This window comes from Gordonia sihwensis, assembly GCF_029632925.1.
Classification (GTDB): Bacteria; Actinomycetota; Actinomycetes; order Mycobacteriales; family Mycobacteriaceae; genus Gordonia; species Gordonia sihwensis.
This window is the reverse complement of the sequence record NZ_CP121248.1, coordinates 3700103-4161475: the sequence shown is the minus strand read 5'-3', so window position 1 is coordinate 4161475 and position 461373 is coordinate 3700103. Positions and strand designations below refer to the sequence as shown.

The window sequence follows — 461373 nt, the reverse complement described above, 5'->3', positions numbered from 1 at the left end:
GAGCGCGGTGAGGAAGTCCTCGTCGAGTTCCATCGCCTCCGAGTCACCGCCCGCCGCCAGGATCGACTGCTCAGTGAGCCTCGTTCGCTGTTCCACCGGGTCCGTCAGTTCGGTGTAGGCGGTGCCGAGTTCCACACCCCAGGCCACCAGATCCCAGCGCTCCGCGACGCCGTCGACGAGGCGGTGCGCGCGGGTGAGCGGCGACGTCGAGGTCGGGAAGTCCTTGTAGAACGTCGGGAACGTGGTCCGTGCCTCCACCAGGTGTTCGTACAGTTCCAGGACCAGATGCCCGGCGTCCCAGTCGGGGCGGAACGCGATGTCGAGCCCGCGGCACACGTGCCGCAACTCGTCCACCCCCGTCTCCGGAGTGATCTTCACTCCCGCAGCCTCCGACACCGCGGCGTGGACGGACTTCACCGGCCACTGTCCGGAGATGTCGACCGTCTCCACGCCGGCGTCCCCGGTGCGCTCGATCACCGCCCGCCCGTTGGCGGCGGTGGCCGCTGCGACGATCAGCTCCCGCGCGAGCGTCATCATCGACTCGTAATCATGGTGTGCCGCATAGGCTTCCAGACTGGTGAACTCCGGGTTGTGTGAGAAATCGACGCCTTCGTTGCGGAAGTTCCGGCCGATCTCGAAGACCTTCTCGATGCCTCCCACGCACAGTCGTTTCAGGAACAGTTCGGGGGCGATGCGCAGGTACAGGTCCATGTCGTAGGCGTTGATGTGCGTACGGAACGGAGTCGCGTTCGCCCCTCCGTGCACCTGCTGCAGGATCGGCGTCTCCACCTCCAGGAATCCCTCCGAGGCGAGATGATCGCGGAGGGCGCGGACCACGGCGCTGCGGGTCGCCAGCAGTTCGCGGCTGCGAGCGTTGACCGCCAGGTCGAGGTAGCGCTGCCGCACCCGGGCCTCCGGATCGGTGAGACCGCTCCATTTGTCCGGAAGCGGGTGCAGACACTTGCCGTTCAGACGCCACTGCGTCGCGAGCACCGACAGCTCGCCCGATCGGCTGGTCCCGATGGTTCCGGTGATCTCGACGAGGTCTCCCAGATCCACGGTGGAAGCGAAGTCGAGCGAGTGCTCCCCCATCGCCGCGGGCTCCACGAGGATCTGGATCTCGCCGCTCTGGTCGTGCACGTCGGCAAACGTGACTCGACCGAAATCGCGTTTGCGCGTGAGCCTTCCGGCGATGCGCACTACGGTCCCGAGCGGCGCGGCCGCGGCCTGGGCCACGGTGTGCGTGGGCGGTTGCGCCACCGGGTACGGGTCCACTCCGTCGTCGATCAGCCGCTCCAGCTTGTCCAGCCGCACGCGCACCTGTTCGGGCCGACGCACCTCGGCGATCCCTCGGGTCCGCGACTCCGATTCGAGTTCGGCGACCAGTTCGTCGACGTCGATGCCGTCCGGGACCGACGACGCACCGCTCCGATAGTGCCTGGCCCGCCAGTGCTTGCCGGGAAGCTGGACGAATCCCTCGGCGACCATCGCGGCCAGAGCGACGCGTGGAATCACCTTGGCGTCTTGGTAGCAGATGTAGCGCGGCTTCCACCGGGGCTGATACTTCGCATTCGACTTGTACAGCGACTCCATCTGGAAGAACTTCGAGAAGAACTTCAGCACCGCGTACACCAGCCGCAGCACCGGTCGGGCCCCCACCTGCGGCCCGTGCTCGAAGACGTCTCGGAAGGTGGCGAAGTTGAGGGAGATCTTCGTGACGCCGACCGACTCGGCGTTCTGCGCCAGCTCGGACACCATCGTCTCCACCACGCCGTTCGGGCCGTTGCGGTCGCGCCGCATCAGGTCCAGCGAGACACCGCTGCGGCCCCAGGGAACGAACGACAGCATGCCGATGACCTTCTCGTCGGCGGTGCCCTCGGCCTCCACCGCCTCGACGAGCAGTGCGTCGCCGTCCGCCGGGTCACCCACCCGACCCAGCGCCATCGCGAAGCCGCGCTCCTGCTCGGTGTCGCGCCATTCGTCGGCGCGCCGGACCACTCCTTCCACCTCGGCCCACGGCAGTTCGCTCATGCGCCGCATCCGGACGGTCACACCGAGCCGTCTGACCCGCGACACCGACCCCCGCACACCCTTCATGGTGGGCCCGGACAGGCTGAAGTCGGCCGCGTTCAGGATCGCCTCGTCGCCGAGGTTGATTGCGTCGAGGCCGGCAGCGTGCAGGACTTCGGCTCCCCTGGTGCTGGCGCCGAGCACTGCCGGATGCCACCCATAGGTCTCGCAGAGCGCGAAGAACTCGGCGATGGCCTCGGTCCAGGAGTCCGGATCGCCCACGGGATCGCCGCCGGCGAGCGCTGTCGACATCTCCACTCGATAGGTGATCGCCGCACGTCCGTCGGGGGAGAAGACGACCGCCTTGTCGCGCCGCGTCGAGAAGTAGCCGAGCGAGTCCTCGTCGCCGTAGGCGTCCACAAGCGCACGCACCAAGCGTTCGTCCTCAGCGGTCATGAGCGAGCTGAGCCGCTGCGACCGGAACAGCACGACGGCCGCACAGATCAGCGCGAGCGCCCCGAACAGACCGAGCAGCCAGTTCACCATCCAGGGCGCGTGATGATTCGCGAAGGGTTTCACATCGATGGTCGCGAAGGCGACCACGTGGTTGAAGGCGTACGGCAGCCGTTCGTTCGGTGCCACGGTACCGGGTGCGACGCTGAGCAGCGCCCAGCCGGCGAGGGTTCCGGCGGCCAGTCCGCCGACCAGCACCACCGCCGCCCACCGGAGGGCGCCGCGCCGGACACGGGTGTTGAACTGCCGGTAGCCCGCGATCAGCACGACCATCAGCGCGATGTTGACGATCAGACCGCTCACCGACTGCCGCCACTCGTCCGCCCAGCCCGGGTCCGACGCGGCGACCAGGACCACCAGCAGGTTCAGCACGGTGTAGAGCGATAAGTAGGCGACCGTGATCCACCACGCCACACGTTTGCGCAGCGACAGCGACACCGCGAGCAGCCCCAGAACCACCGTCCACGCGAGGCTGGTGCTGGGCATGGGGAACAGGTAGTCGTCGACGAACATCCGCGGAATGCGGATCAGATGCCGGAACGGCGGGATCAGCGTCGACAGCAGTGAGACGGTCGCGAGCAACCCCACGACGGTCCCCGCGATCCGCGGTATCCGCCGGCCGAAGCCGCTGGGATTGGAGATGCGCCGGACGATCGCGGACGATCGACGATTGGCGGTCGCGTGTCGACTCGCCTCCCGCGTCGCCGCACTCGGCATCGCGTCACGGGATCCGTTCTCCAGTTCTGGCATGCCTTCAAATTATCCGGGCGCCCGGCCGACGGAGAAGGACGCGCGGCACAATGCAGGAGTGGATCAGATCGAAATCCGGGATGACAACATCCGACTCGGGCAGTTCCTGAAGCTTGCGAACCTGATCGAGTCCGGGGCCGACGCCAAGGCGGTGATCGCCGACGGGCTGGTCACGGTCAACGGCCGGCCGGAGATCCGCCGCGGCCGTCAGCTGCGCGACGGCGACGTGGTCGAGCTGGGCGGAATCAGCGTGCGAGTTTCAACTCCGTGAGCTCCTGCTGAGTGACGAGACGTTCTCGCTGCTCAGACAGCTCCCGGGGAACACGGCGCCAGTTGCCGACGACACGCGCGAGCATCGTTCGCGGGGTCTTGCGTCGTTGGCGACTCGTCGGCATGTCTGTCCTTTCCACTCCGAGCCCGCAGTAGGCTCACTCCCTATCCAGAGTGTCGTCGACGACGCACCACGCGTTAGCCTCCGGCGCGGAAAGAGTCCGGTTTCACTCACGGGCCGCGGTATGAGCCAGGTCGGCCGGACACCTCCCCCGCGCCCTCGAGGTGCGCGCATACTACAGAGACCACCGGCCCCGAAGGAGCGAGACATGGCAGAGTCGATCGCAACGTACATCGCATTGCCCGGCACCACAGCCGAGGCAATGCAGCACTGGCACGACGTCTTCGGAGGGGAGCTCCAGATCCTCCGCTACGGAGACAACCCGATGCCCGGAATGCCCTTCGACCCCGACCCGCAGGCGGTAGCGCACGCGACTCTGGTGACGGACGCAGGCATCATCGCCGGCGCCGACGCGATGCCGGACGGTCACGACTACGCCGTGCAGGGAACGGCCTACTCGCTGCTCTACACGACGGACACTCCGGACCAGGCGCGCACCTACCTCCAGCGGTTGGTCGAGGGCGGCGGCCGCGAGGCCATGCCCTTCGCCCGCGCGCCCTGGGGCGGATGGTACGGCCAGGTGTTCGACCGATTCGGCGTGATGTGGGCGTTCTTTTGCGCGGGAGAGTAGTGAGACGGCGGTCGGACCCCGGCCGCGGTGAGCCCGAGGCGGCCCGACACCGCAGTGCCGGGCCGCCGCCGCGTAAGTCACGCAGCGTAGGTCACGCCGCGTATACGCCCAACCGGCGCGGCTCCTCCACCACCGAGTAGTGCGATGCGTCGCCGGCGATGATCCGGCTGCTCTCGCCGTCGATGCTCACCGGGACGTCGCCGGCGAGCGTGATCCGGTGCAGTTCCCGCTTCTGCCCGCCGAAGTCGGCGATGCCGTAGTGCTGCGTGGCACGGTTGTCCCAGACCGCCACATCGCCGAGACTCCAATTCCACCGGAAGGTGTTCTCGAGCCGGGTGATTCGGTTCTGCAGCAGCTGGTACAGCGGACCGAACTCGGCGGGCTTGAGCGCCGGGAACTCCTTGACGAAATGCCCGAGCAGCAGACTCCGCTCCCCGGTCTCCGGATGCACCCGCACCACCGGATGGAGCGTCTCGTACGCGGCGCTCGTGAACTCGCGGTAGTGGTCGGCGCGACGGCGCGTCTCCTCGTCACCGCCGTCGTGTTCGGCGGTCACGTAGTCGTAGAAGTTGGTGTGCTTGGCCCACAGCCCGTCGACCAGCGCCCGCAGCGGCGCGGGCAGTTGCTCGTAGGCCGCCACGGTCGAGGCCCAGGTGGTGGCTCCGCCCCACGCCGGCAGCGTCACCGCGCGCAGGATGGACGCCTTCGGGACGCGGTCGACGAAGGAGACGTCCGTATGCCAGCTGTTGGCGGCGCCTTCGATCGTCAACAGCTGCGAACCGCGGGAGGTGACCGTGGGGTGCGGAAGAGTCGGATCGCCGAGCAGTTCGGCGAACGCGTACTGACCGTCGTCGTCGAGATGATGCTGGTCGGTGAAGACGACCACCTTGTTCGCGGCGAGGGCGAGGCGGATCGCCTCGACCTGTTCGGCGGGCAACTCCCCGCCCAGGCGCACTCCGCCGATTCTGGCGCCGATGTTCTCACCGAGTCGGTCGACCGTGATGCCTGCTTCGGAATAGATCTTTCGCGCGGCCTCTTCGCGGTCGGCGCGATTGGAGATGGACGTGACGGTCATAGCGAGATCCCTCTCGAAGAATGTGGTTGGAATGGTGTGAATTCATCACTGAATCGGCGAATGCCGATGCTTCGCCTGTGAGTGAGGAACTGATTGATGAGATACCGATTCGGTAATTCAATGAAATCAGTCGGCTCGATCTGCCGCGAGATATTCACTCACCCTGATCGAAAGGACGCAGAGCCTCAATCCGCGTGGTCGGCGGCGTGATCGTCGATCTCTCGCCGCACGTCTTCGGGGACCCGCACCGGGCCGGGCCGGTAGGTGACGGCCACCAGGGCGGGACCGGCACGGAAGACGCCGCGACGGCGGCGCAGCTGCGGGTCGACGGCGCCGCGTGCGTCGCGACCCACCGAGATCCCGGTCCACGGCGCCATTCCGACCAGTTGCACCGCATCGGGCAGGGACGCGACCACCGTCTCATCGCCTGAGGCCGAGGCGAGCACGGTGAAGTCCCACCTCACCCGCGGTGTCGCGGCCGCCCGGAGGGTGACGGTGTCCGTTCCGGGCGGCAGAGCACCGGTGACCCGCTGGATCCGGCCGTAGGAATTGAAGGTGAACGTCAGCCGCCCGTCCTCCACCGCCAGCAGGTAGCCGCCCTGCTGGTCGCCGTGCGCGACCAGCACCCCTTCGTCCTCGGCCGACCAGCCCCGCAGTTCGACGATCACGTCGAAGTCTCGGTAGGCGATGAGCCGACTCGACCGGTACCGTTCGAGCGTCGGCGTCCCGGCCAGGATCCGGACCGGCGATGCGTACCGGCGGTCCTCGGCCGGGCGTCGCCGCTGCGGTGCGTCCGCGGTGTCGAAGAGCGGGAACACCGTGTTGTGCCAGGCCGCGGCGTCCCATGCCCGCGCCAGTTCCGCCACGAGGTCGGGATGCTCCGCGGCCACGTCGTTCGTCTCCGCGGGGTCGGTGCGCACGTCGTACAGCTGCCAGCGGGGTGCGTCGACGTGGTCGGGGCGGTGGTCGTGCAGCGACAACAGCTTCCAGCCGTCACGATAGAAACCGCGATGGCCCCCGAACTCCGCGTACTGCTCGATGTGCGGCGAGGACGCCGCCGGGTCGCGGAGCACCTCGGCGATGCTGACGCCGTCCCGTTCCACCGCGGGCACGCCCTGACGTGTCGCGGGAGTCGGCACGCCGGCCAGCTCCAGCAGAGTCGGCGCGAGGTCGGTGACGTACGAGAACTGCCGCCGGACGCCGTTGTCTCCCTCGGTCCGCGGCAGCCCGCTCGGCCACGACATCACGAACGGCACCCGCACGCCGCCTGCGAAGGTCTGCCCCTTGTAGAAGCGGAAGGGGGTGTTGGACGCCTGGCCCCAGCCGCGCGGATAATGAACGCCGAGGTCGGCCGAGCCGATCAGCTCCTCGTCGTGCGGCACGTCGCGCTCCCAGTCATCGGGCACCGGACCGTGCACGAACTGGCTGAAGTACGACCGTGTTCCGGTGGCCCCGCCCTCTGCGGTGCCACCGTTGTCGGAGGTGAACACGATGATCGTGTCCTCGAGCTCACCGAGATCCTCGAGTAGGCCGATGAGCCGCCCGACGCTCTGGTCGACGCTGTCGACGAGCGCCGCGTACACCTCCTGGTAACGCTGGTAGCGGCGCTTCTCGTCGTCGTTCAAGTCGTCCCAGCACGGCGCGTCGTAGCCGGGTTCGGTGTTGCGCTCGGCGATCGGCGTGCCGGGGTCGAACAGACCGTCGGCGATCTGTCGCGCGAAGCGTTTGCGGCGCACCTCGTCCCAGCCTTCGGCGTACCTGCCGCGGTGACGAGCCAGGTCGTCGGCTTTCGCCTGGTGCGGTCCATGCATCGCGATGTGCGCGAAGTACAGGAAGAAGGGCTTGTCCGAGTCGTGTGCGCGCAACGCTGTGATCTGGTCGATCGCCCGGTCCGTGAGATCGTCGGTGACGTAGTACCCGTCGGGATACTCGTCGACGTCGACCACCGAGTTGTCGGCGATCAGCTGATTCGGGTTGAAGAACGAGTTCAAGCCCTCCAGCGAACCGTAGTAGCTGTCGAAGCCGCGCTGCAGGGGCCACGACTTCCGCGATCGCCCCGGGCTCATGTCGGCGTCCCGCACCAGATGCCACTTGCCGACAGCGAAGGTGGCGTACCCGGACTCCCGCAGTATCTCCGGCAGCGTGAGCACGTCGTCGGCCAGTTCCAGGCGCAGCCCGGGGAAGCCGGGGTCGGAGTTGGCGACGCTGCCGTAGCCCGCACGGTGCGGATTGACGCCGGTCAGCAGCGCCGCACGCGCCGGTGAGCACACCGGTGTGGTGTGGTAGTTGCTCAGCCGGAACCCGCTCCGCGCGAGCCGGTCGATGTTCGGCGTCGGGATCTCGGCGCCGAAGGGACCGACATCGGAGTATCCGAGATCGTCGACCAAGACCACGACGATGTTCGGCGCGCCGGCCGGCGGTTCGGGCTCGGGCGGCCACCACGGCGTCGACACCGAGGTGGTGCGGCCGACTGCGCCGCCGAAATCCTCGTAACCTCGCGCATGAGCGGGAATTGAATTGCCGTCGTTGCCGGACATCTGCCTGCTTCCTGTTCGCGTTATTCGCCGAATCAGCGTTTCGGCGCTTGCGCGAAGATGCCTCACTCTCCGATCTGTGGTCAAAGTTTAGATTCGGGCTGAACGCAACCGATTACATTCGGCCGCCACCCGCGAATGATTCCTCGAAGTCGCGCATTTCCGCGATCACCGTCCTCTTCGAGAAAGCAGACCTTCGCATGTTCCCGATTCCGCGCTCGCGAAAACCGTGGGTGCTCGCCCTGACCGTCGTCGTCGTGCTCGGCCTCGGTGGTTGCCGCAGCGCGGTCGAGGCGCAGCAGACCACCGCGACGTCCGGCCCCGTCGCGGCCGGCGGTGATCTGCGCGTGGGAGTACTCGGCGACCTCTCGCCCAAGACCTTCCTGCAGATCGGTACCGGCAGCGTCAACGGCCACGTTCTCGCGAACGTGTACGACACTCTGATCACCTACGACCACGCCACCCTCACGCCGCGGCCCTCACTGGCGACCTCGTGGAGCACGGCACCGGACGGCAAGACACTGACGCTGAATCTGCGCGAGCACGTCCGCTTCCACGACGGGCGCCCGTTCACCTCGACAGACGTTCGCGCGTCGCTCCAGGCGTACCTGGGCGGTCCGTGGACACCGCAGTTCAAGCGCACCGCGGCCGCCATCACCTCGTACGACGTCAGCGATCCCCACCGCATCGTGCTGACGTTCGCGCACCCCACGGGCAACGTCTTCGACCTGCTCGACTCCGCGCCCGTCCTCGACGGATCCAAGATCGATGAGCTCAAGGCCGGCAAGTCGTTCAACGGCACCGGCCCGTTCCGGTTCGACTCGTGGACGCCGAACTCCTCGGTGCGTCTGGTCCGCAACACCGGGTACTGGGGCGGGGCGGCGCCGCTCGACGCCGTCACCTTCGTCGAAGCCCGCGATCCCAAGTCGCTCTACACCCGGCTGCGCACCGGACAGCTCGACGTGGCCAGCGGACTGACCGACAGCGACCACCAGATCGCCACGCGCCGTTACGGCTTCAGCGACATTCAGCTCACCGGCGGCGAGTCCCAGGTGTATGTGGGCGTCAATGTGGCCAACCCAGCGCTCGGCGACCCCCGGGTGCGTCGCGCCATCGCCTACGCGGTCGACAGGGATCGGATCATCAAGGACGTCTATCGCGGCTCCGGATATCCGGTGAATCTGCCGTGGCCCCGGACCTCGCCCGCCTACGACGAGTCGGGCAACCGTACCTATCGCCGGGATCTCCAGCGGGCCCGCGACCTCCTGCGTGAGGCCGGGCCGGTCCCGCCGATCGACCTCGACTACACCACCGGCGGCTCGGACCGGATCGTTGCGGAGATCATCCAGTCGAACCTGCGCGAGGTCGGGATCACCGCGAATCTCGTTCCCAATGACCGGACCGTGCAGGCCACCAAACTGATCGGCGGTCAGTTCTCCGGGCTGTGGATACTGCAGCATGCCTTCGCACAGTTCACACCGTCGACGCTGGCGGTCTCGGCGTATCCGTTCAACGCAGCCAAGAACTCCTCGAACTACTCGAGCGCCGAGTACTCGTCGGCGGCCGACGCCGCCTGGAAGATCGCCGATCCGGCGTCTCCGCAGGCTCTGGACGCCTACCGCCGACTCGACCGTGTCTGGCTCGACGACCTCTTCCTGATCGAGATCGGTGTCGTCATCTCGAGCGTGACCGCGGCGCCGACGGTCCACGGCGTCGACTGGGACCGCCGCGACCAGCTCCATTTCGATCACACCAGCCTCGCCACCTCTGATCGGAGGTCCTGACCATGACCAGATATCTCATTCGCCGGATTCCGACGGCCGTCGTCGTTCTGCTGGCCGCCTCTCTGCTCGTGTTCGCCGTGCTCCGGCTCATCCCCGGAGGTCCGGAATCGGCTCTGGCGGGTCCCGACGCCGGGCCGGAGCAACTCGCCGCCATCCGTCATGACCTCGGACTCGACCGTGGTTTCTTCAGTCAGTACTGGGCATGGATCAGCGCCCTGGTCACCCTCGACTTCGGAACCAGCTACCAGGTGGGCGGCGACATCGGCGATCTGATCTCCTTCGGCCTCACCAACACCCTCGTGCTGACCGCGGCTGCGACCGCGGTGGCGGTGAGCCTCGGGCTGGCGTTGTCGCTGAGCGCCGTGATCTGGCGAGGACGGGTACTCAACGCGGTCCTCACCGGGATCAACGCGGTCGCGATAGCGTTGCCCACCTTCGTGGTCGGCACTGTCCTGATCGCCCTCTTCGGCATCCGCTGGCGAGTACTGCCCGCAGGCGGCACCCCGCCCAACGGACTCACCGACGACCTCGGGATCACCGCGCAGTATCTGCTGTTGCCCGCCCTCACCCTCGGGCTTCCCGCCGGGGCGATGCTGGCGCGGTTCCTCACCGAAGCCCTGCGGACCGAACTCGCACAGCCGTACGCCACCACTGCGATCGCCACCGGCGCGACCCGTCGTGATGTCGTCCTCAAGCACGCTCTGCGCAACGCGCTGCCGTCCACCGTCACCGCTTTCGGTCTGATCGTCGGCGCATTGCTCGGCGGGGCGGTGCTCGTCGAATCGATCTTCGGTTGGCCGGGGCTCGGGTTGCTCACCGAAGAGGGCATCTCCGCCCGCGACTACCCCCTCGTCCAGGTGCTCGTGCTCCTGTCGGTCACCGCGTTCGTGCTGATTCAGCTCGCCGCCGACGTCGTACACGCCTGGCTCGACCCTCGAATCCGACTGGCAGGTGCACAGTGACTCGTTCTTCCGACGCCCGACCATCCGACCCCAGGCCCGGGGTGCTGATACCGCAGCCACCATCCAGTTCGTCCGGCGAAGCCCTGCCCGTCGGTCCGGGACTGCTGCCGGAGGCACCCGCAGACCGTGACGAGACACGCGCGCGGCTGCCGCTCTACCGGAGCCTCCTACGCGGCTCCGGCCTCGTCGGGACCGTTCTCGTCCTCGCTGTCGTCGCCGCCGGGGTATTCGGTCCCCTTTTCCTCTCGCACGGCGCCGACCAGCAGATCGAGGGTGCGTATCTGCTTGCGCCCAGCGCCGATCACTGGTTCGGCACCGACGACGTGAACCGCGACGTCCTCGCACGCACGCTCGTCGGCATCCGCGTGGACCTGCTCATCATTCTCATCGCCGTCCCCATCGGTGCCGCCCTCGGCACGCTCGTCGGGCTTGTGTCGGTCACCGTGCCGCTCGCCGACAGCGTCGCGCAGCGCGTCTTCGACGTGATCCTCGCTTTCCCGGCGCTGATCCTCGGCATCGCGCTGGCCGCGATCCTGGGTCCCGGCGCGCTCACGGTCGGCATCGTCATCGCGGTCGCCGAGATCCCCGTCTTCGGCCGACTGGTGCGGACCTCGGTACTGCGAGTACGCGAGCAGCCGTATGTCGAAGCAGCGCGGGTCAGCGGCGCCGGGACCGGACGGATCCTGCTGCGGCATGTGCTGCCGAACTCGGTGGAGGCGCTCGGCGTGCAGTTCGCGCTGTCGCTGTCGCTCGGGGTCTTCATCGAAGGTGCGCTGGGCTATCTGGGGATCGGCGTCGTCCCACCGACTCCGTCGCTCGGCGGCCTCATCGCCGCCGGAAACAACTACCTGGAGACCAATCCGTGGTTCTCGCTCGGACCACTGTTCGTCATCTCCGCTCTCGTACTCGGGCTCTACCTGATCGCCCAGTCGATCTCGAACGACAGAAGGAACCTCCGATGACCGCCGCGTCCTCCCCCGCCGTACCCGTACCGTCCGTTCCTCCGGCCCTGGAAGTGACCGACCTGCACGTGCGGTTCGCCTATCCGCGTCCGGCGGTCTCCGGAATCAGCCTCCGCGTCGATCGCGGCGAAATCGTCGCTCTCGTAGGAGAATCCGGATCGGGCAAGACCATGACCGCACGGGCCGCGATCGGTCTCCTGCCCGACGGTGCGACGGCCACCGGTTCGGTTCGGGTCGACGGACGCGAGATTCTCGGTCTTCCGGAGAAGGACCTCGCTCGCCTTCGGGGCGACCGCGTGGCCATGGTCTTCCAGGAACCGCAGACCGCGCTGAACCCGGTCCAGACCATCGGCTGGCAGCTTCGCCAGGCGCTCACCCGGCACAGCGGTCTGTCCCGGGCGGCGGTGCGCGCCAGGACCGTGGAATTGCTCCGACTCGTCGACCTCCCTGAACCGGAGGTCCGTGTCGGCTATTACCCGCACCAGCTATCCGGCGGCCAGAAACAGCGTGTGGTCATCGCACTCGCGCTCGCCGGCGACCCGGCCCTGCTGCTCGCCGACGAGCCGACCACAGCCCTCGACGTCTCGGTGCAGCGAGAGATCCTCGAACTCCTCGTCCGTCTCCGCGAGCGCACGGGCGCAGGCATTCTGCTCATCACGCACAACCTCGGTGTCGTCGCCGAGATCGCTGACCGCGTAGTGGTGGTGCAACTCGGGGAGACGGTGGAGACCGGCGACGTGGGACGGATCTTCGCCGAGCCCTCCGCACCCTACACACGCCAGTTGCTGGCCGCCGTTCCGCGCTTGGACACCGCGTCGCGGGACAGCAGACGCCACGCCGCGCACGGACCGACGCCGGTCGTCGTGGTCGACGGCGTGACCGTCGAGCATCCGGGATCGTTCGGGTCGAACCCGCACGTCGCGCTGTCGGACGTGTCGCTGGTGGTCGAGTCCGGTGAGGTGGTCGGGGTGGTCGGCGAGTCCGGCTCCGGAAAGACGACCCTCGGGCGAGCCATCGGCGGCCTGCTACCCCTGGCCGGCGGTCGTATCCTGCTGGATGGCGACGATCTCGCCGAACTCTCCGGCAAGGACCTCCGAGCAGCGCGGCGCCGCATCGCCTTCGTTCCGCAAGACCCGACCGCCTCTCTCGACCCGCGCTTCACCGTCGCCGAGTCCATCCGTGAGCCGCTGGAGATCCAAAGGATCGGGGACCGCCGCTCACGCGCGGCTCGGGTCGCCGAACTGCTGTCGGCCGTGCAATTGCCGACCTCGTTCGCCTCTCGCCTGCCACACGAGTTGTCGGGTGGTCAGCGTCAGCGCGTCGCCCTCGCCCGTGCGCTCTCGACGGACCCCAAACTCCTCATCGCCGACGAGCCGACGAGCGCGCTGGACGTCTCCGTCCAGGCCCGCGTATTGGAGCTGTTCGCACAGTTGCAGGCCGACATCGGCTTCGCGGCACTGTTCATCAGCCACGACCTCGCTGTCGTCCGCCAGGTGTCCGACCGAGTCACCGTCCTCAAGTCCGGTCGCGTGGTCGAGTCCGGCAGTGCGACAAGGATCTTCGTTCAGCCCGCCACCGATTACACCCGCACTCTGGTGCACGCGGTCCCCGCCCCCGACCCCGAACGAGACCGCCTCGGCCGCGAGCTGCTGCCCGCAACCTCGTAGCCCAGATCGCGCCGCGGCCCCCGCACACGAACCCCGCCGTATCAACACAGTCCACACCTGCGGGAGGCCGATCGCCGTCCGCCCCCGAGGATCGTCGAGTAGGCGAGCGAGCGTAGCGAGCACGCCGTATCGAGACCACTCTGCCTCTGTGCAAAGTTGCGCCTCGCTCCGCTCGCTCAACCAGCCTAAGAGGGGTGCGCGCTCAACCAGCCTGCGGGAACCGCTCTCCGACCCCCGAGGTTTGTCGAGTAGGCGGGTGAGCGTAGCGAGCACGCCGTATCGAGACCACTCTGCCCGTCGTGTGGTGGTTTCGACTCGCTTCGCTCGCTCAACCAGCCTGAAGGGGGTGCTCGCTCGACCGGCCTGGAATCGCCGGCTCCCTCGAGGTTTGTCGAGTAGGCGGGTGAGCGTAGCGAGCACGGCGTATCGAGACCACTCTGCCCGTCGTGTGGTGGTTTCGACTCGCTTCGCTCGCTCAACCAGCCTGAAGCCAGTCTGAAGCGGGTGCGTTCGCGGTCCGTCAGGCGCGTCGTACCCCAGACACCACTCGCCGGCCGGGGACACGCCCCGGGAAATGGGTTGAGCCCCGATCAGACGGTGTCTGATCGGGGCTCAACAAGTTGTGTTCGGCGGTGTCCTACTCTCCCACACCCATTACAGTGCAGTACCATCGGCGCAGGTGGGCTTAGCTTCCGGGTTCGGAATGGGACCGGGCGTTTCCCCACCGCTATAGCCGCCGTAACAATATGAAACCATCCACACCACAATCTATAACCAGATCGTGGTTTGTGTGTTGTTTCAGAAGTACATAGTGGATGAACGAGCAAAACAAACTGTGCGTGTACGCAATCACCGAAACCGACTCACACAACCCATCCGTCGTGATTCGTTGAATCCGAAAAAAGAAATTGTTGGTGAGTGTTGTTGGTAAGTCCTCGGCCGATTAGTACCGGTCACCTGAACACATTACTGGGCGTACAGTTCCGGCCTATCAACCCCATCATCTGTAGGGGGCCTTACCCCACCCGAAGGTGGGTGAGAAACCTCATCTTGGAACAGGCTTCCCGCTTAGATGCTTTCAGCGGTTATCCCTTCCGAACGTAGCTAACCAGCAGTGCTCCTGGCGGAACAACTGGCACACCAGAGGTTCGTCCGTCCCGGTCCTCTCGTACTAGGGACAGGTTTCCTCAAGTTTCTACACGCGCGCGGCGGATAGAGACCGAACTGTCTCACGACGTTCTAAACCCAGCTCGCGTGCCGCTTTAATGGGCGAACAGCCCAACCCTTGGGACCTACTCCAGCCCCAGGATGCGACGAGCCGACATCGAGGTGCCAAACCATCCCGTCGATATGGACTCTTGGGGAAGATCAGCCTGTTATCCCCGGGGTACCTTTTATCCGTTGAGCGACACCGCTTCCACATGCCGGTGCCGGATCACTAGTCCCGACTTTCGTCCCTGCTCGACATGTACGTCTCACAGTCAAGCTCCCTTGTGCACTTACACTCAACACCTGATTGCCATCCAGGCTGAGGGAACCTTTGGGCGCCTCCGTTACACTTTAGGAGGCAACCGCCCCAGTTAAACTACCCACCAGGCACTGTCCCTGAACCCGATCAGGGTCCGAGGTTAGAAGCCCAATACGATCAGAGTGGTATTTCAACAACGACTCCACCCACACTAGCGTGCCAGCTTCACAGTCTCCCACCTATCCTACACAAACCGCACCGAACACCAATACCAAGCTATAGTGAAGGTCCCGGGGTCTTTTCGTCCTGCCGCGCGTAACGAGCATCTTTACTCGTACTGCAATTTCGCCGAGCCTGTGGTTGAGACAGCAGAGAAGTCGTTACGCCATTCGTGCAGGTCGGAACTTACCCGACAAGGAATTTCGCTACCTTAGGATGGTTATAGTTACCACCGCCGTTTACTGGGGCTTAAATTCTCAGCTTCACCACCCCGAAAGATGATTAACCGGTCCTCTTAACCTTCCAGCACCGGGCAGGCGTCAGTCCGTATACATCGTCTTACGACTTCGCACGGACCTGTGTTTTTAGTAAACAGTCGCTTCTCTCTGGTCTCTGCGACCACCACCAGCTCAGAGTGCAAGACCCATCACCGGTCGTGGTCCCCCTTCTCCCGAAGTTACGGGGGCAATTTGCCGAGTTCCTTAACCACAGTTCACTCGATCGCCTTAGTATTCTCTACCTGACCACCTGTGTCGGTTTGGGGTACGGGCCGTGTACCAACTCACTAGAGGCTTTTCTCGACAGCATAGGATCACCGAATTCACCACAACGGCTACGCATCACCTCTCAGGCTCAAAAAGACACGGATTTGCCTATGTCTCACCCTACAGGCTTACACCAACTATTCCACCAGTTGGCCCGGCTACCTTCCTGCGTCACCCCATCGCTTGACTACTACACCCAAGGTCCCACGCAGCCACCATCAGAGAAATCCGAAGAAATCAACGACAGCTTTTGGATGGTTAGTACAGATGATTCATCACTGGGCGCGGATACACGGGTACGGGAATATCAACCCGTTGTCCATCGACTACGCCTGTCGGCCTCGCCTTAGGTCCCGACTCACCCTGGGCGGATTAACCTGGCCCAGGAACCCTTGGTCATCCGGCGGACAAGTTTCTCACTTGTCTTTCGCTACTCATGCCTGCATTCTCACTCCCACACCCTCCACAACTGGATCACTCCGCTGCTTCCACGGATGCAGGACGCTCCCCTACCCACCCACACCACTACACACCCACCCGCAGGCAGGCATGGATGAAATGTGTGAGTGCCGCGGCTTCGGCGGTGTACTTGAGCCCCGCTAAATTGTCGGCGCAGAATCACTTGACCAGTGAGCTATTACGCACTCTTTCAAGGGTGGCTGCTTCTAAGCCAACCTCCTGGTTGTCTCAGCGACCCCACATCCTTTTCCACTTAGTACACGCTTAGGGGCCTTAGCCGGCGATCTGGGCTGTTTCCCTCTCGACTACGAAGCTTATCCCCCGCAGTCTCACTGCCACGCTCTCACTTACCGGCATTCGGAGTTTGGCTGACGTCAGTAACCTGATAGGGCCCATCGGCCATCCAGTAGCTCTACCTCCAGTAAGAAACACGCAACGCTGCACCTAAATGCATTTCGGGGAGAACCAGCTATCACGGAGTTTGATTGGCCTTTCACCCCTACCCACAACTCATCCCCTCCATTTTCAACTGAAGTGGGTTCGGGCCTCCACAACCTCTTACAGCTGCTTCACCCTGGCCATGGGTAGATCACTCCGCTTCGGGTCTAGACCCAGCGACTCAACACGCCCTATTCAGACTCGCTTTCGCTACGGCTACCCCACACGGGTTAACCTCGCCACTGAGCACTAACTCGCAGGCTCATTCTTCAAAAGGCACGCCATCACCCACCACCCCGAAAGGGTGCGCAGGCTCTGACGGATTGTAAGCGTCCGGTTTCAGGTACTATTTCACTCCCCTCCCGGGGTACTTTTCACCTTTCCCTCACGGTACTAGTCCGCTATCGGTCACCAGAAAGTATTTAGGCTTACCGGGTGGTCCCGGCAGATTCACAGCAGATTCCACGAGCCCGCTGCTACTTGGGAACAATCGAAGCCAGTCAACACGCTTTCAGCTACGGGACTCTCACCCACTACGGCAGACCATTCCAGGCCACTTCACCTAACATGTCGATTTATCACTGACCCACCGCACGGCAGCACGATGAACGATCACCCCACAACCCCACACGCACAACCCCTGCCGAGTATCACATACGCATGGTTTAGCCTCCTCCGCTTTCGCTCGCCACTACTCACGGAATCACACTTGTTTTCTCTTCCTGTGGGTACTGAGATGTTTCACTTCCCCACGTTCCCTCCACACCCGCTATACATTCACGAGTGGGTAACACCACATCACTGGTGCTGGGTTTCCCCATTCGGACACCCTCGGATCACAGCTCGTTTGACAACTCCCCGAGGACTATCGCGGCCTACCACGTCCTTCATCGGCTCCTGGTACCAAGGCATCCACCGAACGCCCTCAAACACTTACAACAACACCCACAAACACACCCCACACACCAAACAGTGCCCGAGGCGCGAATGCGGACAACAAACAAAAACAACGATCACAACACGCGATCGCACAAACCAGAATCGAAATTGCAGAACACACAAACCCAACAACAAATGCTGCCGGGCTAGATGCTCGCATCCACTATGCACTTCTCAAACAACACACACCCACCACCCCCAACACCCCACAAGACTCCGGGGCGGAAAACAGTGAGCACCAAGACAACCCGCGCAGAACGCGTGTTCCCTCAGAACCCCGATAGTGTGCTTCGTCCACAACCGCAATCACTCACGGTCGACCACCACCACCCCGCAACCATAGAAGTCACGAGCCGGCAAAAATGTTTGATGGTTTCTTGTGTTTCACCCATGAACAAACACCGACCCGATACACATTCGGCACCAGCATCGACGTGTTGTTTGCTCCTTAGAAAGGAGGTGATCCAGCCGCACCTTCCGGTACGGCTACCTTGTTACGACTTCGTCCCAATCGCCGATCCCACCTTCGACAGCTCCCTCCACAAGGGTTAGGCCACCGGCTTCGGGTGTTACCGACTTTCATGACGTGACGGGCGGTGTGTACAAGGCCCGGGAACGTATTCACCGCAGCGTTGCTGATCTGCGATTACTAGCGACTCCGACTTCATGGGGTCGAGTTGCAGACCCCAATCCGAACTGAGACGCGCTTTAAGGGATTCGCTCCACCTCACGGTCTCGCAGCCCTCTGTACGCGCCATTGTAGCATGTGTGAAGCCCTGGACATAAGGGGCATGATGACTTGACGTCATCCCCACCTTCCTCCGAGTTGACCCCGGCAGTCTCCTGCAAGTCCCCGGCATAACCCGCTGGCAATACAGGACAAGGGTTGCGCTCGTTGCGGGACTTAACCCAACATCTCACGACACGAGCTGACGACAGCCATGCACCACCTGTACACCAACCACAAGGGGGGCCGTATCTCTACGGCTTTCTGGTGTATGTCAAACCCAGGTAAGGTTCTTCGCGTTGCATCGAATTAATCCACATGCTCCGCCGCTTGTGCGGGCCCCCGTCAATTCCTTTGAGTTTTAGCCTTGCGGCCGTACTCCCCAGGCGGGGTACTTAATGCGTTAGCTACGGCACGGAACTCGTGAAATGAGCCCCACACCTAGTACCCACCGTTTACGGCGTGGACTACCAGGGTATCTAATCCTGTTCGCTCCCCACGCTTTCGCTCCTCAGCGTCAGTTACTACCCAGAGACCCGCCTTCGCCACCGGTGTTCCTCCTGATATCTGCGCATTTCACCGCTACACCAGGAATTCCAGTCTCCCCTGTAGTACTCAAGTCTGCCCGTATCGCCTGCACGCCTGCAATTGAGTTGCAGAATTTCACAGACGACGCGACAAACCGCCTACGAGCTCTTTACGCCCAGTAATTCCGGACAACGCTCGCACCCTACGTATTACCGCGGCTGCTGGCACGTAGTTGGCCGGTGCTTCTTCTCCAGGTACCGTCACTTACGCTTCGTCCCTAGCGAAAGAGGTTTACAACCCGAAGGCCGTCATCCCTCACGCGGCGTCGCTGCATCAGGCTTGCGCCCATTGTGCAATATTCCCCACTGCTGCCTCCCGTAGGAGTCTGGGCCGTGTCTCAGTCCCAGTGTGGCCGATCACCCTCTCAGGTCGGCTACCCGTCGTCGCCTTGGTAGGCCATTACCCCACCAACAAGCTGATAGGCCGCGGGCCCATCCTGAACCGCAAAAGCTTTCCACCACCAACCATGCAATCAGTGGTCCTATCCGGTATTAGACCCAGTTTCCCAGGCTTATCCCAGAGTCCAGGGCAGATCACCCACGTGTTACTCACCCGTTCGCCACTCGAGTACCCAGCAAGCTGGGCCTTTCCGTTCGACTTGCATGTGTTAAGCACGCCGCCAGCGTTCGTCCTGAGCCAGGATCAAACTCTCCAACAAAAAATGCAGAAACCACAAGATTTCAACACAAAGCCAGAAAACAGAACCTGACCAAATCCAAAAAACTGACATGGTAAAAAAATTCATCCAAAACACTCACCAACCCCCAAAAGGGCCGGCAAGCACAATCTGTCCAAAAATCTCCCACGCCACAAAACAAAAAAATTAGTGGCACAAGAAATCCAAAACACACTATCGAGTTCTCAAAGAACACACACCCACCAGAACCAACCCCCACAAACAAGGGCCGAACACCAGCAGACATCTGCAATTATCTGTCAGCCACCCCGTCTCCGGAGCAACCTCACCAGCCTAACACAATCCTCCAGACACCCGCCAATCAGTGATCCCTCACAGGACTCACTGAATAGTCGAAGCTTTCGGACCCGATTCGGCCGACCCCGCACAAGAACACCGCGACCGAAATCGCGGCGATCAGAGTAAGGGGACGTCTTCGCGGCCTCGCCGCTCTGACTCCGAATAAGTTACGCACAGATGGACGTGAGGTCAAATCGGCGCAGGTGTGACCTGCGACAAGTTCTTGGCGCAGTGGTGGTGGGAACGGCGCAGGGCGGCCCGGCTTTCGGCCGGACCGCCCTGTGGGGGTGTTTTGGTCGGGGATCTCGATGCGCTCCCCCGCTTCGCTCCTCCGCTTACTCGATGAGCCTGGGAGAGGTTCGATGAGAGTGGGGAAGCTCGACGATTCCTGACCGGCCCCGCGTCGCTACCGCTGCGCGACCGTCGTCGGGAGGATCGGCGACGGGAGCTGGGTGGAACCCATCAGGTACGCGTCGGCGCCGGCGGCGGCGGACCGTCCCTCGGCGATCGCCCAGACGATCAGCGACTGTCCGCGTCCGGCATCGCCCGCGACGAACACGCCGGGGAGTCCGACCGCACCGAAATCGCCTCCGCGGGCCACATTGCCTCGAGCGTCGTAGGTGGCTCCGAGCTTGTCGAGCAGATCGCCGCGCTCCGGGCCGACGAAGCCCATCGCGAGCAGCACCAGGTCCGCCTTCAATTCGAAGTCCGTGCCCTCCACCTTCTCGAAGCGGCCGCCGGTCATCTTGACCTCGTGGGCCTTGAGCGCGGTGACCTTGCCGTTCTCTCCGACGAACTCCTCGGTGTTCACGCTGTACACGCGCTCGCCGCCCTCTTCGTGAGCGGACGAGACCCGGTACATCAGCGGGTACGTCGGCCACGGAGTCGATTCGGCACGCTCGATCGGCGGCTTGGGCATGATCTCGAACTGGTGCACCTGCGCGGCACCCTGGCGCAGCGAGGTGCCGAGGCAGTCCGCGCCGGTGTCGCCGCCGCCGATGATCACGACGTGCTTGCCCTCCGCCGTGATCTGGCCGTCCACCACGTCACCGTGCTGGACGCGGTTGGCCTGCGGCAGGAACTCCATCGCCTGATGGATGCCGTCGAGCTCGCGTCCCGGAATCGGGAGGTCACGGCCGATGGTGGAACCGTTGGCCAGGACCACCGCATCGAAGTCGCCGCGGAGTTGCTCCACCGTGACGTCGACACCGACGTTGACTCCGGTGCGGAAGACGGTGCCTTCGGCCTCCATCTGCTCGAGCCGGCGGTCGATGAACCGCTTCTCCATCTTGAACTCGGGAATCCCGTATCGGAGGAGACCGCCGATCCGGTCCGCGCGCTCGAAGACGGTCACATCGTGGCCGGCACGCGTGAGTTGCTGTGCGGCCGCCAGTCCGGCGGGTCCCGAACCGACCACGGCCACCTTCTTGCCCGTGCGCTGCGTGGGGATCACCGGAGTCACCGTCCCGTCGCCCCAGGCCTTCTCGATCAACTCCACCTCGACCTGCTTGATGGTCACGGCGGGCTGATTGATGCCCAGCACGCACGACGCCTCGCAGGGCGCCGGACACAGCCGCCCGGTGAACTCCGGGAAGTTGTTGGTGGCGTGGAGTCGGTCCATGCCTGCGTCCCACTGGTCGCGGTACACCAGATCGTTCCACTCGGGGATCAGGTTACCGAGCGGGCATCCGTTGTGGCAGAACGGAATTCCGCAGTCCATACAGCGGCTCGCCTGCGTCTGCAGGGTGCCCTTGTCGAACTCGGTGTACACCTCTTTCCAGTCGAGCAGCCGCAGTTCGACGGGCCGGCGGACCGGCGTCTCCCGCTCGGGGTGCTTGAGAAAACCTCTCGGATCAGCCACGTGCCGCCTCCATGATCGCTTCGTTCACATCTCGTCCGGAGCGCTCGGCGGCGTCGATGGCGACGAGCACCTTCTTGTAATCGCGGGGCATCACCTTCACGAAGTGCCCGCGGGCGACGTCCCAGTCGTCGAGGATCGCCGCGGCGACCGGCGAACCGGTCTCGTCGCGATGCTCGGTGAGCAGGCCCGACAGCACGGTCAGATCGTCGGCGTCGAGCTCTTCGAGCTCCACCAGTTCGGTGTTCAGGTCGGCCTCGAACTCACCGTGCGGGTTGTAAACGTATGCGACGCCGCCGGACATGCCCGCCGCGAAGTTCCGTCCGGTACGTCCCAGAATCACGGCGGTACCGCCGGTCATGTACTCGCATCCGTGGTCGCCGACGCCTTCGACGACCGCCTGGACACCCGAGTTGCGGACACAGAACCGCTCGCCGACCACACCGCGCAGGAAGATCTTGCCCGCCGTGCCGCCGAATGCGATCACGTTGCCGCCGATGATGTTGTCCTCGGCCACGAATTCGGCGGGCGCGGTGCGCGGCGGCCGAACGACGATCTTGCCGCCCGAGAGCCCCTTGCCGACGAAGTCGTTCGCGTCGCCCTCGATGCGCATGGTGATACCGCGCGGGACGAAGGCGCCGAAGCTGTTGCCCGCCGAACCGGTGAAGTCGATGGAGATCGTCCCCTCCGGCAGTCCCTGGGCACCGTAGGCCTTGGTGACCTCGTGGCCCAGCATGGTTCCGACCGTCCGGTTCACGTTGCTGATCGGGGACGCCAGCGTGACGCGGGTGCCGGACTCGATCGCGGCCCGGGCCTTCTCGATCAACTCGTTGTCGAGGGCTTTGTCCAAGCCGTGGTCCTGCGTGCCGGAGCAGTACAGGTCCTGGTTCATGAACGGAGACTCGGGCATCGTCAGAATCGGCGTCAGGTCGAGCTTGCCGGCCTTGTGGTTCTTCCAGTGCTCGAGCGCCTTGCGCGTGTCGAGCGCCTCGAACCGTCCGACGGCCTCCTGCAGGGTGCGGAAGCCCAGGCGCGCGAGCAGTTCGCGCACCTCCTCGGCGACGTAGAGCATGAAGTTCTCGACGAACTCCGGCTTGCCGGAGAACCGCTCACGCAGCAGCGGGTTCTGCGTGGCGACGCCCACCGGGCAGGTGTCGAGGTGGCACACGCGCATCATGATGCAGCCCGAGACCACCAGCGGAGCGGTCGCGAAACCGAACTCCTCGCCACCGAGCAGGGCGGCGATCATCACGTCACGGCCCGTCTTCAGCTGACCGTCGACCTGCACCACGATGCGGTCGCGCAGACCGTTGAGCAGCAGTGTCTGCTGGGTCTCGGCCAAGCCGATCTCCCACGGGGCGCCGGCGTGCTTCAGCGAGGTCAGCGGGCTCGCACCGGTGCCGCCGTCGTGTCCGGAGATCAGGACGACGTCCGCGTGCGCCTTGGAGACGCCCGCGGCGACGGTGCCGACACCCAGTTCCGACACCAGCTTCACGTGGATCCGCGCCTGCGGATTCGCGTTCTTCAAGTCGTGGATCAGCTGAGCGAGATCCTCGATCGAGTAGATGTCGTGGTGCGGCGGCGGCGAGATGAGGCCGACGCCGGGCGTGCTGCCGCGCACCTCGGCGACCCACGGGTACACCTTGTGCGGAGGCAGCTGGCCGCCCTCGCCTGGCTTGGCGCCCTGCGCCATCTTGATCTGGATGTCGGTGCAATTGCTCAGGTAATGGCTGGTGACACCGAAGCGGCCGGAGGCGACCTGCTTGATCGCACTGCGGCGCCAGTCGCCGTTCTCGTCGTGGACGAAGCGGCGCGGGTCCTCGCCGCCCTCACCCGAGTTCGACCGGCCACCCAGACGGTTCATCGCGATCGCGAGCGTCTCGTGCGCCTCCGCCGAGATGGAGCCGTAGCTCATCGCGCCCGTCGAGAAACGCTTGACGATCTCGCTGGCCGGCTCCACCTTGTCGATCGGGATCGGGTCGCGGTCGCCGAAGTTGAAGTCGAACAGACCGCGCAGTGTGCCCAGCTTGGCGGCCTGGTCGTCGACCAGCTTGGTGTACTCCTTGAACACCGAGTACTGACCGGTGCGGGTGGAGTGCTGAAGCTTGAACACCGTGTCCGGGTTGAACAGGTGGTACTCGCCCTCGCGGCGCCACTGGTACTCGCCACCGACCTCGAGTTCGCGATGAGCGCGCTCGGCGGGACGCTTGGTGAACGCGAGAGCGTGACGCTGGGCCACCTCGTCGGCGATCTCGTCGAGCCCGATGCCGTCGAGCTGGCTGTTCAGACCCGTGAAGAACTCGTCCACGACCTCCTGCCCCAAGCCGATGACCTGGAACAGCTGAGCGCCGGTGTACGACGGCACCGTCGAGATGCCCATCTTGCTCATCACCTTCAGGACGCCCTTGCCCGCCGCCTTGATGTAGTTGGCGCGCGCGACGGCGAAGGTGGCCTCGTGGCTCATGTCCTCGGTCCCCGGGACGTCGAGGCTGCCCGACTCGAGCATGTCCTCGATGGTCTCGAAGGCCATGTAGGGGTTGATGCCGCTGGCGCCGAAGCCGACGAGCAGCGCCATGTGGTGCACCTCGCGGGCGTCGCCCGACTCGATGATGAGGCTGGCCCGGGTCCGGGTCCGCTCACGCACCATGTGGTGATGAACCGCCGCGGTCAGCAGCAGCGACGGGATCGGCGCGAGGGTCTCGTCCGACTCGCGGTCGGAGAGCACGATGATGCGGGCGCCGTCGGCGATGGCCGCCGACACCTCGTTGCGGACTCCGTCGAGTGCCCGACGCAGACCTTCACCGCCCTCGGCGACCGGGTACAGACCGTGGATGTGCACGGAGGGGAAGCCGGTGGCCGGGTCGATCTCCACGAGCCGCGCCAGATCGTCGTTGTCGAGGATCGGCTGGCTCAGCACGATCTGCTTGGCCGAACCCGCGGCCGGGTTCAGCAGATCGCGCTCACCGCCGATGCGGCCGCCGAGGCTGGTGACCACCTCCTCGCGGATGGCGTCGAGCGGCGGGTTCGTGACCTGGGCGAACAGCTGCTGGAAGTAGTCGAAGAGCATCCGCGGCCGGTTCGACAGGACGGCGACCGGGGTGTCGGTGCCCATCGAGCCCAGCGCCTCGCCGCCCGTCGCGGCCATCGGCGAGATGAGCAGCTTCAGATCCTCGGTGGTGTAGCCGAACATCTGCTGACGCAGCGTCACGCGATCGTGCGCCATGTGCTTGTGCGGCGGCGCGGGCAGGTCGGACAGTGCGACCTGGTTGGCGTCGAGCCACTCCTGGTACGGCTGCTCGCCGGCCAGCGAGTCCTTGATCTCCTCGTCGGCGACGATGCGGCCCTGCGCGGTGTCGACCAGGAACATCTTTCCGGGCTGGAGTCGCTGCTTGGCGACCACATCGGCGGGGTCGATGTCGAGGACGCCGACCTCCGACCCCAGAACCACGAGCCCGTCCTTGGTGACCCAGATGCGGGACGGACGCAGTCCGTTCCGGTCCAGGACGGCGCCGATGACAGTGCCGTCGGTGAAGCAGACCGACGCCGGTCCGTCCCATGCCTCCATCAGTGCCGAGTGGTACTCGTAGAACGCCCGATGCTCGGGCTTCATGTCCTCGCTGCGCTCCCAGGCCTCCGGGACCATCATCAGCACTGCGTGCGGCAGGGTGCGTCCGCCCAGGTGCAGCAGCTCGAGGACCTCGTCGAACCGTGCGGTGTCCGACGCGCCGGGAGTGCAGACCGGGAACACCTTGTCGAGGCTGTCGCCGAAGACGTCGGTCTTGATGAGCGACTCGCGGGCGCGCATCCAGTTCTCGTTACCGCTGACGGTGTTGATCTCGCCGTTGTGCGCGACTCGGCGGAACGGGTGGGCGAGAGGCCACGACGGGAAGGTGTTCGTCGAGAAGCGGCTGTGGACCATGCCGAGCGCGCTCTCCACACGCTCGTCCTGCAGGTCCAGGTAGAAGTCGCGCAGCTGAGGCGTGGTCAGCATGCCCTTGTAGACGAACGTCTGCCCAGACAGGCTCGGGAAGTAGACGGTGTCGCGGCCGGGGCCGTCCTGGCCGGCGCCCTTCTCGCCGAGCTCGTACTGGACGCGCTTGCGGACCACGTAGGCCTTGCGCTCGAGTTCCATGATCTCCGCGCTGGACGGTGTGCGCCCGCTCGCCTCGCTCCCGGCGAGCGCGAGGAAGACCTGCCGGAAGGTCGGCATCGCATCGCGCGCCAGTGCGCCGAGCGAGCTCTCGTCCACCGGCACGTCGCGCCATCCGAGGAGAGTGAGCCCCTCCGCGGCGATGATCTCCTCGACGCCCTCGACCGCCTCGGCGGCGTCGCCGGCCGACTGGGGCAGGAAGGCGATGCCGGTGGCGTACGAGCCCTCGGCGGGGAGGTCGAAGTCCACCACCTCGCGCAGGAAGCGGTCGGGGACCTGAATCATGATGCCCGCGCCGTCGCCCGTGTTGGGCTCGGCACCGGCCGCACCGCGATGCTCGAGGTTCACCAGGGCGGTGATGGCCTTCTCGACGATGTCGCGGCTGCGGCGACCGTGCATGTCGACGACGAACGCGACGCCGCACGCGTCATGCTCGTTGATCGGATCGTAGAGCCCGACGGGCCCCGGCAAGTGCTTCATGAATCTGCCTACTCCGCACGCGACGCTGCGTACTGATACGTACTGGAGAGAGTCCCGGGTCAGAGGTCAGTGCGAACCAGCGCACCGCCCGGGGATTCAGCTTCATTGCTGGCCCGCTCAGGTCGCAGGGGGTGACCCCTCGACGCAAAGCGCAGTACTTCAAGTATTCCACTCGGGCCCGGCTGAGGCAAAAAGTGGATACAGTCCCACTGTGTACACCACGTCACACGCGGGTGAAAGTCGCGCGTCACTGCGTGCCCGCGCCTTCTCGAGGTCGACGTTCGCCTCGCGACCGCTGATGGCCGCGGCGGGGCGGAGTGTCCTGGCCAGTCCGCGGCTCCTGACGATGACCCGCCCGGGCGTCAACCGCGGCCTGTCGCTGCTGAGCCCGGTTCCGCGCGGCACCCGCATCACCCCGGTCCGCGAACTCACCGACTCCGGGCAGGTCCGCGGCGAGTGGGTTCACGGGCGCGGGCGAGCCGACGTCCCGGCACCGTCGACCGACGACACGATTCTCTATTACCTGCACGGAAGCGGATACGTGATCTGCTCGGCGCGCACCCATCGCGGGCTGGTCGCACGGCTCGCCGGGCGCGCGGGGATCGGCGCGTTCAGCCTCGACTACCGGTTGGGTCCGGAGCATCGTTGGCCCAGCGGCGGCGACGACACCGTCCGCGGATACCGCTGGCTGCTCGATCAGGGGTTCGACGCCGGGCAGATCATCGTGGCCGGCGACTCGGCCGGCGGCCACCTGGCGCTCGACCTCCTGGCCGCCAATCACTCCGACGGCGTGCCGCAACCGCGGGCGATGGCACTGTTCTCGCCGCTGTACGACCCCACTTTCCAGCTCGCACGAGATCTGGCCGACCGCGGCGTCCGAGACCCGATCATCGACGTCGGCGCGGCGGTGACCTTCCTCGGTCTCTACACCGCGGGCGCCGATCCCGACCATCCGCGGATGCGGATCAAGCTCTCCCCCGCGATGGACCTGCCACCGACCCTCATCCAGGTGGGCGCGCGAGAGATCATGGCCGACGACGCCCGCACCGTCCACCGCAGGCTGCTCGACGCCGGTGGACTGTCGGAGCTGCAGGAGTGGCCTGGTCAGGGGCATGTCTTCCAGATGTTCCCGTACTTCTCCCCCGAGTCGGAGCTGGCCGTGGGCGCGGCCGCTGAGTTCATCTCGCGGCAGCGCCGCCGATAGCGGACGCCACGCGGCGACCGATGTCCGTTTGTCGGGCACGTCTGCCGGACGGGCGATAGTGTCGAAGGCGGGGCCTCGGCAGGCGCCGAGCCCCGTACAGCCCGCACTCAACCTTCCTGGGAGGGTGATATGTCCGAGGAGACCACCAACTACACGACTACCGACTCCGGCGCTCCGGCCGGCAGCGATGAGCACTCGCTCACCGTCGGCCCCGGAGGGCCGATCGTTCTGCACGACCACTATCTGCTCGAGCAGATGGCCCAGTTCAATCGTGAACGCATTCCCGAGCGCCAGCCCCACGCCAAGGGAAGCGGCGCGTTCGGCACTTTCGAGACCACCGCCGACGTCTCGCCCTACACCTGCGCCTCGCTGTTCCAGCCGGGAGTGAAGACCGAGATGGTCGCGCGCTTCTCCACCGTCGCGGGCGAGCGGGGCAGCCCCGACACCTGGCGCGACCCCCGCGGATTCGCCCTGAAGTTCTACACCGACGAGGGTGTGTACGACATGGTCGGCAACAACACGCCGGTGTTCTTCATCAAGGACCCGATGAAGTTCCAGCACTTCATCCGGTCGCAGAAGCGGCGTGCCGACAACAATCTCCGCGACCACGACATGCAGTGGGATTTCTGGACGCTGTCGCCCGAGTCGTCACACCAGGTCACCTGGCTGATGGGCGATCGCGGCATCCCGCGCACCTGGCGGCACATGAACGGCTACAGCTCCCACACGTACCTGTGGGTCAACGCCGAGGGCGTCAAGCACTGGGTGAAGTACCACTTCATCACCGATCAGGGCATCGAGTTCCTGACCCAGGAGGAGGCCGACCGGCTCGCCGGGCAGGACAGCGACTACCACATGCGGGATCTGTACGAGTCGATCGATCGCGGCGATCATCCCACGTGGACGTTGAAGGTGCAGCTGATGCCGTTCGACGACGCCGCGGGCTACCGCTTCAATCCGTTCGATCTGACGAAGGTGTGGCCGCACGGCGACTATCCGCTGCACGAGGTCGGGAAGATGACCCTGCACACCAATCCGACGGACAATCACGCGCAGATCGAGCAGGCGGCCTTCGAGCCGAGCAACGTGGTCCCGGGAATCGGTTTCAGCCCCGACCGGATGCTCCTGGGCCGGGTCTTCTCGTACTCGGACGCACACCGCGCACGGCTGGGAGCCAACTACAAGCAGATCCCGGTCAACCGTCCGCGCAACGAGGTGCGCAGTTACTCGAAGGACGGGGCGATGCGGATCGATCCGGTCACCGACCCCGTGTACGCGCCCAACTCGAAGGGCGGTCCGGCCGCGGTGTACCCCGGACAGGCCGAACCGCAGTGGGCGGCCGACGGTGAGATCGTGCGCAGCGCCTACGTCGATCACCCGGAGGATGACGATGTGACGCAGCCCGGAACACTCGTCCGCGACGTGATGGACGACGCCGCGCGAAGCCGGTTGGTCGACAACGTGGTCGGTCACCTGCTCGACGGCGTCTCCGAGCCGGTCCTGTCCAGGGCTTTCGAGTACTGGCGGAACATCGACGCCGACACCGGTGCGGCGATCGAGGAGGGAGTGCGCGCGGCACAGTGATGCCGTCGCGGTAATCCTGGGCGTCGCCGGCCGAGTCATTCATCGAACAGAGAACTCGGCCGGCGGCGCATAGGATCGCCGCATGAAACGATTCCTGCTGTCGCTGGTGGCGCTCATCGCCACCGTGATCGGCGTCTTCTGGCCGCTGGTCGCGAACTCGGCGTCGTCGGGCGACGAGACCGTCGACACGGCCGTGATCACCGATTACCGCGCCGACTACGCCCTCACGCGCGACGGCGAACTGGCCGTGGACGAGACGCTGACGGTCGATCTGCCGGAGGGCAAGCACGGGATCTTCCAATTCTGGGATGTCTCCGACGCGGACCCGGAGAACAAGGGCGTGCGTTACGAACCCCGCGACATCCGGATCACGATGGACGGGCAGGCGGTTCCGTTCGAGCTGGGTTCCGAGGAGGGCGGCAAGTTCGAGACGGCACGGATCGGCGACGCCGACACCCTCGTCTCACCCGGCGAGCACGTGTACCGGGTGTCGTACCGGATCGCAGACACCATCGCGGACGGCGACCCGGGCCGCTTCATCTGGCGCGTGGTGGGCAACGGCTGGCGGATGCGGATGGAGCGCTCCACCAGCACCGTCCACTTCCCCGAGGCGCCGACGTCGTTCGCGTGCAGCACCAACAACGGAACCGCGTGCCAGGTGTCGGAACCGGACCCGGCCACGCGAGTGGTCACCACCGGCCCGCTGGAACCGAACGTCGGCGTCGCGGTGAAGGCCGACCTGCCCTTCCCCGGTCCCGGCCGCGCACAGTTGCCGTGGTCGGTGTCGATGGACCCGATTCTGGGCACCTCGAAGGCCATGCCGATCGTCATCGTTCTGCTCTCGCTTCTGACGTTCGCCGGGGGCTTCTACTGGATGTGGCGCAGCCGGGAGCACGCGCCGCTGCTGCCGGTCATGTACGAGCCGCCGGCCGACCCGCAGAATCAGAGCCGCAAGCTCGGACCGGTCCAGACCTACTACGTCGCATACGAGGACATGCCCAAGAAGGCGCTGGTCTCCACCCTCTTCCACCTCGCCGAGCAGGGACACGTCCGGCTCGACCGGACGTCGAACAAGGACTGGACCGTCATCTCGCAGCTCACGCCGGAGCGGTTCGCCTCACTCGATCCCGCCGCCAACGCGGTGGTCGCGGCACTGGGCCTGTCGCACGAGGGCTCGACCTTCACCGCCGACGGATCCAAGAACGCCGGACTGCGGCTGTCCACGGCGACCAAGGAGATGGACGCCGCGACCGCCAACTGGGGCACCGGGAGCGGAGCGCTGCGGGTCAGCCGCTCGGAGCTCGCTGGGCGCGTGGTCGTGGCGGCGGCGGTGGTCGTCGCAGCCGTGTTGATGATCTTCCAACTCCTCCCAGGCACGATCATGGCGCTGCCGTTCGCAGCGTTCGCGGTCGGCGGCGCCGGACTCTACGTGGCGGGGGTCGGCACCCGGCGTACGCGGCTGGGCCGTGAGGTGTGGTCGCGGGCCGGCGGGTTCGAGCGGCTCCTGTCGACGACGTCGAACCGGGAACGACTCGACTTCTCCGCCCGCAAGGACCTCTTCACCAGCTACATCCCGTACGCGATGGCCTTCGACTGCGCCGACGCGTGGGCCGCCAAGTATCGCTATGCGACCGGGCAGGAACCGCCCGACCCGATCTGGTTCCCCGGCTTCTACATCGGCAGCTCGCATGCCCTGTTCGGCGGCACCGGCTCCGGCATGGACAGCTTCGAATCGAGCCTCTCGTCGTCCCTGTCTGCGTACAGCTCGTCGCAGTCGTCATCAGGCGGCGGCGGAGGATTCGGCGGCGGCTTCGGCGGCGGAGGAGGCGGTGGCGGAGGAGGCGGTTCGTGGTGAGCCCGTCGCGGCCGACCGTCCCTCCATGCCATTCTCTGTGCACGTCCCTTAATAGAAAGAGGCACCAATCGTGATCTGGGCACTGATCGTCATCGTTGTCCTGCTCGTCCTGCTGGCCGTCTTCGTGATGGTCGGCTTCAACAAACTCCGCAAGGCGGACATCACCGCTCAGGAAGCGCTCGGCGGTATCGACGTCCAACTCACTCGGCGCGCCGATCTGATCCCCAACCTGGTGAATACGGTGAAGGGGTACGCGGCCCACGAGTCGGGCGTGCTAGAGGCGGTGACCGAGGCCCGCGCTCACATGCAGCAGGCGGCGCAGGGGGCGTCAGTGGCCGACAAGGCCGCCGCTGAGGCGCAGATGAGCGGAGCCCTCGGGCGGCTGTTCGCTGTCGCTGAGAACTACCCGCAGCTGCAGGCAGCGCCCAATTTCATGGCGCTGCAGACCGAACTCGGAGAAACCGAGAACAAGCTATCGTTCGCGCGCCAGTACTACAACGACGCCGTCTCGCGCCTGAACCAGGCGGTGCAGACCATCCCGTGGATGCTGTTCTCCGGCATGGCCGGCGTTCGCGTCCGCGAGTTCTACCAGGCCCCGGCGGGACAGGAGCAGCCGCCGCAGGTTCAGTTCTGAGCAGCAGCGCACTCGCGAGCCGCCGGGAGGGAAGGCCTCAGGGCTCCCACCGGCGGCTCGTGCTCGGATAGCGGACCCGCAGGTAGCTGTACAGATACCAACTGATCGCCATGGCGATGGCCGCGCCGGCGGCCCACCACAGCCAGCCGTTGAGCAGGCTCGAACGCACCGCGGCGACCAGCCAGGCGATCGTGAAGAAGACGGTCGCGATGGTCGCCAGGACTCGGACGGTGAGGACGATGAGCGCGGCCGCCGACCAGATCGCTCGGCGACCGGCTCCGGGTTCGGGGTCAATACCCATTCCGAAAGCGTAGGCGACGCAGGACAATGGGGCCATGAGGACGATACTGAACGTGTTGTGGCTGGTCCTGTGCGGACTGTGGATGGCGATCGGTTATGTACTGGCCGGCGTCGTCTGCTGCATCCTCATCATCACGATCCCCTTCGGTATCGCGTCGTTCCGCATGGCGAACTACGCGCTGTGGCCCTTCGGACGCACCGTGGTCCGCAAGCCGACCGCGGGCGCCGCGTCGACGGTCGGCAACGTCATCTGGATCATCGTCGCGGGTATCTGGCTGGCGCTGGGCCACCTCACCACCGGCCTCGCCCTGTGCATCACCGTCATCGGCATCCCGCTGGGTGTCGCGAGCTTCAAGATGATCCCCATCTCCCTGGTACCGCTCGGCGCCGAGATCGTCTCGACCAACGATCCGCGCGCGGCGTACTGAACCGACCGGTGACGGGGCGGTGCAGGCGGCCGGCGGTGTCCGGTCCCGCGGGTCGCTGTTCGGCCGGGCATCATTGATCCGTGGCGATGGCGTGGATCGGCGGCGCACTGGTGCTCGCCGGTGCGACGGCCCTGGTGACGGGAGCTCTGCCCGCCGCGGACGCCGCCGCGACATTCGACCGAGCGTGGCCGGTGCTGTTGTTCGTCGTGGCGATCACGGTGGTCGCGCAACTGGCCGCGGAGGCCGGGGTGTTCGAAGTGGTCGCGGCGCGGCTCGGTGTTCTGGCCCGCGGCCGGGTCTTCGGCCTGTGGCTGCTGACGGTCCTCTTGGCCGTGGTCTGCACGGCCTTCCTGTCGCTCGACACCACCGCGGTCCTGCTGACACCGGTCGTACTCGCATTGGCGCGCGTCGCGGGCGTCGCGCCCGCACCGTTCGCGCTGACCACGGTGTGGCTCGCGAACACCGCTTCGTTGTTGCTTCCCGTCTCCAACCTGACGAATCTGCTGGCACTGGACCGTCTGAACGTTCACGGCGCCGCGGGCTTCGTCTCCCTGCTCGGGCTGCCGGCCGTGTGCGCAACGGCCGCGACGGTCGGGGTCCTGTGGCTGCTGCATCGACGCGAGCTCCGCGGCCGATTCCGTGCGTCGCCGGTCCCGTACGTCGGCGACCAGACACTGTTTCGGATCTGTTCGTCGATACTCCTGCTTCTCATCCCGCTGCTGGTGGTGATGCCCGCACCGTGGGCGCCTGCCTGCCTCGCCGCGCTCGCCCTCACGGCGACGTTCGCCCTCCGCCGACCCGAGGCGCTGCAGTTCGGCCTGATTCCGTGGTCGCTTCTGTTGTTCGCCGGCGGCCTGTTCCTGGTGGCGGGCGCGGTCGAGGCCTCTGGCCTGCTCGACCCCCTCGGTCGGCTCTCCGAACACGGCACGGCGAGTGTCTGGGCGTTCGCGGGGGCGGGCGCAGTCGGCGCGAACCTGGTGAACAATCTGCCGGGCTTCCTGCTCCTCGAACCCGCGACCACCTCGCCGATCACCTTGGCGGCACTGCTGATCGGAGTCAACGCGGGACCCCTGGTGACGCCGTGGGCCTCGCTGGCGACGCTGCTCTGGCATCAGCGGCTGGTCGACGAAGGAGTCGAGTTCGGCTGGCGCAGATACGTCTTCGTCGGTGCTGTCGCCGCTCCGGCCATCGTCGCGGCGGCCACGCTGTCGGCGACATCCTGACAGGGCGGCCGGCGGAACGGCGCCTGCGCGGCGTGACGACTCGGCGCGGACCGGCTCAGTGCGGTGACTGCTCGAACGCGCGAACCGCCGAGCCGACGCTCGGATACACGCTGTCGGGTGCCAGATCGGCGAGCAACTGCGCGGTCTCGAGTGCGCCCCGCAATTCCGGGGTCACACCGGCGAGGATGAACCTCGCATGCACCGAATGCACGTAGTCGATGAGATCGCGCAGTGCCTTCGCCGCCGAATAGTCGACGTCCGAGATCGCCGAACAGTCCAGCACCAGCCATCGCACCGGGTCGGGCGCAGCTTTGATCAGCGCGGTCACGTCGTCGGTGAACCGTCCGACGTTGGCATAGAAGAGGTCCGCGTCGTAACGGAAGACGATGAGTCCGGGCAGGGTCTGATGCCCGGGTCGGGCGCTCTCGTACTCGCGCTGCCCGTTCCGGCCGACCCCGACGACGAACCGCTCCGGGCGGTACTGACGGTGAATGATCTGCAGCACCGACATCACCATCGCGGCGACGATGCCGGTCAACACGCCGAAGACCACCACCATCACGGTCGTCAGCACCGCGATGGCGAACTCCACGCGCCGGATCCGCCAGATGTGCGCGAACCCCGCCCAGTCGATCAGATCGAGTCCGACCATGAACACGATCGCTGCCAGCACCGCCTCCGGGAGATCACCGAGCGGACCGGACGCGGCGACCACCACCACGAGCGTCACAACGGCGGTCGTGATGTTCGCGACCTGAGTGCGGCCGCGCTGCCGGTCGAGGATCGCGGTCTTGGTGGGACTGCCGTTCACCACGAACGAGCCGGTGAGGGACGCGGAGACGTTCGCCGCCGACAGCCCGAGGATGTCGCGGTTGACGTCGATCCGATCTCCGTGGCGCTGAGCGAAGCTGCGTGCCGTCGCCGCACTCTGCGCCAAGATCACCAAGACGCACCCGAAAGAGACGGTGAGAACGGTGGGAAGGCGCCCGAGCACCTCGCTCATCGGTGGAAAGTCGATCGACGGCGGACCGGCGTCGACGGGCCCGACCGTCGGCACCCAGCGATCGAGGCCGAATACCGCCACGGCGACGATCGACCCGATCACGATCAGAATCGGCGTCGGCAGGCCGGGCCGCAGCCGTCGAACGCCGAGCAGGCCGGCCAGCGTCACCGCGGCGAACAGCATCGACTGCCAGTGCACTCGGTCGACGTCCCCGATCACGTGCGCCCACTTCTCGACAGTGTGGCCGGCGTCGCGCTTCGGTTCGCCGAGCATCCCGGGGATCTGCTCGGTCACCACGAGCACGCCGACGCCGGCCAGGAAGCCGACGAGCACGGAGGTCGACAGGAAATCGCCCAGGAAGCCCAAGCGCAGCACTCGGGCGACCAGCAGCATCACGCCGGTCACCAGCGCGATGAGGCCGGCCCAGGCGAGCCACTGCTCCGTGTCGGGCCGCAACCCGGCCACTCCGAGACCCGCGATGCCCGAGGCGAGCAGCGCCGCGGTGGCCGAATCCGCTCCGACCACCAGCAGCCGAGACGCACCGATCAGCGCGAAGACCACCGCCGGCACGATCAGCGAGTACAAGCCGGCGCCGATCGGGACATGGGCGATGGAACTGTAGCCCATCGCCTCCGGGATCGCGACGGCTGCGAGCGACGCCCCGGCGAGGACGTCGGCCCGCAGCCAGGAGCGCTGATAGCCGCTCAGCGCGGGCGGGCGAAGACGCGTCAGCCGGTCAATGGCCACGACGAATCCACTCGTCGAGGTCACCTGCCTCGGCACCGACGGTGGTCTCGTCGCCGTGCCCGGTGCACACGCGCGTCTGCGGGTCGAGCACCAGGATTCGGTCGCGGATGGATGCGATGATGTCGTCGAAACTGGAGAACGAACGCCCGGTGGCGCCCGGTCCGCCCTGGAACAGGGTGTCGCCGCTGAAGAGCACGTTCGCCGACGGCGCCCACACCACGCACGAGCCGGGGGAATGGCCCGGCGTGTTGATCACCTCGAGTTCGTGGCCGCCGACCACGATCCGCTGTCCGTCCGAGAGTTCGTCGTGGGCCACTCCCGGGTGAGTCCGGTCCCACAGCATCTCGTCGGCCGGATGCAGCAGGATCGGTGCGCCGGTCGCCTCGGCGAGTTCCGGGGCGACTCCGATGTGGTCGTTGTGCGCGTGGGTCAGGACGATCGCCACCACGTCGCGGTCGCCGACGGCTTTCAGGATCGGCGCCGCGTCGTGCGCGGCATCGATGATGACGGCCTGGTCGTCGTCGCCGACCACCCAGACGTTGTTGTCGACGTCCCAGGTGCCGCCGTCGAGCGAGAACGTTCCGGAAGTGACGACTCGGTCGATCCGCAGACCGGCGGGGACCGATCCTTCGGGTCCGGTGGACTCGGTGCTCACAGCTCCACCACCGAACGCAGGACGCGGCCCTCCTCCATGGCCTTGAAGGCGTCGTCCACACCGTCGATGCCGATGCGCTCGGTGACGAACTTGTCGAGCGGAAGACGGCCCTGCAGGAACAGGTCGATGAGCATCGGGAAGTCGCGTTCGGGCAGGCAGTCGCCGTACCAGGACGATTTGAGCGCCCCGCCGTGACTGAAGAAATCGACCAGCGGCATCTCGAGGCGCATCTGCGGCGTCGGCACACCGACCAGCACCACGACACCGGCGAGATCGCGGGCGTAGAACGCCGTCCGGTAGGTCTCGGGGCGGCCGACGGCGTCGATCACCACGTCGGCGCCGAATCCCCCGGTCAGTTCCTTGACGGCCTCGGCCACGTCGTCGATCGCCGACGCGTCGATGGTGTGGGTGGCGCCCAGCTCTCTGGCCCAGTCGAGCTTGCTCGGGTCGCGGTCGACGGCGATGATCGTCGTGGCACCGGCCAGGCGCGACCCGGCGATCGCCGCGTCGCCGACTCCACCGCAGCCGATCACCGCTACCGAATCGCCGCGACCGACCTCCCCGGTGTTCATCGCGGCGCCGAGCCCGGCCATCACCCCGCAGCCCAGGAGGCAGGCGACGGCTGGATCCGCGGCTTCGTCGACCTTGGTGCACTGTCCCTCGTGGACGAGCGTCTTCTCGGCGAAGGCGCCGATGCCCAGCGCCGGAGTCAGTTCGGTGCCGTCGGCGAGGGTCATCGGCTTACTGGCGTTGAAGGTGTCGAAGCAGTACCAGGGCCGACCGCGCTTGCAGGCGCGGCACTCGCCGCACACGGCACGCCAGTTCAGAATCACGTAGTCGCCGGCCGCGACGTGGGTCACCGCGTCGCCGACCGTCTCGACGATGCCCGCCGCCTCGTGTCCGAGCAGGAACGGGTACTCGTCGTTGATGCCGCCGGTGGCGTAGGCGAGGTCGGTATGGCAGACGCCGCACGTCTTGATCTTGACCACCACGTCATTGGGCCCGGGATCCGGGATCGTGATGTCGACCAGTTCGGTAGGCGCGTTCTTGCTGCGGGAGACGACTCCCTTGACGACGGTGGGCACGTGTTCTCCTAGTCGGACGGCCGCACTTCGACGCGTTCAGCCGAGAGCGGCGATGAGTTCTGCCTTCTTCATCGTCGAGTATCCCTTGATTCCGGCCGCCTTGGCCTCGGCACGCAGATCCGCCACCGTCTTCGACGCGGTTCCCGACTTCGGCGCGGGCTTGGCGGAAGCAGCCGGCTTGGTGGCACCGGACTTGGCGGCGGTCTTCGCGGCGCTCGGCTTGGTCGCACCGGACTTGGCGGTGGCGGCCTTCGCGGCGGCCGGCTTGGCGGTGGCCGGCTTGGCGGTGGCGCCGGTGGTCTTGGCGCCGGGTTCGGCGGTCTTGGGGGTGGCGGGCTTCGCAGTCGCCGGCTTCGCGGCGGACTTGGGCTCAGCAGGCTTCGCGGCGGACTTGGGCTCAGCAGCCTTCGGCTCGGCGGGCTTGGGCTGCGCCGGCTTCACGGCGGTCGGTGCCTTGGATGCGGGCGCGGGCGTCTCAGGCTTCTTCGGCAGCATCGGAGAACGGGCGAGCATCGTGTCGCGGAGCGCGACCACTTCGGCGGAGAGGCGCTTGACCTCTTTCTCCAGTCGCTTGATCAAGCTCTTCTTGCCACTCATCACTGGTGTACCTCCATATGTCTGTGGCTCCAGCCGGAGTGCCCGACCGGGTCAATTGTGACCCTACTGTGAGCAAACCCCGCGATGCGACTCGCGGGTAGCATGCGTCGCCGCAGATCCGAACAGCGGGGTCAGCGTGCGGAATGAACGTGAACCACACGCAGGTCGGCGTCGAGCACCACCAGATCCGCGCGGCGGCCCGATGCCAGGGCGCCGATGTCAGCGCGCCCCAGAACGCGGGCGGGGTTGGCCGAGGTCATGGCCACCGCCCCGAGCAGGATCTCGTCGGCGACGCGGTCTCGCACGCCCGGGGCGTCGGAGCGCAGGCCCGCGACCGTCCGCGCGAACAATCCGGCCATGGTGGCGGTGCTTCCCGCGATCGCGCCGGTCCGCGCGACCCGCGCGACGCCGTCGGCGACGGAGACGTCCAGAGCACCCAGTCGATACGCGCCGTCCGGCATGCCGGCGGCCGCCATCGCATCGGTGACGAGCGCGACGCGGTCGAAGCCGACGGCACGCTGCACGTCGCGCACCAGGGCCGGATGCAGATGCACCCCATCGGCCACCAGCTCGACCACCACGCGGGGATCCTCCATGAGGGCCAGCGGCGGTCCTGGTTCGCGGTGGCCGAGCGGCGCCATCGCATTGAACAGATGCGTTGCGACCCGAGCCCCCCGCGCAATCGCCTCTCGGACCTGGTCGTAGGTGGCGTCGGTGTGCCCCACGGCCACCGTGACACCCGCACTCACGAAGCGGTCGATCGCCTCCATCGCGCCGGGAAGCTCGGGAGCCAGCGTCACCATCACGACGGCGCCGTCGGCCAGTTCGAGGAGTTCGTCGATCTCGCCCGGCGACGGCGGGCGCAGCACGTCCGGGTCGTGCGCCCCGCACCGCGCACCGCTGATCCAGGGTCCCTCGAGATGGATGCCCGCGCTGATCCCCTCGCCTACCAGAACGCTCAGACGCGCGACGATGTCGCGGAGCTCGGCGCGACCGGCGCTCACCGTGCTCGTCACCGTCGTCGTGGTTCCGTGCTCCCGGTGGAATCGGGCGGCGGCCCGCACGTCGTCGCCGATCCCGTCCGTGTACGACGATCCCCCGCCGCCGTGGACGTGCATGTCGACGAAACCCGGCACGATCACTCCGTCGGCGAAGGTCGCACTCGCCGCGGCCGGCGGCGGACCCGCGCCGACACCGGTGATGAAGCCGCGCGCGATCTCCACCCAGCCCGGCCGGTGGACCACGCCGTCGGCGACGAGCGTGCCCGCGGCGATGATCATCGTCTCGTTCAAGGGACTCCCTTCCGCGAATCGACTCGACGCCAGTGGCTCGGAGTGTATCGCCGGCGACGCCGCGGATCGGCGCCAAACTGCAGGAAGAGACGACTGGTGAGTTCAGTCTCAAATTCCTTGACCGGGTCGTCCGACCGGCGGAACAGTGGAGTGCAAGCTCTACTCAGGCAGCTCTCCCCAGGAGGTTCTCATGAGCTCCTCATCATGGTTCGTCGCGCTCCGGCACCCGTCGCCCGCCGATCTCGAACTGTGGCTCGAAGCCCAGGCGGCGGACGGCCGCGTGCTGACCGACTACTCGCTGCTCAGTCCGCTGCGAATGCGGTTCACCGAGTCCGCTCCGGCCCGGGTCCGGTACGCGGTGGAGCGGCGCGCCGTCCCCGCACCCGTCGACTACTTCCGGTTCCGCGAAGCGCAGGGCTGGGAGCACGTGGGTCAGGCCGCCGACTTCCACATCTGGAAGCGCCCGTACACCGGCGAGCGCCCGGCCGGGTTCATCGGCGAGGATCTCGGCCGCCGGGCCTCCGCGCTCGCGATCGGGCTCGGAGTGATCGGAGTCCTGGCCCTCGCCGTGGCCCTGGCTCTCGGCGCCGTCGCGGGTCTGGCGGCCTTCGAGTGGACGAACTCGGTGGAGTTCTGGGCTCCGGCCGTCGCAGCAGCCGTGGTGGGAGTGCTCGCCGTGACCGCCGGCGTCGTGCTCGCGGTCTCGGGCCGCAAGGCGTCCGCGCGCACCGCGCCGGGCGAGACCGCCACGCGCGAACGCGCCGAGATCGGCGGCTGAGCGCGCCCGATCTGTCGGTGTCCGCTGTTACCGTAGGGCCATCCGCTCAGGAGGTCACGATGGACAGTTCATCCGGCGTCTTCTCCGAGGCCGCGTTCGACGCGGCGATCGATCGAGTCTGGGTCAGATTCCGGTGTGAGTTGGCCGACCAACTCGACCGGATGAGTCACGACCACCCCGTCACCGTGTTCGCACTCTGGACCGAGTTGTTCGGCCCGCAGCCCACCGTCGTATTCACCCACACGCTGAACTCCCGCCTGCGGTTGACCGTCGCGCATCGCGATCTGTATCCGTACGGGCCAGAGGACCGGCAGCGGGTGGCCATGCTGACCGACCGGGGCTGGCGCTCGCTGCGCGACCAGACGTGCATCGTCGAGTTCGCCCGGCGCGGAGTCGACGCCGCGGCGATGGCCGCACAGTACGCCCTGCGGGAGGTGTGGGGCGTGCCCGATCCGAGCTATCTGGTGGCGGACCAGGACGACGTGCTGCGGACGTTCATCACGTCGGACGCCGCCGCGCGCGAACCCAAGATGCGCTGAACCCGATGGGTCACGGGCAGCCGTCGTCCGCCGACAGCCTGCCGAGATAGCGGTCGCGTTCCGCACCCGAGAGCGGGTCGGTGGCAGTGCACACCCAGCGGCGCGCGGATTCGCGGTCGGTGGTCTGCAAGTATACGACGCCGGTGCCGTCGCCGGCGACCGGATACCCGGGACCCGAACCGGCATCGGTCGGCAGCACCCAGTTCGACACCGTCCGCGACCCGCCGAGCACAGGAGAGACCGCCGCCCCCTGAGTGAGCGAGCCGTCGGCGCCCAGGGCGAAGTCCACCACCTCCCGCGTCCCCGTGCTGATCATCAGCCGGCCTCCCGATCGGCCGATGGACTCGGCGTGCAGGTCGCTGACCCTGCTGACCACCGTCGGCGGGCCGTCGTCGATGCGCCACACCGCCAGATCACCGGCCGCCAGAACCACGTACCTGCCGTCGCGGGCGAACGTCGCGTCGGCCACCTCCTCGCCCATCGGCAGCACCAGCGGTCGGGAATCGGCCCGGTCGAGCCGGTACACGTAGCCGTTGCCGTCGTCGGCGGTGACGGCTAACCGAGAACCGTCGACCGCATAGCTCACACTGCGGATGAGATCCCCCGGCCCGCCGAGCGGATCGCCCACCGGTCGCGGCGCCGCCGGATCGGTGAGATCCCAACGTTGCACGCGCCGGTCGTCGATCCCGGCGGCGAGTTCCCGCGTGCCGGGAGCGAAGGCGAGCGCATTGGTGTATCGGGTCCCGACTCGGAGTTCGCCCACCCGGCGCGGGCGATCGGGATCGCCGAGATCCCACAGTTCCACCAGGCCGCCGTTGTTGTTGGCCGTCGCGGCGAGCATCCCGTCGGTGGTCACCGCGACGCTGGGCCGGTTGTTGGCCCGGCGGTCGATGTCGACACCGCCCCGCTGGTGCCACTGCCCGTCGTCCCGGGTCCAGACGTTCAGCCGGGCGTCGGAACCGACCGTCACCAGCCGGCGGCCCGACGCGTCCATGCCCACGCCGCTGATCAGTGCGCCGCGGTCCGGGAGCAGGCCCGGCGGCAGGGTCCAGAGGTCCACCTCGCCGTCCGACCGCCCGACGGCGAGTTCCTGACCGTCGGGGCTGAACACGGTGCTGACCATGCGCACCGCTCCGGGTGCGGCCGATCGCTGCAGCTCCCAGAGCGGCAACGGATCGGAGATCGACGTGGTGTTCCAGACATGCACGATCCCGTCGGTCCCGGCGCGGGCCAGCAGCGGGCGCACCGGGTTGGCGGCGATGGACCACGAGCCGCCGGTGACGCCGGCCAGCGACGTGGTGTCCGGCCGGGGCGCCGCCGGGTCGGTGACGTTCCACAACTGCACGTTGGCGCTGTCGCCGGTGACGGCAAGCACCGAGTCACCGCGGGTGAAGGCCAGCGCGTGGGTGATGCTGGGGAATCCGCGCAACGGTTCGCCCGCGGGCCGCGGGGTGTCGGTGTCGGCGGCCGTCCAGAGCCGTACCGTCTGGTCTTCCCCGCCGGTCGCCAGCACCGTGCCCGCGGAGTTGAACGCGAGCGAGCGGACCGCGCGGGTGTGGCCGCGCAGCACCGCGGTCTGCGTCGGCGGACGGTCGCCGTCGACGCGGTACACGGTGACCGTTCCGTCGTCGGACGAGGCCGCCAGGTGAGCGCCGCTGGGACTGAAGCGCGTGAGATACGCCGCGCCGCTGCCGGGCCTCAATGTCGCGATCTCCCGAGGAGACCCGGGATCGGCGACGTTCCACAGCCGGACCGTGCCGTCGCCGCTCGCCGCGGCGAGCAGCCGGCCGGAGCGATCGAAATCCACCGAGGTGACGAACGACCCGAAGCCGCCCAACCGGGCCACCTCGCGGAAGGGCTTCACCGCACCGTCGGTGCGCTGCCACACGCGGACCGTGCGGTCGTTGCTCGCCGACGCGAGCAGCCGTCCGTCGCGGGAGAACATGACGTCGTAGACCGCGCCGGTGTGCCCGTCGAGCGAGCGTGCGAGCGGTGAGGTGTATGCCGCGAGCAAGCCACTGCTGACCTCGGTGTCGTCGGCGTAGTGCTGATCCGCCACCGCCAGCATCCGCGCGGCCAGCGACGGATCCGAACTCACCAGTCCTTCGATGCTGGACATGACGGCCGCGTGTTCCGCGCTGTTGCGCTGCCGTGCGAGATCGCTCGCCTGCCGCGTGGCGATGATCGCGGTGATCGCGGACGCCAGGCCGAGGACCACCACCAACGTGATCGAAGCGAACCGGAGGCGCTTGCGGACGGTCCGTTGCCTGCCTGCGGCGTCGAGGAACTCCGCGGCACCGGCCGGCAGCAGGACCTGACGGTGAGCGCCCAGTTCGGCGCGGTTGGCCTGCGAGGTCGCCAGCCGGGCTCCGCTGTAGAGGTGGTCCGCTGCGCGGCCGCTCTCGTTCCACGCGTCGGTGTCCGCCGCCAACTGCTGCATCCACTGGATCAGATCCGCGTCTTCGGCGATCCAGTCGGCCATCCGCGGCCATGCGGACATGACCGCCTCGTGGATGAAGGTGACCGATTCCGAACTCACCGTCAGCAATCGGGCGTCGGAGAAGGCGTCGATGATCCGCGTGGCCGATTCCGGGAAGCGCTCCCGCAGATCACTCGGGGCGACGGCGTTGCGCATCGGCGTCCGGCGAGGACCGAACTGGACCAGCGCCAGCAGCAGTGCCCTGGCCTCCTCGTGGTCGGCCGGGTCGAGTGCGGCCCAGGTGCGTTCCGCGGTCTCAGCGAGCGCCGAGGTGATCCCGCCCGCGGCGCGGTACGACCCGACCGTCAGCCGGTTCCCGGTCCGTTTCGCCCACATCACCTGGAGAGCGTGGGCGAGCAGCGGGAGCCGTCCCGCGCGATCGCCCTCGGTGGAGGCCTGGTGCAGATCGTCGATCATCAGATCCGCCAGACCTTCGTCGATCCGGCCGCCGGCCATCCGCACCGGCTCGATGATGACCTGACGGAGCTGGTCGTCGGACATCTCGGACAGGATCATCGAACGGTCCTGCCACGCTCGGGCGAGCATCGGGTACTCGACGCAGGCGCGGAAGAAGTCGGCGCGGATACCCAGGACCACCACGCTCCCGGCGTCCGAGAGTTCCTGCACCCGATCGAGCACGGCGCGTCGCCGCGTCTCGTCGTCGAGCGCGAAGACCTCTTCGAACTGGTCGATCACCACCAGCGCCGCACCGGCGGCCACCTCGTCTCCGACGAGTCCGGACGGCCCCACGCGCAGCGCGATCGCGGTGTTCCACGGTTCACCGGCGCGGGCGAGCCCGGCACCGAGCAGTGACGACTTGCCCGCCCCCGACACTCCGGTCACCACGACGACCCGATTGCCCGCCGAGTCCCGTGCCTCGGAAAGCAGCCCCGAGAGGGCGGCGATCGTGTCGTCGCGTCCGAAGTACCTGTCGCGGTCGCGGGCACCCATCGAGGCGAGTCCGGGAAAGGGCGTGTCCAGCCTGGCGCCCGACGCGGGGTCGTGGTGGCGTTCCCAGAGCCGTCTCCATTCGGGCATGGACACGAGGTCGTCGGCACCGGCGTCGAGCGCCCGCCGGTTGAGCCACATGATCAGCGGCAGCACGGTGTCGAAGTCCCGCGGGACGTGTCTGCCGTTGCGCCAATCGCTGATCCGCTGCGGCGTGGCCTCGGCGCGACCGAATCTGGCCATTCCCTCCGATGCCGCACGCAGCGTCGGCTTACCGGCTTGGCGGAAGAGTCTCGCGAGCGCCGGACCGAACTCGCTCTCCGGCGGCGTCGAGGTCACGACTGTGAGGTTATCCGAGCACCGGATTCCGGGGAATTTCTCCGGTCCGGATAACTCATGCACGCCTGCGACCTGCGATGATGCGGACATCGGCGAGAAATTCGTTGAATCGGCACATCGCGGATTCCTACTGTGATATGGACTCGCCGCCAGGCGGGTCTCTCTCTTCTACCGTCGGGGTAATCAACACATGACCAAGCGTCTGATCACAGCGTTCACGCTGCTCGTCGCGTTCTTCGCGACCGCCGCACTGATTCCGGCCACCGCAACGGCGGCCACCCACCACACCCGTGAGGGTGTCACCGTGGAGCTGACCACCGGCCAGCTCTCGGCCAAGCGGATTCCGCCGCTGGACGGTTCTCCCACCTCGGCCGAGGCCCTGCTCTCGTCCGACGTGCACGCCGCGCTGACCGGCATCAAGGACAAGAAGGTCAGCGCCACGCTGGAGGTCGGCTACCAGATCGGGTATCCGGTCTCGATCGCACCCGGTGGCGTCAAGATCACCGCGCACACCCCGGATCTCAAGCTCACCGGCGGCGTCGACGCGAAGGTGAACCCGAACGTCACCGTCTCCGGTACCGGTGGCGGCGGCTCGGTCGGCGACGTGGGTGTCAGCCTGGGCGCGGAGTCGACGATCATCCCGGCCACCGACCTCGAGTTCGAGGTGGCCGCGGGCAAGATCACCACTGTCTCGCTCGCGAAGATCGCGCTCACCAAGCCGACGGCCGACATCGTGCTGTCCGGCGTCGAGCTTCACGCGACCAACGCGCTCGGCCCGATCTCGGTGCGTCCGTTCACGAAGATCTCCGTCACCACCGAAACCGGCGTCTACGTCTACTACGCGTACGGCAAGACCAGCCGGATCTGACCCGCTCTCCCGCGACGGGGCCGGTGCATCGCGCGCCGGCCCCGTCGTCGTGGCGGCTGCGCCGTAATAAGCATGTAATGCAGTGGTCAACCACACGAAACGAGCATCCGGTTTCATGCCGCACCCGCTGCGCCGATAGAGTGACCAACGGAAATTGGCCCGAGAGGACCGGAATTTGCGGTGTGCGCCGAGCCCGCCTCGTCCAGCGCACCAGTTGGGAGTACTACACATGACCGCATGGGACAGCGATCTCCAGGGTTGCTACGACATGGTTATCAACCGCAACCCCGGTGAGCCCGAGTTCCACCAGGCCGTTCAGGAAGTCTTCGAGTCGCTGAGCCCCGTCATGGTCAAGCACCCCGAGTACCAGGACGTCCTGGCCCGGATGTGCGAGCCCGAGCGTCAGATCATCTTCCGCGTGCCGTGGATCGACGACGCCGGCCAGGTCCAGATCAACCGCGGCTTCCGCGTCGAGTTCAACTCGGCCCTCGGCCCGTACAAGGGCGGCCTGCGGTTCCACCCGTCGGTGAACCTGTCGATCGTCAAGTTCCTCGGCTTCGAACAGATCTTCAAGAACGCTCTGACCGGCCTGCCGATCGGAGGCGGCAAGGGCGGCTCGGACTTCGACCCCAAGGGCCGCTCCGACCTCGAGGTCATGCGCTTCTGCCAGTCGTTCATGACCGAGCTGTATCGCCACATCGGCGAGTACACCGACGTTCCCGCCGGCGACATCGGCGTCGGCGGCCGCGAGATCGGCTTCCTGTTCGGCCAGTACAAGCGCATCACCAACCGCTACGAGTCCGGCGTCCTGACGGGCAAGGGACTGTCGTGGGGCGGTTCGCAGGTCCGCCCGGAGGCCACCGGTTACGGCGCTGTCTTCTTCGTCGACGAGATGCTGAAGGCCAAGGGCGACAGCTTCGAGGGCAAGAAGGTCCTCGTCTCCGGTTCCGGAAACGTCGCCACTTACGCGATCGAGAAGATCCACCAGCTCGGCGGCACGGTCATCGCCTGCTCGGACTCCTCCGGCTACGTCGTCGATGAGAACGGCATCGACCTGGAGATCCTCAAGGAGGTCAAGCAGGTCCGCCGGGCCCGCCTGAGCGAGTACGTCGAACTGCGCGGCGGCGGTGCCCGCCTGGTCACCGAGGGCAACCTCTGGCAGGTGCCCGCCGACATCGCGCTGCCGTGTGCGACGCAGAACGAGCTGGATGAGAAGGACGCCGAGGCACTGGTCCGCAACGGATGCAAGGTGGTCGCCGAGGGCGCCAACATGCCCACCACACCGGAGGCCACCAAGGTCCTGCTCGCTGCGGGCGTCGGCTTCGCGCCGGGCAAGGCCGCCAACGCCGGCGGTGTGGCGACCTCCGCGCTGGAGATGCAGCAGAACGCCTCGCGCGACTCCTGGACGTTCGAGTACGCCGAGGAGCGTCTGAGCTCCATCATGCGCACCCTGCACCACACCTGCCTGCAGACCGCCGACGAGTACAACGACCCGGGCAATTACATCCTGGGCGCCAACGTCGCCGGTTTCGTTCAGGTCGCCGACGCGATGAACGCGCTCGGCGTCATCTGACCGACGCAGTCATATGAGAAAGGCCCGCCGTCGGCGGGCCTTTCTCATTGTCCGGGAGTGGTCAGGCGGTCTCGGTGGCCACCCGATCGACGGCCTTGGTGAAGACCTTGTTGAACGCTGCCAGGTCGGGAGTCGACTGCGGGGAGGCGTCGCTGGCCTGCACGCTGACCAGGTAGCCGTTGACCATCGCGTAACCGACGATCATCGACGTCTTGGTGGTGGTTCCCTTGAAGTCGATCGTGGAACTCTGCTGCACGACGATCGCGTCGTCCGCCTTCGTCTTCGGCGCCGGAATCACCTTCGAGACGGCCGTGCCCTTCGCGCCCGCGGCCTGGCCCTCGGTGATCTCGACCTTGATCTTGCCGCAGTCGCCGGTCACGGCCTTGCGGAAGTCCTCCACGGAGTGGTCGACCACGGAGACGGTCTCAGCGAGCACGGAGGTGCCCTTCATCGCGATGACGAAGCCGGTCTTGGCGAGGTCGATCTTGTCTGGAAACGCACTCAGCTGCATGCAGTTCGCCGGCGTCACCTTGGCACTCTTCGTCGAGCTGAGGACGGAATCGGCGACCTTCTGGATCTGGTCTCGCGGAACCGGGGTCACCTGGTACCCGGCCGGAAACTCGGCCTTGCCGATCACCAGCGTCGGCGCCTTGCCCGCATCGGCGGACGGTGCGGCGGCCGACGATGCGGCACCCGGCACCGGTGCGCCGTCCTCGGTCGAGCTGCAGCCGGTCACGAGCAGCAATGCCGCGCTCGCGGCAGCGGCGGCGCCGGCAATCCTCTTCATTGTCATCACGTCGGTCTTCATCCCTATCTGGTGATACTGAGTAGACGGGACAATCCTGACCGATGCGGAATCCGGGCGCGGCACCGGCATCCCGTCGAGGCGGCGGTCAGCGCGCGGCCTTGGCGATCGCCCTGGCGAAGACGTCCTCGAAAACTGCACGATTCAGATCGGCGGTCTGGTCGACGGCGCTCATCTGTACGGTGACCGCGTAACCGTTGACGAGGGCGTTTCCTACCAGCAGACTCGTCTCACCGGATTTGGAACCGTTCACCGTCCTACTCCGGCTCTCCACCGCCAGGACCTGGTCGGCGGCCCCGCGCGGTACGTCGATCACGGTGTGCGTGACGGTGATCTCCGAACCTTTGACCGGGCCGGCCTTCACGTGCACCCGGACGACGCCGCAGTCGCCGGTGACCTGCTTGCGCGCAGCCTCGAGGTCGACGCCGCCGTCGATCTCGGCGACGGGCTGCACCGACTCGCTGATCGCATCGTCGCCATCGGTCGCCGCCATCACGCCGACCCTCTTCGGGTCGATCGTGGTGACCATCGCTCCGGATGCCGCGCACTGCGCGGGTGCGATGTCGACGTATGCGGTGGAATCGGAGAGTTGCTCCGTCATCTGCGCGAGGGCGTCCTTGCTGAGCCGGGCGGTGTGGAAACCGGCGGGCAGTTCGGCCTGTGTCAGCGGCAGCTCGGCGGCCTCGCGCTCGGCAGCGGTGGACGAGCCGTCGGTGCTGCATCCCACCGAGGCGAGCACTGCGCCACCCGCCAGCATCGCCACCGACATCCGGATCGCCCTGCCCGCCATGTGTCCCCTTCGACTGTGGTTTCAGTACTGAATGTACTTGCCGGACATCCGGGCCGTCCCCGGCCGTCTCCGCTCGGGCGTCCGGTTCACCGGCTCGCCGATCGGTCTCCGAACCACTCCCGGATCGGTTCACCTCCCACCAGGTGCCGCTCCACCACATCGGCGACTCGCGCCGCTGTGAGTCCGGCGTACCAGACGTCGTCCGGGTAGACCGCGACCACCGGCGCCTGCGAGCAGGGGAACAGGCACCCGGTGAGCGTGATGAGGACGTCGTCGTCGCCGAGCCGCCGGGCGTCGAGTTCGGCGGAGAGTTCCGACTGCGTCTCGGCGCCCCCTCGCGCCGAGCATCGGGGACCGCGGCAGACCAGCACGTGTCGCGCGAACCCGGGAACCGCGTCCCAGGCCTTCGTCGCGAGCGGGGCGGTGGTATCGCGGGCCGGGGCCCCGCCGTCGGCGGCAGCCCGCTCGATCAGATTCGCGTAATCCGTTGTCTGGCAAAGCGATCCGCCGATTCTGATATCCGGCGCGGAGCCCGCCGGGCGGTTCCGCAGCCAGTGCCCGATCACGCGGCGGAACCAAGCGTCCATCTTTCGGTCGGCGAGCGTCTGACCGCTCAGCACCACCACCGAGTCGGCGCCCTCGCGGGCCGCCTCGTCGAGCACCTCGGTGACGGTGTCGGACTCACCGCCCAGGACGGCGGAGCGGAAGACCGTGCCCGGATGGCGTTCGGCGAGCTCTCCCAGCGCACGGGCGAGTTCGCCGTGCACATCCGCGCCGCGATCCGTCGGCGCCGTCACGATCACCCAGTCGGCGTCGATCATCACTTCTCCCCTCCTGTGGCCGAAACCACGCCGCACATGACGATCAGTGGCCCGCCGGTGACCGGATGGCGAAGCACCTGCGCGTCGAGGCCGTAGACGTCCGCCAGCAGTTCGGGCGTCAGCACCTCGGAGGCGCTGCCCTGCGCACGGACGCGGCCCTCGTCGAGCACGACGAGGTGGTCGCAGTACATCGCGGCGAGTTGCAGATCGTGCAGCGCAGCGAGGACGGTGAGGCCGAGATCCCGGGCCAGCTGCAGCAGGTGAAGCCCGGCCGCCACATCGAGATGGTTGGTCGGCTCGTCGAGGACGAGGACCTTCGGGCGCTGCGCCAGCGCCCGTGCCATCTGGACCTTCTGCCGTTCGCCGCCGGACAGGGTCTGCCAGGTGCGGTGCCGCAGATGCTCGATGCCGAGCGTTCCGATGGCCTGATGCGCCTCGTGCGCGGCGTCTCCGAGCGGCCTGGCCCACCCCCCGGCGTGCGGGATGGTGCCGAGCTCCACAATCTGTTCCACCGACAGTTCCAGGACGGTCGCCGAGTGCTGTTCCACCTCGGCGACGGTGCGCGCGAACTCGCGGCGGCCCAACTCCCGGACGTCGGTGCCGCCCAGCAGCACCTGTCCGGCGTCGGGCCGCTGCCAACGCATCACCATCGACAGCAGGCTCGACTTTCCGGACCCGTTCGGGCCGATCACGCCGGTGAATCGGCCGGCGGGCGCCTGGGCCGTGACGTCGTCGAGGATTCTCCGCTCGCCGCGGGCGAAGCTCACCGCCCGCATCTCGATGCCGGGCATCCCGGTCTCGGTACCGGTCATTCGGTGCCTCGCTGTCGCCGGAGCAGGTAGATGAAGGCGGGCACGCCGATCACCGAGGTGACGAGCCCGAGCGGCAGTTCCCGCGACGGCATCACGCCGCGGGCGATGATGTCGGCCCAGACCACCACCAATGCCCCGAGCACCACCGCCACCGGCAGGACCCGATAGTGCAGCGGGCCCACGAGAAAGCGAACCATGTGCGGCACCACGAGCCCCACGAACCCGATGATCCCCGACAGCGCCACCAGGACGGCGGTGCACAGCGACACCAGCGCGTAGAGCACCCAGCGAGTGCGGGCCACGTGAGTGCCCAGGCTCGCGGCGGCGCGTTCACCGAAGGCGAAGGCGTCCAGCGTTCGGGCGTGGGCCAGCACGGCGACGATCGTGCACACGGTGACGATCGCGGTCAGCGCGAGGGTGTTCCAGCGGATGCCGGCCACCGACCCCATCGACCAGAACATGACGCGGTCGGCGGTGCCGTGCGGGCCGAAGTAGATCAACGCCGAACTCAGCGCCGCGGCGAGTTGCCCGACGGCGACGCCGGCCAGGATCAGTCTGCCCGGAAGCAGCGCGCCCCCGCGCGTGACCGCGATCGCGAACACCAGCAGCAGCGCACCCATCGCCCCCAGAAACGCTGCGACGGAGACCACTGAGCCACCGGCCATGCTGCCCATGCCGACTCCCGTGCTCAACACCACCACGGCGCCGAGAGACGCACCGCCGGACATCCCGAGGATGTACGGGTCGGCCAGCTGGTTGCCCGTCAACGACTGCAGGACGGTGCCGCAGACCGCCAGGCCCGCACCGATGAGTGCCGCTCCGACCACCCGCGGCAGCCGCAGCTGAACGACGATGTTCTCGTCGAGCACATCGGACGTGCCGATGCCCACGCTGCTGCCGAGCGCTCGCACCACTGTGCCCAGCGGCAGATCGGCCGATCCGACCACGATTCCCAGCGCCATGCTGATCAGCAGCAGGATCGTCAGTCCGGCCAGCCAACCCGCCAGGGCCGGTGTACCGCGGAGCCGTTCGCGCACGCGCCGACTACTTCGCGAACGCGTCCGACAGCTTGGCGGCGCCGTCGATCAGCCGCGGACCGGGGGTGCTCTCAGCGAACGGGATCACCACGAACGATCCCTTCGCGACGGCCTTCAGGTCCTTGAGCGCCGGGTCGGACTCCAGATACTTCCGCTTGGCGGCGGCCGGATCCCAGTCGGCGTCCACCAGGACGATCACGTCCGGATCGGCTTTGAGCACCGCCTCCCAGCCGGTCTCGGCCCAGTTGCCGGAGAGATCCCCGAAGACGTTCTTCGCGCCGACGGCGTCGATCACCAATTGCGGCCCGCCGTCGCCGGCACCGACGAAGGGCTTGTCGGTCGAGGAATCCCACCACAGAACCGTCTTGCCCCGTCCGGCCGACTTCGCGGTGAGGTCGGCGAGCTTCGCGCGCATGTCGGCGTTCACCCGGTCGGCATCGGCCGTCCGTCCGAAGAGCACGCCGTAGTCGCTGGTCTCACCGGCCACCGCGTCCCAGGACGAGGCCGGACGCTTCGACTTGTCCTCACAGCCGAAGGGGGACACGTAGGTCGCCACACCGAGGTCGTCGAACGACTGCCGGCTTCCCAGCGCCTTGTCGTCGAAGGCGCTGCTGTACGACGCGGCGATCAGGTCGGGGTGCTTCTCGAGGACCGCTTCGCGGGTGGGGTACTTCTCCGACAGCACCGGGATCTCGCCGTAGGCTGCGGCCCATTGCGGGGCGATGGCGCTGTCGAGGTAGGCGGTGCCGACCAGTTGCCCGCCGGCGCCGACGGCCAGGGCCGACTCGGTGGCCCCCTGGTTGACGGTGATGGCCGCGTCGGCCGGCTTCTTCAGGGTGACGGTGCGGCCGCAGTTCTGCAGGCTGATCGCCGAGCCGTCGGCGCCGGATGCGGGATCGTCGCCGGAACAGGCGGAGACGGTGAGGACGGTGCCGGCGACCGCCAGGATCACCGCGTTCTTCAGGGTGCGCAATGCGACCCCCTTTCCAGATACTCGTGGAACTTCGGGGTACGCCGCGGCCGGTCTCCTGGCTACACAGGACTGCCGGCGGTCGCACCTTCCCAGATGACGAGCACCCAGTGGCTGGAGTCCTGCACTCCCGGCGACTTCCGGACCTGTTCACAGTGGCGAGTACCGCGCCGGCTTCTCACCGGACTTCCCGAGCACCGTGACGTATCGCCCGAGTGTATCCGGGCACGGCCGGGACACTCGGGCGACCTCGAATCAGGCGGGGTCTTTGAAGTACACGAGCTGGTGCGTGGTCGCGAGGAGCACCTCGCCCGACCAGAGCTGTCCGTACTGGTCGAAATGACCGTGCCCGAACCGGGCGGCGCGCGCCGTCGCGAGGACGTGTCCGGTTCCATGCGCCTCGAGTTCCTGCGCGGTGGCGTGGAAATACGTGGTCAGGGTGATGGTGCCCGCCGGCATGTAGGTTCCGTGCCGGAGAAAGACACGAGGGTAGAAGACGTCGGTCATCGCGGTGAGCGCCGGGAAGTCGAGCGGCCGCTCGGGCCGGTCGCGCAGCCACAGCGTCGACGTCGAGTCGGCGTCGTTCCTCCCGTCCATGCCGCCCGCGACGAACCGCTTGTCGTAGTTCTTGGCCCAGGCGATGAAGTCCACGTACTCGCTGACCTCGACCTCCTCGGCGGGCGGTGCGGCCGGAGGCGTCGGCTCGGTGTCGGACCAGGTGTCACGGGCGACGCCGAAGACCGCGGTGCCGGTGGCCGCCACCTGTCCGGATTGGCTGATCGTCACCACCCAGTGCTGATTGGTGCGGTTGGTCCGGACGGGCCGCAGGTCGAGATCCCACTGTCCTTCGGCGATCGGTGCCGCGTAATTGATGGTCAGCGCGAGCGGATCGCCGAGGACGTCGGGCCGCTGCTGGATGCCGTTGACGACGGTCGCGGCCGTGATGCCGCCGAACGGGCCGACCATGTTGTTGTACGCGGGATGCGTCTGCGCGCGGACCACATGGTCCGACGCCGTGGGCGTGAGGGCGATGGCCTCATCGAAAACGTGAGTCATGCGTCGACGGTAACAGAACGATCGTTCTACTCACGCGTACCCTGGGTGCATGGCAACACTCCCCGTCCGCGACCGACTGCTCCTGTCGGCGACTCAGCTGCTCCGGAGCAAGGGAGCCGACGGATTCGGAATGTCGGAGCTCATGGAGCACAGCGGCGTGGCGCGGCGCTCGATGTACCAGCACTTCCCCCGCGGCAAGGCGCAACTGCTGGAGCAGGCCACCGACGAGGCGGGCAGGCACGCCTCGTCGCGCCTCGCGGCCGCACTGTACGGCCGGACCGCTGTGGAGGGTCTGATCGTCATCGTGGACGAGTGGAAGCAGATCCTGGTGCGCCACGACTACCGCCTCGGCTGCCCCCTGGTGGCCGCCTCCACCTCCGCCGCGGAGTACCCGGGTGCGGCCGAGCGCGCCGCCACGGCTTTCCAAACGCTGGCGGGCCAGATCGCCGCATCCTTCGAGGCCGACGGACTGGCCGCGGACGCCGCCCGACGCGCCGGCGACATGCTGGTGGCAGCCCTCGAAGGCGCCATCATCACCTCTCGCGCCACCCGTTCCACCGCACCGCTCGACGCCTTGTCGGCACACATCCGCGACACGTGGGGCTGAGCCCTCCGATATTCGGTCGACAGACCTCCGCCAGCCCTGTACAAAAGTACATGTACATTCGTACAGAATTGTGAGGGAGTCATGGCCAAGCACGACCCGGAGGCACGGCGGGCGGCGATTCTCGCCGCGGCGGCGGATCTGGTGGTCGAACTCGGACCGGCCGCGCTGACGCACCGCCGCGTCGCCGAGCGTGCGGGTGTGCCGTTGGGATCGACGACCCAGTACTTCACCTCCATCGACGACCTGCGCACCCAGGCCCTGGAGCGGCTCGCCGCGGAGGTCGACGAAGACCTGGCCGCCGTGCGGAGCAGCCTGGTCGCGGCCGGCGGGTCAGCGGAAGCGCTGGTGGATCAGATTCACGACTACCTCGCCGACAGCCGCGCCATCGCGGCCGACGTCTCGCTGATGTCGGCGGGCCTGTTCGATCCCGAGTTGCGCGCGCTGTCGCTCCGCTGGCAGACCAATCTCGTCGAGATCTTGAGCGATTACGTCGGACCCGACAACGCGCTCGCCCTCGCGATCGTCTCCGACGGTGTCGTGATGCACGCGGCATTGCACAACACCGTCGTCTCCAAAGACTTCCTGCACACTCTCGTCGCGCCGTTCATGGCGCAGAAAAGACAATCGTGATGACTGCCTCACCCACCACGGGGAGCACCGGCTACTCCACCGTCCGCGCCTGGCTCGCGACCGCTGTGTTGAGTGCGAGCCTGCTCGTGATCGTGATGGATATGACGATCCTGAACATCGCTCTTCCCGCGATGTCGGCCGACTTGGAGCCCACCGCCTCCCAGCTGCTGTGGATCGTCGACGTCTACTCGCTGGTGCTCGCCGGGCTGCTCGTCCCGGCCGCATCGCTGGCCGACCGCTGGGGACGCAAGCGGATGCTGTTGGCCGGGTACGCCGTCTTCGGCGCCGCATCGCTGCTCGTCCTGGTCGCCGAGTCGGCGACCGCGGTGATCGCCATCCGCGCCCTCCTCGGCATCGGCGGCGCGTTCATCATGCCGACCACACTGTCGACGATCCGCGTCCTGTTCACCGACGCGCGCCGGCGGGCGCGCGCACTCGCGGTGTGGTCGTCGGTCGCCGGTCTCGGTGCGGCGATCGGCCCGCTGGTCGGCGGTTTCCTGGTGGAGCACTTCTCCTGGCAGTCGGCTTTCCTGGTCAACGCTCCGCTGATGGCGCTGGCCGTGGTCGCCGGGGTCTTCCTGCTCCCCGAGTCGCGGTCGGCCGACCCGGGAGTCTGGGACTGGCTGGGCATCGCCCTCTCGTTCTCCGGCATGGTGCTCCTGATGTGGTCGGTGAAGCACTTCGGTGCCGAATCGAGTCTGCTGGTCCCCGAGGGCTGGGCCGCGTTCGCCGCAGGAGTGCTGCTGCTGACCGTCTTCGTCCGCCGCAGTCTGCGCCAGGACCGGCCGATGCTCGACGTCGGACTGTTCCGCAGCCGCGTCTTCACCGGCGGTATCGCCGGCGCCCTCGGCTCGATGTTCGCGATGGCCGCGGCCCTGCTGCTGCTCGCCCAGTGGCTGCAGTCGGTAGAGGGCAGTTCACCGATCCGTGCCGGCCTGCAGCTGGTCCCGCTCGCTGTCGCCTCGGCCGCCGCGTCGCTCGCCGCACCGCGTCTGGCCGAACGCATCGGTCCGCGAATCGTCACTGCCGGCGGCATCGCGGTGGCCGGCATCGGCATGATCGCCGTGTACCTGATCCCCGGAGAGCTGCACTACGCGTCGGCCGTCGTGTCGTTGATCCTGGTGGGTGTCGGCATCGGATCGCTGGCGATCGGCTCGGCGCTGATCATGTCGGGCAGCCCCGAGAACCGCGCGGGCAACGCCGCCGCGATGGAGGAGACCTCCTACGAACTCGGCAGCGTCATCGGTGTCGCGCTCCTCGGCAGCGTCGCCGCGGTGCTCTATCGCAGCCGGCTCGACGAGTCCGGCGCGCTGGACGACCTCGATCCCCGATTGCACGACGCGGCCCGCGAGTCGATCGGGTCCGCGGCGGGCGTCGCCGATCAGCTGCACATGCCGAACCTGGCACAGCAAGCCGGTACCGCGTTCACCGATTCGCTGCAGATCACCAGCCTCACCGGCGGTCTCATCATGCTGGCGGTCGCCGCGGCGGTGTACGCCCTGGTCCCTGCGGGTACGCGTATCGACGCCGAGGTGGTCGAGGGATGAGCCGGACCCGGGGTCGTCTCCCCGTGACGATCTGAAAACGCGTGCCGGCCTCCGGTCGCGGAAGGTCGTCGCGACCGGAGCCCGATGGTAGATTCGCCGCGTGTCGACGGCGAGGTCTCTCCCCGAACCGGTCCGCGGACGGCTCAGTGACGGACGCGAGATACTGCTGTTCGACGACGGCGAGGCCTCCGTCCTGCGCCCCGACCGCCGCGACCTGCCGACGGATCGCGGTGCGACCGTCCGCCGAGACCCCGTCACGGACGACTGGGTGATCGTGGCGCCCGCGCGCCAGGACCGTACCCATCTGCCGCCGCGGCGGCAGTGCCCGCTGTGCCCCGACCCGGAGGGGCTCCGAAGCGAGATCCCCGCGTCGGACTACGGGGTGGCGGTGTTCGAGAATCGCTTCCCGTCGCTCGCCGCACCACCGGAGCATGCCGGTGCCGGAGCGTCGCCGCCGGCGAGCGACGCTCCGCTGCGGACCGAGATTCCGGGCACCGGCCGCTGCGAGGTGGTCTGCTTCACCAGCGACCACGACGGTTCGTTCGGCGCACTCCCCGAACGCCGCGCCCGCCTGGTCCTCGACGCTCTGGCGCACCGGACCGCCGAGCTCATGGCGTTGGACGGCGTGCGCGAGGTCCATTGTTTCGAGAATCGCGGCGACGAGATCGGCGTGACCCTCGGTCACCCGCACGGCCAGATCTACGCCTACCCGTTCCGTACCCGCCGCACCGAATCGATGCTGCGGTCGGCCGGTCGGTATCGGCGCGAGCACTCCGCAGACCTCTTCGAAGCGATCCTCGCCCGCGAACTCGAAGACGGCGAGCGAATTCTCCTGTCGACCGCGCACACCACCGCGTTCGTACCGTTCGCGGCGCGCTGGCCGGTGGAGGTGCACGTCTACCCGAACCGGCACGTCCGCGGTCTCGGCGAACTCACCGACCGGGAGGCCGACGACCTCGCGCGGACCCAGCTCGCGGTCCTTCGAGCCTGCGACGCCCTGTACGACGCCCCGCTGCCCTACGTCGCGTCGTGGCATCAGTATCCGGCCGACGCGGCCGAGGGCTACCTGCACGCCGAGATCTTCTCGATCCGCCGCAGCGCCCACAGACTCAAATACCTGGCCGGGTCCGAGTCGGCGCGCGATGCCTTCATCACGGACAAGACCCCCGAGGACATCGCCGAGCAATTGCGTGCGGCGCTCGGCCGACAGGCGGACCATGGCAGACATGCCTGAGGGATCGGCCGGCAGCACCTCGCCTCCCGGACCGCGGTCGCGGGAGCCGGAGGTGCGCGCATATGCGCCGGGCCGAGTCAATCTGATCGGTGAGCACACGGACTACAACGACGGGCTGGCGCTGTCGATCGCGCTGCAGCTCGGGACCACGGTGAGCTTCCGGCCGGACCCGGCCGCCGAATCGGTCGTCGTCTCCTCCGACCTCGCGCCCGGCCGGGCCGGCGTGCCCATCGACACCGCTCCCGACGATGACGCGGCGCACGGCACCCGGGTGACCGGCTGGGCGTCGTATGTGGCGGGCTGTGTCTGGGCGCTGCGCGAACACGGTGTCCGGGCGCCCGGCGGGCGCATGGCGATCCGTTCCGATGTGCCGGTCGGAGCGGGACTGTCGTCGTCTGCCGCTCTGGAGTGCGCGGTGCTCCACGCGCTGGCCGCCGCGGCCGAGGCCACCGTCGACCGGCGCACCCTCGCGCTGATCGCCCAGCGCGCCGAGAACCGATACGTGGGCGCCCCCACCGGTCTGCTCGACCAGTTGAGCAGTCTGTACGGCGCCGACGGCACCGCTCTGCTCCTCGACTTCCGCTCACTGCAGGTGACGCCGGTGCCGGTGACTCTGGGCGGCGCGGTGCTCCTCGTCATCGATTCGCGGTCCCCGCACCGGAACGCCGACGGCGAGTACCGGAGGCGACGAGCGGCGTGCGAGGACGCCGCCCGCCGCCTGTCGGCGCCCAGCTTGCGCTATGTCCGAGACGACGGCTGGCGAGCACTCCGCGACGACGAACTGCGGCGCCGCGCCAGGCACGTTCTCACCGAGAACCGACGGGTCCGGGACGCAGCACAGGCGTTGCGCAACGGAGACTGCACGCGTTTCGGAGAACTGATGAATCAGTCGCACCACTCGATGCGCGCCGACTTCGAGATCACCACACCCGGCATCGACCGCATCGCGGAGACCGCCCGCGACCTCGGCGCCTTCGGGGCCCGGATGACCGGCGGAGGATTCGGCGGCAGCGTCGTCGCCCTGGCACCGGCCGAGGCCGCGATGCGAATCGAGAGCACGTTGCCGGGTCTCGTCGCCGATGCCGGCGATCCGCGTCCGACGGTGATCCGTGTCCGTCCGGGCGCGGGAGCCGGTCCGGTGATGGCACAGTGACACTCATGAGCACCGAACAGGCGGCGATCGCGCGCCGCGCCTACGAGACTCTTGAACCCTTCCACGTCCTCGCCTACTTCAATCCGGGCCTCGGCGACGCCCAGACCGACCTCGGGCTCGACGGCCACGCGTTCTACGTCGGCACTCGCGGCGCCCCGATGGGCGATGCCACGGGAGCGGTCGTAGCCGCCGCTTTCTACAACTTCTCACCCGCGCTCATCGAATCCGCATGGGACCGCGCTCGGGCCGTCGGCCTCGAGAAGGTCGCCGAACGGCGGTACGCGATGCTCGACGAGCAGTACCGCGCCATCCTCGGCGACGCGTGCGAGCGGATCACGCCGCTGCTGCCCGAGTACGAGAAGGCGGTCGGAGGACTGCCCGTCTCCGGTCGGCCCCTGGGCGCGGCGTGGGCGTCCACCCCGATTCCCGACGCGCCGCACCTCGCCCTCTGGCGTCACCTGTCGGTACTCCGGGAATGGCGCGGCGACAACCACATCGCCGAGCTGATCGGCCACGGTCTGGACGGGATCGACGCCGGCGTCTTCCACGAGGCCGCATTGCCCGACCCGACCGTCCGTCGACGGGTGATGGGGCATCGGTTCTTCCTACTCACCCGCGGGTGGTCGGAGGACGACTGGGACGCCTCCGTCGACCGACTGGCGCGGCGCGGTCTCGTCGAGATCGGCGACGACGGACACCGCCTCACTTCGGCGGGCTTCGACCTGTATCAGGACATCGAAGCACGCACCGACCTACTGACCGGCGCGAGTCTGGGCACCGACGTCGCCGACCTCATCGAGCGCACTCGCCCCTTCGTCAAGCCGGTGCTCGACGCCGGCGTGCTCCCCGGTACGTCGAAGAAGTCCTGACGAGCGCCTCCCAGGCCCTCCCCAGGCTTGTTGAGCGAGCGAAGCGAGTCGAAACCCCAGACCCCGCCGAGCGCCTCTCCCCAGGCTCGTTGAGCGAGCATCCCTCCCCAGGCTCGTTGAGCGAGCGCAGCGAGTCGAAACCCCCTCTACCCCTTCAGATTCGCCGCCAGCCAGTCGACGGTCTGCATGCCGAACAGGTCAGTGCCCCAGCCGTACATGTCGGTGATGAACTTGACCATGCTGCAGTCCGTCGGCTGGTAGTCGACGCGAGCGCCTCGGCTGCGCCACGCTCGGACCAGCTTGCGCGAATCCGCAGCCGGTACCAGCGACATCGGCGAGTCGTCGGCCACGCACGACGCGACGAGTGTGCGCACGCCCTTCGCTGCCGTCCGCTGCCCCATCACGTTGTCCCGGTAGGCGCGCTGGAACGCGGGAATCGTCGCAGGCGACTCATTCCCCTTGAACAGCGTGTTCAGCGGTACCAGCGGCAGTGTGAAGTACGCGGGCGTCTGGCACTGGGTCCGGTAGTAATCGGCCACGGCGCGTCCCGCATCCGTGAGGTGGTCGTCGATCCGCATGTCCGGGTAGTGCGGCTCCAGGCCCAGAAGGGTCGCCATCGCGAAACCCGAACCGACGGAGCCGTCGGCGGTCGCGATGAAGTTCCGGTAGTTCGGAACCATTCCCTCGAGCACCGCGGCCTTGATGTTCAGTTCCGGCGCGTACTGATCCTTCATCTCCAACGCGTGACCGGTACCGACACCGCCGCCGGCGATGCCGAACATGCCGATCGGAGACGATGCGGACAGGCCGGCATCGCGGACCGCGAGCGCGGCGCGCACCGCGTCGAGACTGGTGCGGGCGTTGTACTTTCCGGCGAACACGCCGTGCGGGCGCGGGTCGCCGTTGTTACCGACGTCCGACATCACGACGGCGTACCCCTTGCCGAACAACTGTGCCAGCGGCCCGAGGGCCGACCACGAGGCGCCGTCGATCGGATCGCCACCGGTCCACATCACCGACGGATGGCAGTTGGCGCCCACGCTGTCGTTGGCCATCTGGTAGCTGACGATCGGCCGCGTGGCGTTCTTGCGGCCGTCGCGCGGGATCATGATCAGCCCGGTGCTGATGTCGGGCTCACCGTCGAGCGCCGTGGTGACGTACATGATCTTGTACGCATCCACGTCGCCCGGGCGGAAGCCGGCGAACTGGACGGCCACGGGCTCGGCCTTCAGCAGCGTCCCGGCCTTCTCCGATCCCGTGAGTCGCGGCTCCTTGTAGAACGGGTCGGTGGACTGCAGCGGCTTGAGGATCTCGTCGGGCGTACCCATCCGGCCGTGCTGGAAGGTCCCGAGTACGAAGCCGTTGAAGACCTCGCCGAGTTGCGGAGTGCGGTTCGGTGGTCCGGCCGCGGCCGGCGCGGCCGTGAGGGAGGCACCGACGGTCAGGGCGCTCAGCAGTGCGGCCGCCGCGACGATCCAACGCTGTGCTTTCATCGGACCTCCACCTTCAGCGTGTCGAGCGCCGACTGCATCATCGGCAGGAGATTGAAGATGGGGCGGTGCTGCTCCATCTGCGGATCGGCCGGCATCACCAGTTCTCGGCGCAGGTCCGGCCAGCGGTTCTCCACCTGGAATCGGTACTTCGGCAGCAGTTCGTGGGTGATGTAGTCCCATCGCTCGTCGAAGACCGACCAGTTCCACGACGGCAGCGGCACGGTCGCGGTGACAGTCCGCCCGTCGGGCGTGGTCCCCGTCAGCTTCGGCGGCTCGTACGAGCGCAGCGGAAGGACTCCGGCCACAGACGGCGACCCGGCGAGGGTGCTCGCGTAGGTCATCGCCTCACCGACGTCCCCGCGGTAGGCGCGGACGGTGTCCCACTGCTCGTTGATGATCTCGCCCTGCTCACGCCTGAGCAGGCGCGCATTGCCCGCCGCGATCCCGTCGGGCGTCTTGCTCGCGACATCCTCCCACGCCTTCATGACGTCGGCGGGGAAGAGTCCCGCTCGGTACATCTCTCGCAGTGCCGACAGTCCGCCGGTCACGTATGCGCGGTGCATCGGCATCAGGTCGCTGAAGATGTTCTTCTGCATCACGAGGATCGAGCCCTGCACGTACTGGAGGTCGGCCGGCGTGAGGGTGGCGCCGACGCGGGCCAGCGCGCGCAGACCCTTGGGGAGCTTGTCGATCATCGTCGGTCCGAACGCCCTGTTGGTCTCGGTGACGATGGCGTTCGCCACCGGTGCCAACCGCGTGAACTCGTAGACGTCGGTGGCCAGCTCGAAGTCGAGGAGCCCGCCGCCGAAATCGGCACCGACGAGCCCGCCCATCCCGGCCCACTGGAGTTCGCGGTGCTTGAGCTGCAGGTTCTTGTAGAACTGGTACGACTTCGTGAGGTTTCCGCGGTTCGCAGTCACTCCCGCGCGCGGGTTCCACGACTTGAGGTCGATTCCCGCCGCCGCTGTGGTGTCGGCCAGCCAGTACTGAAGCAACAGGGCCTGGTACGACGTAGGCGCGACCCCTCGTTCACGCGCCTCGTCGAGCAGGTTCTTCAGGACCTTCGGGTCGGTGGGGAGTGCCGGGTTGACCCCGCCGGGACCGTGATCCGCATGGCGATTGACCAGCGGCAGATCCAGGTACCGATCCAACTCTCCGGCGGCCGACGCGGGCGGCGCAAGGACGGCCGATCCGGTCAGGGCCACCACCAGAGCCGCTGCCGTCAGAACGACGGTCCTCCAGCCGATCGTGCGAATTGAACGCATCGGTCACCTCCTGCGACTCGAGGCCGCACCGATCACGCGAGCCTGTCCGGCTCGCTGGTCCGGGATAGTGAATCACCGCGTTGTCACAACGACAAATGGCACGATCCGTCTCGACCTGCAGGTCAGAGCGCGATGAATCTGATAACGGTGCAGGTCCAAACTGTGTGCAGCGGTCGCGAACGACGGATTCGGGCGGGTCGCGGGAGCCGGTCGTCACACCACAAATCGCTCGATCGGGTGACACGCCGCCCGCCGGAGCCGCCCATCGCCGCGGTGCGATAGTGGAGTGCATGGCACTGCGTCCCGACCAACTCCTCCCCCTCGCCGGTTACACGGTCGTGACTCTCGAACAGGCCGTCGCCGCGCCGCTCGCGTCCCGTCATCTGGCCGATCTCGGCGCCCGCGTCATCAAAGTGGAACGGACCGACGGCGGCGATTTCGCCCGCGCCTACGACGACGCCGTGCACGGCACCGGCGCGCACTTCGTGTGGCTGAACCGCGGGAAGGAGTCCATCGCCGTCGACCTGAAGTCGGACGAGGGGCGCAAGGTGGTCCGTGCGCTGATCCGCGACGCGGACGTCTTTCTGCAGAACCTGGCGCCGGGCGCAGCGGCGCGGCTCGGCCTGGGGGCCGACGAGTTACGCGAGGGTCACCCCGAGTTGGTCACGGTCGATCTGTCGGGCTACGGCCGAGGCGGTCCGTTCGAGCAGCGCAAGGCTTACGACATGCTCATTCAGGCCGAGAGCGGCCTCATCTCCATCACGGGTACACCGGAGCATGCCGCCAAGACCGGGATTCCGACCGCCGACATCGCCTCCGGAATGTACTGCGCACAGGCGGTTCTCGCGGCGCTCCTGCGTCGCTGCCGCACCGGAGTCGGAGCGGCGGTCGAGGTCTCGATGCTCGAATCGACCGTCGAATGGATGGGACATTCGCTCTACACGCAGATGTACACGGGCGTGCAGCCGCCGCGGATGGGCGTGAGTCATGTGTCGATCGCGCCGTACGACTCGTACCCCACCAGCGACGGACAGATCTTGATCGGCGTTCAGAGTGAAGGAGGCTGGAAGGCGCTCACCACAGTGTTGGGCGTCCCCGAGCTGACGACCGACCCGCGATTCTCCACCAATATGAAGCGAGTCGAAAACCGGCCGGCGTGCGACGCCGCAGTGGCGCAACGGACCAGGCTGTGGACCACTGCGGAGCTCGACGCGAAGCTTTCCGCCGCGGGTGTTCCGGCAGCCCAGATCAAGGAGCTCGAACAGGTCGCCGAGCATCCGCAGCTCTCCGCACGGGATCGCTGGCGCACTGTCTGTACCGAGTTCGCGCAGGTCAAGGCACTACTTCCGCCGGTCACCTTCGATGACGTCGAGGCGGCGATGGGCGACGTTCCGGCACTCGGCCGCCATACAGCCGCGCTGCTCGCGGAACTCGGCTACGACGAGCAGGACGTGCAGCGGATGTCGGCCGCCGGTGTTGTTCGCGTCGGCGACTGAGAATCGAACGTAGGTCGATCGCGTCAATGTTGTTTGTCATAGGTGGGTGATAGCTTTCAGGTAGGTCTAGAAAACATGGTGTGACCAGCTGAAACACTCGGGGGAGGTGGCAGCGATGACCGATCCGATCACCACCGGTGTCACCGCTCTCGCGTTGCCGGACCAGCCTTCAGAGTTGTTGGCACTGATCGATGCCGCGGCGGTCAAACTCGCCGAAACCTCCCTGGCGCCGGAGACCGAACCGGAACTGCTGGCCCACACACAGACCGCCGAACGGATTCGGCGACGCTGGGACGGCGTTTCGTCCAGATTGTTGGTGGAGGTCTCCGACCGCAACGCGCACCGCACCGCGGGCTATCTGAATCCGCACCAATACCTCTCACAAGGGCTTGCGGCTCGGAACCCGCGAAGCCGGCCGACGACTGCGGATGGCCGAGACCATCGGCGAGTTCTCCAACTTCCAAGGCGAGACCCTGCCTCCCCGGAAGCCCGCCACCGCCGCGGCAGTGGCGGCCGGGACTGTCGGCGCCGAACACGCGTTGGTGATCTCGGGCGTTTTGGCGAAAGTGCCCGGCTGTATCTCGCCGGAGGTCAAAGCCCGTGCCGAGGCGGAGTTGGCCGACGCGGCGGCCGGGTTGAATCCGGATGATCTGGGCAAGGTCGGTGACCGACTGCTCGCCCACCTGGACCCCGACGGGCAGGAGAGCGATCACGTCGACCGGCAACGCCAACGCGGAATCACCATCCTCCCGCAAGACCGCCAGTTGATGAGCAAAGTCCGCGGCGCGATGACTCCGGAGTTGCGGGCCAAGTTCGAAGTGATCTTGACCGCCTGGGCCGCACCCGGCATGAACAATCCCGCCGACCCCGACTCGCCCACCGGAACCATCGACGCAGAGAGCATCGACGCCGAGGCTCTCGCGGCGGCGCGGGGCCGGGATCTGCGCAGTACCGCCCAACGCACACACGACGCCTTGCTGGCCCTGTGCGACTACGTTCTCGCCCACGGCAGACTCGGAGCACCGAACCGGATACCAGCCGAACTCGTCATCACCGTCACCGACCAAGAACTCGCCGCCCACGCCGGCATCGCCCTGACCGCGACAGGCACCCGCATCCCGATCGGTGAACTCGTGAACCTCGCTGCCGAGGCTGTGCCGCACCTGGCGGTCTTCCGGCATCACACCAGCGAAGTCCTCTACCAGGGCCGCGGTGCACGCTTCGCGAGTAAGGCGCAGCGGTTGGCGTTGTTCGCCCGCGACCGCGGCTGCACCGCCCCCGGCTGCGACCGCCCCTTCGCCCAAACTCAAGCCCATCATGCACCGGACTGGATCACCCCGGCCGGACGTACCGACATCGACGCCCTCGGCGCAGCCTGCGGACGCCACAACCGCGCCGTCGGAACCAACCGCGGCCAATGGGAAACCACCATCCTCACCGACGGACCCACACCGGACGCATGGCCTGGCGACCAGCCACCACCAATCACCCCTGGCGCCTCAACCCCATCCACCTTTACGTTGGAGTACGTCCGGGGCGGTCGCCTCGGACGTTCGTCCGCGGTTCGGGGCGTGGCTCGACAATCACCTGTTGTCGCTGGTGGCTTGGCGTGGAAGGTCACCCCGGACCGTGACGGGTCGTTTCGGCCGCTGATTGAGATGTGTTCGCGAACTTGTCGCTGTGTAAAGGTGTGCCGGCGAAACCACCCTGACGAGCCAACCGCACACGGAAGGACAGTATGGACGAAAAGATCTGGGTAGGAATTGATGTCGGTCGGCATGCGCATCACGCCGCCGCGGTCGATGAGGCGGGAACGGTGCTGTGGTCTCGGCGGCTTCCCAACGATCAACCGGCGATCGAAGCGCTCATGGACCGGGTCGCCGACATGAAATTCGTGGTGTGGGCGATCGACATGACCGCACCGGAATCGGCGCTGCTGAGGGGTGTGCTGGCTGCGCGGCGCCAGCAGATCCGCTACGTGCCCGGCCGGGTCGTGCACAGCATGACCGGTGCGTTCGCGGGTGAGGGCAAGACCGATGCCCGCGATGCGGTCGTGATCGCCCAGACAGCCCGCCTACGTGGCGATCTCGCCACCGTCTCGGCGCCCGACGACGTCGCGATCGAACTCGACCTGCTGACCGGACATCGCAACGACCTCGTCGCTGAACGTACGCGAGGCATCAACCGCCTGCGCGGCCTGCTGACCCGCATCTTCCCTGCACTAGAACGGTGTTTCGACTACTCGACACTGACCGGTCTAACGTTCCTCACCCGCTTCGCCACGCCATCTGCGATCGCTGCGGTCTCTGACGACGAGATCTACGACCACCTGCGCAGTCACGGCGTCCGCCGACCCACGATCCCGAAGATGATCGACAAAGCCCGTTGAATCGTCCCGGGTTTGATGGAGGCAGGTTTGACCGGAAGGGACACTTGTTTCATGCCTCGCCCATCGAAGTACTCGAAGGAGTTGCGGGACCGTGCCACGCGGATGGCCATCGATGCCCGTAGCGATCCTGCGACCGCGCCGGGTGCGTTGGCGCGGATCGCCAAGCAACTCGATATCCACCCCGAGACTCTGCGGAACTGGGTCCGCCGCGTCGAGAAGGGCCAAGCCGAAACCCCTGGCGTGGAGACGGTCTCCGATATCGAGAGGATCCGTCAGCTCGAGCGTGAGAACGCGGAGTTGCGGCGGGCGAACGAGATCTTGAAGACCGCGTCGGCTTTCTTCGCGGCCGAGCTCGACCGGCCACGCCGCTGATCGTCGATTTCATCGACCAGTACCGCCGTCGATGGCCCGTCGAGGCGATCTGCACCGCCCTCACCGAGGCCGGATGCGCGATCGCGCCATCGACCTACTACGCCGCCCGAGGCCGCGGTCCATCGGCCCGCGCCCTGCGCGACGAGGAACTCAAAGAACAGATCATGGACGTCTACGAAGACTCCGGCGGTATCTATGGGCGCCGCAAGATCCGCGCCGCACTCGCCCGCAAAGGGATAACGGTCGCGAAGTGCACGGTCGAACGATTGTGCGGTGACCTGGGAATCCGTGGGGTGGTGCGCGGGAAGTTCCCGCGCACCACGAAACCAGCGGCCGAGACCGAACACCCCGGTGATCTCGTTGACCGCGCATTCGCCGCGACAGCGCCGAATCAGCTGTGGGTTGCCGACATCACCTACGTCCGCACCGATGCCGGCTGGGTCTACGTGGCATTCGTCTTGGACGTGTTCTCGCGGATGATCGTCGGCTGGCAGACCTCGACCCGCATGTTCGCCGACCTGGCGATCGACGCCCTCGCGATGGGCTTGTGGCTGCGGCGTCGGACCGGCCAGGACATCACTGGCCTGATTCATCATTCCGACCGCGGAGTCCAGTATCGAGCGGTGCGCTACACCCAGGCCCTCGACGAGGCCGGCGCCGTCGCCTCAGTCGGCTCGCGCGGGGACTCCTACGACAACGCGATGGCCGAAGCCCTGAACTCGCTGTACAAGCACGAGCTGATTTACCGGAAGGGCCCGTGGCGATCGACGAACGCCGTCGAGATCGCGACTGCCGAATGGGTCCATTGGTACAACACCGCCCGACTGCACGGCGAACTCGATCACCGGCCACCGACAGAGATCGAGGACCTCTACTGGCAGCAGCACGCTGCTGCCGAGACTGAACCTGCACTACAGAACAAATGATCGGTCTCTAACAAACCCGGGACTTGACACGTGCCGCGGCGGCCGCGCAGACCGTCACCCTGCCTGGCGAGGCGACCACAGCCCTACTGGTGCAACACGCGGCTACCTCGTTGGTCATGCTGACCCGTCAGATCGCCGACCTGGATAAGCAGATCACCGAGGTGTTCCGCCGCCACCGTCACGCACGGATTCTCGAATCCGTGCCAGGCATCGGCACCCGAAGCGGCGCTGAGCTCGTCGCGATCACCGGCGGCGACCTCACTTCGTTCGGCTCGCCCGCCAGACTCGCCGCCTACGCCGGTCTTGCTCCGGTACCGCACGACTCCGGTAACCGCCGGGGAGCCTTGCGTAGACCCCAGCGTTACCACAGAGGACTTCGCAAGGTGTTCTACATGGCCGCACTCAACAGCTCGCAACGCGACGGCCCGTCCCGCGAGTTCTACCAGCGCAAACGACGCGAGAAGCGTTCCCACGTCCACGCTCTCATCGCTCTCGCTAGACGTCTGGTTGACGTGGTCTGGGCACTGATCCGCGACGGTAGGGTGTGGTTGCCGCGGCCGACCGTCGAGCGGGTGTCAGTCGATGAGGTGGGCGCGATGGCTGGATGACTGGCGGGGCCGGTCAGATCTCGGCACGTGCGTGCGTACTAGCGGGACACTGGATGCGTGTCGGTTCGGGTACTCGGCCACCAGCTTGCTCTGCCGACAAGTGTGGCGATGGTCGGCACAACGATGGTGCGGACGATGAAGGTGTCGAGCAGCAGGCCGATGCCGATGATGAGTCCGACCTGGGTCATGATCGAGATGGATCCGGCCATGAGTCCGAACATGCTGGCAGCGAAGATGAGGCCGGCCGAGGTGATGACTGATCCGGTGTTGGTGACGGTTCTCAGGACGCCGATGCGGATGTTGTTTTGGGATTCTTCGCGTAGGCGAGAGATAAGAAGCATGTTGTAGTCGGCGCCGACCGCGACGAGGACTATGAAGGCCAGTAGTGGTACGGGCCAGGCGATATCGGTTTTGAGGATGTGTTGAAAGATCAGGACACCGATACCCAGTGCCGCGGTGTAGTTGAGTATGACGGTGCCCAGAAGGTATAGCGGCGCGATGAGTGCTCGGAGTAGGAGTATCAGGATCAGGCCGACGATGGTGAGGGTGGCCAACGCTAGGAGTCGGAAGTCTTCGGTGAGTAGACGTTGCAGATCGGCGTTGATGGCGGGGAACCCGGCTATCGCGATGTTGGAGTCCTGCAGGGTTGTGTTCGGTCTGGCGGCGAGTGCGACATCGGTGATTGTGTCGGCCAGTTGCATGGCCTCGGTGCTGTAGGGGTCGAAGCTGGTTTGTATTGCGTAGCGCACGGTATGGCCGTCGGGCGAGACGAACTGGCGAGCGACGTCGACGAAACGGCGGTCTGCGTTGGCCTGAGGTGGGAGGTAGAAGCCGGTTGCTGAGTTTGTTCCGGCGGTCTCGCGGGCGGAGGTTTGTAGTTGTGTGGCTAGCGCGGCCATCCCGGCGAGTTGTTGAAGGTTGCTGTCGATCAGCGCGGATACACCGGCGGCGAGTTGGCGTGATCCCGCCGCGAGTTGACTGATACCTGTTTGCAGTTGGGTGAGCTTGCCGGGAAGGTCTTGGCTGCTGATGCTTCCCAGCGTGGAGCCCAGTGAGTTGACGGTGGAAGTGAGTTGGTCGGTGACTGTTGAGATCGGTGTATCCAGCTGCGCGAGTTGTGTTGACAGCGTGGCGATCTGGTCGAGGGTCCCGTTGCTCAGTAGGGCGTCGAGATTGCGGGTCTGCGCGCGCAGAGCTGCGCACTGCGGGACTTGGGTGCACCAGGGCGCATTATCGAGGATGGGCAGGATCGAGGTCACTGTTGCCAGGGCTGCAGATGTTTGGCGGGTGAGCGCGGCCAGCTGTGGGGCATTCTGAGAAGCGCGATCGAGCGCTGGTGCAGATGCGGCGAGTTGGCGGAGTATCGGCTGGTACTGCTGAATTTGCTGCCCTGCTGTGCTTGCCTTATCGAGGATGCCGGCCAGGGGGGCCAAGTTGGTGCGTACCTGGGTGTCGAGCTGAGTAAGCCCGTCGGCGAGTTGGAATGCGCCGGTACGGAGCTGTTCGAGGTCACCTCGGCGGTTCTGGCCATCGTCGACCGCACCCGCCAGCCGGTCCCCGATCTGACCGTTCTGCCAGGACAGCTCGGCTTGCTCGAGCTTGTCCCCGGTGGGACGGGTAACACCGATGACTCGAGTCACTCCGGGGATCTGGGATACACGTGAGGCCATTTGCTCAAGATCGGCCAGCCCGCTGGCAGTACGGAGATCGATCGGTGCATCTACAACGAGGAACTCAGTGATAGTGACGTCTTGAGGGAAATGACGGTCGAGCAACGCGTAGCCTTCGTTGCTGTCGGTTGTCGCGGGCTGCCCCTCACGATCGTCGAAGGTGATCTGGATGCCCATCGCGAAGACGCTAAGCACGATTAGCCCGACCAGGGTTAGTGCCAGCAGAGGCACAGGACGCCGCACGACGAGCACGGCGACGCGATTCCAGTACTTTCGGGTCAGATCTCGTCTGGGTGCGCCCCAGCCGAATCGCGCCGCCCACAGCAACACCGGTGGTAGCAGGGTGACCGTGGCGAGGAATCCGATGAGGATGGCGATCGCGCATGCCGGACCCAAGGTGGAGAACACGCTCAGCTGACCAAACACCATCGCCAAAAAGGCCAGCGCCACCGTGGCAGCTGAAGCCAGGATGACCCGTCCGATAGTTGCTGTCGCGTCCACGAGCGCAACCTCAGTGGTAGCGTCCTGGCGTAGCCGTTCGTGATAGCGACTGATGAAAAAGACTGAGTAGTCGACCCCGGCTCCGAGCAGGATGACGGTCATGAACGCGACGGTGAACTGCGATACCGGCATACCGAGTTCGCCGAGTGCGGACAAGACCCCGCGGCCCACGCCGAGGCTGACACCGATCACCAACAACGGCACCAGCGCGGTGAACAGCGATCGGTAAACGATCAACAGAATGATCGCGATAAGCGCCACCGTCGCCACAGTGATCACGACTAAATCGCTTTCAGCACTGACGATCTGGTCACTGAAAGTGGCCGTCGGCCCGGTGACATGGACAGTGGTGTCCGTACCGTCAAACACGCGCTGCGCGGTTTGGCGCACGGTCTCCACAGCATGCGTGGCCGTTGGCCCTCCCAAAGTTCCGGTGACCCCGACAGGCAAGTACCAGGCTTGCCCGTCCTCACTCAAGGCCTGGCCGGCCGTCGTCGGATCGGAGAGCAAATCCCGCACTGACTGCACATCGTCGAAATTTTCGCGCAACTGCAGAACGAGCATGTCGTAGCGTTCCCGCGCCACGTCGGTGAACCCGTTCGGGTTCTCCATGGTCACGAAAACAGTGGTCTTGGCGCCCTTCTCACCGAACGCACCACCCATCTGATCGAGTGCTTGAAACGATGGAACCCCAGCAGGGATCGGATCAACAGACTGCTGCCGCACCACCGTCTCCAGCTGGGGAAACAGTATCGCCAAGACGATACCCACAGCCACCCACGCCCCGATGACGAGGAATCTGTGCGCCAAGGTGAACCGTGCCAACCGCCCCAATGTCGTGCTGTACTCGCTGCGTTCCGCCAACCGGCGCGCCGCCAAGCGCCCACCACTTGGACGTTGGACCACCATACGCAGCACCTCACCCTCGACCCAGCCCGTCTACGAAACCGACGGTATCGTTACGGTACTAGCAGTACCGTAGATGGGGAAGGAGGTCAGGAGGTTTGGTGTCGCCGGTGGGCCATGAGGAAATCGTCGACAAGCTGTTCGAGATCGCCAACGGTCATCGACCGAATGCCCGTGAGCTTGGCAAAGACAAGGGGGCCCGCCAGTTGAGTGACTGCCATGGTCAAATCGAGGTCGCCGAGCTCCGCCGTGGCCACGTCACTCGTCAAAACTCGATCGAATGGTTCTCGATACTGCTCGACGACTCGACGACGCAGTGGCGCGAGCGCGTTCTGATCCCCGTCGGATTGCCCGGATTGCCGGGGCTGCTCGGGAAGCATTGCCAACCATGCCAGCGTCGTCAACTGCAGCGGTGCCTGCTCAATAAGCTCAGCCTGCCGCTGCATCAGCTTCAGCAGGTCATCACGGATCGACGTCGTCGTCTCGGGGGTCTCGGCCTGAGGCAACAATCGCTCGAAGGCAGCCGCCACCAGATCTGTGGAGCTCTCGAAGTGACGATACAAGGTGGTGCGAGCAACACGAGACAGTCGAGTGACCGCCTCCACGGTAACGGCTTCGACCCCGCCACTGTTCAGCAAGGTCACCGCAGCATCCAACAAACGCTGACGCGACCGAACCCGCCTCGGGTCAACATCGTCGGAATCGATGGTTTCCACCTGGCCACTCCCTATATAGCCAAAATCACGAACCCCTGACTGCACAACAATACCGTCGGTAACAGAGCGAAACTGCCAGTGGCGGTACCGATTGAAGGCTCAGAAAGGTCACTTATGAGGGGCGACAAACCACTACCAGCACACGCACCATGGTGCATGGGATGCGGCGAAGACAACCCCAATGGCCTGCACCTCGAGGTACACCTGCACGGCGACCACGTCTACGCCGACCTGCAATTCGACGAGCGCCACTCAGGAGCCCCGGGACTCGCCCACGGCGGAGCCATCTCAGCGGCATGCGATGACATCATGGGTTTCACCCTGTGGATCGCCGAGACACCCGCAGTCACCCGAACCCTCACCGTGGAGTATCGACGCCCGGTCCCACTGCACACCCCCGTGCACATCACCGCCTCCCTCGTCGACGAAACCGACCGCGCGCTCTTCATCGAAGCCAACGGTACTGTCGGCGACACAACCTATTTCGCCGCAGAAGCGGTCTTCGTAAAGGTCGACTTGAGTCATTTTCTTCGTCACGGAGACTGGGGCGCCACAGCAGACCTCATCACCAGATTCTTTCAGGCCGACTAGCGACCGCCAGGCACGCCACCAAGCAGAAGAGTCGCCCCGCATCCACCAGCTGGCCCATCCTTGCGCACCCGCATTGAGATCCACGCCGGACAAGCACGGCACCTGCACCCCCGAGAACGGCATCGGCAAGAATCCGGCCCACCGCCGGCGCATCCGCCGCCTCGGACTCCACCGCAGGAGTCACAAGCGCCCCCGGCAGATTCCGAATCTGCCCAGTCACCCCACGCCGCGGCCTGACACGTCCTCCCAAGGTGCGCCGCGCTTCTAAGCTGCAATCACACACCCGCCGACCAGGGAGCACATCGCATGGAACTGACGACGCTGACGCACGAGAACGAAGACGGCATCCTCACAGTCCGGCTCAACCGCCCCGACCATCTCAACGCCTTCACCGTCGAGATGGCGCAGGAATTGGAGCACACCTTCCGTTCGGTCAACGATGACGACTCCGTTCGGGCTGTCATCGTCACCGGCAACGGACGTGCGTTCTGCGCCGGCATGGACCTGGCGACCGAGGGCGACAATGTTTTCGGGCTCGACGGCGCCAAGCGTCCCACGCTCGCTGACATGGCCGATCTGGATGATCCCGGAATCGCGCGGATTCGCGACACCGGCGGGCGGGTGACGCTCGCGATCTACGCTTGCCGCAAACCGGTGATCGCGGCCGTCAACGGCGCCGCAGTCGGCATCGGCGCCACGATGACGCTGCCGATGGACGCTCGACTCATATCGACCAAGGGCCGGATCGGCTTCGTGTTCGGACGTCTCGGCATCGTTCCCGAGGCGGCGTCATCGTGGTTCCTTCCTCGAGTGGTCGGCCTCCCGAAAGCGCTCGACCTGGTGTACCGCGCCGATATCCTCGATGCGCAGAGCGCACTCGACGCCGGTCTGGCACAGAGCGTCCACGAGCCGGAGGATCTGCTGCACGCTGCGCGCTCGCTCGCCGACTCCTGGACTCAGGGCCGTTCGCCGGTGGCCGTCGCGCTGGCCCGCCAGATGCTGTACCGCAACGCGGCGCAAGAACATCCGGCAGAGGCCCATCGCATCGATTCGCTCGCAATGTTCTACACGAGCATCGGCGACGGCGACGACGGTGTTCGAGCCTTCCTCGAGAAGCGACCGGCCGAGTTCGATTCGAAGGCGTCTCGGATGCCGGAGTTCTATGACGAGTGGACGCGGGAGTAGCGCCTCACTCGGCCACGGTCACCGTCGTGCCGACCTCGGCCCAGTCGTAGAGATGCTTCATCTCTGGTCCCGGAACGTGGACGCATCCGCGAGATCCCGCGGTCTTGAAGGCTTCGCGGTCGCCGAACGCCGTCTTCTGCCACGGTGCGTCGTGGAATCCGAAGTCACCGAAGAACGGCAGCCAGTAGCGAACATGGTCTCGGTAGCCGGGTCCGACGAGGTCCCGATTCGTCTCTCGGCTCTGAACGGTCCAGGTGCCGGTCGGCGTGCCGTCACCGCGCGCGACGTTCCCCGTCGTGACCGGTGACGACGACACCGGACGTCGCCCGTCGCACATCCACATGGCTTGCTGGGACAGACTGACGCGGATCAGTCGTCGTCCGGGCGCGTTGGTCCGGCACTCGGCACTTCCTGCTGCGCGAATGGCGGCGGGATCGGAGATCGTGCTCGCCGGAACCGCCGCGGCATGCGTGGCCGGCTGCACCGAGGCAGAGTTCGTGTTCCACGTCAGATGGAGAAGCAGCGCCACCGTCACCACCAGTGCCGCGGTCGCCAGGGCGAGCGGCGCCGCGTACCCGCGCACACCGCTGCGCAGTCGGTTGCCGCTCGCCACTTCCGCCACCCTGGTCTCCTCGCACTCGCGATGGCCCAGGGTAGCTATTCCGACTCCTGCTCGGATAGGACCTGCACCTCACGGACGCCGTCGATCTCGGCGAGAGCCGCGACCAACGCCTCCGTCCTCGCTCCCCCGGCCACCTCCAGGATCAGTGCGGCGGTGCCGTCGACTTCCACGTCCTGAGGCCGGGCCTGCCGTATCGTCCACCCGCCGCTGGTGATCGACTCGATGATCTGCCGCAGTAATCCGTGCCCGTCGGCGTAGGTGACTTCGATCTGCGATTCGGAGACCTGCCCGGGCAACAGTCGCGACAGGGCCCGCAGTCCATACGCCGTCACGAAGTGCAGCGCGGTCACCACCACGGCCAGCAGCCACAGGCCGGCGCCGGCCGCCATGCCGATCGCTGCGGTCTCCCACACTGAGGCCGCAGTCGTGAGGCCGCGCACCGCACCCCGGCGCGTCAGAATGATGCCCGCTCCAAGGAAGCCGATGCCCGACACCACCTGAGCGGCCACTCGCGACGGATCGACGACCACTTCGTCCGAAAGCACATTCATGAATCCGTACTTGCTGATCAGCATGAACAGTGCGGCGGAAGTGCCCACGATCGCCTGAGTGCGGAGCCCGGCACTGCGCCCGCGAAGCTGTCTCTCAAGCCCGATCAGCGCGCTGAGGACAAACGCGAGTACCAGCTCACCCACTTGGGGCCAGCCCTGCTGCTCCAACGCGTCAGCGAGTGCCATCGTCGTTCGACGGTACTCCCGGAGCAAGCGCACCGGAGTGGCGCTGAGAGATTCTGCCGACTGGTTCCACGTGAAACCGGCATCGGCACTCCCCGCGACGTCGTTACGCCCTCAGCTCGAGTCGGCGTCAAGCTACGCTGAGCCGCACCGTCAGGGAGTTCGACGAAGGGGGTCGGCCGTGGCTATGCCGGCATTGGGGCGAGCACGCAGCAAGGGCGGCGAGGTCGCGACCATCGAGTTGTTCTTCGACCTCGTCTACGTATTCGCGTTCAGCCAACTCGCATCGTTTTTCGCCGAGCACCTCACCGGCCGCGGGACCGTCGAGGTGATCGTCATGTTCGGCGGAGTCTGGTGGGTGTGGAACTACACCGCGTGGGCCACCAACTTCGTCGACCCAGCCCGCATCCCCGTCCGGATCCTGCTGGTCGTCCTCATGCTGTTGAGCCTGGTGATGGCCGCGTCCATCCCTGAGGCGTTCGGCGACCGAGGACCCCAGTTCGCCATCGCGCTGGCTGCGATGCAGGTGGTCAGGCCGTTGTTCATCGCGATTGCGATGCGCGGACAGCAGATCGGCCGCAATTACGCGCATCTGCTCGCATGGTCCGCCGTGGCCGCCGCGGTGTGGGTGATCGGCGCGTTCTGCGAACCCGACACCCGGCTGATCGTCTGGATCGTCGCCCTCGCCATCGACGTCGCCGCCCCGCTCCTGCGCACCTGGCTGCCGCGGTTCGGCGGAATCGACATGCGGATGTGGGAATTGACGCCCGCACATCTCGTGGAACGTAATCGGCTGATCTTCATCATCGCGCTCGGCGAGACGGTCCTTTCCATCGGGCGCGAGTTCATGCACATGGAATCGAGCCTGTACTCATTCGTTGCACTGGGGGTGGCGTTCGCCGTCCCGGTCGCCTTCTGGTGGCTGTATTTCGCCCACCATTCGGAGCGCACCGAACGACGGCTCGAAGAGGCCGACGATCCGACCGCCCTCGCCCGCGGAGGCTTCGCATATGCGCACGCCATCCTGGTCGGCGGCGTGATCGTGACCGCCGTCGGCACCGAGAAGATGCTCGCGCATCCCCACGATGAGACGACCACCGTCTACGCGCTGCTCCTCGCCGGTGGCCCGGCGCTGTTCTACATCGGCCTCGCGCTCTTCGTGGCGTCGATCGGCGGCCTGGACCGCTTCGAATCGACTGTCACGGCGTCAACCCTCGCCGTCCTGGCGGCAATCGGCGTTGTCGCCGCATCGACAGGTATCGAGCTCCTCGTGCTGGCCGCGCTGGTCGCTGCGATCCTCGCCGCCGGAGTCGCCTCCGCGTCCTGGCATCACCGGAACGACGCCGCGGTCGCGAAGTCCTGAGGCATTCGCACCCTCCCGTTTCCGCCGGCTGGCAGTCGCCGCACCCCACGTTTCGCGCAACCGCGACCCGGGAACCCCGTGCCCCAGGACATTGAACGGACACGGAAGGGAAGGGACCCGATGGTCTCGATACCGGCTCGATTGACGATGGCCTCACTGCGCGCGACGAGGAGCAAGAAGTTCTATGCAGACCCGGCGGTGATGACCGAGCGCCTCCCCCGGCACCAGCGCAAGAGCATGACCACGCCGCCGTGGCTGCCCACGGTGCAGGTCTCTCTCGAACACGTCGGCGACATGCGCTGCTACCGCATCGAACCGCGCGACGGTGCAGGCGACACCCGCATACTGCACCTTCATGGCGGTGGCTTCGTCGAGGAGCCGCAGCGCCATCATTGGCGGTTCCTCGCGTGGCTGGCGCGGGCCGCCGACGCCTCTGTGATCATGCCTATCTATCCGCTCTGCCCATCGGCGGATCACCGCACGATCATCCCGGCGGTGGCCGATGCGGCGCACACCTATCTAGCAGGCGCACCCGGGCCCACTGTGCTCTCGGGTGACTCCGCAGGCGGCCGACTGGCTCTCGAACTGTGCTGCGGTGATCGGAGATTGCGAACCGAACCGGACGCCGTCGTACTGCTCTCGCCATGGATTGATCTCACGGTCTCGATGCCGGAAGCCGACGCGATCGACCCCGATGATCCGGAACTCGGGATCGCCGGTCTGCGTCAAGCGGGACGGTGGTTCGCCGGGAACGCGCCGCCCACCGACTTCGGGCCCGTCGACGGCGAGCGACTCTCGGCGCTGCCCCCGACGATCGTCTTCACGGGCACACGCGACGTCCTCAACCCGGATGCCCGCGATTTCGTCGGCCGGGCGCGATCAGCAGGCGCCACGATCAGCCTCAAGGAGCATCCGGGCATGTTCCACAACTGGATCATGCACAAGATCCCGGAGGCCAGTCGGGCGCGCAGGGAACTCGAGGCCTTCATTTCCGAACGTCTCGAAGACGGAGGGTCGCACCTGCGGGGACGATCCACGACCTCGAAGGGGTCGATGCAGTGACTGTCAACGTGGTGGTCCCGGGCCTCAGCGACCGGCAGCGAGCCGAACTCGAGGCACTGCCCGGCGCCGACCAGATGCGGTTCCACAGTCTCCTGGACGTCGAGACGCTCACCGCCGCGCCTCATTTCGACCTCGAGTCGCTGCTCGACCGAGCCCGCGAAGAACTCGCGACGCTGGGCCGGGTGGACGCCATCGTCGCCCACTGGGACTTTCCGACCAGCATCCTGGTGCCGATCCTGGCCATGGAGAACTCGATACCGTCGCCCAGTCTCAAGAGCTTCCTGACGTGCGAACACAAGTACTGGTCTCGATTGATGCAGGCCGAGGCAGTACCCGAGTGCGTCCCGGATTTCGCGGCGTTCGACCCCTTCGACGACGACCCGCTGAGCGGAATCGAGGTGGCATTCCCGTTCTGGGTGAAGCCGGTGAAGTCGCACTCATCGCAACTAGGCTTCGAAATCCACGACGCTGACGAGTTCTACGAGGCGGTGGCCCAGATCCGCCGCGAGATCACGGTGATCGGCGACGCCTTCAATCAGGCGTTGGGCATGGTCGACCTACCTCCGGAGATCGAGCGCTTCAGCGGCAACAGCTGTCTTGCCGAGCAGATCATCTCGGGACGGCAGGTGGCGCCCGAAGGCTCAATGTACCGAGGAGAATTCATCACCCACGGCGTCTTCGACATGCGCAAGAGCTCCAACGGTCTCACCTTCGACCGACTGGACTACCCGGCGGGCTCGGTGGGCGACGAACTCATCGCCCGGATGCTCGACGTGAGCGAACGTTACCTGCGACACATCGGGTTCGACAACGGTTGCTTCAACGTCGAATTCATGTGGGACGACGAGATCGACAAACTCTGGGTGATCGAGGTCAACACACGAATCTCGCAGTCGCACAGTGAGCTGTTCCTGCGGGTGGACGGCACGTCGAACCACGAGTACGCCATCGATGTGGCTCTCGGGCGACGGCCCGAACCCGGCTCTCGGCGCGGCCCGTACCGGATGGCGTCCAAGTGTCTGCTCGGCCGCGCCGACGACGGGGTCGTGACGTCGACGCCGACCCAGCACGATCTGGCACGGCTGCGCGCAGAGGAACCGGGATGCACAGTCGAGGTGGATGTGCAGCCGGGCGATCGTCTCAGCGAACTGCCCAACCAAGACCCCTACCGCTACGTCCTGGCGACGGTGTACGTCGGCGGTCAGGAGGTGGACGATCTGGAGCAGGCCTACGAGCGAGCGTCGGAACTCTTGCCGTTCACGTTCGAGTGACCTACGGGGAGGATAGAGCATGGAGGTTGTCAACCGGTTCGACCGCCGCGTCGAAGTGATCGAGAACCTGTTCATCACGATGCATGACGGGACACGGCTCGCCGCCCGCGTGTGGATGCCGGAGGACGCGAACTCCGAACCGGTGCCCGCAGTGCTCGAGTACCTCCCGTACCGCAAGCGTGATGACACGCGTGAGCGTGACAGTCTGCATCACCCCTATATCGCCGGGCACGGATATGCGTCCGTGCGCGTCGACATCCGGGGCACCGGCGACTCCGACGGAGTGCTGCGGGACGAGTACCTGCCGAGCGAGCAGGAGGACGCCTGCGAAGTGATCGCCTGGCTCGCCGAGCAGCCCTGGTGCGACGGCAATGTCGGGATGATGGGCATCTCGTGGGGCGGTTTCAACAGCCTGCACGTTGCGGCGCGCCGACCACCGGCGCTGAGAGCGATCATCAGCGCATCCGCGACCGACGACCTCTACGTCGACAATATGCACTACATGGGCGGGTGCCTCCTCTCCGACAATCTCTCGGAGGCCACCGTCATGTTCGTCAATAACAGCCTCCCCCCGGATCCGGACATCGTCGGACCGCGGTGGCGCGAGATGTGGCGCGAACGACTGGAGGGCAGCGGTCTCTGGGCCGCGGAGTGGATCGAGCACCAGCATCGCGATGACTACTGGAAGCGCGCGTCCGTCTCGGAGGACTACTCACAGATCCAGGTGCCGGTGATGTCCGTCGGCGGCTGGGCCGACGGCTACACGAACGCCATCTTCCGCCTGCTGGAGAACCTCGACGTTCCGCGCAAGGGGCTCATCGGCCCGTGGGGTCATAAGTATCCGCACCTCGGTGTGCCCGGTCCGGCGATCGACTTCCTGAACGAGACCGTCCGGTGGTGGGATCACTGGCTCAAGGGCATCGACAACGGAGCGATGGACGGGCCGATGCTGCGGGCCTGGATGCAGGACAGCATCGCGCCGAACCCCGCGTACGACGAACGGCCGGGCCGCTGGGTCGGCGAGGACAGCTGGCCGTCGTCGCGCATCGACGATCGCGAGTACGTACTCACTCGATACACGCTCGACGACTTCGTCGACAGCACCGAGGTCCGGCCGCGACCGTTGGCGATCCTGTCGCCGCTGTCGGTCGGTGGATCGGGCGGGAAGTGGGCGTCGTACGCCGCGACGCCGGACCTCCCCACCGACCAGCGCGACGAGGACGGCGGCGCACTCGTGTTCGAGACAGAGCCGATGGCACACGACATGGAGATCCTGGGGCGACCGACGTTGAACGCGGCGGTTGAGGCGGACAAGCCGGTCGCTCAGATCGCGGCCCGTCTCTCCGACATCGCCCCGAACGGAGAGGCCACCCGCATCACCTACGGCCTCTGCAATCTCACGCACCGGAATTCGAGCGCTGCGCCGGAGCCTCTGGAACCGGGAACCAAATACCGAATCGACGTCGAACTCAACGGGCTGGCACAGCGTCTGCCCGCCGGGCACCGACTGCGGCTGTCGTTGTCCACCTCGTACTTCCCGCTCGCCTGGCCGCCGCCGGAGCCGGCGACCGTCACCGTCTACACCGGCGAATCCCGGCTCAGCGTCCCGGTGCGTCCTCCGCGTGACGCCGACGCCCTACTCAGGGACCTGGGTACGCCGAAGAGCGCGCCGCCGATGGCTCGCCGGAACCTGGAGTCGGGTCGGCACCATTGGCGCACCACCCGCGACCTCGCGTTCGGCACCACCACACTCGAGATCGAAGACGATCAGGGAACCACCCTGATCGAGGAGACCGACACCGCGGTGACGCGGTCGGCCACCGAGTGGTTCGAGTATCGGAACAACGACGTGACATCCGCGCGCGGTACCACGCGCACGGTCCGGCGTATCGAACGCGGCGACTGGCGTATCGAGGTGAAGACGCACACCGTGCTCTCTTCGACGAGCAACGAATTCATTCTGACCGCCGAACTCGATGCCTACGAGCTCGACGGTCGAGGCTCTCGTCGGGTGTACGCGGAGAGCTGGGATCGGCGGATTCCGCGTCGTCTCGTTTGATCTTGCGTCGAGCGGTCGTCTCCGAAGGCCCGGGCCGGCTGCGGAGCGATCAGGTCACCAGTGTGCGGCCGCGGCGCCAGGCGTCGCGGAAGGCGATCGACAATCGTTCCTCCACGGTCTGCTGGGCGCGCCTACCCGCGACCACCTCCTGCTCGCCGGGTTCGAAGGTGTCGAGGCCGGTTCGACGCACGTCTCCTGAAGGGCCTGCCTGTCCCTGCAGTTGCGCGAGATAGCGATGGATCGCGGCGTCGGCCGCTCCGAGCCGTTGCAGTCCGAGGAGGATGCCGGCGGACCTCGTCGAGGCGTTCACTTCCGCCGCGGTGGCACGGCCGACCGCAGCGCCGCGCCACGTCGGCCGTATTCGCACGCAATCGGTCAATACCAGCGAGCCGAGCGCCGCAGCCGGTGCCGTCGGCAGGTAAGCCAGATAGCCCGTGTCGAGCCCGAACGATTCGAGTACTCCGTCGAACACTTCCCGCTGCGACGACGAACCCCGCGGAGACAACAACGAGCCCACCGCGAAATAGTCGGCGAACTCCCGCAGATCGGCCACCTCGGCGAGATACCCGTCCAGCGCGAGAAAGGCGTCGCCGCCGGACGAGTGTGCGGGCTCGGTGCTCGGCACCCCGCGCGTCGAACTCCGAGCGCCGCAATACCTCGATGAGACCTTCGTGAAGAATCGATCTTCGAGGAGCAGGCGAATCTTCGTCAGATGCCGGTCCGAACAACGTTCCGAGTCGACCCCGTGCCACCCGCGGTAGTGGAGTTCGTGAAGAACCACGAGCGCGAGCATCGCGTCGTCGGACCACGCTTCGGAGAGACACACGATCCGGTCGTACGAGATGACCGCCGCTTCGCGGTTCCGCCGAAGGCAGTCGATCACCACGTCGGAGACCGGGCCTCGAGCGGGCGGGAGCAGCGGGCGATCGACCGATGACGCGGCCCTCATCGGACTGACGTGATCGTCGTGGCGACGGTTGAGCCCGTCGATGCCGTGCGCAGACCGTTGTGAACGACCACGTCGCGATCGGCGAGGCGACCGGAGGTCAATCGGCATCGAGCCGGCGATCCAGCATCCGATCCCAGTGCAGTAGAAGCCATATCGTCACTCCTGTCCACCTCGTCCCCGACACGGGGAACCTGGTGTCGGATACCCGACTGTGACGTGGATCAAACTCCGGGCCACAGGATGTTTGATCCCGGCCTCACGTGGGTATCCGTCCGGCATGAACAGCAGGCCGGACGCCGCGCGCAGAGATGCGGAGAAGCGCTGGGGCCACCCGAAGGACTTGAGGTCGCCGGCGCTGTTCCTCGGCGCCGTTGTGGTGATCGCCTTGGGTGTTCTGGTCGCCTTCGTGATCGGCGGCGGCGCCCCGATCGGTTTGGCGGCCGCCGTCCCCGGAGTCCTGGGGGTGGGCGGCCTCGTCGCTCTGGCGATGGCCTTCCATGCGTACCGCCGTGGACGCAGCTGGGTGGAGTGGCAGGGCGTCGGTTGGCTGCTGCTGACCATGATGCTGCCGGCGCTGATCCTGCCTTTCATGGCCGCCACGGCGCCCTGAACAACGGCTCGGGTGGATGATCGTGCCGGTGGAGTCGCTGTGCGGTACCGCTCGGTTGTCGCGCCGTTCGCCGGGATCCCGAGAATCTCCGAGACGTGGCCGAGGACTCCCACACCACTCGGTAGACGTGTGGTGATCCTGGCATCTCTCAGGAGTTCGGCGCACTCGACACCGCGAATTCCGGATGTGCAGTCTTCGCCCTGGGATGGTCACCCGTTGCCGGTGAGTGGTTCCACTGAGTCCGATCGTGCGCACCTACGGTGAAGCCGAACCGGCGGTTTATGAGAGGAAATGATGTCATCCAATTCACGCGAGGCGACGGCCACCATCATCGCGCAGAACGCCGCACTTCGAGAACGGCTTCCGTTCTCTGACACGCAGGATTTCGAGGACGCCAATCGCGGTCTGCTCGGCAAGCGCGTTCCGAATGCGATCAGGAACGCCGAGGGAACCGTGGTGTGGGACAACGACACCTACGACTTCCTGCAGGGCGAAGCCCCCGACACCGCGAATCCGAGCCTGTGGCGACAGTCGCAGCTGAACTCGATCCAGGGCCTCTTCGAAGTCGTTCCTGGGATCTACCAGGTTCGCGGGTTCGATCTTTCCAACGTCACTTTCATCGAGGGCGACACCGGTGTTCTGGTCCTCGACCCGCTGGTGACCGAGGAGACGGCCGCGGCCGCACTGGAGTTGTACCGCGAACACCGCGGCGACCGGCCCGTCACCGGCGTGCTCTACACCCATCCGCACGTCGACCACTTCGGCGGTGTTCGCGGCATCGTGAGTCAGGAGGACGTGGACTCGGGCCGAGTTCCGGTCATCGCCCCCGAGCACTTCACCGAGCACGCCGCGTCGGAGAACGTCTACGCGGGCACTGCCATGGCCCGCCGATCTGCGTACATGTTCGGCGCAGCCCTCGCTCGCGGCCCCCAGGGCGCCATCGGAACCGGTCTGGCGCAGACCGTCGCCACCGGCAACATCACTCTGATCGCGCCGACACTCGACATCACCACCACCGGCCAGGAAGAAGTCGTCGACGGCGTCCGAATGGTCTTCCAGATGGCCCCGGGCACCGAGGCGCCGGCCGAGTTCCTGGTCTACTTTCCCGAGCACAAGGCGCTGTGCGCGGCCGAGGACGCCACCCACACGCTCCACAACCTGCTGACTCTGCGTGGCGCGCTGGTGCGTGACCCGCATGCGTGGGCCGGATACCTGACCGAGACCATCGACCTGTGGGGCGGCGAGGCCGAGGTGGTCTTCGCCTCTCATCACTGGCCGACGTGGGGCAACGAGCGCGTGGTCAAGTTCCTCTCCGAGCAGCGCGACCTCTACGCCTACCTGCACGACCAGTCGCTGCGGCTGATCAACCAGGGCTGGACCGGAATCGAGATCGCCGAACACCTCGAACTCCCGCCCGTGCTGGAGAACGCCTGGCACGCGCGCGGCTACTACGGCTCGGTAAGCCACAATCTCAAGGCGATCTACCAGCGATACATGGGCTGGTACGACGGCAACCCGGCCCACCTCTGGCAGCATCCGCCGGTCGCGCAGGGCAAGCGCTACGTCAAGCTCGCGGGCGGCGCCGATGCGGCCGTAGCGAACGCCCAGGCGGCCTTCGACGAAGGTGACTTCCGATGGGCCGCGGAGGTCCTCAGTCACGTCGTGTTCGCCGAGCCCGACCACGCCGGGGCCCGCACCCTCCTGGCCGATACCTTCGAGCAGCTCGGCTACGGATGCGAGAACGGCGTGTGGCGCAACATCTACCTGTCCGGCGCCACCGAACTCCGCGAAGGCAAGTTCGGCACGCCGACCGTCTCGGCGTCGCCCGACGTGATCTCCGCGCTCACCCCTGAGATGCTCTTCGACGCCGTCGCGATCCAGATCAACGGTCCGCGCGCGTGGGACCTGAAGCTGAGCATCGACGTCGTGCTCACCGACGCCGACGTTCGCTACCGGCTCCGGCTGTCCAACGGCGCCCTGACCTACAGTTCCGCACCCCAGAGCGGTGACGCGGAGCTGACGATCACGACCACGAAGCAGGCGCTTCCGGTGCTCGCCACCGGAGCCCTCTCCGCCGACCGTCTCACCGAGGCGGGCATCGAACTCAGCGGTGACACGACGGTGCTGGAACGACTCGCCTCGGTCATCGATCCGGGCGACCCCGACTTCTCCATCGTCACGCCCTGATCCAACGCGGGGCGTTTGACCACGTCACTCCGGGGCAGTCACGAAAGCGGCGCGAGCGTGCAGGTGCACGCACAGGACTGCCCGCCTCCGCGTGCGGAGGTGGGCAGTCCTGGCAGTCTTGTGCGTGCTGCGACCAAGAGGATTCGCCCTACCGGTCTTGGGTCTCAAGCCATCGGGTGGTTAAAGGTCTCGGGCGTTTCCGGGGGTTAAAGGCCAAAATGTGTGTACAGATACGCTGGTTTCCGGTGTCTGACCTCGACTGACAGTGCGCCGGACATGCTTTGAAAGCATGTTCGGTGTCAGGTTCTCGGAATTCCCCCTCATGTGGTGTATGCGGCCGCAAGCTCGTCAAGAACGGAACCACCAGCGCCGGCCGCACCCGCTGGCGCTGCAAAGACTGCGGCGCCTCCAGCACCCAGAAACGCCCCGACATCACCCGCAAAGCCGAACTCACCGCGTTCCTCACCTGGCTCCTGCACGGCCGACAACCCGACCACATCAGCGCACGCACGTTCCGCCGATCACGCTCCTGGTGCTGGAACATCGAAGTCCCACCACCTGCACCCCCGACTGAGCCGGCCCAGGTATTGATGCTCGATGGCACCTACTTCCAATCCTGGTGCCTGCTGATCGCCTTCGACGGCACCCACGTCGTCGACTGGCAATGGTGCGACCGCGAGAAGAAGATCGCCTGGCAGCAAATCCTGCAACGCCAACCCGCCCCGCACGTCGCGGTCATCGACGGTGGCCGCGGCCTGCTCGCCGCGATCGCTGACGATTGGCCCACCACTCGAGTCCAGCGCTGCTACTTCCACATCTTCCAGACCGTGCGCCGCCACCACACCTTCAAACCCCGACTCGATGCTGCCCGTGAAATTGTCACTCTGACAACCGCTTTGATGAACATCCGCAATTCCGAGCAGGCCGTGCTCTGGCTTCAGGCCTACAACGACTGGGAAATCAAGCACGACCGATTCCTCCGGCACCGGACCTACGCCCGCCCGCACACTGTGCGCCCGAAGGGCGTCGCCGAGACCAGCACCTGGTGGTACACCCACCGCGACCTACGCAAGACCCGAGGACTGTTCCGGCGGCTGATCTCAGAAGAGCACCTGTTCACCTGGATCGACCCCCGCCTGACCGATGAAGAGCACCCCCTGCCGCGGACCACCTCACCGCTCGAAGGCGGCCCCAACAAAGGTCTCAAAGACCTGTTCCGCGCTCACCGAGGACTTCTGACCGAGCACGCCCGCCGAGCCGCCGAATGGAAGCTCAACAGCCTCACCGCCCACCCACACGATCCGTGGAGCCTGGTCCGCGAAGAGCACCACAACCCACCACCGCAGCGACCGAAGGAAACGCCCGTCGAGGACGAGCAGATCGGGCCCGCCGCCTACGACACAGGCTTCAACTGGGAAGACGGCAACGGCATCCAACACGGATGGGGAGGCCGAAACCGGTAAACCACCCGACGCCACGCCCGAACCGTACACACATTCTGGCCTTTAACCCACCCTTTAACCCTGAACCCCCCGGAAAAGCAATGAGTCGCGACATCGTGTGTAAACGATGTCGCGACTCATCACAACTGTGGGCGAAGGGGGACTTGAACCCCCACGTCCCGAAGGACACTGGCACCTGAAGCCAGCGCGTCTGCCATTCCGCCACTCGCCCGTGGCTGGTCGATCGAACGACCGGCGTCCGTGTGGACTTGAAAAAGATAGCACGCACACCCGGCCAAATGAAAAACCACGCCTTCACAGAGGTGATGACCTGCGACGACGCACCTTGGGGCCCGCCTGCCCCACCTGTTACTCCTGTGACGCCCGGTACAGGAGTCATTCACGAGTCTCCGTCATGTCTTTCCGGCCGGTAACATGTTGAGACAAGGTATGCACGTCGACACGCCAACCGAGGGAAAGGGCACGAGATCTCGTGGGTTTCTTTGACCGGATCGAGCGCAAGCTCGAGTCCGCCGTGGACGGCGGGTTCGCCCGGGTCTTCGGCGGCAAGGTCGCACCGCAGGAGATCGAGCACGCCCTGCAGCGGGAGGCCGAGACCTCGGCCGAAGACCTGGGCGACGGCGCGACCTTGGTGGCCAACAGCTACGTGGTGACGCTGAGCGACTCGGATCTTGATCACGTCGCAACCGAGTACGAACTGAACCGGAAGATCTTCTCGCGCCATTTGGAGGACTTCATCCGGGACAATGGGTGGCAGACTTACGGGTCTGTCGTCGTAGAGTTCGAACAAGCGCCGTCGTTGCACACCGGTCAGTTCCACACTCGTGGCGTCGTCGACCCCGACGTCGCGCCACGACCACTGGCACAGCGCCGTGCGCCGGCGGAGCAGCAGCCGACATACCGACCTGAAAGTCTCGACCGAGGAGCCCGAGCCATGACAAATCCCCCCGGAAACGACCAGGGCGGCCAGAACTACGGCTACGCCCCGCAGGGCGATCCGAACTACCCGCAGTACGACTACAACCAGCAGGGCGGGTATCCGCAGCAGGGTCAGGAACCGCAGCAGCCGTACGGCCAGCAGCCGCAGTACGATCAGGGCGGCTACGACCAGCAGGCATACGGACAGCAACAGGCGCAGCAGTACCCGCAGCAGCCGGCCGATCAGGGCTACGGCCAGCAGTACGACTACAACCAGCAGCCCGGCTACGCCCAGCAGCCCCCGTACGACCAGCAGGGTTACGACCAGGGCCAGCAGGGTTACGGCCAGCAGCCGCAGTACGACCAGGGCGGCTACGACCAGCAGTACGCGCAGCCGGGCTACGGCCAGCCGCAGTACGGACAGCCCGCGTACGACCAGCAGTACGCTCCGCAGCAGCCGCCCTACGAGCAGCAGGGGTACGCTCCGGCCGCCTACGGTCAGCCGGCCGGCTACGCGCCGTCGGCCATCACCCTCGTGCTGGAGGACGGCAGCAACCGCACCTTCTCCCTGCGGCAGGGCTCCAATGTGGTCGGCCGCGGTCAGGACGCGCAGTTCCGCCTGCCCGACACCGGCGTCTCGCGCCGCCATGTCGAGATCCGCTGGGACGGTCAGACCGCCATGCTGACCGACCTCAACTCGACCAACGGAACCACCGTCAACGACCTGCAGGTCAGCAGCTGGGAGCTCGCCGACGGCGACCGCATCCGGCTCGGCCACTCGGACATCACCGTCCGGTTCCAGTAGTAGTTTCCGCATAAGATGCTCATCGGGTGACTGCACGGTCACCCGACCGTTGAATGCATCCGGGGGTACGAGGAACCGGATACCCGTCTGTGAGGGAGGTGATGGGAGTAGATGCAGGGCATCCTGCTGCAGGTGATCCGATTCGGATTCCTCATCCTGCTCTGGCTTTTCGTGTACGCCATCATCCGGGCGATGCGCGCCGATCTGGCCGCGGCCGGTGGCGCACGGATGCCGTTGACCTCCGGACGAGCCGAGCGCAAGCAGCGGGCCGCGCGATCCCGCGGTACCGCGCGCTATCTGGTGGTGACGGCGGGCGCTCTCGCCAACACCCGCATCACCCTCGGCACGCAACCGGTCCTGATCGGGCGGGCCGACGATTCCACGCTGGTTCTCACCGACGATTACGCCTCAGAGCGTCATGCGCGCATCTCTCCGCGCGGTGACGACTGGTATGTCGAAGACCTCGGTTCGACGAACGGCACGTACCTCGACCGTGCCAAGGTGACCACCGCCGTCCGCGCTCCGATCAACACACCGATCCGGGTCGGCAAGACCGTGATTGAGTTACGCCCGTGACCCTAGTGCTGCGCTACATCGCGCGGAGCGACCGCGGCCTGGTCCGCTCGAACAACGAAGACTCCGTCTACGCCGGCGCGCGACTCCTCGCGCTGGCCGACGGCATGGGCGGTCACGCGGCGGGCGAGGTCGCCAGCCAACTGGTGATCCAGGCGCTGCGACCGCTCGACAACGACGAGCCCGGCGGCGATCTCCTGTCAGCACTCGAACGCGCCACCGCCGACGGCAACGCGGCCATCGCCGAGCAAGTCGCCAAGCAACCCGAACTCGACGGCATGGGCACCACGCTCACCGCCATCCTCTTCGCCGGCAGCCGGATCGGCCTGTGCCATGTCGGCGACTCCCGCGGCTACCTGTACCGCGACGGCCAGCTGAGCCAGATCACGCGTGACGACACCTTCGTCCAGAGTCTGGTCGACGAAGGCCGGATCACCCCCGAACAGGCTCACAGCCACCCGCAGCGCTCCCTGATCATGCGCGCCCTGACGGGGCAGGCCGTGGAACCGACGCTCATCATGCGCGAAGCCCGGGCCGGCGACCGCTACCTGCTCTGCAGCGACGGGCTGTCGGACGTCGTCAGCGAAGAGACGCTGGCCGATACCCTCGGTTCCATCGAAGACCACAAGGCCTGCGCCGACCGGCTGATCGAGCTGGCACTGCGCAGCGGCGGTCCGGACAACGTGACCGTCGTGGTGGCCGACGTCGTCGACGACGAGTACGGCGACTCGACGCCGATCGTCGGCGGCGCCGCGGGCGAGGACGATTCCGCGGGATACGTCCCCAATCCGGCCACGGCGGCCGGTCGCGCGGCCGCCCTCCGCCCGCCCGCACCCGCACCGGCGCGCCCGACCATCACCGCCACCGAACCCGAGCCCGCCAAGAAGGCGAGCTGGCGCTGGCCGGTCCTCATCATCGCGGTCCTCGCGATCATCGGACTTCTGGTGACCGCGTTCTTCGTGGTGCGGTCGAAGGCGATGGCGAGCACCTTCGTCACCGCGGTCGACGGCAACGTCGAGATCTACTCCGGAACCCCCGACAACCTGCTGTTCTTCACAGTGCGGGCGCCGAAGGAGCGGGTCTGCGTCGACGACCTGACCGCCGACTCGCCGACCGTCCGGTTCCAGCCGTCCGACTCGACCGCGTCGTGCACGCCGATGAAGGTCGACGACCTCACCGGTATCGGCCGCAGCGCCGTGACCTCCAACAGCATCAAGAACAACTCACTCGAGAGCACCCGGGACCGCGTCCGCGGACTCGAGTTCCTGCCCAAGTGCGCACCGCCCGAGCCGCCGGCGACTCCCAAGCCCGAAGCACCCAAGCCGGGCGAGCCGCGGTCGGAGACGCCCAGGCCCGAGACGTCGAAGCCGGAGGCCCCGAAACCCAGCGGTGCGCCGAAGTCCGGTGAGACCTCGTCTGCGCTCATTCCTACGGTCGGTGCGGACGGCCACAACACCTGCAGGAGCGACGGATGACGTCGGCTCCACCTGTCCACGCACCTCCCGCTCCGCGGCCCAAGAGCGCGGGACGGCGCACCGAGCTGGTGCTGCTCTCGTTCGCGGTCTTCGTGGTCTTCGCGGCGCTGTTGACGGTTCAGGCCGCGCAGGACCAGACCCTCAGCTGGGATCTGGTCAAGTACGTCGCGGCCTTCATCGCGCTCTTCGGCGTCGCGCACCTGGCGATCCGCCGGTTCGCTCCCTACGCCGATCCGCTGCTGCTGCCGTGCGTGGCCCTGCTCAACGGCCTCGGCCTGGTGATGATCCACCGTCTGGACCTGGGATCGTCACGGCACGACGAAGTCGTCAAGGCCGACGAGGTGACCCACAACGCCGACCAGCAGTTGCTGTGGGCGGTCCTCGGCATCGTCGCGTTCTGCGTCACCCTGATGGTGGTGCGCGACCATCGGACGCTGTCGCGCTACGCGTACACCCTGGGTGTCAGCGGGCTGATCTTCCTCGCCATCCCGGCGATCCTGCCCGCGTCGATGGCCGAGGTCAACGGCTCGCGGAACTGGATCATCCTCCCCGGATTCAGCATCCAGCCGGGTGAGTTCTCGAAGATCCTCATCATCATCTTCAGCGCGGCGTTCCTGGTGTCCCGGCGCGACCTGTTCACCACTGCGGGCAAGCAGTTCGCCGGCATCGACTTCCCCCGCCTGCGCGACCTCGGTCCGCTGCTGGCGGCGTGGGTGATCGCGATCGGCGTCCTCGCGCTCGAGAACGACCTCGGCACGCCGTTGCTGATCTTCGCGACGGTGCTGACGATGCTGTACATCGCCACCTCGCGGGTGAGCTGGCTGATGCTGGGCGTCACGCTGTTCGCCCTCGGCGCCACGGTGGCCTACCAGCTGTTCGAGCACCTCCGGATCCGCGTATCCATCTGGCAGGACCCGTTCGCGCAGTATGACACGTACGGATATCAGATCGCGCAGAGCCTGTTCGGCTTCGCGACGGGCGGCATGTTCGGCACCGGACTCGGTTCCGGGCGTCCCAACATCGTGCCGTTCGCCAACACCGACTTCATCCTGACCTCGTTCGGCGAGGAACTCGGACTGGTCGGCGTGGCGGCGATCCTGATGCTCTACCTGATCGTCACGATCCGCGGACTCCGCGCGGCAGTCGCCGTCCGCGACAGCTTCGGCAAGTTGCTCGCCGCCGGCCTGAGCTTCACGATCGTCTTCCAGGTCTTCGTCGTCCTGGGCGGCGTCTCCAAGCTGATCCCGCTCACCGGTCTGACGACGCCGTTCCTGGCCTACGGCGGCTCGTCGCTGCTGGCGAACTACATCCTCCTGGCACTGCTGATCCGGGTCTCGAACGCCTCGCGCGAGCCCGACGTTCCGAAGCCGCGCCCGAGCCGTCCGGTCGACGCGATGGCCACCCGGGCGGTGCGTCGCCAGTGAACCGTCCCATTCAGAAGGTCGCCATCGCCTGCATCGTCATGATCGTGGCCCTGCTCGCCAACGTGACCTACGTGCAGGTCTTCAAGGCCGACAAGCTCCGCACCGACACGCGCAACTCACGTGTCCTGCTCGACGAGTACGCGCGTCAGCGCGGCGTGATCGTGGCCGCGGACGGCACAGTGCTCGCGGAATCGGTCCCCACCGACAACCGCTTCAAGTACCTGCGCCAGTACCCGAACGATCCGACGACGTTCGCCCCGGTCACCGGCTACTTCTCGTTCGTGTACCGGGCCGACCGCGGCATCGAGTACGCCGAGGACTCGATCCTCAACGGCAACGACGACCGCCTCTTCACCCAGCGGTTCATGGACATGTTCTCCGGCCGCGATCCGCGCGGCGGCAACGTCGTGACGACCATCGACCCGAAGCTGCAGCGAGTGGCCTACCGCGAACTCACCGACGCCGGCTGCGAGGGGCCGTGCCGCGGCGCGGTGGTCGCGCTCGAACCGAGCACCGGCAAGATCCTCGCGCTCGCGTCCACTCCCAGCTACGACCCGAACGCGCTGGCCACCCAGGACTTCAGCAAGGCCGAGAAGGCGTGGGAGAAGTTCAACGCGGAGGGGAACGACGATCCGCTGACCAATCGTGCGATCAACGCGCTGTATCCGCCGGGTTCGACCTTCAAAGTGGTCACCACTGCGACCGCGCTCAAGGCCGGGGTGTCGCCGGACGCACGGCTGACGTCGTCGTCGGTCATCACGCTTCCCGACAGCACCGCGACCCTCTCGAACGACAGCGGCAGCACGTGTCCCGGCGCCTCGAACGGCACGGTGACCCTGACGCAGGCCTTCGAGTACTCGTGCAACACCGCCTTCGCCCAGCTGATGACCGAGAAGGTGCCGGGTGACGCGTCGGAGGAGTTCACCGCCACGGCCAAGCAGTTCGGCGTCGGCGAGGATCCCCCGGGGATTCCGATGGACGTCGCGAAGTCGACCGTCGGCGACATCGGCGACGATCGGGCCGCGCTGGCGCAGTCGGCGATCGGACAGCGCGATGTGCGGCTGACCGTCCTGGAGAACGCGGAGATCGCCGCGACCGTCGCCAACGGCGGCGTCCGCATGCGCCCGTATCTCGTCGACAAGCTGCAGACCGCCGACCTGCGGACCATCTCCACCACGGCGCCGTCGGCGTTCAACCGGCCGCTGACGGCCGAGGAGGCCGATCAGATCACCGACATGATGGTGAAGTCGGAGCAGCACACGTCCGGCGCCCAGGCGGGCATCGCGTCCAAGACGGGCACCGCAGAGCATTCGGACACGGCCGGCGGAGGTGAGACGCCGTACGCCTGGTACATCGCGTTCTCGCCGAGTTCGAACGCACGGATCGCGGTCGCGGTCATCATTGAAAACGGCAATAGGGGACAGAATTCGTACGGCGGCCTCGCAGCGGCCCCGATCGGACGCGCTGTCATCAACGCATACGCGGGAGGTGCTCGATGAGCCTGCAGAACGGCACCATCATCGCCGACCGGTACCGACTGGTCCGGTTGATCGCCACTGGTGGCATGGGCCAGGTCTGGGAAGCCCTGGACACACGTCTCGGCCGCCGGGTGGCGGTCAAGGTGCTCAAGGCCGAGTACTCCAACGATTCGGAGTTCCTCGGCCGGTTCCGCACCGAAGCGCAGACCACCGCGCGGCTCAACGATCCGGGCATCGCCAACGTCTTCGACTACGGCGAGACCCCCGATCGCAACGGCGGCGACCCGCTGGCCTACCTGGTGATGGAACTCGTCGACGGTGAGCCGCTGAACTCGGTGATCGCCCGGATGGGCCACCTCTCGCTGCCGCACACCCTCGACATGCTGGAGCAGACCGGCCGCGCACTGCAGGCCGCGCACACGGCGGGTCTCGTGCACCGCGACGTGAAGCCGGGCAACATCCTCATCACGCCCACCGGTCAGGTCAAGATCACCGACTTCGGCATCGCCAAGGCGGTCGACGCCGCGCCCGTCACCCAGACGGGCATGGTGATGGGCACCGCCCAGTACATCTCTCCGGAGCAGGCCACCGGGGGCGAGGCGACCGCCGCATCGGACGTGTACTCGCTCGGCGTAGTGGGATACGAGGCGCTCACCGGCCGCAGGCCCTTCCTGGGCGACGGTGCCATCACCGTCGCGATGAAGCACATTCAGGAGCCTCCGCCGCCGCTGCCGCAGAACCTGCCGGCACCGGTGCGTGAACTCATCGAGATCACGCTGTCGAAGGACCCCGCGCAGCGGTATGCGACCGGCGGCGAGTTCGCCGACGCCGTCGCCGCGGTCCGCGCGGGCAACCGTCCGCCGATTCCCCGGAGCGCTCTCGGCGCCGCCGGAGTCGCCGCCGCTGCCGCGGCACCGCGCCCGTCGACCCGTGCGATGACTTCGCCCGGCCAGCAGCAGCCGCCGCAGACCGGCGTCTCGACGGCCGCCACGCCGGTCGACGACGGCGGATGGAGCACCACGCACAAGGTGCTCACGGCGGTGGCCGCACTGCTGCTGCTCGCAGCCATCGCGCTCGTCGCCTACTGGCTCACCACCAGCCCTCGCACGCCCACCGCACCGACGCCCTCGTCTTCGCACGTCACCACCACGGTGACCGAGCGGGAGACCACGACCGACGAGACCACAACCCGGACTCGTGAGACGACGTCGGACACGCCCACGACCACCACCACCGAGGAGCCCACCACCACCGAGGAGCCGACGACGACCTCCGAGGAGCCGACGACGGAGGAGCCGACGACGCGGCCGTTGTTCCCCCCGATCACGATTCCGGGCCTGCCCGGCGGCGGGGGGTGAGCGATCATGATCGATCCGCACTATCTCTCTGACCGCTACGAGCTGGGTGAGACACTCGGTTTCGGCGGTATGTCCGAGGTGCAGTTCGCGCGCGACCTGCTGCTGCACCGTGACGTGGCCATCAAGGTCCTGCGTGCCGATCTCGCCCGGGACCCCACGTTCTATCTGCGGTTCCGCCGCGAAGCGCAGAACGCCGCGAAGCTGAACCACCCGAGCATCGTGCAGGTCTTCGACACCGGCGAAGCGGAGACCGACGAGGGCCCGCTGCCGTTCATCGTCATGGAGTACGTGGAGGGTGAGACTCTGCGGGATCTGCTGCGCTCGTCGGGACACATCGCGCAGAAGCAGGCGATGACCTGGATGGCCGACGTGGCCGCGGCCATGGACTTCTCGCACCGGAACAACATCGTCCACCGCGACATGAAGCCGGCCAACGTGATGATCGACCGCACGGGCGCGGTGAAAGTGATGGACTTCGGCATCGCCCGCGCCATGGACGATACGTCGGCGACCATGACGCAGACGTCCGCGGTGATGGGGACGGCGCAGTACCTCTCGCCCGAGCAGGCGCGCGGCATCAAGGTCGATCCCCGCAGCGACATCTACTCGATGGGCTGCGTGCTGTTCGAACTCGTCACCGGAGAACCGCCGTTCACCGGTGACTCCCCGATCGCCGTCGCCCACCAGCACGTGCACGAGGATCCGCGGCGCCCGTCGTCGATCCGGCCGGAGATCACCCCCGAACTCGATTCGGTGATCATGAAGGCGATGAGCAAGAACCCGGCCAACCGGTACCAGACCGCGGCCGATTTCCGCGCCGACCTCATCAAGGTCCTCGCCGGCGGCAAACCGTCCGCGCCGATGCTGCTGACCGACGAGGAGCAGACCGCCCTCATCGAGTCGCCGCGCCTCGCGGTGCGCAACGAGACCCTGCCCAGCCGTCGCGGAACCGGAGACGACGGCGATGAGGAGGAGACCGGAGGACGCGGCGGTCTGCTGCGGCGCGGGCGCGTGCAGGTGGCGATCGCTATCGCTGCGATCGTCGTGCTCCTGATCAGTCTGTTCGCGTGGTCGCCGTGGAAGACCACGGCGCCGCTCATCGCCGTTCCGAAAGTCGCCGGCCTGGCCGCCGACGCCGCACAGGCGAACCTGGAGCAGGCCGGCTTCACGGTGAAGCGGACCGAGGAGGCCAGCACCGACATCGCGGCGGGCCTGGCCACCCGGACGGCGCCCGGCGACGACGTCCCGACCCCCAAGGGCTCCGAGGTGACGCTGTACATCTCGTCCGGGCCCCAGCGACAGCCCATCCCCGATCTGCGCGGCAAATCCGCCGACGAGGCCACCGAAGCTCTCAAGGTGCTCGGATTCACCGAGGTGAAGACGCAGAACTCCGAATCCACGGTCGCGCTCAAGGACAAGGTGGTCCGGACCAATCCGCGCACGGGCATTCCCGCGGCGGTGAACGCACCGGTGATCCTGTACATCGGTACCGGCCCCAAGGAGGTCACCCTTCCGGACCTGCGCGGCCAGACTTCCGGCCAGGCCCAGAACGTGCTCGACCAGCTCCAACTGGAGATGAAGACCGTGCAGGTCGATTCCGAGCTTCCGGCGGGACAGGTGGTCAGCACCTCGCCCAACCCCGGAGCGACGGTGGAGGTCGGCAGCGTGATCCAGGTTCAGGTCTCGCGCGGCAACATGTTCGTGATGCCGGATCTGCGCGGCAAGAGTCTCGAGGACGCCCAGCGGGCGCTCGAGGACGCGGGCTGGGAGCCGAACACTCTCAGCTCCAGCGAGCGCGGCGTCGGTCTCGCCAGCAAGGACGACGGCAAGGTCATCTCGCAGAGCCCGGCCGCGGGCAGCAAGCTGCGCAAGAACGCGACGGTGTCGGTGGTCATCGGCCGGGCGAGCCTGCTCCCCGGCTGACCGGGACGCCGGCTACTCGGCGCCGGCCAGCGCCTTCGCCATCTGATCTTCGAGTTCGGCGACCCTGCCCTCGGGAACTGTGAGGCCGCAGATCCGGAGCCAGTTCGCCAGCATCCGGTGACCGCCCTGCGTCAGCACGCTCTCCGGGTGGAACTGCACTCCGTGGATCGGCAGCTCCCGGTGCCGCATCGCCATGACGATGCCGGTCTCGGTGCGGCCGGTCACCTCCAGTTCATCCGGGATCGTCTCCGGTGCCACCGTCAGCGAGTGGTACCGGGTCGCGACGAAGGGCTGCGGCAGTCCCTCCAGCACACCCACGCCGTCGTGCAAGACGAGCGAGGTCTTGCCGTGAAGGAGTTCGGGTGCCCGGGTGACGGTGGCGCCGAACGCCTCCCCGATCGCCTGGTGGCCGAGGCAGACGCCCAGGATCGGGGTGCCCGCGGCAGCCGCGACCGGAATGATCGGCTCGGTGGCACCCGCACGGTCGGGGGTTCCGGGCCCGGGGCTCAGCAGGATTCCGTCGAATTCGCCGACCACCTTCTGCAGGTCGGCCAGCTGCTCGTCGTCGTTGCGCCACACGACGGCATCCACACCCAGCTGACCCAGATACTGGACCAGGTTGTAGACGAAGCTGTCGTAGTTGTCGATGACGAGGATGCGCACGTCGTCCAGATTAACGGGTTCCCCACCTGGGCTTCGACTCAGTTACCGTAGACATATGCCTAAGTCAAAAGTCCGGAAGAAGACCGACTACACCATCAACACCGCGAGCCGCACTCCGGTGAAGGTGAAGGCGGGACCGTCCGGCCTCTGGTACCAGATCGTCATGTTCGGCCTGATGCTCATCGGTCTGGTCTGGTTGATGGTGTACTACCTCGGCGCGTCGACGGCGAAGTACTCGGCGCTCGACTGGATGACCTCGCTCGGCCCGTGGAACATGCTGATCGGATTCGGCTTCATGGTCGTCGGCCTGTTGATGACCATGGGTTGGCGCTGACCGCTGCCGAAACGACGAAGTCCCAGGTCGCGACTGCCGCTGCCGAAATGACACACATGTTATTCATCCCCACTGTGGATAGATCCTGTGGATAACAACGACTTGGCTGTGCATGAACAGTGGGCGACGCCGCTTCCCGCCGCCCTCGCACTCGTGGGAGCGGGCCTCGCGCTGGGCGCCGCGGCGGCCGCGTCGTACGCCGAACCGCCCGCGATGGTCTTCATCGGGCTGGCCGCGGTGGCGTTGATCGTCTCCGGCGCGGTCTCCCTGCTCCGCAGACCGCGGCTGGTCCTGCTCGACGGTCCGGAGTTGGAAGTGCGAACGCTCCGGGGAACCGTCCGCCTCGGATCAGGCGATATCGCCGCGGTGTCGGTGCTGACCACGCGGCGGATCGTGGGACGCAGCCGCCAACTGGTGATCGACCTGCCGGACGACCGCCTGCTGGTGTTCGGCCGGTGGGATCTCGGCGAGGAGCCGGCAGCCGTGGCCGAGAAGCTGCGCGCCGCGGGCCTGCCGGTGAAGAACTCGACGAACTGAGAGCCGAAGCGCTCAGCCGATGGCTGCGGCGAACCCGGTTCCGATCGCCAGCGCGATCACGAGAAGCGCCGCGAGACCGATCCACCCGACGCGCGTGACCTGCTGATACGTCCGCTTCTCGGGCGGCAGTACCTTGACCGGGAGCCAGATGATCGCGGCCGCGCTCGCCGCTCCGAAGACGAAACCGCCGAAGTGCGCCCAGATCGAGATACCCGGAATGCTGAGCGAGAGCACCACGTTCAGCACTATCACCGTGATCAGCGTGGTCGCGGGCAGTTTGAGCCGGATGACCACGATCAGCAGCGCACCCAGAAGTCCGTAGATCGCACCCGACGCGCCGGCGGTCGCAGCGAGTTCCGGACCCAGCGCCACCACCGCCGCACTGCCGCCGAAGAGGCCGATCAGGTAGACCGCGAGATAGCGGGCCGGACCGAGGACGCGTTCGAGATCGGCGCCGATCAGGTACAGCGAGATCATGTTCATCGCCACATGCAGGATCGACCAGTGCAGAAAGCCGGAAGTCAGCAGTCGCCAGTACTCGTTCTCGAGACCGAGTCCGGTGACCAGGGCGCCCTGCTGCATGATGCTCGACTTCAGGAGCAGGTTCGACGTCCCGCCCGCCTGCAGCACCACAGCGATGAACGCCGCCAGATTCACCGCGATGAGACCGTACGTGACGATCGGTCTGCGGGCAGCGGCCGAGGCGTCGACGACGGGAGCGTCGGTCCGTACACGGGCGGTGGCGTTGGCCTCGTTCACACAGTCGACGCAGTGCTGCCCGACGGAGGCGGGCCGGAGGCAGTCCGGACAGGCCGACCGCCCGCAGCGTGTGCAGGACAGCGCTGTCGGGCGGTCGGGGTGCCGGTAACAGGTCTGGGTCAAGTTCAGCTGAGCTCGACGCTCTCGATCACGACGGCGTCGACCGGACGGTCCATGCGGTCGGTCGCGGTGGTCGCGATCGCGTCGACGACGGCCTGCGACGCCGGGTCCTTGACCTCGCCGAAGATGGTGTGGCGACGGTTCAGGTGCGGGGTCGGGCCGACGGTGATGAAGAACTGCGAGCCGTTGGTGCCGGGTCCCGCGTTGGCCATCGCGAGCAGGTACGGGCGGTCGAACTGGAGCTCCGGGTGGAACTCGTCCTTGAACTGGTAGCCCGGGCCGCCGCGGCCGGTGCCGGTCGGGTCGCCGCCCTGGATCATGAATCCGTCGATCACACGGTGGAAGACGGCGCCGTCGTAGAACGGCCCGCTGGTGCCGCCCTTCGCGTTCTGGGTGGAGTACTCCTTGGAGCCGTCGGCCAGCCCGACGAAGTTCTCGACGGTCACGGGCGCGTGGTTGGGGAAGAGTTCGATGACGATGTCGCCGCGATTGGTGTGCAGGGTCGCGGTCTTGTTCTGCTCACTCACACGCTCCATGAAACCACGTCGGCGCCGACCGTGACCGGCAGTGGCGTGCACCGGGTGCCTCCTGGCACGCTGGACGGATGCCGAACAAACTCCTGGTCGCCCTCGCCTCCACGCTGCTTCTCCTGCTGACCGCCATCACCGTGGTGCTGCGTCGGTCGCGGACCGCGCATCCGCCCGTCGCCGCCGCGGTACCGCGTATCGAAGACGTGCGCGGGAGCGGTGACTGACCGCCGACAGGTAATTTGTAGATCGTGACTTCCGACGACTCGCGCGATCAGAGCCCGAATCCCGCTCCGGGACCGGGTTCGACGCCCCCGGCACCGCCGACCCCGCAGCCCGGCCGGCAGGCCGCGCCGTGGGAGAAGCCGCCGGTCGCCCCCAACACGGCACCCGGGCAGCGACCCGCTCCCGCCGGCCCGCCGGGGCGGCCGAGTCACGCAAGTGCACCGACCCCCACTCCGCAGGCGCCCACGCCACCGCCGACGGTCCGGCCCACCGGCAGTCCGGCGCCGTCGGCGGCCCGGCCGGGAGGTCCGTCTCCGAGCGCGGCACCGCCCCGGCCGGGCAGCGTTCCCCCGCGTCCGGCGCAGCAACGGCCGGCGGGCTCTCCGCCGCCGAACAGCCCTCTTCCCCCCACCGGCGGTCAACGCCCCGGTGCGGGACCCGCACTCGCTTACTCGGCGGTCGGTGATCAGCAGCGACCCGACCCCACCACCGCCCTTCCGGCGGCCGGCGCGCCCGCACCGGCCAAGCCGTCGCCCGTCACCGACAAGGACTCCCAGCCCGTGACCAACGCATCGACCGCTCGATCGTCAGTCGCCGCCCCGTTGAACTGGAACGCGGTGATCGCCTTCGTCCTGTCCGCGATCGGTCTGCTGTCGCCGGTCGGCATCTGGCTGGGCTACAAGACCCGCAGGCAGATCGATGCGAAGCGGCAGCTCGGCCGCGAGTTCGCGACCGCCGCCATCATCATCGGATGGCTGTGGATCGTCTTCGTGGTCCTGGGCCTGCTCGCGTACCTGTGGATTCTGATCTGACTCAGACTCACTTCAAGTGAGTCGCGAAGAAGCGGTCGAACGCTGCCCACTGGGCGGCGTCCATGTCGGTGTGTGAGCCGTTGCCCACCACCATTCGGTAATCGACTCGATTGAGTGCGAAGTCCGCCGCGAGCTTGGCGTGCAGCGGTGACGGCACGGTGGTGTCCCGAGTGTTGAGCAGGAGCAGTATCGGCGCGTCGTATTCCGACACCGGCACCGCCATGTACTTCATCAGCGCGGGTGCCAGCGGCCCGGTGCCCAGCGGCCGCGACAGCAGCGAACCGAAGGCGATCCCCGGGTCGACGGCCGGACCGTCGCATGTCCGGCCGACCTGATCGACGAGCGCCTCCCCCTTCGGGGTGAGATAGGTGTTCACGTCCGCAGCGGGGTCGGCCGCTCGCAGGCCCGCGAGAATCGCGAGCAGGAAGTTGTACGAGCCGTTCAGCGGTGTCGGCATCGCCGGGATGTACGGGCCGAGGAAGGGCATGACCTTCTCGACGTCCGACTCCGGATCGAGGGAGACGGTGCCGCGGAAGTCCGTGCGCGGGCCGTACCACCGCTGTCGATGCGCGGTCGCCAGTGCGGCCTGGCCACCCTGCGAATCGCCCGTCACGGCCCAGCGGTTCGAGAGCGTGGGTTCCACGCTGCGGGCCGCGCGCAGCATGTCGATGGTCGCGGCGGACTCACTGCGAGTGTTCAGGTAGGGGTGAACGCCTGTATCGAAGCGGCCCAAGCCCACGTAGTCGGTGGCGACCACGGCGTAGCCGGAGTGCACGAGGCGGGTGATGTACCGATTCGGCTCGGCGTCCGGTGCGCTCTGGCCTCCGCAGCCGGGACCGTATCCGGAGGTGCCGTGCGTGTACGCCACCACCGGCCAGCCGCCCTTCGGCGCCGGTCCGGCCGGTACGAACAGTGCGCCGCTGGTCGGTACCGGTCGTCCCTGCGGGTCCTGAGTCCAGTAGTCGATGGCGCGGCCGTTCTGGAGACCGCGCCAGCCGGGCGGTCGGGTCACCACGTCGATCACCGAACCCGCCGAGTTCGACGGCGCCGCCCGAGTGGTCCCCGGCACGAGCGCCAGGGCCGTCCCCACCAGCGCCACCAGCACGAAGATTCGGCCCGCCAGTGTTCCGCGAATACCCGATCTCATGTTCGTCGACGGTACGTGTCGGCCGTTCGACGTACCCGCGATTCCGCGGATCCGACGGCGGCGGCCGAGTACCGTCGGGCTCACTGGCGAATGTTTCAGAAGCGGGCGTACCGGGAAGCCTCGACCATGAACGCAAGCACCGAACGCAGCGGCGCGGGCGCGCCGCGGCAGAACATCGCGTATCCCGGCGACACCGCGGACATGGATCCGCAGCCGAAGGACGAGATGCGCGGCTATGTCGGGAGCGGTCTGCTCGAGGGCCGGCGCGCACTGGTCACCGGCGGCGACTCGGGCATCGGACGCGCGGTGGCCGTCGCCTTCGCGAAGGAGGGCGCCGACGTCGCGATCGCCTACCTGTCTGAGGACGCGGACGCGGAGCACACCGTCGCGTTGGTCGAACAGACCGGACGACGCGCCGTCGCCCTGCGAGCCGATCTGGGCGAGGCCGCCGAATGCCGCCGGATCGTCGACGGCACCGTCGACGCCCTCGGCGGCCTGGACCTGCTGGTGAACAACGCGGGCACTCAGACGGTGGTGGACGATTTCGCGGAGCTGACTGCAGAGCAGTGGAACCGTACCTTCGCCGTCGACGTCGCGGCCGTCTTCCACACCACTCATGCGGCTCTCGAGCATCTGACGCCGGGCGGGACGGTGGTGAACACCGGCTCGATCAACGGTCTGCGGGGAAACCGCAAGCTCATCGATTATTCGGCCGCGAAGGGCGCAGTGCACGCCCTCACCTTCTCGCTCGCGCAGGCCCTGCTCGATCGCGAGATCCGGGTGAACTGCGTCGCGCCCGGTCCCGTCTGGACACCGCTGATCCCGGCCACCATGCCTCCCGACCAGGTCGAGGGGTTCGGCGAGCAGGCCCCGTACGGCCGCGCCGCGGAGCCGGATGAGATCGCGCCCTCGTACGTCTTCTTCGCCGCAGACCGCTTGTCGTCGTACTACACGGGAGAGGTTCTCGCGCCCACCGGCGGCGAGACACTGCCCGGCTGATCCGAGAGGAAGGTGACGGTCATGCCCAAGACCGATGAGAAGAACCGACCGAAGAAGTCCGAACTCCCCGACACGATCAAACGATCGCCCGCCAAGGCTCAGCGCACCTTCGCCGAGGCCCATGATGCGGCGCTCGAGGAGTACGGCTCGGAAGAGCGAGCGCATCGGGTGGCCTACAGCGCGCTGAAGCACTCGTTCGAGAAGGTCGGCGACCACTGGGAGGCCAAGAGCAGGCGCGGACCGTCCGACTCCCGCGACGAGAGCGGCGGGCCCAATCCATCGGGCAAGAGCGCCGGCGGAGTGGACACCAAGGCCACCAAGGAGCATCTGATGAACGTCGCCCGCAAGCTCGACATCCGGGGTCGGTCGCGTATGCGGAAGGCGGAACTCGTCGACGCCATCGAGAAGGCGAACCGCAAGGCGACGCGTTCGGCGCGAAAGAAGGATTGATCCCTTCAAGCGGTTGTCGCGGACCTGCCCGGTCGGTAGGGTCGATATCACTCGGTTGAACGCACAGCCGGGTTCCCGCAGACGATTGAGCGGCGGATTCTCCCGCTCTCGTCGAGCAAGAACTCTCCGATCCGCCGCGCGCGGCCGCTCCTTTTTCGGACCCGCCGCGCGACGGCGAGAGTGCGATCAAAGGAGCTCAGCAGATGACCGACGAGTACCACCGTGTCCGTGAACTTCTGCGCCGACGCGCGGACATCCCCGTCACCGACCCGCGGAACGACCGTCTCCGCGACGAGGCGATCGAAGCCTGTCTGCCGCTGGCCGGACACATCGCCCAGCGGTACCGCGAACGCGGAGAGTCGATGGACGACCTGATCCAGGTGGCGCGCGTGGGGCTGGTGCACGCGGTGGACCGATTCGATCCCTCGATGGGGACCGACTTCCTGTCCTTCGCGGTACCGACCATCACCGGCGAGGTGCGACGGCACTTCCGCGACCGATCGGCGTCGATCCGGATTCCACGCAGCGCCGGTGAACTCCGCAGCCGAATCAGGGAGGCCGAGGAGTCCTTCGCCCAGGCACACGGACGCATGCCCGGCGTCGCCGAGATCGCCGAGGCGCTCGACGAGCCGGAGTCCGCTGTACGACGTGCGCAGGCCGCGTCGGCCGCGCAGTCCACCGTCTCTCTCGACGGCAGCACGTCGGGTACCGACGACGCACGCTCGCTGCTCGAGACGGTCGGCTCCGACGAGCCCGGCTACGAGCAAGTGGAACGCTCGCTCACTCTCCGGCCGGCCTTGCGCCGCCTCCCCGAACGGAACCGGCGGATCGTCGGCATGAGGTTCTTCGAGCGTCGTTCACAAAGCGACATCGCGCGGCGAATGGGTATCTCTCAGATGCACGTCTCTCGTCTTCTGGCGTCCTCGCTGGGTCAGCTGCGCACCCAGATCGCCTGATCGGGTGCCGGTGACCGGTACGCCGTCACGACGGCGGAGGACTGCGCGGCGCACGGTGGCAGCCGTCTGCGCGATCGTGACCGCGGTGGGGATCTGCGCCTGCGCCAGTGCTCCGGGAGGACCGGCGGGTGAGTTCGCCGAATCGCTGCGCAGCTCTAGGTCGGCGGTGCTGACCGCAGCCTGGGGAATCGACGAGTGGAATCAGCGGAACCTGCTGCGCCCCACCGCCCGCGTCGTGCTCGACGACGCCGTCTCGCATGCGCTCGAAGCTCAGGGGATCATCGTCGCGCTGAAGGTCGAGTCGGCGGATGACGAGCGGGTCCGGGCGCGAGTGCACGCGGCTCTGGCCTCGTCGGTCGAAGCCGCGGTGGAGGCTCGCGGCGTGCTGCTCGGCGACCCGGGATCCGCGGCCGCGAAGTCCGCGCAACGTCGGCTCGAGCGGGTCGCATCCGGCCTCGACACGCTGTCCGAAGACGTCAGTGGTGGTCGATGATGTTGCAGCAGAACAAGATTCGCATCACGTCCGCGTCACTCGGGATCCTCACCGCGATCGGTGGGTTTCTCGACATCGGCGACATCGTCACCGACGGAGTGGTCGGCTCGCGGTTCGGTCTGTCTCTCGCGTGGGTGGTTCCGGTGGGCGTGGTCGGCATCATCCTGTTCGCCGAGATGTCGGGGCGAGTGGTGGCGTGCAGCGGCCGGGCGACGTTCGAGATCATTCGCGAGCGTCTCGGACCTCGAGTCGGCGGGCTCAACCTGCTCGCCTCGCTGGCGGTCACCGGTCTCACACTCACGGCCGAACTGGGCGGCATCGCGCTGGTTCTGCAACTGGTCAGCGGTGTGGCGCCCTTTCTCTGCATCCCGGTCGCAGCCTTCGGGGTCTGGATCATCCTCTGGCGAGCGAAGTATTCGGCGATGGAGAACGTCACCGGTCTGCTCGGACTCTTCCTGATGGTCTTCGCCGTCGTCTTCTTCCTGTTGCGGCCGGCGCCGGAGCTCGCCGGCGATCTGGTTCCCGCGGTGCCGCAAGACGAGACGGTTCCGGCGTACTGGTACTACGCCATCGCGCTGTTCGGCGCCGCGATGACACCGTACGAAGTCTTCTTCTTCTCGTCGGGCGGTGTGGAGGAACGCTGGGGAGCCCGCGACTTGCGGCGCATACGGCTGAACGTCTTCGTCGGATTCCCGCTCGGCGGTCTCGGCGCCCTCGCGATCATGGGTGTCACCGCGGTCGCCTTCCAGCCGATGTCGGTCGAGGTCGACTCCCTGTCGGCACTGATGCTTCCGGTGGCGCAGGCCGGGGGCCTGGTCGCAGTCGGCTTCGCGCTGGTCGGAATCCTCGCAGCGACCACCGGCGCCGCACTCGAGACGGCCCTGTCGACCGGTTACGCACTGGCCCAGTACGCCGGGTGGTCGTGGGGGGCGTCCCGCCCGCCGCGCGAGGCCGCCCGATTCCACGTGACCATCGGCGTGTTCATCCTCATCGCCGCGGCGATTCTCGCCACCGGCGTCGATCCGATCGCCGTCACCGAGTACTCGGTGGTCTTCTCCGCGGTGGCACTGCCGCTGACCTATCTGCCGATCCTCGTGGTGGCCAACGATCCCGAGTACATGGGCGACCAAGTGAACGGCCGGGTCACCAACTTCTTCGGCCTGATCTTCCTCGGCGTCGTCCTCGTGGCGTCGGCGGCGGCGATCCCGTTGATGATCGCGACGGGAGCGGGCCGATGACGGACTCCGAACGCACCCTCGATCTACGGGTGCATCTCCTCGATCGCCAGATCATCGACTGTGACGGCGTGCCGGTGGGTGTGGTCGACGACGTGGAGTTCGACATGTCGCCCGGCGGGCAGACGCCACGAGTGGTGGCCCTGCTCACCGGGCGGGCCCTGCTCGACCGGCTGGTGGCGCAAACACCGGACACCACCGCGCTGGAATCGATCCCGGCGGAGGCGATCGCCGACGTGGGAGTGACGGTCGAGCTGACCGGCAGCGGAGAGGACCTGCTCTCGAATTGGCCCGAACGGTGGTTCCGCGATCAGATCGTCTCCCGCATCCCCGGCTCCGGAGGCCGGCGATGAGGGCCTCGACACTCCTCGGCACGCAGGTCCGGTGCGACGGCCGATCGATCGGACGGGTGATGGATGTGCGCCTGCGGGAGGACGACGGCGGCGCATTGCTGATCGCCGGACTCGTCGTCGGCCTGCGGCCTCGAGCCTCGTTCTTCGGCTCGTACCGGTTCGACGGCGTGCGGCCGTCGATCATCGCGCGGCTCTTGAGGTGGCGCGAGCGCGGGTCCCGGCTGATCCCGTGGTGCGACGTCGTCTCCGTCGACGACGACGTCGTGACGGTCCGCCCCGGCGCCGACTGACGCCGACGCCGGGTACGAGCCCCGTCCGCGTGGTAGATGTTGAACTCACATCGTTCGCATCCGAATGATTGGGTCGCCAAACGCTTCGTGCGTGCGCGGACCGCAACCCGAGAAGGGGCTGTGATGACCGGGGACACCACTGAGCACTCCCAGGACTCCCGGGTCGGCAGTTTCCGGTATCTGTTCGCGACCGACGAATGGGAATGGTCCGACGAGGTGGCTCGCATGCACGGTTATCGGCCCGGCAGCGTGAAACCGACCACGGAACTCATCATCAGTCATAAGCACCCCGACGACCGCGGTGCCTTCGAATACCAACTGACCCGGGTGCACCGGGAACACACGCACCTGTCCAGCCGCCACCGAATCATCGACGTGCAGGGGCGAGTCCATGATGTGACCGTGATCGGCCGTACCTTCGACGGCGGGTCGGGAACCCCGATCGGCACGGAGGGCTACTACGTCGACGTCACCGTTCCCGACGAGACCGTCCGCGCCGAGGTGGCCGCGCACATCGAAGACTTCCGGCAGTCGCACGCCACCATCGAGCAGGCCAAGGGGATGCTGATGGTGGTCTACGGGGTCACCGCCGAGCACGCCTTCGACGTGCTGCGCTGGCGATCACAACAGGAGAACATCAAGCTCAAGGATCTGTGCGACGCGATCGTCGAATCCGCGATCCGGAACGCCCAGTTGCCGCGGGAGACCCGAAGCGAGTTCGACTTGATCGTGCTCGGTCGCCGTTAGGCCGGCCGGAGGACTGTCAGGACTGGACTGGTTCCGAAACAGGCCTCAGCACCAACCAGCCGCCATGATCGGCGAATACCTCCGCTCCTGCGTGTGCGACCTGATCTGCCCACGAATGAAGCGTCTCCATCGTGACCCGTTGCCGGTGACCGAAGTGCTCGCTCGGCGTCTCTTCGAGAGGCACCGCAATGACCACCGTGCGGCGAGCGACTCGGAGGGCCTCGGAGACCGCGGCGAGCACCTCTGCCGACTCCAGGTGCTCGAGGAGGTGGATCAGAGTCACCGTGTCGACGCTCGCGCTCGGATAAGGCAGTGCAGTCGCGTCTGCGACTTCACAGTTCACGCTCAGCCCGTACCGACGCGACGCGTCGTCCAACAACGAGATCGCACCGGGACTCACATCGCATGCGGAGACGGCTCTGCCGTCCCGCGCGAACTGGATAGCGAGAAAGCCGAAGCAACTGCCGACCTCGAGAACCGATTCGCCCTCGACGAGCGACCGCGCACGTCGGTGGATCGGTGCGAAGGCCGCTGTGCCGTCACTGAGACTGCGAAGGGTGTTGTCGTAGAAGGCCTTCCATCCTTGCGACGCCGTAGGGCCGGACGTCTGGATGATCTCCACGGCCGCCGCTTCGAACTCGGCCTGTCCCGCCAGAGCCCCGATGTCGACCAACGAGGAGAGCGCGCCCACCAGCGTGTCGTCACGGAGGGTGGTCGGGGTGAAGTTGTGTACCAGGGAGATGCTTCCGTCCTGGCTGACGAACCACGACAGCAGTCCGTCGCCCTCGAGCAACTCGCCACGGCGTGCGGCGCGCACTTTCACCCGACCGGGCTCCAGGCGCGGTACCGATGCGTTCAGCAGTTCCATCACGGCCACCCCCGGCTCATGTCGATCACCGCGCGTCCGGTGAACTCACCTCGACGCAGGCGTTCGACGACGTCCGGCACTTCCCCGATGTGCACACCGACTCCGATCGAGTCCAGGTTGCGCGGCTTCAATTCGGTTTCGATCCGACGCCACAGTGCACGCCGACGATCGATCGGCATCTGCACCGAGTCGATGCCGAGAAGGCCGACTCCGCGCAGAATGAACGGCATGACCGTGGTACTGAGCTGGGCGCCGCCCGTCAGTCCGCTGGCCGCGACCACGCCTCCGTAGTGAGTGGTACTGAGAATGTCGGCCAGCGTGGCGCCCCCGACGCAGTCCACCGCCGCGGCCCACCGCGCACGGCCGAGGGGGCGCGGCTTAGCGTCCGGATCCAAGGGCAGACGACCGATGACCTCACTCGCGCCGTATGCGCGCAAACGGTCTGCCTCTGTCGACTTCCCCGTCGACGCGACCACGTCGAATCCCTTTGCGGCCAGCAGATCGATACTCGCCGAACCCACTCCACCGGTGGCGCCGGTGACAATCACCGGCCCCGAAGCAGGCGCGACGCCCCAGTCGAGAATTGCGGCAACGCTCATCGCAGCAGTGAAACCCGCGGTGCCGATCGTGGCGGCCTCGCGCAATGTCAGGGTCTCCAGCTTCACCGCCCAGTCGGCCGGAACCACAGATTCCTGAGCGTAACCACCATCGCGAGCGGTGCCGATCTCGTAACCATGGGCGATCACGTGGTCGCCGACCGCGAAGTCTGGTGACGCCGACTCGGTGACCACACCTGCGATATCGATTCCCGGGACGATCGGGTAGTTGCGGACCACTCCCCCGCGAGGCGCGAATGCGAGAGCGTCTTTGAAGTTCACACTCGAATAGGCGATCTCGAGACGCAGGTCGCCTGGACTAAGGGGCTGCCGCTCGCGGTCGGCGAACTCTGCGCGGATCGAGTCCTCGTCGAGAACGGCCGTGAGGGCCTGGAAAGTGGACATGTATTCCTCCTGGAATTAGGTGTTGCCGCGGCGTGCTGGGTCATTCGCGCGCCGCGTATCGAGAATTCGTACGAGATCGGCGACGACGGCCGGGTTCTCGATCGTGGGTGGGACATCTGGATCTGCGCCGTCGAGTAGCTGGCGAAGGCAGCGGCGAACGATCTTGCCCGACCGGGTCTTCGGGAGTGCGCCGACTACGTGGACTCCGCCGAGCGATGCGATCGGACCGACTCTGTTGCGCACCAGCGTCGCAACATCACTCTGCAATTCGCCTGTCCGGTCCGTGTAGTCGATGGCCGGCACCAGAATCGCGTGCGGGCGCTGACCCTTCAGCTCGTCGCGGACTCCGACGACCGCGCACTCGGCCACACCAGGGTGCTCTGAGATCGCGGCCTCTATCTGCCCGGACGACATTCGATGGCCGGCGACGTTCATGACATCGTCGGTCCGGCCCAAGATGTAGACGTAACCATCGGCGTCGATACAGCCTCCGTCGCCGGAACTGTAGAAGCCGGGATGTTCCGTCAGATAGGTCTGCGCCAGTCGGCCCTCATCACCCCATATGCCGATCAGTGCGCCTGGAGGCAGCGGGAGACGCAGACACACTGCTCCTTCTCGGCCCTGGGGAACCGGATCGCCGTCGGGTCCCAGGATCTCCACAGTGAAGCCGGGAACGGGCTTGGTCGACGAACCCGGACGGGGTTCGTAGTACGTCAGACCGAGGAAATTCGATATCACAGGCCATCCGGTCTCGGTCTGCCACCAGTTGTTGATGACCGGAGACGACTGCACCTCACCCAACCAGCGCTGAGTGTCCGGATCGAGACGCTCCCCGGCCAGGAACAAGCCGCGCAGGCTGGACAGATCGCGCTCGGCGAGCATGGTTCCATTCGGGTCCTCGCGCCGAACAGCACGCATCGCGGTCGGTGCGGTGAGGAGCACGTTGACCCGATACCGTTCGACGATGTCCCAGAACGCACCGGCGTCGGGCGTCCCCACCGGTTTGCCTTCGAACAGTACAGTCGTCGCACCCACGATGAGGGGGCCGTAGACGATGAATGAGTGGCCCACCACCCATCCGATGTCGCTGGCGGCGAAGACCACGTCCCCCGGCTCCACGCCGTAGACATGACGCATGCACCACGCCATGGCAACCGCATGGCCACCGTTGTCACGGACTACTCCCTTCGGCAGTCCAGTGGTGCCCGACGTATAGAGGATGTACAGCGGGGCCGCGGAGGGCACCGGCACCGGGTCGACTGGTCCGGCCGAGGCCAGCAACTCTCCCCAGTCGTGCTCGGCCCATTCGTCCGCGGGCCAGACGACGACCCTGTCTGGGGGCGGAGGAACTTCCGGCCGATCGACGACGATGACGTGCCGCGGACAGTGGCCGGCCTCCTCCAGCGCCGCATCGAGCAACGGCAAGTACGGGACCGTTCGTCCCGGCTCCAAGCCCCCGGTCGCGGTGACGATCACGGTCGGCCGCGCATCGTCGATCCGTACGGCCAGTTCGGCGGACCCGAAGCCCCCGAAGACCACCGCGTGCACCGCGCCCAGTCGGGCGCAGGCCAGCATCGTGACCACCGCCTCCGGGATCATCGGCAAGTAGACCAGGACGCGATCTCCCACGCCGACCCCGAGTCGGCTCAGCGCGCCCGCGGCACGGCGGACGTCGTCGAGCAGGTGTGCGTAGGTGATGGTCTCTTCGCGGCCAGTCAGCGGTGAGACATATACGAGCGCAGCACGGTCACCGTTCCCTGCGGCGACATGACGATCGAGCGCGTTGTAGGCCGTGTTGATGCTCGCGCCGGGAAACCAGTCGGCGGTGCCGTCGGTCCTCTCATGGAACGGATCACGTGGCCGGTTCTCCCAGTCGATGTCACGCGCCGCCGATAACCAGAACTGGCCGAGGTCGTGTGCCGCGTCGGCGGCTGCGCGCGTGTATCGATCGGGCTCGTTGCCCTGGGATGGACGATTGTCAGTCATCACTGAACCTCGCCGGACGCTTGTCGAGGAACGCTGTCATGCCTTCTGTCTGGTCTGCGAATGCGAACAACGAGTGGAACCACCGGCGTTCGAAGAGGAGACCTTCGGAGAGCGATGTCTGATCAGCGCGCAGCACGCATTCCTTGGCCGCCCGGACCGCCCTCGAGGAGAAGCCGGCGATCTGACGTGCGGCGGTCATCGCCGAGTCGAGAACCTCGTCGTCGGGTACCACACGGCTGACCAGACCCAGACGGAAGGCCTCATCGGCATCTATCCGACGCCCGGTGAGGATCAGATCCATCGCCTGTGGCTTGCCCACCACGCGAGTCAGCCGCTGCGTTCCGCCGATGCCGGGGATTATCCCGAGTGCGATCTCGGGCTGTCCGAACGAAGCGCCCTCACCGGCGAACAGAAGATCGCACATCATGGCGATCTCGCAACCGCCACCGAGCGCGAACCCGTTGACCGCACCGATCGTGGGAATACGCAGTGCTGCGAGCCGCTCCCAAGCGGAGAGATGGTCGGCGTCGGTCATCTCTCCGAACGTGCGATCGCGCATCTCGGCGATGTCGGCGCCTGCGGCGAACGCCCGCCCGGCCCCTGTGAGTACCAGGACGCGAGCGTCAGCGCGTGTCACCTCGTCGAGAGCCTCGGTGAATTCCCGCATCATCTGCGAGCTCAACGCGTTGAGCGCCGTGGGCCGATTCAGAGTCAGAAGGGCCACGCGGTCATCGCCGACGGCGAGAGTAAGAGTGTCATATTCGGACATCGCTGAGGAGAACTCCTTGTGTGAAGGGACTTTGGCCAGGGGACGCGGATGAGGGGTCGAGATGCCCGGACAGCCTCTCGATCAGGGCGTCCACGACGACGCGGACGTGGGGCGCCCGCTGAACCGCCGAAGGCACGACGATCCAGTACTGCTGTCCGACCGCGACACAGTCGGGCAGCACGGGCACGAGGCCCGGATGGAATGAGGTGGCGTAGTTCGGAAGCAATCCGATGCCGTGACCGGCGAGGACCGACTGAATCTGAGCGCCGACGCTGTTCGACTGCACCCGCGGGCATACGCCGGGCAGGAGGCCGTCCAGTACTCGCAGAGCGGCGATATCGAGGCAGCCGTCGAGGTAGTAGACGAGAGGGTGCGCCCGCAGATCCTCGATTCCGGCGATCGGACCGTGCGTCGCCATGTACTCCACGGACGCGAACAGCCCCAAGGAATAGGTGCACAGGCTCCGAGAGACGACCGCGCGCGAGGGAGGCGGTTCCAACGAGACGGCGACGTCGTACTCGCAATTGCGCAGATCGAGTTGGGTGGTCGACGTGAGCAACTCGATCCGCAGCGATCCGTGCTTGCGCAGTGCCGATGCGAGCGCATGCGGGGCCAGGTACGAACCGAAGGCATCGGGAGTGAGGAGGCGTACGGGTCCGCACACTCCGTCCCCGGGGTCTGAGTCGACGACCCGGACCGCATCGTCGATGCTGTGTTCAATCCGTTCTCCGATAGCCCGCAGCCGGCGTCCCGTCTCCGTGAGCTGCCATCGGTTCGGTGATCGGTCGAACAGCCGCCGTCCCACCTTTCTCTCCATCCGCGCGATGTGTCGACTCACTGTCGAGTGATCGACGTCGAGGCGGGCCGCGGCGCCGGTGATGGAACCGTTGCGTGCGACTGCGAGGAGGATCAGCAGATCGTCCGCGCCGACCTTCCCGTGCAATGGCCGAGCCGGACCCATCACGCGACCCCGATCTTGATCAACGCCAACAGCGTCGCCATGACCGCGATCGCGAAGGCGGGCGGATCGAGATGGATCCTGCAGCGTTCCAGTATCAGCCGAGCCCAGCCCTCGGCGACAAGCGACGAGACGATGCCGGTGAGCACAGCCGACACCAGAATCCACGTGGACTCGCCGGTGTGCGCTGCTGCAACACCTGCCGCCAGAGCCGCGGGGAGAGTGATGTGGTGCGTTACCGGCACCGCCGCGCCGAACACCAGTGCCAACAGGGTCACCGCAGACGCGCCGTACAGAAACAGTCCGACCATCGGCCGCGAGTCCTGCGGCCATGCCAGAAACACCGACCCGGCGATCGCCCCACCGGCTGCGCCGACGACGAGCACCGACGACAGTCGGTGCTGCCAGGGCAACCACTCGAGGCGCACCGGCGCGGGCGTACGCGCCCAGAGCACCGCGGCGATCAACGCGGTCAACACGACACTCACCGCGAGCGAATCGACCAATGCGACCTCCGAACCGTCCGATGCATGCCACGTCGGGAGCTGCTCGACTGCACGGGCCAGCAGTTGGCCTACGACTCCGAAGCCGGCCCCGACCCCGATGATCGACATCGCGTCATAGGTGATCAGCGGCTTGGCGATGTCGCGGCCGGATTCGTGACGACGGATGTGCGCCGCATACGCCGCAGCGGCGGCGCCGCCGGCGAACATCACGTGCGGACCGAAGACGGGCCCGAACGCCAGGTTCTGGACGAGTTCGGCGTCTGGACTGATCGCTGTCATCAGCGTTGCGACGACGACTATCACGCCCATCAGCGAAAAGGCGCCGATTGCGCCCAGCGCTGCTCCGAGCGCACCCCCGCCGGCCGCACCGACGAGTTCGCTCACGGTGAGTGTCATGGTGGTTCCTCACATAAGGTTCTGGCGTGCGCCGCTGCGGCGCCGTCCGCCGATCGAAGTGGGATCGACGACGCGGCGCCGCAGCGCGATCGGTCAGTGCTGGTGCTTGATGATTCCGCGGATGTTCTTGCCCGCGAGGAGGTCGTCGTAGCCCTCATTGACCTGCTCGAGGCTGTACTCCCTCGTGACGAGTTCGTCGAGCTTGAGCTTTCCGTCGGCATACATCCGGACGAGCTTCGGGATGTCGTACGTGGGATTGCAGTCACCGAACAGCGAGCCCTTGATCGTCTTTCGGAAGTAGCTCATCTCAGTGCTGGGAACCTTGACCGTGATCTCATCGATCCGGTTCAACGCGGTGAGCACGAGAGTGCCGCAGCGCCCGATCATCGAGAATCCTGCACTGACCTGCTCCGCAGTGATCAGATCCGTCGTGATGATGGCCGACTCGGCGCCCTGGCCGTTGGTCAATTCATCAACGGCTAGCTTCGCGTCGGCGGCATTGTCGAATGCTTGGGTCGCGCCCAGTTCGATGGCCTTGTCCCGCTTGTTCTGGAGCGGGTCGATGACGATGATGTGCTCGGCACCGGCGTGCTTGGCGCCCTGCACCGCGTTGATGCCGATGCCTCCGATACCGAAGATCACCACGATGTCACCGGGCTTGGTGTCCGCGGCGTACACCGCCGAACCCCAACCCGTAGGGACGCCGCAACCGACGAGCACGGCCTTGTCGAGCGGAATATCGTCGTCGACCTTCACCACGGAGTACTCGTTGATCACGTTGTACTGGCTGAAAGTGCCCAGGGTGCACATGGCACCGTACTGTCCGCGCGGACCACTGATGGGCCAACGCGGCCCTTCCAGATGACCTTCCAGCATCGCGGCGTTCATGTCGCACACCGACTGCCGGCCGGTGGCGCAGTATTTGCAGCGGCCGCAGGCCGGGGTGAACGAACAGATGACGTGGTCGCCGGGCTTGACGCGGGTGACGCCCGGGCCGACCTCCTGGATGATTCCCGCACCCTCGTGACCCAGCACCATCGGCAGCCTGGCGATGGTGTCACCGATCGCGATGTGCACGTCCGAGTGGCAGAGACCGCCGTACTGGTACTGGATCAAGACCTCGTGCGGACCCGGCTTGGCCAGCGTGAGTTCCTCGATCTCGATCGGCTTTCCGGGCTCTACGACGACTGCTGCGAGAGTTTTCATGACTTCTCCTTGTGGTGGGGACTGATTAATGGGTGGATGCGGCCCGACCGCACCGCATGCGGCACGTTCGGAGGGACGGGTAGGTGCGTATCGACCCGGCTAGGATCGCTTGAGGTTCACCACGTGGACGTCGACGAATCCCTCGACGCCGATGCGACCGAACTCCGCGCCGAGGCCTGACTGCTTCACTCCGCCGAACGGCACGTCGGGGGTCAGCTGGAAGTGATGATTGATCCAGCTGGTCCCGGCGTCGAGGCGGTCGGCGACTGCGACGGCTCGGTCGGTGTCAGTCCCCCAGACAGAGGCCCCCAGGCCATACGGCGTGTCGTTGGCACGGTCGATCGCGTCCTCGAGATCGTCGTAGCGGAGAACCGAACGGATCGGAGCAAAGGTCTCTTCTCTGACCAATGGGCTGTCTTCGTCGACATCACGGAGAAGCGTCGGTTCGACGTAGTAACCGGGCCGGTCGAGCATGTGGCCGCCGGCGACGACCGTCCCGTGCTCGTGTGCCAACTCCAGGCTGGCGCGGGCCTTCTCGTATTGCGCCGCATTCTGCACCGGGCCCAGCCGAGTGTCCTCGTCGAGGCCGTGCCCGACGGTCAGTTCCGACACTCGCCGAGCGAGGGCCTCCACCAGCGGGTCGTACATCGACGAGGGTGCATAGATCCTCTTGATCGAGACGCAGACCTGTCCGGCATTGGCGTAGGCCCAGGTGCACAGCCCTTCGGCGGTCTTCTCGACATCCGCGTCGTCGAGAACGATCGCTGCGTCGTTGCCACCGAGTTCGAGGGTGAGCCGCTTGAGAGTGGGGCCGCAGGCATCCATCACACGGCGGCCAGTCGCCGTTGAGCCGGTGAACGACACCTTGTTGATGCCTGGATGCCCGGTGAGGTGGGCTCCGAGGTCGCCGGCATCTCCGACGACGTTGAACACGCCGGGCGGAATCACGTCGCGGACGAGTTCTGCGAAGTGCATCGTCGCCAGCGGAGTGGTCGGCGACGGCTTCAGGACCATCGTGTTTCCGACGATCAATGCGGGAGCGAGCTTGTAGAGCGCTTGGAACAGCGGGAAATTCCACGGAGTGATCGCACCGACCACACCGACCGGTCGGTGACGCAGTTCGACGTAGCCGTTCTCGTCGTCACGCAGTACTTCGTTCGGCAGTCGATAGTCGGCGAAGTACCGAGTGAAGTCGATCGACCAACTGACGTCGTCACGCGCCTGCGCGATCGGCTTTCCCTGTTCCAGGGTGGTCAGATGCGCGAGTTTCTCGTGGTGCTCGACGAGGACGTCGGCAATCCGATGCAGAATCGCACCGCGCGCATCGACGCTGAGCGCGGACCACCCTGGCAGCGCCCGCTTCGCCGCTTCCACGGCGTCATCGAGTTGTTCCACCGATGCCGCCGGCGTGGTCGCGACCTGCTGGGCCGTCCCCGGGTCGATCACCGACACCTGGGAAGCTCCGTCGACGAGCCGCCCGTTGATCAACTGCCCGTACCTCTTCGTCGCCAGATCGAAGGTCAGAGCAGTGGCTGGAGGTGTAACTGAGGTCATTGCATTCCTCTCGATTCGAGTGCCACCCGGCACAGTGGAGGTCGCCTCGCACAGCGCTTCGTGAGAGCCACGGCGGGTCCGGTCGGCGTACCGGGAAGAGCGACACGATTCAGTGTTGCGACTTGCGTCACACGTATGTGTTCGGTATCCGTACACCTGAAATCGCCGGTTTCCGTCGGCAGAACATTCGATAGACTGGCTTTGAACTCCAGTGATGGAACTCACAGGAACAGGCGGCATGTCAGGCCATCGCGTATGCATGCGCTGGTCTTCCCAGTCGGGATAGCGAGAGGTCCGACCCCATGAGCAATAACGACGCAGTCACACTCACATCGCGCGGAGCGCTCTGGTCCGACCGCGCGCTGCACGCGTCGTGGATGAGGTCTCAGCAGTACGGACTCGACCCGTCCAAACCGATGGATCCGCCGACCACTGACGGCATCGACACGGGGAGCCGGCTCTTCCGCGCTGCAACTCCCGTGCTTCGCCGTATGTGCGCCGGGATCGAGGGCGAACGTTTGTCCGTCATGCTCATCGGCGCTCAAGCAGAGATCCTGACCACGGTGAACGGGTGCGCCCAGATCGATCACGTGGTCGAAAGGATCGGCGCAACGCCGGGAGCTGTGTGGCGCGAAGACACAACCGGCACCAACGCGCTGGCGACCCCATTCGAGACCCGGCGCCCACTGTTCGTCCGCGGCGTTGAGCATTACGTACAAGATCTCCACGGCTACAGCTGCTACGGCCGGCCGATCTTCAATCCGCTGAACGGCCGACTGATGGGCGTACTCGACATCATGAGTGTCGCCGGAGCCGAATCGGGACTGATGCGACCGTTCATCGACACGGCGATCGCGGAGATCGAACGGAACATTCGGAGCACCTCGAGTGGCAGCACACGGTCAGTGATCCGAGCCTTCGAGGACGCGGCCCGGCACCCCGCCGCAGTCGTCGTGGCGCTCTCTCGGGCAATGGTTCTGCAGAGTTCGATGGCAGCTCGCACTCTGTCCGCAACCGACGTCTCGGCCCTGCAGCAACTGGCCGACGGGGTGCGGACAGCCACACGTACGGAACTCGAATTGACCAGTGGCAACACCGCCCGTGTCGAGATGGAGCCGATCGACGGCGCCGATGGAGTCCTGATCCGTGTACAGGCTCGTCAACGTCCGGCTGTACCTCGCACTGCCGACCGCCTGCGCTATTGGAGCCGGGTGCAGAACTGGGTCGACGACATTCGAGACAGCTGCCGCTCGGGCGTGATCGTGGGTGAGCCGGGTAGTGGTCGCACCACAGCATTGGCCGGCGCGGCTGGCGGGCGGGCTCGCCATGCGATCGACGGGCGGACCGATGATCCCACCGAGGTCGAGAACAGACTGCGGTCGTTGATCAACGATCCCGGTCGCGAAGTGCTGACGATCGACAATCTCGACTTACTGCCCCAGTCCGCCCGCAACCTCACCGAGAATCTGCTCGTCGGTCAGGCGCAGCGAGTTCTAGCCGCCACATCCGCCCCGAGACCGGGGGACGCTGACAATGCCCGCCTGCTCGACTTGTTCGAAGATCGTCTGGATCTGCCGGCTCTCCGCGATCAGCGTTCCGAGCTCATCGATCTGCTCAATGAAGTCGCGGGACCTGGCGTCCGGTACCGCTTCACACCTCACGCCACCCGTGTCCTGGAATCGTACTCATGGCCAGGCAACCACCGGGAACTCGCAGGGGTGTTGCGCTCGCTGGAGCGCTCTCGGGGCACTCTCATCGATGTCACTGATCTGCCGATCGCCTTGCGGATGAAGGCCACGACGAAGCAGATGACACCGTGGCAGCAGGCGAGTTGCGACGCGATCATGCGAGCCATGGAGATATGCCACGGGAACAAGGCCCACGCGGCCGACTACCTGGGCATCAGTCGCAGCACTCTCTACCACCACATCAAGGAGTACGGAATCACCGTGTAGACCGACCCGCGTCGGGCCATACCAGCGAAGTATGAGCATTGCTCTTGCTCGCGTGCTTGGCGAAGGCTGCGGGAGGTCGTGCAACAACGCACAGGGATGTGTGGATCTGGCCGTTGTCGAGCCGTCTGCGGTGAAGCAGAGTCACAGTCGACCCGTTTCCCGACCAGAGGCCGTCTCATGTCCAACCTCATCGCTTTGCCCCGCATACTGCGGGTCGGCGCCGACTCCTTGAACGATCTTCCCGCAGTTCTCGCCGATCTCGGGAGTCGACGGCCGTTGATCGTCACCGATCAGTTTCTGACGTCGACGGGTGCGGTGGCCCGGATCGCCGGAGCCCTGTCGGCTGCCGGCGTCGACTGCAGCGTCTTCGACCGCGTGATCCCCGATCCCACGACCGATTCCCTGCAGCCCGCCGCCGAGATGGTGCGCGCCGATGGGTGCGACGCCGTGATCGGCTTCGGCGGCGGCAGCTCCCTCGACACAGCGAAAGCGGTTGCGCTGCTCGCCACCACCGATCGCCCGATGCGCGACTTCAAAGCTCCGACGTCGACCGATCAACCGTTGCTGCCACTCATCGCGATTCCGACGACCGCGGGCAGTGGGTCGGAGGCCACGCGGTTCACGGTCATCACGGATTCGGAGACCGGCGAGAAGATGCTGTGCCCCGGCCTGGCGTTCCTGCCGACAGCAGCGATCATCGATTTCAAACTGACCATGTCGATGCCGCCACGACTCACCGCCGACACCGGCATCGACGCTCTGACGCACGCGGTGGAGGCGTACGTCAGCGTGAAGTCGAATCCGTTCAGCGACGGGTTCGCCCTCACCGCAATTTCGACTATCGGCTCCTGCCTGCGTCGTGTCTATGCGGACGGCTCCGACGAAGATGCGCGCGAGCAGATGATGCTGGCGGCGACACAAGCCGGCATCGCGTTCTCCAATTCGAGTGTTGCTCTGGTGCACGGCCTGAGCCGGCCTCTCGGGGCTCACTTCCATATCAGTCACGGACTGTCGAACGCGATGTTGTTTCCGACGGTCGCCGAGTACTCGTTGCCGGGTGCCCTATCCCGCTACGCCGACTGTGCCCGCGCATACGGCGTCGCCGGCGACAAAGATTCGGACGAGGTCGCGAGCAGGCTGTTCCTCGACGAATTGAAGCACCTCAACCATGATCTGGGCGTACCCAGCCCGCGCGAGTTGGGGATCGAGCCCGAGCGCTGGTCCGCGCTTCTGCCGACCATGGCCGAACAGGCACTCGCATCGGGCTCCCCGCAGAACAATCCGGTAGTTCCGAGCACCGACGAGATCTGCGAAATCTATCGGCGCGTGTACTGACTCTCTACTTCGACACTGTTCGGAATCACTTCCACCCTGCCTACATGCACACCTGAGGAGTACCCATGCCTTCAACCACCATCGATACCGTCGGGAACTGGATCAACGGCCGCACTGCCACCTCCGACAGTCCCGACGCCACCAACGTCTACCGTCCTGCCACCGGCGAGGTGACCAAACGGGTCCCCGCGGGTTCCCGTACCGACGCCGAGGCCGCGGTTGCGGCGGCGCACCGAGCCTTCGAAAGCTGGTCTGCTACACCGCCCCACATTCGCGCCAGGGTGATGTTCGCGTTCCGGGACCGCCTGCTCGCCGACATCGACGATCTCGCCGCGATCATCTGCGACGAGCACGGCAAGGTTCTAGACGATGCGAGGGGCGAGCTGCAACGCGGTATCGAAGTCGTTGAATTCGCTTGTGGCATACCTGATCTCATGAAAGGCGAGTTCACAGAGAACGTCGGAACGAACGTCGACGGAATGTCGATGAGGAAGCCTCTCGGCGTGGTGGTCGGTGTGGTTCCGTTCAACTTTCCGGCCATGGTTCCGATGTGGATGTTCCCGATCGCACTGGTCTGCGGCAACACTTTCGTTCTCAAGCCATCCGAGAAGGTGCCCACGTTGGCGTTGAAGATGGCATCAATGCTCGCCGACTCGGGCTTGCCGGACGGAGTCTTCAACGTCGTCCAAGGCGGTCAGACGGTTGTGAACGCCCTGATAACGGATCCGCGAGTAGAAGCCGTCAGTTTCGTCGGGTCGACGCCCATCGCGGAGCACATCTACCGGACCGCTACCGAGTCCGGCAAACGCGTGCAGGCGCTCGGCGGCGCCAAGAACCACCTCGTGGTCATGCCGGACGCGGACATAGACAGCGCGGTCAATGCCCTGATGGGATCGGCCTTCGGCTCGGCCGGCGAGCGCTGCATGGCAATCTCCGTCGTCGTGCCCATCGGAGACGGGGTCGCGCAAGCAGTCCGCGACAGACTCGTCGAGCGGATCGCAGCATTGCGCGTAGGTGCGGGCACCGAGCCCGACGTGGAGATGGGTCCGTTGATTACACGCGAGCATCGCGATCGGGTGATCTCCTACCTGTCGGCCGGTGTGGAAGACGGTGCGGAACTCGTTGTGGACGGCCGAGACCGGTGCGATGGACCCGGCTTCTTCCTTGGTGCTTCACTGTTCGATCATGTGACTCCCGAGATGCGGATCTACCGTGAGGAGATCTTCGGGCCCGTTCTCGCGATGGTGCGAGCCGAGTCGTTCGAGGAGGCATTGGAACTCGTCAACGACCACGAATTCGGCAACGGGACTGCGTTGTTCACTGCCGACGGCGGTACCGCGCGCACGTTCATTTCGCGAGTCAGGGCAGGGATGGTCGGGATCAACGTCCCGATTCCGGTCCCGATGGCGTTTCACTCCTTCGGCGGCTGGAAGCGCTCGTTGTTCGGCGACCACCATATCCACGGCAGGGAGGGCGTCCGGTTCTACACGCGGTACAAGACGGCGACGATCCGTTGGCCGCAGGGGCGAAGCTCCGCTGCGGAATTCGTCATGCCGACCGCGAAGTAGGCGGAGCCGGCCGGCCGCGCCTGCTTCCCCGGTAGGCGTTACGCCGCAGCGAGCCCAGCCAGGCGGGTACCTGTTCGACACCCGACGGCATCGTGTCGACCGGATCGAAGGCCACATCGGGATCGACGCCGACCCGCGTCAGATCGACGAACCCGAGCGGTGTGCGGTGATCTGTCCGTCGCGCCTCCAACGACAGGCCACCGCCCGCCTGCAGTGCGTCGGCGAGCGAGGCGAGATCAAGGCCTCCGAGGACGTGCGGGGCCAGCAGTCGCGCCGACACCGTCCAGTGTTCGCCCTGCCACGCGAAGGGACTGATCGTCGAGACCTCGAGGTCGTTCCACGTGGCAGTCGGGGTCGGGACGTCGACGACACCGATTCTGCGCACCGGACCCGACAGCAGGAGATCCCAGTGCCGGGGCTCGCCGACGTCGTCGGTGTCTCCGGTCGGCAGTCGGAGGGCCACTCCGACGAGGTCGGGCAGCCCGGCCGGGGTGCCGAGTCCCTTCGATATCCGCACCACTGTCGGACCCGATGCCAGCGGCAGCTGCTCGGCTTCGATTGTGGCGTCGCCGGCGCACACCAGACCGTGTCGATGGACGGCGCGGCCGTGACGCAGACCGGCCACAGTCGCGAAAGTCTTCTCGACGAGCGAACTCGTGCTCGTTGCCGGCATGGCTTCCTCCTGAGGCTCGGTTCGTCGGACCACCGACGAGTACCCGGATCACCGCACGGCCAACCATCGATCGCCGGTGTTTGGGATCGCTCCGCTCGGGGTAGCCGGAGAGGACTCACCGACAGCGAACCGAAGGAGCACGTCATGACCGCGACAACTGTGGAATACGCCCCCGGGACCAGCGTGCGGTGCCGTCTGGCGTCCGGTCACGTCGCCGACTGCGTCGTGGTGGCCGTGCGGCACTTCCCGGTCGACTTCCTCGAGGTGCAGTTCGAGCAGGACGGCCGCCGGATGGCGTTCACCGGCTCGGCGATCGCGAGTGCGATCACACCGGTCTAGGCTCGACGCGCACACGCGAAGCCGCCCACCCCGACGTAGAGGTGGGCGGTTGTCGTGCGGGCCGAGGCCGCGGGTCGCCGCAGGTCAATGCAGCGTCGCCGTGCCGACCCGGTCGACCAGTTCGGTGTCTCCGCCGCGCTGGGCGCAGTGCACACAGCAGAACACCCTGCCGTCCGATTGCACGCCGTGCCCGATGATCGGCGTGTCGCAGACCGTGCAGCGGGGCGCGTGTCCCGCAATCGCGCACTCGAAGCTGTCGTAGACGCCGCGTCCTTCACGGCCCTCCACCGAGATCAGCAGCGCATGTTTGTACTCGTTTCCGCATATGTCACAGACCGCCATGTCGGCTCTCCTTCCGTCGGTCTGCTGTGCAACGGCCAGAAGGCGGCGGACAGGGAGATCCCCCGTCCGCCGCCGACGGTCAGTCGACTCAGCTCTGACCGCCTCCGCCGCCGTGGCTGTGCTCGCCGCCGCGGACCTTGGCCTCGTGGGGCTCGTTCTCGGCGCCCTTCTTGCCCGCCTCATGCGGGTCTGCGCCTTCGGACGAACCGAACTGACCGGGGCTGGACTCTCCGCCCTTGCGGGCCTGCTCCTCTGTGTCCGACCGGTTACCGAACTGGCCGGGGTTGTTCGGATCTGCCATGAGAACTCTCCTTCCCTCAGGTGGGGCGTTCTCCCCCACAGTCAGTGAGTACCCGTGTGCACGGGCGTCAAACCCCGACGCCGCATCGGATCGAGAATGCGGTGGTCGGCCGATACCGCGGTCCGGCACGGTCTTGTCACTATCCTGAGAGCCATGGTTATGGCAGACCGCGACGGTGTGAAGACAGCCTCCGGACCGATCACCGCGCTGACGGTGGTGGGTCTGGTCGACAACATGCTCAACGGGCTGGCTCGGGTGCCCTTCAGTCGGCCTTTCCAGGGCGCAGGGGGAATCCTCGACAACATAGGTCAGTCCGTCACCCGGGCCACGGTCCGATCGTTCCTGGGATACTCGGTCAGCCTGCCGATCGAGGATTTCCGCTCCATGGAGAAGATCCTCGACACCGTGTGCGGGGCCATCCTCCATCCGGTGGTCGGATACTTCGGCGGCGTCGAGATCGAGAGCGACGTCGTCGGCGGCCAAGAGGGCGTCTGGTGCCGTGAGAAGGTCGCCGTGCGCGAGGCCGATCCGGAGGTGAAGGCGCGCGACAAGACCATCCTGTATCTGCACGGCGGCGGCTACTTCGGCACCACCCCGAACATGTATCTGATGTTCGCTGCAGCACTCGTCCGCCTCACGGGATGCCAGGTGTTCATCCCCGACTATCGGATGGCGCCGGAGTTCCCGTTCCCCGCCGCGTTGCACGACGCGGCCGATGCCTACCAGGGGCTGATGGACCTCGGTATCCCCGCCGAGGACATCATCGTCGCCGGCGACTCCGGCGGCGGCGGGCTCAGCACCTCGCTGGTCGTCTACCTGCAGGAGCAGGGCATGCCGAAGCCGCGGTCGTTGGTGCTGTTCTCGCCCGAGGTCGACCTCGACCTGTCGCAGGACTCCATCGTCGACAACGCGTCGAAGGATGTCCTGCCCTGGAACATCCCCGTCACCTTCTATCTCCGGGGCATCCAGCCCAACGACGAGCGGGTCTCGGCGGTCTACAGCCATCCGGATCCGGAGTGGTTCCCACCCACGTTCGTGTGCTGGGGCGGCGAGGAGATGTTCCGCGACGCGATCCGGGAGTTCGCCGAGCGGTTGCGCGAGGGCGGCGTGAATCTGCATGCGATGGAGGAACCCGGCATGTTCCACGTCTTCCCCATCCTGATGCCGTGGGCCGAGTCCGCCAAGCGCGTGTTCACGACGATTCGCGAGCTCGCCAAGGAGAACCTCGAATCCGACCCGCGGCCCCAGCCGACCGTCGCACCGGTGCCCTGAACTCGGGCGATTCCGGCTTCCCCGCCTCCGGCGCGGTGCGTACTGCGCTACCGTGAGGCATCCGTTTCGACTGCTATGGGGGAGTCAGCATGCCGTATCTCGGTGGAATCGTCTTCTTGATCTGGGTGGCGGCGTTGATCGACGTGATCATCGCCGACGAGTTCCGCGTCCGTCACCTGCCGAAGGTCGCCTGGGTGCTGATCGTGATCCTGATTCCGCTGGCCGGATCGCTGGTCTGGTTCCTGGTCGGCCGCCCCGAAGGCGGTGCTCCCGTGCCACCCCGGACCACCGGCTTCCCCGAATACGAGCGTCCCGAGTACAAGGCGGCGATCGCCGCCCGCGAGGAAGAGGAGTTCCGTCGCCGGGTTCGCGAACGGGCCGAGGCGCAGCGCCGCCGTGCCGAAGACGATGGGGAGTGACTGCGCCGCACGGCCATCGTGAACGGACGGCGCGTGCCGGTCGGGATTCAGCGGACTGAGGAGCGCGTCTCTACTGTCCGCCCGGATTCTCAACACGCCGGTAGCGCAAAGCCATCGCCCCCGACCGGAACTCCTCACGGTGCACCAGCTCGAGTCGGATGCGCTCGCGCAGACCCGACAGCAATGTCGGCCCGTGCCCGGCCAGGACCGGCTGGACGATGAACTCGTACTCGTCGATGAGGCCCGAGTCGGCCAAGGCCAGCGGGAGCGTCACTCCGCCGACCCACAGTCCCCCGCCAGGTTCCTGTTTGAGCCGCCGAACCGCTTCCCCGACATCTCCCGACACCAACTCCGCATTCCAGTCGACGGTGGCCAGGGTGCTCGACACCACGTACTTCTTCGCCCCGTCGATCGCCTCCGCGAACGGAACCTCCCACTGTTCCATCCAGTCCGGCCATACGCCGGTCGGCGGTCTCCGCCACGCCGACTCCATCATCTGATACGTCACCCGGCCGAGGAGCAGAGCATCGGCTCTCGCCATCTCGGCTGTCCAGTAGGCCATCGACTCCTCGTCCGGCGCGATCCCCGCCTCGTGATGACAGCACCCGTCGAGCGTCACGTTGATCGAGTATCGGAGTGGTCGCATCGCTCTCTCCTCAGCTCGTGAAGTTCCAGCTCAGTGCAGCGTACGACGGATCACCGGTCGGGAGACGGTCGACGGTGACAATGCGGCGGGAACTCGACTAGATCTCGGTGAGCACTTCTCCGGCAGGGAATGGGAGTGTGAATTCGTCGCCGACGTCACCGATGGCGTCGGAGACCGCGGTGGTGACAATGACGCGATCCGAGTAGAGCTGCCGGATCCGCACCGTGTATCCGCGGTAGTGAAACCGGTTGCGCAGGAACCCCAGCCCGCGCTCTTCGAGTGCTTCCTCGGCTGCGGACCAATCGGCCACTGGCTCCAGCGGCCGGCCCAGACGGTCGAACGGAATCAGGTCGGGCGCCTGAGACTCGAGGTCGATCCATCCGACGACTTCTCCGTCCTCACGACGGTGTGGGATCCAGTGACTGGGGATGGCGCTCATGGCTTCGCACGCTACCCGGGAGGTTGGGGGTTAAAGGCCAAAATGTGTGTACAGATACGCTGGTTTCCGGTGTCTGACCTCGACTGACAGTGCGCCGGACATGCTTTGAAAGCATGTTCGGTGTCAGGTTCTCGGAATTCCCCCTCATGTGGTGTATGCGGCCGCAAGCTCGTCAAGAACGGAACCACCAGCGCCGGCCGCACCCGCTGGCGCTGCAAAGACTGCGGCGCCTCCAGCACCCAGAAACGCCCCGACATCACCCGCAAAGCCGAACTCACCGCGTTCCTCACCTGGCTCCTGCACGGCCGACAACCCGACCACATCAGCGCCCGCACGTTCCGCCGATCACGCTCCTGGTGCTGGAACATCGAAGTCCCACCACCTGCACCCCCGACTGAGCCGGCCCAGGTATTGATGCTCGATGGCACCTACTTCCAATCCTGGTGCCTGCTGATCGCCTTCGACGGCACCCACGTCGTCGACTGGCAATGGTGCGACCGCGAGAAGAAGATCGCCTGGCAGCAAATCCTGCAACGCCAACCCGCCCCGCACGTCGCGGTCATCGACGGTGGCCGCGGCCTGCTCGCCGCGATCGCTGACGATTGGCCCACCACTCGAGTCCAGCGCTGCTACTTCCACATCTTCCAGACCGTGCGCCGCCACCACACCTTCAAACCCCGACTCGATGCTGCCCGTGAAATTGTCACTCTGACAACCGCTTTGATGAACATCCGCAATTCCGAGCAGGCCGTGCTCTGGCTTCAGGCCTACAACGACTGGGAAATCAAGCACGACCGATTCCTCCGGCACCGGACCTACGCCCGCCCGCACACTGTGCGCCCGAAGGGCGTCGCCGAGACCAGCACCTGGTGGTACACCCACCGCGACCTACGCAAGACCCGAGGACTGTTCCGGCGGCTGATCTCAGAAGAGCACCTGTTCACCTGGATCGACCCCCGCCTGACCGATGAAGAGCACCCCCTGCCGCGGACCACCTCACCGCTCGAAGGCGGCCCCAACAAAGGTCTCAAAGACCTGTTCCGCGCTCACCGAGGACTTCTGACCGAGCACGCCCGCCGAGCCGCCGAATGGAAGCTCAACAGCCTCACCGCCCACCCACACGATCCGTGGAGCCTGGTCCGCGAAGAGCACCACAACCCACCACCGCAGCGACCGAAGGAAACGCCCGTCGAGGACGAGCAGATCGGGCCCGCCGCCTACGACACAGGCTTCAACTGGGAAGACGGCAACGGCATCCAACACGGATGGGGAGGCCGAAACCGGTAAACCACCCGACGCCACGCCCGAACCGTACACACATTCTGGCCTTTAACCCGAGGTTGGCCATTCTTGGTGGTGTGGTGCCTCGGAATGTGCCCGAGGACGGAAAAGAGCTACCCCTCGTGAGAGGGAGTAGCTCTGACTTCTGTCGAAATAGTGGAGCCTAGGAGATTCGAACTCCTGACATCCGCCTTGCAAAGGCGGCGCTCTACCAACTGAGCTAAGGCCCCGTGCCGGGTCACCGGCCGGTGAATTCTGGTGGGCCTAGGAGGACTTGAACCTCCGACCTCTTCGTTATCAGCGAAGCGCTCTAACCGCCTGAGCTATAGGCCCTTGAACCGAGAATGAAGATTACCCGAACCGCGATACATCTCCAAAACGGCTGGTCACAGCGCTAGTCAAGATCCGCGAGCGTCACCTCGACACCACCGACCATGTCCGCGCACACGTTGTAGATGTAGGCCGAGATGGTGGCGAGGGCTGTGAGAAGAATCGCAGCGACGACACCGAAGAGCGCACTGAACATGAATACCTGGCCGCCGCTGATCAAGTCCTGACCGCTGGTGCTGCCGTCCGCACTGACGAGCGTGCCGAAGGAACTGTTGATCTGATCCCAGATGCCCATGCCGCCCAGCACGCCGTAGAGGATGGCGACGGCGATCATCCAGATGAAGAACCCCGCGACCGAGAGGACCCCGGTCACCTTGAACACCGACCACGGGTCGACGCGGCGGATCTGAACCGCGGCGCGCAGCGGCGTGCCGACGGCCCGGGCAGGGATCGTCTGACTCGCGGCGCGGGCGATGGCCTGTTCCTTCGCCTGCTCGGTGTGATGAATGGAGTCCAGATCGGGCAGCTCGTCCTTCGGTGCGAGATCCTCGCGCGGAATGTTCCGCGTCTCCGACTCGACGAAGGGGGCGGGCTTGGCCGCTCCCGCAGCAGCCGGAGCGGCCGGGGCCTGCGGCTTGGCACCCGGCTGGTTCGCACCCGGCTGGGCGCCGGCCGGCGGTCCCGCAGGACCGGGCTTTCCGGGCTGAGGCGTCGGCCCCTGCTGAGCCTTGACCGCCGGCATCGGACCGGAGGGCGGACTCGACGGGACCGGTGGCTTCGACTCCGTCCGCGGGGAAGCACCCGAGACAACGCCGCGCGGGGGCGGACCGCCGGGACGGTCGTCGCCGACCGTCCCGGCGGCCTTGGCCATCTCCCCCGCGGTCAGCCCGGTCGCGGCGGAGGTCTCCGCACGCTTCCACGGCGGGGGCACGACCCCGCGTTCGACGTTCTTGTCGTCCGGCTGATTCGGTGTGCTCACAGGCGATTCCTCACTGAACGGGTACTACCCCAAACCCTAACCGCTGAGATGGGCTAGTTGTCGTCTGCCGCGCCCTCGTCCTCATCGGGCTCGTCCGCATTGCGCGCGATCGCGATGAGGTTGTCGCCCTCGGACAGATTCATCAGGCGCACGCCCTTGGTCTGCCTGCCGGCCTTTCGGACCTGCTTGGCCTTGGTCCGGATCACGCCTCCGCTGGAGGTGATCGCGTAGATCTCGCTGTCGAGATCGACGACGAGAGCACCCACCAGGTCGCCGCGCTTGGGATCGTGCTGGATCGTCAGCACGCCCTTGCCGCCGCGGCCCTGCGCCGAATACTCCTCGATGTCGGTCCGCTTGGCGTAGCCGCCCGACGTCGCGACCAGCAGGAAGGTGTCGGGCCGGACGACGGTGAGGCTGAGCAGCTCATCGTCGGCATTGAACCGCATACCCTGCACGCCCGAGGTCTGACGTCCCATCGGCCGCAGCGTCTCGTCGTCCGCGGTGAAGCGGATCGACTGACCCTTCTTCGACACCAGCAGCAGGTCGTCGTCGGCGCTGCACAGCCGCGCGCCGACCAGCTCGTCGTCGCCCCGTAGATTGATCGCCGCGATGCCGCCGGAGCGGTTGGAATCGAAGGCGTCCAGCCGCGACTTCTTGACCAGTCCGTTGCGGGTGGCGAGCACCAGGTACGGCGCGTCGTCGTAGCCGGAGATCCGGATCACCTGCGCGATCCGCTCCTCCGGCTGGAAGGCCAGCAGGTTCGCGACGTGCTGGCCGCGGGCGGTGCGGTTGGCCTCCGGCAGTTCGTAGGCCTTGGCGCGGTAGACGCGACCCTTGGTGGTGAAGAACAGCAGCCAGTCGTGGGTGCTCGAGACGAAGAAGTGGGCGACGATGTCGTCCTGCTTCAATCCGGCGCCCTGGACTCCCTTGCCTCCGCGCTTCTGGCTGCGGTAGAGATCGGTCTTGGTGCGCTTGGCGTACCCGGTCTCGGTGATCGTGACGACGACGTCCTCGCGGGCGATCAGGTCCTCGTCGGTCACATCGCCCTCGGCCGGAATGATCCGGGTGCGGCGATCGTCGCCGTACTTGTCGACGACCTCCTTGAGTTCGTCCCTGACGATGGCGCGCTGGCGTTCCGGGCGGGCCAGGATGTCCTTCAGGTCGGCGATCTCGCGCTCGATCTCGGCGAGTTCGTCGATGATCTTCTGCCGCTCGAGAGCCGAGAGTCGACGCAGCTGCATGGCCAGAATCGCATCGGCCTGGATCTCGTCGATGTCGAGCAGATCCATCAGGCCGGTCCGTGCCGCCTCGGTGTTGGCCGACGCGCGGATGAGGGCGATGACCTCGTCGAGCGCGTCGAGCGCCTTCACCAGGCCGCGCAGGATGTGTGCGCGCTCCTCGGCCTTGCGCAGCCGGTACCGGGTGCGCCGGATGATGACGTCGATCTGATGCGCCACGTAGAGGCGGATCATCTGGTCGAGCCGCAGGGTGCGCGGCACACCGTCGACGATCGACAGCATGTTGGCGCCGAAGTTGGTCTGCAGCTGGCTGTGCTTGTACAGGTTGTTGAGCACCACGCGAGCCACGCCGTCACGTCGCAGGGTGATGACGATGCGCAGGCCGGCACGATCGGACGACTGATCCTCGATCTTGCTGATGCCCTTGAGCTTGCCGTCGTTGACCTGCTCGGCGATCGAACTGATCAGATTGTCCGGGTTCACCTGGTACGGGAGCTCGGTGACGACCAGCTGAGTGGTGCCCTTGACCTCCTCGATGTCGACCACCGAGCGCATCCGAATGCTGCCGCGGCCGGTCATGTAGGCATCGCGGATGCCCTGGCTGCCGACGATCAGTCCGGCGGTCGGGAAGTCCGGCCCCTTGACGGCCTCCATGCAGGCGGCGAGCGTCGCCTCCTCGTCGGCCTCCGGGTTCTCCAACGCCCAGAACACGGCGTCCGCGACCTCGCGCAGATTGTGCGGCGGGATGTTGGTCGCCATACCGACCGCGATGCCGCCGGAACCGTTGATCAGCAGATTCGGGACGCGCGACGGCAGCACCGTCGGCTCCTGCGTCTTGCCGTCGTAGTTCGGGATGAAGTCGACGGTCTCCTCGGTGATGTCGCGCAGCATCTCCATGGCCAGCGGAGTGAGTCGGGCCTCGGTGTATCGCATGGCGGCGGCGCCGTCGTTGCCTCGCGAACCGAAGTTGCCCTGACCGTCGATGAGCGGGTACCGCATCGACCACGGCTGCGCCAGACGCACCAGCGCGTCGTAGATCGAGCTGTCGCCGTGCGGATGGTAGTTACCCATCGTCTCCGACACCGGGCGGGCCGACTTCACGTAGCCGCGGTCGGGACGGAAACCGGCGTCGAATGATGCGTACAGAAGCCGGCGGTGCACCGGCTTGAGGCCGTCGCGGACCTCCGGCAGGGCGCGTCCGACGATCACGCTCATGGCGTAGTCGATGTAGCTGTTCTGCATCTCCTGCCCGAGATCGACGGGCTCGATGCGGTCCCCGCCGTTGTTCTCTGGCAGATCAGTTTCGTCGCTCATGAATCACTTTCCTGCGGCCAACGCCGCGTGCTGGCATCGGGTGCGGTCCCCGGCACTGCCGGGATCCGCGGAGTCGAAGTCGGTGGACGGATCAGACGTCGAGGAAGCGAACGTCCTTGGCGTTGCGCGCGATGAAGGTGCGGCGTGCCACCACGTCCTCGCCCATGAGGATCGAGAACAGTTCGTCGGCGGCAGCGGCGTCGTCGAGGGTGACCTGCTTGAGGACGCGGACCTCCGGATCCATCGTGGTCTCCCACAGCTCGCTGGCGTTCATCTCGCCCAGACCCTTGTAACGCTGGATGCCGTCGTCCGGGTTGATCTTCTTGCCCGCGGCGCGGCCGGCCTCGAGCAGCGCGTCGCGCTCGCGGTCGTTGTACGCGAACTCCGGCTCGGCGCCCTTCTGCCACTTGAGCTTGTACAGCGGGGGCATCGCGAGGAAGACGTGTCCCTGTTCGATCAACGGCCGCATGAAGCGGAACAGCAGCGTGAGCAGCAGCGTCGCGATGTGCTGACCGTCGACGTCGGCGTCGGCCATCAGCACGATCTTGTGATAGCGCAGCTTGCTGATGTCGAACTCATCGTGGATGCCGGTGCCGAAGGCGGTGATGATCGACTGGACTTCGGCGTTCTTGAGAACGCGGTCGATGCGGGCCTTCTCGACGTTGATGATCTTGCCTCGCAGCGGCAGGATCGCCTGGTACATCGAGTCGCGGCCCGACTTGGCGGAACCGCCCGCGGAGTCGCCCTCCACGATGTAGACCTCGCACTTGCTGGGGTCGTTGCTGCGGCAGTCGGCGAGCTTGCCGGGCAGGCCGCCGATGTCGGTCGCGGTCTTGCGGCGGACGAGCTCACGTGCGCGACGCGCCGCGAGTCGGGCCTGCTGCGAATCCGCGGCCTTGCGGATGATGGTCTTGGCCTCGGCCGGGTTCGCGTCGAACCACATCGCCAGGTGCTCGTTGCACGTCTTCTGGACGAAGCTCTTGACCTCGGTGTTACCGAGCTTGGTCTTGGTCTGGCCCTCGAACTGCGGGTCGGCCACCTTGACGGAGATGACGGCGGCCAGACCCTCTCGGATGTCGTCGCCGGAGAGCTTGCCGTCCTTCTCCTTGATGAGCTTCTTGTCGATCGCATAGCGATTGACCGTGCTGGTCAGCGCCGCGCGGAAGCCCTCTTCGTGAGTACCGCCCTCAGCGGTGTTGATGGTGTTGGCGAAGGTGTGGACCGACTCCGCGTATCCCTCGTTCCACTGCATCGCGATCTCGACCTCGTGGCCCTCGCCCTTGGCGGTGAAGCCGACGACGGTCTTGTGGATCGGGGCCTTGGTGCGGCTGTTGAGGTGCTTGATGTAGTCGATGAGGCCGTCCGGGTAGTGGTACGTCCGCGTCTTGACCTTGGCGATGGCCGTAGCCTTCTGCTCTTCGGTCTTGATGCTGGCGTCGCCGTCCTCCGACTCCTCCACCTCCGCCTCGAGCACGGCCTCGTGGACGCGCTCGTCGGTCAGCGTGATGGTGAGGCCCTTGTTCAGGAAGGCCATCTCCTGGAGCCGCCGGGCGATCGTCTCGATGTTGTACTCGGTGGTCTCGAAGATCTTCCCGTCGGCCCAGAAGGAGACGCTGGTCCCGGTGCCGGACGCGGCCTCGCCCTCGACGAGCGGACCCGGCTCGGCGTTGGTGTACGTCTGCCGCCACACCGAACCGTTGCGCTTGATCTCCAGCTCGACCTTGGTGGAGAGCGCGTTGACCACCGAGATGCCGACGCCGTGCAGACCGCCCGACACCGCGTATGAATCGGAGTCGAACTTACCGCCGGCGTGCAGCTGGGTCATGATGACCTCCACCGCGGGCACACCCGTCGCATGCATGCCGACGGGCATGCCACGACCGTCGTCCACGACGCGGATGCCGCCGTCGGCCAGCAGGGTCACGTCGACGCGGGTGGCGTAGCCGGCCATCGCCTCGTCGACCGAGTTGTCGACGACTTCCCAGATCAGGTGGTGCAGACCGCGCTCACCGGTGGAACCGATGTACATGCCGGGACGCTTGCGGACAGCTTCCAGACCCTCGAGGATGCTGATCGAGTCGGCACCGTATTCGCTCGGCTTGGACTTGCCTGACTTCTTAGGTGCGTTGCCGCTGGTGTCTGCCACTCCGGTCAGCTCCCATTCGTGTTGGGGACAGTTACCGACCAGTGTACTTGGTAATCAACCCAGAGCCGCGTTTACCACGCCCCAGTAGCGACGGAGACCGACGAACTTGGTTCAAGCCGGGACCGATCATGGGTCGATCCGGTTTAAAGCCTCTCGTGTCGAAATCGGGCGATCGTTGCGCGGCTCAGCCGTACGTGTCGCGCGGACCGCGTCCGGAGATGTGCCGCGGCCCCTTCCGCCAGGACGGCGCCTGGGGGCCGGTGATCCGCAGACTCGTCACCATGCCGTGGCCGATCACCTTCGCGATCTTCGCGATGATCTGACCCTGCATGTACCGCAGCTGTGTGGCCCACGCCGTCGACTCGGCCCTGACGTGCAGGACGGTTCCCTCGAGCCTCGTCGGGTCGGCGTGGGAGGCGATGTCGTCGCCGACGATCGACGGCCACATGCCGAACAGCGCGCCCTCGGAGATGCGGGACTCCCAGCCGTGCTGCTTGGCGACCCTGCCGACCATGCTTCCCAGCGGTTGCGGGTCGCGGGGGTCCGGACCTGCTCCTGACCAGCGCCGACGCGATCGATCACTGGTCCGGCGCCTGCTTCTGATGGGTGCTGACCGTCCCATGCCGACGGGTTTGCCCTGAGCGCGGGCCAGCGCCCGGGCCTCTTCCAGAGCAGCCCTCGCGAGGTCGTACCCCGACAGCCCCTCCGGCTGCACAGTGGGTTTCTCGTCAGTCATCATCACTCCCCTCGTCCGGAGCGGTATCCGCGCCGGACGCCCCGGCCGAGGTCGGTCCCCCTTCGGGCGCGTCGTCGGCGGTCACCACCGAGTGCCTGCGACCATCATCGTCGGTGACTCCGACACAGATCCGGCGTCCGCCGATCGATTCGGGGATGTCGTCGGCGACGGCGGCGGTGATCAGCAGCTGATCGGCGCCGGAGGTGAAGTCGGCCAGCAGTCTGCGCCGGGTGACGTCGAGTTCGGCGAAGACGTCGTCGAGCATGATGATCGGTTCGACGCCGTCGGCCCGCAGCAGTTCGACACTGCCGAGCCGCAGCGACAGCGCGAACGACCAGCTCTCGCCGTGGCTGGCGAAACCCTTCGCGGGTTCGTCGCCGAGACCGAGCAGGAGGTCGTCGCGGTGCGGTCCCACCAGGCACATCCCCCGCTCTATCTCCTTGCTGCGCAGTTCGGCGAGACGCTCGGCGAGGATGTCGCGGATCGCGGGCACCGCGTCGTCACCGCCTGGGCTGGCGTCGACGGCGGCGCCGGCGGCGGACCGGTACGAGATGTGCGCGGGCCTCGAGTGCGGGGCGATCGACGAGTAGGCCTCGGTGACGAACGGGGCGAGCTGCCGCACCACCGCGATGCGGGAGGCGGTGACCTGCGCACCCGTCTCGGCGAGTTGGGCGTCCCACACGTCCAGGGTTCCGAGCACCGAATCGGCCTGTGACCCGCCCCGGCGCATCGCCGCACTCGCAGTCTTGAGCAGCGCGGATCGCTGTCGGAGAACCCGGTCGTAGTCGGCCTTCGCGCCCGCCGCGAGCGGTCGCAGCTGCGCCACCAGTTCGTCGATGAAGCGGCGTCGCTCCCCCGGTTCGCCGCGCACGAGTGCGAGGTCCTCGGGTGCGAACAGCACCGCGCGCAGGATTCCGAGCACTTCGCGGGTGCGCCGAACCGGTCGCGTGTTGATCGTCGCCTTGTTGGCGCCCTGGGCCGGGATCGTCAGCTCGACGGTGAGTTCGCGGCCGTCGTTCTCCACCGTTGCTGTCACCCGAGCCGCCTCGGCGTCGGTCCGCACCAGCGGAGCGTCCGACGAGACCCGATGCGAGCGCAGGGTCGCGACATAGAACAGCGATTCGAGGAGATTGGTCTTGCCGAAACCGTTGCGACCGACGAAGACCGTGGTCCCGGGCGACAACGTGAACTGCGCGTGCGGCCAGGACCGGAAGTCGCGCAGAGTCAGCTCGCGAACGAACAACGAACCGCTACCTCGCCGTCACGAGTTCGGCGTTGCGGTCTCGTCGATGCTCTGACCACCGGTCTCGTCGGAGCTCTGACCAGCGGTCTCGCCGACGCTCTGACCAGCGGTGTCGATCATCGCGTGGCCGCCGAACTGGTTCCGCAGAGCCGAGACGGCCTTCAGCGCCGGCGACTCGTCCTGCCGGGAGGCGAATCGGGCGAAGAGTGCCGCGGAGATCACATTCGCGGGCACCGCATGCCTGATCGCCTCCTCCACCGTCCAGCGACCTTCGCCGGAATCAGTGGTGTAATCCGAGATCCCGGCGAGGCCGGGATCGGCGTCCAGCGCCCGGACCAGCAGTTCCAGCAGCCACGACCGCACCACCGTGCCCTGGGTCCAGGCCCGGAGCGTGCCCGTCACATCTTCGATCAGCGGCTCGGCATCGAGCAGTTCGTACCCCTCGGCGTAGGCGTGCATCAGCCCGTACTCGACGCCGTTGTGCACCATTTTCGCGTAGTGACCGGCGCCGACGGGGCCGGCGTGCACGAAGCCGTCTTCACGCTCTCCATCTGGACGGAGAGCGTCGAAGATCGGCATCACCGTCTCGACGTCGGCCTTTGAGCCGCCGACCATGAGACCGTAGCCGTTCTCGAGACCCCACACGCCACCCGAGACTCCGCAGTCGAGGTACCCGATACCACGCTCGGCGAGCAGATCCGCGTGGGGCCGATCGTCGGAGTAGTGCGAGTTGCCGCCGTCGATGACGATGTCGCCCGGAGCGAGAAGATCGGCGAGAGCGGCGACGTTCTGCCTGGTGATGTCCCCGGCGGGAACCATCAGCCACACCGCGCGCGGAGTCGACAACGCGCCGACCATCGCCTCGAGGCTCTCCGCGTCCGACACCTCGGGCCGCGGGTCGTAACCGACCACCTCATGTCCGGCGGCCCTCAGTCGGGTGCGCATGTTGGCGCCCATCTTGCCGAGTCCTACGAGTCCGAGTTGCATGGCGTCCTCTCCGGGAAGGGATTCAGGTCGGCTGCAGAGGCTCAGCCCGGGAGACGGACCGGCATCAGCAGATAGCTGAATTCGCTCGCCGACGCGGCGTAAGCACCCGACTCGTCGGCGGCCGGCTCGTCACCGGAAGACGGCCGCAGCACCGCCGGGCGGATCGCCGCACGACGCTGGCCCGAGCCGTCCGGTTCCGGGTTGGTGAACCCGAACTCCACCGTGTCGGTGCCGATCGCCGCCAGTCCGTCGAGCAGATAGTGGGGGTTGAACGCGATGATGATCGGTTCGCCGTAGAACCGGACAGGCAGCTCTTCCTCGGCCTTTCCGGCTTCGTCGCCGCCCGCGGTGAGCAGCACCGAGTCGCTGGAGAAGTCGAGCCGCACCTGGGCGCCGCGTTCGGCCACCAGTGAGACGCGCTTGATGGATTCGATCAGCGGGGCGCTCTCGACCACCGCGATCGAGGTGTGGTTGGCCGGAAACAGCTGGCGGAACTTCGGGAACTCCGCGTCCAGGAGCCGGGTGGTGGTCTTCTTCGCGTTGTTGGTGATGCCGAGCATCCCCTCGGAGCCGATCGCGTTCACGGCGCCGAACGCGAGTTCGACGTTGCCGGTGGCGTCGGCGCCGGCCGACTTCGCGGCTTCGGAGAGGGTCTTGGCGGGAACGAGCGCCGCACCGGCCGCACTCGCATCCGCCGGGTTCCATTGCAGCTCGCGGACCGCGAGCCGGAAGCGGTCGGTGGCCGCGAGAACCACTTTGTCGCCGTCGATCTCGACGCGAACACCGGTCAGCATCGGCAGGGTGTCGTCCTTGCCCGCGGCCACGGCCACCTGCGAGACCGCTTCGGAGAACAGCTCTGCAGGAACCGATCCGGTGTTCTGCGGTACTTCGGGCAGCTCGGGGTAGTCCTCGACCGGCATCGTCGGCAGCGAGAACTTGGCACTGCCGCAGCTGATCGCGACGCGGCTGCCGTCGATCGTGACGTCGACCGGCTTGTTGGGCAGCGCCTTGGTGATGTCGGCGAGCAGCCGGCCCGAGACCAGGGCTTTTCCGCCTTCGGCGACTTCGGCCGAGATGGTCTGGGTGGCCGAGACCTCGTAGTCGAAACCGGCTACCTGGAGTCCGTGCTCGTCCGCGGTCAGGACGACGCAGCCGAGAACAGGGACGGGCGGCCGGGAAGGCAGGCTCCGGGCCACCCACGCGACAGCATCGGCGAACTCGTCACGCACGACACGAAACTTCATCGGTGGTGTAACCCCTTCTCGACATGCCGGGTCTGGCGCAGGGTGCAGCAGGGCCCGGCGGTGGTTGGTCGCAGAACCCCACTGTAGAGCGCTTCGGCCTCGGATGCGGAACCGGATCGATAACTCGGTCGCGACTTCGGAGCGTCCGGCGAAGCGGACGCGGTCGCGCGGTCGCCGCAGGCTGTGTATGCACACAGCTTCTTTTAAAAGATGTTCTTCAAAGAAGAAATCTTCTTAGTAATAGGCGGTGTGAGTTCTGTGGGTAACAGCTCGTCTGTGCTGGTCACGGCCTCCGACGAGGTGTGGACTCCCGGTGGACGACGGCGGTGGATGAATCGGGGCGGTTGTGGACGGATCGAACTGTTCAACCGACACGCACCTGTTGTCCACAGAAATCGCCCCTGTTGTCACCAGATCATCCACACGTGCGACGCACGCGCGTCCTGGGCTTTTCCATGGGTCCCCCTCGCGGAGGAATCGTGAAAAAAGTCGGCGGCGGACTCGTCAGAGTCTGCCGCCGACGTCGAGAGTGCGCGCCAGTGTGCCGATCAGCGGTTCGCGCGCTGCTTGATGCGCGCGGTCAACTCCTGCACTTGGTCGTAGATGTTGCGGTTCTCATGCATCTCCTTGCGGATCTTCTTGTCCGCGTGCATCACCGTGGTGTGGTCGCGATCGAAGGTCTCACCGATCTTCGGCAACGACAGATCCGTCAGCTCACGGCACAGATACATCGAGATCTGCCGCGGCAGCGTCAGTGCACGGACCTTGCTCGGACCGCAGAGATCGTCGATCGAGAGATCGTAGAAGTCCGCGGTCACCGCCACGATGCTCGCGGCGCTCACGTCCATCGGACCCGAGTCAGGGATCAGCGCCTTGAGCACCACCTCTGCCAGGGTGATGTCGAGTTCTGTGTTGTTGAGCGAGGCGAACGCGGTCACTCGGATGAGGGCGCCTTCCAACTCGCGGATGTTGCGCTCGATCTTCGACGCGATCAGTTCGAGGACGTCGTCCGGTGCCGCGAGCTTGTCCATCTGGGCCTTCTTGCGGAGGATCGCGATGCGCGTCTCCAGGTCAGGTGGCTGGACGTCGGTGATGAGGCCCCACTCGAACCGGGTGCGGAGCCGGTCCTCGAGTGTCGCGAGCTGCTTGGGCGGCCGGTCGGAGGAGACGACGATCTGCTTGTTCGCGTTGTGCAGCGTGTTGAACGTATGGAAGAACTCCTCCTGGATGCCTTCCTTGCCCTCCAGGAACTGGATGTCGTCGATCAACAGCATGTCGATGTCGCGGTACCTGCGCTTGAAGGCGACGCGGCGGTCGTCTCGCAGGGAGTTGATGAAGTCGTTGGTGAACTCCTCGGTCGACACGTACTTCACGCGCATGCCGGGGAAGAGTCGTTGCGAGTAGTGGCCCGCGGCGTGCAGCAGGTGGGTCTTGCCCAGGCCGGACTCGCCCCAGATGAACATCGGGTTGTAGGCGCGCGCCGGATTTTCGGCCACGGCCACGGCCGAGGCGTGTGCGAATCGATTCGACGCGCCGATGACGAAGGTGTCGAAGGTGTACTTCGGATGCAGTGAGGTGGTGCCGTTGTCTGGTGCGCTCGTCTCTCGCTGCTCGAAGTAGTTCGACCACTCGCGCGGTTCCACCGGACGCGACGGCGGCGCCGACTGCGGGTAGTTCAGCGCAGCGAGCTGCTCGTCGGACGGGATCGCGGGACTCGCGGGATAGGTCGGTGTCGGGATCGCTGGGCCGGCGGCGTTCGCGGCGTCGTACGGGGAGCTCGGAACGAATGGTTCCGGTGTGACGTTTGTTGCACCTGTGGCGCCTGAGTGTGGATGAGTATCCCCAGCCGCTTCCGCACCATCCACGGGCTGGGGAGAGATCTCCTCCGGCTCGGCGACGCGGACCGCGATGTCGACGCTCTGGCCGAGGTGTCGACTGAGTGTGAGGCGCACCGCGTCGCGCAGATTCCGTTCGATCTGCTCCTGCACGAGCGTGTTGGGGACGGCCAGCAGTGCGAATCCTTCGATCATCGTCAGCGGCTGGACCAGCGACAACCAGGCTCGTTGCTGTCGGGTGAGCGGCTCCACCTCGGCCGGACCGGTGTTGGCCGACAGATCAGCGACGACTGCGTTCCAGATGTCGGAGAATGACTCCCGGTCGCCGGCCACTGGCTCCCCCTCGTTTGGTCGAATCGGATCGTTTCAGACCTAGAGGGTGCCACGAACGCGGGTCTCGGCGCGAGTTGTCCACAAAGTTGTCCACACCTGTGGATTGTTCTGTGAACAAATCCCACAGGTGTAATTCGGGTCTGGAGATATCTGCAGGTAACCCGTCGTTTGATTTGGTTTCCGGGGGCCAGTACCCTCGAAAGGTCGCCTGTACATGGACTGCGGTAACGCGCGCTCATCACGAGCTCGGCCCCGGCCGATCCATGAGGGGCCGAAGACCGCCTGCAGTTCCAACACGAGGAGTTTCCAGTGGCCAAGGGGAAGCGCACCTTCCAGCCGAACAACCGTCGTCGCGCTCGCGTGCACGGCTTCCGTCTGCGTATGCGGACTCGCGCCGGTCGCGCCATCGTGAACGCACGTCGTTCCAAGGGCCGCGCCAAGCTGACCGCCTGAGTCGCGAATCCGGCCCGGGCAATCGGTGTCGGCCGACTCGGCGCGGATTTCTAGGAAGTCCGATTTCACCCGCACACTCTCCAAGGGTGTGCGGGTTTCGGCACGTGATCTGACAGTTCACGTGGCGCCGGTCGTACCGGCGTGGCCGGACGGGAGTGGATTGCGCCCGGACGTGGCCCTGCACGGTGGGCCGTGGCTCGGCCTGATCATCTCGAAGAAGGTCGGTAACGCCGTGATCCGTCACAGGACCGCACGACGACTTCGTCGTGCCTTCGCAGAGAGTGCGCCCTCGGTGCTCCCACCGGAGACCTTCGTTGTACTGCGAGCGCACCCCGGGATCGTGGATCGTTCGAGTTCCGAACTGGCCGAGACGCTGCGCGGCGCGTTCGCCCACCGCAAGGTGGCCGCTGCCTGTGCGCGTGCGGACCGGGGAACGGTCGTCCCATGAGTCTCGGACAGCGGCTCTATCGTCTCCCGCGGGCGAGCTTGATCTTCGTCATCGAGCTCTACCGGGCGTGGATCTCGCCGACTCGAATGCCCACCTGTCGGTTCGAACCCACCTGCAGCGGCTACGCCGTCGAAGCGCTCGACAAACACGGATTCGTGTGGGGCTCGGTACTCGCGACGTGGCGCCTGCTGAAGTGCGGCCCGTGGCACAAGCCCGGTTACGACCCGGTCCCCGAACGAGGACCCGTGGAGTGGCTGCGCAGCAAGACTTCAAACAGTGGTGCCACCGCACCAACTTCAGATAGGGGTAAGTGAGCCGTGCTCAACTTCATCTACTACCCGGTGTCCTGGATCATGTGGGTCTGGCACTGGCTGTTCGACAGCATCATGCCGAACTCCCCCGGCTGGGACGGAATAGCGTGGGCCCTGTCGGTGGTGTTCCTGGTCTTCACCCTCCGCGCGATTCTGTACAAGCCGTTCGTCAAGCAGATCCGCACGACGAAGCAGATGCAGGAAATCAACCCGCAGATGCAGGCGATTCGCAAGAAGTACGCCAACGACCGGGTCAAGATGACCGAGGAGATGCAGAAGCTCCAAAAGGAGCACGGCTTCAATCCACTCCTCGGGTGTCTGCCGATGTTCATGCAGATCCCGGTCTTCATCGGTCTGTTCCACGTGTTGCGTTCGTTCAACCGGATGGGTGCGGGCACCTCGATGCCGATCGGCGGTTCGGCCAGCGGCGGCATGACTGCCGAGCAGACCCGCAATACCGCCAACTACGTCTTCAGTGCCGACCAGGTGCAGAACTTCCTGGATGCGCGACTGTTCGGTGTTCCGCTCTCGTCGTACATCACCGAACCGGTCGACCAGTTCAAGGCGTTCGTCGATCCTGGCCAGCCCATCGACTTCTCGCGCTGGCAGATCGCCGCCGTGGTGATCCCGCTGATGATCGTGGCCTCGATCGCCACGCATATGAACTCGCGGGCCTCGGTCGCGCGGCAGAGTGCTGAGGCGATGGACAATCCTCAGACACGGATCATGAACAAGCTCGCACTGTACGTCTTCCCGCTGGGCATTCTGGTCACTGGTCCGTTCTTCCCGGTCGCCATCCTCCTGTACTGGGTCAGCAACAACCTCTGGACCTACGGCCAGCAGCACATCGTCTTCGGACGCATCGCACGTGAAGAAGAAGAGGCGAAGGCCGCGAAGGAAGAGCGGCTCAGGGCCGCAGCACCGAAGCCCGGCGCCCGACCCGACAAGACGAAGAGGGCACCGACCACGGTTGCGGTCGTCGACGGTGAAGTGGACGACGCGTCAGATGAGACGAAGTCCGCCGGCGGCAAGAAGTCGAGTCCAGCCAAGCGCCAGGGCACGACCAAGCCGGCGGCCAACAAGCCGTCTCCCGGGCAGAAGCCGAGTCAAGCGAAGCCGGGCGGAGCCAGGAAATCCGGCAGCAAGCGCAATAAGAAGAAGGGTCGGCCCGGCGGCCGTTGACGGCGCCGCGACTCATTCAGACGTTTCCATTAAGTGAGGTAGAAGATGACGGACCAGACTGTGTCGAGTGACGACACTGAACAGGTCGATCCTGTGGAGCCCATCGAGCAGGACGCTGATCTCGACGAGATCGATGAAGAGGATCAGTTGGTCGAGGAGGGCGAGATCGCCGGCGACTATCTCGAGCAGTTGCTCGACATTCTCGACTTCGACGGCGACATCGATCTCGACGTCGACGGTGACCGAGCGATCGTCAGCATCGACGGCGGCAAGGACCTGACCAAGCTCGTCGGTCGCAACGGCGAGGTGCTCGACGCACTCCAAGAGCTGACGCGACTGGCTGTGCAGCAGTCGACCGGTGACCGCAGCCGCTTGATGCTCGACATCAGCCGCTGGCGTGCTGATCGCCGCGACCGTCTCGCTCGCATCGGCAACGAGGTCGCCGAGCGTGTGCGGGATTCGGGCGAGAGTGAGTCGCTCGACCCGATGACTCCCTTCGAGCGGAAGATCGTGCACGACGCCGTCGCCGCGGTTGACGGAGTTTACAGCGAGAGTGAGGGGGCGGAGCCGAACCGCCGTGTGGTCGTCATCAAGGAATGACGACTCCCCTGATCCGGGGTTAGCCCCGGTTGGATATCCGCAGACGATCCCCGCAACGCTCTGACAACAGGGTGTCGCGGGGATCGTCTTTTCGACACAGTGACTTTATGGGTCCAGGGTCTAAGGCCTTGTCTGAAACTCTCCCATTCGGTTGTTTTGACTTACGTCAGTGTGATTCTCCGGGTCGGCGTCATCAGATGCTCTGAGCGCGTTTCACGTGAAACCCGCGCCCGCGTCCGACTGTCCAGCTCGATCAGCGCTGTTCGCGGCTGGCCCTGTGTTTCACGTGGAACAAGACCAGGGGCTGAAGCTCCGGTCGACGGGTGGCGTCAGGTTGTGGGTTAGATCGGCAACCTGTGGAAATCGGTTCCCGACGTCGGGTGGCGGGTCGGTGCGGACTAAGCTGAATGAGGCTGTCCGGCTACGGTGCGAAGTCTGTCCTCAGATGTGTGCTTGCCCTGAGCGTGTCCGCTCCCCTAGCAGGGTGGCCGGTAGTTGTCTCGATCGTGGATCTGCTGCGTGCTTCAGGATCGCGGCTCGCGAGCGGAGCGGGTTTCACGTGAAACCACTCAACCGATCGGGCACCACAACGGCCGTGTTCCACGTGGAACATCGAAGGGATGAATAGATGTCAGAGGATGACCCGACGCCGGCGGCTGCCGAATCGACGCCGGAGATCGCTGCGGCCATATTCGGCGAACGACTGCCGCCGGCCGAGAAGTACGCGCAGATTCTGTCTGAGGAGGGCGTGGTCCGCGGACTCATCGGTCCCCGTGAACTGCCGCAACTCTGGACCAGGCACCTGCTCAACTGTGCCGTTGTCTCCGAGGAGATTCCGGATGGTGCGAGCGTCATCGACATCGGGTCCGGCGCGGGCTTGCCCGGTATCCCCCTCGCGATCGCTCGTCCGGACTTGGCGGTCACTCTCATCGAGCCGTTGCTTCGCCGGACCACCTTTCTTGAGGAAGTGGTCTCCGGGCTTCCACTCGACAACGTGACGGTGGTACGCGGTCGCGCCGAAGAGAAGGCGGTGCTGAAGGCCGTGGAGCCGGCGGATGTAGTCACGTCGCGGGCTGTCGCGCCGCTGGAACGGCTGGCGAAATGGTCCGCTCCCCTGATCCGAGGAGGCGGCAGATTGGTCGCATTGAAGGGGCAGTCTGCGCCTGACGAGATCGCTCGCGATTGGGAGAAGGTGATGAGGTCCGGGATCCGGGATCTGGCAGTGGCTCAATGCGGGACGATGCTGGAGACGCCGACCACGTTGATAGTCGGGCGGCGGAATGAGACAGCACGTGATGCGCGGGCGGCCCGTCGGGCTGCCCGCCGGAACTGATGGAGGCTCAAGAATTGGTGTCATTTCGCCGGAGGGCGCACAATGGAAGCACTGACCGAAGGAGTTCCGGGGTGCCCAACCACGAGCCCAGCGTTTCACGTGAAACGCCACCAGTACCGCCAGTGCAGAGCTACGACGACACCCCGATAGCGACCGCAGCAGCCCGCGCGAGCCAGGTTTTGACCCCCGGCGGCACCGGCAGGCTCCCCCGACCGCCACAGCCGCGGGTGATGACTATCGCGAACCAGAAGGGTGGAGTCGGAAAGACGACATCCGCCGTGAACCTTGCGGCCGGCCTCGCGCTGCACGGCCTCGGGGTCCTGGTCATCGATCTCGATCCGCAGGGTAATGCGAGTACGGCCCTGGGCATCGACCATCGCAAGCCGGGAATCGCGTCTGTATACGAGATGCTTCTCGACGACGTGCCGCTGCGGGAAGCGATCCAGAAGTCGCCGGCGAACGATCGGTTGTACTGCGTGCCGTCAACTCTCGATCTCGCCGGCGCCGAGATCGAGTTGGTTTCCGTCGTAGCGCGCGAGAGTCGCCTGCGAAATGCCCTCGATCCGGCCGTGCTGGCCGAGCTCGAGATCGACTACGTGCTGATCGACTGCCCTCCGTCGCTCGGGCTGTTGACGGTCAACGCGATGGTCGCGGCCCGTGAAGTCCTCATTCCGATCCAGTGTGAGTATTACGCGCTCGAGGGCGTGGGCCAGCTGCTGCGGAATATCGAACTCGTCCAGGCACATCTGAACAAGGAACTGCATGTGTCGACCATTCTGTTGACCATGTATGACGGCCGCACCAAGCTCGCGGATCAGGTGGCTGCGGAGGTTCGGAATCACTTCGGCGACAAGGTGCTGTCGACGATCATTCCCCGCAGTGTGAAGGTCTCCGAAGCTCCGGGCTTCGGTATGACGATCATCGAGTACGACCCGGGTTCACGTGGATCCATGAGTTATCTCGACGCCGCCCGTGAGCTGGCGGAGCGAGGCGCTGCTGTAGGAGGAACGGTATGAGTCAGCGAGACACTCAACGTCGCGGAGGTCTGGGACGAGGTCTGGCAGCACTGATTCCTACGGGGCCGAGCGATGACGATCACGGTGTGAATACCACGAAGATGGGTTCCGCCGCCGCGGACGTCGTCATCGGTGGCGGATCACCGAAGGTCGGTGCTGCGGTGGCGGAGAAGCCATCGTCGGATCTCCTCGCGCCGACCGGTCCCGCGCCCTCAGCGTCACAGGCCTCTTCCGCGAGCGGTGGAGCAGACGAGATCGGCGCCGTCTACCGTGAGATCGCACCGAGCGATATCGAGCCGAACCCGAAGCAGCCGCGCACAGTCTTCGACGAGGAGGCGCTCTCCGAACTCGAGCACTCGATTCGGGAGTTCGGTCTCATGCAACCGATCGTGGTGCGGGAGCTCCCCTCCCCCGGCGCGAATGGCGCGCGCTATCAGCTCATCATGGGCGAACGACGGTGGCGCGCCGGCAGCAATGTGGGCCTGGAGACCATCCCGGCCATCGTTCGGGACACCCCGGATGGCGATCTGCTCCGAGACGCTCTGCTGGAGAACATTCACCGAGCACAGCTGAACCCACTCGAAGAGGCCGCCGCCTATCAGCAGTTGCTCGAAGAGTTCGACGTGACACACGAAGAGCTCGCCACTCGGCTCGGTCGATCACGCCCGGTGATCACCAACATGATCCGGCTGCTGCGGCTCCCGATTCCGGTCCAGCGCAGGGTTGCGGCCGGTGTCCTCTCCGCCGGGCATGCTCGCGCACTCCTCGCTCTGGAAGCGGGTGCCGACGCACAGGAGGCACTGGCGGCGCGGATCGTCGCGGAGGGACTGTCGGTCCGAGCCACGGAGGAAGCAGTCACTCTCGCGAATCGGGACGGCGTCGACGACAAGCCCGCCGCGAAGAAGCGGAAGCCGATGGAGATGCCGGGGCTGCAGGATGTGGCGAACCGGCTGTCCGATCGTCTCGATACCAAGGTGACGGTGAGCCTGGGTAAGCGGAAGGGACGCGTATCGATCGAATTCGGATCGGTCGACGATCTGGAGCGGATCGTCAATGTGATCGCCGAACAGACCGAAAAGTAGTCCCGCAAAGGGGTATACGAGAATACGTGGCTGTTTCGTCACTGTGACGGCGTCCATGTGTGGCGCTAAACCTTGACGATCTTCCGCCGCGAGAAGGAGGAGACCGCAGCGATGGGTCTGTCTGTGGTGCCACTGGAGCTCGAAGACTTCGAGACTCTGCCGCTGCATTCCCGTCGTTGCGTCTTCTGGGAGGTCGATCGGACCGGTGGGTCGCCCGCGATCGACACGGTGATCACCGGAGGTGATAAGCGCACGGACTCCGCCGGACCCGAGAGTGAGTTCGACAAAGAGGCTTGGCTGTCGGGACTGCTGCTGGAATGGGGTGTGTGCTGTCAGGTCGCTGTGGAACCCACGACCGGACGAGTCGTCGGTGCCGCCTTCTACTCCCCGCCGGGACGGGTGCCCCGCGCGCAGCACTTCCCCACCGCCCCGGTCGGTGCGGATGCCGTTCTACTCACTACGATTCGCATGGAACCGGGCTTCGAGAGCGAGTCGACGGCACTGCTCGACGCCGTCGTGGCCGACCTCGTCCGGCGCGGAGTGCGCGCGGTGGAGGCGTTCGGTTTCAGCGGCGACGACGAGTCCCTCGCGATGGATCTGGTGACGTTGCTTCTCGGCAGCGGCCTGGCCGCTGACGTGTGCCGCCGGTGCATTCTGCCGACCCGACTGCTGACGGACTTCGGGTTCGAGGTGGTCGCCGACGACCCGTACCTGCCGCGTCTGAGGCTCGAACTCGACGAGGGCCTGGGTTGGAAGAGCCAGGTGGAGCGTGCGCTCCGGAAACTGGTGGAGACCCCGCCGGCGGAAATGCTGGCGGACCCGATCAGTCAGCCGGTGACCTGTTCTGCCGCAAGCAGTTCGGCGAACGTGTAAGTTCCGGTCGGCCGGTCGTTCTCACCGAGCAGGTACAGCCGCTTGACTGCGACCAGGACGGCTTCGGCGATGGTGTCGCGGATGGCGGGGTCGCTCAGCTGCGCGGCGTCGTGAGGATTGGTGATGTAGCCGGCTTCGATCACGATGACCGGCATCCGCGTGGAGCGCAGGATGTTCCAGGTCCGTGGGTGGCTGCGGCAGTCGAGGAAGCCGGTGCGTGCCACGATCTCCCGCTGGATGTACCCGGCGAGATTGCGCCCGATCGTGGAGTAGGAACCGTGCGTGTTGCCGAAGTAGAACGTCGCGAGCCCGCTGGCCTTCTCGTTCGGGTAATGGCCGGTTCGCAACGAGATCATCAGGTCGACATCGGCGAGATTGGCCACCCGCACACGGTCGTCGTCGGTCGGGGTCGTCTTCGCGTCATGCGACAGGAATGTCTCCATACCCGCGGCGGACATCCGGCCCTCGAGACGGGCCGCCAGATCCCAGAGCAGGGTGTTCTCGTTCCCGATGGGGCTCTCGTCGCCGGGATCGATCAGAATTCGCTTACCGGTGAGCTGCGGACCGGACTTGCGAACGTGCTCCTCCTCGCGGATCGCGTGCGGCGAGCCGCCGGTGACGCGGGTGCCGAGACGTTCCAGTGATCGCAGCGTCGCGGGACCGCAGATGCCGTCGGACGAGAGACCGTACTCGGTCTGGTACAGGCAGACGGCGTGGTGCGTCACCTCGCTGAAGATTCCATCCACCAGTCCGTGGTAGTAGCCGAGATTCTGCAGGCGCGACTGGAGCGTGGCGACGTCGTCGCCCGTCATCGGCGCGGAGAGCCGGTAGAGCAGAATGCGGGCGCCCAGACGGTACGAGGCTTCGCGCAGGGCGGTGTAGGTGGCGTATCCGACGATCCCGTCGACGATCAGTCCGCGTTCCTGCTGGAAGGCGCGCACCGCACGGTCGCAGGCCTTGTCGAAGACCGCCTCGGGCGGCGACCAGGGGCCCTGCGTGGTGGACGGCGGGGTGGGTGCAGCGTCGGGCAGTAATCCACGGGTGGCCAGAATGGCCCTGATCTCGGCTACCGCAGAACCGTGGTCCCCCAGACGCAACACCTGCATACGTACTTCCCACTCTCTCGATACCGCCGACCCGGACCGAGGCATTGCTGATCCGAGACTCGCACCATTCTCTCAGCCAGCGCCGGGCGCGACAAATGATCGCGCCGTTCTGTGACGATCGGCCCACGGCCCGGGTGCGGGCGTGGGCCGATCGGCAGCGATGTCAGGCGAGGACGTCGGACAGTTCGCGAAGCAGAGCCGCCTTGGGCTTGGCGCCCATGATGGTCTTGACCGGCTTACCGCCGGAGAAGAGCATGAGCGTGGGAATGCTCATGATCTGGTACTCGCGGGCGACGTTCGGGTTCTGGTCGACGTCGACCTTCGCGACGGTCAGCTTGTCGCTGTTGTCGCGGGCGATCTCCTCGAGCACCGGAGCCACCATTTTGCAGGGGCCGCACCAGGTGGCCCAGAAGTCGACGAGGACGGGCTTGGACCCGGAGGCCTCGATCACGTCGCCGGCGAAGGTCGCGTCGGTGACTGCAACGGTGTTCTCAGACATTCTTCCTCCTGAATGGTCGTCGGCTCGGATGGCCGGCGTGAGGTTCGGTCAGGCGTGGGCCTGGTCGGCGAGCCATCGTTCGGCGTCGATAGCGGCCGAACAGCCGCTGCCGGCGGCGGTGATCGCCTGTCGGTAGGTGTGGTCGACGAGATCGCCGCAAGCGAAGACGCCGGGAAGGTTGGTGTACGTGGTGCGGCCGACGACCTTGACGTAACCGTCGTCGTCGAGCTGGACCTGTCCCTTGACGAGATCGCTTCGCGGATCGTGACCGATCGCGACGAACATTCCCGTCGCGTCGAGCGTCCGGACCTCTCCGGTCTCGGTGTCGGTGAGCTCCAGTTCGGTGACGGTGTTCTCGCCCTTGACCGCCGAGACGGTCGCATTGGTGATGAATCGGATCTTCTCGTTCTCGCGAGCGCGTTCGAGCATGATCTTCGAGGCGCGGAACTCGTCGCGGCGGTGGATCAGCGTGACCGACTTCGCGAACTTGGTCAGGAAGGTCGCTTCCTCCATCGCTGAGTCGCCGCCACCGACCACCGCGATGTCCTGGTCCCGGAAGAAGAAGCCGTCGCAGGTGGCGCATGCGGAGACACCGCGGCCGAGCAGTTCCTGCTCGCCCGGGACGTTCAGATAACGTGCCGCCGCCCCCATCGCGAGGATGACGCTGCGGGCCCGGTGGACTTCGCCGGCGACCTCGACCTCTTTGATCTCGCCCTCGAGCCGCAGGGCGTCGACCTCCTCCATGCGCAGGTCGGCTCCGAAGCGGAGCGCCTGCTCGCGCATCTCGTCCATCAGTTCGGGACCCTGGATCCCCTTCTGGAAGCCGGGGAAGTTCTCGACCTCGGTCGTCGTCATGAGGGCGCCGCCGAAGGAGATGCCCTCGAAGACCAACGGCGACAGTTCGGCCCGGGCAGCGTAGATCGCCGCCGTGTAGCCGGCAGGCCCCGACCCGACGATGATCACGTCATGGATCTGGTTCTGGTTGTCGCTCATCAATCCTCCGTTGTCGCGTAGTCCGCTCGGTGCGGCCTGCATCGTGCGATGACGCCGGGCAGACGCATCAGTCAACACCAGAGTATGGCGCGATGTTCCCGCGTGTGCGTTCCGGTGCGGCGCACCTCACCGAGGAGCCGTTCGGCGCGACGGTTCAGCCACCGGTGAGTCGGTCGATCACGGAATCGAGACGGGCCGCGATCGCATCGGGCATCGGCGCCGCCGACTGCCCGCGTTCTCGCAGCTCCGTCTGCACGCGATCGAGCGCGGCGAGCACTTGAGCGGCGTGCGGATCGGCGGCGAGCCGACTCCGGACGTGTGCGGCGACTTCGGGCTCGAGTGCGTCCGCGTGCAGATCCGCCAGCAGCTCCGTCGAGTACGGCGGCTCAGGCGCGGGGCGGCCCGCCCGGTGCTTCGCTGAAGGAACCATGATCTTTGAGAATCGCCTATCGTCCGTCGTCGCCATCCACACTACTTAGACGCACGTGCCGACGAATCGGTTCCGGCGATGATCTCCGGTGAGTCGGCCGGAGCCCTAACAGTCATCGTCCAGATACTCGAGAACCATCGCGAGCTTGGCCCGGCCGCGGGAGCAGCGGCTCTTGACCGTCCCGCAGGCCACCGACAGGATCGCCGCGGCGTCGCGGATCGAGTATCCGTGATAGTCGACGAGAATGACGGCGTCCCGCTGGTCGGGCGGCAGTACGTCGAGAGCTCGGCCGATCGACAGTCCGACGTCGATCCCGACCGTGTAGTCGCGTTCGTCGGCGAGCAGTGCCGACTCGAACTCGATGAGGGGCATGGTCTCGTGACAGCGGATGCGGCGCAGGCGGTCGAGGCAGGAGTTCACGACGATCTTGTGCAACCAGCTCGACACTGATGCGTCGGCTCGGTAGGAGGTGGCCGTGCGGTAGATGGAGATCCACGCGTCCTGCATCGCGTCCGCGGCGTCGTCCTCATTGCCTGTGGTGCGTAAGGCGATGGCCCAGAGATGATTCCGGTGCCGTTCGTACAGTTCGCGGAACGCTCCGGCGTCGCCCCCGATGTGTGCGCGAAGCAAGTGCGCATCGGTCTTCTGATCGATGATCCCCCGAGTCATGCGACGACACTAAGCGCGAAACAGTGCCGGATTCGAGCTTTTCCTCACTTTGTGGATGGTTGTTGGCGAACCTGTGGACGAATCGCGCGGTGAAGCCGACTTATGCACATCAGAGTGTGTTCTCGAGGCTCTGTCCGCCTCGGTGCCGTTGTCGCCGCCGCTCTTACTAGGCTGGTCTCATGAGCGACGACAAGCCCTTGGCCGCTTGGCGGGCCGCCCGATCGATGGGCCGGATGGCCGTTCCCGGTGAGCTGGCGCTGACCAAGACGCACGTCGTCTTCGAGCCGAAGTCGAAGCGAGCCGCCGGCGCGCGCTTCTCGGTCGCGCTGAAGTTCGTGGCAGCCGTCGGGTCGGCGCCGGGAACCGGCAGGCTGCTCTCCGGCGGCAAGGCCGATCGTCTGTGTCTCACCCTCGGTGACGGTTCGGAGTGGTTGTTCGTGATCGCGGAACTGGACGACGCGTGCACACGGATCCGTGAGCGTCTCACGGCGAACCGCTGACCGTCGCCCGGTGCGACGGCGGCCGGCTCAGCCGAAGATCTTGTCGTAGGTGGCGACGAACATCTCGGTGACCACCTCGTGGACCGAGTCCACCTGGAACAGATCGGGGCCGGCCTGCTCGTTGATCGGGTCGGTCAGTGCCATCTGCCAGTCGACGAGCAACTGCGTGATGGCGCCGACGAGGCCGATGGCCGCGAGCTTCTGCTTCGGAGTGGTCGGCCGTCCGTTGCTCGCGAATCCGGCGATCAGATCGGCCCAGTCGTGAATGGCGCCGAGCCGCAACTTCTCGATCTCGGGTGCCACGCCGACCACCTCGATGAGGATGACCCGCGCCCGCCGCGGATCTTCCACGAGACTGTTGATGAAGCCGCCCAATGCCTCCTCGGCGAGGATCGGGATGACAGCCGCCGGAACCGGTCCGTCGGCCACGCCGGCGCGATCGATGACCTCGGTGGCCGCCGCGATCGTCGCGCTGCGAGCGATGTCGACGCAACGCTGGTACACCGCTGCAAGAAGATTCACTCGGTCGGGAAACGACTCGTAGAAGTACCGCTGCGTCAGACCGGCTTCGTCGCAGATCTTCTTGACCGAGACGTTGACGTATCCCTCGGTGCCGAACAACTCCACACCCGCTTCCACGAGCGCGGATCGTCGTTGTTTCTGTCGCTCCGCGGCGGACACACCCCCGTATGTTCGCCCACCACTGTTTTTGTTCATCGAATCAGATTCTACCGCCGAGGCGATTCGGGCCAGGGGTTGGCACCGCATATCTGACACGGTACTGTGTCAAATAAATCGGACGAGAACAATCCGTCCGTGCGTTCTGGAGGGGTGGAGATTGCTGGACTTCCTGCCCGAACCGATGCGGGAGCCGACGGTGCTCGCGATCCCGTTCTTCGCGGTTCTGCTGCTGTTGGAGACCTACGCCGCGGCCAAGTTGGAGCGGGAGGACGGCGACGGCCGGCCGCCCAAGGGCTCCTATGAGCGCAGGGACGCGCGGACGTCGATCCTGATGGGGCTCGTCTCGATCGGGACGTCGGCCTTCTGGAAGTTCGTCGCTCTGTTCGGGTACAGCGCGCTGTTCGCGTACGTCGCGCCGTGGCATCTGCCGGTCGACGCCTGGTACACCTGGGTGATCGGCTTCATCGCTCTCGACTTCCTCTTCTACTGGGAGCACCGGATCGCCCACCGGGTACGCCTGGTCTGGGCCACTCACCAAGCCCACCACTCCAGCGAGTACTTCAATTTCGCGACGGCGCTCCGGCAGAAGTGGAACAACAGCATGGGTATCATCATGTGGGCGCCCCTCCCCCTGCTCGGCTTCCCGCCCGCGGTGGTCTTCGCCGTGTACTCGCTGAACCTCGTCTATCAGTTCTGGATCCACACCGAGCGGATCGACAAGATGTGGAAACCCTTCGAGTTCGTGATGAACACGCCCTCGCACCACCGAGTGCATCACGGCAGCGATCCGGAATACCTCGACCGCAATTACGGCGGCACCTTCATCGTCTGGGACCGGCTCTTCGGCTCGTTCCAGCCCGAACTCGACCGGCCGCACTACGGGCTCACCAAGCCCGTCGAGACCTACAACATCTGGACCCTGCAGACGCACGAGTACGTGAACATCGCCCGCGACGTCCGCGAGGCCCCGTCTCTGCGCGCCAAGCTCGGCTACGTCTTCGGTCCGCCCGGGTGGGCGCCGGCTCCGGAGAAGGTCTCGTCGTGAGCCGTCAGGAGACGCTGACCTTCGAGATCACGGCCTGGTAGTCGCCGCTCGGCCCCACGGGCAGAGTGGTGAGCCAGACGATGAAGTACGGCGCCGACGCCGGCTCGTCGACCTTGATCGTCGTGGACTTGGAGTCCACGGTTCCGCCGCCGACCTGCGTGGTCTGATCGAGGCTGGTCGGAGACCTCTGGTCCGACGTCCGCAGCTCCACTTGGAAGCCGGGAGTGGTGGTCGTGATCGTCACCGATCGCACGGTGTTGTCGCCGCCGGTGGCGAAGAGCAGCCCCATCCCCGACTTGAGACCGCCGAACTGCGGACTGCCACGGTAGGCGTCGGTCCGCCAGGCCGGCGGGGTGCCGGTGAGCAGGTTCTGGATGTTCGGTGCGGAGTCGGGCGGTTCGCCGGACACGTCCAGGAGCGTCACCGACTTGAGGCTCACCGCCGGAGCCGCGGGAGTGCGAGCGGGTGCCGACGTCGCCGATGCGCTCTCACTCGGCAGGATCGAGTCGATATCGGACTCGGTGTTGCCCGAGCCGCCGAAGACGTTGGTCATCGCGACCACCACGGCGACGATCAGGAAGAGCACGAACAGACCGGCGCCCGCCAGCAGCGCGGTGTTGCGGCGACCCGCCTCACCCTCGCCCAGCAGGCGTTCCTTGCGCGTCCTCGACAGCGGCGCCACGGAGACCGGAGCCTCCCGGGACTCGACGCGCGGGATCATGTCGGTCTTGAGATCGACCACGGTCGCCTGGTCCAGGACGTGCTGGACGGTGGCCGCGGTGCGGATGCCCCGGTCGCCCTCGAGAGCGCGCGAGGCGACGGCCGAGATCTCGAACGGGATCTCGGGCTTCACCGCGCGCGGTGCGATCGGACGCGACGGATGCTCGGGATCGGGCTCGGCGGGCGGAATCCCGCCGACCGGCGCGGAACCCGCTGTCGCGATCGCACCGGTGGCGGCGTCGAGCGGCCAGCGGTTGAGCAGCAGCGCGTACAGGACCGCTCCGAGACCGCGGACGTCGCCGGTCCGGTCGTCACCGGGGATGACCGCCGGGAAGGCGAGGACCGCATCACCGTCGGTGCTGACGCGGATCCGGTCCGGGTGGTCGATCGACAGAGTCGCACCGGTGCGGTGCGCTGCTTCGGCGCCCGCGGCCAGAGCCCGGACCGCGCGCGCGGCACCCATCGCCGACGGCGACGTGGCCGCGACCTCCTTGAGCGAGGAGCCGTGAATCCATTCGGTGACGATCACGCCGCCGGAAGCACTGCGGACCACGTCGAGCACCCGGGCCACGCCGGCCGAGTGGAGCTGGCCGAGCCGACGGGTGCGATTCAGAATCGCGCGGGGACCGGTGTCGTCGTCGCGGTCGCCCGGCCGGATCGGCGGCGCCTTCTGTTCGGGGTCGACGAACGTGAGGCCGACTTCGCGGTCGAGTCCGGTGTCCTTGGCGCGCCAGAACTCCAGGCCGCGGGTTCCGCCCTCCTTCTCGAGGAGGCGGTAGCGCCCACCGGCGATGGCGGCGCCCGGAACCAGGCGAGGTCCGCGCGGCGGTCCCATGATGCGGGTGGCCTCACTGGACGGACCAGTCGGCGAACCGGCGGCCGGGCCGGTCGGACGGCCGCCCTTGTTGCCGTTCTGGCCCATCGGCGGAACTCCTCGTTGACGTGGTGGCCCGTAGGGCCGAGGTCGAGGACCGGGACCTCCCACAACCGGGAGGACCATGGTCTCGCCCACCGCCCCGCCGGACAACACCGAATACTCCTGCCACGTCGCGGTGCCTCGATCGAACCGGCGACGGACGTCTACTTGACCAGCGTACGGGACCGAATCGTCCGAGGTGATCCGCGGGATCTGGATGGTCATCGTCCGCGAGTCGGAGTCGTCGGCCGACGGTGTGGGTGCAGGGGCGAGTGCCGGAATGAACCGTCCGAGGAGACGCTGCACCGTGTTGCTGATGGTGACCATCTCGGGGATCTTCAGTGCGGTCAGCAGCAGGTAGGTGACGCCCAGGACGATGATCGCGGTGAATCCGAGATAGACCACCGAGCCGATCTTGCCCGCCTGCGTCGACATCTCGTCGAGCCCGGTGAGATCGGCGACGAGCCACACCGCGAGTGCGACGGCGAGCGAGACTCCGATCGCCTGATATGTCGTGCGGGTGACGTCGGAGAGCCGGGTGATGCCGAGGCGCTTGTGCAGCAGCATCTGACCGACGATCGCGCCCACCAGATAGCCCAGACCGTTGGAGAGCGAGAGCCACCGGACGATGAGCTCGGGATCGTCGAAGATCACCGGACCGAGATACGACGACGCGACCTTGACGGCCGTGATCCCGACGACCATGAGGGTCGGGGTCCAGGCGTCCTCGCGCGCATAGAACACACGCAGCTGCACGAGGGTCATCGCGTACGGAATCAACGTGAACGCGCCCCACGACAGCACCGACCCCAGCTGAGACGCGGTATCGGCGTCGAACTTGCCGAAATTGAAGATCGCGATGCCGATGGCCGGGCCGAAGAAGGTCATGAAGGCCACCGTCGGTACCAGCGCGATCATCGTCAGTCGTGTCGCGAGGGACATGTCATCGATGACGGCGTCGGTGTCGTCGGCGGCCGCGTTGCGCGAGAGACGCGGCATGATCGCGGTCAGGATGGTGACGCCGAGGACGCCGTAAGGCAGCTGGAGCAGTTGCCAGTGGGTCGCGTACACCGAGATTCCCGACGCGGTGGCGTGGGCGGCGATCCGGTAAGTGATCACGAGCCCGACCTGCAGTACCAGGACGTACGCGACGATCGCGACGGCCATGCCCCCGAACTGCCGCAGCCGGGCGTCGATACCCCACTCGAGCTTCAGATGGACGCCGACCTTGCGGAGGAAGGGCATCAGGATCGCGGCCTGCATCACCACGCCGAGCGTGGTGCCGATGCCGAGGACGAGCAGTTTCGGCTCCGACATCCGGACCGGGTTCAGCGTCATCTCGCCCGGCATCGCCCAGTACAGCACCAGCGTGGTGATCTGAACGACGTTGTTCAGGACCGGCGCCCACGCACCGGGTTTGAACAGGCCCTTCATGTTCAGAATCGCGATGAACAGCGCCGACAGTCCGTAGAAGAGGATCTCGGGCAGCAGCAGATACGCGAGTGCGGTGGTCAGCGGCCGGTTCACCTGGCCGTCGCCGACGTTCAACAGGGTCAGCAGGGGCGCCGCGACGATCGCGATGAGACTGGCGACGCCGAGCAGCACCAGTGTCAGGGTGAAGATGCGGTTGATGAAGCCGGCGCCGCCGTCGGCGTCCTCGTTCTCGGCGCGCACCAGCACCGGGATGACGATGGCGGTCAGCACCGCGCCGAGGACCACTTCGGCGATCATGCTCGGGAGCACGTAGGCGGCCTGGAAGGCAGACGCGACCGCGCCGCCGAGCATCGCCAGGACCAGGACGGTCCTGATGAATCCGGTGATCCGGCTGATCAGTGTCGCGATGGCGATGGAGCCGCCGGTGCGCATGATGCCGACGTCGGAGTCGTCGGGCTTCACCGCCGGAGCGTCCGCTCCGCCGCCGTTCGCCGCCCCGGGGCTCACCGCCGCCGGCTCAGCCCTGGCGGCGCCCGGCCCGGCGTCGCGCGGATCTCCGGTGCGCTGGTTCGGACGATTGCTCATTCACGCTCCCCGCTGTCCCTCGGCCCACTGTCCCACGGCCCAGAGTCCCCCGCCGCGCGTTCTCCGGGCAACTCGCCGTCGAGTTGCCCATCCGCGGCCCGTTCCGCCTCAAGTCTGTCCTGATAGCTCAGCGTCGCCTGTTCCAGGTCCTCCTCGTCCGGCTCCGGCCGGTCCTCGTCGGCGGGGTCGGGCTCGCCGCGGAACCGATGCCACAGCCGGCGTGCGGTCAGCAGGATCAAGATGACGGCCGCACCGACGGTGATCCAGAACAGCGGCTTGCCGTACGCGTTCGCGTAGATCGAGAGTTCGATGGGCGTGCTCAGCGGCACGTCGCTGGAGGTGACCAGCGAGATGTGCACCGTCGCCGGTTCCGAGCTCGACGCGTGGGTGGGGATCTGGAGTTGCCGGGTTCCGGCGGCCGGGATCTCGACGGTGCCGACGTCGCCCACCTCCAGGGCGCTGGGTGCGTCGATGTCCAGCCGTACCCGGATCGGAAGCGCCAGATCGTTCCGGACCACCAGGAGCAGCGGGCTCCGCTCGGAGGCCAGGGTGTATCGGCCGCTGGGATCGAGCAGGGAGACCGCTTGCTGCATGTTGCCGAGAGTGATGCCCACCGCGGTCAGCCGATCGGTGCGCTGGCCGCGCGCCACCGCGTTATCGGTGGTCGACGCGCTCGACACCGCGCGCAGCAGGTCGTCGCGCAAGGGCGCCAGGTATTCGGCCGGCGTGGTGACGGTCTCGGCGTTTCCGACCAGGGCGGCCTGCATGTGGTCGATACGGTCCAGCCGCTGACGCACCGTCTCGGCGTCGCTCTGCGTGATCGGGTATCCCGCCGCCGCGTCGGGCGAGATGTCGCCGGGCACGTCGAGTTCGGCGGGGGTGGCGGCGGCAGGCAGCTCGTCCACCACGGTCGCGAGCGGCACCGGGCGGGCGGTGCCCGAAGACAGCATGAGCTCGGCGGTGTCGTGCAGTGCCTGTGCGTCCTGCACGGTCGGTGACCAATAGGTCGGCGGCATGATGAACGCCGACCGCCCGGTGGTCGGGAGCCTGGTCGAATCCGCTTCGGCCGACGCGGTGGGCGCCGGAGCGTCAAGCATCGGGAAGGCCAGGGCGGCGGCGGCCGCCTGCCTGCGGCTCACCGCCGACTCGCCCGAGAGGTTCGGCTGCTGCCAGTTGGGAACGATCGCAGGCACCACCGGCGTGAGCCCGGCGCCTCCGATGGCCGCGCTGATCGCGATGTCGTAGCTCTGCAGATGCGTCGCCTGGCTCCGGTAACGGCCGGACGCCGATCCCGAGGTGGGTGCGCGGTCGGCGCCGAGAGGAGTCAGCGACGTGGCTGCGATGGCCGCCGAGGTGACGCCGAGTTCGGACAGCAGATCGCGGCCGGCGTCGGTGAGCGTTCCGGTGGCGGGAATGGTGAGACCGCGCACGGTCTTGACGCCGAGGATCGCATCGACGGTGTCGTACGGATTCAGCACGGCGCGCCGCGCGAGCCCGGCGTCGTTGACGGTGCGGAGGGAGTCGAGGCCGGCCTGTGCGAAAGGCAGTGCGGTGACGCACATTCGGCTCGCGACCTGCGTGAGGCCGCGCAGCCACGACTTGGCCGCCGAGGCGCCCTGCCCGTCGTGGGTGCGGGCCTCGGGGTCTGCCGGATCGTCGGTGACGACGTAGCCGTCGGCCATTCTCGTGACTGTGAGCAGCAGGTCGGGGTCGACGGCGAGACAGGTCGAGTCGCGCACCGGGTCGTCGGGACTCGCCGCCGGTTCGGTGGTTCCGGGGCCGACGGTCGGCGGAGTGTCGGAGGACGCGGTGCCCGCGAGTTGCTCCAGCGCTTGCAACGACATCCCGAGGCGGCCGTCGGGCTGCAGGGAATGGCCCAGGGCGTCGCTCGTGAGCCGCAGCTCCGCGGTGCCGCCGCCGAGGATGCCCGCGGCTTCCTGCGGTGCGGCCGCGAGCGGCCAGATCATCGTGAACGGTGCGGGGCGGGAGGTGTTCGGCGCGATCGATCCGTCCCGGCCGAGCAGTGGAGCGCCGGGCGCACCGGTGGCCGGGTCGACGTAGTTCTGCGCGCGGGTGCGGCTGGCGGGCAGCGACAGCACCGGGAGCAGCGTGCGCGAATCCGCGATCGACACGGTGCCCGCGTCGCGCGGAGTGCCGATCACGTCGACCATCAGCGGATACACCCCGGCCTCGGTGAGATCGAGACCGGTGGGGCCGTTCACGGGGACCGAGATGGTGAAATCGGCCGACTCGCCGGTTCCCAGGGTGCCGGTGACGTGCCGCGAGGTGCTGCTCACCGAGTAGTCGGCCGAGGGTGAGGTCAGTGAGCTGCGCAGTTGGAAGGACTCGGTGAGCGCGTGACCGCGCTGCAGCCGCACGCTGACGTCGCTGATCGGTTTGCCCGCGGTGTTGACCACGCGACCGCGGACAGTCACACGATCGCCGGTGGAACTGGTGACGGTGGTCGGAGTGACCTCGGTCAGTCCGAGTGTGGCGTACGACGAGGTGGAAGCCGAATCAGCGTGCGCCACAGGCACTGCGCCGACGGTCAGGGCCAGCAGGACGGCGACCGCCGACAGCACGAACAGAAGTGACGAACGCCGCGACGGGATTCGGTCAGCTGTCACCGGATGCGGTGCGACGCGGGCGCCGCCGGCGTCGACGAGGTTTCGGCGCCGGCGGCGGCTCGTTGCGTCGCTGGTTGCGTGCGGCTGCGGCTTTCTCATAGTCGTTCGGCTCGGTGCGGAGGCAGCTGGCTTCTGACTGCGCCAACCGGTGTGGGTCGCTCTGCAGATCAGCGATCACCGATTCGGCCATCCGCGCCAGACGTCGCTCGTCAGAGTACGTCAGTCGACGGGGCAGCTCGCTCAACGGGACCCACGCCACGGCGCTGACCTCGTAGTCGGCGTCCGACAGCTCGCCGCCGGTGAATCGCAGGAGGTAGTGATGCACCGTCTTGTGGATGCGGCGACCCTCGCTGACGAACCAGTAGTCGATCTTGCCGAGCGGCGCGACGATGGTGCCTTCGATGCCGGTCTCCTCGGCGACCTCCCGGATCGCGGTCTGCTCAGCCGTCTCGCCGGTCTCGATATGCCCCTTCGGAAGCGACCACATCATGCGCCCGCGCCTGTCGATGCGGCCGATCAGCGCGGCCGACAGCTCTCCGAACGGAGCGTCGATGTCGGAGAGCACCAGGCCGCCGGCCGACGTCTCGCGGACCGTGTGCAGCCGCGGTCCGCCCTCGGCCTCGGGCTTGCGTGCGGTACGGCGCTTGGTGCGGGGCATGGCCGCGGGACTGTTGGACCCGCTGCGGCGCGCCCGGCTGGCGAGATCGGACGGCTTGGTCCGCCCGTCGTCGGCGCTCTGCTGCGACCCTGCCTTCGAAGTGAGGTTCTTCGGCGCCGCGTTCTTGGCGCCGCCGTTGCCCTTCGACCCCGCGTTTCGCGGTCCCGGTTTCGGTTTCGCCGATTCGCCGGACCCCGCTTCGGCCGCAGAGTCCGTGTTCTGCTGCTGCCCGCCTCCGCGTCCGGAACGCCTGCCGCGCCGGCGTCTGCCGCGACGATTGTGCCGGGAACGTCCGGCCTGGGTGCTTCCGCCCGCGGCCTGCGCCGCATTATCCTGAGAGCCGGAGCCGTTCGGCCCGGAGGCACCCTCGGACACCGGAGCGTCGGAATCGACGTCCGGGCGCTGCAGCGAGGGTTCAGCGGACACACCCCGATGCTAGCCGCTCGTAACCGGGTGTTAGCCGAACAGGTTGAGCGGGTCGGCAGTCGGTAGTCTGTCATCCCATGACCGACACAGCGCCACGTGGACAGATGAGCGCCGCCGAGCGCTCCGAACGGCGTACGCGACTGCTGGCGTCGGCGGCGGTGACCTTGAACTCTCTCGGCGACGTCCTGACTCCGCTGGCGGACCGGTTCGCCGAGCGCGGGCACGAGCTGTACCTCGTCGGCGGCTCGGTGCGCGACGCCGTCCTCGGCCGACTGGCGGGCGATCTCGACTTCACCACCGACGCCCGGCCCGAGACGATCGCCGAGATCCTCTCGACCTGGGGGGACGCGGTATGGGACACCGGCATCGAGTTCGGCACGGTCAGCGCCGCGTGCGGGGGCGAGACGGTGGAGATCACCACCTTCCGCTCCGACATCTACGACCAGCAGAGCCGGAACCCCGTCGTGACCTTCGGCGACACGCTCGAAGGCGATCTGGTCCGCCGGGACTTCCGCATCAACGCGATGGCGGTCCGGCTGCTCCCGGGGGGCGGTCAGGAGTTCTGTGATCCGCTCGACGGCATGGCGGATCTGCTCGCCGGCGTCATCGACACCCCGGCCGCGCCGGAGTCGTCGTTCAATGACGATCCCCTCCGAATGCTGCGCGGCGTGCGTTTCGTCTCACAGCTGGGCTTCCGGCTCTCCGACCGCGTGCGCCGCGCCATCGGTGAGATGGCCGGGCAGATCGAGCGGATCACCGCCGAGCGGATCCGGGTGGAACTCGACAAGATGATCTGCGGCGAGCATCCGATCGAGGCCGTCGACCTGCTGGTGGACACGGGTCTGGCCGAGTTGATCATTCCCGAGATCCCGGGGATGAAGCTCACCATCGACGAGCATCACCAGCACAAGGACGTCTACCAGCATTCGCTCACGGTGCTCAAGCAGGCGATCGACCTCGAGACCGGCGACCCCGACCCGGTTCTGCGCTGGGCCGCGCTGCTGCACGACATCGGCAAGCCCGCCACCCGCAGGCACGAGGAGGGCGGCGGCGTCAGCTTCCACCACCACGAGGTGGTCGGCGCCAAGATGGTCCGCAAGCGGATGCGCGCGCTCAAGTACCCGAAGGCGGTCGTCGACGACGTCTCGCAGCTGGTCTTCCTGCACCTGCGCTTCCACGGCTACGGCGACGGCAAGTGGACCGATTCGGCGGTTCGCCGGTACGTCAACGACGCCGGTCCGCTCCTCGACCGGCTCCACAAGCTGGTGCGCGCCGACTGCACCACCCGCAACAAGCGCCGCGCCCGGCGTCTGCAGGAGACGTACGACGATCTCGAGCACCGCATCGCCGTGCTGCGGGAGGCCGAGGACCTCGATCGGGTCCGACCGGACCTCGACGGCAACGCGATCATGCAGCTGCTCGGTCTCCCGCCCGGCCCGGTGGTCGGTGAGGCCTGGCGGTACCTGAAGGAGCTTCGGCTCGACAGCGGGCCGATGAGCCGCGAGGACGCGGAGGCGGCCCTGCGCGCATGGTGGGCGGACCGCAACGGCGACTGATCGGGCCCGGAGCCACAGGGTAGATTCAAGGCATGTACTGCAGCGAACTCGGTGAACAGTGGCATGCAGCGAGAGTGGAACCCTCGATCGGGCATCTCGACGCCGCCTCGGCCGGGCGTTCGTCGAATGCGGTCATCACGACTCTGCACGAACACCTGATCCGCGAGGCCAGGAACGGTTCCTACATCGCCGCCGACGAACGCGCAGAGGCCCTCGAAGCCGGCCGCCGCGCACTGGGCTCGCTGATCGGCCATCGCGCCGAGGAGATCGTCTTCCGAGACAGCGCGCGGTCGGCGCTGCGGGCGCTGCTCAACACCATGGCGCTCCCGCTCTCCCCCACGGTATGGGTCGCGAAGAATGAGTTCGGTCCCAACCTGCTGGAGTTCGAACGCCGCGACTTCGCGGTCCGCACCATGCCCGAGGGCGACGTGTACGGGCACGTCGACGTCGACTCGCTGGAGAACATGCTGCAGTTCGAGCAGCCCGACTTCATCCATGTCTGCCACATCGGTTCGGCGAGCGGACTGGTGCAGCCGGTGGCGAAGATCGTCGAGGTGGCGCACAACGCGGGCGTTCCGGTGATCGTCGACATGGCGCAGTCGGTGGGGCATGTGCCCACCGTGACCGGCGCGGATGTGGTCTACGGCACCTCGCGCAAGTGGCTCACCGGACCCCGGGGCGTCGGATTCATCGCCATCCGGCCCGACTCGCGCATCGACGTGCGACTGCTGCCGTCGGAATCGTTCATCGCCGGTCAGCTGGCACTCTCGACGGCGGTCGCCGAGTTCCTCGACATCGGACAGCAGCGTGTGTACACCGAGTTGGCCGGTATCGGACGGATCGCGCGCGAACGACTGCACGGGATCGGCAGTTGGGAGGTCATGGAGCCGGTCGACGAGCCTTCGGCACTGGTGACCCTGGCGCCGCCGCCCGGATGGCGACCGGCCGACGTGCAGGCCGCGCGCGACCGACTGCGGGAGATCGGGCTTCTGGTCACGGCGGCGGATTCCTGGCGCGCGCCCCTCGCCGGTGAAGATTCGCTGCTGCGGATCAGCCCTCACCTCGATGTGCGCCCGGAACAGCTGGATCAGCTCGCCAACGCCATCCGGACCATGGGGTACTGAGCCGCCGGACCATTCGGCCGCTCGTCACGTCTCGCCCCGAAAAGCGCGGATATGCACACATTGACCGATCGGCTGACCGATCTCGTCGACTCCGCCCCGGCATGGGCGGTCTACCTCATCGCGGGCGGGGTCGTCTATCTCGAGACGGCGGTCGCGGTGGTGGGACTGGTGGCCCCGAGCGAGGCGGTGCTCATCGCCGCGGGCGTGGTGGCGGCCGTCGGCAAGCCCGTCATCGGTGTGCTGATCGCGGTCTGCGCCGTGGCGGCCATCGCCGGCGACTCGACCGGCTACGCGGTGGGCGTGGTCACCGGCCCGCGGCTGGCCCGGACGCGGCTCGGCCGGAAGGTGGTCCGCCGCGCGATCGCCTCCGGCTATCGGGCGCCCGGGTCGGGCGACGCGGTCCTGGCGATCGCCTCGGCGCGCTGGGTGGGATACGTCCGGAGTGTGACGCCACTGCTCGCGGGGTCCCGGCGGATGAGATACACCCGATTCGCTCTCGCTTCCGCGATCGGCGGAATCAGCTGGACGATGACCGTGCTGCTGGTCTCGTACGGCGTGGGCGCCACTCTGGGCGCCGAGGTCGCATTGATCGTGGGTGTCGCCGTCGGTGTCGCGGCGTTCGGATTCCTCATCTTCCGCCGCGTCCGGGCCGGCCGGGCCGAACGTCGTCGGGGCAGCGGCGGCTAAGACATGGCTGACGACCGGAACTCGGCGGTGGGTCACCCCGCTCAGCGGTGATGCGCAACCGCACCGCGGCATCGAAAACATCGGAAACTTTAGAAAGTCTATTGACTATTCTAATTGTGACCGGGTACACATCATATGGGCGGCAGTGCGGCGTCGAGGCCCTCCTCGTCCGCCCGGCACAGCACGCCCGCGACGCACGGACGCCGCTGTGACTCACGCCGTCTCTCTTCGCCACTGATCGAAAGGAATCCGCAATGAATTGCGGTTCACATCACGAGCACGACAGCCGGCCTGTGGCCGAGAAGGCTTCGTCGAATCTCGGCCGCCGGAACTTCCTCCGCGCCGCGCTCGCAGGCGGGGCGGCGCTCACCGGGGCCGGTCTAGTCGCCGCATGCGGATCGACCCAACCGGCGGCCAGTTCGCCGACGCCGACGGCGATGCCACCGGATCTGCAGCAGTCGAAGTTGACGCTCGTTCTGCTCGGCACGAAGGCCGGACCGCCGCCGGCGACCGAGCGAGTGGGCATCTCGACGGCCCTGGTGGTGGACGGGAAGACTTACCTGATCGACTGCGGTCGCAGCTCGGTGACGCAGTACAAGAGGTCCGGACTGCACTACCGGGAAATGGCGGGAGTCTTCCTGACCCATCTGCACGCCGACCATGTCGCCGACTACTACAACTACTTCATGATGGCCGGTACCACCGGTGAGAAGAACGGAGACGTCGTCCCGACCGGTATCCCGGTCTACGGACCCGGATCCGCCGGAGGGCTTCCGGAAGCGCTGGGTGGCCGGCAGGTGACCACTGTCGCCCCGCAGAGTCCGACGCCCGGAACCCGCGAGATGACAGACAGGCTCCACGAGGCCTTCGCATACAACAGCAACGTCCTCATGCGCGATGCGGGTTTCCGTGACCCTCGCGACATCCCGGACATCCACGAGATCGCCATCCCGGCGGCAACCGGTGCGCGGTGGGACAACACTGCCCCCGACATGGCACCGTTCACCGTGATGGAAGACGATCGGGTCAAGGTGACGGCCACGCTCGTTCCACACGGCCCGGTGTTTCCCTCTTTCGCCTTCCGATTCGACACCGATCACGGCGCCGTCACGTTCTCCGGCGACACTCGACACTCGGAGAACCTCATCAGGCTGGCGAACTCGTCGGACGTTCTCGTCCACGAGGCACTCCGCATCCCGCCGGATGCCGGGCTCACCGAGGACGTGATCGATCACCACCGCAAGTCTCACGTTTTCGTGAACGAAGTCGGTCCCATCACCCAAAAGGCGAACGTGCCGTCTCTGGTCCTGTCACACATCGAAGAAACCGGGGGACGCACGATCGACCCCAAGGTATGGACCGAGGAAGCCCAACGCGGATACGACGGCCGGGTCACCGTCGGCGAGGACATGATGGTCGTCCCGGTGGCGAAGCGGTGACCGGCGACCTGTCCTAGTTCTCCTCGGGATGGCGAGGGTAGGTGGACAGCAGTGGCAGGGGCCACGGCTGCCGGGCGAGCACTCGCTGCCATACGTCGACGGAGGGTTCGGCCAGCAGATCGGTGGGCAGGCCCTGGGCGACGATCCAGCTGCCCTCCGCCAGTTCCTCGTCGAGCTGACCGGCGTCCCAGCCGGCGTAGCCGGCGAAGATCCGGACGCCGGTGAGCACCTGTGCAAGTTCGTCCGGGTCGGCGTCGAGGTCGACCATCGCCACCGGACCGAGCACCTGGTGCAGACGCGGCTGCTTGCTGACGTCGACGCCGGTCTTCGCCACTCCGAGGCAGAGCGCCGACGAGGTCGCCACGGGACCGCCGACGAAGACCGCGCGAGGGCTGGCGGCGAGCTCGGTCCACGCGGGCAGCACGTTGTACACCGCGGCGTCCGACATCCTGTTCAGAACCACGCCGAGAGTGCCCTGCTCATCGTGTTCGATCACGTAGATCACCGTGCGGGCGAACGTCGGCCCGGTGAGAGCGGTGGACGCTATCAGCAGGCTTCCCGCACTCACCTCGGGTTGATCGGTCAGATAGTCGGCGCCGGACACACCTCAATAATGACACTCAGCGCCCGGTGACGCCGCCACCCCGGCTCAAGATGAGCCGTAAACTCGACTGGTGAAGAGTTTGCAGTCGGTAACGCATGCCCCGGGGCTGTTCCGGCTGTTCGCGGTCCGTCTGCTGAGTCAGCTGAGCGACGGCGCTTTCCAAGCCGCGCTGGCCTTCTCGATCCTCTTCAACCCCGACAGGCACACCGATCCGATGGCGATCGCCAGCGGCTTCGCCGTGCTGCTGCTCCCCTACTCGCTCCTCGGTCCCTTCGCCGGCGCCCTGCTCGACCACTGGGATCGTCGACGCGTGCTCGTCTTCGTCAACCTGCTGCGGGCCGCGGCTGTGGTCGTGGTGGCGATCACCATGAGCACCGACACCGCCGAACCCGTCGTCCTGCTGTCGGCGCTGCTGGTGACCGGTTGCAGCCGGCTGGTGGCGTCGGGCCTGTCGGCGAGCCTGCCGCACGTGGCGCCGCCGCAACTGATCGTGGAGACGAATGCGGTGTTCACGACGGTGGGCGCCGCGATGCTCGCGGCCGGAGCGGGTGTCTCCGGTGCGCTGCGGATGATCTTCGGGGCCGACAACGGCGGTTCGGGCGCCACCCTGCTCGCGGGAGCGGTCTTCGCCGTGTGCTCGGCGCTGCTGGCCACCCGGTTCGCGGTGCGTCAATTGGGACCGGACCATCCAGACGGAGTCGGTCACACGGCGGCGTATTCGGTGGTCCGGGGGCTCTCGCACGGACTCGGCGCCGTGGTGCGCACGCCGAGTGTCGCCATCGTGCTGAGCGCGATCGGGACGCACCGGCTGGTGTTCGGGCTGAACACGCTGATGTTCCTCATGCTGGTGCGGAACACCGAACTCGGAGACGCTCTGGGCGCCGACGTTCGGGCCATCGCCATGATCGGCGCCTTCGTCGCTGTCGGAGCGCTGATCGCGGCCGGGACGACGCCGGTGTCGGTCCGGCGCGCCGGGCGTCGGGGCACAGTGGTCTGGGCCCTGCTGATCGGGGCGTTCGCGGAACTGATGCTGCTCTCGGTCCGTCCGGTCCCGGTGCTGATCGCGGCGCTGCTGGTCGGTCTCGCCGGACAGACGATCAAGCTCTGCGGCGACGTCGCGATGCAATGCGACATCGACGACTCTTATCGCGGGCAGGTGTTCGCGGTGCAGGACGCGCTGTTCAACACGGCCTTCGTGGCGGCGATCTTCGTGGCCGCACTCGTCATTCCGCCCACCGGCTTCAGTGTGCCGCTGATCTTCGCGGGTGCGGCGCTGTACGCCGTCGCCGCCGCCGGCGTCTGGCGGTCCGGTCAGCGGGCCGAGGGATCGGCTCGGCCCGTACTGCTGTCGGAGCCGGTGGCACGGTAGCCGACGCGCCGGTAGGCATCGGCGAAACCGTCGCCGTCGCCGTCGAGCAGGACGGTGTCGGGTCTGCCGTCGCCGTCGGTGTCGAGCGGTGTCTCGGCGGGAGGCCGGGCGGAGACGGCGCCGGTATCGGGCGGCGGGTCCGCGGCCGTCTCCCACAGTCCCCCGCCGCCGTCGGCGTAGAAGCTCTCGCGGACGCCGTCGTCGTCCAGATCGAGGGCTGCCAAGTCGGCGACGCCGTCTCCGTCGGTATCCCACATCGCATCATCGCTACGACCGTCGCCGTCGAAGTCGAGAGCGACGGCATCGAGCCGGCCGTCACCGTCGAGGTCGAGGTCGGGCGCGGTCCACCAGTGTGTCGGCGGTGCGTGTCCGGTGCCGAAGTAGTACTCGATGGCGGTGTCCATACCGATTGGACGCACCGGCGGCGACGCCGGTTCCGGGACACGCCGCCTCAGGCCTCGGTGACCGCCAGTGCCTGCTTCTCGTAACGGCTGGCCAGCATCGAGCACAGGATCAGCTGGATCTGATGGAAGATCATCAGCGGCAGCACGATGAAGCCGACGGCGCTTCCGGCGAACATCACCGATGCGAGCGGAAGTCCCGTCGCCAGTGACTTCTTGGTCCCGCAGAACTGGATCGCGATCGTGTCCTCACGGGAGAAGCCGAGACGCTTGGGCAACCAGCCGGTCAGAGCCAGCATGGCGATCACGAACACCAGCGACAGCAGGCAGACCGCGATCACGTCCCAGACGCTCACGATCGACCACATCCCCGAGACCACACCCTCGCTGAAGGCGACGTAGACCACCACCACGATGGAACTGCGGTCCACGTACTTCGTCGGTGCCGCGTATTTCGTCAGGAATCCGGCCACCAACGGCCGGCACAGCTGACCGGCGATGAAGGGGACCAGGATCTCGAGCACGATCTTGGTGACCGACGCCGCGGTGATGTGGACGCCGGCCTCCGAACTCATCAGCAGTACCACCAGCAGCGGCGTCACGAAGACGCCGAGGAGGTTGGAGGCCGAGGCGCTCACGATCGCGCCGGCGACGTTGCCCCGGGCGATGGAGGTGAAGGCGATCGACGACTGCACGGTCGAAGGCACCAGGGTCAGGTACAGCACGCCGTGTGCGAGCTGATCGCCGATGACCGGTGTCAGCGCGGGCAGCAGAACGAGCCCGATGATCGGGAACAGGACGAAGGTGAAGCTCAGAATCGTCAGGTGAAGGCGCCAGTGGGTGAGACCGTCGAGGGCCTCCCGCGGATGCAACCGGGCGCCGTAGAGGAAGAACAGCAGTCCGATCAGAATGGTGACGACCCAGTCCATGACGTCGGCGAAGGCGCCCCGCGCCGGGAAGACCGCGGCGACGATCACCGCGAGCAGTATCGACAGGACGAAACCGTCGATCGGGGAACGATCGAGAAGTCTGCGCATCGAGCTACCCGGCGTTGTGCGGGTTGTCCTCCGACAGGCACATGCCGCTCAGTGCGCACGTACCGCAGCTCGATTCGCCGCAGTCCGCGGCCGCCGCGTCGTCGCCCGCGGTCTCCGAGCAGCCTCCCGCCGTCGTATCGGCGGCGCCGGAACAGCAGCCGCACCCGCCCGCGTCGGGCACCGGCACGCTCTGCGCGGCCTGGATGGCCATGCCCCCGACCGCCGAGATCACCCCGACCGCGACCACGATGCCGAACACCGCGAACAGCAGGCCCCAGCCGCCGAAGGCGAGTCCGAGACCGCCGGTGACGGCGAGGATCAGAGCAGCCCCGAGGAAGCCGGGCGCCGCGACCTTGTTGGCGACGGCGAAGGTCTCCTCCGACCGCAGCGTCTCCGGAGAACGCACACCGAGCCAGCGGTTGCGGCGGAGCGCACCGGTCAGGCCGGCGACGCCGACTCCGAGCCATCCGGCCGCAAGCACCAGCGCGAGAACTGAGACGACGGTGGACGCGATAGACACACGGTCACTGTACGACGGGCTCGTCGTCCGGGCGAAATGGATAACGGCGAGCGGGCCGCAGCGGGTTCACCTCGCGGTGGGCACTGGTCGCTTTTGGGCACCGGGACGCGAGGATTTACGCTGGTCGGGTGACTTCTGCTGATTCGACGAATCGTCCGGCCGACAGCGCCGCCCACCGGTACACCGCGCAGACCGCCGGCGAGATCGAGGCGCGCTGGCAGGAGTTCTGGACGCGGAACCAGACCTTCGCCGCCCCGAACCCGGTCGGCCCGCTGGCGGGCGACTTCTCGCACTTCTCCGGCGACTCCCCCGATGCCGAGGACAAGCTGTTCGTTCAGGACATGTTCCCGTACCCGTCGGGCGCCGGTCTGCACGTCGGCCATCCGCTCGGCTTCATCGCCAGCGACGTCTTCGCCCGCTACCAGCGGATGACCGGCAAGAACGTCCTGCACACCATGGGCTTCGACTCGTTCGGCCTGCCGGCCGAGCAGTACGCCGTCCAGACGGGCACTCATCCGCGCACCACCACCGAGGCGAACATCGAGCGGTACCTGCAGCAGATCCGCCGCCTCGGTCTCGGGCACGACGAGCGCCGCCGCGTCGCCACCACCGACATCGACTTCTACCGGTGGACGCAGTGGATCTTCCTGCAGATCTACAACGCCTGGTTCGATCCGGAGGCGAAGAAGGCGCGTCACATCTCGGAGCTGATCGAGGAGTTCGAGAACGGTTCGCGCGAGCTCGAGGACGGACGCGACTGGGTGGCGCTCAGCGCCGCCGAGCGTCGCGAGGTGCTCGACGAGTACCGCCTGGTGTACCTCAGTGACTCACTGGTGAACTGGTGCCCCGGCCTGGGCACGGTGCTCGCGAACGAAGAGGTCACCGCCGACGGTCGCAGCGAACGCGGCAACTTCCCGGTGTTCCGGAAGAACCTGCGTCAGTGGATGATGCGGATCACCGCATACTCCGACCGCCTGCTCGACGACCTCGAGCTGCTGGACTGGCCGGAGAAGGTCAAGACGATGCAGCGGAACTGGATCGGCCGCTCGCGCGGTGCGCAGGTTCAGTTCCCGGTCCCGGGGACGGACGCCTCGATCGAGGTCTTCACCACCCGGCCCGACACCCTCTTCGGTGCCAGCTACATGGTCCTGGCGCCCGAACACGAGCTGGTCGACGAGATCGTCGCCGACCAGTGGCCCGACGAGGTGGACGAGCGATGGACCGGCGGCGCGGCAACGCCCGCCGAGGCCGTCGCGGCCTACCGCGCGTCGATCGCCGCCAAGAGCGATCTGGAGCGTCAGGAGAACAAGGAGAAGACCGGCGTCTTCACCGGTGCGTTCGCGACCAACCCCGTCAACGGTCGTCCGGTGCCGGTCTTCATCGCCGACTACGTGCTCATCGGGTACGGAACCGGCGCCATCATGGCCGTTCCGGCGCACGACACCCGCGACTACGAGTTCGCGCGCACCTTCGGGCTGCCGCTGCTCGAGGTGATCGGTTCGGATCAGGGCATCGAGGAGTCGGCGTTCACCGGCGACGGTCCGCTGATCAACTCCGGCTTCCTCGACGGGCTCGGTGTGGACGAGGCCAAGGCCGCGATGATCGAGCGGCTGGAGGCCGACGGCACCGGCACCGGCACCGTGCAGTACAAACTGCGCGACTGGCTGTTCGCCCGGCAGCGGTACTGGGGCGAGCCCTTCCCGATCGTGTACGACGCCCAGGGCGCCCCGCACGCGCTGCCCGAGTCGATGCTGCCGATCGCGCTGCCGGAGGTGGCCGACTACCAGCCCGTCTCCTTCGATCCCGACGATGCGGACAGCGAGCCGTCTCCCCCGCTGTCCAAGGCCACCGACTGGGTCACCGTGGAACTCGATCTCGGCAACGGTCTGCAGACCTACACCCGAGACACCAACGTGATGCCGCAGTGGGCGGGCAGCTCGTGGTACCAGCTGCGCTACATCGACCCGACCAACGACGAGACCCTGTGCGCCAAGGAGAACGAGGCGTACTGGATGGGTCCGCGACCGGCGATCCACGGGCCGGACGATCCCGGCGGCCTCGACCTGTACATCGGCGGCGTCGAGCACGCGGTCCTGCACCTGCTGTACTCGCGCTTCTGGCACAAGGTCCTGTTCGACCTCGGCTACGTCACCAGCAGCGAGCCCTACCGCCGGCTGTTCAACCAGGGCATGATCCAGGCCTACGCGTACACCGATTCGCGCGGCGTCTACGTTCCGGCGGAGGAGGTCTCCGAGCGGGACGGCAAGTACTTCTACCAGGGCCAGGAGGTCACGCAGGAGTACGGGAAGATGGGCAAGTCGCTCAAGAACTCCGTCGCTCCCGACGACATCTGCCGTGACTACGGCGCCGACACCCTGCGCGTCTACGAGATGTCGATGGGCCCGCTGGACCAGTCGCGCCCGTGGGCCACCAAGGACGTGGTCGGTGCGCAGCGCTTCCTGCAGCGCGTCTGGCGCCTGGTGGTGGACGAGGAGACCGGCGGAGTCCGCGTCGTCGACGAGGCGCCGTCCGACGAGGCCAACAAGGCGCTGCACCGGACGATCGAGGGCGTGCGCGACGACTTCGCGAACCTGCGGACCAACACCGCCGGTGCGAAGCTGATCGAGCTGACCAACTTCCTCACCAAGAACTACCCCGGCGGCGCGCCGCGGGAGACGGTGGAGTCGCTGGTCCTGATGCTCGCTCCCCTCGCTCCCCATCTCGCCGAGGAACTGTGGAGCCGCTTGGGCCACGACGGTTCGCTGGCGCGGGGACCCTTCCCCGAGGTCGACGAGCAGTGGCTGGTGGAGGAGAGCATCGAGATCCCGGTGCAGGTCAAGGGCAAGGTCCGCAGCCGTATCCAGGTGGCCGCGGACGCCGACGAGCCGACGGTCGTCGGCACCGCGCTGGCCGACCCGAAGATCGCCGCGCTGCTCGACGGCGAGCCGCGCAAGGTGATCTATGTGCCCGGCAAGATGGTGAACGTGGTTCCCTGACCGCGCTCGACGGTCACACCGAGATGCGCTTGGACTCCCCCACGCCGAACATGCCGTCGACCCTCAGCGTCGCATGCTGCGCGTGGATGGTGCCCTCGTACCAGCCGTACGGCGCGTAGTACTCGGCGAGGATCTTGCGCGGTCCGACGTGCATCGTCGACTGCACGGTGGGTGTGAACGTCACGTCCACCGCGCCCCCCGAGTCGCGGATGTACCAGGTGCCCCATGGGCCGTCGGGGCGGTCGACGGTGACCGCGGGCAGGCGGTGCACCTGATCGCCGATCCAGATGGCGTTCTCGTTGTAGACACCCGGATTGCGGACCTGATTGTCGGTGAGATTGAAGCCCTCGACCACGCCGGCGGGCGTGCGCCGGACACCGGTGACCCAGTCGTACTTCATCGGCCGGGGGTAGTCGCCGTGGTGGTCGTCGAGGATCAGGAAGCCGCGACCGTCGGCGAGACCCACGTCGGCTCCGCCGATCAGCAGCGAGCCCGACGCGGGCATCATCGCCTTGTGCGAGTACAGGGCCCGGTTCTCGTCGAAGGGATGCACGATCACCAGATGACCGGCCGCACCGGGCTCGCAGTCGCCCGTGATGTGCAGGTCGAGTTCGGGTGTCAGCGCGGTGCCGCGGTGCGTCGCGTCGACGGTGACCCGGCCGCCTGGGAGCTGGTTGCCGATCTCGATCTCAAGTCCCGCGAACTCCCCCTCGGAGACGGTGCCGTCGAGACCCCGCGCGACAGTCAGCAGCGGCGACGGGAGTTTGGTCTCCCAGCGCCGGATGGTCGCCGCGTGCTTGTCCACCACCAGGACCTGGAGCAGACCGAGGGTCTTCGCGTTGTAGACCGCACCCAGGACGAAGAGGTCGTCGTCCCCCAGTTGAAAGGCCTCCCACTCCTTCAACCCGAGGTTGCGCACGGCGCGCCGGGTGCCGGCGCGCGGACCGGAGCCGGCGGCGTCGAGCGGGTTGATGTCGGCGATCGGGCCGTCGTAGGTGCCGAAGTTGTAGCGGCCGCGGGTCACCAGGGACGCGGGCGGCTCGGTGGCGACGGGCGGAAACAGTGTCATGGTCACCGATGATCGCGCAGTCGCCGATTCGTCGCAAAAGCCGCGACCCGATGACGCGGTCGAGGCGTCAGTCGCGCTCCCGCAGTCGTTCGATGTTCGCCATGGTGATGCTCAGATTCGACAGCGCCAGCATGGCCCGATACTGCGGCGTGTGCGGTCGGCACGGAACCCGACGGACGGCGTCGAAGGTCTCGGACGCCTCGCTCTTGGCCGGATTGTCGCGTCTGCGGTGCAGCAACGAGCGGCATGCGGCGTCCGACTGGGCGACCACTGCGTCGATGCCGCGCCGCACCGCGTCGGCGGCGTCGCCGTGGAAGGCCGCGGTACCGCCCTCCTTTCCGAGGATCACCGATTCCTGGGCCAGCCGGTCGGCGTGAACACCGGCGTTCTTGAGCAGCGCGGTGGCCGATCGGCGGAGGGTGCGGCGTTGACCGCCTGCGAAGGAGACCGCCATCGACGAGACGAAGGTCTCCAGTTCGCGGTGATCGGTGTCGAGCCGATGCGCCGCGTCGAGCACCGCCGTGGTCGGCCCGTGGCCGATGAGGACGTCGCCGGATCGGGTGAGGACCTCCTCGAGCGAGGCGAAGTACGCGCGGATGCGGGTGATCAGCTCGGGACGGGAACTGCTGGAGAAGATCAGGAAGGCGCACGCGACGCCGATCACCGCTCCGGTGAGGGTCTCCTCGAGCCGCAGTTCGAGGATGTGCCGGTTGAGGATCCCGAGGAGGCCGTACATGGACGACAGCAGGACGGTGACGAAGAAGGCCATCACCGCGTAGTTGAGGGGCCCGAGGTACACCATGCAGAAGACGCTGACCGCGCACAGCAGCATGAGGGGCAGCTCCGCGCCGTCGATCGCGATGCCGAAGCCGAAGCCGACGAAGACTCCGCAGACGGTGCCGATTACTCGGCGATAGGCCCTGGTCAGGATCGCGGCGCGGGTGTTGACGCCCACGAACACCAGAAACGCCGTCAGCACCGACCAGTACCAGCGTGATGCCGAGATGGCCTCGCCGGCGACGGTGGCGAGGGTGGCCGCGAGCATCACCTGCACGGCCATCCGCGTGGTCGGAGTCCACTCGTGCCAGAAACGATGCGGACCGCCTCCGGCGTCGGGGGCCTCAGCGATCTCGGCATCGCGCGCGACCGCCGGTTCGGCGTCCGTCGGCTCGTCGCTCGAGACGTCCGTGTCGGGTTCGGCAGTCGCCGCCGGATGCGGTGACTCGAGCGCCTCGCGCAGAGCGACCTGCGATTCGACCGCGCGGGCGAGGAGCGCGACCGCGAATCGCCCGGGGACGTCGGGATCGAGGGCCTCCAGCGTCCGGCGCGCGCGGGCGGACGCGGCCGACCGCTCAGATGCCGGCAGGTCCGTGTCCAGCACGCGATGCATGGCGTCCAGCAGTGCGGTCAGTTCCCGGTCGGCGTTCGGCTCTGGGACCTGCGCCAGATGCAGACATGCCTGCACCAGATCGGTGCGGGCGTCGAAGACCAGCCGGGCCAGTTCGTGTGCTGTCAATCCGGTGCGGGCGGCGGTGTCGTATTGGCTCTGCCAGTCGGTGATCGCCATGGCGACGTCGCCGAGGCGGTCGAGCCGGGCCTGCAGTGTCGCGCGGGGCCCGCCGACGGAGCCTTCCGCCGCGCGCACGGCCGCGTCCCCGGCGCCGCGGAACTGGCGCATCAGCAGTCGCAGCGACCGGTCTGGTGCGTGCAGCAGCATGGTCGACTTGACGATCAGACTCGCCGCCACAGCGCCGACGCCGATGAGCAGCAGCGGGCCGAGATCGTCGACCGTCGGCCGCAGGAACAACGCGAAGAAGCTGGAGAAGAACGCGATCATTCCCACCGCCGACCAGCGCGGACCGAAGCGTCGCATCCAGGTGGCGACGCCGCCGATCACGACGAAGGCGGCGATCTCGACGTACCTGTTGTGTGCGAGCAATGTGGTGCCGGCGAGGCCGCCGACCACGGGAATCACCAACAGGGCCGTGGTGACGAGCCGGGCCGGCGCGGTGGCGTCGCGCACGCTCAGACCCGCTTGCATCGCGAGAAACGCTCCGACCGCCAGGTAGCCGCCGTCCGCGTGGGTCGCGTTCACGATCAGCCAGGCGCACCCGGTGCTGATCAGCACAGCCACCGCTACCCCGCTCGCGTTGAGCAGCCGGGTACGGCCGGGATCGGTCCCGGCGAGTGCACGCACGGGATTCGCCGTGAATCGGACCATTTCACGATTGTGCCGAAACGGGGAGACTGCAGACGCTTGGCAACGAACTTACTCAGTAGTAAGGTAGCGCCATGGCTATCAACCTTGAGCTCCCGGAGAAGCTGAACTCCACGGTCGAGCGCGCCCGTCTCGCTGCCGAGCACATCTTCCGGCCGATCTCCCGCAAGTACGACAAGGCTGAGCACGAGTACCCCGTCGAACTCGACGAGCTCGGGAAGATCGCCAAACAGGCCCGCGGGGGCGATAAGGACGCCGACAAGGCGGACGAGTCCGCGGAGGAGACCGTCAACGGCGCCAACCTCCGGTCAGTGCTCAACGCCCGCGAACTCGGTTGGGGCGACGTCGGTCTGATGCTGTCGATTCCGTACCAGGGCCTCGGAAACGCGGCGATCGCCGCGGTGGCGAACGACGAGCAGCTCGAGCGGTTCGCCGATGTCTGGGCCGCCATGGCCATCACCGAGCCGGGCTTCGGATCGGATTCGGCCGCCGTCTCCACCACCGCCGTCCTGGACGGCGACGAGTACGTGATCAACGGCGAGAAGATCTTCGTGACCGCCGGAAGCCGCGCCGACCACGTCGTGGTGTGGGCGACGCTCGACAAGAGCGTCGGCCGCGCCGCCATCAAGAGCTTCGTGGTGCCGATGAACGCCGACGGCGTCACCGTCGCGCGGCTCGAGCACAAGCTCGGCATCAGGTCGTCCGATACCGCGGTGGTCCGGTTCGAGGACGTTCGAGTGCCGGCCGAGAACCTGCTCGGCACGCCGGAGATCCAGGTGAAGACGGGTTTCGGTGGCGTCATGCAGACGTTCGACAACACCAGGCCGGTGGTGGCCGCGATGGCCGTCGGCCTCGGGCGGGCCGCTCTCGAGGAGTTGCGCCGGATGCTCGAAGAGTCCGGTCACGAGGTCGACTACGACCGTCCGGTCGCCGCTCAGCACGCCGCCGTCGCCGAGTTCATCCGGCTCGAGTCCGACTGGGAGTCGTCGTGGATGCTCACGCTGCGCGCGGCGTGGATGGCCGACAATAAGCAGCCCAACTCCACCGAGGCGTCGATGTCGAAGGCGAAGGCCGGCCGCACCGTCACCGAACTCACCAACAAGGCCGTCGAGATCGGTGCCACGGCGGCGTTCTCCGAGACCGAACTGCTCGAGAAGTGGGCTCGCGACTCCAAGATCCTCGACATCTTCGAGGGCACACAGCAGATTCAGCAGCTGATCATCGCCCGTCGGGTGCTCGGAAAGACCAGTGCCGAGCTGAAGTAGACCTGTTACGGCTGTGCCCCGGGCTAACCGTCCACCGCGCGCGGCATGTACATGATCACGGCGACGCCCACGAGGCAGATGAGCGCGCCGATGACGTCCCAGCGGTCGGGCCGGTAGCCGTCGGCGACCATCCCCCACAGCAGGGAGCCCGCGATGAAGACGCCGCCGTAGGCTGCGAGGATGCGGCCGAACTCGGCGTCGGGCTGCAATGTGGCGACGAATCCGTACACGCCGAGTGCGGCGACTCCGGCACCGATCCACAGCCAACCGCGGTGTTCGCGCACGCCCTGCCATACGAGCCAGGCCCCGCCGATCTCGGCGACGGCCGCTAGCGCGAACAGAATGAGCGAACGGGCGACGGTCATGGCAGTCGATCATGCCAGCAGACCGGGATCGGGGCTCGCGGACGCGGTCGCGGCAATCTTTCGCGGACCCTCGCGCCAGTGGGTCGCTCCTGTTAACCTTCCCACTAGAACATGTTTCAATTCAGGGAGTGGAAATGACTGCTGAGCAGCAGGAAACCGGACTTTCCGACAAGATCGCGGCCACCGTCGAGGCCTACATCGACGGCCTCAACTCGGGGTCGGCGGAGGACATCGTGAACCTGTACGCCGACGGCGCGACGGTGGAGGACCCGATCGGCGCACCCGTGCGCAGCACGCGTGACGAGCTCGTCGAGTTCTACAGCATCATCACCGGCCTCGAGAGCCGCGAAGCGACGCTGAAGTGGACCAAGATCGCCGGCGACACCGCGGTCTTCGAGTTCACGCTCGTGACCGGCACCGCGGGGATGAAGTTCGAGATCACCCCGGTCGACATCATGGTCTTCGACGACGACGGCAAGATCGCCGGCATGCGGGCCGTGTGGGAGCAGTCGGACCTCAAGCAGCTGTAGGTCGGACGGTCGGCCGACGCCGGCTATCGGTTGCGTGAGCCGCGCGGCCGGAGCACCACTTCGGTGGGGTGGGCGTCGGCCGGTGCGTTCACCGCTGACGCCACCGCCGCGGCGACGGTCTCCGCGCGCAGGTACTTCGACGGGTCGTACTCGGCGCCCTCGAAGGCGACGATGTCGCGCTGCATATCGGTGTCTATGCGTCCGGGGAAGATGGACGTGACCCGGAGTGCGGGTTCTTCGGCGCGCAGCCCGTCGGCCAGGGCCCGGAGCGCGAATTTGCTTGCGGCATAGGGCGTCCAATTGGCCCGCACGTTCATTCCCGCGCCTGAGTTGAGGAAGACGACGTGGCCGTCGGCGGCCCGCAACGCCGGGAGCAGCAGTCGGGTGACCTCGGCGGCTGCGATCACGTTGACATCCATCACCTGCCGCCATTCCTCGACGGGCGTGTCGGCGACGGCCTCGAGGCTGCTCGCGACTCCCGCGCTGTGAACGAGCACATCGAGACGGGTGACGGTCTCCAGAGCGGTTTCCAGGGCGGCGTAATCGGTGAGGTCCACCGGAAGAGTCACGGCGCCGTCCAATTCCGTTGCTACACGGTCGAGTTCGGCCGACCCGCGGCCGCCCAGAATCAAGTCGTGGGTCGGTGCGAGCGCTTTCGCGATCTGCGCACCGACCCCACGACTGGCACCGGTGATCAAAGCGGTAGGCATACCGTCGATCCTATTGAATGCCGGCTCTGCATGACGTCTCTCGGCTCAGTACTCCTCGGCGCCGACCAGGACGGCCTCCGGGTCCACCGTGTGCTCGTCGGGCTTGCTGCCTCCCGCGAGCACCAGGGCGGCCACGGCCACCGCGCAGTAGCCTGCGGCGAACCAGAACGGGGCGGCCATGCCGAACCACTCGGCGAGGTAGGCGACCATCACCGCAGAGGCGGCGGCGCCCATCCAGCGCAGGAAGCTGTATCCGGCGCTGGCCACCGACCGCGGGGTGGAGTCGTCGGCGGCCGACATCGCGACGCCGGTGAACAGCGTGTTCAGCACACCGGAGGGAATGCCCGAGAGCACCACGGCCAGACCGATCAGCCACACGTGATGATCGACGACGCCGATCGCGGCGAGCACCATCGTCACCAGGTAGGCGCCGATGGCGGAGAGGACGCCGCCGCGAGCACCGATGGCCGAGGCGATGCGCGGCCCGACGAAGACGCCGGAGAGCGCGGTCAGCAGACCCCATCCGAAGAAGACCATTCCGGCGTAGATGGGGCGCAGGCCCATCGCGATCGGTGCCCAGGCGATGACGGTGAACAGTGCGCCGGTGTAGAAGGCCGAGCCGATCGAGTTGATGAGCAGGCTGCGGTTCTTCAGCGCCTTGATCGGATCGAGTAGTTTGACTGGTTGCCGCTGTTCACGAGGTCCGTCGGCGGGGAGCATGACGGCGCACAGGACGGCGCCCGCGAGCATGAGCAGTGCGGTGCCGGCGAACGGTGCGCGCCACGTCCACTCGCCGAGGACGGCGCCGAGCAGCGGACCGACGGCCAGTCCCGCTCCCAGTGCGGCCTCGTACAGCAGGATCGCTCCCTGCTGGCCGCCTGTGGCCTGTCCGACGATGAAGGCGAGCGCGGTGGCGATGAACAGTGCGTTGCCCAGACCCCAGATGACGCGCAGGGCGATGAGCTGGTCGATGTTTCCGGCGAAGGTCGACAGGCCGGCCGCGATGACGATGCACACCAGTCCGGTGGTCAGGGTCCGCTTGGGGCCGAACCGGTACGCCGACCATCCGGTCAGCAGCATGGCCACCACCTGGACGCCCATGTAGACGCCGAACAGCAGCGTGAGCTTGGTCTCGGGCGCGCCGAGCGCCTCGCGGATGGTGTTGAGGATGGGGTCGACGAGGCCGATCCCCATGAACGCGATGACCGCGGCGAACGCGGTCACCCAGACGGTCCGCGGTTGCCCTTTGAAGGCCGCGGTGAGGGAGTGGGAGTCAGTGCTCATGAAAGCTCCATTCGAGTTTGCAGTTCACGCAGGGCGGGCAGGGCGGCTGCCAGGGCTGCGCGGTGATCGTCGGACAGGGTCTGCAGTGCGCGCGTGACGCTGTCGTCTCGACGGGTCCGGATGTCGCTGACGATCTCGGAGCCGGTGTCGGTGGCTGCGATGATCACTGCCCGGCGGTCGTCGGGATCGGGTTCGCGGGATACGTATCCGCCCCGGTGCAGGCCGTCGATCAGTGCGGTCGCGGTCGGCATCCGGATCGATTCGCGTTCGGCGAACTCGCCCATCCTCATCGGCCCGTAGTCCACGAGCGAGGCCAGTCCCGAGGCCTGGGCGGCGCTGAGCTCACTGATGGGCGAGTTGCGTCGCAGGGTCAGGTACAACCGCGTCACCGTGTGCCGCAGTCCTGAGGCGAGGTCGGGGGCGTTCTCATCGGTCACACTTCGTAAGGCTAATACTTCGTAAGCCTAAATAAAAGACCGCGGAGCCATCGATCGCCCTGTGAACAGGGAGTTCACGTCAGGAAAATGGGGAACGTCACACGTCCGGGACACCTCGACCACCGGAGTGAGACGGACCGACGCCGGTCAGAAGCGACCGCCGGTCCCGATGCGGCCCGAACTCGACGACCCGCCGTAGGAACCGGGACTGCGTCCGCCGGAGCTGTAGCCGCCGAACGATCCCGGACGCATCGTGCCGCGCAGAACGCTGTCGACGAGGATGCCGGTGAGGACGGCACCGGCGATCGGAGGACCGGACCGGTCGGCCGCGCCGGCAGCCCGTTGCTGGTCCTGCCAGGCGACGACGTCGTTCTGTGCCGCCATCAGCGCCTCGTCGGCGTTCCGGGACGCCTGCCGCGCCTGCTCCAGAGCCCGGTCGGGGTCGGTGTCGGAGAGCCGAACCGCTTCGGCGCCGAGTTGCTGCGCCCTCGACAGGCGGGTCCGGGCGACGGAGCCGACGGCACCGCGCCGGGTCTCGATGAAGTCGGCCGCGGCCTGCGTTTTGGCTTCGGCCGTCTCGAGCGCATTGGTTATCAGCTGGGTGCGCCGCGACGTCTCGTCGGCGGTCCGATGTGCGGCGGCCAGTGCGGCATCGAGGTCCGCGTCGGCCTCCGAAAGGGCAGCGAAGGCGCCCAGCGGGTCGGTGTCGGCCTCCGAGTCCGCGGTGGCGAGCGCCGCCTTCGCCTTCCCGATCGCAGCCGTGAGATCGGGTGGGGGAGCCGGCAGCCCCTCGGCCTGCGCCACCGCGGCCGTGACATCGGCCGTCAGCGGCGACAGGCCGTGACGAGCGCGGGCCAGGGTCGCGTCGGCCGAGTCGATCGCGTCGAGCAGTTTGGCGGCGGTCTCCAGCGCTCCCTCGGCCGACCGGATGTCGGCCACGACGGGTCCTTGCTGTCCGGCGGGCAGGGCGATCGCCTCGCGGCCCTGATCGGTGCTGTCCTCGGCGAACCGGAGTTGCTCACGCGCCAGGGCGACGTTCTGGCTGATCGAGGAGACCACGGTTCCGCCGTGCCGCTCGGTCAGCTCGGCCAGGGTGGCTTCGGATCGAGGCAGGCGGGCCGTGGTCTCCACGATCCGCCGTGTCAGCTCGTCGAGCCGTTCCTCGGCGTTGATCAGCAGGTTGCGCATGGCGTCGAATTTCTCCACCTGCTCGTCCAGCAGCGCATCCGCGTCCGAGCACGAGGTGATGATCTGCACCAGCATCGACCGCTGCTCGTCGGCGGTCTCCGGGATGTGATCGTCCAATCTCTGACGGAGAGCGAACGACGACGCCAGCGCGCGCTGGGCGGCGCCGAGCGCCGCGGTGAACGGCGCGGCGTCCGCCTCACCGAACTCGTCGATCGCGAGGACGAGTTCGTCGGCGCTGGTCTTGACGGCATTGTCGGTGTCGGTGAGCACCTCCCGCGACCATGCATGGAGTACTTCGAGGGGCTGCTCGGACAACTGGTCGACGGTCAACGAGTCGCCGGCTTCACGCAGATCGTCCACGTGCGCGGCGTGAGCCCGGCGTCGCCGCCTGCGGAGGTAGAGGAAGCCGCCGCCCGCGACCACGGCCGCGCCGCCGACCACCCCCGCGGCGATCGCTCCGGCGTGGGACTCATCGCCGGCCGCCGCCGCGTCGATCTCGTCGACGGTGTCGAGCGCCGACGCCGCCCACCGTCCCCGCTTCAGATCCGGGACCAACGTGTCGGTGGCGATGCTGTTGATCTCGTCCTGGGTGAGACCGTCGATCGCGGCCGGCGCGGTGAGCCGGTAGCCGCGATCCCCGGTGGCCACCGCCAGCAGTACGTCGCGGTCGCCGAAATCACTGAGGTCTTCGGTCTGGCGGGCCCAGTCGGCCGCCTTCATGCCGTCGAAGGAGTCGACGTAGACCACCCACATCTGGATCTTGTGGTCGTTGTAGAGAGCGTCGATCGCGGAGGCGATCTTGTCGTGGTCGGCCTCGCTGAAGACGCCGGCGGTGTCGACCACCTGATCGGCCATGCGCAGCGGCGCCTGAGCCCGAGCGCTGCCGGCCCCGGTGAAGAGCAGTGCCGCGAGGACCGCGAGAGCCGAGACCGTCACCATGAGTAGGCGGGCCCGGATCAGATGCTGGATGCTCGCGAAAACCATGGACTCAATCTAGCTTGTGAGTCTGACGGTTCTGGGTCGGTGAACGGGGCACGGTGGGTAACGAATGGGACGCGATCGTGATCGGTTCCGGTCCGAACGGATTGACCGCGGGAGCGGTGATGGCGCGTGCGGGCCGATCGGTGCTGGTCATCGAATCGGAGGACACGATCGGCGGCGGTTCGCGGACCGACGAGGCGTTCGGAACCGGAATTCGGCGCGACGTCTGCGCGGCCGTCCATCCGACCGGGCACGCATCGCCGGCGTTCGCCGAACTCGGCCTGGCGGACCGGGTCGAGTGGCTGGTGCCGGAAGTCTCTTTCGCCCATGTCTTCTCGCGAGGGGATGCGCTGGGCGTGTACCGCGATCCGGTGCGACTGGCGAGCGAGCTGGGCGACGATGCCCGGGCGTGGCGTCGGACGGTCGCGCTCGGCACCGGGGCGGCGCATGACGCGTTACGGATGCCCGCGTTTCCCCGGCATCTGCCGCGGATGGCGCGTTTCGGTCCGCAGGCCCTGATGCCGGTCGACGCGTTGGTCCGGTGGGCTTTCCGTACCGAACGGGTGCGCACCGCGTTCACGGCGGTGGCCGCGCACGCCATCCGGCCCTCGGACGCGCTCGGTTCGGCCGCCCCCGGACTTCTGCTGGGAACGCTGACCGAGGCGGGTTGGCCCGTTGCCGCCGGCGGATCCCAGTCCGTCGTCGACGCGCTGGCCGCGATCATCCTCGGCAACGGCGGGCGGATCGAGACCGGCCGGCGAGTGCGCTCGGCTCGCGAATTGCCGACCGCCGGGCAGGTCTTCTTCGACGTCTCGCCCCGCGCGCTGGTGCAGATCATGGGGGAGCGGCTGCCGTCCCGGTATGTCCGGCGTCTCGAGCGTTTCGAGTACGGCGGCGGTGTCTGCAAGGTCGACTTCCTGCTGCGCGAGCCGATTCCCTGGTCGGGGGCGGGCGCCGAGGAATTGTTGTCGACGGCTACCTTTCACATCGCGCGCGACCGCGCGCAGATCAGCGGCGCGGAGGCCGACGTCGCGGCCGGCCGGGTGCCCGACCGACCGTGGGTGCTCGGCGGCGAACCCACGCGGGTCGATCCCTCGCGTGCGCCGGCGGGAACTCACCTGGCATGGGCGTACTGCCACGTCCCCGCGGGCTGCGGGAGCGACGTCTCCGACCGGATCGTCGCCGAGATCGAACGGTGCGCACCGGGTTTCACCGACACGATCGAGGGTCGGATCGTCACGACCGCGTCCGGCTACGAGGACTACAACGCCAACTGCGTCGGAGGCGACATCAATTGCGGCGCAGCCAATCTGCGGCAGCTGTTGGCACGACCGGTGCTGTCGGCGCGGCCGCATCGGACTCCGGTACCCGGCGTGTACCTGTGCTCGTCGGCGACGGCCCCGGGTGGCGGTGTCCACGGTATGTCCGGCTACCGCGCGGCGAAGACGGCGCTCCGGGACGGCTGATCCGGCGTCGCGGACCCGTGCGATGCCTCAGCGCACCACCAGGTCGGTGGTGGTGGCGCTCAGCGTGATCGGGGCGATCGACTTGCCTCGCATCCACGTGTCGACGAAGCGGCGCAGCTCCGGGTCCCGGTCGCGATTCGCGAAGGCCTCGCGGGGGATCTCCACGGCGCCGACCAGATGGCGCGGGGTGCGGGTGAGGCCGACGTGCCCGGGCGTCATCCGCATACCGTCGGCGGTGTGCAGGAGCACCGGAATCCGATGGCCGTCGGGAGTGGTGACGGTGGCCGGCCGAGTGGTGACCGCGGGATCGAAACTCGACACCGACAGTCGGTAGCCGGACGGCGCCGCGGTGAGTCCCACCTCGTCGAGCATCCGCGGGTCGATGACGCTGTACGGGATACCGATATCGATGAGTGTCTGCCCGTCGACGAGCGCGGAGCGGGAGGGGAGGGACGCCGACAGATTCCACGGCTTCTCGGGGGCGAGCGTCTCCGCGGACCGATCGCCGGGCGAGTTCTCCAGGAGCCGGCCCTGCAGCGTGCTGCCGGTCGGGGTGAACGTCCACGTCGAGGCGTGAAGGTCCTTGTGCCAGAAGCCCGTTCGGCCGTTGCTCCGGCCTTCCACCCGGAGCTCGCGCTTCTCGGGGCCGGGACCGGTGGAGATCACGGTGATCGCGGAGGTGATCTCGCCGGGAATCTTGGGCTGGCGTGTCCAGTCGGGTGCGGGAAGCTGGACCGCGGCGGTCGACCGATCGAAGGCCTCGACAGTCAGGTTGGTGGCGCTGGGCTTCCCGGTCTGCGGGTCCCAGCTGTAGCGGAAGAACACCGAATCCGATCCGGAAGAGTCGAAATCAAAAGTGCGCGTGAACATGTCGCCGTACCGGTTGACGACGAAGGTGGTGGATCCGGCGGCCGAGAGGGCCACGGACTGGAACCGGCCGCCGAGCGGGCTGCCGATCTCGTAGCTGTCGTCGTTGGGCAGCCACGGATCGGCGTAGGTGATCCGGCTGCCGTCGCCGGTGAGCGCCGGGATCATCGTCATCTTCGCCTGACCGGAGGGGTGGACGCGGCCGGCGATATCCAGGTACGCCCGGTTGTCCGACGGCGAGGTCACGCTGAGCGCCCAGCCGCCGCGGCGGTCGTCCGGCAGCTTGCGGCCGGGGCCCGTCCACAGCATGGCGCCCCACGCGGAGGTCCAGTTCCACAGCAGCGGGGACTGGGTCACGTTGTCCATGGTGTAGATCCAGCCTTCTCGATCCACGCCGACCAGCTCGTCGTCGTCCAGTGAGATCGCGACGAGCCGTCCGCGCAGGCAGGACGGCAGGGGGACCGTCCGCCAGCGGCTGTCCGCTGCGGACCGCGGGGGACGCGGCCGGGTCACCAGCGTGCCGGAGTCGGTCAGTGCGAACTCCCAGAATCGATTGAACTGAGTCTTCTCGGTCCGCAGGTCCACGCGTGACGGCGCCTGCTTGCCCGTGTACTCGGCGAAGGTCGTCAGTCCGGTGCGATCACCGGTGGACGGAACGCCCGGCGGAATCTGTGCGGTGCCGAAGGGAACACACGACGCCGGTCCGGCGTGCGCGGCCGGGGCGCCGGACAGTGGCAGAACGATCGTCGTGACGATGCCGGAGAGCGCCGTCGCCAGGAGGATTCGAGAGAGCCGGTTCCGGGGTCGGGTCATGAATCCGGACTATATCGGGCGCGTCCCGGGCGGTGTCCGCTTCGGCCCATCGGGCCGGCACCGATTATGCGGTGCGCGAATCCCGCCAGCGCACCAGTTCCCGGACCGCCGTCAGGTCGTAGTCGGGTCCGCCGGTGGCGACCGTGAGGAGGGTGACGCCCTCGGCCGTGATGTCGTCGGCGAACCGAAGCATGGCGCCGACGTCGCCGTCGAAGCGGACCTCCGCCGACCGCTCGATCTCGGCCGGATCGCGTCCCACGTCGGCGCAGTGCCGAGCCAGGACACCAGACTTGTGGCGATACGACTCGACGTCGACGAACCCGTGCCAGAGATCGGCGTGTTCGGCGATGAGCCGCAGTGTCTTCTTCTCGCCGCTGCCGCCGATCAGCAGCGGAATATGGCGCGTGGGTGCGGGATTCAGCTTCGCGAGCCGTTCGGTGAGTCGCGGCAGGGAGGCACCGAGGGCGTCGAGTCGGCTGCCCTTGGTGCCGAAGTCGTATCCGTACTCGGTGTAGTCGCGCTGGAACCAGCCGCTGCCGATGCCGAGGATGAGACGACCGCCGCTGATGTGGTCGACGGTGCGCGCCATGTCGGCCAGCAGCTCCGGATTCCGGTAGCTGTTACAGGTGACGAGAGCGCCGAGCTCGACGCGGGAGGTCTGCTCGGCCCAGGCGCCGAGCATGGTCCAGCATTCGAAGTGGGCGCCGTCGGGGTCGCCCGACAGCGGGAAGAAGTGGTCCCAGTTGAAGACGATGTCGACTCCCGCGTCTTCGGCACGCATCACTGCGTCCCGGATGAGGGAGTACTCCGGTGAGTGCTGGGGCTGGAGCTGGACGCCGATTCGGATGGGGTGACTCATGGCTCCAGTGTGCCGTGCGGTCCGCCGCGGCGCCGGTTCTTGCCGCGCGCGCAAGCCGCGTCGCGGCGTGGCCGGTGATTGTGGGAGCGTCGAGGAGTGAGTGAACATCAGCACGACCACGATCAGCAGCAGGCTCCCCGTCATCCCGTCTCCGCGGCCGAGTGGGACGAACTCTACGAGTCGTCGGACCGGCTGTGGACCACCAACGTGAACCCCGCGCTCATCGCGGAAGTCGGTGATCTGCCTGCCGGTTCGGCATTCGACCTCGGGTGCGGCGAAGGCGCCGACGCCCGGTGGCTCGCCGACCACGGCTGGACGGTGGTGGGAGCAGACATCTCCACCGTGGCTCTCAAGCGTGCGGCCGCGACTGATTCACGTGAAACAATCACCTGGCTGCCGTTCGACGTCACCGCAGATCAGTTCGACCGCACGTACGACCTGGTGGCCCTGAGCTATTTCCACATCGCGACCGACGACGTCGCGGTCCTGCAGAAGATCGCCGATGCCGTGGGGCCCGGCGGCACGCTGCTCGTGGTGATGCACGACCCCGAGGGGATGCGCGCGCACGGGCGGAGCCCGGACGGGTTCCTCTGGCCCCGCGACATGGTACGTCTGCTGGGCGAGGGCTGGGAAGTGGTGACCGACGAGGCGCGCGACCGCGGCATCCCGGCGGGCGGCGGCCATCATGTGCGGGATGTGGTCCTCCGTATGCGCCGGGTCTGAGCTTTCCGCCGGTCGGTGGTGCCGCGGCTGGGAGATGTCGGACCCCGGTGAGACCCTCGCGGTATGAGAGTGGACGCGGGCACACGCAAGCAGGCATCGATCCTGCACGCCGACCTCGACTCCTTCTACGCGTCCGTGGAGCAGCGCGACGACCCGTCACTGCGCGGCCGTCCGGTGCTGGTCGGTGGCGGGGTGGTGGTGGCGGCGAGCTACGAGGCCAAGGCGATGGGTGTCCGCTCGCCGATGGCCGGTCGTGAAGCCCGAGCGCTCTGTCCTCGCGCGGTGATGGTGCACCCTCGGTTCGAGGCGTACACCGAGGCCAGCCGCGCGGTCTTCGCTATCTTCTCCGACTTCTCGCCGTTTATCGAGGGCATCTCCGTGGACGAGGCCTTCCTCGACGTCGGCGGCATGCACGCGATCGCCGGATCGCCCGTTCAGCTCGCGGCACGGCTGCGGGAGCGGGTGCGCCGCGAGGTGGGCCTGCCCATCACTGTCGGGGTCGCGAGCACCAAGTTCGTGGCCAAGGTGGCGAGCGCGGTGGGCAAGCCGGACGGTCTGCTCGAGGTCCCCGCGGGAGGCGAACTCGACTTCCTTCACCCGTTGCCCGTGCGACGGCTGTGGGGCGTGGGCGCCAAGACCGAGCAACGCCTGGCCGAGGCCGGGATCGAGACCGTGGGCCAGATCGCGTCGCTGGGCGAGGAACGGCTGTCGATGCTGCTGGGTCGCGGCCCGGGCAGGCACCTGTACGCACTGTCGATGGCTCGCGATCCACGGCGCGTTCAGACAGGCAGACGCAGACGTTCCATCGGGGCTCAACGGGCGCTGGGTCGTCGGTGGCGGTCGGAGGCGGATATAGAAGCAACACTCGTCGCGATCGTCGACGGCCTGGGCCGCCGTCTCCGGTCGGCGCAGCGGCTCGTGCGAACGGTGGTGCTGCGTCTGCGCTTCCACGACTTCGAGCGAGTGACGCGGTCGCGGACGCTATCCGAACCGACCGACCGCACCGATATCGTTCTCGCGGTGGCGCGGGGTCTGCTCGACGAGGCGATGCCGCTGATTCGTGAGCGCGGCTGCACGCTGATCGGGCTGTCGCTGACCAACCTCGCCGATCACGGCGCCGTTCAGCTCGCGTTACCGCTCGACGGCGCCGACCACGCCGGCGACCTCGACCTGGCCATCGACTCGCTGCGGTCGAGATTCGGGAAGGGTGCGGTGACGCGGGGAGTGCTGGTCGGCCGTCCACATCTGCCCGAGAGCCCGATGCTGCCGGATTGACGGCGCCCCGGTCTGGGGGTCACGGTCTGATGGGTTCACGGAATCAAGACCACTTTGCCGCCGGCATGCCCGGCGGCCACCAACCGCAGCGCCTCGACCGCACGATCGAGCGGGAAGGTGCGCGCGATCGGCACCGTCAGCTCGCCGGCCGCGAGCAACTCGAGGAGTTCGCCGCGCACACCGTCCCGGAACGTCGCGCTGGCGGGGTCGGCGCCCGAGAGCGCGTCGAAGCCGTACTCGCGCGCGGCTTCGTGGTCGACGACGGTGAGAATCCGATCGCGATCGGCCACCAGCTCCAGTGACGCGGCCGTCGCCTCTGGGCCTCCGGCCGCGTCGAGCGCTGCGACCACCGGACCGGGTGCGGCGTCGCGGACGCGCCGAGCCAGTCCGGGACCGTAGGGCACCGGAATACCCCCGAACCGTGAGACCGCGTCCGACCGACCGGTACCGGCCGTGCCGACGACGGTGACCCCGGCTCGACGCGCCAATTGCAGGAAGACGGCGCCGACGGCGCCCGAGGCGCCGTGCAGGAGCACCGTCTCGCCGGACACCGCACCGGACCGCGACAGCAGCTCGGCCGCCGTGCACCCCGCGAGAAGCAGCCCCGCGGCCTGGTCGTCGGGCACCGCATCCGCCAGGACGAAGGCCTTCTCGGCGGGGATGGTGATCGCCGACGCGTAACCGCCGTGCACGCGGAAGGCCGCGACGCGATTGCCCACCGACACCGCCCCGGACCCGGCGCGGGTCCGCGGTCCCATGGCGGTCACCACCCCCGCGATCTCGTAGCCGATCGGCAGCGGCAGGAGAGCGGGGTCGGGGGCCCTGAGCGTGTGCTTGAGGTCGGCGGGATTCACTCCGGCGGCCGTGACGCGGACGGTGAGTTGTCCGGGGCCGGGAGCTGCGGGTTCGCAGGCGACGGCCCGGAAGTCGTCGAGCCCGCCGAAGCCGTCCGCCACCCACCTGATGCCCGTCATGACGTGCAGCCTACTGCGCACATTATGGTGACCTGCATGACAAGCAATGTTGACGCGTCCAACCCCGATCTGGTCACCGTGGACGTGCCCACCCACTGGTACAACCTCGCCGCGGAGCTCGACGAGCCGATTCCGCCGCACCTGCACCCCGGAACCAAGGAACCGGTCGGGCCCGACGATCTGGCCGCGCTCTTCCCCGCCGGTCTGATCGCCCAGGAGGTCTCCACCGAGGCCTACATCGAGATCCCTGAGCCGGTTCGTGAGATCTACCAGATGTGGCGGCCGTCGCCGCTGTTCCGCGCCCGCAAATTCGAAGAGGCGCTGAACACGAAGGCGCGGATCTACGTCAAGTACGAGGGCGTCAGCCCGGTCGGCAGCCACAAGACGAACTCGGCTGTCGCGCAGGCGTATTACAACAGCATCGACGGGGTCAAGAAGCTCACCACCGAGACCGGCGCAGGTCAGTGGGGCAGCGCTCTCTCGTTCGCGGGCGCGCAGTTCGGTCTCGACGTGGAGGTATGGCAGGTGCGGGCGTCGTACGACTCCAAGCCGTACCGGGGCTTTCTCATCCGCACCTACGGCGGCACGCTGCACCCGAGTCCCTCCGACCTCACCGAGGCCGGACGCGCGATGCTGGCGAAGGACCCCGACACCACCGGCAGCCTCGGCATGGCGGTGTCGGAGGCGGTGGAGGTGGCGGCCGCGAACGATGACACCCGCTACGCGCTGGGCAGCGTGCTGAACCACGTCGTGCTGCACCAGAGCGTGATCGGCCTCGAGGCCGTCGATCAGTTGAACGCGGTGGAGCCCGGCGGCGCCGACGTCGTCTTCGGTTGCGCGGGCGGCGGATCGAACCTCGCGGGCCTGTCCTTCCCATTCCTGCGCGAGAAGCTGCACGGCCGTTCCGATCCGCGGATCGTCGCGGCCGAGCCGTCGGCCTGTCCGTCTCTGACCCAGGGTGAGTACCGCTACGACCACGGCGACGTCGCGGGCCTCACGCCGCTGCTGAAGATGCACACGCTCGGTATGGACTTCGTCCCGGACCCCATCCACGCCGGCGGTCTGCGCTATCACGGCATGGCGCCCGCGCTCAGCCACACGGTGGAGCTGGGTCTGGTGGAGGGCGTCGCGATCGACCAGCGCGCCGCCTTCAGCGCGGGCATCACGTTTGCGCGCACCCAGGGCATCGTGCCCGCCCCGGAGTCGACCCACGCCATCGCCGCGTGCGCCGAGCACGTCGCGAACAGCGACAAGGAGGAGGTCGTCGTGATCGGGCTCTCCGGGCACGGTCAGCTCGATCTGCCCGCCTACGCGGAGTTCTTGAACGGCTCCTTCTGACGGCTGTCGGGCCGGCCGGTTCCGGATCCGGACGGGCGGGCCCGATGCGGTCCGTGCGCGTCCCGACTCCTGCGGTTCGACGAATGCTGAGACAATCGGGACGGTAGTACTGAGAGTGGTGGAATTGCCGGGTCGCCGCACGGCGCGACCGGGAGACAGAGAAGGAACTTCATGGTCGAAACAGGACAGCGTCTGGCGCAGATCGGCGTCACCGGGCTCGCGGTGATGGGCTCCAACATCGCCCGCAACTTCGCGCGGCACGGGCACACCGTCGCGCTGCACAACCGCAGCATCGCAAAGACCGATGCGCTCATCGAGGCGCACGGCGGCGAGGGCGATTTCATCCGCACCGAGACCATGGAGGAGTTCGTCGGCGCGCTCGAGCGGCCGCGCCGCGTCCTCATCATGGTCAAGGCCGGCGACCCGACCGACGCCGTGATCGAAGAACTCGCGAACCTGATGGAGCCCGGCGACATCATCATCGACGGCGGTAACTCGCTGTACACCGACACGATCCGCCGCGAGTCGGCGATGGCCGCGCGGAACCTGAACTTCGTCGGCGCGGGCATCTCCGGCGGCGAGGAGGGCGCTCTCAACGGTCCGTCGATCATGCCCGGCGGACCCGCCGAGTCGTACGAGTCGCTCGGTCCGCTGCTGGAGTCGATCTCGGCGCACGTCGACGGCGTCCCGTGCTGCACGCACATCGGTCCCGACGGTTCGGGCCACTTCGTCAAGATGGTGCACAACGGCATCGAGTACGCCGACATGCAGCTCATCGGCGAGGCGTACGACCTCATGCGCAACGTGCTCGGCATGGAGGTCGCCGAGATCGCCGACGTATTCCGCGAATGGAACACCGGCACCCTCGACAGCTACCTGATCGAGATCACCGCCGAGGTGCTGTCGCAGGTGGACGCCGAGACCGGCAAGCCGCTCGTCGACGTGATCGTCGACGCCGCGGGCCAGAAGGGCACCGGCCGCTGGACGGTGAAGTCGGCACTCGACCTCGGCATCCCGACCACCGGCATCGCCGAAGCCGTCTTCGCGCGCGCCCTCTCGAGTTCGACGTCCCAGCGCGAGAGCGCGCGAGGGCTCGTCGCGGGCACCGCCGGCGCGCAGGCCCCGGCCGACAAGGCGGCTTTCGTCGAAGACATCCGGAAGGCGCTGTACGCGTCGAAGGTCGTGGCGTACTCGCAGGGCTTCGACCAGATCGCGGCGGGAAGCGCCGAGTACGGCTGGAGCGTGGATCCGGGCAAGCTCGCCACCATCTGGCGTGGTGGATGCATCATCCGGGCCAAGTTCCTGGACCGCATCCGGGAGGCCTACGCCGAGAATCCGGAGCTTCCCGCGCTGCTGCTGGCTCCGTACTTCCGTGACGCGGTCGAGGACTCGGTGGAGAGCTGGCGGCGGGTCATCGTCACCGCGACTGCGATGGGTGTCCCGGTGCCGGCCTTCGCGTCGTCGCTGTCGTACTACGACGCGCTGCGGGCCGAGCGGCTGCCGGCCGCTCTGACCCAGGGGCTGCGGGATTACTTCGGTGCGCACACCTACCTGCGCGTCGACAAGCCCGGCTCGTTCCACACGCTCTGGAGCGGTGATCGCAGCGAGGTCGAGGCGTAGCGCTTCCAAGATCAGTCCCTAGACGGGCCTTCGAGGGCAATGTTCCCTCGAAGGACCGTCTGCGTCCTGAACTTGGCACAGCGGTCTCGGTATGAGTGCTGCCGGTGCGCTATGTCCACATCCGGTTCGGTGTCTCAGACCGCCCACAAGCGATCCTGCGCATCAACGGTGGACAGGTCATCGCGACAGCTTCGCCTGCCGGCGGATCACCCGGGGCGCCGATCCCAGCTCGTTCTTGCGGTTTTCGAATCGCTGCGCTTGCCTCGACCACCGGAGGGGACCGGGTTGTGACTGCGGCCGAAGTACTGTTTAAGCTGGACATATGTCGAAAGTGCTGAGCTCGTTGCCGAAGGGAGAGCGCGTCGGAATCGCGTTCTCGGGTGGTCTGGACACCTCCGTCGCCGTTGCATGGATGCGCGAAAAGGGCGCTATCCCTTGCACTTACACCGCCGACCTCGGCCAGGCCGATGAGCCGGACATCGCTTCGGTGCCCGGCCGCGCGGGTCAGTACGGTGCGGAGATCTCGCGCCTGGTGGACTGCCGCGCCGCGCTCGTGGAGGAGGGCCTCGTCGCACTGCAGTGCGGTGCCTTCCACATCCGTACCTCCGGCAAGACGTACTTCAACACCACGCCGCTCGGCCGCGTGGTGACCGGAATGCTCCTGGTCCGCGCCATGAAGGAGGACGGCGTCGACATCTGGGGCGACGGCTCCACCTACAAGGGCAACGACATCGAGCGGTTCTACCGCTACGGACTGATGGCGAACCCGAACCTGCGGATCTACAAGCCGTGGCTCGACACCCAGTTCGTGGAGGAGCTCGGCGGCCGCCACGAGATGAGCCAGTGGCTGACCGAACGCGATCTGCCGTACCGCGACTCCCAGGAGAAGGCGTACTCCACCGATGCCAACATCTGGGGCGCCACCCACGAGGCCAAGACCCTCGAGCACCTCGACCACGGTCTCGACGTGGTGGAGCCGATCATGGGCGTCGCCGCATGGCGGGACGACGTGGAGGTCGCCACCGAGGACGTCTCCATCCGGTACGAGCAGGGCCGCCCGGTCGCCATCAACGGCGAGGTCTTCGACGACGCCGTCGCTCTCGTCCTGAAGGCCAACGAGATCGGCGGCCGCCACGGGCTGGGCGTCTCGGATCAGATCGAGAACCGCATCATCGAGGCCAAGTCGCGTGGTATCTACGAGGCACCGGGCATGGCGCTGCTGCACATCGGCTACGAGCGTTTGGTGAACGCGATCCACAACGAGGACACGGTCGCGAACTACCACAACGAGGGCCGTCGCCTGGGTCGCCTCATGTACGAGGGCCGGTGGATGGACTCGCAGGCGCTCATGCTGCGCGAGTCGCTGGTGCGCTGGGTGGGCTCGGCAATCACCGGCGAGGTGACCGTCCGACTGCGCCGCGGCGACGACTACCACTTCCTCAACACCACCGGACCCGGCCTCTCGTACCACCCGGACAAGCTGTCGATGGAGCGAGTCGGCGACGCCGCGTTCGGTCCGTCCGACCGCATCGGCCAGCTCACCATGCGCAACCTCGACATCGCCGATTCGCGTGCGCGCCTGGAGCAGTACGCGCAGCTCGGCATCGTCGGTGGCGCGACCGCAGACCTGGTCGGCGAGCTGTCCGCGGGCGGTGCGCAGGCGATCGCCGGCGGCCAGCCAGAGGACGCGGCATCCGAGTCGCTCGACCGCGCGGCGATCGATTCCGGCGTCGACTAGCGCTCATGGCCGCCAAACGGATCGGGATCGTCGAAGATCACGAGTCGATGGTGCTGGGGGTCCGGGCGATGCTCGACGGCCACGTTGGCCTGTCGCTGATGGCGTCGTCGGACACGGTCGAAGGGCTGCTCGCGCAGCAGGTCTGCCTGGATCTGGTGCTGCTGGATCTGCGGCTGGCCGACGGCTCGTCGCCGACGGCCAACATCGAGGCCTTGCACGACGCGGGTCTATCGGTCCTTGTCTACACCGGTGCGGAGAACCCGTACCTGGTCCGTCTGGCGGCGAAGGCGGGGGTGCTCGGCATCGTGCGTAAATCCGCCCGGGTGGAGCGGGTCGTCGAGGCGATCGCCACGGCTGCGGAAGGCAACCCGGTCATCACCACCGAGTGGGCGGCGGCCGTCGACGGCGACCCCGACCTCGATGCCACCGGCCTGAGTCCTCGGCAGCAGGAGGTGCTCTCGCTGTACGCCTCGGGGGAGAAGGCCGACCGGGTGGGGCGCATGCTGGGGTTGTCGACGGAGACGGTCAACGACTACGTCGCGCGGATCCGGGCGAAGTACGCCGCAGCCGGTCGGCCCGCAGGCACCAAGGTGGATCTCTATCAGCGGGCCGTCGAGGACGGACTGCTGCCGATCCCCGAGCGCGACCAGTGAGCGGCGCCGTCAGATACGCCGCTCCCGAGCGGCGGCACGACAACCTGGACCGGATCAGGCGGATGTTCGCGTTGTTCGCGGCGGTCGGTTACGTGGGGTACTTGATCCTCCTGTTGCCGGCGATCCTCCAGCTCGCACCGCTGATGAGCTCCTGGTGGACGCCGGCGATGTGCGCGATCGTCTTCGTCCCCGGCCTGACGCTGGGAGTGACCGCTCTGATCGGCGTGCCGCGCTGGACGCGGGCGACGGCGGCCGTCGCCGCCCTCAGCTTCTTCGTCGCGGTCCTCACCTGGCCGATCGCCTGGGACGGCACCACCGTCCCGGCCGGCGACGGTGTGTGGCTGGCGGCGTTTCCCGGGCTCGCCAGCATCGCCGCGGTGCTGGCGTGGCCGGCCTGGGCGGCCTTTGCGCACATGGTGTTCGGCTGCGTCTGCGTGCAGCTCATCAACTTCGTGATCCGCGGCGAAGTGGATCCGGGACAGCTCGCTCCCGAGATCGCCTTCGCAATCATGTTCTGCAGCTTATTTGTCGGTGCGGCCGTGATGGCGCTGCGCACCGGGAGGATTCTGGACGAGACCACCGATCGTGCCCATGCGGCGGCCGCGACCGCCGCAGCCGAGCGGGCCCGCGACACCGAACGCGAACGCTTCGACGCGCTGATTCACGACAGCGTGATGTCCACCCTGCTGACCGCCTCCCGGGGCGGGGCGCAGGAGCACGTGCCGCGGCTGGCGGCCGCCACCCTCGCCGAACTCGACGAGATCCGTTCGGGACTGCCCACTGACCGTCCATTCGGCCTCGAGGCCGCCGTGGTGCACCTGCGTGCGACAACTACCGAGGCGGACCCGGGGGCGGAGTTCGCCGTCGACGCACCGACGTCCGATTCTGATGCCGCGCAGGTGGAGCTGCCGAGCGAGGCGGTGCGTGCGGTGAGCGCGGCACTGGCCGAAGCCCTTCGCAACAGCCGCCGACACGCAGGGGCCGATGCGCGGTGCACCGTGCGAGGACGGTTGGACGCCGATTCGATCAGCATCGAGGCGACCGACGACGGCGTCGGTTTCGACCCGGATGCGGTATCGGCCCATCGACTCGGCATCGCGGTCAGCATCCGGGCCCGGATGGACCGGGTCCCGGGAGGGTCGACCGCGATCGAGTCGGCGCCCGGCGCCGGGACCACCGTCCGACTGGGATGGACACGGTGATGGGACAACTCCCGGCCGGCGGCGATATCGGTGACCTGATGGGTCTGCGGACCGTCGCCGCGAAGGCGCTCGTGGCGGTCTTCATCGGAACGTTTGCGCTGGTAGGCGTGATGACGCGCCCCGCAGGGAGCGGGGCGGCCGGATGGCTGGCGGAGATCGTCGCCTGGGGGGTGACGAGCGTTGCTGCGGTCGCACTGATCCAGGTGCCGGGAGATCCGTTACGGCGGTCGGTGACGGCAGCCGTCGCCGCCGCCGGCCCGGTGGCCACGGTGTCGGTGCTGCTGGTGGTCGACGATCCGGGGGTGCGCATCCTGACCTTCTGGCCTTTGTCGGCGACAACGGCGCTGTGCACCTACCTCTGTGTACGCGGCCGCACAGGCGTCGCGTGGGTCTCGATGCTGGTGGCGATCGGCGCGACCGCACTGTGGGCCGTCGGCATCGGCGAAGGCGCCGGGTACGGGATCTCGATCTCGCTGATCAACCTGGCGCCGCTTGTGATGTCGTCCTTCTTCGCCATCACGATCCGGCCGGCGGCGCGCGAGATCTTTCTGATGCAGGGGGCCGGCACCGAGGCCGCGGCTGCGGAGGCCGCGCGGCGCGCGGTCCTCGACGAACGCGACCGGCAACTCGGCCGACTCGACGACCAAGCGCGCCCCTTGCTCGAGCGGCTCGTCGACGCGGCGCCGCTCTCGGCGGACGAACGCGATGAGTGCAGTCTGGTCGAGGCGCGGTTGCGTGATTCGCTGCGGGCGCCGACATTCGACGTCCGCAGTGTTGCCGACGCGGCGCGTCAGGCACGACGTCGAGGGGTGGAGGTGATCTTGCTCGACGATCACGGGCTCGTCGGTGCAGACGATGACGTCCGCGAGCGGGTGATCGGCGGTGCCGTCACCGCGCTCGCCGCGGCTCGTGCGGGGACCGTCACGATTCGCATCCTGCCGCCGCGGCGTCGCGTCGTGGCGACTGTTCTGCAGGTCGCCGGCGACGTCGTCGTCCGCGAGGAGTACGACGGCGAAGGTCGTCTGGTCGGCAGCGACTGACCCCGGGAGCAGGCCCCTGACCTCTGTCGCCTCTTGGGAGGACAGAGGAATTGGGGTCTTTCTCGTGCGCCGATGTCGCCATACCGTCCGAAGGGAAGGCATGGCGGCGGGACATCGGCGAGGAGGCGAGGAGAATGACGGGCTCCGGGGCAGTGGCGCGGCAGTCGGGGACAGGCCAGTCGGTCGGGGTGTGGAGTGAGAATCCGTGGCAGCGGGAAGTGCTCATGGTGTGGATGAATCGGTTCGGGTATCCGGTGGTCGCTGTCGACACGGCCGGACTCCTGGCGGGGGCGACGCGCGTCGTGGTGGTCGGAGCCGGCGATCGTCTCGCGCTGCGTCGGTTCGGCCGCTCAATGGCCGGACGCGTCATCGTCGTCGGCGGTACGGTCGAGAAAGCCGATATCCGCTCCGGCGTTCATCATGTCACTGAAGGCCCAGACATCGACCACCGTCTTAACCTCCTGCTGACCAGAACGCTGGGCCCGACGTCCGGCCGGACTCCGATGTCGGCGCGGGAACGGGAGATTCTGACCACGTATGTGATGGGTGCGACCGTCGAGGAGACCGCGACCCGGCATTTCGTCGCCGCCAGCACGGTTCGCACTCACTATCGGCGCGTCTCGGCCAGGTACGACGACGCCGGGCTGCCGGTGGCGAACAAGACCCACCTGTTGTTGCGGATGGTCGCCGACGGTTGGATTCAGCTCGACGGCGTGCTTCCCGAATCGGAGCGGGCCACGTCCGCGGTCGAGGTGGCGTGAGGGGCGGGCCTCGACCGGGGTGAAGAGCCGACGGGCTCGATGACCGACGGGCGGCGTCAGGCACCCCCGCGGCTAGCGGCGTCTCACTCTTCGACCACCGGCGCCGCCGGACTCCGTTCGACCGACCCCGGGCGCAGTGCGCTCGCGGCGAGCGGGAACAGGAGCACCGACAGCACGCCGGCGCCGACGAGGACCGCCGCCTGCGTGCCGGTCAAGACGTCTTGGCGGACACCGATGTCGGTGGCGACCGCGATGATCGGAAGGCCGGTGGCGCCGTAGAGCCCGGTGGCGATTCGCTCGCGGCGGCCGGCGCCCTCGGGTGCGGCGAGCATCGACGGGAGCCCGCGGATCAGGAGCAGCGCCACCAGGACCACGGGGATCCAGGCGAAGGCGAGCGGATGGTCGAGCAGGGACTGCAGATCGAACTTCACACCCGTGTAGACGAAGAAGATCGGGACGAGGAAGCCGAACGCGACGGCGTCGATCTTGGCCTCCACCGACCGCTGCGTCTGTTCGTCGGCATCTCGGATGAGGAGCTTCCAGACGATGCCCGCGGTGAACGCGCCCAGCAGCATGTCGATGCCGAGCTGGACGGTCAGGAAGACCATCACGGCCAGAATGGCCAGCACGGTGCGGACCGCGAACTGCGCCGACGTGTGCAGGGTCGATTCGACGAAGGCGTGCAGGCGACGATGAGAGGTGCGGCCGGCCTGGATCATCGCGACCACCGCGATGAGTCCGAAGAGCAGCAGGACCACGCTCGCCGTCCCGAACGAGCGGCCGCCGAGGAAGAGTGAGATGGCGATGATCGGCCCGAATTCGCCCGCGGCGCCGATCGCTCCGACGGCGACGCCGAACGGAGTGGTGAGGTCACCGGAATCGCGGAGGATCGGCAGCAGGGTTCCCAGAGCCGTCGACGCCAGGCTGATCCCGATGATCACCGCGCCCAATCCGGGTGAGACAGCGAAGCCCGCCGCGATCCCGACCGTGATACTGATCAGCCAACCGAGCCAGGCGCGCCGAGCCGTGCGTCCGCGAACCGCCGACCGGGTGATCTCGGTTCCCGCGATGAAGAACAGCAGGTTGACACCTAAGTCGGAGAGCCGGCCGAACAGCTCCGATTCACCGACCCAGCCCAGCAGGGCAGGCCCGGCCACGACGCCGAGGCCGAGTTCGAAGACGACCACCGGAACCGCTGCCCAACGAGAGACGGATCTCGCCAGGAGCGGCGCTGCGAAGACCAGGAGGGGAACGACGAGCACGGTGGTCGCGGTGGGGCTCACCGGCTGATTCTAGAACGCGGTGACACGCGCGGGAGACGGTGCGGCGTCTGCGGTGGTCTCAGATGTGGACACCTTCGGTGTGGTTCCGTCGGCGGTACACGATGCTGGTCGCCAGGGAGGCGAGGATCAGCACCAGGCCGATGAGACCGGTCACCGTCTCGGGGACCTCGGTGCCGAGTGAGTACAGCAGAAGCAGCGCCAGCGCGCCGATCGCCCAGTGGGCGCCGTGTTCGAGGAAGACGTACTCAGACAGGGTTCCCCGGTGAACGAGGTAGATCGTCAGCGACCGCACGAACATCGCGCCGATGAGGCCCAGACCCAGAGCGATGATGATCGGGTCCGCCGTGATGGCGAAGGCCCCGATCACGCCGTCGAACGAGAACGACGCGTCCAGCACCTCCAGATAGAGGAACAGGAAGAAGCCCGCGCGCCCCGTCGCCTTGGCGAGTGCGGTCGGGCCGTCCCCCGACTCGGTCTCGATGTGGAAGAGACGGCCGAGCCCGTTGACCACGATGTAGGTGATCACGCCGAGGACGCCGGCAACCATCACCGTCGATGTATCGTGGTCCGGCGCGACGAGCGTGGCCGCCAGCACCAAGATCGTCAACGCCACCACCACCGGTGCCTCGCGGAGCCGGCCGATGCGCAGCAGGGGCCGCTCGATCCACGACAGCCAGGTGAGCTCCTTGTCCTCGAACAGGAACCCGAGGAACAGCATCAGGAGGAACATTCCGCCGAACGAGGCGATCTGCGGGTGCGCCGCGGTCACGATGCTCTCGTAGGTCGGCGAGCCGTCCGTCGGCGGGTTGAGCGCGAGGTGAAGCGCGTCGACCGGGTCGAGGCCCGCGGTGAGCCAGACGATCCCCAGCGGGAAGGCCAGGCGCATGCCGAACACGGCGATGATGACACCGATCGTGAGGAACATCCGCTGCCAGAAGTCGCTCATCCGCTGCAGGACCGTGGCATTGATGACGGCGTTGTCGAAGGAGAGCGAGACCTCCAGCACACCCAGGATCAGGGTGAGCAGTACGGCCGTCGAACCGCCGTACAGGAACGCGGCGACCAGCGCCGCGATCGAGACGACGAACGACATTCCGAAGATGCGAAGAGTCACGCGGGGATCCCAACCTTCATGACAGGCGACGGTACCCGGGCGAGGCGTCGCTGGCGCTTCCCGGAGGCGAGCCGGCCAGGCCGTGGGGAAACGGGAACTGACTGACTGTTCGAGTCAGGAGGCACTCATGAAACTTGCGGCACTCAGTCCAGCAATCGGGCTCGGACACGCGGTGGCATGCCTGGTAAGAAATTAATTGCTTTGGCCGACGCAATCTTCCGAGCTTTCAAAATATGCTTGCCTGACACCGAAGAAGGAGAATTGAGAATGGCTCAGTGCAACTGCAGTTGTGCATACTGCAAAGAGGCTAATGTGAACGACCGGAGCGTGCATCAGTGCAAGAACTTGCCGCGCTGTTCGGTTGCGTCCAAGAGCTGACGACCATGGCAGAGACTGGATCATCGTCGCGGTCAGGCGATTTCACGGAACCGCACAGATGCCGGAGTTGCAGCCGAGCTTTCTGGGGTAAGCGGTCGTGGAACCGGGTCACGGTGAACTGTCCGCACTGCGGCGCGGGAAACTGACGAATCGGAAGAATGGGCGGGTGTCGACCGAATGGTCGACACCCGCCCATTTTACCTGGCAGTTGGATTGAACGTCTGACCCCAGAAATGGGGACACGCGGTTCGGTCCACCAGAAACGGTTACTCGCAATGGACGACTGACACGGTCTGGGATGGCCGAATACCATCGACCGCGTATCTGATTTACCGGATTCTCCATGCGAACCGGAAGTCGTATCTCGAATTTGAGGAGAATTTCCTGATGGCAGTCAGTGTTGACTTCTATGCCGTGCTCGAGATCGCGCGCGATGCCGACGATGACACCATCAATGCGGCTTTGAAATCGAAACTGCGGTTGTGGCGCAAAGCGACGAACTCTCCGGACCTCAGTACTCGGCAGGAGGCGGAGACGTGGATGGCGCGGCTTCGTGAGGCCAGCGACACGCTGCTCGATCCGCAGCGCCGCGCGGCCTATGACCGCGAACTGCAGACCGCCGGCGTCGCGCAGCCGCAGACGCAGCAGGCGGCGGGCGAGGGCACGGACTGGGTGGCTCGGGCGCGGGAGGAGCTCGGCCGAGGCGATTACCACTCTGCGGCGTACTCGGCTCGCGAGGCCACTCACTCGATCGGCAACAGCGCGGAGTCGTGGGGTCTCCGCTCTCGCGCCAATGCCGGTCTGGGAAACCTTCAGGACGCTCTGTACGAGGCACGCCAGGCGACCACCATCGAGGCCAACAACCCGGAGTACCACTTCCAGCTGGGCATGATCTTCGAGAAGTTGGCGCAGTTCCAGGATGCGATCAACGCATACCAAGTGTCGATGCAGCTGGATCCTTCCGCGCCGCAGTACATGGTGGCGGTCGCCAACGTCATGTCCGACAACGGGCAGCTCGACGATGCGCTCGACTTCATCCGGCAGCACCTGCAGCGCTTCCAGGGCGCGCAGATCGTCTTCGACTACTACGCAACCCTCCTCGCACTCAAGGCGGAGAGCATCCCGCGATACAACGGGCGCGGTCAGTACATGATCACGTCGAAGTCCGAGATCGAGCAGATGCGACCGTTGATCGCCGAGGCGATGGCGCACAACCGAGATCCGGAGATGGCGAAGGAACTGGACAAGATCAGCCGCTTCCTCGATACCAGCGAGGAGCAGGTCTTCAGCGTCCCCGGCGACGGATGGGGTCAGAAGGCGCTGATCCTCGCCTCCCCGATCCTGTGCATCGTCATCGGCGCGATCATCGGCCTCACGGTGATCGGTGTGCTCCTCGCTGTCGCGGCCGGTGCGGGCATCTACTTCACCTGCTGGGTGCCGCGATACAAGGCCAACGACCGTGACGACCTGCGCAAGGGCTACCTGCAGGGATACATCGGCTGACCTGGCCGGCTGGGTACCGACTGCGACGAAAGGTTCATGGACATGGGTAGAGCCGTTGGAATCGACCTCGGGACGACGTACTCCGCGGTGGCAGCCATCGAGGCTGGGGCGCCGGAGGTGATCCGGAACGACGACGGCGACTACACGACGCCGTCGGTGCTGTACTTCGACGGCGAGGAGGTCTCCCTCGGCGTCTGCGCTGAGAACATGCGGGCGAAGGCGGAAGGCGATGTGGCGTCGCTCATAAAGCGCCAGATGGGCAACACCGACTTCGTCTTCGTTCCGGACAGCAACGACAACGAGTACCGCGCGGAGGACCTGTCCGCTCTGATCCTCACCAAGTTGGTCGCCAGCGCCGAGAACGTCCTGGGCGAGGAGATCACCGACGTGGTCATCACGGTGCCCGCGTACTTCGAGGACGAACACCGCAACGCGACGCGGACGGCCGCGGAGATCGCCGGCCTCACCGTGCTGCAGTTGATCAACGAGCCGACCGCAGCGGCTCTGAGCTTCGGAGTCGGTTCGGGATTCTCCGGAACCCTCCTCGTCTACGACCTCGGCGGCGGCACTTTCGACGTCACGGTGCTGCGCTGCCAGAACAATGACTTCACCGTCCTGGCCTCGCTCGGCGACCGCAACCTCGGTGGTTTCGACTTCAACAACGCCCTGTTCGGTGTGGTGAACGAGAAGTTCAAGGAGCAGACCGGTCAGCCGATTCCCACCGACCAGTATCTGCAGGTCATGGATGCCGTCGAAGACACCAAGCGCCGGTTGTCGCAGGCGGAGAAGGCGACCGTCTTCATCTCGGCCCTGGGTCAGAACGTGAAAGTTCAGGTGACACGGCAGGAGTTCGAGTCGGCGGCGTCGTTCCTGCTCAAGACGACGGAGTTCCTGGTCGACGAATCGGTCGAGACGGCGGGGGTCTCGTACTCGGCGATCGACAAGGTCCTTCTGGTCGGCGGATCCACTCGTATGCCGATGGTCCAGAATCTGGTGGAACGGTTGACCGGTCAGACTCCGGACAAGTCGGTCCACCCGGATCAGGCGGTGGCGCTCGGTGCGGCGATCGTCGCCGACAAGGTGTCGGCGGACAGGGCCGGAGCGGCGCCGGACATGCCGGCCGGTGGCAGCATCGACTTCTCAGATGTCATCTCGCAAGGTGTCGGGGTGCTGGCGCTCAACGCCGCCTCACAGCTTGCCTACACCCAGTTGATCCCGCCGCAGACGTCCATTCCGGCTCAGGCGGAGCATGATTTCGGCCTACCCGTCGAGAATCAGCAGGAGATCAGGCTGCAGATCGTGTCGCATGACGTCGACGGGGTGCTTGAAGCGCAGGTCAAGAGTCTCGGTGAGAGCATGCTGAAGGTTCCGCCGGGCCGTGCAGCGGGCAGTGGCGTGCGGGTGATCTTCTCGGCGGACATCGACGGGATCATTCACGTCCAGGTCATCGATCTGACCGAAGGGATCAACCTCGGCGAGATGGAAGTGAAGCGTCCCGGCGAGATGGATCCCAAGCGGATGGCGCAAGCGCGCGAGTTGGTCGCGTCCGCGCAGTTCACATGATCGGAGAACCGGTGGATCAGACGCTCGCCGATGTCTCGAAGCGGCTCGACGACCTCACGGAGCTCTTCCGGAGACGGCTCCTCAACGACAACCGTGGCCAGGAGTTGCTCGGGGAGCTGCGGGCCAAGTCGGCGCTCGACGAGACCCTGCTGGTAGGGCGAGTGCTCCGGCCCGTCGCCACCCGGCTGATGAATGTCATCGACCGTGTCGACAACTGGGACGGTGAGGCGGACCCGCTCGCAGAGTCCGTTCGAGACGAGGTGATCCAGATCCTGGAGGACTTCGGGGTCGAGCAGATCGGCGTCGACGGAGATGTCGACCCGCGGAGACATCGCATCGAGTCGGTCGTTGTCGCCGACGCCCCCGAAGGCGCTATCACCGGACGCACCGTCCGCGGTTTCGAACTGGACGGTCGCGTGCTGCGCCCGGCGGGCGTGGTCGTGGCCGCGGGACCGAGGGCTCCTGGACAGAACGGCGCGGCGGATGACTAGTGGCGGTACCGGCCGTGACGATCAGCAGGACGCTCGTCGCCGCCTCACCGACGCGATGGCCGCGACGATGGCCGAGGCCGGCGGCCTCACAGCCGAAGCCGGCAGGCTCCTCGGGGAGATCGACATCGCGCTGTCGATCACGCGGACAACGCTCGACGACGAGCTGGCGGCGCAGCGGCGGCGACTCCGGCGCGAGAAGGAAGAGGCGGAGGCGAAGCTGCAGGCTGATGCCGTGCGGCGGACGCGGGCTGTTGGGGCGGCGCTGCGGGCCGCAGCCGAGGAACTCGCGCCCGGTGCGGCCGGTGCCGGATGGGCTGCGCGGGCGCTGAGCGTGCCGCAGCCGGCGCGGGCGGTACCGTCGGCGGTCCGGGTCGGCACCCTCCCGGGTGGTGCGCCGGCGCTTCTTCCGTTGATCGGCGTCTCGGGGTGGGTCGTCGGTGGCAGCGGTGCCGAGCAGTTGATCGCGGACACCGTGCTCAGACTGGCGCTGTCGGCGCCGCCGGAGTCCCTGCGGGTCTCGGTGTTCGATCCCAGGCTCCGTGGGATCCTCGGCTTCACGTCGTTGTTCCGCGACACCGATCCGATCGGGTACCCGCCCGCGATCCAGACCGAGGACGGGTTGCGGAGGCTGTTGTCCGGGCTCATCGACAGAATCGGCCGGGCTGCGGAGACGATGAGCACGGCGGGTGCGGCCGATCATCGGGACCTGCCGCTGTCGCAGGCGGGGCGTCTCGAACTCGCGGTCCTGCTCGACGCACCGAGCGGAGTCACCGAGACCGCCGCTGACGATCTCAATAGGATCGTCGAATCGGCGGCCGGGCGCGGCGTGTTTCTGCTGATCGCGAGCCCGGGGTACGTCGATGGCCCGATCCGCGTGGGTGATCGGGCACAGGTCGACGTCGACCGCGGGCTGGTCCGGGTCGACGCGGCCGGCGAGATCCGGTCGGATTCGTTCGCGGCCGTGCCCGGATTGACGGTTCGGGCTGATCCGTCGCCCACCCCAGCGGCGCGGAACAACTTGATCCACGCGAGGGCCGAAGCGATCGAGGCCGCGGCGCAGGGGACGATGACCTTGGAGGCGGTCCTCGCCGAGATCGATGCCGGATGGTCCGATCGCGGCGACGACGGGCTATCGGGCATCTTCGCGAGAATGCCCGGCGGACTCGGCGGCCTGGAACTCCGGAGTGCGAATCCGCCCGCGCCGAACGCGCTCATCGGCGGCGCCGTCGGCACGGGAAAGTCGAACCTGCTGCTCTGCTTGATCTATGGTCTCGCGAGCCGGTACTCGCCGCGGGACGTTCGTTTTCACCTGTTGGATTTCAAAGAGGGCGTCGAGTTCGCGCGGCTCGCACCGACCGGCGACGAGACCTGGTTGCCGCACGTCGACTCCCTCGGCCTGGAGAGCGATCGAGCGTACGGCGTGGCGGTTTTGGAGCATCTCGCCTCCGAGTTCGACCGCAGGGCGGACGCTTTCAAGTCGGCGGGCGCGTCTTCGCTCGCGGACTATCGGGCGCTGACAGGTCGGGACATGCCGCGGCTGGTGTTGGTGGCCGACGAGTTTCAGGTGCTCTTCGAACCGGACGACGATGTCGCGCAACGAGCGGTGCAGCTGATCGAACACCTCGCTCGGAAGGGCCGCGCCTACGGGGTCCACCTGGTGCTCGCATCGCAGACGCTGTCTGGTATTCAAGCGCTCGCGCTCAAGCGTGACGCCATCTTCGGTCAGTTCCACAACCGGATCTCGCTGCGGAACACCGAACACGAGTCGGAGACGATCCTCGGTGCGGGGAACCTCGCCGCGGGAGATCTGCACGGGCGTGGTCAGGCGGTGTTCAACGATGATCTCGGACATCTGGCGGCCAATCGGATCGGTTCGGTGGTGTGGGCCGATCCCGCCTACCTGGACCGGCTGCAGACGGAACTGTTCAGCCGGGCGATGGCGGATGGCTTCACTCCCCGGCGTCCCAGCACCTTCGTGAGTTCCGCCTACGCCGAGTGGATCCCAGCTGACGATCGAGAGATCGCCACGGTCGGAGTCCCGATCAGCGTCGGTGGAACCGCGCAGGGATTCTCGCTGAAGCGCGGCCGACTCGGCAACGTCGCGCTGATCGGCGACGACCTCGACCGCACCAGGGCGGTGCTGTCGTCGATCCACGCATCCATTCGCGCGTCCGATCTCGCCTCCGCGCAGTGGACCGTCATCGACAGCTCGGGCGTTGGGCTCGATGACGTCGGTCCGTGGGCGAACGAAGCGGGAATCCAGCGGATCTCAGCGGAAGAGGCGGATAGCTTCCTGCGTACCCTGACAGCGCGGACGGCGGTGCCGAGCAGCCGCATCGAGCGGGTGATCATCCTCGACGACCCCGACGACATCGCGTCGCTGGTCGATTCAGACGAATACCCGCGTCCGATCGAGGCGGTGGAGCGCTTCATCAAGCGATCGATTGCCTGCGGCATGCTCTTCGTGATCAGGTTCCGCTCGATGAGCTCATACGACGCGAGGACGGCGGGCGAACTTCGCGACGGCTTCCGGACGATCGTCCTGACCGAACCGGGATCGCAGACCGACCTGCTGGCGCCGGGCACCGGGCGCATGGACTTCAGCGGACCGCGCGTCGTCGTCGTCGACAGGAGCAGCGGTCGGCAGGATCTGTTGGTTCCGTTCGATCCGGCTGCGTTGCCGCAGAACGGTATCGAGAAGACGGAGGTGAGCATCCCGATATGACGGACACGGCATGGGACCGGTATCTGGGGGCGGTGAACGATCTCGCGGCGATCGACGGAGAGCTGATCGACGAGCGGCGGAGGTCGGATCACCTCTTCCAGGAACGGGAACGGAACGTGGCGGTGGAGGCTGCAGACCGCGAACAGTGCCTTGCCGGGCTCGACGGGCGGCGCGACGCACTGTCCGAGCAGCTGGATGCGGCGGCGCGGACGATCGGGCTCGATCGGGTGCCGGCCGCGGCCGTTCCACAGCAGGCCAGACACGCGCACGTGGTGCTGGCCGACCTCGAACTCGTCGTCGGCCGCCTCCAGAAGCACGCGTCGGTCGTGGAGGGGTACGAGCGCGCGAAGAAGCGAATCGCGCGAGACGAGGCCGACCGGGCGGCGCGACGTGAAGAACTCACGGCGAAACAGGCCGAGCGCGAGCGAAAGCTCGCCGAGGCACGGGAACGTGCGGTCGACGAGCGTAGACGGCACGAGCCGACCCGCGTGGCGAAGCCGGTGGCCACCGATCCGCTGCCCGCACCGCCGGCACCGAGCCGTACGGGTGCGATCGTGGCGGGCGCGGTCGGGACGCTCATCGTTCTCATCATCGTGCTGGTCCTGATTCTTTAGAGACAATGGAGGCTTCATGAGTGAAGTACAGGCTGAACGACAGGCGGTCATGCAGGCGGTTTCGACGTTGCAGCAGTTAGAACGGCTGATTCGCAGCCAGCACGGGGAAGTCCGGAACCTGTCGAGCGAGGTCCGCAGGGTCGCCGGTTCGACCTCGACCAAGGCCGACGACCGGATGGTCAATGCTCTGCAGGCCAGTTCGGTGAGCCTGGATGCATTGCAGCAGCGCATCGCCGCTGCGATGCGGCAGGCCGAAGACATCGCCAGGAGGCTCTGATGTCGAAACACGAGGAACTCACCCGCCAGGTGAAACAGCTGGCACGGAAGTCGGAGGACGCGAATCGGCAGGCCGCCGGTCTGAAGCAGTCCCTGAACCGCAACATCAGACAGGTTCATGCGGTCCTCGGCCGCGGCGGTTCTGGGCCGATCGGACAACTCTCGTACGCGCTCGATCAGGCGAACCAGGACATCGACAGGCTGTCAGTGAACCTGCACAACACCAAGAAGGCCGCCGAAGAGTTTGCGCGGCACCTCGAATCGCTGAACTGAGGGGCGAGATTCACGTCGCGAAGCCATCTCCGCACGCCGCGGATCCGGGATCCTGTCCGCTCCTTCACGATCGCCGCAGTCCAGACCGGACAAGTCCGCGCAGGTCGCACATAGACCCCAGAGGAAGGAATCGAACACCGTCACCGTAGTACCCGACGGCCCGGAAGACGACGAAGGCCCGGCACTCCGAGGGGGAGTGCCGGGCCTTCGATTCGTCAGTACCGACGTCCTACTCGGCGCCGATGATGAACGCCTCGAGCTGCGCGCGCGCCTTGTCGTCGGCGATCTGCTCGGGCGGGCTCTTCATCAGGTAGGCCGAGGCCGGGAGGATCGGGCCGCCGAGGCCGCGGTCCTTGGCGATCTTGGCGGCACGGACGGCGTCGATGATGATGCCTGCCGAGTTGGGGGAGTCCCAGACCTCGAGCTTGTACTCCAGGTTCAGCGGCACGTCGCCGAAGGCACGGCCCTCGAGACGGACGTAGGCCCACTTGCGGTCGTCGAGCCACTGGACGTAGTCCGACGGGCCGATGTGCACGTTCTTGTCGTAGACCTTGCCGGCGAGCGGGCCGTCGAGGATCGAGGTGACGGCCTGCGTCTTGCTGACCTTCTTCGACTCCAGACGCTCACGCTCGAGCATGTTCTTGAAGTCCATGTTGCCGCCGACGTTCAGCTGGTAGGTGCGGTCGAGCTCCACACCGCGATCCTCGAACAGCTTCGCCATGACGCGGTGGGTGATGGTCGCGCCGACCTGGCTCTTGATGTCGTCGCCGACGATCGGGACGCCCGCGGCGCGGAACTTCTCGGCCCACTCGGGGTCGGAGGCGATGAACACGGGCAGGGCGTTGACGAAGGCCACGCCGGCGTCGATGGCGCACTGAGCGTAGAACTTGTCGGCCTGCTCGGAACCGACCGGCAGGTAGCTGACCAGGACGTCGACGTCGTTGTCCTTGAGGGCCTTCACGATGTCGACGCCTTCGCCGTCGGCCTCGGTGATGGTCTCGCGGTAGTACTTGCCGAGACCGTCGAGGGTGTGGCCGCGCTGGACGGTCACGTTCAACGGCGGGACGTCGGCGATCTTGATGGTGTTGTTCTCGCTGTTGACGATCGCCTCGGAGAGGTCGAAGCCGACCTTCTTGGCGTCGACGTCGAAAGCGGCGACGAACTCGACGTCACGGACGTGGTAATCGCCGAACTTGACGTGCATCAGACCGGGGACGGTCGCGTTCTCATCGGCGTCGCGGTAGTACTGAACGCCCTGAACCAAGGATGAGGCGCAGTTACCCACGCCAACGATGGCCACGCGCACTTTGTTGGTTTCACCCATGGTCGGGATCTCCTTCTTGTTGCAGCGGTACGGCGGAATGCTGTGCCGCCGAGTTCTTTCCTACTTCGTCCTGCGTCGTCGTCTCCGACGACGAGGAACGAAAATCCGGGGTGCCGACAGACCCGGAGGCCTCGTCGGCGATCAATTTGTTGAGCCACTGGACCTCGCGCTCGGAGGTCTCCAGGCTGAGCTCGTGCATCTGGCGCGTGTAGTGATCGTTCGAGCGCGTCGCACGGCCGAGCAGATCGCGCAGACCCTCGCGGCGTTCCTCGACCTGCCTGCGGCGGCCCTCGAGGATGCGCATGCGAGCCACCGCGGGCGTCCTGCTGAAGAAGGCCAGGTGCACACCGAAGCCGTCGTCGGTGTAGTTCTGCGGGCCGGTGTCCGCGACCAACTCGGTGAAGCGCGACTCGCCCGCCGGAGTGAGCCGGTACACGCGGCGTGCCCGGCGGACCTTGGTTCCCGTGGAGGTCTCGGGCTCGTCTTCGGCGATCAGCCCGTCGGCCTGCATGCGGCGCAGGGTCGGATACAGCGAGCCGTACGAGAACGCGCGGAACGCGCCGAGCAGCCCGGTGAGCCGCTTGCGCAGTTCGTACCCGTGCATGGGCGATTCGAGCAGCAGGCCGAGAATCGCCATTTCGAGCATGACTCGGCCCCCTTTCGATGCGTTATCGCGCCTTGATGCAGCATCTAATGTATCGCATCGATATAACTCGCAGTGAAGTTGCGAGTACGGCAGCGGCTTGATCTGCATCACAGGGCAGTCGTGGCGGGCTCGCGTCTAGGCTTGGGAACGTGCAGCGGCAGATCGTGGACTACGCACTCGCGCGACGCGAGTGCCTAGCGCGTGTGCGGACGGGCCGCACGGCCCTGTCCCAGGTGTGCGACGCCGACCCCTACCTCTTGCGGGCGGCCAAGTTCCACGGAAAGCCGACCGACGAGGTCTGTCCCGTGTGCCGGAAAGAGCAGGTCACGGTGGTGTCCTGGGTGTTCGGAGAGCACCTCGGACACATCCACGGCTCGGCTCGTTCGGCGGGCGAGATCGAGGCCCTCGACGGGAGTGCCGGCGCCTTCACGGTTCACGTCGTCGAAGTCTGCCGAACCTGCCGGTGGAACTATCTCGTGCAGTCGTACGTTGCCGGATTGCCCGAGGGCGCCGGTCGACGGCGTCGCCGGGTCGCCAAGTGATGTGACCGGAGTTGGCGCAGCCGCAGCCATACGTCACAGTTGAGAGTGTTAGTTTCGTCCGCGCAACAGCGCAGAGAAGTGGGTGAGCGATGACCAGCGGTAAAGGTGCTGCGACGTCGGAGAAATCGACGGCGGTGAAGGCCACGGCGTGGACGCTGGGCATTCTTGCCGGAGCAGTGCCGCTGGTCGCCGTCTTCCTGGTGGTGGCCTTCCTGTTCACCTACTTGACGGTGGACGTGCCGTCGCCGGGCGACATCAAGCAGAACCAGGTCGCCACCATCACCGACAGCAAGGGCGGGACGATCGCCAAGATCGTGCCACCCGAGGGCAACCGGACCGACGTCAAGTACGAGGACATCCCGCAGTCCATGGTCGACGCGGTGAAGGCCGCCGAGGACCGAGACTTCGACTCGAACGCGGGTTTCTCGACCTCCGGCTTCACCCGGGCCGTGCTGGGCAAGGCCTTCGGCAAGTCCGGTGCGGGCGGCGGCTCCACCATCACCCAGCAGTACGTGAAGAACGCGATCGTCGGTGACGAGGTCAGCTACAAGCGCAAGTTCAAAGAACTCGCGATCGCCACCAAGATGTCCCGCCAGTGGTCCAAGGAAGAGATCATGGCGGCGTATCTGAACACCATCTACTTCGGCCGCGGCGCCTACGGCGTCGACGCCGCCGCGCGCGCGTACTTCAACAAGCCGCTCAAGAAGCTCACCCCGTCGGAGTCGGCGCTGCTCGCCGGCATCATCCGCGGTCCGTCGATCTACGATCCCGCGGTGAACCCGGATCTGGCGGTCAGCCGCTGGAACTACGTGCTCGACGGCATGGTCTCGATCGGCGCACTCAGCAAGTCTGACCGCGACGCGCAGAAGTTCCCGAAGGTCGCGAAGGTCAAGGATCAGACGGCCGAGGCCAACGAAGGACCCAACGGCCTGATCAAACGGCAGGTGCTGGCCGAACTCGAGAAGCTCGGCATCACCGAGCAGCAGGTGCAGACCTCCGGTCTGAAGATCACCACCTCGATCGATCCGAAGGTGCAGAAGGCGCTGGTCTCCGCGGCGCGCAACAAGCTCGACGGCGAGCCGAAGAACCTGCGCACCGCGTCGGTGTCCATCGATCCCGCGACCGGCGGCATCCAGGGCTACTACGGTGGCGAGGACGGACAGGGCTGGGACTACGCTTCGGCCGGCCTGCAGACCGGTTCGATCTTCAAGGTCTTCGCGCTGGTCGCGGCCCTGGAGCAGGACATCCCGCTCTCGAAGTACTACAGCTCGGCGCCGTACGAGGCGCCCGGCGGCCTGGTGGTCCAGAACTCCGACGGCGAGAGCTGCGGCAGCTGCAACCTGGCCACCGCGCTGAAGATGTCGCTGAACACCGTCTACTACCGGCTCATGATGGACCTGAACGGTCAGGCCGACGCGGTCGCCGACACGGCGCACCGGCTCGGCATCGCCGAGAGCTTCGGCGACATCCAGCACACCCTGCAGGAGAAGAACGGCCACAGCGAAGGCGGCGTGGTCCTGGGCCAGTACCCGTCCCGCGTGCTCGACATGGCCTCGGCCTACGCGACGCTCGCCGCGTCGGGCATCCACCGCGACCCGTTCTTCGTCCAGAAGGTCGAGACCTCGACCGGCGACGTGCTCTTCGAACGCCAGAAGGACAAGGGCAAGCGCGTGGTCTCGGAGGCCGTCGCGGACAACGTGACCTCGGCGATGATGCCGATCGCGGCCTACTCCAACGGCAACTCGCTGTACGACTCGACCTACGGGCCGCGGCCGTCGGCGGCCAAGACCGGTACCGCCCAGCTCGGCGACACCGGATACAACAAGGACGCGTGGATGGCCGGCTACACGCCGCAGCTGTCGACGGCCACCTGGGTCGGCACGGACAAGGGCGCGCCGCTGCGCAACTACTCCGGATCGTCGATCTACGGCAGCGGACTGCCCGCTCAGATCTGGAAGGCCTCGATGGACGCCGCCCTGGAGGGCGAGCCGATCGAGCAGTTCCCGACCCCCGAGGCGGTCGGCGGACAGGCGGGCGTCCCGTATGAGCCGCCGCCCACCACCTACACCCCGACCGAGACTCAGACCACCCGCGAGCGTCCTCGACTTCCGCGTCTGCCCGGGCAGAACGAGAACGGCGACGTGGTGATCGCTCCGGGCGTCACGATCCCGATCGGCGGCGGTGACGATGAGTCGCCCACCCAGGAGCCGGGCACCGGCGGTGACGACGGAACCGGAACAGGTCCGGGCAACGGAACCGGCAACGGCAACGGGACCGCGAACAACAATCGCGGCCGCAATCCGACCGATCAGCAACTCGCTCCAGCAGCACCGGTGCCCGCGACGTAGTGACGCAGCAGCCGACGTGGGACTCGCCGGAACCGCTCGCAGATGATCTGCGGGTGGAGACCGAGCGTGTGGTGCCGTCGTGGTCGAGCCCCCAGTTGGCGGCGGCCAGCGACTCGATCGGCGGGCCTGTCGGACTGCACGCCGCCGTCGGTCGCAGTCGGACCTGGACGCCGGTGCGGGTGGTCCTCCTGCTCGCCCTGGTGGGGCTGTCGATCAGCTGGTTCGGCAAAGCCGGCTGCATCCAGCAGGCGCCCGTCCGGGACGCACCCGGTCAGGTGCGTCTGAACTGGGACAACCAGCGGCAGTTCGTCGGCCTGTGCTACTCCGATCTGGTCGCGTCGTACGAGCAGGACAAGCTGACTCCCGCCGACCTGGCCAAGGGCGCCTTCCCGTACCGCACCCACTGGATGCAGAGCGACGGCGACGGCGCCCAGACCAAGGCTTATCTCGCCGAGCCGGCGCTGACTGGGCTGTTCATGTACGTCAGCGCCCAGGCCGCGCGGGGCTGGGGCCTGTTGGCCGACACCCTGGGGCTGCCGAAGACGCTCGACGTGGTGAACTACTTCAACATCAGCGCTGTGCTGCTGTCGCTGTTCTGGCTGCTCGCGGTGTGGGCCACGATGATGACCGACCGCCGCCGACTGTGGCTCGGCGCGCTGATGGCGCTCTCGCCCCTGCTGTTCTTCCACGCCTTCACCTCGACCGACGTCATCGCCATCGCGATGGTGGCCGTGGCGATGCTGTGCTGGACGCGCGGCCGCCCCGGCTGGACGGGTGTCTTCGCCGGCCTCGGCGCCGCCGCGGCGGTGTATCCGCTTCTGCTTCTGCCCGCGATCGCGGTCCTGTGCGTCCGGCAGCGAGAGCTCCGCAGGCTGGCGGTCGTCGTCGGAGCGGCGGCGGCGAGTTGGCTGGTGATCAATCTGCCGCTGATGATCCTGTACCCGACGGGATGGAGCCAGGCTTTCCGCGTCTGGCGCGACCGCGGCGTGGAACCGGACACCCTGTACCGCCTGATATCGATGGCGACCGGATGGAACCCGTCGACGGCCCTGCTCAACGGCATCGTCCTGCTGCTGATCGCCGTGGTCGCCGCCGTCGCATACATCGGGCTGCGCGCGAGCGGCGAACCGACCCTGGCGCAGCTGATGTTCCTGCTGGTGGCCGGCTTCCTGCTGTTCGGGAAGGAATGGACACCGCAGTCGTCGCTGTGGCTGGTCCCGCTCGCCGTGCTGGCGGTCCCGTACCCGAGCGCGGTGCTGGCGTGGATGACCTTCGACGCGCTCGTCTGGATTCCGCGGATGGGCCTGTTCCTGGACCCGAGCCGCAAATGGCTTCCGCCGGACGTCTTCTACGCCGTCAACACGCTTCGCGGTGCGGTTCTGGTCGGCTTGTGCGCGGTGGTCGTGTGGCAGCTGCTCCGCGTCGACGACGACGAACCCTCATCGTCCCGGCTGATGCGTTCGCCGGTCGCAGGCGAAGCCGCGACCGGGTCACCGAGCGTCTGATCGAGCTCCGAGCCGCGCCGCGAGCAGATCCCGCGAGGCCGGCCAGTCGTCGTCGACGATCGCGAACTGGGCGGTGGTCCGCCATCCGCCGCGGAATCGGCGGTGCTTTCCCAGCTCGCCCTCCGGAACCGCGCCGAGTCTGGTGATCGCGGCGCGCGAACGCGCGTTCTCGGCGTGGGTGTGCCACACGATCCGCACCGCGTCGCACACGGTGAACGCGTACTCGCAGAGCAGGAGTTTGGCCGCCGGATTGACCGCGGTTCCCATCGCCGCGGGGCCGTAATAGGTGGAGCCGATCGCGAGGGACCGGTTCGCGGAGTCGACGTCGTAGAAGCTCGTGGTGCCGACGAGCCGTCCCTGCGCGTCGAGGACGGCGAACGGTATGCGCCGCGGATCCGAGAGCGCCGCGGTGATCCAGGCCGCGGCAGCTGTCGTGTCGCGCGGGAGGTCGCCGGTCCATTTGTACAGTTCGGGATCGCCGGCAACCCTGCCGAGCGCTTCGGCGTCCGCGGGCACGAGCGGTCGAAGGGTCACGTGCCGGTTGGCCAGCGTCGGCGCGCCGAGCCAGCTGCGGGCGCCGGCCGCGTCGGCGGCGGCGAGTCGGGTGAGCGGTCCCTTCGGCGGCACACCGCCGGTCAGATACGAGGCGAGCGGCTCGCGGGGCCGGGCTCTGACGAACACGAAGATGAGCGCCACGAGCAGGACGGCGTGGGTCCAGACGCCGAAGTTGACTCCGGTGAGGACCCAGGCACGTGTGGTCGCCGAGTAGTTCATCAGGAGGTGGAAGATCGTCAGATCGAGGGCAGCGTCGGCCACCAGGTACAGCGCGATCAGCCACCAGCGGACCCGCAGCAGCACGAAGAACGGGAGGATCCAGAGGGTGTACTGCGGCGAGTGGACCTTGTGGAAGACCATGAATCCGGCGAGCATCGCGGCGCTGACGCCCAGCCACGGGAACACGCCGTCGCGCCGATAGACGCGCCACCCGAGCCAGCAGGCGAGGGCGAACGAGCCGATGATCAGCAGGGGTGACGCGACGTCGACGATGCTGTTGTAGGTCGAGGTCTCACCGCCGGTCAGGAAGCGCAGCCCCCAGTACCAGATCGAGTTGGTGGAGAGATTCGCCTCGCGCTTGCTCTGGAAGTCGATCGCGGCCTTCCATCCCTCGTAGCCGGCGATCATGAACGGGACCTGCGTCACCGCGACCGTCACCACGGCCGACAGCGCCACATAGGCCGCACCGGCCCAGTCGAGCCCCCGCGGCCTGCGATCGGTCTTCTCTCCGCGGGTGAGGACGTAGAGCATCAACGGCAGAACGAAGAGTCCGGGATAGATCTTCAGAGAGAACCCCACCCCGAGCGGGATCGCCGCCACGATCGCGGTGGTCCGCACCGACCAGCGTCGCAGGCCGGTCGCGGGATCCGCGGAGCCGCCCCAGGCCATGACGGCCACACCGGCCACGGCGGCGCAGACCACCGGCAGTTCCCAGTTGTGCAGGGCGTAGAGCATCAGGGGCGGGGTCGCGGCCCAGAGCAGCACCCACCAGCGCGTCATCAGCGCCAGGAGGATCGTCGTGATGAAGGCGAAGGGCAACAGAATGACGAGGCTGTGCCAGAGGAACTCGCGGTCGGTGTGGGCGCCGAGCGAACTGAACCACATGATCAGTCCCGACAGCACCGGGTACTCGACGACGCCGCCGAACAGTTCGCCGCTCGGCGTGATCCCGCCGTGGATGTACGGGAAGACGTGGTCGGCCAGGCCGCGGCCGTGCCACATCGTCATCAGATCCGAGTAGCAGGGGACGACGTCGTACGGGCTGCCGTAGAGCCATTCGCGTTTGGCGCCCGACGTCGGGGTGGTGCAGCGCACCTTCGTCGCATAAGAGGCCGCGGCCGACGCGGCGGTGAACAGCATCGCGGTCACGAGGATCACGGCGGTCTCACCGAAGTGAAGCCGCTTGGCGGCGAAGGCATTGCGGGCCGATGGCATGCGATGAGCCTAGTGCAGCCCGGTGACGTCCGCCGGTGCGGCCCGGCGGTGATTTCGCAGGTCAGTCCGCTCTCATGTATCTTTGACAGGTTGCCGACGCAGGCGACCCTCCTGCCACGGACCGTCCGTGGCCGAAAGCCCATAGGAGGTGATGTGGTCTTATGCGTCATTACGAACTGATGGTGATCCTCGATCCGAGCCTGGACGAGCGCACCGTCGCCCCATCCCTGGATACCTTCCTCAACGTTGTTCGCAACGAAGGCGGCAAGGTGGACGACGTCGAGATCTGGGGCAAGCGCCGCCTGGCCTACGAGATCGCGAAGCACAACGAGGGCATCTACGCCGTCGTTCAGCTGAACGCGACTCCGGCGACCGTGAGCGAGCTCGATCGTCAGCTGAAGCTGAACGAGTCGGTGCTCCGCACCAAGGTCCTGCGCAAGTAATCCACAGCCTGCGGAGCACGCTGACATTGTCGGTGCCCGCCTCTAGGGTGGTGTCAACCACTTCACAGGGCGCGCCAGTCAGCGTTCTTCGACACGATTAGGGGAGTCTCATGACGGACACGGTCATCACGGTCGTCGGAAATCTGACCGCCGATCCGGAACTGCGGTTCACCGCTTCCGGTGCGCCGGTCGCCAATTTCACGGTGGCCTCCACTCCGCGGACGTTCGACCGTCAGACGAACGAGTGGAAAGACGGCGAAGCGCTGTTCCTCCGCTGCAGCATCTGGCGCGACGCCGCCGAGAACGTGACCGAGTCCCTCACCAAGGGCACCCGAGTGATCGTGCAGGGCAAGCTCAAGCAGCGGTCGTACGAGACCCGTGAAGGGGAACGTCGCACCGTCGTCGAGCTCGAAGTGGATGAGATCGGTCCCTCGCTCCGTTACGCGACCGCCAAGGTCAACCGCACCCAGCGTGGTGGCGGCAACTACGGCGGTGGCGGCGGATACGGCGGCAATCAGGGTGGCGGAAACGCAGGCGGTGGCTTCGGCGCACCGCAGGGCGGACGCCCCCAGCAGGCCGCGAGCCAGCCGGCCGACGACCCGTGGGGCAGTGCGCCCGCAGCGGGCGGCGGCTTCGGTGGCGGGGACGACGAACCACCTTTCTGATTCCGGGCCGCCACCCGGAGACCATTGACTGGAGCAATACATGGCAAAGCAAAAGGGCCGCAAGCCCCGCGTGGAGAAGGTCACGAAGGCCAAGGCCTGCACCTTCTGCAAGGACAAGAAGACCGTCATCGACTACAAGGACACCGCGCTGCTGCGTCGTTTCCTCTCTGACCGCGGCAAGATCCGTTCGCGTCGCGTCACCGGCAACTGCGTGCAGCACCAGCGCGATGTCGCTGTGGCCGTGAAGAACTCGCGTGAGGTGGCGTTGCTGCCGTTCACGTCGACCGGACGCTGAGCGGGAAAGGACAGAAGACAATGAAGCTGATCCTGACCGCATCGGTTGAGAATCTGGGCGAGGCCGGCGACACCGTCGAGGTGCGTGACGGCTACGGCCGCAACTACCTGCTGCCTCGCGGACTGGCGATCGTCGCCACCCGCGGTGCGCTGAAGCAGGTCGAGGGCATCCGCCGCTCGCAGGAGGCTCGCGCGGTGCGCGACCTCGACCACGCCAACGAGATCAAGCAGGCTCTCGAGGGCCTCGACAACGTCTCGCTGACCGTCAAGACCCACGACTCGGGCAAGCTGTTCGGCTCCGTCTCGGCGTCGGACGTCGCGGGCGCCATCCGCGCTGCGGGCGGCCCCGTCGTCGACAAGCGCAGCCTGGAGCTGCCGAAGGGCCACATCAAGGCTCTGGGCGAGTACCCCGTCGTCGTCAAGCTGCACCCGAAGGTGGAGGCCAAGCTGAGCCTCGCCGTCGTCAGCTGACGTAGAGCATCGAAGGAGGCCGGTCACCCCACGGGGTGGCCGGCCTCTGACGTCGGTCCGGTGCGCCGCTCGCATCCGACACCGTCGTCACCGACGTGCGGGTTGCGGGTGACGTTTCGGGTTCGCGGAGTGCGCGGTATCGCCGGCGGGGTACAGGAACCGATGGCCGGCGCGGCTGAGGAGGAATCCGCGATTCCAGTTCCGGCATGCGACGACCCCGGCACGAGGCGCCGCGCAGGTGACGTTCGCGACCGTGATCCGGCTGCCTACCGGGAGCACGCGGGGCCGGTAGCCGCTCACCGGGCCCAGCTGGAACGACGTTCCCTTGCGCACCCAGTACGGACCCTGGCTCTCGCCGCTGACCGCCACGCCGATCGTCCCGGGCGGCGCGGTGGCGGGGCGTCCCCGGCAGGCCATCGCATTCGCCTGCGGACCGATCTGGCAGCGCCAGCCGCCCGCGGTGAAGTAGTGGCGTCCGTTGTCGACGTAGGCCACCGAGCGGTAGTCGTCGGCGTTCACCGAGCGGTACGGCGAGAAGTCGAAGTCCGACGCCCGCGGTGCCGCGTGTGCGATCGCGGGGACCGACGCGGCCAGCAGCGCGATCACGGCGACGACAGTCGCCCGGATGCTCGCTCGCGCAGGATGGGACACACGCACGTTTCCCATTTGAGCACGACAGCCCGTCCGGCGCGCGGAATCGGGCGGATCGCACCGGGTGCGCGACCGCGGATTCGGGTGCACGGTGGATCACCTGAAGTGCTGCTGGACGGTGTTTCGGCGTGGCGCAAGCCGACACGCCGGTGATTCGGCAGCCGGGTTCTGTGGATTTCGTCAACAAGCTCTGACCTGGGGTTACGACGTGAATTCCACGACATTTCCCCACCTGCTCCACAGGGTTGTGCACATGTCTTCCTGCAACGTCCACAGTTGTCCACACGGGCTCCACAGCCCTGTCCACAGGGGGTGGTTGGCAGCATCGCGCCCCTGGCCCTAACCTTTCTGAAGTGTTCGGTTTCCCTTGCGGAAATCACCGGTTGTCGTTGCTGTACCAGGGGGTGTGTGAGTGGCTATTGAGGCCGACCTCGGGCGCGAGCCCGATCTCCCGCCAGAACCTCCGACGGAGGAGTTCGGACGACAGCCACCGCAGGATCAGCAGGCCGAGCAGTCGGTTCTGGGCGGCATGATGCTGTCGAAGGACGCGATCGCCGACGTGCTCGAACGGATCCGTCCCGGCGACTTCTACAAGCCCGCTCACCAGGCCGTGTACGACGCGATCCTCGAGTTGTACGGCCGCGGCGAACCCGCCGACGCCGTCACCGTCGCCGCCGAGTTGGAGCGCAAGGGCGAACTGCGCAAGGTCGGCGGCGCGCCGTACCTGCACACGCTGATCTCGACAGTCCCCACCGCGGCGAACGCCGGCTACTACGCCGAGATCGTCGGCGAGAAGTCGATTCTGCGCAGGCTCGTGGAGGCGGGTACCCGCATCGTGCAGTACGGCTACGCCGGGGCCGACGGCCAGGACGTGGCCGAGGTGGTCGACCGAGCGCAGGCGGAGATCTACGAGGTCACCGAGCGTCGCACCACCGAGGATTACGTGCCGCTGGAGGAACTGCTCCAGCCCACGCTCGACGAGCTCGATTCGATCGCGTCGCGGGGCGGACTGTCGTTGGGCGTGCCCACCGGTTTCGCCGACCTCGACAAGCTGACGAACGGTCTTCATCCCGGTCAGATGATCATCGTGGCGGCGCGTCCGGGCGTCGGCAAGGCGCTGGCGCTCGACACGCCGCTGCCGACTCCGAGCGGGTGGACCACGATGGGCCGGGTCGCGAAGGGTGACCTGCTCCTGGGGGCCGACGGTCGTCCGACCACCGTCGTCGCCGTGACCGAGGTGATGACCCGCCGGCCCTGCTATGCGGTGGAGTTCGACGACGGCGGTGTGATCGTCGCCGATGAACAGCATCAGTGGGCCGTGGAGGTCGACGGCGAGGACCGGCTGCTGACCACCGAACAGCTCCAGATCTACGGCGGCCGCGCCAGCATCGCCAACGCTGCGCCGCTCGAACTGCCGTACCGCCCGCTGGCCTACGGCCCGTACACCGTCGGCGCGCTGGCCGGAATGGCGTATGACGACCCGGAGATCGGCGCGCGGATCGAGGCCGAGGGTCCGGTCGACGTCATGACGTTGATGACGGATCTGGGCGGCCGCATCCCGCACGAGTACCTGCGCGGTTCGGTGCCGCAGCGGCGCGCGCTGCTGGCGGGCATCCTGGACTCCCGCGCGCGTGTGGACGACGACGGCTGGATCACCGTGCCCGCGGCCACCAACCACATGTCTTCCGTGGTCGGGGATCTCGCCGCCGGCCTCGGCTACACCTTCCGCCGGGCCAGCAGCGGCTGGATCCGGCTCAACGCGCCCGACGACGTGTTCACCGTCTTCGAGAAGGCCCAGCGACACAAGGAACTGCGCAGCAGCGTGCGGGCGCGGCGGGTGGTGTCGGTGCGCTCGGTGCCGAGTGTCCCGGTGCGGTGCGTCGAAGTCGACAACATGAGCCACCTGTACCTGGCGGGTGAGGCGATGGTGCCGACTCACAACTCCACCCTCGCCATGGACTGGCTCCGTTCGGCGTCGATTCATCACGGGCTCACCTCGGCCATGTTCTCGCTGGAGATGAGCAAGACGGAGATTGTCATGCGACTGCTGTCGGCCGAGGCGAAGGTGAAGCTCGGCGACATGCGGTCGGGCAACATGAGCGACGACGACTGGAGCCGGCTGGCGCGCCGCATGGGCGAGATCACCGAGGCGCCGCTGTTCATCGACGACTCGCCGAACCTCACCATGATGGAGATCCGGGCCAAGGCCCGACGGCTGAAGCAGAAGCACGATCTCAAGCTCGTCGTCATCGACTACATGCAGCTGATGACGTCGGGCAAGAAGGTCGAATCACGTCAGCAAGAGGTCTCGGAGTTCTCGCGATCGATCAAGCTGCTCGCCAAGGAGCTCGAGGTGCCGGTGGTGGCGATCAGCCAGCTGAACCGTGGCCCCGAACAGCGGACCGACAAGCGTCCCCAGGTCTCCGACCTGCGCGAATCGGGATCGCTGGAGCAGGATGCCGACATGGTCATCCTGCTGCACCGTCCCGACTCGACCGAACGCGACGACCCGCGCGCGGGTGAAGCGGACATCATCGTCGGTAAGCACCGCAACGGTCCCACTGCGACGATCACGGTGGCGCACCAGTTGCACCTGTCTCGGTTCGTCGACATGGCGCGGGGCTGAGCGGCGCGGCTGTCGAGATGCAGCGAAGATTAGCAAGGTGGTCCCGCTTGTTTAACAAGCCTGATCACGGCGTAAGAATCGCCCTGACTAGGGCAAACATGGTCAGGCGAGCGTTGCCCGTAGCCCGCGTTTCGGTATGATTTCCTGCTAATTTTGCCGGGGAATCTATTCCTGGAAATCGCCGAGTGCGCGGGTGAAACCGGGCGACGAAGGGGCTGAAGTGACCGGCGGCTGGCGGCAGGCTATCGGCGATTGGCTTGTGGGATGAGCTCGTCTAATTCGCAGATGACGTTGGTGCTGGTTTTGGGGATGTGCTCGGCGGATTCGACGCTTGCTCGGTGACTCCGTGACCGGGCTTGGTCAGCGGAAGGGTTGCGAGGTGCTTCTGGAGCCGCTTCGACATCGGCATGAACGTGACGAAGGTCAGGCTTCCCGAGACAACCGCGCCTACCAGCGGCACGACCTTGGCTGCGCTCTTGGCGAAGACCTGCTTGGTCATCTGAATGCCCAGGAGCCCTGCAACCTTCTTGACCACCGGATATATCGCACCCTTGGTGAGAGCCTTCTGCGGCAGCTTCCTGGCCACTTCACTTGCGATCAACTTCGAGACTTGCGCCACGCCGGCCTGGGCCGCGTTCACGCCAAACATCACGCCGATGAACAGCGTGAGCATGCTTTCGGTCGCGGAGTCCATTCCGTCGGCGCTGTCGTCGAAGAGCTCCGGCCAGCTGTAGATGTAGGCGAGCTTCTGGACGACGCGAAGAAGGTGCCCATAGTACTGCGCGATATCAGCCGGGACCGTGCCGATCGCTGCGAGGCCTCCAGGGATGCCGGCTGCCGTGGAAAGTGTCGTCACCTTGCCGGTCTCGAACTTGATCACGCTGTTGGCGATCTTGTCGATCACTTGAGGTGTTACGCCTGCTTCGGCCGGTGTTGTGGCGATAGCGAGTTTGATCTGCTCGTCGGTGCAGTATCGCTTCAGCTCTCTGCGGAGGAAGGCCTCCCGGTTGATCTGCACACCCGGCAGCTGAGCCGATGCCTGCAGCGTCTGCTCGAACTTCGTCGACGGAGCGACCTGATTGCCTTTGGCCATGGGAGCAACCTATCGCAGCCTTCCGACACGGACCGCTGATGGGGCGAAGGAGACGTCGGCCTATCACCCGAAATGCCTCGCTGACCGATTGTCGACTTGCTCCCTTAGTAGCCCTTCGACCTCGATTTCTTGCTAGATTTGGTGCTAATTCCTGCGGAAGCGGAGGTGTCACTTGACCGAGAGTTCCCGCGCGGCGGTGACGTGGCGGTTCCGATTCGCTGGCGACAAGGTGTCCCGCGTGTTGAACTGGCGGTCCGACGGTCCGCCGGATCTCGCACGTGTAGTTCCGATTCGCAAGCCTCGATCCTCGGAACGTCACCGGCACATACCTGTCACTGCGTATTCACTGACCATGCGCGACCACCTAGAACTCGAGTCGGGCCTCGAGCATGACCTCTTGCGACGCCTGGACCGGCTCAACGATATCGTCGCGCTGATACCGCAACCGTGTCAGCTGAAGCGGGGCGGATCGTCCTCGGCGAAAAACACGCCCGACTTACTCAGCCTTGACGACACCGGGGCGGTAACGCTCTGGAATGCACGCCTGCCGCACAAGATGGACGACAAATTCAAGCTTCAGGTCGCAATGGTCGAGGCCGCCTGCGCGAATGTGGGATGGCGTCACGAGGTATTCAACGGACTCGACCGCGTAGAACGCCTAAACCTTCTGTGGCTGCACGGCTACCGCCGAAGGCCTTCCTGGTATGACCAGGTGGCTGGCGAGATCGGGAAGGAAGCAAGTAACGACGCCGCGACTCTGGGCTCCCTATTTCGTCTGGATACCGGAAACGGGGAGGCCATCGCCGTGGTCTGGCACATGGTCTGGTCCGGTGAGCTGGATACCAACCTCTCGAAGCGATTGACGATGGAAACGCCAGTGCGCGCGGGACTGGTGGCGTAGTGGACACAAGTCGCACAGTGGTTGAGGTCGGTGGCCGACTTCTGACTGAGTGGGGAACCGGTCTGGTGACAGCGGTATCAGCGGCCGGCGTAGACCTCCGCACCAGCGTCGGCGATTCCTTGCACGTCGATTGGCCCGAACTCGCAGAGGTGCGAGTCGTGGTCGATGGCGATGTAGCGCCAATCAGACCGGCGCTCCGCCCGTACTGGGATGGCCTGTCTGAGGAAACGCGCCGAGCCGCCCTCGACAAACTTGAAATCGTGCATGAGATACTGACCGGCTACCGGGACGGTCACGCCGAACTCGCGCGCGATGGCGAACCGCGCCCACCCTTCGGCGAAGGCTTCGGCGTCTCCGAGGCGGCGCGCTGTCGCGCGATGGCGGTCGCGTTGCAGCAAGAAGCTGTGGGAGATCGTGCCCTACAACGCCGCATCGCGAACGGTGAGATCAAGCGATCGGCTCCGGTCGACAGCACCATCCGCAACTGGGTGCGTGCATGGAAACGCGACGGACTACTCGGGCTCCTCGATGCCAGATCCCTGCGTCGCGAACAGACGTGGGAGCGAATCGATGAGCGCTATCGGACTGTTGCTGAGTTGGTCTTCGCCACCCTGGACGGAGATCGGGCGGACGCCAACATCAGCGAGCTTGATCGGCGGATCAAGGTTGAGCTCAAGCGTGCAGGGCACGTGGATGTCTCCACGCCGCAGCGTCTGACGGCAGAGTATCTCGCGCACCTCAAACGGGGCGCGGGCGCAACAACCCGCACCCAGAGAAGCCGGTCGCTACAGCGCGTGTCGGGCAAAGAGCACTTCCCCGCAATCAGGCCTGGGCAAATAGTCGCCATCGACGCCACGAGGGCGGACAACCTCGTATACGACCCGCTTCTCGGGCGACCCTTCAGCGTCGAAATCCTCACTGCAATCGACGTCGCCACCAGAGTGGTCCTCGCACTGCGCGTGGTGCCGAAGAGCGCCGATGGAATCGATGCCGGGCTACTTCTCTACGACATCTGCCGCCCGTTCTCGATGATGGTGGAGGGCACCACCATCAGTCACTGGCGCTGGGCCGGTTTGCCCCAAGTCGTCGACGCTTCTGATGTCGCGGTCAACGTTGGGCGCAGAAGTGTTGCACCCGATTTCACTACGCTTCAAGGAGAGCACCACATCCCTGGCGTCATGCCGGACGCGATCCGCGCCGACCACGGTTCGATCTTCGTGTCCGATCACTTCCGCGCGATTCTGCGCGACTTCGGGATTGACTTGTTGCTCAGTCGCGGGAAGAAGCCAACGGACAACCCCCACGTTGAACGCTGGCACGAGACGCTACAACGGGCCGTTCAACAGCTCCCCGGCTACAAAGGTCGCAATACCTCGGAGCGCGGTCGATTGGTCGCCGAGGAGGCATTGGTCACGGCCGCCGAACTGGAAGAACACCTTCGGCGATTCGTCGCCTTGGACTACCACCGGTCGTGGCACACAGGCTTGGTTATCGGTGGTGAGCCCACCGCTCGCACCAGTCCTTTGGAGCTCTGGGACATCATGCTCGACGTCACCGGCCGTATCGACGTACCGCAGCGTGCAGACATGATCTATCAGATGCTTCCGGTCAAGTGGGGCACAGTCGGAGTCGCAGGTGTCGAGTTTGCTGAGATGGTCTACGACGGCAAGCTGCTCGATGATTTTCGGAATGTCGCACGGGGCCAGTTCAGGGACGACGACAACAAGGTTCCCTTTCTTGTCGACCCGCACGACTTGTCGAGCATCTGGTTCCCGCACCCCGAGACCGGCCGTGTACGCCCCGTTGCGTGGCGAGGATCTTTCTTCACTGACGCGCCGATGACCGATACGATCGTTCAGGCTGTTAGGCGGCGCGTCCGCGAACGCGGCGGCAACCACATTCTGAGTCGGGGCTCAGCGCAGCGGCAGATCCTCGACGAGCTCACGGAACTCACCTCTGGGCCCGTTCCAACTGACTGGACTGCCAAACTGTCAGCCGCGCACCGCAGAGTTGAACAATCGCGCAAAGACCACGAAGAAGCTCAGGCAGCCCAAGGTGCAACCCGCGACGAAGCCACTCAGTCGGGCGGCAACGAAGCACGCACCAAGACGCCCCATACCGATTCACCCCAGGACGACGTTCCCTTGGACATCCTCGACGTCCCGTGGCCGACGATGCGGGCCGACTCCTGATGGACTCTCTCGCTTGGCATTTGGCTTGCACCAAAACGGAGTTACCAGAACCACCTCTGTACACGTCGGCTGGTTGGGACAGGATGACATCCGAGGACCGCTCGCGGGCGGTCGATGCGCTGCGTCAATGGATGAATGGACTCTACGTCGAAACGGCCGAGACCCGCGCAGTCGCAGACCGACTCACTGAGATCGTGCAGGAGAATTCTGAAACGGGCCCCGGTGCGAAGGCAATAGCGTCGGTCACAGGCGCAAGCACGCTCGGGAAGAGCACGGCGGTCCGCCGCTGGGCCACAAGGAAATACGTGGAATGGATCGTAGGCGCACCGAAAGGCCCTGCAGAACTGCCCACGTGGAACCCTCAGCCAACGATCGACGCAGACCTATGCCCCGTCGTTTGGGTCAACCTGCAATCTGGCTCGATGGTCAAAGGATTCAACTCCCAAGTCCTTGACTTCTTCCGCTTATCCGCCAGCGGCGCCGCCCACCAGACGTCAACCGCCGCGGTCAGGGCATTGGCACGCCACGGCGTGCGCACCCTTCTCATCGACGACTTCCATCTACTGCGTACCAACTGGAAGGGCGGCCGGGAGGTCCTCGATCACGTGAAGTACATGAACACCGAGCTCGGCGAATTCAACGCCAGCTTAATTCTGGTTGGGACAGACCTCGAATCCAGTGAAGCCATGAGCGATGCCCAGCTTATCGGCCGCCTCCAGCCAATGAGCTTCAGTCCTTACGGAATCGAGACTTCGGAGGAGCAACACGCGTGGCAGCAACTGCTCTACGGGCTGGAAGGTTATCTCCTTCCGCATCTCCCTCGGGCAAGCGAAGGGCTTCTCACTTCACAGCTCGCGGGGCCCATCTGGAAGCGATCTCAGGGCTACGTCGGTGACGCGACACGCCTCCTCCGCATTGCGACACTTGCAGAGATCGCCGACGGCACGCACACGATCAACCCAGAACACCTGAAGGAAGTCCGCCTCAGTAAACGAGCGCACGCAGCAGAGGCGGAAATCGATCTTCGGCGCCGCAGCAAGCAGAGCAGGGTGTGATGTCACCGGCAGACAACGGAAGGGGGCTATCCATGCGAGAGCCTCGTATCGGCTATCTGCCTGCTCGACCGATTCCAGCCGACGATGAATCGCTGGAGTCCTTCGTATTGCGCGCGGCGACGGCGAATTGCACCACCGTCACCAAGATCCTTGGTCGAAGTCAGTTATCGCGATCAGCGTCTGACTACGAGCCGATTCTGCGGCACCTGGCCACGCTGACGCGCCAGCCATTCTCGCGCATTTCGGCGATGACCCTTGATGACTGCCATAGTCGAGTGCTCGCGAAGGAAGGCTGGCTGGCAAGTGAGTGGGGTCAGCATTGCCGTTGCGCCCCAAACGGAGTGGCACGGCGAGAGTGGGCTTTGGCTCTGTCTCCGGTCTGCTTCTACTGCGGGCACCTCATCGGGATGCCCGGTAGTGGCACTGCGCAGTTGACCAGAGTTCCCAATCGGATTCTGTCGGTCTGCAAGGAGGTCTCGTCCGCTGCACACAGATCTACGACTGACTTCGATGCACTCGACCGACTTGAGTGTCTCCGTGCGGAACTACCCTCGGTGGCTCGTCGGCTCAGTCGAGGATCTGCACACTGGATCCCAGCTGATGCTCAGTTGGTGACCACTGCGACGGCAGATCTTGCGACGAGTCACGAGTCCGAGGAAGAGCTACCGCGATCTCCTGCCGTTCGTGCACTGGCCATCGCAATGGCCTGGGAAGAACAGCGAACGTGGCTGACACCACGAGTATCTCCACATCCACGTCCCACTCCTGTCCGACCAGAGAATTCTGAAATACCCGATTCGCAGGTCTTCACTCGACGGGTACTCCGCACAGGCGCGAAGACTGTCAAGACCATGCGGTTACCGAAGAGCTCAGTCCGCCATCCACGCGGCGAAGATCTGATGCGGCTGGCGCTTGGCCATACGCAATTGACGCTTGACCACATCCCAGGGATCTACCGGCAAGAAGGCGAACCGTTCGTGCTCGACCCCGCCCAGTGGTTGTGGCGTTCCAGAGTCGCGCTACTTCTCAGTCAATGTGTTCGGTTGCGCGATCATTGGAGCCTTGCCGACGAGCCGACCTACCGTCTGACGAAAGCTGGTAGCTACTCGATTTGCATAGGGGCGTGGCCGAAATGGACTCCGATCTTCCACCGCGAGAGCGACATTGCCCATGCGATGAATCTGGCGCGAGCTCTATGCCTCGACGAGCTCGTCAACTACCGTGAGCGCCGCGACGCGTTAAGACGGATTGAAGCCGCCCCGCCGGACCTGGTCGGCACCCTGCCCGCAGCCGCCCGGAACTTCGATGGCTGCGCCCGGCTCGCCGCATCTTGGATGTGGTTCGATGCAACCTGTGATAGCCCGCGTACATGGCCAGACGCCGAACACCTGAAAGCATTTGACGCTGCGCTCAACCCCGAAGGCCGTCTCATCCTCCGCAGTGCCGCCGAAGCGATCTGCGTCGCCGACGAAGATCTTGTGCGTCAGGTTGGGAGTGGAGACTTCGGTGTGGTGGATTCGGACCGAGTCTCAGAAGAGGACCGGACTCGTGTGGGCGCGTGACTTCCAGTCGCTCGCCCACTGCGGGCGCTACCAAACCGCGACGGCGATGGAGCCTCTGAGCTAATGCTCCCCGCTCGAGTTGCAATCGATCCACGCGAGTCGCTTGATTCGTACCTCGAGCGGATTGCACTTGTGAACGATCTGACGACCAAGAGTCTTGTCCGCATGCTCAAGGAGAACCGGGACGGATCGTCGGTCTCGACGGCTTTCATGCTGGTCCGGCCTAGCGATGAGCTCGTCGGCCGAATAGTGGATCTCACTGGGCTGGGGGCATCGGCCGTCGAGAATTCGACCTTGTTGCGTTACGACGGAGGCGCGCCACTCAACCTCGACGGCTTCGACCCGCTCGATCGGGCGAGCTACCGCGCCATCGTTTGCCAGGGGTGGTTCCCGCAGCATGGGACGCAACTATGCCCACTCTGCCTATCGCACGACGGAATCTGGCAGCTGTCGTGGAAGCTACCGGTGTCGACAGTGTGTCCCGACCACGGCGTCTACCTGGTCGCTGAGTGTTCAAGATGTAGCCGGCGCTTTCGAACGCGACACCACAGTCCGCTGCGTCCTCGGCTCGATGAACACCAGCCGTGCGGGAATCCGCTCGGATTCTCGGCTCCCTGCCGACACTCCATCCTGAGAGAGAAACCGACGGCTGCATCCGAAGGTGCAATTCGGACCGCAACACGGGTTACGGCCGCTATCCAAGGCGAAGAAACGAGCGTTCTCGATGGCGCTCTCGCGCCCCCCGCGTACCTCGCAGAAGTCCGAAACTTAACCACTCTTCTACTTCACCTCGCATCCCGGTCTCGCGCAAGGGGTTTCGTCGAATGGGCCGGAGATCTCCAAGCCGAAGCCGCTGGTCGCACAACTGAGCTTCGAGGGCCTCGGTGGGGTATTCAGCCGCCGACAAGTGCAGTCACCCGCGGTGAAGCACTGGCGGAGGCGGATGGGATTCTGTCCAGTCCGGAGAGTGCGGACGCCGTCGCACGGTTGGCCGAGTGGTTCGATCTGATCCCGGACGTCCCGGGCGGCCCGAGAGGATGGATCGTCAATCGCGCGGCAAAGAGTCCGGTGTTGAGCTGGCTGGTGGTCCAGGTGCTTTCAGCCCGCCGCCATGTCGGCCTGCAGATCGATCATCACGACGCGTTGATCGATCTGCCGCTGTCTGCGATCCCTCAACTCCTCGATGAGCACACCTACCGTCGTCATTTCGCTGGGATGCTGACAACGCAGGAAAGCACGGGGCGGCTGTACGCCTCCCTGTGTATTGCGCGCGCACAACGGCCAGGGTCGACGTGGTCCACTGCTGCAGCGAGTATCGAACTCGACCCGGACATTGGCAGACGGACATCGCGAGCGGCGAGCACGCGACTGGCCGCGAGTCCTTCAGAGATCGCGGCAGCCGCCAGCGCGGCAGCGAGGGAACTATCGCGTCGACGGGATTTTCGGGCGCTCGAGCGACGAGTCATCGAGCTCGCGAGTACGCCCGACACGTGGTTCACCGATTGGGCGCGGTCGGCGAGTCCGAGGAGGCGCGCGGCCGCACTCCCGTACGCGGTGACATGGATGTGGTGCGAGGTTGCTCAGGGGGGGTTGGACACCAGCCCGGCGTGGCCGCCGCCGGTGACCCGACAATCGAAGGCGGCTTATCGGGTGTTTCGTGACACGCTTCCGGAGGAGTTGGGGCGAGCATTGCGCGAACTCGCCGATGGGAACTCGAGGTGACGGGCGTCGGGCGGCACCTCAGCGAAGTCTTCGACAGCTTCTCAGCAAGCGTTCGAAGGCCTGGCAATGCCACTCGGCTTGGTCTCGTTGAATTCCTGGCGATGGCGAACCTGTCAGTATCGGCGGGTAGCGTTCGAGTGCTGGCAATGAGGAGGTCCACGCGTGCAGCTTGAAGAGTTGAAGCCCGGTCTGCGAGTCGAGGGTCTCATTCCCGCAGAGGTGATCACTGTCATCGCTGCTCAATGGCATGGCACGGACGCACTCGCACTCACTTACCAGAACGGCTCAGGTGGACTTGGCCAACAGGTTGTGTTCCGCAAGGACCAGGACAACCTCAGCGTCGCCACCAGCGGTAGCCGCGCGTTTGACGCCACCGCCAGCGACTTCAAGCTCGTCGCCGAGGCCCAACGTATCTCGCTGGCCGGCCTTTTCGATCCAATGCTGGCCGTCGCCACGAGCGACGTGCAGCCGCTGCCGCACCAGATTCGCGCGGTGTACGGCGAACTCCTACCGCGGACCCCGCTTCGGTTCCTTCTCGCCGACGACCCCGGTGCCGGCAAGACGATCATGGCCGGCCTCTACATCAAGGAGCTGCTGCTCCGCGACGACGTCAAGCAGTGCCTGATCATCGCTCCCGGTGGACTGGTCGAGCAGTGGCAGGACGAACTGTTCTTCAAGTTTGGGCTGCGGTTCGACCTGCTGACCAACCAGCTCATCGATGCCAACATCAACCTCAACGTCTTCGAAACGAACCCACTCGTGATCGCACGCATGGATCAGCTCTCCCGCAACGAGGCACTCCAGGCCCAACTGAAGGAGACGGAGTGGGATCTGATCATCGTCGACGAGGCACACAGAATGGGAGCGCACTACTTCGGCGGGAAGCTGGAGAAGACCAAACGCTTCCTGCTGGGGGAGCTGCTCGGCCAAATTACCCGCCACCTCCTGCTGATGACCGCGACTCCACACTCGGGCAAGGAAGAGGACTTTCAGCTCTTCCTCACTTTGCTCGACCGCGATCGGTTCGAGGGCAAGCAGAAGAAGTCTGTCGACGTCACCGGAATCATGCGGCGCATGGTCAAGGAAGACCTGCTGACGTTCGAAGGTAAGAAGCTCTTCCCTGAACGCATCGCCGAAACTGTGCCCTACGAGTTGACCGAGCGGGAGAAGGGCCTCTACGAGGACGTCACTCGCTACGTCCGCGAGGGCATGAACCGTGCCGACAGGCTTGGCGGCAAGCGTAAGAACACTGTCGGATTCGCCCTGACTGTCCTTCAGCGCAGACTCGCCTCCAGCCCTGAGGCGATCTACAAGAGCCTCGTCCGCCGCACCGAACGGCTGGAGCGCAAGAAGACCGAGATCCTCAACGGCACCTACAAGGAACCCGACGACGTCATCGGCTCGGGCGACTTCGACGAAGATGAATACAACGCCGAAGAACTGGAGCAGCTTGAGGAAGACGTGATGGACGCGGCCACCGCCGCCCAGACCGTCGAGGAGCTCAACGCAGAACTTGTCGAACTCGCCGATCTGATTGCGACCGCCAAGAAGGTCCGCGAGGCTGGCACCGACCGCAAGTGGACCGAACTCTCCACGATCCTCCAGGACAATGCGCTGGTCACCGATTCGAACGGTTGGCCACGGAAGTTCATCATCTTCACCGAGCACCGCGACACCCTTGACTATCTCCAGTCCAAGATCGGCTCTTTGCTCGGCAAGCCCGACTCGGTCAAGGCGATCCACGGTGGCGTCCGCAGAGGTGAGCGGCGCGTGATCACCGAGGAGTTCACCAAGAACCGCGACGTCCAAATCCTCATCGCAACCGACGCCGCTGGAGAGGGGCTTAACCTTCAGGCCGCGCACCTGATGGTCAACTACGACCTGCCGTGGAACCCCAACCGCATCGAGCAACGCTTCGGCCGCATCCACCGCATCGGCCAAGAAGAGGTCTGCCGACTCTGGAACCTCGTAGCCTCCAACACCCGCGAGGGTGAAGTCTTCACCCGCCTGCTGGAGAAGCTCGACCAGATGCGTCAGACATACGGTGGCAAAGTCTTCGACGTCCTCGGCGAGGCGTTCACCGAGACCCCGCTGCGCAACCTCCTGCTCGATGCCATCCAGCACGGCGAGCGCCCCGACGTCAAGGCTAAAATGCATGAGGTCATCGACGCGTCGGTCGGGGATGGACTCAAGGATCTCCTCGACGAACGGGCATTGGCGTCGGAGAACCTGGCCGAGGCCGACCTGCATGCACTGCGCGCGGCAATGGACGAAGCACGCGCCCGCCGCCTTCAACCGCACTACATCGAGATGGCATTCAAGGCCGCCTTCGCCCGCCTCGGCGGCCGCATCGTGAGGCGCGAACAGGGTCGCTACGAGATCGCGAACGTGCCCCAGCAAATACGCGCCGCAGGCACAGGGCCGATCGCAACCAAGTACGACCGAGTCACGTTCGATCTTGGCAAGGTCCACGCCGACGAACTCAGCCGCGCCGACCTTCTCGCCCCGGATCATCCGCTGCACGACGCGGTCATGGACGAGTCCGTGCGACAGTTCGGTGGTTCCCTCAACCGAGGCACGATCTTGGTTTCCTCGACGCTGGAGGAGACACACCTGCTCGTCGGCGTGATCGAAGAGGTCGCCGACGCGACCGGAGAGTCCGTCGCACGCCGCTTCGGCTACGCATACGTCGACAGCTTCGGCACCGTGACGCCTGCCGGCCCCGCGCCCTACCTGGACTGCGTGGCGGCACCCGAGAACGCTGTCACCGATACAGCCCGCACCCTCCCGTGGCTGGCAGGTGCTGAAGACAAAACCACGAGCTGGATTATCGCCAACCAACTCCCCGACTACCTCGACGACGTGTCAAGTCCCGGGTTTGTTAGAGACCGATCATTTGTTCTGTAGTGCAGGTTCAGTCTCGGCAGCAGCGTGCTGCTGCCAGTAGAGGTCCTCGATCTCTGTCGGTGGCCGGTGATCGAGTTCGCCGTGCAGTCGGGCGGTGTTGTACCAATGGACCCATTCGGCAGTCGCGATCTCGACGGCGTTCGTCGATCGCCACGGGCCCTTCCGGTAAATCAGCTCGTGCTTGTACAGCGAGTTCAGGGCTTCGGCCATCGCGTTGTCGTAGGAGTCCCCGCGCGAGCCGACTGAGGCGACGGCGCCGGCCTCGTCGAGGGCCTGGGTGTAGCGCACCGCTCGATACTGGACTCCGCGGTCGGAATGATGAATCAGGCCAGTGATGTCCTGGCCGGTCCGACGCCGCAGCCACAAGCCCATCGCGAGGGCGTCGATCGCCAGGTCGGCGAACATGCGGGTCGAGGTCTGCCAGCCGACGATCATCCGCGAGAACACGTCCAAGACGAATGCCACGTAGACCCAGCCGGCATCGGTGCGGACGTAGGTGATGTCGGCAACCCACAGCTGATTCGGCGCTGTCGCGGCGAATGCGCGGTCAACGAGATCACCGGGGTGTTCGGTCTCGGCCGCTGGTTTCGTGGTGCGCGGGAACTTCCCGCGCACCACCCCACGGATTCCCAGGTCACCGCACAATCGTTCGACCGTGCACTTCGCGACCGTTATCCCTTTGCGGGCGAGTGCGGCGCGGATCTTGCGGCGCCCATAGATACCGCCGGAGTCTTCGTAGACGTCCATGATCTGTTCTTTGAGTTCCTCGTCGCGCAGGGCGCGGGCCGATGGACCGCGGCCTCGGGCGGCGTAGTAGGTCGATGGCGCGATCGCGCATCCGGCCTCGGTGAGGGCGGTGCAGATCGCCTCGACGGGCCATCGACGGCGGTACTGGTCGATGAAATCGACGATCAGCGGCGTGGCCGGTCGAGCTCGGCCGCGAAGAAAGCCGACGCGGTCTTCAAGATCTCGTTCGCCCGCCGCAACTCCGCGTTCTCACGCTCGAGCTGACGGATCCTCTCGATATCGGAGACCGTCTCCACGCCAGGGGTTTCGGCTTGGCCCTTCTCGACGCGGCGGACCCAGTTCCGCAGAGTCTCGGGGTGGATATCGAGTTGCTTGGCGATCCGCGCCAACGCACCCGGCGCGGTCGCAGGATCGCTACGGGCATCGATGGCCATCCGCGTGGCACGGTCCCGCAACTCCTTCGAGTACTTCGATGGGCGAGGCATGAAACAAGTGTCCCTTCCGGTCAAACCTGCCTCCATCAAACCCGGGACGATTCAACGTTCAGCCGAGGCGCCTCGCGGAGTTGAGTAAGGCACGTGACCTGGTCATCAAGCGGCTCGAAGGTGAACGCGACCGCCTCATCCTCGATGCCGCCGTCGCGGCGGAAAAGGAACGCGCCGGTGAGAAACCGAAAGAATCATCGGAGAGCCTGAATCGTAAAGCCGTCGAACTCGACGCCCGTCTACGCAAGAGGCTCGCACTGCTTGACCACCAGCAGCTTATGTCGACCAAGCCACCACGCATCGTCACCGCAGCACTGGTGCTCCCCGTCGGGATACTGGAGACCGACCTACCCGCGACCGCGCCCATCCACGCGAAGGAGACCAAAGAGGTCGAACGCCGCGGTGTCGACTTGGTGATGGCCCGTGAACGTGAACTCGGACGCAAGCCCGTCGAGCAGGCCTTCAACAATCCCGGTTTCGACATCCTCTCCACAGACGCCAAAGGCGACACCTACCGCATCGAGGTCAAAGCGCGTATCGAAGGAGCGACCGACTTCTTCGTCACCCACAACGAGGTGATGGTTGGTAAGAACGCCGCCCCGCGTTACCGCCTCGCTCTCGTCCGCGTCGACCCGCGTGGCGCCCAGCACGACGAGGTCCGCTACCTCGACAACCCATTCGCCACCACCGACCTCGGTGACTTCAACGCCACCGGCATCCGAGGCGATTGGTCCAAGCAGTGGGCAAAAGGGAAGGCGCCGTTTTGATGGCATCCAAGTCCTCCCGAAAACGGCGGAACAAGAAGCGCCGCCAGGACGCTACTAAAGCCGGGCACGCCGACCAACACGTTCAGGTAGTGCTGGAGCGCGCCTTCGATACTGCTGGGTTGCTTTCAGACGTCTCGAAAGCGACCGACCCTGCAGCGGAGGTTGAGCGGCGCATCGATGATGCGGCGACGCAGTTCGTCGAGGGGTTCGCTGGCTACGACCCTCTGGGAACGCTTGAGGCCATTCGCATGATGACGTTGCCGTTCGCCCCGGCGGGCGTCTCGCCGCCCGCCAGCGCGCAGAGCGGCCCCGCTGTCGCAGAGGTCTTGGCCGTTGTGCTCCGGTGTGCGGAGTCAGAGATGGATTCCGGTGTCGAACCCAAGCGGGTCGATCAAGACTGAATCGCCCCGGGTTTGTCAGAGGCTCGCAAGTGCCGCGTCGGCGGGTACCGGTGCGGGGTGGTTGTGATGATAGGTGTCCTCGAGCTCGATGGGCGGGATCATGCCGATCTCGCCGTGCAATCGCCGGTGATTGAACCAGTCGATGTATTCCGCGGTCGCGATCTCGAGGTCGTCGATATTCTTCCAGGGCCCGCGGTTGCGGACCAGCTCGGCCTTGAACAGCGAGTTGAAGGCCTCGGCCAGGGCATTGTCGTATGAGTCGCCGGTGGAACCGACCGAGGCGGCCGCGCCAGCCTCGGCAAGACGCTCGGTGTAGCGGATGGCGACGTATTGAACGCCCTTGTCGCTGTGGTGCGTGAGCCCGGTGACCGACTGGCCTGCGCGATCGCGGGTCCAGATGCCCATCTCCAACGCGTCCAGCGCAAGGTCGGTCCGTAGCGACTTCGAGAGCTGCCAGCCGACCACGCGGCGAGAGAACACGTCGATGACGAACGCGGCATACACCCAGCCGACGAAGGTGCGGCAGTAGGTGATGTCCGCGACCCACAACTGGTTCGGAGCGGTTGCAGTGAAGTCGCGATCGACCAGGTCAGGCCGACTATCCGGGCCGCGACCGGAGATCGTGGTGCGCGGGCCCTTGGCTCGGCTAATCCCTCGTAACCCCGCAACGCGCATGAGCCGCTCGACCGTGCAGCGCGCGACGACGACGCCCTCGCGACGCAGTTGGGCGTGGACCTTCTTCGCCCCGTAGACGCCAAAGTTCGCCGAGTGGACGCGGTGGATCTCGATCAGCAGTTCCTCGTCGCGCAGTGCTCGCTTCGAGGGTGGTCGGGTCTTGAACGCGTAGTACGTGCTCGGCGCGATCTGCGTGCCCGCTGCGGTCAGCGTCCGACAGATCGGCTCGACGCCGAACTCATGCTTGTACTGGTCGATGTATTCCACGATCAACGCTGTGGGCGGTCGAGCTCCGCCGCGAAAAAAGCCGAGGCCGACCTCAGGATCGAGTTCGCCCTGCGCAGCTCACGCACTTCCTTCTCCAGCTCGACCAGGCGCTGGGACTCGCTGGTCGTGGTCCCGGGACGGTGCCCCTCGTCGACCTCGGCCTGCACAACCCAGTTCCTCAAAGTCTCGGGATTGATCCCCAGTTGCTCGCCCACACGGCGGAACGTGCCCGACCTCGTCGATGGATCGCGCCGTGACTGAACAGCCATCCTCGTGACTCTCTCCCGAAGCTCGTCGGGGTACTTCCTCGGTGCTGCCATGCTCCTCATCCTCCCGTGGATTCAGAGCCTCCACCAGACCCGGGGCGATTCACCCTTCAGCAGTACCCACCCCAGCCCTGCCGCCAAGCCCCGAATTGATCTACCAACCCTTCGCCGAAGGTACCCCGGAGGCGGGCACCGTGGCGCCGACCTTCCTGCCGGGTCGGGGTGTCGAACAGGTGAATTGCACGACTAGCCCGGCGGACACTCCTCGACTTTCGCTATTATCAGTAGCACTTCGTGCGAACCAAGATCGCCAGGCGCCCGAGAGCAGTCTCGGGGATGGGAGTGTGGGTGCGGTGATGGCGGCCAGGCGCGACGCGGGTCCTCGGTCCAAGGACGTGATGGATGACAAAGACCCGCGTTTGGTTCGTTCACGCAACCGGTTGGTTGATGCGGCATCTGCCCTGTTGAAGACCGGCGGGGTTGATGCAGTCACGGTCGGGGCGGTCTCCCGGATGTCGCGGGTGGCTCGAACGACGTTTTACCGGCATTTCGACGGCACCACCGATTTGTTGGCTGCGGCGTTCGAACGATTGTTGCCCCACGCCGACGTCCCTGACGCGCACGGACCAATCCGCGACAGTTTGGTGCGGTTGGTCCGTGCTCAGGCTGCGTTGATCGAGCAGGCGCCACTGCAATTGACCGCCTTGGCGTGGCTGGCGATGGTGCCGGAGGAGCCCGGGGAGCAGCAGAACACCCTCGCGCCGCTGCGCGCTCGTGTCATCGCGCAGTACCGGGAACCGTTCGATCAGGTGTTGCAGAGCGCCGCCGCCCAGAAGGAACTCGACGAGTTCGATCCCGGCGTGGCCATCACCCAGCTCGTGGGCCCGCTGGTCTTCGCGCGGCTGTCCGGCCTTCGCTCGATGAGTGGCGCGGACTGCGAACAGCTTGTCGACGACTTTCTCGCCGCCCACCGCCGCTGATCCGATAGTCCCGCGTCGCCGAACAATCCATTCCTTTCGCTACATGCTGTAGCGTAGTGATACCGATTGATTCATTTGTCGAAGGGTGTGCGATGCCAACGCAGCGATGGATGCGTGAGCAGTGGTGAAGCTTCGGCGATCGACCGGTCGCGGTGAGTACAGCCGGTCGCTGGGGCAGGTGGGACGCTTCGTCTTGTCGCACAAAGCGCTGGTAGCGGGCGTCTGGGTGGCTGTTGCCGTGGTGTTGGCTGTGCTGTTTCCCCAGTTGGAAACAGTTGTGCGCCAGCAATCGGTGGACCCAATTCCTAAGGGCGTGCCGTCGTTTCAGGCGCTCGATCGCATGGGCGAGGCGTTCGACGAAAAGGGCGCGAAGACCACGGTGTTCGTGGCAATGGAAGATCCGGCCGGACTCACCGAGCCCGCCCGCCAACGCTATGACGACCTCGTGGTCCGGCTCCGCGCCGACCGCGATGATGTGCAGGCCGTACGCGACCTGCTCGCCGACCCGATCACTGCCCGACAAGCGCTCAGCGAAGACGGCAAAGCCTGGTACTTGCCCGTCGGGGTCAGCGGCAGCCTCGGCGGGCCGACGGCGGCCCACGCTGTGGAATCGATCCGCGAGACCGCAGCAGAGGTCTTTACCGGCACCAGCACGACAGTCCACGTGACCGGACCAACAGCGACCTTCAGCGACCAAATCGTCACCGCTGAAAAGGATCTGGTGGTCATCACCATCGCCACCGTCGTGCTGATCGCCATAATCTTGCTGATCGTCTATCGGTCGGTGTTCACTGCGTTGCTACCGCTTCTGGTCATCGGTATCAGTCTCGCCGTAGCCCGCGGAGTCATGTCTGCGTTAGGCGAACTGGGCATGCCAGTCTCGCAATTCACCGTTGCGTTCATGACCGTCATCTTGCTCGGCGCCGGTGTGGACTATTCGGTCTTTGTGATCAGCAGATACCACGAAAGGCTGCGCCAAGGCGCCGCCGCGTCCGACGCTCTCATCGATGCCACCGCCACCATCGGACGGGTGATCCTTGCGTCGGCAAGCACTGTTGCTCTCGCGTTCTTAGCCATGGTCTTCGGGCAGCTCAGCGTCTTCGCCACCCTCGGCCCCGCCTGCGCAGTGGCGATCCTCATCGGATTCCTCGCCACCGTCACGTTGTTGCCGCCAGTGCTGCTGTGGGCTGCGCGATGGGGGTGGGGTGCCCCGCGCAAAGACCTCACGCGGCGCTACTGGAACCGCATCGCGGTCCTCGTCGTACGCCGCCCGGCGCCGTTGCTGGCCGTCAGCCTCGTCGGATTGACGATCCTGAGCGTCACCGCGCTGGGCATTCAGATCACCTACGACGACCGAGACGGTCAACCCACAACCACCGACAGCAACGAAGGTTACGCACTGCTCAACCGGCACTTCCCGCAAGACATCACCATCGCGGAATTTGTCGTCGTGGATTCGCCCACCGATCTGAGAACAACCAACGGACTTGCCGACCTTGATCAGATGGCAGCTCGGATTGCGCAGATCCCCGGCGTCACCCGTGTGGTCGGTGTCACTCGCCCGACCGGAGCCAAACTCGAACAAGCCCAACTCTCCTGGCAGAACGGGCAGATCGGCGATCGGGTGGCCGGCTCAGTGGGTGAGGGCCAAGCCCGCAAAGGTGACCTCGAACAATTGCGTTCTGGTGCAGACCAACTCGCCGACGGCCTCGAACAACTCGACATACAGATCCGCACCAATCTCACCCCACTGGCTGGCATTCTTAACCAAGTCACCACCATCGGGGCCGAAATAGGTCAATACCAACCACTTCTACAAACACTGACCGCCGCCGCACCCCAACTCGACCAAGCCGCGCAGAACGCCCCTCAGCTAGCAGCCCTGGCCGAACAGTCATCAGCCGCCATAGCCACAATCACCTCAGTGCTCCCGTTACTGGATAACTCAGCGCTGTGCACTCAACTACCCCAATGCAGCACCCTGCGCCAACAAGCCCGCGATCTCGCCGCACTCCGCGACAGCGGGTTCTTCACCCAGATCACGACACTGTCCACCCAGCTCGCGCAGATGGACACCCCCCTCACCGCGGTCACCAACCAACTCAACGCCACCGTCGCCACCCTCGAGACCACGCTGGGAACCATCGGGGCCCAAGACCTGCCAACCAAACTCGCCCAACTGCAGACCGGGGTCTCCCAACTCGCCGCCGGCTCGCGAACACTCGCCGAAGGCGTATCTGCACTCGTCGACAGCAACCTTCAACAACTCGCCGGCATGGCCACGCTCGCCGCCCAACTACAGACCACCGCGCGCGAAACCCGCGGCTCGGACTCGGCCACCGGCTTCTACTTACCCAAAGATGCTTTCGCTGACCAGCAATTCGCCGACGTTGCGCGCCAATTCATCTCCCCGGACGGACACACCGTGCGCTACGCCGTCCAGACAAGCTTCGACCCCTACAGCGCGGACGCCATGCGCCTGGCCAGCACCATCGCCACCGTCGCCAACGACGCAAAACCCAACACCACCCTGACCGACTCCACCGTCTCCGTCGCCGGCTTCCCCGCTATCAACGCCGACCTGCAACGACTGCTCACCAACGACTTCCGCCTCCTGGCCCTGGCCACCCTGGCCATCGTCGGCATCATCCTGATCATCCTGCTGCGCTCACTGGTCGCACCCATCTACCTACTCGGCACCGTCGTACTCAACTACACCGCAGCATTGGGCATAGGCGTCCTGATCTTTCAGCACATACTCCACACCGACATCGCTTGGCCTGTGCCCCTATTAGCGTTCATCGTCCTGGTAGCCGTCGGCGCCGACTACAACATGCTGCTGGTCTCACGATTGCGCGAAGAATCACATCACAACGTCCGAGTCGGAGTGCTCCGCACCGTCACCAACACCGGCTCAGTTATCACCTCAGCAGGCCTCATCTTCGCCGCCAGCATGTTCGGCCTCATCGCCGGTTCCATCGGCATCATGACCCAAGTCGGACTCATCATCGGCGTAGGCCTTCTCATCGACACCTTCATCGTCCGCACCATCGTGGTACCAGCCATCGCCACACTCCTCGGCAACGCAAGCTGGTGGCCCCAAAAGCCAACGACCCCTCCCACCCAACGCCGCCACCGACCCCACCCCGCAAAGCAAACATAAAGCCGGGGGACTGCTGCACGACCAGGTGACAGTTTCGGTGTCATGCCGCTGAGGCGGCTGTGTTGATGATCGTCTCGTATTCGATCGGGGTCAACCGGCCGAGGCGGGCCTGACGACGGCGTCGGTGGTAGGTCCGTTCGATCCAGGTGACGATCGCGATCCGCAACTGCTCGCGGGTGCTCCAGCGGTGCCGGTCCAGGACGTCCTTCTGGAGGAGCGCGAAGAACGATTCCATCGCTGCGTTGTCGCCGGCGGCACCGACTCTGCCCATGGACCCAACCAGGCCGTGTCGGTTGAGCGCGGACACGAACTTCCGCGACCGGAATTGAGAGCCCCTGTCCGAATGGACAATACAACCCGAAACATCGTCCTCTCGGCGGGCAACAGCGTTGTCCAGAGCGGTCACGGCGAGACGGGACTTCATCCTGGAGTCGATGCTGTAGCCGACGATCCGCCCCGAGCAGGCGTCTTTGATCGCGCAGAGGTAGAGCTTGCCCTCGTCGGTCCAATGCTCGGTGATATCAGTGAGCCACACTTGGTCCGGTGTGTCGGCGGTGAAGTCGCGTTCGACCAGGTCGTCGTGCACAGGCGGGCCCGGCTTCTTACCGTTCTTCCCACGTTTCTTGCCGAAGCTCGACCACCACTGGTTGGCCGAGCAGATCCGCCATGCCGTCCGCCCGCTCATCGGCTGACCAGCAGCTTCGGCTTCATCGGCGAGGAAGCGGTACCCGAATTCCGGGTCATCACGATGCGCGTCGAACAGGGCGTTCGCCCGCTCCGCTTCGACCCAGTCTGCCGCGGTGACCGCGTCCCTGAGCCACCGGTAGTAGGGCTGTCTGGAGAGCTTGAGTACCCGGCACGTCACCGTGACGGGGATTCCGTCGGCGGCGAGCTCTTTCACGAGCGGGTAGAGCCTTTTCCCGGAAGGTTCGCCTGCGACAGATATGCCGCAGCCCGTCGCAGGACCTCGTTCTCCTGCTCCAACAACCGATTCCGCTTCCGAAGCTCTCTCAGTTCGGCAGATTCGGTCGACGTTGTTCCAGGCTTGTGTCCGTCGTCGATGGCGACGCGGCGCATCCACTTGGCCAGGGTCATCTCATGGATCCCGAAGTCTTTCGCGACCTGCGCGAGTGTCACGCCAGGTTCACGGTCTCGGGCTACCCGGACCACATCGTCGCGGAACTCCTGCGGATAAGGCTTAGGCACGATAGTCATCCTTCCAGGCCCACCCTCGGGCAAGCCAGATCAGATGTCACCTATACGTGCAGCAGTCCCGTTAGCCCGCTTCAATTCAGTGTTCTCGCGTCTGAGTCGCTTGAGTTCGGCCGATTCCTCAGTCGTTGTTCCCGGCCGCTGGCCAGCATCGACCTCGGCCCGACGACACCACTTGCGGACCGTTTCTGGCGTACCTATCCCGAGTAGCTCAGCGACCTTGCCCATCGCTGCCCACTCCGAGTCATCCTCAGCCCGAATCTCAGCGACCATCCGGATCGCCCGCTCACGCATCTCGGCCGGGTACCTCTTCGTCCCACTTCCTGACATGACTCCATCCTTCCCAACGAACAGAGTCTCCGGACACGCCGGGGCGATTCACGATGAGGATGGGCGCCGGCTGGTGGTGCGTAACGGCTACCACAACCCGCGGGAGGTGATGACCGCCGCCGGTGCGGTTCCGGTGCGGGCACCAAGGGTCAACGACAAACGGGTCGACCCTGAAACTGGTGAACGCCAACGGTTCTCGTCGGGGATCATCCCGGCCTGGGCACGTAAAAGCCCCGAGGTCAGCGCGGTGTTGCCGCTGCTGTACCTGCACGGGTTGTCGTCGGGAGATTTTGGGCCGGCGCTGGAGCAGTTTCTTGGCTCGGGTGCGGGGTTATCGGCGGCCACGATCACTCGACTGGCCAGCCAGTGGCAGAAGGAAGCGGCCGCCTTCGACGACCGCGACATCACCAGCGATTATGTCTACCTCTGGGTCGACGGCATCCACCTCAAAGTCCGGCTCGAGCAGGAGAAGCTGTGTCTGCTGGTGATGATCGGCGTGCGTGCCGACGGCCGTAAAGAGCTCGTCGCCCTGGCCGATGGGTACCGCGAATCCACCGAATCATGGGCCGATCTATTGCGGTCGTGCCGACGCCGCGGCATGGCGGCCCCGAACCTGGCCGTCGGGGACGGGGCGCTGGGGTTCTGGGCTGCGCTGCGCGAGGTGTTCCCGGACACCCGAGAGCAGCGGTGCTGGTTTCATAAACAGGGCAATGTGCTTGCCGCACTGCCCAAGTCGGCCCATCCGAATGCGATCAAAGCGATGCAGGAGATCTACAACGCCGAGGACATCGGCTACGCCCGTAAGGCCATCGCCGCCTTCGAGAAGACCTACGGGGCGAAGTATCCCAAAGCGGTCGCCAAGATCGTCGACGACGCTGATGTGCTGCTGGAGTTCTACCACTACCCGGCCGAGCACTGGACCCACCTGCGCACGACCAACCCGATCGAGTTGACCTTCGCCACCGTGCGGTTACGGACCAAGGTGACCAAGGGACCCGGCTCCCGAGCCGCGGGACTGGCGATGGCCTACAAGCTCATCGAAGCCGCACAAGTGAAATGGCGAGCCGTCAACGTGAAGCGCCCTGGGTTTCGTTCCGTGGTTACACGGTCGCGGGCGCGGTCGTCGTGGTGTGAGTGTAGGTCGCTCCGACGTTCGCCGGGGTGCGGTAGCCGAGAGCTTCGTGGAGCCGGGAGGTGTTCCACCAGTGGACCCAGCCCATCGTGGCGAGCTCAACCTCGCTGACTGACTCCCAGATCCGCTTGGAGTAGATCAACTCCGCCTTGTATAGGCCGTTCACTGTCTCGGCCAGCGCGTTATCGTAGCTATCGCCGACGGTACCTACTGAAGCCGTAACTCCCGCGGCGAGCAGAGCGTCCGAATAGGCGAGCGAAACGTATTGACTACCCCTGTCGGAATGGTGGATCAATCCGCTTTCGTTCCTGCTCACCCCGGTGGACTGCAGTGCATGCTCCAGTGCGAGCAATGGCAGAGACTCCGTGTGGAGCGTGGGCGCGACCGCCCAGCCGACAATTCTGCGACTGAAGACATCGGTAACGAATGCGACGTAGCAGAACCCGGAGAGCATCCGGACGTAGGTGATGTCGGCGACCCAAAGCTGCTGCGGTCGATCCGCGACGAACCGCCGTTCAACGAGGTCCGGGCGCTGGTCATCTCCGTCTGCGGAGCAGGTGGTGACGGGCTTTCGACCTCGGCGAACGCCCTGCAGGCCGGCGATCTTCATCAGCCTCGCGACCTGGTCGCGACCGACGTTCCATCCTGCGTGGCGCATTGCGTGCCACATCTTCCGGACCCCATAGACGCTGTAGTTCGCCTGATGAATCCGCTGCACCTCCTCCGCCAGCATCTCGTCCCGAACGCTGCGAGCGGAGGCCGGCCTGTTCTTGGCAGCGCGGTATCCGCGGGAGGTGATGAACCCACATTCTGTCGCACTGAGGATGCGGCAGATGGCCTCGACCCCGAACTTCTCGCGATGCATGTCGACGAACGCGATCATTTCGTCGTGGGGCGGTCGAGTTCCGCTGCGAAAAACGCTGAGGCGGCCTTCAGGATCTCGTTCGCACGTCGCGCCTCGGCGAGCTCCCGCCGGAGACGGCGATTCTCCTCCTCGAGCGGCTCTCCCGGTCCGACCGGCTCGGTGGCGCCGTAGCGATTGCACCAGATCCGCAGCGTCTCTGTGCCGACACCGAGCTGCGGCGCGACGGCACGGATCGATGCTGCGCGAGGGCCGCCCTCGCGGGCTTGGCGGTCGTAGACCATGCGCACGGCACGCTCACGCAGCTCTGGACTGAACTTCTTGGGCATACTCCGATTCTCCTTGCTGAGACTCGGAACGGAACCCAGGGCGCTTCAACGCACCCCACGTCGTCGCCCTCGTCCGAGCCGGCAAGACCTTCGAGAAAGGCAAACTCGTCGAATCCGACACCCCATCAACATCGCAAGAGGAGGCCGCCTGAAACAACCTCATCCACAGGTCTTGACAATATCTCCGATACGAAGGCGCCATTTGCACTGACAATTGAGACCGCGCTCCTCGTGGGAGTTATCACGCTGTCGGGCGAGGGGCGGGTGCTCCATGACCTTGGGGGCTGGGCCGTAGTCTGGTACGTCGTTGGCATCCTCCTCTTAGTAGCTAGCGTCCTATGTGCGGCCTGGGTTGTGCGTCCCCGGCTACGGGCCTCCAACCTCGAGGTTGAGGCGCCGGACAACTTTGTCTATTTCGGACACCTGCGGCACCTGACGCCCGAAGCCGTTCAGGATCGGCTCGAGGGCCCGACTCTTCTTCCGGTACTGTCGAAACAGCTCGTGGAGATGAGCAAGATAGCGTGGACAAAGCACCGGCTTGTGCAGTTGTCTATGAGTCTTTCTCCGATTGGCGTTATGGCACTTGGCATATGTGCGACATGCTGACTTGTGTGAGGCGATGCTCGGTCGTCAGAGCAGAGGGGTTGCCGCTGCATGGGCGCCGCAAGAGATCGATCTACGCCAAATGTTCGCCGAAAGTGACTTGGATGGCCGACCACATGGAGAATCAAAATTGACACGACTCATCGAGGCACGCATGTTCTGTCAGACTTCCGGGGGTAGCGCTGCTAATCTCCGCTGCATCTCGACAGCGGCGCGACGCGGGTTGTCGGGCTTGAGCCTCGCCCCAACCCCCTTCTCAGTTCAGCCACTCCCGGCTGTACACGTCCTGCCAACGGACATGCACCTGGGCGCCGGCCCGCCGTGCGCGGTCCGGGCCGAGGGTCTGGCCCAGAACCTGTTCGACGGCGTCGCGGACTCGGTCGGCCTCGGCGTGGAGGTCGTCGCGGTAGCGGGCGACGAGCCCGATCGTGAGGCCGGTGAGTTCATCGTCGTCGCCGTCCAGCCGGACGTGGACCACCAGGCGGCCGACGGCGTTCCGCACCCGCGTGGCCAAGAGTTGCTTGAGGACGCGGTCGTTGACGCGGACCCTCGGGTCGTCGGTGGCGAGGTCGCGGCCGGGCCGACGGAGCCGGGGCAGTCCGGACGCGATCGCCGAGACCAGGCGTGCGACGTCGCCGGTCGGCTCATCGAGGCGGCGGCTCGCGTCCACCAGCCAGGCGTCGGTCGGATCTCCGCCTACAGCCTCTGAATTCATGTCCGCGTCCTCCTCTCTCGACTCTGTCGCTGTGCTTCGGGTTCGCCGATGCGTTCCTCCGGGCTCGGCATCCCGCTACTCCCAGGCTTCCACGGCGCGAGGCGAGTGGTGAGGAAGGTCCGACTGCGCTGGAGGTGCCCACGCACCGAACCGTTGCTGATCTTCAGTACCGACTCGATCTCGCCGAGAGAGAGGCCCTCGACCTCCCGAAGCCACCACACCGCCCGCGGTACGGGCGGCAGGTGCGTCAGTTCGGTGCGGAGTGCTTCGACCAATTCGGCTCGCTCGGCGGCCTCGCTCGGCAGCGGCTGGGCCGACTCGAGGTCGGCGAATTGCTCGTTCTCAGTGGGCAGTTCCCGGCGGCGGCGATAGTGGTCGATCACCTTGCGATGAGCGATGCCGAGCACCCAGGTGCGGACCGCGCTGCGGAACTCGAAGTCCGGCAGTGCGCGCCACACCGCGATCATCGTCTCCTGCGCGACGTCCTCGGCGACCTGCGGATCGTCGATCATGCGCCGGACGAATCGCAGCAGGAGCGGCGCCGTTCGGCCGATCAGGACGTCGAAGGCCTCCGGATCACCGGCACCTGCGGCGGCGGCCAACTCCTCGTCGGAGAAGTCGTCCAGACCTGGGCTCGCCCGGTGACCGTTGGTGTGATTCAGATCATTCACCGATTCGCGTGCAACTTTCTGTTCGGCTGCGACTGACTATATACAACCCCGGAACCGACGGGGTCCCTTGGAAAGGACCAGCATGAGCGAACAGACCACCGCGAAGTCGACCGACGCAGGCACCGACACCGACGGTCCGCGCACCACCGGGCGCGACGTCCAACTGGCCCGGAACTCGACGACCGCGCTCAACGGCAGCCTCGGCACCACGTCGATCGCGGACGTCGTCGTCGCCAAGATCGCGGGAATCGCCACCCGCGAGATCGACGGTGTGTACGACCTCGGCGGTACCACGGAACGCGCTGTCGGCAAGGTCCGCGACGTGCTGCCGGGTACCAGCACCAGCGTGACTCAGGGAATCGACGTCGAGGTCGGGGAGCGGCAGGCCGCCATCGACATCTCGATCGTCGCCGAATTCGGCGTGGCCATCCACCAACTCGCCGGGGCCATCCGCCGCAACGTGATCAACGCGATCGAGCAGATGACCGGCCTGGAAGTGACCGAAGTGAACGTGACCGTGCACGACATCCACTTCGACGACGAGGACCAGGACTTCGGCGAACCGCGGGTCCAGTGATGGCGCCGCCTTCGGCCGACGACGCGCTGGTGAAGGACATCGCCGCCGCCGTGCTCGCGGTACCCGGAGTGGTGGAACTCGACGGCGGAATGTTCGGCGAGGTCGCCACGTATCTCCCGGGCGAACGGGTCAGCGGCATCCGGCTCTCCGACGAGGAGGGCTCGGTGCACATCGTGGTCGATCTGCGCCACGACCTGCGCGAGGTGGCGGCGCAGGTGGCGGACACGGCCAGTGAGATCAGCGGCCGCCGGTTCTCGGTGACCATCGAGGACGTCACCACCGGAGAACCCGCCGCCGCCGGGACCGCGACGACCGAATCTGAAGGAGAACTCGATGACTAAAGCTGCGACGATCGGCCTGTTCGCGGGCCTGCTGCTGGCGTTGGCGGCCACCACCGGCGGATTCGGCGGTCTGATCCTGGCGCTGATCCTCGGAGCCGTCGGGCTGATCGTGGGCCTGCAGGTCGACGGCACCATCGATGTGCGCGCGATCGCGCGCGGACGCAGCCGTGGCTGACGTCTCGGCCCCGTCGGCCAACGTGCCGGACACCACCGCGCCCGGTCGGCTGACGATGGCGGACAGCGTCTTCGAGAAGATCGCGTTGGCCGCCGCGTTGAGCGTCGACGGCGTGGTCCGTCACGACGGATCGATGGCGGGTCGGCTGGGCGCGTTCGTCGGCGGTGAGGCGACCGCGGGCTCCGACTATCCCCGGGTGCGGGTGGAGAGCGCGGGCGGCGCCGCCCACGTCGTGGACCTCACGTTGGCGCTCGCGTGGCCCTCACCGATCTCCGCCACCTGCTCACGGGTGCGGCAGAAGGTCGGCGACGAACTCGACCGGCTCACCGGGAACCGCCCGGTGCGCGTGAACGTCGCGGTGGAGGCGGTGGTGCCCGGAGCCGCCGCGAGATTCAGGAAGAACGGCTTCGTGCAACTGCCCGATCCCGACGACGGGCCCGCTGCAGGCGAAGCCGTTGACGAAGGGGGAAGACCATGACACCGTCGGCCGCCGAAGACCGTGACGACGAGTTGCGGGACATCAGCGATGAACCGATTCGCGATCCGGCGGGGTTCCCCGGAGCCGCCATCGCCGGCGGGCTGCTCGGGGTGGCGCTGCTCGTGCTGTGCGGGGCGATGATCCGGGACCTACTGGTGACCACCGGCGCCGTCTCCGGGGAGACCTGGACTCACCGTGCCGCCGACAATCTCGGGTCGTCCACCTGGAGCGGTTGGATGTGGGCGATCCCCGCCGTCTGCGCCGTGGTCGGCCTCGTCCTGCTCTGGCTCGCGGTGAAGCCCCGCCGGCGAACGCACCTCAACGTCGACGGCGTCCGCGTGGTGTGGACCCGCCCGGTCGACGTCGCGCGCCGCGCGAGCGCGGCGGTCTCCGAGGTGCCCAACGTCCGGCATGCGCTGACGACGGTGGGACGCCGCCGCATCAGGGTGACCGTCCGCACGTCCGGGCCCGTCGACCGCGATCGCATCGCGCAAGTGGCCGATGACGCGGTCGGGGCGGTGAGTTCCGGCAAGCACGTGGTGGTGAAGGTCCGGGGGCCGAGGAAAGAGTTCGTCGAATGAACCGCGGAGCCGCAGCCCTGCACCGACTGTCGATCGGTGTGATCGGGCTTCTGTGTCTGGTACTGGCCGCAGGGGTGATCCTGCACCAACTGTCGGTGCACCCGGTCGAGGGGTGGGTGGACCGAATCGACACCGGAGGCATCCGTGACGCGACCGCCGCCGGTTGGTTCGCCGCCGTCCTGGTCGCCGTCGCACTGCTCGCGTTGTATTGGGGCTGGAGGCTGATCCGGACCACGATCGCGCCGCGCCGACCCGAACTCCTGGTGCTGAACGGCAGCGGGCCCGAGGGGACGATGACGGTCTCGCTCAAGCAGGTGGCCTCGGCCGTCGAAGAACAACTCGCCACACAGACTGTCCTGCGCCAGGTGCGCGTGCAGGCGATCGACGACCGCGGCGAGGCGATCATCCGCATCACGGTCGACGTCGCACCCGAGCGCTCGTACGACGAGATCGTCGGCATTGTGACGCCGACGATCGAAGACCTCCGAATCGCGCTGGGGGATTCGGATGTGCACGTCCAGGTCTTCATTCACCTGGACGCGCTGCAATAACCGAAGTGAAATCCGAGAAGAGGAGTTGCCGCAATGGCGATGGAAGACAAGATGAGCAACAAGGCCGACGAGCTCAAGGGCAAGGCCAAGGAGGCCGGCGGCTCGCTGACCGGCGATGACGACCTCAAGAACGAGGGCAAGGCCGATCAGGCCGCGGCCGCGGTGAAGAAGGGCGTCGAAGAGGTCAAGGACGCGGCCGCCAAGGTGAAGGACAAGCTCACCGGCGACAAGTGATCGCACGCCGGCCCGTCGGGAACTCCCCGGCGGGCCGGCGCTTCTTTGTGTCCGCACTTTACCTTCTGGAAGGTAAAGTGGCCGGATGGAGTCCGAGACGCGGGTGCGCATCCTGCAGGCGGCCAAGGAACTGGCCCAAGAGAGCGAATCGGTGCAGGGGGTGACGATCTCCCTGGAGTCGGTCGCCGCTCGTGCCGGGATCACCAAACCCGGCCTGATGTACCACTTCCCGACCAAACGGGAACTCATGCTCGGTCTGGTGGAATACGCTGCGCGCCACTGGGACTCGCTGTTGCGCGCGCACGCCGGAGCCGGTCCCGCCGACCTGGCCGTCTTCGACCGCTACCGCGCGTACGTCACCGTCGCCACCACCGCCGACGTATCCCGGGCCGACTACTGGATCTTCACCGATGCGCTCTACCACCCCGCACTGACCGAACCCTGGGCTCGTGTCCTCGGACCGTGGTTCGCACTCGAGGACGTGCCCGTACCGGCGCGGGCACGGCTGACGGCCGCGCGTTTCTGCGCCGACGGGGCGTGGATGTCGGAGGCCACCGGCGTGTTCCCCGCCGACGATCTTCCCGCCGTCCGACGCCACGCGCTCGCGCTGATCGACGCCGCCGAGGGGGCGGAGCGGTGAAGTGGCTGCTGCTGGGCGGCGCCATCGCCGCCGAGGTGACCGGGACGCTCACCCTGCGCGCCACCGTCGACCATCCCGGCTGGATTCCCGTGGTGATCGTCGCCTACTGCGCGGCTTTCGCTCTGCTCGCGCAGACCCTGCGCGCCGGTATGCACATCGGCGTCGCCTACGGGATCTGGGGTGCTTCCGGCGTCGCACTCGTCGCAGTGCTCGGCGTGGTGATCTTCGGTGAGACGCTCGGGGCGCGGGCGATCATCGGAATCGCGCTGATCATCCTCGGTGTGGTCGTGGTGGAGACGGGGGCGAAGACCGTCGGCGCCGCGAGCGAGGAGCAGGTGCTGTGAGCTGGGTGTGGCTGCTGCTGTCGATCGCCTCGGAGGTCACCGGCACCTTGGGCTTGCGTGCGGCCGGTGCCGGTCGCCGTCGCTGGCTGATCCTGGTGGGGGTCGGATACACCTGTGCCTTCGTCTTCCTCGGCTTCGCCCTCGACGCCGGCGTGCCGGTCAGTGTCGCGTACGGAATCTGGACCGCCGTCGGCATCGTGGCGATAGCGACGCTCGCCCGCGTGATCTGGAAGGACCCGTTGACCGGCCGGATGCTGCTGGGCATGGCCCTCATCATCGCCGGCGTGCTGCTGGTGGAACTCGGCTGACGCTCGTTTCGTCGACGTCCAGAATCTTGGACATTTCGCGTGCGGACTACGCGCGCATAGTGGGTTCACTCTCAATCAGCCAATCGAGGAGGACTCCTATGACCGCGTTATCCGACCATATCGTCGATGCCCACAACCGAGGACTTGCAGAGAAGGATATGGAATTGTTCGGCAGCATCTTCGCCGATGACGTCGCCGTGGAACTGCCGGGCGGGACGAGTTTCGAGGGCCGCGACGGGATCGTGCAGACAGCCGTCGCGTTCTACACCGCCTTTCCCGACATCCGGCTCACGCCGCGCCAGATCTGGGCCGACGACAACGGCGTCGTGGTGGAGCAGGTCTTCACGGGGACGCACACCGGCCCGCTGGCCACGCCGAACGGGGAGGTGCCGCCGACCGGAAAGAAGGTGGAGTTCGGACTCATCGACACCTTTCTCGTCACCGACGGAAAGGTGAGCGCGCACCGCGTCTACTACGACAATCTCGCACTCCTGGGACAGCTCGGGCTGGCCTGACGGACAGACACGACGGCGGGGCGGATCACGGCGGTGTGCCGGGTCCGCCTTCCGCGTGTTCCGGAGCCCGTCACCGTTCGGAGTAGTTCTCCAGCAGCCGCCGGCCGATGATCATCCGCTGGATGTCGGCGGTTCCCTCGCCGATCAGGAGCATGGGGGCCTCGCGGTAGAGGCGTTCGATCTCGTACTCCTTGGCGAAACCGTATCCGCCGTGGATCCGTGAAGGCGTCCTCGACCACGTCGCGGCAGTACTCGGAGGCCAGGTACTTCGCCATTCCGGCTTCGAGGTCGTTCCGTTCGCCCGCGTCCTTGACGCGGGCGGCGCGGACCACCATCTGATGCGCGGCTTCGACCTTCGTCCCCATCTCCGCGATGCGGAAGAGGACGGCCTGGTGCTCGGCGATCGGCTTGCCGAAGGTCTCGCGCTGCTGGGCGTACGAGGTGCCGAGCTCGAAGGCGCGGTGGGCGACGCCGACGGCGCGTGCGGCGACGTTGACGCGGCCGACTTCGACGCCGTCCATCATCTGGTAGAAGCCCCGGCCCGGCTCGCCGCCGAGGATCTCGGCGGCGTCGATCGAATAGTCGTCGAAGAGCAGTTCGGTGGTGTCGACGCCCTTGTACCCCATCTTCTCGATCTTTCCGGGGATCGTGAGGCCAGGTGCCGCCTCGCCGAATCCGGGCGTCTTCTCGATGAGGAAGGTCGTCAGGTTCTGATGCGGACGGTCGCGCCCCTCGGGAGTGCGGACCAGGACGGCCACGAGTGACGAGCTCGCGCCGTTGGTGACCCACATCTTCTGGCCGTTGACGGTGTACCGTCCTCGGCCGTCGGGGGTGGCGGACGTCGTGACGGCGGCGACGTCGGACCCCAGACCGGGCTCGGACATGGAGAAGGCGCAGGTGAGGTCGCCGGCTGCGAGGCGGGGAAGGTACTTCGCCCTCTGTTCCGGTGTGCCGTGCTGCTGCAGCAGGTAGGCGACGATGAAATGCGTGTTGATGATGCCGGAGACGCTCATCCAGCCACGGGCGATCTCTTCCACGACCAGCGCATAGGTGAGCAGCGACTCGCCGAGTCCGCCGTACTCCTCGTCGATGGTGAGGCCGAAGAGCCCCATCTGCTTCATCTGCGCGACGATCTCCGTCGGGTACTCGTCCGCGTGTTCCAGATGGGTGGCCATGGGCAGAATCTGCTGGTCGACGAAATCCCGGACCGTCGCGAGGATGTCTCGCTGTTCGGTGCTGAGGTTCTCGGTCGCACACAACTTGCCCATGGGTCCTCGTCTCTGTTCGCTGCCCCAACCATCGTGCATAATATGCGGTTCTGCCTCCGGGGTGAGGCGGATCTGGTGACGTACGCCGCCCAGGAAGCTCTTCGACCTGCCGTGATGTCACTGGCAGAAGCGCCGGTGCACCCGCATCTCGTGGCACGTGAGACCTTCGTAGAAGTGGAGGGCGTACCGCAGCCGGCGCCCGCGCCGCGGTTCAGTCGGACGCCGGGCTCCATCTCGCGGCCTCCGGCCGAACCGGGTGAGCACACCGACGAGGTACTGACCGACTGGGGCTTCGACGCCGAGCGCCTCGCCGCACTGCACGCATCGGGTGCCATCAGCTGAACCGCGCACGGGTCAATCAAATTGCAACGCACGACGCGCCGGACACTCGAGTGCCCGGCGCGTCGTGCGCATTGTGTGAAAGATATTATCCAGGTGACAGAACCGACACCAGTGAGGCGGCAGATCATCGTGAGTGCACCCGTGTCGAGCGGCCGTGGACGGCATAAGCAGTTGCCGGACGCGGTCACGAGCTACGTCCGTGAACAGATCATGTCGGGCAACCTCAAGCCGGGCGAATTCTTGCGGATGGAGCCGATCGCGGAGACGGTCGGCGTCTCGATCACTCCGGTGCGCGAGGGCCTGCTGCGCCTGTCGAACGAAGGATTCGTCACGGCCGTGCCCCGCCGTGGTTTCGTGGTCGCGGAGTTCACGCGACAGGACGTGCGCGATCTGTTCTGGGCGCAGGCACAGTTGTCGGGAGAACTCGCCGCGCGTGCGGCCGAGCGGATCACCGATGTCCAGCTCCAGCAGCTCGAAGAAGTGATGGCGCAGTGCGATGCCGCGGTGAGTTCGGGCAATACCGAGGCCATCGGGGACCTCGGACACCAGTTCCACCGGCTGATCAATCTCGCGGCCGACTCCGACCGGCTCGCTCGACTGCTGGCGTCCATCGTCAAGCACCTGCCCAACTCGTTCTACGCGTCGATCGAGTCGCATGTGCGCACGGTGACGCCCGAACACCATCAGATGCTCGACGCGCTGACCGCGCACGACGCCCAGCGCGCACGCGAGATCACCGAGAAGCACATCGTCAACAGCGCCGACTACGTGGTCCAGATGCTCGAGGAGCGCGGACTGTGGAAGGACGCGGAGTAGGCGTTGCCGGTCACGACGTCCGTCGAGGCGTCCGCGCCGGTTGACATTCAAGTAGGTCGAAGCCGGATGATGTCCGGGTGGCAGATTCCAGGTTGATGTCGATCGGATCGTTCGCGCGGCGGAGCGGTCTGACGGCGAGTGCGTTGCGTTTCTACGCTGATGCAGGTGTGCTTCTGCCTGCACAGATCGATCATTACGAAACCCGGCACCGCGACGCTCGAGTCGCCGGACGAGGACGGTCGCGTCCTCGAGGCGCTGCTCGACAGCCGCTGGAGCTGCCGCGGCTATCAGGAGGGCCGGCAGGTTCCGCGTGCGGACATCGAGCGGCTGCTGTCGATCGCTCAGCGGTCGCCGTCGTGGTGCAACAACACGCAGCCGTGGCAGGTCATCGTCACCCGAGGGCGAGGGAACGGAGCGATCCCGCGCGGCTCTGACCGAGTGGGATCGGCGAAGCAGGCGATGGAGAACTTCCGGCTCTTCGGTGCGCCGCACGTCGCGATCGTGACGACCGACGCGGTGCACGATGTGTACGGTGCCGTCGATTCCGGGCTCTACGTGAGCAACTTCCTGCTGGCGGCGCGGGCACTCGGTCTCGGCGCCATTCCGCAGGCGGCCCTCGCGATGGCGTATCCGCTGATCCGGTCGCATTTCGCGATCGCCGACGATCGCAAGGTCCTGCTCGGCATCTCGTTCGGCTACGCCGACCCCGACCAACACCTACCGCACCTCGCGTGCGGAGCTGTCGGACGTGGTGCGCTGGGTCGACGCCTGAGAGAGGCCCGGACGCGGCCCGCTCACTGCGCGGCCGCGCCTGCGTCGCGCTCGACCGGTGCGACCTTGACGTGATCCGGCCGCTTCAGCGTGCCCTCGCCGATCAGCTCCACATCGGCCTTGATGTTGAGGGCCGAGCGGATCCGGTCCTCGATGGCGGCCTTCACCTCGGGGTGGCGTGCGGGGTCGACGGCGTCGGCGACTTCGGCCACCACAGGCAGTGGACGCTGGGTGGAATGACCCTCGAAGTCGGGGCGGATACGGATGTGCCCGGTGGTGAGCGGCGCCATCTCCTCCACGAGTTGCTTCACCGCTGACGGGAACACGTTGATGCCGCGGACGATGAGCATGTCGTCGGTGCGCCCGACACACCGAACCTTGTATCCGGTCCGACCGCAGGCGCAGTCGGTGGCGGTGACGACGACGTGATCGCGGGTGCGGAAGCGCAGCAGCGGCGACGCCCGACGCCCGACGCCCGAGGGCGGTGTACACCACTTCCCCCTCGACGCCGGCCGCGGGGGCGAGCACCTGCCCGTCGGCGGGATCGATGATCTCGGCGATGATCAGATCCGGCGAGTGGAAGTGCATGCCCTCCCCGGCTTCGCATTCGCCCCAGTAGATGCAGCCGAGGTCGGTGCCGCCGAGCATCTCGCGCGAGGTGGCGCCCCACAGCGACTGCAGCTTGTCGCGGATCGCGGGCAGTCCGCCGCCCGGCTCGCCGCCGACGCTGATGCTGCGGACGCCCAATTCGGCGGCGGGCACACCGACGATGTCCGGCGCCTGTTCGGCGAGGTAGGCGAGGAAGTTGGGCGTGCCGATGAGCGCCTCCGGACGCTGGTCGGCCTGTACGCGCAGCAGACGCTCGGCACCGGCCTCCGCGCCGATAGGGATGTCGACGATGCCCATGTGCCTGGCGATCTGGACCACCGGGAGCCCGCCCACGAAGCCTTTGCTCATGCCGAATCCGTGCAACATGCGGTCGCCCGGCCGGAAGCCGTTGGCGTACAGGGCCCGGGCGCCGAGTTCGCTCCAGATCGTGATGTCCGATTCGGTGAGGCCGACGTACGACGGGCTGCCGGTGGTGCCCGACGACGCCTGGATCTGGACGATCTCCGACATCGGCGCCGCCACGTGCGAGCCGAGCGGAGGATGCTCCGCCAGACTGTCCCGGAGCTCCTGCTTCTCGGTGAAGGGGAGATCGGCCAGGTGGTCGAGCGTCGTCACTCGGTCGATGTTCACCGAGTGCTCGGCGAATTTCGCCCGGTAGAACTCGCTGTTGGCGGCGAGGTACGCGAGCTGCTCGGCCAGCCGCGACTCCTGCATCGCCCGCGCCTGGTCGGGGCCGATCACCTCGACGGCGCTCCAGTAGTCGGCGGAGAACGGTCGGGTGCTCATGCTGTCTCGGCTCCTCTTCAACGCGATCCGGGTCGATGCGATCCGGCCGGCGCACCGGGGCTGCTGCTGTGTCCCGGGCCACTGGGTTATCTGAGCATAATATATTATGCTACCGATGATGGACGTGATCCAGACGACGATCCCGGCTAGAAAGGCTTTCAGCTCATGGCACTGACCAAGGACGAACAAGAGATGGTGTCGTTGGTCCGCGACTTCATCGACCAGCGGGTGGCCTCGCGTGTTCGGGAGTTCGAAGCCGACGACATCTATCCCGAGGAATTCATCGAAGAGATGAAGGAACTCGGCTTCTTCGGTCTGCTCGCGCCCGCCGAGTACGGCGGCGTCGACGTCAGCATGGCGTGTTTCGCCCGGGTGTGCGAGGAACTGGCGCGCGGGTGGATGAGCCTCGCCGGCGCGATCGGCGGACACTCGGTGATCACGTATCTGATCAAGACCTTCGGCACCCAGGAGCAGAAGGACAAGTACCTGGCGGCGATGGCCGAGGGCAAGATCCGCGCGACGATGGCTCTCACCGAGCCCGGCGGCGGCAGCGATCTGCAGGCCATGCGCACCTACGCGGCGCCCGGCGAGGACGGCTTCACCATCAATGGATCCAAGACCTGGATCTCCAATGCGGCGCACTCCGGACTGTTCGGCCTGCTGTGCATCACCGACCGTGACGCCAGCCCGGCCCACAAGGGCATGAGCGTCATCCTCGTGGAGCCGGGCGACGGCTTCACCGTCTCCAAGAAGCTCCCGAAGCTCGGCTACCGCGGCGTCGAGGCCTGCGAGCTGGTCTTCGACGGCATGAAGGTGCCCGCCGACGCCGTCCTCGGCGGAGAGCCGAACAAGGGCTGGGGCCACATGATGCGCGGCCTCGAGGTCGGGCGCATCCAGGTGGCCTCCCGTGCGCTCGGCGTCGGTCAGGCGTCGCTCGAGGCGGCCACCAAGTATGCGCAGGAGCGCGAGTCGTTCGGCAAGCCGATCTGGAAGCACCAGAGCGTCGGCAACATGATCGCCGACATGGCGACCAAGCAGCAGGCCGCCCGCCTGCTCACCGTCGACGCCGCTGAGAAGCTCGACCGCGGCGAGCGCGCCGACCTCGAGGCCGGAATGGCCAAGCTGTTCGCGTCGGAGACGGCGATGCAGCTGGCCCTCGACTCGATCCGCGTCCACGGCGGCTACGGCTACTCCAAGGAGTACGACGTGGAGCGCTACTTCCGTGACGCACCGCTGATGATCGTCGGTGAGGGCACCAACGAGATCCAGCGCAACGTCATCGCCGCGCAGCACATCGCGCGCAACAAGATCTGATCGAGAAGGAACTGGACTTCACCATGACTCAGCAGACCCTTCGCCGCGCGGCCATCGTGAGTCCGCTGCGCACCCCCCGTCGGCACGTTCGGCGGTTCCCTCAAGGATGTGCCGGTCGAGGATCTCGGCGCCGGCATCATCAACGCGGTCGTCGAGCGTTCGAGTATCGACCCGGAGCGCCTCGACGACGTGGTGTTCGCGCAGTCGTACGCCAACTCCGAGGTGCCGTGCGTCGGCCGATGGCTGGCGCTGAACGCCGGCCTGCCGATCGCCCTGCCCGGAATGCAGCTGGACCGTCGATGCGGCGGCGGACTGCAGGCCATCGTCACCGCGGCGATGATGGTGCAGACCGGTGCCGCCGATGCCGTGCTCACCGGCGGCATCGAGTCGATGAGCCGGATCGAGTACTACTCCACCAGCAATCGCTGGGGTTCGCGCGCGGGCAACTCGGTGCTCTACGACCGCCTCGACCGCGGCCGCGAGCGCAGCCAGCCCGAGCATCGCTTCGGCAAGATCTCCGGAATGATCGAGACGGCCGAGAACCTCGCGAAGGACTACGGCGTCTCCCGCGAGGCCGCCGACGCCTACGCGGCCCGCAGTCATCAGCGTGCGCACGCGGCGTGGGAGGCCGGGAAGTTCGACGACGAGGTGGTCCCGGTGACCGTCCCGCAGCGCAAGGGCGATCCGATCGTCTTCGCCCGCGACGAGGGCATCCGTCCCGGTTCCACCGTCGAGACGCTGAGCAAGCTGCGCACCGTGAGCCCGGGCGGCACCGTCACCGCGGGCAACGCCAGCCAGCAGAACGACGCGGCGGCGGCCTGCATCATCGTGGCCGAGGACAAGCTCGACGAGCTGGGTCTGGAACCGCTCGGCTTCCTCACCGGCTGGGCCGCCGCGGGCTGCGATCCGGCGCGCATGGGCATCGGTCCGGTACCCGCGGTCCAGCGGCTCGCCGCCCGGACGGGCGTGTCCGTGCACGAACTGCTCGACGCGCTCCATGTGGTGGAGCTCAACGAGGCGTTCGCGGTCCAGGTCCTGGCGGTCCTGGAGGGCTGGGACTGGCGGGACGAGGAGCGCGTCAACGTCAACGGCTCGGGCATCTCGCTGGGGCACCCGATCGGTGCGACGGGCGTCCGGATGGTCACGACGATGCTGCACGAGTTGCATCGCCGCGGCGGAGGCAAGGGCCTCGCGACCATGTGCATCGGCGGCGGCCAGGGCATGGCGGCCACGTTCGAAGCGGTCTGACAGAGCGGTTCCCGGGATTTCGGTCCCGGGTTCCGTTCCTTATTGTATATAGTATTAGCAAGCTGTCATTGGGGATCGTCATGCAACACCCGCCCCTCGAAGGCATCCGAATCCTGGAGATCGGCGGATACAAGACTTCAGCCTCTTCGACGTCCGAGCCGCCCACGGACTCAAGATGGTCGGCTTCACGGCGGCGGCGGGATCGGAGACAGCACGTCGGCCCGAGCCGCTGAGCGGATTCGCCGATCAGCCGGTGACGACCACCAGGAACTCGGCGATGCACGAGGGTTTGGCGGCGCCCTCCGCGGTGATCACGTACTTGGCGGTCACCGTCGCACCGGCCGGTCCCTCGGCGATGTCGGTGAACGTCACCGTGGCGGTCAGCGAGCTGCCGACCGGGACCGGTGCCGGAAACCGGACCTTGTTGAGGCCGTAGTTGAGTCGGGCCGAACCGAACTCGATCGAATACAGATCCCGCCCGAAGAGCGGGATCAGCGAGAGCGTCAGGAATCCGTGAGCGATGGTCGTGCCGTACGGGCCGTCGGCGGCGCGCTCGGTGTCGACGTGGATCCACTGGTGATCGCCGGTCGCATCGGCGAAGGCGTCGATGCGCTCCTGTTCCACGACGAGCGGCGCGCTCGGGCCGATCTCCTCGCCGAGGGCGTCGCGGAGCTGATCGAGCGACGAGAACACGCGGATCATGACTGGGCTCCCTGGTCGGTGGTGGTGGTGCCGGTGGCGAAGACGAGGTCGATCGCGGTGTGGACGTCACCACCGGCGCCGACGAGTTCCACGCGGGCGTCGGTGCCCGTGCCCGAGTACACCAGCGCGGCGTCGTCTCCGCAGAACAGCGGCTTGGAGTTGCGATGCGAGACGGTGTCGACCACGGTGCCGTCGGCCAGCAGGCGATGAGTCTCCACCAGCGACAGCGTCATCAACGGTCCGTGCACCACCAATCCCGGATAGCCCTCCACGCGGGTGGCGTACGGCCAGTCGTAGTGGATGCGATGGGCGTTCGCGGTGGCGGCGGAGAACCGCATCAGGAGCGTCGGGTCGGTCAGGAATTCCCACCGGCGGGTCTCCGACGGCACGATCGGGCTGCCGACCGGGACGAAGGCCGAGGCCGGAGCGGGGTCGGCCGCCGGCTGCGCGGAGGCGGGTGCCGCTTCCCGGTAGATGAGGTTCTGCTTCTCGCGCACCGCGGCGGTGCCGTCCGGCGCGTACAGCGTGGTGGCGACCACCACGATCACCAGCCGGCCGCTGCGACCGGTCTTGTCGGTCACCGACTCGACGGTCGACTCGCGGGTGATGGTGTCGCCGACCCGGATGGTTCCGGGGAACGAGACCGTGCCTCCGGCGAACATGCGCCGGGGCAGACCGACCGGCGGCAGGAACGAACCGAGCCGCGGGTGTCCGTCGAGACCGAGGCTGCTCGAGACGGACCACTCCGGGAGCGCGACCCAGTGCCACAGCGGGGGCAGCGGATCGCCGATCTGCGGTACGGGCAGACCGTCGTCGAACAGATGCGCCAGGGCACGGACCCGGCCGGCGTCGACCACTTCCTCGGTGGTGACGGTGTGAGCGGTCCAGCCCTCGAAGACGGGAGTGTCGGCGGTGCCGGTCATGGTCACATGAACCGCCCGCCGGTGACCTCCATGACCGTTCCGGTCATGTACGAGGACAGGTCGGAGGCGAGGAACAGCGCCACCTTGGCGATCTCGTCGACCTCTCCGGCGCGGCCCATCGGGATCTCGACCATCTTCTGATCCCAGACCTTCTGCGGCATGGCCTCGGTCATCGCCGTGCGGATCAGGCCCGGCTGAATGGCGTTGACGCGGATCCCCAGGTGGGCGAGTTCCTTGGCGGCGGCCTTCGACAGACCGACGATGCCGGCCTTGGCGGCCGAATAGTTGGTCTGGCCGGCCAGACCGATCTTGCCCGACAGCGAGGACATGTTCACGATCGCTCCGCTGCCCTGCTCGCGCATGATGGTGGCGGCCAGGCGGGTGCCGTTCCAGGTGCCCTTGAGATGCACGTTGATGACCTGGTCGAACATCTCCTCGGTCATCTTGCGCATGGTCGCATCGCGGGTGATGCCCGCGTTGTTGACCATGACGTCGAGGGAGCCGAAGGTGTCGACGGCCGTGCGCACGAGCGTCTGGACGTCGTCGGAGGAGGTGACGTCGCCCGCGACGCCCACGGCGACCTCGGGACCGCCGAGCGACTCGGCGGCCTTGGCGACCTGCTCGGGGTTGATGTCACCGAGCACCACGCGGGCGCCTTCGGCGATGAAGCGCTGAGCGATCGAGTAGCCGATGCCCTGCGCGGCACCGGTGATGACGGCGGTCTTGCCTTCGAGAAGTGGTCCGGACATTTTGCGGTGCTCCTGTGGGTTGAGGTTTGTCGAGTTTCGAGTTCGAGGTCGGGCGCTACGCGCGGTCGAGGATGCTGCGCGCGCGATCGACGACGGGTTTGTCGACCATCTGGCCGTCGACCACGGCCACGCCGTCGGTTCCCAGCGCTTCGATGATCCGCCGCGCCCACGCGATGTCGTCTGCGCTGGGGGCGAACGCCGACGAAGTGGGGTCGAGCTGCTTCGGATGAATGACGAGCTTGCCCGCGAAGCCGAGACGTCGCGCGTATGCGACGTCGGCGCGGACCCGGTCGGGATCGTCCACCGATCCGGTGACGCCGTCGACGGGGCCGGTGAGACCGGCGGCCGCCGAGGCCAGGACCAGCGCGCCACGGGAGGCCGCGAGGGCTTCGGTGTCGGTCGGGTCGACGCCGAGTTGCGCGGCGAGGTCGAAGGTGCCGATCGCGAGACGGACCACGCCGGGAGCCGACGCGATCGACGCGGCCGCCAAGACTCCGCGCGCTGTCTCGATCAGGGCGATCACCGCGCTGCCGGTGGTGTCGGCGAGCCGCGCGGCCGCCGCGGGATCCTCGGCCTTGGGGAGCATGATCGCGGCGCCGCTGCCCGCGAGGGCGGACACGTCCGCGTCGAAGTGCTCGGTGTCGGCGGCATTGATCCGTACCGCGCACGTGTGACCTGCGGCGATCCACGCGGCGGCCTCGGCGCGCGCCTTCTCCTTGTTGGCCGCGGGCACGGCGTCTTCGAGGTCGACGACCACGAGATCGGCACCCGCGGCGGCGGCCTTCTCGAACCGCTCCGGGCGGTCGCCGGGGACGAACAGGAGGGTGTGAGCGCCGCGGGCGAGGTCGCCGGCGGCGTGGTGCGCAGCTGTCGTCATTGCTTCGTCGCATCCTTCTTGGCCTGGCGGACCAGCCCGCCGCCGATGATGAGGCGCTGGATCTCGCTGGTGCCCTCGTACAGGCGCAGCAGTCGGACGTCACGGTAGATCCGCTCCACCGGCATCTCCCGCATGTAGCCGCTGCCGCCGTGGACCTGGACGGCCTTGTCGGCCACCTGGCCGACCATCTCGGTGCAGAACACCTTGGCGACCGACGGCGAGATGCGGCGGTCCTCGCCGCTGACGTACTTCGCGGCGGCGTCGCGCACCAGCGCACGACCGGCGGAGACGCCGACCTGCATATCGGCGATGTGGGCCTGCACCAGCTGGAAGTCGCCGATCGGGGTGCCGCCCTGGGTGGTCACGGCGACGTGGCGCAGGGACTCGTCCAGCGCGCGCTGCGCCGAGCCGACGGCGAGGGCGGCGATGTGCACGCGCCCGCGGGCGAGGGAGGTCATCGCGGCCTTGTAGCCGACGTCGACGTTGCCGCCGACGAGTGCCGACGCAGGGACGCGGACACCGTCGAAGTGGACGTCGGCGGTCCAGGCGCCCTCCTGGCCCATCTTGCGGTCGTGCTCGGCGACCGAGACGCCTGCCGTCTCGGCGGGCACCAGGAACACGGCGATGCCGGGACCGTTCTCGTCGGCGGGACGGACCCGCGCGAAGGTGACGAACAGATTCGCCAGCGGTGCGTTGGTGATGAAGCACTTGGCGCCGTCGATGACCCAGTCGCCGTTCTCCTGCTCGACGGCCTTGGCGCGCAGACCCGCGGGGTTCGACCCGGCGCCGGGCTCGGTGAGTGCGAACGAGGCGACCACCTCGCCCGAGGCGATGCGCTCGAGCCACGCGGCCTTCTGCTCGTCGGTGCCGAAGTTCACCAGTACCTGTCCGGCGATGCCGTTGTTGGTGCCGAACATCGACCGGAGCGAGAGTGCGGTGTACCCGAACTCCTGCGCCAGTTCGACGTCCTGCGTCAGGTCGAGGCCGAGGCCGCCCCACTCCTGAGGAATCGCGTAGCCGAACAGTCCGATCTCCTTGGCGGTCGCGACCAGATCAGCGGGAATCGCGTCGTTGTCGGCGATCTCCCGTTCCCGCGGTACCACCCTGGTCCGGATGAACTCGTGAACAGCGTCCTTGATCTGGGCGAAGTCCTCGGGACTGACCTGTGACATGAAATCTCCTCGCGCTCGTTCGTGGCGACTGCCACCTACGCATAATATATTATTGATGATCTGAGTGGTAGGGCCGACGCGGCGCAGTCGCCGCTCGATGGTCCCGCGTCAACGCATAATGCATAATCCATAATCATGGCTCCGAGCGCAGTTCCCGGACCCCTCACCTATAGCTGGAAGGTCGTCGGCCCATGCAGACGTATGACGATTTCGAATCCCTGACCATCGACCGCCCGTCGGAGGGCGTGCTCCGCATCGTGCTCGACGGGCCGGACATGCACGCGGTCGGCCCGCAGCGGCACAGCGACCTCGCCGACATCTGGACGCGTATCGCCCGCGACGAGTCGGTCAAGGCCGTGCTGATCCGCGGCGAGGGCGACCGGGTCTTCTCCGCCGGCGGCAGCTTCGACCTCGTCGAGGACATGGTCGGCGACTGGCACGACCGCACCCGCGTGCTCCGCGAAGCCCGCGACCTCGTCCGCAATCTCATCGACCTGCCGCAACCGTTGGTCTCGGCGATCAACGGTCCCGCGGTCGGCGCCGGCCTCGTGACCGCCATGCTGTCGGACATCTCGGTGGCGGGCCGTCGAGCCAAGATCATCGACGGTCACGTCCGCCTCGGGGTCGCTGCGGGCGACCACGCGGCGATCACCTGGCCGCTATTCGCGGGCATGCCGAAGGCCAAGTACCACCTGCTCCTCAACGAGGTGATGACGGGCGAGGAGGCCGAGCGACTCGGCATGGTCTCGCTGTGCGTCGACGACGACCAGGTGCAGGACAAGGCGATGGAGATCGCCGAGCGGCTGGCCGGCGGCTCGGCATCGTCGATCCAGTTCAGCAAGCACGCGCTGAACAACTGGTATCGACAGAACTGGGCGATCTTCGACGCTTCGCTCGGCTACGAGTTCTACGGATTCGGCGGACCCGACGTGCAGGAGGGCGTGGCATCGCACCGCGCCAAGCGCGATCCCGACTTCAACGCCCCCGGTCCGCTGTTCACCGGCAAGGTGGAGCGTCGATGACCGCGACTCGCTCGGAGGGGCCGCTCGCCGGGATCACCGTGGTGACGATGGAGCAGGCCATCTCCGCGCCGCTCGCCACCCGTCACCTGGCCGACCTGGGCGCGCGCGTCATCAAGGTCGAGAACCCCGGCTACGGCGACAGCACCCGGCACTACGACAGCGTCGTCAAGGGCACCTCGGCGCACTTCACCTGGCTGAACTACGGCAAGGAGTCGGCGGCGCTCAACCTCAAGGATCCCGCCGACGTGGAGATCCTCGTCGCCATGCTGGGCCGGGCGGACGTGCTCGTCAGCAACATGGCGCCGGGGGCCCTCGACCGGCTCGGCCTGGGCATCGACAGTCTCGCGGAGCGGTTTCCGCGGCTCATCATCGCCGACGTCTCCGGTTACGGCAAGGGCGGTCCCGCCGATCACAAACGCGCCTACGATCTGCTGATCCAGGCGGAGACCGGATCGTGCGCCATCACCGGCACCGAAGGCGCCCCGGCCAAGCCCGGCATCCCGATCGCCGACATCGGCACCGCGGTGTACGTCTACTCGACGGTCCTGGCGGCGCTCTACGATCGCGACCGCACCGGCGCCGGGGCGGTCATCGAGGTCTCGATGCTGGACGTGGTCTCGGAGTTCATGGGATTCGCGCTCAATCAGGTGATCCACACCGGCGTCGAACCGATCCCGGTCGGCATGGGATCGCCGATGATCGCGCCCTACGGCGCGTACCCCACCTCCGACGGTCAGACCGCGGTGCTCGGCACCACGAGTGATCGCGAATGGCAGCGGCTGTGCGAGATGATCGATCGGCCGGATCTGGCGGCGAACGAGACCTACGCGCACAACGACGACCGCGTGGTGCACCGGGCCGAGCTCGACGAGGCCGTGGCCGCGTGGACGCGGGAGCACACGCTGGACGAGATCGCCGCCGCGGGCGATGCCGCAGGCATCGGCAACGCGCGGTTCAACACCGTCGGCGATCTGGCGAAGCATCCCCAATTGTCCGAACGCGGACGCTGGCGCACCATCGGGACGCCGGGCGGCGAGGTTCCGGCGCTGCTGCCGCCGGCCGCCGCCCGCTCCTGGCCGCGACTGTCCGGGTCGGTGCCCGCGCTCGGCGAGCACACCGACGCCGTCCGCGGCGAGTTCAGCCAGGCCGCCGCGTCCGCGACCACTTCTGGGGAGGAAGCATGAGCACCGCTCTCGCACGTCCGCTCGACGGTATTCGAGTCGTCGAATTCGCGAGCTTCGTCGCCGGCCCCAGCGCCGGCATGGCACTGGCGCAGCTCGGCGCCGAGGTGATCCGCGTCGATCCGATCGGCGGAAACGCGGACTTCAAGCGCTGGCCGCTGTCGGTGCGGTCGGACGAGAGCCTGTACTGGAACTCGCTCAACCGCGGCAAGAAATCGGTCTCACTGAACCTGCGCGCCGATGCGGGCCGGGACCTGCTCCTGGCGCTCGCCACGGCCCCCGGTCCGGACGCGGGCATCGTCGTCGACAACGCCGTCGGACGCAGCTGGTTCTCGTACGAGGCGCTCGCCGCGCGTCGCGCCGACGTGATCGCGGTGCGGGTGGAGGGCCGGGCCGACGGCTCGGCCGCGGTCGATTACACGGTCAACGGCGGTTCGGGCGTGGCCTCACTGACCGGTCCGGCCGACACCGATCGGCCGGTCAACCACATCCTTCCCGCGTGGGATCTGCTGTGCGGGCAGGAAGTGGTGACCGCGGTACTCGCCTCGCTGCGCCGTCGTGACCGCACCGGTCAGGGCGCGCACGTGCAGATCGCACTCTCGGATGTCGCGATGGCGGCGGTCGCCAACCTCGGCTGGTTCTCCGAAGCGGCCGAGCGCGGCCCGCGCGCCTGCCACGGCAATCACCTGTACGGCAGTTTCGGCACCGACTTCGCCTCGTCCGAAGGCGACCGGGTGATGATCGTCGCGCTCACCCCGCGCCAGTGGAGCGCCATCGGGGCGGCGACCGGCACCACCGAAGTGCTGGCCGCCCTGGAGAAGTCGCTCGGCGCCGACTTCAACACCGACGAGGGCCGCTACGCCCATCGTGAGCTGATCGAAGCCGTCCTGCGGCCGTGGTTCGCGGCGCACACCACCGAGCAGGTGCACGCCGGCCTCTCGGCCGCCGGCGTCCTGTGGGGCCCGTACAAGACCACCGCCGACGTCGCCGCCGAATTCGCCGAGGACCCCTCGGCCGAGCCGGTCCTCACGGCGATCGACCAGCCGGGGATCGGTGAGGTCATCTCGGCGAACGCCCCGGCCCGCTGGGACTCCGAGTACTCGGGCACCGCGCCGGCGACCGACCTCGGACACGACACCGACGCGGTCCTCTCCGAGGTCCTCGGTCTCGACGCGCCCGCACTCGCCCGTCTGAGGGAGGACGGCGTCATCGCGTAGCCCTGGCCCGAGATCAGTGTGCGATCAGCGGTCTTCGTGAACGACCATCACCGGGCATCCCGCCACCTGCAGGACCGCCTGACTCGTCGAGCCGAGGAGGAGACCGCGGAAGCCTCCGTGACCGCGGCTGCCGATCACCACCAGCTGAGCATCCGCTGCAATCCGGTTGATCTCATCGGCGGGGGTGCCGGCGGTGATCACGGTGGTGGTCTCGACGCCGGGGAAATCGTCGGCGTAGGCGGCCAGATGCTCTGCCAGCGTCTCGTCGGCTTCCGTACGGGCGCGCTCCAAGACGCTGGGGTCGTCGTAGAACTCCTCGCCGGTCAGTCCGCCGTAGGCATGCACTGCGGTCAGCGAGGTGCCCAGCGACGCGGCTTGATCGAAACCGTGCGCGATGACCGCCTCCGACAGTGGGGAGTCGTCGACGCCGACCACGACGGGCCCGGTGCCGGGGCGGTCGTCCACCGCGTCGTCCCTGCCGGGCACGACGACCACCGGGCAGTTCGCGTGCGCGGTGATGTCGGTGCTCACCGAGCCCATCAGCAGCCCTTGGACTCCGCCGAGGCCGCGGCGTCCGACGACCAGCAGGTGCGCCCGCGTCGAAGCATCGCGCAGGACCAGCGCGGCCCTGCCCTCGACGATGTGCCGATGAGCGGTGACGTCAGGCGCGACCTCCGCCGCGAGGTCGGTCGCGGTCTGCGTCGCGGTCTCGGCGAATGCCCGGGCGGCACGGATGGCGGCGTCTTCCGCGGAGAGGCCGGCGAAGCTGAACTGTGGGCTGAACGGGTGGACGGCACTGACGATGTGCAGGTCGCGGTGCAGGCGAGCGGCGGCCAGTGCGGCCCAACGTGCGGCGTTCAGGGCCTCGACGGAACCGTCGACGGCGACTACGACGGGGGCATCGGCTGACGACATCTCGACATCCTCTCCTCTATTCTCCACCTCCGCCGGGGGCTGCGGCGGTGCTCGGACGACTCAGCAGCTTGACGTCGTCTCGCTTCGACTCTACTGACGGCCGATTGGCTGGGGCGGTGCCGTCGCAGCGAACGTCGGGTCAGGAATCAGCTGGCGCGTGGAGACAGATCGTCCTGGTGTTCTACGCGGTGACCGCGCAGGCGCCGGCCGGCGACACGATGAAGGTCTTCCGAGGTCTGTCGAACTCGAGGTGAGCCGACCGGCCGGGCTTCGAGTGTCCGAGAAGTGTCCAATTTCTTGGACAATCCGGTGCGGTCGGTCTCTTGAAGAATGGTGCCGTATGCGCGGACGCACGACCAGCGGCGTTCCGGCGAAGATCTCATCCGATTGGGAGGATTACCAATGCTGAGATTCGACGGCAAAGTCGCACTGATCACGGGTGCCGGTCGCGGCCTCGGACGGTCGCACGCAGAACTGCTCGCCGAGCGGGGAGCCGCTGTGGTGATCAACGACCTCGATTCGGCTGCGGCGCAGGAGGCCGTCTCCGCGATCACCGCGGCGGGCGGACGCGCGGCAGTGGCGACGGGCGACATCACCAAGGACGCGGAGGCGGTCGTGAACGCGGCGGTCGACGCCTTCGGGCGGCTCGACATCGTGGTGAACAACGCGGGCGTGGACAGCCCGTCCCCGTTCGGCCCCACGGCGGTCGACTCGATCAGGCGGCACATGGAGATCAACTTCCTCGGAACCGTCGCCGTCACCGCGGCGGCATGGCCGCACCTGGTGGCGAACAGCGGTCGGGTGGTCAACACCTGCTCGCCGACGCTGTCGGGCTGGGAGGGCGAGAGCGCCTACGTGGCGTCGAAGGGGGCCGTGTACGTCTTCACCCGGACGGTGTCGATCGCGGCGCTCAAGTCCGGAGTCCGCGTCAACGCGATCGCCCCGACCGCGTACACCCGGATGGCGTCCGAGGCGGATCTGCCGGATGCGCTGAAAGAGAACCTCAAAGCCAACTACACGACAGCGATGGTGTCGCCGGTAGTCGCCTACCTCGCGCACGAGGAGTGCAGCATCAGCGGAGAGACGATCCTTGCGCAGGGCGGACTGATCCAGCGCTTCTCGCTCGCGATGAACGACGGCTACACGAACACGGAGATCACTCCGGAGGACGTGAAGGATCATCTCGAGGAGATCCTCGACGACAGCTCGGCGAAGCCGCTCGGTGTGGTGGGGTCCGAGAGCGAGACCTCGCTGCTCGATCTGTTCGAGTGAGCTGTCCCCGTCACGACGTCGGCGGGGCAGTAGCGTCAGGCGGCGGTGAGGCGGGCCAGGTAGCCATCGATGCGGGAGTCCTCCGGTCCGGGCGGGGCGTGTGGACCCTGATCGGGGAGCAGCTCCGCGTGGTGAATGTGGTTGACCCGCCACGCTTTCCGCCCGTGGCCAGTCGTGATCGGACGCCAGGCGACGCGTCCGGCGTGCGGGCCGTCGTTCAGGATCATGGTCTCCCAGTCGCCGAGCATCTTGCCGACCGACCGATTATGCCGTCCGCACGCGGCGCCGAGGTGATCGATGTTCGTCGGGCCGCCGTCGGCGGAATCCGGGAAATGATGGGCTTCTGTTCGCGCGAACGGCGCCGTGCAGCCGGGTGCGGTGCAGCCGCGGTCGCGGGCGAACAGCATCAGACGTTGAGCCTTCGAGGCGAGGCGCCGTCCCCGACCCAGGTAGAGCGGCTGACCCTGGCGTGGGAGAACACCGCCAGATGCGGCGTCGCGCCGGATGCCGCCTCGACCAGCTCGGCCACCGGCAACCTTGTTCCGGTCGCGGTGAGTGCGATTCCGGCGTGTTCGCGGAGTTCTTTGTCGGTGACGGTGATGACCAGCTGCGACGACAGCCGCCCACCGCCGGTGGTGCCTGCGGCGGTGAACGCCCGCTCAGCATCCAGCAGGGCGACGAGCGCGTCGTGGCCGCGTTGCCCGGCGGTGCGATCATCGCGCTCGGCGGCCGCGGCGAGCGCTGCTGGGTCGGCTGCCTCGCGTGCGCCGCATGGGGAGTCGGGGTCGGCGGGGTTGTTCATGCCGGGCGCGGCCCAAGACTCGAGCGTTACCTCCAACTTGGCCCGCAGAGCCGGGGTCAGGGAGGCGGTGACTTTGCTCATCAGCTGCCGGTCCTGCGGCATGAGCGCGAACTTCCGCCGGCGTTTGCGGTCCCGCTCGTCAGTGAGTGACCCGTCCGGGTCGAGATGGGCCAGGAGTCGGTGTCCGGCGGTGCGGACTCCTTCCGGGGTCAGCTCCCGGGCCACCGAAGCCAACTGGACTTCGGCGAGTTTGCGGGTCTGAGTGTCGACGGCGGCGGGGATCTTGTCCATGATCGCGTCGATCTCCAGCACATGCGCGGTACCGATGGCTCCGGCATTGACCGCCTCGGCCGTGGCCGGACACGCCGGCGTGAGAGTTTGGCCTTGCATGCCGGTGAATCGGCCGATCGCCGCGACAGAGGTCCGCCGACGACGGGCTTCACCGTCGCCGAGGTGAAGCCCCGACGACAGGTATTGATGCAGTGACAGGAAGCCGTCTTTGCGGTAGGCGCCGCGGTCGGAGACTTCCACCAGCAGGGCCGCGTCTACCCCGTCCAGCCGGCGATGCACGTGCTCGAGGGTCGGCGGTCTCCAGCAACTCGCGTTCGGTCACGGCGGCGAAGCGAGCGGCGGCGAGCCGGGTCGTAGCGGCTTCGATGACCGCGGCTAGCGCGGCCGGGTCCTCCGGCAACACCAGCGACGACTGTGCATCCATCCTGCTCACCGCCTCCCCGTGGTGCTCGACGACTGTGTGATCGTCGGTATGGGTGAACACTATCCCGGCCCTACGACAAAACGGCCTGACCTGCGTATGCACGGACCACTGCATCGCGTGGCCCTCGCCACAGCACCATCTGATAACGTGTGTTTGCACACTCGCGTGAGTGTGGAGACCTGCGAAGTGCTGCCATCCGACTACGCTCCTGGTTCATGACTGACTACCCCGAGACGGCCGCCATGGCCGTCGTCGCGCGCGGAATCGCCCAGAAGGGCCCGTGGGGACAGGTGTACGGTCCCCTCGACCTCGACATCCCGATGGGCGGGCTCACCGTATTGCGCGCCGAGCCGGGTCCCGGACGCACGGCGCTGCAGATGACGATCGCCGGCCGGATGAAAGCCAAGACCGGGCGGCTCGACGTGCTCGGCCGCACGTCCGCGCGAGCGATCTTCAAGGTCGCCTCGCTCGCGGGGGTCGCCGCCCTCGACGACGTGTACGCCTCGGTCCGAGTGGTCGACCTGCTGACCGAGAAGATGCGGTGGGACGCGCCGTGGTACCGGCTGATCCGGAGATCGACCGAACAGGATCTGGAGCGGATCTGCCGTCCGGTGTTCGGCGACCTGCCGTTGCCGGATCTCACCGCATACGTCGAGGAGCTCTCCGAACTCGACGGCCTGCTGCTGCGCGTCGCCCTGGCCAACACCCGGCGGCTCCCGTTGCTGGTGGTCGGCAACATCGACCAGGTGTCCAGCGACGACGATCAGCGCATCCTGATCTCCCGTCTGGCCGAGCTGGGAACCGGACAGACGGTCGTCACGACCACGGTGAACCGCATCGATCCCGCACTCGGGTACCGGGCGTTGATCGACGTTCCGTCGATGCTGCCGAGAGAGACTTTCCACGCGCCCGCAGGCGCCGACTCCGAGGGGGAGATCTGATGCTGGCGGGAATGTCGCTGGGCACCGAGCTGAAGCGCTACTCGAAGGGGGCGATGCCGCGCATCGCCATCGTCACGATCATCCTCATGCCGCTGCTCTACGGTGCGATGTACCTGTGGGTGTTCTGGAATCCGTTCGACGAGGTCTCGAAGGTCCCGGTGGCACTGGTGAACGAGGACCAGGGCGTGAAATCGGGCGCGTTCGAGATCAACGCGGGCGATCAGGTCGCAGACCAGCTGCTGACCTCCGGACAGCTCGACCTGCACGAAGTGAACGCCGATGAGGCGGCCACGGGCCTGGCCCACGGAGACTACTACTTCACCATCACCATCCCGCACGATTTCACGTCGGCGATCACGTCGGCGACCACACCGAATCCGCACAAGGCGAAGATCGAGTTCACCTTCAACGACGCCAACAACTACCTAGCGGGCATCATCGGGCAGAACGCCGCGGCGCAGGTGACCCAGGCGATCAACGACAAGGTCGGCCAGCAGGCGGTGGACCAGGTGCTGGTCGGACTCACCACGGCGGGCAAGGGCATCGAGAAGGCGGCGGACGGATCGGCGCAACTCGCCGACGGACTGCACACGGCGAACTCCGGCGCACACGAACTGGCCTCGGGATCACGCGAACTCGCGACCAACATGGTCACCGCCCGGGACGGCTCCGCCGAACTCGCCGCGGGGACGGCACAACTCGCGAACGGGATCGACGCGGCCACCACACCACTGCTCGGATTGCTCAACAGCGTGCAGTCGTCGGGGGTGAAGCCCTCTGCGTACGCGAACGACGCCGCGAAACTGTCGTCGGACCTCTCCGGCGTGCTCGACCTGATCAGCGCTGCCGGTGCCGGACAATCGCAGGCGGAGAAAGCCGTCTCACAGGTCGCCACCGCTCTCCGCAACAGTTCCGACCCCAACATGCGCGCCCTCGCGAACGGGCTCGCGCCGGTTCAGGACTTCCTCCGAACCCAGGGTGTGACGCCGTCGACCACCGCGACCGTGAATCGGTTGGCGAAACAGTCCGACGCCCTGTCGGCCCAGCTCGGGGACGCGAACTCACCGTTGCGCAGCACCTTGGCGATGCTCGAGAACGGCGGTCTGGCGAGCAAGGTGGGCGAACTGCGTGACGGTGCCGGACAGCTGAAAACCGGTGCGGCGCAACTGCACAGCGGACTCATCCAGCTCACCGACGGCAGTGAACGCCTGGCGACCGGGGCCGGTCGACTGGCCGACGGCACCACCGAACTGTCCTCGGGTGCCGACGAACTGTCGAGCGGGCTCGCCGACGGGGTGAAGCAGATCCCGAACTTCGGCGGCACCGAGCAGCGGCTCAAGACCGCGTCGAATCTGTCGCAGCCGGTCGCGCTGAGCACGTTCACCGAGAATCGCGCGCCCACCTTCGGCACCGGCTTCGCGCCCTTCTTCCTGTCGTTGGCGATGTTCATCGGCGCCATCATCATCTGGATGATGCTGAAGCCGCTGCAGTCGCGGCCGGTGATCGGCGGCCTCGGCGGTCTGCGATCGGTCCTCGCGTCGTACTGGCCGGCAGTGCTGATCGCCGTCGCGCAGGTCGTGGTCATGTTCGTGGTCGCGCACTTCGCGGTCGGACTCGACGCCTTCCATCCGCTGGGCATGGTCGGTTTCATGCTTTTGGTGTCGGTCACCTTCCTGGCGATGATCCAGATGTTCAACGCGGTCCTGGGAGCGGCCGTCGGCCGGGTGGTGTCGCTGGCGTTCCTGATGGTCCAGATCGTCGCGTCGGGCGGCATCTATCCGGTTGAGACCACAGCGACACCGGCTCAATGGTTCCACCCCTACGACCCCATGGGCTACGCCGTCACCGGTCTCCGCCAGGTCGTCAGCGGCGGCATGGATCACCGGCTGTGGGTGTCCGTGGCGGTCCTGGCCGGGGTGACGGTGGTGTCGCTCGCGATCAGTTCCTGGGCGGCCAGACGCAACCGGCAGTACACCATGACGCAGTTGTATCCGCCGATCGAAGTCTGAGTGGGCCTCCGGCTTCCGGGGACGCGCGGAGTCCTCGCGCGTGCTAGACGAAGATGACGAAGCCCGCGGCGATCGCGACCATGGCGACCGTGAGTGCCCACACCGCGGCGGGACCGGGCATCTGTCCGCCGTTGTCGAGGACGTGGTTGACCCGCTGCCACCGCCACGCACCGGTCAGGGCTGCCAGTGCGCCGAGGACGACGAGCGAGACGCCCAGGGCGGTCTTGGAACCGGTGACCCCGAAGTCGTCCACGATGTGCAGGACCGCGACGCCGGCCGCGATGAGTCCGAGCGCGGTACGGAGCCATGCGAGCATGGTCCGTTCCGCGGCGAGGGTGAAGCGTGCGTCGGTGGCGCCCGGGGGCGGCGGCGAGGGGGTTCGATCCTGCTCAGTCATAGCGGTGCCGGTTCATCATTCCGTGACGTCGTGGTCGTGATGTCACTGTCTTGACGTCTGCTGTGCGAGTTCGATCAGCTTCGCCGTCGTCCGAAGATTACGTCCGGTGCCGGTGACACCGAGCCCTTTGGCGATGCGCGCGGGCGTCAGCTTGGAATTGCCCACGCCGGCGGGCGCGGGATAGTCGATGTGAAGATCCCTGCCGATCACTCGCATGCGTTCGCCGTTCCCGAAGTCGCGGGCGCAGAACTCGGCGGCGGCGTCCGGATCGGGTACTCCGGTGAGGAAGTAGATGAGTCCGTGCGGCGGGTCGCCGAACGGATAGTCGGCCAGTGCTCGGGACATCTCGTCGGGGGTGCGGCCGATGGCTTCCCGGAAGTACCCGAATTCGTCGGAGATCGCCTGCTCCAGGGCGCGGTCAAACCCCTCGGGATCTCCCGGCGGTGTGCACAGGAGATTGCCGGAGGCGATGTACGTGCTGACGTCGTCGGCACCGAGTGCGGTGGCGATCTCGCGCAGGCGCGCCATCGGCAGCTTGGCGCCGCCGACGTTCACGGCGCGGATCAGAACGATGCGGCCAGCGGCCATTCGGATCTCCTCACCCGGTAGCGTTGGACGTCATGAGCGACGCCGGAACCACTTCGAAGATAGTGGAGATCTCGACTGATGGTGCGTGCCTCGGAAACCCGGGCCCCGGGGGCTGGGGAGCGATCCTGCGCTACGGCGACATCGAGAAGGAGATCTCCGGCGGCGAGGCCGACACCACCAACAATCGGATGGAGCTGACCGCGGCGATCGAGGCGCTCCGTGCGCTGAAGCGACCGTCGACCGTGATCCTTTACACCGACTCCAGCTACGTCCGGAACGGGATCACGAAGTGGGTCGCGGGCTGGCAGCGCAATGGCTGGAAGACGGCGAGCAAACAACCGGTCAAGAACGCCGACCTGTGGCAGGAGCTCATCGCCGCCGAGGACGTGCACACCGTCGAGTGGCGCTGGGTGAAGGGCCACGCCGGCGACAAGTACAACGAGATCGCCGACACCCTGGCCACGAGTGCGGCCCGAAGGCTGCGGGACGGCTAGGACAGGACCCCGCACCTCACCGCACCACACGAGGGAACGAAGAACGACGAGAGCGCTCACACGGGAGCGTCCACATCCTCGATCGGCGCCGAGAACTGGGCGTTGTACAGCCGGAAGTACGCGCCACGACGCTCCAGCAGCGACTCGTGGTCGCCCTGTTCGACGATCTGCCCGTTCTCCATCACCACGATAAGGTCCGCGTTGCGGATGGTCGAGAGCCGATGCGCTATCACGAAGCTCGTGCGGTCCTTGCGGAGATTCGCCATCGCCTTGCCGATGAGCAGTTCTGTGCGGGTGTCGACCGAACTGGTGGCCTCGTCGAGAATGAGGATCGTCGGCTTGGCGAGGAAGGCGCGCGCGATGGTGATCAGCTGACGCTCACCCGCGCTCACTCCGCCGCCCTCGTCGTCGATCACGGTGTCGTACCCGTCCGGCAGGGTGCGGACGAAGTGATCGACGTGGCTGATCCAGGCCGCCTCCATGACGTCCTCACGGCTGGCGGCGGGATCGCCGTAGGCGATGTTGTCGTAGATCGTGCCGCCGAACAGCCACGAGTCCTGCAGCACCATGCCGGTGCGCTCCCGCAGTTCATCGCGGGTCATCTCGGACGAGTCCACACCGTCGACGAAGATGGTTCCGCCGTCTATCTCGTAGAACCGCATGATGAGGTTCACCAGGGTCGTCTTGCCGGCACCGGTCGGTCCGACGATCGCGATCATGTCGCCCGGCTTGGCCTCGAGTGAGAGGTTCTCGATCAGCGGCTGGTCCGCGCGGTAGCGGAACGAGACGTCGTCGAAGACGATGTGTCCCTCGTCCACCGCGGGAGTCTTGGGCGCTGTCGGATCCGGCTGCTCCTCGTCCTCGTCGAGAACGTCGAAGATGCGTTCGGCGGAGGCGACGCCGCTCTGCATGAGGTTGAACATCGAGCCGATCTGGGTGAGCGGCTGGGTGAACTGGCGCGAGTACTGGATGAACGCCTGCACCTCGCCCAGGCTGAGCTGTCCGGAAGCGATGCGCAGACCGCCGACCACCGCCACCGCCACGTAGTTCAGGTTCCCGAGGAACATGATCGTCGGCATGACGATGCCGGAGATGAACTGAGCGCGCCACGACGAGGCGAAGAGCTTCTCGTTCCGGTCGTCGAAGACGCGTTCGACCTCGGCTCGCCTGCCGAAGGCGGTGACCAGTTCGTGGCCGGTGAAGGCCTCTTCGATCTGCGCGTTGAGGGCGCCGGTACTGGTCCATTGACCCACGAAGTGCGGCTTGGACCGCTTGGCGATCAGTGCGGTGGCGATCGCCGCGACCGGAACGGTCGCGATCGCGATCAGCGACAGCAGCGGCGAGATCGTCAGCATCATGATCAGAATCGCGACCACCATCAGCAGGGAGTTGAGCAGCTGGCTGATGGTCTGCTGCAACGACTGCGACAGGTTGTCGAGGTCGTTGGTGACGCGGCTGAGCAGATCGCCGCGCGCCGAGGCATCGTAGAACGACAGCGGAAGTCGGTGGATCTTGCTCTCCACCTCGGCTCGCAGCTTCGTCACGGTTCCGACGACGACCTTGTTCAGCAGATAGGCACCGAGCCAGCCGAGCACCGCCGAGGCCGCGTACAGGGCCAGCACGGTCGCCAGAATCCGGCCGACGGCGGTGAAATCGACTCCGTGGCCGGGGATCACGTCCATCGACGAGACCATGTCGGCGAAGGTGTTCTGGCCCTTGGCGCGCAGGCCTTCGACAGCCTGCTCCTTCGAGATGCCCGACGGCAGCCGCGCCCCCACCACACCGGCGAAGAGTTCGTCGGTGGCGTCGCCGAGCACCCGCGGGGCGTACGCGGTCAATGCGACGGATCCCACGATGGAGCCCAGGACCACGAGCATCTTTCCTCGATGATCACCGAGACGACGAACGAGGCGCTTCAGCGACGGTTTGAACGACTTGGCCTTCTCCAGCGTGGGAGCGGCTCCGGGAGGTCCGCCGCGGGTCATGCGCCTGCTCCGATCGACAGCTGAGACTCCGCGATCTCAGCGTAGGTGGGACACGACTGCAGCAACTCGGTGTGGGTGCCCAGACCGACGATCGTTCCGCGGTCGAGGACCACGATCTGGTCGGCGGCGGTGATCGTCGAGATGCGCTGTGCGACGACGACCAGCGCCGCATCGCGGGTGGCGGGCACCAGGGCCTCGCGCAGACGCGAGTCGGTGGTGAGATCGAGCGCCGAGAACGAGTCGTCGAACAGGTAGATCGACGGCTTCCGGATGAGTGCTCGCGCGATCGCCAGCCGCTGACGCTGACCGCCGGAGACCGTGGTACCGCCCTGTGCGACCGGAGTGTCGAGACCGTCGGGCATGGCGCGGACGAAATCGGCGGCCTGCGCGATCGTCAGGGCCTCCCACATCTCGTCCTCGGTGGCATCCGGTTTGCCGTTCCGGAGGTTGCTCGCGATGGTGCCGGAGAAGAGGTAGGGGCGCTGGGGGACGAGACCGAAGTGCCTGCGCAGTGCGTCGGGGTCGGCGTCGCGCAGGTCGGTGCCGCCGATCGTGATGGATCCGCCGGTCACGTCCAGCATCCGCGGCAGGAGGTTGATCAAGGTGGTCTTGCCCGATCCCGTCGATCCGACGACGGCGGTGGTGGTGCCGGGCGCGGTCTGGAAGCTGATCCCGCTGAGCACGGGCTCGTCGGCGCCCGGGTAACGGAATTCGACGTCGTCGAGGCGCAGGACGGCCGGATCGCCGACGATCGGTTGCGGGGCGGCCGGCGCGGTCACGGTGGTCTCGGTGTCGAGGACCTCGCAGATGCGGTCGGCGCAGACGCCCGCCCGAGGCGCCATCATCGCGAGGAACGAGGCCATCATCACCGACATCATGATCTGCATGACGTAGCTGATCATGGCGGTGAGCGCGCCGATCTCCACCGATCCGTCGTTGACCGCGTGCGCGCCGAACCAGAGCACCGCGACCAGCGTCAGGTTGGTGATGAGCATGACGGACGGGAACATCAGCGCCATCATGCGGCCGACGCGGAGGGACGCCTCGGCGAGGTCGTCGTTCGCGCTGCCGAAGCGTTCGGTCTCGTGCTGTTCACGGACGAAGGCACGCACCACGCGAATGCCGGTGACCTGCTCGCGCATGATGCGGTTGACGTTGTCGATGCGCGTCTGCATCGCGCGGAACCCGGGGATCATGCGCGAGATGATGAGGCCCATCGTGATCCCGAGAACCGGGACGGCCACCACCAGCACCCATGAGATGGGCGCTGCCACCCGTACGCCCATCACGATGCCGCCGATGCCCATGATCGGAGCCGTCACCAGGATCGACATCGCCATGACCGCCAGCAGCTGTACCTGCTGCACATCGTTGGTGGTGCGGGTGATGAGCGAGGGGGCACCGAACCTGCCGACTTCTCGGGTGGAGAATCCGTTCACCCGGTGGAGCAGATCGTGCCGGATGTCGCGGCCGCCGCCGAGCGCGGCCCGCGAGCCGAAGTACATCGCGGCCACCGAACCCGCGATCTGCGCGAGCGACACCAGCAGCATCCAGCCTCCGGTGGAGAGGATGTAGCCGGTGTCGCCGTTGGCGACGCCGATGTCGATGATGTCGGCGTTCAGGGTGGGCAGATACAGCATCGCGGCGGTCGCCACCAGCTGGAGGCAGACCACCGCGACGACCGCGCCACGATAACGGAGGACATACGTCCGCAGTAGGCGAATGAGCACGGGTCCACATTACGTGCGGTGTGTGACACGCGCGATCGGGATTCGCGCGCCGCCCGTGCGGCGCTACGTGAGCGCGACCGCAGCCTCCGGGGTGTATGTCAGGTACGTGAAGGACTCGAAGAAATAGAGGTTCACCGTGTCGGCGTCGTGCGAGTCGTAGCCGATCGACACGTCCTGACCGATCGACAGTTCGAAGTCGCCACCCCGGGTGCTCAGCAGGAAGCCGCTGGAGATGGCCGGCGCCCAGACGATCTCGCCGTCGACCAGGATCCGGCGCAAGTGGTCGCGCACCGGGTTGCCGTGATCGGAGGTCTCGTTCACCTGCGTGTAGTGCTCCGCCGAGAGCGCGAGCGAGTACGGTCCGTCGACCGACTCCAGACGCAGCTTGCTGATCGCCTGGCTGATGGCCTCCGGGTAATCGCGGACGTCGTCGGGCAGCGCGATCGAGTTCACGCCGGACTCGTGGGCGATGCCGTTGATCTTGGCGGCCGCGTAACCCTCGAAGATCGCGCGGTCCTCGGCCAGAGCCAGTTCGCGCGCGGCGCGAACCACGGGGTCCCAATCGGAATCGGAGGCGCCGCGGTCGACGTTGTCGATCGCCTCCCGGGTGACGGTGAACGGCACCTTGAACTCCACCAGCGGCTGAGTGTGGCGCAGGAAGGCGGTGATCCCGTCGGCCGGCGAGTCGATCTTGGTGCGGTGCCCGCGGGTGACGGAGTCGACGTCCAGTCCCAGCGGACCCTTCACGTCGACGAGACGACGACCGGCGATGTTCCGCTTGAACGAACGGGACGCCTCCTCCTCGATCTCGGCCCACGCAGCGGCGGAGATGGGAGCGAGTTCGCGGTGCAGATTGTTCATCGTGTTTCCTAACTCGGTGTGGTCGTGCGGTGGTCGGAGGGAACTGGGACTGTGGGAACTGTGACTGGGAACGCTGACCGGCCCGAGCGGCCGGTGATCGCCGGCTATCGGAGGGAGCCGATTCCGAGCGAGCCGTCCGACCGGGCGTCGGGCTGTTCCGGGGCGGTCTCGGGGACCGGGCCGGGGGCGGGCGGCTGTTCCTCGAGGAAGTCGCGGGTGGGCACGAAGAACTGCGCTCCGCTGACCGCGGTGGTGAAGTCGAGCAGACGATCGTAGTTGCCCTCGGGCTCGCCGATGAACATCCGGCGGAGCATCTCCTCGCTCACATCAGGCGCGCTCGAGTACGCGATGTAGAACGTGCCCTTCTCTCCGCTTCCGGAGATGTCGCCGTACGGCATGTTGTCGCGCACCACGTCGATCTCGTTGCCCTCGTCGTCGGTCACGACGTTGAGCGCGATGTGCGAATTGGCCGGCTTCACATCGTCGTCCATCTCGATGTTCTCGAGTTTGGTGCGGCCGATCGCGTTCTCCTGCTCGGGCACCGGGAGACCGTTCCACGACTCGAAATCGGTGACGTACCGCTGCGTGACGACGTAGCTGCCGCCGGCGAAATCCGGATCCTCGTCGCCGACGGTGATGGCGTCGATCGCCTCCTGCCCGACCGGGTTCTCGGTGCCGTCGACGAAACCGATGAGGTCGCGCATGTCGAAGTAGCGGAAGCCGTGAACCTCCTCGACGGTGGTCACGGCGTCGCCGAGGCGTTCGGTCCAGCGCTGGCCCACTTCGAAGCACAGGTCCATGCGGTCGGCCTTCACGTGCAGCAATAGGTCGCCCGGGGTGGCGGGCGCCGAGTGCACGGAACCGGCCAGCGCGGTGAACGGCCGCAGCGACTTCGGGCGCGGGCCGGCGAACAGCCGATCCCATGCCTGCGATCCGATTCCGACGATCGCCGTCAGCGCCGACTCGGGGGCGCGGGAGCCGACCGCCGTCGACAGTCCGGGCAACTCGGCCAGCGCGTCGCGCACCGCGGCCTCGCCGCCGTCGTTGACGGTGAACACGAGAAAGGCGGCGGCGCCGGTCTTACGGGTGAGGATCGTCTGAGGCGTGGGCACGGAACCAGCCTAACGCGGCGATCGGACAGTTTCCGGCGCAGACTCACGATGGCCGGCACCCTGGCGGGTGCCGGCCATCGTGAGCGGTGTGTCCGATCAGAAGAACGCGGGGCGGAACGTGGTGGCCCACGACTGCTTGAAGCGGTCCTGCCAGTAGTCCCACCAGTGCGCGCCGTCCGGAGTGATGTGCGTGGTGAGGTGCACGCCGGGGACGGTGGCGACGCGGGCGATGTACAGCTGGGAGCTGGTCGACGCCGCGACCTCCAGCGGAACCATCTGGGCGAACTTGACGGGGTTGAAGCTGCCGCTGCCCGGAGTCAGGCTCGAGTCGTACTTGCTGCCGACGCCGGTCCCGGAGGACACGTACACGTAGTGCCCGGCCAGGTTGCCCGCCGACAGGAACGGGTCGTTGGCGAACCACTCGCCTGCGGGGTAGAAGCCCCACATGTTGGTCGGGTTGCCGCCCATCTCGGCCACCGAGGCCTGGATGCCCTGGGTGAAGCCGGGCATGGTGACGGTCGGGTAGCCGCTGTAGGACGCGACCGCCTTGTAGAAGCTGGGGTGCCGCGAGGCCAGGTTCAGGGCCGCGGTCCCCGACATCGACAGGCCGGCGATGCCGTTGCGTCGGTTGTCGCTGTTGTGGTGCTTCTTCATGTACGCGGGCAGCTCACGCGTCAGGAAGGTCTCCCACTTGTTGACGCCGAGCTTCGGGTCGCGCTGCTCCCAGTCGGTGTAGAAGCTGCCGCCGCCGCCGAACGGGATCGCGACGTTGGTGCCCTTGCCGACCATCCAGCTGTCGACCTTGGTGTTCTGCAGCCAGCCGCTGGTGTTGTTCGGGGCGCGCAGGCCGTCGAGCAGGTAGAGCGTCGGCTTCGGGCCGCTCCCGCCGCCGTCGACGATGCGGACCGGGACTTTGCGGTGCATCGCGTTCGAGTACACGTACTCGGTGGTGCCTGCGGCCTGTGCCTGCGGCGTGACGGAGACTGCGGTGCCGACGAGGGTCGCCAGGGCGGCGATCGCGATCGTCAAGCGCTTGCCGACGCTCTTTCGCATATGAATCCTTCGGTCTGTTCGGTCGCGGGAGCGACTGTCGTGTCACCGGATCGGGGCCGGAGCGGTGCCCCGATCTCGATCCGTGAGCCGATCGGCCCGAGTCGCCGCGGGTCGATCGACCCGCAGCACCCCCGCACGAGTGGTGAGATTAACGGACTCCCGACGCTGCCGCAAAGGCAAGAGGGCGGTTCGGTGCTGGTCGTAGCCGTTTCGGGACCCGTTTGCGGCGGTCAGGTCACAAATCGATAAACCTCGCGGGATTTGTCGGCGACGGCGCCGGATTCAGGCCATCCGGACGTAGCCGTCATCGCCGAGCTCGTACACGGGGTCCGCGCCGGTATTCGCGTAGCCCTCCTCGCGGAGCGCAACGCGCTGATTCTTGAAGGTCGACGTGCGGGCCAGCGCCGGCACCACCCGGAGGTACAGCGGCACCGCGTAGTGCGGTAGCCGGGCGCGCAGCTCGGCTGCGACCAGCCGGGGGTCGAAGTCGTCCTCGACGACCACCGCGGCCATCCCGGCGCGACCGTCGGCACCCGGCACCGCCACCCCGTAGACCACCGACTCGGCGACGCCGGGCACCGCGTTCAGTGCGGCCTCCACCTGGGTGGTCGCCACGTTCTCGCCCTTCCAGCGGAAGGTGTCGCCGAGGCGGTCGACGAAGGCGACGTGCCGGAACCCGACGTCGGCCACCAGGTCGCCGGTGTTGAAGTAGGAGTCGCCGTCCTTGAGGGCGTCGCGGACGATCTTCTTCTCGGTGGCGGCGGGATCGGTGTATCCGTCGATCCGGGCCAGCCGGGTGATCTTCCCGAGCAGCAGTCCGGGTGTGCCCTTCGGGACCTCGATCACGCGGCCGTCGGGGCCGCGGACCGGCAGTCCGGTCGCTTCGTCCGCTTCGACCACGATGTACGGCAGGGGACAGAAGCCGACGGTCTTGCGCTGATCGAGGATGTTGACGAACCCGATGTTCGATTCGCTCGCGGCGTAGAACTCGACGATCCGGTCGATCCCGAACCGGTTGGCGAATTCGTCCCAGATCTCCGGGCGCAGGCCGTTGCCCGCGGCCAGCCGGATCGAATGCGCGCGGTCGGTGGGCCGGGGCGGCTGAGCCAGCAGGTAGCGGCAGAGTTCGCCGATGTAGCAGAAGGCCGTCGCCTCGTTCTCGATGGCCTCGTCCCAGAAGCGGCTCGCCGAGAACTTCGGACTGATGGCCAGGCAGGCGCCGGCCGCGAGCGCCGTCGCGACACAGACCGTCAGCGCGTTGTTGTGATAAAAGGGCAGCGTGACGAACAGGACGTCGTCGGACCGCAGCCGCAGGCCCATCGAGAATCCGTTCATCGCGGTCTGCCAGCGCCCGTGGCTCATCACGCTGGCCTTGGGCCAGCCGGTGGTACCCGAGGTGAAGATGTAATACGCGGGGTCGTCGGCTCGCACATCCGCGGTCGCGCGCGGGTCCGCTTGCACCGCGGGATTCCGGGCCGCGAGCGCGGAGCCCCGCGCGTCCATCTCGGCCAGGGCGATCGGATCGGTGTCGACGCCGGTGAGGGCGCCGAGTTGCTCGCCGCATTCGTCGTCGTGGAGTACGACGAGCCGGGCGCCGCGGCGGTTCGCGTCGTCGAGCACACCGAAGCTGTGATCCAGGGCGTCGCCCGGCTGCGTGTGGTTCACCATTCCCGTCACCGCGCCGAGCTTGACGATCGCGAGCATCGCGATCACGCATTCCGGACTGTTGTGCGCCATCACCGCGACCACGTCGCCGCGGCGGACCCCGTGCTCGGCCAGCACGGCCGACCACCGGTTGGCGCGGCGGTTGCACTCGCCGTACGTGTGGACGGTGCCGCCGGTGCGGAGGAAGGGACGATCGGGATGGCGTGCCGCCGCCGCGGCGAAGGCCCGGCCCACACTCCATCTCCGGTGTTCGTCGAAATGAATGAGCGACGGCCGTTGCCGGGCCAGGACCGGAACGTCGCGCAGCAGCCCCAGGACGCCCCGCGCCATCGACGCCCAGGTGACGGGATCGGCTGCCGCGGAATGAACGGTCGGGGTCGGTGCGGCCACGGGTGCCTCCTCGTCAGACGAATCGTGCGTGTCGTCTCAGTATCGGGCCGTGCGCGCCGCGGCGTGGCGAGTTCGGTCGCCGCGGGACGTCCCCGCTCTCGCCCGGTGCGCGTGGGACTTCCGCCCGTCGGCGGCCCCGGCCGGCGCGGGTAGTGTCAGTCCCGACGGCCTGTGCGATGGGCCACACATCTTCGCGGAGAGGACGAGTCGGGTGTTGAAGCAGACGCAAGCGGCGGACGCCATTGTGGTGGGCGCGGGGTTGGCGGGACTGGTCGCCACCTACGAACTGACCAAGGCGGGGCGCACGGTGGTCGTCGTCGATCAGGAGAATCGACAGAATCTCGGCGGCCAGGCGTTCTGGTCACTGGGTGGACTCTTCCTCGTCGACAGTCCCGAACAGCGTCGGCTCGGCATCAAGGACTCGCCCGACCTCGCTCTCCAGGACTGGATGGGATCGGCCGGCTTCGACCGCGACGACGAGGACTACTGGCCGCGGCAGTGGGCGCGGGCCTACGTCGAGTTCGCGTCGACGATCAAGCGGCAGTACCTGCACGATCTCGGTCTCCGTTTCACACCGGTGGTCGGATGGGCCGAGCGCGGGGGCGGATTCGCCGACGGCCACGGCAACTCCGTGCCGCGGTTCCACCTCACCTGGGGCACCGGGCCCGAGGTGGTCCGCATCTTCGCCGAGCCGGTACTCGAGGCGGAGAAGCGGGGACTGGTCACCTTCGCGTTCCGGCACCGGGTCGATGAACTGATCGTTGAGGACCGTGCGGCGGTCGGGGTGCGTGGGCGGGTCCTCGAGCCCACCGACGCCGAGCGCGGCGTACCGAGCTCTCGCACCGAGGTCAAAGACTTCGAGCTGCGGGCGGGGGCAGTGATCGTCACCTCCGGCGGCATCGGTCACAACCACGACCTCGTCCGCGAGAACTGGCCCACCGAGCGGCTCGGCCCCGCGCCGGAGTTCATGATCGCGGGCGTTCCCGACTACGTGGACGGACGCATGCTCGGGATCACCGAGGCCGCGGGCGGAAACATCGTCAATCGCGACCGGATGTGGCATTACACCGAGGGCATCATGAACTGGAACCCGATCTGGTCCGACCACGCCATCCGCATCATTCCCGGCCCGTCGTCGCTGTGGCTCGACGCGAACGGAAATCGTCTCCCCGCGCCCAACTTCCCCGGTTTCGACACCAACGCCACCATGAAGGCGATTCTGGACACCGGCTACGACTACTCGTGGTTCGTCCTCACCAAGTCGATCATCGAGAAGGAGTTCGCGCTGTCGGGATCCGAACAGAACCCCGACATCACGGAGAAGTCGCTGAAGACCGCGGCGAGGAGCCGCCTGGCCAAGGGGATGCCGGGGCCGGTGGAGGCTTTCACTCGGCACGGAGTCGACTTCGTGGTCCGCGACAATCTCTCGGATCTGGTGGCCGGGATGAACGAGATCGGCCGCGGCGGCCACGTCGATCTCCAGTCCCTCGAACGGCTCATCTCCGCACGAGATTCACAGGTAGAGAACTCCTACAGCAAAGACGCGCAGATGATGGCGGTGCACAATGCGCGGAACTACCTGGGCGACAAGGTGGTCCGCGTCGCCAAGCCGCACCGTCTACTCGATCCCGCACACGGCCCGCTGATCGCGGTGCGCCTCAACATTCTCACCAGGAAGACGCTGGGCGGTCTCGAGACCAATCTCGACTCGCAGGTGATGCGTCCCGACGGCAGCGCCTTCGACGGTCTGTACGCCGCGGGCGAGGTCGCCGGCTTCGGCGGGGGCGGCGTTCACGGCTACAACGCGCTCGAAGGAACCTTCCTCGGCGGCTGCATCTTCTCCGGGCGCGCCGCGGGACGGGCGGTGGCCCGACAGTCGCGCCTCTGACCGCCGCCGTCCCGGCCGGATCACGCATCCGGCCGGGACGGGGCCGTCGGTCAGCGCTCGTGCCGGCCCGGCTGATCCTGGTCGGGGGTGCGGTAGCGCTCCACGTCGGGCATCGGGCGCGTCGGATCGGCGAACGGATAAGGCGAACCGGACTGCGCGCCCTCAGATCCCGGGATCGGGGCGAATCCGTCGGCGGGAGCCCCGAACGACTGGGTCTGGGCCTCATCCATCGGTGACGAGATCGCACCGTAGCCGCCGATGGCCTGGGTGGACGGCTCCTGCGGAGTCTGCGGCAGCACCGTCGTCGTCTCACCGGCGGAGTACTGCTCGTACGGCCCGCCCTGCGGCGTCGGAATCACCGTGGTCTGGGCCTCCGGGCTCGCGGCTTCGCCCGCACCACCGTCATCCGGCGTCGGCTCGTCGCCGCGGGTCTGGTCGGCGTCGTCCGGCCCGTCGCCGCGTCGGCGCCCCAGCCACACCAGCACGGCCCAGGCGATCAGGAACAGCGCACCGAGCACACCGAGGATGATCGGCGTGATCGTGCCACCCCACTTGAGCTGGTCGAGGTAGCTCTGGGCCCGCTGCGCCTGGTGCGAGACCGTCTCGTCGTTCCACTTGAACGTGCCCTTCAGCGCATCCATGCGGAAGTCGCGGACGGCGCGCGGCGAGTCGTCGCTGTCGTCCGGCGACTTGAAGTACTGCTCCTGGTCCTCTTCGCCGTAGACGATGGTGCCGGTGACGGGCTCCACGTACACATTGCGCGTGGCCTTGGCGTAGCGGTGCATCGTGACGATGTCGTTCGGCTTGACGCCCTTGCCCTTGATGCCCCACCACTTGGCAGGCATGTCCAGGATGGTGCCGAGCGGTGCGTCGCCCTGCGGATTCGGGAGATTCGAGAGGTCGGTCTCGGGAACGTCAGCGACGAAATGGTAGGTCTTGACGCCGTCGATGGTCTTCTCGCCGACGTACTTGGCGATCGCGTCCTGACGGGTGGTGGTGTCGTAGTAGTAGTACTCGCGCTTGCCGACGTCGAATCCGAACTTGTACTGGAAGCCCTTGCGGTCCTCCAGCTTCACCGAGGCCTCCTCGACGTTGCCGCCCTCCGGGACCGCCTCCAGCTGCAGTTCGCTCACTGCACCGTTGGGCGCGGATGTCTTGCGATTCACTGACACTCGGTCGACCGTCGCGTTCAGCAGGCCGTCGTTGCACTTGCGGTCGGCGTCGCTCGACGCCATCGTCGGGTCGCTCTCCTTGCCCGCGGCGTCGCGGACGCGGTCGATCTGGACCGTCTGGCCGGACTGCACCGTCGCCTGGTCCTTGTTCGACGGCTCGACGATGACCGACCGCCGCTGCTGCGTCAGATGAGCCTCGAGAGTCGCAGCCTTGGACTTGGTGACCGAGCAACGGTCGAAGATGGTGGCCGGGAAGCGGTTCGCCGAGTCACCGTCGGTGGGAACGGTGGTCGCGACCGACGTGATGTCGAGGTCGAGGGGCACCACCTTCAGCCTCGGCACCAGGTAGGTGGGGACGGCGATGGCCGCGACGATGCACGCGACGCCGAGGAAGGCAAGCAATGCCAGCGCGGCACGTTTCATATCGGGTCGTCTCCTCTGTATCGGTCGATCTGCGTGCTTCGGTCAGCTCTTCGTCGTGTCGGACGCCGGCCGGCGACCACGTCGGTCGCGTTCGGCTTCCTTCATGATTCCCGCCATGTAGCCGTAGATCTCGCGATCGGAGATCGCCTTCCAGCGCGGAGCCAGCAGCTTCATGTATTTCTCTACATACAACAGTTGTTTGCCGACGAGCACCAACTCCCGCGGAAGCCGCGCGTCGTGGGCTTTCGCGACTGCGGCGAGCCGGCGCCCCAGATCGGTGTACGACATCGAGGCCATGTCGGTGGCAGACAACGGTGCGGCCACCTTCTCGATGTCGGCGCCGCCCTGGGCCGTCGACCCCGGATTGTGCACCGCGCCCAACAGGAAGATCGCGCGTCCGGCGGCATCGTAGTCCTGTTTGACGATGAGGTCGACGACCAGTTGCCGGAGGATGCGGCGGGTGCGCGCGTCGAACCGGCCGACGATGCCGAAATCGAGCATCACCAGCTTCCCCTGGTCGTCGACGAGGACGTTCCCCGCGTGCAGATCGCCGTGGAACAGTCCGCCGTGGAATGCCGAATCGAGAAGTGAGAGGAGCAGATTGCGGCACAGTGCCACACCGTCGTGCCCCGCGGCCCGGACGGCGCGGACGTCGTCGATCCGGGTGGCGTGGATCCGCTCCATGGTCAGCACCCGAGCGGTGGTGAGCTCGCCGTACACGCGCGGGACCCGGACTCGGTCGCCGAAGGGACCGGGCTGCAGACATTCGAACCACTCGGCCATGGTGGCGGCCTCGTTGCGGAAGTCGAGCTCGGAACCGAGTCCGTCGGCGAAGTCCTCGACCACGTGGCGCGCGCTGAGCATACGGCCGTACTCGGACATCTCCACGAGCCCGGCCAGACGTTCCAGAATCGCGACGTCGGGCGCCAGCCGGTCGGCGATGCCCGGTCGCTGGATCTTGACGACCACCTCTTCGCCCGATGCCAGCGTCGCGGTGTGGACCTGGGCGATCGAGGCCGACGCGATCGGTACCGGATCGAACTGCGCGAAGACCGCTTCGGGCTCGGCGCCGAGTTCTTCGACGAAGACCTGCCGCACCAGCGCGGGGTCGGCCGGTCGGACTCGGTCGAGCAGGGTCTCGAATTCGTCGGCCATGGTGTTGCCGAACACTCCCGGGCTGGACGCGATCAGCTGACCGAGCTTCACGTAGGTGGGACCGAGGTGCTCGAACGTCCGGCGCACCTCATGGGCGACGTCGGAGGTGCCCGGCGGGCGCCCGCGCAGCAGTCCGGTCACCGCGCCGAGCGCCAGCCGCCCGGCGCCGGCCGCGGCGTGGCCGGCGGTGGTGGTGAAGCGGGTGACCTCGGTGACCGCCGAGACGCTGGGCAGGCCGGGGCGTGCCTGCGCGCTGGGGGATTCCTGATTGGTCATCACAGTTGCCCAAGTGTAGTGGGCGAATGGGCGCCGACCGCCGGGCCGACGCGGCGGTCGTCGTGTCGGGGTCGAGGCAGGGGGCCACTAGTGCTCCGGCTCACGGCGGCGTAGTCTCGACCGCATGTTTTCGATCGACAGTCGATAACCTGTCGATCGCCTTTCGTTGGGAGCTCAGCATGGTCGAGGAGAGTCGCGCCGACCTCGTGGTGGTCGGCGCGGGTGTGGCGGGGCTGACGGCTGCGCTGACGGCTGCGGCCCGCGGGCTGACGGTGACGGTGCTGACCAAGGGGCGTACATGGGCGCAGCCGGGCGCGGAGCACTCCGCGTCCACCTTCTACGCGCAGGGCGGCATCGCGGTGGTGGAGCCCGGGAACCCCGGCGACTCGGTGGCCCTGCATCTGGCCGACACACTGGCCGCCGGTGCCGGACTCACCGATCCGGTGGCGACGGAGCCGATCCTGGCCGGGGGCTGGCCGGCGGTGACCCAGTTGGTCGGCTGGGGCGCGGAGTTCGACTTGGGGGCCGACGGCCGGTTCCTGCGGACCAGGGAGGGCGGCCACAGCGTCCGTCGCATCATCCACGCAGGCGGCGACGCCACCGGCGCGCGGGTGCAGCAGGCGCTCGCCTCCGCGGTCGCCGCGGCGCCGATCCGAGTCATCGATCACGCCTCGGCCACCGCGATCCTCACCGGCGACGGTCGCGCCGCGGGGCTGGAGTTCGTCACCGCCGGCGGTCGCGGGGTGGTCCGGGCGCCGGCGGTGCTGCTCGCGACCGGCGGTCTCGGTCACGTGTACTCGGCCACCACGAACCCCGCTGCGTCGACCGGTGACGGTGTGGCGCTGGCGCTTCGGGCCGGAGCACAGGTCGCCGACCTCGAATTCGTCCAGTTCCATCCCACCATGCTGTACGTGCCCGGGGCGCGGGGCAGGCGCACGCTGGTCAGCGAGGCCGTGCGCGGGGAGGGCGGCGTGCTGGTGGACGACCACGGCGCCCCGGTGACCGCCGGCGTGCACCCGCAGGGCGATCTCGCCCCGCGGGACGTTGTCGCACGGGCGGTCACCGCGGCGATGCGGCGGACCGGTCGGCCGCACGTCTGGCTCGACATCTCGGGAGTGGAGGACTTCGTGCGCCGGTTCCCGACTGTCACGGCCGGTGTGCGGGCCTCGGGGCTCGACCTCGCGGGCGCGCGGCTGCCGGTGGTCCCCGGCGCGCACTACCTCTGCGGAGGTGTGGTGACCGACAGCGACGGTCGTACCAGCGTGCCGGGTCTGCTCGCGGCCGGGGAGGTGGCGCGCACAGGGTTGCACGGCGCCAACCGGCTGGCGTCCAACAGCCTTCTCGAAGGGCTGGTCATGGGCCGGTCGGCGGCACTGGCGGCGGTCGAACTCGCGGCGGTCGAGCCGCCGCGAGTGCCGGCCTGCGCGCCGCCTGTCCTGCCCGCATGCGACAGGATCGAGTTGCAGGACGCGATGTCGGAGGCGGCCGCGCTCGACCGGAACGCCGAGGGCCTGGCGTCGGTCGGTGCGCTGCTCGAGGCCGCACCCCTTCGCGGTCTCGCGACCGTGGCCGACATCGAGGACGCCAACCTCACCCTGGCGGCGCGTGCGGTGGTCGCAGCCGCGCTCGAGCGCCGGGAGTCGCGCGGCTGTCACTACCGTTCGGACTTCCCCGGGAGCGAGGAGGCGCCGCAACCGCGGTACTTCGCCCTCGTCGAAGGCCGGATGCGCAGCGTCCCGCGCCTCCGGCCGGTGACCTGTGCCGGATCTGCCGAGCCTATGGCCAGTGTCGGAGGGGCTCCGTAGACTCGATCGGGGAACTCACGGGAAGGTGATGTGCAATGCGCGGTGGTGGTTGCTGGTCGTCGATCGTCGCCACTCCCGATGAGCGCTGCGCACTGCATCTGACGCCCTCCCACGATTGGCTCGTGGCCTGCGTGCTGCCCGCCGGTCATGACGGCGCCCACGGATCCGACGGCGCGCAGAGCCATTCCGGTCGCCGTCGCTGGCTGATGTGGGACGACTACGCGCGCGGTGCGCAGACCCTCGCCGAGGAGTTCGAGTGTCCCTCGCAGGCTCTCGACGGTGCGCCGTGTCTGTTCTTCGCCGGTCACGGCGGTCCGCACCGGTACGCCGCGCCGGTGGGCCGCGACTTCCCGGCCGAGCCGGTCGTGGACAGCGCGCCCGCACCGGCGCCTGTGCCGGAGCCTCGGTCCGCCCCGGCATCACCGCCGCCGCTGCCGCCCGAGGACGAGTCGTTCAGCGTCTCGGCGCTCGACGATCTCTTCGCGGGGATGCCCAGCCTCCGGGATCTGCCGACCACGGATCTGCTGGTCTTTCCCGAGAGCAGTTTCCACCCGGCCGCACCCGCCTGGCCGCAGTCGCGCGGTGACTACGTCGCCGAGCACCGTCCGGACGGTCCGCGCGCGCCGGAGGCGGTGGTCTCCGGTCCCGCGCGCTTCGAACCGGCGGAGCAGGTGATCGATGCGGAGGTGGTGGAGGCGCCGGACGCCGAACCGAAGCGGGGGCGTCGGCGGCGGCTGCGTGAGGACGCGGATCCGGCACCTCGGCCGGCCGAGGCCGGCCGCAGCAGGCATCGGGCGGCGCACGATGCGGAGGACTCCGCCGGTGCGGCCACTGTGGACCCGAACATGCTCGAGGTCCGGCCCGGCGCGGCCTTGGTGCTCACCACCCCGATGGTCGAGGTGATCTCCTCCAGTTGGGATCCCGTGCGGATGGGCATCCCGGTCGCGCGCCGACCACTGCCGGGCGACTCCGACGTGTGGTCGGTGGCGGAAGTCGTCGAAGACGCGGCCGCGCACGTGCGGTCGCTTCCCGAGGCCGCTCAAGACGGCGAGGTGTCGGCGGCGCTCCTCGATGTCGCCGAATCGCTGGGCCGTCTCGCGGACGCGCTCAAACCCTCCCGCTGAATCGACTTCGGCCCGTCGCCGGATTTTTTGGCTCCCGCACCGTTCTGTCAGCCCGGTCCGGGAGCCAAAGTTTTCGTGTACCGCATGCCCTCCTGAAATTCGATACCCCTAGGGGGTAGACGTACGCCGAAATTCGGAGTAGAACTGTGACTGAGATACCCACAGGGGGTATCGAAGGGAGGCGGGATGACCACCGACGAGACGGCGACCGCCCGCGACCATGCAGGCGGCGGGCACACCGGCCACGGATACCTGCCCGAGAAGGACAAGTTCATCCGTCGACTCAAGCTGATCGAGGGTCAGGCCCGAGGTCTGCAGCGAATGGTCGAGCAGGAGGCGTACTGCATCGACATCCTCACGCAGGTGTCGGCGATGACCAAGGCGCTCGAGTCCGTGGGGCTCGGGCTGCTGCACGACCACATGAACCACTGTGTGGTCGAAGCCGCACGCGAAAGCGACGAGGCCGCCGCGGCCAAGGTCGATGAGGCCATGAAGGCCATCACCCGCCTGGTCAAGTCCTGACCGCGGGCGCGTCCGTTTCCCGACAGACGACATCAACCAGATCACACGAATGAGGAGAGAATCCATGAGCACCACCACCACTGTCACCGTCACTGGCATGACCTGCGGCCACTGCGCAGCTTCGGTCCGGGAGGAGATCTCCGAGATCGCAGGAGTGGAGAAGGTCGACGTCGATGTGGCCAGCGGTCGCGTCGACATCACCAGCGCCGCCCCGCTCGATCCGGCCGCCGTCGGCGCTGCTGTCGCCGAGGCCGGCTACCGGGTCCAGTGACCGCGTCGGCGAGACCGGGCGTGCGGATCGCCGCATTCGCCGCCGGTCTCGCGGTGGTCTTCGGGGCGATGTTCGGCGTCGGCCGGGCCGTCGGCCCCTGGGACACCGCGCCGCAGCCGTCCCACGGCACCCAGATGCAGCACGACCAGGAGGGAACGCACAGATGACGCAGCCGATCGCCGCCGACCGGGAACTCGATCTGGAACTGATCGGGATGACGTGCGCCTCGTGTGCCAACCGGATCGAACGCAAACTCAACAAACTCGACGGAGTCACCGCCACCGTCAACTACGCCACCGAGCAGGCGCACGTGGAATACGACGGCGACGTGACCTCCGACGACCTCATCGAGGCGGTCCGGGCAGCCGGATACGACGCCGAACCGGTGCGTCCGGTGGCCACGGACGCCGAGCAGGCCGACGAGGATCCGGCGCCGTCGCGGGCCGAGGCCGAGCTGACCGCTCTGCGCCAGCGGCTGGTCGTATCGGCGGTGCTGACGGTTCCGGTGATCGCGCTGGCGATGGTCCCCGCATGGCAGTTCACCTACTGGCAGTGGCTGTCGCTGACCCTCGCGGCACCCGTGGTCGTGTGGGGTGCGCTGCCCTTCCATCGGGCGGCGCTCGCCGGAGCCCGGCACGGCACCACCACCATGGACACCCTGGTCTCGGTCGGCACCCTCGCCGCTTTCGGGTGGTCGATCTACGCCCTGTTCTGGGGTGACGCCGGCGTGCCCGGCATGACCCACGGCTTCGACTTGATCGCCTCCCGCGGCGACGGATCGTCGAACATCTACCTGGAGGCCGCGGCGGGAGTCACCACCTTCCTGCTGGCGGGCCGCTATTTCGAGAAGCGCGCCAAGCTCCGCGCGGGTGACGCGCTGCGCGCGCTCGCCGAAGTCGGCGCCAAGGACGTGACCGTGCTGCGCGACGGTCGGGAGGTCACGGTTCCGATCGGTGACTTGCAGGTCGGAGAGCGATTCGTGGTCCGGCCGGGTGAGAAGATCGCGACCGACGGCCGGGTGGTCTCGGGAGCTTCAGCTGTCGATCAGTCGATGCTCACCGGCGAGTCGATCCCCGTCGAGGTGGCGGTGGGAGACAAGGTCGTCGGCGGCACGGTGAACGCGCACGGCCGCCTCGAAGTGGAGGCGTCGGCGGTCGGCGCCGATACCGCACTCGCCCACATGGCGAAGATGGTCGCTGACGCGCAGGCGGGAAAGGCGCAGGTGCAACGATTGGCCGACCGGATCTCGGCGTACTTCGTCCCGGTCGTGATCGCGATCGCGGCGGGCGTGCTCGGTTTCTGGCTCGGTGTCGGCGGCGGTGTGACGCTGGCGCTGACGGCCGCGGTGTCGGTCCTGGTCATCGCCTGCCCGTGCGCGCTCGGTCTCGCGACCCCCACCGCGCTGATGGTCGGGACCGGCCGGGGAGCCCAACTCGGCATCCTGCTGAAGGGGCCCGAGGTGCTCGAGTCGACTCGCCGAGTCGATACCGTGGCGCTGGACAAGACCGGCACCGTGACGACCGGCGAGATGGCCGTCCGCGACGTGATCACCGCCGACGGCGTGGATGCGGACGACCTGCTGGCGCGGGCCGCGGCGGTGGAGTCCGGGTCGGAGCACCCGATCGGCCGCGCGGTCTGCAAGCACGTCGCCGAACTCGGGCTCGAGGTTCCCGAGACGGCGGACTTCCGCAATCTCGCCGGTGCGGGCGTGACCGCGTTCATCGACGGACTGCGCGTCACCGTGACCGGTCCCCGTGACGTCCCCGTTCAGCTCGGTGAGCGGATGCGTGAACAGATCGCCACGGCCTCGGCGGAGGGGGCGACGCCCGTCGTGGTCACCTATCTCGACGCGGTGGCCGGCGTGATCGTGGTGGCGGACACCGTCAAGCCCACGTCGGCGGCGGCGATCGCCGAACTCAAGCGGATGGGGCTGCGTCCGGTACTCCTGACCGGCGACAACGACGGTGCCGCGCGGCATGTCGCGGCGCAGGTCGGCATCGACGAGGTGATCGCCGATGTGACGCCGGACGGGAAGGTGGACGCGGTCCGCCGCCTGCAGGAGTCCGGCCGCGTGGTCGCGATGGTCGGCGACGGTGTCAACGACGCCGCGGCACTGGCCTCGGCCGACTTGGGGTTGGCGATGGGAACCGGCACCGACGTCGCTATCGAGGCGGGCGATCTCACGTTGGTGAGCGGCGACCTGTGGGCCGTGGTCGACGCGATCGCGTTGTCGCGCAAGACACTCAGCACCATCAAGGGGAATCTGTTCTGGGCGTTCGCCTACAACGTGGCGGCGCTGCCGTTGGCCGCCGCGGCTCTGCTCAATCCGATGATGGCGGGTCTGGCGATGGCCTTCTCCTCCGTATTCGTCGTCGCCAACAGTCTGCGGCTGCGCGGATTCCGGTCTCGTCGCGTCTCCGCGTAAGCCGTAGCGGATGGCGGCGAAGTCTTAGGATTACCAAACCTCAGATCATTTCGGTAAACCTTTCCTCGCTGGTCAGAGACGGTTTACGGGCCTATTGTGAAATCATCGCGGCGAAGGTCTCGTCGAGGAATTCATATGCAGGGGAGCGGATATGAAAATGAATGAGGAACTCGAAGTCGAGTTCAGCAAGCAGATCACCCGGGAATTCGAATCGGCGATGCTCTACCGGCAGTTGGCAATCGAGTTGGAACTGCGCGACCTTCCCGGAATGGCCTCGTGGATGCGCAGCCATTCCTCGGAAGAACTCAGCCACGCCGACCGCCTCATCGAGCACATGACCAACCGCGACAACCGCCCGCTCATCGGCGACATCACGATTCCGTCGGTCAAGGCCGACACGGTCACCGAGATCTTCGAGGTGGCGCTCGACGCCGAGCGCGACGTCTCGGAAGCGATCCGCGCGCTGTACCGGCTCGCACAGGAGCAGGGCGACATCGACTCGCGGCCGACCATCGACTGGTTCGTCTCCGAGCAGGTCGAAGAGGAGGCGACGGTCGGCGAGATCGTCGGTCGCCTGCAACTGGTGAACGAGGACGGCTCCGGCCTCCTTCGGATGGATGCGGAGCTGGCGTCGTCGAACGTCTGACAGATCAACGAGCCGATGGCCCGGCGCCCCAACGGGGTGCCGGGCCATTCCTCTTATATAGGGGCCCGGAACCGGCCGGCCCAAGTCTCTAGAACACGTTCTATTTCTGGTCTAGGCTGTCTCCCATGAGTGGACTGGACCTCCCTGAAATCGTGAATGCCTCTGACGTCGCCGAGTACAGCGACACCGTCGACGTGCTGGTGATCGGCGCAGGCATCGGCGGCTGCTGCGCGGCGCTCGAAGCGGCGGAGGCCGGGGCGTCGGTGCTGGTGCTCGAGCGATCGGCCGCGGCCGGCGGCACCACCTGCATGGCGGGAGGACACTTCTACCTCGGCGGTGGCACCGCGGTGCAGACGGCCACCGGACACCAGGACAGCGCGGAGGAGATGGCCAAGTACATCACCGCCGTCTCGCGCGACCCGGAGCCGGACAAGATCAAGGCCTACTGCGACGACAGCGTGGAGCACTTCGGCTGGCTCGAGTCGCTCGGCTTCCAGTTCGAGCGTTCGTACTACCCGGAGAAGGCGGTCATCCAACCGCAGACCCAGGGACTGATGTACACCGGCAACGAGAAGGTGTGGCCGTTCTGCGAACAGGCCGTCCCGGCGCCGCGCGGTCACAAGGTGCCCGTGCCCGGCGACACCGGCGGCGCGGGCATGGTGATCGAGCTCCTGGTGAAGCGTCTCGGCGAGCGGGGCGTGCCGATCCGCTACGAGGTCGGGGCGCGCAGGCTCGTCGTCGACGACTCCGGTGCCGTGGTCGGCGCCTACTGGAAGGCCGGTGGCGAGGACGGTTTCATTCGCGCCTCCGCCGTGGTGATCGCCGCGGGCGGATTCGTCATGAACCCCGACATGGTCGCCGAGTACGTCCCGCAGTTGGCGGAGAAGCCGTTCACGCTCGGCAGCACCTACGACGACGGTCTCGGAATCCGAATGGGCGCCTCGGTGGGCGCCGGACTCAAGCACATGGACCAGGCGTTCATCACCGCGCCGGTGTACCCGCCGTCGATCCTCCTCACCGGCCTGGTCGTGAATAAGGAGGGCAAGCGGTTCGTCGCGGAGGACTCCTATCACTCGCGGACGTCCGGATTCGTGATGGACCAGACCGACCGCGCCGCCTTCCTCATCGTCGACGAGGCGCACATGCAGCGGCCCGAGTTCCCGCTGGCGCCCTTCATCGACGGCTGGGAGACGGTCGACGAGATGGCCGACGGCCTCGGCCTCGATCGGGCCACGCTGCACGCGACCCTCGATCGGTACAACGAGTACGCCGCCAAGGGCGAGGATCCGGACTTCCACAAGAGCCCCGAGTTCCGGGCGCCGCAGGACACCGGGCCGTGGGCGGCGTTCGACATGAGTCTCGGGAAGGCGCTGTACGCCGGGTTCACCGTCGGCGGCATGGCCACTTCGCTGGACGGCCAGGTGCTGACCGAGGAGGGCTCCGTGATCGACGGACTGTACGCCGCCGGAGCCTGTGCGGCGAACCTCGCGCAGGACGGAAAGGGCTACGCCAGCGGCACCCAACTGGGGGAGGGCTCGTACTTCGGTCGCCGGGCGGGGCGTCACGCGGCACATGCAGCGACCGTGCGAAATCGGGTTACTGTCCGGTAAGTGACGTATCTAACCGGCCCCTGGTCCGCGTGGCAGGGCGTGCTAACGTCATGCCACGTTTTCCATCAGCAGGGTCGGTCACGTGGCCACCTGCGGCGTGTCGCGCGAGTTCGATGAAGCACTGGCCGACGCAGGCTTAGACGCCCGTACATCCCGTGGGGCTCCCGCCTGTCGTCTACAGCGTTGGCGTCGAATCATCGTGCGCCATGTTCTGTAAGACAAGGTGAAGCTGAATATGAGTGTGGGAGAGGCAGTGAAATGCTGATCGGTATCCCCCGGGAATCAAAGGCGGGCGAGACTCTCGTCGCCGCGACCGCTAAGACGGTGGCGCAGCTGCAGCAGCTCGGCTACGAGGTGATCGTCGAGGCCGGCGCCGGTGATCGCGCCGAGCAGCCGGACGGGGCGTTCGCTGAGGCGGGCACGCGTCTGGGTTCGGCCGACGAGGTGTGGGCCGCTGACGTCGTGGTCAAGGTCAACGCCCCGACGGACGACGAGATCGCCCGTATGCGGCGCGGTGCGGTCCTCATCTCGATGATGGCTCCAGCCCGTAATCCGGAACTGCTGGAGAAGCTGCGCAGTGCGGGCATCACCGCGCTGGCGATGGACGCGGTACCGCGTATCTCGCGTGCACAGTCCATGGACGTTCTCTCGTCGATGGCCAATGTCGCGGGTTACCGCGCAGTGGTCGAGGCCGCACATGAGTTCGGCCGGATGTTCACCGGTCAGGTGACCGCGGCGGGCAAGATTCCGCCCGCGCGTGTGTTCGTGGTCGGTGCCGGCGTGGCCGGTCTGGCGGCGATCGGTGCCGCTTCGGCGATGGGCGCCGTGGTGCGTGCCTTCGACGTGCGTCCCGAGGTGACCGAGCAGGTCGAGTCGATGGGCGCCGAGTTCGTCAAGGTCGACTTCGAGGCGGAGAAGTCCGAAGACGGCTACGCCAAGGAGATGACGGCCGAGCAGGAGGCCGCGACCGCCTCGATGTACGACGAGGAGGCCCGCGCCGCCGACATCGTCATCACCACCGCGCTGATCCCGGGCCGTCCGGCACCGAAACTGCTGAGCGCCGACACCGTCGCCGGAATGAAGAACGGTTCGGTGATCGTCGACATGGCGGCGGCCAACGGCGGCAACGCCGAGGGCACCGTGGCCGACGAGAAGGTCGTCACCCCCGGCGGTGTCACGATCCTCGGCTACACCGATCTCGCGGGCCGGCTGGCCGCGCAGACCTCGCAGCTGTACGGCACCAACATCGTCAACCTGCTGAAGCTCCTGACGCCGGAGAAGAACGGTGAGCTGACGCTGGACATGGACGACGTCGTCCAGCGCGGCATCACGGTGACGCGCGACGGCGAGGGCATGTGGCCGCCGCCCCCGGTACAGGTGTCGGCGGCACCGAAGGCCGCCGCCGCGGAACCGGCCGAGGTCGCCCCGCCCAAGGAGCCGATGTCGCCCGCCAAGAAGGTCGCGCTCTCGCTGGTCGGGATCGTGATCTTCGGTCTGGTGGTGGCCTTTGCGCCGCCGCCGATCCCGCAGCACTTCACGGTGCTCATGCTGGCGATCGTGATCGGCTACTACGTCATCGGCAATGTGGCGCACGCGCTGCACACGCCGCTGATGTCGGTGACCAACGCCATCTCCGGTGTCGTCGTGGTCGGTGCGCTGTTGCAGATCGCGTCCGACAATGTGACCGTTCAGATCCTGTCGACGATCGCGATTCTGGTCGCATCGATCAACATCTTCGGTGGCTTCGCGGTCACCCGTCGCATGCTCGCCATGTTCAGCAAGGGGGCGTGATCACTCATGGGAATCACTGCAATCACCGTTGCGGCGTATGTCATCGCATCGCTGCTGTTCATCCTTTCGCTCGCCGGACTGTCGAAGCATGAGTCGGCCAAGAGCGGTCTGACCTACGGCATCGTCGGCATGGCGATCGCGCTGGTCGCCACCATCGTCCTGGTCCTGAAGAACATCGTCGACCTCGACTCGCTCGACATGAAGTGGGTGCCGATCGTCCTGATGTTCGGCGCCGTGGTCGTCGGCGCGCTGATCGGTCTGTGGCGCGCCAAGATCGTCGAGATGACCGGCATGCCCGAGCTCATCGCGCTGCTGCACTCGTTCGTCGGTCTGGCCGCCGTGCTCATCGGCTGGAACGGGGCGATCGAAGGCTTCGACGTCACAGGCGTCGATCCCGGAAACGTTCGGTCGCTGACCAACATCCACGAGGCGGAGATCGCGATCGGCATCTTCATCGGTGCGGTCACCCTCACCGGTTCGATCGTCGCCAACCTGAAGCTCTCGGCGAAGATGAAGTCGGCGCCGCTGATGCTTCCGGGCAAGAACTTCATCAACGTCGGTTCGCTGGTGGTGTTCGCGGTTCTGACGGGCGTGTACGTCGCGTCCGACACCCACGACAACACCACGTCGATGATCCTGCTCGCGGTCATCACCGCTCTGGCGCTGTTCCTCGGATGGCATCTGGTCGCCTCCATCGGCGGCGGCGACATGCCGGTGGTCATCTCGATGCTGAACTCGTACTCCGGTTGGGCCGCCGCGGCCTCGGGCTTCCTGCTCGGCAACGATCTGCTGATCGTCACCGGTGCGCTGGTCGGCTCGTCGGGTGCGTACCTGAGCTACATCATGTGCAAAGCGATGAACCGGTCGTTCATCTCGGTCATCGCCGGCGGTTTCGGCATCGAGGCCGGACCGGCCGACGACACCGACTACGGCGAACACCGCGAGATCAACGCGGAGGCTGCCGCCGAGCTCCTGTCCGGCGCCAAGTCGGTGATCATCACCCCGGGCTACGGCATGGCGGTGGCCCAGGCGCAGTACCCGGTCGCGGATCTGACGTCCCGGCTGCGCGCGAAGGGCATCGATGTCCGGTTCGGCATCCATCCGGTGGCCGGTCGTCTCCCCGGCCATATGAATGTGCTGCTGGCCGAGGCGAAGCTGCCGTACGACATCGTGCTCGAGCTCGACGAGATCAACGACGATTTCCCCGAGACCGACGTCGTGCTGGTCATCGGCGCCAACGACACCGTGAACCCGGCTGCCGCGGAGGATCCGGGCTCGCCGATCGCGGGCATGCCGGTGCTGGAGGTCTGGAACGCCAAGGACGTGATCGTCTTCAAGCGTTCGATGGCGGCCGGCTACGCGGGCGTCCAGAACCCGCTGTTCTTCCGCGAGAACACCCAGATGCTCTTCGGTGACGCGAAGGACCGCGTCGAAGACATCATCGCTGCTCTGTAACCGGGCACCGAACTCGAGTACCCCGTCGATCCGTCCGGATCGGCGGGGTGCTCGTCGTCCCGGGGGCGGTGCGGCCTCGGTTCGCCGGACGACTGGATTCGCCGATCCCGGGGCCCGGGAGTGTCACCGGCGACCCCTACCATCGACAGACATGGAGCAAACTGGGGTCTTCGATGTGGACCTGCGCGGACTCATCGATGTACTGGGGAACAATCTGTACACCAACCCGGGCGTATTCGTCCGGGAGCTGCTTCAGAACGCGATCGACGCCCAGACCGAGCGCCCGAGCGTCGATCAACCCATCGTCATCACGGCCGACGGGGCCGAGTTCGTCATCTCCGACACCGGCGTCGGGATGCGGGCGGACCAGATCGCCGAGCTGCTGGGGACCATCGGCCGCAGCTCGAAACGGGACGAGCTCGGATTCTCCGAGCAGGCGACGATCGGCCAGTTCGGCGTCGGGCTGCTCAGCGGATTCCTGGCCGGGGACCGGATCGAGGTCTCGTCGAAGGCCGAAGGACATGACCCCGTCCGGTGGGTGGGCGATGCGTCCGGAACCGTCGAGACCGGACCGGGAGACCGGAGCGAGACCGGCACCACCGTGCGGATCTGCGCACGTCCGGGATTCGAGCAGTGGCTCGATCCCGACCGCGTGGCCTCGCTGGCTGCCCGATACACCGCCCTGCACCCGACCCCGGTCACGGTGAACGGACGCCGAGTCAATCCACCGGTCGAGGTCTTCGCGGCCGAGGCGGGTCGCCGGGTCGCCGCGCAGGTCGCCTACTGCCAGGACGAGTTCGGATTCACTCCGCTCGACACCTTTCAGGTCGACATCCCCGAAGCGGGTCTGCGCGGCGTCGCGTTCGTTCCGCCCAGCGGCGGAGACCTCGTGGCACGGTCGGAGCACCGCGTCCACGTCAAGGGACTCCTGGTCGGCGACCTCGCGGAGCTGCTCCCGGAGTGGGCGTTCTTCGTGCGGGTCGTCGTAGACGCCACCGGACTGACTCCGACCGCATCGAGGGAGAGCGTGGTGCGCGACGATCTGTTCCACGACGTCGTCGAGTCGCTCGGCGCGCAGGTTCTGGCCTGGCTCGCCGGGCTCGAGCAGCGGCCCGCCACACGAGCGAAGTTCCTCAGCGTCCACGAGCAGGGGATAAAGGCGCTCGCGGCCCACCGGCCGGAACTGCTGGGTTTCGTCGACCGGCACTGCGTCTTCGAGACCAATTACGGGCCGATGCCGCTCGCGACCTTCCGAGCGAGATTCGGCGACCTGCGGTACACCGGCAGCGTCGACGACTTCCGCGTCCTCGGCGACATCCTGGGCAGCCGGGGTTTCGGCCTGGTCAACGCCGGCTACGCCTTCGAGACAGGTGTGGTCCGCGCGTTGATCGCCGCCGACCCCGACATCACCGGCGAGTACGTGACGCAGGAGATGCTGCTGACCGCGCTGGGAGACGTCGGTGACGATGTGCGGACGCGGTTCGCCGGTGCCCTCGCCCTGGCGGGAACCGCGCTGGCGCCGTACGGCTGCGACGTGGATCTGACGGCCATCGAGCCCGGCGAACTCTCGGGTGTGCTGCTGACCGATGACTCGGCGAAACTCGCGGGCGACCGTCGCGAGATGCTGTCGGAGGTCGCCGGGGACCCCGACGCGTGGTTGGCCGCGGTCGCCGCGGTCGACGCGCACGACCATCAGGTGCCGAGCCGGCCGGTGCTGCTGCTGAACGTGGCGAACACGCTCGTGGGACGGTTGCCGTCGATCACCGATCCGACGGTGGCGGGCGCCCTGGTCCGGACGGTCTACAGCCAGGCGTTGGTGCGAGCGCACCGATCGTTGTCGTCGGACGCGGCCAGGGACGTGGACGAAGCCGTGATGCTGCTGGCGGATCTCGCTACTCGGGCGGGCGCCAGGTGACCGACCAGCCGACGCACGATCCGCGTCTGGAGAGTTTCGTCAACGACCTCTGGCACGCGCGGTACGGGGATCCGCGGTTCGGCCACGAGGATTTCGGGGCGTTTCCCGCGCTGATCGCCCGGGCCGACGAACTGGGCGACGACTACTGGCGGTTCGTCGTCCGGCTCGAGGCCTCCTACGCGGCGCTGTGGTCCGGGACCGCGGCCGACGTGCTGACTCTGCTGGCGTGGATGCTCCGGGCCCACGACCGCCAGGCGGCGACGCTCGATTTGGAGCCGACACAGCTCGAACAGCTCAACACCACGCTCGTCGACTTCCTCGAATCGGTGCCCGACGTCCCCGAACTGTCGCTCGACCAAGTGCGAGATCTGCTCGACGACTGGATCCGGCGGACCCGCGGGACGGGCTACGAGTCGGATGCGCTGGTCGCGGTGGTGCGCGCGAAGATCGCACTGCACCGCGGCGACCCCGACGCGGCCCGCCGGTTCCTCGACGAGTGCCGGGACTTCGCTCCGCCGGCCGGCACCTGCCGGGAGGGTGCGCGAGCGATGGTCGCGGCGCTCTACAGCCGGTGCGGCGATCACGCGCGAGCGCTCGAGTTGTCGGAGCCGGATCTAGTGGACGACGGCGAGCGATGCGGGTTCTTCCCCGCCGAGACGCATGTCGCGCTGATCGGTGCTTACGCCGCGGCCGGCCGGCGCGACGACGTCGTACTGGCGGCCGAGCACATCGACCGGATCTACGGTGAGTTCCCGGGCTCCACCGGCCACGCCGAAGCCATTCCCGCGCTGTTGCGCGTCGGTGAGCTCGGGCGGGCACGGGATCTGGCGGTGAGCCGCCTGCCCCATCTGGACGACTGCTTCACGCCGCTCGACCGGGCACGGCTGGCCGCGGCGCTGTCGGCGGCGTTCGCTTCGGCCGCGGCGGTGGACGGGGACGCTGTGATCTCCCATCACACCGATCCGGGTCGTCCGGCCCGGACCCGACGGGCGGCCGATCTGGCGGCCGAACTCGCCGACGTGGCGCGCGACATCGCCCGGGGGTTCGACATCCGCAACGGCAGCGGCGCGGTCTCGACGTGGGTCGAGCAGACCCTGGCGCTCCGCGCCGCGGGTCGGCCCGATGACCGGGTGAAGCCGGTCGCCGAACGGACGGCCCAGGAGTTGATGAGCGGCATGGCCGTGTTCTCCATGGTCTCGAGTCGCAGGGCCGAGGCGTGCGCCGAGGCGCTCGCGGGCCGGATCGGCGAACTCACCGGCCGCAGCCTGGCGCGGGCCCGGATCATGCTGGCCTCCGACCTGCGCCGTAGCGATCGTCACGCCGCCGAGGCGGCACTGCGGGAAGCCGCTGCGGCGGCGCGCGCGGAGTATCCGGCCATGGCGGCGCAGGCCGAACTCATGGCCGATGTGGAGGCGGCGGCACAGGGCGTCCTCGATCCGCAGCGGCTCCTGTCGGCGCCGGACCCGGATCCGGCGTGGGCCGCGCTGTCTCAGGCGAACTACTGGCGTTTCGTCGCCGTGGCGAGCGAACCCGTGGACGGTGAGCGAGCCGGCCGTGCGGTGGACGCGGGGATCGAGACGCTGCGACGCGGCTTGGCGGGCGAGATCCGCCTCGTGGAGGACGAGATGGCGTCGCGCCCGGGCTCGGCGGAGGCCGATGCCTACTCGATCGCGGCGGCGCTGCACATCATGGCGGCGTCGATGCGGGCCGCCGCCGGATACTCTCCCGACGCCGAGATCGATGCGGCGCTCGTCTCAGCCCGCCGGATGGTCGCGGCCGCCTCGACGCCCGACCAACGCCTCGAAGCCCACGCCCAGCTGGCCGGCGTCCTGGGATTCGCCGCGCAACTGCAGTCGATGAGCGACGAGCAGGCGGCGTTGCGTCTGCTGGACGAGGCCGTCGAGAACTCCCGGTACGCGCAGCGTGCGCCTCTGCTCGCTCAGCGGGCCGAACTCCGGATCACGGCGGCCGAGGACTTCGACGGTGCGGTGACCGATCAGGAGCAGGCGATCGCCGTCTGGATGGTGGAAGGCCTCGATCATCAAGCCGATGCCGCGTTGATCGACTTGGCCCGGATGCAGCTCTCGCGAGGCGACGACGCGCGGCGGGTGATCGAGGCGGTACGGCCGGTGATCGACCGGATGTCCGAGCGCGGCGACGAGGATGCCGTCGCCGCCGGTCTCGCGGTGCTCGGCCGTGCGCAATCGTCGGCTCGGCTCCCGGACGACGCGGTGATCTCGTTCTCCCGAGTGCTCGACACGGTGGTGGGCGACGAACATCCCGGGTACCTCGCGCAGCTGTATCAGGCGCGTGCGGGCGAACTGATGGATCTCGGACGGAACCCCGAGGCGATGGCCGACTTCGACCATGCGGCGGAGCTGTTCGCCGAGTTCGGCGCGCAGCACGATCTCGGCGAGGTGCTCCGATCCGCCGCTCTGGCCGCTCATTTCGGGGGCGACGACGCCACCGCCGTGAGCCTGCTGGAGCGCGCCGAGCGCGTCTACGACGAGCTGAGCGTCGACGGTCCGGTCGATTTCGAGCGAACCCGGCTCGATCTCGCTCGCGCCGACATCCTCCGGTCCACGGACCCCGAGCGCGCCGAGTCGCTGCTGCAGTCGGTGGTGGAGCGATCGTCGGCGGCCAACTGGCTTCCGCTGGCGTTGAGCGGACTGAATCTGCAGGCGCTCATGGCCGTGGAGGCGGGCGGCGACGACGGGCGCGCACGGGCGTGGGACCTGGTGCTCGAAGGACTACGGCTCGACCCCGAGCATCCAGGGCTCAACCAGCTGGCGTTCGAGTTGAACGACGAGTGATCCGCGGTGGGCCGGCGAGCTACACCGGCACTCCGCGGAAATGGGTCGTGAGCCGGTGGTCGTCGTCGATCAGGTGGAAGGCGACGCCGGGACGCTGAGCGATGTTGAGGACGTCGGTGCCCTCGAACGGAAGGTTCAGGGTCGAGGCGACGCCGGGGGCGATGACATGCGGCCGCCCGGCGAAGGTTGTCACGGCCGGTGTGTGCGCGTGCCCCGCCACGCAGCCGACGATGTTCGGGTGCTCGCCGACGAACTCCGCGAGCAGTCCGGGATCGAGCTGTCTGCGGTCGTCGATGAACGGGATCCCGACCGGGACCGCCGGGTGGTGGAAGGCCACCAGCACGTCGGTGTCCGGGCCCGCTTCGGCTATCTGCGCGCGCGCCCAGTCGAGGGTGCCGCGGGAGATGTAGCCGTCGGAGCGGCCGGGGATCGACGAGTCGAGCGCGAGCACCAGGAGTCCGGACAGACGGAGTGCCGAGTTCACCGGTTCACTGCACTCGGTCCCGGTCACCACCGAGTTGTACGCGGCGCGTTCGTCGTGGTTGCCGAGGGTCATCAGAGTCGGAATGTCGGTGACGAGCGCGTCGAGGGCCTCGCGGTATTCCTCGGGGAGCCCCTCGTCGGCGATATCGCCGGTCACCAGCAGTGCATCCACGTTCCGCGGGCCGCCGCAGCGACCGTTGAGATAATCCATCAGCGCGGCCACCCGCCTGCGGTGGTCGGGGCCGCCGTCGAAGTGGAGATCGCTTATCTGTGCGATGACGAACATGCGTCTCCTTTTGGGCATCGGCCGATACCTGATCCAGGCTAGACGACCGATGCACCTGAGTCAGATCACGCCGGCGCCGGTGACACTTCCACGCTCACGATGTCGGCGAAACGGTAGGGCGAGGCCACCAGCAGCCCGCCGAGCTTGCGCCGCAACCGGGACATCTCGGCGCGGACCGTGACGGTTCGATCCGCGGTTCCGAACAGGTGCGCCGACAGTTCGGCCGCGCTGAGTCCATCGGGATGAGCGGCGAGGAGCCGGAGGATCTGAAGATGCCGCGGTGACGGATGGAGGACCCACGCCGCACCCGAAGAGTCGACATGTACTGTCGCGGGCCCGTCGGTGCTTTCGACGAGCACGACATGCGTGGTGGCGGCCGTTTCGTCCGGATCGGTGACGCGCAGGAGCCAGCCGCCGGGAAGGGGCTCGACGTCGCACGGTCCCAGATCACCGACGTGTGCGCGCCCGGCGCTGAAGTCCCGCGGAAGCGAGACCCGGGTGCGGGGAGGCAGCCGGTCGACGGCGGCGACCCACCCGTGGGGATCCACCGCGAGGGCCGGTGCTCCGGTGCGGGCCAGAATCGGTGCGGCGACGCTGCGGAGCAGGTCGAGGCGGGAGCGGTGGGCATCACGCAGTTGCGCTTGCGCGAGTCGTGCCACCGAGTCGACCAATGCGAGCGTCGCGGGATGAATCGACGGAGCCGGGCCGCTGACGTCGACGACGCCGATCACGTCGCCTGTCCGCGGATCGCGGATGGGTGCACCGGTGCACGTCCAGGTGTGGTGGGTGCGGACGAAGTGTTCGGCGGAGAACACCTGGACGGCTTGGCGTGAGACCAGCGCCGTCCCGATCGCGTTGGTCCCCACATTCCGCTCCGACCACGAGGCCCCTTCGGTGAACCCGAGTCGGTCGGCGCGGCGCAGAACCTCCGGCCCGCCCGACCGCCAGAGAACGTGGCCGGAGGCGTCCGCGACCACGAGGAGATTGTCCCCGCCGGAGATGAGGACTTCGAGGTTGCCGGTGACCGATTCGAGGACGTCGGCCAGTCCGGATTCGGCGCGACGGCACTCCACCTCACCCGGATCGAGCGGGTCGTGTCCGGCTCCGCGATCGGGATCGACGCCCGCGGTGGTGACCCGGTCCCACGACTGCCCGATCACCGATCTCGGGCGGGCGGGCAGTCGGTCGCCGGATCGTGCGGCGTCGTAGACCGCGCGGAGCACGGCCGCGAACTCGCGGGGATCGTCGCCGGAGGAGATCGCCGGTTCCGGCACCGGCCGGGCCGTCGCGTTCGACATCGGACTCCCTCATACCGCTGTGGTGATCATCACATGACGGATTCAGCTTCACCCCCGCCCGCGCGGTCGTCAAGCCGGTTGCAACCCCCTGCAACGCTTGTCGGCCCCAATCCGAAGGAGTGTGCTGTGCATCACAACATTGAATGACCGTAGTGAGAGGACACAGTCATGACGCAGACCATGGATCGGCCGGTGGACACCGGGCGGCACACCCCGTCCGAACGCATCGACGCCTGGCTCGAGAAGTTCGATCGAGCCCTGGCCTCGGGGGATCCGCAACAGGTCGCCTCGTTGTTCGTGGCGGACTCGTTCTGGCGTGATCTGGTGGCGTTCACCTGGAACCTGAAGACGGTCGAGGGACACGACGAGATCGTCGCGATGCTCGCCGCGCGTCAATCGGATGCGGCGGCCGGCGGCTTCGCGCGCACGGAGGAGGCGAATGAGACCGACGGGGTGGTCGAGGCGTTCATCGAGTTCGAGACCCGGGTGGGTCGCGGTGACGGTCACTTGCGCATCAAGCAGGACGACGACGGCGTCGACCGAGCTTGGACCCTGCTCACCACCCTGCAGGAGTTGAAGGGCTTCGAAGAGCCCAGCGGCTTGCGCCGGCCGAGGGGCGCGGTGCACGGCAGTGACCCGGACCGCCGGTCGTGGGCGGAGAAGAAGGAGGATGAGGAGGCCGAACTCGGCCGAGCCGTCCAGCCCTACGTCCTCGTGATCGGCGGCGGCCAGGGCGGAATCGCGCTCGGTGCGAGGTTACGGCAGCTCGGCGTTCCGTCGATCGTCGTCGACAAGCACGATCGGCCAGGCGATCAGTGGCGTGGCCGGTACAAGACGCTGTGCCTGCACGATCCGGTCTGGTACGACCACCTTCCGTATCTGCCGTTCCCACCCAATTGGCCGGTGTTCGCGCCCAAGGACAAGATCGGCGACTGGCTGGAGTTCTACACCAAGGTGATGGAGGTGCCGTACTGGAGCAGGACCGAGTGCACATCCGCCGCCTACGACGAGGCGGCCGGACGCTGGACCGTCGAACTCGTCCGCGACGGTGAGCCGATGACACTGCACCCGACACAGTTGGTGCTCGCGACCGGGATGTCGGGCAAACCCAACGTCCCCGAGTTCCCGGGACAGGACGTGTTCGCCGGCGAGCAGCACCACTCCAGCAGACATCCGGGACCCGATGAGTATGTGGGCAAGAAGGTGGTCGTGATCGGTGCGAACAATTCCGCCCACGACATCTGCAAGGCGCTCGTGGAAGCGGGAGTCGACACCACGATGGTCCAGCGGTCGTCGACGCACATCGTGAAATCGGACTCGTTGATGGAGATCGGTCTCGGGGCGCTCTACAGCGAGCAGGCAGTGGCCGACGGGATGACGACCAAGAAGGCCGACATGACCTTCGCATCGTTGCCGTACCGGATCATGCATCAGTTCCAGATCCCGTTGTACGACCAGATCCGGGAGCGTGACAAGGACTTCTATGCGCGGCTTGAGGCCGCGGGATTCGATCTGGACTTCGGCGACGACGGCTCGGGTCTGTTCATGAAGTACCTGCGCCGCGGTTCGGGCTACTACATCGACGTCGGGGCGTGCGAGCTGGTGGCCGACGGGACCATCAAGCTCGCCAAGGGCGGAGTGCAGCGTCTCACGGAGAACTCGGTGATTCTGGAGGACGGGACCGAACTTCCGGCCGACGTCGTGGTCTACGCCACCGGATACGGTTCGATGAACGGCTGGGCGGCGGATCTGATGGGCCAGGAAGTGGCCGATCGCGTCGGCAAGGTGTGGGGTCTGGGCTCGGACACCACCAAGGACCCCGGCCCTTGGGAGGGCGAGCAGCGGAACATGTGGAAGCCGACGCAGCAGCCGGGACTCTGGTTCCACGGAGGCAATCTGCACCAGTCGCGCCACTACTCGCTGTACCTCGCGCTGCAGCTGAAGGCCCGGTTCGAGGGGCTGGACACGCCGGTCTACGGATTGCAGGAGGTCCATCACCTGAGTTGAGACATTGGCTGACCGCCCCGGACACCAGGTCCGGGCGGTCAGCCGTCGACGCGAGTCGTTTTGTCGGACCTGAGTGATAGCGTTCAGGTAGTCAAGAAAACGTGGTGTGACCAGCTGAAACACTCGGGGGAGGTGGCAGCGATGACCGATCCGATCACCACCGGTGTCACCGCTCTCGCGCTGCCGAACCAGCCCTCAGAGTTGTTCGCACTGATCGACGCCGCGGTGGTCAAACTCGCCGAAACCTCCCTGTCACCCGAGACCGAACCGGAACTGCTGGCCCACACACAGACCGCCGAACGCACCCGGCGACGCTGGGACGGCATCTCCGCCGCGCTGCTGGTGGAGGTCTCCGACCGCAACGCCCACCGCACCGCCGGCTATCTGAATCCGCACCAATACCTCTCACAGGGCTTGCGGCTCGGAACCCGCGAGGCGGGTCGGCGGCTGCGGATGGCTGAGGCGATCGGCGAGTTCTCCAACTTTCAAGGGCAGACGCTGCCTCCGCGCAAGCCGGCTACCGCCGCCGCGGTGGCGGCCGGGACTGTCGGCGCCGAACACGCGTTGGTGATCTCGGGCGTTTTGGCGAAAGTGCCCGGCTGCATCTCGCCGGAAGTCAAAGCCCGTGCTGAGGCGGAGTTGGCCGACGCTGCGGCTGGGTTGAATCCGGATGATTTGGGCAAGGTCGGTGAGCGGCTGCTCGCTCACCTGGACCCCGATGGTCAGGAGAGCGATCACGTCGACCGGCAACGCCAGCGCGGAATCACGATCCTCCCGCAGGATCGTCAGTTGATGAGCAGAGTCCGTGGCGCGATGACTCCGGAGTTGCGGGCCAAGTTCGAAGTGATCTTGACCGCCTGGGCCGCACCCGGGATGAACAATCCCGCCGACCCGGATTCGCCCACCGGAACCATTGACGCCGACGGCATCGACGCCGAGGCTCTGGCGGCGGCGCGGGGTCGGGATCTGCGCAGTGCCGCCCAACGCACACACGATGCGTTGCTGGCGTTGTGCGACTACGTTCTCGCCCACGGCGGACTCGGTGCACCGAGCCGGATACCGGCGGAGTTGGTCATCACCGTCACCGACCAGGAACTCGCCGCCCACGCCGGAATCGCGTTGACCGCGACCGGCACACGCATTCCGATCGGTGAACTCGTGCGGCTCGCTGCCGAGGCTGTGCCGCATCTGGCGGTCTTCCGCCATCACACCAGCGAAGTCCTCTACCAAGGCCGCGGTGCACGCTTCGCGAGTAAGGCGCAGCGGTTGGCGTTGTTCGCCCGCGACCGCGGCTGCACCGCCCCCGGCTGCGACCGCCCCTTCGCCCAAACCCAAGCCCATCACGCACCGGACTGGATCACCCCGGCCGGACGCACCGACATCGACGCCCTCGGCGCCGCCTGCGGACGCCACAACCGCGCCGTCGGCACCAACCGCGGACAATGGGAAACCACCATCCTCACCGACGGACCCCACGCCGGACGCATGGCCTGGCGACCAGCCACCACCGACCACCCCTGGCGCCTGAACCCCATCCACCACGCCGGACAAGCGCGGCACCTGCACCCGCCAGAACTGCACCGACGAGAGCTGCACTCCCGAGGATCGGCTCCGTCACGGCTTGCTCATCCGCCGCCCGAGTCCGGCAGGACGCCGTACCCCACGAGCCCGACGTATCCGCCGATCCGGAATCGGTTCACCTTCACGTGTCCGCCCCACTCGTTGCCTCCGACGGTGGTGACCTCCCCGTCGGAGTAGTCGAGCACGATGTTGGTGTGCTGACGGAAGAAGCTCTTGGTGGAGTAGAGCATCACGTCGCCGAGGACGGGACGGTAACCCGAGTCGGCTGCGCGGAAGCGTCCCTGCGACTGGAAGTACTCGGTCAGGGTGTACACCCCCGGGATCCGCCAGTGCCCGGAGAACGGATTCTCGAAGGGTACGCCCGACTCCCGCATCACCCAGCTGACGAAGTCGGCGCACCACTCCTCGTCGACCACTTCGGAGTATTTGGTGCCCGGCGGCTGGGCGTCGAACTCCGCGCGGGTGACGGTGACGATGCGCTGCTGCGTGGGGCCGAGAGCAGTGGTGTCCAGGTCCGGATAGGCGCGGTCGCGGTTGTTCCACCAGGTCCGGACGAAACCCACTGCGCCTTCGTGGACGGCCACGGCGGTCGCGCCGCCCAGGAGTACGACGACCACTGCGAGTGAGATGGCGAGCCTTCGGCGGCGGGGCGACATTCGGCCAGCGTATCCGCCCATCATGTTTCGGGGTCTCGGCGATCGGGAACTCGATCGATGTCCGGAAACGGACTTCGCTTCCGGACGGACGAATACCGACTATCTGAACGGAGGACGCGGCATGTCTGCAAGCACCGAGTCCGGGGAAGTGACCGGAACACGCGACAAGACGTACAACTTGATCTGGTACGTGGAGAAGTGCCTGTCGAACGCGCTTCGGATGGACACTTTCATCGCCGACGCCGAGCGCGACGGCGACCACGAGACGGTGGAGTTGTTCACGAAGGCGCAGAGCGACAGCCTCAAGGGCGCAGAGATGGGCAAGAAGTTGCTGCGCGCGAGGCTCGTCTGAGGTCACTGGACGCGTTTCGCCAGATTGCAGTCCGGCTTCCGGAACCAGCGAGATGAACCAGCGAAATCGGCGGCGCTGCCCGAGCAGCGCCGCCGATTCATGTGCCTCTGTCGCGTTTCTACCGAGCTACTGAGCGAGCGACCTCCTCAGCGAGCTGCGTCGGCGGCGCCGAGTTCGGTATGCGACCCCGCGTGTGCCAGTTCGCCGGAACGGTCTTCCAGATGGGCGCGCAGGAACCACTGGAACTGCTCGAGTTCGCGCGTCTGGCCGATCAGGACGTCCTCGGTGATCGGATCGATCATCCCCGCCTTGGCGATGGCGTCGCGATGGGACTTGACGACCCCGGTGTAGACGAGGTCGAGGGCCGCGAGATGCGCCTGGACGGTGTCGCGGCCGAGATCGTAATCGTCCCAGTCGCGATTCTTCGTGATACCCGCCGACGTCCCGCTCGGCGAGCCGCCCAGCGTCGCGATGCGTTCAGCGAGCACGTCGGCGAATCCGCGGACCGTGGCGGTCTGCGGGTCGAGCATTTCGTGGACTCCGATGAAATTGGGGCCCACCACGTTCCAGTGAACATGCTTGAGCGTGAGATGCAGATCGATCAGGGAACTGAGCCGGTGCTGCAGGATCGAGATCAGTGCATCGGACTCGGTGTGCGAGAGACCGCCGATCTCCGGCTGATGGGTGTTGATGAGTGACATGGTGCCTCCTCGTCTGTCGGGTCGGCCGTTGCACGGGCGGGTGATCGCTCGGCGATCATGCCCTCCTGCGGCGGCCGCGTGGATGATGCAGGTGCTCGTACTCGTCGGCCTCCTCGGCCGTCGTCTCCGGGATGAGCGGGTCGTGCTGGGGACGGTCGAGCGCGCGATGGGACCGCAACCTCACCCGCGACCAACCGAGGCATCCGACCGCGGCCACAGCGCAGACCACCGTCGCCACGATCCACGGTGCGAGCGCGTCGTCGGCCGCCGCGGTGGTCAAGGTCACGGCGATCAGCACCAGGGCGATCAGGAGCAGCCCGTAGCCGATCAGCCCGAGCGCCTTCAGTGGACGAACGGTCGCGGCGCTCAGATGGTCTCCGGTCATGGGCGGGCCTCCTCCCGGCGTGGATTCGCTGCGTCTCATGTGAACCTCCTTGAACGAAAGGCATCAGGGCCGGCCCGTGGCCGCGACCGAGAACCGGTGCAGCAGAGCCTCGTCGAAGGCGGGCAGATCGTCCGGCGCCCGGCTGGTGATCAACGGACCCGGGCCCGAGTCGCACACCACCACCGGCCCGTCCTCCCACGTGGCGCCCGCGTTGCGCACGTCGGTTCGGAGGCTGGGCCAAGCGGTGAGCCGGCGACCCCCGATCAGACCCGTCTCGATGAGCAGCCACGGCGCGTGGCAGATCGCGGCGACGGGGCGGCCCGACTCCAGGAACCGCGCCGCGAACTCGACAGCGCCGGGAACGGTCCGCAGATAATCCGGATTCGCGACACCGCCGGGAAGCACCAGCGCATCGAAATCCGTGGGGTCGAGATTCTCGACCACCTCGTCGACCGGGTATGAGGCGGCGCGGTCCAGGTGGCGGAACGTCTGTACCGTTCCGCCGACGGTCGACACGAGAGTCGGAGTGCCACCGGCCTCGCGCACGGCCTGCCACGGGTCGGTGAGTTCGCGCTCCTCGGCGCCCTCCGGCGCGACCAGGAACGCGACGGCCCGTCCGCTCAGGTCGGGGTCGTGATGGTGCACTCTCATGGCGAACTCCCTCCAACTGTGCTGCGGCGGACATGCAGTGTCGGGATACCCCGTCCATTCGGCTCTCAAACGTCGAGTCGGTCGAACCTGCCGATGTCGACGCCCTGCCGCGGGCGATCGCCCTACCATCGGGTCCATGAGTGATTCCCCCGAACTGAGCCCCACCGACTGGGTGCGCGATCAGACCGAGAAGATCCTGGCCGCGGGCACGACCGACGTCGCGGACATCAACGGCATGAGAGTGGTGCTGTTCACCACGCTCGGCGCCAAGTCCGGCAAGCAGCGGTATGTCCCGCTCATGCGGGTCGAGGAGAACGGCAAGTACGCGATGGTGGCGTCCAAGGGCGGCGCGCCGTCGAACCCGTCCTGGTACTACAACGTGAAGGCACACCCCGAGGTCACCGTGCAGGACGGCACGGAGGTCTTCCACCTCACTGCGCGCGAGGTCTCCGGCGAGGAGCGCGAGCACTGGTGGAAGCTGGCGGTCGAGGCCTTCCCGCCGTACGGCGAGTACCAGCAGAACACCGACCGTCAGATTCCGGTTTTCGTCCTGGAGTGACCCGCCGTCACAGCACCAGTCGCAGTGCCGCGGTGGTCGCTGCCGCGACGACGATCACGACGGCCAGCGGCGCGCGCAGCAGGGCCGCCACCGCACCGGCTGCGACTCCGATCGGACGGGCGGGATCGCTCAATTCGGTGCCGGCGAACAGGGCGCCGGTGAGACCGACTGCGATCAACAGGATCATCGTCGACCGTTCCAGCAGGGTCTCCACCGCCGGTGAGACGGTGATCCGGCTGCGCAGCCGCACGCCGGCGACCCGGATCAGATAGGTCCCTCCGGCGAGGATCGCGACGCCGCAGGCGAACTCCCAGCCGGTCACGACGGCACGCTCTCCGGCTCGCGACTCCGGTCAACGTGCGGGCGGCCGGTCACCATCAGCCCGAGCGGAATTCCGAACAACGCCAGCACAATCGGCAGTCCGGCGGCCACGAAGCCCGCCGTCGCCAGCGCGATGGTCCCGCCGAACAGGGCCGCCCAACGCGTCTCCCGGTCGCGCAGTGCGGGAAGCGCCAGGGCGATGAGCAGAGCGGGGAAGGCGGCGTCCAGCCCGAGCGTCTCGGGCGAGGCGATCACCTGCCCGACCATCGCACCGGTGAGCGCGCCGAGTGGCCATGCGATGACGACCGCGGTTCCGCAGATCACGAAGGCCGACCGTGCGGCCGTCACATCGCGGTGACCGGCCGAGTAGACGGCGGTCTCGTCGTTCACCATGTGGGCTGCGGCGTATGCCGATCGGTCGTCCCGGAGGAATCGGCCGGCGGAGAGCCCGTACGAGAAATTGCGCAGGTTCACCAGCAGGCCGGCCAGTGCGCCGACCACGGGCAGCCCGCCGCCGGCCACCACCGACACGAAGACGAACTCGGACGATCCGGCGAGTACGACGCAGGCCATCAGCAGGACCTGCCACCACGCCATGCCGATCCCGTGTGCGGCGGCGCCGTACGAGACGCCGACGATCCAGAGGGAGAACGCGATGGCGATGATCTCGCGGGGCGTGCGTCGCACGACTGTTCTCCATGATGAACGCATGTCCACTATGATGAACCTATGGAAGAGGTTCGTCAAGATGAACGTTCGTCCGCTATGTCGAACGATGTGAGTCCGCAGAAACTCGTCGCGGCGGCACTGAAGAGAGAGCGGGCGCGGGCGGGCATCTCCTTGGCCGAACTCGCGCGCCGTGCCGGAATCGGGAAGTCGACTCTGTCACAGCTGGAGTCCGGGGAGGGAAACCCCAGCGTGGAGACGCTGTGGGCTCTCAGCGTCGCACTCGGAATCCAGTTCTCGGCGTTGGTCGACGCGCCTCGTCCGACCGTCGAAGTGATCCGGCTGGGCGAGGGGGCGACGATCTCCGCCGGCGAGGCCGATCATTACAGCGCCACCCTGCTGTCGGCGGCGCGGCACGGCACGCGCCGCGACGCCTATCTGATCCGCGCCGAGCCCGGCCGTCCCCGAGTCTCCGAACCGCACGCCAGAGGAGTCGTCGAACACGTCGTGCTCTGCTCGGGCCGGGCGTCGGTGGGGCCGACGGAGGCGCCCGTGGAACTGTCGCCCGGCGACTACGTGAACTATCCCGGCGACATCGAGCACATCTTCGACGCTCTCGAGGAGGGGACGATCGCGGTTCTGCTCAGCGAGTCCTGAGAGCGCTCACAGGTCGCCCGGCAGCTTGTCACGGCGGATTCCGCGCCAACTCGGATGGCGCAGGTGCCCCGTCGACGTCCAGTCCATGAACTGCACGTCCGCCACGAGCTTCGGCAGCACCCATGTCGCGCTGCCCGCGACGGGCTTGTCGATGTCGTCGATGAACGGGCACATGCTGATCCGCAAGGGCCGGAGTTCTTCGAGCAGTGCGTCGAGTTCGGCGTCGCTGAAACCGGTGCCCACCCGGCCGAGGTAGCGCAGGCCGCGCTCGGCGGGCAGGCCGACCAGCAGTGATCCGATCTTCGACTCGGAGCCGCGACCGGGCCGGTAGCCGCCGATCACCACTTCGATGTCGTTCCAGTTCTTCTGTTTGCGCCAGTCGGGGCTGCGGCGTCCGCTCGCGTAGGACGAAGCCCGCCGTTTCGCGATGACCCCTTCCCACCCCCGGTCCCGTGCGGTGCGGATCGCGGTGTCCGCCGGCCCGGGAAGCAGCGGCGGCACATCGATCAGCGGTTCGCCGTCGAAGTAGTCGAGGGACTCCAGGATCTCGCGCCGCACCTCCCACGGCTGCTCCCACACTCGGACGCCGTCCAGGTACAGGACGTCGAAGAGGTGCACCCGGAGCTCGTGTGGCTCGGCTCTGCGCCTCCGCGATGCGAGCAGCGAGAAGTCGGTGAGCCCGGCGTCGTTGATCGCGACGATCTCACCGTCGAGCACGGCGTCGACCGGTCGGCCGCCGGAGACCAGGAGGTCACCGAACACGGACAGTTCCGGGAAGTCGCCGGTGAGGTCGTTGCCCGACCTCGAGATCAACCGGACCCGGCCGCCCACCACCCTGATCAGTGCCCGGAAACCGTCCCACTTGCCCTCGTACGCCCAGTCGTCGGTCAGGGACTCGATCGGGTCGTCGGTGGCGAGCATCGGGCGGAGTCCGACGAGACCGGGCAGCGGATCGTCGACCTCGCTGTCGCGGGCGGGCGCACTCTCTCGCGGAGGCGGCGCGACGCTCTCCCTCCGAGAGCGTGAGGACCGTTTCTTCCGATACTCGCCGAGGTCGACGACCGCGTCGCCGGGAACGGTGGTCGTCTGGACCGGCGGGCTCGCCTCCGACAGTCCGGCGAGCAGATCGCCGTCGTTCTCGTAGCGGTCGAGGACCTCGGTGCAGAGCAGATGGGCGAGTCCGGACTCGGACAGTTCGTCCCACGACCGCGGCGCCGCGACCCACGGCCGCTCGCGTCCACGCAGCGAGTACGGCGCGAGCGTCGTCTTGGCGGCGGTGTTCTGGCTCCAGTCGATGAAGACCCGGCGCTCGCGCTCGGCTTTCGCCATGGTCGCGGTGACGGTGCGGGGGTGCGCCTGCGCCAGGACGGTCGCGATCTGGCGGGCCACGGTGCGCGCCGATTCGGACCGCACGGGCGATGCGAGGCGCCCGTAGACGTGAATCCCCTTGGAACCGCTGGTGACCGGGAACGACTCGAGACCGGCGTCGGTCAGCATGGCGCGGATGTCGAGGGCCACGGCGGCGCAGTCGTCCAGTGTCACGCCGGGCCCGGGATCGAGGTCGAGCACGATGCGGTCGGTGCGGCGCTCCTCGTCGTCGGACAGGTCGATGCGCCACTGCGGCACGTGGAGCTCCAGCGCGGCCACCTGGGCCAGCCACACCAGATCGGCAGCCGACCGGACCACCGGGTACACCGTCCGGCGCTCGGAGTGCTCGATCGTGAAGCGGGCCACCCAGTCGGGTGCGCCTGCGGGGAGGGTCTTCTCGAAGAACGGCGCCGACTCGACTCCGCCCGGCCAGCGTTTGCGGGTCACCGGGCGCGAGGCCATGTGCGGCACCATCGCGTCAGCGATCCGGATGTAGTAGTCGACGACGTCGAACTTGCGAGTCCCGGTCTCCGGATACAACACCTTCTCGAGGTTGGTCAGCACAATCCTGCGCCCGTCCACGTCGAGATGCGATCGCGTCATAGGAGACCATTGTCCACGCGCACACCTGCCTCTAGGCTCTCTTTCCTGGCACAATGACGGACATGCGCTCGATCTGGAGAGGTGATCTGAGCTTTGGTCTGGTGAACGTGCCGGTCAAGGTGTACTCCGCCACGGAGAGCCACGACCGCAGTTCGCATCAGGTCGATTCCGCCGACGGAGCCCGGATCCGGTATCGGCGGGTGCGGGAGGGCACCGATACCGAGGTCGAGTTCTCCAAGATCGCCAACGCCTACGAGTCCGAGAGCGGCGAGCAGGTGGTGCTGACCAAGGAAGACCTCGCGACCCTGCCGGTCAACAAGAGCCCGGAGATCTCGATCCTCGAGTTCGTGCCGATCGACCAGGTGGACCCGATCTACTTCGACAAGCCGTACTACCTGGAGCCGGCGTCCAAGTCGCCGAAGGCGTATGTGCTGCTCGCGAAGGCGCTGGAGACCACCGAGCGTCTCGCCATTGCGAATTTCACGCTCCGGAACCGGACACGGCTGGCAGCGCTGCGGGTCATCGACGGCGTGATGACCCTGCAGACGCTGCTGTGGCCGGACGAGGTCCGGGTACCGGACTTCGACTTCCTGAACGCCGACGTCGAGATCCGCGATCAGGAACTGGACATGGCGTCCTCGCTCATCGAGACGATGGCCTCGGACTTCGACCCCAGCCAGTTCGAGGACACCTATCAGGTGGAGCTCGGAAAGCTCATCGAGGCGCGAGCCGACGGTGGCCAGGCATTCTCGGAGACCGAAGAGGAAGCGCCCGACGACGACTCGGAGGTCGCGGACCTTCTCGCGGCGCTGCGGGCGTCGGTCAAGAGCCGCGGCCGGGAGGTCGAGGACGAGAAACCGCCCGCGAAGAAGGCGGCGAAGAAGGCTCCGGCCAAGAAGGCCGCCAAGAAGAAGTCGGCCTGAAAACTTTGGCTCCCGGAACGGTCTCTCAGGCCGTTCCGGGAGCCGAAATCTCTGCGGGACACCGATCTGTACAGTGATGCACATCATAGATGTCGCTCGGGTGATGGAGGATGGCGGAAATGGCTGATGCGCAGCGTGGCGGGTCGACCCACCAGCCGCTCGACGTGCTGATCGTCGGAGCGGGACTGTCCGGAATCGATGCCGCCTACCGGCTCCGGGATCGGAATCCGGGGCTGGACTACCGGATCGTGGAGCGTCGGTCGCGGATCGGCGGCACCTGGGATCTGTTCCGGTACCCGGGCGTGCGTTCGGACTCCGACATCTTCACCCTCAGCTTTCCCTGGAACCCGTGGCGAGGCTCGCGGACGATCGCCGAAGGCGACCAGATCCGCGACTACCTCGAGCAGACCGCCCGCGACTTCGGCATCTACGACCACATCACCTTCGACGTCGACGTGACCGGCGCCGACTTCGACACCTCGACCGACCTGTGGACCGTGGACGCGCTGATCGGCGGGGTGCCGCAGACGATCGTCACCCGCTTCCTCTACATGTGCACCGGTTACTACAAGTACGACGCCCCGTATCGGCCCGACTTCCCCGGCGAGGAGACGTTCACCGGGACCTTCGTGCATCCGCAGTTCTGGCCCGAGGATCTGGACTACGCGGGCAAGAAGGTGGTCGTCATCGGTTCCGGAGCCACCGCGGTCACGCTCATTCCGGCGATGGCGCCGACCGCAGGCAGTGTGACCATGCTGCAACGCTCGCCGACCTACATGTTCCCGTACCCGTGGGAGGACGGGATGACGAAGCTGCTGCAGCGAGTGCTGACGCCGCAGCTCGCGCACGATGTGATCCGGTGGCGGAACGCCTTCATCACCCTCGGCCTGTACCTGTTCTGCAGGAGCTTCCCCAAGCTCTCGCGGCGGCTCATGCGGCGGATCGCGAAGTCGATGCTGCCCAAGGGATTCGACGTCGACACTCATTTCCGGCCCAAGTACGAGCCGTGGGACCAGCGACTGTGCGTGATCCCCGACGGCGATCTGTACCGCGCCGTCAAGGCCGGCGACGCGGACGTCGTCACCGACACCATCAAGCAGATCACTCCCACCGGCATCGACCTCGACTCGGGCCGTCATCTGGAGGCCGACATCATCGTCACCGCGACCGGTCTGGACCTGGTGACCTTCGGCGGCGCCTCACTGTCGGTGGACGGCGAGCACTTCGAGGCGGGCGACAAGTACGCCTACCGCGGATACATGCTGAACGACGTTCCCAACCTCGCGTGGTCGGTCGGGTACACCAACGCCTCGTGGACGCTGCGGGTGGACCTCACCAGTCAGGCGGTCGCCGAACTGCTGGCGTACATGCGCCGGCACGGGTACACCCGCGCGGTGCCGTCCCTGCACGGCGCGAAGCCTCAGACGCACCCGTTGCTCGAACTCGACTCGGGCTATGTGCGGCGCGCCGGGGCCCGACTGCCGAAGGCGGGCGACCGTGCACCCTGGCAGGTGCGCCACAACCTGGTTCTGGACGCGATCGACGCGCGCAAGTACGACGTGACCGAGGAGATGACCTTCGCCTGAACGACGGTCGACGGGTTCCGTAGCAGGAGTTTGAGACGTACAGTGCAGTCATGTCTCAGCTGACGCGCGACGAAGCCGTCGCCGATTTCTTCCGTCGTGCCGAATCTCAGGAGGTGAGCGACCCGGCCGACCTCGACCGGATCTGGGCCGCTCTTCCGGTGGTGCAGGTGGACGAGCTGATCGGCTCGTGGCGGGGTGGGGAACTGCCCTCGGGGCACCCGATGGACGGCCGGTTGGCCGCGGTGAGGTGGCACGGGAAGACCTTCCACTCGTGGCACGACGTGAAGCCGATGGTGTGCGTGGCCGACGACGGCTCGCTGTACTCCGACACCGAGATCGGCAAGGGCGAGGCGAGCGCGTGGATGGTCGGTTTCCGAGGCGAGTCGACGGCCTCGATGGTCTACGACGGTCAGCCGGTCATCGACCATTTCAAGCGCGTCGACGAGCGGACGCTGATGGGGATCATGAACGGGAAGACGTCGCTGGTCCGCGACCGGCACTTCTACTTCTTCCTCGTCCGGGGGTGACGCCGCACAGCCGCCGATCCGGCCTGCCCGGTGTGCGGGAGCCGTCTGTGGGGAACAATGGCCGCATGGTTTCGATCGGCTTCGGCAGGGCTCGGCAGAACGACATCTACACCGCGGGGGTACACGGGCGGAAACCCACGGTCCCAGCGGATTTCGCGGAACTGGAGCGTCGCGCCAAGGCCGTGATGAGCCGGCGCGGCTGGGCGTACATCGCCGGAGGTGCGGGCGAGGGCCGAACGATGGAGGCCAACCGGGACGCGCTCGACCGCTGGGCGATCGTGCCGCGCATGCTGCGCGACACCTCGCAGCGCAACCTCGAGATCGAACTCTTCGGGCAGAAGCTCAGCGCACCGGTCCTGTTCTCCCCGGTCGGCGCGGGCGCCCTCGCCCACCCGAACGCCGACGTGCACATCGGCGAGGCCGCCGCTGAACTCGGTGTCCCGTACATCTTCTCCAATCAGGGCTGCGCGCCGATGGAAGACGTCGCGGCAGCGATGGAATCGGTGCGACCCGGCGCGCCGCGGTGGTTTCAGCTGTACTGGTCGACCGACGACCGCCTGGTCACCAGCCTGATCGACCGCGCCGAGCGGATGGGCGCCGCGGCTCTGGTCGTCACCCTCGACACCACGATGCTCGGATGGCGGCCCCAGGACCTCAACCTCGGTTCGCTGCCCTTCGCCCGCGCCGAGGGCATCAGCCAGTACACCTCGGATCCGTCGTTCTGGGAGATCGTCGCCGAGCGGATCAAGGCTGCCACCGCGGAGAAGCCGGAGATCTCGGTGGGCGCGATCAAGACCCTGTTCTCGATCGCCCGCAACGTACCCGGCGACCTCCGCACCAACCTGACCGCACCCGAACCGCGCGCGGCGGTGCAGACCTTCCTCGACATCTACTCCCGCCCGTCACTGAACTGGGACGACATCGCGACCCTGCGCGACCGCACCTCGCTGCCGATCGTCCTCAAGGGGATCCTTCATCCGGACGACGCTCGCCAGGCGGTCGACTCCGGAATCGACGGCCTCATCGTCTCCAATCACGGCGGTCGGCAGGTCGACGGCTCCATCTCCTCGACCGACGGGCTGGTGGACGTGGTCGACGCCGTCGACGGCCGCGCGAAGGTCCTCGTCGACTCCGGCTTCTACACCGGGTCGGACGTGTTCAAGGGGCTGGCGCTGGGAGCGGACGCGGTGTGCATCGGGCGGCCGCACATGTACGGACTCGCACTCGACGGCACGGCCGGAGCCCGCGACGCGGTGGCGAACATCATCGGCGAACTCGATCTGACGCTGGGACTGTCGGGCCACCGGGACGTCGCCGACCTGGACCGCAGCGCTCTCAAGCACCTCGGCTGACGCGGACCGGCCGGCGGGTCAGACCAGCGGCCGGCCGGTCCGCATCCGCCACCGGACGTCGGCGAGCAGCAGGTTGAACGGGAAGGCGGTCAGCGGGCGGGGCAGGATCCGGAGGACGCGCCGGGCGATCGCGTTGTGGGTGTTGAAGAGCAGTTCCTGCCGTCGCGACATCCGCACGCCCATCTTCTTGCGGAACTCGGGCGGCAGGAAGCCGAGGGTCATGGCCTCCGACCACCAGCCCGCCATCAGCGAAACCGGACGCGGAAGAAACTCCATCCGCACAATCTTCAACAGGTAGTCGCGGATGGTGTCGTCGATCTCGATGCCCTCGACCGTCTCGTTCCAGTAGGCCTCGAAGTCGGCTCGGGTGGCGGGCCACATCTCCGGCGGCATCTGCAGGGTGGTTCCCATCACCGCGCCCTGGCGGTAGGCGTCCTCGGTGATCTTCGACGGATCGCCGAAGAATCGCTGGGTGTCCTCCCACCCGCGATACAGACATGCCGCCACCCACAGCTGCAATTCGGGATCGAAGGCGTTGTACTTCACCGGGCTGTCGTCGGTGGAGCGCACCTGGACGTGCGCCTTGTTCACCGCCTGCCGGTACCGACGGCGGTCGTCCGCGGTGCCCATCGCCGCGACGGCGAGGTAGGTGAGTGTGGTCCGGGTTCGCTTCACCGGGACCTTGAAGAGGTTGCCCGACTCCACCTTGCTCTCGTAGACGCCGTATCCGACCGCGGGGACGGCCAACTGCATGATGACGTTCGCCGGGCCCGCGAGCAGAGCCAGGCCGAGCATGTCGAGGTCGTCGACGGTCTGCGCATCGAGTTCACTCCGCTTCGAATGACGTTCCGCGACTGAAGGATCGAGTGCTTCCGCGGTCATGTTCGCCTCCCGGGCGGATGAACTGATAACGACTGTTTCCCCTTTGATTCAACGCCCGCGTGGCCGAGGTGTCAAGATGTGTGTCGTGACTGAATCCGACGACGCTCCGGGAGGGCTGCGCGATTACGGCGGCGAATCCGGCGACGCCCGGGTGGCCCGCCGTCGTGCCGCCCTCATCGACGCCGCACTCGACATGCTCTCCGAGTCCGAGCCGGGAGCCGTCACCGTCCGCGGCATCTGTGCCCGCGCGTCGCTCACGCCGCGCTACTTCTACGAGAGCTTCGAGAACGCGGACACGCTGGTCGGCGCCGCGTTCGACATGATCATCGAGCAGATCGCCGACCGCGCCCTGGCCGGTTTCAATGCCGGCTCGAGTGCGCGGGGGAAGGTCGTCGGTGCCGTCGAGGCGATCGTCGACGTCATCGAGGGCGACCCGCGGAAGGGGAGGGTGATCTTCTCCGACACCCTGCGCAGTCCGGTGCTGGTGCGCAAACGCCTCGAGATGCTGAAGATCTTCACCGAACTCACCTTCCAGAGTGCGCCCGCGGTCGCGAACGTCAGCGGAGGTCAGCAGACTCTCGCCGCGGCGCATTTCCAGGTGGGCGGCCTCGGCCGGCTGCTCGCGTCGTGGACGGAGGGGCTGATCGATCTCGACCGCCCGGCGCTCGTCGACATCTGCGTCCGGATGCTGCTTCCCGAGAGTCGCGCCGCGGATGCGTCTGGGGCCCGGCTAAGTTGAGTGCATGACGAACTGGCGTGACTACGGCGAGCCCGACCTTCCGGCGCCGTTGGCCGCGGCGCTCGACGCGTTCGTCGAGCACGGCTATCACGGCACCTCGGTCCGCGACATCGCCGCGCGTGCGGGGTTGTCGGTCCCGGGGCTCTACCACCACTATCCGTCCAAGCAGTCGCTGCTCCAGGGGCTGCTCGAATTGACGATGTCCGACCTCCTTCGCCGGTCGGAGGAGGCGCTGGCCGCCGCGGGCGACGATCCGCTGGCGCGCTTCGACGCCGTGGTGGAGTCGCTCCTGCGATTCCACATGTACCGGCGTGAGCAGGCGTTCGTCGGATCCACCGAGCTTCGCAGTCTCGATCCCGAGTACCACCGCGTCTACATCGGTCACCGGATCCGGCAGCAGCGGATGGTCGACGAGGTGGTCGAGGACGGCGTGGTGTCCGGCGCGTTCACGACGGATGCGCCGAAGGGTGCGGCCCGGGCGGTCGCGACGATGTGCGTCGGTGTCTCCACGTGGTATCGAGTCGACGGGCCGATGAGCGCCGACGAGTTGATCGCTCAGAACCTGGTGTTCGCCCGGTCGATCGTCGGACATGTGGCGGGCTGAGGGGCGATCGCCGAATGCTTGACGTCGTGCGGGGCCGCATGACAACCTAGCCCTGACCGAACGTTCGCTCGGTATGAACACGGAGGCTCAGATGGCTGTCGATCTCGCATACAGCGCGCAGGTGCGCGACCTCGTCGAACGGACCTCGGCGTTCATCGCCGAGGAAGTTCTCCCCATCGAGAACCGTTTCGCGGGCGACGTCGCCGCGGCCGGCGGCGACGACCTGCGCCGGGAACTGAACGCGAAAGCCAAGGCCGCGGGCGTCTTCGCGCCGCACGCGCCGGTGGAGTTCGGCGGACTGGGCCTCAACATGAGCGACCGCGCACCGGTGTTCGAGGCCGCGGGAGCTTCGACGTTCGGGCCCGTCGCACTGCACATCGGTGCACCGGATGAGGGCAACGTGCACATGCTCGCGCACATCGCCACGTCGGAACAGAAGGACAAGTACCTGGCGCCGCTCGCCACCGGCGAGGTGCGCAGCGCGTTCGCGATGACCGAACCCGCCCCCGGCGCAGGCTCCGACCCGAACGCCCTGTCGACGACGGCGGAGAGGGTCGCCGGCGGATGGAAGATCAAAGGCCGCAAGCAGTTCATCACTGGAGCCGACGGTGCCGGATTCTTCATCATCATGGCCCGCACCGTCGGGCAACGGGGCGACCGCGGTGGTGCGACCATGTTCCTCGCACCCGCGCACACCGCGGGCATCGAGGTGGAGCGGCACATCCACACCACTGACAAGTCGATGATCGGCGGGCACTGCGTGGTCGGTTTCACCGATGTCTTCGTACCCGACGAGGACGTCCTCGGCGCCCCGCACGAGGGTTACCGGTACGCGCAGGTGCGGCTCGGCCCGGCGCGCATGACTCACGTGATGCGCTGGATGGGCACCGCGGTGCGCGCGCACCGGATCGCCGTCGACTACGTCGAGCAGCGCGAAGGCTTCGGCGGGCGACTCGCCGACCTCGGCATGATTCAGCAGATGATCGCCGATAACGAGATCGACCTCGCCGCGGCGCGGGCGCTGCTGGTCCGGGCCTGCTACGAACTCGATCTCGACGAGCACGCCTCTGACTCGACGTCGATCGCGAAGACCTTCGGTGCGGAGGCGTTCTCGCGCGTCGCCGACCGGGCCGTGCAGATGTGCGGAGGCCTCGGAGTCTCAGAAGACCTTCCGCTGGCGCGTCTCGCCGCGGAGCTACGACCGTTCCGGATCTACGACGGCCCCAGCGAAGTCCACCGGTGGGCCATCGCGAGGCGGGCGGTCGGACGCGCACGCAGGGCTCGTGAGGCGACGAGGTGACGGCGGATCATCCCGGTCTGGGCGCTGAGAGCCTGCGAAAGCTGTTGGCGGCGAACGGTATCGATGTCGTGGGTGAGTTGCGGATCGACTTGATCGGCGGTGGACGGTCGAACCTGACCTTCGACGTCCGCGACGACGGCAGTCACTGGGTTGTTCGACGGCCCCCGATGGGCGGGCTCACACCGTCGGCGCACGACATGAATCGTGAATGGAACGTGACCTCGGCGCTGGCGGCGACCGATGTGCCGGTGCCGCGGACCGTCGCGATCGACCGTGACGGCGAGTACATCGGTGCTCCGTGCACCGTCGTAGAGTTCGTCGACGGCGCCGTGATCCGCTCGGTGGACGACCTCGCGACACTCTCCGACGCCGAGGTGACCGCGAGCGCCGACGCACTGGTGCGGACACTCGCGGCTCTGCATTCCGTCGACTACGAAGCAGTGGGCCTGGGCGATTTCGGCAGGCCGGACGGATTCGCCGGCCGGCAGGTCAAGCTGTGGGCTCGTCAATGGGCGCTGGTCAAGACGCGTGAGCTCGACGACGTGGAGCGCCTGGCGACGGCGCTCTCCGAGCGGGTGCCGGCGCGGACCCGGAACTCGATCGTCCACGGCGACTTCCGGATCGACAACACCATCCTGGCTCCCGGTGACCCGGGCACCGTCGCCGCGGTCGTCGACTGGGAACTGTCCGCGCTCGGCGATCCGATCACCGACCTCGCGCTGATGTGCGTGTACCGCGAGCCGGTGTTCTCGTCGGTTCTCGGATTCGATGCGGCGTGGACGAGTGACCGGTACCCCGATGCGGACGGACTGGCCGAGCGCTACGTCGCCGCGACCGGTGCCGACCTGGGCGACTGGGCCTTCTACCTCGCCCTGGCGAATCTGAAACTCGGCGTCATCGCGGAGGGGATCACGCACCGAGCGCTCTCCGGAGGCTCGTCCGGATCGGCGGGCGCCGAACGCGCCGCCGAAGCCACCGCCGAGTTCATCGCCGCGGGTCTGCGCGCGCTGAGGTAGAGGTCGGCCCTGCCTGCCGGTTGAGCCGTCCGGAACGTAGTGGGGGTGTCGGGTGGTTTCGACTCGCTGCGCTCGCTCAACCAGCCTTTGGGGGGCTGCTCGAAGAGCCTGCGGGGGCCTCGCTCGACGAGCCTGGGAGCTTCGCTCGGTGGGCTTTGTCGCTGGGTCGGCTCTTGTCGGCTGGTTGAGCCGTCCGGAACGTAGTGGAGGGCGTGTCGAAACGTGGTGGGGTTTGGTTTCGACTCGCTGCGCTCGCTCAACGAGCCTTGTGGGGGCCGCTCAACGAGCCTTTTGGGGGCTGCTCGAAGAGCCTGCGGGGGCCTCGCTCGACGAGCCTGGGAGCTTCGCTCGGTGGGCTTTGTCGCTGGGTCGGCTCTTGTCGGCTGGTTGAGCCGTCCGGAACGTAGTGGAGGGCGTGTCGAAACTTGGTGGGGTTTGGTTTCGACTCGCTGCGCTCGCTCAACGAGCCTTGTGGGGGCCGCTCAACGAGCCTTTTGGGGGCTGCTCGAAGAGCCTGCGGGGGCCTCGCTCGACGAGCCTGGGAGCTTCGCTCGGTGGGCTTTGTCGCTGGGTCGGCTCTTGTCGGCTGGTTGAGCCGTCCGGAACGTAGTGGAGGGCGTGTCGAAACTTGGTGGGGTTTGGTTTCGACTCGCTGCGCTCGCTCAACCAGCCTTGTGGGGGCCGCTCGACGAGCCTGGGGAGGGCGCGCTCGCTCAACAAGCGTGTGGGGGCCGCTCAACGAGCCAGGGGACGAGCATCGGGCGGCGCTAGCGGTAGGTCAGGAGGCCGGAGTCGAGGGCGGCGAGGTGTTCGTGGGCGTTGAAGGAGACGAGGGTCAATCCGCTGCGGCCGGCGAGGATCTTGGTGATCGAGGTGTTGACGAAGGTGCGCGACATCTGTGGCCACGACTGCGGCGGGATGTCCCACAACTGTGCCACCAACTGGGTGATGGAACCGGCCGACGACACCACGAGCACGTTCTTTCCCGACCCGGCCGCATCAGCGGCACGGTCGGCTGCGGCGCGGGTCCGCTTGGCGTACATCGCGTACGTCTCGGGGCCGATGTCGGCGCCGTCGACCCATTCGTGCAGGGCGCTGGTGATGGCGTCCTGGAAGGGTCTGCCGCCGTCACGGTAGATGTCGTCTCCCTCCGGGAGGGGCGGCGTGACGTACTCGTTCCAGTCGGGATCGATCGTCGGCGCTGCGGCGTCGGGAAAGGCTTCGAGGACGCCGGCCATCGTCGCGCGCTGTCGGGGGAGATCGCCGCAGAACATGGCATCGAATCCGGTCACCTGTCGGGCGAGCGCTCGGCCGGCGGCGCGAGCCTGAGCGAAGCCGAGCTCCGTGAGGCCGGGGCCGCTCACGGCGTCGGCGTCGGGTCCGTAGGCGTGCGCCGGAGCCTGACCGTGCCGGACGATGTACAGAACTCCCACGCCATTCCTCGCTGCCGAGCCGTGGCCCGCGAACCGCGAGCCGGAACCGATCACACCGTCTCGCGCCCGGGGCGACTGAGGCGGCTGCCACATTCTCAACCTATCGGGTGCTCCTCACTTGCACGCGGACAGGGTGCTTGCTACTTTTGGCGATCATGACCAGTCAGCTCGCCGCGATCGGGGAGGTCACGTATGTGACCACCGCTCTCGGATGCCGTCTGCCGCTGGCCCGGGTCCTTTGTTGTTGCCGAATGCGCTGACCCAGCTCCGCCTCGCGCTGATCTGCGCGAGACCACTCGCGGCGTGACCGCCTCTGCCGGTCCGCCCAGGCAACAGGACTCCAAAGAAACATGACTTCTGCTCTCGACCGTCCGATCCTGTCGAAATCCGCTCCCGTCGGCGTCGTGGTTCGCCCCGTCGCGGGCGCCGCCTCCCGACCCGTTGCGAAACCGTCCGCCCCGCACGTCACCACGGCGAAGCTGCAACTCTCCACCAAGGCCGCCGCGCTGGTGCTGCGCACGGCGCGGGTGTCCGGACCGGTGTTCCGCGACGACGCCGCCGCCCTGACGGGGCTGTCCATCTCCACCGTCAACCGTCAGGTGAGCGCATTGCTCAAGGCCGGCCTCATCCGTGAGCGCGCCGATCTGACCCCGCCCGGTGCGGTCGGGCGTCCGCGAGTTCCGTTCGAGATCAACACCGACGGATACCTCACGGTCGGCATCCACATCGGTTACAAGGTCACCTCGATCACGACCCACGATCTCCAGCATCGGGTGGCCGGTGCGATCGCGATTCCCACTCCCCAGGCCGAGGACCCCGACGCGGTCGTAGCTCAGATCGGTGCCAGCGCCCGCCGGTTCGCCGACCGCTGGGTGGGCAAGCGCCTGTTGTGGGCCGGCGTGGCCATCGGTGGTCGCGTGGCCGACGGCGGCTTCGTCGACCATCCCCGTCTGGGCTGGGAGGGCGTCCCGGTCGGCAGGCTGATCGCCGAGTCGCTCGGACTGCCGGTATCGGTCGCATCGCACGTCGAGGCCATGGCCGCAGCCGAACAGGTCGTCAATCCCGCCGACCAGAGCCAGAACTTCCTCTACTTCTACGCTCGCGAAATGGTGGGCATCGCGTTCAGCGTCGACGGTGCCGTGCACACGCCGGCCGCAGGCCCGCCCACCATCGGGCACTTCCCGACCGGTCCGACCACCCTGCTCGATCCCGACCGCACCGGACGCCTCGAGCCGACGGTCAGCGATTCGGGCATCCTCTACGCGGCCCAGCGAGCCGGACTCGAGGTCGATTCCCTCGACGAGCTGCGGACGCTGGCACGGACCGGGAACACGGTCGCCAACGACGTCCTGACCGAACGCGGCGAGGTGCTCGGCCGCACGGTGGCGCTGATCTCGGACATCTTCAATCCCGACCACGTCATCCTCGGCGGACAGGCCTTCACCGACTACCCGGAGGCGCTGCCGGCCGTGAGCAAGGCGCTGCGCGCCACCACGGTCATCACCCAGCGCGACGTCCGCGTGGCACGTTCGGCCATCACGGTGCAGCAGAAGGCGGCGGGTGCGGTCGCACTCGACGCGATCTACGCCGACCCGCTCGACGCACTGTCGTACACCGCGTAGCCACACGACGCCGCGGCGCGCGGCCTACCCGGACGGCGGACCGAAGCCCTCACGGGAGAGGACTTCGCCGCCGGTGGGACCGATGACCGTCTTCACGAAGTCTTCGGCCAGCGACTTGTCGTCACTGGACCGGACGACGGCGATCGGATATCTGTTGATCGCCTTGGCGAACACCGGATCGTCCACCGTGGAGACGCTCACGCCGAGGCCGGGGCGAGCCTGCGTCTGGTAGGCGAGAGCGGCGTCGGCGCGCCCGGACGCCACGTACGCGACCGCGGCCTCGCCGGAGTCGACGTGGATCGGATCGGTGAGCGCGGCCGACTCGATCCGTTCGACGTCCACCACGGCCGCACCGCACGGCAACCGGTCGGAGCACACCGCCACCCGGAGACCGGAGCGCGCGAGGTCGGCGAACCCCGTGACATGGCCGGGGTTTCCCGGCGGAACCACGATGACCAGCGAGTTGGAGGCGAAGCGCCGGGGGCCGATCACCCGCCGGCCGAGCCTGTCCATCGACGCCTCGTCGTCGGTCGCGATGACATCGGCCGACGCAGCCGAGGGGCCGGCGACGGTGACCCGGGCGCCGGGGTGCTGTTCCTCGAACTCGGTCGCGATCGCCGCCATCACGGCCTGCAGCGACGACGGAGCCGACACCGTGATGGAGGAGTCCTCCGTGCCTGGCGAGCATGCGGTCGTCACGCCCGTGAGCAGGAGCGCGGCGGCCCCCGCCAGTGCGCTGCGGCGCGGGGTGGAACTCCTGGTCCTCATGCCTTCAGACCTTAGAAGGTGCGGTGCCGGCGGTCCGGCGCACCCGGCCCATCCGGCCGCCTCACGCCGTCCAGTTGCGGTCGCGCACGAGCTTGTACGCGCGCAGCTTGCGGTAGCCGCGTACCGAGAGCGACGGGATCGGCCCGACGTGTGTCGCGGCGTTGTCGCGGAGTGCGGTGGCGAGGGCCTCGTCGATCAATGTGGTGCCCGACCGCGCCGCGCTCGCCAGCCGGGAGGCGATGTTCACCGGCTCGCCGAAGACATCGCCCATCCGCATCAGCACGTCGCCGCGGGCCATGCCGATGCGCAGGCTCGGCAACTCGCCGTCGGTGCTGAGACGGTGCAGTTCGACGGCGATCTCCGCGGCCGCGCCGGCGTCGATGACGGTGAACAGCACCGCGTCGCCGATCGTCTTCACGATATGACCACCGTGGTCGGTGATGATCGTGTGCGCCGCGGACTCGAAGGTCTCCAGCAGCGTCTCGAGTTCGGCCATCCCGAGACGCCGGGACAGTGAGGTGTAGCCGACGATGTCGGCGAATCCGACGACCACCTCGGTGTGCTCGGCTGCCCGGCCGGCGTCGGTGAGTCCCACCGCCAGATGCCGCCGCCAGACGAGATCCTGCACTCGTGCGAGCGCCTCAACCATCTCCTCGGCCGTGGCGTCGACGGTGGGGTCGGCCGCCAACCGAGTGATCTCCTCGGCCTGCCACTGCGCCAGTCGCGCGGTGGCCTGTCCGATCGCCCGCGCCGCGGCGAGTTGGGCGGTGGAGTCCATGGCCTGATCGTTGCCGGCGAAGACGCCGAGCGCGGCCAGGTCCTCCTCGGAGAAGCGCTGACCCGAGCCGCCCTCGCCGCGGGCGAAACCGAAGGCGTTCCAGAACCGCTGCGCGTACTCCGGATCGAGCCGCAGGGCGGTGATCAGTTCGTCCCGCGAGTACTCGAGCGGAGGGTCAGACACCCATCACACCTTTCATGAGGTAGGCCATGCGGGCGGCGAACTCGGGGCGCGGCGTGCTGCGCGGCAGCCGGACCGCGTCGTTGACGATCGCCAGCGCTGCATGCACAGCCAGGACCGCCGATCCGGGCGGCCGGTCGGCGTCGATGCCGGTGAGCAGCTGCACCCAGCGTGCCACGTAGCGGCGCTGCACCGCCAGCAGTTCGGCGGCCTGCGGTTCGCCCGCGAGGACATAGGAGCTGACGAAGCCGACGAGCAGGTCGGGAGAGGAGGTGACGGCGTCGACGTAGTGGTCGACCAGTGCGTTCAGCCGCCCCGCCGGATCGGGTGTGATCGCGTACGCGGCCATCACGCCGGCCTCCAGTCGCATGGCGCTGCGCTGGCTGATCCCGACGAGGATCGCCAGCTTCGACGGGAAGTGCTTGTAGACGCTCGGCCCGGTGATTCCGACCGCCGCGCCGATCTCGTCCATTCCCGTTCCGGCGAAGCCGTTCTCGGCGAACAGGCGGGCGGCGGCGTCGAGGATCTCGTCGCGGCGGGTGGGGGCGTCGTCGCCCGGCCCGGCGGTCTGGCGCAGGGGGACGGCGTGGCTCGGCGTGAGCCGGATGGTCTGGCGGACCAGTGCGAGGACCATCTCCTCCATCTCGTGCGCACCGCTGCGAACGGCACGCCCGGCGCCGCTGCCGACCACGCTGAGCACGGCGCCGGCCAGATACATCGACTCGCGTTCGGTGAGCTCGGGTCTGTCGGCGCGGATGGCCGAGGCCCACTGTCGGAGCACGGCGCGGGTGCGGCGGACCACATCGGCGTTCTCGTCGGCCGACAGGTGCTGTCCCGACCAGCGCCACAGCGACGTGGCATGCGGGTTGGAGATGCTCAGCTCGGTGACGCTGGCGGCGAGGGCGTCGGCCGGATGGTCGCTGCTCGCGAGGTCGGCGCCCGCGGTGCTCTCCTCGAGCTCGTCGACGCGGGTCTGGACCGCCGCCAGCAGGAGCGCCTGCTTGTCGGCGAAGTGCCGGTACACCGTCGGCGCGCTCACGCCCGCCCGGCGGGCGATGTCGGTGACCGACACATGCGGGTAGCCGCGCTCGGCGAACAGCACTGTCGCTGCATCGATGAGCTGGCGGCGCCGATCCGTCGACCGCGTGCGCCGGGTCGCCTTGGTGGTTGTCATGATGAACCGACCATAGCCGATGGATGGCTGTATATGAACCACTTGACCACTGGGTATAGCCAAATACGTTATTGCGGGTTAGCCTACGAGGGAAACCATTCTCGGTTCGTGTGAAAGGAACACCTGTGTCCGACGAAGCATTCATCTACGAGGCGGTCCGTACGCCCCGTGGCAAGCAGCGCGGAGGCTCGCTGCACAGCGTCAAGCCGATCGACCTGGTCTCGGGTCTGATCGACGGACTGCTGACCCGCCACAGCGATCTCGATCCGAAGGACATCAACGACGTGGTCCTCGGCGTCGTGTCGCCGGTCGGGGAGCAGGGTGCGGTCATCGCGCGTACCGCCGCCCTCACCTCGGGTCTCGGCGAGAGCGTTCCGGGCACCCAGATCAACCGCTTCTGCGCCTCGGGCCTGGAGGCCGTGAACCTGGCCGCGGCCAAGGTCCGCTCGGGCTTCGACGATCTGGTCCTGGCCGGCGGCGTGGAGTCGATGTCGCGTGTGCCGATGGGCAGCGACGGCGGTGCGCTCTTCATGGACCCCGCCACCGCGTACGACAACTACATCGCTCCGCAGGGCATCGGCGCCGACCTGATCGCCACCATCGAGGGCTTCTCGCGTGAGGACGTCGACGCCTACGCCGCCGAGTCGCAGCGTCGCGCCGCCCAGGCATGGGACGAGGGCCGCTTCGCGAAGTCGATCATCCCCGTCAAGGACATCAACGGCGTCACGCTGCTCGACAACGACGAGCACCGCCGTCCCGGCACCACCGTCGAGAGCCTCGGCAAGCTGAAGCCGGCGTTCGCGGGCCTGGCGGCCATGGCCGGATTCGACGACGTCGTGATGCAGAAGTACCCGAACGTCGAGCAGGTCAACCACGTCCACACCGGCGGCAACAGCTCCGGCATCGTCGACGGCTCGGGTCTGGTCCTGGTCGGTTCGGAGGAGGCGGGCAAGCGCAACGGCCTCACCCCGCGCGCCCGCATCGTGTCGTACGGCGAGGTCGGCAGCGAGCCGTCGATCATGCTCACCGGTCCCACCCCGGCCACCGAGCTCGCGCTCAAGCGCGCCGGCCTGACCGTCGACGACATCGACGTCTTCGAGCTCAACGAGGCGTTCGCGTCGGTCGTCATGAAGTGGATGAAGGACCTCAAGGTTCCGCACGAGAAGGTCAACATCAACGGCGGCGCCATCGCGCTCGGCCACCCGCTCGGCGCCACCGGCGCGATGATCATGGGCAGCACCCTCGACGAGCTCGAGCGCGTCGGCGGCCGCTACGGCCTGGTCACCCTCTGCATCGGCGGCGGCATGGGCGTCGCGACCGTCATCGAGCGTCTCTGATCGCCCCGGAACTAGAAGGAAAAAGACTCATCTCATGACTGCGAACATGATCACGTGGGAGAAGGACGCCGACGGCGTCGTCATCCTCACCATGGACGACCCGAACCAGGGCGCCAACACCATGAACGACCTCTACATGGAGTCGATGGCGGCGACCGTCGATCGCCTGGAGGCGGAGAAGGACGACATCACCGGTGTCGTCCTGACCTCGGCGAAGAAGACCTTCTTCGCCGGCGGCGACCTCAAGGACATGACCGCGGGACGCGGCGACAAGTCCAAGGAGGAGATCGCCACCGAGATCACCGAGCGCACCAACGCCATGAAGGCCGTGCTGCGTCGCCTGGAGACCCTCGGCAAGCCGGTCGTCGCCGCTATCAACGGCGCCGCACTCGGCGGTGGCCTGGAGATCGCGCTGCACTGCCACTACCGCGTCGCCGCGGACGTGAAGGGCAACCAGCTCGGCCTGCCCGAGGTGACTCTCGGTCTGCTCCCGGGCGGCGGCGGCGTGGTCCGCACCGTGCGCCTGCTCGGCTTCCAGCAGGCGCTCATGGGCGTTCTGCTCCAGGGCCCGCGTCTGAAGCCGGCCAAGGCCAAGGAGATCGGCCTGGTCAACGAGGTCGTCGGCTCGGTCGAGGAACTGATCCCCGCCGCCAAGGCCTGGATCGCCGCCAACCCGGAGGCCCAGCAGCCGTTCGACGTCAAGGGCTACAAGATGCCCGGTGGCGCTCCGACGAACCCGTCGGTGGCCGCCAACCTGCCGGCGTTCCCGGCTCTCCTGCGCAAGCAGATCAAGGGCGCCAACATGCCGGCTCCGCGCGCCATCCTGGCCGCTGCCATCGAGGGCGCGTACGTCGACGTCGACACCGCCGATCTGGTCGAGACCCGCTACTTCGTGTCGCTGGTCACCGGCCAGGTGGCGCAGAACATGATCAAGGCGTTCTTCTTCGACCTCCAGCACATCAACGGCGGCGGTTCGCGGCCGAAGGGCTTCGACAAGTACCAGGCCAAGAAGGTCGGCGTCATCGGTGCGGGCATGATGGGCGCGGCGATCGCCTACGTCTCGGCCAAGGCCGGCATCGAGGTGGTCCTCAAGGACATCGACATCGAGGCGGCCAAGCGCGGCAAGGGCTACTCGGAGAAGCTCGAGGAGAAGGCTCTCTCGCGCGGCAAGACCACCGAGGAGAAGAGCAAGGCTCTGCTCGACCGCATCACCCCGACCGTGGACGCCGCCGACTTCAAGGGCGTCGACCTGGTGATCGAGGCCGCGTTCGAGTCGGTCGAGGTCAAGAACAAGGTGTTCCAGGAGATCCAGGACATCGTCGAGCCGGACGCCGTCCTCGGCTCCAACACCTCGACCCTGCCGATCACCATCCTGGCCGAGGGCGTCAACCGTCCCGAGGACTTCATCGGCATCCACTTCTTCTCGCCCGTCGACAAGATGCCGCTGGTGGAGATCATCTGCGGTGAGAAGACCAAGGACGAGGTCCTCGCCAAGGTCATCGACTACACCCTGCAGATCCGCAAGACGCCGATCGTCGTCAACGACAGCCGCGGCTTCTTCACCTCGCGCGTCATCGGTACCTTCATCAACGAGGCCATCGCGGCCGTCGGTGAGGGCATCGAGCCCGCGTTCATCGAGCAGGCCGGCAGCCAGGCAGGCTACCCGGCTCCGCCGCTGCAGCTGTCGGACGAGCTGACGCTCACCCTGATGCAGAAGATCCGCAAGGAGACCGAGGCCGGAGCCAAGGCCGCGGGTCAGGAGTTCCCGTCGCACGGCTCGTACGCCGTCATCGACAAGATGGTCGACCTGGGCCGCACCTCGAAGAAGGACGGCGCGGGCTTCTACGACTACGCCGACGGCAAGCGCGGCCTCATCTGGCCGGGCGTGCGCGAGAACTTCGCCTCGGGCACCAATGAGATCCCGCTCGAGGACATGAAGGAGCGCATGCTCTTCGCCGAGGCCCTCGAGACCGTGAAGTGCTTCGACGAGGGTGTGCTCACCTCCGTCGAGGACGCGAACATCGGCTCGATCTTCGGCATCGGCTTCCCGGCGTGGACCGGTGGCGTGGTGCAGTACATCAACCAGTACGAGGGCGGCCTCAAGGGCTTCGTCGACCGCGCTCGCGACCTGGCGTCGAAGTACGGCAGCCACTTCGAGCCGCCGGCCTCGCTCGTCGAGAAGGCGGACGCCGGCGTCGAGAAGCTGACGAACGAGAACCTCGTCAAGAAGTGACGCGCTAGCGGCACACGACGCGAGAAAGCCCCGGTGAACCGGCGTTCACCGGGGCTTTCGGCGTGTATCGGCAGATACGCTCAGTCCGCCGTGCGGCGCCGGAACGCGCGCAGCGCGAAGGGTGCGAAGACGGCGGTCAGCGCGACCGACCACAGGATGGTCGCCAGTATCGGGTGCTGAAGCGGCAGCGCGGAGGCGTCGGTGGCGTGCGGCCCGTTCCCCCACAGCTGACGCATCGCCTGGACCAGGGAGGACACCGGATTCCACTCGGCGATGGTGCGGAGCCAGGTCGCCATGGGGGCGGTGGGGACGAAGGCGTTCGACAGGAAGGTCAGCGGGAACAGCACGGTGAACATGAAGCCGTTGACGGCTTCGACGGACTTGAGCCACGACCCGACGAGGATGCCGAACCAGATCATCCCGAAACCGAACACCAGGACGAGGACGAATCCCAGCACCCCCTCGAGCAGCGAGGTGTGGATGCGCCAGCCGATCGCCAGGCCGGTCAGCGCCATCACCACGATCCCGATCGACGAGTGCATCAGCGACGCGATCGCCCGGCCGAGCAGATACGACGTCCGGTTGATGGGGAGAGAACGGAAGCGGTCGACGATCCCCTTGTCGACGTCCGCGGTGATGCCGTTGGAGACGATGAAGGCGGTGAAGACGATGGTCTGGCCCATGATGCCGGGCAGCAGGTACTCGCGATAGCTTCCGCCGCCCGGCACCGGCATGGCGGGACCGAAGACGAACGCGAACAGCACCACGAACATGATCGGCTGGACGGTGACGTCCGACAGCATCTCCGGCATGCGCTTGGTGTGGATCAAGCTGCGCTGCACCATGATCGACGTCTGACGCCAGAGAGACGGCGGCCGGGCCGCGATGGTTCGGTCGAGGGCGGGGGCGCTCATGCGTCGGCTCCTTCGGAGTCGGCCTCCGGAACGGACTCCGCGCGGTGTCCGGTGAGGCTGAGGAATACGTCGTCGAGGCTGGGCCGCGACAGGCCGAGATCGTCGATGGCGATGCCGGAGTCGTCGAGAACCCGCGCGACATGCGTCAGGTCCGCGAGGCCGCCCGCGGGCAGGGTGAGGGTGCGCGCGTGCCGGTCGACGAACAGGTCGTCGGAGATCGGCGCGAGCAGTGCCTGCGCGGCCGCGAGGTCGGCGGAATGGGTGACGGTGGCCACCAGACTCGCCGCTCCGGCCTGCTGCTTGAGCTCGAGCGGGGTGCCCTCGGCGATGATCTTGCCCGCGTCGATCACGACGATCCGATCGGCGAGCTGATCGGCCTCTTCCAGATACTGCGTGGTCAGCACCAGGGTGGTTCCGTCGTCCACGAGACCGCGCAGCACCTCCCACAACTCGTTGCGGCTGTGCGGGTCGAGGCCGGTGGTCGGTTCGTCCAGGAAGAGCACGGGCGGTGACGCCAGGAGGCTCACCGCGAGGTCGATGCGCCGGCGCATGCCGCCGGAGTATTCGCGGACGGTCTTGTCGCCCGCGTCGGTGAGCGAGAACTGTGCGAGGAGCTGCTCGGTCCGTTCCTTGAGCACGCGGCGGCCGATACCGTACAGCCCGCCGATCATGCGCATGTTCTCCCGGCCGGTGAGCAGTTCGTCGACGGTGGCGGCCTGGCCGGTGAGGCCCATGCTGCGGCGGACGCCGTCCGGCTCGTCGAGGACGTCGAAGCCGTTGATGCGCGCGGTGCCCGAGGTGGGTGCACTCAAGGTGGTCATCATGCGGACGGTGGTGGTCTTGCCCGCGCCGTTGGGCCCGAGCATGCCGAGAACGGTTCCGGTGGGAACGGCGAAGCTGATCCCGTCGACCGCGGTGAAGTCACCGAACTTCTTCACCAGGTCCACGGCTTCGACGGCGATCGAGTCGGTCAGTCGTCTGTTCACTCGATCACCGTACGACGAGATGCCTCACGCCTCCATCGGGTTTTCCGAGGCGACGTCCGCGTTCGGGACCACGCGGATGCTGAGTGCGTCCGCCGCGGCGGCCGGAGGCGCGACCGGCGTCAGTTCCGGCCGCTTCGGCAGTCGGCCGTCGCCGAGGGAGCGTCCGCGGACCTTGCGGATGATCCACGGCGTGAAGAACTCGACGAACCAGCGCGCGTCGCCGAGGGTGCGCAGCACCCGGTTCGGATCGCCGGCCGGAGGCAGCGGCCGTCCCCAATCGGGTGAGCTGTCGGGCAGACCGAGCGCGTGCGCGGCTCCGGCGGCGAAGCGGTCGTGGCCGAGGGGCGAGGCGTGGAGGCGGTCGGGCGACCACGACCGGAGGTCGGAGAGGACCGGCGCCGCATGCAGGTCCACCAGGACGAAGCCGTAGGCGTCGGCGAAGTCGCGCATCATCTGGTTGATCGCTGCGAGCCGCGTTTCGATGCGGCCGGAGAACGGGATGGTCTCCGCGATGTTGGGAAAGGTCGAGACCACCACGTCGGCTCCGGTACCGGCCAGCCGCCGGTAGATGTAGTCGAGGTCGGTGTGCACCTCGCCGAGATCGATCCGGCCGATCACGTCGTTCATGCCGAGTGGTGCGGCGATCAGATCCGGCTCCAGCGCGAGGGCCGGTTCCAGCTGCTCGTCGCGGGTGTTCCGGGTGTTCTTGCCGCGGACCGCGAGGTTGGCGTACCGCAGGTCGGGGTTGTGCCGGGCGAGGTGCTCCGCCAGACGGTCGGCCCAGCCTCGGTAGCCGCTCGCGGGGTCGCCGTCGCACATTCCTTCGGTCTGGGAGTCGCCGATCGCGACGAACCGTGAGTAGTGCATGCGGACGATCTTATTCCGGCGACGGAGGCGGGGTGCCCTGGGTGACTTTACAAAATTATTGTGAATGTCTAGACATCGTACGTAACAACATCTAATGTCAACGTCACTAGTTCGCTGGACGAGGAGGAACACATGGCGAACCCGACGATCGACCGGAGCACCGCCGAGGTGGTGGAATGGCGCGACAAGAAGCGATACCTGTGGTTGCTGGGCCTGGTCCCGCCGACCGCGGTGTTCATGGCCACCGGTCTGGTGGCACTGTTCAACTGGGCATCGGACGCACTCGGCTGGAGCTGGGTGTCGACGGTGTCGCCCGTCTGGTGGTGGATCGGCCCGCTGCTGCTGTACGTGCTGCTGCCGATCCTCGACATCTTCTTCGGTCCGGACGGCCAGAATCCGCCGGACGAGTTGATGGAGCAGCTGGAGAACGACAAGTACTACCGGTACTGCACCTACGCGTACATTCCGTTCCAGCTCGCGAGCGTGGTCCTGGCCTGCTACCTGTGGACGGCTGACGACCTGAGCTGGCTCGGCGTCGACGGAGGCCTCGGGCTCGTCTCCAAGATCGGTCTGGCGCTGTCGATCGGCGTCATGGGCGGCATCGGCATCAACACCGCCCACGAGATGGGACACAAGAAGGTCTCGCTGGAGCGCTGGCTGTCGAAGGTGACGTTGGCGCAGACCTGCTACGGACACTTCTACATCGAGCACAATCGCGGCCACCACGTCCGCGTCGCGACCCCGGAGGACCCGGCCACCTCCCGATTCGGTGAGAGCTTCTGGCGATTCCTGCCGCGCAGTGTGTTCGGCAGCCTCAAGTCCGCGTGGGAGCTGGAGGCGACCCGTCTCAAGCGTCTCGGGCGTCCGGTCCTGCATCCGAGCAACGACGTCCTGAACGCCTGGGCGATGTCGATCGTGCTGTGGGGCGTGCTGACCGCGATCTTCGGATGGCAGATCCTGCCCTTCGCGGCACTGCAGGCCGTCTACGGTTTCTCGCTGCTCGAATCGGTGAACTTCCTGGAACACTACGGACTGCTGCGGCAGAAGAACGAGCGCGGCCGCTACGAGCGCTGCACGCCGGAACACAGCTGGAACAGCGACCACATCTGCACCAACATATTCCTGTACCACCTTCAGCGGCACAGCGATCACCACGCCAATCCGACGCGGCGGTACCAGACGCTGCGGAGTTTCGACGGTGCGCCGAACCTCCCGAGCGGATACGCCAGCATGATCGCGCTGACCTACTTCCCGCCGGTGTGGCGCGGAGTCATGGACCATCGGGTGCTCGAGCACTACGACGGCGACCTCTCGAAGATCAACATCCAGCCCGGCAAGGAACGGAGGGTCCAGGCCCGATACGGAAAGGCATCGGCATGAGCGCCTACCGCTGCGAAGTGTGCGAGTACGTCTACGACGAAGCCGAAGGCGCTCCGCGCGAAGGCTTCCCGCCCGGTACCGCGTGGTCGGACGTCCCCGATGACTGGGCCTGCCCTGACTGCGGCGTCCGCGAGAAGATCGATTTCGAACTGATTGGACAGTGACATGAGCACCACCGACTACAAACTCTTCCGTTGCATGCAGTGCGGCTTCGAATACGACGAGGCCGAGGGCTGGCCGGAGGACGGCATCGCCCCCGGCACCCGCTGGGACGACATCCCGGACGACTGGAGCTGCCCCGACTGCGGGGCGGCCAAGGCCGACTTCGAGATGGTCGAGGTCGCCCGCCCATGACCGGGCAGACCGCATCCGATGCGGGCGTCGTCGTGGTGGGAGCCGGCACCGCCGGCGTCACCGCGGCGGCGACGCTGCGGGCCGAGGGGTACGACGGACCGGTCACGCTGATCGGCGCCGAGCCCGGCACGCCGTACCGGCGGACCGCGCTGTCGAAGGATCTGCTCGGCGCGGACCTCTCCGAGTCCCGGATCGCCCTGCAGAAGCCCGACTTCTGGGCCTCGCGCGGCATCGACATCCGCACGCGGGTCAGCGTCACCGCGATCGACACCGCGGCGCGGACGGTCGCACTCGACAACGGCACCCGGCTCGACTACCGGGCCCTCGTCCTGGCGACCGGCGGCCGGCCGATCCGCCCGTCATGGCTCGCCGCCGACGTGCCGGCCCTGCGCACGCGCGACGATGCGATCGCGATCCGCGACGGTCTGAACGACTCGCAGCGGCTCGTCGTGATCGGCGGCGGGCTGATCGGCCTGGAACTGGCGGCCTCGGCCGCGGCTCACGGCATGTCGGCGACGGTCGTGGAGGCGGGCGGGCGCGTGGCGTCGCGAGTGATGCCCGCCGTGGTCTCCGACTACCTGCAGCGGCTCCACGAGGGCAACGGGGTGCGACTGCACCTCGGGTCTGCGGCGCATTCGGCGACCTCCGAGCGGGTGCAGTTATCAGGCGGGGCCGAGCTGGCGGGCACCGTCGTCGCGGCGATCGGCGCCTCGCCGGAAGTGGCGCTGGCCGCTGCCGCCGGCGTGCCGACCGGCCCGGCCGGGATCGTCGTCGACTCGACGCTGGCCACCGAGGTTCCAGGCGTGTTCGCGGCGGGTGACGCCGCCGGACCGCCGGACCTGCGGACCGGACGGCCCGCTCGCGGCGAGCACTGGTTCGGCGCCACCGATCAGGGCAGGGCGGTCGCGCAGTCGGTGCTCGCCGGACTGCGCGGCGAGCCGGCGGCACCGTTCGTCGAGGTGCCCCGGGCGTGGACCGTGCAGTACGGAGTCAACGTCCAGATGGTGGGGTGGCCCACCGCGGAGAGCGAGGTGGAGCTCGACGGCTCCATCGACGACGCCGACGCCACCGTCCGCACGGTGGTCGACGGAGAACTGGTGGGCGCGGTCACCATCGGTCGGGCGGCGGCGGCCCGCGCGTGCCGCTCGGAGATCGCGGCGGCGCTAGTCTCGAAGGTGTGAGTGCCCCAGCCCAGTCCTCGTCCAGCTTCGCGGTCGCGAGCAAGCAGCTGCTGCGTACGACGCTGCTGGACGGTCTCCGCACTCTGCTGCGAGAGAAGGACTGGGCTCGGGTGACGATGGCCGACGTCGCCCGGCAGGCCGGTGTCAGCAGGCAGACCGTGTACAACGAGTTCGCCTCCCGCGCCGGCCTGTCGCAGGCCTACGCGCTGCGTTTGGCGGACGAGTTCACCGGCGAGATCGGCGCGGCCGTGGCCGCGAACGTCGGAGACGTGACCGGTGCGCTGCGATCGGGTTTCGCCCGCTTCCTGGCCAGTGCCGCCGACGACCCGATGATCCAGTCGCTGCTGTCGGGCGAGGCCAAACCGGACCTGCTGAAGCTGATCACCACCGACGCCGCGCCGATCATCGCCGCGGCGAGTGACCGCCTCGAGGTGATCCTCGTGGAGTCGTGGATCGCCATCGACGCGGAGACGGCCGGCCGGATCGCGCGGATGATCGCGCGCACGGCACTGAGCTACGTGGCCATGCCGCCCGCCCCAGACGCCGACAGCGACGTCGCCGACGACCTCGCGTCGGTGCTCGCACCGGCCGTGATCGCGGCCCGCGCGTCCGAGCGCGACGGCGCGTCCTGAGCCGCCGCGCCCGGCGTCAGCGGGCCAGGAAGGCCCGAACGGTCGACTCGAAGGCGTCCTTGGCTTCGATCATCACCCAGTGGCCGCACTGGGGGAAGACGTGCAGTTCGGCTTCCGGGATCAGCCGCATCGGCGCCATCGACATGTCGGGCGGGCTGACGCGGTCGTCGCGGCCCCAGGTCAGCAGGGTGGGGCACTTCACCTTGTGCATCATCGCCCAGTAGGGCGGAGTGTCGGCGTTCGCCTGGTACTGCTGCATCATCTCGAAGGCCTTCGACCCGTACATCATCGCGGCGGTCTTCTGTGCGGCCGGATCGTTGGCGGCGGCCCACCGCTCGTCGATCAGGTCGTCGGTCACCAGCGCGCGGTCGTAGACCATGGAGTTGAGCCACCGGACCAACTTGTCGCGGTCGGGTGCGTCGGTGAACTCCTGGAGCAGACGGATCCCCTCCGACGGGCTGGGGCTGAAGATGTTCGGCCCCACGCCGCCGATGGTGATCAGCTTCTCTACTCGGTCCGGATACTTGATCGCGAGGTTGATGCCGACGACGCCGCCCATCGAATTGCCGATCATCGCCGCCGAGGCGATGCCGAGGGCGTCCATGAACCGGATGACGGATGCGCCCGCGGTCAGGACGGGATGGCCGTCGACGGGATCGGAGACGCCGAACCCCGGGAACTCGATGATGTAGCAGTGGTGCGTCTCGGCGAAGAAGCCGAGATTGCCGCGGTAGTTGCGCCAGCCGTTGACGCCGGGGCCGGATCCGTGAAGCAGGATGAGCACGTCGTCGTTGTGCTCACCGGCCTCGTGATACCGGATTACTCCCTCGTCGGTGCTGATCTCGCGTCTGGTTCCCTCGTAGGTCACGTCCATTCCGCCATAATAGAACGTGTTCTAGTTGCTGGTTGGACGTATCCTGGAGCGCGTGAAGATCGATGCCTCAGTTCCGCTCGTCGCCGCAGGTCTGATCGGCGGGTTCGCCGCCGCCCGATACTCCGGGATCCGTCCCCTCGGCGGTGCCGTGCTCGCCGCCGCCGGCGTCGGCGCCGGCCGCAGCTGGCTCCATCGCGGCGCGGCCGTTACGGGAGCTTTGTCGGCAACGTACCTCGGTGCGTTCGGAATCTCACACCCGCTGGCGAAGAAGCTGGGCGCATGGCCGTCCGTGCTGGTCGTGACGGGTGCGGCCACAGGTGTGACGGCGGTCGCCTTGACGCTCGCTGACAGATCGGCTCAGTGATTCACAGGAAGTCGGGGGAGAATCGTCGAGTGGTGCACGGCACCGCTCTTTGCTCTCGAGGGGATAGATGGTGATTCGACGTAATTCCGCCGCGCTGGTGTCATGCCTGGTGGGCGTGGCGATGGTGCTCGCCGCGTGCAGCGGTGGCACTTCGGCCCCGCCTCCGGCTCCCGCGGCGATCGGCGTGCCCGTGGCGAACGGCAAGCCGATCAATCCGACGACGCCGATCGTCGTCGACGCGACCGGAGGAGAACTCACCGCTGTGACGGTGACCAACGCGGCGGGTAAGAAGGTCGACGGAAAGCTCGACGCCACCGCGACGCATTGGACCACCTCCGAGGACCTCGGGTACGGCGGGACCTACACCGTGGACGCCACAGCGGTCAACAGCGACAAGAAGCCGACTACGAAGTCGTTCACCGTCACCACCATCACCCCCGACGACACCGCGTACGCCAACGTCGTCCCGGCACCGGACGTGGTCTCCGACGTCGGCATCGGCGTCGGTCAGCCGATGGTCTTCCAGTTCACCAAGCCGGTGAAGGACAAGGCCGAAGTGACCAAACACCTCAAAGTGACGACCACACCCGCTCAGCCGGGTGCCTGGTACTGGATCGACGACCAGAACGTCCACTACCGCGGCCCCGAATACTGGAAGCCGGGCACCAAGATCCACATCGAAGCCGACGTATACGGCGTCGATCTCGGCGACGGCGTCTACGGCGCCGAGGACAACGCCGTCGACTACACCGTCCACGACTCCTGGGTGGCGAAGGCCGACGGCGCCACCGAACTGCTCACCGTCTTCCACAACGGCGAGCAGGTCAAACAGATGCCGATGAGCCTCGGCGAGCCGAACAATCCGTCGCACACAGGTCCGCACGTCGTGTCCGAGAAGGCCGCGCAGACCGTCATGGACTCGTGCACCTTCGGTGTCTGCCAGGGCGATCCCGGCTACTACCGCGAGACCGTCTACAACGATCTGCGCATCTCGAACGACGGTGAGTTCGTGCACTCCGCGCCGTGGTCGGTGGGTCAGCAGGGTGCCTCGAACGTCTCGCACGGCTGCGTGAATCTGAGTCCGGCCGACTCGCAGTGGATGTTCGACCACTTCGGTCTCGGCGACGTCGTCGAGATCACCAACTCGGGCGGCCCGCCGCTGCCCGTCTGGGACACCTACGGCGACTGGGAACTCAGCTGGGATCAGTGGAAGGCGGGCAACACCTGACGAGTTGACGCCGGCGCTCAAGCCTCGGTGTCGCCACCGAACGAGGCCTCGTCCTCCGCGTTGAACGTCTCCTCCAGCGTCGCCGGACTGTAATCGACGTCGATGTCTTCGACGTTCCTTCCGCGCGCGGACTCGATCGCGTGCAGCCTGCGCTGCGCGCGATCGGCCGCGTACTCGAGGAAGTCGTCGTTGTCGATGCCGAACGGCGGTTCGTCGAACTGATCGTCGACCCAGGCGATCATGCCCATCGCGAGGGGGATCAGTTCGCCGAACCTGTCGGTGACCACCTGCCAGAGCGAGTCGTCGGCCGCCACGTGCCTGCGGCAGGTGAACGTGCCCCAGGCCATATGCCTGGTCTCGTCCTCGGCGATTCGGCCGATCAACTGCTGCATTCCCGGCAGGATCTCGGTTTCGACGCAGATGCGCCGCCACGCGTAGTAGCCGGTGAGTGCCAGGCTTCCCTCGATCACGTGGTTGTAGGTGACGCTGGCGCGGACCTGGTTGACCGGCGACGGGTCGGCGGAGAGCACCCGTAGCGACTGCGGCAGCTGTTCGTAGAAGAGCTGCCGGTAGTAGGGGTTCTCGGCGACGTACGGGTGCAGATCGCCGGTGAGGCCCACGGCGTCCATCCAGAGTCGGAAACCCTGGGCGTGCTTGGCCTCCTCGAGGCAGAACTGCGACAGGTACATCTCGTCACCGAACCGGTCCTCGGACGCCATCGCGTCCATGAAGGGCCGGATGTCCTGGGTCACCGCCTCCTCTCCCGCGACGAACTGCGAGACGAGGTAGGTGGCGCTCCGGCGTTGCTCGTCGTCGAGCGCGGCCCAGTCCCGCGCATCTCGGGAGAAATCGATCGCCGCGGGATTCCAGGTCTTGGCGTTGCCCTTGGTGAACAGTCGAAGCGGGAACGACTGCCAGTTCATCCCGCCCGCTCGCAGTGAGGTGAAGTCATGGCGCACATCGGATTCTGGGGAGGCAGCGGTCACGGGAATCACTTCCGGAGGTCGTATCGGCTGGGTGCTGCCGACGCTAGTGCGTTCCGCACGGGATCGAAGCGGATTCGGTGTCCGATCGGTCGGGATCGTTAGTCTGGGAGCATGTGGCCTCGTCCCGAGACGATGACGCGCACCCTGGTGGTGTCGGTGAGCGCCGCCCTGTGGTGCTCGGTGTGGTGCGCGATCTTCGCCGCGGGGATCCGGGGATCGGAGAGTCTCACGCTGGCGACGGTGGCACTGCTCGCCGCGATCGCCGGCGGGTTCGCGATCCCGACGGCGTGGATGTCGTTGACCGTCGGCGCGCTGGGCGTCGGAGCGGCGATCGGCGCGGCGGCCGGCGGCGTGCCGTGGGTCGCCGTCCCCGCCGCCGCGGTCGGAGTGATCTGCGTCGTGATCTGGCTGTTTCGGGTGGTTCCGCGGATCTGGCTCTATCGGCAGGGGACGCGGGTCCGCGGAACAGTGGTCGAGTCCGACGGCGACCGTGCCGAGGCGATCGAGAGCACCCACGCCACCGTCCACTACCGGATCGAGTATCGGGACGCGGAGGGCCGAACCCATCAGTTGACCGGCAGAGACGAGTTCCCCCTCGGCGCTCGGCCGTTGGTCGGCGATGCGGCCGAGGTGTACTACGCCGAGGCGAAGCCCGAGCGGGCCGTGGCGGTCTTCGGGACGACGCCGCGCGACTGACCCCGCGCCGGGCGGTTCGCGCGAGGAGCGCGTCAGTCCGCGGTGCGCGCGTCCTGGGACGTATCGGCGGCGATGGCGCCCGGCCACCAGATCCGCGGTCCGATGTCGAGGGTGAGCGCTGGAACCAGCAGCGATCGCACGATCAGCGTGTCGACGAGGACGCCGAACGCGACGAGGAAGGCCACCTGGGCGAGGAACAGCAGCGGGATCACCGCGAGGGCGCTGAACGTGGCGGCGAGCACCAGACCGGCTGCGCTGATGACGCCGCCGGTGCCGGTGAGGGCTCTGATCATCCCGTCGCGGGTGCCGTGTGCCTGCGCCTCCTCCCGGGCCCGGGTCATCAGGAAGATGTTGTAGTCGATGCCGAGCGCCACGAGGAACACGAACGCGAACAGCGGGACGACGGGATCGGCGCCGGGAAAGCCGAACGGGCCGTTGAACATCAGTGCCGCGACGCCCAGCGCGGTCCCGAACGACAGAACCGTGGTCGCGAGCAGGATCAGCGGTGCGATAAGGCTCCGCAGCAGGACGACGAGGACGGCGAGGACCACAGCCAACACGATGGGGATGATGACGTTGCGGTCGCGTTCGGCGGTGGTCCGGGTGTCCAGGTCGACAGCCGTGGCGCCGCCGACCTCCGCGTCGGCACCGGGGACGGACGAGACGGCGTTCCGGATCCGCACCACGGTGTCCTGTGCGGCGAGGGAGTTCGGGTCATCGCTCAGCGTCACCTGAATCGCCTGCCTCCCGTCGTGGGTGACGGGACCCGATGCGGCGGCGAGGATCTCGGCGGCTGCGACGCCGTCGACCGCACGAACCCGTTCCGCGGTTCGGACCGCGGCCGCATCGTCGGTGATCACCCAGGTTGGGGTGCCCGACCCGGCGTCGAAGTGCCTGCCGTGCATCTGCGCGCCGGTCACCGATTCGGTCTCACCGAGGAAGAAGTCGTCGGTGGAGACGCCGCCGGCGCGGAACGCGGGGGCGAATGCGGCGCCGATGACGAGCACCAGGAGGGTGACCGCCCAGATCTTGCGCGGCGAACGGGCGACGAATGCGGCGACCCGTTGCCAGATCCGGTGCGTCGAACCGGTGGCCGGCCCGGGCCGGCGCGGCCAGAACGCGGTGCGTCCGATGAGCGCGAGGGCGGCCGGGAGGAAGGTGATCGAGACGAGCAACGAGGCGGCGATGCCGATCGCCGCGATCGGTCCGAGGCTGCGATTCGAGTTCAGGTCGGACAGCAGCAGACAGAGGACGCCCAGGATCACGGTGGCAGCCGACGCGCAGATCGGGGGGAGGGTGGCGCGCCACGCGGTGCGCAGGGCCGCGCGTGCGGCCGGTTCCGCCGACAGCGCCTCGCGGTAGCGAGCCACCAGAAGCAGGGCGTAGTCGGTGGCGGCGCCGAAGACCAGGATGAACAGGATTCCCTGGCTCTGCCCGTTGAGTTCCAGGGTGCCCGCGGACGCGAGCCAGTAGACCACGCCCGACGCCAGTGCGAGGGCGAAGACTGCGGAGAGCAGCACCACCAGCGGCAGGATCGGCGAGCGGTATACGACGATCAGGATCGCCAGCACCACCGCCCCGGCCACCAGCAAGAGGACGCCGTCGATGCCCGCGAAGGCGTTCGAGAGGTCGGCGGCCTGGGCGGCGGGGCCGGTCACGGCCACTGCCACTCCGGGCGGTGGATTCGCCAGCGCATCGCGCAGCTTCCCGATCTGCTCCTTCGGTTTCCCGTCAGTGGAGACCGGGACGAACAGTTGGACGGCCGCACCGTCCGCCGCCCCGATCGCGGGAGAGAACTGCGGCGCGAAGCCCGGCGTTCCGGCCAGTGGAGTCACGGCGTCGGAGACGAAGGCGGTGTCGGCCGCAGTCATCGGCACGCCGTCCTGCTTCTCCGCGACGACGATCGCCGGGAAGTAGCCGGTGTCGGTGAACGCGGGCAGCTGCTCGGCCACGCGGGTCGACTCGGCCGACGAGGGCAGGAACGCGCTCGCGTCGTCGGTGGTGACCGTGCTGAGCTTTCCGGCCAGCGGTCCGGTGGCCCCGGCCACCCCGAGCCAGATCAGCACGAGCACGGCGGGCACCAGCGTGCGGGCGAGCCGCGAGGAGGTCATGGCCTCCATGTCTACCGGCTATGCGGTGTTCGCACCATCGAGAGCGCCGGTCGGCTGCCTCACCAGATGCGGACGCGATCGGCGGGCGGCAGATACAGCGCATCGCCGGGGACGACGTCGAACGCGTCGTAGAAGGCGTCGACGTTCCGGACCACACCGTTGCAGCGGAACTCCGGCGGCGAGTGCGGGTCGATGGCCAGACGCCGGATGGCTTCCTCGTCCCGAGTCTTGGTACGCCAGATCTGGGCCCAGCTGTAGAAGACCCGTTGCCGTCCGGTCAGTCCGTCGATCACCGGCGGCGTGGCGCCGGACTTCTCCTGCGCGATCTCGTACGCCACCAGGGCGATCGACAGCCCACCCAGATCGCCGATGTTCTCACCGAGGGTGAACTCGCCGTTCACCTTGTACTTCTCGTCCAGCCCGTGAGGCGTGAACTCGCCGTACTGCGCTGCCAGTGCCGAAGTGCGCTTGCCGAACTCGGCCCGGTCGTCGTCGGTCCACCAGTCCACCAGGTTGCCGTCGCCGTCGTACTTCGCGCCCTGGTCGTCGAAGCCGTGGCCGATCTCGTGGCCGATCACCGCGCCGATGCCGCCGTAGTTGGCCGCGTCGTCGGCGTTCGGATCGAAGAACGGGGGCTGCAGGATCGCCGCCGGGAAGACGATCTCGTTCATCCCCGGGTTGTAGTAGGCGTTCACCGTCTGCGGCGTCATGAACCACTCGTCGCGATCGACGGGGCGGCCGATCTTGCGGAGCTCGCGTGCGGTCTCGAAAGCCGCGGCGCGGCGGGAGTTGCCGACGAGGTCGGTGCGGTCGACCTCCAGCGTCGAGTAGTCGATCCACTTGGCCGGGTAGCCGATCTTGGGGGTGAACTTGTCGAGTTTCGCCAGGGCCCGGGCGCGCGTCGCCTCGGTCATCCAGGGCAGATCGCCGATGTTGCGGCGATACGCCTCGACGAGATTGGCGATCAGTTCGTCCATCCGGGCCTTCGCCTCGGGCGGGAAGTGTCGCTCCACGTATAGTTCGCCGACCGCGAAGCCTGCCGCCTGCTCGACGAAACCGACACCGCGCTTCCATCGGTCGCGGATCACCTCGGCACCGGTGAGGGTCTTGCCGTAGAACGCGAAGTTCTCGTCGACGAAGTCGCTGGAGAGATACGGTGCGACGGTGCGCAGCAGCCGCCAGGCGAGCCAGCTCTTCCATGAATCGAGCGGCTGCGAGGTGAGCAGTCCGGCGCTCGACTCGATGAACGACGGCTGACCGATCACCACCTCCGCGAACGTCTCGCCCGCGTCGAGACCAGTCAGCCAGCCGGCGAGATCGAAACCGGCGGCGAGATCGCCGAACTCCGCGAGGGTCCGCAGGTTGTAGGCGGCCTCGGCGTCGCGTCGCCGCACCACGTCCCAGTGATGCGATGCGATCGCGGTCTCGAGGTCGAAGATCGCCGTCGCCTGCCGTCGTGCGTCGGCGACACCGGCCAGTCCGAGCATCGCGGCGATGTGAGCGCGATAGGCCTCGCGCACGGCGGCGTGATTGTCTTCGCGATAGTAGGACTCGTCGGGCAGTCCGAGACCGCTCTGGGTGATGTGCACCAGGTAGCGGTCGGACCGTCGCGCATCGGTGTCGACGTAGAAGCCGAACAGGCCGCCCACCCCCTCGCGCTGCAGACGCCCCATCAGAGCGGCCAGTTCGGAGGTGTCGGAGACGCCGGCGATCTCCTGGAGCTGATCGGCGATCGGTGCGACCCCGAGTTCCTCGACCCGATCGACGTCCATGAACGACGCGTAGAGGTCGCCGATCCTGGCTGCGGGCGTGCCCGACTCGGGGGAGCCCTCGGCGCACTCCTCGACGATCGCGCGGACGTCCTCCTCAGCGTTGTCGCGCAGCACGTGGAACGCTCCGTCGATGCTGCGATCGTCCGGAATCCGGTGGCTGGCAAGCCATTTCCCGTTGACGTGGGTGAAGAGGTCGTCTGCGGCGCGTACGGATGGTTCGACCCACTCGAGGTCGAGCCCGGAGGTCTGCTCGATAGTCACGCCCTCCATAGTGACATCACGCCGGGGTTTATTCCCCGAGCCGCGCATCCATCGACCAGACGAGCAGTTCGCAATCGGTGGCCGCCCGGACGACGGTTCCGCCGAAGTCGGTGGCGCGCAGGGCGTCGGAGGCCTCCAGCGTCTCGCCCTCCACCTGCGCGGTGCCGCGGGTGACGAACAGGTGTGTGAAGCGGGACGACGGCACCGCGATGGTCTGTCCGGGAGTGAGTCTGGCCGCGGAGAGGGTGGCCCCGCGGTTGGCGATTCGGATCGCGGAGTCGTGGCGGGGGGAACCGGAGGCGACGGTGACGAGGCGTCCCGGTCGCAGTTCGCCCGAGATGTCGAGTTGCTCGTAGCCGGGTGTGATGCCGTACTCGTCGGGCATCACCCACATCTGGATGAAGTGCACCGACTCGTCCGCCGACTCGGCGTCGTCGTTGCGTTCGGAGTGCAGGATGCCGGTGCCTGCGCTCATCCGCTGTGCGAGGCCGGGATAGATGACGCCGCTGTGTCCTTCGGAGTCCTGGTGGACCAGCGATCCCGACAGCACCCAGGTGACGATCTCGGTGTCCGCGTGCGGATGTGTGTCGAAGCCCTCACCGGGCGAGATCACGTCCTCGTTCTGCACCAGGAGCACGCCGTGGTGGGTGTTCGCCGGGTCGTAATGGTCGCCGAACGAGAAGGAGTGGGCCGAGTCGAGCCAGCCGGTGGTGGTGCGCGCGCGGTCCGTGGAACGCAGGATGGACGTGCTCATGGAGTCCATTGTCCTCCGTCGCCCGGAACGGATGCCGTGAGCGGCGCGTTGTGCGATTGTGACCACATAGTTCCCGGAATGCGAGCTTGTGGCCAGAGAAACGGGTGGGAATGAAGTGATAATTGGGACTATGGTTTCGCGGGTTGGAAGAGCGGTGTTCGCTGTCGTCGCTGCGCTGGCCGTGGTTCTCGCCATGGTCTCGTGCTCTTCCGACGACGATTCGGATGCTTCGCGTGCGGTCTCGGCATTCGCGGACGCGATCAGCAGGCAGGACACGCAGGGAGCGGCCGACCTGACGACGTCGCCGAGTCAGGCGGCCGAGCTGCTCGGCGTCACGTTCGCGGGAATGCATCCGCGTGAGGTGTCCGTCGACACCGGGCGGCTCGTGGAGTACAGCGACGGCAGCGCCTCGTTCACCCTGACCACCACGTGGAACTGGGCGGGCGACCGGAGTTTCCAGACCAAGACCTCGGGGTCGGCACGCCGGCTCTCCTCCGGCTGGAAGGTCCAGTGGGATCCGGGGCTGCTGTACACCGGCCTCACCCCGGACGGCCGACTGCAGGAGGTCCGCACCGACGCCACTCCGGCGCCGGTGGTGCGCAGCGCGTCGGGCAAGCCGTTCATGCAGATGGAGCCGGTCAACGAGATCACCATCGACCCGGCCGCGACCAAGGATCTCGACAAGTCGGTGCGAGCGCTGGCGAACGCGGTGGCTCCGGTGGCCCCGATGGTGACGGTGAAATCGATCGACGACAAGCTCGCCGCTTCCCAGGGACGGCAGGTGGTCGCGGTGACGCTGCGCGACTCCGACATGCAGATTCTCACTTCCGATCCGGCTCGGATCGCGGGAGTCAACGTCAACAAGTCGGGCATGCTCGTGATGACCGACCGCCGGCTGTCGACCCCGCTGAGCGCCGGTCTGACGAACTACTGGAACGCGATCCGCGACGCCACCGCCGGCTGGCAGGTGCAGCTCGTGGCGCCCGGGGCGCCGCCGCAGAAACTCGCCGGGCATCAGGGCGGGGCGGGCCCGGACATCGTGACGACGATCGACCCGAACGAACAGCTCACCCTGGGCGACGCCGCCGTCGAGGTGGCGCAGCCGGCGACGATCATGACCCTCGACGCCGCCACCGGAGCGATCCGCGGGATGGCGCAGAACGACGCCGCGGCCGCCAAGAACATCGAGGCGGGCATCGCCTATCCCGTCGGCAGCACCCTCGACCCGGTGTTCGACGCGATCGCCGCGGAGGGCAAGGGCGCCGATCAGCACAGCGCGGAGTCGGTGCTGCACTCACTCGGGTTGGGCCTGCAGTTCACGGTTCCGGGAATGAGCCTGCCGAGCGGCACCGCGCCCAAGGTGTCCGCCGCCGCGTACCACCCGAAGGATTACACGGCGTCGATGATCAACATGGCGGCCCTGGGAGTCGCCCTGGAACGAGCCGGCGGTGACCGGACCGCGGCTCCGCCGTTCGTCATCAAGGGGTCGAAGACCAAGGTCACCGGGGGCCAGTTGGGCAAACTCGACGACGGCGTGGTCCGGCGGATCCAGGCGTCCATGACGACCACGGCGAAGACCGGCGACGCCAGTGATCTGACCCGTGCTCCCGGGCTCAAGGCGCTGGTCGGCACCAACGGGCCGCAGGGACCCGGTTGGTTCGTCGGCTCTCAGGGCGGCAAGATCATCGTCATCTACTGCGAGGGCGACAAGTCCGGTACCGCGGCCCTTCAGGTGGCGCAGAAGTACTTCACGCTGAAGTGACGCGGCGCCGCGTCACCAGACCGGCGACGGCGCGCCAGCCCAGCAGCAGGACACCGGTCGCGATGGTGGCGACGATGCAGAACGAGAGGGCCGTGCCCTGCCCGGAGACCACGCGCAGCAGCATCCCGACGACGACGGTCGAGACCCAGACCGCGACGCCGGCGGGCCAGAGTGCGGCGGGCGCGAGGTCTCGGCCCCGGGTGGTCGCGGCGGCGATCGCCCAGCCGGCGATCGCTCCGACGAGGAACGGCCACAGGGTCGTCAGGAATCCGGTGAACGAGCCGGCCTCATCGTGGCTGCTGCGGCCGACGGCGACGAACACGCAGATCGCCGCGAAGTCGGCGACGGCGGGGAGGACGAGACGTCGCTGAACCGGCGCGACGGATACGGGTGCGGTCATGTCCCCACCGTATCCCCGGACCGGCCGGCCTTCCCTACCCTGTGTTCGGCGTCTCGCCGGCACCGGGATCGCGACCGTCGTCGGACCGTCGATCCAGCTGTCCGGGGTCGATGACCGGATACTTCTGCGTCGTGTCTTCGGCGATCTCGTCGTCCAGACTGCGCCGGGACTTGAACGCACCCCGGTACCGCACCGCGATGACGACCCAACCGATCAGTGCGATCAGGATGTAGCTGATGATGCGGTAGATCAGGACGGCGGTGAGCGCATCCGCGGCGCCCATGCCCGCGGAGGCGAGGGCCGCCACCAGGACGCCGTCGACGACGCCGATGCCGGCGGGCAGCAGCGGAACCGCGGTGCCGACCGCCTTGCCCGCGGCATAGGCGACCATCAGACCCGAGATCGAGGGATGCGCGCCGATCGCATAGCAGGCGGCGGCGAGACAGAGAACGTCAGCGACCCAGTTGAACAGGCTCCAACTGAACGCCTCGACGGCGTTGCGCCGGTCGAGCTTCACCGCCTGCAGCTGGGTGATGATCTGGTGGAGTCGGTCTGTCCCGTAGTCGGCGGGCTTGTCGCGCAACTCGTTGAACCAGCCGAGCAGCCGGGCGGCGATGGTCTCGAGCACCTGGGGATGACTGGCCATGTACTGCACGACCGCCACGAACACGACGAACAGCGAGACGCTGAAGATCACCGAGAACGGACTGGTCTTGGCGCCGGCGAGCAGGGCTCCGCCGAGGCCGAGCAGCGCCAGTCCAGCGCCCGCCAGCAGCCCGGACATCACCAGCTGCCAGGAGGCGACCACCGGTGTCGCGCCCCAGCGCCGGCTCTCGCGGTAGATGAACGCCGGAGCGAGGACCTGTCCGCCGGGCAGGGTCTGGGACACCGAGTTCGAGGCCAGGATCACCGCCAGTGATTCGCGCTGCCGGACCCGGACGCCTGCCGAACGCATCAGGACGCGCTGCACCTGGCCGTAGCTGTCCATCGACAGCAGAGCAGCCACGATGGAGACGAAGACCCACTGCCACCGGAGCTCGCCGATGCGCGCCCAGGTCTGTGTGAGCTTGGGCCAGACGATCACGCCCTCGGTGACCAGAATGGCGACGACGAGGACGATCAGACCCCATCGGAGCCAACGGCGCCACGGTCGCGAGGACCCGCCCTCGGGCGTCGGGTCCGCGGCGACGTGGTCGGCGTCGTCGTTGGGCATGCGCTACAGCGTAACTGCCCGGTAGCGAGGGACCTATTCCCCGTCCTGCTGTGCCCGACGGCTCCGGCGCAGCAGATCCTGCACGCTGATCTGGGTTCCCTCCTCGCCGCGGTCGGCGCGGAGCTCGCGCGAAGGGGCCTGCGGCTCGGGTGCCGCGGGCTCACGGGCCGGGGCCTCCGTTGCCGGTGCGGTCGGGCGCGGGGGCGGTGTCGGTGCCGGGGGAGTGGCCCGGGCGCGGCGCGGCGCGGGAGCCTGCGGCTGGTCGGTCGCCGGGCGAGGAGCCACGGGCTGCGGGCCGCTCTGACCCGGTACCACCGGGCGCGGCGGAACCCGGCGCGGCGGTACCGGCGGTGCACCGATCGGGCGGCGCGCGGTCGCCGGGGCGGTGGGAGCGGGTCCCTGTGGCCGTGCAGCGGGCGTCGCACCGCCCGTCGTCGGTGCGATCGGCGTCCGCACCGGACGCGGCTGCGGTGCAGGCGGTGCGGTCTGCGGTCGTGCCGACGGGGCTGCCTGCGGTCGTGGGCGCTGATCCGGGCTCACCTGGCGGACGCCGCCGAGTCCGAGCTTCCACGAGCCGGTGTCGGGGCCGGAGCCGCGGCGGTCGGTGCGCGCGGCGGACGGCGCGACCACCTCGTCGTCGACGAGTTCGTCGAGCGTGCTGTCGGCGGTGGGCTGGGGTCCGCTGTCGGACTCACCCGGCGTCTCGTGCCGCGAGAGCGCGCGGCGGGGCCCCGTCGGCTCGGCCCGTCCGGCCACTGGACGTTCGGCCACTCCGGCCGGTACCCGCATCGCGGTGGTCGGTGCCTCCGCCGCGGCCACGACACCGCCCGAGGTGCCCGCGGGCACCGCGTCGAAGTAGTCGGGGCGCTTCTGGCTCGGGTCGTCCTCGAGGATGGTCTCGCCGAGGCCGATCTTCTGCTGCAGTCGTTGCATCCAGCGCGGCGACCACCAGCAGTCGTCGCCGAGCAACTTCATGATCGACGGCACCAGCAGCATGCGGATCACCGTCGCGTCGAGGATCAGCGCTGCGATCATGCCGTAGGCGATGTACTTCATCATGACGATGTCCGACAGGCCGAACGCGCCGGTGACCACCACCAGGATGGCCGCGGCCGCGGTGATGATGCGGCCGGTGTGCGCGGTGCCCACCCGGATCGCCTCGGTGGTCGACGCGCCCTGCTGCCGGGCCTCGACCATGCGGGAGAGCAGGAAGATCTCGTAGTCGGTCGACAGGCCGTAGATGATCGCGATGATCAGAACCAGCACCGGCGCGAAGAGCGGCCCGGGAGTGAAGTTCGCGATCGACGAGCCGTGACCGTCGATGAAGATCCACGTCAGGATCCCGAGCGTGGAGCCCAGACCCAGCGCGGTCATCAGCGCCGCCTTGATCGGCAGGATGACCGAACCGAACGCCAGGAACATCAGCAGGCCGGTGACCAGGACCAGCAGGATGGCCATCCACGGGAGCAGCTTGATCAGCGCGTCGATGGAGTCCTGGGTCAGGGTCGGGGTGCCGGCGACGTAGACGGTCATGCCCTGGTCGTCGATCTCGCGGAGCTTCTTGATCGCCTCGGGTGCGGTGTTGCGGTCCACCAGACCGGCCGACATCTGCGTCACGCCGAGCCCGGTCTCGTCGTCGCCGTACACGCCTTCGAGGGCTCCGCCGTCGGCCGTGGGCGAGAACTGCTTGGTGAACCCGGGGATCTGGTTGGCCTCGTCGGCGATCCGCTGAATCTTGCCCGCCGCGTCGTCGGTGTTCTGGTCGTAGGTGACGATCAGCTTGAGGTCTTCGGTGCGCTCGGTCGGGAAGTACTTGTCGAAGTCCTCCTGCGCGACGCGGTTCGCGTTGTCGGGCGGGAGATAGGCCTCGGTCATGCCGCCGAATTGGATGTTGCCGAACGGGATGATCAGCGCCAGCAGCAGCAGGACCGTGGGTGCCGCGGTCTTGACCGGGTGCTGCATCACCCATCCGGACAGGCGGCCCCAGAATCCGGCCTCGATCTCTTCGCGCGTCTTGGTCCGACGCAGGAAGGGCAGGCTCAGCGCGTCGATCCGGCGGCCCAGGATCGCCAGGATCGCCGGGAGGACGGTGATCGACAGGATGGCGGCCAGACCGACCGACGCGATCGCCCCGTACGCCACGGATTTCAGGAAGGCCTGCGGGAACATCAGGAGACAGGCCAGCGCGGCGACGATGATGGTCGCCGAGAACACCACGGTCTGGCCCGCGGTCATCACGGTTCTTCGGACCGCGGCTTTGACCGTGTATCCCTCGGCCAGTTCCTCTCTGAATCTGCTGACGATGAACAGGCCGTAGTCGATCGCGATGCCCAGACCGATCAGCGTGACCACCGACTGGGCGAAGATGTTCAACTCGGTGAGCTGCGCCAGCACCTTCATGATGCCGAGGGAGCCGGCGATCGTCAGACCGCCGATGAAGACCGGCAGCACGGCCGCCACCACGCCGCCGAAGACGAACAGGAGCATGATCGCCACCACCGGTAGCGCGATCACCTCGGCGCGCGAGATGTCGTCTTCCATACCCTTGCTCATCGCGGCCGCGATCGGTTGCAGACCGGCCAGCTGAAACTTGGTTCCCGGTAGGTCGTACCGGTCGGCGAGCCCGTCGAAGAACGGCTCGATGGTCTTGTAGTTGTTCAGGATCGTGGTGTCGTCGTCACCCGCGACGCCGATGGACACGAAACCGTGTTTTCGGTCGGCCGTCCACATCCGGGACTGCTTGATCTCGGCAGCGGTCTGACCGGCGCCCGCGTCGGCCTTCTCGAACGGATCGATGATGCCCGCGTGCCCGTCGCCGGACTCCCGGCTGACGATGTCCGGATGCTCCTTGACCAGGTCGTCGACGATGTTCTCGATCTTGGCGCTGAACGCCGGATCGTCGACCTTGGTCCCCGCAGGCGGCGTGATCAGCAGGATCACGTCGGACTTGTGGTCTCGCCCGAGGGCGGTGTCGGCAATGACGGATCCCTGGGCCGACTCCGAGCCCGGGTCGAACCATCCGCTCTGGGACAGGTACTGCGGCAGGTTGATGCCGTACAGCCCCAGACCGCCCATCAATGCGACGAGGACGGCGATGACGGTATAGCGCATTCGGTAGACGAATGAGCCGATGGATCCGAACACGCCGGTGTCCTTCCTACTTGCGGGTACCGAAAGTGCGATTCTCGCAGCCTAAACTGAGAAAACCTGCGCACGGCTTCAGGTCTCTGAAGACCTGTCTACTTGAGCAACGCCGTGAGGGGACGGAACGGGGTGAGCCAGGCGCCCTCGTCCGGCAGCGAGTCGAGACTGATCCGCGGCAGCGGTTCGCGGAACACGCCGGGGATCTCCTCGAGATCGATGAACTCGATCTCTTCGCAGGTCAGCGCCCAGCTCGCATGCTCCCGGAAACCGATGACGGTGACCGGCACACCTTCGGCCGCGATCTCCAGCAGCGGTTCCCGGAAGGCCTGGCCGTCGGCTGAGGCGACGATCACACCGGCGAGGCCGGGTGTATGACGTCGCACCTGGATGTGGTCGAGCATGTCGGCGTCGACGTCGCTGTCCTCGGTCAGCTTCGGCTTGGCGAACACCGCGTAACCGACGTTCCGCAGCGCCTCCACCCACGGGCGCACCACGTCGGCGCTGCCGGGCACGATGTTGGTGAAGACGGTGGCTTCGGGCTCGACCTCGGCGTGCAGACTCGCCGCCAGAGCGGCGTTCCGCTTGAGAATCCAGCGGCCCAGGGCGTCGAACCGCGGCCGGTGCGCGGCGGTCGGGCGGCCGCCGAGGATTCCTCCGAGACCCATGTCCATATTCGGGGCGTCCCACACCAGCAGCAGTCGGCGAGCACTGCTCGCGCCGGAGATCGTCTCCGCGAACTCGGGGCTCATGCGTCGTCCTCCCTGGTCTCCGTGCGCGTGGGCTTGGGATGCGGCTTCACGTAGACGAACTCGTTGACCTCTCGGCCCTCCTCCTGGGCGCGGCCCTCGAACTTGGTGGTCGGGCGGTCGAGCAGAATCGGCGAGTCGAAGGTCAGCGGCACCACATGCGGCCGGTCCGGACGCTGCGTCGCCAGCAGTTCGGCGATCCACAGCGCGTAATCGGCGTGATCGGTCGCGATGTGCAGGACGCCGCCGGGCTTGAGTCGATCGGCGATCAGTTCGATGGTGCCCGACTGCAGGAAACGCCGCTTGTGATGGCGCGACTTGGGCCACGGGTCGGGGAAGAACACGCGGACGCCGGTGAGGGTGTCGGGACCGATGAGCTCGGAGAGGACGACGGTCGCATCGCCGCGGACCATGCGGACGTTGGTCAGTCCGGCTCGGTCGACGAGGCCGACCAACTGCGCGAGCCCGGGCTGATACACCTCCACGGCCACGACGTCGGCGTCCGGCTCGGCCTCGGCCATCGCCGCGGTGGAGATGCCCGTGCCGCTGCCGACCTCGACGATGAGGGGAGCCTGCCGTCCGAACCACTCCGCCGCCTCGAGCGGTGGCTCGTCCGCGCGGTCGGGTCCGGTGCGCAGGTCGCGACCCAGCCGGGGCCACAGAGTCTCCCAATTGCGCTGCTGTCCGGGGGTCAGAGTCCCGCGCCGGAACCGGAAGCTGGTGACTCTCGGGTAGAGGCGGGAGCGGTCGGTGTCGGGCGCCGATCCATCGGCGGCGTCGGTGTTCACCGTTCCATGGTGTCCTATTTACGGTGCTCGCTCACAACGGACACCCCGATCAGCCGCCTCGGACCGCCCGATTCCGGCGACCGCCGCACAATGTCGGACCTGCGGGGTAGGTTCAGTGCACGCAGACACCTTGGGGGAGGTGGACGGGGTGGAACCCATTCTCAGCGGCCTCGCATTCGACGGGCCGGACTTCGCACGCACACCATTGGTGGTCGACGTCTCCGGGGCGCCCGGCGCGGGCAGTTCGACGATGGCCGCCGCGCTCGCCGCGCGCTTCGGAGTGGTCGCCAGACCGGTCGGTCAGGACCGGGGAGACGGTCCGGATCACGACCGGCGCCTCGACGACCCCGCGGATCTGCTGATCCGGGTCATCGGCGCACAGGTGCGCGCCTGTGATCGCGCCGCGATCCGGGCAGCGGAGGTGCCGGTGGTCGTCGTCGCCGCGAAGGCCGACACCCGGCCCGACGCCGACCGGCTCGCCGCGAACGCGAGCGAGGATCTCGCCTGTCCGGTGCATCCGGTGTCCGCACTGCCGGCCGCGGCGCGGATCACTTCAGCTGACGTGGACGTTCTGCGGTCGTGGGCGGCCGCCGAGGTCCGCGTTCCCGAGTCCGCGGCGGCGTTCGCCGCAGCCGCGCCCGACCAGGGCTCCGCAGCGCGGCTCCTCGCATTGCTCGGTCGCGCCGGCCTCGTGGAGTCGCTGGCCGCCGTATCGACCGACCCCGACCTGAACGCGCAGGCGCTGGCGGTGCGGCTGCGGCAGGCGAGCGGTCTGGACGCGCTGGTCGCGCCGATCGCCGCCGCTTCCGCGGAGATCGCGCGCGGTCGCCGGGTGCGCAGACTCTCGGGGCTGCGCCTGCATGCGGCCCGCGGCTTCGACCGCGTCGCGGTCGAACGGCGTCTGGCGGGGGAGCGGGTCCGATGACTCTGCTGATCGCCGGAACCGCCGGAGCCGATCCGGCGGGACTCGCCGCTGCACTGGCGGCCGCCGGGCTGCGGGAGGAGATCCTCGTCGCGGGCAGCCCCGCCGACGCCGCGTCGCAGGCCGCGCGGGCGCGGACGGCCGTGCTGGCGATCGACTCGTCGATGCCGGCGTGCGAAGAAGAAGACCTGCTGCTGGCCGAACTCGCCGCGGCGGGCCTGCCGACGGCACTCGTGGCATGTCGCGTCGACGCCTTCCCGGCATGGCCGAAAGCGCTGGCCGAGACGCGGCGCCGCCTGGATCCGCAGCGCGGACTTCCGGTGTTCGCGACCTCCGCGGCGCTCGCGAGCGCGTCCGGTTCCGCGTCGGGTGTCCCGGAACTGGCACGCTGGTGCCGCGATCGGGCCGACGGTGAAGCCGTTCCCCGGGCTCCCGCGCGGGCCGAGAACGGACAGGCCGAGAGCGGACAGAGGGCGCAGCCGCCCTCGGAGTCGGTCGCGCTGATCCGTGCCGATCGGCTCGCCGGACTGCGAGCGGGCATCGTCGCCTCCAGGGCGGAGGCGATCGAATCGTTGCGGGCCGCGACGTCCGATGTGCATCGCTGCGTGCCGGACGCCAGCGCCGCTCCCGGTTTCACCGACTGGCTGCCGTCGTTGCTCGACGCGCTCGAACACCGGGTGATGGACCACTTCGCGCAGCGGCTCGATCAGGTACGGGCAGCGGCCGTCGGCGGACTGGCCGGCGGCTCGTCTCCGCCGTCTCCGCCCGAGCCGTTCGGGAACGGCACGCGGGTCGTGCCTCGACCGCAGGGCGGTCGCCGCACCGAGGACGTCATGGTGCTGCTCCTCGGCGCATCGATGGGTTTCGGAATCGGCCGGATGGTGATCGCGCCGACCCTGCAGTGGGCCGGACTGGGCATCGCCGGGACCGTGCTCACCCTCCTGGGCGGCGTCGCGCTCGCCGCATGGGTGGTGTCCGTCCGCCGCGCATCCGCCGATCGCGCGCGGCTGGAACGGTGGGCCGCTGAGGTGATCGCGTCGAGGCGGCTCGGCATGGAACACCGCATCGGCACCAGGGCCGGCGCGGCCGAAGCTCAGTTCACGAGAGAGGTATGGAACCGGACGCGACCCGCTCGCGTCTGATGGAACCGATGGACGAATTGACCGGAGGACTCGCCGGAGACAGTGAGGATGGTCTCATCTCCCCGGAGGGAGGGGTGCACCACCTGTCCGGCTTCGGTGTGATGGCCGACGCTGAGAACTCGCCGGGTGTCGATGTTCACGACCACCTGTGGTGGTACTCGGACGGTGCCCTGTGGGACCTCGGGCCCGCGGAGTTCGATGCGAACGGAGACGGTGTCCGTGACTCGCTGACCTGCGAGGTCGATGGTTCCCCGGCGATCGTCGCCGATACCGACGGGGACGGGCGAGTGGACCGGGTGTCCGTTCTGCGAACAGATTGCCGAGTCGATGCGGGGGCGTTGGGCGAGCATGACGCCGAGTGGAGTCCGACGACGCTGGGCCGACTCGAATAGCCGCTGGTCGTGATGCCCGGGGGTTCGGTCCACGGCGTATGGGGCGTATCCTGGGGCCAGTATGCGTTCGCACAGCCACTGCGCGCAGGCACCCGTGAGTTTTCGATGAGGAGATCCGCATGACCGCTGCGACAATTCCGGGCGTCGAGCCCGGGAGCGCCCCTACCAAGCACGCCGGGCTCATCGCCTGGGTGGCCGAGGTTGCCGAATTGACGCAGCCCGACCGAGTTGTCTGGTCGGATGGCAGCGACGAGGAGTGGGATCGCCTCACTGCGCAACTCGTCGAGTCCGGCACCATCACCAAGCTGAACGACGAGCGCAAGCCCAACTCGTACCTGGCGCTCTCGGACCCCGCGGACGTCGCCCGCGTCGAATCTCGCACCTTCATCTGCAGCAAGACCGAAGAAGCCGCAGGCCCCACCAACAACTGGGTGGAGCCCTCCGAGATGCGTGCGACCATGACGGAGCTGTACCGCGGCTGCATGCGCGGACGCACCATGTACGTCATCCCGTTCTGCATGGGTCCCCTCGGATCGGACGATCCCAAGCTCGGCATCGAGATCACCGACTCCGAGTACGTTGTGCTGTCGATGCGCGTGATGACCCGCGTCGGCCCCAAGGTGCTCGAGGCGCTCGGTGAGGACGGCTTCTTCGTTCAGGGCCTGCACTCGGTGGGCGCCCCGCTGGAGCCGGGACAGACCGACGTGCCGTGGCCCTGCAACACCGAGAAGTACATCGTCCACTTCCCCGAGGACCGGGTGATCTGGTCCTACGGCTCGGGCTACGGCGGCAACGCGCTGCTGGGCAAGAAGTGCTACGCGCTGCGCATCGCCTCGGCGATGGCGCACGACGAGGGCTGGCTGGCCGAGCACATGCTGATCCTGAAGCTGATCAGCCCCGAGGACAAGGTCTACTACGTCGCCGCGGCGTTCCCGTCGGCGTGCGGCAAGACCAACCTCGCGATGATCCACCCCACTCTCGACGGATGGCGTGCGGAGACCGTGGGCGACGACATCGCCTGGATGCGTTTCGGCGAGGACGGCCGGCTGTACGCGGTGAATCCGGAGTTCGGCTTCTTCGGCGTCGCACCGGGCACCAGCTACGACTCGAACCCGACGGCGATGAAGACCGTCGAGGCAGGCAACACGATCTACACCAACGTCGCGCGCACCGACGACGGCGACGTGTGGTGGGAGGGCATCGGCGGCGAGACCCCGGCGCACCTGATCGACTGGAAGGGCAACGACTGGACCCCCGAGTCCGGGACCAACGCCGCCCACCCGAACTCGCGCTACTGCACCCCGATGTCGCAGTGCCCGACGCTGGCTCCCGAGTGGGACGATCCGCAGGGCGTGCCGATCTCGGCGATCCTCTTCGGCGGTCGCCGGAAGACCACCGTGCCGCTGGTCACCCAGGCCCGCGACTGGGAGCACGCGGTCTTCATGGGCGCGACCGTCGGTTCCGAGCAGACCGCCGCGGCCGAGGGCAAGGTGGGCACCGTCCGTCGCGATCCGATGGCGATGCTGCCGTTCCTCGGCTACCACGTCGGTGACTACTTCAAGCACTGGCTGAACATCGGCCGCAAGGAGGGCGCGCAGCTGCCCGCGGTGTTCTACGTCAACTGGTTCCGCCGCGGCGAGGACGGCCGCTTCCTGTGGCCGGGCTTCGGCGAGAACAGCCGCGTCCTGAAGTGGATGGTCGATCGCATCGAGGGCAACGTCGAGGGCGTCGAGACCCCGATCGGCATCGTCGCGGCGCCGGGCGAGCTCGATCTCACCGGACTGGACGTCTCCGAGGCCGATCTCGCCGAGGCACTCGCGGTGAACGCCGACGAATGGCGCGACGAACTGCCGACCATCGAGGAGTGGTTCGAGTTCGTCGAGGACGGCAAGGACAAGCTCCCCGCCGAGCTCGCCGACCAGCTCAAGCACCTGCGCGATCGCCTGGGCTGACGCTCAGAGTCCGCTGACGAGAGGCCCGACCGGTTCGCCCGGTCGGGCCTCTCGTCGCAGCGGTCGGCCCCGCGAAACGCGGCCGGGACCGCCGTTCACTCCGGCGGGACGAACACCCAGGGTGTGCGAACCAGCGTGGACGGGTCGAATCGCTCCGCCAGAACGCTCAACGTGACCGGTTCACCCGCGGCGGCCAGTCCCAGCGACTCCGCCATCATCGACAGCGCCGATGCCGCGTCCACCCCGTGGCCGGCGAGATCGGTCAGGGTGACGGCGCCGTCGCGCTTCGCGAGGCGGGCACCGGAGCGGTTGAGGACCATCGGCACGTGGGCGTATTCGGGCGGGTGGTGACCGAGCAGAGTCGCGAGGAAGGCCTGCCGGGGTGCGGAACTGAGCAGATCGTCGCCGCGGACCACCTGGTCGACACCCGTGGCCGCGTCGTCGACCACCACCGCCAGGTTGTACGCCGGGGTTCCGTCGTTCCGGACCAGGACGAAGTCGTCGACGTCGCCGGTGAACTCGCCGTACAGCAGGTCGTGGACGGTGAACGACGAGACCTCGGCGCGCAGGCGGATCGCGGCGGGCCGCTCCGACCGTCGTTGCGCGCGCTGCGCCTCGCTGAGGTCGCGGCACGTTCCGGGGTAAGCGCCCTGCGGCGCGTGCGGTGCGCTCGGCGCTTCGAGGATCTCCCGGCGCGTGCAGTAGCACTCGAACGTGCGTCCGGCGGCCATCAATTCGTCGACCACGGCGCGGTACTCCTCGAGCCGCTGTGACTGGTAGACGACCGGCTCGTCCCAGCTGAGGCCGAGCGCCGCGAGATCCCGCAACTGCCGGACGTCCGATCCCGGCCGGACGCGGTCGAGGTCTTCCATCCGGATCGCGAAACCGCGGCCCGTGGCATGGGCGAACAACCATGCCAGGACCGCGGTGCGCAGGTTTCCGATGTGCAGATCGCCCGACGGCGACGGCGCGAAGCGGCCCGCGGGGCTCGGCGGCAGCATGTCTACACGGTAGTGTCGATCGCCGCCGTCGTCTCCGCCCGGTACCCCGGCCTCGTGCTCTCCGGCCGGACCAGGAAGAGCGCCGCGACCACGCCGACTATCAGGATCGATGCGGGCAGCAGCATCGACTGCGCCATGGCGGTGGAGAACGGCGCCACCAGGAAGTCCGGCAGTTGCCCGACGCCCACCGAGCCGGTGTCGCCCGCGCCGGGCACGTTGGCCTCCAGCCGGGACTGCATGCCGGCGGCGATGGCGGCCGACCCGATCACCGACCCGATCTGTCGGGTGGTGTTGTAGATGCCGGCGCCGGCGCCGGCCTGCCGCGGCGGGAGATTGCGGGTGGCGGTGGTGGCCAGCGGTCCCCACATGCCGGCGTTGGCGATGCCCATCAGCGCGGCGGGCAGCAGGAACATCGGAATGGCGGTGTCCGCGTTCATCATCGACGCATACCAGAACAGCGAGACGCTGTAGAGGCCGAGGCCGGGTACCAGCAGGAATCGGGGATCGGTCCGGTCGAGGAGCTTGCCGGCGAGCGGGGCGAGCACCCCGGCGAGGACGGCCATCGGAATCAGCAGCAGCGCAGACTTCGTGGGGCTCAGTCCGCGTGCCACCTGGACGTAGAACATCATCGGGAGCGTCATACTCGTGACCGCGAAGCCGACGACGGCGATGCCGAGGTTGGAGATGGAGAAGTTCCGGTCGCGGAACAGTGCCAGCGGAACCAGCGGTTCGCTCGCGGTGCGGGATTGCTGCCAGAGGAACAGCGCCATGATCGCCACACCGCCGATCACCATCGTCCACACCCAGGCGGCCCAGTCGTACTTCTCGCCCTCCTGGAGACCGAAGACGATGAGGAAGAGGCCGATCGTGCTGATCGTCACGCCGACGACGTCGAACCGGTGCTGGTGGGTCTCGAGGCGGGGAACCAAGCGCCACGCCGCGGCGAAGCCGATGACGCCCACCGGGACGTTGATGATGAAGATCCACTCCCAACCGGCGTGATCGACCAGCAGACCGCCGGCCAGCGGGCCGACCAGCATCGCCACACCCGCCACCGAACCCCACAGACCCATCGCCGCTCCGCGCTGATGCGCCGGGAACGTCCTGGTGATCACAGCCATGGTCTGCGGGGTGATCATCGCGGCGCCGAGACCCTGGACGGCGCGGAACGCGACGAGCATGGCCAGGGAGTTCGACAGACCGCAGCCCAGTGACGACAGGGTGAAGACGGTGATGCCGATGAGGTAGAGATTTCGGGGACCGAAGCGGTCGCCCATCCGCCCGGTGATCAGCAGCGGCACGGCGTAGGCGAGCAGGTAGGCGCTGGTGACCCAGACGACGTTGTCGAGATTGTCGGTGTCGGGGTCGAGTGCCTCTTTGATGGCCGGATTCGCGACCGACACGATGGTCGTGTCGACGAGGACCATGAAGAAGCCGATCACCAGTGCCCAGAGTGCGGGCCACGGGCTCCGCTGCGAGTCGGCGGTGCCGGACGAGACTGTCATTTCGAGTCCTTCGAGTCGGTGCGGAGCACGGGTGTCGGTGATGTCGCGGAGTCGACGCCCCACGCGTAGTCGGGATCGGCGAGGCGTTGGAGCAGGTGGTCGGTCCAGCGGAGATCGGTCTCGATCAGATCGGCCTGACGATCCACTTCGATGAGGAACTGCGGTTGCACACCGCGGCCGGTGGCATCGCTCAGGCCTCGGCGGTGGACCTCGAGATCGGCGGCGAGCCCCTCGCGCCGCAGCGTCAGGAGAGCGATCACCTCGTCGCGGTCGAGGTTGTGGGCCTCGGCGAGGGCGACCCGGAATTGCGCCGTGCGGTCGTTCCGGGGCAGCTCTCGGCGAACCCACTCGGTGACCGCGTCGCGCCCGGCGTCGGTGAGTCGGTACGTGGTCCGCTCGGGGCGGTTGCCCTCGCGGTCCACTCCGACTTCGACCAGGAGTTCTTGCTGATTCAGCCGGTCCACGGTGTGGTACAGCGTGCCGTTCGTGATCGACACCATGCGGTCGTCGCGCCGTTGTCTGAGCAGGCGGACCATCTCGTACGGGTGCATGGCGCCCTCGCGCAGCAGCGCGAGGACCATCACACCGAGCGGCGTGAGCCGCGGTTGTTCAGCCGACATCGAATGCTCCAGATCAATTAGTCCATGTGGACTATATGACGCTGGGTGGTGTCGGTCAGTCGGGTGTGGGCGGTGGAGGCTGTCTCGACGGTTCGACTAGCCGGGCGGGCGGCGCAGGGGACTCGTACGGGTGACGGCTCCGCTCTCGAGGCGGCCGGTGAAGTACTGCCTCCCCTCGGGGCCGACCACGGTCACCTCGTACCAGCTGCCGTGCACGCGCGTTGCGGTGACGTCACGCCCGTCGACCGACAGGCGCCCGCGGTCGTGGTCGGGCATCACCTGCGCCGACGATCCTCCCGGGCGGAGGGACAGATCGCGCAGGAAGCGGTCGGGACCGGTGACGACGACCCGTCGCGCGCGCTGAGGAAGAGGGACCCGGCGGCGTCCGAGCACCGTGTGGTGAGCGGCGTCGCCGTCTGCGAAGACGCCGAAGACGGCGGCGCGACGGCCCGTGTTCACCAGTTCCAGGACACCGTCGACCACGTTCGCAGAAAGCCGGTACGGCGTGGGCAGCGCCGTGGCGGTTCCAGTCTCCTGCGTCGGAGCGGCGCCGCCCGGCCGAGCCGTCCAGCGGCGACGGAAAGGTGGCGGCGGTGCGGGCTGTGCCGGAACGCGCAGTCCGTCAGTGCGGCCGAAATCGAAGGTCGACACCAGATCTCCGCACACCGCGCGGCGCCACGCGGAGATGTTGGGGCAGCGCACGCCGGTGACCGCCTCCATGAGCCGGATCACCGACGTGTGGTCGAAGACCTCGGAGCAGACCCGGCCGCCCACGGTCCACGGGGACACGATGGTCATCGGCACCCGGAATCCGAGCCCCATCGGCTTTCCCTCCCACCACTCGTCGGCCTCCCCGACCGGCGGCAGCGGCGGAACCACGTGATCGAAGTAGCCGTCGAACTCGTCGTAGTTGAGCAGCACCACCGTCTTGCGCCACACCTCCGGGTTCGACGCCAGCGCGTCGAGCAGTCGGTAGGTGATGCCCGCCGATTGGACCGGCGATGAACTGCGGGGGTGTTCGGAGTCGGCCTCGGAGGTGACGATCCACGACACCGCCGGGAGTCGCCCGCTCTCGACGTCCCGGCGGAAGCGCGGGACCAGAGTGCCCGGTTCGCTGCGATGCAGCGCGCGATCGTAGAGCTCTGCGGCCTGTTCGCCGAGGCCGCGGGCGGCCCGATGCACCGCCCGTGCCCGGGAGCGTTGATCCGCCGACGGGACCACGTTGCCGTGCGCGTCCTTGGCCCCGGTCTCGATCAGCAGAGTGTAGAAACCGGTGAGATCCACTCCGAGCTGTCCGGCGCGCGCGACGGCGTCGCGTCCTATGCCTCGGAAGTGCGCGAAGAAGTCGAGGTTGTTGTCGGTGAAGTTGTCCCATTCCTGGTACACGCGCCAGTCGACGCCCTCGCGGTGCAGCGACTCGGCGTACGTCTCCCAGGTGAGACCGGGATGGACGGGTGCGTACATCTCGTTGCCCACCGACCTCGCGCCCCACGGTTCGAATCCGCTGGTGCCGGAGAACAGGTAGTTGCGGTTGGTGCCGGTCCCGGTCGGCGACGATGCGAAGTAGCCGTCGCACACGGTGAACGTCTCGGCCAGCGCGTGGTGGAACGGGATGTCGCGGCGGTCGTAGCAGGCCATCGTGGCCTTGCCCTTCGCCGCGACCCAGCCGTCGCACCGCCCGCCGGCCAGGGCCTGCTGTCCGTCGGCCCACTCGTGAGGCAGAGATGCGAGGTACTCCACCGACAGGGAGCCGCGATTGGCGGCCTCGCGGGCGAGGAACGGGTGGACGCCGCTCTGCAGGAAGACCCCCGGCTTCGCCGAATTGTCGGCGAAGCCGCGGACCCCGCGCATCGTCCCGAAATAGTGGTCGAAGGAACGGTTCTCCTGCATCAGGACGACGATGTGCTCGACATCCTCGAGCGATCCCGCAGGCCGGCCCTGTGCCGCTGCCGACACCAACGAAGGAGGAAGAAGCGTTGCGGCGCTTGCGATTCCGGCCGCGCTCGCGGTCAGGCCCAGGAAGTGCCTGCGGGAGTACTCGGAGATCCGTTCGGGAGGAGTCGCCATGAGTGCGCAAGTGTATCGCCCGGCGTCTCCTCCCGGCTCCCGTTACGGGAGCACGGCACTACCGTGCCTGCGACAGCCGTTCGGCGACGATCAGCCGGGCGGCGTCGCCGCAGGTGATCTTCTTCGACGCCGCGGTGTCCAGGACGTGGCCCGCACGGTCGCGCAGCGCCTCCACCTTCTCCTGGGCGCGGTCGCGGGTCCAGTTCTGCTGCTCGCCGAAGGCCTGGATCACGCCGCCCGCGTTGGCGATGTAGTCGGGAACCCAGGTGACGCCGCGTGCGCCGAGAACCTGCTCAACCGACGGGCTGGTCAGCTGGTTGTTCGCCGCGCCGCAGATGATCGCCGCGGCGGTCTCGCCTGCGAGCGTCTCGGTGACGGTGCCGCCCATCGCGCACGGCGCGTACACGTCGAGCTTGGCCGAACGGACGTCGTCGACGATGCGCGCCTGCGGGAAGCGGGCGGCGAAGGCCTCGCGGGCGGGAGCGTACGGATCGGCCGCCAACACGGTCGCTCCGGCACCTGTCAGCAGTTCGGCCAGCTGGACGCCGACCTTGCCGACGCCCTCCACGCCGACCGTTCGGCCGGTGAGATCAGCCGAACCCCACACGCGTTCGGCGGCCGCCAGCAGTGAGTAGAAGACTCCGAGAGCCGTCATCGGCGCGGTGTCGCCCCAACCGCCGCCCGCGACGGTCTTCGACGCCACATACGAGGTGCCCTCGCCGATCAGGTCCATGTCGTCGGAGGTGGTGCCGACATCGCCGGCGGTGATGTAGCGCCCGCCGAGGGTGTCGACGAACCGGCCGTAGGCGCGGAGCAGATCCGGCGTCTTGTGCACCGCGGGGTCGCCGATGATGACCGCCTTCCCGCCACCCAGGTCGAGTCCGGCCGCGGCCGATTTGAAGGTCATTCCGCGCGAGAGCCGCAGCACGTCGCCGACCGCATCGGCTTCCGCGGCGTAGGGATACATGCGCGTTCCGCCGAGCGCCGGCCCGAGGGCGGTGTTGTGCACCGCGATGATCGCGCGCAGTCCGGTCTCGGCGTCACGGCAGAACACCACTTGCTCGTGCGGGGGATCGATCGACATGTCCGGGTGCGAGAAGACGCTGGTCTGGGCGAGGACGCGAGTGGCTTCCGACGATGAGTGCGCAGTGGTCATGGTGGTTCCTCCGGGGCGGTTGAGACGGTCGGTTTTCAGCGGATGGGGGTGGTGTCGACGCCGAGTTCGGCGAGACGGGCGCGGTAGCGGTCGATGTTGCGGAGCTTGACGTCCTCGTAGCCGACCACCAGTTCGGGGGCGCGGGCCACGTCGACGGCGGCCGCGTACCGCTGCTCGTCGAACTGAGCGGCGGTGAGGCCGGCGACCAGGTCGGTCACCAGATCGCGGTAGTGCGCGAGCAGGCGGCGCTCGATCTTGCGCACCTCGGCGTAGCCGAACGGGTCGAGCTTGGTGCCGCGCAGGAACTTGCCCTTGGCGAGCACGCGGAGCGCGACGTGCGAGCGCGGACCGAGACCGATCTTCTTCTCGCGGCCCATGGCGCGCAGCACCGGCGGATGCAGCTTGTAGGTGAGGCCGGTGGCACCGGGGATCTCGGCGGCGACCGAGTCGATGAACGCCTGGTCGGTGAGCATGCGCGCCACCTCGTACTCGTCCTTGTAGGCGGTCAGGCGATGCAGGTTGTCGGCGACGGCGGCCGACAGCTCGGTGCTGTCGGTGACCGCCCGCTCACGCTGCCACACCTGCTCCACATCCCGGACGTACCGAGCGGCGGCCCGCTCTCCGGAATGCGCCATCAGCTGCGCCGCGCGCCGCTGAACCAGTTCGAGGACGGTCCCGGTGAGCGTGGTGCGGGTGAACAGATGCGTGGGCACCACGGTGTCGCTGCGCGAGACCACCTCGGCGGCCGCGGTGGCCGCGGCGAACGCCTCCGGATCGGCGACGGCCACCCGGCCCCAGCGGAAGGCCGTCTGATTGGCCTTCACCGCGACGCCGTTGACCGCGATCGCCTCTTCGATCGAGGCGGCCGGGATCGGCAGGGCACCCGCCTGGTAGGCGGCGCCCACCAGCAGGAAGTTCGCCGCCGCGGTGTGGCCGAAGATCGCCTCGGCCGCGCTCAGCGCGTCGAACGAGACCACTCGTCGCGCGTGGTCGGAGACGCGGCGCAGCAGCGTGTCGTCCTCGGGGTAGGCGACGTTGCGGTCGTAGACCATCTCACCGGTCGCGACCGCGCTGGTGGAGGCCACCGTCAGGGTGCGCTCGGCGTCGCCGACGCCCACGTGCTTCGCGTCGGCGGCGGTGAGCAGATCGAACGCCAGGACGCAGTCGGCCGAGGCCGGGCTGATCCGGTTCGATCCCGCGCCGGCAGTCGTCCGGGCCGTTCCGTTGGACGCGGTGTCGTCACTGAGCCGCAGGTGCGAGGTGACCGGACCGGCCTTCTGACTCAGGCCGGTCTGGTCCAGGCCCTCCACGTGGAGCCCGGCGCGCAGGGCGGCGGTGCCGAGCACCTGGTTGACGGTCACGATGCCGGTGCCGCCGATACCCGCGAGGAAGATGTTGTGCGTGCCGCGCAGGGTGTCGACCTCGGGGTCGGCGACCGCCGGCGGCACCGGCGCCGGCTTGCTCGGCGCCTTCGCCCCCGCGCCGTCCTCGGGCAGTTCGACGGTGACGAACGACGGGCAGTCGCCGTCGAGGCAGCTGTAGTCGGTGTTGCAGCTGGTCTGGTCGATCCGGGTCTTGCGGCCGAACTCGGTGTCCACCGGCTGCACCGACAGGCAGTTCGACTTCACGCCGCAGTCGCCGCAGCCCTCGCAGACCGCCTCGTTGATGATGACGCGGGTGCGACGGGTCGGCAGGGTGCCGCGCTTGCGCTTGCGGCGCGCCTCTGCCGCGCACTGCTGGTCGTAGATCAGGACGGTGACGCCCTTGACCTCGCGCAGCAGTCGCTGGGCCTCGTCGAGCCGGTCGCGGTCCCACAGGAGCGTGCCCGCGGCGAGCGAGCCCTTCGGGTGGCGAGACGGATCCTCCGCGCACACGATGATCTTGGCGACGCCCTCGGCGCGCAGCTTGTGCGTCAGCTGTCCGACGGTGAGACCGCCCTCGGCGTCCTGCGCGCCGGTCATCGCGACGGCCGCGTTGAACAGGATCTTGTAGGTGATGTTGACCCCGGCGGCCACACATGCCTGGACCGCGAGCTGGCCGGAGTGGAAGTACGTGCCGTCGCCGACGTTCTGGAAGATGTGCTCGACGTCGGTGTACGGCGCTTGGCCGATCCACTGTGCGCCTTCGCCACCCATCTGGGTGAGGCCGGTGACCTGGGAGTCGGTACGCGAACTCATGGTGACGAGGGTGTGGCAGCCGATGCCGCCGCCCGCGAGGGAGCCGTCGGGCACCGCGGTGGAGCGGTTGTGCGGGCAGCCCGAGCAGAAGTAGGCCGTGCGCTTGGTGTCGAGGAGAGTCAGCTTCGGCGGTGCCGGCTTCGGCACGGTGATCGCGACGCGCCCGTCGAGCACCCGGCGCAGCGGCGCGAGAAGACGGGCGGCGGTGAGCTCGCCGTCGGCGGGCACCAGCGGCCGGCGGTCGGCGTCGCGCTTGCCGAGGATCCGGGGCGCGTCGGCTCGGCCGTAGAGGATGTCGATCACCTGGGACTCGACGAACGAGGTCTTGTCCTCGATCACGAGAACGCTCTCGACGCCGTCGGCCAGTCGACGCACCTTCTCCGAGCCGAGCGGGTAGGGCATGCCCACGCGCAGGATGCGGATGCCGGCGTGGAGGAGGTCGTCCTCGGTGAGTCCGAGTTCGCCGAGTGCCTCGCGGACGGAGTCGTACGCGGTGCCGACGGCGACGATGCCGAGCCAGGCGTGCGCCGGATCGACCTCGATGCGGTCGATGTCGTTCGCGGTGGTCATCTTCTCGACCATCGCCCAGCGCGGGCCGTACAGGTCGGCCTCGGCCAGGACGCTGTCGGGCGGCGCCGCCATGACGCGCTGGCGGTACGTCCAGGGGCGGCCCTCCCACTCCAGGTCGGGAACCTCGATGTGCAGGTCCGCGAAGTCGCGGTTCAGGGTCCACAGGCCGTCGCACACATCGGCGACGAGCTTCATCGCGGGCCAGCAGCCGGTGGCGCGCGAGAGTTCGATGCCGAACATGCCGAACGAGATGATCTCCTCGGCGTTGCGCGGGAACAGGACCGGCATCGAGAGCGCGGCCAGGGAACGTTCACTGGCGGCCGGCACGGTGGACGATTTGGCGGCCGGGTCGTCGCCGACCATCGCCAGGGCGCCGCCCTTCGGGTGCGCGCCGTACATCGCGGCGTGGCGGAAGGCGTCACTCGCGCGGTCGAGACCGGGGCCCTTGCCGAACCAGACGCCGACCACGCCGTCGTGGGTCCGCTTGCCCTTCGGCAGCTCCTGCTGGCTGCCCCAGACGGCGGTCGCGCCGAGTTCTTCGTTCAGGCCGGGGACGAACCGGATTCCGTGCCCGGCGAGATCGGGTACCTCGCCGAAGACCTTGTCGACCGCGGCCAGCGGGCTGCCCTGATAGCCGGAGACGAAGGCGGCCACGTCGCGGCCGGCGCGGCGCTCGCGTTCGTGGTTCTCGATCAGCATGCGTGCCACGGCCTGGACGCCCGTCAGCAGGACCGGTCCCGAATTGGGGCGGTACTTGTCTGCCAGATCGAACGTCGGTGCCTGCGGTTCGGCGACGGAGGTCATATGGGCCACCAATCTGTCGGTCCGCATCTGTGAGGCGGATCACCGGATGATGCTTAAATGGTGGCCATCGGGTGGCAAGGTGGTCAACTGATCGATCTACAACTGGTAGATTTGTTCAGTTGGTGACGTGGATCTCAGTGAGAGGTGACGAATATGCTCAGCATCGACGAGCTCGACGTGGAGTTGTTGAAACTGCTCGAGCGGGATGCCCGCCAGGGCGTGGCGAGTCTGTCGACGACTCTCGGGATCTCGAGGAACACGGTGCAGTCGAGGATCCGGCGGCTCGAAGAAGGCGGCTTGATCGCCGGCTACCGTCCACAGATCGACCTGGCGCAGGCGGGTCTGGTGGTGCAGGCCCTCCTCGCGCTGGAGACCGAGCAGGGCAGCCTCACCAGAATCGCGCGCGAGGTCACCGAGATACCGCAGGTGATCGAGGTGCACACGGTGACCGGGCGGGAGGATCTGCTCGTGCGAGTCGCGACAGCCACTCAGCCCGAGCTGCTGGAGCTGATCGAGACCATCGTGGGGTACCCCGGCGTGATCCACTCCACCACCTGGCTCACCTTGACCGAGCCGCTGCCGCGCCGTGCGGTGCCGGCGCTGGCGGAGTTGGCGAAGGGGACGGGTTGGGGTCGATCGACTCCGCCGCGCGCAGGTGGGGGAGGATGAGACGATGCCGTTGGTTGAACACGATGAGCGAGACGCCCGTTCCTTCCTGGTGTTCTGGCTCTGTCGATTGATCGTCAAAACGCTCATGCGCATCATTCCGGCGACGCCCTCCACCCTCCGCCGGCTGGCGGTCCTCGATCAGTGGGCGGCGCGGAACGCCCGCCCGATCCGAGGCGTCGTCGTGACGCCGGAGACGATCGCCGAGGTTCGCGTCGAGCGCATCACGCCGGACGGGATCGAGGATTCGCGGATCGCCGTGCTGTACACGCACGGCGGCGCGTTCCTGGCGGGCGGGCTCGACACCCACCGGCCGATCGCCGCCGCGATCGCGCGGGCGGTCGGAGCGCCGGTGGTCAACGTCGCCTACCGGCAGTGCCCCGAAGTCGGCGTGGGCACGTCGGTGCGCGACGGCTATGCGGTGTACCGCGAACTGCGGCGGTCGGGCGAGTTCGACGCCGTGGTGGTCGCGGGCGACTCGGCGGGCGGCTACATCGCGGCCAAGATCGTCGAGTACGCCGCGCGGGACGGCCTCGCCCGCCCCGACGCGTACGTCGGGCTGTCGCCGCTGCTCAACCTCTCGCCGGGCGCCGATCGGACGAGCCGTCACGACGCGATGCTGCCGATCAAGAAGATCGAGAAGCTGCGGCAGTTCTACGACCAGGGCCCGGAGGTGCTGGACGGCGAGCTGAACGTGACGCTCGACGTGGTGGCGCGGCTGTTCCCGCCCGCGATCGTCGTCTGCGGTCGCGGCGAGGCGCTGCAGAAGGACGCGATGGACCTGTGCGCCGCCCTCGACCGCGCCGGGGTGACCAACGAACTCCACCTGTACGCCGGTCAGATCCACGCCTTCCCCGCCGCGGTCCCCGGTTCGGCGCAGACCAGGGACGCTGTGGCCAGGGTGGCGGAGTTCGTCCGGCGAGCAGTGGGTGCCGGGCGGGAACGCGCCGACATCGCCTGAGCCGTGCCGCCGATGGCCGGGGTGATTGCCAACCACCGGTTGCTCGGCGACGATGAACGGGTGGACCTCCCGGTGAACCCGCCCGTGCAACCGATGCTGGCCAAGGCGGTCACCGCCGTGCCCGACCAACCCGGCGGTGAGCCGGTGTGGTCGTACGAACCCAAGTGGGACGGCTTCCGGGCCTTGATCTTCCGGGACGGGGACGAGGTCGTGATGTCCTCGCGGGGCGGCAAGGATCTGGCCCGCTATTTTCCGGAGCTGGTCGACGCGGCGCATGCGGTGCTTCCCGAGCGGGTGGTCCTCGACGGCGAGGTCGCCGTCGCCCGGCCCATCGGCGGGGTGAACCGGCTCGACTGGGATTCGCTCTCGCAACGCATCCACCCCGCGGCGTCGCGCGTGGCGAGACTGGCGGAGGAGACACCGGCCGTGTTCATCGGCTTCGACGCCCTGGCCACCGACTCGATGGACCTGACGGCGGAGCGATTCGAGGTCCGGCGCAGCGCGCTGCTGGACGCCGCTGCCGAATCCGGAGACGACCGCATCCAGGTCAGCCGCGTCACCCGGGACTCGGCGGTCGCGACCGACTGGTTCACCGCGTTCGAGGGCGCCGGGCTCGACGGCGTCGTGGGCAAGCGGCTCGACGGCGTCTACGTCCCCGGGAAACGGGAGATGGTCAAGGTCAAGCACAAGCGCACCGCCGACTGCGTGGTGATCGGGTATCGCATTCACAAGTCGGGCACCGGACTCGGGTCGATGCTGCTCGGGCTGTACGCCGAGGGGGAACTGCGGATGGTCGGCGGTTCCAGTGCGTTCTCCGACAAGAAGCGGATCGAACTGCAGGAGATGCTCGAGCCGATGCGGCTCGATCCGGATCGCGTCGCACAAGGCGAGGTGAGCCGCTGGCGCGCGGCGGGCAGCGGCGAGTGGATTCCGATCCGGCCGGAGCTGGTGGCCGAGTTCGCCTACGACCAGATGGAGAATCAGCGATTCCGGCACACGGTGAAGTTCCTCCGGTGGCGCCCCGACCGGGAGCCGGAGAGCTGTGGCTACGACCAGCTCGACGTGCCCCTGACCTACGACGTCTTCGACGTTCTCGTGACCGGAGGACAGTGACATGCCGAAACCGAAGCCGGTCCTGCTCGACGTCGACGGGGTCGAGGTGAAGCTGAGCAACCCCGACAAGATCTACTTCCCCGAACTGGGCGAGCACGGCGGTCGCAAGGCCGATCTCGTCGAGTATTACCGGAGCGTGGCGCTCGCCGGACCGCTGTTGAGCGCGATCGGCGGGCGCCCGACCTTCCTGCAGCGCTTCCCGGACGGCGTGGACGGTGAGCAGATCTATCAGAAGCACCTGCCGAAGCATCACCCCGATCATGTGCAGTCCACGCGAATCGTGTTCCCGTCCAAGCGGACCGGCGACGCCTTCTGCCCCCGGATCCCGGCCGACGTCGTATGGGCCGCCAACCTCGGGACTGTCACATTCCACACCTGGCCGACGATGGCCCCCGACAACGACCATCCCGATCAGCTTCGGATCGACCTCGATCCGCCGGACGGCAAGGGTTTCGACGACGTCCGCCGGGTGGCGCTCGATCTGGTCAGACCGTTGCTCGACGATCTCGGGATGACCGGGTACGTGAAGACCTCGGGCAGTCGCGGGGTGCACGTCTTCGTACCGATCCGCCCGGAGTGGGATTTCATCGCCACGCGGCGCGCGGTGATCGCGTTCGGTCGCGAACTGGAACGGCGCGACCCCGCCGCCGTGACCCTGTCGTGGTGGAAGGAGGAGCGCGGCGACCGCATCTTCATCGACTACAACCAGAACGCGCGCGACCGGTCGATGGCCTCGCCCTACTCGGTGCGCAAGTCCGCGCGCGCCCGCGTCTCCGCACCGGTGACGTGGGAGGAGTTGGTCGACGTCGATCCCGATGATCTCACCGTCGCCACCGTCCCGGCTCTGGTGGAGCGGCGCGGCGATCCGTGGTCGGGCATCGACGAGCACCCCTCGGGGCTCGAGCGCCTGCTCGAGATGGTCGAGCGCGACGAGGCGAACGGTCTCGGCGACATGGTCTACCCGCCGAACTACCCGAAGATGCCGGGCGAACCGCCGCGCGTCCAGCCGAGCAAGAAGGTCGCCGAGCATTGGGATGAGGCGGGGAACCGGGTGGAGTGACCGGCAGTCGGAGCAGCGCTCACGCGAACTCCTCGGCCCTGCGCTTCAGCAGGGCGCGCGGCGAGTATCCGGTCAGTTCGGTGAACTCCCGTGACATGTGGGCCTGGTCGGCGTAACCGCACGATGCGGCCACGTCCACGGCCCGGCGCCCGGACTCCAGCCGTGCGCGGGCGGTCTCGAATCGGGTGAGGCGGGCCGCCTGTTTGGGGCCGATGCCGAACTCTGCGTTGAACATCGCGGTGAGGTGCCGCGCCGACCAGCCCGACGATTCGACCAGTTCGGAGACGGTGACATCACCGCGGCGGCGGGCGATCACCTCCCAGACCGACAATGCGTCCGACCGCGGTGTGTCCTCGGAGACCGTCTCGGCGAGCATCGCGGCGCACACCGCGCCCCGCTCGCCTGCCGGAGTCTGCGCGAGTCGTTCGTGAAGTCGGCGGGCGAACGCGGTGTCGATCTGTGACAGTTCCACCATCTGCCCGGCCAGCTCGCCGGCGGGCATCCCGAGCAGTGCGCGTACCGCCTCCGGCGAGAGGTCGAGCTGCACGCCGCGTTGGACGCCGTTGTGGTGGATCGTGACCGGTCGCAGGTGGATCCCGGCGATACAGCACCGGAAGGTGGTGGTGACCGGGCTGTCGCCGGAACTGAGGACGAGGCCGTCGGCGAGGTCGACGACCAGGGTGGCGCTGGTGCCGGGCAGCCCCAGGTGCTCGCCTGGAGCGCTGCCCGTCACGTCGTAGGGGACGATCCCGACGCCGGTCAGCCCGCGTAGGTTCCGAAGCTCCATGTGTTCCCCTCCGGGTCGGCGACGGAGAACCCTCGTGATCCATAGTCCTCCTCCGCCATGTCGCGGACCAGTCGCGCACCGATCGCCGTCGCCTTCGCGTACACGGCGTCGGGGTCGGTGACGACCACGTAGAGGGAGGCCGATCCGACCGGAGTGGAGAACGTCGTGTCCTTCTTGCACGCGGAGTGGACCATGACCCGTCCTCCGTCGGGCCAGAGCATCTCCGAATGCAGGACCTCGCCGTCGCCGTCGCCCTCCACGAGGATTCCGGGTTCGAAGCCGATGGATTCGAGCCATTCGCGCAGTGCGACGGGGTCGTCGGAGGTGATGCCTGCCCAGATGTTGGTGTCTTTTCTCTCGTTCATGTCTCCAGTGTCGGCCCGTGCGTCGCCGTGTTCTTGAAGAAATCGGCACGCGGTGCAGTCTCGGTCGCGGGACTTAAGCCCCATTCGACCGGAAGTGGACATAGGTTAGGCTCGGCTCATGAACAAGCTCCTTCGGGTGGCCGTGCTGTTCGCCGCCGGCCTGACGGCACTGTCGCTGACCGCATTCTGCGTAGGGACTGCCGACGCCAAGACGTGGAAGCCCGCCATCGAGGTGTTCCTCGCCGACGGGGTCACCCCGGCCGGCGCGACGCGACTGCACCCCGGCGATCAGGTGGTCGTCAAGGGCACCGGCTTCGATCCGCGCGCCAACACCTCCGGTCTTCCGGTTCCGGTCCCGCCGGGCGTGCCGCACGGGACGTTCGTGACCTTCGGTGCGTTCGCGCCGGATTGGCGGCCGTCGCAGGGAGCTCCCGAATCGTCGCGGACCACCGTCCGAGCCCAGACCAAGTGGGTGCTCTCGCGCGACGCGCTCGACCGGGTGCCCGACGTTCCGTTCGACATGCGCCGCACCGTCCGGCAGCAGTGGGTGCCGCTGAGCCGCAGCGGCGAGTTCACCGCCCGCATCACGCTGGCCACGCCGAAGACCTCGCCGGCCGGCGGCCGCTGGGGCATCTACACCTTCGGTGCTGCGGACGCGGTGAACGCGGCCCAGGAGCTGTCGGTGCCGCTCGACTATTCGACGCAGCCGGGCCCGAACACGCCTCAGCCCGCACCGAAGAACCTGGTGTGGGCGTATTCGCCGAGCTTCGCGCAGACCGTCCGCGGCACCACCTCGGGTGCGCTGTCGGGGAGCGGCGGCGCGGGGGTGGACGACGCGGGAGCGATGTCGTTCGCGCTCGCCGAGAACACGGTCCGCAACGGGCGGGGAGAACTGCGGTACCGCGGAACCGTCGTCGCGTCCACGAAGTTCCACCTGCTCGAGATCGCGCTCGCCGATCCGATCATCCGCGTCGACGGCACCCGCGCGGTGCTGAGCATGCGCACGTCCACCACCGACATGAACGGCGACGACGTTCTGCGGCGCGTCGATGTCGCCGATCTGACGCTCACGCGGTCGCAGGTGGAGCGGCTCTCGCGCGGTGAGGACGTCACGGCGATCGCCGCCGCTTTCCGCTCGGGGATCACTCCCGTCTCCCTCGCCGTGCTGTCGCTGGGGCAGGCGTCGCCGGTGACCGTGCGGTTCTGACGGCGGATCGGCGGCCTCGACACCGCTCGCGGATCGCCGAGCCCAAGTAAGCTCGCCGTGTGAGCGCCGAACCGGGCGACCGCCCGTCCCCGAACGACCCGTCGTGGGCCGCAGCACAGGTCCATCCGGGCGTTCGCGCGGCCGCCGCGTGGACCTGGCGTCTGTTGATCCTCGCCGCGGGGCTGTACGCGCTCGGCAAGCTCTTCCTCTTCGCACAGGAGGTCTTCGTCCCGGTCGCCGTCGCGATCCTGCTCTCGGCGCTCCTCGTACCGTTGGTGGGATGGCTTGAGCGGCACCGGATCCCGCGATCAGTGGGGGTTCTCACCGCGGTGGTCGCGACCTTCGCGATCATCGCCGCCGGACTCACCTTCGTCGTTCAGCAGCTGATCGTGGGCATCCCCCGGATGTCGGGCGACATCGCCGATTCCATCTCCAAGACCCGCAACTGGCTCGAGACCGGGCCGCTGCACATGGACTCGGAGAACCTGCGCAACGTCAGCAACGACATGATCGACTGGCTCAAGGCTCACGAGGCCAGCATCGCGACCGGAGCCCTCGACACCGCAACCGTCGCCACCAAACTGGTGACGGCCGCACTGCTGACGGTGTTCCTGCTGATCTTCTTCCTGTACGACGGCCACCGCATCTGGGAGTTCGTGACGAGGATCGTGCCGTCGGCGCACCGGGAGCACGTGCGCGGGGCGGGCGACGCCGGCTACCGGACGCTGCAGTCGTACGTCCGCGCGACGGTGCTGGTGGCGTTCATCGACGCCGTGTTCATCGGCATCGGCCTGGCGATCCTGCGGGTGCCGATGGTGATGCCGTTGATGGCGCTGATCTTCCTCGGCGCGTTCATCGCGATCGTCGGATCGGTCGCCGCGGGATCGCTCGCGGTCCTCGTCGCGCTGGCCACGCACGGCTGGTTCACCGCGGTGCTGGTGGTGGTCGTGCTGATCGTCGTGATGCAGGTGGAAGGGCATGTGCTGCAGCCCTTCCTGCTCGGGCGTTCGGTGAAGCTGCACCCCGTGGCGGTGATCCTGGTGATCGCGATCGGCCTGATGGTCGCGGGAATCGTCGGCGGCCTGCTCGCCGTCCCGCTGCTGGCCTTCGCGAACACCGCGGTGAGTTTCCGGCCCCAGGAGGGCCTCGATCAGGACTGGCTCCTGGAGGAGCCCGTCGACGTCTCCGGAGGGGAGAATCCATGAGCTACACGGTCGCAGACCTCATCGTCGACACCATCGCGGCAGCCGGGGTGCGACGGATCTACGGCATCCCGGGTGACTCGCTGAACGGCTTCACCGACGTCCTGCGGACGTCGAAGGACGTGACATGGACGCATGTGCGTCACGAAGAGGGGGCCGCTTTCGCGGCGGCGGGTGAGGCCGCGATCACCGGCGGGCTCGCAGTGTGCGCCGGCAGCTGCGGTCCGGGAAACCTCCATCTCGTCAACGGCCTGTACGACGCGCATCGGTCGCGGGTGCCCGTACTGGCGATCGCGGCGCAGATCCCGGCGGGCAATGTGGGGACGCGGTACTTCCAGGAGACTCATCCCGAGCAGATCTTCGCCGAATGCAGTTCTTTCTGCGAGACGCTGAGCACCGTCGACCAGCTGCCCTACCTTCTCGACATCGCCGTCCGGACGGCGGTGGAGGAGCGCGGCGTGTCGGTCCTGGTGATTCCGGGCGAACTGTTCCTGAAGAAGATCGACAGGCCGGACCGTGTGTCCCGGATTCGGGCGGCGGGCACCGTGATGCGCCCGGACGACGAGTCGCTGCAGCTCGCCGGCGTCCGGCTCAACGAGTCCGAGCGCGTGACCATTCTCGCCGGCGCGGGAGTGGCGGGTGCCCACGACGAGCTCGTGGCGCTGGCCGAGGCGTTGCGGGCGCCGATCGTGCATGCGCTGCGCGGCAAGGAGTTCGTGGAGTACGACAATCCCTACGACGTCGGCATGACCGGCTTGCTCGGCTTCTCGTCGGGTTACCGCGCCATCGAGCACTGCGACACGCTGTTGATGATCGGCACCGACTTCCCGTACTCCCAGTTCCTGCCGTCGAAGGCGTACACGATTCAGCTCGACGTCCGCGGCAGCCAGATCGGTCGGCGCTGCCGTGTGGATCTCCCGCTCATCGGATCCGCGGCCGACACACTGCCCCTGCTGACAGCGCTCATCTCCGGCGGCCGCAGCGACGAGCACTTGACCACGGCACTCGACCACTATGCGCGCACTCGCGCCGGGCTCGACGAACTGGCGACGTCGTCCGCCGACGGCGATCCGATCCATCCGCAGTACCTGACGAAGCTGCTGTCGGAGATGGCCGCCGACGACGCCGTCTTCGTCCCGGACGTCGGGTCGCCGGTGGTCTGGGCGGCCCGCTACCTGAAGATGAACGGCCGGCGTCGTCTCATCGGATCGTTCAACCACGGATCGATGGCCAACGCGCTGTCGCAGAGTGTGGGAGTCTCGGCGGTCGACCCCGCGCGTCAGGTGATCGCGATGGCCGGTGACGGCGGACTGGCGATGCTCCTCGGCGAGCTGTTGACGCTGGTCCAGAATTCGCTGCCGGTCAAGGTGGTCGTCTTCGACAATTCGTCGCTCAACTTCGTGGAGCTGGAGATGAAGGCGGCGGGCTTCGTCACGTTCGGCACCGATCTGGAGAATCCGGACTTCGCCGCGCTGGCCGAGTCGGTGGGGATCTGGGGCCGCCGCGTCACCGATGCCTCGGCCCTGCCCGCCGCGGTGCGCGACTTCCTGGCGCACGACGGCCCCGCCGTCCTCGACGTCACCACCGCGCGGCAGGAGCTGTCGATTCCGCCAGCGATCTCCGCCGCTCAGGCGAAGGGCTTCGCACTGTACGCGCTGCGGACCGTGATGTCTGGCCGCGGCGACGAACTGGTCGACCTCGCCGAGACGAACCTGCTCAAGCGGCTCTTCTGAGCTAGCGCCAGAATCTTGTCGAGTTGAGTACCTGAGAGGGTGCCGACTCGACAGGATTCTGCGCGCGAAATTCAAGTGGTCCCCTGCCCGGAAACGGGCAGGGGACCACATCTGCGGAGGATAGGGGATTCGAACCCCTGAGGGCTGTTAACCCAACCCGCGTTCCAGGCGAGCGCCATAGGCCACTAGGCGAATCCTCCAGGCAGAACGATCGTAGCGGGTGGGGTGCATGGAACCCAAAACGACCCGCTACACTGTTCTACGGATCCCGCGCGGCGTGCATCCTGTGAACTCCCCCAGGGCCGGAAGGCAGCAAGGGTCAACGGGCTCTCTCGGGTGCGCGGGGTCCGCTTAACTTTTTTCGCGCGTTACATCTGCAGCCGCCGCGAGGCCGCGTCTGTGGGAGAGGTTCACGTTGAACTTTCACTCGATGAGTGTCGACCAACTCCGCACCACCCAAGACGATCTGCGAAAGCGCTACGAGGTCCTCCGGGCAGCCGGACTCAAGCTCGATCTGACACGCGGCAAGCCGGCCCCCGACCAGCTCGACCTCTCCAACGAGATGCTGTCGCTGCCGGGGCAGACGTACACCAGCCCGGACGGCACCGACTGCCGCAACTACGGTGGCGTCACCGGTCTGCCAGGACTCCGTGCGATCTTCGGCGAACTGCTCGGCACCGGCGCCGACCGCACCCTTGCCCTCGGCAACGCCAGCCTGCAGATCATGCACGACATCACGGTGCACTCACTGCTCGGCGGAAACCCCGACTCCGACAAGCCGTGGTCGGCCGAGCCGATCAAGTTCCTCTGCCCGGCTCCCGGCTACGACCGCCACTTCGGCATCACCGAGCGGTACGGCATCGAGATGATCACCGTCCCGATGAACCCCGACGGCCCCGACGTCGATGCCTGCGCGGCGCTGACCGCCGCCGATCCGTCGATCAAGGGCATGTGGCTGGTCCCGACCTACTCGAACCCCACCGGGTACTCGGTGTCGGAGGAGGTCGCGCGCAAGCTGGTCGCGATGCCCGCCGCCGCCGACTTCCGCATCTACTGGGACAACGCATACGCGGTGCACACGCTGGTCGAACGCGCACCCGAACCGCTGCCGATCCTGGATCTGGCCGCCGAGGCCGGCAACCCGAACCGCGTCTACGTCTTCGGGTCCACCAGCAAGATCACCTTCGCCGGCGCCGGCGTGGCGTTCTTCGCGTCGTCGAAGACCAACCTCGACTGGTTCACAAAGAACGTCAGCGTCTCGACCATCGGTCCGGACAAGCTCAACCAGCTGCGGCACCTGATGTTCCTGCGCGACGCCGACGGCGTGCGTGAACTGATGGCCCGGCACCGCGAGCTCATCGCACCCAAGTTCGCGAAGGTGCTGGAGATCCTCGAGGACCGGCTCGCCGACAGCAAGATCGCCTCATGGACTCACCCCGAGGGCGGCTACTTCATCAGCCTGGACGTCATCGACGGCACCGCGAAACGCACCATCGAGCTGGCGAAGGATGCCGGCATCGCGCTGACGGCCGCCGGATCCACCTTCCCGTACAAGAAGGATCCGCGCGACGAGAACATCCGTCTCGCCCCGACCTTCCCGTCGATCGACGAGCTCGCCACCGCAATGGACGGCGTCGCCACCTGCGCGCTGCTCGCCGCGACCGAGGTGCTGCTGGGCTCCGAGTAGCGACTCCCGGTGAAGCTCGAACGGTCGACGCCGGCGGTCGTCGGATTCCTCCTCGCCGGGCTGCTCTCGGTCTGGGCACAGCACTCCCTGATCCCCTTCACCGAGCCGTACTGGGGGCTGTTCCAGAACTTCCTCGATCTCGACGTGTACCGGGCGGGCGCCCAGGTGGTGCTCGACGGCGGTGATCTCTACCAGGCCAAGCTGCTCGGCCAGATGGACTTCACCTATGCGCCGCTGTCGGTGGTTCTCTTCGCTCCCTTCGCGTGGATGGCGGCGGGCCCGGCGCACCTGGTCTGGACCATCGCGATCTTCGTCGCGCTGTATCTGGTGGTGGTGCTCGGGTTCAAGAGTCTCGGACACGAGGTCACCTGGCGGCTGCGTGCGATCGCGGTGTCGATCGTGCTGCTGAGCGCGCTGCTCGAGCCGGTACGGTCGACCATCTGGTTCGGACAGATCAACGTCTTCCTGATGCTGCTGGTGATCGCCGATCTGGCGCGGCCCGAGGGCAGCCGGCTTCGGGGCGTCGGCGCCGGTATCGCCGCGGGCATCAAGCTGACACCGCTGATGTTCGGTGCGTACCTCCTGGCGATCCGGCAATGGCGGACCGCGGCGCGCATGGCCGCCGGCTTCGCGGCGTCGGTGGTGCTCGGGTTCGCCCTCATGCCGTCGGCGTCGAAGGACTTCTGGTTCGGCACGATGTTCGACTCCGACCGGGTCTCCTCGCCGCAGACCTATGGCAACCAGTCCATTCGCGGCGCGATCGCCAATTTCACCCACACCGACCACCCGAGCACCCTGCTGTGGCTGGTGCTCTCCGCCGCGCTGGTGCTGCTGGCGGGCCGTGCCTGCGTCCTGGCGCATCGGCACGGTCAGGAACTGCTGGCGCTCTCCATCGTCGGGATGACCTCGTGCGCGGTTTCCCCGGTCGCGTGGTCGCACCACTGGGTGTGGCTGGTCCCATTGCTGGTCGTCGCGATCCACCAGATCGCCGAACGGATCCCCGGCCCGGGCGCCTTCGCGCTGGCCGCGCTCGCCCTCGGCGGGTTCGCATCCGCGATCGCCTGGCGGACGCACTTCGCCTTCCCGATGTGGTACGCCAACCGCAGCGTGGAAGAGGCGTACCTGACGGGCCTGTTCTTCAAGCACCCCCCGCCGTTCGATTGGTTCACCACCCAGCCGTTGACACTGATCCTCGTCGTCACCTCGGTGGTGACGATCGTGGCGTATCGACGGCCCGGACCCGGGCGACCGGCGCCCGCGGCCGGCCGGTCGTGAGCGCCGGCACGGCTGTCGGGGCTCGCCGGTAGTCTTGCGTCGTGGCTCTCTATCGCACCTATCGCCCGGCAACCTTCGCCGAAGTCGTCGGCCAGGAGCACGTCACCGCGCCTCTGAGCCGAGCCCTCGATACCGGCCGCATCAATCACGCCTATCTCTTCTCCGGTCCGCGCGGCTGCGGCAAGACCTCGTCGGCCCGCATCCTGGCCCGCTCACTCAACTGTGAGCAGGGCCCGACGTCGACCCCGTGCGGCACGTGCTCGTCCTGCGTCTCGCTCGGTCCCGGCGGACCGGGCAATCTCGACGTGGTGGAGCTCGACGCGGCCAGCCACGGCGGCGTGGACGACACCCGCGATCTCCGCGACCGCGCGTTCTACGCGCCGGCCGAGTCGCACTATCGCGTCTTCATCATCGACGAGGCGCACATGGTGTCGTCGGCCGGCTTCAACGCGCTCCTGAAGATCGTCGAGGAGCCGCCGGAGCACTTGATCTTCATCTTCGCGACCACCGAGCCGGAGAAGGTGCTGACGACCATCAAGTCGCGGACGCACCACTATCCGTTCCGTCTGCTCGCGCCGCCGGTGATGCGCGGTCTGTTGGAGAACATCTGCGCCAAGGAGGGCGTGGTGGTGGCGCCCGAGGTGTATCCGCTGGTGATTCGCGCCGGCGGCGGATCCCCGCGCGACAGCCTCAGCATCCTCGATCAGCTCCTCGCCGGTGCGGGTGACGAGGGCGTCACCTACGACCGCGCGCTCGCCCTGCTCGGTGTCACCGACTCGGCGCTGATCGACGCCGCGGTGGAGGCCCTCGCGGCGGGCGACGGCGCAGCGTTGTTCGGCGTCGTCGAGCGGGTGGTCGACGCCGGGCACGATCCGCGACGCTTCGCGATCGATCTGCTCGACCGTTTCCGCGACCTCATCCTGGTGCAGGCGGTGCCGGACGCCACCGAGCGCGGGCTGGTGGAGGCCCCCGAGGATCAACTGGCCGCGATGCGCGAGGCCGCGGCCGAACTGGGGCCCGCGACTCTGACGAGGTACGCCGAGGTGGCGCACACCGCGCTCGGCGAGATGCGAGGTACCACGTCGCCGCGCCTGTTGCTGGAGGTGATGTGCGCCCGTCTGCTTCTGCCTGCGGCCTCGGCCGACGACGCTGCGCTGCTGCAGCGAATCGAGACGCTGGAACGGCGTCCCGCGGGAGCATCCGCCCCGGGCTCCGTGCCCGTCGCGGTGACGGACGCTCCCGCCGCCCCCGCCGCGGACGAGCCCGCACCGCGCTTCGTCCGGCCGTCGCAGCGCAAGGCCGTCGAAGAAGCGCGTGCGGCCGTCGACACGGCCGATGCGCCGACGCCGGCATCCGAGCCCCGCGCGCCTGAGCCTCCCGCTCCGCGGCCGAGCACGCCCGCACCCGAACCCAGCGCTCCCGAATCCAGCGCTCCCGCCTCCGAGGCCGCTGAGGCGCCGCGCGCCGAGGAGCCTGCGGTCTCGGCTCCGCATCCGCCGGAGGTGTCTGATCCACGGGCTCCGGAGCCGCCGCAGCAGCGCGAGCCCGTCGGACGCGAGCACACGCAGCGCGAACAGGTGCAGCGCTCCGCCGCGGACGAGGAGATCCCGCCACCGCCCGAACCGCCGATGGACGCTGATCAGCTCCCGCCGGCGGACGAGCCGCACCAGCCCGATCCTGCGTCCGAACCGGCTCCCGAACCGGAACCGCAGGCCCCGACAGGACTCACGGTGGACGCCGTCTCGGCTCGGTGGCCGGACATCCGTGCGGCTGTGCGGACGCAGAGCACCGTCCTCGAAGCGATGCTCTCGGCCGCTTTCGTACATCAGGTCGACGGCACCCAGGTGGTGCTCGGACATCCGCATCCCGCGCTGGTGGGACGCCTGTCCGACGATCGCGGACTGCGTGCCCTGACCGCCGCGGTGGTCGAGGTCTTCGGCGAGGGCTTCAGCGTCGCCGTCGTGCACGCCCAGCCCGGGTCGGCACCGGCGGCGGCGCCGACCCCGCAGCGCACCCCGGAACGGGAACAGCCCCGCCGTCAGACGTACACCCGGCCGAGCAAGCCCCGGTCGGAGCAGACGCACGGTGAGCAGCCGGCGCCGCCGCCCGCGCCGGAGGAACCCGAACCGGAGCCGCCGGTGCCCGACGAGGAGCTGACCGACGCCGAACGTGACGAGATGGTGGCGCAGGCCCAGTCGGGGACCCCGGACGACCGTCTCGACCCCGACCAGGTGGCTCTGGAGCTGCTCAAGTCGGAGCTCGGCGCTCGGCCGGTCGAGTAGCCGCGCGTAGACGAATCCTCGACCCGCCGACTACTCGGCCGCGCAGGCCGGACGGCGAATCGGGGATTCGTTCACGAACTCGGACCTACGGCTGCCACCAGGGGCGCAGCGGCAGATTCGTGGTTCCGTCGAGCTGCATCTTGGTCGCCAGGACGTGGTGCAGCTGCACGATGTCCCGTTCGAAGCCGATGCGGCATCCCGCCATGTACAGCCCCCACAGACGGGCGGTGCCTTCGCCGACCTCGGCGACCGCCTCGTCCCAGTTCGCGACGAGGTTGGCGTTCCAGTCGCGCAGCGTCATCGCGTAGTGGTGGCGAAAGTTCTCCTCGTGCAGCACTTCGAGGCGCGAGACGTCCTGCATCTTCGAGATGATGGTGCCCGATCCCGTGAGTTCGCCGTCGGGGAACACGTAGCGGTCGATGAACGGGCCGGCCTTGCTCCGCGAACGGTTGTCGGGGCGGGTGATCGAATGGTTCAGGATGAGGCCGCCGGTGCGGACCTTGTCGCGCATGAATCCGAAGTACTTCGGGTAGTTGGCGACGCCGATGTGCTCGGTGAGTCCGATCGACGAGATGGCGTCGAAACCCGTTTCGGTGACGTCGCGGTAGTCGCTGAAGCGGACCTCCGCGAACTTCGACAGCCCCTGCTCCTCGATCGCCTGCTGCGCCCACTTGGCCTGCTCGCTGGAGAGGGTCACTCCCAGTGCGTGGACGCCCTGGCGCGCGGCGTACCGGACCATCCCGCCCCAGCCGCAGCCGATGTCCAGGAGACGGTCGCCGGGCTGCAGGTTCAGCTTGTCGAAGATCAGCCGGTACTTGTTCTCCTGCGCCTCCTCGAGGGTGGCGTCGGCGTTCGGGTACACCGCACAGGTGTAGGTCATCGATTCGCCGAGCACCAGCTCGTAGAAGCGGTTCGAGACGTCGTAGTGGTAGTGGATGGCCTCGGCGTCACGCTCGCGGCTGTGTCGCAGCCCCTCGGCGAACCGGCGCCAACGGGGCAGGCTCTCCTGCGGGGGCGGTGGGATCAGCTTGAAATGCTCGAGCCCGATGGCCCTCGCCACCTGAGCCATCTCCAGCGGGCTCGGCTTGGAGAACTTCAGATCGGCGGCCAGTGCCTGCAGTGCGCTGTACGGGTCGCCGGGATGCGCGCCGATCAGCTCGAGGTCGCCGGAGACGTAGGCCCGGGCGAGCCCGAGGTCGCCGGGCGCCGTCACGAGGTACGTGGTGCCGCGCGAGGTCTTGAGATTCAGTCCGTACTCGGCGTCCTCGGGGCCCGCGGTGCTGCCGTCGTATGCCGTGATCCGTACGGCGAGATCGTCGCCGACGAGGGTTTCGAAGATCTGGGCCAGCTTCATGCGCGTTTCACCGCTTTCTCGTAAAGGCCGAGCAGACGGCCGCGGGGATCGTAGCGACGCTTGAGATCGTCGTACGCCTCGCCGCCGTAGAGGTCGTCGAATTCTTCCGGGCCGTAGAAGGATTCGGAGTAGAGGGACTTGTGTCCGCCCAGCTCGCTGACTTTCTGCTCGATGATCCGGTTGGTGTGCCCGGGCCGGCCGGGGGTGACGGGCACCCCGGACCAGAACCCGATGTTGACGTAGAACTTCCCGCGCTCCAACGGATACAGGGTCCACGGCTGGACGGTCTCGTCGTCGCCGGCGACGGCGATCGGCGACGGCTCGGCCAGTTTGAGCGGACAGAGCCAGATCGGTTCGATCGGGATCTCGGCCAGGAACCAGTCGACGAAATCGGCCGTTCGCTCGATCGGGACCTCGATGTCCTGAACCACCCGCTCGGTGGGCGGCAGACCTTTGACGGCGTTCAGCTTGTCGCCGATGTTCCACCGCTGGTCGTATCCGATCAGCTTCCAGTAGAAGCTGCTGCGCAGGTACTTGGCGGGCCAGAACCGGCGGATGCGCGGATTCTGGGCACCGAATGCGCGGGAGCACCAGAACCAGTCGGTGTCCCAGCGCCAGAGATAGTCACGGATGGTCAGCCGATCGCGTTTGGGTTCGGCGCCGTCGTGCTGGATGGATCGGTAGAAGATGTTCGCGTTGGTGTAGTCGCTCACCGGGCCGGGCTCGTCGGTCTGCCGTCCGAGCACGGCGTACGCCTCGTCGGAGGTGAAGACGACCCCGTCGAGATAGTCGACGCGCTCGCCGCGGTATTCGCGGTCGGTCGCGACCCGGTCGAGCAGATCCTGGAGCTCGCGGGTGCTGTGCACGCGAACGTGACGCAACTCGACGAAGGATGGAACCGGTTCGAGCCTGATCTTGAGTCGGACCGAATACCCAAGCGTCCCATAGGAATTGGGGAATCCGAAGAACAGGTCGCGGTGCTCGTTGTCGGGTGTCGCGACGATCAGTTCGCCCGATCCGGTCAGGATCTCCATCTCGAGCACCGACTCGTGCGGGAGACCGTTGCGGAACGAGGTGCTCTCGATACCGAGCCCGGTGACGGCGCCGCCGAGGGTGATCGTCTTGAGCTGCGGGACCACCAGGGGCACGAGGCCGTACGGCAGAGTCGCATCCACGAGGTCCTCGTAGGTGCACATCCCCGCGACCTGCGCGGTCTGTTCCTCGGGATCGACCGAGATCACGCGATGCAGTTCGGAGACGTCGAGACCCGGAGCGGACGTCTCGGCCCTCTTGCGGAACAGATTCGACGTCTTCTTCGCCAGTCGCACAGTGGCGCCGTCGGGGATAGCTCGGTAGCTGTCGAGAAGTTTCTGCTTGCCGCGCGCGAAGGCGGCATCGTCGTACTCGGATGCGTTCAAAGCCACATTCCTACCGTAGCCTGATCGCCGTACGGTGAACGAAGTGAATCGGACCCAAGACGAGTTCAGAAGGAGCCTTCCGACGTGGGACAGGTAACAGCCAGCGCAGCAATCCAGATCAACGCAGCTCCCGAGGCCGTCAGTGCGGCCCTGGCCGACTACGCGAACGTGCGCGAGGGCGTTCTTCCCGAGAACTACCGCGACTATCGCGTCGACGAGGGCGGCAACGGTTCGGGAACGGTGGTCCACTGGATTCTGCAGGCCACCGAGAAGCGCAAGCGCGACGTGCTGGCCGACGTGACGGTCGCGGGCGACACGATCACCGAGACCGATCGCAATTCGACGATGGTCACCACCTACCGCGTCACTGCCGAGGGCACCGGCTCGCGCGTCGAGACCACGACGAGTTGGAAGGGCGCGGGCGGCATCGGCGGGTTCTTCGAGAAGACCTTCGCCCCGAAGGGACTCAACCGCATCCAGACGGCCCTTCTCACCAATCTCAAGCAGCGTCTCGAGAGCTGAGCTGAGCCGCAGGGGACGCCGCCGCGTCAAACCGCTGACCGCCCGGGACGGCATCGATGCCACCCGGGTGGTTCTGCGTCTGCCGGACGGCCCCGGCGGGTGGTCGGTGCGTGAGGCTCTCCTCGCGGCTCCGGTCCTGACCGGCGTCACTGCGGCCGATCTGGAGTTGCGGTCGCGCACCGGTGAACTGGTCGACGCCGACGGCCGTCCGGTCGATCTCGATGCGCCGGTGCTCCGACCGGTTCCGGTGTACCTGTACCGCGACCCGCCGCGGGAGCTGCCGGTGCCCTTCGACATGCCGATCCTGCACCTGGACGACGATCTCGTGGTGGTCGACAAACCGCACTTCCTCGCCACGATGCCGCGCGGAGCGCATGTGGCGCAGACGGCGCTGGTGCGGTTGCGTCGCGAACTCGGCTCCGACGACGTGGCCCCGGCACACCGGCTCGACCGGTTGACGGCGGGCGTGCTGCTGTTCACGCGCCGCCGCGAGGTGCGGGCCGCCTATCAGGAACTCTTCGCGCAGCGGCGCGTTCGCAAGGAGTACCGGGCCATCGCGCCGGCGGACGCCGCTCTGGCCGGCGGCGTGCGGATCGAGAACCGGATCGTCAAGACCGCGGGCGACCTGCGTGCCCGCGTCGTCGAGGGCGAGGTGAACGCGATCAGCGACATCGAACTGTCGACCCGGCTCGGCGACGGGCTGGCCGAATACCGTCTGGCGCCGCACACCGGCCGCACCCACCAGCTCAGGATGCACATGGCTCAGCTCGGCGTCCCGATCGTCGGCGATCCGCTGTACCCCGAGGTCGACGCCGACCTGGCGGCCGCACCGGATCGCGGTGACTTCTCCCGGCCCCTCCGGCTCGTCGCCGCGGCGCTGGAGTTCACCGATCCGTTCAGCGGTGAGCGCCGGGAGTTCCGCACCGCCCGCTGAGCGTCGGGCGCGGGGATCGGCGGCGCGTATCCTCGCGGTCGTGGCGATCATCGGATCCTTCGAACGGCACCCGGACCTCGGCTGCGAGGGTGTGGTGTTCCTCGACGAGGACTCGGACGCCTGCTTCCAGTTGCTGCGCGATCTTCCCGGTGGTCCCCGGGCCGGTGAATACTGTGTGACCACGGGCGCGAGCGCCCCGGTGTACGGGGGCGTCGTGCAGTGGCGCCGTGTCGGTGACGACCGTTTCGAGTTCGCGCTCGCACCGCGGGCGGCTCGACTCTTCGGCGACGAGGTGCTGTCGTTCCGCGTGGTACCGGGTTCGGGCACCACGGTCGCCGAACTCGCCGAACACGTCGAGCGTCTCCTGGCCGGTCCCGGCGACTACCCTGGGAGTCGTGACTGACGCATTCGACCCCAGTGCGCTGTTCGGCGGCGCCGGCGGCGACAACCCGATGGCCGGGCTGATGGCCCAGGTTCAGCAGATGCAGACCCAGATGGAGACGGCGCACGCGGAGATCTCCGCGACGTCGGTGGTGGGGTCGGCGGGCAACGGACTGGTAACGGTGACCGGCGACGGCGCCGGGACGGTCTCCGCCGTCGAGATCTCGCCGGAGGTGGTCGATCCCGCGGACGTCGAGACGTTGCAGGATCTGATCGTCGGTGCGTTCGCCGACTTCGTGGCTCAGCGCGATGCGCTGGTCGCGGAGAAGATGGGGCCGCTGGCGGGCGGCGGACTGCCCGGCCTGGGCTGACGGACTGGCGCATGTACGAAGGCCCGATCCAGGATCTGATCGACCAGCTCGCGAAACTTCCCGGGCTGGGTCCCAAGGGTGCTCAGCGGATCGCCTTCCACCTGCTCGCGGGCGAGAACGTGGAGATCGACCGGCTGATCGCCGCCCTCGGACACGTGCGCGACGACGTCACCTTCTGCGTCGAGTGCGGCAACGTCGCCGCCGATCGGCTGTGCCGCATCTGCGGCGACCCCCGCCGGGACGTCACGAAGATCTGCGTGGTCGAGGAGCCGAAGGACATCTACGCGATCGAACGGACCAAGGAGTTCGACGGTCGCTACCACGTCCTCGGCGGTGCGCTCGACCCGCTGTCCGGCATCGGCCCCGACCAGCTCCGGATCCGCGAACTGCTGCGTCGTCTGGGCGACCAGCCCGACGGCCAGGACGTCTCCGAGATCATCGTCGCGACCGATCCCAACACCGAGGGCGAGGCGACGGCGACATATCTGCTGCGCATGCTCAAAGACTTCCCCGGGCTGTCCGTGACCCGTCTGGCGTCGGGACTTCCGATGGGCGGCGACCTCGAGTTCGCCGACGAACTGACCCTCGGCCGCGCGCTGTCCGGTCGGCGCATCCTGGTCTGAGCGTTGGCCGACGACCACCTTCCACCGGCGGAGCGCGATCCCTCACCGCAGGACTGGGCGTGGCTGGCCGACGAGATCGCGGTCCGCGGAGGGCTGACCGACGCCATGGTGGCGATCGACGGTCCGTCGGGGGCGGGCAAGAGCACGTTCGCAGCGCAGCTCGTCCGTGCGCTCGCCGAGCGCGGCCGCGCCTCAGTGCTGGTCAGCACCGACGACTACGCGACGTGGGACGACCCCGCCTCGTGGTGGCCGGAACTGGTTCACGATGTGATCCGCGCCTACGAACGGCGTCACGACTACTTCTATCGGCCCCGGGTCTGGGTGGACGGCCGACCGGAGGTGGGGCCGGAGGTCTGGATGCGGTGGCAGCCGATTCTGATCGTCGAGGGCGTGACGTCGGCGCGGCGCTGCACGGCCGATCGTTTCACGCATCGGTTCTGGATCGACGGTCCTCCCGCCGCCGACCGGTTGCGCCGAACCGTGCAGCGTGACGGCGAGGCCGAACGCGATCATCTGGCCCGGTGGCAGGACTTCGAGGAGGGCTGGTTCGCGGTCGACGACACGCGGGCGAGGTGCCGGGTGCTCGGTTAGCGAGCGGCGGCGAGCCGTTCCCGGCGCAGCCGGTCCACCTGCGGCAGGTCGAGAGGCTCCAGTTCCGTGCCGACCGCCTTCGACAGCAGATAGTCGGCCAGTTCGGGATTCCGTGCGAGGACCGGGCCGTGCATGTAGGTGCTGACGACACTGCCTTGCACGGCGCCTTCCACGCCGGCGCCGGCGCCGTTGCCGACACCGCGGCGGACCCGGCCCAGCGGTGCGGCCGCGGCGCCCAGGGAGGTCGCGCCGCGGTGGTTCTCGAACCCGGAGAGCGGTTGGCTGAGACCGTCGATGATCGGTGCGGTCACGAGCTCGCCGATCGCCCGGGACTGCCTCGGAGAGGTGGTGAGGTCGAGCATGCTGATCCCCGCGACGCGCTCGCCCGCAGCGGTCTCGTACCAGTGACCCAGCACTTGGATCGCCGCGCAGATCGCGAGCACCGGGCGTCCGGCGTCCGCCGCGCGCTGCAGCCCCGGATACCGCTGCAGATGACGGGTGGCGAGCCGCTGGGCGTAATCCTCGGCGCCGCCGAGGGTGTAGACGTCGAGCGACTCGGGTACCTCGTCGTCGAGCGTGATCGAGACGATCTCGGCGTCGATGGCTCTCATGCGCGCACGCTGTCGCAGGACGAGGGCGTTTCCGCCGTCGCCGTAGGTGCCCATCACATCGGGAAGCACCAGACCGATCCGCAGGGTCGATTCGCTCATCGGGCGTTGTCCTCCACAGTGTTCTCGACCGGCCGGGCTCCGGCGCGTTCCAGTGCGACGCCGAGGTCGCGGAATGCGGTGTAGTTGGCGAGCACTTCCACTCGGCCCGGTGGACAGGCGGCGATCGCCGCGAACGGATCGTCGGTCACCGTGTGCTCGGCGCCCGCGTACAGCAGACGCACCGAGAGGTCGGCGGCGCGCTCGCCCGAGGCGACCACCTCGACCTGCTCGAACTCTTCGAAGCGCACGTCCCAGAGCCACGAGAGGTCTTCCCCGTCGGGGACCTGCCCGTTCACCGCGATCACCAGACTGTCGGCGTCGGTGTCGATCATCGCCAGGGCCTCCTGCCAGCCGGCCGGATTCTTCGCCAGCAGGGTCCTGATCCGATGGTCGCCCAGCTGCACGGTCCCGTATCGGCCGGCCACTTCGCCGACGGTGCCGACGGCCGCGACGGCGTCCGCGGGGTCGGCGCCCATCGCGACGGCGGTCGCGACGGCCTGGGTGGCGTTGCCGCGATTGGCCCGGCCCGGCACCCTCAACGCCATCGGTGCGACGAACCCGTCCGGGCCGTAGATCTTGTCGTCGTCGAACCACCACTGCGGGGCCGGGCGCCGGAAGCGCTCGTCGCCGGTCGAGTACCAGCCCTCACCGTGCCGCACGATCGGCTCTCCCGACCGCGGGCAGCTCACCGAGTCGCCCACCCAGCCGGCCCCCGCGGCCACCCACACCACGTTCGGAGCGTCGAAGGCCGCCGAGGTGACGAGCACGTCGTCGCAGTTCGCGACCACCACCGCGTCCGGGTGGCGGGCGATTCCCCCGCGCAGACTCTGCTCGATGATGTTGATCTCGCCGACGCGGTCGAGCTGGTCGCGGGAGAGGTTCAACAGGGTGAAGACACGCGGCGACGTGTTGTCGGCGACGTGGGCCACGTGCAGTTCGTCCACTTCCAGCGCGGCGACCGGGGCGTCGGGCTGGAGGCTGAGCGTCGCGATGATGCCCGCGTCCATGTTGGCGCCGTCGGCCTGGGTCGCCACTTCGCCGAGCCCGGCGAGGGCGGCGGCGGTCATGCGGGTGGTCGTCGACTTGCCGTTGGTTCCGGTGATCAGCGCGATCTCGCGGCCGGCGGCGAGCCGGAGCATGATGCGCGGATCGATCTTCTCAGCGACGAGGCCGCCGATCATCGAGCCCTTCCCACGGCCGGCGGCACGCGAGGCCCAGCGGGCCGCGGCAGCGGCGGTGAGTGCCACGCGAGTGCGGACGGGCGGGCGCGGACGGTCAGGGATGCGGCGGGCTTCCGACATTCCACGAGTTTCCCATATCCGGGGAGCACGATCGCCCGGCGCCGACTGTGAGGGCGGTGACAGCCCAGCTCACGCGTGTCGCGGCAGCGTGCGGTCGGTCAATGTCAGGGTCGCCGCGCACAGGCCGATCGCCATGGTGGCCCATCCGACGATGTGGAACCCGGCGTCGGTGGCCCGACTGCCGAACGCCGCGGCGATCAGGCCCGCGGAGGTGATGGCGCCGATGTACGCGAAGGTCCGGTACAGGCCGGATGCGACGCCCACCTGGTCGGCCGGGGACTGCATGAAGAGGGCCGCCTGGTTGGCGAAGCTGTTCAGGCCGTTCGCCAGACCGACCAGCAGCGACATGGCGAGGATCGCCCAGACCGGGGCGTCGTGGCGCAGCGCGAGCATCACGGCTCCGGCCGCGCAGAATGCCATGCCGGTTGCGATCAGCGGGCTGCGGACGGTGCTGCGCCGGGAACAGACGGCGGCGACGACGATACTCGTCGCCGACATCGGAGCGAGGAGCATGCCGACCTGCGTCGGCCGGTAGCCGGCCGCGTCCTCCATCCACTGGCTGACGCCGTACATGGTCGTGTACATGCCGAGCGAGGCGAGCGTCTGCCGCAGATAGGTGCGGATCAGCGGGCGGTTCGACACCAGCATCCGGACGTCGATCAACGGAGTCGAGAACCGGCGTTCCCATCCGATGAGGACGGCGGTCGCCGCCACGGCCACCGCCGCGAGCCACCACGTCGACGCGCTGGGCGAGTCGATGAATTGGAGTGCGCTGACGATCGCCACGGCGAACGCCACGATGCCCAGAGGGTCGACGGCGGTCAGAGTCCGACGCAGGTCGGTCGGCTAGGCCACGGTGTCCTTCGGCACACCGGTGAGCACCAGGAGCAGAGCGGCGAGGGCGGCGGGAACATTGATGAAGAACACCGCTCGCCAGCCGAAGACGCCGGTGAGGACGCCGCCGATCGGCAGTCCGACCATCGCGATCACCTGTCCGGTGATCGAGAAGACGCCTAGGATCCGGCTGGGCACTCCGACGCCGGCGGCGTCCGACCGCTTGCGGATCAGCGACATCGCCATCGGATACGCGGCGGAGGTGCCGACGCCGAGCAGTGCGCGGGAGGCCACCAGCGCCCCGAACGACCAGCCCGCTGCGCCGATGACGCCGGCGGTCAGCACGAGCCCGATCCCCGCGATCATCACGCGCCGCTCGCCGAACAGCGGGCCCAGCTTGCCCATGGTGGGCTGGGCGACGGCGCTGCACAGATAGAGCACCGAGATCAGGATCGCGGTGTCGGCGGGGCCGCGGTGGAAGTCGACGCCGATGCCCACCATCGCGGTCGCGATCAGCGAGCTGTTGATCGGGTTGAGGACCGACGCCAGGATCAGCGGCGCGGTGAATCCGATGCCGAACGGATGGGCGTCGAGGCGGCGGTCGGTGTCTGTTCTCACGCCCGGGTCAGCGCAGCGATGACGTCCGCGGCCGATCCCGTCTCGGCGACCTTCGGCAGGACGGAGGCGGCGCTGTAGGCGTGCCGCGCCCCTTCGCTGTCCGAGCAGGCGTCGAGGGCGACGGTGACGTTGTATCCGAGCTCGTAGGCCTGCCGCGCGGTCATCTCGACGCCGATCGACGTCGACACGCCGACCACCACCACCTGGGTGACGCCACGCTCGCGCAGCAGTCGGTGCAGGGGCGTCTCGGTGAAGGCGCCCGGCGACCGCTTCGTGACGCGCCACGCGTCCGGGGCGTCGGAGAAGGGCGCTACCGAGTCGCTCCAGCCGGAGGGGAACTCCATGGGCGGGCCGGAGAGGTCGGTGCGGCCAGGCGGCACGGCGTCGACGGTGACGATGACCACCGGCAGCCGTCGCGCGCTGAACGCGTCGGTCAGCGCCGCGGAACGCTCGACCACGTCCGCGAAGCTGTGCGGTGCGAGGTCGCGGCCCGACAGCCCCTTCTGGAGGTCGATGACGATCAGGGCGGCGTCGCGGTCGAGTGCGGTGACAGGCATGGTGATCCTTTCGTGGGGCGGAGGTGCTTCAGGGCTGGTCCGCGATGCGGCCGAGCAACTCGATCGCATCGGCCAGGCGGGCCACCTCGTCCGGAGTGAGGGCCGCGTCGACGGCGTGCGCGAGCCAGTCCGCTCGCTGGAGCCGTCCGGTGGTCAGTTCCGTGCGGGCGTTCTTGGAGAGGGCGAGCAAGGTGCGGCGGCGATCGGTCGGATCGGGGGAGCCGACCACCAGGCCGGCGTCGGTGAGGGCGGCGACGATCGCGGCCATCGACTGCTGACGCATACCGTGCGCACGGGCGAGATCGGCTGTGGAACAGGCGCCGTGGCGATCGAGGTAGCCGATCACGGCCGACTGCGAACGGGTGAGGTCCAGGACCGACGAATTGGCCCTCAGTTTCCGGTTCAGCTCGGCGATCGTTGCGCGCAGACGGTTTCCGACTTCGGCGGACGAGTGCTGGACCATGAGTGCAACTCTAGCAATTAGACAGCTAACTGCACAGTCAACTGTTCTTATCTGAGGGGTGACCCGATGAGTTGACGGTGATAAGTTCTGCACTGTGAGTCGCGCAACAGCAGTCGAACTGCCTATGTCATTCAAGATCCAGCGGACCGCGCTCAAGGCGTCGGCCAAACTGCCCGCACCCGTGCGGAAGGCGATGAGCCGCCTGACGACGGTGAACGGCGACGGTGATCGTCTCGACCCGATGCTCGCACTGGTCGTGACCGCGGCGGCCTACATTCCATCGTTGGCGCTGGTCGGCGATCTGGTTTCCCGATCACGGCAGTCGATGGACTATCACAGCGCGATGATGGCGGAGGCCTTCGAGCCGTTCGCCGTCGAAGAGGATCTGGTGATCGACACCGACGCCGGAGGCGTGCCCGTCACGCGATACAGCCTCGAGGGCAAGGGCCGAGGACTGATCGTCTTCTATCACGGCGGCGGGTTCGTCCTGGGCAGCCGGGCCAGCCACGACTCGGTGGTCCGGGCGCTCGCGATCGCCTCGGGCGCCGACGTGCTGTCGGTGGATTACCGGTTGGCCCCCGAGCACCTCTTCCCGGCGGCGGTCGACGACTCCGTGGCGGCTTGGCGCTACGCCGTCGAGAAGGCGCCGGACTGGGGCGTCGATCCGCGGCAGATCGCGGTGGCCGGTGATTCCGCGGGAGGCAATCTCGCTGCGGTCGTCGCACAGCAGGTGCGTGGCGAGGAGATCACCCCGTGTCTGCAATTGCTGATCTATCCGGTGGTCGACATGTCGCGGAAGCGGCCGTCGGTCCATGAGTTCTCCACCGGCTACTACCTCACCGAGGAACAGATCGACTACTTCTGCGACACCTACCTGGCCTCGCGCGACCAACTGTCCGATCCTCGGGTCTCGCCATTGCTTGCCGAAGATCTCTCCGGGTTGTCGCCCGCCCACGTGGTGGTCGCCGGGTTCGACCCGCTGCGGGACGAAGGCCTCGAGTACGCGGCTGCGCTCGAACAGGCCGGCGTCCCGGTGACCGTGGAACGCGCCGGGACGATGATCCACGGATTCGCGAATATGGCGCTGCTGAGCCCGGACGCGCAGGCCACCGTCCGGCGGATGGGCGAGGCTGTGGCGAAGGCGGTCGCCTCGGCCGGATAGAGGGTCCGCCCGGCGCTCCCGCCGGGCGGACGTCCTCGCCCCGCCTGGGCCGCTACACCGCGATCCGCACGGGCTTCGGCATCAGTTGGGCGGCCGCTGCACCGACCGCGACCAGTCCGATCATCACCAGGAACGAGACCCGGTAGCCGGTGGCGAGGCCGTATGCGCTCGACACCGACGAGTACACCGTGCCGATCACCGCCGCACCCGTCGCCACCGACAGTGCCTGCACGGTGTTGAACACGCCGGACGCCGCGCCGGCGAGCCCGACCGGCACGTCGTTCAGAACCAGCAGGCCGGCGGCCCCGACGATGAGTCCGAAACCAGCGCCTGCGACGATGAGTGCGACGGTGAACCACAGGGCCGGATGGGCCGAGCGGTCGGCGACGATCATGGACGTCATCCCGACGATGAACACCCACGCTCCGCCCTGCAGGACGTGCTTGCCGAATCGGGCGGCCAGGACAGTCGCGGACAGACCGGCGAAGACGGGTACGGCGATCGAGAACGGCACCCACATCAGGCCGGTGTGCAGGACCGACCAGCCGTGCGCGGCCTGGACGTGCAGGGACTGGACGAGGAAGTACCCGCCGGTCGGGATGCTCAGTGCGGTGAACGCGGTCAGCCCCGCGGTGAACGAACGAGACCGGAACACCGCGGGCGGAACCAGCGGTGTTCCGCCTGCGCGAGCAGTGATGACCTGCCGCCGAGCGAAGAGTGCAAGGCCGGCGACGCCCGCCGCCATCATGACGAATCCCCAAGCGGGCCAATCATTCTCCGGTCCCAGTGTGACCGGCGCCATCAACGCTGCCAGCGAACCGCCGAGCAGCGCCGCGGAGATCGGCGTGATGGGCGCGGGACGGGAAGCGTAAGTCTCCGGGATGAAGACGCGCGCCGCGACCAGGGCGAGCAGCGCCACCGGGACGTTGATGAGGAACACCGGCCGCCACGAGAGTCCGAACCAGTCGCCCGAGGTGATGACGGCGCCCAGCACCGGACCGGCCACGGCGGCGATCCCGATGACGGAGGTGAACAGTCCCATCGCGCGGCCGCGTTCGGCGGGTGGATAGAGCACCTGGATGTTGGTCAGCACCTGCGGGATCATCAGTGCCGCCGCGGCACCCTGCAGGATCCGGAACACGACGAGTTGCGTCGGCGTGTCGGCGAGACCGCAGGCCAGTGAGGTGACGCCGAAGGCGACGAGACCGATGAGGAACAGTCGGCGTCGACCGAACCGATCTCCCAGACGGGCACCGAGCACGAGCCCGGTCGCGTAGGCGAGCGGATAGCCCGCGACGATCCACGACATCGCGGTCGGCGACGCGCCGAGATCGGCACTCATCGTCCGCAGTGCGACGTTGACGACCGTGGCGTCCATCAACTCCATGAACGACGCCGCCAACAGGCAGACCAAGGCGACGGTCCGGGCGCGCCCGACGATCGGCGGACTGTCCAAACTCCTCGTGGACGCGGTTGCCAGGGGAGGGGGCTCGGCTGTGACGGTCATCGGGAACTCCTGTGGTGATGGGGGTCTGTTGCACCGATGACGCTACGAACCATTGCGGACGATTCCCGTCCGGAAGAGCGGCGGATAATCCGGTCAGTTTCTGTCCGTTGTTTGGGGCATGATGCAGTCATGGCCGATACGACGACGCGGACGCTGAAGCTGCTGGCGCTGCTCCAAGCGCACCGCCTGTGGTCGGCGGTGGAACTGGCCGACCGTCTGGAGACCACCGAGCGGACCGTGCGCCGCGACGTCGAACGGCTTCGGGATCTCGGCTATCCGGTGCAGTCGGTGCGGGGCAGCGGCGGCGGATACCAACTGGCTCCCGGCGGGTCGCTGCCGCCGCTGGTTGTGGACGAGGAGGAGGCCGTCGCGATCGTGAGTGCGCTGCGGACGGCCGCGCACGGTTCGGCCGCCGGTATGGCGGAGGCCTCGGTGCGGGCGCTGGCCAAGGTGATGCAGGTGCTGCCGCCTCGGCTGCGCCGGCGTGCGGATGCGCTGCGGGCCATGAGCGTGTTGCTCCCCGGCGAACAGCAGGCGCCGGCCGTGGACGCCGAGACCCTGACGACAGTGGCATTGGCGTGCCGGGACGCGACGGAGCTCACCTTCGATTACGCGCCCGCACCGCGGGCCGGACGTGCGTCCGGCACTCGCCGCACCGAGCCGCTGCGGTTGATTCCCGTCGGTCGCCGGTGGTACCTGCTCGCGTACGACCTCGATCGTCAGGACTGGCGCACGTTCCGGCTCGACCGGCTCAGCGCTGCTCAACCGCAGAAGCGGCGGTTCGCGCCGCGTGCGGTGCCGGGCGGCGACCCCGCGGCCTATGTGCGTGAGAGCCTGCGCGGAGGCCGGGACCAACTCCAGGTGCGCGCCGTGGTTCACGCCGAGCCGGAGGCGGTGCGCGGCCGCATCGGCCGGTGGTCGGAGGTCACCGAGCACCCCGACGGCTGCCTGGTCACCATGCAGACCGACGATCCGGGGTGGATCGCGCTGGCGCTCGGCGGACTGGACGCCGACTACGAGTTCGTCGAGGTTCCGGCCGACGTCGTGCGCGCGTTGCGTGGACGCAACGTGCGGGAGGCTCGGGCGCTGTACCTGTCGGAGCGATAGCTTCCGGTCAGCGAGCTGTGAGCCAATCCAGGTACGCGGCGCCTCGCGGTGAGATCTCGCAACCGACCTCGTGACTGATCGTCAGGCCGTACGGCCCACCGGCGAGCCACGGCGGCGGATTCGGTGTTCGCACTCGCACTGTTTTGACCAGTTCTGTCGTCTATTCGGACGACGACCCGCCGGTAAAGAGGACTTTTGTGCCTCTGGTCACATTTCGCGATTCCCGGCCACGGCTTTCCTGACATACCTGTCCTACGAACGTTGTCAATCATCCCAGTGAAGGATTCTTGAATGAGACTGTCCACCAGCCGAGTGCTCGCCGTGGCGAGCGGATCGGTACTTCTAGCCGGAGCGATGGTGGTCGTCGACGCGCCGGCCTCGGCGGCGACGACCGACACCACCTTCCAGTCGATCTGCGTGGCGAGTTCGATCGTGACGGTCAAGAAGCCTGTCGGCAACACGATCACCGTCGACGCTCCGGAGTCGGTGTCCGAGGGTGAGAAGTTCACGATCCGGATTCAGCCGAACCCGTCCTCGTTCCCCGACAAGGATTCCGGTGCCACCACCACCAACCTGTCGCGTTTGAAGTACGACTTCGCCGTCCCGGCGAACTCCACCTTCGTCAGCGCCGATGTGGTGGCGGGATCGTCCGTCGGCCTCAGTGGCGTGGCGCCGAATGTTCTGCTGGTCGACAACAGCGGGAATGTGAGCCCGACGGGCTCGGTCATCAGGCTGTCGGGCAACAACCAGGTCATCGCGAACAGCCCTACGTCGAGCACGAACAGCGAGGGCGGCATCGTCATCCCGAAGACGAAGAAGAACCTCGACGGCACCACCAATTCGAGCGGTGAGACGTGGTTCCGCATGCCGGCGATCGACGTGACGCTGAAGGCGGGCACCGCCGGCGTCATCGAGCCCACCGTGCGGATCGCGGGTAACGCCGCGAACCAGAACGCGAACGAGAACTTCAGTACACAGTTGGCGAAGGCCAGTCTGTTCGGTACTCAGTGGGCCCCGACCCGTTGCTCGCCGCGCGACAGCGACGGTGGCCCGACCAATGCCGGCGCCGGTCCGCTCGCCACCATTCGCGTGGATGCCGCGCCGGTGGATGAGGACACGGTGACCACCTTGTCGGTGCCGGGCGCCGCGACGACCGGTGACGAGGTGACGTTGTCGGCGTCGGTGTCACCGAATCCGGGTGGGGGCACTGTGCAGTTCAAGGCTGATGGAGCGAATCTGGGTGCTCCGGTGGCTGTCTCCGGCGGTGCGGCTGTGCTGAAGCATTCGTTCGCCTCGGCCGGGGACAAGGAGGTCGCCGCGGTGTTCTCGGGTGCGGCCGGGTTCTCCGGCTCGACGTCGGAGGCCAAGACCATCAAGGTCTCCGATCCCGAGCCGAGCGAGACGGAGACCACGGTGAAGGTGATCGCTCCCGCGACCGCGAAGCCGGGTGCCGCAGTGGAGCTCAAGGCGGAGCTGACGCCGGCCGACCTGACCGGCGGGACAGTGCAGTTCAAGGTCAACGGCGACGACGTCGGCGGGCCCGTGACGGTCTCCGGCGGCGCGGCGAAGCTGCAGCACGCGTTCGCGGCCGCCGGAGACTTCACCGTCACCGCGGTCTACAGCGGCACGGCGGGCCATTCCGGTGCTATCTCCGGTCCGGTCATCGTCTCGGTGAATGACGACGCCGATCCTCCGACTCCCGGAACTCCCGACGGCGACGGAAGCCTCGGCAGCAGCAGCGGCAGTCTGGGCGGCGGTGTCGTCTCCGACCTCGTCCGAGGACTCTTCTGACAGCCGGGCACCGGGCGTGAACGCACCGAACCCCGCGAGCTTCGGCTCGCGGGGTTCGGTGCGTTCGGGGTTCAGTGCTCGGTTCGGCTGCGACGCGGGCGCGTCAGGGAGCCCACGTGCGGGCGCCCTCGGCGACGGTCTCGGCCGGCGTCTCGGTGCGGAAGGCCCGGTTCACCGCGGAGACGACGGCGCGCAGGCTCGCGGTCGTGATCGACGAGGCGATGCCGACGCCCCATACCGTCTCGCCGTTGATCTCCGCCTCGACGTAGCTCGCGGCCTCGGCATCGCCGCCGGCCGTCATCGCGTGCTCCGAGTAGTCGAGGACCCGGACGTCGTACCCGATGGTCGACAGTGCGTCGACGAAAGCGGCCAGCGGACCGTTGCCCGATCCGGAGATCTCCTTCTCGGTGCCGTCGACGAGAACCGTCGCGGTCACCGAGTCCTCGCCGTCGTCGGTCTCGGCAGCCGAAACCTGCTGCCGCACCCGCTCGAGTGGCTTCACGGGCTCCAGGTACTCGCGGGAGAACACGTCCCACATCGCCTTCGGGTTCACCTCGCCGCCCTCGCCGTCGGTGATCTTCTGGATCTCGCGGCTGAACTCGATCTGCAGTCGACGCGGCAGATCCAGTCCGTGGTCGGCCTTCATGATGTACGTGACGCCGCCCTTGCCGGACTGGCTGTTCACCCGGATCACGGCCTCGTAGTTGCGGCCCACGTCCTTCGGGTCGATGGGCAGGTAAGGGACCTGCCACAAGATGTCGTCGACGTCCTTGTCGGCTTCGTCGGCGTCGACCTTCATCTGGTCGAGGCCCTTGTTGATGGCGTCCTGATGGCTGCCGGAGAACGCGGTGTAGACCAGGTCGCCGCCGTACGGGTGCCGCTCGGGAACGTTCAGCTGGTTGCAGTACTCGACGGTCCGGCGGATCTCGTCGATGTCCGAGAAGTTGATCTGCGGGTCGACACCGCGGCTGAACAGGTTCATGCCGAGAGTCACCAGGCAGACGTTGCCGGTGCGCTCGCCGTTGCCGAACAGGCAGCCCTCGATCCGGTCCGCGCCCGCCATGTAACCCAGTTCGGCGGCCGCGACGCCCTCGCCGCGGTCGTTGTGCGGGTGCAGGCTCAAGATGATCGAGTCACGGCGCGCCAGATTCCGGTGCATCCATTCGATGGAGTCCGCGTACACGTTGGGCGTCGTCATCTCGACGGTCGCGGGCAGGTTGATGATCAACGGCTTGTCGGGGGTCGGGGCGATCACCTCGGAGACGGCGTCGCAGACCTCCTTGGCGTAGCTCAACTCGGTGCCCGTGTAGCTCTCGGGGGAGTACTCGTAACGCCAGTTGGTGTCGGGGTACTTCTGCTCCTCGGCCAGGCACAGCTCGGCCGCGTCGGTGGCGATCTTGGTGATCGCGGCCTTGTCAGCGCGGAATACGACGCGGCGCTGCAGGACCGACGTGGAGTTGTAGAAGTGGACGATCACGTTCTGCGCGCCGGCGCAGGCCTCGTAGGTGCGGGCGATCAGTTCCGGGCGGGCCTGGGTCAGCACCTGGATGGTCACGTCGTCGGGGATGGCGCCCTCGTCGATGATCTCGCGGACGAAGTCGAAGTCGGTCTGGCTCGCGGAGGGGAAGCCCACCTCGATCTCCTTGTAGCCCATGCGGACCAACAGATCGAACATGCGTCGTTTGCGGGCCGGGCTCATCGGATCGATCAGAGCCTGGTTGCCGTCGCGCAGATCGACGGCGCACCACATCGGTGCCCGGTCGATCACCTTGTCGGGCCAAGTGCGGTCGGGCAGCGCGATCTTCTCGACCTCATCGGCGAAGCTGCGGTAGCGGTGGACGGGCATCGCCGAATTGCGTTGCGGGTTCCAGCTGGGCTGGCCGTCCGGGATGGGTCCGTTGGGCTCGACGATGCGGCTCGGACCGGAGGTGAAAGCGTCTGCTGGTGCCATGAGGGGTCAATCTCCTGATCAAAAGAAGGGGTTTTGACCGGCGCGTGAAGAGGCCCCGCGACGGAGGGCCGGTCGGATCAGACCCCGCCGCGGCAACCGAGGAGGAGTGCACGCTGCATGACATCAACGATAGCACTTGAGTCCGGCGATGCCGGGGCCGGTTGCCATCACAAGAAGTTAGGTTAGGATCACCTTGTTTACAAATTCTTTAGAGAAATGGAGACGAGATGGGCAGCAGCGGAAGCGTGCAGTGGCATGAGGTGCCGATCATCGGCGACCTCGGGGTCGCCTTCGCACAGTCCGATTTCTACAACAGCGTCTGGCTGCCGGTGTGGGACGGATTCGCCATGGGTGTGAATGCGATTCTCGGGCAAGAGATTCTCTGGCACCGCTGATCCGTGAACGGATGCGCCGAGTAGGCGCACTCCTGCGGCAGGGCGCGGGTCTCGACTGTGGACGTCGGGGCCCGCGTCTTCGTCGTCACACCTCGACGGCTGCTTCGGCGCGGTGCTCGCTGCGGCGCATCGCGAGGACGGTGACGATGCTCAACACCGCGAGCAGCAGACCGCTCACCAGTGTGGTCGCGTGCAGTCCGTCGACGAAGGCTTCTCGCGCGGCCGTTGCCAGGGCGTCTCCGCCGGTGCTCATGGCGTCGGCGCGGACGAGGGTCTCACCGAGCGATCCCGTCACCCCGCTGTCGCCGCCGCGGGACAGGAAGACCGCGGTGGCCAGCGAGCCGAAGAGAGCCAGGCCGAGGGCGGTTCCCAGTTCGAAACAGGTCTCCGAGATGCCCGACGCGGCACCGGACTGCTCCGGCGGCACGGCGCCGACCACCACATCGGTCACCAGCGAGAACTGCACACCGTATCCGATTCCGGCGAGAGCGCTCAGGGCCATGTACACCCACAGCGACGACGTGGTGCCCAGTGCGATGAATCCGAGATTCGCCGTCGCGGCGACCACCAGCGAGCCGGCCAGGGCGTACCGCTTTCCGACCAGTCGGGCGATGCGATCGGCGACGACGGAGAAGACGGCGATCGTCACCGCCATCGGGAGTCCGGCGAGCGCCGCGGCCAGAACGTCGTGGCCCAGCACCGACTGGAGATAGACGTTCGAGAGATAGGCGATGCCGCCCTCGGCCATCATTCCCACCAGCGCGATGGCGAGGCACACGCTCACCGTGGGGTTGCGGAACAGGTTCAAGTCCAGCAGGGGATCGCGCGTGCGCGCCTCGTGGCGGAGGAATACTGCGAACATCGCGATGCCGACCAGACCCGCCGTCGCCGCAAGCGGTGAGACCCCCTCGGTCGCGAGCGCCTTGACCGCGTAGACGGCGGGGAGGATGCCGAGCAGTGACAGCGCGACACCGACGACGTCGAACCGACCGGTGCGGGCCGATCGGTACTCGGGGAGGACGAACGGCCCCGCCGCGAAGAGCACCGCGAGCACCGGCACGTTGATCAGGAACACCACTCCCCACCAATAGTGGTGCAGCAGAAGGCCTCCGAGAACCGGGCCGATGGCGGCACCGCCGGCGAACGCCGAGGTCCACACCCCGATGGCGCGAGCGCGTTCGTGACTGCGCTTGAACATGTTGGCGATCAGCGCGAGGCTCGCGGGCATCAGCGTCGCACCTCCCACGCCCATCAACGCGCGGGCCGCGATCAAAGCCCCGGCACCGGGCGAGAACGCGGCGAGCACCGACGCACCGCCGAATACACCCGCGCCGCACAGCAGAATCCGCCGTCGCCCGATCCGATCGCCGAGGTTGCCCATCGTGATGAGCAGCCCGGCGATCAGGAACCCGTAGATGTCGAGGATCCACAACTGCTGTGTGGCCGACGGGTCGAGCGCCGCGGTGATCGTCGGCATCGCCAGGTACAGCACTGAGAAGTCCATCGAGACCAGCAGCACCGGAAGCATCAGAACCGCCAGCCCGAACCATGTCTTCCGATCGGCCGCGGGTGCGGTGCCGGTGGGCGGCGGGACCGAGGGCATGCGTGCGGGCTCCAGATCTGTGAGGGGTGGATCGCGGGCGCGGCCGGCGATGCAAGCGCGACCGCGGCCCGTTCAGGCTACGCCGGATATGCGGTGGTCAGCGACCTCGTTTCCGGCCGATCGACATCAGAAGCACACCGGTGATTCGATCGCGGACCGCGACGGGCCCGGGTGGAGTACAACGGGCTGTGGAGGCCGCCCACGGCGGCCGGCAAGGAGAGGCGTGGCCACGATCGGCAGGCTGGCCGCCGCGACGATCCTCGTCGCGGCGACCGCCCTCGTGGCCGCTTGCGGCACCGCCGGTCCCGGCCCGGTGCCCATGCGATCGGTCCTCGGTCCGGCAGAGCGCGTGCTGAACGTCCTGGCATGACCGGGCTACGCCGAGGACGGGAGCAACAACCGGTCCGTGAACTGGGTGCAGCCGTTCCGGGACCTGACCGGCTGCCAGGTGGAGGTCAAGACCTTCGGCACCTCCGACGAAGCGGTGTCCTTGATGCGGACCGGTCAGTTCGACGTGGTCTCGGCATCGGGCGACGCGTCGCTGCGGTTGATCGACGCCGGTGACGTACAGCCGATCAACACCGCGCTGGTCCCCTCGTACTCCGACATCTATCCCTTCTTGAAGGGCAAGCCGTGGAATGCGAAGAACGGGATCACCTACGGTGTGCCGCACGGCTGGGGTGCCAATCTCCTGATGTATCGCACAGACGTCGTGCGACCCGCGCCCACGTCCTGGCGGGCCGTGTTCGAGGACGCGCCGCGCTATGCGGGCCGGGTGACAGCTTACGATTCGCCGATCTACATCGCCGACGCCGCGCTGTATCTGATGCGGCACCGGCCCGATCTCGGCATCACGAATCCCTACGCGCTCGACCGGAGGCAGTTCGACGCGGCCGTCGCGCTGCTCGAGGAGCAGCGCAGAGCGGTCGGCGAGTACTGGAACGACATCGTCCGCGAGGTGCAGGCGTTCAGCGCGGGCTGGAGCGTGCTCGGTTCCACGTGGCAGATGGCGGCCAACCTCGCCCGCGACGGCGGTGCTCCGGTGGCGACGGTGCTGCCCGATGAGGGATCGACGGGGTGGTCGGACTCGTGGATGATCAGTTCCCGGGCCGAGCATCCGAACTGCGCGTACCGCTGGGTCGACTACATCGTGAGCGCGCGGGTCAACGCGCGCGTCGCGGAGTACTTCGGCGAGTCACCCGCGAACGCGAAGGCGTGCGAACTGATGCGGGACCGGACGCACTGCGCGGTGTACCACTCCGCGGACCCCGAGTACGCCTCGCACATCTGGTACTGGACCACGCCGATGCGCGACTGCGTCGACGGTCGCAAGAACGTCGAGTGCGTCGGCTACGACGGTTGGTCGAAGGCGTGGCTTCAGATCAAGGGATAGCCGCGCGCCGTCGTCAGATGGCGTACTGGAAGACCGTGAGCATGCGGGCACCGAACCAGCCGGAGAACAGGGCGGCGACGGCGAGGAAGGCGATGATCTCGGTCCGCGGCCGTCGTGCGATCCGCACGGCCACCGGGATCAGCAGGACGAACGCGGGCAGGAGCAGTCGCGCACGGCTCATCATCAGGCCGTCCGACAGCAGGATCGACGCCAGCACGGCCGCCGCGTAGACGAGCACCGGCCACGGCACGCGGTCGGCGACCGACCAACCGAACAACACGAGCACCGAGATGATCAACAGGGCCGTTGCGATCGCTGAGAAGTCCGATCCGCTGCCGAGCGTCTGGGTGAGGAATCGCCAGGTGGCCGCGCCGCCGTCGAATGTGGTGTTCCACCCCGTCGTCTGGATCTGAAACCAGCCCGTCGCCGAGCCGGTCTGCGCCCACACCACTGCCAGGTAGCCGAGGTAACCGAGCGGCGCGAGAATCACGGCGGCCCACGCACGAGGGCCGTCGCGCCGGGCCACGATCGCTGCGAGCATCACGGCGGCGATCACCGCGACGCCGGTCGGCCGGACGAGTCCGGCACCGAGGGCGCAGAGTCCGGCGAGCAGCCACTGCCGCTCCAGGACTCCGACGAGCGCCCAGCCCGCGAGTGCGCAGAACACCGCCTCGGTGTAGGCCATGTTCAGCACCACCGACATGGGCGTGGCGGCGAAGAGGCCCACCAGGACCAGTCCGGCCGTCGAGGCCTGGTCGGGCGTCGACCGAACCGAGGAACGGATCCGCCCGGAGCAGATCACTCCGATACGACCCACCGCCACCGCGGCGAGGCATCCCGCGACCACGTTGACGATCATGGCCGCGGCGAACGGCGACAGGCCGGGGACCAGGGCGACGGTCCGCACCGTCATCGGATAACCGGGGAAGAATGCGTACGCGGTGAACTCCGTGTGGACGCCGTTTCCGTCGGTGAACCACAGGGGGATTCCGCCGTAGCCGTGCTGGGCGATGCCGAGCATCCACTCGCCGTCCCACATGGACAGCAGCGCGGTGAGACCGGTGTGGTGGAGTCCGGCGAAGACGGTGAGGATCACGATGCCGACGACGCGAATCGTCAGGTACACCCCGACGCATCGAAGGGCGAACTCGTGGGTGATGCCGAAGCGTCGCATGGTGGACATCGGGCGCACGGTAGTCATCGGAGGTGATCCTACGGTGGCCTCCGCGAAATGTGCCGCGCCAGGTCCGGCGGGTAAGGTGAACCCCGCGCGATTCCCGCAGAAGCTGCAGAAGCTCATGTAGACGAGACAGCTGTACAGATAAGGAAGGTTGCACGACGTGGCACTGGTCGTCCAGAAGTATGGCGGATCCTCGGTGTCGGATGCCGAGCGCATTCGCCGGGTCGCCGAGCGCATCGTCGAGACCAAGCGCGCAGGGAACGACGTGGTCGTCGTCGCCTCTGCGATGGGTGACACCACCGACGAACTGCTCGATCTGGCAGAACAGGTGAACCCGAATCCCCCCGACCGTGAGATGGACATGCTGCTCACGTCCGGCGAGCGCATCTCCAATGCGCTGCTCGCCATGGCGATCGAGGGCCTCGGGGAGAACGCGCAGTCGTTCACCGGCTCGCAGGCCGGCGTGATCACCACGAGCAGCCACGGCAAGGCCAAGATCATCGACGTGACTCCGGGCCGGGTCCGCAGTGCGCTCGACGAGGGGAAGATCGTCCTCGTCGCCGGTTTCCAGGGCGTCTCGCAGGACACCAAGGATGTGACCACGCTGGGCCGCGGCGGATCGGACACCACCGCCGTCGCCCTCGCCGCCGCTCTCGAGGCCGACGTCTGCGAGATCTACACCGACGTCGACGGCATCTACACGGCCGACCCGCGCATCGTCAGCAATGCCAAGCACCTCGATCACATCTCTTTCGAGGAGATGCTCGAGATGGCCGCATGTGGCGCGAAGGTGCTGATGCTGCGTTGCGTGGAATACGCCCGCCGATACAACGTTCCAGTTCATGTGCGCTCGTCGTACTCGACTAAGCCCGGCACCGTTGTGTCCGGCTCGATGGAGGACATCCCCGTGGAAGAAGCAATCCTCACCGGCGTCGCCCACGACCGCAGCGAAGCTCAGGTCACCGTGGTCGGCATCGAAGACAAGCCCGGTTACGCGGCGAAGGTGTTCCGCGCCGTCGCCGACGCCGAGATCAACATCGACATGGTCCTGCAGGGCGTGTCGGCGGTGGAGACCGGGAAGACCGACATCACCTTCACGCTGCCGAAGGAGCTCGGCGAGGTCGCCGTGGCCGAACTGGGCAAGCTCAAGTCGGAGATCGGCTTCCGCGAGGTGGTGCTCGACGACAACATCGGCAAGGTGTCGCTGGTCGGTGCGGGAATGAAGAGTCATCCGGGGGTCACCGCGACCTTCTGCGAGTCGCTCAGCGACGCGGGCATCAACATCGAACTGATCTCCACCTCCGAGATCCGGATCTCGGTCCTCGTCCGTGAATCCGATCTGGATCCGGCGGTCCGCGTTCTGCACGAGGCCTTCGGTCTCGGCGCCGACGAGGACGCCGTGGTCTACGGCGGCACCGGACGATAGGAGGACGCTCAGATGGGTATTCGACTCGGAGTAGTCGGCGCCACCGGCCAGGTCGGCGGCGTCATGCGTCAGATCCTCGAAGACCGGAACTTCCCGGCCGACGAGGTGCGGTTCTTCGCGTCGCCGCGGTCGGCGGGCAAGAAGCTGCCGTGGCGCGGCGGTGAAGTGGTGGTCGAGGACGCGACGACCGCAGATCCGGCGGGGCTCGACATCGCTCTGTTCTCCGCGGGCGGAACCATGTCGAAGGTGCAGGCGCCGCGGTTCGCCGCCGCCGGAGTAACGGTGATCGACAACTCGTCGGCCTGGCGCAAGGATCCCGATGTGCCGCTGATCGTGTCGGAGGTGAACGGTGAGCTCGCGAAGAACCCGCCCAAGGGCATCATCGCGAACCCCAACTGCACCACGATGGCTGCGATGCCGGTGCTCAAGCCACTGCACGACGCCAAGGGGTTGCGCCGGCTGATCGTCTCCAGCTATCAGGCGGTCTCGGGCAGCGGGCTGTCGGGCGTGCAGGAACTCGCGGGGCAGGTGCGCGCCGGCGTCGACGGCGCCGAGCAGCTCGTCTACGACGGGCACGCCGTCGATCTCGGCGAGAAGATCAATTACGTCGCGCCGATCGCGTTCAACGTGGTGCCGCTCGCGGGCAACCTCGTCGACGACGGCAGCGGTGAGACCGACGAGGACCAGAAGCTGCGCAACGAGTCGCGACGCATCCTCGGCATCCCCGAGCTGTTGGTCAGCGGAACCTGCGTCCGCGTCCCGGTCTTCACCGGCCATTCGCTGTCGATCAACGCCGAGTTCGATGAAGCGGTGACCCCCGAGCAGGCACGCGAGATCCTCGACGGCGCGCCCGGGGTCCGGCTCGCGGACGTGCCCAACCCGCTCGACGCGGCCGGCGGCGACGTCTCTCTCGTCGGGCGTATCCGTCAGGATCCGGGCGCTCCGGAGGGGCGTGGCCTCGCGCTCTTCGTCTCCGGAGACAACCTGCGAAAGGGTGCCGCGCTCAACACGATCCAGATCGCCGAACTGCTGGTCTGACGACGCGCGCCTGGCGGCGGGCGGGTTCGCTCGTCGGCGGCGAACGTCGAAATCGGGACTTACCAAGCGGTAACTTATGGCGTAGATTACTCCCGTGAGAAAAATTCGGGGATTCGTCTCGTCCAGAAGTTCATCCGTTTCCAGCGTCGTCAGGCGCACCGGTTCGATCGCCGTCGTCGGTGCGGTCGCGGCCTCCGGGCTCGTCGCCGGCACCGGCGACGCGGGTGCCGTCGGCGACTTCTATCGCCCTCCCGCTCGGTTGTCGGAGGCCCCGGGATCGGTGGTTCGCACCCAGCCCACGCAGCTCCTGCTGCAGATCCCGGGCGTTCGCAACCAATGGCCGGGGACCGCGACCCGCATCATGTACACGACCACGCGGCAGGACGGGAAGCCGACGGCCGTCACCGGCGCAGTGGTCGAGCCGACCGCGCCGTGGCACGGCAGGGGGCCGCGGCCCACCGTCGTCTTGGCGCCCGGCACCGTCGGACAAGGCGACCAGTGCGCGGGGTCGAAGATGCTCTCGCTGCCGATGTCCATCGACCCGACCAAGCCGAGTCTCGGCGTCAACTACTCCGGGCTCGAGATGAACCTCTTCCTGCTCAACGGCGTGCGGGTGGTGCTCACCGACTACGTCGGCATGGGCACGCCCGGCATCCACACGTACGTGAACCGTCTCGAGTCCGGTCGGGCCGTGCTCGACGCCGCCCGCGCCGCACTCAAGGTGGCCAAGGCACCCAAGGACGCTCCTGTCGCCTTCTCCGGCTACTCCCAGGGCGGCGGTGCGACCGCGTCGGCAGCCGAGCTGGCGTCCACCTACGCCTCCGACCTCAACGTGAAGGCCACCTACGCCGGTGCGCCTCCCGCGGATCTGTCCAAGGTGATCGGCCAGATCGACGGCACCTTCATCTCGGGCGCGATCGGCTACGCCATCAACGGACTCGTGGCGCGGTATCCGGCGCTCGACCCGATCCTGAAGAAGGAGACCAGCGCGACCGGGCGCCGCGCCCTGAAAGACGTCGCGACGCAATGCATCGCCGACACCGGTCTCACGCACGGATTCCAGCGCACCGACCAGTGGACTCGCAACGGGAAGTCGCTGAGCGCGGTCATCAAGAAGTACCCCCGCGTCCAGAAGATGCTCGACGACCAGCGGATCGGCCGCCTCAAGCCGAACGCACCGGTGCTGATCTCCACCGGGGTCAGTGACGACGTCATCCCGCACGGACAGGTGGTGCAGCTGTACCGCGACTGGAAGGCCCAGGGGGCGGACGTGCGGCTCGACAACGATTTCACGCCGCCGATCTTCCCCGGGCTGGTCGTGAATCACGCACTGCCGATGCTGGCCAAGATGCTGCCGGCGACGAGTTTCATCCTCAGTGAGTTGAACAGCTGACCAGTCGGTCGTGTGCAAGTGGTCGCCCGTGATCGGCGATCATGTGATCGACTACTGGTCATGACTGACATGAAGCGCTTCCTGATCGCCCTGTCGGCGGCGGTCATCGGGCTCGTCACGGTGTCGACGACGACTGCCGTGGCGAGCCCGGCCGTTCCCGGCGTCGGCCCGGCCTCCACTTCGCTGATGCACGGTGATCCCGAATCGACCGACAGCACCGTCCTGCGCGGGCCGGGCAAGACCGGGCATGTCGCGGCGTCGAGCGTTCCCGGCGGTGTGTGCGCCGCGACTTTCGTGGGCTCGGACGGCTTCCCGGTCTCGTTGTGCACGGCCTACGTCGCGGGTACCCCGCCGCAGTTCGCCACCCCGGTGGTGACCATGTTCGATCCGCGGACCGCCCAGGTCGTCGCGCGGCTGCCGCTGACCAAGGGCAAGCTCCTCGGCGGGGTGTACGGGTTCCTCGACGACCGGAACCGGGTGGTGGTGGCCGACGGCTCGGGCAAGATCCTGCGGGTCGGTCACCACCGGACGCGGTCCGGCTGGGCGCTGCGCGTCGACGAGAGCACCGACGTGTCGAAATACCTCGGCGGCGACGGCGTGACCGGGTTGGCCCCCGACTATCAGGGGCGCACCTGGTTCGCGACCACCGAGGGCGTCATCGGCACCGTGCTGCCCGACGGCCGGGTCGGGGCCACGCGCCTGCCGAAGGGCGAAGAACTGGGCAACGGGCTCACCGTCCGTCGCTCCGGTGCGTCGGTGCTGACCACGCAGGCACTCTACGAGATGCGCGCGGACGCCGACGGCGTGCCGCGGACGGTGTGGCGGCGCGCCTACGATCGCGGTGCCGCCCGCCGGCCGGGACAGCTGACCTGGGGATCGGGCACCACGCCGACCTACTTCGGTCCCGGCGGCGACGGCTGGGTCGCGATCGTCGACAACGCCGCGGTGCCGAACCTGATCGTCTACCGCTCCGACGACGGTTCGCAGGTATGCCGGACGCGGGCCTTCGCATCACCGAACCAGGGGACCGAGAACTCCCCGATGGCGTGGGGCGACAGCCTGGTGATCCCCAGCACGTACGGATTCCAGTACCCGCCGATGGCGGTGAGCGGTGGGCCGAGCGATCCGGCGTTCGCTCCCTTCCGCGGCGGTATGACGCGCATCGACGTCCGCGACGGGGCGTGCACGAGAGTATGGGAGAACACCACCGACCGAATGGCCACGCTGCCGCGGCTGTCCCGGGCGGACGGTCTGATTCACGGTCTCGCCTACGGCCCGTACGTGCCGGGACCGCAGCAGTCGGGACCGGTCGACTACGTCGCTGTCGACTTCCAGACCGGTCGACGGGTGGCGACGCGGCGCGTGGGGACCGCGCCGATCGACGAGCCGATGCAGCTCACCGGCATGATCGCGCCGGGCGGAACACTCTGGCAGGGCACCGTGACCCGGATGCTGAAGATCTCCGGCTAGTGCCCACCGGACCGGCGTGCGCGTCGTGCCATCATCAATGACATGACCACTCCCGGACCGTTCGACGACGACGCCGACCGCGATCGGATTCCGACGCAGGCCGAACTCGACGCCGAGGACCTCGCCGAGATCGCGCGGCGGTCGAAGGACAGCGATCTCAGCGGCAGGTATCCGGCGCGTCCCGTCGACCCCGGCCCGCCGCCGGTCGCGCTCGTCCGTGACGCGCGCGTGGTCTGGGCGATCGCCGCGGTGGCGTGCCTGGCGTGGGTCGTGTACGGATTCGCCAATCTCTCCTGGCTCGAGGGGTTGATGGCCGAGCGTCTGCAGCCAGGTCTGCAGAACGTCCCGGGGGTGGATCCGGGAGAGAAGGCGGCCTCGATGGCGTCGTTCTGGACGCCCGCGCTGCTCGTGGGCATCCCGCTGTTCACGGCACTGGGATATCCGCTGCTTGTCGGTACCGCGCGGGCGCACAGCCGCAATCTGCGCAGCATCTATCTCTCGGTGATCACCGTGACGGTCCTGTTCACCGTCGTCGGTGCGGATCTGCTGTTCCACTATCCGGAGGTCTCGGCGTCGCTGCGAGTGCTCGCGTGGGTGCAATGCGGGGTGCTCGTCCTCTCCGCGCTCATCACCCTGCGCAGGCCGATCAACGAGTGGCTGCCGAAGTCGATGGCCATGAAACCCTTCCGGCGCGCCTCCGGCGGGTAGCTTGGGGACAGCGGGTCCGGTTCGGCCATGCGCCTGGAACCGTTCCCGTTTCGAGTTGACCGAACTAAGGAGAACGCAATGACCGTCACCCCCGTGTACCACGTCTCGTCGACCTCGACCGGCGGCGGCCGCGACAGCGAGGTGGTCTCCGAGTCGGGCCGGATCGACCTGGTGCTCGCTCCGCCCGTCGAGATGGGCGGCAACGGCGAGGGCAGCAATCCCGAGGAGCTGTTCTCCGCGGGCTATGCGGCGTGCTTCATGGGTGCGCTCCGGCACGTCGCCAAGAGCAAGGGCGCCACTCTCACCGACGCCACGTCGGTGAAGGTGAACATCGGCATCGGCAGCGACGACGCCGACGGCGGCTTCGGACTCACCGCCGACATCGAGGTGTATCTGCCCGGGCTCGACACCGCCGAGGCCGCCGAACTGGCACAGGCCGCGCACGCCTTCTGCCCGTACTCGAAGGCCACGCGCGGCAATATCGCGAGCACTGTCACATCGCGCGTGTGATTCGCGGCACGGGGCCCGGTACGGTGAACTCTCGTGAACAACTGGGCTATCGTCGCCGCCGCCGCAGTGCTGGCGGCCACCATCGCGACCATCGCATTCGTGCGATACCGGCAGAATGAGACCGCGGTACTCAAACGCGACGCCGAACTCGCCGCGTCGCTGCGCGAGCTGGCGGGCACCGACGCCGTCCGGCTCGCCGCGGTAGAAGAGTTCGAGACAGCGGTTTACGAGCGGCTGTTCTTCAGCCGAGCGATCGGTCCGCGCATTCGATCGGCCGTCTGGGCCCTGCTCGGGGGCGTCCTCGCGGCGTCCGCGGTGCTGCTCCTGGATGGGATCGACAGTGCTGTGGGCGTCGTGGCCTGGGCCGCCGCGATCGTCTTCGCCATCGGATTCACCCTCGCCGCGGTGGTGTACGCCGCTGTGGCGGGATACTCGGCGCTGACCACCCCGCGGGTGTCCTTCGCGGACTCGTACGAGTCCGACGAGGAATGACGCCGGCTCGCACCACCACGGGCCGCGCTCGTCTGTTCTACATCACAGTCGTCACGCTGGCGGTCGCCGCACTGGTGACGGCATCGGCGATTCCCGTGGTCGGAGACCCCGCGGCCGTGGCGTTTGCGAGAGGGTCGATCCGCGTCGTCGACGACGCCGGTGCGCCCGGATCCGTCCTCGTGAGTCGCGAACTGTTCGCCTCGTCGCCGACCGCGGTCGTGGTCGCTCCGACGGCACGAGAGTCGGAGCGCCGCGCCGCGGCGGAGGCCGCGCGCGTCAATGGCGTGCCGGTCTTCGCGGTCGATGACACGAATTCCCGCACTGTCGCAGCGGAATTGGAGCGACTCGGTGTCGAGCGCGCGGTCCGGGTCGGCCGCGTCCCGGCACTGCCGGTTCCGGTCACCGACGACGTCCGGTTGCTCGCCGGCGGTGCCGCGACGCGCGGTGAGGGCACCGTGGTGCTGCTTTCGGCGGCCGGCGACGACGCGATCGCGACCGCCGAGGCGGCACACGCGGAGGTCGCGGCCGTGCCGTCGCCCGATCCGAGAAGCTCCGGGCGCGCAGTGAACCTCGTCAAGGCGCGGCCCGGGGCGCCGATCCTCGCGGTGGGATCGGGATTCGGCGACCCCCGGCTCCTGGCGCGCCGCGTCGAACTCGCGCGGAGCCTCCCGGAACTCCCCGGCGGCGGACAGTTGATGTTCCCGGGGCGCCGCGTCGTCGCGCTCTACGGATCGCCCGGTGCGCCCGAACTGGGGCCTCTGGGCAGGCAGAGCATCAGTGCGTCCATCCGGCGCGCCAAAGCCGTCGCAGCGCAGTACGACCGCCTCTCGCCCGTCCCGGTGGTCCCGGGCTTCGAGATCATCGTGACCGTCGCGTCCGCCGATCCCGGCCCGGGCGGCAACTACACCTCGGCGCTCGACGTGGCGGCGGTGCGGCCGTGGGTCGACGCCGCGCGCAAGGCCGGCGTCTACGTCACCCTCGACCTGCAACCGGGCCGGATGGACTTTCTCGACCAGGCCAAGATGTATCGGGAACTGCTGCTGCAGCCGCACGTCGGCCTGGCCCTCGACCCGGAGTGGCGGCTGAAGCCGAATCAAGTCCACCTGCAGCAGATCGGGTCCGTCTCGCCCGCGGAGGTGAACCGGGTCTCGACCTGGCTCGCCGACCTGGTCAAGAGTCGGAATCTGCCGCAGAAGGCCTTTGTCCTGCACCAGTTCGACGCCGACATGCTGGGTGACAGATCGAAGATCGACACCTCGCGCACCGAACTCGCGTTCCTCGTTCACGCCGACGGCCACGGTGTGCCGAACGTCAAGATGCAGACGTGGAACCGGATTGTCGCGGGCCTGCCTCCCCGGACGTGGCTCGGGTGGAAGAATTTCTACACGGAGGACAAGCCCATGTTCTCTCCACGCCGGACCATGAACGTCGACCCCGTTCCCTGGTTCGTCTCCTATCAATAGAGAGAAGGGAACCGGCCAATGGCTTTGCCCGTCGACCAACTGGCTGCGGTGCCGGAGGCCGCGACCCGCAGGGACTCGCTCGAGATCATCCTCGAACAGGACCGTACGCGGCTGCAGGAACTGACCCCGGTGCGACATCAGCGGATGTCGGCCACGCCGTTCACGTTTTATCGCGGTGCGGCGGCGGTGATGGCCTCCGACCTCGCGGCGACTCCCAGCACCGGCATCGTGACCCAGTTGTGCGGAGACGCGCATCTGAGCAACTTCGGCTTGTTCCGCTCACCGGAACGCGCGATGGTCTTCGACCTCAACGATTTCGACGAGACGCACCCCGGCCCGTTCGAGTGGGACGTGAAGCGCCTCGCGGCCAGCATGGTCATCGCGTCGCAGGCGAACGGCTTCGACGAGACGACGGGCCGCAGCATGGCGCGCCTCGCGGCCAAGGCGTACCGGAAGACGATGATCGCCAGCGAGGCCAAGCCCGCCCTCGAATGCTGGTATGCGCGGGTCGACGCCGACGAGGTGGTCGCCGATCTCGGTGACCGCTTCGACACCGCCGCGTCGAAGCGGACGCAGAAGGCGCTCCGGAAGGCGCGGCACCGGGACAGCGCGCAGGCGCTCGAGAAGCTCTGCTACGTCGATCTCGCGGGGGCGCACATCAAGAGCGATCCGCCGCTGCTGGTGCCGGCGTCCGAGGTCGCGCCGTCGATGTCGAAGGTCCAACTCGACGACTACTTCGGTGAGGCCTTCGCACGCTACGCGCGCACCCTGCCCGCGCACGTCGCCGAGTTGTTCTCGCAGTACTCCTTCATCGAGGCGGCGCGAAAGGTCGTCGGCGTCGGCAGCGTCGGCACCCGGTGCTGGATCGCGCTCTTCGGCGGGGCGCGGGGGACCGATCCGCTCTTTCTTCAATTCAAGGAGGCATCCGAATCGGTCCTCGCGCCGTTCGTGCCGGGCTGCGAGTACACCAATCAGGGACAGCGTGTCGTGTTCGGTCAGCAACTGTTGCAGGCGTCGAGCGACATCTTCCTCGGATGGGTCCGTGCGGCCGGCGCGGAGGCGACGGTCGACACCGACTTCTACGTGCGCCAGCTGCGCGACGGCAAGGGGTCGGTGGTCGTGGAGTCGCTGCTTCCGGCCGGGATGGAGTACTACGGGGCGCTGTGCGGCGAGGTGCTGGCGCAGGCGCACGCGCGTACCGCATCCCGCCACGAGATCGCGGCATACCTGGCCGACGCGGGAAAGGCCTTCGACGCGGCGATCGCCGACTTCTCGGTGGAGTACAGCCGCATCAACATCGGTGACCACGGACGCCTCGATGCCGCGGTCGCCGACGGGTCGGTCAGCTCCGGTGCCCTCGAAAACCCGTCCTGACCTGACGATTTAGTAGTTCGGCCGAGCTCGTTGTACGCTATTGCAGGTCATACACGGGGTATGGCGCAGCTTGGTAGCGCGCTTCGTTCGGGACGAAGAGGTCGTGGGTTCGAATCCCGCTACCCCGACGCTTTGGTTGAGAAGCAGTAGAGGCCCCCGGCCTGCAGAGATGCGAGCCGGGGGCTTCCTCGTATCGTGCGTGTCCGTTCTGCTCAGGTGTCAGATCGTCGTTGAGACCCGGCCTTGCGGTAGAGGTCAGGCTTCCGCGAGCTTACTGCTCAAGCAGATCGTGCCGACCCCGACGCTCGATACCGCGGCGTAACTGTTCCATCGGAGTTCTCTCGGTCAGTGATCGTGCTACGGCCGCCTTCTGGGCGGATTCGGGCTGACGGCGGGCACCCAGCCAGTTCATCAGCGATGGGACAGGCACCCACCCGAGTCGTTCAGAAGGAGGACTCCGGTCGCAGTTCACGCACCCAGTCTTGTGTTGAACTCGTGAGCCTGATTCACTTGAAAAAGTCCGCTGCTAACTGATGCAAGCGGACGCCGCCCCGTTCGGCGGTTGCTCTGGGGAGGGTAGTGAACCGGACGGGTGCGATGACGCGGTCCGTCCCGCTCCTGTCTAAGGGGAGGGAGCCGGACGGACCGCCCTCGAATAGCCGGTCTCGTGCGCGGGGAACTGCGCCGCGACCTCAAGCCTCGATCGGTAACTCGCGGATCACTCGCGCGGGATTGCCCGCGGCGAATACATGGTCGGGGAGATCGCGAGTGACGACGCTCCCGGCTCCCATCTGACGCGGCATCACCCAGCTGCCCTCGCCGAGGCCGCCCAGCAATTCACGCAGCAGTGCGTCGCGCACGCCGTCCTCGTCGGCGGCGGTCGCGTTGAATCGGTCCAGCAGCCGCGCGCAGGCCTTGCGCAACCCGACCAATTCGGGATCGGCGTCGCGGTACAACTCGCCGGTCAGCATCCGTTCCCGGTCGGTGGTCATGCCGTCTCGGTCAGCTGAACTGGTCTGCGAGCTGGGGCAACGACTGCTGAACGCTGTCGACGTCGCCGCCGTTCGACACCGCGGTCAGCGTCAGCAGCGACGCCTCCGGGCGGCAGCAGAACCGGGCGGGCGCGTACGGCGAGGTACCGAGGCCCGCGCTGACGTGCAGCTTCATCGTCGAACCCCAGTTGGAGACGCCCTTGACCCGCGAACGATCGAGATGGCAGTTGGTCACCAGCGCGCCGTAACCGGGCAGGCACAGCTGACCGCCGTGCGTGTGGCCCGCCAGCACGAGGTCGTACCCGTCGTCGGCGAAGGAGTCGAGCACGCGGGGCTCCGGTGAATGCGTCAGCCCCAGCCGCAGTTGCGCGAGCGGGTTGGGTCGCCCGGCGATCGCCTCGTAGCGGTCGCGTTCGATGTGCGGGTCGTCGACGCCGGCCGCGACGATGCGCACCGAGCCGACCTCGAGTTCGCGCACCGTGTGCGTGGCGTCGAGCCAGCCGCGTTCGGTGAAGGCCGCGCGCAGATCCTGCCACGGCAGCGGCTCGCCGTGCGTGCGTGTGTGGTTCTTCTTGAAGTACTTGAACGGGTTCTTCGGTTTCGGGCCGAAGTAATCGTTGGAGCCGAAGACGAACAGGCCGGGGCGCGCGAGCAGCCCGCCCAGTGCCTGCACCACAGCGGGGACCGCGCTGGGATGGGCGAGGTTGTCGCCCGTGTTGACCACCAGGTCGGGCTCGAGTCGCTCCAGCTCGGAGATCCATGCCTGCTTGAGATGCTGGTTCGGCATCATGTGGATGTCGCTGATGTGCAGCACGCGCAAGGGCGACGATCCCGGCTCCAGCACCGGCAGCGTCGCGTGACGCAGGGTGAATGCGTTGCGCTCGATCACCGTCGAATACACGAGACCGGCGGCGGCCGCACCGGCGGCACCGGCCACGACGCGGGTGAGAGCTGAGGCGTCACGTGTGGTGCGCGAGGGCGCACCGAATCCGGGAACCGAGACCATGGACTTCAGGATACGCGCCGAAGACGCCCGCCGACCCCGCGCTGCGCCGTCAGCCGCCGGGCACCTCGATGACCACCGGACCCACTCCCGGCACCTGCACCGTCTTCTCCGCCGGTTTGTCTGACGTGCCGTCGCCGGAGGTCTTGCCGCGGCCGTTGCTCACGTACATCGCGATGGTGCTTCCCGGCATCGCGCTGTCGGAAGGAGCGGTGAAGACGACGGTGCCCTTGGGGCGAGTGCTGTCGACTTCGAGTTCGGTGACCTTGAAACCGGCCTCCTGCAAGCGCGAGGTGGCCTGGCTGGCGGGCAGTCCGCTCACTTGCGGGATGCGTCCGCGGTCACTGCCCGCGACGTACTGCGGATCCACGGGAGGCAGCGCGACCGGACCGAACTTGGTCGCGATCGGTCCGATCGCCGAGAACCACGTCCGTGCCGGCTCGAAGCCGCCGTATAGATTTCCGTCGCCGCACTGGCGCAGCGGCGAGGTGCAGATGCCCGCCGGGTGCGAACCGTCGTTGTAGGTGTAGACGGCGGCGGCGAGGCGGTTGGTGAATCCGAGGAAGGCCGCCGAGCGGTGCGCCTCGGTGGTGCCGGTCTTGCCCGACAGCGGCAGGTTCCAGCCCGCCGCCGAAGCCGCGGCCGCCGACGTGCCGCCGCCCTTGTCGTCCTCGCTCATCGCGTTCGCGAGCGTGTCGGCCAGCCCGGACTCGACGACCTGTTCGCACTTGGGCGGGTTGAACGGGACGTTGACCATCGCGCGCTGTCCGTTCTGGTCGAGCACCGCGTTGCCGTACTGATCGCGCTTGACCTGCTGGATCGACGCGATCGGGTTCGGCGGACACCACGTGCCTCCGGAGGCGAGGGTCGCTGCGACATTGGAGAGTTCGAGCGCGTTCACCGCGAACGGGCCGAGCGTGAACGAGCCGAAATTGCCCTTCTTCACATACTCGGCGAGGCTCTGATCGCCAACACCCGAGGTACCGGGCTCGTTGTACGAGCGCAGTCCGAGCCGCACCGCCATGTCGACCGCGGGCTTCACCCCGACCTGCTGAAGCAGCTGGACGAAGGTGGTGTTCGGCGACGTGGCGAGGGCCTGCGTCACCGACGCCGACGGCGGATACGCGCCGGCGTTCTTGACGCAGTACGCGTTCACCGGACAACCGAACGCACCGTTGCTGTCGCCCATGCCGTACACCGCGACGCTCGACGGGATCGGCAGCACGCTGCCCGTGCCCAACCCCTTCTCCATCGCCGCGGCCGTGGTGAACAGCTTGAAGATCGAGCCGGCGCCGTCGCCGACGAGAGAGAAGGGCTGCGGTTGAACTGTCTCATCGCGTTTGGCGTCGAGGCCGTAATTGCGGCTCGAGGCCATCGCCAGCACGTCGTGAGAGTCCTTGCCGGGAGCGACGATGCTCATCACGGTCGCGATGCCGTCGGTGTCCGGAGCGGTGTGCTGCTGCGCGGACCGCACCGCATCGGCCTGGACCTCGGGATTCAGGGTGGTTCGGATGAGGTAACCGCCCCGCATCACCTGTGCGCGCGGGATGCCGTTGTCGGCCAGGTACTGCAGGACATAGTCGCAGAAGAAGCCGTTGTTGTGCGCGGAGATGCATCCCTGCACGGGGGTCTTCGGCGCGGGCACCACGCCGAGCGGCTTCTTCTTCGCCGCCTCAAGTTCGGCGCGACGTTCGGGGAAGTTCTCGATCATGGTGTCGAGCACGGTGTTCCGCCGCGCCATGGTGGCCTGCGGATCGGTGTACGGGTTCAGCCCGGAGCTCGACTGGACCATGCCGGCGAGCATGGCCGCCTGTTCCACCGTCAGCTCCTTCGCGGAGTGACCGAAGTACGTCTGGGCCGCGGCCTCCACACCGTAGGCGTTGTTGCCGAACGGTACGACGTTCAGGTAGCGGGTCACGATCTGCTTCTTCGCGTCCTGCTTCGCGGCGGCGTCGTCGAGTCCCTTCTCCCGCTTGGCCTGATCGGTGAGCGTCTGCTCCAGAGTCAGGGCCATCCGCACCTCCCGCAGTTTGCGCGCGGGTGTCGTCTCCGTGGCCGCTTCGCGCTCGGCCTCGGTCCGGGCCAGAACCAGCAGTTGGTAGTTCTTGATGTACTGCTGATCGAGCGTCGAGGCACCCTGTTGCACCTCACCCGACGACGAGTTCTTCAGGGCCGCACGGATGGTGCCCTTCCAGTCGACGCCGTCGTGTTCGAGGAAACGCCGGTCCTCGATCGAGATGATCGCCCGGATCATGTCCTGCGAGATGTCGTTGTATCCGACCTGGTAGCGGTACTGGTCGTAGAGGAGCGCAATCGGTGTGCCGTTCGCGTCGGTCACCGTGGTGACTTCGGGGACGGTTCCGCCCAGCAGCTCGGACGACGAGTTCTCCATCGTGGCGGCTGCCCGGTTCGAGAGCACGCCCATTCCGGTGGCGACGGGGAACAGGAGTCCGGCCACGAGGACCGCGGCCATCACGACGGCGACGGCCAGGCCTGCGAGGTTCGAAGTCTTGCGCACGATGGCCAGGATACGTGTGATTCGCCGCGGGGCGCCGTATCCACCTGCGCGGATGTCGGCCCGACCTGCGTCGAACTCAGGACCATAGCCCACCGACTTGCGTTGCATCGGCCGCCTCAATAGATTGGAAACGTGAGTTACCTAACAAAGAAACTCATTGGTAGGTACGAATCACAGCAGGATCTTATGCATGCGCTCAACCAGGGGCATGTCGATGGGTTTGTGAAAGGCGGGATTGCGCAATGACTCTGGCGCCGTTGACCACCGTTGACTCAGAGGCTCGACTGGCTTGGGTTTCCCAGGCGCGTTGTCGTGGAGGTGACCCGGACGATCTGTTCGTCCGCGGAGCTGCTCAGAGGAAGGCTGCGACCATCTGCAGACACTGTCCGGTGCAACTCGAGTGCGGTGCGGATGCGCTCGACAATCGCGTCGAGTTCGGCGTCTGGGGCGGAATGACCGAGCGGCAGCGTCGCGCGCTGCTCCGTCAGCATCCCGAAGTGACGTCGTGGGCGGCGTTCTTCGAAGCGCAGCGCCGACGACAGCGTCTCGGCGCAGTTCCCGACCAGAACTGAACGACGAGGAGCCCGGCACGCGCCGGGCTCCTCGGCGTCTGGGGCTGTGCGGTCCTTCGGTCAGCCGCGGCTGGTGATCTGTTCGGCGACTGCGCGCAGGGCCGACATGTCGGCCACCTCGAAGGGCAGCGCCGGCACACCCACCAGCGGAACGCTCGGGTGCGACGAGGTGAACCGCTGAAGCAGGCGCACCTCGCGCTTGGCGGTGGCGGCGCGCTCGGTGTGCACTTTCAGCACGCCGCGCGTCAGTTCATCGTCCATGCCGGTCATCGCGGTCTCGGCCGCAGCGGCCGTCATGGAGGTGAGCGTCGGGTGGGTCCGGTTCACGATCAGGCCGGTGAGCGGCATCGAGTCCTTCGACAGCCGTTCGACGAAGAACGAGGCCTCGCGCAGCGCATCGGGCTCGGGGGCGGCCACCACGACGAACTCGGTTCCGGGCTGCTTGAGCAGTTCGTAGGTGCGGTTGGCGCGCTCTTGGAATCCGCCGAACATCGAGTCGAGGGACTGTACGAAGGTCGCCACATCGCGCAGGATCTCCCCGCCGACGATCGTGGAGATGCCTCGCATCGCCAGGCTCATCGCCCCGGTCAGCACGCGGCCGACGCCGCGACCGCCGCCGACGAGCATGCGCATCAGTCGACCGGACAGGAACGAGCCGAGGCGCTGGGGGGCGTCCAGGAAGTCGAGCGCATTCCGGGAGGGCGGCGTGTCGACGATGATCAGATCCCACCGCTGCTCGTCGAGGAGTCGGCTCAGCTTCTCCATCGCCATGTACTCCTGCGTGCCCGAGAACGACGACGCCACTGTCTGATAGAAGCTGTTGTTCATGATCGACTCGGCGCGCTCCGGCGTCGAGTGTTCGATCACCATGTCGTCGAAGGTGCGCCGCATGTCGAGCATCATCGCGTCGAGACTGCCCGCGCCGTCGAGCCTGTCGAGGGGAACCGGCTGCGGTTCGTTGGTCAGCTCCGACATTCCCAGCGACTGGGCGAGGCGACGTGCCGGATCGATCGTCAGAACCGCCACTCTGCGGCCGCGCTCGGCGGCGTGCAGGGCCATCGCCGCGGCGGTCGTCGTCTTGCCGACGCCGCCCGACCCACAGCACACCACGACGCGGGTTCCAGGGTCGGCCAGCACCGCGCCCATCTTCAGGTCGGGCATTACGCTCCAGCCTCCTTGAGCACGGCGGACAGTTCGTACAGGGCGCCGAGGTCGACACCGTTCTCCACGGTCGGCAGTTCCACCTGCGCGGCGTCGACGTCGTCGAGTTCGGCGCGCGCGATCTGCTGCGCCTGAAGCCGTGCCGCGTAGTCGATGGTCTCGGTCAGCAGACCGGCCAGATCGTCGTCGGACAGGTGGACGCCGGCCTCCGCCAGGCTCTTCTCGATCCGTGCCGAGTCGATGCGGCCTTCGGCGATGGCGTCCGCCTCGGCCTCGGGAAGATAGGACGGGTTGACGCGATTGACGACGATGGCGCCGATGTTGAGGTTCTTGGCACGCAGTTCGGCGACTGCCTCGATGGTCTCCTGCACCGGCATGGCTTCCAGGAGGGTGCATAGGTGTATCGCGGTCTCCGGCGAATGCAGCAGTGCCGCAACACCTTCGGACTGATTCCGAATGGGGCCGCTCTTCGCCAGATCGCGCATCGCGGTGGTCACGTCGAGGAAGTTGCCGATTCGGCCGGTCGGGGGTGAGTCGACGACGATCGCGTCGTAGGTCCGCGCGCCGTTCTTGTCCGTGGCGATGACGCGTTCCTTGATCTTGCCGGTCACCAGGACGTCCTTGAGTCCGGGGGCGACGGTCGTGACGAAGTCGATCGCGCCGACCTTCTTGATCGCCCGCCCGGCGAAGCCGAGGTTGTAGAACATCTCCAGATACTCCAGCAGGGCGTGCTCGATCTGAAGTGCGAGCGCCCACACCGAGCCACCGCCGTCCATCCCGACCAGTTGAGTGTCGGTGGGCGGAAGCGGGGGGACGTCGAAGAGCTGGGCGATGGCCTGCCGTTCTTCGCACTCGACGAGCAGGACCTTCTTACCCTCGGAGGCGAGGGTGAGTGCCAGCGCTGAGGCCACCGTCGTCTTTCCGGTGCCGCCCTTGCCGGACACGAAATGCAGACGCGCGCTCGCCGCCTGCGCCGGCCACGCCCCGGGACCGTCCTTGCGAACTTCGTTGACCACGCCGATCACCTTATCGACCGTGTCTACTGTGACCGCGGTTAACCGTTAAGGTTGGCACCATGAGTGAAGTCACCGCCTGGGAATACGTCACCGTTCCGCTGCTCACGCATGCGACCAAGCAGATCCTCGACCAGTGGGGCTCGGACGGCTGGGAACTGGTGAGCGTTCTGCCCGGTCCCACCGGAGAACAGCACGTCGCATACCTCAAGCGTCCGAAGGCCTGACCGATGAGCGGGCAGTGGTCGAAGCGCTTGGCGGAACTCGGAATCGATCTTCCGACGGTGGTCGCACCGGTCGGCAGTTACACCCCCGCACTCCGCGTCGGCGATCTCGTGTACACCTCGGGACAGATCCCGGTGGCCGACGGTCAGGTGAGGGTCACGGGGAAGGTGTCCGAGGGCGCGGAAGGCATCGTCACGCCGGAACAGGCGAACGCGGCGGCTCGGCTCTGCGCGCTCAACGCGCTCGCGGCCGTGCACGCCGAAGTCGGCATCGACTCGATCGTCCGGGTGGTCAAGGTGGTCGGATTCGTCGCCTCGGCACCCGGATTCACCGGTCAGCCCGGCGTGATCAATGGAGCGTCGGACCTGCTGGGTGAGATCTTCGGCGAGGCCGGCGTCCACGCGCGGTCGGCCGTCGGGGTCGCCGAACTCCCCCTGGGCGTGCCCGTCGAGGTGGAAATCGTCGTCCAGGTGAAATGACCCGACCGGGGAGCGGTGCCCGGAGGCTGCGGACCAGCGTGCGTCCCGAGGAACAGGAAGCGGTGATCCTGGCGGCGGCGCGCCGCGAGTTCGCGGAGGTCGGAGTGCGGCGGGCCGGCATGGACGCCGTGGCGCGCGCCGCGGGCGTCTCGCGCAGCACGCTGTACCGGCGTTTCCCGAACAAGGACGCATTGCTCGCGAAGGTCGGCGAGGCGATCGCGCTCGCGACCATGCGGCATCTCGCCGCAGCCGTCCGCGGCCTGCCGCCGCGCGAGGCGGTGGTCGAGGCCTTCGTCGAATGCACGCGGATCGTCGACGAGGATCCGCTCGTGCGCCGACTGCTGCTGGACGAGCCGGACGTCGCCGACGTTCTGGTGAGCCAGACTTCCCGTACCGCCGGAGAGTTCCTGGAAGCCTCCGGCGCCGCGGTCGCGGGCACGCTGCGTCGTGCGGGCGCGACCATGCCCGACGACGATCTTCTGCTGGTGTCGGAGCATTTCGTACGCGTCGCGCTGTCGCTCACGCAGATCCGGACCTCGCGTCTGGACATCGCGGACGTCGAGACCGTCCGGGCCTACGCCACGAAGTTCCTGGCACCGGTGGTGTGGTGACGCGGCGGTCGCTCGGTAGGCTCGGTGAATGCCCCTTCATGCCGACGCTTCCGCCGACGACAAGCCGGTCCATCCCGCATACGGCGTAGTGCGTGAGGTGACGCCGTTCGCCTCCGTGCTGCTGTGTCACAATCCCGGCTCGTTCGAGCTCGACGGCACCAACACCTGGATCCTGCGAGCGCCGGGTTCGTCGACCGCGGTGGTCGTGGATCCGGGACCGACCAAGCACGGCAAACACGTGCGGGCTGTCGCGGCCGCGGCCGGGGAGGTCGAACTCGTCCTCATCAGCCATCGCCATCACGATCACGTCGGTGCATGCAAGAGGATGCGCAAACTCGCGGGCGCACCGCAGCGGGCCTACTCAGACGAGTACTCGGTGGGCGCCCCGCGGTTGCGGGACCGTGAAGTCATCGAGGCGGCGGGCGTGACCATCACGGTGATGCACACCCCGGGACATACGGCCGACTCCACGAGCTTCCTCGTCGAGTGGGAGGGGCAGCGTGCGATCCTGACCGCCGACACCATTCTCGGTTTCGGCACCACCGTGCTCGATCCGTCGGACGGTTCGCTGAAGGACTACTTCAACTCGCTCAATCGGCTGCTGGTGGAGGCCTCCGACGCGGTCGTGCTGCCCGGACACGGCCCCGACCATCCGGAGCTGGAACCCATTGCGCGCTACTACAAGTCGCATCGCGAGGAACGTCTCGCGCAGATCGTCGCCGCACTCGACGAACTCGGTGTCTCACCGGAGAAGGCCAAGCCGATGAAGGTGGTCCGGAAGGTCTACTCCGACGTCGATCAGAAGCTCTGGCCGGCCGCGAAGATGTCGGTGAAGACTCAATTGGAGTATCTCCGCACGCTGTGAGCGCGTGCGGCGGAGATCAGGACTGACAAACAGGTCCGAGGGCGAAATGCCCTCGGACCTGTTTGTCGGTACTGATTGTTGCGCTTGCTCAGCGTGCGCGGCGCGCGAGGCGCTCGGAGTCCGCGATCAGGACACTCTTGCCCTCGAGTCGCAGCCATCCGCGCTGTGCGAAGTCGGCGAGCGCCTTGTTGACGGTCTCGCGCGAGGCGCCGACGAGCTGGGCGATCTCTTCCTGCGTGAGGTCGTGCGTGACGCGCAGTGCGCCGCCCTCCTGCGTGCCGAAGCGCTGCGCCAACTGCAAGAGCTGCTTGGCGACGCGACCCGGGACGTCGGTGAAGATCAGGTCGGCGAGGTTGTTGTTGGTGCGGCGCAGGCGACGTGCCAGCACGCGGAGCAACTGCTCGGCGATCTCCGGACGGTCCTTGATCCACTTGCGCAGCGCGTCGCGGTCCATGGTGACCGCGCGGACCTCGGTGACGGTGGTCGCCGACGAGGTGCGGGGGCCGGGGTCGAAGATCGACAGCTCACCGAACATGTCCGACGGACCCATGATGGTCAGCAGGTTCTCGCGACCGTCCGGCGAGCGGCGGCCGAGCTTCACCTTGCCGGACAGGATGATGTAAAGACGGTCGCCGGGTTCGCCCTCGTGGAAGATGACATGACCGCGCGGAAACTCGACCGGCTGAAGTTCCTTCGCGAGAGCTGCGACGGCGGTGGGTTCGACACCCTGGAAAATGCCGGCCCGTGCTAGTACTTCTTCCACCTAAAGAACCTCTCTCAAATGCTTTTGCCGCGTCCAGTGATAAAGACTACGTGAAAGATCATAGATGTTGGATTGATCACTGTTCGCATTAGTAGGCAACTAGCGCGCGTCGTACCTGCGGCTCGGGCCGCCTGCACGCTCACCGGACTTCAGGACGCGCGACTGGATTCCGGTTCGTCTGTTTCCGCGATCGGCTTGCTGCGCCGGCTCCGGAGCTCGTCGAGTGCGGCGGGCAGCCCGTCTTTCGCGAGGTTGCTCACGTCGGTCTCATCCGCGGCTTCCAGGAACTCCTCGACGTGGGCCGGGCCCACCGACAGTCGGTCGAGTCCCGCCTGCACCCTCTCCATCGCGAGTGCGAAGAGCATCAGCACAGCGGGGAAGAGAAGTCCGGCCAGTCCTTGCATGAGGAACAGTAAACACCGGGGCCGTGGGGGTGCCGCAAACCCAGACGGCTCTCGTCACCGAGTTGTGACCTGCGGTTACCCGGGCCGGCGAGGTCAGCCGACCGCGCGGCCGGGGGCACGGCGGCTAACCTGGTCTGTTGTGAGTAGACGCAAGGAAGAGACCAGGCTGGGCCTGGTCCGGCGGGCGCGGCGGATGAACCGAGCGCTGGAGGCGGCCTTCCCGCACGTCTACTGCGAACTGGATTTCACAACGCCGCTGGAACTGTCGGTCGCGACGATCCTGTCGGCACAGTGCACCGACGTGCGCGTGAACCAGGTGACGCCCGCGCTCTTCGCCAGGTACCCGGACGCGCGCGCATATGCCGAGGCCGACCGGACCGAGTTGGAGGAGATGATTCGGTCCACCGGCTTCTATCGGAACAAGGCCAATTCGATCATCGGCCTGGGGCAGGCGCTGGTCTCACGGTTCGGTGGCGAGGTGCCGGCGAATCTCAAGGATCTGGTGAGCCTTCCCGGCTTCGGGCGCAAGACGGCCAACGTCGTCCTGGGCAACGCCTTCGGCGTGCCGGGGATCACCGTCGACACGCATTTCGGCCGGCTGGTCCGGCGCTGGGACTGGACTCGGGAGACCGACCCGGTGAAGGTGGAGCACGCGGTGGGCGCGCTGTTCGAGAAGCGCGACTGGACCGACCTGTCGCATCGCATCATCTTCCACGGTCGGCGCGTCTGCCATGCCCGCAAACCGGCGTGCGGTGTCTGCGTGCTCGCCAAGGACTGTCCCTCCTACGGTGAGGGGCCCACTGACAAGGGCGTGGCGGCGGCACTGGTGAAGGGGCCGGAGACCGAGCATCTGCTCGCCTTGGCCGGAGTCGAGCAGTCGGGAGCGGCTCAGTGAAGATCCTGAAGGAGCCCGCGGCCCGGGCCACGCTGGCGTTCGTCATCGTCGCGGTCGCGCTGATCGTGGCGCTCTGGCCCCGTGGCGGGCCCGATGACACCGCGGACGGCGGCGGGACGACGGCGGCGACCTCCACCTCTGGTGTGACCGATCAGCAGGTGTCCGAGGACGAGCTGAGCAAGGAGCGCGCGGCGGCCGCACTGCAGCCCTGTCCCGACGGCACGGGGCCGGCCGGCCCGCATTCCGTCCTGGCCGGTGTCACGGTTCCGTGCATGGCCACCGGCGCACCCGTGGACCTCGGCGTGACCACGGCGGGAAAGCCTCTGGTCATCAACATGTGGGCGGTGTGGTGTCTGCCCTGCCGTCGTGAGCTGCCGATCTTCGACCAGTTCTCCACGGACGCGGGCGAGAGCCTGAACGTGCTCGCCGTTCACGCAAGCCAGGGCGGCGACAAACCGTACTTCGTCCTGAAATTCCTGCAGGAGGTCGGGGTGCATCTTCCGGTGGTCACCGATCCGAACGGTGCGGTCGCCAAGGCGATCGGGGCGCCCCGGGTGTTCCCGTCGACCGTTCTGATCCGGTCGGACGGCACCGTGGCCGATGTGCTGCCGCGAGTGTTCGATTCGGAGGCGCAGCTCGCACAGGTGGTCCGTGAGAAGCTGGGTGTCGACGTAGGGGGAGCGCAGTGAGCGGAGTTCCGGTGGGGCCGCTCGTGTCCCGGGACCAGATCCCGCCGTGGCTGCGCCCGGTGACCGACGACCCCGAGGTCGTCAACGAGAAGGTGCTCAGCCGAGGCGGCGGTCGGGCACGGCTCGTCGCGGGCCTGCGCGGGCACCGTGCCGCGGCCGTTCTGGTGCTCTTCGCCGGGTCGTTCGCCGCCGACCCGCTGGCGGCCGGAGGACTGCCCGCCGACGCGGACGTGCTGCTCACCGAGCGCGCCGCCACCCTGCGGACGCACAGCGGACAGATCGCCTTTCCGGGCGGCAGCCGCGATCCCGGCGACGACTATCCCGTCGGCACCGCGCTGCGAGAGGCGCGGGAGGAGACCGGACTCACCGACGACGGCGTCAAAGTGCTGGCGAATCTGCCCGCCTTCCCGGTGCCGACCGGTTTCGAAGTGCACCCGGTGCTCGCACACTGGGAACGCCCCAGCCACGTGTACGCCGTCGACCACGGTGAGACGGCGAGGGTCACCAGGGTGAACCTGCGCGAACTCCTCGCACCGGAGAACCGCTTCCAGGTGAGCCGGTCGCTCGTGGGAACCACCGTGTACAAGGGCCCGGCATTTCTCTACGACGGCATGCTGGTCTGGGGATTCACAGGTGGACTGCTGGCGGCGATCAGCGAAGCCGCGGGCTGGGATGTCCCGTGGGACACCGACGACGTGCGCCCACTGGAGCAGATGATCGCCGAGACCGGCGGTCGGCAGGTGTCGGGGTTCTCCGACCCCCGGGACGGCGGCCTCGCCGCCGACGTGAACGGAGATCGATGAGCGGATCGGTGTGGGTCGACCTGGTGATCCTCGTCGTCGCCCTGCTGGCGGCGCTGAGCGGATACCGCCAGGGTGCGGCAGCGTCCGCACTGGCCTTCTTCGGCGTGGTCCTGGGTGCGGTCGCGGGAATTCTGCTGGCTCCCGTCGTCATCGAACGCTTCGACGACGCCCGGCTGAGGCTGTTGATCGGCGTGGTGCTGATCGTCGTGTTCGTCATCATCGGCGAAGTCGCGGGCATGGTCCTCGGCGGTGCGGTGCGCAGCAGTATCCACTCCCCGGGACTGCGGCGCGTGGACAGCTGGATCGGTTCGGTGCTGCAGGTGATCGCCATCGTGATCGCTGCGTGGCTGCTCGCCTTCCCTCTGCGGAGTACGGACGAATTCCGTCTCTCGTCGGCGATCGACGGCTCGAAGGTGATTCAGACGGTCGACAAGGTGGCCCCGCAGTGGGTGCGCGACCTGCCCGACGAGTTCACCGGTCTGGTCGACAGTTCCGGGCTCAAGGAGGTGATCGGGCCGTTCGGGCAGACGCGCGTGGCGAACGTCGGTCCGCCCGACGCGGCTCTGGTCGACCAGCCCGCGGTGCGCTCGGCGAAGCGGAGCGTCGTCAAGATCAGCGGTGTGGCTCGCAGTTGCGGCCAGGCGCTGGAGGGCAGTGGATTCGTGGTCTCGCCCGAGCGCGTGATGACCAACGCGCACGTCGTGGCGGGTACCGACACCGTGAGCGTTCAGACGTCGGCGGGCGGCGATTACGAGGCCACCGTCGTCTGGTTCAACCCGCGCAACGACGTCGCGGTCCTGGACGTGCCGGGACTGCGCGCGCCGGCCCTCGAGTTCGCCTCCGGGCAGGCGCAGACGGGCGACGACGCCATCGCTCTCGGCTACCCCGAGAACGGGCCCTTCACGGTCACGCCGCTGCGCGTGCGGAATGTGGTGGAGCTCAACGGGCCGGACATCTATCAGAGCCCGCGCCAGGTGCAGCGCCAGGTGTACACGGTGCGCGGCAACATCCGTTCGGGCAACTCCGGCGGTCCGATGATCTCCACCGACGGCAAAGTCCTCGGCGTGGTCTTCGGCGCCGCTGAGGACCCGACAGAGGACACCGGCTTCGTCCTCACCGCGGAACAGGTTCAGCGCGATCTCGCGGCTTCGGAGCAGAGCGATTCCGAAGCGGCGACGCAGCAATGCGTCTCGGGCTGATCCGGGATCGATCGGACTCTCGAGCGGCGGCGTTCGTCACCGGCCGAGGAGCTGCAGCAGCAGCGCGTTGAACTCCTCGGGTGCTTCCTGGTGTGCGAAGTGCCCGGTGTCGGGAATGATCCGGTAGTCCATGTCGGCTGCCCAGTGGCGGCTCTGGACCATCACCGAGTCGAGGATGTACTCGTCGTCGTGGCCGCGGACGGCGAGGATGGGGATCGGCAGCCGCTTGTCCATGAGATCCATGAAACGCCGGCCGTCGTTGCGGAACTGCGATCGGAACGCCCACCGCCGGTACTCCAGGCTGCAGTGGGCCACGCCGGGGATCTGAATGGCGAGCCGGTTGCGGGCGATCGTCTCGGCGAAGTCGGGGCTCTGCTGCCAAGCCGGTCCGGAGCGTTCCCGGAAGTACTCCTCGATGAAGGCTCCGTCCGCCCGGGTGAGGCGACGCTCGCCCAGGCGAGGCAGCTGGTTGTGCAGGAACAGCGGGAGAAACGCCGACCGCTCCTCGGAGTTGAACAGGACGCCGCGCTTGAGCGCGCGCGGATGTGGCGACGACAGCACCGCCACCCGTTCGACGACCGCGGGATGCAGTGTGGCCGTGGCCCAGCAGACGAGCCCGCCGTCGGCGTGACCCACCAGCGTGGCGCTCGTGTGGCCGAGTGCGCGCACGAGTGCGTTGGTGTCGCCGGCCAGCGTCCACCCGTCGTATCCGCGGGGCGGCTTGTCGGAGTCGCCGTAGCCGCGCAGGTCGACGGCGACGGCGCGGTAGCCGGCCTCGGTCAGTGCTTCGAGCTGGTGCCGCCACGACCACCAGACTTCGCCGAAGCCGTGCAGCAGCAGCACCAACGGACGGTCGGCCACGAACCGCTGCGTCTCCACGGCATGAAAGCGCAGACCGTTGGCGCGGACGTCGAAGTGCCGCCACGGTCCATCGAAGCGGACCAGGGTCGGGTCCGGAGGAGTGCTCGTCAATCTGGCGGTGATGGATCAGTTGCGCATCGGGTCGCGCGCAGGCGGGATCTGCGGGTGCGCCATACCGCCGGTCGACTCGTGGTGACCGGGGATCACGGTCGCCAGCTCGTTGACCGATTCGATCGTCTTCTCCGGCGCTCGAAGCCGTTTCAGGAACACGTACCCAGCGACTATCAGGGCGATCGAGACCACCAGGAGCACCAGGAAGACGATGCCGAACGCAGCCCAGGTCGGCAGCCAGATGTCGAGCAGGAAGCCGAGGAACACGAAGAAGAACAGGCTCGCGTACAGCAGCAGCACGGCCGCCACGATCATCAGTCCACCGCCGGCGCCGGCCTTCTTGGCCTCGCGGACCAGCTCGGACTTGGCCAGCGCGATCTCGGCGCGGAACAGGGTGGAGGCGCTCGCGGCGGCGTCCTTGACCAGATTGCCGATCGTCGGTTCGCCGCTCGGTCCGAGGTTCGCGTCCGACATGGGGATCGACGGAACGCGGGGAGCGTTGCTCGGTTCACTCGGCCAGGTGTCGGAATTTCCGCTCACGAATACTCCCTTGAAGATCGTTGGTCGGTCTCATGTTGCCATGTCGGGTCGTACCGCGAAACGACACCGCCGACCCGGGCAGGTCGGCGGTGTCGATGCGGACGGTCCGGCGATCAGCTCTTGCGCGACCGGATGGCTTCGAATACGGACGGATCGACGAGGGTGGAGGTGTCGCCCAACTCGCGGCCCTCGGCGACGTCCTTGAGCAGGCGCCGCATGATCTTGCCCGACCGCGTCTTGGGAAGCTCCGGGACGATGTTGATCTCCCGGGGCTTCGCGATCGGCGAGATGTCGACCGACACCTGTTCGCGGAGTTCGGCGATCAGCGAATCGCCGGAGGCGTCGGCGCCCTCCATGAGGATGACGAATGCGACGATGCCCTGACCGGTGGTCTCGTCCGCGGCGCCGATGACGGCGGCCTCGGCCACGGCTGAGTGCGCCACCAGCGCCGATTCCACTTCGGACGTGGAGATGCGGTGCCCCGACACGTTCATGACGTCGTCCACTCGGCCCAGGACCCACAGTGCGTGGTCTTCGTCGTACCGCGCGCCGTCGCCGGCGAAGTACCAGCCCTGCTCGGCGAAGCGCGACCAGTAGGTCTCCTTGAACCGCTCGTCGTCGCCCCAGATGCCGCGCAGCATCCCCGGCCACGGACGGTCGAGAACGAGGTAGCCCTGCTCGCCGTCGGGCACCGGATTGCCGTTGTCGTCCACCACATTGGCGCTGATTCCGGGCAGGGGGCGCATGGCCGATCCCGGCTTGGTCGCGGTGACGCCGGGGAGCGGGGAGATCATGATGCCGCCGGTCTCGGTCTGCCACCAGGTGTCGACGATCGGGCAGCGGCTGCCCCCGATGACCTCGTGATACCAGCGCCAGGCCTCGGGGTTGATCGGCTCGCCGACGCTGCCGAGGAGGCGCAGCGACGAGAGGTCGTGCGCATCGGGGATCTCGCGTCCCCACTTCATGAAAGTGCGGATGAGAGTCGGCGCGATGTAATAGATCGTCACGCCGTACTTCTCGATCACCTGGAAGTGCCGGTGCTCGTTGGGAGTGTTCGGCGTGCCCTCGTAGATCACCTCGGTGGCGCCGTTGGAGAGCGGTCCGTAGACGAGGTAGGTGTGTCCGGTGACCCAGCCGATGTCGGCGCCGCACCAGAAGACGTCGCGGCCCTCCTTGTGGTCGAAGACGTTGTGGAAGGTGTAATTGGCCTGCGTGAGGTAGCCGCCCGACGAGTGGACGATGCCCTTGGGCTTGCCGGTGGTGCCGGAGGTGTAGAGCAGGAAGAGGGGGTGCTCGGCGTCGAAGGCCTCGGGCTCGTGATGGGGTGACGACTCGCCGACCGTGTCGTCCCACCAGACGTCGCGGCCCTCCACCCAGTTCAGGTTCGGGTCGTGGTTGGTGCGCCGCACCACCAGCACCTTCTCGACCGACTTCGCGGCGTCGTCGCCGGTGCCGAGGGCCTCGTCGACGGCTTCCTTGAGCGGTGCCGGCTTGCCGCGTCGGTACTGGCCGTCGGTGGTGATGACGACCTTGGCCTCGGCATCGTCTACTCGCGACCGGAGGGCGGTGGCGGAGAAGCCCGCGAAGACCACCGAGTGGGTCAGGCCGAGCCGGGCGCAGGCGAGCATCGAGACGACGGCCTCGGGAACCATCGGCATGTAGATGGCGACGCGGTCGCCTGCCTGCAGCCCGATGGACGCCAGATAGTTCGCGGCGCGTGAGACCTCGTCCTTGAGCTGGCTGTAGGTGATGTCGCGCGAGTCCCCGGGCTCGCCGACCCAGTGGATGGCGACGCGATCACCCTTGCCCGCGGCGACATGACGGTCGACGCAGTTGTAGGCGACGTTCAGCCTGCCGCCGACGAACCACTTGGCGAACGGGGCGTTGGACCAGTCCAGGACCTCGCCGAATGGAGTGTCCCAGTCGAGGCGGCGTGCCTGCTGCGCCCAGAACTCGAGCGGATCGGCCTCGGCGCGGTCGTACAGCTGGGCCGTCGCATTCGCGTCGGCAGCGAATTCGGGAGACGGCGGGTAGACCTGATTTGCGCTCGAAGACATCGTCGTTTGCCTTTCCTCTGTTCGTTCATCGACTCCGGCCACACGGTGAGACCGGAACGGGTCTGCAGGGCGAAGAGACTTCCATTGTGAGGGTAATCACTACCGTCTGACAGTGTGACGGCGGGACGGTTGCATGCGGGTTGCGAGCGATGAGCGGTCGGTCGTCAGCGGTCGGCGGCGCTCGCGCAGGTGCCGCTACTGTTGAACGCGTGAGTTCAGATCCGTTGTCGCCGCTGCTCGACCTGCCCGGCGTTCGCGAGGCGTCCGACCGGGCCCGCGACGCGGTCAGCGCGGCACATCGTCATCCGATCAACCTGCGGCAGTGGGACAAGACCTCCCGCGAGGCCTCGTGGCGGGCCGGGCGGTCGTCGGCAGCGATCGACGGCGGCACCACGGACATCTCGCGGTCGGATCTCGGTGACCCGATCGCCGCCGGAGCGGTCCGGGTGGCCCAGTCGCTCGACAGCGATGCGATCGATCAGGCAGTCGCGGTGTTCCGGCGCGCGCCCGCCCAGTCGCTGGCCCGCCTGCACACACTCGCCGCCGCCGACCTGCTCGACGATCCGGAGCTGCTCGGCCGTCCCCGCCCCGAGCCGCATATCGCACAGCGTCTCGACCTGCTCGGGCAGTTGATCACCGGGGGCACGTCGGCGCCGGCTCCGGTGCTGGCCGCCGTGGTGCACGGGGAACTGTTGGCGTTGGCACCCTTCACCGAGGCGAACGGAGTGGTCGCGCGCGCCGCGTCGCGACTGGTCTCGGCGATGACCGGGCTCGACCCGCATCTGCTCGGCGTGCCGGAGGTGACCTGGCTCAAGCGTCTCGGTGAGTACCGGGAACTGTCCGCACGCTTCGCTACCGGCGATCCGGAGGCGATCGGTGCGTGGATCGTTCTGTGCTGCGAGGCGATGGAGGCAGGCGGCGCAGAGGCCAGGGCGATCGCCGACGCGGCCCGCGGCTGATCGGCGGCGTCACCGACGGATCGCCGTCAAGAGTAGGAGCCGCACACATATTTGCGGGCGGCCCACCGATCGGATCTCCGATCGGTGCGGCCGCCCGCAAGCACGGGCCCAAGTGACCAGGCGTGCATATGTGGGTTGTGGTATCCGCCTCGGCGAGGGACTGCTGGCATCTCGTCGTGAATCGAACGTCGGGTTGTCGGCCCAAAAGAGATTTCGCGAATGATGCCCGCAATGTCGCAGGCGCACAACACTTGTGCCAATGCGGCGCGCTCCGCGTGGGTGCTTGCCGCCCGTGCTGGGAGCTTGCCGGTCCGGGGGCTTCTGCCCTTCTCTTCCGGGAGAAGCTGGGCCGTCCGGGGCTCCGTAAGTCATTTGTACATGGTGATTCCCATCACATCAAGCCCTTCGTGAAAAATCTTCACGCGGCCTCTGACCTGGCGTTTTTCGAGTGCCGAAGCTGATAGACGATCGCTGCCGCGGCGGCGGCGCCAATCCCCGTGGCGCACAGCGCCGTACGCGTCACTGTGGCCTTGGACGACCACGGCGATGCGGGTAGCGGATTCGGGAAATCGAATATCTCCCAACCGTTCTCGGTCGCGTGGCGACGGAGCGCCCTGTCTGGATTCACCACGGCGGGGTGGCCGACCGCGGTCAGCATCGGCAGATCGGTGCTCGAATCGGAGTACGCGTAACACTCGTCCAGGCGGTAGCCGCGTTCGTCGGCGAGTGACCGCATGGCGATCGCCTTGGCCTCGCCGAAGCAGTAGAACTCGAGTTCTCCCGAGTATCGACCGTCGACCACGCGCATGATGCTCGCCCGGACCACATCGGCACCGAGGAGGCGGCCGATCGGTTCCACCATCTCGATTCCGGAGGCGGAGATGAGCACGATCTCGTGGCCTGCGCGTCTGTGTTGTTCGATCAGGGCTGCGGCCTCGCTGAAGATCGCCGGCCGGACCACCTCCTCGAGTGTCTCGGAGACGATCTCGCGAACCAGGCCGGCGTCCCAGCCGGTGCACATGTCGGTCACATGCTTGCGGAGCCGCTCCACCTGATCGTCGCCGGTGGAGGCGAGCAGGAATTGCAGCTGCGCAACCGCCGACCTCAGCATTGCGCGACGGGTGAGCAGCCCGCCGTCGAAGAAGGGGCGGGTGAATGCGAGGGCGCTGGATCGGGCGATCACCGTCTTGTCGAGGTCGAAGAATGCGGCGATCCGATCCGATGACGTCGAGGTCACAGGCCGAATCCTAGGTGGAATCCGACGCCCGGGGAAGGGCGCCGGGAAGTGTGACGTAGAAAACACTGGAACCAGATAGTTGGTATTGCAATGTTCGCGTCTACGCGTGTAGCTTGTAGTTATCCGGTTCACGCCGGTAGCTTTCAGCCCGACCCCCCGGGGCTGAAACGCTGATGACCCCGGCCTCCTCCCCCCTGGCCGGGGTCGTCCCATTTCTGCGGTCGGATCTTCCGTTCGAACTTTACGCAAGCGAGACGAACATCGTCGATTGTCTCACCGCGGTGTGGGCGTCGCGGTAGCTTCAGAGACCAGTGCACCCCGGAGGCGGGTGCGTGTCGTCTAGAGTTCGGACCCTCATGAAGCCCTTCGGACGTCTCGTCCTCGCGATCTGCGCGGTGCTGATCGGTGCCACGGCCCTGGTGGCGGCACCTGCTCAAGCCGCCCCCGCCCAGCCCGAGAACTACAACTTTTTCGGCGGAATCCCCTACGAGCTACAGCACCCGGGCGGTTCGCTGCCCGGATCCAACGACTTCCGCTGCAAGCCGACTGCCGCACATCCGCGCCCAGTGGTCCTGGTGCACGGTACCGGCGGAGCACGCACCACCAACTGGGGAGCCTATGTCCCCATGCTCAAGAACCGCGGATACTGCGTCTTCGCACTGACTTACGGCGCCTTGCCGGGCATGCCGTGGCCGCTGACCGCGGTGGGCGGCATGGGCCGGATCGAGGTCAGCGCGGGGCAATTGCAGAAATTCGTCGCACGCGTGCTGGCGGCCACCGGCGCGAAGACCGTCGACATCATCGGCCACTCGCAGGGAACCTACATGCCGGAGTACTACGTCAAGTACCTCGGCGGCGCCGACAAGGTGACCAACTACGTCTCCCTCGCGCCCCTGTGGAAGGGAACCGGGTCGGTGAGTCCGTCCATGAATCAGCTCGGTCGGTTGCTCGGCGACGTCCCGATGCCGATGTGCATCGGATGTGGCGGCATGCTCCCCGGATCGTCGATGAACAAGAAGATCTGGCGCGGCGGAAGCCCGTATGTGAAGGGTGTGCACTACACCAACATCATGACCAGGTACGACGAGTTGGTGGTGCCGTACACCGCGGGCTTCGTCCCCGGCCGCCGGGGCGAGTCGGTGGACAACATCGTGGTTCAGGACAGCTGCGCACAGGACTACAGCGACCACCTCGCGATCGCGGGATCCCGCCGGGCGGCGTACCTGGCACTGAACGCGCTGGACCCGGCACACCCGGTCACGGTGCCGTGCGAGTTCGTGCCGCCGTTCACCGGGCAGTCGTAGCGACCGCGCCGCCGGGACCTGTGGACAACGCGATTTCCTGACTCGGCGTCTGCGGGCACGCTCGGAGCATGAGCGATGTGCTGCTGGTCCTGGCTCAGGAGTCTCTCCACGACGATCTCGCGCGGTGCAGTGCGGCCGCCGGCTTCGCGATGGTGGTCGGCGATCCGGCGCGCTGCAGACACCAATGGCTCAGAGCCGCCGCGGTCGTCGCCGATTCGGCGGCTCTCGACGTCCTCGCCGGGCAGGAGTTGCCGCGGCGCGACGGTCTGTTCGCGGTCAGCGGCGCCGGCGACGACGCGCGGCTGTGGCGGTCGGGCCTGGTTCTCGGCGCCGACGGCGGTTTCGTGCTCCCCGAGGAGGAAGCGGCACTGGTCGCAACGCTGTCGCGGGCGCGCGAACCGCGTCGGCATCCGGCGCGTGCGGTCGCGGTGGTGCCGGGGCACGGCGGTGCCGGGGCCAGCACGCTTGCCGCGGCAGTGGCGCTCGTGGCCGCACGGACGACCGGCGTGCTGCTTCTCGACGTCGACCAGGCCGGTGCGGGTGCGGATCTGCTCTTGGGTATCGAATCGGAGCCGGGCCTGCGGTGGTCGGACGTCAACGGGGAGACCGGTTCCATCGGCGGCGCGGCGTTGCGGTCGGCCGTGCCGCGCACGCGCGGTGTGGGGGTTCTCTCCGCCGGTCGCGAGCAGCCCTCGAGTCTGCGCCCGGAGACCGTGCTCGCGGCGCTCGACGCGAGCCGCGGTGCAGGAGACGCGGTGGTGGCCGACGTGGGACGGGAACCGGGGCCGGTCACGGCCGGGATCGTCGACTCCGTCGACCTGACCGTCGTGGTGACCACGGCGACGGTCGCCGCCGTCGCGGCCACCCGCCGCACACTCGACCGTCTGCTCCGTGAGCGCGAACCGCTACTGCTGGTCCGCGGCCCGTCGCCGAGCGGACTGACCGCCCCTCAGGTCGCCGATGCCGTCGGACTGGAACTGCTCGGCGGTTTCCGAGCCGACGCATCGTTGCCCGGTCGATGCGAGGCGGGCGGGCTCACGCTGCGCCGGTTCTCCCCGCTGACCCGAGCAGCCGAAGCCGTCTGCTGTCGCGCACGAGTGGGTGCCCGGTGACCGGGGTCGACGCCGAGCTGCTCGAACGGGTCCGGCATCGTCTCGCGGCCGAGGCGGGGCCGGGAGCGCCGTCGCCGGGACCGGAGATGATCGCGTGTGCGATCCGTGCTGAGTCCGGCGGGCTGCTCGGCGACACTGACCTGCTCGCGGCGTTGCGTTACCTGCAGACGGAGATGGTCGGCGTCGGACGTCTCGAAGTGCTGCTCGCCGACCCCGCGGTGACGGACGTACTGGTGGTCGGCCCGCGGCAGGTGTGGGCCGACCGCGGTGACGGTCCGCGGCTGACCGACGTGGTGTTCGACGACGAGGCGAGCGTGCGCCGCCTGGCCGCGCGGCTGGCGCTCAGCGCGGGCCGGCGGCTCGACGACGCCCAGCCGTGGGTCGACGGCCGGCTCACGGGAGTCGGCCGAAGCGGTTCGCATCTGCGGCTGCACGCCCTCATCCCCCCGCTGGCACCCGACGGAACCTGCATCTCGCTGCGCGTGCTGCGGAGTGCCACACACGATTTCGAGGCGCTCGTCTCGGGCGGCTCGATCGACGCCGAGGTGAGCGACCTGGTCGCAGGCGTGATCGCGGCTCGGCTCGCCTTCTTGGTCGTCGGAGGGACCGGGGCGGGCAAGACCACTGTGCTGGGGAGTCTGCTGGGTCTGGTCGACCCGAGTCAGCGGATCCTGTGCGTGGAAGACGCGCCCGAACTGGAGCCGTGCCACCCGCACGTGGTGCGCCTGGTGGCTCGCGCGGCCAACGTCGAAGGCGTCGGTGAGGTGACGGTCCGGATGCTGGTGCGGCAGGCACTGCGAATGCGACCCGACCGGATCGTCGTCGGGGAGGTCCGGGGCGCCGAGGTGATCGATCTGCTCACCGCGCTCAATACCGGGCACGACGGCTGCGCGGGCACGCTGCACGCCAACTCGATCACCGAGGTCCCCGCCCGGATGGAAGCGCTCGCGGCCCTCGGCGGGATGGCGCGCGAGGCTCTGCACAGCCAACTCGGTCCCGCGATCTTATCTGTAACTTGGTTACGGTGTATCTGACTGTGAATCACATGACGGTTTAGATTGTGGGTGACACCCCTCCAGTCGGGTGTACCCGTCGATAGGGCTTACGTGGGCGTCGAGGACCGGCGTGGAGTCGTTTGAGATTGGCAGTCGGGGGCCAGCAGAGGATTGGTTCCGTGATTCATCCGGTAAGTCGTTCCCGATGTCACACCCGGGCGAACTCTCCGGGAGTTCCCTGATGCGGTTGCCGGGTCTGGGATGCTGCAATCGAGGTATGCATGTGGGCGAGCATGTATTGGTGAGTATTTCTCGGCAACTTGGGCGACCTGCCGGGATTCGCGGTCGAATCGTTGGCCGGGTAGTGAATCGACGCAATCGTGAACCTATCGCTGCCGCGGTGGAGGCTGCTGGAATCCGGGCGGGTCAAGTAGTCGCCGATGTCGGGTTCGGTGGTGGTGTCGGATTAGGGTTGTTGCTTGATCGTGTAGGGCAATCGGGCATGGTGCACGGATTCGAGATCTCCACAACGATGATCGACGGCGCACAGAGACGCTTCCGTCGCGAGGTCCAAACGCGGAGACTGTCACTGACTGCCGCGCCGATGGAGGCAGGGCCTTGACCCCGCGGGTTGGACACGCTTGATCCTGGTCTCAGACCAGGGAAAGCGAGAAGATCTAACCCGATGGCAAAGAAAAATTACTCCGAAGAGTTCCGCCGCGACGCAGTCGAGCTGTACCGCGACACCGGCGGCGCGACCGTAGCCGGGATCGCCGCCGATCTCGGCGTATCCCACGGCTCCCTGACCACATGGCTGAGAAATGCGGGTATCCCGATCCGCAGACCCGCCGCCACCGCTCCGGGGCCCGGCACCGGCGAGACACCCGAGCAGGAAGCCGCCAGGCTCCGCGCCGAGGTCGCACACCTACGCGCGGAGAAAACCAAGCTCGAAACCGAACGAGACATCCTGCGGTCGGCGGCAAAATATTTCGCCGGAGAGACGAACTGGTGAACCGCTTCCAGTTCGTCGCAGACCACTCCGACACCTACCCGGTGAAGCGGTTGTGCCAGGTCATCGATATCGCCCGCTCGTCGTACTACGCATGGATCAACGCCGCCGAGAAACGAGCCGCCCGGGCCGCAGCCGACGCTGAACTCGCCGACAAGATCCGCGCCGTCCACACGGTGGACAACACCTACGGGCGGCCCCGGATCACCGCCGAGATCAATCACGGACAACCCGCCGACCAGCGGATCAATCACAAACGGATCGCACGGATCATGCGCGCCAACAACATCGAGGGCCTGCGACTGCGCCGAAAACACCGCACCACCATCGCCGAACCAGCCGACACTCCGTCGCCGGACCTGCTCAACCGTGATTTCACCGCGATCGCACCGAATACCCGATACGTCGGTGACATCACGTATCTGCCATGCGGGGACAATGAGTTCTTGTATTTGGCCACGGTGATCGACTGCTTCTCCCGCCGCCTGGTGGGCTGGTCGATCGCCGAGCACATGCGTACCGAACTCGTCGAAGATGCCTTAGGTGCCGCAGCACTGACCCGCGGCGGTCTTGCCGGTGCAGTGTTCCACGCCGATCGCGGAAGTCAATACACCTCAAAGGGTTTCGCGATGATCTGCGCGAAGTTGGGTGTTGCGCAATCGATGGGAGCGGTGGGCACGAGCGCGGACAATGCCCTGGCCGAGTCGTTCAATGCGACACTCAAACGCGAAACGCTGCAAGGCGCAGCCCGCTGGGAATCGCCCCGGGCGGCAAGGCTCGCGGTGTTCCGGTGGATCACCCGCTACAACACCCGACGCCGGCACTCGTACTGCAACTATCTCAGCCCTGCCGACTACGAAAACGCTCACACATCCGATAGCCTGCAGAAAGCCGCGTAATCACAAACCCCGTGTCCAGTTTCCGGGGTCAAGGCCCTCCCGTGGATCTCAGGGTTCGAGATCAGATGTAGCGACAAACTTGGTCGGCAGAGCAAGTGCTCGGCTCTGGTTTGCTCGCGTTCGCGTGAAGTTGGGAGATGGTCTCCCTGAGGACGAGAAGCTCTGCGATCTGGGCATCGAGCGCGTCGAGCCGCTCGCCTAGCAGACTCTTGACATGTGAGCACGGCGCTTGGCCGTGCCCACGGATTTCCAGGATCTGCCGGATTTGGGCGAGGGTCAGCCCGGCCGCTTGGCCCCGATGGATGAACCCGACCTGGCCCACGGCGTCGTCGGTGTAGTCCCGGTAGCCCGAGGCCAGTCGTTCCGCGGGAGAGAGGAGCCCGGACTCCTCGTAGAACCGCAGGGTCTTCGTCGTGGTGCCGGTCGCCTCCGCGAGTTGCCCGATTCTCATGTGCGCCGAAGCCCCCATCCGTGATCGCCAGACTTGACCTTCCATCGTACTGGAAGGTTGATAATGGCTGACAGGAGTTCCTGAGTCACGGCGAAGAGGTGTCTGAATGAGCGGCGAGCAGTTCGATTTGGCGATTGTCGGCTCCGGGGGCGGGGCCTTCGCGGCCGCGATCCGGGCCACAGGACTGGGCAAGCGTGTCGTGATGATTGAGCGCGGGACTATCGGCGGGACGTGCGTGAACACCGGGTGCGTGCCGTCGAAGGCTCTCTTGGCTGCCGCGGAGGCCCGCCACGTCGCGTCGGACTCGGCCCGCTTCCCTGGTGTGGCGGCCTCGGCCGGGCCGGTGGACATGCCGGCACTGATCAAGGGCAAGGACGCTCTGGTTGAGAGCATGCGAGCGGAGAAGTACGTCGATCAGGCCGCCATCCACGGGTGGGACATGGTCGAGGGGGAAGCGTCGTTCACCGGAACCCCGGATGCGCCATTGCTCCAGGTCGCCTCGCCCGGCGGCGCGCTGCGGACGATCGAGGCCGAGCAGTACCTCGTGGCCACCGGCTCTGCGCCCCACGTGCCGCACGTTCCGGGACTGGTGGAGGCCGGGTATCTGACGTCTACCACGGCGATGGAGTTGGACGAAGTGCCAGAGACATTGCTGGTTCTGGGCGGGGGCTACGTCGCGCTGGAGCTGGCGCAGTTGTTCTCCCGGCTGGGCTCCCGAGTGACGATGCTGGTCCGTTCCCGGCTGGCCTCGCATGAGGAGCCGGAAGCGTCCGAGGCGTTGGCCGGGGTGTTCGCCGATGAGGGGATTCGGGTGGTCCAGCAGGCCGCCGTGAACGCCGTGGCACGCGACGAGGACAGCGGAGAGATCGTCGTCTCCGCAACAGTGGACGGCGGGCAGGAGACTTTCCAGTCCGCGAAGCTGCTGGTGGCCACGGGGCGACGGCCCGTCACCGCGGAGCTGAACCTCAACCAGGTCGGGGTGGAGACCGGCACGTCCGGCGAGATCGTGGTGGATTCCCGGCTGGCCACATCCAATCCGCGAGTCTGGGCCGCCGGGGACGTGACCGGACAGTGGGATTTCGTGTACGTCGCGGCGGCACACGGCGCTCTCGCGGTGGAGAACGCGTTCACCGACACCGTCGCCGTGGTCGACTACCGAAACTTGCCCCGCGTCACCTTCACCAGCCCCGCCATCGGGGCGGTCGGGATGACCGAGCAGGAAGCTGTGTCCGCCGGGATCTCCAGCGTTAGCCAGGTGCTACCCCTGGAATTCGTCCCGCGGGCGCAGGCCAACCGGGACACCCGAGGCTTCATCAAGGTCGTCGCCGATAGCGACAGCGGGCAGATTCTGGGCATCTCCGCTGTGGCAAAGGACGCCGGGGAGCTCGCCGCCGCCGGCGTCTACATCCTCGAGGGGGCAATGACGACCGCGCAGGTCGCCGCCGCGTGGAGCCCGTATCTCACGATGACCGAGGGCATCCGGATCGCCTGCAAGGCGTTCACCACCGACGTCACCAAGCTCTCCTGCTGCGCGTGAGCCCGCGACCCCGCCTCTGAAACAAAGGAATCACATGACCGCCATCGACGAGAAGACCCTCGCCTATCTGCTGTCCCCCTCCAGGTCAGGGCTCGACCCGAGCCTGTTCGTGCCGCTCCTGCGGCTGCTGGCCGAGGGCGAGCCCGTCACCATCGCCGAACTGGCCACCGCCAGCGGACGGAGCGAGAACACGGTCCGGCGGGGACTGTCCTCAGTCCCCGACGCCGAGTACGACGACGACGGCCGCATCCTCGGCCTGGCCCTGACTCTGCGGCCCACGCCACATCGCTTCACGGTGGCGGGGCGGCAGCTATACACGTGGTGCGCGCTGGACACTCTCTTCTTTCCGGCACTGATCGGGAAGGCCGCGACGATCGAGTCGACCTCCCCAGACAGCGGGATCTCCGTCCGGGTGACGACAGGCACCGACGGCACGATCACGTCCGTGCAGCCCGACACCGCCGTCCTATCCCTCTTGATCCCGGACCACGACGGCCCCGTTCGGTCCTCGTTCTGCAACCAGGTGCACTACTTCGCCTCCCGCGAGGAGGCCCAACCGTGGCTGGACGCACACCCCGACGGCGAAGTCCTGGACATCGAGGCTGCGCATCGGGTCGGCGCCGCCGTCGCATCCTCGATGCTGGCGCAGGCCGACACCGCTGATCTGGACTCGGTCACGCAAGACGCCTACTCCGCGCCTTGACACCTACCGCGCGGAGGCAGCACACGAAAGCTCCGATAAACCCCGGAGAACGGCGCGATTCGTCTGATGAATGAAGTGACCATCTCCGATGGCTCGGTCGTATGTGCAGAGCAAAACCCTGACCCCGACCGCCTCGCAACCCCCATTGCATAGTTATGCGCCACTTCGGGTCGTCTCTCATTCGTTCGTTTCTCGGACACTGCCGGACTCACATCGGGAGGTTCGGTCGTGTCAATTTCAGAAGACGGCTGCACTCTTTGCAGGTGTTTCGAGGGTGAGTGCAGTGGTCTTCTGACATCCTGATGTCAGAAGTGCGGTGCACGGTCGCACGTTCGGCTCTCGGTGACAGGGAGGCTTGTGATGGACCCTGACAAGCTCGACGTCGTGGAGACCGGTGTGCTGACCGCGTCGGGGGAGCGGTGGTCCCAGGCCGAGACCCGTTTCGCTGTCCTGGCTCCCTTGCTGGAGATGCATCCGGTGCGTTCGGAAGCGGTCGACGATGCCGCGCAGCGGTTGGGATTGTCCAGGCGGCAGGTCTACACGTTGGTCGGCAGGCTCAGGAACGGGACGGGGACAGTCACCGATCTTCTGACGAAGGTCTCGTCGGGTGGGCGTGGCCGCAGCCGAGTAACGGCCGAGGTCGAGGACGTGATCGGCGATCATCTCACCCGATATTTTCTTCACCGTCAGAAGCTCAGTGTCGCTGCGCTGCATCGACGTATCGCGTTGGCGTGCCACCGCGCGGGTCTGCCTGTGCCGGCCAGAAATACCGTCACCGCGCGTATCGCCGCGCTCCATCCGGCATCGGTGGCCAGGTCACGCGGAGGACCCGATGCCGCCCGCCCACGTCAGTCCGCCGGCGACAGTCCACCGACGGTGTCGGGGATTCTCGATCAGGTCCAGATCGACCACACCGTCGTCGATCTGATGGTCGTTGACGAGTACGAGCGGCAACCGATCGGCCGCCCCTACCTGACGATCGCCATCGATGTCTTCAGCCGTTCCGTACTTGGGTTCGTCGTCACTCTGGAGCCGCCGTCGTCGATATCGGTCGGGTTGTGCCTGGGCCGCGTGTGCTGCGAGAAACAGACATGGCTGGAGGCATGCGAGTTCGCGGAGCAGGTGCACTGGCCGATGGCAGGGAAGCCGAAACAGTTGTATCTCGACAACGCCTCCGAGTTCAAAAGCGAAGCGCTGCGTCGCGGATGCGCCCAGCACGCGATCACACTCGAATACCGTCCTCCGGGCCGACCGCACTACGGCGGGATCGTCGAACGCATCATCGGAACGGCGATGACGGCGGTGCACGAGCTGCCTGGGACCACCTTCTCGAACCCCGCGGACCGAGGAAGTTACGACTCGGACAAGCACGCGGCGTTGACATTGCGTGAGTTGGAGCGCTGGCTGGTCCTGGCCATAGCCTCGTATCACGCGAGCGTTCACACAGGGATCGGGAACACTCCGGCCGCCGTGTGGGCCGGCGCGGTCGCCGCAGTTGGTCATGCCCCTCGTGTGGTGCTCGGCGAAACCGCGTTCCTGGTGGACTTTCTTCCCGTCATCCGGCGACGTCTGACGCGCACGGGCTTCGTTCTCGATCACGTGCACTACTTCTCGAACGCGCTCAAACCGTGGGTTGCGCGGCGAGAGGATTTGGGGCGGTTCGTGATACGACGTGACCCACGCGATTTGAGCAGAATCTGGGTCCTCGAACCAGAGGGTGCCGGCTATGTCGAGGTGCCGTATCGGACGATGTCACATCCCGCGGTGACACTGTGGGAGCACAGAGCTGCTATCACTCGTCTCCGCGAACAAGGTCGGTCGAACGTCGATGAGAGCGCACTGTTTTCGATGATCGAGCAGATGCGCGAGGTCACCGACCGCTCGCAGAAAGCTACCCGCAAAGCCCGGCGCAACCGTGCCCGCCGTATGCATCTCACCGGCGTCGCGTCTGCACCGATCCCGGCGATTCACCCGCCGGAGGAGCCTCGAGCGGACGGCGGCACCGCAACGCCGGTCTTCAGCGACATCGAGGAATGGTGAGGCGATGACCGCATCGATGGGAAGCAGCGACGAACCCACCGAGTCGTCCGGCGAGGGTTTGGGGCACCTGCGGGAGTCGGTTCGACCGCTCACCGTACTCGACGATGCGGAGCGGATCCGGTTGATCCGGTCGGAGAGGTGGATCGGGTATCCGCAGGCTCGTACGGTCATCGACCATCTGGAGACGTTGCTGTCGTGGCCGGACCGGCAGCGTATGCCGAACCTACTGTTGCTCGGTCCGACGAACAACGGCAAGTCGATGATCATCGAAAAGTTCCGGCGCACTCATCCGCCGATCAGCTTGTCCGACCGCGAGCAGATACCGGTGTTGTGCATGCAGATGCCCCCGGACCCGTCACCTGGCCGGTTCTACCTCGCACTGCTCACAGCGTTGGGAACACCGACCCGACCACGCAATCGGGTCCACGAACTCGAACAGCAAGCATTGATGCTGCTCCGCGCCACCGGCGTACGGATGTTGATCATCGACGAGCTCCACAATGTTCTCGCCGGCCGCGACAACGTCCGCCGCGAATTCTTGAACGTGCTGCGATTCCTGGGCAACGAACTACGCATTCCTCTTGTCGCCGTCGGAACCCGCGACGCCTACCTCGCCATCCGGACCGATCCTCAGCTGGAGAACCGATTCCACCCCATGACTTTGCCGGTCTGGACCAACACGGCCGACGCCAGATCACTGCTGGCCAGCTTCACCACGAGCTTCTCCCTCCGCAAACCCTCGCACCTGACATCACCGGAGATGACCGACTACCTCCTCACTCGCTCCGAGGGCACCATCGGTGAACTGACAACGCTGCTCACTGCCGCAGCAGTGACCGCCGTCGACAGCGGAGAGGAAGCGATCACCTCATCGGTGCTCACGCGCACTCCGTACGTCGGCCCCACGGAGCGCCGCCGCCAGTTCGAGCGCCACCTCGCATGAACGCGCGGCTCGCACCTATGCCCGATGATGCGTACGTTCGCCCGTGGCCGCTGCACCCGCAGCCACTGCCAGGTGAGGCCCTCTCGTCCTGGTTGGCCCGGATATGCGAGCTGTATCCGCACATCAGGCCTTCTGACCTGCTCGCAGACCTCGATATCGATTGTGCTGTCGAGGATCTCGACCGCTACACACCGGAGCCGATACTTGCCGAGCTGGCCGTTCGCGGCGCAGTTCCGGTAGAGAGGGTACGGATGATGACGTTGGCGGGGTGGACACCGTGGCTGCTCGACAGCACCGACCCCGCCGACTGCGACTTCGACACCTACGTCCACCAATTTTCGATCCTGCTACCGGCCGACCTCGCGAGGGAGGATCGACGACGCCGCACACCCACGAGCGAGGCATGGTTGCCGTGGGCTAGCACTCCGCGCAGTCGGGCATGCCCGGCATGTGTCGACAGCCTCGAATCCACTGCTGATATCAACATGACTCTGCTGCGTCAATATCCGGTGCTGAGCAGCTGCCTCGACCACCGTTGTCGACTCGAACCCTGCTCTGCTTTCCCTGGTCATGCGATCTTCTGGGATCAGGTCCGGTTCGGTTCGGACGAACGGGTCTCGCCCGTTCCGGTTTCTTCAGCGGTCACGGACCTCGATCGGCGCAGCACCGAGGCTCTGACGACGGGATGGGTGGAACTCGGCTCAGGCCGGGTACATGCCGCAGTGTGGTTCCGGCTTCTGCGCACCGTCGTCGACGAAGTGTCCTCGCCACTGGTTCGCACCGGACGGTGGGCGACGAGACTCGTTGCGATATGGAGGGCCGCCGGTCGTTCTCGCCCGTTGCGGACCGCGTGGGTTCCGTTCGAGGACCTGCACTGGGACGAGCAGGCGAAAGTCCTCGAGGCCGCAGCGATCGGCATCGCGATGGTCGAGAGCGGTGAGATCAATGCCGGCGGTGCGCACGCATCTCTGCTGCGCCCACGACCCTATGAGCCGGTCGATCCCGGGACACCTCCGACGCGCTCGTCCTATCCCGCACCCGAGCGCGATTTATGGGCTGACGCGCACGCTGCAGCCGAGGCCGCCATCGAGGCAGCGCGCGTCGATCCCGCATCCGCCAGTTCGTTGTACAACTTCCTGCGCTGGGGGTGCCGCACCGCAGCGGAGCTGGATGAGACGGTGCGACTGTTCGTCGACCACGGGATCCCGCTGCAACATCCGCCGACGTAGTTCTCGCCCGATGGAGCGGGGTCGTCCGCGACGCACACGCGGCGATGGCCGACAAGGCCCGTTTTGGCGGCGGTGTCACAGTCACCAACGTTATTTGTGCGGTGACCGACGAGAATTTTCCTTCCCGCACCGTAGACCCACAAACCACCAGCTGAGCGTGGTTTTGGATCCAGAAAATGTGTCGGAGCTGCCCGCTACAGTCCTTTCCATGACAGAACGCCAGCCAGCAGACGGCCCGAACACTGTCCCAGCTGTCGTGTCGTGTGGCGCAGCGGTGTTTCCGGATCTGACGCCCGAGGTTGCCGCCCGGATAGAGCGGTCGATGGCTGCATCGCGGTCCGCCGGTACCCGCCGGGCTTACAGCTCGGCGTGGCGAGGCTTCGAGACCTGGTGCACCGCCACCGGACATGCCGCGTTGCCGGCGCATCCCGCCGTGGTGGCCGCGTATCTCGTCGCCGCGGCCGACACACTCACCGTCGACGGCACGCGGGCGTATGCGCCTGCGACATTCGGCAAATGGATTGCAGCGATCGCCGACCGCCACCGCAGCGCCGGCTACGACAACCCGTGCGGACACGAAATGGTGAAAGCGACTCTGGCAGGTGTTCGTCGGGATTATGCGTCGGCGGGGGAGCGGCCCCGCAACCCGCGGGCACCGCTGCTGACCTCCGACATCACCACGATCGTCGACCACGCGCGCCGCAGTGCTGTCGGGTGGGCGTCCGAGGTGCTCGAGCGCCGCGACACCGCGCTGCTGCTGATGGGCTTCACCGGCGCGTTTCGTCGCAGTGAACTCGTAGCGCTCGAATGCCGCGATGTCCGCCGCGACCGTCTCGACGGCGCGCACGTACAGATCCGGAAGTCCAAGACCGACCAGGCCGGCACCGGAGCAGTGAAAGCACTACCGTTCACCAACCGCCACGAGTCATGCCCGGTGTGCGCGTGGGTGCGATGGCTGCAGCTCGTCGCCGCGTTCGACACCGGCGGCAGAGTCGCCGTCATTCGGTTACTTTCCCGTGCAACACCATTCGACTCTCATGTGTGCCGGGGAGCATTGCCCGCCGCCGACAAATCTTCGCCGCTGTTCCGATCGGTCCGCAAGAATGGCAACCTCTCCGACACTGCGCTCTCCGGGGCTGCGGTGCACGCCGCGATCCGTCGCCGCGCCGCTCGCGCCGGCTTCGACCCCGAGACGGTCACACAGTTGGGTGGGCATTCGTTGCGGGCAGGATTCGTCACCCAAGCATTCCGCAACGGCGCAGACGCCCACGCCATCATGCGCCAGACCGGCCACACGACCCCTGGGATGGTCGAAATCTACGCCCGTGAGCACGCACCCATGCTCGGCAACGCCGTCACCGACCTCGGACTATGAAACCGGAACTAGGCGGAATTGCGTCCGATGCAACTGCGTTCCACCGCATAAGCTGATGCGACCTGGACGTTGACCGCGGTGTCATCCTATCCGTTGCCGGCTTTCCGTCTCGCCTGACCTGCGGCGACGGCAGTCAGACTAGACTTGATTCAACATTGTTGTGTTTAATGCAACGCATGGGCGAGACTGAGATTCCGGGTGCGGCGCATCTGGTGTTGACCGACGGGGTAGTGCATCTCGAGCCCGAACAGGCAGTGTTCGAAGCGATGCTGGCGGGGTGGGAACGTCAGCAACGAACGCGGTTTCTCAGTGACGAGGGGACGATCGCGCCGCGTTTGTCGCTGGTGCGTCGGATGGCCGAGTTCACCAATTCGTATCCGTGGCAATGGGAACCGGCGGACGGTGAAGATTTCATCGTGCATCTGCGGTCCTCGGTCCGGCGTAAGCCGATCGTGGTGTCGACCGCCCGGTCGTACGAGATGTCGATTTGCTTGTTCATGGAGTACGTCACCGACAGCCGCTACGGTTGGCCTGCGCAGTGCTGGGATCGGTTTTCGGTTGTGCCGCAACAGGTTTTTCACGAGGGAAACACGATCGCGCATGCTGCAGATTTCGAGGGCGGACCGGGGAGGCGGCCGCTGACCTACGACGAAGTGCAGACCTTGTTCGATGCCGCGGACGGCCGCGTCGAGCAGATCCGCAAGCTGGGCCGCAAAGGTTCGTTGACAGCGTTACGCGACGCCGCCCTGCTCAAGACCGTCTACGCCTACGGACTGCGCCGTCGAGAGGCCCGCGGGTTAGATCTCTCCGACCGACGCCGCGCACCGAAAGCAGCGCAGTACGGCCAGTACGGTGCTTGGTTCGTGCGGTGGGGGAAGGCATCGAAGGGAAGCCCGCCGAAGCGGCGCACCGTGTTGACGGTTCCGGAGATGGATTGGATCGTCGATGTGCTCGACCACTGGGTCGAGGAGGTTCGGCCATTGATGAAGCCGGGCGCGCTGACCGCGCTCTGGGTCAGCGAGCGCGCCGGTCGAATGTCACTGCGCAGCATCAACGATGCCTTCGAGCAAGTGCGTCAGGCGGCGGGGTTGCCGGTCGAACTCGACCTGCACTGTCTGCGGCATTCGTACGTCACGCATCTGGTGGAGTTCGACTACCCAGAACGGTTCGTCTCCGAACAGGTCGGTCACCGATACGCCTCGACGACCGCGATCTATACCGGTGTATCCGACGAGTACCGAACCCGACTAATACGCCGAGCGCTGCAGAGCCGCGACACTTTATGGAAGGGAGCGCCATGATCAAGAAGATGGGCTACCGCTGGAACCTGCGACGCCTGATGGCCGACCATGAGATGTTCCAGACCACCGAGCTGGGCCCGCTGCTCGCCGAGCGCGGGATTCACCTCTCCCGCGAACAGGTCTACCGGCTCGTCACCGCACCGCCGCAACGGTTGTCGATGGACACCCTCGCCGCGTTGTGCGACATCCTCGGGTGCACACCGAACGACCTCATCGAGATCGACGTCGTCAACACTGCTATCAAGAAGACGAGCAACGGCAGTACGGGTGAGCACCCAGCCCCGCCACGGGCACGACGCACCACCATCCGCCGACCAGAGACGACATGAGCCGACGGCCGGGAGTCGAGCCACGCCAAATCGTGCTCGAGCGAGCCGCCCATCACGTCAGAAACAGTGTTCCTGACCTCAGCCTCTGCGCCGCAATGGAATTCGTTGCCGAAGCGGTAGTCGACTCAACACTGAGACCGTTGGAAGCGCACCTTGCGCGGCATCCCGATGCGCTGACGTCGGGATCATCGAACACCCCAGTGGCAGTGCAGCGACTGGCCGCGCTACTCGTCGCGGCCGGACACACCACGGTCACGATTCCCAGTTGCCTACGATGCAAGGCCCCAAAGATCCTGCACCACATAGTCGACGGAGGTCGTGTCTGCGACAACTGCCGACGATATTTCCACTGCGCGCCGTGCAGTCGCTGCGGCAAGGATCGGTCGATCGCCAAACGCGACGACCACGGCAGACCACTGTGCAGCTCATGCGTCCCCCGCAAGAGGGGGCCATGCGGACAATGTGGGCGAGTGTTGGCGATCAAGGCGCGGCGGAGCGACGGCGCCGCATTGTGTCCGAATTGCTACCGCACTCCGCACTGCACCTGCATCCGGTGCGGGGAGGACGCGCCCACATACGCCCACACCGACGACGGCCCGATCTGCAAAAGCTGCTACACCCGGCCCAAGCGCCGCTGCGGTGGGTGCGGCGAAGTCAGGGGAATCGACCGCACCGCCCGAGGCACCGAACCTGATCTCTGCAACCGCTGCCTCACCCGACCACGACACCCATGCGTGATCTGCGGTGCGGCGCATCCAGCACATCCGGATGCCCAACAACCGGTATGTCTTCGCTGCCGCGACGACGGCCATGTCCTCGAACCCCAGCTCACCGAATCCCCGACACGAGTACGCCGGCGACAACACGAAACCGCCCACGACGCACTCGAGGCAAAGCTCCGCATCGTCCTCAGTCACCCGGAACACGGCATTGCCGAGCAACTTGTTCCGTTAATTGCCGTCTTCGCCCACGTCCCCAATCCGTCTTCGATGATGCGCTGGCTTCATCGACGCGCCGGCGGTGCGAAGTTGCTTCACGAGCTCGCTCAACGAGCCCACCACGAGTCCCTGAGCCATGAACTGCTCGACCAGTGCCCGCCGAGCTATGCTTTGCACCGACTGCGTGATCTGCTCGTCCACGCGGGAATTCTCGCGGAGCGCGACGAGTTGCTCGAGCGAATCGAACAGTGGCTCGAGCATGCCCTCGGTGAACGGCCCGCTCATCACATCGCACTCGTGCGACCATTCGCCACCTGGCACGTTCTGCGGCGTGCTCGCCGACGATCCAACCGACGGCCCGTCACGGTCAGCGCTGCCACTTACGTTCGGAGCCAAATCGCAATCAGTCTCGAATTCCTGACCTGGCTCGATGAACGCGGCAAGACACTGCCCACGACCGATCAAGCCGACATCGATGTTTGGCTCGACGGTGGCAGCGAATACCGTTACTTCGTAACCACATTCATAGAATGGTCGAAAGGAAGGAAGCTATGCTCCGACCTGACGGTGCCCCAAAGGCCGAGCGCCGACCCGTCGAACTTGCTCACCGAAGAAGACCGGTGGGACATGCTCGACAGGTGTCTTCACGACGACGAACTGCCTCTCGACGTCCGAGTCACGGGTGCGCTCGTCCTGCTTTACGGCCGCACAACCACCAGCATCGCTACGCTGACCTGTGGCCGCATCGACGTCGTCGACCAGGAGACCTACCTGCGTTTCGACGAAGGCCCCGCCTTGGTGCCACCTGCACTGGCCGCACTCCTGACCACCCTGCGAGACAACAGAGTCGGTCGCGAAACCTTCTACCAGACCGAACTCGCAACCCGATTTCTGTTTCCGGGAAGGTCCCCGGGCAGGCCAATGGCGTCTGCTGTCCTCGCACGCAAACTCCGCCACCACGGGATCGAACCGCTTCCTGCCCGCCACTCGGCTCGCTCGGCCTGGGCCCGCGACATCCCTGCCCCGATCGCCGCTGACCTACTCGGCGTCAACATATCTACAGCCACCAAATGGTCCAGTCGAACACGACGAGACTGGGCCGACTACCTGCTCGCTCGTTCCGAAGAGCAACAAGACGAATCATGAACGCCAAGCTGAAACAGTGAATGTGCACTTACACAACACATTCAAGGTCCTACCATCGAGCATTTCGACCAGGTTCGATCCGGGCATCGGGTCTCGACTACCTGTCCCTGTTTTCGGATACACCGACGAGTGGGCAGGTTACGTCGCCGGTGGCCCCCAAATGGGGTTGCGTCTACGATTCGGCGCTTGGGTAGGAAGCGACTGCTTCGACCTCGAACAGAATGTCGGGCATGGCCAAACCCGACACACCGATTACGGTCTGTGTCGGTGGCAGCTCCCCGCAGCTGTCATGGACAACACTTCCGATGATTCCGAGCTTCTCGAAATCCGGGCCGACGACGTAGGTTCTGAGTTGGACGATGTTGCTGTGGTCGAGCCCGTGCGAAGCCAGGGCCACGCCGAGGTTGGCGAATGCTTGTTTCACTTGGCCGGCGAAGTCGGCAGAGACGACCATGCCGTCCTTTCCGGATCCGTACTGACCGGAGACGAACACTAGGCCAGTACCGGCCGGCACTGCCGCAGTGTGACTGTAGCCGTAGGGAATTGGGTCGTGGAGCTCACTGGGGTTGATGACTGAGTGGGACATGGGTGTCACCCTTCTTGTTCGCCGAGCGCCGGCGGGTTGCCGGAAGTTTCGTGGGTATCAACTTGGAGGACGTACGCCAACTGGGAGATGACTACGTCGCGGTAATTCGTTGCAGGAAGAGGCAGGTGGCCGAGTACCGTTGGGTACAGCACGCCGACGATGTTTGCCACTGCGACTTCGACGATGGACTCGACATCGAAGCGCGGGTCGAATTGACCGCTCTCCACTCCTCGACGAACAGCGTCCGCGAAGGGTTCTCGGTACTGGGTCGCCAATGCTGTGGCGTGCTGCCGGAGTTCGGTGTCGTGGGCGGCTGCCGTCCAGAATTCCATGAGCATCCGCCAGGTCGGAACATCCGTTGCAAGGCCACGGTCCACCATCGCCACCAGTTGTTTCCATGGGTCATCGAATTGCGCCGTGAATTCGCGCATGGCTTCAACGGCAACGGAAGTGGCGCGTTGGAAAGCTTCGATCAACATGTCCTCGCGAGATCCGAAGTAGCCCTGCAAGGTGCTTACTGCGATACCGGAGGCCTCGGAGATATCTGCGTACCTGGTGCCGCTGTATCCGCGGACCGCCATAGTCGATATCACCTGATCGAGCACGAGGAGACGCTTGGGGCCACCTGCTCGTCGGTTGCGCACTGCGGCTTCGCTCATAGCCATACCGTATCACAATACGGTATGGCTAGCCGGTTCAACATCCGCCTTCGATCACGTCCACCGCCGCAAACGAGCCTCCGATTGACGTGACGGTGCGAATGGACGGGCTCGTACGGAACGGTTTCGCGCCCGCTGACAGACGGCGGGCAGATCTGAAGATGCTTGGGCTACGGGGGCGTCCACCTCGGCTCGACGTCACCAAGGCTGGGCGAGCGGTGCCTAAACTGTTGTAACAGCCAAACCGGGGAGGAAGTGTCACCGTTTCCGAACACTGCAACTTTGAATATCGACACTCCGCCAGTCAATCGAACGGAATTACGTTCGGCTCGGTGGCTTATGGCATCTCGGGTCTCGGCCGCTCCGCAGAACACACATGGGCATTGTTCTGCGACTGGTGCGCTGCCAGCGACCGGTCGTCGCTGCCTGCTACACCGTCCACACTGGCAGAGTTTCTTGACCACCACCCTGCCGCAGTCGCCACGCAGCGTCGTCGAGTATCGGCTGTCAACGCTGCCCACCGCAGTCGCGGTATGGCCGAACCCGGTCGCTCGGTCCCCATTCGGCTCGCTCTCGCAGAGCGCCGCCGGGAACGTCTCACCGAAATCCGTGGCTGCGCTGCATCGATCATCGACGGCATTCTGTCGTCTGGATGGCCATACGGGCTGTTCGGGCGACGTGATGCACTGATATTGACTTTGGTTTCTGCCGGACTGACTTACCGTGACATCAGCACTCTGCGCCGCGGCGACATCGAGGTCGCAGGGCCGGACCTGATCGTTTCCGGCCTGCACCGTGTCACCCCGACCATGCTCGGCAGTTACGGTGAGTCCGGTCCGGTGTCGGTGTACCGGCGCTGGGCGCAACTTCAGTCGATGTTCGATCGCTCCGCGAGTATCTCGATGCTCCGTGAATTTCTCGACCCCGATCGCTCACCTTCGATGTCTGCGTCTCCGGTGGTGACAGCGCAGCACGCGGAGGAGCCGCTTGTGGTTCGTATCGATCGCTGGGGCTACACACCCTGGACGCCGGAACCGCTCACAGTGCAGTCGCTGTCCGCACTGACGCGCGCTCACCTGAACGGTCGGCCGGCTGCGCATCGACCGCGCACCCTGTGGACGACGAACGACCCCGACAGTGCTGTTCTACACGGAGCAGAACCAGGTCGATCGGGCTTCGTTCTGGACAATGCCTACTACGAGCACGGGATTCGTGCCCGGCGTGACGCACACATCCGCCTCGCCGAGCTCGACGATCGGTTCGACGACATCAATGACCGCGTCGACGATCTTTTGCGCACTCTCGTCGACATTCTCGACGAACACGACGGATGGGATCGCGGCGACTGTTGATGCTGTCTCTCGGGCAACTGGCATCGGCGGACTGATTGCACTGTCGGTGTGCTGTCGACCCATGGACACAGATGTCGACTTCCGTCACCGGCTCGATGTCTACGTCGATGAGTGGGTGCCCTTGGGTCGATGGCAGCACCGTCTTCGATACCCGACCGCCGAAACGACGAGACGACCGAAGGCGCGTCCAATTGTCGTCACAGTCATCGCAAACGACTACGAGTATGAGCCCCTGAGGGTGATATCAGCACATACCCATGGGGTACATCTGACCGTGTATACATCCGATGCTCGCTGGGTCGCCTCGGATAGCTAGGGGTCTCGGATCCTGCGACGTACGTGTCGTCGATATCCGTAATTTTCTGTGGGACACCCGACAGTGGGCTGCGGGTCGATTGGTTCTGGTGAGACGAGGAGACTGGTGTGATCGCTCGATGTCGCAGGTCGGACTCGGACTTCGATCCGGGGTACGTCGTGAGCGCCCCGACCTCCTTCGACTGCGGTCCAGCCACTCGGCCGGCCGTTCGACCAACATGCGGTTCGAGGCACCGCATCCAAACCTGGCCCGTGTCGGTGACGACTCGGTCTCAGCGAGAGGCCCGCGCGATCGTGTTGCCCGCCGGATCGTCGATCACGATCGAGTGGATGTCCTCGACAGAAAGGGACGTCGCGCCGGTCACCGCTGCTGCTCGGCTCGCGGTGACCGACCATTGAGCTGCTTGCTGTCGAGCCCCGTCGTTGCCGACCACCTGGAGAGTGAGGACGCCTGCGTCGGGGAGTTGTTGGACGTCGACGTCGATCGATGTGCCCCAGGCTTTCGTGGTGAGCTCGAGCTCACCTGTGGCCCCGATGGTGCTCGACAGAACGAGCGGGCGGGCTCCCGCATCGTTCACCGTTGTCGAATCGTCGGAGCGGGCGAGGCTACTGAGCGGGACGATCGCCGCAGCGACTCCCAGAACGAGGGTCGCCGACACCGCAGTCCACACTCGCCGCCGCCTCTTCTCGGAGGTCCGTTGCTGCCTCATCGCGCTCAGCAGGTGGTCGAGTCGCTGGTCTGCACCGGCCGTCGAGTGCACCGGTGAGAGATCTGCTGGCTGCCTTCGACGTCGAAGCACACCCGCGACGGGTGCCAGTACGTCGATTTCGGTTCGGCAGGCAAGGCAGTCGTCGAGATGTCGTCGTACCGCTGCTCGGTCGTCGCGCTCGAGTCCGTCGAGTACGTACGCCCCGAGCAGTGGTCGGATCTCGTCGTGCGCTGAGCTCATGGAATCAATCCCAACTCGTCGAAGATCCGGCGTAGGGCACGTACAGCGTAGTAGGAGCGGGACTTGACCGTGCCGACCGCGATATCGAGGTGTGCGGCCACTTCGGAGACGGTTCGGCCCTCGTAGTAGATGAGCACGATGACCGCTCGATGCTCCTCGGACAACCGGTGCAGCGACTCGTCTATGAGCCACCCGTCGAGGACCCCGCCCAATTCGTCGTCGATGCACTCGGCAGCGAGTGCGATCTGGTCGTGGACAAGAGTCGGCCTGCTCGTGCTCGCCCGCCACTGATCGGTGAGCACGTTTCGCGCGATCGTCATGAGATAGGACCGCGTCGATGCTGCTGTCACATCGATGCGGTCGATCCCGCGCCACGCACGCAACATCGTCTCCTGGACGATGTCCTCGCACTGCTCGCGGGTCTGGGTGTAGCGGCTGACGAATCGAGTCACTGCATGCTGGTGCTCGCGGAAGAGCGCCGACATGGCAACTTCGGACGCATCGACGAGCTGATGGTTCTGCTGTGAGCCGGATTCGACACCGTCCACCTAACTGCCCGAGCCGGAAGCGGCATCGGTGAAACCGGTCGTGGCGGCCTCGACCATGTCGAGAACGGGATTGGTCGGCGAGATCGAATGCCGAGCAGCGAGTACACGGATATCGGGATGAGCCACGTGAACGATCCCTTCGGAGTCCTGCCACGCCACGTATCGGGCGGGGAGGTCGATCCCCATGGTCTGCTGCGCTCCGACCAGCGCAGTCGAGACCGCAGGATTACCGACGTAGGTGACCATGGTGGGCCTCAGAGGTGTCTCGGCAGCGGCGGACGCGAGATCGACGGTGGCGACTGTGGGCTGATTCTTGGCCGCGAACGCTGCCTCGTATCGAGCGATGGACGCAGCAACCGATGCATCACTGGTCTTTTCGACCAGGTATCTCGGCGCTGTGGACACATCGGTGCCCTCTGCAGCGGCCGCCGAGGATCCCGTCGCATCGGACGCGGTGGATGCCGACCCGGCCCGGAGTCCGTCGAGGGCGTCGGACGACACCGGGATACCAGCGAGCGCCGCGATGTACTCCGCGGAGTTGTATGCCAGAAACACCGTCCCGTTGGCAGCCTGCCAGACCAGGTACTTCTGTGGAAGGTCGATCGCGGCCCGTTGATCCGCGGTGATCAACGGCGACGCCGCCTTCGGATTCCCCCCGATCACCACGGTGGTCGGACGGATCGTCTTACCTGTTCCCTGTGCCAACTTCTCGAAATCCACAGTGGCTGCCACAGTCCCCACCGTCTCGAGCGCGCGCTGGACCCGAGAGACCGTGTCACTCACGGAGTAGTTGCTGGCGTACACCACCAGACCGGGTTCGGACGGTGCTGCATCAGGTGTTGAGGCGCTCGGATCCGCCGACGTGGACACCGGAGTACTCGACACAGCGACCGAACCGGTGGGTTCGGTGGAACCGCACCCGGCGAGGGCGATCATCGCCGCCGACGCCAGGAGCGACGTTGCCATACGGAACCTTGAAGTGTTCATCACGTGTCCTGTCCTCGGGCCCACGACTGCTGTGGGCTTCACTGTGGTGTACGCACACCGAGCCTGAGGGGTTCACCCGAACCGAAGATCCTCCGGCGATTGCTCCCCGCAATCTCGGTGCCACTCGGCGCGGAACGCGCTGGCTCTGCGCTCGCCGCCTCACATCAGTCCGTCGCTCAGTTTCCGGACTCATTCCAGAAAAGTCATGCATACTGGTCGATGTGAGCTCATCGTCGAACTACTCGGAGATGCTGCGTAGTGCTGCGCTCAGAGTCACCCGCCCCCGTCTGGCGGTGCTCGACGTGGTGCACGAACATCCGCACGTCGACACCGACACCGTCTACGGAGCCGTTCGGGCCACCCTGCCCGACGTCTCGCGCCAGGCCGTGTACGACGTGCTCCGCGCTCTGACCATCGCGGGACTGGTCCGGCGCATTCAGCCGTCGGGTTCGGTCTCCCGGTACGAGAGCAGGATCGGCGACAATCATCACCATCTCGTGTGCCGCAAGTGCGGCGCGATCGCCGATGTGGAGTGCGCCGTCGGCGAGGCTCCGTGCCTCACTCCGTCGGAGGCCCCTGGTTTCGTCGTCGACGAGGCAGAGGTCATCTACTGGGGCCTGTGCGAGAACTGCTCCACCAGCGTCAGCCCCTGATGTCGCGGCGCGGGAGCGCCGCGGAAATCAGATCATTCACCATCTTCTGGAGGGAAACTCGTGTCCGAGGACCACACAACACGC

General features: G+C 67.2%; 397 protein-coding genes, 5 tRNA genes, 3 rRNA genes, 1 other RNA gene, 16 pseudogenes, 1 riboswitch and 2 other annotated features (1 of these 425 running past the window's edge). Of the genes and pseudogenes, 244 read left to right on the top strand and 178 right to left on the bottom strand.

All coding sequences use genetic code 11. The features are described 5' to 3' along the window. Positions 1–3273, bottom strand: the 5' portion of a protein-coding gene (gene lysX / locus P5P27_RS19750; protein WP_278125704.1) for a bifunctional lysylphosphatidylglycerol synthetase/lysine--tRNA ligase LysX. The gene continues 120 nt to the left of window position 1, outside the view; the window shows 3273 of its 3393 coding nt (coding positions 1–3273); its start codon is at positions 3271–3273; its stop codon lies beyond the left edge, outside the window. Between lysX and P5P27_RS19745 the strand changes: the two genes are divergently transcribed. After that, complete coding sequence (locus tag P5P27_RS19745; RefSeq protein WP_006898109.1) at positions 3272–3544, top strand: RNA-binding S4 domain-containing protein; 273 nt, start codon at positions 3272–3274, stop codon at positions 3542–3544. The genes lysX and P5P27_RS19745 overlap by 2 nt on opposite strands. A gap of 328 nt (positions 3545–3872) precedes the next feature. Next, positions 3873–4295 (top strand): VOC family protein, encoded by a 423-nt coding sequence (locus P5P27_RS19740; protein WP_045538342.1) that lies wholly within the window; start codon positions 3873–3875, stop codon positions 4293–4295. 91 nt (positions 4296–4386) lie between these two features. On the opposite strand, the gene P5P27_RS19735 is transcribed toward P5P27_RS19740, so the two are convergent. Continuing rightward, positions 4387–5370, bottom strand: a complete 984-nt coding sequence (locus P5P27_RS19735; protein ID WP_278125700.1) for a TauD/TfdA dioxygenase family protein — start codon at positions 5368–5370, stop codon at positions 4387–4389. Between the two features lie 185 nt (positions 5371–5555). Continuing rightward, positions 5556–7907, bottom strand: coding sequence for an arylsulfatase (locus P5P27_RS19730; RefSeq protein ID WP_278125698.1), 2352 nt, complete (start codon positions 7905–7907; stop codon positions 5556–5558). 197 nt (positions 7908–8104) lie between these two features. Between P5P27_RS19730 and P5P27_RS19725 the strand changes: the two genes are divergently transcribed. From P5P27_RS19725 to P5P27_RS19710, 4 genes are read left to right on the top strand one after another with little or no spacing between them, the layout of a single operon-like run. Next, positions 8105–9688 (top strand): ABC transporter substrate-binding protein, encoded by a 1584-nt coding sequence (locus tag P5P27_RS19725; RefSeq protein ID WP_062367815.1) that lies wholly within the window; start codon positions 8105–8107, stop codon positions 9686–9688. Between the two features lie 2 nt (positions 9689–9690). After that, complete coding sequence (locus P5P27_RS19720; RefSeq protein WP_006898115.1) at positions 9691–10650, top strand: ABC transporter permease; 960 nt, start codon at positions 9691–9693, stop codon at positions 10648–10650. Between the two features lie 41 nt (positions 10651–10691). Further along, the gene (locus P5P27_RS19715) at positions 10692–11612 is read left to right on the top strand and encodes an ABC transporter permease (RefSeq protein WP_006898116.1); all 921 of its coding nucleotides are present in this window, start codon (positions 10692–10694) and stop codon (positions 11610–11612) included. After that, positions 11609–13279: a dipeptide ABC transporter ATP-binding protein gene (locus tag P5P27_RS19710; RefSeq protein ID WP_222111367.1), complete on the top strand. Its 1671-nt coding sequence runs from the start codon at positions 11609–11611 to the stop codon at positions 13277–13279. Before P5P27_RS19715 ends, P5P27_RS19710 begins: the two co-directional genes overlap by 4 nt. A gap of 624 nt (positions 13280–13903) precedes the next feature. On the opposite strand, the gene rrf is transcribed toward P5P27_RS19710, so the two are convergent. The 5 genes from rrf to gltB form a co-directional block, all read right to left on the bottom strand. Beyond that, positions 13904–14020 (bottom strand): 5S ribosomal RNA (rrf, locus tag P5P27_RS19705). 182 nt (positions 14021–14202) lie between these two features. Next, positions 14203–17347: ribosomal RNA gene (locus P5P27_RS19700) — 23S ribosomal RNA — on the bottom strand. A gap of 452 nt (positions 17348–17799) precedes the next feature. Beyond that, positions 17800–19320, bottom strand: a 16S ribosomal RNA gene (locus P5P27_RS19695). The 16S, 23S and 5S rRNA genes sit together here, the layout of an rRNA operon. Positions 19321–20044: 724 nt before the next feature. Further along, positions 20045–21499: a glutamate synthase subunit beta gene (locus tag P5P27_RS19690; RefSeq protein WP_006897966.1), complete on the bottom strand. Its 1455-nt coding sequence runs from the start codon at positions 21497–21499 to the stop codon at positions 20045–20047. Continuing rightward, entirely contained in the window at positions 21492–26126 is a 4635-nt protein-coding gene (gene gltB, locus P5P27_RS19685) for a glutamate synthase large subunit (protein WP_278125691.1), read from the bottom strand. The genes P5P27_RS19690 and gltB overlap by 8 nt, the downstream gene beginning before the upstream one ends. A 211-nt stretch (positions 26127–26337) precedes the next feature. Between gltB and P5P27_RS19680 the strand changes: the two genes are divergently transcribed. The 4 genes from P5P27_RS19680 (at position 26338) to P5P27_RS19665 (ending at position 31403) form a co-directional block, all read left to right on the top strand. Beyond that, on the top strand, positions 26338–27330 hold the full coding sequence (locus P5P27_RS19680) for an alpha/beta hydrolase (protein ID WP_278125690.1): 993 nt from the start codon (positions 26338–26340) through the stop codon (positions 27328–27330). Positions 27331–27459: 129 nt separating this feature from the next. Next, positions 27460–28914, top strand: coding sequence for a catalase (locus P5P27_RS19675; RefSeq protein ID WP_278125688.1), 1455 nt, complete (start codon positions 27460–27462; stop codon positions 28912–28914). Positions 28915–28996: 82 nt separating this feature from the next. Beyond that, positions 28997–30769 carry a DUF2207 domain-containing protein gene (locus P5P27_RS19670; RefSeq protein WP_278125686.1) on the top strand — a complete coding sequence of 591 codons (1773 nt, stop codon included), beginning with the start codon at positions 28997–28999 and terminating at the stop codon, positions 30767–30769. A gap of 70 nt (positions 30770–30839) precedes the next feature. Continuing rightward, a complete protein-coding gene (locus P5P27_RS19665; RefSeq protein WP_006897960.1) occupies positions 30840–31403 on the top strand; it encodes a LemA family protein in 564 nt (187 codons plus the stop codon). A 37-nt stretch (positions 31404–31440) separates the two neighbouring features. Here the strand turns inward: P5P27_RS19665 and P5P27_RS19660 are convergent, their stop codons facing one another. Further along, complete coding sequence (locus P5P27_RS19660; RefSeq protein ID WP_045538737.1) at positions 31441–31704, bottom strand: hypothetical protein; 264 nt, start codon at positions 31702–31704, stop codon at positions 31441–31443. Positions 31705–31738: 34 nt separating this feature from the next. Here P5P27_RS19660 and P5P27_RS19655 point away from each other — a divergent pair, with 34 nt between their 5' ends. Further along, entirely contained in the window at positions 31739–32131 is a 393-nt protein-coding gene (locus P5P27_RS19655; protein WP_278125682.1) for a YccF domain-containing protein, read from the top strand. An 86-nt stretch (positions 32132–32217) separates the two neighbouring features. After that, on the top strand, positions 32218–33354 hold the full coding sequence (locus tag P5P27_RS19650; protein WP_278127473.1) for an SLC13 family permease: 1137 nt from the start codon (positions 32218–32220) through the stop codon (positions 33352–33354). Between the two features lie 55 nt (positions 33355–33409). Here the strand turns inward: P5P27_RS19650 and P5P27_RS19645 are convergent, their stop codons facing one another. The 5 genes from P5P27_RS19645 to P5P27_RS19625 all read right to left on the bottom strand — a co-directional run bounded on the left by P5P27_RS19645 (position 33410) and on the right by P5P27_RS19625 (position 38721). Further along, on the bottom strand, positions 33410–35104 hold the full coding sequence (locus P5P27_RS19645) for a SulP family inorganic anion transporter (protein ID WP_278125680.1): 1695 nt from the start codon (positions 35102–35104) through the stop codon (positions 33410–33412). Continuing rightward, a complete protein-coding gene (locus P5P27_RS19640; protein ID WP_006897955.1) occupies positions 35094–35759 on the bottom strand; it encodes an MBL fold metallo-hydrolase in 666 nt (221 codons plus the stop codon). Before P5P27_RS19640 ends, P5P27_RS19645 begins: the two co-directional genes overlap by 11 nt. Further along, a complete protein-coding gene (locus P5P27_RS19635; RefSeq protein ID WP_006897954.1) occupies positions 35756–36844 on the bottom strand; it encodes an S-(hydroxymethyl)mycothiol dehydrogenase in 1089 nt (362 codons plus the stop codon). Before P5P27_RS19635 ends, P5P27_RS19640 begins: the two co-directional genes overlap by 4 nt. Before the next feature lie 36 nt (positions 36845–36880). After that, positions 36881–37441: a Rho termination factor N-terminal domain-containing protein gene (locus tag P5P27_RS19630; RefSeq protein ID WP_278125674.1), complete on the bottom strand. Its 561-nt coding sequence runs from the start codon at positions 37439–37441 to the stop codon at positions 36881–36883. 131 nt (positions 37442–37572) lie between these two features. Continuing rightward, entirely contained in the window at positions 37573–38721 is a 1149-nt protein-coding gene (locus P5P27_RS19625) for an N-acetylglucosamine-6-phosphate deacetylase (protein ID WP_278127472.1), read from the bottom strand. Positions 38722–38923: 202 nt separating this feature from the next. On the opposite strand from P5P27_RS19625, the gene P5P27_RS19620 reads away from it, so the two are divergent. Both P5P27_RS19620 and P5P27_RS19615 read left to right on the top strand, forming a co-directional pair. Then, entirely contained in the window at positions 38924–39511 is a 588-nt protein-coding gene (locus P5P27_RS19620) for a DUF2812 domain-containing protein (RefSeq protein WP_006897951.1), read from the top strand. Positions 39512–39570: 59 nt separating this feature from the next. Further along, a complete protein-coding gene (locus tag P5P27_RS19615) occupies positions 39571–40050 on the top strand; it encodes a TY-Chap domain-containing protein (protein WP_006897950.1) in 480 nt (159 codons plus the stop codon). 10 nt (positions 40051–40060) lie between these two features. Here the strand turns inward: P5P27_RS19615 and P5P27_RS19610 are convergent, their stop codons facing one another. Beyond that, positions 40061–43816: an NACHT and WD repeat domain-containing protein gene (locus P5P27_RS19610; RefSeq protein WP_062367989.1), complete on the bottom strand. Its 3756-nt coding sequence runs from the start codon at positions 43814–43816 to the stop codon at positions 40061–40063. Between the two features lie 190 nt (positions 43817–44006). On the opposite strand from P5P27_RS19610, the gene P5P27_RS19605 reads away from it, so the two are divergent. Then, positions 44007–44684: an MspA family porin gene (locus tag P5P27_RS19605; RefSeq protein WP_006897948.1), complete on the top strand. Its 678-nt coding sequence runs from the start codon at positions 44007–44009 to the stop codon at positions 44682–44684. A 229-nt stretch (positions 44685–44913) separates the two neighbouring features. After that, on the top strand, positions 44914–46257 hold the full coding sequence (gene gdhA / locus P5P27_RS19600; protein ID WP_006897947.1) for an NADP-specific glutamate dehydrogenase: 1344 nt from the start codon (positions 44914–44916) through the stop codon (positions 46255–46257). A gap of 61 nt (positions 46258–46318) precedes the next feature. On the opposite strand, the gene P5P27_RS19595 is transcribed toward gdhA, so the two are convergent. From P5P27_RS19595 to P5P27_RS19565, 7 genes are all read right to left on the bottom strand, one after another. Beyond that, a complete protein-coding gene (locus P5P27_RS19595) occupies positions 46319–47044 on the bottom strand; it encodes a hypothetical protein (protein ID WP_231650068.1) in 726 nt (241 codons plus the stop codon). Positions 47045–47150: 106 nt separating this feature from the next. Continuing rightward, positions 47151–47852, bottom strand: a complete 702-nt coding sequence (locus P5P27_RS19590; RefSeq protein ID WP_006897944.1) for a hypothetical protein — start codon at positions 47850–47852, stop codon at positions 47151–47153. A gap of 86 nt (positions 47853–47938) precedes the next feature. Continuing rightward, a complete protein-coding gene (locus P5P27_RS19585) occupies positions 47939–48673 on the bottom strand; it encodes a (2Fe-2S) ferredoxin domain-containing protein (protein WP_006897943.1) in 735 nt (244 codons plus the stop codon). Beyond that, positions 48673–49485 (bottom strand): ABC transporter ATP-binding protein, encoded by an 813-nt coding sequence (locus P5P27_RS19580; protein ID WP_278125666.1) that lies wholly within the window; start codon positions 49483–49485, stop codon positions 48673–48675. Before P5P27_RS19580 ends, P5P27_RS19585 begins: the two co-directional genes overlap by 1 nt. After that, complete coding sequence (locus tag P5P27_RS19575; RefSeq protein ID WP_045537507.1) at positions 49482–50522, bottom strand: FecCD family ABC transporter permease; 1041 nt, start codon at positions 50520–50522, stop codon at positions 49482–49484. The genes P5P27_RS19580 and P5P27_RS19575 overlap by 4 nt, the downstream gene beginning before the upstream one ends. 7 nt (positions 50523–50529) lie before the next feature. After that, on the bottom strand, positions 50530–51495 hold the full coding sequence (locus P5P27_RS19570; protein ID WP_278125662.1) for an ABC transporter substrate-binding protein: 966 nt from the start codon (positions 51493–51495) through the stop codon (positions 50530–50532). A gap of 28 nt (positions 51496–51523) precedes the next feature. Further along, a riboswitch (cobalamin riboswitch) is annotated at positions 51524–51709 on the bottom strand. A 38-nt stretch (positions 51710–51747) separates the two neighbouring features. Next, complete coding sequence (locus P5P27_RS19565) at positions 51748–52548, bottom strand: acyl-CoA thioesterase (protein WP_006897939.1); 801 nt, start codon at positions 52546–52548, stop codon at positions 51748–51750. Positions 52549–52597: 49 nt separating this feature from the next. Here P5P27_RS19565 and P5P27_RS19560 point away from each other — a divergent pair, with 49 nt between their 5' ends. The 6 genes from P5P27_RS19560 (at position 52598) to P5P27_RS19535 (ending at position 58588) form a co-directional block, all read left to right on the top strand. Further along, entirely contained in the window at positions 52598–53155 is a 558-nt protein-coding gene (locus P5P27_RS19560; protein ID WP_278125660.1) for a TetR/AcrR family transcriptional regulator, read from the top strand. Positions 53156–53236: 81 nt separating this feature from the next. Continuing rightward, complete coding sequence (locus P5P27_RS19555) at positions 53237–53785, top strand: TetR/AcrR family transcriptional regulator (RefSeq protein WP_278125658.1); 549 nt, start codon at positions 53237–53239, stop codon at positions 53783–53785. Next, entirely contained in the window at positions 53785–55332 is a 1548-nt protein-coding gene (locus P5P27_RS19550) for an MFS transporter (RefSeq protein WP_278125656.1), read from the top strand. The genes P5P27_RS19555 and P5P27_RS19550 overlap by 1 nt, the downstream gene beginning before the upstream one ends. Before the next feature lie 100 nt (positions 55333–55432). Beyond that, positions 55433–56566, top strand: a complete 1134-nt coding sequence (galT, locus tag P5P27_RS19545; RefSeq protein ID WP_278125654.1) for a galactose-1-phosphate uridylyltransferase — start codon at positions 55433–55435, stop codon at positions 56564–56566. Then, a complete protein-coding gene (galK, locus tag P5P27_RS19540) occupies positions 56559–57719 on the top strand; it encodes a galactokinase (RefSeq protein ID WP_278125652.1) in 1161 nt (386 codons plus the stop codon). The genes galT and galK overlap by 8 nt, the downstream gene beginning before the upstream one ends. A 5-nt stretch (positions 57720–57724) precedes the next feature. Continuing rightward, entirely contained in the window at positions 57725–58588 is an 864-nt protein-coding gene (locus tag P5P27_RS19535; protein ID WP_278125650.1) for an SCO6745 family protein, read from the top strand. A 146-nt stretch (positions 58589–58734) separates the two neighbouring features. On the opposite strand, the gene P5P27_RS19530 is transcribed toward P5P27_RS19535, so the two are convergent. Then, entirely contained in the window at positions 58735–60081 is a 1347-nt protein-coding gene (locus P5P27_RS19530; RefSeq protein WP_278125648.1) for a lipase family protein, read from the bottom strand. Beyond that, the gene (locus P5P27_RS19525) at positions 60078–61346 is read right to left on the bottom strand and encodes a hypothetical protein (protein WP_278125647.1); all 1269 of its coding nucleotides are present in this window, start codon (positions 61344–61346) and stop codon (positions 60078–60080) included. The genes P5P27_RS19530 and P5P27_RS19525 overlap by 4 nt, the downstream gene beginning before the upstream one ends. A gap of 290 nt (positions 61347–61636) precedes the next feature. Between P5P27_RS19525 and P5P27_RS19520 the strand changes: the two genes are divergently transcribed. From P5P27_RS19520 to P5P27_RS19500, 5 genes and pseudogenes are all read left to right on the top strand, one after another. Continuing rightward, a complete protein-coding gene (locus P5P27_RS19520; protein ID WP_278125645.1) occupies positions 61637–62842 on the top strand; it encodes a CaiB/BaiF CoA transferase family protein in 1206 nt (401 codons plus the stop codon). 115 nt (positions 62843–62957) lie between these two features. Continuing rightward, positions 62958–64475: pseudogene (locus P5P27_RS19515) on the top strand (HNH endonuclease signature motif containing protein). A 105-nt stretch (positions 64476–64580) separates the two neighbouring features. Beyond that, positions 64581–65228 (top strand): annotated as a pseudogene (locus tag P5P27_RS19510) (IS110 family transposase); the annotation flags it as partial. 54 nt (positions 65229–65282) lie between these two features. Next, positions 65283–66529, top strand: a pseudogene (locus tag P5P27_RS19505) (IS3 family transposase). A 29-nt stretch (positions 66530–66558) separates the two neighbouring features. Beyond that, positions 66559–67137, top strand: a pseudogene (locus P5P27_RS19500) (transposase); the annotation flags it as partial. Positions 67138–67175: 38 nt separating this feature from the next. Here the strand turns inward: P5P27_RS19500 and P5P27_RS19495 are convergent. Both P5P27_RS19495 and P5P27_RS19490 read right to left on the bottom strand, forming a co-directional pair. Continuing rightward, positions 67176–70217, bottom strand: a complete 3042-nt coding sequence (locus P5P27_RS19495) for an MMPL/RND family transporter (protein ID WP_238423070.1) — start codon at positions 70215–70217, stop codon at positions 67176–67178. An 86-nt stretch (positions 70218–70303) separates the two neighbouring features. After that, complete coding sequence (locus P5P27_RS19490) at positions 70304–70930, bottom strand: TetR/AcrR family transcriptional regulator (RefSeq protein WP_006896187.1); 627 nt, start codon at positions 70928–70930, stop codon at positions 70304–70306. Between the two features lie 114 nt (positions 70931–71044). Between P5P27_RS19490 and P5P27_RS19485 the strand changes: the two genes are divergently transcribed. Next, positions 71045–71521: a PaaI family thioesterase gene (locus tag P5P27_RS19485; protein ID WP_006896186.1), complete on the top strand. Its 477-nt coding sequence runs from the start codon at positions 71045–71047 to the stop codon at positions 71519–71521. Between the two features lie 306 nt (positions 71522–71827). Further along, on the top strand, positions 71828–72706 hold the full coding sequence (locus tag P5P27_RS19480) for a crotonase/enoyl-CoA hydratase family protein (protein ID WP_278125634.1): 879 nt from the start codon (positions 71828–71830) through the stop codon (positions 72704–72706). Between the two features lie 4 nt (positions 72707–72710). On the opposite strand, the gene P5P27_RS19475 is transcribed toward P5P27_RS19480, so the two are convergent. Further along, a complete protein-coding gene (locus P5P27_RS19475; protein ID WP_278125632.1) occupies positions 72711–73328 on the bottom strand; it encodes a L,D-transpeptidase in 618 nt (205 codons plus the stop codon). A gap of 35 nt (positions 73329–73363) precedes the next feature. Beyond that, positions 73364–74065, bottom strand: coding sequence for an MgtC/SapB family protein (locus tag P5P27_RS19470; RefSeq protein WP_006897925.1), 702 nt, complete (start codon positions 74063–74065; stop codon positions 73364–73366). A gap of 184 nt (positions 74066–74249) precedes the next feature. Between P5P27_RS19470 and P5P27_RS19465 the strand changes: the two genes are divergently transcribed. The 4 genes from P5P27_RS19465 to P5P27_RS19450 all read left to right on the top strand — a co-directional run bounded on the left by P5P27_RS19465 (position 74250) and on the right by P5P27_RS19450 (position 79817). Continuing rightward, positions 74250–75425 (top strand): low temperature requirement protein A, encoded by a 1176-nt coding sequence (locus tag P5P27_RS19465; protein ID WP_006897924.1) that lies wholly within the window; start codon positions 74250–74252, stop codon positions 75423–75425. Between the two features lie 120 nt (positions 75426–75545). After that, positions 75546–76487, top strand: a complete 942-nt coding sequence (locus P5P27_RS19460) for an alpha/beta hydrolase (protein WP_006897923.1) — start codon at positions 75546–75548, stop codon at positions 76485–76487. Next, on the top strand, positions 76484–77758 hold the full coding sequence (locus tag P5P27_RS19455; RefSeq protein WP_006897922.1) for an ATP-grasp domain-containing protein: 1275 nt from the start codon (positions 76484–76486) through the stop codon (positions 77756–77758). The genes P5P27_RS19460 and P5P27_RS19455 overlap by 4 nt, the downstream gene beginning before the upstream one ends. A gap of 19 nt (positions 77759–77777) precedes the next feature. Then, entirely contained in the window at positions 77778–79817 is a 2040-nt protein-coding gene (locus tag P5P27_RS19450; RefSeq protein WP_278125630.1) for a CocE/NonD family hydrolase, read from the top strand. A gap of 49 nt (positions 79818–79866) precedes the next feature. Here P5P27_RS19450 and P5P27_RS19445 read toward each other — a convergent pair whose 3' ends face one another. Beyond that, positions 79867–80766, bottom strand: coding sequence for a heme oxygenase-like domain-containing protein (locus tag P5P27_RS19445; RefSeq protein WP_278125629.1), 900 nt, complete (start codon positions 80764–80766; stop codon positions 79867–79869). Between the two features lie 277 nt (positions 80767–81043). On the opposite strand from P5P27_RS19445, the gene P5P27_RS19440 reads away from it, so the two are divergent. From P5P27_RS19440 to P5P27_RS19430, 3 genes are all read left to right on the top strand, one after another. Beyond that, positions 81044–81376, top strand: a complete 333-nt coding sequence (locus P5P27_RS19440; protein ID WP_278125627.1) for a hypothetical protein — start codon at positions 81044–81046, stop codon at positions 81374–81376. Between the two features lie 294 nt (positions 81377–81670). Continuing rightward, positions 81671–83563, top strand: a complete 1893-nt coding sequence (locus tag P5P27_RS19435) for an alkyl/aryl-sulfatase (RefSeq protein WP_423201240.1) — start codon at positions 81671–81673, stop codon at positions 83561–83563. Positions 83564–83859: 296 nt separating this feature from the next. Next, positions 83860–85026 (top strand): IS1249 family transposase, encoded by a 1167-nt coding sequence (locus P5P27_RS19430; protein ID WP_006898367.1) that lies wholly within the window; start codon positions 83860–83862, stop codon positions 85024–85026. A gap of 128 nt (positions 85027–85154) precedes the next feature. Here the strand turns inward: P5P27_RS19430 and P5P27_RS19425 are convergent. Then, positions 85155–85237, bottom strand: a tRNA-Leu gene (locus P5P27_RS19425). Between the two features lie 261 nt (positions 85238–85498). Between P5P27_RS19425 and P5P27_RS19420 the strand changes: the two genes are divergently transcribed. The 7 genes from P5P27_RS19420 (at position 85499) to pknB (ending at position 94980) form a co-directional block, all read left to right on the top strand. Then, entirely contained in the window at positions 85499–86749 is a 1251-nt protein-coding gene (locus P5P27_RS19420; protein WP_006896816.1) for a DUF3662 and FHA domain-containing protein, read from the top strand. Positions 86750–86860: 111 nt separating this feature from the next. After that, positions 86861–87325: an FHA domain-containing protein FhaB/FipA gene (locus P5P27_RS19415; RefSeq protein WP_006896815.1), complete on the top strand. Its 465-nt coding sequence runs from the start codon at positions 86861–86863 to the stop codon at positions 87323–87325. Continuing rightward, positions 87322–88797 carry a PP2C family protein-serine/threonine phosphatase gene (locus tag P5P27_RS19410; protein ID WP_278125621.1) on the top strand — a complete coding sequence of 492 codons (1476 nt, stop codon included), beginning with the start codon at positions 87322–87324 and terminating at the stop codon, positions 88795–88797. The genes P5P27_RS19415 and P5P27_RS19410 overlap by 4 nt, the downstream gene beginning before the upstream one ends. After that, a complete protein-coding gene (locus P5P27_RS19405) occupies positions 88794–90221 on the top strand; it encodes an FtsW/RodA/SpoVE family cell cycle protein (protein WP_006896813.1) in 1428 nt (475 codons plus the stop codon). The genes P5P27_RS19410 and P5P27_RS19405 overlap by 4 nt, the downstream gene beginning before the upstream one ends. Then, positions 90218–91720 (top strand): peptidoglycan D,D-transpeptidase FtsI family protein, encoded by a 1503-nt coding sequence (locus P5P27_RS19400; RefSeq protein ID WP_006896812.1) that lies wholly within the window; start codon positions 90218–90220, stop codon positions 91718–91720. Before P5P27_RS19405 ends, P5P27_RS19400 begins: the two co-directional genes overlap by 4 nt. Next, positions 91717–93057, top strand: a complete 1341-nt coding sequence (locus tag P5P27_RS19395) for a protein kinase domain-containing protein (protein WP_222110798.1) — start codon at positions 91717–91719, stop codon at positions 93055–93057. Before P5P27_RS19400 ends, P5P27_RS19395 begins: the two co-directional genes overlap by 4 nt. Before the next feature lie 6 nt (positions 93058–93063). Further along, positions 93064–94980, top strand: coding sequence for a Stk1 family PASTA domain-containing Ser/Thr kinase (pknB, locus tag P5P27_RS19390; protein ID WP_006896810.1), 1917 nt, complete (start codon positions 93064–93066; stop codon positions 94978–94980). Between the two features lie 12 nt (positions 94981–94992). Here pknB and P5P27_RS19385 read toward each other — a convergent pair whose 3' ends face one another. After that, on the bottom strand, positions 94993–95643 hold the full coding sequence (locus P5P27_RS19385; RefSeq protein ID WP_006896809.1) for an aminodeoxychorismate/anthranilate synthase component II: 651 nt from the start codon (positions 95641–95643) through the stop codon (positions 94993–94995). A gap of 55 nt (positions 95644–95698) precedes the next feature. Here P5P27_RS19385 and crgA point away from each other — a divergent pair, with 55 nt between their 5' ends. Together crgA and P5P27_RS19375 are read left to right on the top strand one after the other, a co-directional pair. Further along, positions 95699–95977: a cell division protein CrgA gene (gene crgA, locus P5P27_RS19380; protein WP_006896808.1), complete on the top strand. Its 279-nt coding sequence runs from the start codon at positions 95699–95701 to the stop codon at positions 95975–95977. A 108-nt stretch (positions 95978–96085) separates the two neighbouring features. Continuing rightward, positions 96086–96514 (top strand): PH domain-containing protein, encoded by a 429-nt coding sequence (locus P5P27_RS19375; protein WP_278125613.1) that lies wholly within the window; start codon positions 96086–96088, stop codon positions 96512–96514. Between the two features lie 12 nt (positions 96515–96526). On the opposite strand, the gene P5P27_RS19370 is transcribed toward P5P27_RS19375, so the two are convergent. Both P5P27_RS19370 and P5P27_RS19365 read right to left on the bottom strand, forming a co-directional pair. Further along, the gene (locus P5P27_RS19370) at positions 96527–97273 is read right to left on the bottom strand and encodes a rhomboid family intramembrane serine protease (protein WP_278125611.1); all 747 of its coding nucleotides are present in this window, start codon (positions 97271–97273) and stop codon (positions 96527–96529) included. 125 nt (positions 97274–97398) lie between these two features. Continuing rightward, positions 97399–97929, bottom strand: a complete 531-nt coding sequence (locus P5P27_RS19365) for a peptidylprolyl isomerase (RefSeq protein ID WP_006896805.1) — start codon at positions 97927–97929, stop codon at positions 97399–97401. A 68-nt stretch (positions 97930–97997) separates the two neighbouring features. On the opposite strand from P5P27_RS19365, the gene P5P27_RS19360 reads away from it, so the two are divergent. Both P5P27_RS19360 and P5P27_RS19355 read left to right on the top strand, forming a co-directional pair. After that, a complete protein-coding gene (locus tag P5P27_RS19360) occupies positions 97998–98147 on the top strand; it encodes a hypothetical protein (protein WP_169317717.1) in 150 nt (49 codons plus the stop codon). Positions 98148–98171: 24 nt separating this feature from the next. Continuing rightward, positions 98172–98957 carry a DUF4190 domain-containing protein gene (locus P5P27_RS19355; RefSeq protein ID WP_278125609.1) on the top strand — a complete coding sequence of 262 codons (786 nt, stop codon included), beginning with the start codon at positions 98172–98174 and terminating at the stop codon, positions 98955–98957. Between the two features lie 7 nt (positions 98958–98964). Here P5P27_RS19355 and P5P27_RS19350 read toward each other — a convergent pair whose 3' ends face one another. Further along, entirely contained in the window at positions 98965–100104 is a 1140-nt protein-coding gene (locus tag P5P27_RS19350; protein ID WP_222110794.1) for an alpha/beta hydrolase family protein, read from the bottom strand. A 126-nt stretch (positions 100105–100230) separates the two neighbouring features. Here P5P27_RS19350 and P5P27_RS19345 point away from each other — a divergent pair, with 126 nt between their 5' ends. The 8 genes from P5P27_RS19345 (at position 100231) to P5P27_RS19310 (ending at position 105627) form a co-directional block, all read left to right on the top strand. Continuing rightward, positions 100231–101103 (top strand): SDR family oxidoreductase, encoded by an 873-nt coding sequence (locus tag P5P27_RS19345; protein ID WP_006896802.1) that lies wholly within the window; start codon positions 100231–100233, stop codon positions 101101–101103. Positions 101104–101124: 21 nt separating this feature from the next. Next, entirely contained in the window at positions 101125–101553 is a 429-nt protein-coding gene (locus tag P5P27_RS19340) for a ChaB family protein (RefSeq protein ID WP_006896801.1), read from the top strand. A gap of 203 nt (positions 101554–101756) precedes the next feature. After that, positions 101757–102509, top strand: coding sequence for a SigB/SigF/SigG family RNA polymerase sigma factor (locus P5P27_RS19335; RefSeq protein WP_278125605.1), 753 nt, complete (start codon positions 101757–101759; stop codon positions 102507–102509). A 55-nt stretch (positions 102510–102564) separates the two neighbouring features. Beyond that, complete coding sequence (locus tag P5P27_RS19330; RefSeq protein WP_045538779.1) at positions 102565–103002, top strand: hypothetical protein; 438 nt, start codon at positions 102565–102567, stop codon at positions 103000–103002. Then, positions 103002–104240, top strand: a complete 1239-nt coding sequence (locus tag P5P27_RS19325; RefSeq protein WP_278127471.1) for an NRAMP family divalent metal transporter — start codon at positions 103002–103004, stop codon at positions 104238–104240. The genes P5P27_RS19330 and P5P27_RS19325 overlap by 1 nt, the downstream gene beginning before the upstream one ends. Beyond that, positions 104237–104590, top strand: a complete 354-nt coding sequence (locus P5P27_RS19320; RefSeq protein WP_006896797.1) for a hypothetical protein — start codon at positions 104237–104239, stop codon at positions 104588–104590. The genes P5P27_RS19325 and P5P27_RS19320 overlap by 4 nt, the downstream gene beginning before the upstream one ends. Next, positions 104587–104880: a PRC-barrel domain-containing protein gene (locus tag P5P27_RS19315; RefSeq protein WP_278125601.1), complete on the top strand. Its 294-nt coding sequence runs from the start codon at positions 104587–104589 to the stop codon at positions 104878–104880. The genes P5P27_RS19320 and P5P27_RS19315 overlap by 4 nt, the downstream gene beginning before the upstream one ends. Before the next feature lie 123 nt (positions 104881–105003). Then, entirely contained in the window at positions 105004–105627 is a 624-nt protein-coding gene (locus P5P27_RS19310; protein WP_006896795.1) for a PAS and ANTAR domain-containing protein, read from the top strand. A gap of 16 nt (positions 105628–105643) precedes the next feature. Here P5P27_RS19310 and mftM read toward each other — a convergent pair whose 3' ends face one another. The 8 genes from mftM to P5P27_RS19270 all read right to left on the bottom strand — a co-directional run bounded on the left by mftM (position 105644) and on the right by P5P27_RS19270 (position 114871). After that, positions 105644–106495, bottom strand: coding sequence for a mycofactocin oligosaccharide methyltransferase MftM (mftM, locus tag P5P27_RS19305; protein ID WP_081598116.1), 852 nt, complete (start codon positions 106493–106495; stop codon positions 105644–105646). Then, a complete protein-coding gene (locus P5P27_RS19300) occupies positions 106495–107496 on the bottom strand; it encodes an acrylyl-CoA reductase family protein (RefSeq protein WP_006896793.1) in 1002 nt (333 codons plus the stop codon). The genes mftM and P5P27_RS19300 overlap by 1 nt, the downstream gene beginning before the upstream one ends. A 15-nt stretch (positions 107497–107511) precedes the next feature. Continuing rightward, positions 107512–109482 (bottom strand): AMP-binding protein, encoded by a 1971-nt coding sequence (locus tag P5P27_RS19295; protein ID WP_006896792.1) that lies wholly within the window; start codon positions 109480–109482, stop codon positions 107512–107514. Next, entirely contained in the window at positions 109475–110251 is a 777-nt protein-coding gene (locus P5P27_RS19290) for an enoyl-CoA hydratase-related protein (RefSeq protein WP_006896791.1), read from the bottom strand. The genes P5P27_RS19295 and P5P27_RS19290 overlap by 8 nt, the downstream gene beginning before the upstream one ends. Continuing rightward, the gene (locus P5P27_RS19285) at positions 110238–111212 is read right to left on the bottom strand and encodes a LysR family transcriptional regulator (protein WP_006896790.1); all 975 of its coding nucleotides are present in this window, start codon (positions 111210–111212) and stop codon (positions 110238–110240) included. Before P5P27_RS19285 ends, P5P27_RS19290 begins: the two co-directional genes overlap by 14 nt. Then, entirely contained in the window at positions 111212–112111 is a 900-nt protein-coding gene (locus P5P27_RS19280; protein WP_006896789.1) for a DUF7973 family transport facilitator, read from the bottom strand. The genes P5P27_RS19285 and P5P27_RS19280 overlap by 1 nt, the downstream gene beginning before the upstream one ends. A gap of 93 nt (positions 112112–112204) precedes the next feature. Continuing rightward, positions 112205–113317, bottom strand: coding sequence for an NDMA-dependent alcohol dehydrogenase (locus tag P5P27_RS19275; protein ID WP_006896788.1), 1113 nt, complete (start codon positions 113315–113317; stop codon positions 112205–112207). Between the two features lie 99 nt (positions 113318–113416). After that, complete coding sequence (locus tag P5P27_RS19270; protein ID WP_278125594.1) at positions 113417–114871, bottom strand: aldehyde dehydrogenase family protein; 1455 nt, start codon at positions 114869–114871, stop codon at positions 113417–113419. A gap of 302 nt (positions 114872–115173) precedes the next feature. Here P5P27_RS19270 and P5P27_RS19265 point away from each other — a divergent pair, with 302 nt between their 5' ends. The 3 genes from P5P27_RS19265 to P5P27_RS19255 all read left to right on the top strand — a co-directional run bounded on the left by P5P27_RS19265 (position 115174) and on the right by P5P27_RS19255 (position 119729). Beyond that, complete coding sequence (locus P5P27_RS19265) at positions 115174–116826, top strand: sigma-54-dependent Fis family transcriptional regulator (protein WP_006896786.1); 1653 nt, start codon at positions 115174–115176, stop codon at positions 116824–116826. 177 nt (positions 116827–117003) lie between these two features. Further along, positions 117004–118161, top strand: coding sequence for an iron-containing alcohol dehydrogenase (locus tag P5P27_RS19260; protein WP_045538787.1), 1158 nt, complete (start codon positions 117004–117006; stop codon positions 118159–118161). Positions 118162–118226: 65 nt separating this feature from the next. Continuing rightward, entirely contained in the window at positions 118227–119729 is a 1503-nt protein-coding gene (locus P5P27_RS19255; RefSeq protein WP_062367459.1) for a CoA-acylating methylmalonate-semialdehyde dehydrogenase, read from the top strand. On the opposite strand, the gene P5P27_RS19250 is transcribed toward P5P27_RS19255, so the two are convergent. After that, positions 119710–120402, bottom strand: a complete 693-nt coding sequence (locus P5P27_RS19250; protein ID WP_045537129.1) for a hypothetical protein — start codon at positions 120400–120402, stop codon at positions 119710–119712. The two genes, P5P27_RS19255 and P5P27_RS19250, sit on opposite strands and share 20 nt — an antisense overlap. Positions 120403–120546: 144 nt before the next feature. On the opposite strand from P5P27_RS19250, the gene P5P27_RS19245 reads away from it, so the two are divergent. Then, a complete protein-coding gene (locus P5P27_RS19245; RefSeq protein ID WP_006896782.1) occupies positions 120547–120741 on the top strand; it encodes a hypothetical protein in 195 nt (64 codons plus the stop codon). Between the two features lie 84 nt (positions 120742–120825). Here P5P27_RS19245 and P5P27_RS19240 read toward each other — a convergent pair whose 3' ends face one another. After that, the gene (locus tag P5P27_RS19240) at positions 120826–121083 is read right to left on the bottom strand and encodes a hypothetical protein (protein ID WP_006896781.1); all 258 of its coding nucleotides are present in this window, start codon (positions 121081–121083) and stop codon (positions 120826–120828) included. An 88-nt stretch (positions 121084–121171) separates the two neighbouring features. Continuing rightward, entirely contained in the window at positions 121172–121384 is a 213-nt protein-coding gene (locus P5P27_RS19235) for a hypothetical protein (RefSeq protein ID WP_006896780.1), read from the bottom strand. Positions 121385–121537: 153 nt separating this feature from the next. Between P5P27_RS19235 and P5P27_RS19230 the strand changes: the two genes are divergently transcribed. Further along, positions 121538–122656 (top strand): alpha/beta hydrolase, encoded by a 1119-nt coding sequence (locus tag P5P27_RS19230; protein WP_039867593.1) that lies wholly within the window; start codon positions 121538–121540, stop codon positions 122654–122656. A gap of 89 nt (positions 122657–122745) precedes the next feature. After that, complete coding sequence (locus P5P27_RS19225) at positions 122746–123075, top strand: PLD nuclease N-terminal domain-containing protein (RefSeq protein WP_006896778.1); 330 nt, start codon at positions 122746–122748, stop codon at positions 123073–123075. Between the two features lie 70 nt (positions 123076–123145). On the opposite strand, the gene P5P27_RS19220 is transcribed toward P5P27_RS19225, so the two are convergent. Together P5P27_RS19220 and P5P27_RS19215 are read right to left on the bottom strand one after the other, a co-directional pair. Next, entirely contained in the window at positions 123146–123721 is a 576-nt protein-coding gene (locus tag P5P27_RS19220; RefSeq protein ID WP_006896777.1) for a dihydrofolate reductase family protein, read from the bottom strand. A gap of 97 nt (positions 123722–123818) precedes the next feature. Continuing rightward, entirely contained in the window at positions 123819–124160 is a 342-nt protein-coding gene (locus P5P27_RS19215) for a hypothetical protein (RefSeq protein WP_006896776.1), read from the bottom strand. Between the two features lie 120 nt (positions 124161–124280). Between P5P27_RS19215 and P5P27_RS19210 the strand changes: the two genes are divergently transcribed. Continuing rightward, on the top strand, positions 124281–125447 hold the full coding sequence (locus P5P27_RS19210) for an IS1249 family transposase (RefSeq protein WP_006898367.1): 1167 nt from the start codon (positions 124281–124283) through the stop codon (positions 125445–125447). Between the two features lie 151 nt (positions 125448–125598). Here P5P27_RS19210 and P5P27_RS19205 read toward each other — a convergent pair. The 10 genes from P5P27_RS19205 to dnaA all read right to left on the bottom strand — a co-directional run bounded on the left by P5P27_RS19205 (position 125599) and on the right by dnaA (position 137826). Then, a tRNA-Ala gene (locus P5P27_RS19205) sits at positions 125599–125671 on the bottom strand. A gap of 26 nt (positions 125672–125697) precedes the next feature. Beyond that, positions 125698–125774 (bottom strand) — tRNA-Ile (locus P5P27_RS19200). Positions 125775–125835: 61 nt separating this feature from the next. Beyond that, positions 125836–126750 carry a DUF3566 domain-containing protein gene (locus tag P5P27_RS19195; protein ID WP_006896775.1) on the bottom strand — a complete coding sequence of 305 codons (915 nt, stop codon included), beginning with the start codon at positions 126748–126750 and terminating at the stop codon, positions 125836–125838. Between the two features lie 53 nt (positions 126751–126803). After that, positions 126804–129302, bottom strand: coding sequence for a DNA gyrase subunit A (gene gyrA / locus P5P27_RS19190; protein WP_006896774.1), 2499 nt, complete (start codon positions 129300–129302; stop codon positions 126804–126806). Between the two features lie 91 nt (positions 129303–129393). After that, on the bottom strand, positions 129394–131448 hold the full coding sequence (gene gyrB, locus P5P27_RS19185; RefSeq protein ID WP_006896773.1) for a DNA topoisomerase (ATP-hydrolyzing) subunit B: 2055 nt from the start codon (positions 131446–131448) through the stop codon (positions 129394–129396). A gap of 184 nt (positions 131449–131632) precedes the next feature. After that, on the bottom strand, positions 131633–132184 hold the full coding sequence (locus P5P27_RS19180; protein ID WP_006896772.1) for a DUF721 family protein: 552 nt from the start codon (positions 132182–132184) through the stop codon (positions 131633–131635). After that, complete coding sequence (gene recF, locus P5P27_RS19175; RefSeq protein WP_045537116.1) at positions 132177–133427, bottom strand: DNA replication/repair protein RecF; 1251 nt, start codon at positions 133425–133427, stop codon at positions 132177–132179. The genes P5P27_RS19180 and recF overlap by 8 nt, the downstream gene beginning before the upstream one ends. 18 nt (positions 133428–133445) lie before the next feature. After that, complete coding sequence (gene gnd, locus P5P27_RS19170) at positions 133446–134414, bottom strand: phosphogluconate dehydrogenase (NAD(+)-dependent, decarboxylating) (protein WP_006896770.1); 969 nt, start codon at positions 134412–134414, stop codon at positions 133446–133448. Positions 134415–134455: 41 nt separating this feature from the next. After that, a complete protein-coding gene (dnaN, locus tag P5P27_RS19165) occupies positions 134456–135658 on the bottom strand; it encodes a DNA polymerase III subunit beta (RefSeq protein WP_278125585.1) in 1203 nt (400 codons plus the stop codon). Between the two features lie 548 nt (positions 135659–136206). Next, positions 136207–137826 carry a chromosomal replication initiator protein DnaA gene (dnaA, locus tag P5P27_RS19160; RefSeq protein WP_006896768.1) on the bottom strand — a complete coding sequence of 540 codons (1620 nt, stop codon included), beginning with the start codon at positions 137824–137826 and terminating at the stop codon, positions 136207–136209. Positions 137827–138135: 309 nt separating this feature from the next. Between dnaA and rpmH the strand changes: the two genes are divergently transcribed. The 9 genes from rpmH to P5P27_RS19115 all read left to right on the top strand — a co-directional run bounded on the left by rpmH (position 138136) and on the right by P5P27_RS19115 (position 145124). Further along, positions 138136–138279 (top strand): 50S ribosomal protein L34, encoded by a 144-nt coding sequence (rpmH, locus tag P5P27_RS19155; protein ID WP_006896767.1) that lies wholly within the window; start codon positions 138136–138138, stop codon positions 138277–138279. Between the two features lie 25 nt (positions 138280–138304). After that, positions 138305–138727 (top strand): ribonuclease P protein component, encoded by a 423-nt coding sequence (gene rnpA, locus P5P27_RS19150; protein ID WP_278125582.1) that lies wholly within the window; start codon positions 138305–138307, stop codon positions 138725–138727. Next, positions 138724–139041: a membrane protein insertion efficiency factor YidD gene (gene yidD / locus P5P27_RS19145; RefSeq protein WP_278125580.1), complete on the top strand. Its 318-nt coding sequence runs from the start codon at positions 138724–138726 to the stop codon at positions 139039–139041. The genes rnpA and yidD overlap by 4 nt, the downstream gene beginning before the upstream one ends. A 3-nt stretch (positions 139042–139044) precedes the next feature. Continuing rightward, positions 139045–140220 carry a membrane protein insertase YidC gene (gene yidC, locus P5P27_RS19140; RefSeq protein ID WP_006896764.1) on the top strand — a complete coding sequence of 392 codons (1176 nt, stop codon included), beginning with the start codon at positions 139045–139047 and terminating at the stop codon, positions 140218–140220. A gap of 45 nt (positions 140221–140265) precedes the next feature. Then, positions 140266–140820, top strand: a complete 555-nt coding sequence (locus P5P27_RS19135; protein ID WP_006896763.1) for a Jag family protein — start codon at positions 140266–140268, stop codon at positions 140818–140820. 628 nt (positions 140821–141448) lie between these two features. After that, complete coding sequence (gene rsmG / locus P5P27_RS19130) at positions 141449–142153, top strand: 16S rRNA (guanine(527)-N(7))-methyltransferase RsmG (RefSeq protein ID WP_062367449.1); 705 nt, start codon at positions 141449–141451, stop codon at positions 142151–142153. Between the two features lie 71 nt (positions 142154–142224). Beyond that, positions 142225–143169: a ParA family protein gene (locus P5P27_RS19125; RefSeq protein ID WP_081598115.1), complete on the top strand. Its 945-nt coding sequence runs from the start codon at positions 142225–142227 to the stop codon at positions 143167–143169. After that, a complete protein-coding gene (locus P5P27_RS19120; protein ID WP_278125575.1) occupies positions 143166–144251 on the top strand; it encodes a ParB/RepB/Spo0J family partition protein in 1086 nt (361 codons plus the stop codon). Before P5P27_RS19125 ends, P5P27_RS19120 begins: the two co-directional genes overlap by 4 nt. A gap of 111 nt (positions 144252–144362) precedes the next feature. Continuing rightward, on the top strand, positions 144363–145124 hold the full coding sequence (locus P5P27_RS19115; RefSeq protein ID WP_006896759.1) for a hypothetical protein: 762 nt from the start codon (positions 144363–144365) through the stop codon (positions 145122–145124). Here P5P27_RS19115 and P5P27_RS19110 read toward each other — a convergent pair. From P5P27_RS19110 to sigM, 5 genes are all read right to left on the bottom strand, one after another. After that, positions 145079–146230, bottom strand: a complete 1152-nt coding sequence (locus P5P27_RS19110) for an N-acetylmuramoyl-L-alanine amidase (protein WP_006896758.1) — start codon at positions 146228–146230, stop codon at positions 145079–145081. The two genes, P5P27_RS19115 and P5P27_RS19110, sit on opposite strands and share 46 nt — an antisense overlap. Before the next feature lie 163 nt (positions 146231–146393). Further along, positions 146394–146729 (bottom strand): thioredoxin, encoded by a 336-nt coding sequence (gene trxA, locus P5P27_RS19105; protein WP_006896757.1) that lies wholly within the window; start codon positions 146727–146729, stop codon positions 146394–146396. Positions 146730–146777: 48 nt separating this feature from the next. Beyond that, a complete protein-coding gene (gene trxB / locus P5P27_RS19100) occupies positions 146778–147722 on the bottom strand; it encodes a thioredoxin-disulfide reductase (protein ID WP_006896756.1) in 945 nt (314 codons plus the stop codon). A 154-nt stretch (positions 147723–147876) separates the two neighbouring features. Then, entirely contained in the window at positions 147877–148152 is a 276-nt protein-coding gene (locus P5P27_RS19095) for a hypothetical protein (protein WP_101841504.1), read from the bottom strand. A gap of 105 nt (positions 148153–148257) precedes the next feature. Then, positions 148258–148821, bottom strand: a complete 564-nt coding sequence (sigM, locus tag P5P27_RS19090) for an RNA polymerase sigma factor SigM (protein WP_006896754.1) — start codon at positions 148819–148821, stop codon at positions 148258–148260. A gap of 179 nt (positions 148822–149000) precedes the next feature. Here sigM and P5P27_RS19085 point away from each other — a divergent pair, with 179 nt between their 5' ends. After that, positions 149001–149321: a hypothetical protein gene (locus P5P27_RS19085; RefSeq protein ID WP_006896753.1), complete on the top strand. Its 321-nt coding sequence runs from the start codon at positions 149001–149003 to the stop codon at positions 149319–149321. 27 nt (positions 149322–149348) lie between these two features. Here P5P27_RS19085 and P5P27_RS19080 read toward each other — a convergent pair whose 3' ends face one another. After that, positions 149349–150038 carry a TetR/AcrR family transcriptional regulator gene (locus P5P27_RS19080; RefSeq protein ID WP_278125568.1) on the bottom strand — a complete coding sequence of 230 codons (690 nt, stop codon included), beginning with the start codon at positions 150036–150038 and terminating at the stop codon, positions 149349–149351. A gap of 121 nt (positions 150039–150159) precedes the next feature. Here P5P27_RS19080 and P5P27_RS19075 point away from each other — a divergent pair, with 121 nt between their 5' ends. Then, entirely contained in the window at positions 150160–151047 is an 888-nt protein-coding gene (locus P5P27_RS19075) for a sterol desaturase family protein (RefSeq protein ID WP_006896751.1), read from the top strand. A gap of 4 nt (positions 151048–151051) precedes the next feature. Here P5P27_RS19075 and murJ read toward each other — a convergent pair whose 3' ends face one another. Genes murJ through P5P27_RS19060 form a run of 3 tightly spaced genes read right to left on the bottom strand, consistent with a single transcriptional unit; the run spans position 151052 to position 158413 of the window. Beyond that, positions 151052–154702 (bottom strand): murein biosynthesis integral membrane protein MurJ, encoded by a 3651-nt coding sequence (murJ, locus tag P5P27_RS19070; RefSeq protein WP_278125566.1) that lies wholly within the window; start codon positions 154700–154702, stop codon positions 151052–151054. After that, positions 154699–157284, bottom strand: a complete 2586-nt coding sequence (locus P5P27_RS19065; protein WP_062367476.1) for a DUF6049 family protein — start codon at positions 157282–157284, stop codon at positions 154699–154701. Before P5P27_RS19065 ends, murJ begins: the two co-directional genes overlap by 4 nt. Before the next feature lie 34 nt (positions 157285–157318). Further along, entirely contained in the window at positions 157319–158413 is a 1095-nt protein-coding gene (locus P5P27_RS19060; RefSeq protein WP_006896748.1) for an NUDIX hydrolase, read from the bottom strand. Positions 158414–158517: 104 nt separating this feature from the next. On the opposite strand from P5P27_RS19060, the gene P5P27_RS19055 reads away from it, so the two are divergent. The 4 genes from P5P27_RS19055 to P5P27_RS19040 all read left to right on the top strand — a co-directional run bounded on the left by P5P27_RS19055 (position 158518) and on the right by P5P27_RS19040 (position 163219). After that, entirely contained in the window at positions 158518–159969 is a 1452-nt protein-coding gene (locus P5P27_RS19055) for a CCA tRNA nucleotidyltransferase (protein WP_423201261.1), read from the top strand. A gap of 32 nt (positions 159970–160001) precedes the next feature. Further along, positions 160002–161093: an aminotransferase class V-fold PLP-dependent enzyme gene (locus tag P5P27_RS19050; protein WP_006896746.1), complete on the top strand. Its 1092-nt coding sequence runs from the start codon at positions 160002–160004 to the stop codon at positions 161091–161093. 51 nt (positions 161094–161144) lie between these two features. After that, on the top strand, positions 161145–161780 hold the full coding sequence (locus tag P5P27_RS19045; protein ID WP_222110775.1) for a DedA family protein: 636 nt from the start codon (positions 161145–161147) through the stop codon (positions 161778–161780). 254 nt (positions 161781–162034) lie between these two features. Beyond that, positions 162035–163219, top strand: coding sequence for an MBL fold metallo-hydrolase (locus tag P5P27_RS19040; protein ID WP_278125558.1), 1185 nt, complete (start codon positions 162035–162037; stop codon positions 163217–163219). A 13-nt stretch (positions 163220–163232) separates the two neighbouring features. On the opposite strand, the gene P5P27_RS19035 is transcribed toward P5P27_RS19040, so the two are convergent. After that, a complete protein-coding gene (locus P5P27_RS19035) occupies positions 163233–163823 on the bottom strand; it encodes a YqgE/AlgH family protein (RefSeq protein WP_045537089.1) in 591 nt (196 codons plus the stop codon). A gap of 70 nt (positions 163824–163893) precedes the next feature. Here P5P27_RS19035 and P5P27_RS19030 point away from each other — a divergent pair, with 70 nt between their 5' ends. Next, positions 163894–165192, top strand: a complete 1299-nt coding sequence (locus tag P5P27_RS19030) for an MFS transporter (protein ID WP_278125555.1) — start codon at positions 163894–163896, stop codon at positions 165190–165192. Here the strand turns inward: P5P27_RS19030 and P5P27_RS19025 are convergent. Genes P5P27_RS19025 through P5P27_RS19015 form a run of 3 tightly spaced genes read right to left on the bottom strand, consistent with a single transcriptional unit; the run spans position 165135 to position 167150 of the window. Beyond that, entirely contained in the window at positions 165135–165596 is a 462-nt protein-coding gene (locus tag P5P27_RS19025; RefSeq protein WP_278125553.1) for a hypothetical protein, read from the bottom strand. The genes P5P27_RS19030 and P5P27_RS19025 overlap by 58 nt on opposite strands. Before the next feature lie 47 nt (positions 165597–165643). Beyond that, complete coding sequence (locus P5P27_RS19020; RefSeq protein WP_278125552.1) at positions 165644–166630, bottom strand: bile acid:sodium symporter family protein; 987 nt, start codon at positions 166628–166630, stop codon at positions 165644–165646. A 4-nt stretch (positions 166631–166634) separates the two neighbouring features. After that, a complete protein-coding gene (locus P5P27_RS19015; RefSeq protein ID WP_278125550.1) occupies positions 166635–167150 on the bottom strand; it encodes an SdpI family protein in 516 nt (171 codons plus the stop codon). Between the two features lie 128 nt (positions 167151–167278). On the opposite strand from P5P27_RS19015, the gene leuS reads away from it, so the two are divergent. Next, a complete protein-coding gene (leuS, locus tag P5P27_RS19010) occupies positions 167279–170146 on the top strand; it encodes a leucine--tRNA ligase (RefSeq protein WP_278125548.1) in 2868 nt (955 codons plus the stop codon). 13 nt (positions 170147–170159) lie between these two features. Here the strand turns inward: leuS and P5P27_RS19005 are convergent, their stop codons facing one another. Both P5P27_RS19005 and P5P27_RS19000 read right to left on the bottom strand, forming a co-directional pair. Further along, positions 170160–171215, bottom strand: a complete 1056-nt coding sequence (locus tag P5P27_RS19005; RefSeq protein ID WP_278125547.1) for a DUF2804 family protein — start codon at positions 171213–171215, stop codon at positions 170160–170162. Between the two features lie 67 nt (positions 171216–171282). Further along, positions 171283–173436 (bottom strand): FUSC family protein, encoded by a 2154-nt coding sequence (locus P5P27_RS19000; protein WP_278125545.1) that lies wholly within the window; start codon positions 173434–173436, stop codon positions 171283–171285. A 71-nt stretch (positions 173437–173507) separates the two neighbouring features. On the opposite strand from P5P27_RS19000, the gene P5P27_RS18995 reads away from it, so the two are divergent. Continuing rightward, complete coding sequence (locus P5P27_RS18995; protein WP_278125543.1) at positions 173508–174698, top strand: acyl-CoA dehydrogenase family protein; 1191 nt, start codon at positions 173508–173510, stop codon at positions 174696–174698. 23 nt (positions 174699–174721) lie between these two features. On the opposite strand, the gene P5P27_RS18990 is transcribed toward P5P27_RS18995, so the two are convergent. Further along, positions 174722–175063 carry a YnfA family protein gene (locus tag P5P27_RS18990; protein ID WP_006896734.1) on the bottom strand — a complete coding sequence of 114 codons (342 nt, stop codon included), beginning with the start codon at positions 175061–175063 and terminating at the stop codon, positions 174722–174724. A 134-nt stretch (positions 175064–175197) separates the two neighbouring features. On the opposite strand from P5P27_RS18990, the gene P5P27_RS18985 reads away from it, so the two are divergent. Then, positions 175198–175593 carry a nuclear transport factor 2 family protein gene (locus tag P5P27_RS18985; protein WP_006896733.1) on the top strand — a complete coding sequence of 132 codons (396 nt, stop codon included), beginning with the start codon at positions 175198–175200 and terminating at the stop codon, positions 175591–175593. Between the two features lie 23 nt (positions 175594–175616). Here P5P27_RS18985 and P5P27_RS18980 read toward each other — a convergent pair whose 3' ends face one another. The 4 genes from P5P27_RS18980 to P5P27_RS18965 all read right to left on the bottom strand — a co-directional run bounded on the left by P5P27_RS18980 (position 175617) and on the right by P5P27_RS18965 (position 180196). Beyond that, positions 175617–176303, bottom strand: a complete 687-nt coding sequence (locus P5P27_RS18980; RefSeq protein ID WP_278125540.1) for an SDR family oxidoreductase — start codon at positions 176301–176303, stop codon at positions 175617–175619. Positions 176304–176348: 45 nt separating this feature from the next. Beyond that, positions 176349–177587: an MFS transporter gene (locus P5P27_RS18975; protein ID WP_006896731.1), complete on the bottom strand. Its 1239-nt coding sequence runs from the start codon at positions 177585–177587 to the stop codon at positions 176349–176351. Then, positions 177584–178024 (bottom strand): MarR family winged helix-turn-helix transcriptional regulator, encoded by a 441-nt coding sequence (locus P5P27_RS18970; protein WP_045538193.1) that lies wholly within the window; start codon positions 178022–178024, stop codon positions 177584–177586. Before P5P27_RS18970 ends, P5P27_RS18975 begins: the two co-directional genes overlap by 4 nt. Positions 178025–178171: 147 nt before the next feature. Then, complete coding sequence (locus P5P27_RS18965) at positions 178172–180196, bottom strand: TPM domain-containing protein (RefSeq protein WP_278125537.1); 2025 nt, start codon at positions 180194–180196, stop codon at positions 178172–178174. Between the two features lie 53 nt (positions 180197–180249). On the opposite strand from P5P27_RS18965, the gene P5P27_RS18960 reads away from it, so the two are divergent. Then, on the top strand, positions 180250–181659 hold the full coding sequence (locus P5P27_RS18960; RefSeq protein WP_278125535.1) for a phytoene desaturase family protein: 1410 nt from the start codon (positions 180250–180252) through the stop codon (positions 181657–181659). A 27-nt stretch (positions 181660–181686) separates the two neighbouring features. Here the strand turns inward: P5P27_RS18960 and P5P27_RS18955 are convergent, their stop codons facing one another. Both P5P27_RS18955 and P5P27_RS18950 read right to left on the bottom strand, forming a co-directional pair. Next, positions 181687–183339, bottom strand: a complete 1653-nt coding sequence (locus tag P5P27_RS18955) for a hypothetical protein (protein ID WP_278125534.1) — start codon at positions 183337–183339, stop codon at positions 181687–181689. 64 nt (positions 183340–183403) lie between these two features. Beyond that, positions 183404–184198, bottom strand: coding sequence for an LLM class F420-dependent oxidoreductase (locus tag P5P27_RS18950; protein ID WP_006896726.1), 795 nt, complete (start codon positions 184196–184198; stop codon positions 183404–183406). A 96-nt stretch (positions 184199–184294) separates the two neighbouring features. Between P5P27_RS18950 and P5P27_RS18945 the strand changes: the two genes are divergently transcribed. Then, positions 184295–184921 carry a class I SAM-dependent methyltransferase gene (locus tag P5P27_RS18945; protein WP_278125530.1) on the top strand — a complete coding sequence of 209 codons (627 nt, stop codon included), beginning with the start codon at positions 184295–184297 and terminating at the stop codon, positions 184919–184921. A gap of 63 nt (positions 184922–184984) precedes the next feature. Then, positions 184985–186196: a DNA polymerase IV gene (gene dinB, locus P5P27_RS18940; protein ID WP_006896724.1), complete on the top strand. Its 1212-nt coding sequence runs from the start codon at positions 184985–184987 to the stop codon at positions 186194–186196. Positions 186197–186231: 35 nt separating this feature from the next. Here dinB and P5P27_RS18935 read toward each other — a convergent pair whose 3' ends face one another. Beyond that, on the bottom strand, positions 186232–187170 hold the full coding sequence (locus tag P5P27_RS18935; RefSeq protein ID WP_278125528.1) for a quinone oxidoreductase family protein: 939 nt from the start codon (positions 187168–187170) through the stop codon (positions 186232–186234). A gap of 36 nt (positions 187171–187206) precedes the next feature. On the opposite strand from P5P27_RS18935, the gene P5P27_RS18930 reads away from it, so the two are divergent. The 7 genes from P5P27_RS18930 to P5P27_RS18900 all read left to right on the top strand — a co-directional run bounded on the left by P5P27_RS18930 (position 187207) and on the right by P5P27_RS18900 (position 195522). After that, positions 187207–188508, top strand: a complete 1302-nt coding sequence (locus P5P27_RS18930) for a TrpB-like pyridoxal phosphate-dependent enzyme (RefSeq protein WP_278125527.1) — start codon at positions 187207–187209, stop codon at positions 188506–188508. Positions 188509–188679: 171 nt separating this feature from the next. Next, entirely contained in the window at positions 188680–190128 is a 1449-nt protein-coding gene (gene gndA / locus P5P27_RS18925) for an NADP-dependent phosphogluconate dehydrogenase (protein WP_278125525.1), read from the top strand. Positions 190129–190450: 322 nt separating this feature from the next. Beyond that, positions 190451–191866, top strand: a complete 1416-nt coding sequence (argG, locus tag P5P27_RS18920; protein ID WP_006896720.1) for an argininosuccinate synthase — start codon at positions 190451–190453, stop codon at positions 191864–191866. 5 nt (positions 191867–191871) lie between these two features. Then, the gene (locus P5P27_RS18915; RefSeq protein WP_006896719.1) at positions 191872–192519 is read left to right on the top strand and encodes a response regulator transcription factor; all 648 of its coding nucleotides are present in this window, start codon (positions 191872–191874) and stop codon (positions 192517–192519) included. Further along, on the top strand, positions 192516–193721 hold the full coding sequence (locus tag P5P27_RS18910; protein WP_278125522.1) for a sensor histidine kinase: 1206 nt from the start codon (positions 192516–192518) through the stop codon (positions 193719–193721). Before P5P27_RS18915 ends, P5P27_RS18910 begins: the two co-directional genes overlap by 4 nt. Beyond that, complete coding sequence (locus tag P5P27_RS18905) at positions 193721–194761, top strand: hypothetical protein (RefSeq protein WP_278125520.1); 1041 nt, start codon at positions 193721–193723, stop codon at positions 194759–194761. The genes P5P27_RS18910 and P5P27_RS18905 overlap by 1 nt, the downstream gene beginning before the upstream one ends. A 134-nt stretch (positions 194762–194895) precedes the next feature. Further along, positions 194896–195522 carry a helix-turn-helix transcriptional regulator gene (locus P5P27_RS18900; protein ID WP_278125519.1) on the top strand — a complete coding sequence of 209 codons (627 nt, stop codon included), beginning with the start codon at positions 194896–194898 and terminating at the stop codon, positions 195520–195522. Positions 195523–195605: 83 nt separating this feature from the next. On the opposite strand, the gene P5P27_RS18895 is transcribed toward P5P27_RS18900, so the two are convergent. Both P5P27_RS18895 and P5P27_RS18890 read right to left on the bottom strand, forming a co-directional pair. Further along, positions 195606–196805 (bottom strand): cation:proton antiporter, encoded by a 1200-nt coding sequence (locus tag P5P27_RS18895; RefSeq protein WP_278125518.1) that lies wholly within the window; start codon positions 196803–196805, stop codon positions 195606–195608. Positions 196806–196863: 58 nt separating this feature from the next. Continuing rightward, positions 196864–197919 (bottom strand): DUF475 domain-containing protein, encoded by a 1056-nt coding sequence (locus P5P27_RS18890; protein WP_045538198.1) that lies wholly within the window; start codon positions 197917–197919, stop codon positions 196864–196866. Between the two features lie 765 nt (positions 197920–198684). On the opposite strand from P5P27_RS18890, the gene P5P27_RS18885 reads away from it, so the two are divergent. The 7 genes from P5P27_RS18885 to P5P27_RS18855 are packed head-to-tail and all read left to right on the top strand — an operon-like array spanning position 198685 to position 205742. Beyond that, the gene (locus P5P27_RS18885) at positions 198685–199800 is read left to right on the top strand and encodes a DnaJ domain-containing protein (protein WP_006896713.1); all 1116 of its coding nucleotides are present in this window, start codon (positions 198685–198687) and stop codon (positions 199798–199800) included. Positions 199801–199842: 42 nt separating this feature from the next. Next, the gene (locus tag P5P27_RS18880) at positions 199843–201363 is read left to right on the top strand and encodes an Hsp70 family protein (protein ID WP_039867584.1); all 1521 of its coding nucleotides are present in this window, start codon (positions 199843–199845) and stop codon (positions 201361–201363) included. A gap of 11 nt (positions 201364–201374) precedes the next feature. Further along, complete coding sequence (locus P5P27_RS18875; RefSeq protein ID WP_006896711.1) at positions 201375–201854, top strand: nucleotide exchange factor GrpE; 480 nt, start codon at positions 201375–201377, stop codon at positions 201852–201854. Further along, entirely contained in the window at positions 201847–204579 is a 2733-nt protein-coding gene (locus P5P27_RS20715; protein WP_341338808.1) for an FtsK/SpoIIIE domain-containing protein, read from the top strand. The genes P5P27_RS18875 and P5P27_RS20715 overlap by 8 nt, the downstream gene beginning before the upstream one ends. Continuing rightward, positions 204576–205193 (top strand): hypothetical protein, encoded by a 618-nt coding sequence (locus tag P5P27_RS18865; protein WP_006896709.1) that lies wholly within the window; start codon positions 204576–204578, stop codon positions 205191–205193. Before P5P27_RS20715 ends, P5P27_RS18865 begins: the two co-directional genes overlap by 4 nt. Positions 205194–205209: 16 nt before the next feature. Continuing rightward, a complete protein-coding gene (locus P5P27_RS18860) occupies positions 205210–205470 on the top strand; it encodes a hypothetical protein (protein WP_006896708.1) in 261 nt (86 codons plus the stop codon). Next, a complete protein-coding gene (locus P5P27_RS18855; protein WP_006896707.1) occupies positions 205470–205742 on the top strand; it encodes a hypothetical protein in 273 nt (90 codons plus the stop codon). The genes P5P27_RS18860 and P5P27_RS18855 overlap by 1 nt, the downstream gene beginning before the upstream one ends. Before the next feature lie 229 nt (positions 205743–205971). Here P5P27_RS18855 and P5P27_RS18850 read toward each other — a convergent pair whose 3' ends face one another. Both P5P27_RS18850 and P5P27_RS18845 read right to left on the bottom strand, forming a co-directional pair. Next, complete coding sequence (locus tag P5P27_RS18850) at positions 205972–207066, bottom strand: inositol-3-phosphate synthase (protein WP_006896706.1); 1095 nt, start codon at positions 207064–207066, stop codon at positions 205972–205974. Continuing rightward, complete coding sequence (locus P5P27_RS18845; RefSeq protein ID WP_006896705.1) at positions 207059–207712, bottom strand: PadR family transcriptional regulator; 654 nt, start codon at positions 207710–207712, stop codon at positions 207059–207061. The genes P5P27_RS18850 and P5P27_RS18845 overlap by 8 nt, the downstream gene beginning before the upstream one ends. Positions 207713–207861: 149 nt before the next feature. Between P5P27_RS18845 and P5P27_RS18840 the strand changes: the two genes are divergently transcribed. The 3 genes from P5P27_RS18840 to P5P27_RS18830 all read left to right on the top strand — a co-directional run bounded on the left by P5P27_RS18840 (position 207862) and on the right by P5P27_RS18830 (position 212107). Next, on the top strand, positions 207862–208254 hold the full coding sequence (locus P5P27_RS18840; protein ID WP_045539792.1) for a DUF5318 family protein: 393 nt from the start codon (positions 207862–207864) through the stop codon (positions 208252–208254). Between the two features lie 89 nt (positions 208255–208343). Then, on the top strand, positions 208344–210602 hold the full coding sequence (locus P5P27_RS18835; RefSeq protein ID WP_006896703.1) for a transglycosylase domain-containing protein: 2259 nt from the start codon (positions 208344–208346) through the stop codon (positions 210600–210602). After that, a complete protein-coding gene (locus tag P5P27_RS18830; protein ID WP_278125513.1) occupies positions 210602–212107 on the top strand; it encodes a glycosyltransferase family 87 protein in 1506 nt (501 codons plus the stop codon). The genes P5P27_RS18835 and P5P27_RS18830 overlap by 1 nt, the downstream gene beginning before the upstream one ends. Here the strand turns inward: P5P27_RS18830 and P5P27_RS18825 are convergent. Further along, positions 212093–214096, bottom strand: coding sequence for a GNAT family N-acetyltransferase (locus tag P5P27_RS18825; protein ID WP_278125512.1), 2004 nt, complete (start codon positions 214094–214096; stop codon positions 212093–212095). The genes P5P27_RS18830 and P5P27_RS18825 overlap by 15 nt on opposite strands. A 161-nt stretch (positions 214097–214257) precedes the next feature. Between P5P27_RS18825 and rpsF the strand changes: the two genes are divergently transcribed. The 4 genes from rpsF (at position 214258) to rplI (ending at position 215969) form a co-directional block, all read left to right on the top strand. Continuing rightward, complete coding sequence (gene rpsF, locus P5P27_RS18820; RefSeq protein ID WP_006896700.1) at positions 214258–214539, top strand: 30S ribosomal protein S6; 282 nt, start codon at positions 214258–214260, stop codon at positions 214537–214539. Positions 214540–214649: 110 nt separating this feature from the next. Then, positions 214650–215204, top strand: coding sequence for a single-stranded DNA-binding protein (locus P5P27_RS18815; protein ID WP_006896699.1), 555 nt, complete (start codon positions 214650–214652; stop codon positions 215202–215204). 40 nt (positions 215205–215244) lie between these two features. Continuing rightward, positions 215245–215499 (top strand): 30S ribosomal protein S18, encoded by a 255-nt coding sequence (rpsR, locus tag P5P27_RS18810; RefSeq protein ID WP_006896698.1) that lies wholly within the window; start codon positions 215245–215247, stop codon positions 215497–215499. Positions 215500–215519: 20 nt separating this feature from the next. After that, positions 215520–215969, top strand: coding sequence for a 50S ribosomal protein L9 (gene rplI, locus P5P27_RS18805; protein WP_006896697.1), 450 nt, complete (start codon positions 215520–215522; stop codon positions 215967–215969). A gap of 87 nt (positions 215970–216056) precedes the next feature. On the opposite strand, the gene P5P27_RS18800 is transcribed toward rplI, so the two are convergent. After that, positions 216057–216635, bottom strand: coding sequence for a hypothetical protein (locus tag P5P27_RS18800; protein WP_051999650.1), 579 nt, complete (start codon positions 216633–216635; stop codon positions 216057–216059). A gap of 397 nt (positions 216636–217032) precedes the next feature. On the opposite strand from P5P27_RS18800, the gene dnaB reads away from it, so the two are divergent. Beyond that, entirely contained in the window at positions 217033–219246 is a 2214-nt protein-coding gene (dnaB, locus tag P5P27_RS18795) for a replicative DNA helicase (RefSeq protein ID WP_278125509.1), read from the top strand. 274 nt (positions 219247–219520) lie between these two features. Here dnaB and P5P27_RS18790 read toward each other — a convergent pair whose 3' ends face one another. Continuing rightward, positions 219521–220339: a hypothetical protein gene (locus tag P5P27_RS18790; RefSeq protein ID WP_006896694.1), complete on the bottom strand. Its 819-nt coding sequence runs from the start codon at positions 220337–220339 to the stop codon at positions 219521–219523. A gap of 196 nt (positions 220340–220535) precedes the next feature. Here P5P27_RS18790 and P5P27_RS18785 point away from each other — a divergent pair, with 196 nt between their 5' ends. From P5P27_RS18785 to P5P27_RS18755, 7 genes and pseudogenes are all read left to right on the top strand, one after another. Further along, positions 220536–221240, top strand: a complete 705-nt coding sequence (locus tag P5P27_RS18785; protein WP_306302654.1) for a TnsA-like heteromeric transposase endonuclease subunit — start codon at positions 220536–220538, stop codon at positions 221238–221240. A gap of 377 nt (positions 221241–221617) precedes the next feature. Continuing rightward, positions 221618–223432, top strand: coding sequence for a DDE-type integrase/transposase/recombinase (locus P5P27_RS18780; protein WP_020173033.1), 1815 nt, complete (start codon positions 221618–221620; stop codon positions 223430–223432). An 83-nt stretch (positions 223433–223515) separates the two neighbouring features. Continuing rightward, positions 223516–224487, top strand: coding sequence for a TniB family NTP-binding protein (locus P5P27_RS18775; protein WP_278125506.1), 972 nt, complete (start codon positions 223516–223518; stop codon positions 224485–224487). Continuing rightward, positions 224487–224810 (top strand): annotated as a pseudogene (locus tag P5P27_RS18770) (TniQ family protein); the annotation flags it as partial. The gene P5P27_RS18775 and the pseudogene P5P27_RS18770, both read left to right, overlap by 1 nt. A 528-nt stretch (positions 224811–225338) precedes the next feature. After that, positions 225339–226049, top strand: a complete 711-nt coding sequence (locus P5P27_RS18765; RefSeq protein WP_223291355.1) for a hypothetical protein — start codon at positions 225339–225341, stop codon at positions 226047–226049. A gap of 63 nt (positions 226050–226112) precedes the next feature. Continuing rightward, positions 226113–226490 (top strand): annotated as a pseudogene (locus P5P27_RS18760) (TniQ family protein); the annotation flags it as partial. 1443 nt (positions 226491–227933) lie between these two features. Beyond that, positions 227934–230636 (top strand): annotated as a pseudogene (locus P5P27_RS18755) (helicase-related protein); the annotation flags it as partial. A gap of 27 nt (positions 230637–230663) precedes the next feature. Here P5P27_RS18755 and P5P27_RS18750 read toward each other — a convergent pair. Beyond that, positions 230664–231910 (bottom strand): IS3 family transposase gene (locus P5P27_RS18750; RefSeq protein WP_464367261.1). Its coding sequence is split into 2 segments (ribosomal slippage): positions 230664–231628 and positions 231628–231910, totalling 1248 coding nucleotides; the frame shifts between segments, so codons are not numbered across the junction. A 56-nt stretch (positions 231911–231966) separates the two neighbouring features. Between P5P27_RS18750 and P5P27_RS18745 the strand changes: the two are divergent. After that, a pseudogene (locus P5P27_RS18745) lies at positions 231967–232677 on the top strand (protein NO VEIN domain-containing protein); the annotation flags it as partial. Further along, positions 232677–233078 (top strand): hypothetical protein, encoded by a 402-nt coding sequence (locus P5P27_RS18740; protein WP_006896686.1) that lies wholly within the window; start codon positions 232677–232679, stop codon positions 233076–233078. The pseudogene P5P27_RS18745 and the gene P5P27_RS18740, both read left to right, overlap by 1 nt. A 15-nt stretch (positions 233079–233093) precedes the next feature. On the opposite strand, the gene P5P27_RS18735 is transcribed toward P5P27_RS18740, so the two are convergent. After that, a protein-coding gene (locus P5P27_RS18735; protein WP_223291304.1) for an IS3 family transposase occupies positions 233094–234340 on the bottom strand; the annotation gives its coding sequence in 2 pieces (ribosomal slippage) (positions 233094–234055 and positions 234055–234340; 1248 coding nt in all). Then, positions 233934–234062 (bottom strand) — a sequence feature (AL1L pseudoknot). Its footprint overlaps the gene before it by 129 nt. A gap of 344 nt (positions 234341–234684) precedes the next feature. Between P5P27_RS18735 and P5P27_RS18730 the strand changes: the two genes are divergently transcribed. Continuing rightward, a complete protein-coding gene (locus P5P27_RS18730; protein WP_020173037.1) occupies positions 234685–235266 on the top strand; it encodes a TetR/AcrR family transcriptional regulator in 582 nt (193 codons plus the stop codon). A 121-nt stretch (positions 235267–235387) separates the two neighbouring features. Then, the gene (locus P5P27_RS18725; protein ID WP_006896682.1) at positions 235388–238429 is read left to right on the top strand and encodes an MMPL/RND family transporter; all 3042 of its coding nucleotides are present in this window, start codon (positions 235388–235390) and stop codon (positions 238427–238429) included. A gap of 40 nt (positions 238430–238469) precedes the next feature. Here the strand turns inward: P5P27_RS18725 and P5P27_RS18720 are convergent. Both P5P27_RS18720 and P5P27_RS18715 read right to left on the bottom strand, forming a co-directional pair. Then, positions 238470–239635 (bottom strand): IS3 family transposase gene (locus P5P27_RS18720; RefSeq protein WP_371308121.1). Its coding sequence is split into 2 segments (ribosomal slippage): positions 238470–239348 and positions 239351–239635, totalling 1164 coding nucleotides; the frame shifts between segments, so codons are not numbered across the junction. Between the two features lie 69 nt (positions 239636–239704). Next, positions 239705–239971: pseudogene (locus tag P5P27_RS18715) on the bottom strand (transposase); the annotation flags it as partial. Between the two features lie 52 nt (positions 239972–240023). Between P5P27_RS18715 and P5P27_RS18710 the strand changes: the two are divergent. Next, positions 240024–241043, top strand: a pseudogene (locus P5P27_RS18710) (IS256 family transposase); the annotation flags it as partial. Between the two features lie 28 nt (positions 241044–241071). Here the strand turns inward: P5P27_RS18710 and P5P27_RS18705 are convergent. Next, positions 241072–242294 (bottom strand): IS3 family transposase gene (locus P5P27_RS18705; protein WP_233500136.1). Its coding sequence is split into 2 segments (ribosomal slippage): positions 241072–242015 and positions 242015–242294, totalling 1224 coding nucleotides; the frame shifts between segments, so codons are not numbered across the junction. After that, positions 241892–242025 (bottom strand) — a sequence feature (AL1L pseudoknot). It overlaps the preceding gene by 134 nt. Positions 242295–242525: 231 nt before the next feature. On the opposite strand from P5P27_RS18705, the gene P5P27_RS18700 reads away from it, so the two are divergent. Further along, complete coding sequence (locus P5P27_RS18700) at positions 242526–242900, top strand: Pycsar system effector family protein (protein WP_006896938.1); 375 nt, start codon at positions 242526–242528, stop codon at positions 242898–242900. Between the two features lie 253 nt (positions 242901–243153). Here P5P27_RS18700 and P5P27_RS18695 read toward each other — a convergent pair whose 3' ends face one another. After that, positions 243154–243612, bottom strand: coding sequence for a hypothetical protein (locus tag P5P27_RS18695; protein WP_006896937.1), 459 nt, complete (start codon positions 243610–243612; stop codon positions 243154–243156). After that, positions 243609–244283 (bottom strand): RNA polymerase sigma factor, encoded by a 675-nt coding sequence (locus P5P27_RS18690; RefSeq protein ID WP_006896936.1) that lies wholly within the window; start codon positions 244281–244283, stop codon positions 243609–243611. Before P5P27_RS18690 ends, P5P27_RS18695 begins: the two co-directional genes overlap by 4 nt. A gap of 82 nt (positions 244284–244365) precedes the next feature. Between P5P27_RS18690 and P5P27_RS18685 the strand changes: the two genes are divergently transcribed. From P5P27_RS18685 to P5P27_RS18635, 11 genes are all read left to right on the top strand, one after another. Continuing rightward, the gene (locus tag P5P27_RS18685) at positions 244366–244860 is read left to right on the top strand and encodes an Asp23/Gls24 family envelope stress response protein (protein WP_006896935.1); all 495 of its coding nucleotides are present in this window, start codon (positions 244366–244368) and stop codon (positions 244858–244860) included. Continuing rightward, positions 244860–245201: an Asp23/Gls24 family envelope stress response protein gene (locus P5P27_RS18680; protein WP_006896934.1), complete on the top strand. Its 342-nt coding sequence runs from the start codon at positions 244860–244862 to the stop codon at positions 245199–245201. The genes P5P27_RS18685 and P5P27_RS18680 overlap by 1 nt, the downstream gene beginning before the upstream one ends. Then, on the top strand, positions 245194–245376 hold the full coding sequence (locus P5P27_RS18675; RefSeq protein ID WP_006896933.1) for a hypothetical protein: 183 nt from the start codon (positions 245194–245196) through the stop codon (positions 245374–245376). The genes P5P27_RS18680 and P5P27_RS18675 overlap by 8 nt, the downstream gene beginning before the upstream one ends. Next, a complete protein-coding gene (locus tag P5P27_RS18670) occupies positions 245369–245854 on the top strand; it encodes an Asp23/Gls24 family envelope stress response protein (RefSeq protein ID WP_006896932.1) in 486 nt (161 codons plus the stop codon). The genes P5P27_RS18675 and P5P27_RS18670 overlap by 8 nt, the downstream gene beginning before the upstream one ends. Continuing rightward, positions 245851–246435 (top strand): DUF6286 domain-containing protein, encoded by a 585-nt coding sequence (locus P5P27_RS18665; RefSeq protein WP_006896931.1) that lies wholly within the window; start codon positions 245851–245853, stop codon positions 246433–246435. The genes P5P27_RS18670 and P5P27_RS18665 overlap by 4 nt, the downstream gene beginning before the upstream one ends. Beyond that, positions 246432–246986: a hypothetical protein gene (locus P5P27_RS18660; RefSeq protein ID WP_006896930.1), complete on the top strand. Its 555-nt coding sequence runs from the start codon at positions 246432–246434 to the stop codon at positions 246984–246986. The genes P5P27_RS18665 and P5P27_RS18660 overlap by 4 nt, the downstream gene beginning before the upstream one ends. Before the next feature lie 33 nt (positions 246987–247019). Further along, positions 247020–247220, top strand: a complete 201-nt coding sequence (locus P5P27_RS18655) for a CsbD family protein (protein ID WP_006896929.1) — start codon at positions 247020–247022, stop codon at positions 247218–247220. 85 nt (positions 247221–247305) lie between these two features. Continuing rightward, a complete protein-coding gene (locus P5P27_RS18650; RefSeq protein ID WP_222110817.1) occupies positions 247306–247860 on the top strand; it encodes a TetR/AcrR family transcriptional regulator in 555 nt (184 codons plus the stop codon). Then, positions 247857–248204 (top strand): DMT family transporter, encoded by a 348-nt coding sequence (locus tag P5P27_RS18645; RefSeq protein WP_006896927.1) that lies wholly within the window; start codon positions 247857–247859, stop codon positions 248202–248204. Before P5P27_RS18650 ends, P5P27_RS18645 begins: the two co-directional genes overlap by 4 nt. Next, positions 248201–248512: a DMT family transporter gene (locus tag P5P27_RS18640; RefSeq protein ID WP_278125493.1), complete on the top strand. Its 312-nt coding sequence runs from the start codon at positions 248201–248203 to the stop codon at positions 248510–248512. The genes P5P27_RS18645 and P5P27_RS18640 overlap by 4 nt, the downstream gene beginning before the upstream one ends. Before the next feature lie 98 nt (positions 248513–248610). Next, the gene (locus P5P27_RS18635; protein ID WP_082781281.1) at positions 248611–249027 is read left to right on the top strand and encodes an ester cyclase; all 417 of its coding nucleotides are present in this window, start codon (positions 248611–248613) and stop codon (positions 249025–249027) included. 70 nt (positions 249028–249097) lie between these two features. On the opposite strand, the pseudogene P5P27_RS18630 reads toward P5P27_RS18635, so the two are convergent. After that, positions 249098–250295, bottom strand: a pseudogene (locus P5P27_RS18630) (acyl-CoA dehydrogenase family protein). A gap of 114 nt (positions 250296–250409) precedes the next feature. Between P5P27_RS18630 and P5P27_RS18625 the strand changes: the two are divergent. From P5P27_RS18625 to P5P27_RS18610, 4 genes and pseudogenes are all read left to right on the top strand, one after another. Continuing rightward, positions 250410–250637, top strand: a complete 228-nt coding sequence (locus tag P5P27_RS18625; RefSeq protein ID WP_039867638.1) for a hypothetical protein — start codon at positions 250410–250412, stop codon at positions 250635–250637. Between the two features lie 123 nt (positions 250638–250760). Beyond that, the gene (locus P5P27_RS18620) at positions 250761–251453 is read left to right on the top strand and encodes a GntR family transcriptional regulator (RefSeq protein WP_372452473.1); all 693 of its coding nucleotides are present in this window, start codon (positions 250761–250763) and stop codon (positions 251451–251453) included. Between the two features lie 95 nt (positions 251454–251548). Then, positions 251549–251599: pseudogene (locus P5P27_RS20830) on the top strand (hypothetical protein); the annotation flags it as partial. A gap of 13 nt (positions 251600–251612) precedes the next feature. Beyond that, positions 251613–252225, top strand: a pseudogene (locus tag P5P27_RS18610) (nitroreductase). A 22-nt stretch (positions 252226–252247) separates the two neighbouring features. On the opposite strand, the gene P5P27_RS18605 reads toward P5P27_RS18610, so the two are convergent. Continuing rightward, entirely contained in the window at positions 252248–252514 is a 267-nt protein-coding gene (locus tag P5P27_RS18605; protein ID WP_233500179.1) for a hypothetical protein, read from the bottom strand. Between the two features lie 145 nt (positions 252515–252659). Between P5P27_RS18605 and P5P27_RS18600 the strand changes: the two genes are divergently transcribed. The 3 genes and pseudogenes from P5P27_RS18600 to P5P27_RS18590 all read left to right on the top strand — a co-directional run bounded on the left by P5P27_RS18600 (position 252660) and on the right by P5P27_RS18590 (position 256181). Continuing rightward, positions 252660–253769 carry a hypothetical protein gene (locus P5P27_RS18600; RefSeq protein WP_260868228.1) on the top strand — a complete coding sequence of 370 codons (1110 nt, stop codon included), beginning with the start codon at positions 252660–252662 and terminating at the stop codon, positions 253767–253769. A gap of 15 nt (positions 253770–253784) precedes the next feature. Further along, positions 253785–254933 carry an acyl-CoA dehydrogenase family protein gene (locus P5P27_RS18595; RefSeq protein ID WP_278125488.1) on the top strand — a complete coding sequence of 383 codons (1149 nt, stop codon included), beginning with the start codon at positions 253785–253787 and terminating at the stop codon, positions 254931–254933. 23 nt (positions 254934–254956) lie between these two features. Next, positions 254957–256181 (top strand): annotated as a pseudogene (locus P5P27_RS18590) (acetyl-CoA C-acetyltransferase). Between the two features lie 246 nt (positions 256182–256427). Here P5P27_RS18590 and P5P27_RS18585 read toward each other — a convergent pair. The 5 genes from P5P27_RS18585 to P5P27_RS18565 are packed head-to-tail and all read right to left on the bottom strand — an operon-like array spanning position 256428 to position 260604. Beyond that, the gene (locus P5P27_RS18585) at positions 256428–256883 is read right to left on the bottom strand and encodes a MaoC family dehydratase (RefSeq protein ID WP_278125487.1); all 456 of its coding nucleotides are present in this window, start codon (positions 256881–256883) and stop codon (positions 256428–256430) included. Then, positions 256880–257806 carry an HTD2 family dehydratase gene (locus P5P27_RS18580; protein ID WP_278125485.1) on the bottom strand — a complete coding sequence of 309 codons (927 nt, stop codon included), beginning with the start codon at positions 257804–257806 and terminating at the stop codon, positions 256880–256882. Before P5P27_RS18580 ends, P5P27_RS18585 begins: the two co-directional genes overlap by 4 nt. Before the next feature lie 2 nt (positions 257807–257808). Further along, on the bottom strand, positions 257809–258555 hold the full coding sequence (gene fabG / locus P5P27_RS18575) for a 3-oxoacyl-ACP reductase FabG (protein WP_278125483.1): 747 nt from the start codon (positions 258553–258555) through the stop codon (positions 257809–257811). Positions 258556–258610: 55 nt separating this feature from the next. After that, on the bottom strand, positions 258611–259432 hold the full coding sequence (locus tag P5P27_RS18570; protein WP_222110818.1) for an HpcH/HpaI aldolase/citrate lyase family protein: 822 nt from the start codon (positions 259430–259432) through the stop codon (positions 258611–258613). Beyond that, entirely contained in the window at positions 259429–260604 is a 1176-nt protein-coding gene (locus P5P27_RS18565) for an acyl-CoA dehydrogenase family protein (protein ID WP_278125481.1), read from the bottom strand. The genes P5P27_RS18570 and P5P27_RS18565 overlap by 4 nt, the downstream gene beginning before the upstream one ends. 191 nt (positions 260605–260795) lie before the next feature. Here P5P27_RS18565 and P5P27_RS18560 point away from each other — a divergent pair, with 191 nt between their 5' ends. Genes P5P27_RS18560 through P5P27_RS18550 form a run of 3 tightly spaced genes read left to right on the top strand, consistent with a single transcriptional unit; the run spans position 260796 to position 264024 of the window. Next, entirely contained in the window at positions 260796–261626 is an 831-nt protein-coding gene (locus tag P5P27_RS18560) for an enoyl-CoA hydratase/isomerase family protein (protein WP_006896911.1), read from the top strand. Then, complete coding sequence (locus P5P27_RS18555; protein ID WP_006896910.1) at positions 261623–262810, top strand: CaiB/BaiF CoA transferase family protein; 1188 nt, start codon at positions 261623–261625, stop codon at positions 262808–262810. Before P5P27_RS18560 ends, P5P27_RS18555 begins: the two co-directional genes overlap by 4 nt. Further along, complete coding sequence (locus tag P5P27_RS18550) at positions 262807–264024, top strand: CoA transferase (protein WP_278125478.1); 1218 nt, start codon at positions 262807–262809, stop codon at positions 264022–264024. The genes P5P27_RS18555 and P5P27_RS18550 overlap by 4 nt, the downstream gene beginning before the upstream one ends. Before the next feature lie 24 nt (positions 264025–264048). On the opposite strand, the gene P5P27_RS18545 is transcribed toward P5P27_RS18550, so the two are convergent. After that, the gene (locus P5P27_RS18545) at positions 264049–264939 is read right to left on the bottom strand and encodes a universal stress protein (RefSeq protein ID WP_006896908.1); all 891 of its coding nucleotides are present in this window, start codon (positions 264937–264939) and stop codon (positions 264049–264051) included. Positions 264940–265341: 402 nt separating this feature from the next. Here P5P27_RS18545 and P5P27_RS18540 point away from each other — a divergent pair, with 402 nt between their 5' ends. After that, entirely contained in the window at positions 265342–266211 is an 870-nt protein-coding gene (locus P5P27_RS18540) for an SDR family NAD(P)-dependent oxidoreductase (protein ID WP_045538555.1), read from the top strand. Between the two features lie 35 nt (positions 266212–266246). Here P5P27_RS18540 and P5P27_RS18535 read toward each other — a convergent pair. After that, a pseudogene (locus P5P27_RS18535) lies at positions 266247–267728 on the bottom strand (HNH endonuclease signature motif containing protein). A gap of 215 nt (positions 267729–267943) precedes the next feature. On the opposite strand from P5P27_RS18535, the gene P5P27_RS18530 reads away from it, so the two are divergent. Further along, positions 267944–268669 (top strand): hypothetical protein, encoded by a 726-nt coding sequence (locus P5P27_RS18530; RefSeq protein ID WP_006896904.1) that lies wholly within the window; start codon positions 267944–267946, stop codon positions 268667–268669. Continuing rightward, positions 268669–270678 carry a YhgE/Pip domain-containing protein gene (locus P5P27_RS18525; protein WP_006896903.1) on the top strand — a complete coding sequence of 670 codons (2010 nt, stop codon included), beginning with the start codon at positions 268669–268671 and terminating at the stop codon, positions 270676–270678. Before P5P27_RS18530 ends, P5P27_RS18525 begins: the two co-directional genes overlap by 1 nt. A 43-nt stretch (positions 270679–270721) precedes the next feature. On the opposite strand, the gene P5P27_RS18520 is transcribed toward P5P27_RS18525, so the two are convergent. Then, positions 270722–271075 carry a YidH family protein gene (locus P5P27_RS18520; protein ID WP_278125473.1) on the bottom strand — a complete coding sequence of 118 codons (354 nt, stop codon included), beginning with the start codon at positions 271073–271075 and terminating at the stop codon, positions 270722–270724. 42 nt (positions 271076–271117) lie between these two features. Then, positions 271118–271663, bottom strand: a complete 546-nt coding sequence (locus tag P5P27_RS18515; protein ID WP_062367221.1) for a DUF1697 domain-containing protein — start codon at positions 271661–271663, stop codon at positions 271118–271120. Positions 271664–271695: 32 nt separating this feature from the next. On the opposite strand from P5P27_RS18515, the gene rnhA reads away from it, so the two are divergent. Next, positions 271696–272157: a ribonuclease HI gene (rnhA, locus tag P5P27_RS18510; RefSeq protein WP_062367223.1), complete on the top strand. Its 462-nt coding sequence runs from the start codon at positions 271696–271698 to the stop codon at positions 272155–272157. Between the two features lie 56 nt (positions 272158–272213). Here rnhA and P5P27_RS18505 read toward each other — a convergent pair whose 3' ends face one another. The 6 genes from P5P27_RS18505 to P5P27_RS18480 all read right to left on the bottom strand — a co-directional run bounded on the left by P5P27_RS18505 (position 272214) and on the right by P5P27_RS18480 (position 280953). Then, positions 272214–274142 (bottom strand): ABC transporter ATP-binding protein, encoded by a 1929-nt coding sequence (locus tag P5P27_RS18505; protein ID WP_278125470.1) that lies wholly within the window; start codon positions 274140–274142, stop codon positions 272214–272216. Further along, complete coding sequence (locus P5P27_RS18500) at positions 274139–275872, bottom strand: ABC transporter ATP-binding protein (protein WP_006896897.1); 1734 nt, start codon at positions 275870–275872, stop codon at positions 274139–274141. Before P5P27_RS18500 ends, P5P27_RS18505 begins: the two co-directional genes overlap by 4 nt. Before the next feature lie 63 nt (positions 275873–275935). Further along, on the bottom strand, positions 275936–276733 hold the full coding sequence (locus P5P27_RS18495) for a family 1 encapsulin nanocompartment shell protein (RefSeq protein ID WP_006896896.1): 798 nt from the start codon (positions 276731–276733) through the stop codon (positions 275936–275938). A 104-nt stretch (positions 276734–276837) separates the two neighbouring features. Further along, positions 276838–277845 carry a Dyp-type peroxidase gene (locus P5P27_RS18490; RefSeq protein ID WP_006896895.1) on the bottom strand — a complete coding sequence of 336 codons (1008 nt, stop codon included), beginning with the start codon at positions 277843–277845 and terminating at the stop codon, positions 276838–276840. Positions 277846–277941: 96 nt separating this feature from the next. Then, the gene (locus P5P27_RS18485) at positions 277942–278898 is read right to left on the bottom strand and encodes an alpha/beta hydrolase (RefSeq protein WP_062367230.1); all 957 of its coding nucleotides are present in this window, start codon (positions 278896–278898) and stop codon (positions 277942–277944) included. Positions 278899–279180: 282 nt separating this feature from the next. Next, complete coding sequence (locus P5P27_RS18480) at positions 279181–280953, bottom strand: long-chain-acyl-CoA synthetase (RefSeq protein WP_278125461.1); 1773 nt, start codon at positions 280951–280953, stop codon at positions 279181–279183. Between the two features lie 211 nt (positions 280954–281164). On the opposite strand from P5P27_RS18480, the gene P5P27_RS18475 reads away from it, so the two are divergent. Continuing rightward, positions 281165–282841: an FAD-binding dehydrogenase gene (locus P5P27_RS18475; RefSeq protein ID WP_006896892.1), complete on the top strand. Its 1677-nt coding sequence runs from the start codon at positions 281165–281167 to the stop codon at positions 282839–282841. Between the two features lie 50 nt (positions 282842–282891). On the opposite strand, the gene pgfA is transcribed toward P5P27_RS18475, so the two are convergent. Further along, entirely contained in the window at positions 282892–284436 is a 1545-nt protein-coding gene (gene pgfA / locus P5P27_RS18470) for a cell envelope lipid trafficking protein PgfA (protein WP_006896891.1), read from the bottom strand. Positions 284437–284478: 42 nt separating this feature from the next. Continuing rightward, on the bottom strand, positions 284479–285867 hold the full coding sequence (locus P5P27_RS18465) for an ABC1 kinase family protein (RefSeq protein ID WP_006896890.1): 1389 nt from the start codon (positions 285865–285867) through the stop codon (positions 284479–284481). A 179-nt stretch (positions 285868–286046) separates the two neighbouring features. Here P5P27_RS18465 and nadB point away from each other — a divergent pair, with 179 nt between their 5' ends. The 12 genes from nadB to P5P27_RS18405 all read left to right on the top strand — a co-directional run bounded on the left by nadB (position 286047) and on the right by P5P27_RS18405 (position 302244). After that, entirely contained in the window at positions 286047–287672 is a 1626-nt protein-coding gene (gene nadB, locus P5P27_RS18460) for an L-aspartate oxidase (RefSeq protein WP_278125458.1), read from the top strand. A 35-nt stretch (positions 287673–287707) separates the two neighbouring features. Continuing rightward, entirely contained in the window at positions 287708–288796 is a 1089-nt protein-coding gene (locus tag P5P27_RS18455; RefSeq protein WP_278125455.1) for a hypothetical protein, read from the top strand. A 186-nt stretch (positions 288797–288982) separates the two neighbouring features. Next, positions 288983–289318 (top strand): metal-sensitive transcriptional regulator, encoded by a 336-nt coding sequence (locus P5P27_RS18450; RefSeq protein WP_006896887.1) that lies wholly within the window; start codon positions 288983–288985, stop codon positions 289316–289318. Positions 289319–289382: 64 nt separating this feature from the next. Continuing rightward, complete coding sequence (locus P5P27_RS18445; protein ID WP_006896886.1) at positions 289383–289589, top strand: heavy-metal-associated domain-containing protein; 207 nt, start codon at positions 289383–289385, stop codon at positions 289587–289589. Positions 289590–289609: 20 nt separating this feature from the next. Next, positions 289610–289756, top strand: coding sequence for a hypothetical protein (locus P5P27_RS18440; RefSeq protein ID WP_169317718.1), 147 nt, complete (start codon positions 289610–289612; stop codon positions 289754–289756). Continuing rightward, complete coding sequence (locus P5P27_RS18435) at positions 289753–292014, top strand: heavy metal translocating P-type ATPase (RefSeq protein ID WP_278125451.1); 2262 nt, start codon at positions 289753–289755, stop codon at positions 292012–292014. The genes P5P27_RS18440 and P5P27_RS18435 overlap by 4 nt, the downstream gene beginning before the upstream one ends. A 157-nt stretch (positions 292015–292171) precedes the next feature. Beyond that, entirely contained in the window at positions 292172–292660 is a 489-nt protein-coding gene (locus tag P5P27_RS18430) for a ferritin (protein ID WP_082083933.1), read from the top strand. Positions 292661–292785: 125 nt separating this feature from the next. Continuing rightward, positions 292786–294270: an FAD-binding protein gene (locus P5P27_RS18425; protein ID WP_278125449.1), complete on the top strand. Its 1485-nt coding sequence runs from the start codon at positions 292786–292788 to the stop codon at positions 294268–294270. Between the two features lie 258 nt (positions 294271–294528). Further along, on the top strand, positions 294529–296061 hold the full coding sequence (locus tag P5P27_RS18420) for a Re/Si-specific NAD(P)(+) transhydrogenase subunit alpha (RefSeq protein ID WP_278125447.1): 1533 nt from the start codon (positions 294529–294531) through the stop codon (positions 296059–296061). 6 nt (positions 296062–296067) lie between these two features. Then, positions 296068–297516 (top strand): Re/Si-specific NAD(P)(+) transhydrogenase subunit beta, encoded by a 1449-nt coding sequence (gene pntB, locus P5P27_RS18415; RefSeq protein ID WP_006896880.1) that lies wholly within the window; start codon positions 296068–296070, stop codon positions 297514–297516. A gap of 151 nt (positions 297517–297667) precedes the next feature. Continuing rightward, positions 297668–299431 (top strand): HSP90 family protein, encoded by a 1764-nt coding sequence (locus tag P5P27_RS18410; protein ID WP_006896879.1) that lies wholly within the window; start codon positions 297668–297670, stop codon positions 299429–299431. After that, the gene (locus P5P27_RS18405; RefSeq protein ID WP_278125444.1) at positions 299428–302244 is read left to right on the top strand and encodes a hypothetical protein; all 2817 of its coding nucleotides are present in this window, start codon (positions 299428–299430) and stop codon (positions 302242–302244) included. The genes P5P27_RS18410 and P5P27_RS18405 overlap by 4 nt, the downstream gene beginning before the upstream one ends. Before the next feature lie 19 nt (positions 302245–302263). Here P5P27_RS18405 and P5P27_RS18400 read toward each other — a convergent pair whose 3' ends face one another. Then, positions 302264–303013 carry a metallophosphoesterase family protein gene (locus P5P27_RS18400; protein ID WP_006896877.1) on the bottom strand — a complete coding sequence of 250 codons (750 nt, stop codon included), beginning with the start codon at positions 303011–303013 and terminating at the stop codon, positions 302264–302266. A 65-nt stretch (positions 303014–303078) separates the two neighbouring features. Continuing rightward, complete coding sequence (locus P5P27_RS18395) at positions 303079–304311, bottom strand: helix-turn-helix domain-containing protein (protein WP_278125441.1); 1233 nt, start codon at positions 304309–304311, stop codon at positions 303079–303081. 168 nt (positions 304312–304479) lie between these two features. On the opposite strand from P5P27_RS18395, the gene P5P27_RS18390 reads away from it, so the two are divergent. Beyond that, positions 304480–306318: a flavin-containing monooxygenase gene (locus P5P27_RS18390; protein ID WP_062367245.1), complete on the top strand. Its 1839-nt coding sequence runs from the start codon at positions 304480–304482 to the stop codon at positions 306316–306318. A gap of 141 nt (positions 306319–306459) precedes the next feature. Further along, positions 306460–308076 (top strand): HNH endonuclease signature motif containing protein, encoded by a 1617-nt coding sequence (locus P5P27_RS18385; RefSeq protein ID WP_341337016.1) that lies wholly within the window; start codon positions 306460–306462, stop codon positions 308074–308076. Here P5P27_RS18385 and P5P27_RS18380 read toward each other — a convergent pair. Further along, positions 307962–308555, bottom strand: a pseudogene (locus tag P5P27_RS18380) (CHAP domain-containing protein); the annotation flags it as partial. The gene P5P27_RS18385 and the pseudogene P5P27_RS18380 sit on opposite strands and share 115 nt — an antisense overlap. A gap of 121 nt (positions 308556–308676) precedes the next feature. Between P5P27_RS18380 and P5P27_RS18375 the strand changes: the two are divergent. After that, positions 308677–308907, top strand: coding sequence for a hypothetical protein (locus P5P27_RS18375; protein ID WP_006896860.1), 231 nt, complete (start codon positions 308677–308679; stop codon positions 308905–308907). A 146-nt stretch (positions 308908–309053) separates the two neighbouring features. Here the strand turns inward: P5P27_RS18375 and dps are convergent, their stop codons facing one another. The 3 genes from dps to P5P27_RS18360 form a co-directional block, all read right to left on the bottom strand. Next, on the bottom strand, positions 309054–309608 hold the full coding sequence (gene dps, locus P5P27_RS18370) for a DNA starvation/stationary phase protection protein Dps (RefSeq protein ID WP_278125435.1): 555 nt from the start codon (positions 309606–309608) through the stop codon (positions 309054–309056). Positions 309609–309663: 55 nt separating this feature from the next. Beyond that, complete coding sequence (locus tag P5P27_RS18365) at positions 309664–309993, bottom strand: hypothetical protein (protein WP_006896858.1); 330 nt, start codon at positions 309991–309993, stop codon at positions 309664–309666. A gap of 63 nt (positions 309994–310056) precedes the next feature. Further along, positions 310057–310644, bottom strand: a complete 588-nt coding sequence (locus tag P5P27_RS18360; protein ID WP_278125433.1) for a type 1 glutamine amidotransferase domain-containing protein — start codon at positions 310642–310644, stop codon at positions 310057–310059. Between the two features lie 136 nt (positions 310645–310780). Between P5P27_RS18360 and P5P27_RS18355 the strand changes: the two genes are divergently transcribed. Next, the gene (locus tag P5P27_RS18355; RefSeq protein WP_006896856.1) at positions 310781–311203 is read left to right on the top strand and encodes a nitroreductase family deazaflavin-dependent oxidoreductase; all 423 of its coding nucleotides are present in this window, start codon (positions 310781–310783) and stop codon (positions 311201–311203) included. Between the two features lie 7 nt (positions 311204–311210). Here P5P27_RS18355 and P5P27_RS18350 read toward each other — a convergent pair whose 3' ends face one another. Together P5P27_RS18350 and P5P27_RS18345 are read right to left on the bottom strand one after the other, a co-directional pair. Next, positions 311211–311525, bottom strand: a complete 315-nt coding sequence (locus P5P27_RS18350; RefSeq protein ID WP_006896855.1) for an AzlD domain-containing protein — start codon at positions 311523–311525, stop codon at positions 311211–311213. After that, entirely contained in the window at positions 311522–312211 is a 690-nt protein-coding gene (locus P5P27_RS18345; RefSeq protein WP_278125430.1) for an AzlC family ABC transporter permease, read from the bottom strand. The genes P5P27_RS18350 and P5P27_RS18345 overlap by 4 nt, the downstream gene beginning before the upstream one ends. 42 nt (positions 312212–312253) lie before the next feature. Between P5P27_RS18345 and P5P27_RS18340 the strand changes: the two genes are divergently transcribed. Further along, positions 312254–312847, top strand: a complete 594-nt coding sequence (locus P5P27_RS18340) for a helix-turn-helix domain-containing protein (RefSeq protein WP_411815707.1) — start codon at positions 312254–312256, stop codon at positions 312845–312847. Between the two features lie 6 nt (positions 312848–312853). Here the strand turns inward: P5P27_RS18340 and ligD are convergent, their stop codons facing one another. After that, positions 312854–314818, bottom strand: coding sequence for a non-homologous end-joining DNA ligase (gene ligD, locus P5P27_RS18335; RefSeq protein ID WP_278125428.1), 1965 nt, complete (start codon positions 314816–314818; stop codon positions 312854–312856). A 62-nt stretch (positions 314819–314880) separates the two neighbouring features. Here ligD and ku point away from each other — a divergent pair, with 62 nt between their 5' ends. The 4 genes from ku to P5P27_RS18315 all read left to right on the top strand — a co-directional run bounded on the left by ku (position 314881) and on the right by P5P27_RS18315 (position 319206). Further along, positions 314881–315741: a non-homologous end joining protein Ku gene (gene ku, locus P5P27_RS18330; RefSeq protein WP_006896851.1), complete on the top strand. Its 861-nt coding sequence runs from the start codon at positions 314881–314883 to the stop codon at positions 315739–315741. 119 nt (positions 315742–315860) lie between these two features. After that, positions 315861–317327, top strand: a complete 1467-nt coding sequence (locus tag P5P27_RS18325; RefSeq protein WP_278125425.1) for a flavin-containing monooxygenase — start codon at positions 315861–315863, stop codon at positions 317325–317327. Between the two features lie 50 nt (positions 317328–317377). After that, complete coding sequence (locus P5P27_RS18320; RefSeq protein WP_006896849.1) at positions 317378–317854, top strand: DUF4334 domain-containing protein; 477 nt, start codon at positions 317378–317380, stop codon at positions 317852–317854. A 65-nt stretch (positions 317855–317919) separates the two neighbouring features. Next, positions 317920–319206 carry an alpha-hydroxy-acid oxidizing protein gene (locus P5P27_RS18315; RefSeq protein ID WP_278125422.1) on the top strand — a complete coding sequence of 429 codons (1287 nt, stop codon included), beginning with the start codon at positions 317920–317922 and terminating at the stop codon, positions 319204–319206. Between the two features lie 18 nt (positions 319207–319224). Here the strand turns inward: P5P27_RS18315 and P5P27_RS18310 are convergent, their stop codons facing one another. Continuing rightward, the gene (locus P5P27_RS18310) at positions 319225–320088 is read right to left on the bottom strand and encodes an oxygenase MpaB family protein (protein WP_006896847.1); all 864 of its coding nucleotides are present in this window, start codon (positions 320086–320088) and stop codon (positions 319225–319227) included. 76 nt (positions 320089–320164) lie between these two features. Between P5P27_RS18310 and P5P27_RS18305 the strand changes: the two genes are divergently transcribed. The 4 genes from P5P27_RS18305 to P5P27_RS18290 all read left to right on the top strand — a co-directional run bounded on the left by P5P27_RS18305 (position 320165) and on the right by P5P27_RS18290 (position 323747). Next, complete coding sequence (locus tag P5P27_RS18305; RefSeq protein ID WP_222110828.1) at positions 320165–320827, top strand: TetR/AcrR family transcriptional regulator; 663 nt, start codon at positions 320165–320167, stop codon at positions 320825–320827. A 4-nt stretch (positions 320828–320831) separates the two neighbouring features. Then, complete coding sequence (locus P5P27_RS18300) at positions 320832–321431, top strand: TetR/AcrR family transcriptional regulator (protein WP_006896845.1); 600 nt, start codon at positions 320832–320834, stop codon at positions 321429–321431. Between the two features lie 91 nt (positions 321432–321522). Beyond that, positions 321523–322731: an acyl-CoA dehydrogenase family protein gene (locus P5P27_RS18295; RefSeq protein ID WP_039867641.1), complete on the top strand. Its 1209-nt coding sequence runs from the start codon at positions 321523–321525 to the stop codon at positions 322729–322731. Beyond that, positions 322728–323747, top strand: a complete 1020-nt coding sequence (locus P5P27_RS18290; RefSeq protein ID WP_278125418.1) for a phosphotransferase family protein — start codon at positions 322728–322730, stop codon at positions 323745–323747. The genes P5P27_RS18295 and P5P27_RS18290 overlap by 4 nt, the downstream gene beginning before the upstream one ends. 767 nt (positions 323748–324514) lie before the next feature. Here the strand turns inward: P5P27_RS18290 and P5P27_RS18285 are convergent. After that, entirely contained in the window at positions 324515–325180 is a 666-nt protein-coding gene (locus P5P27_RS18285; protein WP_006896842.1) for a histidine phosphatase family protein, read from the bottom strand. 350 nt (positions 325181–325530) lie between these two features. On the opposite strand from P5P27_RS18285, the gene P5P27_RS18280 reads away from it, so the two are divergent. Further along, complete coding sequence (locus P5P27_RS18280; protein ID WP_278125417.1) at positions 325531–326802, top strand: ROK family transcriptional regulator; 1272 nt, start codon at positions 325531–325533, stop codon at positions 326800–326802. Positions 326803–326826: 24 nt separating this feature from the next. On the opposite strand, the gene P5P27_RS18275 is transcribed toward P5P27_RS18280, so the two are convergent. The 3 genes from P5P27_RS18275 to P5P27_RS18265 form a co-directional block, all read right to left on the bottom strand. Continuing rightward, the gene (locus P5P27_RS18275; protein ID WP_006896840.1) at positions 326827–327570 is read right to left on the bottom strand and encodes a substrate-binding domain-containing protein; all 744 of its coding nucleotides are present in this window, start codon (positions 327568–327570) and stop codon (positions 326827–326829) included. A 61-nt stretch (positions 327571–327631) separates the two neighbouring features. Next, positions 327632–328531, bottom strand: a complete 900-nt coding sequence (locus P5P27_RS18270) for an adenylate/guanylate cyclase domain-containing protein (protein ID WP_062367265.1) — start codon at positions 328529–328531, stop codon at positions 327632–327634. After that, positions 328524–329702 (bottom strand): TetR/AcrR family transcriptional regulator, encoded by a 1179-nt coding sequence (locus P5P27_RS18265; protein WP_278125413.1) that lies wholly within the window; start codon positions 329700–329702, stop codon positions 328524–328526. The genes P5P27_RS18270 and P5P27_RS18265 overlap by 8 nt, the downstream gene beginning before the upstream one ends. A gap of 125 nt (positions 329703–329827) precedes the next feature. Between P5P27_RS18265 and P5P27_RS18260 the strand changes: the two genes are divergently transcribed. Together P5P27_RS18260 and P5P27_RS18255 are read left to right on the top strand one after the other, a co-directional pair. Continuing rightward, positions 329828–331039, top strand: a complete 1212-nt coding sequence (locus tag P5P27_RS18260) for an acetyl-CoA C-acetyltransferase (protein WP_006896837.1) — start codon at positions 329828–329830, stop codon at positions 331037–331039. 34 nt (positions 331040–331073) lie between these two features. After that, positions 331074–333272 carry a 3-hydroxyacyl-CoA dehydrogenase NAD-binding domain-containing protein gene (locus tag P5P27_RS18255; RefSeq protein WP_006896836.1) on the top strand — a complete coding sequence of 733 codons (2199 nt, stop codon included), beginning with the start codon at positions 331074–331076 and terminating at the stop codon, positions 333270–333272. Positions 333273–333352: 80 nt separating this feature from the next. Here the strand turns inward: P5P27_RS18255 and P5P27_RS18250 are convergent, their stop codons facing one another. Genes P5P27_RS18250 through P5P27_RS18240 form a run of 3 tightly spaced genes read right to left on the bottom strand, consistent with a single transcriptional unit; the run spans position 333353 to position 336039 of the window. Then, positions 333353–334186 carry an ABC transporter permease gene (locus P5P27_RS18250; protein WP_062367266.1) on the bottom strand — a complete coding sequence of 278 codons (834 nt, stop codon included), beginning with the start codon at positions 334184–334186 and terminating at the stop codon, positions 333353–333355. Then, the gene (locus P5P27_RS18245; protein ID WP_006896834.1) at positions 334183–335172 is read right to left on the bottom strand and encodes an ATP-binding cassette domain-containing protein; all 990 of its coding nucleotides are present in this window, start codon (positions 335170–335172) and stop codon (positions 334183–334185) included. The genes P5P27_RS18250 and P5P27_RS18245 overlap by 4 nt, the downstream gene beginning before the upstream one ends. A gap of 24 nt (positions 335173–335196) precedes the next feature. Beyond that, positions 335197–336039, bottom strand: a complete 843-nt coding sequence (locus P5P27_RS18240) for an SGNH/GDSL hydrolase family protein (protein ID WP_278125408.1) — start codon at positions 336037–336039, stop codon at positions 335197–335199. A gap of 132 nt (positions 336040–336171) precedes the next feature. Between P5P27_RS18240 and P5P27_RS18235 the strand changes: the two genes are divergently transcribed. From P5P27_RS18235 to P5P27_RS18215, 5 genes are read left to right on the top strand one after another with little or no spacing between them, the layout of a single operon-like run. Next, complete coding sequence (locus P5P27_RS18235) at positions 336172–337419, top strand: alkane 1-monooxygenase (protein ID WP_006896832.1); 1248 nt, start codon at positions 336172–336174, stop codon at positions 337417–337419. Beyond that, entirely contained in the window at positions 337416–337583 is a 168-nt protein-coding gene (locus tag P5P27_RS18230; protein WP_006896831.1) for a rubredoxin, read from the top strand. The genes P5P27_RS18235 and P5P27_RS18230 overlap by 4 nt, the downstream gene beginning before the upstream one ends. 1 nt (position 337584) lies before the next feature. Then, on the top strand, positions 337585–337773 hold the full coding sequence (locus P5P27_RS18225) for a rubredoxin (protein ID WP_006896830.1): 189 nt from the start codon (positions 337585–337587) through the stop codon (positions 337771–337773). Beyond that, positions 337770–338954 carry an NAD(P)/FAD-dependent oxidoreductase gene (locus P5P27_RS18220; RefSeq protein ID WP_278125403.1) on the top strand — a complete coding sequence of 395 codons (1185 nt, stop codon included), beginning with the start codon at positions 337770–337772 and terminating at the stop codon, positions 338952–338954. Before P5P27_RS18225 ends, P5P27_RS18220 begins: the two co-directional genes overlap by 4 nt. Continuing rightward, entirely contained in the window at positions 338951–339586 is a 636-nt protein-coding gene (locus tag P5P27_RS18215) for a TetR/AcrR family transcriptional regulator (RefSeq protein WP_006896828.1), read from the top strand. Before P5P27_RS18220 ends, P5P27_RS18215 begins: the two co-directional genes overlap by 4 nt. A gap of 16 nt (positions 339587–339602) precedes the next feature. Here P5P27_RS18215 and P5P27_RS18210 read toward each other — a convergent pair whose 3' ends face one another. Next, entirely contained in the window at positions 339603–340460 is an 858-nt protein-coding gene (locus P5P27_RS18210) for an alpha/beta fold hydrolase (protein ID WP_045540643.1), read from the bottom strand. 52 nt (positions 340461–340512) lie between these two features. Between P5P27_RS18210 and P5P27_RS18205 the strand changes: the two genes are divergently transcribed. After that, positions 340513–340824 carry a hypothetical protein gene (locus tag P5P27_RS18205; RefSeq protein ID WP_062367274.1) on the top strand — a complete coding sequence of 104 codons (312 nt, stop codon included), beginning with the start codon at positions 340513–340515 and terminating at the stop codon, positions 340822–340824. Positions 340825–340945: 121 nt separating this feature from the next. Then, the gene (locus P5P27_RS18200; RefSeq protein ID WP_479724240.1) at positions 340946–342052 is read left to right on the top strand and encodes a L,D-transpeptidase; all 1107 of its coding nucleotides are present in this window, start codon (positions 340946–340948) and stop codon (positions 342050–342052) included. Between the two features lie 17 nt (positions 342053–342069). Here the strand turns inward: P5P27_RS18200 and P5P27_RS18195 are convergent, their stop codons facing one another. Further along, positions 342070–343038 carry a R2-like ligand-binding oxidase gene (locus P5P27_RS18195; protein ID WP_411815706.1) on the bottom strand — a complete coding sequence of 323 codons (969 nt, stop codon included), beginning with the start codon at positions 343036–343038 and terminating at the stop codon, positions 342070–342072. A gap of 111 nt (positions 343039–343149) precedes the next feature. Here P5P27_RS18195 and P5P27_RS18190 point away from each other — a divergent pair, with 111 nt between their 5' ends. After that, complete coding sequence (locus P5P27_RS18190) at positions 343150–343734, top strand: DUF3592 domain-containing protein (protein ID WP_278125399.1); 585 nt, start codon at positions 343150–343152, stop codon at positions 343732–343734. A gap of 32 nt (positions 343735–343766) precedes the next feature. Here P5P27_RS18190 and P5P27_RS18185 read toward each other — a convergent pair whose 3' ends face one another. The 3 genes from P5P27_RS18185 to P5P27_RS18175 are packed head-to-tail and all read right to left on the bottom strand — an operon-like array spanning position 343767 to position 348632. Then, positions 343767–345845, bottom strand: coding sequence for an MMPL family transporter (locus P5P27_RS18185; protein ID WP_278127469.1), 2079 nt, complete (start codon positions 345843–345845; stop codon positions 343767–343769). 59 nt (positions 345846–345904) lie between these two features. After that, a complete protein-coding gene (locus P5P27_RS18180; RefSeq protein WP_278125397.1) occupies positions 345905–347887 on the bottom strand; it encodes a M13 family metallopeptidase in 1983 nt (660 codons plus the stop codon). Between the two features lie 19 nt (positions 347888–347906). After that, positions 347907–348632 carry a pirin family protein gene (locus P5P27_RS18175; RefSeq protein ID WP_278125396.1) on the bottom strand — a complete coding sequence of 242 codons (726 nt, stop codon included), beginning with the start codon at positions 348630–348632 and terminating at the stop codon, positions 347907–347909. Between the two features lie 130 nt (positions 348633–348762). Between P5P27_RS18175 and P5P27_RS18170 the strand changes: the two genes are divergently transcribed. Next, positions 348763–350394 carry an NTF2-like N-terminal transpeptidase domain-containing protein gene (locus tag P5P27_RS18170; protein ID WP_278125395.1) on the top strand — a complete coding sequence of 544 codons (1632 nt, stop codon included), beginning with the start codon at positions 348763–348765 and terminating at the stop codon, positions 350392–350394. Here the strand turns inward: P5P27_RS18170 and P5P27_RS18165 are convergent. From P5P27_RS18165 to trmB, 5 genes are all read right to left on the bottom strand, one after another. Next, entirely contained in the window at positions 350381–350794 is a 414-nt protein-coding gene (locus tag P5P27_RS18165) for a DUF3054 domain-containing protein (protein ID WP_006896818.1), read from the bottom strand. The genes P5P27_RS18170 and P5P27_RS18165 overlap by 14 nt on opposite strands. Before the next feature lie 34 nt (positions 350795–350828). Further along, complete coding sequence (locus tag P5P27_RS18160) at positions 350829–352007, bottom strand: lysylphosphatidylglycerol synthase transmembrane domain-containing protein (protein WP_006896817.1); 1179 nt, start codon at positions 352005–352007, stop codon at positions 350829–350831. Positions 352008–352040: 33 nt separating this feature from the next. Beyond that, positions 352041–355151 (bottom strand): MMPL family transporter, encoded by a 3111-nt coding sequence (locus P5P27_RS18155; RefSeq protein WP_101841512.1) that lies wholly within the window; start codon positions 355149–355151, stop codon positions 352041–352043. Between the two features lie 95 nt (positions 355152–355246). Continuing rightward, the gene (locus P5P27_RS18150; protein ID WP_006897432.1) at positions 355247–355900 is read right to left on the bottom strand and encodes an NYN domain-containing protein; all 654 of its coding nucleotides are present in this window, start codon (positions 355898–355900) and stop codon (positions 355247–355249) included. Next, positions 355897–356685 carry a tRNA (guanosine(46)-N7)-methyltransferase TrmB gene (trmB, locus tag P5P27_RS18145; RefSeq protein ID WP_062367287.1) on the bottom strand — a complete coding sequence of 263 codons (789 nt, stop codon included), beginning with the start codon at positions 356683–356685 and terminating at the stop codon, positions 355897–355899. Before trmB ends, P5P27_RS18150 begins: the two co-directional genes overlap by 4 nt. Positions 356686–356833: 148 nt before the next feature. On the opposite strand from trmB, the gene P5P27_RS18140 reads away from it, so the two are divergent. From P5P27_RS18140 to P5P27_RS18125, 4 genes are all read left to right on the top strand, one after another. Next, positions 356834–357610, top strand: coding sequence for a hypothetical protein (locus P5P27_RS18140; RefSeq protein ID WP_278125390.1), 777 nt, complete (start codon positions 356834–356836; stop codon positions 357608–357610). After that, positions 357607–358749, top strand: coding sequence for a hypothetical protein (locus P5P27_RS18135; RefSeq protein ID WP_062367291.1), 1143 nt, complete (start codon positions 357607–357609; stop codon positions 358747–358749). Before P5P27_RS18140 ends, P5P27_RS18135 begins: the two co-directional genes overlap by 4 nt. Positions 358750–358757: 8 nt before the next feature. Then, the gene (locus P5P27_RS18130; protein WP_278125386.1) at positions 358758–359141 is read left to right on the top strand and encodes a DUF6802 family protein; all 384 of its coding nucleotides are present in this window, start codon (positions 358758–358760) and stop codon (positions 359139–359141) included. A gap of 119 nt (positions 359142–359260) precedes the next feature. Further along, positions 359261–361093 (top strand): phosphoenolpyruvate carboxykinase (GTP), encoded by a 1833-nt coding sequence (locus tag P5P27_RS18125; protein ID WP_006897427.1) that lies wholly within the window; start codon positions 359261–359263, stop codon positions 361091–361093. A 95-nt stretch (positions 361094–361188) separates the two neighbouring features. Here the strand turns inward: P5P27_RS18125 and gluQRS are convergent, their stop codons facing one another. The 6 genes from gluQRS to P5P27_RS18095 all read right to left on the bottom strand — a co-directional run bounded on the left by gluQRS (position 361189) and on the right by P5P27_RS18095 (position 370993). Further along, a complete protein-coding gene (gene gluQRS / locus P5P27_RS18120; RefSeq protein WP_278125383.1) occupies positions 361189–362094 on the bottom strand; it encodes a tRNA glutamyl-Q(34) synthetase GluQRS in 906 nt (301 codons plus the stop codon). A gap of 2 nt (positions 362095–362096) precedes the next feature. After that, positions 362097–363599 carry a DHA2 family efflux MFS transporter permease subunit gene (locus tag P5P27_RS18115; protein WP_278125382.1) on the bottom strand — a complete coding sequence of 501 codons (1503 nt, stop codon included), beginning with the start codon at positions 363597–363599 and terminating at the stop codon, positions 362097–362099. After that, complete coding sequence (locus P5P27_RS18110; protein ID WP_278125381.1) at positions 363596–364219, bottom strand: PadR family transcriptional regulator; 624 nt, start codon at positions 364217–364219, stop codon at positions 363596–363598. The genes P5P27_RS18115 and P5P27_RS18110 overlap by 4 nt, the downstream gene beginning before the upstream one ends. A gap of 96 nt (positions 364220–364315) precedes the next feature. After that, the gene (locus P5P27_RS18105) at positions 364316–366286 is read right to left on the bottom strand and encodes an alkaline phosphatase family protein (protein WP_278125379.1); all 1971 of its coding nucleotides are present in this window, start codon (positions 366284–366286) and stop codon (positions 364316–364318) included. A 58-nt stretch (positions 366287–366344) separates the two neighbouring features. Then, positions 366345–367442 (bottom strand): Glu/Leu/Phe/Val family dehydrogenase, encoded by a 1098-nt coding sequence (locus P5P27_RS18100; RefSeq protein WP_045539608.1) that lies wholly within the window; start codon positions 367440–367442, stop codon positions 366345–366347. Positions 367443–367477: 35 nt separating this feature from the next. Further along, the gene (locus P5P27_RS18095; protein ID WP_278125376.1) at positions 367478–370993 is read right to left on the bottom strand and encodes an indolepyruvate ferredoxin oxidoreductase family protein; all 3516 of its coding nucleotides are present in this window, start codon (positions 370991–370993) and stop codon (positions 367478–367480) included. 153 nt (positions 370994–371146) lie between these two features. Here P5P27_RS18095 and P5P27_RS18090 point away from each other — a divergent pair, with 153 nt between their 5' ends. The 4 genes from P5P27_RS18090 to P5P27_RS18075 are packed head-to-tail and all read left to right on the top strand — an operon-like array spanning position 371147 to position 374793. Further along, positions 371147–371662, top strand: coding sequence for an Lrp/AsnC family transcriptional regulator (locus tag P5P27_RS18090; RefSeq protein WP_278125374.1), 516 nt, complete (start codon positions 371147–371149; stop codon positions 371660–371662). A gap of 4 nt (positions 371663–371666) precedes the next feature. After that, positions 371667–372620 (top strand): alpha/beta hydrolase, encoded by a 954-nt coding sequence (locus P5P27_RS18085; protein WP_278125372.1) that lies wholly within the window; start codon positions 371667–371669, stop codon positions 372618–372620. A gap of 60 nt (positions 372621–372680) precedes the next feature. After that, positions 372681–373733, top strand: a complete 1053-nt coding sequence (locus P5P27_RS18080) for an ATP-dependent DNA ligase (protein ID WP_006897418.1) — start codon at positions 372681–372683, stop codon at positions 373731–373733. 1 nt (position 373734) lies between these two features. Further along, entirely contained in the window at positions 373735–374793 is a 1059-nt protein-coding gene (locus tag P5P27_RS18075; protein ID WP_278125370.1) for a DNA polymerase domain-containing protein, read from the top strand. 19 nt (positions 374794–374812) lie between these two features. Here the strand turns inward: P5P27_RS18075 and P5P27_RS18070 are convergent, their stop codons facing one another. Both P5P27_RS18070 and P5P27_RS18065 read right to left on the bottom strand, forming a co-directional pair. Continuing rightward, positions 374813–375580 (bottom strand): helix-turn-helix domain-containing protein, encoded by a 768-nt coding sequence (locus P5P27_RS18070; RefSeq protein WP_045539232.1) that lies wholly within the window; start codon positions 375578–375580, stop codon positions 374813–374815. After that, positions 375553–375945, bottom strand: a complete 393-nt coding sequence (locus tag P5P27_RS18065; RefSeq protein ID WP_006897415.1) for a VOC family protein — start codon at positions 375943–375945, stop codon at positions 375553–375555. The genes P5P27_RS18070 and P5P27_RS18065 overlap by 28 nt, the downstream gene beginning before the upstream one ends. A 118-nt stretch (positions 375946–376063) precedes the next feature. Here P5P27_RS18065 and P5P27_RS18060 point away from each other — a divergent pair, with 118 nt between their 5' ends. The 3 genes from P5P27_RS18060 to poxB are packed head-to-tail and all read left to right on the top strand — an operon-like array spanning position 376064 to position 380087. Then, the gene (locus P5P27_RS18060) at positions 376064–377152 is read left to right on the top strand and encodes an HtaA domain-containing protein (RefSeq protein WP_278125368.1); all 1089 of its coding nucleotides are present in this window, start codon (positions 376064–376066) and stop codon (positions 377150–377152) included. Between the two features lie 59 nt (positions 377153–377211). Continuing rightward, complete coding sequence (locus P5P27_RS18055; protein ID WP_278125366.1) at positions 377212–378357, top strand: AI-2E family transporter; 1146 nt, start codon at positions 377212–377214, stop codon at positions 378355–378357. Next, a complete protein-coding gene (gene poxB / locus P5P27_RS18050; protein WP_045539236.1) occupies positions 378354–380087 on the top strand; it encodes a ubiquinone-dependent pyruvate dehydrogenase in 1734 nt (577 codons plus the stop codon). Before P5P27_RS18055 ends, poxB begins: the two co-directional genes overlap by 4 nt. A 114-nt stretch (positions 380088–380201) precedes the next feature. On the opposite strand, the gene P5P27_RS18045 is transcribed toward poxB, so the two are convergent. After that, positions 380202–380287: transfer RNA gene (locus tag P5P27_RS18045), tRNA-Ser, on the bottom strand. Positions 380288–380346: 59 nt separating this feature from the next. Here P5P27_RS18045 and ffs point away from each other — a divergent pair. From ffs to P5P27_RS18025, 4 genes are all read left to right on the top strand, one after another. Beyond that, positions 380347–380443, top strand: an RNA gene (gene ffs, locus P5P27_RS18040) — signal recognition particle sRNA small type. A 59-nt stretch (positions 380444–380502) separates the two neighbouring features. Further along, positions 380503–381774 (top strand): aspartate aminotransferase type Ic, encoded by a 1272-nt coding sequence (locus P5P27_RS18035; protein WP_006897411.1) that lies wholly within the window; start codon positions 380503–380505, stop codon positions 381772–381774. Positions 381775–381783: 9 nt separating this feature from the next. Continuing rightward, positions 381784–383049 carry a glycosyltransferase 87 family protein gene (locus P5P27_RS18030; RefSeq protein ID WP_006897410.1) on the top strand — a complete coding sequence of 422 codons (1266 nt, stop codon included), beginning with the start codon at positions 381784–381786 and terminating at the stop codon, positions 383047–383049. A gap of 41 nt (positions 383050–383090) precedes the next feature. Further along, entirely contained in the window at positions 383091–385331 is a 2241-nt protein-coding gene (locus tag P5P27_RS18025) for a DNA polymerase III subunit gamma and tau (RefSeq protein ID WP_278125362.1), read from the top strand. An 85-nt stretch (positions 385332–385416) separates the two neighbouring features. Here the strand turns inward: P5P27_RS18025 and P5P27_RS18020 are convergent, their stop codons facing one another. Further along, positions 385417–386685, bottom strand: a complete 1269-nt coding sequence (locus P5P27_RS18020; protein WP_006897408.1) for a class I SAM-dependent methyltransferase — start codon at positions 386683–386685, stop codon at positions 385417–385419. After that, the gene (locus P5P27_RS18015) at positions 386682–388103 is read right to left on the bottom strand and encodes an FAD-binding oxidoreductase (RefSeq protein WP_278127468.1); all 1422 of its coding nucleotides are present in this window, start codon (positions 388101–388103) and stop codon (positions 386682–386684) included. The genes P5P27_RS18020 and P5P27_RS18015 overlap by 4 nt, the downstream gene beginning before the upstream one ends. Before the next feature lie 84 nt (positions 388104–388187). Here P5P27_RS18015 and P5P27_RS18010 point away from each other — a divergent pair, with 84 nt between their 5' ends. The 6 genes from P5P27_RS18010 (at position 388188) to P5P27_RS17985 (ending at position 391525) form a co-directional block, all read left to right on the top strand. Beyond that, positions 388188–388625, top strand: coding sequence for an SRPBCC family protein (locus P5P27_RS18010; protein WP_278125360.1), 438 nt, complete (start codon positions 388188–388190; stop codon positions 388623–388625). A 67-nt stretch (positions 388626–388692) separates the two neighbouring features. Then, positions 388693–389559 (top strand): pseudouridine synthase, encoded by an 867-nt coding sequence (locus P5P27_RS18005; protein ID WP_278125359.1) that lies wholly within the window; start codon positions 388693–388695, stop codon positions 389557–389559. A gap of 40 nt (positions 389560–389599) precedes the next feature. Further along, positions 389600–389962, top strand: coding sequence for a hypothetical protein (locus P5P27_RS18000; protein ID WP_039867793.1), 363 nt, complete (start codon positions 389600–389602; stop codon positions 389960–389962). Further along, on the top strand, positions 389955–390311 hold the full coding sequence (locus P5P27_RS17995; RefSeq protein WP_006897403.1) for a YbaB/EbfC family nucleoid-associated protein: 357 nt from the start codon (positions 389955–389957) through the stop codon (positions 390309–390311). Before P5P27_RS18000 ends, P5P27_RS17995 begins: the two co-directional genes overlap by 8 nt. A gap of 11 nt (positions 390312–390322) precedes the next feature. Then, a complete protein-coding gene (gene recR / locus P5P27_RS17990) occupies positions 390323–390934 on the top strand; it encodes a recombination mediator RecR (protein WP_006897402.1) in 612 nt (203 codons plus the stop codon). Positions 390935–390937: 3 nt separating this feature from the next. Further along, entirely contained in the window at positions 390938–391525 is a 588-nt protein-coding gene (locus P5P27_RS17985) for a uridine kinase family protein (RefSeq protein ID WP_006897401.1), read from the top strand. Here P5P27_RS17985 and P5P27_RS17980 read toward each other — a convergent pair. From P5P27_RS17980 to P5P27_RS17955, 6 genes are all read right to left on the bottom strand, one after another. Beyond that, positions 391522–392235, bottom strand: coding sequence for a type 1 glutamine amidotransferase (locus P5P27_RS17980; RefSeq protein WP_006897400.1), 714 nt, complete (start codon positions 392233–392235; stop codon positions 391522–391524). The two genes, P5P27_RS17985 and P5P27_RS17980, sit on opposite strands and share 4 nt — an antisense overlap. Continuing rightward, positions 392232–393536, bottom strand: a complete 1305-nt coding sequence (locus P5P27_RS17975; protein WP_045537266.1) for a MurT ligase domain-containing protein — start codon at positions 393534–393536, stop codon at positions 392232–392234. The genes P5P27_RS17980 and P5P27_RS17975 overlap by 4 nt, the downstream gene beginning before the upstream one ends. A 69-nt stretch (positions 393537–393605) precedes the next feature. Further along, a complete protein-coding gene (locus tag P5P27_RS17970; RefSeq protein WP_278125357.1) occupies positions 393606–394334 on the bottom strand; it encodes an MFS transporter in 729 nt (242 codons plus the stop codon). Between the two features lie 48 nt (positions 394335–394382). Next, positions 394383–394988 carry an MFS transporter gene (locus tag P5P27_RS17965; RefSeq protein ID WP_278125355.1) on the bottom strand — a complete coding sequence of 202 codons (606 nt, stop codon included), beginning with the start codon at positions 394986–394988 and terminating at the stop codon, positions 394383–394385. Further along, on the bottom strand, positions 394985–395545 hold the full coding sequence (locus tag P5P27_RS17960) for an isochorismatase family protein (protein ID WP_278125353.1): 561 nt from the start codon (positions 395543–395545) through the stop codon (positions 394985–394987). The genes P5P27_RS17965 and P5P27_RS17960 overlap by 4 nt, the downstream gene beginning before the upstream one ends. A gap of 28 nt (positions 395546–395573) precedes the next feature. After that, entirely contained in the window at positions 395574–396008 is a 435-nt protein-coding gene (locus tag P5P27_RS17955) for a MarR family winged helix-turn-helix transcriptional regulator (RefSeq protein WP_278125351.1), read from the bottom strand. 124 nt (positions 396009–396132) lie between these two features. Between P5P27_RS17955 and P5P27_RS17950 the strand changes: the two genes are divergently transcribed. Beyond that, positions 396133–397170, top strand: coding sequence for an alpha/beta hydrolase (locus tag P5P27_RS17950; protein ID WP_156479396.1), 1038 nt, complete (start codon positions 396133–396135; stop codon positions 397168–397170). A gap of 52 nt (positions 397171–397222) precedes the next feature. Here P5P27_RS17950 and P5P27_RS17945 read toward each other — a convergent pair whose 3' ends face one another. After that, entirely contained in the window at positions 397223–398677 is a 1455-nt protein-coding gene (locus P5P27_RS17945; protein WP_062366380.1) for an MFS transporter, read from the bottom strand. A 129-nt stretch (positions 398678–398806) separates the two neighbouring features. Between P5P27_RS17945 and P5P27_RS17940 the strand changes: the two genes are divergently transcribed. Together P5P27_RS17940 and P5P27_RS17935 are read left to right on the top strand one after the other, a co-directional pair. After that, positions 398807–399784 carry a helix-turn-helix transcriptional regulator gene (locus tag P5P27_RS17940; protein WP_006897393.1) on the top strand — a complete coding sequence of 326 codons (978 nt, stop codon included), beginning with the start codon at positions 398807–398809 and terminating at the stop codon, positions 399782–399784. 291 nt (positions 399785–400075) lie between these two features. Further along, the gene (locus P5P27_RS17935) at positions 400076–401575 is read left to right on the top strand and encodes an Ig-like domain-containing protein (RefSeq protein WP_278125348.1); all 1500 of its coding nucleotides are present in this window, start codon (positions 400076–400078) and stop codon (positions 401573–401575) included. Positions 401576–401678: 103 nt separating this feature from the next. Here P5P27_RS17935 and leuA read toward each other — a convergent pair whose 3' ends face one another. After that, a complete protein-coding gene (gene leuA / locus P5P27_RS17930; protein WP_278125346.1) occupies positions 401679–403526 on the bottom strand; it encodes a 2-isopropylmalate synthase in 1848 nt (615 codons plus the stop codon). A 227-nt stretch (positions 403527–403753) separates the two neighbouring features. On the opposite strand from leuA, the gene P5P27_RS17925 reads away from it, so the two are divergent. After that, complete coding sequence (locus tag P5P27_RS17925; protein WP_278125345.1) at positions 403754–403921, top strand: hypothetical protein; 168 nt, start codon at positions 403754–403756, stop codon at positions 403919–403921. Positions 403922–404006: 85 nt separating this feature from the next. Here P5P27_RS17925 and P5P27_RS17920 read toward each other — a convergent pair whose 3' ends face one another. Beyond that, positions 404007–405524 (bottom strand): MFS transporter, encoded by a 1518-nt coding sequence (locus P5P27_RS17920; RefSeq protein WP_278125343.1) that lies wholly within the window; start codon positions 405522–405524, stop codon positions 404007–404009. 223 nt (positions 405525–405747) lie between these two features. On the opposite strand from P5P27_RS17920, the gene P5P27_RS20875 reads away from it, so the two are divergent. Further along, positions 405748–405894 (top strand): hypothetical protein, encoded by a 147-nt coding sequence (locus P5P27_RS20875; protein ID WP_462486151.1) that lies wholly within the window; start codon positions 405748–405750, stop codon positions 405892–405894. A gap of 36 nt (positions 405895–405930) precedes the next feature. Beyond that, positions 405931–406917 carry an ABC transporter substrate-binding protein gene (locus P5P27_RS17915; RefSeq protein ID WP_443667724.1) on the top strand — a complete coding sequence of 329 codons (987 nt, stop codon included), beginning with the start codon at positions 405931–405933 and terminating at the stop codon, positions 406915–406917. A 13-nt stretch (positions 406918–406930) separates the two neighbouring features. Here the strand turns inward: P5P27_RS17915 and P5P27_RS17910 are convergent, their stop codons facing one another. Then, positions 406931–408118, bottom strand: a complete 1188-nt coding sequence (locus P5P27_RS17910) for a hypothetical protein (RefSeq protein ID WP_006897387.1) — start codon at positions 408116–408118, stop codon at positions 406931–406933. A 139-nt stretch (positions 408119–408257) separates the two neighbouring features. Between P5P27_RS17910 and P5P27_RS17905 the strand changes: the two genes are divergently transcribed. The 10 genes from P5P27_RS17905 to P5P27_RS17860 all read left to right on the top strand — a co-directional run bounded on the left by P5P27_RS17905 (position 408258) and on the right by P5P27_RS17860 (position 418099). Continuing rightward, positions 408258–409523, top strand: coding sequence for an aspartate kinase (locus tag P5P27_RS17905; RefSeq protein WP_039867782.1), 1266 nt, complete (start codon positions 408258–408260; stop codon positions 409521–409523). Positions 409524–409535: 12 nt separating this feature from the next. Next, positions 409536–410561: an aspartate-semialdehyde dehydrogenase gene (locus tag P5P27_RS17900; RefSeq protein ID WP_006897385.1), complete on the top strand. Its 1026-nt coding sequence runs from the start codon at positions 409536–409538 to the stop codon at positions 410559–410561. Between the two features lie 94 nt (positions 410562–410655). After that, positions 410656–411954, top strand: coding sequence for a lipase family protein (locus P5P27_RS17895; RefSeq protein WP_006897384.1), 1299 nt, complete (start codon positions 410656–410658; stop codon positions 411952–411954). Positions 411955–412014: 60 nt separating this feature from the next. Next, on the top strand, positions 412015–413424 hold the full coding sequence (locus tag P5P27_RS17890) for a hypothetical protein (protein ID WP_411815646.1): 1410 nt from the start codon (positions 412015–412017) through the stop codon (positions 413422–413424). 42 nt (positions 413425–413466) lie between these two features. Beyond that, complete coding sequence (locus tag P5P27_RS17885) at positions 413467–414132, top strand: hypothetical protein (protein ID WP_006897382.1); 666 nt, start codon at positions 413467–413469, stop codon at positions 414130–414132. 78 nt (positions 414133–414210) lie between these two features. Continuing rightward, complete coding sequence (locus P5P27_RS17880; protein ID WP_006897381.1) at positions 414211–414642, top strand: Ohr family peroxiredoxin; 432 nt, start codon at positions 414211–414213, stop codon at positions 414640–414642. A gap of 33 nt (positions 414643–414675) precedes the next feature. Continuing rightward, complete coding sequence (locus P5P27_RS17875) at positions 414676–415134, top strand: hypothetical protein (protein ID WP_045537280.1); 459 nt, start codon at positions 414676–414678, stop codon at positions 415132–415134. Further along, positions 415131–416597 (top strand): hypothetical protein, encoded by a 1467-nt coding sequence (locus P5P27_RS17870; RefSeq protein ID WP_006897379.1) that lies wholly within the window; start codon positions 415131–415133, stop codon positions 416595–416597. Before P5P27_RS17875 ends, P5P27_RS17870 begins: the two co-directional genes overlap by 4 nt. Positions 416598–416615: 18 nt before the next feature. Beyond that, on the top strand, positions 416616–417971 hold the full coding sequence (locus P5P27_RS17865; protein ID WP_045537282.1) for a DUF2252 domain-containing protein: 1356 nt from the start codon (positions 416616–416618) through the stop codon (positions 417969–417971). Between the two features lie 54 nt (positions 417972–418025). Continuing rightward, positions 418026–418099 (top strand) — tRNA-Pro (locus P5P27_RS17860). A gap of 564 nt (positions 418100–418663) precedes the next feature. On the opposite strand, the gene P5P27_RS17855 is transcribed toward P5P27_RS17860, so the two are convergent. The 3 genes from P5P27_RS17855 to P5P27_RS17845 are packed head-to-tail and all read right to left on the bottom strand — an operon-like array spanning position 418664 to position 422439. Next, positions 418664–418963 carry a maltose acetyltransferase domain-containing protein gene (locus P5P27_RS17855; protein ID WP_222110846.1) on the bottom strand — a complete coding sequence of 100 codons (300 nt, stop codon included), beginning with the start codon at positions 418961–418963 and terminating at the stop codon, positions 418664–418666. Positions 418964–418973: 10 nt separating this feature from the next. Continuing rightward, positions 418974–419969 carry a metallophosphoesterase gene (locus P5P27_RS17850; RefSeq protein ID WP_006897376.1) on the bottom strand — a complete coding sequence of 332 codons (996 nt, stop codon included), beginning with the start codon at positions 419967–419969 and terminating at the stop codon, positions 418974–418976. A gap of 49 nt (positions 419970–420018) precedes the next feature. Beyond that, on the bottom strand, positions 420019–422439 hold the full coding sequence (locus P5P27_RS17845) for a penicillin-binding protein (RefSeq protein WP_278127466.1): 2421 nt from the start codon (positions 422437–422439) through the stop codon (positions 420019–420021). 287 nt (positions 422440–422726) lie between these two features. On the opposite strand from P5P27_RS17845, the gene P5P27_RS17840 reads away from it, so the two are divergent. Then, positions 422727–423056 carry a WhiB family transcriptional regulator gene (locus tag P5P27_RS17840; protein WP_006897374.1) on the top strand — a complete coding sequence of 110 codons (330 nt, stop codon included), beginning with the start codon at positions 422727–422729 and terminating at the stop codon, positions 423054–423056. A gap of 60 nt (positions 423057–423116) precedes the next feature. On the opposite strand, the gene bagB is transcribed toward P5P27_RS17840, so the two are convergent. Together bagB and bagA are read right to left on the bottom strand one after the other, a co-directional pair. Continuing rightward, positions 423117–424217 (bottom strand): ArsA family ATPase, encoded by a 1101-nt coding sequence (gene bagB / locus P5P27_RS17835; RefSeq protein WP_006897373.1) that lies wholly within the window; start codon positions 424215–424217, stop codon positions 423117–423119. Next, positions 424217–425242, bottom strand: a complete 1026-nt coding sequence (bagA, locus tag P5P27_RS17830; protein WP_006897372.1) for an ATPase BagA — start codon at positions 425240–425242, stop codon at positions 424217–424219. The genes bagB and bagA overlap by 1 nt, the downstream gene beginning before the upstream one ends. 50 nt (positions 425243–425292) lie before the next feature. On the opposite strand from bagA, the gene sp36 reads away from it, so the two are divergent. The 4 genes from sp36 to P5P27_RS17810 are packed head-to-tail and all read left to right on the top strand — an operon-like array spanning position 425293 to position 427410. Beyond that, entirely contained in the window at positions 425293–425457 is a 165-nt protein-coding gene (gene sp36, locus P5P27_RS17825) for a Sp36 family protein (RefSeq protein ID WP_006897371.1), read from the top strand. 3 nt (positions 425458–425460) lie between these two features. Next, positions 425461–425934 carry a RidA family protein gene (locus P5P27_RS17820; protein WP_062366390.1) on the top strand — a complete coding sequence of 158 codons (474 nt, stop codon included), beginning with the start codon at positions 425461–425463 and terminating at the stop codon, positions 425932–425934. After that, positions 425931–426545 (top strand): TetR/AcrR family transcriptional regulator, encoded by a 615-nt coding sequence (locus tag P5P27_RS17815; RefSeq protein WP_006897369.1) that lies wholly within the window; start codon positions 425931–425933, stop codon positions 426543–426545. Before P5P27_RS17820 ends, P5P27_RS17815 begins: the two co-directional genes overlap by 4 nt. Positions 426546–426573: 28 nt before the next feature. After that, the gene (locus P5P27_RS17810) at positions 426574–427410 is read left to right on the top strand and encodes an MBL fold metallo-hydrolase (protein ID WP_006897368.1); all 837 of its coding nucleotides are present in this window, start codon (positions 426574–426576) and stop codon (positions 427408–427410) included. 88 nt (positions 427411–427498) lie between these two features. Here P5P27_RS17810 and P5P27_RS17805 read toward each other — a convergent pair whose 3' ends face one another. Further along, positions 427499–428173 carry a Crp/Fnr family transcriptional regulator gene (locus P5P27_RS17805; RefSeq protein WP_006897367.1) on the bottom strand — a complete coding sequence of 225 codons (675 nt, stop codon included), beginning with the start codon at positions 428171–428173 and terminating at the stop codon, positions 427499–427501. 149 nt (positions 428174–428322) lie between these two features. After that, positions 428323–428577, bottom strand: a complete 255-nt coding sequence (locus P5P27_RS17800; RefSeq protein WP_006897366.1) for a hypothetical protein — start codon at positions 428575–428577, stop codon at positions 428323–428325. 193 nt (positions 428578–428770) lie between these two features. Between P5P27_RS17800 and nth the strand changes: the two genes are divergently transcribed. The 4 genes from nth to P5P27_RS17780 are packed head-to-tail and all read left to right on the top strand — an operon-like array spanning position 428771 to position 432163. Further along, positions 428771–429472, top strand: coding sequence for an endonuclease III (gene nth / locus P5P27_RS17795; RefSeq protein WP_278127465.1), 702 nt, complete (start codon positions 428771–428773; stop codon positions 429470–429472). Then, positions 429469–430161 carry a TlpA family protein disulfide reductase gene (locus tag P5P27_RS17790; RefSeq protein ID WP_278125334.1) on the top strand — a complete coding sequence of 231 codons (693 nt, stop codon included), beginning with the start codon at positions 429469–429471 and terminating at the stop codon, positions 430159–430161. The genes nth and P5P27_RS17790 overlap by 4 nt, the downstream gene beginning before the upstream one ends. Further along, positions 430158–430964 carry an NUDIX hydrolase gene (locus tag P5P27_RS17785; protein ID WP_039867779.1) on the top strand — a complete coding sequence of 269 codons (807 nt, stop codon included), beginning with the start codon at positions 430158–430160 and terminating at the stop codon, positions 430962–430964. The genes P5P27_RS17790 and P5P27_RS17785 overlap by 4 nt, the downstream gene beginning before the upstream one ends. After that, positions 430961–432163 (top strand): MarP family serine protease, encoded by a 1203-nt coding sequence (locus P5P27_RS17780; RefSeq protein WP_006897362.1) that lies wholly within the window; start codon positions 430961–430963, stop codon positions 432161–432163. Before P5P27_RS17785 ends, P5P27_RS17780 begins: the two co-directional genes overlap by 4 nt. A 36-nt stretch (positions 432164–432199) precedes the next feature. Here P5P27_RS17780 and P5P27_RS17775 read toward each other — a convergent pair whose 3' ends face one another. The 3 genes from P5P27_RS17775 to acs form a co-directional block, all read right to left on the bottom strand. Further along, on the bottom strand, positions 432200–433135 hold the full coding sequence (locus P5P27_RS17775; protein ID WP_278125332.1) for an alpha/beta fold hydrolase: 936 nt from the start codon (positions 433133–433135) through the stop codon (positions 432200–432202). Between the two features lie 15 nt (positions 433136–433150). Further along, on the bottom strand, positions 433151–433675 hold the full coding sequence (locus tag P5P27_RS17770; protein WP_006897360.1) for a phage holin family protein: 525 nt from the start codon (positions 433673–433675) through the stop codon (positions 433151–433153). A gap of 113 nt (positions 433676–433788) precedes the next feature. Then, entirely contained in the window at positions 433789–435732 is a 1944-nt protein-coding gene (acs, locus tag P5P27_RS17765; protein ID WP_006897359.1) for an acetate--CoA ligase, read from the bottom strand. Positions 435733–435941: 209 nt separating this feature from the next. On the opposite strand from acs, the gene P5P27_RS17760 reads away from it, so the two are divergent. Then, positions 435942–436691 (top strand): Fic family protein, encoded by a 750-nt coding sequence (locus P5P27_RS17760; protein ID WP_045537288.1) that lies wholly within the window; start codon positions 435942–435944, stop codon positions 436689–436691. A gap of 418 nt (positions 436692–437109) precedes the next feature. Here the strand turns inward: P5P27_RS17760 and P5P27_RS17755 are convergent, their stop codons facing one another. After that, the gene (locus tag P5P27_RS17755) at positions 437110–437928 is read right to left on the bottom strand and encodes an HAD family hydrolase (RefSeq protein ID WP_045537290.1); all 819 of its coding nucleotides are present in this window, start codon (positions 437926–437928) and stop codon (positions 437110–437112) included. A gap of 356 nt (positions 437929–438284) precedes the next feature. Here P5P27_RS17755 and P5P27_RS17750 point away from each other — a divergent pair, with 356 nt between their 5' ends. The 4 genes from P5P27_RS17750 to P5P27_RS17735 all read left to right on the top strand — a co-directional run bounded on the left by P5P27_RS17750 (position 438285) and on the right by P5P27_RS17735 (position 443247). Continuing rightward, positions 438285–439232: an esterase/lipase family protein gene (locus P5P27_RS17750; RefSeq protein WP_278125329.1), complete on the top strand. Its 948-nt coding sequence runs from the start codon at positions 438285–438287 to the stop codon at positions 439230–439232. 68 nt (positions 439233–439300) lie between these two features. Next, complete coding sequence (gene ssd / locus P5P27_RS17745; protein WP_278125327.1) at positions 439301–440344, top strand: septum site-determining protein Ssd; 1044 nt, start codon at positions 439301–439303, stop codon at positions 440342–440344. After that, positions 440341–441378 (top strand): TadA family conjugal transfer-associated ATPase, encoded by a 1038-nt coding sequence (locus P5P27_RS17740; RefSeq protein WP_278125325.1) that lies wholly within the window; start codon positions 440341–440343, stop codon positions 441376–441378. The genes ssd and P5P27_RS17740 overlap by 4 nt, the downstream gene beginning before the upstream one ends. Before the next feature lie 646 nt (positions 441379–442024). Further along, a protein-coding gene (locus P5P27_RS17735; protein WP_085950748.1) for an IS3 family transposase occupies positions 442025–443247 on the top strand; the annotation gives its coding sequence in 2 pieces (ribosomal slippage) (positions 442025–442331 and positions 442331–443247; 1224 coding nt in all). Between the two features lie 61 nt (positions 443248–443308). Here the strand turns inward: P5P27_RS17735 and P5P27_RS17730 are convergent. Beyond that, positions 443309–443698 carry a heavy metal-responsive transcriptional regulator gene (locus P5P27_RS17730; protein ID WP_030537294.1) on the bottom strand — a complete coding sequence of 130 codons (390 nt, stop codon included), beginning with the start codon at positions 443696–443698 and terminating at the stop codon, positions 443309–443311. Positions 443699–443804: 106 nt separating this feature from the next. Here P5P27_RS17730 and merA point away from each other — a divergent pair, with 106 nt between their 5' ends. The 9 genes from merA to P5P27_RS17685 all read left to right on the top strand — a co-directional run bounded on the left by merA (position 443805) and on the right by P5P27_RS17685 (position 455239). After that, complete coding sequence (gene merA / locus P5P27_RS17725; protein WP_006898163.1) at positions 443805–445235, top strand: mercury(II) reductase; 1431 nt, start codon at positions 443805–443807, stop codon at positions 445233–445235. A gap of 34 nt (positions 445236–445269) precedes the next feature. Continuing rightward, on the top strand, positions 445270–445938 hold the full coding sequence (gene merB / locus P5P27_RS17720) for an organomercurial lyase MerB (RefSeq protein WP_006898164.1): 669 nt from the start codon (positions 445270–445272) through the stop codon (positions 445936–445938). A gap of 360 nt (positions 445939–446298) precedes the next feature. Beyond that, the gene (locus P5P27_RS17715; protein WP_006898165.1) at positions 446299–447978 is read left to right on the top strand and encodes a Mu transposase C-terminal domain-containing protein; all 1680 of its coding nucleotides are present in this window, start codon (positions 446299–446301) and stop codon (positions 447976–447978) included. A gap of 4 nt (positions 447979–447982) precedes the next feature. Then, positions 447983–448921, top strand: coding sequence for a TniB family NTP-binding protein (locus P5P27_RS17710; protein ID WP_006898166.1), 939 nt, complete (start codon positions 447983–447985; stop codon positions 448919–448921). Next, on the top strand, positions 448918–450150 hold the full coding sequence (locus P5P27_RS17705; RefSeq protein WP_051999703.1) for a TniQ family protein: 1233 nt from the start codon (positions 448918–448920) through the stop codon (positions 450148–450150). Before P5P27_RS17710 ends, P5P27_RS17705 begins: the two co-directional genes overlap by 4 nt. 208 nt (positions 450151–450358) lie before the next feature. Continuing rightward, positions 450359–451525, top strand: a complete 1167-nt coding sequence (locus tag P5P27_RS17700; RefSeq protein WP_039868144.1) for a site-specific integrase — start codon at positions 450359–450361, stop codon at positions 451523–451525. 176 nt (positions 451526–451701) lie between these two features. After that, positions 451702–452826, top strand: a complete 1125-nt coding sequence (locus tag P5P27_RS17695) for a tyrosine-type recombinase/integrase (protein ID WP_006898169.1) — start codon at positions 451702–451704, stop codon at positions 452824–452826. Continuing rightward, positions 452823–453155, top strand: coding sequence for a helix-turn-helix domain-containing protein (locus P5P27_RS17690; RefSeq protein WP_006898170.1), 333 nt, complete (start codon positions 452823–452825; stop codon positions 453153–453155). The genes P5P27_RS17695 and P5P27_RS17690 overlap by 4 nt, the downstream gene beginning before the upstream one ends. A gap of 470 nt (positions 453156–453625) precedes the next feature. Further along, positions 453626–455239: a hypothetical protein gene (locus tag P5P27_RS17685; RefSeq protein ID WP_157225346.1), complete on the top strand. Its 1614-nt coding sequence runs from the start codon at positions 453626–453628 to the stop codon at positions 455237–455239. A 172-nt stretch (positions 455240–455411) separates the two neighbouring features. On the opposite strand, the gene P5P27_RS17680 is transcribed toward P5P27_RS17685, so the two are convergent. Both P5P27_RS17680 and P5P27_RS17675 read right to left on the bottom strand, forming a co-directional pair. Beyond that, positions 455412–455825, bottom strand: a complete 414-nt coding sequence (locus P5P27_RS17680) for a RidA family protein (protein WP_006898173.1) — start codon at positions 455823–455825, stop codon at positions 455412–455414. 5 nt (positions 455826–455830) lie between these two features. Further along, positions 455831–456484 (bottom strand): TetR/AcrR family transcriptional regulator, encoded by a 654-nt coding sequence (locus P5P27_RS17675; protein ID WP_101841652.1) that lies wholly within the window; start codon positions 456482–456484, stop codon positions 455831–455833. 332 nt (positions 456485–456816) lie between these two features. Between P5P27_RS17675 and P5P27_RS17670 the strand changes: the two genes are divergently transcribed. Then, positions 456817–457836 (top strand): hypothetical protein, encoded by a 1020-nt coding sequence (locus tag P5P27_RS17670; protein WP_006898175.1) that lies wholly within the window; start codon positions 456817–456819, stop codon positions 457834–457836. A 587-nt stretch (positions 457837–458423) separates the two neighbouring features. Here P5P27_RS17670 and P5P27_RS17665 read toward each other — a convergent pair. Genes P5P27_RS17665 through P5P27_RS17655 form a run of 3 tightly spaced genes read right to left on the bottom strand, consistent with a single transcriptional unit; the run spans position 458424 to position 460615 of the window. Next, entirely contained in the window at positions 458424–459101 is a 678-nt protein-coding gene (locus tag P5P27_RS17665; protein ID WP_081598158.1) for a zf-HC2 domain-containing protein, read from the bottom strand. Further along, positions 459098–459649, bottom strand: a complete 552-nt coding sequence (locus P5P27_RS17660; RefSeq protein WP_006898178.1) for a sigma-70 family RNA polymerase sigma factor — start codon at positions 459647–459649, stop codon at positions 459098–459100. Before P5P27_RS17660 ends, P5P27_RS17665 begins: the two co-directional genes overlap by 4 nt. Beyond that, complete coding sequence (locus tag P5P27_RS17655) at positions 459650–460615, bottom strand: DUF302 domain-containing protein (RefSeq protein ID WP_039868152.1); 966 nt, start codon at positions 460613–460615, stop codon at positions 459650–459652. Positions 460616–460884: 269 nt separating this feature from the next. On the opposite strand from P5P27_RS17655, the gene P5P27_RS17650 reads away from it, so the two are divergent. Then, positions 460885–461289: a Fur family transcriptional regulator gene (locus P5P27_RS17650; protein WP_006898181.1), complete on the top strand. Its 405-nt coding sequence runs from the start codon at positions 460885–460887 to the stop codon at positions 461287–461289. Positions 461290–461373: the final 84 nt, after the last annotated feature.

Bases quoted from the DNA above. Each gene is read 5' to 3' on its own strand.
- P5P27_RS19745 (WP_006898109.1), top strand. From the start codon at position 3,272: ATGCCTTCAAATTATCCGGGCGCCCGGCCGACGGAGAAGGACGCGCGG.
- P5P27_RS19740 (WP_045538342.1), top strand. From the start codon at position 3,873: ATGGCAGAGTCGATCGCAACGTACATCGCATTGCCCGGCACCACAGCC.
- P5P27_RS19735 (WP_278125700.1), bottom strand. From the start codon at position 5,370: ATGACCGTCACGTCCATCTCCAATCGCGCCGACCGCGAAGAGGCCGCG.
- P5P27_RS19730 (WP_278125698.1), bottom strand. From the start codon at position 7,907: ATGTCCGGCAACGACGGCAATTCAATTCCCGCTCATGCGCGAGGTTAC.
- P5P27_RS19725 (WP_062367815.1), top strand. From the start codon at position 8,105: ATGTTCCCGATTCCGCGCTCGCGAAAACCGTGGGTGCTCGCCCTGACC.
- P5P27_RS19720 (WP_006898115.1), top strand. From the start codon at position 9,691: ATGACCAGATATCTCATTCGCCGGATTCCGACGGCCGTCGTCGTTCTG.
- P5P27_RS19710 (WP_222111367.1), top strand. From the start codon at position 11,609: ATGACCGCCGCGTCCTCCCCCGCCGTACCCGTACCGTCCGTTCCTCCG.
- gltB (WP_278125691.1), bottom strand. From the start codon at position 26,126: ATGAAGCACTTGCCGGGGCCCGTCGGGCTCTACGATCCGATCAACGAG.
- P5P27_RS19675 (WP_278125688.1), top strand. From the start codon at position 27,460: ATGTCCGAGGAGACCACCAACTACACGACTACCGACTCCGGCGCTCCG.
- P5P27_RS19670 (WP_278125686.1), top strand. From the start codon at position 28,997: ATGAAACGATTCCTGCTGTCGCTGGTGGCGCTCATCGCCACCGTGATC.
- P5P27_RS19660 (WP_045538737.1), bottom strand. From the start codon at position 31,704: ATGGGTATTGACCCCGAACCCGGAGCCGGTCGCCGAGCGATCTGGTCG.
- P5P27_RS19655 (WP_278125682.1), top strand. From the start codon at position 31,739: ATGAGGACGATACTGAACGTGTTGTGGCTGGTCCTGTGCGGACTGTGG.
- P5P27_RS19650 (WP_278127473.1), top strand. From the start codon at position 32,218: ATGGCGTGGATCGGCGGCGCACTGGTGCTCGCCGGTGCGACGGCCCTG.
- P5P27_RS19630 (WP_278125674.1), bottom strand. From the start codon at position 37,441: ATGAGTGGCAAGAAGAGCTTGATCAAGCGACTGGAGAAAGAGGTCAAG.
- P5P27_RS19625 (WP_278127472.1), bottom strand. From the start codon at position 38,721: ATGATCATCGCCGCGGGCACGCTCGTCGCCGACGGCGTGGTCCACCGG.
- P5P27_RS19620 (WP_006897951.1), top strand. From the start codon at position 38,924: ATGAGCTCCTCATCATGGTTCGTCGCGCTCCGGCACCCGTCGCCCGCC.
- P5P27_RS19615 (WP_006897950.1), top strand. From the start codon at position 39,571: ATGGACAGTTCATCCGGCGTCTTCTCCGAGGCCGCGTTCGACGCGGCG.
- P5P27_RS19605 (WP_006897948.1), top strand. From the start codon at position 44,007: ATGACCAAGCGTCTGATCACAGCGTTCACGCTGCTCGTCGCGTTCTTC.
- gdhA (WP_006897947.1), top strand. From the start codon at position 44,914: ATGACCGCATGGGACAGCGATCTCCAGGGTTGCTACGACATGGTTATC.
- P5P27_RS19595 (WP_231650068.1), bottom strand. From the start codon at position 47,044: ATGAAGAGGATTGCCGGCGCCGCCGCTGCCGCGAGCGCGGCATTGCTG.
- P5P27_RS19590 (WP_006897944.1), bottom strand. From the start codon at position 47,852: ATGGCGGGCAGGGCGATCCGGATGTCGGTGGCGATGCTGGCGGGTGGC.
- P5P27_RS19585 (WP_006897943.1), bottom strand. From the start codon at position 48,673: ATGATCGACGCCGACTGGGTGATCGTGACGGCGCCGACGGATCGCGGC.
- P5P27_RS19580 (WP_278125666.1), bottom strand. From the start codon at position 49,485: ATGACCGGTACCGAGACCGGGATGCCCGGCATCGAGATGCGGGCGGTG.
- P5P27_RS19565 (WP_006897939.1), bottom strand. From the start codon at position 52,548: ATGACTCACGTTTTCGATGAGGCCATCGCCCTCACGCCCACGGCGTCG.
- P5P27_RS19560 (WP_278125660.1), top strand. From the start codon at position 52,598: ATGGCAACACTCCCCGTCCGCGACCGACTGCTCCTGTCGGCGACTCAG.
- P5P27_RS19555 (WP_278125658.1), top strand. From the start codon at position 53,237: ATGGCCAAGCACGACCCGGAGGCACGGCGGGCGGCGATTCTCGCCGCG.
- P5P27_RS19550 (WP_278125656.1), top strand. From the start codon at position 53,785: ATGACTGCCTCACCCACCACGGGGAGCACCGGCTACTCCACCGTCCGC.
- galK (WP_278125652.1), top strand. From the start codon at position 56,559: ATGCCTGAGGGATCGGCCGGCAGCACCTCGCCTCCCGGACCGCGGTCG.
- P5P27_RS19535 (WP_278125650.1), top strand. From the start codon at position 57,725: ATGAGCACCGAACAGGCGGCGATCGCGCGCCGCGCCTACGAGACTCTT.
- P5P27_RS19530 (WP_278125648.1), bottom strand. From the start codon at position 60,081: ATGAAAGCACAGCGTTGGATCGTCGCGGCGGCCGCACTGCTGAGCGCC.
- P5P27_RS19525 (WP_278125647.1), bottom strand. From the start codon at position 61,346: ATGCGTTCAATTCGCACGATCGGCTGGAGGACCGTCGTTCTGACGGCA.
- P5P27_RS19520 (WP_278125645.1), top strand. From the start codon at position 61,637: ATGGCACTGCGTCCCGACCAACTCCTCCCCCTCGCCGGTTACACGGTC.
- P5P27_RS19495 (WP_238423070.1), bottom strand. From the start codon at position 70,217: ATGGTGGTCCAACGTCCAAGTGGTGGGCGCTTGGCGGCGCGCCGGTTG.
- P5P27_RS19485 (WP_006896186.1), top strand. From the start codon at position 71,045: ATGAGGGGCGACAAACCACTACCAGCACACGCACCATGGTGCATGGGA.
- P5P27_RS19480 (WP_278125634.1), top strand. From the start codon at position 71,828: ATGGAACTGACGACGCTGACGCACGAGAACGAAGACGGCATCCTCACA.
- P5P27_RS19470 (WP_006897925.1), bottom strand. From the start codon at position 74,065: ATGGCACTCGCTGACGCGTTGGAGCAGCAGGGCTGGCCCCAAGTGGGT.
- P5P27_RS19465 (WP_006897924.1), top strand. From the start codon at position 74,250: ATGCCGGCATTGGGGCGAGCACGCAGCAAGGGCGGCGAGGTCGCGACC.
- P5P27_RS19460 (WP_006897923.1), top strand. From the start codon at position 75,546: ATGGTCTCGATACCGGCTCGATTGACGATGGCCTCACTGCGCGCGACG.
- P5P27_RS19450 (WP_278125630.1), top strand. From the start codon at position 77,778: ATGGAGGTTGTCAACCGGTTCGACCGCCGCGTCGAAGTGATCGAGAAC.
- P5P27_RS19445 (WP_278125629.1), bottom strand. From the start codon at position 80,766: ATGAGGGCCGCGTCATCGGTCGATCGCCCGCTGCTCCCGCCCGCTCGA.
- P5P27_RS19440 (WP_278125627.1), top strand. From the start codon at position 81,044: ATGAACAGCAGGCCGGACGCCGCGCGCAGAGATGCGGAGAAGCGCTGG.
- P5P27_RS19435 (WP_423201240.1), top strand. From the start codon at position 81,671: ATGTCATCCAATTCACGCGAGGCGACGGCCACCATCATCGCGCAGAAC.
- P5P27_RS19415 (WP_006896815.1), top strand. From the start codon at position 86,861: ATGCAGGGCATCCTGCTGCAGGTGATCCGATTCGGATTCCTCATCCTG.
- P5P27_RS19405 (WP_006896813.1), top strand. From the start codon at position 88,794: ATGACGTCGGCTCCACCTGTCCACGCACCTCCCGCTCCGCGGCCCAAG.
- P5P27_RS19395 (WP_222110798.1), top strand. From the start codon at position 91,717: ATGAGCCTGCAGAACGGCACCATCATCGCCGACCGGTACCGACTGGTC.
- pknB (WP_006896810.1), top strand. From the start codon at position 93,064: ATGATCGATCCGCACTATCTCTCTGACCGCTACGAGCTGGGTGAGACA.
- crgA (WP_006896808.1), top strand. From the start codon at position 95,699: ATGCCTAAGTCAAAAGTCCGGAAGAAGACCGACTACACCATCAACACC.
- P5P27_RS19365 (WP_006896805.1), bottom strand. From the start codon at position 97,929: ATGGAGCGTGTGAGTGAGCAGAACAAGACCGCGACCCTGCACACCAAT.
- P5P27_RS19360 (WP_169317717.1), top strand. From the start codon at position 97,998: ATGCCGAACAAACTCCTGGTCGCCCTCGCCTCCACGCTGCTTCTCCTG.
- P5P27_RS19350 (WP_222110794.1), bottom strand. From the start codon at position 100,104: ATGAGATCGGGTATTCGCGGAACACTGGCGGGCCGAATCTTCGTGCTG.
- P5P27_RS19345 (WP_006896802.1), top strand. From the start codon at position 100,231: ATGAACGCAAGCACCGAACGCAGCGGCGCGGGCGCGCCGCGGCAGAAC.
- P5P27_RS19340 (WP_006896801.1), top strand. From the start codon at position 101,125: ATGCCCAAGACCGATGAGAAGAACCGACCGAAGAAGTCCGAACTCCCC.
- P5P27_RS19335 (WP_278125605.1), top strand. From the start codon at position 101,757: ATGACCGACGAGTACCACCGTGTCCGTGAACTTCTGCGCCGACGCGCG.
- P5P27_RS19325 (WP_278127471.1), top strand. From the start codon at position 103,002: ATGTTGCAGCAGAACAAGATTCGCATCACGTCCGCGTCACTCGGGATC.
- P5P27_RS19320 (WP_006896797.1), top strand. From the start codon at position 104,237: ATGACGGACTCCGAACGCACCCTCGATCTACGGGTGCATCTCCTCGAT.
- P5P27_RS19315 (WP_278125601.1), top strand. From the start codon at position 104,587: ATGAGGGCCTCGACACTCCTCGGCACGCAGGTCCGGTGCGACGGCCGA.
- P5P27_RS19310 (WP_006896795.1), top strand. From the start codon at position 105,004: ATGACCGGGGACACCACTGAGCACTCCCAGGACTCCCGGGTCGGCAGT.
- mftM (WP_081598116.1), bottom strand. From the start codon at position 106,495: ATGGAACTGCTGAACGCATCGGTACCGCGCCTGGAGCCCGGTCGGGTG.
- P5P27_RS19300 (WP_006896793.1), bottom strand. From the start codon at position 107,496: ATGTCCACTTTCCAGGCCCTCACGGCCGTTCTCGACGAGGACTCGATC.
- P5P27_RS19295 (WP_006896792.1), bottom strand. From the start codon at position 109,482: ATGACTGACAATCGTCCATCCCAGGGCAACGAGCCCGATCGATACACG.
- P5P27_RS19290 (WP_006896791.1), bottom strand. From the start codon at position 110,251: ATGTCCGAATATGACACTCTTACTCTCGCCGTCGGCGATGACCGCGTG.
- P5P27_RS19285 (WP_006896790.1), bottom strand. From the start codon at position 111,212: ATGGGTCCGGCTCGGCCATTGCACGGGAAGGTCGGCGCGGACGATCTG.
- P5P27_RS19280 (WP_006896789.1), bottom strand. From the start codon at position 112,111: ATGACACTCACCGTGAGCGAACTCGTCGGTGCGGCCGGCGGGGGTGCG.
- P5P27_RS19275 (WP_006896788.1), bottom strand. From the start codon at position 113,317: ATGAAAACTCTCGCAGCAGTCGTCGTAGAGCCCGGAAAGCCGATCGAG.
- P5P27_RS19270 (WP_278125594.1), bottom strand. From the start codon at position 114,871: ATGACCTCAGTTACACCTCCAGCCACTGCTCTGACCTTCGATCTGGCG.
- P5P27_RS19265 (WP_006896786.1), top strand. From the start codon at position 115,174: ATGAGCAATAACGACGCAGTCACACTCACATCGCGCGGAGCGCTCTGG.
- P5P27_RS19260 (WP_045538787.1), top strand. From the start codon at position 117,004: ATGTCCAACCTCATCGCTTTGCCCCGCATACTGCGGGTCGGCGCCGAC.
- P5P27_RS19255 (WP_062367459.1), top strand. From the start codon at position 118,227: ATGCCTTCAACCACCATCGATACCGTCGGGAACTGGATCAACGGCCGC.
- P5P27_RS19250 (WP_045537129.1), bottom strand. From the start codon at position 120,402: ATGCCGGCAACGAGCACGAGTTCGCTCGTCGAGAAGACTTTCGCGACT.
- P5P27_RS19245 (WP_006896782.1), top strand. From the start codon at position 120,547: ATGACCGCGACAACTGTGGAATACGCCCCCGGGACCAGCGTGCGGTGC.
- P5P27_RS19240 (WP_006896781.1), bottom strand. From the start codon at position 121,083: ATGGCGGTCTGTGACATATGCGGAAACGAGTACAAACATGCGCTGCTG.
- P5P27_RS19235 (WP_006896780.1), bottom strand. From the start codon at position 121,384: ATGGCAGATCCGAACAACCCCGGCCAGTTCGGTAACCGGTCGGACACA.
- P5P27_RS19230 (WP_039867593.1), top strand. From the start codon at position 121,538: ATGGTTATGGCAGACCGCGACGGTGTGAAGACAGCCTCCGGACCGATC.
- P5P27_RS19225 (WP_006896778.1), top strand. From the start codon at position 122,746: ATGCCGTATCTCGGTGGAATCGTCTTCTTGATCTGGGTGGCGGCGTTG.
- P5P27_RS19220 (WP_006896777.1), bottom strand. From the start codon at position 123,721: ATGCGACCACTCCGATACTCGATCAACGTGACGCTCGACGGGTGCTGT.
- P5P27_RS19215 (WP_006896776.1), bottom strand. From the start codon at position 124,160: ATGAGCGCCATCCCCAGTCACTGGATCCCACACCGTCGTGAGGACGGA.
- gyrA (WP_006896774.1), bottom strand. From the start codon at position 129,302: ATGAGCGACGAAACTGATCTGCCAGAGAACAACGGCGGGGACCGCATC.
- P5P27_RS19180 (WP_006896772.1), bottom strand. From the start codon at position 132,184: ATGACTGACGAGAAACCCACTGTGCAGCCGGAGGGGCTGTCGGGGTAC.
- gnd (WP_006896770.1), bottom strand. From the start codon at position 134,414: ATGCAACTCGGACTCGTAGGACTCGGCAAGATGGGCGCCAACATGCGC.
- dnaN (WP_278125585.1), bottom strand. From the start codon at position 135,658: ATGAAGTTTCGTGTCGTGCGTGACGAGTTCGCCGATGCTGTCGCGTGG.
- yidD (WP_278125580.1), top strand. From the start codon at position 138,724: ATGAGTCTCGGACAGCGGCTCTATCGTCTCCCGCGGGCGAGCTTGATC.
- P5P27_RS19135 (WP_006896763.1), top strand. From the start codon at position 140,266: ATGACGGACCAGACTGTGTCGAGTGACGACACTGAACAGGTCGATCCT.
- rsmG (WP_062367449.1), top strand. From the start codon at position 141,449: ATGTCAGAGGATGACCCGACGCCGGCGGCTGCCGAATCGACGCCGGAG.
- P5P27_RS19120 (WP_278125575.1), top strand. From the start codon at position 143,166: ATGAGTCAGCGAGACACTCAACGTCGCGGAGGTCTGGGACGAGGTCTG.
- P5P27_RS19115 (WP_006896759.1), top strand. From the start codon at position 144,363: ATGGGTCTGTCTGTGGTGCCACTGGAGCTCGAAGACTTCGAGACTCTG.
- P5P27_RS19110 (WP_006896758.1), bottom strand. From the start codon at position 146,230: ATGCAGGTGTTGCGTCTGGGGGACCACGGTTCTGCGGTAGCCGAGATC.
- trxA (WP_006896757.1), bottom strand. From the start codon at position 146,729: ATGTCTGAGAACACCGTTGCAGTCACCGACGCGACCTTCGCCGGCGAC.
- trxB (WP_006896756.1), bottom strand. From the start codon at position 147,722: ATGAGCGACAACCAGAACCAGATCCATGACGTGATCATCGTCGGGTCG.
- P5P27_RS19095 (WP_101841504.1), bottom strand. From the start codon at position 148,152: ATGGTTCCTTCAGCGAAGCACCGGGCGGGCCGCCCCGCGCCTGAGCCG.
- sigM (WP_006896754.1), bottom strand. From the start codon at position 148,821: ATGACTCGGGGGATCATCGATCAGAAGACCGATGCGCACTTGCTTCGC.
- P5P27_RS19085 (WP_006896753.1), top strand. From the start codon at position 149,001: ATGAGCGACGACAAGCCCTTGGCCGCTTGGCGGGCCGCCCGATCGATG.
- P5P27_RS19080 (WP_278125568.1), bottom strand. From the start codon at position 150,038: ATGAACAAAAACAGTGGTGGGCGAACATACGGGGGTGTGTCCGCCGCG.
- murJ (WP_278125566.1), bottom strand. From the start codon at position 154,702: ATGAGCAATCGTCCGAACCAGCGCACCGGAGATCCGCGCGACGCCGGG.
- P5P27_RS19055 (WP_423201261.1), top strand. From the start codon at position 158,518: ATGAGCGCCGCCGAGCGCTCCGAACGGCGTACGCGACTGCTGGCGTCG.
- P5P27_RS19050 (WP_006896746.1), top strand. From the start codon at position 160,002: ATGTACTGCAGCGAACTCGGTGAACAGTGGCATGCAGCGAGAGTGGAA.
- P5P27_RS19045 (WP_222110775.1), top strand. From the start codon at position 161,145: ATGCACACATTGACCGATCGGCTGACCGATCTCGTCGACTCCGCCCCG.
- P5P27_RS19040 (WP_278125558.1), top strand. From the start codon at position 162,035: ATGAATTGCGGTTCACATCACGAGCACGACAGCCGGCCTGTGGCCGAG.
- P5P27_RS19025 (WP_278125553.1), bottom strand. From the start codon at position 165,596: ATGGACACCGCCATCGAGTACTACTTCGGCACCGGACACGCACCGCCG.
- P5P27_RS19020 (WP_278125552.1), bottom strand. From the start codon at position 166,630: ATGCGCAGACTTCTCGATCGTTCCCCGATCGACGGTTTCGTCCTGTCG.
- P5P27_RS19005 (WP_278125547.1), bottom strand. From the start codon at position 171,215: ATGACACTGTTTCCGCCCGTCGCCACCGAGCCGCCCGCGTCCCTGGTG.
- P5P27_RS19000 (WP_278125545.1), bottom strand. From the start codon at position 173,436: ATGGTCCGATTCACGGCGAATCCCGTGCGTGCACTCGCCGGGACCGAT.
- P5P27_RS18995 (WP_278125543.1), top strand. From the start codon at position 173,508: ATGGCTATCAACCTTGAGCTCCCGGAGAAGCTGAACTCCACGGTCGAG.
- P5P27_RS18990 (WP_006896734.1), bottom strand. From the start codon at position 175,063: ATGACCGTCGCCCGTTCGCTCATTCTGTTCGCGCTAGCGGCCGTCGCC.
- P5P27_RS18985 (WP_006896733.1), top strand. From the start codon at position 175,198: ATGACTGCTGAGCAGCAGGAAACCGGACTTTCCGACAAGATCGCGGCC.
- P5P27_RS18980 (WP_278125540.1), bottom strand. From the start codon at position 176,303: ATGCCTACCGCTTTGATCACCGGTGCCAGTCGTGGGGTCGGTGCGCAG.
- P5P27_RS18975 (WP_006896731.1), bottom strand. From the start codon at position 177,587: ATGAGCACTGACTCCCACTCCCTCACCGCGGCCTTCAAAGGGCAACCG.
- P5P27_RS18965 (WP_278125537.1), bottom strand. From the start codon at position 180,196: ATGGTTTTCGCGAGCATCCAGCATCTGATCCGGGCCCGCCTACTCATG.
- P5P27_RS18955 (WP_278125534.1), bottom strand. From the start codon at position 183,339: ATGACCCGACCCCGGAACCGGCTCTCTCGAATCCTCCTGGCGACGGCG.
- P5P27_RS18950 (WP_006896726.1), bottom strand. From the start codon at position 184,198: ATGAGTCACCCCATCCGAATCGGCGTCCAGCTCCAGCCCCAGCACTCA.
- dinB (WP_006896724.1), top strand. From the start codon at position 184,985: ATGAGAGTGGACGCGGGCACACGCAAGCAGGCATCGATCCTGCACGCC.
- P5P27_RS18935 (WP_278125528.1), bottom strand. From the start codon at position 187,170: ATGACGGGCATCAGGTGGGTGGCGGACGGCTTCGGCGGGCTCGACGAC.
- P5P27_RS18930 (WP_278125527.1), top strand. From the start codon at position 187,207: ATGACAAGCAATGTTGACGCGTCCAACCCCGATCTGGTCACCGTGGAC.
- gndA (WP_278125525.1), top strand. From the start codon at position 188,680: ATGGTCGAAACAGGACAGCGTCTGGCGCAGATCGGCGTCACCGGGCTC.
- argG (WP_006896720.1), top strand. From the start codon at position 190,451: ATGTCGAAAGTGCTGAGCTCGTTGCCGAAGGGAGAGCGCGTCGGAATC.
- P5P27_RS18915 (WP_006896719.1), top strand. From the start codon at position 191,872: ATGGCCGCCAAACGGATCGGGATCGTCGAAGATCACGAGTCGATGGTG.
- P5P27_RS18905 (WP_278125520.1), top strand. From the start codon at position 193,721: ATGGGACAACTCCCGGCCGGCGGCGATATCGGTGACCTGATGGGTCTG.
- P5P27_RS18900 (WP_278125519.1), top strand. From the start codon at position 194,896: ATGACGGGCTCCGGGGCAGTGGCGCGGCAGTCGGGGACAGGCCAGTCG.
- P5P27_RS18885 (WP_006896713.1), top strand. From the start codon at position 198,685: ATGGCAGTCAGTGTTGACTTCTATGCCGTGCTCGAGATCGCGCGCGAT.
- P5P27_RS18880 (WP_039867584.1), top strand. From the start codon at position 199,843: ATGGGTAGAGCCGTTGGAATCGACCTCGGGACGACGTACTCCGCGGTG.
- P5P27_RS20715 (WP_341338808.1), top strand. From the start codon at position 201,847: ATGACTAGTGGCGGTACCGGCCGTGACGATCAGCAGGACGCTCGTCGC.
- P5P27_RS18865 (WP_006896709.1), top strand. From the start codon at position 204,576: ATGACGGACACGGCATGGGACCGGTATCTGGGGGCGGTGAACGATCTC.
- P5P27_RS18860 (WP_006896708.1), top strand. From the start codon at position 205,210: ATGAGTGAAGTACAGGCTGAACGACAGGCGGTCATGCAGGCGGTTTCG.
- P5P27_RS18855 (WP_006896707.1), top strand. From the start codon at position 205,470: ATGTCGAAACACGAGGAACTCACCCGCCAGGTGAAACAGCTGGCACGG.
- P5P27_RS18850 (WP_006896706.1), bottom strand. From the start codon at position 207,066: ATGGGTGAAACCAACAAAGTGCGCGTGGCCATCGTTGGCGTGGGTAAC.
- P5P27_RS18845 (WP_006896705.1), bottom strand. From the start codon at position 207,712: ATGCTCGAAATGGCGATTCTCGGCCTGCTGCTCGAATCGCCCATGCAC.
- P5P27_RS18835 (WP_006896703.1), top strand. From the start codon at position 208,344: ATGACCAGCGGTAAAGGTGCTGCGACGTCGGAGAAATCGACGGCGGTG.
- P5P27_RS18825 (WP_278125512.1), bottom strand. From the start codon at position 214,096: ATGCCATCGGCCCGCAATGCCTTCGCCGCCAAGCGGCTTCACTTCGGT.
- rpsF (WP_006896700.1), top strand. From the start codon at position 214,258: ATGCGTCATTACGAACTGATGGTGATCCTCGATCCGAGCCTGGACGAG.
- P5P27_RS18815 (WP_006896699.1), top strand. From the start codon at position 214,650: ATGACGGACACGGTCATCACGGTCGTCGGAAATCTGACCGCCGATCCG.
- rpsR (WP_006896698.1), top strand. From the start codon at position 215,245: ATGGCAAAGCAAAAGGGCCGCAAGCCCCGCGTGGAGAAGGTCACGAAG.
- rplI (WP_006896697.1), top strand. From the start codon at position 215,520: ATGAAGCTGATCCTGACCGCATCGGTTGAGAATCTGGGCGAGGCCGGC.
- P5P27_RS18800 (WP_051999650.1), bottom strand. From the start codon at position 216,635: ATGGGAAACGTGCGTGTGTCCCATCCTGCGCGAGCGAGCATCCGGGCG.
- P5P27_RS18790 (WP_006896694.1), bottom strand. From the start codon at position 220,339: ATGGCCAAAGGCAATCAGGTCGCTCCGTCGACGAAGTTCGAGCAGACG.
- P5P27_RS18780 (WP_020173033.1), top strand. From the start codon at position 221,618: ATGGCGGTCGCGTTGCAGCAAGAAGCTGTGGGAGATCGTGCCCTACAA.
- P5P27_RS18775 (WP_278125506.1), top strand. From the start codon at position 223,516: ATGACATCCGAGGACCGCTCGCGGGCGGTCGATGCGCTGCGTCAATGG.
- P5P27_RS18765 (WP_223291355.1), top strand. From the start codon at position 225,339: ATGCGGTTACCGAAGAGCTCAGTCCGCCATCCACGCGGCGAAGATCTG.
- P5P27_RS18740 (WP_006896686.1), top strand. From the start codon at position 232,677: ATGGCATCCAAGTCCTCCCGAAAACGGCGGAACAAGAAGCGCCGCCAG.
- P5P27_RS18730 (WP_020173037.1), top strand. From the start codon at position 234,685: ATGGATGACAAAGACCCGCGTTTGGTTCGTTCACGCAACCGGTTGGTT.
- P5P27_RS18695 (WP_006896937.1), bottom strand. From the start codon at position 243,612: ATGAATTCAGAGGCTGTAGGCGGAGATCCGACCGACGCCTGGCTGGTG.
- P5P27_RS18685 (WP_006896935.1), top strand. From the start codon at position 244,366: ATGAGCGAACAGACCACCGCGAAGTCGACCGACGCAGGCACCGACACC.
- P5P27_RS18680 (WP_006896934.1), top strand. From the start codon at position 244,860: ATGGCGCCGCCTTCGGCCGACGACGCGCTGGTGAAGGACATCGCCGCC.
- P5P27_RS18675 (WP_006896933.1), top strand. From the start codon at position 245,194: ATGACTAAAGCTGCGACGATCGGCCTGTTCGCGGGCCTGCTGCTGGCG.
- P5P27_RS18665 (WP_006896931.1), top strand. From the start codon at position 245,851: ATGACACCGTCGGCCGCCGAAGACCGTGACGACGAGTTGCGGGACATC.
- P5P27_RS18660 (WP_006896930.1), top strand. From the start codon at position 246,432: ATGAACCGCGGAGCCGCAGCCCTGCACCGACTGTCGATCGGTGTGATC.
- P5P27_RS18655 (WP_006896929.1), top strand. From the start codon at position 247,020: ATGGCGATGGAAGACAAGATGAGCAACAAGGCCGACGAGCTCAAGGGC.
- P5P27_RS18650 (WP_222110817.1), top strand. From the start codon at position 247,306: ATGGAGTCCGAGACGCGGGTGCGCATCCTGCAGGCGGCCAAGGAACTG.
- P5P27_RS18635 (WP_082781281.1), top strand. From the start codon at position 248,611: ATGACCGCGTTATCCGACCATATCGTCGATGCCCACAACCGAGGACTT.
- P5P27_RS18625 (WP_039867638.1), top strand. From the start codon at position 250,410: ATGTCACTGGCAGAAGCGCCGGTGCACCCGCATCTCGTGGCACGTGAG.
- P5P27_RS18605 (WP_233500179.1), bottom strand. From the start codon at position 252,514: ATGGCGCCGCTCACCACCGGGCACATCCGTATCCGCCCCGACTTCGAG.
- P5P27_RS18595 (WP_278125488.1), top strand. From the start codon at position 253,785: ATGGCACTGACCAAGGACGAACAAGAGATGGTGTCGTTGGTCCGCGAC.
- P5P27_RS18585 (WP_278125487.1), bottom strand. From the start codon at position 256,883: ATGATCCGCGTGTTCTCGTCGCTCGATCAGCTCCGCGACGCCCTCGGC.
- P5P27_RS18580 (WP_278125485.1), bottom strand. From the start codon at position 257,806: ATGACCGGCACCGCCGACACTCCCGTCTTCGAGGGCTGGACCGCTCAC.
- fabG (WP_278125483.1), bottom strand. From the start codon at position 258,555: ATGTCCGGACCACTTCTCGAAGGCAAGACCGCCGTCATCACCGGTGCC.
- P5P27_RS18570 (WP_222110818.1), bottom strand. From the start codon at position 259,432: ATGACGACAGCTGCGCACCACGCCGCCGGCGACCTCGCCCGCGGCGCT.
- P5P27_RS18565 (WP_278125481.1), bottom strand. From the start codon at position 260,604: ATGTCACAGGTCAGTCCCGAGGACTTCGCCCAGATCAAGGACGCTGTT.
- P5P27_RS18560 (WP_006896911.1), top strand. From the start codon at position 260,796: ATGCAGACGTATGACGATTTCGAATCCCTGACCATCGACCGCCCGTCG.
- P5P27_RS18555 (WP_006896910.1), top strand. From the start codon at position 261,623: ATGACCGCGACTCGCTCGGAGGGGCCGCTCGCCGGGATCACCGTGGTG.
- P5P27_RS18550 (WP_278125478.1), top strand. From the start codon at position 262,807: ATGAGCACCGCTCTCGCACGTCCGCTCGACGGTATTCGAGTCGTCGAA.
- P5P27_RS18545 (WP_006896908.1), bottom strand. From the start codon at position 264,939: ATGTCGTCAGCCGATGCCCCCGTCGTAGTCGCCGTCGACGGTTCCGTC.
- P5P27_RS18540 (WP_045538555.1), top strand. From the start codon at position 265,342: ATGCTGAGATTCGACGGCAAAGTCGCACTGATCACGGGTGCCGGTCGC.
- P5P27_RS18530 (WP_006896904.1), top strand. From the start codon at position 267,944: ATGACTGACTACCCCGAGACGGCCGCCATGGCCGTCGTCGCGCGCGGA.
- P5P27_RS18525 (WP_006896903.1), top strand. From the start codon at position 268,669: ATGCTGGCGGGAATGTCGCTGGGCACCGAGCTGAAGCGCTACTCGAAG.
- P5P27_RS18520 (WP_278125473.1), bottom strand. From the start codon at position 271,075: ATGACTGAGCAGGATCGAACCCCCTCGCCGCCGCCCCCGGGCGCCACC.
- P5P27_RS18515 (WP_062367221.1), bottom strand. From the start codon at position 271,663: ATGGCCGCTGGCCGCATCGTTCTGATCCGCGCCGTGAACGTCGGCGGC.
- rnhA (WP_062367223.1), top strand. From the start codon at position 271,696: ATGAGCGACGCCGGAACCACTTCGAAGATAGTGGAGATCTCGACTGAT.
- P5P27_RS18505 (WP_278125470.1), bottom strand. From the start codon at position 274,142: ATGACCCGCGGCGGACCTCCCGGAGCCGCTCCCACGCTGGAGAAGGCC.
- P5P27_RS18495 (WP_006896896.1), bottom strand. From the start codon at position 276,733: ATGAACAATCTGCACCGCGAACTCGCTCCCATCTCCGCCGCTGCGTGG.
- P5P27_RS18485 (WP_062367230.1), bottom strand. From the start codon at position 278,898: ATGCGAAAGAGCGTCGGCAAGCGCTTGACGATCGCGATCGCCGCCCTG.
- pgfA (WP_006896891.1), bottom strand. From the start codon at position 284,436: ATGAAACGTGCCGCGCTGGCATTGCTTGCCTTCCTCGGCGTCGCGTGC.
- P5P27_RS18465 (WP_006896890.1), bottom strand. From the start codon at position 285,867: ATGACCAATCAGGAATCCCCCAGCGCGCAGGCACGCCCCGGCCTGCCC.
- nadB (WP_278125458.1), top strand. From the start codon at position 286,047: ATGGTCGAGGAGAGTCGCGCCGACCTCGTGGTGGTCGGCGCGGGTGTG.
- P5P27_RS18455 (WP_278125455.1), top strand. From the start codon at position 287,708: ATGCGCGGTGGTGGTTGCTGGTCGTCGATCGTCGCCACTCCCGATGAG.
- P5P27_RS18450 (WP_006896887.1), top strand. From the start codon at position 288,983: ATGACCACCGACGAGACGGCGACCGCCCGCGACCATGCAGGCGGCGGG.
- P5P27_RS18445 (WP_006896886.1), top strand. From the start codon at position 289,383: ATGAGCACCACCACCACTGTCACCGTCACTGGCATGACCTGCGGCCAC.
- P5P27_RS18435 (WP_278125451.1), top strand. From the start codon at position 289,753: ATGACGCAGCCGATCGCCGCCGACCGGGAACTCGATCTGGAACTGATC.
- P5P27_RS18430 (WP_082083933.1), top strand. From the start codon at position 292,172: ATGAATGAGGAACTCGAAGTCGAGTTCAGCAAGCAGATCACCCGGGAA.
- P5P27_RS18425 (WP_278125449.1), top strand. From the start codon at position 292,786: ATGAGTGGACTGGACCTCCCTGAAATCGTGAATGCCTCTGACGTCGCC.
- P5P27_RS18420 (WP_278125447.1), top strand. From the start codon at position 294,529: ATGCTGATCGGTATCCCCCGGGAATCAAAGGCGGGCGAGACTCTCGTC.
- pntB (WP_006896880.1), top strand. From the start codon at position 296,068: ATGGGAATCACTGCAATCACCGTTGCGGCGTATGTCATCGCATCGCTG.
- P5P27_RS18410 (WP_006896879.1), top strand. From the start codon at position 297,668: ATGGAGCAAACTGGGGTCTTCGATGTGGACCTGCGCGGACTCATCGAT.
- P5P27_RS18400 (WP_006896877.1), bottom strand. From the start codon at position 303,013: ATGTTCGTCATCGCACAGATAAGCGATCTCCACTTCGACGGCGGCCCC.
- P5P27_RS18395 (WP_278125441.1), bottom strand. From the start codon at position 304,311: ATGTCGAACGCGACGGCCCGGCCGGTGCCGGAACCGGCGATCTCCTCC.
- P5P27_RS18390 (WP_062367245.1), top strand. From the start codon at position 304,480: ATGACGCAGACCATGGATCGGCCGGTGGACACCGGGCGGCACACCCCG.
- P5P27_RS18385 (WP_341337016.1), top strand. From the start codon at position 306,460: ATGACCGATCCGATCACCACCGGTGTCACCGCTCTCGCGCTGCCGAAC.
- P5P27_RS18375 (WP_006896860.1), top strand. From the start codon at position 308,677: ATGTCTGCAAGCACCGAGTCCGGGGAAGTGACCGGAACACGCGACAAG.
- dps (WP_278125435.1), bottom strand. From the start codon at position 309,608: ATGTCACTCATCAACACCCATCAGCCGGAGATCGGCGGTCTCTCGCAC.
- P5P27_RS18365 (WP_006896858.1), bottom strand. From the start codon at position 309,993: ATGACCGGAGACCATCTGAGCGCCGCGACCGTTCGTCCACTGAAGGCG.
- P5P27_RS18360 (WP_278125433.1), bottom strand. From the start codon at position 310,644: ATGAGAGTGCACCATCACGACCCCGACCTGAGCGGACGGGCCGTCGCG.
- P5P27_RS18355 (WP_006896856.1), top strand. From the start codon at position 310,781: ATGAGTGATTCCCCCGAACTGAGCCCCACCGACTGGGTGCGCGATCAG.
- P5P27_RS18340 (WP_411815707.1), top strand. From the start codon at position 312,254: ATGGAAGAGGTTCGTCAAGATGAACGTTCGTCCGCTATGTCGAACGAT.
- ligD (WP_278125428.1), bottom strand. From the start codon at position 314,818: ATGACGCGATCGCATCTCGACGTGGACGGGCGCAGGATTGTGCTGACC.
- ku (WP_006896851.1), top strand. From the start codon at position 314,881: ATGCGCTCGATCTGGAGAGGTGATCTGAGCTTTGGTCTGGTGAACGTG.
- P5P27_RS18325 (WP_278125425.1), top strand. From the start codon at position 315,861: ATGGCTGATGCGCAGCGTGGCGGGTCGACCCACCAGCCGCTCGACGTG.
- P5P27_RS18320 (WP_006896849.1), top strand. From the start codon at position 317,378: ATGTCTCAGCTGACGCGCGACGAAGCCGTCGCCGATTTCTTCCGTCGT.
- P5P27_RS18315 (WP_278125422.1), top strand. From the start codon at position 317,920: ATGGTTTCGATCGGCTTCGGCAGGGCTCGGCAGAACGACATCTACACC.
- P5P27_RS18310 (WP_006896847.1), bottom strand. From the start codon at position 320,088: ATGACCGCGGAAGCACTCGATCCTTCAGTCGCGGAACGTCATTCGAAG.
- P5P27_RS18305 (WP_222110828.1), top strand. From the start codon at position 320,165: ATGTGTGTCGTGACTGAATCCGACGACGCTCCGGGAGGGCTGCGCGAT.
- P5P27_RS18300 (WP_006896845.1), top strand. From the start codon at position 320,832: ATGACGAACTGGCGTGACTACGGCGAGCCCGACCTTCCGGCGCCGTTG.
- P5P27_RS18295 (WP_039867641.1), top strand. From the start codon at position 321,523: ATGGCTGTCGATCTCGCATACAGCGCGCAGGTGCGCGACCTCGTCGAA.
- P5P27_RS18280 (WP_278125417.1), top strand. From the start codon at position 325,531: ATGACTTCTGCTCTCGACCGTCCGATCCTGTCGAAATCCGCTCCCGTC.
- P5P27_RS18275 (WP_006896840.1), bottom strand. From the start codon at position 327,570: ATGAGGACCAGGAGTTCCACCCCGCGCCGCAGCGCACTGGCGGGGGCC.
- P5P27_RS18265 (WP_278125413.1), bottom strand. From the start codon at position 329,702: ATGACAACCACCAAGGCGACCCGGCGCACGCGGTCGACGGATCGGCGC.
- P5P27_RS18255 (WP_006896836.1), top strand. From the start codon at position 331,074: ATGACTGCGAACATGATCACGTGGGAGAAGGACGCCGACGGCGTCGTC.
- P5P27_RS18250 (WP_062367266.1), bottom strand. From the start codon at position 334,186: ATGAGCGCCCCCGCCCTCGACCGAACCATCGCGGCCCGGCCGCCGTCT.
- P5P27_RS18240 (WP_278125408.1), bottom strand. From the start codon at position 336,039: ATGCACTACTCACGGTTCGTCGCGATCGGCGACTCCCAGACCGAAGGA.
- P5P27_RS18235 (WP_006896832.1), top strand. From the start codon at position 336,172: ATGGCGAACCCGACGATCGACCGGAGCACCGCCGAGGTGGTGGAATGG.
- P5P27_RS18230 (WP_006896831.1), top strand. From the start codon at position 337,416: ATGAGCGCCTACCGCTGCGAAGTGTGCGAGTACGTCTACGACGAAGCC.
- P5P27_RS18225 (WP_006896830.1), top strand. From the start codon at position 337,585: ATGAGCACCACCGACTACAAACTCTTCCGTTGCATGCAGTGCGGCTTC.
- P5P27_RS18220 (WP_278125403.1), top strand. From the start codon at position 337,770: ATGACCGGGCAGACCGCATCCGATGCGGGCGTCGTCGTGGTGGGAGCC.
- P5P27_RS18210 (WP_045540643.1), bottom strand. From the start codon at position 340,460: ATGGACGTGACCTACGAGGGAACCAGACGCGAGATCAGCACCGACGAG.
- P5P27_RS18200 (WP_479724240.1), top strand. From the start codon at position 340,946: ATGGTGCTCGCCGCGTGCAGCGGTGGCACTTCGGCCCCGCCTCCGGCT.
- P5P27_RS18190 (WP_278125399.1), top strand. From the start codon at position 343,150: ATGTGGCCTCGTCCCGAGACGATGACGCGCACCCTGGTGGTGTCGGTG.
- P5P27_RS18185 (WP_278127469.1), bottom strand. From the start codon at position 345,845: ATGACCTCCTCGCGGCTCGCCCGCACGCTGGTGCCCGCCGTGCTCGTG.
- P5P27_RS18180 (WP_278125397.1), bottom strand. From the start codon at position 347,887: ATGGAGGGCGTGACTATCGAGCAGACCTCCGGGCTCGACCTCGAGTGG.
- P5P27_RS18175 (WP_278125396.1), bottom strand. From the start codon at position 348,632: ATGAGCACGTCCATCCTGCGTTCCACGGACCGCGCGCGCACCACCACC.
- P5P27_RS18170 (WP_278125395.1), top strand. From the start codon at position 348,763: ATGGTTTCGCGGGTTGGAAGAGCGGTGTTCGCTGTCGTCGCTGCGCTG.
- P5P27_RS18165 (WP_006896818.1), bottom strand. From the start codon at position 350,794: ATGACCGCACCCGTATCCGTCGCGCCGGTTCAGCGACGTCTCGTCCTC.
- P5P27_RS18160 (WP_006896817.1), bottom strand. From the start codon at position 352,007: ATGCCCAACGACGACGCCGACCACGTCGCCGCGGACCCGACGCCCGAG.
- P5P27_RS18150 (WP_006897432.1), bottom strand. From the start codon at position 355,900: ATGAGCCCCGAGTTCGCGGAGACGATCTCCGGCGCGAGCAGTGCTCGC.
- P5P27_RS18135 (WP_062367291.1), top strand. From the start codon at position 357,607: ATGACTCTGCTGATCGCCGGAACCGCCGGAGCCGATCCGGCGGGACTC.
- P5P27_RS18130 (WP_278125386.1), top strand. From the start codon at position 358,758: ATGGACGAATTGACCGGAGGACTCGCCGGAGACAGTGAGGATGGTCTC.
- P5P27_RS18125 (WP_006897427.1), top strand. From the start codon at position 359,261: ATGACCGCTGCGACAATTCCGGGCGTCGAGCCCGGGAGCGCCCCTACC.
- gluQRS (WP_278125383.1), bottom strand. From the start codon at position 362,094: ATGCTGCCGCCGAGCCCCGCGGGCCGCTTCGCGCCGTCGCCGTCGGGC.
- P5P27_RS18115 (WP_278125382.1), bottom strand. From the start codon at position 363,599: ATGACAGTCTCGTCCGGCACCGCCGACTCGCAGCGGAGCCCGTGGCCC.
- P5P27_RS18110 (WP_278125381.1), bottom strand. From the start codon at position 364,219: ATGTCGGCTGAACAACCGCGGCTCACGCCGCTCGGTGTGATGGTCCTC.
- P5P27_RS18105 (WP_278125379.1), bottom strand. From the start codon at position 366,286: ATGGCGACTCCTCCCGAACGGATCTCCGAGTACTCCCGCAGGCACTTC.
- P5P27_RS18100 (WP_045539608.1), bottom strand. From the start codon at position 367,442: ATGACCACTGCGCACTCATCGTCGGAAGCCACTCGCGTCCTCGCCCAG.
- P5P27_RS18095 (WP_278125376.1), bottom strand. From the start codon at position 370,993: ATGACCTCCGTCGCCGAACCGCAGGCACCGACGTTCGATCTGGCAGAC.
- P5P27_RS18090 (WP_278125374.1), top strand. From the start codon at position 371,147: ATGCTCAGCATCGACGAGCTCGACGTGGAGTTGTTGAAACTGCTCGAG.
- P5P27_RS18085 (WP_278125372.1), top strand. From the start codon at position 371,667: ATGCCGTTGGTTGAACACGATGAGCGAGACGCCCGTTCCTTCCTGGTG.
- P5P27_RS18075 (WP_278125370.1), top strand. From the start codon at position 373,735: ATGCCGAAACCGAAGCCGGTCCTGCTCGACGTCGACGGGGTCGAGGTG.
- P5P27_RS18070 (WP_045539232.1), bottom strand. From the start codon at position 375,580: ATGGAGCTTCGGAACCTACGCGGGCTGACCGGCGTCGGGATCGTCCCC.
- P5P27_RS18065 (WP_006897415.1), bottom strand. From the start codon at position 375,945: ATGAACGAGAGAAAAGACACCAACATCTGGGCAGGCATCACCTCCGAC.
- P5P27_RS18060 (WP_278125368.1), top strand. From the start codon at position 376,064: ATGAACAAGCTCCTTCGGGTGGCCGTGCTGTTCGCCGCCGGCCTGACG.
- poxB (WP_045539236.1), top strand. From the start codon at position 378,354: ATGAGCTACACGGTCGCAGACCTCATCGTCGACACCATCGCGGCAGCC.
- P5P27_RS18020 (WP_006897408.1), bottom strand. From the start codon at position 386,685: ATGAAGCTGGCCCAGATCTTCGAAACCCTCGTCGGCGACGATCTCGCC.
- recR (WP_006897402.1), top strand. From the start codon at position 390,323: ATGTACGAAGGCCCGATCCAGGATCTGATCGACCAGCTCGCGAAACTT.
- P5P27_RS17980 (WP_006897400.1), bottom strand. From the start codon at position 392,235: ATGAGCGAATCGACCCTGCGGATCGGTCTGGTGCTTCCCGATGTGATG.
- P5P27_RS17975 (WP_045537266.1), bottom strand. From the start codon at position 393,536: ATGTCGGAAGCCCGCCGCATCCCTGACCGTCCGCGCCCGCCCGTCCGC.
- P5P27_RS17960 (WP_278125353.1), bottom strand. From the start codon at position 395,545: ATGCCTGTCACCGCACTCGACCGCGACGCCGCCCTGATCGTCATCGAC.
- P5P27_RS17955 (WP_278125351.1), bottom strand. From the start codon at position 396,008: ATGGTCCAGCACTCGTCCGCCGAAGTCGGAAACCGTCTGCGCGCAACG.
- P5P27_RS17950 (WP_156479396.1), top strand. From the start codon at position 396,133: ATGTCATTCAAGATCCAGCGGACCGCGCTCAAGGCGTCGGCCAAACTG.
- P5P27_RS17945 (WP_062366380.1), bottom strand. From the start codon at position 398,677: ATGACCGTCACAGCCGAGCCCCCTCCCCTGGCAACCGCGTCCACGAGG.
- P5P27_RS17940 (WP_006897393.1), top strand. From the start codon at position 398,807: ATGGCCGATACGACGACGCGGACGCTGAAGCTGCTGGCGCTGCTCCAA.
- P5P27_RS17935 (WP_278125348.1), top strand. From the start codon at position 400,076: ATGAGACTGTCCACCAGCCGAGTGCTCGCCGTGGCGAGCGGATCGGTA.
- leuA (WP_278125346.1), bottom strand. From the start codon at position 403,526: ATGGCACCAGCAGACGCTTTCACCTCCGGTCCGAGCCGCATCGTCGAG.
- P5P27_RS17925 (WP_278125345.1), top strand. From the start codon at position 403,754: ATGGGCAGCAGCGGAAGCGTGCAGTGGCATGAGGTGCCGATCATCGGC.
- P5P27_RS17920 (WP_278125343.1), bottom strand. From the start codon at position 405,524: ATGCCCTCGGTCCCGCCGCCCACCGGCACCGCACCCGCGGCCGATCGG.
- P5P27_RS17910 (WP_006897387.1), bottom strand. From the start codon at position 408,118: ATGACTACCGTGCGCCCGATGTCCACCATGCGACGCTTCGGCATCACC.
- P5P27_RS17900 (WP_006897385.1), top strand. From the start codon at position 409,536: ATGGGTATTCGACTCGGAGTAGTCGGCGCCACCGGCCAGGTCGGCGGC.
- P5P27_RS17890 (WP_411815646.1), top strand. From the start codon at position 412,015: ATGACTGACATGAAGCGCTTCCTGATCGCCCTGTCGGCGGCGGTCATC.
- P5P27_RS17885 (WP_006897382.1), top strand. From the start codon at position 413,467: ATGACCACTCCCGGACCGTTCGACGACGACGCCGACCGCGATCGGATT.
- P5P27_RS17880 (WP_006897381.1), top strand. From the start codon at position 414,211: ATGACCGTCACCCCCGTGTACCACGTCTCGTCGACCTCGACCGGCGGC.
- P5P27_RS17870 (WP_006897379.1), top strand. From the start codon at position 415,131: ATGACGCCGGCTCGCACCACCACGGGCCGCGCTCGTCTGTTCTACATC.
- P5P27_RS17865 (WP_045537282.1), top strand. From the start codon at position 416,616: ATGGCTTTGCCCGTCGACCAACTGGCTGCGGTGCCGGAGGCCGCGACC.
- P5P27_RS17855 (WP_222110846.1), bottom strand. From the start codon at position 418,963: ATGACCACCGACCGGGAACGGATGCTGACCGGCGAGTTGTACCGCGAC.
- P5P27_RS17850 (WP_006897376.1), bottom strand. From the start codon at position 419,969: ATGGTCTCGGTTCCCGGATTCGGTGCGCCCTCGCGCACCACACGTGAC.
- P5P27_RS17845 (WP_278127466.1), bottom strand. From the start codon at position 422,439: ATGGCCGCGGTCCTCGTGGCCGGACTCCTGTTCCCCGTCGCCACCGGA.
- P5P27_RS17840 (WP_006897374.1), top strand. From the start codon at position 422,727: ATGACTCTGGCGCCGTTGACCACCGTTGACTCAGAGGCTCGACTGGCT.
- bagB (WP_006897373.1), bottom strand. From the start codon at position 424,217: ATGCCCGACCTGAAGATGGGCGCGGTGCTGGCCGACCCTGGAACCCGC.
- sp36 (WP_006897371.1), top strand. From the start codon at position 425,293: ATGAGTGAAGTCACCGCCTGGGAATACGTCACCGTTCCGCTGCTCACG.
- P5P27_RS17820 (WP_062366390.1), top strand. From the start codon at position 425,461: ATGAGCGGGCAGTGGTCGAAGCGCTTGGCGGAACTCGGAATCGATCTT.
- P5P27_RS17815 (WP_006897369.1), top strand. From the start codon at position 425,931: ATGACCCGACCGGGGAGCGGTGCCCGGAGGCTGCGGACCAGCGTGCGT.
- P5P27_RS17810 (WP_006897368.1), top strand. From the start codon at position 426,574: ATGCCCCTTCATGCCGACGCTTCCGCCGACGACAAGCCGGTCCATCCC.
- P5P27_RS17800 (WP_006897366.1), bottom strand. From the start codon at position 428,577: ATGCAAGGACTGGCCGGACTTCTCTTCCCCGCTGTGCTGATGCTCTTC.
- nth (WP_278127465.1), top strand. From the start codon at position 428,771: ATGAACCGAGCGCTGGAGGCGGCCTTCCCGCACGTCTACTGCGAACTG.
- P5P27_RS17780 (WP_006897362.1), top strand. From the start codon at position 430,961: ATGAGCGGATCGGTGTGGGTCGACCTGGTGATCCTCGTCGTCGCCCTG.
- acs (WP_006897359.1), bottom strand. From the start codon at position 435,732: ATGTCTTCGAGCGCAAATCAGGTCTACCCGCCGTCTCCCGAATTCGCT.
- P5P27_RS17750 (WP_278125329.1), top strand. From the start codon at position 438,285: ATGAAGCCCTTCGGACGTCTCGTCCTCGCGATCTGCGCGGTGCTGATC.
- ssd (WP_278125327.1), top strand. From the start codon at position 439,301: ATGAGCGATGTGCTGCTGGTCCTGGCTCAGGAGTCTCTCCACGACGAT.
- P5P27_RS17730 (WP_030537294.1), bottom strand. From the start codon at position 443,698: ATGAGAATCGGGCAACTCGCGGAGGCGACCGGCACCACGACGAAGACC.
- merA (WP_006898163.1), top strand. From the start codon at position 443,805: ATGAGCGGCGAGCAGTTCGATTTGGCGATTGTCGGCTCCGGGGGCGGG.
- merB (WP_006898164.1), top strand. From the start codon at position 445,270: ATGACCGCCATCGACGAGAAGACCCTCGCCTATCTGCTGTCCCCCTCC.
- P5P27_RS17715 (WP_006898165.1), top strand. From the start codon at position 446,299: ATGGACCCTGACAAGCTCGACGTCGTGGAGACCGGTGTGCTGACCGCG.
- P5P27_RS17710 (WP_006898166.1), top strand. From the start codon at position 447,983: ATGACCGCATCGATGGGAAGCAGCGACGAACCCACCGAGTCGTCCGGC.
- P5P27_RS17705 (WP_051999703.1), top strand. From the start codon at position 448,918: ATGAACGCGCGGCTCGCACCTATGCCCGATGATGCGTACGTTCGCCCG.
- P5P27_RS17700 (WP_039868144.1), top strand. From the start codon at position 450,359: ATGACAGAACGCCAGCCAGCAGACGGCCCGAACACTGTCCCAGCTGTC.
- P5P27_RS17695 (WP_006898169.1), top strand. From the start codon at position 451,702: ATGGGCGAGACTGAGATTCCGGGTGCGGCGCATCTGGTGTTGACCGAC.
- P5P27_RS17690 (WP_006898170.1), top strand. From the start codon at position 452,823: ATGATCAAGAAGATGGGCTACCGCTGGAACCTGCGACGCCTGATGGCC.
- P5P27_RS17680 (WP_006898173.1), bottom strand. From the start codon at position 455,825: ATGTCCCACTCAGTCATCAACCCCAGTGAGCTCCACGACCCAATTCCC.
- P5P27_RS17675 (WP_101841652.1), bottom strand. From the start codon at position 456,484: ATGAGCGAAGCCGCAGTGCGCAACCGACGAGCAGGTGGCCCCAAGCGT.
- P5P27_RS17665 (WP_081598158.1), bottom strand. From the start codon at position 459,101: ATGAGCTCAGCGCACGACGAGATCCGACCACTGCTCGGGGCGTACGTA.
- P5P27_RS17655 (WP_039868152.1), bottom strand. From the start codon at position 460,615: ATGGCAACGTCGCTCCTGGCGTCGGCGGCGATGATCGCCCTCGCCGGG.
- P5P27_RS17650 (WP_006898181.1), top strand. From the start codon at position 460,885: ATGCTGCGTAGTGCTGCGCTCAGAGTCACCCGCCCCCGTCTGGCGGTG.